402 protein-coding genes, 7 tRNA genes and 7 pseudogenes (2 of these 416 only partly in view) are annotated in these 461,373 nt (G+C 68.6%); 227 read left to right on the forward strand and 189 right to left on the reverse strand.

Going from position 1 to position 461,373, the window contains the following annotated elements; all coding sequences use genetic code 11:
* Positions 1 to 900, reverse strand: the 5' portion of a protein-coding gene (locus tag K8O92_11495; protein ID UAK34414.1) for a M23 family metallopeptidase. The gene continues 87 nt to the left of window position 1, outside the view; the window shows 900 of its 987 coding nt (coding positions 1–900); its start codon is at positions 898 to 900; its stop codon lies beyond the left edge, outside the window.
* Positions 901 to 954: 54 nt separating this feature from the next.
* On the opposite strand from K8O92_11495, the gene K8O92_11500 reads away from it, so the two are divergent.
* The 3 genes and pseudogenes from K8O92_11500 to purB all read left to right on the forward strand — a co-directional run bounded on the left by K8O92_11500 (position 955) and on the right by purB (position 4,447).
* On the forward strand, positions 955 to 2,124 hold the full coding sequence (locus tag K8O92_11500) for a pyridoxal phosphate-dependent aminotransferase (GenBank protein ID UAK34415.1): 1,170 nt from the start codon (positions 955 to 957) through the stop codon (positions 2,122 to 2,124).
* Between the two features lie 128 nt (positions 2,125 to 2,252).
* A pseudogene (locus K8O92_11505) lies at positions 2,253 to 2,849 on the forward strand (TetR family transcriptional regulator).
* 176 nt (positions 2,850 to 3,025) lie between these two features.
* On the forward strand, positions 3,026 to 4,447 hold the full coding sequence (gene purB, locus K8O92_11510) for an adenylosuccinate lyase (GenBank protein UAK34416.1): 1,422 nt from the start codon (positions 3,026 to 3,028) through the stop codon (positions 4,445 to 4,447).
* A gap of 397 nt (positions 4,448 to 4,844) precedes the next feature.
* Here the strand turns inward: purB and K8O92_11515 are convergent, their stop codons facing one another.
* The gene (locus tag K8O92_11515) at positions 4,845 to 5,285 is read right to left on the reverse strand and encodes a hypothetical protein (GenBank protein UAK34417.1); all 441 of its coding nucleotides are present in this window, start codon (positions 5,283 to 5,285) and stop codon (positions 4,845 to 4,847) included.
* Between the two features lie 782 nt (positions 5,286 to 6,067).
* On the opposite strand from K8O92_11515, the gene K8O92_11520 reads away from it, so the two are divergent.
* The 5 genes and pseudogenes from K8O92_11520 to K8O92_11540 all read left to right on the forward strand — a co-directional run bounded on the left by K8O92_11520 (position 6,068) and on the right by K8O92_11540 (position 8,935).
* On the forward strand, positions 6,068 to 6,397 hold the full coding sequence (locus K8O92_11520) for a hypothetical protein (protein ID UAK35631.1): 330 nt from the start codon (positions 6,068 to 6,070) through the stop codon (positions 6,395 to 6,397).
* Complete coding sequence (locus K8O92_11525) at positions 6,378 to 6,911, forward strand: hypothetical protein (protein ID UAK34418.1); 534 nt, start codon at positions 6,378 to 6,380, stop codon at positions 6,909 to 6,911. Before K8O92_11520 ends, K8O92_11525 begins: the two co-directional genes overlap by 20 nt.
* Complete coding sequence (locus tag K8O92_11530; GenBank protein ID UAK34419.1) at positions 6,908 to 7,750, forward strand: helix-turn-helix transcriptional regulator; 843 nt, start codon at positions 6,908 to 6,910, stop codon at positions 7,748 to 7,750. The genes K8O92_11525 and K8O92_11530 overlap by 4 nt, the downstream gene beginning before the upstream one ends.
* A gap of 148 nt (positions 7,751 to 7,898) precedes the next feature.
* Positions 7,899 to 8,419 (forward strand): annotated as a pseudogene (locus tag K8O92_11535) (hypothetical protein).
* Between the two features lie 96 nt (positions 8,420 to 8,515).
* Positions 8,516 to 8,935: an HIT domain-containing protein gene (locus K8O92_11540; GenBank protein ID UAK34420.1), complete on the forward strand. Its 420-nt coding sequence runs from the start codon at positions 8,516 to 8,518 to the stop codon at positions 8,933 to 8,935.
* A gap of 73 nt (positions 8,936 to 9,008) precedes the next feature.
* On the opposite strand, the gene K8O92_11545 is transcribed toward K8O92_11540, so the two are convergent.
* Together K8O92_11545 and K8O92_11550 are read right to left on the reverse strand one after the other, a co-directional pair.
* On the reverse strand, positions 9,009 to 9,881 hold the full coding sequence (locus tag K8O92_11545) for an alpha/beta hydrolase (GenBank protein ID UAK34421.1): 873 nt from the start codon (positions 9,879 to 9,881) through the stop codon (positions 9,009 to 9,011).
* A gap of 66 nt (positions 9,882 to 9,947) precedes the next feature.
* Positions 9,948 to 11,036, reverse strand: coding sequence for an alkene reductase (locus K8O92_11550; protein UAK34422.1), 1,089 nt, complete (start codon positions 11,034 to 11,036; stop codon positions 9,948 to 9,950).
* Between the two features lie 46 nt (positions 11,037 to 11,082).
* On the opposite strand from K8O92_11550, the gene K8O92_11555 reads away from it, so the two are divergent.
* The 3 genes from K8O92_11555 to K8O92_11565 all read left to right on the forward strand — a co-directional run bounded on the left by K8O92_11555 (position 11,083) and on the right by K8O92_11565 (position 14,490).
* A complete protein-coding gene (locus K8O92_11555; protein UAK34423.1) occupies positions 11,083 to 11,454 on the forward strand; it encodes a MerR family transcriptional regulator in 372 nt (123 codons plus the stop codon).
* 10 nt (positions 11,455 to 11,464) lie between these two features.
* A complete protein-coding gene (locus K8O92_11560) occupies positions 11,465 to 13,636 on the forward strand; it encodes a S9 family peptidase (GenBank protein ID UAK34424.1) in 2,172 nt (723 codons plus the stop codon).
* Positions 13,637 to 13,788: 152 nt separating this feature from the next.
* Positions 13,789 to 14,490: a DUF2334 domain-containing protein gene (locus K8O92_11565; GenBank protein UAK34425.1), complete on the forward strand. Its 702-nt coding sequence runs from the start codon at positions 13,789 to 13,791 to the stop codon at positions 14,488 to 14,490.
* A gap of 120 nt (positions 14,491 to 14,610) precedes the next feature.
* On the opposite strand, the gene K8O92_11570 is transcribed toward K8O92_11565, so the two are convergent.
* Positions 14,611 to 16,002, reverse strand: coding sequence for a glutamate decarboxylase (locus K8O92_11570; GenBank protein ID UAK34426.1), 1,392 nt, complete (start codon positions 16,000 to 16,002; stop codon positions 14,611 to 14,613).
* A gap of 220 nt (positions 16,003 to 16,222) precedes the next feature.
* Here K8O92_11570 and K8O92_11575 point away from each other — a divergent pair, with 220 nt between their 5' ends.
* Positions 16,223 to 17,578, forward strand: a complete 1,356-nt coding sequence (locus tag K8O92_11575) for a dipeptidase (protein ID UAK34427.1) — start codon at positions 16,223 to 16,225, stop codon at positions 17,576 to 17,578.
* A gap of 2 nt (positions 17,579 to 17,580) precedes the next feature.
* On the opposite strand, the gene K8O92_11580 is transcribed toward K8O92_11575, so the two are convergent.
* On the reverse strand, positions 17,581 to 18,225 hold the full coding sequence (locus K8O92_11580; protein ID UAK34428.1) for an MBL fold metallo-hydrolase: 645 nt from the start codon (positions 18,223 to 18,225) through the stop codon (positions 17,581 to 17,583).
* 131 nt (positions 18,226 to 18,356) lie between these two features.
* On the opposite strand from K8O92_11580, the gene purS reads away from it, so the two are divergent.
* Together purS and purQ are read left to right on the forward strand one after the other, a co-directional pair.
* Positions 18,357 to 18,593 (forward strand): phosphoribosylformylglycinamidine synthase subunit PurS, encoded by a 237-nt coding sequence (gene purS, locus K8O92_11585; protein ID UAK34429.1) that lies wholly within the window; start codon positions 18,357 to 18,359, stop codon positions 18,591 to 18,593.
* Entirely contained in the window at positions 18,590 to 19,267 is a 678-nt protein-coding gene (gene purQ / locus K8O92_11590) for a phosphoribosylformylglycinamidine synthase subunit PurQ (GenBank protein UAK34430.1), read from the forward strand. The genes purS and purQ overlap by 4 nt, the downstream gene beginning before the upstream one ends.
* A gap of 52 nt (positions 19,268 to 19,319) precedes the next feature.
* On the opposite strand, the gene K8O92_11595 is transcribed toward purQ, so the two are convergent.
* Complete coding sequence (locus tag K8O92_11595; protein UAK34431.1) at positions 19,320 to 20,396, reverse strand: substrate-binding domain-containing protein; 1,077 nt, start codon at positions 20,394 to 20,396, stop codon at positions 19,320 to 19,322.
* A gap of 49 nt (positions 20,397 to 20,445) precedes the next feature.
* On the opposite strand from K8O92_11595, the gene K8O92_11600 reads away from it, so the two are divergent.
* Together K8O92_11600 and K8O92_11605 are read left to right on the forward strand one after the other, a co-directional pair.
* A complete protein-coding gene (locus K8O92_11600) occupies positions 20,446 to 20,877 on the forward strand; it encodes a MarR family transcriptional regulator (protein UAK34432.1) in 432 nt (143 codons plus the stop codon).
* A 234-nt stretch (positions 20,878 to 21,111) separates the two neighbouring features.
* A complete protein-coding gene (locus K8O92_11605) occupies positions 21,112 to 22,410 on the forward strand; it encodes a M18 family aminopeptidase (protein ID UAK34433.1) in 1,299 nt (432 codons plus the stop codon).
* On the opposite strand, the gene K8O92_11610 is transcribed toward K8O92_11605, so the two are convergent.
* A complete protein-coding gene (locus K8O92_11610; protein UAK35632.1) occupies positions 22,359 to 23,546 on the reverse strand; it encodes a glycosyltransferase 87 family protein in 1,188 nt (395 codons plus the stop codon). The genes K8O92_11605 and K8O92_11610 overlap by 52 nt on opposite strands.
* A 254-nt stretch (positions 23,547 to 23,800) precedes the next feature.
* On the opposite strand from K8O92_11610, the gene purL reads away from it, so the two are divergent.
* Positions 23,801 to 26,095 carry a phosphoribosylformylglycinamidine synthase subunit PurL gene (purL, locus tag K8O92_11615; protein ID UAK34434.1) on the forward strand — a complete coding sequence of 765 codons (2,295 nt, stop codon included), beginning with the start codon at positions 23,801 to 23,803 and terminating at the stop codon, positions 26,093 to 26,095.
* A gap of 62 nt (positions 26,096 to 26,157) precedes the next feature.
* Here the strand turns inward: purL and K8O92_11620 are convergent, their stop codons facing one another.
* Positions 26,158 to 26,448, reverse strand: coding sequence for a hypothetical protein (locus K8O92_11620; GenBank protein UAK34435.1), 291 nt, complete (start codon positions 26,446 to 26,448; stop codon positions 26,158 to 26,160).
* Positions 26,449 to 26,603: 155 nt separating this feature from the next.
* On the opposite strand from K8O92_11620, the gene K8O92_11625 reads away from it, so the two are divergent.
* The 4 genes from K8O92_11625 (at position 26,604) to K8O92_11640 (ending at position 31,260) form a co-directional block, all read left to right on the forward strand.
* Positions 26,604 to 28,337: an alpha/beta hydrolase gene (locus tag K8O92_11625; protein UAK34436.1), complete on the forward strand. Its 1,734-nt coding sequence runs from the start codon at positions 26,604 to 26,606 to the stop codon at positions 28,335 to 28,337.
* Between the two features lie 23 nt (positions 28,338 to 28,360).
* Positions 28,361 to 28,981 (forward strand): CPBP family intramembrane metalloprotease, encoded by a 621-nt coding sequence (locus tag K8O92_11630; GenBank protein ID UAK35633.1) that lies wholly within the window; start codon positions 28,361 to 28,363, stop codon positions 28,979 to 28,981.
* Between the two features lie 335 nt (positions 28,982 to 29,316).
* On the forward strand, positions 29,317 to 30,771 hold the full coding sequence (locus tag K8O92_11635; GenBank protein UAK34437.1) for a beta-lactamase family protein: 1,455 nt from the start codon (positions 29,317 to 29,319) through the stop codon (positions 30,769 to 30,771).
* A gap of 126 nt (positions 30,772 to 30,897) precedes the next feature.
* Positions 30,898 to 31,260, forward strand: coding sequence for a hypothetical protein (locus tag K8O92_11640; GenBank protein UAK35634.1), 363 nt, complete (start codon positions 30,898 to 30,900; stop codon positions 31,258 to 31,260).
* A gap of 125 nt (positions 31,261 to 31,385) precedes the next feature.
* Here the strand turns inward: K8O92_11640 and K8O92_11645 are convergent, their stop codons facing one another.
* On the reverse strand, positions 31,386 to 32,654 hold the full coding sequence (locus tag K8O92_11645; protein ID UAK35635.1) for an SNG1 family protein: 1,269 nt from the start codon (positions 32,652 to 32,654) through the stop codon (positions 31,386 to 31,388).
* A gap of 216 nt (positions 32,655 to 32,870) precedes the next feature.
* On the opposite strand from K8O92_11645, the gene purF reads away from it, so the two are divergent.
* The 6 genes from purF to purM all read left to right on the forward strand — a co-directional run bounded on the left by purF (position 32,871) and on the right by purM (position 41,462).
* Positions 32,871 to 34,463, forward strand: coding sequence for an amidophosphoribosyltransferase (gene purF, locus K8O92_11650; protein UAK34438.1), 1,593 nt, complete (start codon positions 32,871 to 32,873; stop codon positions 34,461 to 34,463).
* Positions 34,464 to 34,784: 321 nt separating this feature from the next.
* Positions 34,785 to 36,392, forward strand: coding sequence for a peptide ABC transporter substrate-binding protein (locus K8O92_11655; protein ID UAK34439.1), 1,608 nt, complete (start codon positions 34,785 to 34,787; stop codon positions 36,390 to 36,392).
* 143 nt (positions 36,393 to 36,535) lie between these two features.
* On the forward strand, positions 36,536 to 37,528 hold the full coding sequence (locus K8O92_11660) for an ABC transporter permease (GenBank protein UAK35636.1): 993 nt from the start codon (positions 36,536 to 36,538) through the stop codon (positions 37,526 to 37,528).
* A complete protein-coding gene (locus K8O92_11665; GenBank protein UAK34440.1) occupies positions 37,528 to 38,571 on the forward strand; it encodes an ABC transporter permease in 1,044 nt (347 codons plus the stop codon). The genes K8O92_11660 and K8O92_11665 overlap by 1 nt, the downstream gene beginning before the upstream one ends.
* Entirely contained in the window at positions 38,564 to 40,255 is a 1,692-nt protein-coding gene (locus K8O92_11670; GenBank protein ID UAK34441.1) for an ABC transporter ATP-binding protein, read from the forward strand. The genes K8O92_11665 and K8O92_11670 overlap by 8 nt, the downstream gene beginning before the upstream one ends.
* A 130-nt stretch (positions 40,256 to 40,385) precedes the next feature.
* Positions 40,386 to 41,462 carry a phosphoribosylformylglycinamidine cyclo-ligase gene (gene purM / locus K8O92_11675; GenBank protein ID UAK34442.1) on the forward strand — a complete coding sequence of 359 codons (1,077 nt, stop codon included), beginning with the start codon at positions 40,386 to 40,388 and terminating at the stop codon, positions 41,460 to 41,462.
* A gap of 147 nt (positions 41,463 to 41,609) precedes the next feature.
* On the opposite strand, the gene K8O92_11680 is transcribed toward purM, so the two are convergent.
* The 4 genes from K8O92_11680 to K8O92_11695 form a co-directional block, all read right to left on the reverse strand.
* Positions 41,610 to 41,816: a DUF3073 domain-containing protein gene (locus tag K8O92_11680; GenBank protein UAK34443.1), complete on the reverse strand. Its 207-nt coding sequence runs from the start codon at positions 41,814 to 41,816 to the stop codon at positions 41,610 to 41,612.
* A 174-nt stretch (positions 41,817 to 41,990) separates the two neighbouring features.
* Positions 41,991 to 42,944, reverse strand: coding sequence for an asparaginase (locus tag K8O92_11685; GenBank protein ID UAK34444.1), 954 nt, complete (start codon positions 42,942 to 42,944; stop codon positions 41,991 to 41,993).
* On the reverse strand, positions 42,941 to 43,657 hold the full coding sequence (locus K8O92_11690; protein UAK34445.1) for an MOSC domain-containing protein: 717 nt from the start codon (positions 43,655 to 43,657) through the stop codon (positions 42,941 to 42,943). The genes K8O92_11685 and K8O92_11690 overlap by 4 nt, the downstream gene beginning before the upstream one ends.
* A 110-nt stretch (positions 43,658 to 43,767) precedes the next feature.
* Complete coding sequence (locus K8O92_11695; GenBank protein ID UAK34446.1) at positions 43,768 to 44,949, reverse strand: folate-binding protein; 1,182 nt, start codon at positions 44,947 to 44,949, stop codon at positions 43,768 to 43,770.
* Between the two features lie 116 nt (positions 44,950 to 45,065).
* On the opposite strand from K8O92_11695, the gene K8O92_11700 reads away from it, so the two are divergent.
* From K8O92_11700 to cydC, 5 genes are all read left to right on the forward strand, one after another.
* Positions 45,066 to 45,986 carry an aminodeoxychorismate lyase gene (locus tag K8O92_11700; protein ID UAK34447.1) on the forward strand — a complete coding sequence of 307 codons (921 nt, stop codon included), beginning with the start codon at positions 45,066 to 45,068 and terminating at the stop codon, positions 45,984 to 45,986.
* A 273-nt stretch (positions 45,987 to 46,259) separates the two neighbouring features.
* On the forward strand, positions 46,260 to 47,753 hold the full coding sequence (locus tag K8O92_11705) for a cytochrome ubiquinol oxidase subunit I (protein UAK34448.1): 1,494 nt from the start codon (positions 46,260 to 46,262) through the stop codon (positions 47,751 to 47,753).
* Positions 47,754 to 47,762: 9 nt separating this feature from the next.
* Positions 47,763 to 48,794: a cytochrome d ubiquinol oxidase subunit II gene (cydB, locus tag K8O92_11710; protein ID UAK34449.1), complete on the forward strand. Its 1,032-nt coding sequence runs from the start codon at positions 47,763 to 47,765 to the stop codon at positions 48,792 to 48,794.
* 4 nt (positions 48,795 to 48,798) lie between these two features.
* Positions 48,799 to 50,655 (forward strand): ATP-binding cassette domain-containing protein, encoded by a 1,857-nt coding sequence (locus K8O92_11715; GenBank protein UAK34450.1) that lies wholly within the window; start codon positions 48,799 to 48,801, stop codon positions 50,653 to 50,655.
* A complete protein-coding gene (gene cydC, locus K8O92_11720; protein UAK34451.1) occupies positions 50,652 to 52,460 on the forward strand; it encodes a thiol reductant ABC exporter subunit CydC in 1,809 nt (602 codons plus the stop codon). The genes K8O92_11715 and cydC overlap by 4 nt, the downstream gene beginning before the upstream one ends.
* A gap of 289 nt (positions 52,461 to 52,749) precedes the next feature.
* Here cydC and K8O92_11725 read toward each other — a convergent pair whose 3' ends face one another.
* The 6 genes from K8O92_11725 to K8O92_11750 form a co-directional block, all read right to left on the reverse strand.
* On the reverse strand, positions 52,750 to 53,457 hold the full coding sequence (locus K8O92_11725; protein UAK34452.1) for an FABP family protein: 708 nt from the start codon (positions 53,455 to 53,457) through the stop codon (positions 52,750 to 52,752).
* 204 nt (positions 53,458 to 53,661) lie between these two features.
* The gene (locus tag K8O92_11730; protein ID UAK34453.1) at positions 53,662 to 53,967 is read right to left on the reverse strand and encodes a DUF1416 domain-containing protein; all 306 of its coding nucleotides are present in this window, start codon (positions 53,965 to 53,967) and stop codon (positions 53,662 to 53,664) included.
* A gap of 5 nt (positions 53,968 to 53,972) precedes the next feature.
* Entirely contained in the window at positions 53,973 to 54,806 is an 834-nt protein-coding gene (locus K8O92_11735) for a sulfurtransferase (protein UAK34454.1), read from the reverse strand.
* Positions 54,807 to 54,835: 29 nt separating this feature from the next.
* Positions 54,836 to 55,405 (reverse strand): DUF4395 domain-containing protein, encoded by a 570-nt coding sequence (locus K8O92_11740; GenBank protein UAK34455.1) that lies wholly within the window; start codon positions 55,403 to 55,405, stop codon positions 54,836 to 54,838.
* 287 nt (positions 55,406 to 55,692) lie between these two features.
* Entirely contained in the window at positions 55,693 to 56,136 is a 444-nt protein-coding gene (locus K8O92_11745) for a thioredoxin family protein (protein UAK34456.1), read from the reverse strand.
* Complete coding sequence (locus K8O92_11750) at positions 56,133 to 56,933, reverse strand: LmeA family phospholipid-binding protein (GenBank protein UAK34457.1); 801 nt, start codon at positions 56,931 to 56,933, stop codon at positions 56,133 to 56,135. The genes K8O92_11745 and K8O92_11750 overlap by 4 nt, the downstream gene beginning before the upstream one ends.
* Before the next feature lie 293 nt (positions 56,934 to 57,226).
* Between K8O92_11750 and K8O92_11755 the strand changes: the two genes are divergently transcribed.
* From K8O92_11755 to pstB, 6 genes are all read left to right on the forward strand, one after another.
* Positions 57,227 to 57,991, forward strand: a complete 765-nt coding sequence (locus K8O92_11755) for a response regulator transcription factor (protein ID UAK34458.1) — start codon at positions 57,227 to 57,229, stop codon at positions 57,989 to 57,991.
* 128 nt (positions 57,992 to 58,119) lie between these two features.
* On the forward strand, positions 58,120 to 59,040 hold the full coding sequence (gene mshD / locus K8O92_11760; protein ID UAK34459.1) for a mycothiol synthase: 921 nt from the start codon (positions 58,120 to 58,122) through the stop codon (positions 59,038 to 59,040).
* Between the two features lie 242 nt (positions 59,041 to 59,282).
* Positions 59,283 to 60,395 carry a phosphate ABC transporter substrate-binding protein PstS gene (gene pstS / locus K8O92_11765; GenBank protein ID UAK34460.1) on the forward strand — a complete coding sequence of 371 codons (1,113 nt, stop codon included), beginning with the start codon at positions 59,283 to 59,285 and terminating at the stop codon, positions 60,393 to 60,395.
* Between the two features lie 90 nt (positions 60,396 to 60,485).
* A complete protein-coding gene (pstC, locus tag K8O92_11770) occupies positions 60,486 to 61,457 on the forward strand; it encodes a phosphate ABC transporter permease subunit PstC (GenBank protein UAK35637.1) in 972 nt (323 codons plus the stop codon).
* The gene (gene pstA / locus K8O92_11775; protein UAK34461.1) at positions 61,457 to 62,359 is read left to right on the forward strand and encodes a phosphate ABC transporter permease PstA; all 903 of its coding nucleotides are present in this window, start codon (positions 61,457 to 61,459) and stop codon (positions 62,357 to 62,359) included. Before pstC ends, pstA begins: the two co-directional genes overlap by 1 nt.
* A gap of 21 nt (positions 62,360 to 62,380) precedes the next feature.
* A complete protein-coding gene (gene pstB, locus K8O92_11780) occupies positions 62,381 to 63,157 on the forward strand; it encodes a phosphate ABC transporter ATP-binding protein PstB (GenBank protein ID UAK34462.1) in 777 nt (258 codons plus the stop codon).
* A gap of 1,365 nt (positions 63,158 to 64,522) precedes the next feature.
* On the opposite strand, the gene phoU is transcribed toward pstB, so the two are convergent.
* The 6 genes from phoU to K8O92_11810 form a co-directional block, all read right to left on the reverse strand.
* Positions 64,523 to 65,185, reverse strand: a complete 663-nt coding sequence (phoU, locus tag K8O92_11785) for a phosphate signaling complex protein PhoU (GenBank protein UAK34463.1) — start codon at positions 65,183 to 65,185, stop codon at positions 64,523 to 64,525.
* Positions 65,186 to 65,374: 189 nt separating this feature from the next.
* Positions 65,375 to 67,684 (reverse strand): LCP family protein, encoded by a 2,310-nt coding sequence (locus tag K8O92_11790; GenBank protein UAK34464.1) that lies wholly within the window; start codon positions 67,682 to 67,684, stop codon positions 65,375 to 65,377.
* A gap of 161 nt (positions 67,685 to 67,845) precedes the next feature.
* A complete protein-coding gene (dusB, locus tag K8O92_11795) occupies positions 67,846 to 68,973 on the reverse strand; it encodes a tRNA dihydrouridine synthase DusB (protein ID UAK35638.1) in 1,128 nt (375 codons plus the stop codon).
* A gap of 163 nt (positions 68,974 to 69,136) precedes the next feature.
* Complete coding sequence (locus K8O92_11800) at positions 69,137 to 70,108, reverse strand: acyl-ACP desaturase (GenBank protein ID UAK34465.1); 972 nt, start codon at positions 70,106 to 70,108, stop codon at positions 69,137 to 69,139.
* A 455-nt stretch (positions 70,109 to 70,563) separates the two neighbouring features.
* Positions 70,564 to 71,496 carry a hypothetical protein gene (locus K8O92_11805; protein ID UAK34466.1) on the reverse strand — a complete coding sequence of 311 codons (933 nt, stop codon included), beginning with the start codon at positions 71,494 to 71,496 and terminating at the stop codon, positions 70,564 to 70,566.
* A gap of 232 nt (positions 71,497 to 71,728) precedes the next feature.
* A tRNA-Lys gene (locus tag K8O92_11810) sits at positions 71,729 to 71,801 on the reverse strand.
* Between the two features lie 555 nt (positions 71,802 to 72,356).
* Between K8O92_11810 and K8O92_11815 the strand changes: the two genes are divergently transcribed.
* The 8 genes from K8O92_11815 to K8O92_11850 all read left to right on the forward strand — a co-directional run bounded on the left by K8O92_11815 (position 72,357) and on the right by K8O92_11850 (position 76,165).
* Positions 72,357 to 72,563 (forward strand): hypothetical protein, encoded by a 207-nt coding sequence (locus tag K8O92_11815; protein ID UAK34467.1) that lies wholly within the window; start codon positions 72,357 to 72,359, stop codon positions 72,561 to 72,563.
* A gap of 92 nt (positions 72,564 to 72,655) precedes the next feature.
* The gene (locus tag K8O92_11820) at positions 72,656 to 73,321 is read left to right on the forward strand and encodes a TetR family transcriptional regulator (GenBank protein ID UAK34468.1); all 666 of its coding nucleotides are present in this window, start codon (positions 72,656 to 72,658) and stop codon (positions 73,319 to 73,321) included.
* Positions 73,322 to 73,415: 94 nt separating this feature from the next.
* Positions 73,416 to 73,488 (forward strand) — tRNA-Glu (locus tag K8O92_11825).
* A 29-nt stretch (positions 73,489 to 73,517) separates the two neighbouring features.
* Positions 73,518 to 73,591 (forward strand) — tRNA-Asp (locus K8O92_11830).
* 58 nt (positions 73,592 to 73,649) lie between these two features.
* Positions 73,650 to 73,723: transfer RNA gene (locus K8O92_11835), tRNA-Phe, on the forward strand.
* 575 nt (positions 73,724 to 74,298) lie between these two features.
* On the forward strand, positions 74,299 to 74,976 hold the full coding sequence (locus K8O92_11840) for a GAP family protein (GenBank protein ID UAK34469.1): 678 nt from the start codon (positions 74,299 to 74,301) through the stop codon (positions 74,974 to 74,976).
* Between the two features lie 86 nt (positions 74,977 to 75,062).
* On the forward strand, positions 75,063 to 75,245 hold the full coding sequence (locus tag K8O92_11845) for a hypothetical protein (protein ID UAK34470.1): 183 nt from the start codon (positions 75,063 to 75,065) through the stop codon (positions 75,243 to 75,245).
* 218 nt (positions 75,246 to 75,463) lie between these two features.
* Positions 75,464 to 76,165: a polyprenol monophosphomannose synthase gene (locus tag K8O92_11850; protein UAK35639.1), complete on the forward strand. Its 702-nt coding sequence runs from the start codon at positions 75,464 to 75,466 to the stop codon at positions 76,163 to 76,165.
* Positions 76,166 to 76,219: 54 nt separating this feature from the next.
* Here K8O92_11850 and K8O92_11855 read toward each other — a convergent pair whose 3' ends face one another.
* The 3 genes from K8O92_11855 to K8O92_11865 all read right to left on the reverse strand — a co-directional run bounded on the left by K8O92_11855 (position 76,220) and on the right by K8O92_11865 (position 80,698).
* Entirely contained in the window at positions 76,220 to 76,648 is a 429-nt protein-coding gene (locus K8O92_11855; GenBank protein ID UAK34471.1) for a DUF6069 family protein, read from the reverse strand.
* Between the two features lie 104 nt (positions 76,649 to 76,752).
* On the reverse strand, positions 76,753 to 78,168 hold the full coding sequence (locus K8O92_11860; GenBank protein ID UAK34472.1) for an HAD-IB family hydrolase: 1,416 nt from the start codon (positions 78,166 to 78,168) through the stop codon (positions 76,753 to 76,755).
* A 40-nt stretch (positions 78,169 to 78,208) separates the two neighbouring features.
* Entirely contained in the window at positions 78,209 to 80,698 is a 2,490-nt protein-coding gene (locus tag K8O92_11865; GenBank protein ID UAK34473.1) for a glycerol-3-phosphate 1-O-acyltransferase, read from the reverse strand.
* Between the two features lie 352 nt (positions 80,699 to 81,050).
* Between K8O92_11865 and nbtS the strand changes: the two genes are divergently transcribed.
* Positions 81,051 to 82,361, forward strand: a complete 1,311-nt coding sequence (gene nbtS, locus K8O92_11870) for a nocobactin biosynthesis salicylate synthase NbtS (protein UAK34474.1) — start codon at positions 81,051 to 81,053, stop codon at positions 82,359 to 82,361.
* Positions 82,362 to 82,373: 12 nt separating this feature from the next.
* Here the strand turns inward: nbtS and K8O92_11875 are convergent, their stop codons facing one another.
* Entirely contained in the window at positions 82,374 to 83,990 is a 1,617-nt protein-coding gene (locus K8O92_11875) for an AMP-binding protein (GenBank protein ID UAK34475.1), read from the reverse strand.
* Between the two features lie 121 nt (positions 83,991 to 84,111).
* Between K8O92_11875 and K8O92_11880 the strand changes: the two genes are divergently transcribed.
* From K8O92_11880 to K8O92_11890, 3 genes are all read left to right on the forward strand, one after another.
* The gene (locus K8O92_11880; GenBank protein ID UAK34476.1) at positions 84,112 to 84,990 is read left to right on the forward strand and encodes an SDR family NAD(P)-dependent oxidoreductase; all 879 of its coding nucleotides are present in this window, start codon (positions 84,112 to 84,114) and stop codon (positions 84,988 to 84,990) included.
* 106 nt (positions 84,991 to 85,096) lie between these two features.
* Entirely contained in the window at positions 85,097 to 85,567 is a 471-nt protein-coding gene (locus K8O92_11885) for a carboxymuconolactone decarboxylase family protein (protein UAK34477.1), read from the forward strand.
* Between the two features lie 215 nt (positions 85,568 to 85,782).
* On the forward strand, positions 85,783 to 86,874 hold the full coding sequence (locus K8O92_11890) for a 3-deoxy-7-phosphoheptulonate synthase (protein UAK34478.1): 1,092 nt from the start codon (positions 85,783 to 85,785) through the stop codon (positions 86,872 to 86,874).
* Positions 86,875 to 87,127: 253 nt separating this feature from the next.
* On the opposite strand, the gene K8O92_11895 is transcribed toward K8O92_11890, so the two are convergent.
* Both K8O92_11895 and K8O92_11900 read right to left on the reverse strand, forming a co-directional pair.
* Positions 87,128 to 87,667 (reverse strand): class I SAM-dependent methyltransferase, encoded by a 540-nt coding sequence (locus K8O92_11895; protein ID UAK34479.1) that lies wholly within the window; start codon positions 87,665 to 87,667, stop codon positions 87,128 to 87,130.
* 9 nt (positions 87,668 to 87,676) lie between these two features.
* Positions 87,677 to 88,300, reverse strand: a complete 624-nt coding sequence (locus tag K8O92_11900) for a GNAT family N-acetyltransferase (protein UAK34480.1) — start codon at positions 88,298 to 88,300, stop codon at positions 87,677 to 87,679.
* A gap of 101 nt (positions 88,301 to 88,401) precedes the next feature.
* Here K8O92_11900 and K8O92_11905 point away from each other — a divergent pair, with 101 nt between their 5' ends.
* The 3 genes from K8O92_11905 (at position 88,402) to K8O92_11915 (ending at position 91,164) form a co-directional block, all read left to right on the forward strand.
* Positions 88,402 to 89,310 carry a sigma-70 family RNA polymerase sigma factor gene (locus K8O92_11905; protein ID UAK34481.1) on the forward strand — a complete coding sequence of 303 codons (909 nt, stop codon included), beginning with the start codon at positions 88,402 to 88,404 and terminating at the stop codon, positions 89,308 to 89,310.
* A 66-nt stretch (positions 89,311 to 89,376) separates the two neighbouring features.
* The gene (locus K8O92_11910) at positions 89,377 to 90,543 is read left to right on the forward strand and encodes a pyridoxal phosphate-dependent aminotransferase (protein ID UAK34482.1); all 1,167 of its coding nucleotides are present in this window, start codon (positions 89,377 to 89,379) and stop codon (positions 90,541 to 90,543) included.
* Positions 90,544 to 90,594: 51 nt separating this feature from the next.
* A complete protein-coding gene (locus tag K8O92_11915) occupies positions 90,595 to 91,164 on the forward strand; it encodes a dihydrofolate reductase family protein (protein UAK34483.1) in 570 nt (189 codons plus the stop codon).
* A gap of 33 nt (positions 91,165 to 91,197) precedes the next feature.
* Here K8O92_11915 and K8O92_11920 read toward each other — a convergent pair whose 3' ends face one another.
* On the reverse strand, positions 91,198 to 91,842 hold the full coding sequence (locus tag K8O92_11920; protein ID UAK34484.1) for a LysE family translocator: 645 nt from the start codon (positions 91,840 to 91,842) through the stop codon (positions 91,198 to 91,200).
* 243 nt (positions 91,843 to 92,085) lie between these two features.
* On the opposite strand from K8O92_11920, the gene K8O92_11925 reads away from it, so the two are divergent.
* The 4 genes from K8O92_11925 to K8O92_11940 all read left to right on the forward strand — a co-directional run bounded on the left by K8O92_11925 (position 92,086) and on the right by K8O92_11940 (position 96,628).
* Positions 92,086 to 93,744, forward strand: a complete 1,659-nt coding sequence (locus K8O92_11925) for a DEAD/DEAH box helicase (protein UAK34485.1) — start codon at positions 92,086 to 92,088, stop codon at positions 93,742 to 93,744.
* 41 nt (positions 93,745 to 93,785) lie between these two features.
* Positions 93,786 to 94,457 (forward strand): DUF3239 domain-containing protein, encoded by a 672-nt coding sequence (locus K8O92_11930; GenBank protein ID UAK34486.1) that lies wholly within the window; start codon positions 93,786 to 93,788, stop codon positions 94,455 to 94,457.
* Between the two features lie 50 nt (positions 94,458 to 94,507).
* Positions 94,508 to 95,146, forward strand: a complete 639-nt coding sequence (locus K8O92_11935; GenBank protein UAK34487.1) for a LysE family translocator — start codon at positions 94,508 to 94,510, stop codon at positions 95,144 to 95,146.
* 90 nt (positions 95,147 to 95,236) lie between these two features.
* Positions 95,237 to 96,628 carry a M1 family metallopeptidase gene (locus K8O92_11940; protein ID UAK35640.1) on the forward strand — a complete coding sequence of 464 codons (1,392 nt, stop codon included), beginning with the start codon at positions 95,237 to 95,239 and terminating at the stop codon, positions 96,626 to 96,628.
* Between the two features lie 4 nt (positions 96,629 to 96,632).
* On the opposite strand, the gene K8O92_11945 is transcribed toward K8O92_11940, so the two are convergent.
* Positions 96,633 to 97,463, reverse strand: a complete 831-nt coding sequence (locus tag K8O92_11945; protein UAK34488.1) for a hypothetical protein — start codon at positions 97,461 to 97,463, stop codon at positions 96,633 to 96,635.
* Between the two features lie 292 nt (positions 97,464 to 97,755).
* Here K8O92_11945 and K8O92_11950 point away from each other — a divergent pair, with 292 nt between their 5' ends.
* The gene (locus K8O92_11950) at positions 97,756 to 98,286 is read left to right on the forward strand and encodes a hypothetical protein (GenBank protein ID UAK34489.1); all 531 of its coding nucleotides are present in this window, start codon (positions 97,756 to 97,758) and stop codon (positions 98,284 to 98,286) included.
* On the opposite strand, the gene K8O92_11955 is transcribed toward K8O92_11950, so the two are convergent.
* The gene (locus tag K8O92_11955) at positions 98,287 to 100,581 is read right to left on the reverse strand and encodes a helicase-associated domain-containing protein (protein ID UAK34490.1); all 2,295 of its coding nucleotides are present in this window, start codon (positions 100,579 to 100,581) and stop codon (positions 98,287 to 98,289) included.
* Between the two features lie 118 nt (positions 100,582 to 100,699).
* Here K8O92_11955 and K8O92_11960 point away from each other — a divergent pair, with 118 nt between their 5' ends.
* Positions 100,700 to 100,888 carry a hypothetical protein gene (locus K8O92_11960; protein ID UAK34491.1) on the forward strand — a complete coding sequence of 63 codons (189 nt, stop codon included), beginning with the start codon at positions 100,700 to 100,702 and terminating at the stop codon, positions 100,886 to 100,888.
* A gap of 83 nt (positions 100,889 to 100,971) precedes the next feature.
* Here K8O92_11960 and K8O92_11965 read toward each other — a convergent pair whose 3' ends face one another.
* Entirely contained in the window at positions 100,972 to 101,601 is a 630-nt protein-coding gene (locus K8O92_11965; protein ID UAK34492.1) for a DUF3235 domain-containing protein, read from the reverse strand.
* A 420-nt stretch (positions 101,602 to 102,021) separates the two neighbouring features.
* Positions 102,022 to 102,204 (reverse strand): hypothetical protein, encoded by a 183-nt coding sequence (locus K8O92_11970; GenBank protein UAK35641.1) that lies wholly within the window; start codon positions 102,202 to 102,204, stop codon positions 102,022 to 102,024.
* 248 nt (positions 102,205 to 102,452) lie between these two features.
* On the opposite strand from K8O92_11970, the gene K8O92_11975 reads away from it, so the two are divergent.
* Positions 102,453 to 102,872 (forward strand): cold-shock protein, encoded by a 420-nt coding sequence (locus K8O92_11975; GenBank protein ID UAK35642.1) that lies wholly within the window; start codon positions 102,453 to 102,455, stop codon positions 102,870 to 102,872.
* A 41-nt stretch (positions 102,873 to 102,913) separates the two neighbouring features.
* On the opposite strand, the gene K8O92_11980 is transcribed toward K8O92_11975, so the two are convergent.
* Positions 102,914 to 104,440 carry a sulfatase-like hydrolase/transferase gene (locus K8O92_11980; protein UAK34493.1) on the reverse strand — a complete coding sequence of 509 codons (1,527 nt, stop codon included), beginning with the start codon at positions 104,438 to 104,440 and terminating at the stop codon, positions 102,914 to 102,916.
* A 114-nt stretch (positions 104,441 to 104,554) separates the two neighbouring features.
* Here K8O92_11980 and K8O92_11985 point away from each other — a divergent pair, with 114 nt between their 5' ends.
* The gene (locus tag K8O92_11985; protein UAK34494.1) at positions 104,555 to 105,160 is read left to right on the forward strand and encodes a TetR/AcrR family transcriptional regulator; all 606 of its coding nucleotides are present in this window, start codon (positions 104,555 to 104,557) and stop codon (positions 105,158 to 105,160) included.
* 67 nt (positions 105,161 to 105,227) lie between these two features.
* Here K8O92_11985 and K8O92_11990 read toward each other — a convergent pair whose 3' ends face one another.
* From K8O92_11990 to K8O92_12000, 3 genes are all read right to left on the reverse strand, one after another.
* Positions 105,228 to 105,809, reverse strand: coding sequence for a DUF2771 domain-containing protein (locus K8O92_11990; GenBank protein UAK34495.1), 582 nt, complete (start codon positions 105,807 to 105,809; stop codon positions 105,228 to 105,230).
* Positions 105,806 to 107,743 (reverse strand): MFS transporter, encoded by a 1,938-nt coding sequence (locus tag K8O92_11995; GenBank protein ID UAK34496.1) that lies wholly within the window; start codon positions 107,741 to 107,743, stop codon positions 105,806 to 105,808. Before K8O92_11995 ends, K8O92_11990 begins: the two co-directional genes overlap by 4 nt.
* An 89-nt stretch (positions 107,744 to 107,832) precedes the next feature.
* On the reverse strand, positions 107,833 to 108,606 hold the full coding sequence (locus K8O92_12000) for a glutaminyl-peptide cyclotransferase (GenBank protein UAK34497.1): 774 nt from the start codon (positions 108,604 to 108,606) through the stop codon (positions 107,833 to 107,835).
* Positions 108,607 to 108,653: 47 nt separating this feature from the next.
* Between K8O92_12000 and K8O92_12005 the strand changes: the two are divergent.
* Both K8O92_12005 and K8O92_12010 read left to right on the forward strand, forming a co-directional pair.
* Positions 108,654 to 109,358, forward strand: a pseudogene (locus tag K8O92_12005) (DUF3027 domain-containing protein).
* Positions 109,359 to 110,518: 1,160 nt separating this feature from the next.
* A complete protein-coding gene (locus tag K8O92_12010) occupies positions 110,519 to 113,437 on the forward strand; it encodes an ATP-binding protein (GenBank protein ID UAK35643.1) in 2,919 nt (972 codons plus the stop codon).
* Positions 113,438 to 113,443: 6 nt separating this feature from the next.
* Here the strand turns inward: K8O92_12010 and K8O92_12015 are convergent, their stop codons facing one another.
* Positions 113,444 to 114,019 (reverse strand): TetR/AcrR family transcriptional regulator, encoded by a 576-nt coding sequence (locus K8O92_12015; protein ID UAK35644.1) that lies wholly within the window; start codon positions 114,017 to 114,019, stop codon positions 113,444 to 113,446.
* Positions 114,020 to 114,186: 167 nt separating this feature from the next.
* On the opposite strand from K8O92_12015, the gene K8O92_12020 reads away from it, so the two are divergent.
* Positions 114,187 to 116,250, forward strand: a complete 2,064-nt coding sequence (locus tag K8O92_12020) for a neutral/alkaline ceramidase (protein UAK34498.1) — start codon at positions 114,187 to 114,189, stop codon at positions 116,248 to 116,250.
* A gap of 9 nt (positions 116,251 to 116,259) precedes the next feature.
* On the opposite strand, the gene K8O92_12025 is transcribed toward K8O92_12020, so the two are convergent.
* Positions 116,260 to 116,499 (reverse strand): DUF2530 domain-containing protein, encoded by a 240-nt coding sequence (locus K8O92_12025; GenBank protein ID UAK34499.1) that lies wholly within the window; start codon positions 116,497 to 116,499, stop codon positions 116,260 to 116,262.
* 113 nt (positions 116,500 to 116,612) lie between these two features.
* On the opposite strand from K8O92_12025, the gene K8O92_12030 reads away from it, so the two are divergent.
* Entirely contained in the window at positions 116,613 to 117,050 is a 438-nt protein-coding gene (locus K8O92_12030; protein UAK34500.1) for a MarR family transcriptional regulator, read from the forward strand.
* A 41-nt stretch (positions 117,051 to 117,091) separates the two neighbouring features.
* On the opposite strand, the gene K8O92_12035 is transcribed toward K8O92_12030, so the two are convergent.
* The 3 genes from K8O92_12035 to K8O92_12045 all read right to left on the reverse strand — a co-directional run bounded on the left by K8O92_12035 (position 117,092) and on the right by K8O92_12045 (position 119,199).
* Complete coding sequence (locus K8O92_12035; protein ID UAK34501.1) at positions 117,092 to 117,331, reverse strand: hypothetical protein; 240 nt, start codon at positions 117,329 to 117,331, stop codon at positions 117,092 to 117,094.
* A 190-nt stretch (positions 117,332 to 117,521) separates the two neighbouring features.
* On the reverse strand, positions 117,522 to 117,923 hold the full coding sequence (locus tag K8O92_12040; GenBank protein UAK34502.1) for a YccF domain-containing protein: 402 nt from the start codon (positions 117,921 to 117,923) through the stop codon (positions 117,522 to 117,524).
* A gap of 73 nt (positions 117,924 to 117,996) precedes the next feature.
* A complete protein-coding gene (locus tag K8O92_12045) occupies positions 117,997 to 119,199 on the reverse strand; it encodes a GNAT family N-acetyltransferase (protein UAK34503.1) in 1,203 nt (400 codons plus the stop codon).
* Positions 119,200 to 119,313: 114 nt separating this feature from the next.
* Between K8O92_12045 and K8O92_12050 the strand changes: the two genes are divergently transcribed.
* Together K8O92_12050 and K8O92_12055 are read left to right on the forward strand one after the other, a co-directional pair.
* Positions 119,314 to 120,117, forward strand: a complete 804-nt coding sequence (locus K8O92_12050; GenBank protein ID UAK34504.1) for an RNA methyltransferase — start codon at positions 119,314 to 119,316, stop codon at positions 120,115 to 120,117.
* Positions 120,118 to 120,188: 71 nt separating this feature from the next.
* Positions 120,189 to 120,413 (forward strand): DUF2537 domain-containing protein, encoded by a 225-nt coding sequence (locus K8O92_12055; GenBank protein ID UAK35645.1) that lies wholly within the window; start codon positions 120,189 to 120,191, stop codon positions 120,411 to 120,413.
* A gap of 29 nt (positions 120,414 to 120,442) precedes the next feature.
* On the opposite strand, the gene K8O92_12060 is transcribed toward K8O92_12055, so the two are convergent.
* The 3 genes from K8O92_12060 to serC all read right to left on the reverse strand — a co-directional run bounded on the left by K8O92_12060 (position 120,443) and on the right by serC (position 123,941).
* Positions 120,443 to 121,186 (reverse strand): hypothetical protein, encoded by a 744-nt coding sequence (locus K8O92_12060; GenBank protein UAK34505.1) that lies wholly within the window; start codon positions 121,184 to 121,186, stop codon positions 120,443 to 120,445.
* Between the two features lie 374 nt (positions 121,187 to 121,560).
* A complete protein-coding gene (locus K8O92_12065; protein ID UAK34506.1) occupies positions 121,561 to 122,604 on the reverse strand; it encodes a DUF3071 domain-containing protein in 1,044 nt (347 codons plus the stop codon).
* 212 nt (positions 122,605 to 122,816) lie between these two features.
* Positions 122,817 to 123,941 (reverse strand): phosphoserine transaminase, encoded by a 1,125-nt coding sequence (gene serC / locus K8O92_12070; GenBank protein ID UAK34507.1) that lies wholly within the window; start codon positions 123,939 to 123,941, stop codon positions 122,817 to 122,819.
* Positions 123,942 to 124,005: 64 nt separating this feature from the next.
* Between serC and K8O92_12075 the strand changes: the two genes are divergently transcribed.
* Both K8O92_12075 and K8O92_12080 read left to right on the forward strand, forming a co-directional pair.
* A complete protein-coding gene (locus K8O92_12075; GenBank protein ID UAK34508.1) occupies positions 124,006 to 124,644 on the forward strand; it encodes a hypothetical protein in 639 nt (212 codons plus the stop codon).
* A gap of 148 nt (positions 124,645 to 124,792) precedes the next feature.
* Entirely contained in the window at positions 124,793 to 125,125 is a 333-nt protein-coding gene (locus K8O92_12080) for a divalent-cation tolerance protein CutA (protein ID UAK34509.1), read from the forward strand.
* A gap of 91 nt (positions 125,126 to 125,216) precedes the next feature.
* Here K8O92_12080 and K8O92_12085 read toward each other — a convergent pair whose 3' ends face one another.
* On the reverse strand, positions 125,217 to 125,699 hold the full coding sequence (locus K8O92_12085; GenBank protein UAK34510.1) for a hypothetical protein: 483 nt from the start codon (positions 125,697 to 125,699) through the stop codon (positions 125,217 to 125,219).
* A 147-nt stretch (positions 125,700 to 125,846) separates the two neighbouring features.
* Between K8O92_12085 and K8O92_12090 the strand changes: the two genes are divergently transcribed.
* Complete coding sequence (locus tag K8O92_12090) at positions 125,847 to 126,137, forward strand: hypothetical protein (GenBank protein UAK34511.1); 291 nt, start codon at positions 125,847 to 125,849, stop codon at positions 126,135 to 126,137.
* Between the two features lie 88 nt (positions 126,138 to 126,225).
* Here the strand turns inward: K8O92_12090 and K8O92_12095 are convergent, their stop codons facing one another.
* The gene (locus tag K8O92_12095; GenBank protein UAK34512.1) at positions 126,226 to 126,546 is read right to left on the reverse strand and encodes a hypothetical protein; all 321 of its coding nucleotides are present in this window, start codon (positions 126,544 to 126,546) and stop codon (positions 126,226 to 126,228) included.
* On the reverse strand, positions 126,543 to 127,868 hold the full coding sequence (locus tag K8O92_12100) for a hypothetical protein (protein UAK34513.1): 1,326 nt from the start codon (positions 127,866 to 127,868) through the stop codon (positions 126,543 to 126,545). Before K8O92_12100 ends, K8O92_12095 begins: the two co-directional genes overlap by 4 nt.
* A gap of 160 nt (positions 127,869 to 128,028) precedes the next feature.
* On the opposite strand from K8O92_12100, the gene K8O92_12105 reads away from it, so the two are divergent.
* The 5 genes from K8O92_12105 to K8O92_12125 are packed head-to-tail and all read left to right on the forward strand — an operon-like array spanning position 128,029 to position 130,002.
* The gene (locus K8O92_12105; GenBank protein ID UAK34514.1) at positions 128,029 to 128,313 is read left to right on the forward strand and encodes a hypothetical protein; all 285 of its coding nucleotides are present in this window, start codon (positions 128,029 to 128,031) and stop codon (positions 128,311 to 128,313) included.
* Between the two features lie 29 nt (positions 128,314 to 128,342).
* Complete coding sequence (locus K8O92_12110) at positions 128,343 to 128,804, forward strand: DNA-directed RNA polymerase subunit beta (GenBank protein ID UAK35646.1); 462 nt, start codon at positions 128,343 to 128,345, stop codon at positions 128,802 to 128,804.
* A 3-nt stretch (positions 128,805 to 128,807) separates the two neighbouring features.
* Positions 128,808 to 129,020 carry a hypothetical protein gene (locus K8O92_12115; protein UAK34515.1) on the forward strand — a complete coding sequence of 71 codons (213 nt, stop codon included), beginning with the start codon at positions 128,808 to 128,810 and terminating at the stop codon, positions 129,018 to 129,020.
* 23 nt (positions 129,021 to 129,043) lie between these two features.
* The gene (locus K8O92_12120; GenBank protein ID UAK34516.1) at positions 129,044 to 129,478 is read left to right on the forward strand and encodes a hypothetical protein; all 435 of its coding nucleotides are present in this window, start codon (positions 129,044 to 129,046) and stop codon (positions 129,476 to 129,478) included.
* A 23-nt stretch (positions 129,479 to 129,501) separates the two neighbouring features.
* Entirely contained in the window at positions 129,502 to 130,002 is a 501-nt protein-coding gene (locus tag K8O92_12125; protein UAK34517.1) for a hypothetical protein, read from the forward strand.
* A gap of 115 nt (positions 130,003 to 130,117) precedes the next feature.
* Here the strand turns inward: K8O92_12125 and K8O92_12130 are convergent, their stop codons facing one another.
* Entirely contained in the window at positions 130,118 to 131,266 is a 1,149-nt protein-coding gene (locus K8O92_12130) for a citrate synthase 2 (protein ID UAK34518.1), read from the reverse strand.
* Between the two features lie 121 nt (positions 131,267 to 131,387).
* Here K8O92_12130 and pdxH point away from each other — a divergent pair, with 121 nt between their 5' ends.
* From pdxH to K8O92_12150, 4 genes are all read left to right on the forward strand, one after another.
* Positions 131,388 to 132,080, forward strand: coding sequence for a pyridoxamine 5'-phosphate oxidase (gene pdxH / locus K8O92_12135; protein ID UAK34519.1), 693 nt, complete (start codon positions 131,388 to 131,390; stop codon positions 132,078 to 132,080).
* Positions 132,081 to 132,149: 69 nt separating this feature from the next.
* Complete coding sequence (locus K8O92_12140) at positions 132,150 to 133,430, forward strand: MFS transporter (GenBank protein UAK34520.1); 1,281 nt, start codon at positions 132,150 to 132,152, stop codon at positions 133,428 to 133,430.
* A gap of 192 nt (positions 133,431 to 133,622) precedes the next feature.
* Complete coding sequence (locus tag K8O92_12145; protein UAK34521.1) at positions 133,623 to 134,936, forward strand: citrate synthase; 1,314 nt, start codon at positions 133,623 to 133,625, stop codon at positions 134,934 to 134,936.
* 37 nt (positions 134,937 to 134,973) lie between these two features.
* Entirely contained in the window at positions 134,974 to 135,333 is a 360-nt protein-coding gene (locus tag K8O92_12150) for an FKBP-type peptidyl-prolyl cis-trans isomerase (GenBank protein ID UAK34522.1), read from the forward strand.
* A gap of 109 nt (positions 135,334 to 135,442) precedes the next feature.
* Here K8O92_12150 and K8O92_12155 read toward each other — a convergent pair whose 3' ends face one another.
* The 4 genes from K8O92_12155 to K8O92_12170 form a co-directional block, all read right to left on the reverse strand.
* A complete protein-coding gene (locus tag K8O92_12155) occupies positions 135,443 to 136,816 on the reverse strand; it encodes a HAMP domain-containing histidine kinase (protein ID UAK34523.1) in 1,374 nt (457 codons plus the stop codon).
* Positions 136,813 to 137,526: a response regulator transcription factor gene (locus tag K8O92_12160; GenBank protein ID UAK34524.1), complete on the reverse strand. Its 714-nt coding sequence runs from the start codon at positions 137,524 to 137,526 to the stop codon at positions 136,813 to 136,815. Before K8O92_12160 ends, K8O92_12155 begins: the two co-directional genes overlap by 4 nt.
* Before the next feature lie 5 nt (positions 137,527 to 137,531).
* Complete coding sequence (locus tag K8O92_12165) at positions 137,532 to 137,918, reverse strand: hemophore-related protein (protein ID UAK34525.1); 387 nt, start codon at positions 137,916 to 137,918, stop codon at positions 137,532 to 137,534.
* 122 nt (positions 137,919 to 138,040) lie between these two features.
* A complete protein-coding gene (locus K8O92_12170) occupies positions 138,041 to 140,104 on the reverse strand; it encodes an AMP-binding protein (GenBank protein ID UAK34526.1) in 2,064 nt (687 codons plus the stop codon).
* Positions 140,105 to 140,423: 319 nt separating this feature from the next.
* Between K8O92_12170 and K8O92_12175 the strand changes: the two genes are divergently transcribed.
* From K8O92_12175 to K8O92_12200, 6 genes are all read left to right on the forward strand, one after another.
* Positions 140,424 to 144,299, forward strand: coding sequence for a HAMP domain-containing protein (locus tag K8O92_12175; GenBank protein ID UAK34527.1), 3,876 nt, complete (start codon positions 140,424 to 140,426; stop codon positions 144,297 to 144,299).
* Positions 144,296 to 144,709 carry a roadblock/LC7 domain-containing protein gene (locus K8O92_12180; GenBank protein ID UAK34528.1) on the forward strand — a complete coding sequence of 138 codons (414 nt, stop codon included), beginning with the start codon at positions 144,296 to 144,298 and terminating at the stop codon, positions 144,707 to 144,709. The genes K8O92_12175 and K8O92_12180 overlap by 4 nt, the downstream gene beginning before the upstream one ends.
* Positions 144,710 to 144,716: 7 nt before the next feature.
* Positions 144,717 to 145,091, forward strand: a complete 375-nt coding sequence (locus K8O92_12185) for a DUF742 domain-containing protein (GenBank protein ID UAK34529.1) — start codon at positions 144,717 to 144,719, stop codon at positions 145,089 to 145,091.
* Complete coding sequence (locus tag K8O92_12190) at positions 145,072 to 145,674, forward strand: ATP/GTP-binding protein (protein UAK34530.1); 603 nt, start codon at positions 145,072 to 145,074, stop codon at positions 145,672 to 145,674. The genes K8O92_12185 and K8O92_12190 overlap by 20 nt, the downstream gene beginning before the upstream one ends.
* Positions 145,675 to 145,725: 51 nt before the next feature.
* Positions 145,726 to 147,321: an acetyl-CoA carboxylase carboxyltransferase subunit alpha/beta gene (locus tag K8O92_12195; GenBank protein UAK34531.1), complete on the forward strand. Its 1,596-nt coding sequence runs from the start codon at positions 145,726 to 145,728 to the stop codon at positions 147,319 to 147,321.
* A 116-nt stretch (positions 147,322 to 147,437) separates the two neighbouring features.
* Complete coding sequence (locus tag K8O92_12200) at positions 147,438 to 148,295, forward strand: aldo/keto reductase (protein ID UAK34532.1); 858 nt, start codon at positions 147,438 to 147,440, stop codon at positions 148,293 to 148,295.
* A gap of 17 nt (positions 148,296 to 148,312) precedes the next feature.
* On the opposite strand, the gene K8O92_12205 is transcribed toward K8O92_12200, so the two are convergent.
* Entirely contained in the window at positions 148,313 to 149,416 is a 1,104-nt protein-coding gene (locus tag K8O92_12205; GenBank protein ID UAK34533.1) for an NAD(P)/FAD-dependent oxidoreductase, read from the reverse strand.
* An 89-nt stretch (positions 149,417 to 149,505) separates the two neighbouring features.
* On the opposite strand from K8O92_12205, the gene K8O92_12210 reads away from it, so the two are divergent.
* The 5 genes from K8O92_12210 to K8O92_12230 all read left to right on the forward strand — a co-directional run bounded on the left by K8O92_12210 (position 149,506) and on the right by K8O92_12230 (position 154,203).
* Positions 149,506 to 150,234, forward strand: coding sequence for an enoyl-CoA hydratase (locus K8O92_12210; protein ID UAK34534.1), 729 nt, complete (start codon positions 149,506 to 149,508; stop codon positions 150,232 to 150,234).
* Entirely contained in the window at positions 150,234 to 151,376 is a 1,143-nt protein-coding gene (locus tag K8O92_12215) for an MBL fold metallo-hydrolase (protein ID UAK35647.1), read from the forward strand. Before K8O92_12210 ends, K8O92_12215 begins: the two co-directional genes overlap by 1 nt.
* Before the next feature lie 39 nt (positions 151,377 to 151,415).
* Positions 151,416 to 151,622, forward strand: a complete 207-nt coding sequence (locus tag K8O92_12220) for an antitoxin (protein UAK34535.1) — start codon at positions 151,416 to 151,418, stop codon at positions 151,620 to 151,622.
* 47 nt (positions 151,623 to 151,669) lie between these two features.
* Positions 151,670 to 153,991, forward strand: a complete 2,322-nt coding sequence (locus K8O92_12225; protein UAK34536.1) for an ATP-dependent DNA ligase — start codon at positions 151,670 to 151,672, stop codon at positions 153,989 to 153,991.
* A 65-nt stretch (positions 153,992 to 154,056) separates the two neighbouring features.
* Positions 154,057 to 154,203, forward strand: a complete 147-nt coding sequence (locus K8O92_12230) for an antitoxin (GenBank protein ID UAK35648.1) — start codon at positions 154,057 to 154,059, stop codon at positions 154,201 to 154,203.
* 42 nt (positions 154,204 to 154,245) lie between these two features.
* Here the strand turns inward: K8O92_12230 and K8O92_12235 are convergent, their stop codons facing one another.
* The gene (locus tag K8O92_12235; GenBank protein ID UAK34537.1) at positions 154,246 to 154,890 is read right to left on the reverse strand and encodes a cysteine hydrolase; all 645 of its coding nucleotides are present in this window, start codon (positions 154,888 to 154,890) and stop codon (positions 154,246 to 154,248) included.
* Positions 154,891 to 155,210: 320 nt separating this feature from the next.
* Between K8O92_12235 and K8O92_12240 the strand changes: the two genes are divergently transcribed.
* On the forward strand, positions 155,211 to 156,407 hold the full coding sequence (locus K8O92_12240; protein ID UAK34538.1) for a lipase family protein: 1,197 nt from the start codon (positions 155,211 to 155,213) through the stop codon (positions 156,405 to 156,407).
* 162 nt (positions 156,408 to 156,569) lie between these two features.
* Here K8O92_12240 and K8O92_12245 read toward each other — a convergent pair whose 3' ends face one another.
* From K8O92_12245 to K8O92_12260, 4 genes are all read right to left on the reverse strand, one after another.
* Positions 156,570 to 157,223, reverse strand: a complete 654-nt coding sequence (locus K8O92_12245) for an ammonium transporter (GenBank protein UAK34539.1) — start codon at positions 157,221 to 157,223, stop codon at positions 156,570 to 156,572.
* Positions 157,224 to 157,832: 609 nt separating this feature from the next.
* Positions 157,833 to 158,570, reverse strand: coding sequence for an energy-coupling factor transporter transmembrane protein EcfT (locus K8O92_12250; GenBank protein ID UAK34540.1), 738 nt, complete (start codon positions 158,568 to 158,570; stop codon positions 157,833 to 157,835).
* On the reverse strand, positions 158,567 to 160,684 hold the full coding sequence (locus K8O92_12255) for an ATP-binding cassette domain-containing protein (GenBank protein UAK35649.1): 2,118 nt from the start codon (positions 160,682 to 160,684) through the stop codon (positions 158,567 to 158,569). Before K8O92_12255 ends, K8O92_12250 begins: the two co-directional genes overlap by 4 nt.
* A gap of 84 nt (positions 160,685 to 160,768) precedes the next feature.
* On the reverse strand, positions 160,769 to 162,235 hold the full coding sequence (locus tag K8O92_12260; protein UAK34541.1) for an NAD(P)/FAD-dependent oxidoreductase: 1,467 nt from the start codon (positions 162,233 to 162,235) through the stop codon (positions 160,769 to 160,771).
* A gap of 85 nt (positions 162,236 to 162,320) precedes the next feature.
* Here K8O92_12260 and K8O92_12265 point away from each other — a divergent pair, with 85 nt between their 5' ends.
* Positions 162,321 to 163,382: an AraC family transcriptional regulator gene (locus tag K8O92_12265; GenBank protein ID UAK34542.1), complete on the forward strand. Its 1,062-nt coding sequence runs from the start codon at positions 162,321 to 162,323 to the stop codon at positions 163,380 to 163,382.
* Here the strand turns inward: K8O92_12265 and K8O92_12270 are convergent.
* The 3 genes from K8O92_12270 to K8O92_12280 form a co-directional block, all read right to left on the reverse strand.
* Positions 163,379 to 164,056 carry a phosphodiesterase gene (locus tag K8O92_12270; GenBank protein UAK34543.1) on the reverse strand — a complete coding sequence of 226 codons (678 nt, stop codon included), beginning with the start codon at positions 164,054 to 164,056 and terminating at the stop codon, positions 163,379 to 163,381. The two genes, K8O92_12265 and K8O92_12270, sit on opposite strands and share 4 nt — an antisense overlap.
* A 66-nt stretch (positions 164,057 to 164,122) precedes the next feature.
* Positions 164,123 to 164,902 (reverse strand): metallophosphoesterase, encoded by a 780-nt coding sequence (locus K8O92_12275; protein UAK35650.1) that lies wholly within the window; start codon positions 164,900 to 164,902, stop codon positions 164,123 to 164,125.
* Positions 164,903 to 165,150: 248 nt separating this feature from the next.
* A complete protein-coding gene (locus K8O92_12280) occupies positions 165,151 to 165,588 on the reverse strand; it encodes a MarR family winged helix-turn-helix transcriptional regulator (GenBank protein UAK34544.1) in 438 nt (145 codons plus the stop codon).
* 66 nt (positions 165,589 to 165,654) lie between these two features.
* On the opposite strand from K8O92_12280, the gene K8O92_12285 reads away from it, so the two are divergent.
* A complete protein-coding gene (locus tag K8O92_12285) occupies positions 165,655 to 166,239 on the forward strand; it encodes a TIGR03086 family protein (protein UAK35651.1) in 585 nt (194 codons plus the stop codon).
* A gap of 148 nt (positions 166,240 to 166,387) precedes the next feature.
* On the opposite strand, the gene K8O92_12290 is transcribed toward K8O92_12285, so the two are convergent.
* From K8O92_12290 to K8O92_12300, 3 genes are all read right to left on the reverse strand, one after another.
* Positions 166,388 to 167,155 (reverse strand): RNA pseudouridine synthase, encoded by a 768-nt coding sequence (locus K8O92_12290; protein ID UAK34545.1) that lies wholly within the window; start codon positions 167,153 to 167,155, stop codon positions 166,388 to 166,390.
* 47 nt (positions 167,156 to 167,202) lie between these two features.
* On the reverse strand, positions 167,203 to 168,213 hold the full coding sequence (locus K8O92_12295; GenBank protein UAK34546.1) for an adenylate/guanylate cyclase domain-containing protein: 1,011 nt from the start codon (positions 168,211 to 168,213) through the stop codon (positions 167,203 to 167,205).
* A gap of 224 nt (positions 168,214 to 168,437) precedes the next feature.
* The gene (locus K8O92_12300) at positions 168,438 to 169,703 is read right to left on the reverse strand and encodes an epoxide hydrolase (GenBank protein UAK34547.1); all 1,266 of its coding nucleotides are present in this window, start codon (positions 169,701 to 169,703) and stop codon (positions 168,438 to 168,440) included.
* A gap of 237 nt (positions 169,704 to 169,940) precedes the next feature.
* Between K8O92_12300 and K8O92_12305 the strand changes: the two genes are divergently transcribed.
* Positions 169,941 to 170,702, forward strand: coding sequence for an alpha/beta hydrolase (locus K8O92_12305; GenBank protein ID UAK35652.1), 762 nt, complete (start codon positions 169,941 to 169,943; stop codon positions 170,700 to 170,702).
* A 111-nt stretch (positions 170,703 to 170,813) separates the two neighbouring features.
* On the opposite strand, the gene K8O92_12310 is transcribed toward K8O92_12305, so the two are convergent.
* The 3 genes from K8O92_12310 to K8O92_12320 form a co-directional block, all read right to left on the reverse strand.
* Positions 170,814 to 171,770 carry a type IV toxin-antitoxin system AbiEi family antitoxin domain-containing protein gene (locus K8O92_12310; GenBank protein ID UAK34548.1) on the reverse strand — a complete coding sequence of 319 codons (957 nt, stop codon included), beginning with the start codon at positions 171,768 to 171,770 and terminating at the stop codon, positions 170,814 to 170,816.
* Between the two features lie 92 nt (positions 171,771 to 171,862).
* Positions 171,863 to 172,492, reverse strand: coding sequence for a TetR/AcrR family transcriptional regulator (locus K8O92_12315; protein UAK34549.1), 630 nt, complete (start codon positions 172,490 to 172,492; stop codon positions 171,863 to 171,865).
* The gene (locus tag K8O92_12320; protein ID UAK34550.1) at positions 172,492 to 172,848 is read right to left on the reverse strand and encodes an SPW repeat protein; all 357 of its coding nucleotides are present in this window, start codon (positions 172,846 to 172,848) and stop codon (positions 172,492 to 172,494) included. Before K8O92_12320 ends, K8O92_12315 begins: the two co-directional genes overlap by 1 nt.
* A gap of 217 nt (positions 172,849 to 173,065) precedes the next feature.
* On the opposite strand from K8O92_12320, the gene K8O92_12325 reads away from it, so the two are divergent.
* The 3 genes from K8O92_12325 to K8O92_12335 all read left to right on the forward strand — a co-directional run bounded on the left by K8O92_12325 (position 173,066) and on the right by K8O92_12335 (position 176,160).
* Positions 173,066 to 174,262, forward strand: a complete 1,197-nt coding sequence (locus K8O92_12325; GenBank protein ID UAK34551.1) for an NAD(P)/FAD-dependent oxidoreductase — start codon at positions 173,066 to 173,068, stop codon at positions 174,260 to 174,262.
* Positions 174,263 to 174,491: 229 nt separating this feature from the next.
* Positions 174,492 to 175,253, forward strand: coding sequence for an aspartate/glutamate racemase family protein (locus tag K8O92_12330; GenBank protein UAK34552.1), 762 nt, complete (start codon positions 174,492 to 174,494; stop codon positions 175,251 to 175,253).
* A 52-nt stretch (positions 175,254 to 175,305) separates the two neighbouring features.
* Positions 175,306 to 176,160 carry a DNA alkylation repair protein gene (locus K8O92_12335; protein ID UAK34553.1) on the forward strand — a complete coding sequence of 285 codons (855 nt, stop codon included), beginning with the start codon at positions 175,306 to 175,308 and terminating at the stop codon, positions 176,158 to 176,160.
* On the opposite strand, the gene K8O92_12340 is transcribed toward K8O92_12335, so the two are convergent.
* Positions 176,110 to 177,165, reverse strand: coding sequence for a ferredoxin--NADP reductase (locus tag K8O92_12340; protein ID UAK34554.1), 1,056 nt, complete (start codon positions 177,163 to 177,165; stop codon positions 176,110 to 176,112). The two genes, K8O92_12335 and K8O92_12340, sit on opposite strands and share 51 nt — an antisense overlap.
* Before the next feature lie 61 nt (positions 177,166 to 177,226).
* Positions 177,227 to 177,865 (reverse strand): mycofactocin system transcriptional regulator MftR2, encoded by a 639-nt coding sequence (gene mftR2 / locus K8O92_12345; protein UAK34555.1) that lies wholly within the window; start codon positions 177,863 to 177,865, stop codon positions 177,227 to 177,229.
* Positions 177,866 to 178,264: 399 nt separating this feature from the next.
* Between mftR2 and mftA the strand changes: the two genes are divergently transcribed.
* The 4 genes from mftA to mftG all read left to right on the forward strand — a co-directional run bounded on the left by mftA (position 178,265) and on the right by mftG (position 183,115).
* On the forward strand, positions 178,265 to 178,363 hold the full coding sequence (gene mftA, locus K8O92_12350) for a mycofactocin precursor MftA (GenBank protein ID UAK35653.1): 99 nt from the start codon (positions 178,265 to 178,267) through the stop codon (positions 178,361 to 178,363).
* Between the two features lie 16 nt (positions 178,364 to 178,379).
* Positions 178,380 to 179,933 carry a mycofactocin radical SAM maturase gene (mftC, locus tag K8O92_12355; protein ID UAK34556.1) on the forward strand — a complete coding sequence of 518 codons (1,554 nt, stop codon included), beginning with the start codon at positions 178,380 to 178,382 and terminating at the stop codon, positions 179,931 to 179,933.
* Positions 179,934 to 180,162: 229 nt separating this feature from the next.
* A complete protein-coding gene (mftF, locus tag K8O92_12360) occupies positions 180,163 to 181,563 on the forward strand; it encodes a mycofactocin biosynthesis glycosyltransferase MftF (GenBank protein UAK34557.1) in 1,401 nt (466 codons plus the stop codon).
* Between the two features lie 100 nt (positions 181,564 to 181,663).
* Positions 181,664 to 183,115, forward strand: a complete 1,452-nt coding sequence (mftG, locus tag K8O92_12365) for a mycofactocin system GMC family oxidoreductase MftG (protein UAK34558.1) — start codon at positions 181,664 to 181,666, stop codon at positions 183,113 to 183,115.
* A 227-nt stretch (positions 183,116 to 183,342) separates the two neighbouring features.
* On the opposite strand, the gene K8O92_12370 is transcribed toward mftG, so the two are convergent.
* Positions 183,343 to 183,621, reverse strand: a complete 279-nt coding sequence (locus K8O92_12370; GenBank protein UAK34559.1) for a hypothetical protein — start codon at positions 183,619 to 183,621, stop codon at positions 183,343 to 183,345.
* A gap of 61 nt (positions 183,622 to 183,682) precedes the next feature.
* Entirely contained in the window at positions 183,683 to 184,948 is a 1,266-nt protein-coding gene (locus K8O92_12375) for a hypothetical protein (GenBank protein UAK34560.1), read from the reverse strand.
* A 1,261-nt stretch (positions 184,949 to 186,209) separates the two neighbouring features.
* Between K8O92_12375 and K8O92_12380 the strand changes: the two genes are divergently transcribed.
* A complete protein-coding gene (locus K8O92_12380) occupies positions 186,210 to 186,953 on the forward strand; it encodes an AMP-binding protein (protein ID UAK34561.1) in 744 nt (247 codons plus the stop codon).
* A gap of 310 nt (positions 186,954 to 187,263) precedes the next feature.
* A complete protein-coding gene (locus K8O92_12385) occupies positions 187,264 to 187,482 on the forward strand; it encodes an MbtH family protein (GenBank protein UAK34562.1) in 219 nt (72 codons plus the stop codon).
* A 73-nt stretch (positions 187,483 to 187,555) separates the two neighbouring features.
* Here K8O92_12385 and K8O92_12390 read toward each other — a convergent pair whose 3' ends face one another.
* Positions 187,556 to 189,280 (reverse strand): hypothetical protein, encoded by a 1,725-nt coding sequence (locus K8O92_12390; protein UAK34563.1) that lies wholly within the window; start codon positions 189,278 to 189,280, stop codon positions 187,556 to 187,558.
* Between the two features lie 144 nt (positions 189,281 to 189,424).
* On the opposite strand from K8O92_12390, the gene K8O92_12395 reads away from it, so the two are divergent.
* Positions 189,425 to 189,619, forward strand: coding sequence for a hypothetical protein (locus K8O92_12395; GenBank protein UAK35654.1), 195 nt, complete (start codon positions 189,425 to 189,427; stop codon positions 189,617 to 189,619).
* Between the two features lie 232 nt (positions 189,620 to 189,851).
* Here K8O92_12395 and K8O92_12400 read toward each other — a convergent pair whose 3' ends face one another.
* Positions 189,852 to 190,853 (reverse strand): sigma-70 family RNA polymerase sigma factor, encoded by a 1,002-nt coding sequence (locus K8O92_12400; GenBank protein UAK34564.1) that lies wholly within the window; start codon positions 190,851 to 190,853, stop codon positions 189,852 to 189,854.
* A gap of 148 nt (positions 190,854 to 191,001) precedes the next feature.
* Between K8O92_12400 and K8O92_12405 the strand changes: the two genes are divergently transcribed.
* Positions 191,002 to 191,589, forward strand: a complete 588-nt coding sequence (locus K8O92_12405; protein UAK34565.1) for a dihydrofolate reductase family protein — start codon at positions 191,002 to 191,004, stop codon at positions 191,587 to 191,589.
* Between the two features lie 136 nt (positions 191,590 to 191,725).
* Here the strand turns inward: K8O92_12405 and K8O92_12410 are convergent, their stop codons facing one another.
* Positions 191,726 to 192,184 carry a helix-turn-helix transcriptional regulator gene (locus tag K8O92_12410; GenBank protein UAK34566.1) on the reverse strand — a complete coding sequence of 153 codons (459 nt, stop codon included), beginning with the start codon at positions 192,182 to 192,184 and terminating at the stop codon, positions 191,726 to 191,728.
* Between K8O92_12410 and K8O92_12415 the strand changes: the two genes are divergently transcribed.
* The 6 genes from K8O92_12415 (at position 192,092) to K8O92_12440 (ending at position 200,327) form a co-directional block, all read left to right on the forward strand.
* Positions 192,092 to 193,117: an SDR family oxidoreductase gene (locus K8O92_12415; GenBank protein UAK34567.1), complete on the forward strand. Its 1,026-nt coding sequence runs from the start codon at positions 192,092 to 192,094 to the stop codon at positions 193,115 to 193,117. The genes K8O92_12410 and K8O92_12415 overlap by 93 nt on opposite strands.
* 89 nt (positions 193,118 to 193,206) lie before the next feature.
* Positions 193,207 to 194,976, forward strand: a complete 1,770-nt coding sequence (gene argS / locus K8O92_12420) for an arginine--tRNA ligase (protein UAK34568.1) — start codon at positions 193,207 to 193,209, stop codon at positions 194,974 to 194,976.
* Between the two features lie 727 nt (positions 194,977 to 195,703).
* A complete protein-coding gene (locus K8O92_12425; GenBank protein ID UAK34569.1) occupies positions 195,704 to 196,603 on the forward strand; it encodes a hypothetical protein in 900 nt (299 codons plus the stop codon).
* Between the two features lie 41 nt (positions 196,604 to 196,644).
* Entirely contained in the window at positions 196,645 to 197,340 is a 696-nt protein-coding gene (locus K8O92_12430; GenBank protein ID UAK34570.1) for a hypothetical protein, read from the forward strand.
* 13 nt (positions 197,341 to 197,353) lie between these two features.
* Positions 197,354 to 199,666 (forward strand): type IV secretion system DNA-binding domain-containing protein, encoded by a 2,313-nt coding sequence (locus tag K8O92_12435; GenBank protein UAK34571.1) that lies wholly within the window; start codon positions 197,354 to 197,356, stop codon positions 199,664 to 199,666.
* Positions 199,650 to 200,327, forward strand: coding sequence for a DUF5663 domain-containing protein (locus K8O92_12440; protein UAK34572.1), 678 nt, complete (start codon positions 199,650 to 199,652; stop codon positions 200,325 to 200,327). The genes K8O92_12435 and K8O92_12440 overlap by 17 nt, the downstream gene beginning before the upstream one ends.
* 45 nt (positions 200,328 to 200,372) lie before the next feature.
* Here the strand turns inward: K8O92_12440 and K8O92_12445 are convergent, their stop codons facing one another.
* Positions 200,373 to 201,104, reverse strand: a complete 732-nt coding sequence (locus K8O92_12445) for a helix-turn-helix domain-containing protein (GenBank protein UAK34573.1) — start codon at positions 201,102 to 201,104, stop codon at positions 200,373 to 200,375.
* Between the two features lie 239 nt (positions 201,105 to 201,343).
* Here K8O92_12445 and K8O92_12450 point away from each other — a divergent pair, with 239 nt between their 5' ends.
* Both K8O92_12450 and K8O92_12455 read left to right on the forward strand, forming a co-directional pair.
* A complete protein-coding gene (locus K8O92_12450) occupies positions 201,344 to 202,522 on the forward strand; it encodes a cytochrome P450 (protein ID UAK35655.1) in 1,179 nt (392 codons plus the stop codon).
* A 9-nt stretch (positions 202,523 to 202,531) separates the two neighbouring features.
* Positions 202,532 to 202,726, forward strand: coding sequence for a ferredoxin (locus K8O92_12455; protein ID UAK34574.1), 195 nt, complete (start codon positions 202,532 to 202,534; stop codon positions 202,724 to 202,726).
* Between the two features lie 114 nt (positions 202,727 to 202,840).
* On the opposite strand, the gene K8O92_12460 is transcribed toward K8O92_12455, so the two are convergent.
* From K8O92_12460 to K8O92_12475, 4 genes are all read right to left on the reverse strand, one after another.
* Positions 202,841 to 203,725, reverse strand: coding sequence for an aldo/keto reductase (locus tag K8O92_12460; protein UAK34575.1), 885 nt, complete (start codon positions 203,723 to 203,725; stop codon positions 202,841 to 202,843).
* Positions 203,726 to 203,976: 251 nt separating this feature from the next.
* The gene (locus K8O92_12465; GenBank protein ID UAK34576.1) at positions 203,977 to 205,218 is read right to left on the reverse strand and encodes a TetR family transcriptional regulator; all 1,242 of its coding nucleotides are present in this window, start codon (positions 205,216 to 205,218) and stop codon (positions 203,977 to 203,979) included.
* A gap of 149 nt (positions 205,219 to 205,367) precedes the next feature.
* Complete coding sequence (locus K8O92_12470; GenBank protein ID UAK34577.1) at positions 205,368 to 206,609, reverse strand: TetR/AcrR family transcriptional regulator; 1,242 nt, start codon at positions 206,607 to 206,609, stop codon at positions 205,368 to 205,370.
* A 583-nt stretch (positions 206,610 to 207,192) separates the two neighbouring features.
* Positions 207,193 to 207,501 (reverse strand): TetR/AcrR family transcriptional regulator C-terminal ligand-binding domain-containing protein, encoded by a 309-nt coding sequence (locus K8O92_12475; GenBank protein ID UAK34578.1) that lies wholly within the window; start codon positions 207,499 to 207,501, stop codon positions 207,193 to 207,195.
* Between the two features lie 204 nt (positions 207,502 to 207,705).
* Here K8O92_12475 and K8O92_12480 point away from each other — a divergent pair, with 204 nt between their 5' ends.
* Genes K8O92_12480 through K8O92_12490 form a run of 3 tightly spaced genes read left to right on the forward strand, consistent with a single transcriptional unit; the run spans position 207,706 to position 208,573 of the window.
* On the forward strand, positions 207,706 to 207,888 hold the full coding sequence (locus tag K8O92_12480) for a hypothetical protein (GenBank protein UAK34579.1): 183 nt from the start codon (positions 207,706 to 207,708) through the stop codon (positions 207,886 to 207,888).
* A gap of 32 nt (positions 207,889 to 207,920) precedes the next feature.
* Positions 207,921 to 208,142, forward strand: a complete 222-nt coding sequence (locus K8O92_12485) for a type II toxin-antitoxin system VapB family antitoxin (protein UAK34580.1) — start codon at positions 207,921 to 207,923, stop codon at positions 208,140 to 208,142.
* Positions 208,143 to 208,171: 29 nt separating this feature from the next.
* Complete coding sequence (locus tag K8O92_12490) at positions 208,172 to 208,573, forward strand: PIN domain-containing protein (GenBank protein ID UAK35656.1); 402 nt, start codon at positions 208,172 to 208,174, stop codon at positions 208,571 to 208,573.
* A gap of 22 nt (positions 208,574 to 208,595) precedes the next feature.
* Here the strand turns inward: K8O92_12490 and K8O92_12495 are convergent, their stop codons facing one another.
* Genes K8O92_12495 through K8O92_12520 form a run of 6 tightly spaced genes read right to left on the reverse strand, consistent with a single transcriptional unit; the run spans position 208,596 to position 216,728 of the window.
* Entirely contained in the window at positions 208,596 to 210,536 is a 1,941-nt protein-coding gene (locus tag K8O92_12495) for an acetoacetate--CoA ligase (protein UAK34581.1), read from the reverse strand.
* 31 nt (positions 210,537 to 210,567) lie between these two features.
* On the reverse strand, positions 210,568 to 211,377 hold the full coding sequence (locus K8O92_12500; protein UAK34582.1) for a CoA ester lyase: 810 nt from the start codon (positions 211,375 to 211,377) through the stop codon (positions 210,568 to 210,570).
* On the reverse strand, positions 211,374 to 211,886 hold the full coding sequence (locus tag K8O92_12505; protein UAK34583.1) for a MaoC family dehydratase: 513 nt from the start codon (positions 211,884 to 211,886) through the stop codon (positions 211,374 to 211,376). Before K8O92_12505 ends, K8O92_12500 begins: the two co-directional genes overlap by 4 nt.
* On the reverse strand, positions 211,883 to 213,043 hold the full coding sequence (locus tag K8O92_12510) for an acyl-CoA dehydrogenase family protein (protein UAK34584.1): 1,161 nt from the start codon (positions 213,041 to 213,043) through the stop codon (positions 211,883 to 211,885). The genes K8O92_12505 and K8O92_12510 overlap by 4 nt, the downstream gene beginning before the upstream one ends.
* Positions 213,040 to 215,097 carry an ATP-grasp domain-containing protein gene (locus K8O92_12515; protein ID UAK34585.1) on the reverse strand — a complete coding sequence of 686 codons (2,058 nt, stop codon included), beginning with the start codon at positions 215,095 to 215,097 and terminating at the stop codon, positions 213,040 to 213,042. Before K8O92_12515 ends, K8O92_12510 begins: the two co-directional genes overlap by 4 nt.
* A 5-nt stretch (positions 215,098 to 215,102) precedes the next feature.
* A complete protein-coding gene (locus K8O92_12520) occupies positions 215,103 to 216,728 on the reverse strand; it encodes a methylcrotonoyl-CoA carboxylase (GenBank protein UAK34586.1) in 1,626 nt (541 codons plus the stop codon).
* Positions 216,729 to 216,821: 93 nt separating this feature from the next.
* On the opposite strand from K8O92_12520, the gene K8O92_12525 reads away from it, so the two are divergent.
* Positions 216,822 to 217,415 carry a TetR/AcrR family transcriptional regulator gene (locus K8O92_12525; GenBank protein UAK34587.1) on the forward strand — a complete coding sequence of 198 codons (594 nt, stop codon included), beginning with the start codon at positions 216,822 to 216,824 and terminating at the stop codon, positions 217,413 to 217,415.
* Positions 217,416 to 217,423: 8 nt separating this feature from the next.
* Here K8O92_12525 and K8O92_12530 read toward each other — a convergent pair whose 3' ends face one another.
* The 3 genes from K8O92_12530 to K8O92_12540 form a co-directional block, all read right to left on the reverse strand.
* Positions 217,424 to 218,170: a 3-hydroxybutyrate dehydrogenase gene (locus K8O92_12530; protein ID UAK34588.1), complete on the reverse strand. Its 747-nt coding sequence runs from the start codon at positions 218,168 to 218,170 to the stop codon at positions 217,424 to 217,426.
* Positions 218,167 to 219,552, reverse strand: a complete 1,386-nt coding sequence (locus K8O92_12535) for an MHS family MFS transporter (GenBank protein ID UAK34589.1) — start codon at positions 219,550 to 219,552, stop codon at positions 218,167 to 218,169. Before K8O92_12535 ends, K8O92_12530 begins: the two co-directional genes overlap by 4 nt.
* 272 nt (positions 219,553 to 219,824) lie before the next feature.
* On the reverse strand, positions 219,825 to 221,318 hold the full coding sequence (locus tag K8O92_12540; protein UAK34590.1) for a cytosine permease: 1,494 nt from the start codon (positions 221,316 to 221,318) through the stop codon (positions 219,825 to 219,827).
* A gap of 418 nt (positions 221,319 to 221,736) precedes the next feature.
* On the opposite strand from K8O92_12540, the gene K8O92_12545 reads away from it, so the two are divergent.
* Together K8O92_12545 and K8O92_12550 are read left to right on the forward strand one after the other, a co-directional pair.
* Positions 221,737 to 222,663 carry a LysR family transcriptional regulator gene (locus K8O92_12545; GenBank protein ID UAK34591.1) on the forward strand — a complete coding sequence of 309 codons (927 nt, stop codon included), beginning with the start codon at positions 221,737 to 221,739 and terminating at the stop codon, positions 222,661 to 222,663.
* Positions 222,664 to 222,786: 123 nt separating this feature from the next.
* The gene (locus K8O92_12550; protein UAK34592.1) at positions 222,787 to 223,086 is read left to right on the forward strand and encodes a DUF6506 family protein; all 300 of its coding nucleotides are present in this window, start codon (positions 222,787 to 222,789) and stop codon (positions 223,084 to 223,086) included.
* Positions 223,087 to 223,127: 41 nt separating this feature from the next.
* Here the strand turns inward: K8O92_12550 and K8O92_12555 are convergent, their stop codons facing one another.
* Positions 223,128 to 224,444 carry a helix-turn-helix domain-containing protein gene (locus K8O92_12555; GenBank protein UAK34593.1) on the reverse strand — a complete coding sequence of 439 codons (1,317 nt, stop codon included), beginning with the start codon at positions 224,442 to 224,444 and terminating at the stop codon, positions 223,128 to 223,130.
* A gap of 259 nt (positions 224,445 to 224,703) precedes the next feature.
* Here K8O92_12555 and K8O92_12560 point away from each other — a divergent pair, with 259 nt between their 5' ends.
* From K8O92_12560 to K8O92_12585, 6 genes are all read left to right on the forward strand, one after another.
* Entirely contained in the window at positions 224,704 to 225,060 is a 357-nt protein-coding gene (locus K8O92_12560) for a hypothetical protein (GenBank protein ID UAK34594.1), read from the forward strand.
* A gap of 139 nt (positions 225,061 to 225,199) precedes the next feature.
* Positions 225,200 to 225,757 carry a TetR family transcriptional regulator gene (locus K8O92_12565; protein UAK34595.1) on the forward strand — a complete coding sequence of 186 codons (558 nt, stop codon included), beginning with the start codon at positions 225,200 to 225,202 and terminating at the stop codon, positions 225,755 to 225,757.
* The gene (locus K8O92_12570) at positions 225,675 to 226,949 is read left to right on the forward strand and encodes an FAD-dependent oxidoreductase (protein UAK34596.1); all 1,275 of its coding nucleotides are present in this window, start codon (positions 225,675 to 225,677) and stop codon (positions 226,947 to 226,949) included. Before K8O92_12565 ends, K8O92_12570 begins: the two co-directional genes overlap by 83 nt.
* Positions 226,950 to 227,183: 234 nt before the next feature.
* On the forward strand, positions 227,184 to 227,456 hold the full coding sequence (locus K8O92_12575) for a hypothetical protein (GenBank protein UAK34597.1): 273 nt from the start codon (positions 227,184 to 227,186) through the stop codon (positions 227,454 to 227,456).
* Between the two features lie 194 nt (positions 227,457 to 227,650).
* Positions 227,651 to 228,013, forward strand: a complete 363-nt coding sequence (locus tag K8O92_12580; GenBank protein UAK34598.1) for a hypothetical protein — start codon at positions 227,651 to 227,653, stop codon at positions 228,011 to 228,013.
* Between the two features lie 41 nt (positions 228,014 to 228,054).
* Positions 228,055 to 228,993, forward strand: coding sequence for a hypothetical protein (locus K8O92_12585; protein UAK34599.1), 939 nt, complete (start codon positions 228,055 to 228,057; stop codon positions 228,991 to 228,993).
* A 9-nt stretch (positions 228,994 to 229,002) separates the two neighbouring features.
* Here K8O92_12585 and K8O92_12590 read toward each other — a convergent pair whose 3' ends face one another.
* Positions 229,003 to 229,479, reverse strand: coding sequence for a hypothetical protein (locus K8O92_12590; GenBank protein UAK34600.1), 477 nt, complete (start codon positions 229,477 to 229,479; stop codon positions 229,003 to 229,005).
* A gap of 193 nt (positions 229,480 to 229,672) precedes the next feature.
* On the opposite strand from K8O92_12590, the gene K8O92_12595 reads away from it, so the two are divergent.
* The 5 genes and pseudogenes from K8O92_12595 (at position 229,673) to K8O92_12615 (ending at position 276,577) form a co-directional block, all read left to right on the forward strand.
* Positions 229,673 to 230,098, forward strand: a complete 426-nt coding sequence (locus tag K8O92_12595; GenBank protein ID UAK34601.1) for a PPOX class F420-dependent oxidoreductase — start codon at positions 229,673 to 229,675, stop codon at positions 230,096 to 230,098.
* Positions 230,099 to 230,190: 92 nt separating this feature from the next.
* The gene (cobM, locus tag K8O92_12600; protein UAK34602.1) at positions 230,191 to 230,958 is read left to right on the forward strand and encodes a precorrin-4 C(11)-methyltransferase; all 768 of its coding nucleotides are present in this window, start codon (positions 230,191 to 230,193) and stop codon (positions 230,956 to 230,958) included.
* 425 nt (positions 230,959 to 231,383) lie between these two features.
* Positions 231,384 to 275,453 carry a non-ribosomal peptide synthase/polyketide synthase gene (locus K8O92_12605; protein UAK34603.1) on the forward strand — a complete coding sequence of 14,690 codons (44,070 nt, stop codon included), beginning with the start codon at positions 231,384 to 231,386 and terminating at the stop codon, positions 275,451 to 275,453.
* Positions 275,454 to 275,587: 134 nt separating this feature from the next.
* The gene (locus tag K8O92_12610) at positions 275,588 to 276,157 is read left to right on the forward strand and encodes a Uma2 family endonuclease (protein ID UAK35657.1); all 570 of its coding nucleotides are present in this window, start codon (positions 275,588 to 275,590) and stop codon (positions 276,155 to 276,157) included.
* Positions 276,158 to 276,320: 163 nt separating this feature from the next.
* A pseudogene (locus tag K8O92_12615) lies at positions 276,321 to 276,577 on the forward strand (Uma2 family endonuclease).
* Between the two features lie 151 nt (positions 276,578 to 276,728).
* Here the strand turns inward: K8O92_12615 and K8O92_12620 are convergent.
* From K8O92_12620 to K8O92_12630, 3 genes are read right to left on the reverse strand one after another with little or no spacing between them, the layout of a single operon-like run.
* On the reverse strand, positions 276,729 to 277,343 hold the full coding sequence (locus K8O92_12620) for an ATPase (GenBank protein UAK34604.1): 615 nt from the start codon (positions 277,341 to 277,343) through the stop codon (positions 276,729 to 276,731).
* Entirely contained in the window at positions 277,340 to 277,789 is a 450-nt protein-coding gene (locus tag K8O92_12625; protein UAK34605.1) for a DUF1772 domain-containing protein, read from the reverse strand. Before K8O92_12625 ends, K8O92_12620 begins: the two co-directional genes overlap by 4 nt.
* 29 nt (positions 277,790 to 277,818) lie before the next feature.
* Complete coding sequence (locus K8O92_12630) at positions 277,819 to 278,376, reverse strand: AhpC/TSA family protein (protein UAK34606.1); 558 nt, start codon at positions 278,374 to 278,376, stop codon at positions 277,819 to 277,821.
* Between the two features lie 74 nt (positions 278,377 to 278,450).
* Between K8O92_12630 and K8O92_12635 the strand changes: the two genes are divergently transcribed.
* Positions 278,451 to 279,062, forward strand: coding sequence for a TetR/AcrR family transcriptional regulator C-terminal domain-containing protein (locus K8O92_12635; GenBank protein ID UAK34607.1), 612 nt, complete (start codon positions 278,451 to 278,453; stop codon positions 279,060 to 279,062).
* Here the strand turns inward: K8O92_12635 and K8O92_12640 are convergent.
* Positions 279,052 to 280,236, reverse strand: coding sequence for an SGNH/GDSL hydrolase family protein (locus K8O92_12640; GenBank protein UAK34608.1), 1,185 nt, complete (start codon positions 280,234 to 280,236; stop codon positions 279,052 to 279,054). The genes K8O92_12635 and K8O92_12640 overlap by 11 nt on opposite strands.
* A gap of 108 nt (positions 280,237 to 280,344) precedes the next feature.
* Between K8O92_12640 and K8O92_12645 the strand changes: the two genes are divergently transcribed.
* A complete protein-coding gene (locus K8O92_12645; GenBank protein ID UAK34609.1) occupies positions 280,345 to 280,818 on the forward strand; it encodes a MarR family transcriptional regulator in 474 nt (157 codons plus the stop codon).
* A 3-nt stretch (positions 280,819 to 280,821) separates the two neighbouring features.
* Here K8O92_12645 and K8O92_12650 read toward each other — a convergent pair whose 3' ends face one another.
* Positions 280,822 to 281,475, reverse strand: a complete 654-nt coding sequence (locus K8O92_12650; GenBank protein ID UAK34610.1) for a TetR/AcrR family transcriptional regulator C-terminal domain-containing protein — start codon at positions 281,473 to 281,475, stop codon at positions 280,822 to 280,824.
* 90 nt (positions 281,476 to 281,565) lie between these two features.
* Between K8O92_12650 and K8O92_12655 the strand changes: the two genes are divergently transcribed.
* On the forward strand, positions 281,566 to 282,576 hold the full coding sequence (locus K8O92_12655; GenBank protein UAK34611.1) for an NAD(P)-dependent alcohol dehydrogenase: 1,011 nt from the start codon (positions 281,566 to 281,568) through the stop codon (positions 282,574 to 282,576).
* A gap of 13 nt (positions 282,577 to 282,589) precedes the next feature.
* Here the strand turns inward: K8O92_12655 and K8O92_12660 are convergent, their stop codons facing one another.
* Both K8O92_12660 and K8O92_12665 read right to left on the reverse strand, forming a co-directional pair.
* A complete protein-coding gene (locus tag K8O92_12660; protein ID UAK34612.1) occupies positions 282,590 to 283,366 on the reverse strand; it encodes an NAD(P)H-binding protein in 777 nt (258 codons plus the stop codon).
* 87 nt (positions 283,367 to 283,453) lie between these two features.
* Complete coding sequence (locus tag K8O92_12665; GenBank protein ID UAK35658.1) at positions 283,454 to 283,987, reverse strand: CGNR zinc finger domain-containing protein; 534 nt, start codon at positions 283,985 to 283,987, stop codon at positions 283,454 to 283,456.
* Between the two features lie 60 nt (positions 283,988 to 284,047).
* On the opposite strand from K8O92_12665, the gene K8O92_12670 reads away from it, so the two are divergent.
* Positions 284,048 to 284,449: a RidA family protein gene (locus K8O92_12670; GenBank protein ID UAK34613.1), complete on the forward strand. Its 402-nt coding sequence runs from the start codon at positions 284,048 to 284,050 to the stop codon at positions 284,447 to 284,449.
* A gap of 6 nt (positions 284,450 to 284,455) precedes the next feature.
* Here the strand turns inward: K8O92_12670 and K8O92_12675 are convergent, their stop codons facing one another.
* Positions 284,456 to 285,406, reverse strand: coding sequence for a YafY family transcriptional regulator (locus K8O92_12675; GenBank protein UAK34614.1), 951 nt, complete (start codon positions 285,404 to 285,406; stop codon positions 284,456 to 284,458).
* A 62-nt stretch (positions 285,407 to 285,468) separates the two neighbouring features.
* Between K8O92_12675 and K8O92_12680 the strand changes: the two genes are divergently transcribed.
* Positions 285,469 to 286,623 carry an epoxide hydrolase gene (locus tag K8O92_12680; protein UAK34615.1) on the forward strand — a complete coding sequence of 385 codons (1,155 nt, stop codon included), beginning with the start codon at positions 285,469 to 285,471 and terminating at the stop codon, positions 286,621 to 286,623.
* Here K8O92_12680 and K8O92_12685 read toward each other — a convergent pair.
* From K8O92_12685 to K8O92_12700, 4 genes are all read right to left on the reverse strand, one after another.
* The gene (locus K8O92_12685) at positions 286,615 to 288,732 is read right to left on the reverse strand and encodes a 5-oxoprolinase/urea amidolyase family protein (protein UAK34616.1); all 2,118 of its coding nucleotides are present in this window, start codon (positions 288,730 to 288,732) and stop codon (positions 286,615 to 286,617) included. The genes K8O92_12680 and K8O92_12685 overlap by 9 nt on opposite strands.
* A complete protein-coding gene (locus tag K8O92_12690; protein ID UAK34617.1) occupies positions 288,729 to 289,349 on the reverse strand; it encodes an urea carboxylase-associated family protein in 621 nt (206 codons plus the stop codon). The genes K8O92_12685 and K8O92_12690 overlap by 4 nt, the downstream gene beginning before the upstream one ends.
* Positions 289,346 to 290,098 (reverse strand): DUF1989 domain-containing protein, encoded by a 753-nt coding sequence (locus K8O92_12695; GenBank protein ID UAK34618.1) that lies wholly within the window; start codon positions 290,096 to 290,098, stop codon positions 289,346 to 289,348. Before K8O92_12695 ends, K8O92_12690 begins: the two co-directional genes overlap by 4 nt.
* Before the next feature lie 71 nt (positions 290,099 to 290,169).
* Positions 290,170 to 291,705, reverse strand: coding sequence for an amino acid permease (locus tag K8O92_12700; protein UAK34619.1), 1,536 nt, complete (start codon positions 291,703 to 291,705; stop codon positions 290,170 to 290,172).
* A gap of 130 nt (positions 291,706 to 291,835) precedes the next feature.
* On the opposite strand from K8O92_12700, the gene K8O92_12705 reads away from it, so the two are divergent.
* Complete coding sequence (locus tag K8O92_12705) at positions 291,836 to 292,591, forward strand: TetR/AcrR family transcriptional regulator (GenBank protein UAK34620.1); 756 nt, start codon at positions 291,836 to 291,838, stop codon at positions 292,589 to 292,591.
* 3 nt (positions 292,592 to 292,594) lie between these two features.
* On the opposite strand, the gene K8O92_12710 is transcribed toward K8O92_12705, so the two are convergent.
* The 7 genes from K8O92_12710 to K8O92_12740 form a co-directional block, all read right to left on the reverse strand.
* Complete coding sequence (locus K8O92_12710; protein UAK35659.1) at positions 292,595 to 293,953, reverse strand: TerD domain-containing protein; 1,359 nt, start codon at positions 293,951 to 293,953, stop codon at positions 292,595 to 292,597.
* 76 nt (positions 293,954 to 294,029) lie between these two features.
* A complete protein-coding gene (locus K8O92_12715) occupies positions 294,030 to 294,560 on the reverse strand; it encodes a hypothetical protein (GenBank protein UAK34621.1) in 531 nt (176 codons plus the stop codon).
* A gap of 102 nt (positions 294,561 to 294,662) precedes the next feature.
* Entirely contained in the window at positions 294,663 to 295,463 is an 801-nt protein-coding gene (locus K8O92_12720; GenBank protein UAK34622.1) for a bacteriocin family protein, read from the reverse strand.
* Entirely contained in the window at positions 295,460 to 296,548 is a 1,089-nt protein-coding gene (locus tag K8O92_12725; protein UAK34623.1) for a Dyp-type peroxidase, read from the reverse strand. Before K8O92_12725 ends, K8O92_12720 begins: the two co-directional genes overlap by 4 nt.
* Positions 296,549 to 296,602: 54 nt before the next feature.
* Positions 296,603 to 296,929 (reverse strand): cupin domain-containing protein, encoded by a 327-nt coding sequence (locus K8O92_12730; GenBank protein UAK34624.1) that lies wholly within the window; start codon positions 296,927 to 296,929, stop codon positions 296,603 to 296,605.
* 197 nt (positions 296,930 to 297,126) lie between these two features.
* A complete protein-coding gene (locus K8O92_12735) occupies positions 297,127 to 297,627 on the reverse strand; it encodes a dihydrofolate reductase (GenBank protein ID UAK34625.1) in 501 nt (166 codons plus the stop codon).
* Positions 297,624 to 298,451 carry a thymidylate synthase gene (locus K8O92_12740; protein UAK34626.1) on the reverse strand — a complete coding sequence of 276 codons (828 nt, stop codon included), beginning with the start codon at positions 298,449 to 298,451 and terminating at the stop codon, positions 297,624 to 297,626. Before K8O92_12740 ends, K8O92_12735 begins: the two co-directional genes overlap by 4 nt.
* Positions 298,452 to 298,560: 109 nt before the next feature.
* Here K8O92_12740 and cobF point away from each other — a divergent pair, with 109 nt between their 5' ends.
* From cobF to K8O92_12760, 4 genes are all read left to right on the forward strand, one after another.
* Positions 298,561 to 299,301 (forward strand): precorrin-6A synthase (deacetylating), encoded by a 741-nt coding sequence (gene cobF / locus K8O92_12745; GenBank protein UAK34627.1) that lies wholly within the window; start codon positions 298,561 to 298,563, stop codon positions 299,299 to 299,301.
* 132 nt (positions 299,302 to 299,433) lie between these two features.
* Positions 299,434 to 299,733: a hypothetical protein gene (locus tag K8O92_12750; protein ID UAK34628.1), complete on the forward strand. Its 300-nt coding sequence runs from the start codon at positions 299,434 to 299,436 to the stop codon at positions 299,731 to 299,733.
* Between the two features lie 103 nt (positions 299,734 to 299,836).
* Complete coding sequence (locus tag K8O92_12755) at positions 299,837 to 300,091, forward strand: hypothetical protein (protein ID UAK34629.1); 255 nt, start codon at positions 299,837 to 299,839, stop codon at positions 300,089 to 300,091.
* Between the two features lie 26 nt (positions 300,092 to 300,117).
* Entirely contained in the window at positions 300,118 to 300,417 is a 300-nt protein-coding gene (locus tag K8O92_12760) for a hypothetical protein (GenBank protein ID UAK35660.1), read from the forward strand.
* Positions 300,418 to 300,428: 11 nt separating this feature from the next.
* Here K8O92_12760 and K8O92_12765 read toward each other — a convergent pair whose 3' ends face one another.
* The 3 genes from K8O92_12765 to K8O92_12775 all read right to left on the reverse strand — a co-directional run bounded on the left by K8O92_12765 (position 300,429) and on the right by K8O92_12775 (position 301,581).
* Positions 300,429 to 300,941, reverse strand: coding sequence for a hypothetical protein (locus K8O92_12765; protein ID UAK34630.1), 513 nt, complete (start codon positions 300,939 to 300,941; stop codon positions 300,429 to 300,431).
* A gap of 161 nt (positions 300,942 to 301,102) precedes the next feature.
* The gene (locus K8O92_12770) at positions 301,103 to 301,270 is read right to left on the reverse strand and encodes a hypothetical protein (GenBank protein UAK34631.1); all 168 of its coding nucleotides are present in this window, start codon (positions 301,268 to 301,270) and stop codon (positions 301,103 to 301,105) included.
* A complete protein-coding gene (locus K8O92_12775) occupies positions 301,267 to 301,581 on the reverse strand; it encodes a hypothetical protein (GenBank protein ID UAK34632.1) in 315 nt (104 codons plus the stop codon). Before K8O92_12775 ends, K8O92_12770 begins: the two co-directional genes overlap by 4 nt.
* 238 nt (positions 301,582 to 301,819) lie before the next feature.
* Here K8O92_12775 and K8O92_12780 point away from each other — a divergent pair, with 238 nt between their 5' ends.
* Together K8O92_12780 and K8O92_12785 are read left to right on the forward strand one after the other, a co-directional pair.
* Entirely contained in the window at positions 301,820 to 302,992 is a 1,173-nt protein-coding gene (locus tag K8O92_12780; protein ID UAK34633.1) for a helix-turn-helix domain-containing protein, read from the forward strand.
* A 431-nt stretch (positions 302,993 to 303,423) separates the two neighbouring features.
* Positions 303,424 to 304,293 carry an Fpg/Nei family DNA glycosylase gene (locus K8O92_12785; GenBank protein UAK34634.1) on the forward strand — a complete coding sequence of 290 codons (870 nt, stop codon included), beginning with the start codon at positions 303,424 to 303,426 and terminating at the stop codon, positions 304,291 to 304,293.
* 9 nt (positions 304,294 to 304,302) lie between these two features.
* On the opposite strand, the gene K8O92_12790 is transcribed toward K8O92_12785, so the two are convergent.
* From K8O92_12790 to K8O92_12805, 4 genes are read right to left on the reverse strand one after another with little or no spacing between them, the layout of a single operon-like run.
* Complete coding sequence (locus tag K8O92_12790) at positions 304,303 to 305,811, reverse strand: carboxylesterase/lipase family protein (protein UAK34635.1); 1,509 nt, start codon at positions 305,809 to 305,811, stop codon at positions 304,303 to 304,305.
* Positions 305,812 to 305,824: 13 nt separating this feature from the next.
* Positions 305,825 to 307,261: an NAD(P)/FAD-dependent oxidoreductase gene (locus K8O92_12795; GenBank protein UAK34636.1), complete on the reverse strand. Its 1,437-nt coding sequence runs from the start codon at positions 307,259 to 307,261 to the stop codon at positions 305,825 to 305,827.
* Between the two features lie 8 nt (positions 307,262 to 307,269).
* Complete coding sequence (locus K8O92_12800) at positions 307,270 to 307,515, reverse strand: DUF2630 family protein (GenBank protein ID UAK34637.1); 246 nt, start codon at positions 307,513 to 307,515, stop codon at positions 307,270 to 307,272.
* A 10-nt stretch (positions 307,516 to 307,525) separates the two neighbouring features.
* Positions 307,526 to 308,896 carry a PLP-dependent aminotransferase family protein gene (locus K8O92_12805; protein ID UAK34638.1) on the reverse strand — a complete coding sequence of 457 codons (1,371 nt, stop codon included), beginning with the start codon at positions 308,894 to 308,896 and terminating at the stop codon, positions 307,526 to 307,528.
* Between the two features lie 81 nt (positions 308,897 to 308,977).
* On the opposite strand from K8O92_12805, the gene K8O92_12810 reads away from it, so the two are divergent.
* Positions 308,978 to 309,652 (forward strand): pyridoxamine 5'-phosphate oxidase family protein, encoded by a 675-nt coding sequence (locus K8O92_12810; GenBank protein ID UAK34639.1) that lies wholly within the window; start codon positions 308,978 to 308,980, stop codon positions 309,650 to 309,652.
* Positions 309,653 to 309,840: 188 nt separating this feature from the next.
* Here K8O92_12810 and K8O92_12815 read toward each other — a convergent pair whose 3' ends face one another.
* The 3 genes from K8O92_12815 to K8O92_12825 form a co-directional block, all read right to left on the reverse strand.
* Positions 309,841 to 310,581, reverse strand: a complete 741-nt coding sequence (locus K8O92_12815) for an MspA family porin (GenBank protein UAK34640.1) — start codon at positions 310,579 to 310,581, stop codon at positions 309,841 to 309,843.
* 286 nt (positions 310,582 to 310,867) lie between these two features.
* Entirely contained in the window at positions 310,868 to 312,109 is a 1,242-nt protein-coding gene (locus K8O92_12820; GenBank protein UAK34641.1) for a hypothetical protein, read from the reverse strand.
* A gap of 5 nt (positions 312,110 to 312,114) precedes the next feature.
* Positions 312,115 to 312,888, reverse strand: a complete 774-nt coding sequence (locus K8O92_12825; protein ID UAK34642.1) for a crotonase/enoyl-CoA hydratase family protein — start codon at positions 312,886 to 312,888, stop codon at positions 312,115 to 312,117.
* 53 nt (positions 312,889 to 312,941) lie between these two features.
* On the opposite strand from K8O92_12825, the gene K8O92_12830 reads away from it, so the two are divergent.
* Together K8O92_12830 and K8O92_12835 are read left to right on the forward strand one after the other, a co-directional pair.
* Positions 312,942 to 313,592: a TetR/AcrR family transcriptional regulator gene (locus K8O92_12830; protein ID UAK34643.1), complete on the forward strand. Its 651-nt coding sequence runs from the start codon at positions 312,942 to 312,944 to the stop codon at positions 313,590 to 313,592.
* Positions 313,579 to 315,198, forward strand: coding sequence for an acyl-CoA dehydrogenase family protein (locus K8O92_12835; protein ID UAK34644.1), 1,620 nt, complete (start codon positions 313,579 to 313,581; stop codon positions 315,196 to 315,198). The genes K8O92_12830 and K8O92_12835 overlap by 14 nt, the downstream gene beginning before the upstream one ends.
* 10 nt (positions 315,199 to 315,208) lie before the next feature.
* Here K8O92_12835 and K8O92_12840 read toward each other — a convergent pair whose 3' ends face one another.
* On the reverse strand, positions 315,209 to 315,610 hold the full coding sequence (locus K8O92_12840; GenBank protein ID UAK34645.1) for a nuclear transport factor 2 family protein: 402 nt from the start codon (positions 315,608 to 315,610) through the stop codon (positions 315,209 to 315,211).
* Positions 315,611 to 315,658: 48 nt separating this feature from the next.
* On the opposite strand from K8O92_12840, the gene K8O92_12845 reads away from it, so the two are divergent.
* Together K8O92_12845 and K8O92_12850 are read left to right on the forward strand one after the other, a co-directional pair.
* Positions 315,659 to 316,438, forward strand: coding sequence for a nucleoside/nucleotide kinase family protein (locus K8O92_12845; GenBank protein ID UAK34646.1), 780 nt, complete (start codon positions 315,659 to 315,661; stop codon positions 316,436 to 316,438).
* Between the two features lie 177 nt (positions 316,439 to 316,615).
* Positions 316,616 to 317,191 (forward strand): potassium channel family protein, encoded by a 576-nt coding sequence (locus K8O92_12850; GenBank protein ID UAK34647.1) that lies wholly within the window; start codon positions 316,616 to 316,618, stop codon positions 317,189 to 317,191.
* Here K8O92_12850 and pgi read toward each other — a convergent pair.
* Positions 317,163 to 318,800, reverse strand: coding sequence for a glucose-6-phosphate isomerase (gene pgi, locus K8O92_12855; GenBank protein ID UAK34648.1), 1,638 nt, complete (start codon positions 318,798 to 318,800; stop codon positions 317,163 to 317,165). The genes K8O92_12850 and pgi overlap by 29 nt on opposite strands.
* A gap of 229 nt (positions 318,801 to 319,029) precedes the next feature.
* On the opposite strand from pgi, the gene K8O92_12860 reads away from it, so the two are divergent.
* A complete protein-coding gene (locus K8O92_12860) occupies positions 319,030 to 320,487 on the forward strand; it encodes an NAD-dependent succinate-semialdehyde dehydrogenase (GenBank protein UAK34649.1) in 1,458 nt (485 codons plus the stop codon).
* Between the two features lie 88 nt (positions 320,488 to 320,575).
* Here K8O92_12860 and K8O92_12865 read toward each other — a convergent pair whose 3' ends face one another.
* Complete coding sequence (locus tag K8O92_12865; GenBank protein UAK35661.1) at positions 320,576 to 320,869, reverse strand: chorismate mutase; 294 nt, start codon at positions 320,867 to 320,869, stop codon at positions 320,576 to 320,578.
* A gap of 384 nt (positions 320,870 to 321,253) precedes the next feature.
* On the opposite strand from K8O92_12865, the gene pcrA reads away from it, so the two are divergent.
* Together pcrA and K8O92_12875 are read left to right on the forward strand one after the other, a co-directional pair.
* Entirely contained in the window at positions 321,254 to 323,839 is a 2,586-nt protein-coding gene (pcrA, locus tag K8O92_12870) for a DNA helicase PcrA (protein UAK34650.1), read from the forward strand.
* 57 nt (positions 323,840 to 323,896) lie between these two features.
* Positions 323,897 to 324,322 carry a hypothetical protein gene (locus K8O92_12875; protein UAK34651.1) on the forward strand — a complete coding sequence of 142 codons (426 nt, stop codon included), beginning with the start codon at positions 323,897 to 323,899 and terminating at the stop codon, positions 324,320 to 324,322.
* Positions 324,323 to 324,333: 11 nt separating this feature from the next.
* Here K8O92_12875 and K8O92_12880 read toward each other — a convergent pair whose 3' ends face one another.
* Positions 324,334 to 324,966, reverse strand: coding sequence for a TetR/AcrR family transcriptional regulator; helix-turn-helix transcriptional regulator (locus K8O92_12880; protein ID UAK34652.1), 633 nt, complete (start codon positions 324,964 to 324,966; stop codon positions 324,334 to 324,336).
* On the opposite strand from K8O92_12880, the pseudogene K8O92_12885 reads away from it, so the two are divergent.
* Positions 324,881 to 325,162, forward strand: a pseudogene (locus K8O92_12885) (cytochrome P450). The gene K8O92_12880 and the pseudogene K8O92_12885 sit on opposite strands and share 86 nt — an antisense overlap.
* Before the next feature lie 134 nt (positions 325,163 to 325,296).
* On the opposite strand, the gene K8O92_12890 reads toward K8O92_12885, so the two are convergent.
* From K8O92_12890 to K8O92_12905, 4 genes are all read right to left on the reverse strand, one after another.
* On the reverse strand, positions 325,297 to 325,680 hold the full coding sequence (locus K8O92_12890) for a hypothetical protein (GenBank protein ID UAK34653.1): 384 nt from the start codon (positions 325,678 to 325,680) through the stop codon (positions 325,297 to 325,299).
* A gap of 34 nt (positions 325,681 to 325,714) precedes the next feature.
* Entirely contained in the window at positions 325,715 to 326,596 is an 882-nt protein-coding gene (locus K8O92_12895) for a hypothetical protein (protein ID UAK34654.1), read from the reverse strand.
* 25 nt (positions 326,597 to 326,621) lie between these two features.
* Positions 326,622 to 326,939, reverse strand: a complete 318-nt coding sequence (locus K8O92_12900; GenBank protein UAK34655.1) for a hypothetical protein — start codon at positions 326,937 to 326,939, stop codon at positions 326,622 to 326,624.
* A gap of 430 nt (positions 326,940 to 327,369) precedes the next feature.
* Positions 327,370 to 327,546 carry a hypothetical protein gene (locus K8O92_12905; protein ID UAK34656.1) on the reverse strand — a complete coding sequence of 59 codons (177 nt, stop codon included), beginning with the start codon at positions 327,544 to 327,546 and terminating at the stop codon, positions 327,370 to 327,372.
* A gap of 214 nt (positions 327,547 to 327,760) precedes the next feature.
* On the opposite strand from K8O92_12905, the gene K8O92_12910 reads away from it, so the two are divergent.
* Entirely contained in the window at positions 327,761 to 328,987 is a 1,227-nt protein-coding gene (locus K8O92_12910) for a helix-turn-helix domain-containing protein (protein ID UAK34657.1), read from the forward strand.
* A gap of 129 nt (positions 328,988 to 329,116) precedes the next feature.
* Here K8O92_12910 and K8O92_12915 read toward each other — a convergent pair whose 3' ends face one another.
* Entirely contained in the window at positions 329,117 to 330,463 is a 1,347-nt protein-coding gene (locus tag K8O92_12915; protein UAK34658.1) for a M23 family metallopeptidase, read from the reverse strand.
* A gap of 539 nt (positions 330,464 to 331,002) precedes the next feature.
* Here K8O92_12915 and sucC point away from each other — a divergent pair.
* The 6 genes from sucC to purH all read left to right on the forward strand — a co-directional run bounded on the left by sucC (position 331,003) and on the right by purH (position 338,505).
* On the forward strand, positions 331,003 to 332,169 hold the full coding sequence (sucC, locus tag K8O92_12920; protein UAK34659.1) for an ADP-forming succinate--CoA ligase subunit beta: 1,167 nt from the start codon (positions 331,003 to 331,005) through the stop codon (positions 332,167 to 332,169).
* A 25-nt stretch (positions 332,170 to 332,194) separates the two neighbouring features.
* Positions 332,195 to 333,109, forward strand: a complete 915-nt coding sequence (sucD, locus tag K8O92_12925; protein ID UAK34660.1) for a succinate--CoA ligase subunit alpha — start codon at positions 332,195 to 332,197, stop codon at positions 333,107 to 333,109.
* Between the two features lie 437 nt (positions 333,110 to 333,546).
* On the forward strand, positions 333,547 to 334,617 hold the full coding sequence (locus K8O92_12930) for a DUF5336 domain-containing protein (GenBank protein UAK34661.1): 1,071 nt from the start codon (positions 333,547 to 333,549) through the stop codon (positions 334,615 to 334,617).
* A 90-nt stretch (positions 334,618 to 334,707) separates the two neighbouring features.
* On the forward strand, positions 334,708 to 336,222 hold the full coding sequence (locus tag K8O92_12935) for a DUF6350 family protein (protein UAK34662.1): 1,515 nt from the start codon (positions 334,708 to 334,710) through the stop codon (positions 336,220 to 336,222).
* Between the two features lie 37 nt (positions 336,223 to 336,259).
* Positions 336,260 to 336,937 (forward strand): phosphoribosylglycinamide formyltransferase, encoded by a 678-nt coding sequence (gene purN / locus K8O92_12940; GenBank protein UAK35662.1) that lies wholly within the window; start codon positions 336,260 to 336,262, stop codon positions 336,935 to 336,937.
* On the forward strand, positions 336,934 to 338,505 hold the full coding sequence (gene purH, locus K8O92_12945; GenBank protein ID UAK34663.1) for a bifunctional phosphoribosylaminoimidazolecarboxamide formyltransferase/IMP cyclohydrolase: 1,572 nt from the start codon (positions 336,934 to 336,936) through the stop codon (positions 338,503 to 338,505). Before purN ends, purH begins: the two co-directional genes overlap by 4 nt.
* A gap of 283 nt (positions 338,506 to 338,788) precedes the next feature.
* Here the strand turns inward: purH and K8O92_12950 are convergent, their stop codons facing one another.
* Positions 338,789 to 339,250, reverse strand: a complete 462-nt coding sequence (locus tag K8O92_12950; GenBank protein UAK34664.1) for a hypothetical protein — start codon at positions 339,248 to 339,250, stop codon at positions 338,789 to 338,791.
* A 210-nt stretch (positions 339,251 to 339,460) separates the two neighbouring features.
* Between K8O92_12950 and K8O92_12955 the strand changes: the two genes are divergently transcribed.
* On the forward strand, positions 339,461 to 340,045 hold the full coding sequence (locus K8O92_12955; protein UAK34665.1) for a LysM peptidoglycan-binding domain-containing protein: 585 nt from the start codon (positions 339,461 to 339,463) through the stop codon (positions 340,043 to 340,045).
* Positions 340,046 to 340,131: 86 nt separating this feature from the next.
* Here K8O92_12955 and rpsR read toward each other — a convergent pair whose 3' ends face one another.
* From rpsR to rpmB, 4 genes are read right to left on the reverse strand one after another with little or no spacing between them, the layout of a single operon-like run.
* Positions 340,132 to 340,386, reverse strand: coding sequence for a 30S ribosomal protein S18 (rpsR, locus tag K8O92_12960; protein ID UAK34666.1), 255 nt, complete (start codon positions 340,384 to 340,386; stop codon positions 340,132 to 340,134).
* A gap of 34 nt (positions 340,387 to 340,420) precedes the next feature.
* Complete coding sequence (gene rpsN, locus K8O92_12965) at positions 340,421 to 340,726, reverse strand: 30S ribosomal protein S14 (protein UAK34667.1); 306 nt, start codon at positions 340,724 to 340,726, stop codon at positions 340,421 to 340,423.
* Between the two features lies 1 nt (position 340,727).
* Positions 340,728 to 340,898 (reverse strand): 50S ribosomal protein L33, encoded by a 171-nt coding sequence (gene rpmG / locus K8O92_12970; protein UAK34668.1) that lies wholly within the window; start codon positions 340,896 to 340,898, stop codon positions 340,728 to 340,730.
* Between the two features lie 13 nt (positions 340,899 to 340,911).
* Positions 340,912 to 341,148, reverse strand: coding sequence for a 50S ribosomal protein L28 (gene rpmB, locus K8O92_12975; protein UAK34669.1), 237 nt, complete (start codon positions 341,146 to 341,148; stop codon positions 340,912 to 340,914).
* 225 nt (positions 341,149 to 341,373) lie between these two features.
* Here rpmB and K8O92_12980 point away from each other — a divergent pair, with 225 nt between their 5' ends.
* The 3 genes from K8O92_12980 to rpmF are packed head-to-tail and all read left to right on the forward strand — an operon-like array spanning position 341,374 to position 343,035.
* Positions 341,374 to 342,603: a GTP-binding protein gene (locus tag K8O92_12980; protein ID UAK35663.1), complete on the forward strand. Its 1,230-nt coding sequence runs from the start codon at positions 341,374 to 341,376 to the stop codon at positions 342,601 to 342,603.
* Positions 342,600 to 342,860 (forward strand): type B 50S ribosomal protein L31, encoded by a 261-nt coding sequence (locus K8O92_12985; protein UAK34670.1) that lies wholly within the window; start codon positions 342,600 to 342,602, stop codon positions 342,858 to 342,860. Before K8O92_12980 ends, K8O92_12985 begins: the two co-directional genes overlap by 4 nt.
* Before the next feature lies 1 nt (position 342,861).
* Positions 342,862 to 343,035, forward strand: a complete 174-nt coding sequence (gene rpmF, locus K8O92_12990; GenBank protein UAK34671.1) for a 50S ribosomal protein L32 — start codon at positions 342,862 to 342,864, stop codon at positions 343,033 to 343,035.
* A gap of 652 nt (positions 343,036 to 343,687) precedes the next feature.
* On the opposite strand, the gene K8O92_12995 is transcribed toward rpmF, so the two are convergent.
* The 6 genes and pseudogenes from K8O92_12995 to K8O92_13020 all read right to left on the reverse strand — a co-directional run bounded on the left by K8O92_12995 (position 343,688) and on the right by K8O92_13020 (position 349,575).
* Positions 343,688 to 344,737: a DUF1906 domain-containing protein gene (locus tag K8O92_12995; GenBank protein UAK34672.1), complete on the reverse strand. Its 1,050-nt coding sequence runs from the start codon at positions 344,735 to 344,737 to the stop codon at positions 343,688 to 343,690.
* A 158-nt stretch (positions 344,738 to 344,895) separates the two neighbouring features.
* Complete coding sequence (locus tag K8O92_13000) at positions 344,896 to 345,705, reverse strand: hypothetical protein (protein UAK34673.1); 810 nt, start codon at positions 345,703 to 345,705, stop codon at positions 344,896 to 344,898.
* A complete protein-coding gene (locus K8O92_13005; protein ID UAK35664.1) occupies positions 345,698 to 346,255 on the reverse strand; it encodes an ATP/GTP-binding protein in 558 nt (185 codons plus the stop codon). Before K8O92_13005 ends, K8O92_13000 begins: the two co-directional genes overlap by 8 nt.
* Before the next feature lie 100 nt (positions 346,256 to 346,355).
* On the reverse strand, positions 346,356 to 346,727 hold the full coding sequence (locus tag K8O92_13010; protein UAK34674.1) for a DUF742 domain-containing protein: 372 nt from the start codon (positions 346,725 to 346,727) through the stop codon (positions 346,356 to 346,358).
* A 7-nt stretch (positions 346,728 to 346,734) separates the two neighbouring features.
* Positions 346,735 to 347,145 (reverse strand): roadblock/LC7 domain-containing protein, encoded by a 411-nt coding sequence (locus K8O92_13015; protein ID UAK34675.1) that lies wholly within the window; start codon positions 347,143 to 347,145, stop codon positions 346,735 to 346,737.
* A pseudogene (locus tag K8O92_13020) lies at positions 347,142 to 349,575 on the reverse strand (HAMP domain-containing protein). The gene K8O92_13015 and the pseudogene K8O92_13020 overlap by 4 nt, the downstream one beginning before the upstream one ends.
* A gap of 356 nt (positions 349,576 to 349,931) precedes the next feature.
* On the opposite strand from K8O92_13020, the gene K8O92_13025 reads away from it, so the two are divergent.
* From K8O92_13025 to K8O92_13055, 7 genes are all read left to right on the forward strand, one after another.
* Entirely contained in the window at positions 349,932 to 350,618 is a 687-nt protein-coding gene (locus tag K8O92_13025) for a response regulator transcription factor (protein ID UAK34676.1), read from the forward strand.
* Positions 350,619 to 350,628: 10 nt separating this feature from the next.
* Positions 350,629 to 352,083, forward strand: a complete 1,455-nt coding sequence (locus K8O92_13030; GenBank protein UAK34677.1) for a HAMP domain-containing histidine kinase — start codon at positions 350,629 to 350,631, stop codon at positions 352,081 to 352,083.
* Positions 352,084 to 352,333: 250 nt separating this feature from the next.
* Positions 352,334 to 353,704 carry a trypsin-like peptidase domain-containing protein gene (locus tag K8O92_13035; GenBank protein UAK34678.1) on the forward strand — a complete coding sequence of 457 codons (1,371 nt, stop codon included), beginning with the start codon at positions 352,334 to 352,336 and terminating at the stop codon, positions 353,702 to 353,704.
* Positions 353,704 to 354,300 (forward strand): MogA/MoaB family molybdenum cofactor biosynthesis protein, encoded by a 597-nt coding sequence (locus tag K8O92_13040; protein ID UAK34679.1) that lies wholly within the window; start codon positions 353,704 to 353,706, stop codon positions 354,298 to 354,300. The genes K8O92_13035 and K8O92_13040 overlap by 1 nt, the downstream gene beginning before the upstream one ends.
* Positions 354,297 to 354,482, forward strand: coding sequence for a hypothetical protein (locus K8O92_13045; protein ID UAK35665.1), 186 nt, complete (start codon positions 354,297 to 354,299; stop codon positions 354,480 to 354,482). The genes K8O92_13040 and K8O92_13045 overlap by 4 nt, the downstream gene beginning before the upstream one ends.
* 512 nt (positions 354,483 to 354,994) lie before the next feature.
* Complete coding sequence (locus tag K8O92_13050) at positions 354,995 to 355,669, forward strand: MspA family porin (GenBank protein UAK34680.1); 675 nt, start codon at positions 354,995 to 354,997, stop codon at positions 355,667 to 355,669.
* Between the two features lie 65 nt (positions 355,670 to 355,734).
* Entirely contained in the window at positions 355,735 to 356,406 is a 672-nt protein-coding gene (locus K8O92_13055; protein ID UAK34681.1) for an MspA family porin, read from the forward strand.
* Between the two features lie 113 nt (positions 356,407 to 356,519).
* On the opposite strand, the gene K8O92_13060 is transcribed toward K8O92_13055, so the two are convergent.
* The 3 genes from K8O92_13060 to K8O92_13070 all read right to left on the reverse strand — a co-directional run bounded on the left by K8O92_13060 (position 356,520) and on the right by K8O92_13070 (position 358,242).
* Positions 356,520 to 357,185 (reverse strand): flagellar biosynthesis protein FlgA, encoded by a 666-nt coding sequence (locus K8O92_13060; protein ID UAK34682.1) that lies wholly within the window; start codon positions 357,183 to 357,185, stop codon positions 356,520 to 356,522.
* 88 nt (positions 357,186 to 357,273) lie between these two features.
* Positions 357,274 to 357,564: an FmdB family transcriptional regulator gene (locus K8O92_13065; protein UAK34683.1), complete on the reverse strand. Its 291-nt coding sequence runs from the start codon at positions 357,562 to 357,564 to the stop codon at positions 357,274 to 357,276.
* A gap of 69 nt (positions 357,565 to 357,633) precedes the next feature.
* Positions 357,634 to 358,242, reverse strand: a complete 609-nt coding sequence (locus K8O92_13070; protein ID UAK34684.1) for a 5-formyltetrahydrofolate cyclo-ligase — start codon at positions 358,240 to 358,242, stop codon at positions 357,634 to 357,636.
* 68 nt (positions 358,243 to 358,310) lie between these two features.
* Between K8O92_13070 and K8O92_13075 the strand changes: the two genes are divergently transcribed.
* From K8O92_13075 to K8O92_13095, 5 genes are all read left to right on the forward strand, one after another.
* Positions 358,311 to 359,267 carry a UTP--glucose-1-phosphate uridylyltransferase gene (locus K8O92_13075; GenBank protein UAK34685.1) on the forward strand — a complete coding sequence of 319 codons (957 nt, stop codon included), beginning with the start codon at positions 358,311 to 358,313 and terminating at the stop codon, positions 359,265 to 359,267.
* Positions 359,268 to 359,449: 182 nt separating this feature from the next.
* Complete coding sequence (locus K8O92_13080; protein ID UAK34686.1) at positions 359,450 to 360,706, forward strand: molybdopterin molybdotransferase MoeA; 1,257 nt, start codon at positions 359,450 to 359,452, stop codon at positions 360,704 to 360,706.
* Positions 360,707 to 360,718: 12 nt separating this feature from the next.
* Positions 360,719 to 361,369, forward strand: a complete 651-nt coding sequence (locus tag K8O92_13085; GenBank protein ID UAK34687.1) for a GNAT family N-acetyltransferase — start codon at positions 360,719 to 360,721, stop codon at positions 361,367 to 361,369.
* Between the two features lie 260 nt (positions 361,370 to 361,629).
* Complete coding sequence (locus K8O92_13090) at positions 361,630 to 362,784, forward strand: hypothetical protein (GenBank protein ID UAK34688.1); 1,155 nt, start codon at positions 361,630 to 361,632, stop codon at positions 362,782 to 362,784.
* 89 nt (positions 362,785 to 362,873) lie between these two features.
* Positions 362,874 to 362,946: transfer RNA gene (locus K8O92_13095), tRNA-Ala, on the forward strand.
* 165 nt (positions 362,947 to 363,111) lie between these two features.
* On the opposite strand, the gene K8O92_13100 is transcribed toward K8O92_13095, so the two are convergent.
* Complete coding sequence (locus K8O92_13100) at positions 363,112 to 363,645, reverse strand: hypothetical protein (GenBank protein ID UAK34689.1); 534 nt, start codon at positions 363,643 to 363,645, stop codon at positions 363,112 to 363,114.
* Between the two features lie 297 nt (positions 363,646 to 363,942).
* Positions 363,943 to 364,395 (reverse strand): hypothetical protein, encoded by a 453-nt coding sequence (locus tag K8O92_13105; GenBank protein UAK34690.1) that lies wholly within the window; start codon positions 364,393 to 364,395, stop codon positions 363,943 to 363,945.
* A 156-nt stretch (positions 364,396 to 364,551) separates the two neighbouring features.
* Between K8O92_13105 and K8O92_13110 the strand changes: the two genes are divergently transcribed.
* Positions 364,552 to 365,178 carry a TetR/AcrR family transcriptional regulator gene (locus K8O92_13110; protein UAK34691.1) on the forward strand — a complete coding sequence of 209 codons (627 nt, stop codon included), beginning with the start codon at positions 364,552 to 364,554 and terminating at the stop codon, positions 365,176 to 365,178.
* Here the strand turns inward: K8O92_13110 and K8O92_13115 are convergent.
* On the reverse strand, positions 365,162 to 365,827 hold the full coding sequence (locus tag K8O92_13115; GenBank protein ID UAK34692.1) for a TetR/AcrR family transcriptional regulator: 666 nt from the start codon (positions 365,825 to 365,827) through the stop codon (positions 365,162 to 365,164). The two genes, K8O92_13110 and K8O92_13115, sit on opposite strands and share 17 nt — an antisense overlap.
* Positions 365,828 to 365,952: 125 nt before the next feature.
* On the opposite strand from K8O92_13115, the gene K8O92_13120 reads away from it, so the two are divergent.
* From K8O92_13120 to K8O92_13130, 3 genes are all read left to right on the forward strand, one after another.
* On the forward strand, positions 365,953 to 367,398 hold the full coding sequence (locus tag K8O92_13120; GenBank protein ID UAK35666.1) for a cytochrome P450: 1,446 nt from the start codon (positions 365,953 to 365,955) through the stop codon (positions 367,396 to 367,398).
* Positions 367,395 to 367,580, forward strand: a complete 186-nt coding sequence (locus K8O92_13125) for a ferredoxin (protein UAK34693.1) — start codon at positions 367,395 to 367,397, stop codon at positions 367,578 to 367,580. The genes K8O92_13120 and K8O92_13125 overlap by 4 nt, the downstream gene beginning before the upstream one ends.
* Before the next feature lie 86 nt (positions 367,581 to 367,666).
* Complete coding sequence (locus tag K8O92_13130; protein ID UAK34694.1) at positions 367,667 to 367,900, forward strand: hypothetical protein; 234 nt, start codon at positions 367,667 to 367,669, stop codon at positions 367,898 to 367,900.
* Between the two features lie 31 nt (positions 367,901 to 367,931).
* Here K8O92_13130 and K8O92_13135 read toward each other — a convergent pair whose 3' ends face one another.
* Positions 367,932 to 368,783, reverse strand: coding sequence for a uracil-DNA glycosylase (locus K8O92_13135; protein UAK34695.1), 852 nt, complete (start codon positions 368,781 to 368,783; stop codon positions 367,932 to 367,934).
* 270 nt (positions 368,784 to 369,053) lie between these two features.
* Between K8O92_13135 and K8O92_13140 the strand changes: the two genes are divergently transcribed.
* The 7 genes from K8O92_13140 to K8O92_13170 all read left to right on the forward strand — a co-directional run bounded on the left by K8O92_13140 (position 369,054) and on the right by K8O92_13170 (position 377,154).
* On the forward strand, positions 369,054 to 369,497 hold the full coding sequence (locus tag K8O92_13140) for a GyrI-like domain-containing protein (GenBank protein ID UAK34696.1): 444 nt from the start codon (positions 369,054 to 369,056) through the stop codon (positions 369,495 to 369,497).
* On the forward strand, positions 369,494 to 369,928 hold the full coding sequence (locus K8O92_13145) for a GyrI-like domain-containing protein (protein ID UAK34697.1): 435 nt from the start codon (positions 369,494 to 369,496) through the stop codon (positions 369,926 to 369,928). Before K8O92_13140 ends, K8O92_13145 begins: the two co-directional genes overlap by 4 nt.
* 256 nt (positions 369,929 to 370,184) lie before the next feature.
* A complete protein-coding gene (locus K8O92_13150; GenBank protein ID UAK34698.1) occupies positions 370,185 to 370,958 on the forward strand; it encodes a hypothetical protein in 774 nt (257 codons plus the stop codon).
* Positions 370,948 to 373,083, forward strand: a complete 2,136-nt coding sequence (locus K8O92_13155; GenBank protein ID UAK34699.1) for an Rv1355c family protein — start codon at positions 370,948 to 370,950, stop codon at positions 373,081 to 373,083. Before K8O92_13150 ends, K8O92_13155 begins: the two co-directional genes overlap by 11 nt.
* A 67-nt stretch (positions 373,084 to 373,150) precedes the next feature.
* Entirely contained in the window at positions 373,151 to 374,968 is a 1,818-nt protein-coding gene (locus K8O92_13160) for an EAL domain-containing protein (protein UAK35667.1), read from the forward strand.
* A 104-nt stretch (positions 374,969 to 375,072) separates the two neighbouring features.
* Positions 375,073 to 376,200: a glycosyltransferase gene (locus tag K8O92_13165; protein UAK34700.1), complete on the forward strand. Its 1,128-nt coding sequence runs from the start codon at positions 375,073 to 375,075 to the stop codon at positions 376,198 to 376,200.
* A 63-nt stretch (positions 376,201 to 376,263) separates the two neighbouring features.
* On the forward strand, positions 376,264 to 377,154 hold the full coding sequence (locus K8O92_13170; GenBank protein UAK34701.1) for an SDR family oxidoreductase: 891 nt from the start codon (positions 376,264 to 376,266) through the stop codon (positions 377,152 to 377,154).
* Here K8O92_13170 and soxR read toward each other — a convergent pair.
* Positions 377,123 to 377,611 carry a redox-sensitive transcriptional activator SoxR gene (gene soxR, locus K8O92_13175; GenBank protein ID UAK34702.1) on the reverse strand — a complete coding sequence of 163 codons (489 nt, stop codon included), beginning with the start codon at positions 377,609 to 377,611 and terminating at the stop codon, positions 377,123 to 377,125. The two genes, K8O92_13170 and soxR, sit on opposite strands and share 32 nt — an antisense overlap.
* Positions 377,612 to 377,748: 137 nt before the next feature.
* Here soxR and arcA point away from each other — a divergent pair, with 137 nt between their 5' ends.
* Both arcA and K8O92_13185 read left to right on the forward strand, forming a co-directional pair.
* Positions 377,749 to 379,005, forward strand: a complete 1,257-nt coding sequence (gene arcA / locus K8O92_13180) for an arginine deiminase (protein ID UAK34703.1) — start codon at positions 377,749 to 377,751, stop codon at positions 379,003 to 379,005.
* Positions 379,006 to 379,012: 7 nt separating this feature from the next.
* Positions 379,013 to 379,372 (forward strand): GntR family transcriptional regulator, encoded by a 360-nt coding sequence (locus K8O92_13185; protein UAK34704.1) that lies wholly within the window; start codon positions 379,013 to 379,015, stop codon positions 379,370 to 379,372.
* Positions 379,373 to 379,379: 7 nt separating this feature from the next.
* On the opposite strand, the gene K8O92_13190 is transcribed toward K8O92_13185, so the two are convergent.
* Positions 379,380 to 381,005 (reverse strand): phospholipid carrier-dependent glycosyltransferase, encoded by a 1,626-nt coding sequence (locus K8O92_13190; GenBank protein UAK34705.1) that lies wholly within the window; start codon positions 381,003 to 381,005, stop codon positions 379,380 to 379,382.
* A 142-nt stretch (positions 381,006 to 381,147) separates the two neighbouring features.
* Between K8O92_13190 and rsmI the strand changes: the two genes are divergently transcribed.
* Positions 381,148 to 382,026 (forward strand): 16S rRNA (cytidine(1402)-2'-O)-methyltransferase, encoded by an 879-nt coding sequence (rsmI, locus tag K8O92_13195; protein UAK34706.1) that lies wholly within the window; start codon positions 381,148 to 381,150, stop codon positions 382,024 to 382,026.
* 89 nt (positions 382,027 to 382,115) lie between these two features.
* The gene (locus K8O92_13200; protein UAK34707.1) at positions 382,116 to 382,868 is read left to right on the forward strand and encodes an isocitrate lyase/phosphoenolpyruvate mutase family protein; all 753 of its coding nucleotides are present in this window, start codon (positions 382,116 to 382,118) and stop codon (positions 382,866 to 382,868) included.
* Between the two features lie 129 nt (positions 382,869 to 382,997).
* Here K8O92_13200 and K8O92_13205 read toward each other — a convergent pair whose 3' ends face one another.
* Both K8O92_13205 and metG read right to left on the reverse strand, forming a co-directional pair.
* Entirely contained in the window at positions 382,998 to 383,666 is a 669-nt protein-coding gene (locus tag K8O92_13205) for a TetR/AcrR family transcriptional regulator (GenBank protein ID UAK34708.1), read from the reverse strand.
* A gap of 225 nt (positions 383,667 to 383,891) precedes the next feature.
* Positions 383,892 to 385,451 (reverse strand): methionine--tRNA ligase, encoded by a 1,560-nt coding sequence (metG, locus tag K8O92_13210; GenBank protein UAK34709.1) that lies wholly within the window; start codon positions 385,449 to 385,451, stop codon positions 383,892 to 383,894.
* 98 nt (positions 385,452 to 385,549) lie between these two features.
* Between metG and K8O92_13215 the strand changes: the two genes are divergently transcribed.
* From K8O92_13215 to rsmA, 3 genes are all read left to right on the forward strand, one after another.
* Positions 385,550 to 386,377, forward strand: coding sequence for a TatD family hydrolase (locus K8O92_13215; protein ID UAK34710.1), 828 nt, complete (start codon positions 385,550 to 385,552; stop codon positions 386,375 to 386,377).
* 197 nt (positions 386,378 to 386,574) lie between these two features.
* Positions 386,575 to 387,702 carry a transglycosylase family protein gene (locus K8O92_13220; GenBank protein UAK34711.1) on the forward strand — a complete coding sequence of 376 codons (1,128 nt, stop codon included), beginning with the start codon at positions 386,575 to 386,577 and terminating at the stop codon, positions 387,700 to 387,702.
* Between the two features lie 281 nt (positions 387,703 to 387,983).
* Complete coding sequence (gene rsmA / locus K8O92_13225; GenBank protein ID UAK34712.1) at positions 387,984 to 388,865, forward strand: 16S rRNA (adenine(1518)-N(6)/adenine(1519)-N(6))-dimethyltransferase RsmA; 882 nt, start codon at positions 387,984 to 387,986, stop codon at positions 388,863 to 388,865.
* Between the two features lie 70 nt (positions 388,866 to 388,935).
* On the opposite strand, the gene K8O92_13230 is transcribed toward rsmA, so the two are convergent.
* Together K8O92_13230 and K8O92_13235 are read right to left on the reverse strand one after the other, a co-directional pair.
* Positions 388,936 to 389,142, reverse strand: a complete 207-nt coding sequence (locus K8O92_13230) for a copper ion binding protein (protein UAK34713.1) — start codon at positions 389,140 to 389,142, stop codon at positions 388,936 to 388,938.
* A gap of 88 nt (positions 389,143 to 389,230) precedes the next feature.
* The gene (locus tag K8O92_13235; protein UAK34714.1) at positions 389,231 to 391,042 is read right to left on the reverse strand and encodes an ABC-F family ATP-binding cassette domain-containing protein; all 1,812 of its coding nucleotides are present in this window, start codon (positions 391,040 to 391,042) and stop codon (positions 389,231 to 389,233) included.
* 269 nt (positions 391,043 to 391,311) lie between these two features.
* On the opposite strand from K8O92_13235, the gene K8O92_13240 reads away from it, so the two are divergent.
* Positions 391,312 to 392,160, forward strand: coding sequence for an LLM class flavin-dependent oxidoreductase (locus K8O92_13240; GenBank protein ID UAK34715.1), 849 nt, complete (start codon positions 391,312 to 391,314; stop codon positions 392,158 to 392,160).
* Positions 392,161 to 392,288: 128 nt separating this feature from the next.
* On the opposite strand, the gene K8O92_13245 is transcribed toward K8O92_13240, so the two are convergent.
* Positions 392,289 to 393,224, reverse strand: a complete 936-nt coding sequence (locus tag K8O92_13245; GenBank protein ID UAK34716.1) for a 4-(cytidine 5'-diphospho)-2-C-methyl-D-erythritol kinase — start codon at positions 393,222 to 393,224, stop codon at positions 392,289 to 392,291.
* An 89-nt stretch (positions 393,225 to 393,313) separates the two neighbouring features.
* Positions 393,314 to 394,066, reverse strand: coding sequence for an SDR family oxidoreductase (locus K8O92_13250; GenBank protein UAK34717.1), 753 nt, complete (start codon positions 394,064 to 394,066; stop codon positions 393,314 to 393,316).
* 77 nt (positions 394,067 to 394,143) lie between these two features.
* On the opposite strand from K8O92_13250, the gene K8O92_13255 reads away from it, so the two are divergent.
* On the forward strand, positions 394,144 to 394,737 hold the full coding sequence (locus K8O92_13255) for a TetR/AcrR family transcriptional regulator (GenBank protein ID UAK34718.1): 594 nt from the start codon (positions 394,144 to 394,146) through the stop codon (positions 394,735 to 394,737).
* On the opposite strand, the gene K8O92_13260 is transcribed toward K8O92_13255, so the two are convergent.
* Both K8O92_13260 and K8O92_13265 read right to left on the reverse strand, forming a co-directional pair.
* The gene (locus K8O92_13260) at positions 394,734 to 395,627 is read right to left on the reverse strand and encodes a DUF4393 domain-containing protein (protein ID UAK34719.1); all 894 of its coding nucleotides are present in this window, start codon (positions 395,625 to 395,627) and stop codon (positions 394,734 to 394,736) included. The genes K8O92_13255 and K8O92_13260 overlap by 4 nt on opposite strands.
* Positions 395,618 to 396,940 (reverse strand): hypothetical protein, encoded by a 1,323-nt coding sequence (locus K8O92_13265; GenBank protein UAK34720.1) that lies wholly within the window; start codon positions 396,938 to 396,940, stop codon positions 395,618 to 395,620. The genes K8O92_13260 and K8O92_13265 overlap by 10 nt, the downstream gene beginning before the upstream one ends.
* A 600-nt stretch (positions 396,941 to 397,540) precedes the next feature.
* Between K8O92_13265 and K8O92_13270 the strand changes: the two genes are divergently transcribed.
* Both K8O92_13270 and K8O92_13275 read left to right on the forward strand, forming a co-directional pair.
* Positions 397,541 to 398,011 carry a DUF4393 domain-containing protein gene (locus K8O92_13270; GenBank protein UAK35668.1) on the forward strand — a complete coding sequence of 157 codons (471 nt, stop codon included), beginning with the start codon at positions 397,541 to 397,543 and terminating at the stop codon, positions 398,009 to 398,011.
* Between the two features lie 458 nt (positions 398,012 to 398,469).
* Positions 398,470 to 398,997, forward strand: coding sequence for a nuclear transport factor 2 family protein (locus K8O92_13275; GenBank protein UAK35669.1), 528 nt, complete (start codon positions 398,470 to 398,472; stop codon positions 398,995 to 398,997).
* Position 398,998: 1 nt separating this feature from the next.
* Here K8O92_13275 and K8O92_13280 read toward each other — a convergent pair whose 3' ends face one another.
* On the reverse strand, positions 398,999 to 400,642 hold the full coding sequence (locus K8O92_13280) for a peptide chain release factor 3 (GenBank protein UAK34721.1): 1,644 nt from the start codon (positions 400,640 to 400,642) through the stop codon (positions 398,999 to 399,001).
* A 303-nt stretch (positions 400,643 to 400,945) separates the two neighbouring features.
* Between K8O92_13280 and K8O92_13285 the strand changes: the two genes are divergently transcribed.
* Both K8O92_13285 and pth read left to right on the forward strand, forming a co-directional pair.
* The gene (locus K8O92_13285) at positions 400,946 to 401,542 is read left to right on the forward strand and encodes a 50S ribosomal protein L25/general stress protein Ctc (GenBank protein UAK34722.1); all 597 of its coding nucleotides are present in this window, start codon (positions 400,946 to 400,948) and stop codon (positions 401,540 to 401,542) included.
* Positions 401,535 to 402,122, forward strand: coding sequence for an aminoacyl-tRNA hydrolase (gene pth / locus K8O92_13290; protein UAK35670.1), 588 nt, complete (start codon positions 401,535 to 401,537; stop codon positions 402,120 to 402,122). Before K8O92_13285 ends, pth begins: the two co-directional genes overlap by 8 nt.
* Before the next feature lie 30 nt (positions 402,123 to 402,152).
* Here pth and K8O92_13295 read toward each other — a convergent pair whose 3' ends face one another.
* Complete coding sequence (locus K8O92_13295) at positions 402,153 to 403,805, reverse strand: fatty acyl-AMP ligase (protein UAK34723.1); 1,653 nt, start codon at positions 403,803 to 403,805, stop codon at positions 402,153 to 402,155.
* A 126-nt stretch (positions 403,806 to 403,931) separates the two neighbouring features.
* Positions 403,932 to 405,116, reverse strand: a complete 1,185-nt coding sequence (locus tag K8O92_13300; GenBank protein ID UAK34724.1) for an aminotransferase class V-fold PLP-dependent enzyme — start codon at positions 405,114 to 405,116, stop codon at positions 403,932 to 403,934.
* A 176-nt stretch (positions 405,117 to 405,292) separates the two neighbouring features.
* On the opposite strand from K8O92_13300, the gene egtA reads away from it, so the two are divergent.
* The 4 genes from egtA (at position 405,293) to egtD (ending at position 409,995) form a co-directional block, all read left to right on the forward strand.
* The gene (gene egtA, locus K8O92_13305) at positions 405,293 to 406,630 is read left to right on the forward strand and encodes an ergothioneine biosynthesis glutamate--cysteine ligase EgtA (GenBank protein ID UAK34725.1); all 1,338 of its coding nucleotides are present in this window, start codon (positions 405,293 to 405,295) and stop codon (positions 406,628 to 406,630) included.
* Positions 406,631 to 406,760: 130 nt separating this feature from the next.
* Positions 406,761 to 408,107 (forward strand): ergothioneine biosynthesis protein EgtB, encoded by a 1,347-nt coding sequence (egtB, locus tag K8O92_13310; GenBank protein ID UAK34726.1) that lies wholly within the window; start codon positions 406,761 to 406,763, stop codon positions 408,105 to 408,107.
* A gap of 90 nt (positions 408,108 to 408,197) precedes the next feature.
* A complete protein-coding gene (gene egtC / locus K8O92_13315; protein UAK34727.1) occupies positions 408,198 to 409,007 on the forward strand; it encodes an ergothioneine biosynthesis protein EgtC in 810 nt (269 codons plus the stop codon).
* A gap of 16 nt (positions 409,008 to 409,023) precedes the next feature.
* Positions 409,024 to 409,995 carry an L-histidine N(alpha)-methyltransferase gene (gene egtD, locus K8O92_13320; GenBank protein ID UAK34728.1) on the forward strand — a complete coding sequence of 324 codons (972 nt, stop codon included), beginning with the start codon at positions 409,024 to 409,026 and terminating at the stop codon, positions 409,993 to 409,995.
* A 24-nt stretch (positions 409,996 to 410,019) separates the two neighbouring features.
* Here the strand turns inward: egtD and K8O92_13325 are convergent, their stop codons facing one another.
* From K8O92_13325 to K8O92_13350, 6 genes are all read right to left on the reverse strand, one after another.
* On the reverse strand, positions 410,020 to 410,664 hold the full coding sequence (locus tag K8O92_13325) for a DUF2461 domain-containing protein (protein ID UAK34729.1): 645 nt from the start codon (positions 410,662 to 410,664) through the stop codon (positions 410,020 to 410,022).
* A gap of 50 nt (positions 410,665 to 410,714) precedes the next feature.
* The gene (locus tag K8O92_13330) at positions 410,715 to 411,572 is read right to left on the reverse strand and encodes a hypothetical protein (protein ID UAK34730.1); all 858 of its coding nucleotides are present in this window, start codon (positions 411,570 to 411,572) and stop codon (positions 410,715 to 410,717) included.
* Positions 411,573 to 411,676: 104 nt separating this feature from the next.
* Positions 411,677 to 411,937, reverse strand: coding sequence for a hypothetical protein (locus K8O92_13335; GenBank protein ID UAK34731.1), 261 nt, complete (start codon positions 411,935 to 411,937; stop codon positions 411,677 to 411,679).
* A 95-nt stretch (positions 411,938 to 412,032) separates the two neighbouring features.
* Positions 412,033 to 413,013: a ribose-phosphate diphosphokinase gene (locus tag K8O92_13340; protein UAK34732.1), complete on the reverse strand. Its 981-nt coding sequence runs from the start codon at positions 413,011 to 413,013 to the stop codon at positions 412,033 to 412,035.
* Positions 413,010 to 414,500, reverse strand: a complete 1,491-nt coding sequence (glmU, locus tag K8O92_13345) for a bifunctional UDP-N-acetylglucosamine diphosphorylase/glucosamine-1-phosphate N-acetyltransferase GlmU (protein ID UAK34733.1) — start codon at positions 414,498 to 414,500, stop codon at positions 413,010 to 413,012. The genes K8O92_13340 and glmU overlap by 4 nt, the downstream gene beginning before the upstream one ends.
* Positions 414,501 to 414,589: 89 nt before the next feature.
* Positions 414,590 to 414,660 (reverse strand) — tRNA-Gln (locus tag K8O92_13350).
* Between the two features lie 436 nt (positions 414,661 to 415,096).
* Between K8O92_13350 and K8O92_13355 the strand changes: the two genes are divergently transcribed.
* On the forward strand, positions 415,097 to 415,711 hold the full coding sequence (locus K8O92_13355) for a TetR/AcrR family transcriptional regulator (GenBank protein ID UAK34734.1): 615 nt from the start codon (positions 415,097 to 415,099) through the stop codon (positions 415,709 to 415,711).
* Between the two features lie 196 nt (positions 415,712 to 415,907).
* Here the strand turns inward: K8O92_13355 and K8O92_13360 are convergent, their stop codons facing one another.
* The gene (locus K8O92_13360) at positions 415,908 to 417,041 is read right to left on the reverse strand and encodes an IS630 family transposase (GenBank protein ID UAK34735.1); all 1,134 of its coding nucleotides are present in this window, start codon (positions 417,039 to 417,041) and stop codon (positions 415,908 to 415,910) included.
* Positions 417,042 to 417,148: 107 nt separating this feature from the next.
* On the opposite strand from K8O92_13360, the gene K8O92_13365 reads away from it, so the two are divergent.
* The 6 genes and pseudogenes from K8O92_13365 to K8O92_13390 all read left to right on the forward strand — a co-directional run bounded on the left by K8O92_13365 (position 417,149) and on the right by K8O92_13390 (position 424,225).
* On the forward strand, positions 417,149 to 417,772 hold the full coding sequence (locus K8O92_13365) for a TetR/AcrR family transcriptional regulator (GenBank protein ID UAK35671.1): 624 nt from the start codon (positions 417,149 to 417,151) through the stop codon (positions 417,770 to 417,772).
* A 142-nt stretch (positions 417,773 to 417,914) separates the two neighbouring features.
* Complete coding sequence (locus K8O92_13370; protein ID UAK34736.1) at positions 417,915 to 418,208, forward strand: DUF1330 domain-containing protein; 294 nt, start codon at positions 417,915 to 417,917, stop codon at positions 418,206 to 418,208.
* Between the two features lie 223 nt (positions 418,209 to 418,431).
* A complete protein-coding gene (mfd, locus tag K8O92_13375) occupies positions 418,432 to 422,043 on the forward strand; it encodes a transcription-repair coupling factor (protein ID UAK34737.1) in 3,612 nt (1,203 codons plus the stop codon).
* Entirely contained in the window at positions 422,040 to 422,834 is a 795-nt protein-coding gene (locus K8O92_13380) for a MazG family protein (GenBank protein UAK34738.1), read from the forward strand. Before mfd ends, K8O92_13380 begins: the two co-directional genes overlap by 4 nt.
* A gap of 653 nt (positions 422,835 to 423,487) precedes the next feature.
* Positions 423,488 to 424,030, forward strand: coding sequence for a DUF5753 domain-containing protein (locus tag K8O92_13385; protein UAK34739.1), 543 nt, complete (start codon positions 423,488 to 423,490; stop codon positions 424,028 to 424,030).
* Positions 424,027 to 424,225, forward strand: a pseudogene (locus K8O92_13390) (DUF397 domain-containing protein). The gene K8O92_13385 and the pseudogene K8O92_13390 overlap by 4 nt, the downstream one beginning before the upstream one ends.
* Positions 424,226 to 424,416: 191 nt before the next feature.
* Here the strand turns inward: K8O92_13390 and K8O92_13395 are convergent.
* The 3 genes from K8O92_13395 to K8O92_13405 all read right to left on the reverse strand — a co-directional run bounded on the left by K8O92_13395 (position 424,417) and on the right by K8O92_13405 (position 426,138).
* Positions 424,417 to 424,992: a TerD family protein gene (locus tag K8O92_13395; GenBank protein UAK34740.1), complete on the reverse strand. Its 576-nt coding sequence runs from the start codon at positions 424,990 to 424,992 to the stop codon at positions 424,417 to 424,419.
* Between the two features lie 64 nt (positions 424,993 to 425,056).
* On the reverse strand, positions 425,057 to 425,542 hold the full coding sequence (locus tag K8O92_13400) for a pyridoxamine 5'-phosphate oxidase family protein (protein UAK35672.1): 486 nt from the start codon (positions 425,540 to 425,542) through the stop codon (positions 425,057 to 425,059).
* Positions 425,543 to 425,682: 140 nt separating this feature from the next.
* A complete protein-coding gene (locus K8O92_13405; GenBank protein UAK34741.1) occupies positions 425,683 to 426,138 on the reverse strand; it encodes a flavodoxin domain-containing protein in 456 nt (151 codons plus the stop codon).
* Between the two features lie 507 nt (positions 426,139 to 426,645).
* Between K8O92_13405 and K8O92_13410 the strand changes: the two genes are divergently transcribed.
* Positions 426,646 to 428,109: a stealth family protein gene (locus tag K8O92_13410; GenBank protein UAK34742.1), complete on the forward strand. Its 1,464-nt coding sequence runs from the start codon at positions 426,646 to 426,648 to the stop codon at positions 428,107 to 428,109.
* Here K8O92_13410 and K8O92_13415 read toward each other — a convergent pair.
* The 7 genes from K8O92_13415 to K8O92_13445 form a co-directional block, all read right to left on the reverse strand.
* Positions 428,057 to 429,010, reverse strand: a complete 954-nt coding sequence (locus tag K8O92_13415; protein ID UAK34743.1) for a phosphodiesterase — start codon at positions 429,008 to 429,010, stop codon at positions 428,057 to 428,059. The genes K8O92_13410 and K8O92_13415 overlap by 53 nt on opposite strands.
* 163 nt (positions 429,011 to 429,173) lie before the next feature.
* Complete coding sequence (locus tag K8O92_13420) at positions 429,174 to 430,262, reverse strand: glycerol dehydrogenase (GenBank protein ID UAK34744.1); 1,089 nt, start codon at positions 430,260 to 430,262, stop codon at positions 429,174 to 429,176.
* Positions 430,263 to 430,422: 160 nt separating this feature from the next.
* Positions 430,423 to 431,826, reverse strand: coding sequence for an MATE family efflux transporter (locus tag K8O92_13425; GenBank protein UAK34745.1), 1,404 nt, complete (start codon positions 431,824 to 431,826; stop codon positions 430,423 to 430,425).
* A gap of 70 nt (positions 431,827 to 431,896) precedes the next feature.
* Complete coding sequence (locus tag K8O92_13430) at positions 431,897 to 432,928, reverse strand: cysteine synthase family protein (GenBank protein UAK34746.1); 1,032 nt, start codon at positions 432,926 to 432,928, stop codon at positions 431,897 to 431,899.
* Between the two features lie 34 nt (positions 432,929 to 432,962).
* The gene (locus K8O92_13435; protein ID UAK35673.1) at positions 432,963 to 434,267 is read right to left on the reverse strand and encodes an alanine racemase; all 1,305 of its coding nucleotides are present in this window, start codon (positions 434,265 to 434,267) and stop codon (positions 432,963 to 432,965) included.
* Between the two features lie 94 nt (positions 434,268 to 434,361).
* Positions 434,362 to 435,372: an ornithine cyclodeaminase family protein gene (locus K8O92_13440; protein UAK35674.1), complete on the reverse strand. Its 1,011-nt coding sequence runs from the start codon at positions 435,370 to 435,372 to the stop codon at positions 434,362 to 434,364.
* Positions 435,344 to 436,501 carry a TauD/TfdA family dioxygenase gene (locus K8O92_13445; protein UAK34747.1) on the reverse strand — a complete coding sequence of 386 codons (1,158 nt, stop codon included), beginning with the start codon at positions 436,499 to 436,501 and terminating at the stop codon, positions 435,344 to 435,346. The genes K8O92_13440 and K8O92_13445 overlap by 29 nt, the downstream gene beginning before the upstream one ends.
* A 321-nt stretch (positions 436,502 to 436,822) precedes the next feature.
* On the opposite strand from K8O92_13445, the gene K8O92_13450 reads away from it, so the two are divergent.
* The 9 genes from K8O92_13450 to K8O92_13490 all read left to right on the forward strand — a co-directional run bounded on the left by K8O92_13450 (position 436,823) and on the right by K8O92_13490 (position 446,071).
* Positions 436,823 to 438,340, forward strand: a complete 1,518-nt coding sequence (locus K8O92_13450) for an ABC transporter substrate-binding protein (GenBank protein UAK34748.1) — start codon at positions 436,823 to 436,825, stop codon at positions 438,338 to 438,340.
* A complete protein-coding gene (locus K8O92_13455) occupies positions 438,340 to 439,266 on the forward strand; it encodes an ABC transporter permease (protein UAK35675.1) in 927 nt (308 codons plus the stop codon). Before K8O92_13450 ends, K8O92_13455 begins: the two co-directional genes overlap by 1 nt.
* The gene (locus K8O92_13460; protein ID UAK34749.1) at positions 439,263 to 440,111 is read left to right on the forward strand and encodes an ABC transporter permease subunit; all 849 of its coding nucleotides are present in this window, start codon (positions 439,263 to 439,265) and stop codon (positions 440,109 to 440,111) included. Before K8O92_13455 ends, K8O92_13460 begins: the two co-directional genes overlap by 4 nt.
* Positions 440,108 to 441,670, forward strand: a complete 1,563-nt coding sequence (locus K8O92_13465; protein UAK34750.1) for an ATP-binding cassette domain-containing protein — start codon at positions 440,108 to 440,110, stop codon at positions 441,668 to 441,670. The genes K8O92_13460 and K8O92_13465 overlap by 4 nt, the downstream gene beginning before the upstream one ends.
* A 96-nt stretch (positions 441,671 to 441,766) precedes the next feature.
* Positions 441,767 to 442,492, forward strand: a complete 726-nt coding sequence (locus tag K8O92_13470; protein UAK35676.1) for a lytic murein transglycosylase — start codon at positions 441,767 to 441,769, stop codon at positions 442,490 to 442,492.
* A gap of 114 nt (positions 442,493 to 442,606) precedes the next feature.
* The gene (gene eno, locus K8O92_13475; protein ID UAK34751.1) at positions 442,607 to 443,893 is read left to right on the forward strand and encodes a phosphopyruvate hydratase; all 1,287 of its coding nucleotides are present in this window, start codon (positions 442,607 to 442,609) and stop codon (positions 443,891 to 443,893) included.
* Between the two features lie 90 nt (positions 443,894 to 443,983).
* Complete coding sequence (locus K8O92_13480) at positions 443,984 to 444,595, forward strand: septum formation initiator family protein (GenBank protein UAK34752.1); 612 nt, start codon at positions 443,984 to 443,986, stop codon at positions 444,593 to 444,595.
* A complete protein-coding gene (locus K8O92_13485) occupies positions 444,592 to 445,131 on the forward strand; it encodes a DUF501 domain-containing protein (protein ID UAK34753.1) in 540 nt (179 codons plus the stop codon). Before K8O92_13480 ends, K8O92_13485 begins: the two co-directional genes overlap by 4 nt.
* On the forward strand, positions 445,124 to 446,071 hold the full coding sequence (locus tag K8O92_13490) for a Ppx/GppA family phosphatase (protein UAK34754.1): 948 nt from the start codon (positions 445,124 to 445,126) through the stop codon (positions 446,069 to 446,071). The genes K8O92_13485 and K8O92_13490 overlap by 8 nt, the downstream gene beginning before the upstream one ends.
* A gap of 19 nt (positions 446,072 to 446,090) precedes the next feature.
* On the opposite strand, the gene K8O92_13495 is transcribed toward K8O92_13490, so the two are convergent.
* Positions 446,091 to 446,615 carry an SRPBCC family protein gene (locus K8O92_13495; GenBank protein UAK34755.1) on the reverse strand — a complete coding sequence of 175 codons (525 nt, stop codon included), beginning with the start codon at positions 446,613 to 446,615 and terminating at the stop codon, positions 446,091 to 446,093.
* A gap of 164 nt (positions 446,616 to 446,779) precedes the next feature.
* Here K8O92_13495 and K8O92_13500 point away from each other — a divergent pair, with 164 nt between their 5' ends.
* The 4 genes from K8O92_13500 to K8O92_13515 all read left to right on the forward strand — a co-directional run bounded on the left by K8O92_13500 (position 446,780) and on the right by K8O92_13515 (position 451,092).
* The gene (locus K8O92_13500; protein UAK34756.1) at positions 446,780 to 448,246 is read left to right on the forward strand and encodes an oligopeptide:H+ symporter; all 1,467 of its coding nucleotides are present in this window, start codon (positions 446,780 to 446,782) and stop codon (positions 448,244 to 448,246) included.
* 146 nt (positions 448,247 to 448,392) lie between these two features.
* Positions 448,393 to 449,808, forward strand: a complete 1,416-nt coding sequence (locus tag K8O92_13505) for an amino acid permease (protein UAK35677.1) — start codon at positions 448,393 to 448,395, stop codon at positions 449,806 to 449,808.
* A 50-nt stretch (positions 449,809 to 449,858) separates the two neighbouring features.
* Positions 449,859 to 450,776: a ribonuclease Z gene (locus tag K8O92_13510; GenBank protein UAK34757.1), complete on the forward strand. Its 918-nt coding sequence runs from the start codon at positions 449,859 to 449,861 to the stop codon at positions 450,774 to 450,776.
* A 242-nt stretch (positions 450,777 to 451,018) separates the two neighbouring features.
* A tRNA-Leu gene (locus K8O92_13515) sits at positions 451,019 to 451,092 on the forward strand.
* A 44-nt stretch (positions 451,093 to 451,136) separates the two neighbouring features.
* Here the strand turns inward: K8O92_13515 and K8O92_13520 are convergent.
* The gene (locus tag K8O92_13520; GenBank protein ID UAK34758.1) at positions 451,137 to 451,367 is read right to left on the reverse strand and encodes a hypothetical protein; all 231 of its coding nucleotides are present in this window, start codon (positions 451,365 to 451,367) and stop codon (positions 451,137 to 451,139) included.
* A gap of 61 nt (positions 451,368 to 451,428) precedes the next feature.
* Complete coding sequence (locus tag K8O92_13525) at positions 451,429 to 452,232, reverse strand: SDR family oxidoreductase (GenBank protein UAK34759.1); 804 nt, start codon at positions 452,230 to 452,232, stop codon at positions 451,429 to 451,431.
* Between the two features lie 467 nt (positions 452,233 to 452,699).
* Between K8O92_13525 and K8O92_13530 the strand changes: the two genes are divergently transcribed.
* Entirely contained in the window at positions 452,700 to 454,100 is a 1,401-nt protein-coding gene (locus K8O92_13530) for a substrate-binding domain-containing protein (protein UAK34760.1), read from the forward strand.
* Positions 454,101 to 454,204: 104 nt separating this feature from the next.
* On the forward strand, positions 454,205 to 454,528 hold the full coding sequence (locus tag K8O92_13535; protein ID UAK34761.1) for a hypothetical protein: 324 nt from the start codon (positions 454,205 to 454,207) through the stop codon (positions 454,526 to 454,528).
* A gap of 179 nt (positions 454,529 to 454,707) precedes the next feature.
* Here the strand turns inward: K8O92_13535 and K8O92_13540 are convergent, their stop codons facing one another.
* The 4 genes from K8O92_13540 to K8O92_13555 all read right to left on the reverse strand — a co-directional run bounded on the left by K8O92_13540 (position 454,708) and on the right by K8O92_13555 (position 457,450).
* Positions 454,708 to 455,259, reverse strand: coding sequence for a hypothetical protein (locus K8O92_13540; protein ID UAK34762.1), 552 nt, complete (start codon positions 455,257 to 455,259; stop codon positions 454,708 to 454,710).
* A 136-nt stretch (positions 455,260 to 455,395) separates the two neighbouring features.
* Positions 455,396 to 456,007, reverse strand: a complete 612-nt coding sequence (locus K8O92_13545; protein UAK34763.1) for a DUF305 domain-containing protein — start codon at positions 456,005 to 456,007, stop codon at positions 455,396 to 455,398.
* A gap of 81 nt (positions 456,008 to 456,088) precedes the next feature.
* Positions 456,089 to 456,796 (reverse strand): hypothetical protein, encoded by a 708-nt coding sequence (locus K8O92_13550; GenBank protein UAK34764.1) that lies wholly within the window; start codon positions 456,794 to 456,796, stop codon positions 456,089 to 456,091.
* Between the two features lie 63 nt (positions 456,797 to 456,859).
* Entirely contained in the window at positions 456,860 to 457,450 is a 591-nt protein-coding gene (locus K8O92_13555; protein ID UAK34765.1) for a hypothetical protein, read from the reverse strand.
* Between the two features lie 691 nt (positions 457,451 to 458,141).
* Between K8O92_13555 and K8O92_13560 the strand changes: the two genes are divergently transcribed.
* Together K8O92_13560 and K8O92_13565 are read left to right on the forward strand one after the other, a co-directional pair.
* A complete protein-coding gene (locus K8O92_13560; protein UAK34766.1) occupies positions 458,142 to 459,293 on the forward strand; it encodes a methyltransferase in 1,152 nt (383 codons plus the stop codon).
* A gap of 133 nt (positions 459,294 to 459,426) precedes the next feature.
* The gene (locus K8O92_13565) at positions 459,427 to 460,290 is read left to right on the forward strand and encodes a Bax inhibitor-1/YccA family protein (protein UAK34767.1); all 864 of its coding nucleotides are present in this window, start codon (positions 459,427 to 459,429) and stop codon (positions 460,288 to 460,290) included.
* A 58-nt stretch (positions 460,291 to 460,348) separates the two neighbouring features.
* Here the strand turns inward: K8O92_13565 and K8O92_13570 are convergent, their stop codons facing one another.
* Positions 460,349 to 461,373 carry the 3' portion of an acetyl-CoA C-acetyltransferase gene (locus K8O92_13570; GenBank protein ID UAK34768.1) on the reverse strand. It continues 196 nt past the right edge of the window, so the window shows 1,025 of its 1,221 coding nt (coding positions 197–1,221); its start codon lies beyond the right edge, outside the window; it ends in the stop codon at positions 460,349 to 460,351.

Genomic DNA, 461,373 nt, shown 5'->3' on the forward strand with positions numbered 1-461,373 from the left:
GCCGGTGGAGTCGCCGCGATTGCCCATGCGGGCGATCTGCATCCCCGCGGGCACCCGTTCGCCGACCGAGACGAAGAAGTCGTACATGTGCCCGTAGACGGTGATGCTGCCGTCGTCGTGGCGGATCCGCACCCACAGGCCGAATCCGTGCGCCGGTCCCGCGTCGACGACCGTGCCGTCGGCGACCGCGTAGATCGGGGTGCCGATCGGGCCCGCGATGTCGATGCCGTTGTGGAAGGTGCCCCAGCGGGATCCGAAGCCGGAGGTGAAGACGCCGCGGGCGGGCAGGACGAAGCCGGTGGTGCCCGGCGCGATCGAGCCGGGCTGTACCGGCGCGGCCGCGGTCATCCAGGGCTGACGCTCCCCGGCGACGGCGGCAGCCGCCTCGGCCTTGGCCCGTTCGAGTGTCGCGCGCGCCGCGGCCGCGACCACCGCTTGCTCGCGCAGCCGCTCACCGTTGGCGATCGCGTTCAGCAACCGGGTCGTCGACGGCGGGGTGTTCTGCATCTGGGGTGGAAACGCGACGGCGACGCGCTGGGCGCGATCCGGAGCCGGAGTGCGATCGGTGACCGTCCCGGCGAAGGACGTGTCGCTCGCGGCGAGCAGCGCGGCCGCGGCGAGCCCGCTCAGCAGCACCTTGTTCCGGCGCGCCAGCGCGAGCAATTCCTCGCCGGTGGGCTTGCGCCGCCACAGGTCGCGGGGGCCGGGCCTGCGGCTCCACCAGGTTCGCAGGTCGCCGCGGCGCGCCCACAGGCCGCGCGGATCGATCTTCCCCCCGGCCCCGAACAGCCGCTTTTCCGGAGGTCGCGGCGAGCGCGCGCGCCAGTCGCGCGGGATGACTCCGACGCCACCCACTCCGCGCACTCGGTCTAGCTTCTCCCGTCGAGCCTTCTCGAGCATCAAGCAGACCATAACCGTGATCGCGAGAGATCCGCGTGCTCTACCGTCTGTCGAGTGTCCAGAGAATCTCGCCGGTCGACCATTCCACCTTTCTACGTGATGGATGTCTGGAAAGCCGCCGCGGAACGCGCCCGGACCCACGGTGATGTGCTCGTCCTCGCCGCGGGGCAGCCGTCCACGCCCGCGCCCGCACCGGTCCTGCGCGCGACCGAGCTGGCCATCCAGTCCGAATTGCTGGGATACACAGAGACTTTCGGCATCCTCGCCATCCGCGAGGCGATCGCCGAACACCACAGGGAGACCTACGGATACCAGGTCGAACCGGACGACGTGGTCGTGACGACCGGCTCGTCCGGCGCGTTCTCGCTGATCTTCCTCGCCGCCTTCGACCCGGGCGACACCGTCGTGGTCGCGCGTCCCGGTTATCCCGCCTATCGCAACACGCTCGCGGCGCTGGGCTGCCGGGTACTGGAGCTGGACTGCGGCGCCCAGACCAGATTCCAGCCCACCGTCGCCATGCTCGAGGCCCTGCCGCAGCCGCCTGCCGGTCTGGTGGTGGCCAGTCCCGCCAATCCCACCGGCACCATGATCGCCCCCGGTGAACTCGCCGCGCTGGCCCGCTGGTGCGAAGAGTGCGGCACCCTGCTGATCTCCGACGAGATCTACCACGGCATCACCTACGACAGCGCCGGAGCCGACAGCGCGACCTCGTCGGCCTGGGAGACCTCGCGGGAATCGGTGGTGATCGGCTCGGTCTCCAAGTACTTCTCCATGACGGGTTGGCGGCTCGGCTGGATGCTGGTGCCGAGCGGGCTGCGCCCCGCGCTACAGCGGCTGGCCTCGAATCTGACCGTGTGCCCGCCCGCCATCTCCCAGTACGCGGCGCTGCACGCGTTCGGCGCGGAGGCAAAAGCGGAACTCGACGGGCACGTCCGGCGGTACGCGGTGAACCGGCGCCTGCTGTTGGACGGGCTGCCGAAACTGGGCATCACCGATCTCGCCCCGGCGGACGGCGCGTTCTACGCCTACGCCGACATCGGTCACCTCACCGACGACTCCCGTGCGTGGTGCGCCGACGTACTGAACCACACGGGGGTCGCCCTCGCACCGGGGGTGGACTTCGACACCGTCAACGGACACCGCACGGTTCGCTTCTCGTTCGCCGGAGCCACCGCGGACATCGAGGCGGCACTGCTGCGTCTAGGGCACTATCTAGGTCATTGATCGCCCTGTCAGGCAACAACTTTCCGCAGTTCGGCACCCTGGCCGCGTGTATGCGGTAAAACATCGATGGTTGCTTTTCCTCGCTGATTTCCCCTGGAAGAACTGATGACGACTGGCACGATGGCACGGTGATCACCGCGACGACCCCGAAAGGCGAACGGCGTCGCCAGGCTTTGATAGCCGCCGCTGCCGAGCTGCTGCTCGAAGGCGGATTCGAGGCGGTGCGGCATCGCTCGGTTGCGACGCGCGCTGATCTGCCCCTGGCGTCGACCACCTACTACTTCGAATCCCTGGACGACCTGATCGCGCGGGCGGTCGAGTTCAGCGGCAACGCCGAGCTGGACGCGATGCGCAGGCGGGTCGGCGAGGTCAGCCACCGCCGCCGCGGCGCGGAAGCCACTGTCGACCTGGTGCTCGATCTGCTGGTGGGAGCCGACGGCGCCGACGAAGGGGCGCGCGGCAGGCTGATCGCCCGCTACGAGCGTTCGGTCGCCTCGGCGCGGCACCCGGAGCTGCGGGAAGTCCAGCTCCGGCTGCGCGCCCAGCTGGACGAACTGCTGGCCGACGTGCTGCGCCGATCCGACCGGATGGTGCGGCCCGAACAGCTGCGCAGGCTGGTGGCGGTGGTGGACGGAGCGGTGGTCGCCGCGCTCACCGAGATGGATCCGGAGCCGCGGCGAATGGCGCGCGGCGCGCTGCTGGAAGTGATCGACATCGTCGCGCCTCCGGCGCGGGCGTCCGCGCCGGAGACAGCGGCGGCCTATGTGACCACCGATGGCCCCGTGCGAGCCACGCCCCAGCAAGTGGATCGTTATCGCGCACTAGACTGACTGGACGTGAGCGAGCGAACCAGCAATACAGCGCCTGAAGGCACGGAGCCGAGCGTCAGCGAGGCGCGGTCGTGAGCCTGGTCCCCAACGTCCTCGCCACCCGCTACGCCAGCCCCGAGCTGGTGCACCTGTGGTCGCCGGAATACAAGGTCGTGCTCGAGCGGCGGCTGTGGCTCGAGGTCTTGCGGGCGCAGGCGGAGCTGGGTGTCGACGTGCCCGAAGGGGTCGTCGCGGACTACGAGCGGGTGCTCGACGAGGTCGACCTCGCCGCCATCGCCGAACGCGAGCGGGTCACCCGGCACGACGTGAAGGCGCGCATCGAGGAATTCAACGCACTCGCCGGGCACGAGCACGTGCACAAGGGCATGACCAGCCGCGACCTCACCGAGAACGTGGAGCAGCTGCAGATCCGGCTCTCGCTCGAGCACGTGCACGCGCACGGCGTCGCGATCGCCGCCCGTCTGGCCGAGCGCGCCGCCGAGTACCAGGCGCTGGTGATGGCGGGCCGCTCGCACAACGTCGCGGCGCAGGCCACCACGCTCGGCAAGCGGTTCGCCTCCGCCGCCGACGAATTGCTGATCGCGCTGACCAGGCTGCGCGAGCTGATCGACCGCTACCCGCTGCGCGGGATCAAGGGTCCGATGGGCACCGCGCAGGACATGCTCGACCTGCTCGGCGGCGACCCGGCCAAACTGGCCGGGCTCGAGCAGCAGGTGGCCAGGCATCTGGGTTTCGCGACGGTGCTCACCAGCGTCGGCCAGGTCTACCCGCGCTCGCTGGATCACGACGTGCTCACCGCACTGGTGCAGGTGGGCGCGGGTCCGTCCTCGTTCGCGCACACGATCCGGTTGATGGCCGGGCACGAGCTGGTCACCGAGGGCTTCCAGCCCGGGCAGGTGGGTAGCTCGGCGATGCCGCACAAGATGAACACCCGCTCCTGCGAGCGGGTCAACGGCTTGCAAGTGGTGCTGCGCGGTTACGCCTCGATGGCGGCCGAGCTGGCGGGCGCGCAGTGGAACGAGGGCGACGTGTTCTGCTCGGTGGTGCGCCGCGTCGCACTGCCGGACGCGTTCTTCGCCATCGACGGGATGATGGAAACGTTCCTCACCGTCTTGGCCGAATTCGGCGCCTACCCGGCCGTGATCGCCCGCGAACTGGACCGCTACCTGCCCTTCCTCGCCACCACCCGCATCCTCATGGCCGCCGTCCGGGCCGGCGTCGGCCGCGAGACCGCCCACGAGGTCATCAAGGAGCACGCCGTCGCGGTCGCTTTGGCCATGCGCGAGCAGGGCCGCGAACCCGACCTCCTGGACCGCCTCGCGGCCGACCCGCGCCTGCCACTGGATCGCCCCGCCCTCGACGCGGCGCTGGCCGACAAGTCCGCGTTCGTCGGCGCGGCCGAAGCCCAGGTCGCCGACGTCATCGGCCAGGTGCAGAAACTGGTCGATCGATACCCGGACGCAGCGCGGTATTCGCCGTCACCGATCTTGTAGCGGAACTGAGGCTTCTGCGGCGAAGCGGCTCGTCATTCCGATCAAGGGCTGGCGTTGTCTGAGGGCGCGCGGCGCAGTCCCTATCCATCTACAGCATTTGTGCGTGGCGAAACCGTGCGTTCAACTGCCATCGCGCGTAACTCAGTGACGTCCGCAGATATCGACACGGTCGCCGCAACCTCTCCAACGGAGAGTGTTGCGGCGACCGTGTGAATCCAAGGGACCGCGGGAGGCGACGGCTTTTGCGTTTCTGGCTTCTACTGCATCCGGCGGCGGAGCCGGAGGCTCAAGCGCCACAGCGAGTTACGCAGCCGCGTCGGCCCCCAAAACTTCACCCGGTGCCACAGACCAGGATCTTGGTACTCCGCGTACCTGCCGTTGAACGTCGGCATTCTGCTCATCCTCTCGGGCATTCCTTGGACGTGACGGTCCGGGTGTCGCCGACCTCGGTGTAGTCGAACGGAAGTCCTCGCAGCTTGCCATAAACGTGCACCTTGTGCCTCCACTCACCGGCCTCGCACTCGGCGCTGACGCGAGTCTCGCGGCCCGCACGGGAGGGAATTCCGGAATCGACCTGGAGAGCCCAGCGGGCCCACCGGCCCCCGCTGAGGTGCTCCAAGCTCAGCTCGAGCGTGTGTGACTCTGGAGGCACGTCACACGTGGCCTTCACATCGGCGTAGATGACTGGATGCAGCAGTGTCGGCCTACTGAAGACAGTGGTGAAGTCACACGCCTTGGCCTTGATCGGGGTCGGTGCTGCTGCCGCTGGCACAAAGCCAGGGAAGACGACAGCGCCCATTATGAGGACGGTTGTGAGTCGAGAAATGGTGTACCGCATCGAACTCCCCTGTTCAGTTTCCTGGATCGTCTCTCCGCTCAGGACTCCCTTGATGTGTCCGGCTTCATTCGTCCGCCATCGATCAGCGTTTGACGTGCCGTTTCTTTGCGGGGGCACTCGGTGGCGCGGCAGCCTCGATGCTGCTGCATGGTCGCGTGGGCTTCTTCGACGCTGAGAGGCCGATCGGGCGCTGCGTGCGGCCAGCCTGTAGGCCTCCGTCGGCTGGCCCGCCACTCGGCTTGGACACGGTCGATGATGTCTTGGACGTTGGTCCCCCGGTCCGATGGTTCGGCATCGTCCTGCCACCAATTGAAAACCATTGCGGCATCCATCCTCATCTGAGTGTTGGGTTGGAAGTCACCGGAGCCGGAGGAGTCAGCACCCCGGCGCCGGGACGGTTCTGGGGCCGCCACTCCAGGCCAGACATCGCGGCGTCTCGGGCGACGATTTCGAGGACTTCGGGTCTCGGTTTTCGGTCGAGAATCCAAAGCGACACGAAGATCAACGCGAGCTTTGGTGGACATCGCGTTACCCCCTCTGCACGTGTTCGAGTCGCTGCGGTGTGGCCCCCGCTGCCGGAAACTTCTCGGACTGATCACGGGTGCTGGAACCGGCCCGATGGTGAGTGGCTGGATTCGAAGGTACGAAGCGACATCCGCCAGGTCTACGAACTTGCGCAAACTTGCGCGGTTTCGCCTAACAGGGTGCATATGCCGCAAGGGTGGCGGATCATGAGGTGTGCTGGCGCAAGCATGCACAAACATTCAGGGAGGGACTTGATGATGAACTTACGATTCCTCGGCAAAGGTGGCTCTGATAAGACGGGTTGCCCATCGTTGTATGCCACTGCTCAGGGAAGTTATCTCGTTCAGGGATGGCAGACCGGCGAGCCTGAGACAGTGGAGATTCCGCACCTGTTGACCGGCTTCGCTGAGCCGGACACCTTCATCGGCGCGACGATGACGGACACGGGAAGGGGGACGTTCAGGTTGACTGGCCGCCCCATCACTGATCATGAAACGTTGAGCCAGTTGGTGCTGGAGGACAACGAAGCAGCCATCGAAGTGCCGAAGGCTGAAAGGAATTACTACGGTGGAATTTCGCTCGGATGATCGTTGGCTGGAGCTATTCGAGAGCGCCCGGCGTTCAGCGTTCCACCTGGAGGTCCGGGATTCCTACGCCGAGCCCGAGGAGTCTGCACCGCTACGGCGGTTCCTCGCAGGCGAACCGGAGCCGCCGGACGGCTACGACAAGAACGACTGGATCGAACTCATAGAAGCACTGAGCGATCGCGGGGTCACGATGAGCCGCATCCGCGTGGTAACCGAGCCCCTTTCCGGCTATCAACGGTGGTTGTTGTCCGTGGCTGGAAGTAGCGTGAATGCCGGGGAGGACATTCGTTACGTTCCCAGGCATCTCGCGGGAGAGACTCCTCTCGATGACTGGTGGTTGTTCGATGACGAACTGGTGGCGTTCAACCTCGTCGACGCCGCAGGCAAGCCGGCCGGCGCGGCAGTGACCAACGATCCCGGCGTGGCGGCGTATTGCCGGGTCGTCAGGCAAAGGCTCTGGGATCGGGCCATCCCGTACACCGAGTTCGCCGCTTCGGTCAGCACCCAGCGGTGACCGATTCTGTTCAAGACGCGAGGGAAGCTCTCGGCCAGAGGCTTCGGGAAATCCGGCGTGATGCCGGTGTCACCGGCCGAGAGCTTGCCTCCCGCGAAGGTTGGCACGAGTCGAAGGTTTCTCGCATTGAGCACGGGAAAAACACGCCTTCGACTGACGATATCCGCGCTTACTGCAACCACTGCCGGGCGCACGACCAGCTGCCCGACCTGCTTGCCACGCTGCACAACATCGATGCCGCATATCTCGAATACCGGCGGTTGCTCAGCGCGGGCGTCAAGCGCGGACAGCAGTTGTATGCCAAGCTCGAAGCGGAAGCAAAGCTGATTCGCACGTACGATCCGCAGATCATTCCAGGCCTGCTGCAAACCGCCGAGTACGCCGAGGCCAAGCTGCGCAGTGTCATCGAGTTCTATCACTTGCCCAACGACCTCGACGCCGGCGTGTCCAAACGCATCGAACGGCAGCAAGTCCTGTATCGCAGAGATCACCGGTTCCACTTCGTCATCAGTGAGCGATCCCTCTACACAACCGTTGGCGACGACGATGTGATGCGCGGCCAACTCGATCGACTGCACTCGATTATCGGCATGCCGCGAGTCACGTTCGGGATCGTGCCGCTGACAGCTGAGGCCAAGGTGGTCTTGGAGAATTTCACCATGTTCGACAATCGGATGGTCAAAGTCGAAGGGCACACGGCAGAATTGACCATCACGCAGCCGAGGGAAGTCGCACTGTATGGGCGCGCATTCGACGTCTTGTCCAATCAGTCCGTGACCGGCAAACAGGCGCGCGATCTGATCACCGCAGCCCATGCACGGCGTACGGGAGCTGTCTGATGCGGGCTGCGTCGAGATTATCGCTGGGAATAGCGCGAGTTGCGGTAGGCGAAATGGGGACCCTTGGCTACAGGGTGTCACACATGGTCACCGTCATGGACGGGACCCAAGATCATCGAGGTGCCGAAGCGAGAAAGGAAGTATTTCGGTGCGACTGCTGCAAGGTCAAGCGTTCTGGGACCTGTTCCGGGAGGCTGAGCGCTCCGCGTTCCACCTCGAAACCAGGGACGCCTACGACGTAGAGGACGAGAACCCGCAATTGGCGCGGTTCCTCGAAGGTCACCGAGACGATGACTACGCATGGTTTCAGCCCTGGCTGAACCTGATGCGGGACGCCACGAACCGGGGCATCGCAGTCTCGCGGGTGCGAGTCGTCACGGTGCCCCTCCCGGATTACCACCGTTGGTTGTTGTCGATCACGCCCGAGAACGCCGATGCAGGGGAGGACATCCGTTACGTGCCGAGGCATCTCGCCGGAGAGCTCCCGGCAGATGACTGGTGGCTGTACGACGATTCGCTGGTCGCCTTCAACGTCGTCGACACCAACGGCTTCGGGGTCGGGGCGGCACGACCGACGATCCGCACATAGTCGCCTACTGCCGCAGAATCCGAGAACGGCTGTGGAAGCTGGCTACGCCCTATGTCGAGTTCGCGCACGTCACGCCGTGACCAACTCGGTTCATGAACAGCGGGAAGCGCTCCGCTGGTCTCGACCCGACCAGCTAGAACCTGTTTTCAAGTATCCGCCCCAATAAACTGCGGGTCGTGAATCCCTACACGATTTTCGCCGATATCGTCGCCGGGCGAGCGCCGTCGAGCAAGGTCTACGAGGATGACGATGTGCTGGCGTTCATGGACATTCGGCCGATGACGCCGGGGCATCTGCTGGTGGTTCCGAAGGTGGCCGCGCGCAGTCTCGCCGAGCTCGATCCGGTCGTCGGGGGGAAGCTGTTCCAGGTGGGACAGCGGTTGGCGGCGGCGTTGCGGGCCAGCGAGGTGGCGTGCGACGGAGTCAATTTCTTCCTGGCGGACGGGGTGACGGCCGGGCAGGAGGTCTTTCACGTGCACCTGCACGTCATACCGCGCACCCCGGGCGACGGGTTCGGTTTGCGCGGGCGGCCGACCAGTCCTCGGCGGCCCGATCTGGACTATCTCGCCGCCTCGATTCGGGGTGCACTGGACTGAGCTGATCGATGGGGCCTGCGGTACCGTCCTGCCCCGGCCATCCCTCGGGGTCGGCTCATCCTCCGGCAGGAAGTCACCGATCGGCGTGCTGGCCGAGCAGGGTACGCAGAATCGGCTCGGCGTGTACCCAGAGCAGTGCGCCGCCTACATCCGCGACCACGTGGCGGCGTGCACCGGGTATCCGGGTGGACAAGAATGCGCCGCGATCCGGGGAGTGGCTGGTATCCAGTTCGCCGTACCAGATGTCCACCGGCACCGCGATCTTCTCGAGGTCGAACGGCCAGCGGCGCATCGCGAGCAGGGTGTCGTGCACGTATCCCCCGGGCCCTGGCGCGAACGCTTCGGCCAGCGCACAGCGATAGGACGCCGCGAACGCGGCGCTTCGATAGACCGCGACATCGGACGGCGCACTCGCGGCGATCACCGTATCCCACATCGCGTCCGCGTCGAACGCCGCGAGATGACGTGCGGCGGCCTCCGGGGCGTGCGCGGCATCGTGTACGAGAGCTCGCACTCCCTCGGGCAGCGCGTCTGCGAATTCGGGGGCGGCGAGCTCGTCCGCGGCGGAGACCAGGGACACCGCCCCGGCCACGCCGGCCACCGCGCACGCGAGCGCGAACGGCGCACCTTGCGAGTTACCTACGACCGCTGGTCTGCTCAGCCCGCGGCGCGCGGACAGCTCGCGGATATCGTCGGCGAACGAGGCGAATGTTCGGTCCGGGGCAGGCGTCGAAGCGCCCAACCCGGGGCGGTCGACGGAGACCAGGCGCACCCCGAGCCCCTCGACGGAGTCGGCGCCGAAGCCGAGCCGACGACTCGTCGCCGCTCCCGGGCACAGCAGCACCGGAGTGCCGTCCGGCGGACCCCATTCGGCCCAGCCCAGCGCCCGTCCGTCCGTGAGGCGTGTGGTCCCGATCCGGTCGGGATCGCGAATCGACACTGACACGCCGATCATCCTGGCGCGCACCGGCCGCGGCCGCAGCTGATTTTCGCCGCTTCCCGGAGCGACGAGTCAGTCGCGCACCAATTCGGCCGCCGACCAGTTGGGATAGTCGCTGTAGCCCTCGGCGGTGCGGCCGTACAGGAGTTCTTCGCGAATGGGCGCAAGCGGGAGGTCGTAGCGAATGCGGTGCACCAGATCGGGATTGGCGATGAACGCCCTGCCGAAGGAGACCAGGTCGGCCAGACCCGCGCGCAGCACCTGTTCGGCGCCCGCCGCCGTGGTGGGCTCGCGGTTCTCGCCGATGTTCGCCATGAGCGTGCCGTGCCAGAGCGGCCGCAAGTCGCGCAGCGCCGGGTAGCGGTCGTTGTCGGTGAGGTGCAGGTAGGCCAGACCGCGCCCATCGAGTTCGGCGACGAGCGCCCGATAGAGCGGGGCCGGGTCGGCTTCGTACATGTTGAACTGCGGGTTGCCCGGCGAGAGCCGGACCGCTGTGCGCTCGGCGCCGATCGCCTCGGTCACCGCGTCCACCACCGCGAGGGGCAACCGCATGCGGTTGGCGATCGATCCGCCGTACTCGTCGTCACGCAAATTGGTGTTGTCGGCGAGGAACTGGTGCAGGAAATAGCTATTGGCCCCGTGGATCTCGACCCCGTCGAAGCCCGCGGCCATGGCGTTGCGCGCCGCGGCGGCATAGTGCCGTACGGCGGCCTCGATACCGGCGCGATCGAGCGCGGCGGGCGTGATGGGATCGGCCTTGCCGCCGTCGATCAGGTGCACCCGATCGTCGTCCAGCACCGCCGACGGTCCGGCGGGCCAGGACCCATCGATCCGCGCCAGCGGGTGGCCCTTGCGTCCGCCGTGCATGAGCTGCGCGAAGATCCGGCCGCCGCGCGCGTGCACCGCCTCGGTGACGCGCCGCCACGCCGAAACGTGCATGGGCGTCTGCAATCCGGGCACCCAGGCTTCGCTCTGTCCGGTGGAGTGCGGCCAGATGCCCTCGGTGACGATGAGCCCGGCCGTCGCGCGCTGGGCGTAGTAGTCGACGACATCGCCGGTCGGCGATCCGTCGGGCAGCGAGCGCAACCGCGTCATCGGAGACATGACGATCCGGTTGGGCAGGTCGAGCGGGTGGTTGCGGCATTCGGTCAACAGCAGCATGGCTGTACCGTAAAACCTGACATTGATGTTAGGTCAAGGAGCGAATGTGCGGATCGGCGAACTGGCCGAGCGGACCGGTGTGAGCGTCCGGTCGCTGCGGTACTACGAAACCAAAGGCTTGCTGGCCTCGGAGCGGACCTCCGGGGGTCAGCGGGAGTATCCGGAGGCGGCGGTCGACCGGGTCCGTCGCATCCAGGAGATGTTCGCCGCCGGCCTGCACAGCGACACGATCGGCGAACTGCTGCCGTGCATCCACGACGTCGACGGCACCCCTAATGCCCGAGCGACGCCGTTCCTGGTGGAAAGGCTGACCGAGGAACGCGCCAGGATCGATCAGGCGATGCGCGATCTGCGCCGGACCAGCGACGTGCTCGACGGCATCATTCGAGCGGCGGGCGCGGGCGCCTCCGAACAGTAGGGTGGACGCCATGGCTCTCGACAGCGGAACGATCTCCGAACCCGGTAGCGGCGCGGTGGCGCCGCCGGTCGCCAAGACGGTGCCCACCGAGCGGGTCCATCACGGCGACGTCTTCGTCGACGAGTACGAATGGCTGCGGGAGAAGGAGAACCCCGACGTCATCGCCTATCTGGAGGCGGAGAACGCCTACACCGAGGCACAGACCGAGCATCTGAGCACGTTGCGCGAGCGAATCTTCGACGAGATCAAAGCGCGCACGCAGGAGACCGACCTCTCGGTGCCGACCCGACTGGGCGACTACTGGTACTACTCGCGCAGCTTCGAGGGCAAGCAGTACGGCGTGCACTGCCGGTGCCCGATCGCCGCGGGCGCCGAGGGCATCGACGCGTGGACGCCGCCGCGGTTGGAGGCCGAGACCGAGGTCCCGGGCGAAGAGGTGCTGCTGGACAGCAACGAGCTGGCCGAAGGGCACGATTTCTTCGCGCTCGGCGCGTTCTCGATCAGCCACGACGGCGATCTGCTCGCCTACTCGGTCGACAACGTGGGCGACGAACGGTACGTGCTGCGTTTCAAGGACCTGCGCACCGGTGAACTGCTCGGCGACGAGATCGAGGGCACCGCGCCGGGCGCGACCTGGTCGCTGGACGGTAGCCACGTCTTCTATCAGACCGTCGACGAGTCGTGGCGGCCGGACACGGTGTGGCGGCACCGGCTCGGCAGCACCGATCCCGACGTCAAGGTGTTCCACGAGCCCGACGAGCGCTATTGGGTGAGCATCGGCGCCAGCCGGTCGGAGAAATACCTCATGATCTGGGTCGGCTCCAAGATCACCAGCGAGGGCTGGGTGCTGGAATCCGATGACCCCGAGGGCGAGTTCCGGGTACTGCTGCCGCGCCGCGAGGGTGTCGAGTACTCGGCCGAGCACGCGGTGATCGGCGGGGCGGACCGGTTCCTGATCCTGCACAACGACGTGGTGGATGGCGTCAAGGCGGAGAACTTCGTGCTCGCCGAGGCGCCGGTCGACGACCCGTCGAACCTGACGCAGCTGATCGGGCACCGCGACGACGTGCGACTCGAGGACATCGACGCGTTCCGCGACCACCTCGTGCTCAGCTACCGGCGCGAGGCGCTCACTCGGATCGCGGTGTGGCCGCTGACCGACTCCGGCTACGGCGAGCGGCGCGAACTCGACATCGACCTGGAACTCTTCGCGGTAGGCGTCGGATCCAACCCGGAGTGGGACCAGCCGACCCTGCGCATCGGGCTGACCTCGTTCATCACGCCGATGCAGGTATTCGACTATGTTCCGGCCACCGGCGAGCTGCTGTTGCGCAAGGAACAGCCCGTGCTCGGCGGCTACGACGCGAACGACTACGAACAGCACCGGGACTGGGCGGTCGCCGAGGACGGCACGCGGATCCCCATCTCGCTGGTGCGGAAGAAGACGACGGCCGTCGACGGGCCGCAACCGCTGCTGCTCTACGGCTACGGCTCCTACGAGGCGAGCATCGATCCGGCGTTCTCGGTCGCCCGGCTGTCGTTGCTGGATCGCGGCATGGTCTTCGCGGTCGCGCACGTGCGCGGCGGCGGCGAGATGGGCAGGCTCTGGTACGAGCACGGCAAGACGCTCACCAAGAAGAACACCTTCACCGACTTCGTCGCCGCCGCGCGGCACCTCATCGAGACCGGGGTCACCGCCGCCGACCGGATGATCGCCGACGGCGGCAGCGCGGGCGGCCTGCTGGTCGGCGCGGTCGCCAACATGGCCCCCGAGCTGTTCGCGGGCATCCTCGCCAACGTCCCGTTCGTCGACCCGCTCACCTCCATCCTCGACCCGTCGCTCCCGCTGACCGTGATCGAGTGGGACGAGTGGGGCAACCCGCTGACGGACAAGGACGTCTACGAGTACATGAAGTCCTACTCGCCCTATGAGAACGTCGAGGCCGAGGACTACCCGGCGATCCTGGCCATCACCAGCCTGAACGACACCCGCGTGTTGTACGTCGAGCCCGCGAAGTGGATCGCCAAGCTGCGCGCCACCGCGACCGGAGACGCGCCGCTGCTGCTGAAGACGGAGATGAGCGCGGGCCACGGCGGGGTGAGCGGGCGCTATGAGAAGTGGCGGGAAGTGGCCTTCGAGCACGCCTGGGTACTCGACACGGTCGGTCTCGCCGACGCGTAGTCCCACCGTCCGGCCGCCCGCGCGAACCGGCGGCCGGACGGTAGCGGCGCGCCGTCAGCGGGGTGAGCGCTCGATACACCCGTGACGGAGTGTTCGCCGCCCCGTCATGCCGCCTGCACGTCGAGGACATGTGCGGCTGGCACCGTAAGTTCATGAACGCTGAGCTGATCGTATCGATTTCCGGGATCAGGGACACCACCCGGGACACAGCGATGGGATTCGCCGAGGAGATGGATCGGCGCGGCGTACCTCTCTCGCTGCTGGTCGCCCCGCGGTTGAAGGGCAAGTACCGGTTGCTCGACGACCCGGCGACGCAGGCCTGGCTGCGCGGGCGGCGGGCGCGCGGCGACGCCATCGTGCTGCACGGCTACGACCAGGCGGCCACCAAGCGGCGGCGCGCCGAGTTCGCCGCGCTGCCCCGGCACGAAGCGCGGTTGCGGTTGACCGCCGCGGATCGGGTGCTCGAACAGGTCGACCTGCGCACCCGCCTGTTCGCGGCCCCGCGCTGGGATGCTTCGGCGGGCGCGCTGGACGCGCTGCCGGAAGTCGGTTTCCGGTTGGCGCTCGGCTCGACCGCGATCATCGACCTGGAGCGCAATATGGCGCAGAAGTCCAGGGTGTACGGCATCGGCGAAGGCTTCCGTGCGGAGCCGTGGTGGTGCCGCGCCCTGATCATGGGCGCCTCGCGCACCGCCCGCCGCGGCGGTGTGCTGCGGCTTGCCGTGTCCGCCGTCCAGTTGGCGCGATCCGGCCCGCGCCAGGCCATGCTCGACGCCGTCGACCTCGCGCTGTTCCACGGCGCGGTCGGCGCCACCTACCGGTGGGAATCCTTCCCGGCCCTGCGCGCCGCATGACTGACGTCGCGGGCGGCGATGCGCCGGCGCCGTCGCCCGCGGCCGGTCGGGACCGCGCTCGCGCGACCGATCGGCGCCGCCGCCCGCGAATGGCGTAGCCGGGCGGCGGCGCTGTCCTGATCAGGACGGCGCGATTTCCGTCTCCGGCACGGCGGGCGTGGCGTTATGCGTGAATCCGCCTGCCTCCTCGTGCGTGAGCGAAGTCGAGAACGGTCGCCGCCGTAGTTGTCCGATGCACCGGTCGAGATCGGCGATCAGCAGGTCGGCCATGTCGATGGTGAAGCCGTGGCGCAGGACCGCGCGCATCACCGTCTCGCCGTCCCGCTCCGAGGGCAGCGGATAGGCCGCGATCAGCCAGCCTCTGGAACGCAGCCGGTCGGACAGGTCGTAGAGGTTGAAGCCGGGATCGCCGGTCAGCCGCCAGCACACCGCGGTGATGCCGCGCTGCGGGTCGCCGTCGTGGATCAGTTCGAAGACCCCGAGCCCGCGCAGCCCCGCGGCCAAGTGCTGCGCCACCCGGTAGATCGCGGCCTGCACCCTGGCGTAACCGGCACGGCCCAAGCGGATGAATTCGTAGTACTGGGTGATCGCCTGTCCGCCCGGGCGGGAGAAGTTCAAGTTGAAGGTGGCCATGCTGCCGCCGAGGTAGTCCACGTCGAAGATCAACTCCTCCGGCAGGTCGCCTGCCTCCCGCCAGATCGCCCAGCCCGCGCCGAGCGGAGCCAGCCCGGTCTTGTGCCCGGAGGCGTTGATCGACTTCACCCTGGGCAACCGGAAGTCCCAGATGAGGTCCGGGGCGGCGAACGGGGCGAGAAAGCCGCCGCTGGCCGCGTCCACGTGGATCGGAATGTCCCAGCCGCGCTCGCGCTCCAGCGTGTCCAGCGCCGCGCTGACCCCGGCGACGTCTTCGAACAGACCGGTGTAGGTCTGGCCGAAGGTGGGCACGACCATCATGGTGTTCGCGTCGCAATGTTCTGCGACATCGTCGGGGTGCATGGTGAGCCGGTCCCCGCGCAGCGGAATCCGGCGGATCTCCACGTCGAAGTAGCGCGCGAATTTCTCCCAGCAAACCTGGACAGGCCCGCAGACGAAATTGGGTGTGGCGGTGCCGCCACGCTTGCGCCAGCGGAATTTGGCCGCGAGCCCGCCGAGCATGGCCGCCTCGCTGGACCCGATGGTCGAGGTGCCGTGCGTGGTGGCCGGGTCCGGCGCGTGCCACAGGTCCGCGACCATCCGCATGGCGCGGCGCTCCAGCTCGGCCGTCTGCGGGTACTCGTCCTTGTCGACGATGTTCTTGTCCAGGCATTCGGACATCAGCCTGCGGGCCTGGTCGTCCACCCAGGTGGTGCAGAAGGTGGCCAGGTTCATCCTGGAGACGCCGTCGAGCATCAGCTCGTCGTGCACGATTTCGTAAGCGACCTGCGGAAACATCTCGTGCGCCGGGAATCCGGATCGCGGCGCGGATCGGCTCAACCCCGGTAGGGCGAACAGATCATCGGCTCCTTCGGACATGAGTACGGCCTCCCGATTCGACAGGTGTGCGGGTATGCCTCGTCTCTCCTGGAGGATGCCACTCGATTGCCGGCATCCTCCCCGCCCACCTTGACACACGGCGACCGACTTCTGGACGCACTTCGTACTCGTCTGGGAATCGCCCCGGATCACAGGCCGCGCCCGGACACCCGACTCGTTGCACGACCTCCTGTTCCAGGGCGGGAGATAAGGTTGGGGAATGACGGAGGATGTGCGTGTCGCGGCGCTGCGCGGTGCGGTGGCAGGCTTGATGGAGCAGGCGAAAACCGATCTGGCGCAACTTGTCTCGTTTAAGTCGGTAGCCGATCCGCGGCAGTTTCCTCCCGAGGAGTGCGATCGTGCGGCGCAGTGGGTGGCCGACGCGTTCGCCGCCGCGGGGCTCACCACGGTCGGCCTGCACGAAACGCCGGACGGCACCAAGGCAGTCGTCGCCTCACGGGCCGCTCCCGAGGGCGCGCCGACGGTGTTGCTCTACTGTCACTACGACGTCCAGCCGCCGATGGACGAGGCCGCGTGGCGTACCTCGCCGTGGGAGCTGACGGAGCGCGACGGCCGCTGGTACGGGCGCGGCAGCGCGGATTGCAAGGGCAACATCGTCATGCACCTGACGGCTTTGCGTGCGCTCGGCCCGGACCTGCCGCTGGGTGTCACCGTGGTCGCGGAGGGCTCCGAGGAGCAGAGCACCGGGGGACTGGAGCGGTTCGTCGAAGCCCACCCGGACCTGCTGCGCGCGGACGCGATCGTGATCGGCGACTGCGGTAATTTCGCCGCGGGCCTGCCGACGCTGACCGAGACGCTGCGCGGTGGCGTGAACGTCGTGGTCACCGTCGAAACGCTCGCGAGCCCTTTGCATTCCGGCATGTTCGGCGGCCCGGCCCCCGACGCGCTGGCCGCGCTGATCCAGCTGCTGGCCTCGCTGCGCGACGAGCGAGGCAACACCACGATCGACGGCTTGGCCAACGATCAGGTTTGGCCGGGCGTGCGGTACCCGCGCGAGCAGTTCCACGCCGACGCGGGCGTCCTGCGCGATGTCGAACTCATCGGTGACGGCGACGTCGCCGATCTGCTCTGGGCGCGACCGGCGCTGACGGTGCTGGGCATCGACGCGCCGCCGGTGGTGGGATCCGCGGCCGCGATTCCGCCGATCGCGCGGGCCCGCCTGAATCTGCGGATTCCGCCGGGCACCGATCCGGATCAGGCGCACCGGGCTCTCGTGGCGCATCTGCAGGCGCATACGCCGTGGCGCGCCCAGCTGACCGTGGAACTGGAAGGCATCGCCGCGCCGTTCCGGTCTCCCGCCGGGGGACCGGCGCGCGCGGCGATGGAGGCGGCGCTGGCCGCATCCTATGGACGCGCGCCGACCACCCAGGGGCAAGGCGGCTCGATCCCGCTGTGCAACGTCTTCGCCGCCACCTACCCGGACGCGGAGATCATGCTGCTCGGAGTCGAAGAACCGAAATCTCTGATCCACGCGCCCAATGAGAGCGTCGATCCCGAGGAGATCGAGCACATGGCGCTGGCCGAAGCGCTGTTCCTCGCGACCTATACCGGCTAGGCCTACAGCTCGGTGGCGTCCTCCGGTGCGAGCACCCGGAATTCGGTCCCCTCGGGCGCCATCTCGTTCAGCCGGCCGAAGTAGATGCCCTGTGCCTCGGGCCGGATGATGCCGAAGTGGATGGGCAGCGCTACCCGCGGCGCGACGGCGCGCAGGTAATCGACGGCCTCGCTGATCCGCATCCACGGTGCGACCGCCGGAGCGGCCAGCACGCCGACCGGGACCGGCGGCACCCACAGCGAATCACCGGGGTGTACCAGCTGCGCCGGGTCGGCCGGGGTGCCCAGCAGGAAGACCGTGTTGTCGATCACGGGAATCTCCGGGTGGATGACGGCGTGCCTGCCGCCGCCGCCGGTGATCTGGAGACCGTCGAGCGTCAGGATGTTGCCCGCGCGCACCGGTTCCCACGGCTCGCCGCGCTGCTGGGCGGTCTGCGGATCCGACAGCAACCGTGCGCCGGGGTTCGCCTCGATCAGCGCCTCGATCCGGTCCGGGTCGATGTGGTCGGGATGCTGATGGGTGACCGCGATCGCGTCCAGGCCGGTGAGGCCCTCGAAGCCGTGCGAGAAGGTGCCCGGGTCGAACAGGATCTTCTTGCCGTGCAGCTCGACGAGGAGGCAGGAATGACCGAAGTGGGCTATGCGCATGCCGTCATGCTATCCACGCCCGGTGTGTTCTCCGTGACATCGCCGATGTCTTGGCCGACCCCGCGGATGCCGTGCCCGACCTGCACAACTACGCTGCTGAGGTAACCCCCCAACCACATGAGGAGCAACGCGTGGCACGAGTCGTGGTCGAGGTGATGCCGAAGGCCGAAATCCTGGATCCGCAGGGGCAGGCCATCGTCGGCGCACTCCCGCGCCTGGGATTCGAGGGCGTCTCGGACGTTCGGCAGGGCAAGCGATTCGAACTCGACGTCGACGACAGCGTCGATGACGCGGCGCTCGAGCAGATCGCCGAATCGCTGCTGTGCAACACGGTGATCGAGGAGTGGAAGGTGGTCCGCGTTTCATGACCGCGCGCATCGGGGTCATCACGTTTCCCGGCACGCTCGACGACGTCGACGCGGCCCGGGCGGTGCGCCTGGCCGGCGCCGAGGCGGTCAGCCTGTGGCACGCCGACGCCGACCTGAAGGGCGTCGACGCGGTGATCGTGCCCGGCGGCTTCTCCTACGGCGACTACCTGCGTGCCGGCGCCATCGCCCGGTTCGCCCCGGTGATGGGCGAAGTCGTGCGCGCGGCGGGCGCCGGACTGCCGGTGCTGGGTATCTGCAACGGTTTCCAGGTGCTGTGCGAGGCCGGGTTGCTGCCCGGCGCGCTGACCCGCAACGAGGGCCTGCACTTCATCTGCCGCGACGAGTGGCTCACCGTGGATTCGGTGTCCACCGTGTGGACCTCCCGCTTCGAGCCGGGCGCTCAGATCCTCATCCCGCTCAAGTCCGGTGAGGGGCGCTACCAGGCGTCGGAGGCCGTGCTGGACCAACTCGAAGGCGAGGGCAGGGTCGTCTTCCGCTACTCGAGCGACAACCCGAACGGCTCGCAGCGCGGCATCGCGGGCATCGCTTCGGCCAACGGTCGCGTCGTCGGCTTGATGCCGCATCCGGAGCACGCCACCGAGCCGCTGACCGGACCCAGCGACGACGGTCTGGGCCTGTTCCTCTCCGTGCTGGACACCCTGGTCGCTGTGTGATCCGGCCGCCGGGCCACGAACGGACGACGCTCGGTCTCGGCGTTTGTCGACTTCAGCTGATGCGGTCGATGATGTCGAAGTCGACGCCTTTCGCGCGGGCGATATATCCGCGTTGAATCGCCTGGTTGCCGCGGAAACCCCGCACCCCGGCGGGGGTTTCGAGGAACAGGCCGTGATCGAGGGCATCGAGTATCTCGGGCACTTCCAATGATCCGACCGCCCGTGCGAGCGCGCCCAGCGTGTGGATGGCTTCGTAGGTGGCGTTGCTGAAGCTGGTCAGCGCGGGGGCGAACGCGCCGTGGCGCGCGGTGTAGCGGGTCATCCGGTCGCGTCCGTCGGGCGTGCGGTCGTCGAGGAAGAAGCTGGACGCCACGAAGAAGTTGCGGTTGGCCTCGGGGCCCGCCGCCAGCAGCACGTTCTCGTCGGCGGCCGGGCTGACCCGCAGCTGACTCGCGGCGCGGCCGGTGGCCGCGTACTGCCGGTTGAAGCGGGCGACGTCGGCGCCGACCATCAGGATCACCACCGCGTCGGCCAGGTCGAGTGCCGGATGATCGAGGAAGCCGGAGAAACTCGGCGACCCCAGCGGCACGAACTGTTCCAGCACGATCGCCGCCGGATCGGACAGGCTCGCGCGGATCGCGGCGGCGGAACGGCGCGGCCAGATGTAGTCGTTGCCGATGACGGCCCAGCGCCGCACGCCGTACTCGCGTTCGAGCCAGTGCACGGCGGCCACGGTCTGCCCGGCCGGGTGCTCGCCGAGCATCAGCACGCCTGGCAGTTCGTCGGTCAGGCCCTCATGGCTGGTGGCGTACAGGTATGGCACCCGGCCCGCGCCCGCTCGCGCCACAGCCCGCCGGACCGCGGAGGTGTGCCACCCGGTGATGGCGTGCACCATGCCGGTGGACAGCAGCGCGGAGACCTCGGCGGCGACCTCGTGTGGCGGGCGGCCCCCGTCGATATTCGTGGTACGAATTTCCCGCCCCAGAATTCCCGCACTCCGGTTGATTTCGTCGACCGCGAGCGTTACCGCCGCATCGCAGGACGGCGCGACGATACCGCCCGGTCCCTGCCGCGGAACTATGTTGAGGACCTCGATTGTGCCCTCGGGGCTCTCGAACGGCGTCGACATTCGGTACTCTTCTTCTCGTTCGAGCGAAATTCATGGCAGGCAGGGAATAATGACGTCCATTGTAAGCGGAAATTCGACGCTGCATGGCGCGCTGCGTGCCGCGGAGCGCGGTTGGGTGCGGCACTTGGACACGGCGTTGTGCGCCAGGCAACTCTCCCCGGATCAGTGGTCGATGCTGTCGAATCTGTGTGGGGACACGGGTATCACGATGACCGAGCTGGCAGCCAAATCGCAGCTCGCGCCGTCCTCGGCCACCCGGCACGCCGACTATCTGGCCGAGCGCGGCCTGATCTTCCGGCTCGCCGCACAGGACGATCGGCGCCGCATCCTGATCGGCCTCAGCAGGCTCGGAGCCGATCTGGTCGCGGAGGTGCGTGCGGAGGAGGCGCGCGCCGAGCAGGAGTTGCGCGGACGAATCGGCGCGCGCCGATATACCGAACTCATGCGATTGCTCGACCTGGTTTCCATCGCCTCGGAGTAATACTCCACAGTACCGGACATTCATCCGATGAATGCCCCGAACGTCCGATTTGTGATCGTCCGGCAAACCATTCTTGCCGTTATGTTCCACTGTGAATAGCCCGCGTGGCGGGGCTCCGCGCGAGCGAATTCTCCGCGATAACGGCAAGGCTCGTACCGTCTCGACCGATATCAGGCGCACGCGCGCGCCGACCGGGACACTACGGTCGCGGCCCACTTGCCTAGGATCGCAGGCATGCCCGTCTCCTCCACCGCTGCCACGGCCGCCGGGCTGTGCGCGTTCATCGATGCGTCTCCGTCGCCGTTCCACGTCTGCCGCACGGTCGCCGCGGAATTGGACGCGCGCGGGTTCACCCGGCTCGCCGAATCGGAGACCTGGCCCTCGGACGGTCCGGGTAGGCACTACGTGGTTCGCGGCGGCTCACTGGTCGCCTGGGCTGCCGGAGACGCCGCGGGCGCGACCCCGTTCCGCGTGGTAGGGGCGCACACCGACAGTCCCAACCTGCGCGTCAAGCAGCATCCCGATCTCACCTCGGCGGGCTGGCAGCTCGTCGGGTTGGAGCCGTACGGCGGTGCGTGGCTGAACTCTTGGCTGGACCGGGAACTCGGTGTCTCGGGACGGCTGAGCGTACGCGAGGCGAACACGGTGCGTGAGCGGCTGGTTCGCATCGATGAGCCGATCCTGCGGGTGCCGCAGCTGGCCATCCACCTGTCCGAGGACCGCAGGGGCGTCACGCTGGATCCGCAGCGGCACGTCAACGCGGTGTGGGGCGTCGGGTACGAAGCGGCGGCGTTCATCGATTTCGTGGCCGATCGGGCCGGGGTCGATCCCGGCGAGGTGCTCGGCTGGGAATTGATGACCCACGACCTGGCCCCGAGCAGGCTGATCGGTCGCGACCACGACCTGGTCAGCGCGCCGCGCCTGGACAACCAGGGCACCTGTTTCGCGGGTTTGCACGCGTTCCTGGCCGCGATCGACGATCCGGGCGCGGCGATCCCGGTGCTGGCCATGTTCGACCACGAGGAGGTCGGCAGCCAATCCGACCGTGGCGCGCAGTCGGATCTGCTGCCCGCGGTGCTGGAACGCATCGTGCTCGCGCGCGGTGGTGGGCGCGTCGATTACCTTGCCGCGCTGGCCGGTTCGGTGTGCGCGTCCGGTGACATGGCGCACGCGACGCACCCGAATTATCCGGAGCGGCACGAGCCCGCGCACCGGATCGAGGTCAACGGCGGGCCGGTGCTGAAGGTCAACCAGAATCTGCGCTACGCCACCGACGCCACCGGCGCCGGGGCGTTCGCGCTGGCCTGTGCTCAGGCCGGAGTCGCGTTGCAGCGCTACGTGCATCGCGCCGACCTGCCCTGCGGCTCCACGATCGGCCCGATGACCGCCGCGCGCACCGGCATGCCCACCGTCGACGTCGGCGCGCCGCAGTTGGCGATGCATTCGGCGCGCGAGCTGATGGGCGCGTTCGACGTTCCGGCTTATGCCGCGGCGCTGGCCGCCTTCCTCACACCCGAGACCGCCGGGCGGTAGGTGACCACCGCGACGACGAGGACGGCGAAAGTGGCCAGAACGTAGCTGCTTCCGATGATCTGCTGCCACCAGGCCCATTCCAGCTCGCGGTCGCGCGAGTGCGGCAGCAGCCAGTGCGGACCGATCAGGAACAGCACGGTGGCCGCCGCGACCGCGCCGATCACCCGCGGGCTGCGCGCGCCGCGCACCACGAGATCGGCGGTGACCACCAGCGCGGGCGCGATCCACACCCAGTGATGCGACCAGGACACCGGCGAGACCAAGAGCACCACCGCGGCGTTCACCAGCAACGCCGCCACGGTCGCGCCCGCGTCGATCAGCCTGCGCATCCACACCGCGGCGAGCGCGACGGCCAGCGCCGACAGCGCGATCCACAGCACGGTGGCCACCGTGTCGTCGACGCCCAAGCGGAAGGCCATGCCCTTGATGGACTGGTTGCCCGCGAAGTAAGGGGGGCCGATCCTGCCGGTGTCGGCGAGGGTGTGGAACCAGTAGTCCACGGAATCGCCGGGGAACAGCAGGAATCCGAGGCCCACCGCAGCGATGGCGGAGATGACCAGCGTGCCCGCGGCCTTCCAGTCCTTGCGCAGCAGGAAGTACAGCAGGTAACCGGCCGGGATCAATTTCACCGACACCGCGATGCCGATCAGCATGCCGCGCGGCCAGAACGGCTTGCGCACCAGGCAGTCCAGTGTGATCGCGGCCATCAGCACCAGGTTGATCTGTCCGAAACCGAAGGTCTGGCGGATCGGTTCGAAGAACTGCGCCACCGCGACCGCGCCGACGACCAGGGTGAGCACGGCCGGGCGGGAAAGCTCCGGACGCGGGCGCGCAAGCACCAGCCACAGCGAGATGCCCAGGCTCGCCACGGAGGTGACGACCACCAGCACCTCGGCGACCACCAGCGGCATCAGGGCCAGCGGCGCGAAGAACAACGCGGCCAGAGGCGGATAGGTGAACGGAAGTCCGATGCCCTCGACCGGCGGCATCGGGCCGTAGAGATCGCCGCCGTCCAGCCAGACCCGGGCGCCGTTGCGATACACCTGGAGGTCGATGTAGCCGTGCCACCAGTGCACCAGCAGCGACACGAGCACCGACACCGCGAACAACGCGATAGCAGCAATCAGCCAGCGCACTTTCGGTTCCGGCAGGTTCGGCGACGCGGCGCCGGGCGCGGTTCCCGAGTCTCCGCCCGAGGCGAGCGCGGCGTCCGTGGCGATCGATCGCCCACCCGGATTCGCGACCCCCGATCCTTCGTTCACCGGCTCAGAGTAGCCGGTGCGTGGGGCCCCTACCCACTGCCTCTAGACTTGAACCCAGGCATCTCGCCGCCACCCAGTGACAACGCTCGTCGCTTCACAATGCCCGGCCGAAAGGACCCTGGTACTCCGTGACTCCGCAGGTCGACACCGTCAGCGCAGCCGCAGCAAACCCCGACGTGCCGCAACCCTACAAAGAACTCGGCCTCAAAGACGACGAGTACGCGCGCATCAAGGAAATCCTCGGTCGCAGGCCGACCGACGCCGAACTGGCGATGTACTCCGTGATGTGGAGCGAACACTGCTCCTACAAGTCCTCGAAGGTGCACCTGCGCTACTTCGGCCAGACCACCACCGACGAGATGCGCGAGTCCATGCTCGCGGGCATCGGTGAGAACGCGGGCGTCGTCGACGTCGGCGACGGCTGGGCGGTCACCTTCAAGGTGGAAAGCCACAACCACCCCTCCTACGTCGAGCCCTACCAGGGTGCGGCCACCGGCGTCGGCGGCATCGTGCGCGACATCATGGCGATGGGCGCGCGTCCGATCGCGGTGATGGACCAGTTGCGCTTCGGCGCGGCGGACGCGGCCGACACCCGTCGCGTGGTGGACGGCGTGGTGCGCGGCGTCGGCGGGTACGGCAACTCGCTCGGCCTGCCGAACGTCGGCGGCGAGACCGTGTTCGACCCCTCCTACCAGGGCAACCCGCTGGTGAACGCGTTGTGCGCCGGTGTGATGCGGGTCGAGGACCTGCACCTGGCCTTCGCCTCCGGCACCGGCAACAAGATCGTGCTGTTCGGCGCGCGCACCGGCCTCGACGGCATCGGCGGCGTCTCGGTGCTGGCCTCGGACACCTTCTCCGGTGACGAGTCCGGCTCCGGCCGCAAGAAGCTGCCCTCGGTGCAGGTCGGCGACCCGTTCACCGAGAAGGTGCTCATCGAGTGCTGTCTCGAGCTGTACGCGGCGAAGCTGGTGGTGGGCATCCAGGACCTCGGCGGCGCCGGATTGTCCTGCGCCACCTCCGAGCTCGCGGCCGCCGGGGACGGCGGCATGCACATCGAGCTGGACAAGGTGCCGCTGCGCGCGGCCAACATGACGCCCGCCGAGGTGCTCTCCAGCGAGTCACAGGAGCGCATGTGCGCGGTCGTCACGCCCGAGAACGTGGACGCGTTCATGGCCGTGTGCCGCAAGTGGGACGTACTGGCCACGGTGATCGGCGAGGTCACCGACGGTGACCGGCTGGTGGTCACCTGGCACGGCGACACCGTGGTCGATGTGCCGCCGCGCACCGTCGCGCACGAGGGCCCGGTGTACGAGCGCCCGGTCGCGCGTCCCGACGGGCAGGACGCGCTGATCGCCGATACCCCCGACCGGCTCACCCGGCCGAAGACCGCCGACGAACTGCGCGACACGCTGCTGCGGATGATCTCCAGCCCGCAGCTGTGCAGTCGCAAGTGGATCACCGAGCAGTACGACCGCTACGTGCGCGGCAACACGGTGCTCGCCGATCAGGCCGACGCGGGCGTCATCCGGATCGACGAAGCGACCGGCCGTGGCATCGCGCTGGCCACCGACGCGTCCGGCCGCTACACCAAGCTGGACCCCTACACCGGTGCGCAGCTGGCGCTGGCCGAGGCCTACCGCAACGTGGCGACCACCGGTGCGACCCCGAAGGCGGTCACCAACTGCCTGAACTTCGGTTCGCCGGAGGACCCCGGTGTGATGTGGCAGTTCCAGCAGGCGGTGCGGGGCCTGGCGGACGGTTGCGTGGCGCTCGGCATCCCCGTCACCGGCGGCAACGTCAGCTTCTACAACCAGACCGGCCAGACCGCGATCCTGCCGACCCCGGTGGTCGGCGTGCTGGGCGTGCTCGACGACGTGCACCGTCGCATCCCGACCGGCCTCGGCCTGGAACCGGGTGAGACGCTGATCCTGCTCGGCGATACCCGCGACGAGTTCGGCGGTTCGATCTGGTCCCAGGTGGTGCACGACCACCTCGGCGGCGTCCCGCCGCAGGTCGATTTCGCCCGCGAGCAGTTGCTCGCGGAGGTGCTGACCGCCGGGTCGCGCGACGGCATGATCAGCGCCGCCCACGACCTCTCCGAGGGCGGCCTCGCTCAGGCCGTCGTCGAAGCCGCGCTCGCCGGTGAGACCGGGTGCCGCGTCCTGCTCCCCGAGGACGCCGACCCGTTCGTCATGCTGTTCTCCGAGTCGGCCGGCCGCGTGCTGGTCGCCGTTCCCCGCTCGGAGGAGACCAGGTTCACCCGCATGTGCACCGCCCGCGAACTGCCGTGGGTGCGCATCGGCGTGGTCGACCAGGGCTCGGATTCGGTCGAGGTGCAGGGCCAGTTCTCGGTCACTCTCGAGGAGCTGCGGGCCGCGCACGAGGGCACGCTGCCGAGGCTGTTCGGCGCGGGCGCCGTCTGACGAAAACGCCCACCTGGGCGGGCCTGAACCCCTCGTTACCGGGCCCGCCCAGGTGCGCGTGTTCAGGCGACGGAATGGAATGGATCGTGCTCGGAGAGCAGCTTCTCCATCCGCGCCTGATCGATGCGACCGTGTATGGTCGCCGCCTCGTGCTGGTCGCGCACCACTTTCGCGAGCGTGAACGTGCTGGTGACCAGGAAGAGCACGGACATCCCGAGGAATCCGCGCTGCCAGGCGTCCAATGGCAACGCGTAGACCCCGATGCCCACTCCGACGAAACTGACGCCGAAGGCGATCGCCGCCTGCGCGACATAGGCGGCGCTGGCCTTCGGCCGCGCGGTCGATGTGCTCATGGGTGTCAAGTCTGCGGATCACGCCGACCACGCACCCGTGTACAACTACTCGAGCGAAATGGGTAGTTGCCATAGCGGTGTGATCTGCGTCGAGCGGGCCCGCGTGGCGCCGGGCAACGCGCCGGGTCGTCGGTGGCGACCGCCATACTGGTCGAATGCTGGAGACCGCCGGAGCCATGCGGAAGCTGCGTAGACGCGCAGTCGCGGTGACCCGGCGCGCCGAGGACGTCATCGACCTCAACTACGTCGGCTTGGTGATCGCGACGGTGTTCTTCGCCCTGTCGGTGACGCCTTCTCTGCTGCCGCGCGACTGGTTGTTCCAGGGGCTGATCAGCGGGATCAACGCCGCGATCGGGTACGGCGTCGGCTGCCTGCTGGAGTGGCTTTTCCGGCTCTGGGTGCGGCCGCGGCTGAAGATCTCGGCGCCGCCGACCTGGGTGCGGTACGCGGTCAAGTCCGCCGTGCTCTTCACCGCCGCGCTGAGTGCCGCCTTGATGCTGGTGCAGTCGGCGCGCTGGCAGCGCGAGATCACCGCGCTGATGGGCATGGAGGGCACCACCACGCCCGCCTACCTGCGCACCGGTCTGCTGAGCCTTTTGGTCGGCGCCGCGGTGGTCGCGGTGTACCGGACGTTGCGGGAGATCATCCTGTTCCTGGCCCGCCTGCTCAACCGGTGGGTGCGAGTGCCCCGGGAACTCGCACCGGCCGCCGGGTTCCTGGTGCTGGTGGTGCTGGCCGTGACGATCTTCAACGGCGTCGCCACGCAGGCGTTCTTCGCGGTGGCCAACTCGGCCTTCAGCGTGCGCAACGACCACACCTCCGTGAACGCCGTCCAGCCGCGACAACCGGAGCGCTCCGGCAGCCCGACCTCGTTGGCGAAATGGGAGACCCTCGGGTTCGAGGGACGCTGGTTCGTCTCGCACGGTCCCACGGCCAGCCGCATCACCTCGGTCACCGGCCGCCCCGCCAAAGAGCCGATCCGGGCCTACGTCGGCTTGGAGTCGGTCGAAGGCGGCGTGGAACCGGCCGATCTGGCGGTGTCCGAGCTGGAGCGGACCGGGGCGTTCGACCGGAAGGCGCTCGTGGTGGTCACCACCACCGGCACCGGGTGGGTGAACTCGCTGGCCGCGGGGGCGATCGAGTACATGTACGACGGCGACACCGCGATCGTCGCCACGCAGTACTCGTACCTGCCGAGCGTGCTGTCGTTCCTGGCCGACCGCACCAAGGCCGCCGCGGCGGGCAGGGACTTGTTCGACGCGGTGTACGAGCACTGGACCGCGCGCCCGCCGCAAGCGCGTCCCAAGCTGCTGGTGTACGGGGAGAGCCTGGGCTCACAGGGGTCCGAAGCGGCGTTCGACGGCTTGGCCGACCTGCGCGCCAAGGTCGACGGCGCGCTGTGGGTCGGCCCGCCCAACTCCAACCGGCTGTGGCAGCAATTCGTCGCACGCCGCGATCCGGGCTCCCGTGAGGTGCAGCCGTTGTACGCGGACGGACTGGTGGTCCGGTTCGCCTCCGACAGCGCCGATTTGGCGCGGCCGTCCTCGGAGTGGCGTGCGCCGCGCATCGCCTATCTGCAGCACGCGTCCGACCCGATCGTCTGGTGGTCGACGGATCTGATCTTCTCGCAACCGGATTGGTTGTCCGAGCCGCGCGGCTCGGACGTCTCCTCCCAGATGCGCTGGTGGCCGTTCGTCACGTTCTGGCAGGTGGCCGCCGACCTGACCAACGCCCAAGGCGTCACCGACGGGCACGGACATCGTTACGGCACTTTGGTGCTCGACGGCTGGGCGGCCATCGCCGCGCCGCCGGACTGGACCGCGGCGCGTTCCGAACGGATCCGGGCCGAAGTGGAGACGGCGGAGGATTTCGAGCGGACGACCAAGTGAACTCACGGCGCGCCGTGCGAACGATGGCGGCCATGGCGTTTCCGCTCCTCTGGAACAACGCGGTTCTGCCCCGGCTCGGTCTCGGCATCCGCGGCCGGACCGCCGCCAACGCCGGTTTCGCCACCGCGTACGCGCTCGCGCTGCGCGACGAGGCGGGCCGCTGCTCGGTTCGCGGCCTGCGCTGGGGGGTGTTCGCCGCCTCGATCACCGGCACCGGATACGTCGTGGCTCTTGCCGTTCCATCGCTGCGGTGGCAGCTGGCCGCGCTGCCCGACCGCGCGCCTGAAGTGCCCACGAGGGAGTGGGTGGCCGTGCACATCCCGCTCGGCACCGTCTACAGCGAGGAACTCGTCTTCCGCGGGACGCTGGATCCTTTGCTGGACACCGCGGTGGGTCCGCGGGCGGGGACGCTGCTCGGCGCGGCCACGTTCGGTCTCTGGCACATCGCTCCCGCGCGAGCCGTTGGCGACAGCGTTGCGGCGACCGTCGCCGTGACCGCCGCGGGCGGCGTCGTGTTCGGGTGGCTGCGCCGGCGTACCGCAGGCGCCATCGCGCCGGCGCTGCTGCACCTCACCCTGAATGCGGGCGGCGCGATCGCACCGCGGCTGGCCCGTCGCGTCGAGGGATTGTTGCGCAAGCGCTGAACGGCTCGGCTCACCTCGAGACGACTGTGGATGGTTGAGCCGTGCGGGTCTCTGCGGGACGCGGCTGACAGTCGCGTAGCGGACAGCAACGCCCCGACGGAGCCGCCGAACCAGGCGCCGCGCCGATCGGTCACCTACAGGAAAAGCCCCCGCTGCCTGGTCGATCTCGGTCCTGACGGTCGTCGGCACGGCGGCGTTCCCGAGCCGAATGGGCCTTGCCGCAACCGAAGCCGGACAGTGGCTGCAACCACACAGTTGCGCACGTCGTTTCGATATGGGTACAGTGTTCGCATAACGCGCACGGTGTGCGCAACGCGAAAAGTCTGGGAGAAGAAATGTCGAACACGGTGAACTGGGACGAGACGGGCGCGTGGCAGGTACGCGGAGACTGGGGGAGCACGACCTCGACCGGGCGCAGGTTCTCCGTGGCCCGCTGGCAGGCACGGTTGGACGAGCTGCGCGCCGAGCATCACGTGCCGGGCGCGTCGCTGGCGGTCCTGGTGGACGGACAGGTTTACGAGATCGCCAGCGGTGTCCTGCACCGGGGGACGGGAGTGCCGGTGACCACCGACTCGGTGTTCCTCTGCGGCTCGATCGCCAAGGTGTACACCGCGACGCTGATCATGCGGCTCGTCGACGCGGGCAGGCTCGACCTCGACGCGCCGGTGGTGGACGTCCTGCCGGAATTCGCCACTCCCGACGAGCGGGCGACGGCGACGATCACCATCAGGCAGCTGCTCAGCCATACCGGCGGTGTCACAAACGATTTCAACCACGACACCGGGCGGGGTGACGATTGCCTCGCCGGATACGTCGCCGCGGCACGGAATGTGGCGTTGGATTGCGCCCCCGGCACGGCGATGTCCTACGGCAGCCTCGGCTATGTGGTGCTCGGTCGCGTCGTCGAAGTGCTCACCGGCATGACCTGGGACGAGGCCGTGCGGGACATGCTCGCCGGCCCGCTGGGACTCGGCCACCTGGTGACGCTGCCCGAGCAGGCGCTGCGTTTCCGCGTCGCGATGAGCCACCTCGGGGCGGCGGGCGTCGACCCGGAGCCCGCTCCGGAATGGGACGCGATGCCCCGCAGTGTCGGGCCGGCGGCCCGGGTGATCACGTCGGCGGGTGACATGGTCCGCTTCGCCCGCATGCATCTCGACGGCGGACGCGCCGCCGACGGCACCGCGGTCCTCTCCGCGGCGTCGGTCGCCGCGATGCGGCGGCGGGAGGTCGACGTCCCGGACAAGTGGACCGTCAGCGCCGACGGCTGGGGGCTCGGGTGGACCCTCTACGACTGGGACGGCATCAAGGGATTCGGCCACGACGGTGCCGCGATCGGCCAGTACGCGTATCTGCGGGCAGTGCCGGAAGCGGGCGTCGCGGTGGCGCTGCTCACCAACGGTGGTGGCGCGCGGCCGCTCTACGCGGCCCTGTTCCGCGAGCTGCTCGCCGAATTGGCGGACGTTCGGGTGCCGGAGGTGTTCGGCCCGGCCGACCCGCCGGCCGCGGTGGACATCGCCCCGTTCGTCGGCACCTACCGGCGGGCGGGAGTGGTGATCACCGTCACCAAGCGGGACGACGGCACCGGCCACATGCTCTACGAATTCGTCGACGGTATGGCGGGCATGTCACCCGCGCTGAGCATGGACCTGACCCCCGTCGGTCCCACCGTCTTCGCCGCGTCCGGCGCGGGCCCGTCCTTCAGCGAGGACTACATGCCCGTCGTCTTCGACACCCTCACCGACGGCACCGAATGCTGCTACGTCGGAATGCGCGCCACCCCCAAGGCGTGACCGCCTGGCTGCCCGGTGCCTCGCACCGTTCGCGGGCGTGAGGCAGCGGGCGACCACACAGGCCAACGGGGGCAGGGAAGTAGGGTCGGAACCGTGGCAGGACGAGGGACGGTCGACCCCGCCCAGATGCGGGCCGCGGTCGCGGCGGTGAGCGAGTGGTTGCGCGACGAGTCCGAGAAAGCGCCTACGCGTGCGACACTCGCGGCGGCGGTGCGGACCACTGCGCGCTCGCTGGCAGCCTCCGCGCCCGGTCACTCGGTGGAGATCCGGGTGCCGCCATTCGTCGCGGTGCAGTGCGTCGAGGGGCCCCGGCACACCAGGGGCACCCCACCGAACGTCGTCGAGACCGACCCGCGTACCTGGCTCCTGCTGGCCACCGGGCTGCTGGACTTCGACGCCGCCGTGACCTCCGGTGCGGTCAGCGCCTCGGGCACCCGTGCGGCCGAGATAGCCCACTGGCTGCCGATCGTGCGGGCCACGACTGCCTGACGCGGACCGCGCACCCGCGATCGAGGAGCGTGTCCGGCTGCGGAGCTCGCCGTGGCTTCGAGAGCGTCGGTGACCCTCGGGGCGGGTGCCGCCGCCCGCAATGCCGAGTATTCCGACGCGCCGGGTCACGCCTGGAGGATGTTGCGGCGCTCCAGCCCCTTGCGGTCGTAGAAACGGGTGACCGCCGCACCGAAGATGAGCCCGATCGCCAAGCCGAGGACCGCCATCCACACTCCGCGGGTGAGTCCCGCCTCGAAACTCGAGTCGAAGTACAGGATCGAGCGCACCCCGAGGAACACCTGGTGCATGGGCTCGAAGGAGGCGAGCCAGCCGAAGTACTGCGGTGTCGCCTCGATCGGCACCGTTCCTCCGGAGGACGGCAAGCCGAGGATGACGAACAGGATCAGGTTCACCAGCAGGCCCGCCGAGCCGATCGCCGCCAGCATGGACAGACCGGTCACGCCCACGGCGGTCATGGCGAGCGCGCTGTAGAGGTAGAGGGCGAGCGGATTGCCGATCGGCATGTCCAGCAGCTTGCCGACGACCAGGAACACCGCGGCGACGATGTTCGCCGCGAGCACGAACACGCCCCACTTGAGCAGCAGGGTCCGGAACCGGGAGATCGGCGTCGGCGGATAGTGCACATACCAGGGGCCGTATTCGGTGGGCACGAAGCCGAGCTGGGCATCGATCATGGTGTGGATCACCATCGCGCCGACCACACCGGCCAACAGCAGCAACAGGGCGTAGAAGAACGCGGTCAGTCCCTGGCCGCTGCCGTGCGGAAGCGGATGATACTGCTGCTCGACCACCTGGATCGGCGACGCCAGCGCGACCTTGGTCGCACCCGTGAGTTCGGGCGCGGGGGGACCTCCGGGCGGCGGGGCGAGTTGCGCGGTCACCTGATCGAGCAACTGCTTGCCGACCTGCTTGTTCACCTCGGCCAGCGCCTCGTTGCCGACCCGCAGCACGATTTGGGTGCCGAACGCGCCGGTGCGCGGGTTGGTCTGCAACGTGATGATCGGCCGCTGGATATCGCCGGGTATGACACTGCCCACACCCAAGTTGCCGAGCCGCTTGCTGAAATCGCTCGGGATGACGATCGCGCCGTAGACCTGCCCGGACTGCATCTGCCGCTCGGATTCGTTGATGCTGATCACACGCAGGTCGACCTTGTCGGACGGCACCCCGGCGGACAGCGCTTCGGTGATCTGGTTGCCGAAATCGACCTGCCGCTTGTCCGCGCCGCTGCCGATGGTGTCGCCGACGTCCTGATTGACCAGGGCGATCGGGAAATCGTGCAGGTTCTTCTCCGGATCGACGACATAGTCGAGGTACATGATGCCCAGCAGCGCGGTGAGCAGGCTCAGCACCGCGAGCGGAAAGAGCACCATCCGAGGCCATGGCCTGCGCGCCGGGGCCGCGCCCGACTCCGTCTTGCCCGCATCGTCCGTAGTCGTCACGGTGCGCACCGTAACAGCTGGCGCTACCGGAAATGCCGCGCTTCGCAGCACCTGGATTGCCGCTCGGATGCGGCGGCCGTGCGACCGCGCCGCCGACCACCCGTAGAATGAAATTCGCCCCCAGCCCGCCCGAACAGGGAGCAAACGGTGACCAACGCCGAACTGCCGGTCGACAGCATTTCCGCCCCCTCGTATTCCGCTCCGGACGTCGATGAGAACGAGCCGCGCGAGGAGTGCGGAGTGTTCGGAGTCTGGGCGCCGAGCGAAGAAGTGGCCAAGCTCACGTATTACGGTCTCTATGCTTTGCAGCACCGTGGGCAGGAGGCGGCGGGCATCGCGGTCTCGGACGGTTCGCAGATCCTCGTCTTCAAGGACCTGGGTCTGGTCAGCCAGGTGTTCGACGAGCAGACGCTGGCGGCCATGCCGGGGCACATCGCCGTCGGTCACTGTCGCTACTCCACCACGGGCGGGGTGACCTGGGAAAACGCCCAGCCCATCTTCCGTACCACCGCGGTCGGTTCCGGCCTTGCCCTGGGACACAACGGCAATCTGGTCAACACCGCCGAATTGGCGAGTCGCGCACGCGAATACGGCTTGCTCGGCGCCTCCGTTCGCGGCGGCCGCCCGCAACCCGCGGCCGCGACCTCCGACTCCGATGTGGTCACCGCGCTGCTCGCGCACGCCGCCGCCGACTCCAGCATCGAGCAGGCCGCGATGGAACTGCTGCCCACTTTGAAGGGCGCGTTCTGCCTGACCTTCATGGACGAGCACACGCTCTACGCCGCGCGCGACCCGCACGGCGTGCGCCCGCTGTGCCTGGGCAGGCTCGAGCGTGGCTGGGTCGTTGCCAGTGAGACCGCCGCGCTGGACATCGTCGGCGCCGCCTTCGTCCGCGAGATCGAACCCGGCGAACTGCTGGCGATCGACGCCGAGGGCGTGCGCTCGATGCGCTTCGCCAACCCCGAGCCCAAGGGCTGCGTCTTCGAGTACGTGTACCTGGCCCGGCCGGACAGCACCATCGCCGGCCGGTCGGTGCACGCCACGAGAGTGGAGATCGGCCGTCGCCTGGCCAAGGAGCATCCCGTCGACGCCGACCTGGTGATCCCGGTGCCCGAATCCGGCACGCCGGCGGCCGTCGGTTACGCCCAGGGGTCGGGGGTGCCATACGGCCAGGGCCTGATGAAGAACGCCTACGTCGGGCGCACGTTCATTCAGCCGAGCCAGACCATCCGGCAGCTGGGCATCCGGCTCAAGCTCAATCCGCTGCGCGAGGTCATCCGGGGCAAGCGTCTGATCGTCGTGGACGATTCGATCGTGCGCGGCAACACCCAGCGCGCGCTGATCCGGATGTTGCGGGAGGCGGGCGCGTTGGAGATTCACGTGCGGATCGCCTCGCCGCCGGTGAAATGGCCGTGCTTCTACGGTATCGACTTCGCCTCACGCGCGGAGCTGATCGCCAACGGCGCGGGGACCGAGGGCGACGTCGCGGACATGGTCGAGGGCGTGCGCCGGTCCATCGGCGCCGACACGCTCGGCTACATCTCCCTCGACGGCATGATCGCCGCGACCGAGCAGCCGCGCTCGCGGCTGTGCGCCGCGTGCTTCGACGGCAACTATCCCATCCCGCTGCCCACCGAGGCGGCCATCGGGAAAAACGTGCTCGAGGGCATGCTCACCGGCCAGTCCGAGGCCGCACTGCTCGGGGACAACGCGAATGCGAGCGCGCTGAGCCGTCCCTGAGCCTGGTTCGCCGCGGCACGCGGTTCGGTTTCGTCCGAGGCGTTCTCGCGGATCGTGTTCGTTTGTCGCGCACCGCGAGCTGGCGTGCTCGAGACATCGCGCGGTCCGTCCTCCACCGATCCTGGACGTACGACCGGTTTTCCGGCGGTCGTAGTCGCGGCACATAACACCTGCTGACGTCGCCGCGAGTTTTCTTCGAAAACGTAACGTGCCGAAAATGCTTCATAGGTACGGTGCCGATCAGATCGGAAGTTCACCCGGTCCGCACCGGGCCTGCGATTCAGGGGGAATGCGGTGCGGCGCTCGAGAAGTGGGGCCGTGATGAGGAATTCGAGGTTCGGTCGCTCGGCGGGGACGCGCGCCCTCGCGGTCGTCGGCTTGGTGACGTTGGCCGCGTCGGCGCTGGCGGGCTGTGGTTCCGGACGAACCGGTGCGGGCGGTGACGGCCTGGTGACGGGCACCACCGACAAGATCTTCTCCCTCGATCCGGCGGCGGCATACGACAACGGGTCGCTGGTCGCCGAGACACAGATCTACCAGTACCTGCTCAACTTCGCCCCCGGCGACGCGACGCCTCGGCCGGACGCGGCGCAGAAGTGCGAGTTCACCGCGCCGACGGTGTACACCTGCACGCTGAAGGACAACCTGAAGTTCGCCAACGGCAACCCGCTGACGGCGACCAGCGTCAAGTTCTCCTTCGACCGGATGCTGCGGATCAACGACCCGAACGGGCCCGCGTCCCTGCTCGGCAACCTGGAGAAGACCGACGTGGTGGACGTGCGCACGGTCGCGTTCACATTGAAGGTGGCCAACGACCAGACCTTCCCCGCGATCCTGCCCACCCAGGCGGGGCCGATCGTCGACGAGAGGGTGTACGCGCCGGACAAGGTCATGCCGGACGAGGACGTGGTGCGTGCCAAGGGCTACTCCGGTCCGTACACCATCGCCGGTTACGACAAGAACAAGCTGGTCGAGTACCGAACGTTCGCCGATTACAACGGCATCCTCGGGACCCCGAAGACCGAGACGGTAGCGACGAAGTACTACGCCACCACCGACAACATGAAGCTCGACCTGCAGAACGGGTCGCTGGACGTCGGATATCGATCGTTCACACCCACCGACATCGAATCGCTGCGGGCCGACAGCGAGGTCACCGTCCACGAGGGCCCCGGCGGCGAATTGCGCTACATCGTGTTCAACCTGGACACCATGCCGGGCGGCACGCCGGAGCAGAAGCTGGCCGTGCGCAAGGCCGTCGCGTCCACCGTCGACCGGGCGGCGCTGGCCGACGGTGTCTACAAGAACACCTATCTGCCCGCGTATTCCTCGGTCCCGCAGGGCATGCCGGGCGCGGCGGAGCCGTTCAAGGATCTCTACGGCGCCCAGCCGAACAAGGACCAGGCGGCGAAGTTCCTCGCCGACGCCGGGGTGGCGACGCCGGTAGAGCTGAATCTCCAATACAACCCCGACCACTACGGCTCCAGCAGCTCCGAGGAGTACGCCGCGATCAAGTCGCAGCTGGAGGCCACCGGCTTGTTCCGGGTGAACCTGCAATCCACCGAGTGGGTGACCTACCAGCGGGAACGAGCCCGCGACAGCTATCCGCTCTACCAGTTCGGCTGGTTCCCGGACTTCCCGGACCCGGACAACTACCTCTCTCCGTTCTTCGGTCCGAACAATTTCTTGCAGTCGCATTTCGAGGACCCGGGCATCTCCGCGCAGTTGATCGCCCAGGCGACCCAACCCGACAAGGACAAGCGATTCCAGCAGATCCAGCAGATCCAGCGTGACCTCGCGCGGAACTTCCTGCCGATCGTTCCGCTGCTGTCCGGCAAACAGATCGCGGTCGCGGCCGCGGGCGTGCAAGGCGTGGAGCAGACGCTCGACGCGTCGTTCAAGTTCCGCTACGCGGTGCTGAGCAAGTGAGTTCCGGCGACACAGCCGGGCCCGGAACGACTATTTCGGCGGACATCGAACCGAAACCTGTCCGGACCCGGCGCTTCGGCCCGCGGCGAACGGGCAGGGGTGGCGAGCAGTCCCGTCCTCTCGCGTTGGCGCGCTACCTCGGCGTGCGCCTGCTGCTGATTCCGGTGACCGCGTGGATCCTGGTGACGGTCGTGTTCTTCCTGATGCGCGTGGTCGGCGACCCGATCAGCGCGGCGATGGGCGGGCGCATGACCCAGCAACAGATCGAAGCGCGCAAGGAGGCGGCCGGGCTGAACCGGCCGATCCTGGCCCAGTACCGGGACTACCTCTCCGGGCTCTTGCACGGGGACCTCGGGCGCTCTCAGGACAACCGGGAGATCAGCGAGGTGGTCGTCACCTACGGCGCGGCATCGCTGGAACTGGTGTGCTGGGCCCTGGTCGTCGCGTTCGCGATCGGCATCCCGCTGGGCAGATACGCCGCGACCCATCGGGATTCGACCGCCGACACCGGGCTGCGGTTGCTGGCGATCCTGTTCTACGCCGCACCGGTCTTCTTCGTCGGGCTGTTGCTGAAGCTGGTGTTCGCGGTGCGGCTGGGCTGGCTGCCGGTGGCGGGCCGGGCGAGCACCAACGTGGAGTTGCGATTGCAGCACGTGTCGCCGAAAACGAACATCATGGTGATCGACGCGATCCGCTACGGCGACTCCCGATACCTGCTCGACGTGCTGGAACATGCCGTGCTGCCCGCCATCGCCCTGGGCCTGCTCACGGCGGGCATCTTCCTGCGGCTGGTGCGGATCAACCTGATCCAGACCCTCCGCGCCGACTACGTGGAGGCGGCGCGGGCGCGTGGCCTGTCCCGGCGGGTGGTGACCGGCCGGCATGCCTTCCGCAACGCGATGATCCCGATCGTCACGGTGATGGGCATGCAGATCGCGATGATGCTCGGCGCGTCGGTGCTCACCGAGACCACGTTCGAGTGGAAGGGCCTCGGCTACCAGCTCACGCAGTACCTGTCGGCACGCGATTTCGTCGCCGTGCAAGGCATCGTCGCGTTCATCGCACTGATCGTGGCCGTGATGAGCTTCGTGGTGGACGTGCTGGTGGCGCTGATCGATCCAAGGGTGAGGTTCTGATGAGCGCTCCGGAACTGTTGACCGAAACGCTGGTCACACCGCCCGCGGCGCGCCGGGGTGTGCCGGGCTTGCGGTTGTTCTCGCTGACGGCGGGTTTACAGCGAGCGACGTTGATCCTCGGGCTGGGCTCGATCGGCGTCTTCGTGGTCGCCGCCCTCTTCGCTCCGCTGATCGCGCCGTACGGATTCGCCCAGAGCGCCGCCGACGGCTTCGATTTCGTCCGTCAGCAAGCGCCGTCGGCCGAGCACTGGTTCGGCACCTCGGTGCGCGGGGAAGACGTGTTCTCCCGGGTGCTCTACGGTGCGCGCACCGCATTGTGGGTGATCACGATCTCGCTGGTGCTCTCGCTGCTGATCGGCGTGCCGCTCGGGCTGCTGTCCGGCTATATCGGCCGCTGGCCGGACCGGCTGCTGGTGTTGTTCATGGACGCGATGTACGCGTTCCCGACGCTCCTGCTGGCGATCGTGGTATCCATCGTGGTCGCGGGCGGTCGCTCGACCAGCCTGGGTGGTGTGCTGTCGGCGGCGGTGGCCATCACGGCGGTGTTCGTGCCGCAGTATTTCCGTGTGGTGCGCAACGCGACCGTGGCCGTGAAGCAGGAGCCCTACGTCGACGCGGCCAGGGTGACCGGCGCGTCGACCACGCGAATCCTGTTCCGGCACATCCTCGCCAACGTCACCCAGTCGCTGCCGGTGATCGTCACGCTCAACGGGTCGGAGGCCATCCTCACCCTGGCCGGCCTGGGTTTCCTCGGTTTCGGCATCGAACCGACTCAGGCCGCGGAGTGGGGCTTCGACCTGAACAAGGCGTTGTCGGACGTGTCCAACGGCATCTGGTGGACCGGCGTCTTCCCCGGCGTAGCCATCGTGTTCGTCGTGCTCGGCATGACTTTGGTCGGCGAGAGCCTCAACGAAGTGCTCAACCCGATGCTGCGCACCCGTCGCGCCGCGGCGGTGATCCGGGCCGATGTCGCCGAGCCCGAGGGTGCGTCCCACGAGCGGGGCACAACGGGTGCGAGAGCAAAGGATGCGACCGATGGCTGAGTCCTTCGCAGCCGACCGTAGGCGGCCCGCCCTGTCCATCGAATCGCTGTCGGTCACCTTCGCCACCGACGCGGGGCCGGTGCACGCGGTCACCGACGTCACTTACGAGGTCGATCCGGGGGAAGTGCTGGCCATCGTCGGGGAATCCGGTTCGGGCAAGTCGGTGAGCTCGCGCACGGCGATGGGTCTGCTGCCGGAGACGGCGACCGTGCGCGGCCTGGTCACCCTGGGCGGCCAGCAGGTCACCGCGATGAGCGAGAAGCAGCTCACCGCACTGCGCGGCGGCGCGATCTCGATGGTGTTCCAGGAACCGGGCCTGGCGCTGGACCCCTTGTTCACCGTCGGCTTCCAGATCGGCGAGGCGCTGCGGGCGCATACCGATCTGACCAAGAAGGCCGCGAAGGCACGCGCCGTGGAGTTGTTGCGCCTGGTCGGCTTGCCCGACCCCGAGTACCGGGTGGACTACTACCCACACCAGCTCTCCGGCGGCCAGAAACAACGCGTGATGATCGCCATCGCCATCGCCTGCGAGCCGAAGGTGATCATCGCAGACGAGCCCACCACGGCGCTGGACGTCACCGTGCAGGCCGAGATCCTCGCCCTGCTGCGGGACCTGCGCGACCGGATCGGCAGTGCGATCGTGCTGATCACGCACAACATGGGCGTGGTCGCCGATATCGCCGACCGCGTGGTGGTGATGCGAGACGGCATGGTGGTCGAGCAGGCCGCGGTGGACGAACTGTTCGCGCGTCCGGCGGCGGAGTACACCCGCACCCTGCTGGCCGCGGTGCCCCATCTGGGCGCCGAGCAGATCGCGCACCGCCCGGCGGCCGCCGTCGACAGCCAGGACGATCCGGTACTCGAGGTCCGCGATCTGGTGGTCGAATTCCCCGGCCCGTTCGGCAGGCCGCGCTTCCGCGCCGTTGACGGGGTGAGCCTGCGCATCGGTCCCGGCGAGACGCTCGGCCTGGTCGGCGAGTCCGGATCGGGCAAGTCGACCATCGGCCGCTGCGTCGCGGCACTGCAACGGCCGACCTCGGGAACGGTGCGGGTGCGCGGCCAGGACATCGCGGGACTGTCGCAGCGCAAGCTGCGGCCCCTCCGGCGGCGCTTCGGATTCGTCTTCCAGGACCCGGCCAGTTCGCTGAATCCCCGGCTCACCGTGGGCGAGTGCGTGGCCGAACCGCTGATCGTGCACAAGGCCGCGAGTTCCGCGGATATCCGGACCACAGTGCGCGGACTGCTCGATGATGTGCGGTTGCCCGCGGGCATCGAACGCCGGTATCCGCATGAGCTGTCCGGGGGACAGCGGCAGCGCGCCAGCCTGGCTCGCGCCCTGGTACTCGGCCCGGACCTGCTGGTCGCCGACGAGCCGACCAGCGCGCTCGACGTCTCGGTGCAGGCGGCGGTGCTGGAGCTGTTCGGTCAGCTCCAGCGCGAGTTCGGCTGGGCGTGCCTGTTCATCAGCCACGATCTGGCGGTGTGTGATCAGCTCGCCGACCACATCGTGGTGTTGCGCGGCGGCGCGGTGGTCGAAGAAGGTGATCGAGATCACATCCTGCGCACACCGCGGGAGGAGTACACCCGGCGTCTGGTCGAGGCGGTACCGGTGCCCGACCCGGTACGGCAGCGCCGACGCCGCACACGGCCGGCCGGGCGGTTCGCCGAGGGTGAGATGGACTGATGATCCGCTGTACGGCCCGCGCTGCCCTATTGTCAAGAGGGCGAGCCAACACCGGTGCGGGGTCGTTATCCGGCTCCGGTAGCGTGAGCAGGCATCTATCCGGCGATTCGGTTTGGAGCTTTCCCCGAAAATGACTGAACAGACCCCCAGTGGTGGTGCCTCGTACGCCGCGGCAGGCGTGGACATCGAGGCAGGTGACCGCGCCGTCGAGTTGTTCGGGCCATTGGCGAAGAAGGCGACCCGGCCGGAGGTCCAAGGCGGCCTCGGTGGTTTCGCCGGGCTGTTCGCGCTCAAGGGCGGCTACCGGGAACCGCTGCTGGCGGCCTCCACCGACGGCGTCGGCACCAAGATCGCGGTGGCGCAGGCGATGGACAAACACGACACGGTCGGCCTCGACCTGGTCGCCATGGTGGTGGACGACCTCGTGGTCTGCGGTGCGGAACCGCTGTTCCTGCAGGACTACATCGCCATCGGCAAGGTCGTCCCGGAGAAGGTCGCCGAACTCGTCTCCGGCATCGCCGAGGGCTGCGTGCGCGCCGGGTGCGCGCTGCTGGGCGGCGAGACCGCCGAGCACCCCGGCCTGATGGACCCGGACGACTACGACCTGTCCGCCACCGGCATCGGCGTGGTCGAAGCCGACGCGGTGCTCGGGCCGGACCGGGTCCGTCCCGGCGACGTGGTGATCGCCATGGGGTCCTCCGGTCTGCACTCCAACGGCTACAGCCTGGCTCGCAAGGTGCTGCTCGACATCGATCGCATGTCGCTCACCGGGCATGTCGAGGAATTCGGCCGCACCTTGGGCGAGGAGCTACTCGAGCCGACCAGGATCTACGCCAAGGACTGCCTAGCGCTGATCGCCGAGACCGATGTGCGCACCTTCGCACACGTCACCGGCGGCGGTTTGGCGGCCAATCTCGCCAGGGTGCTGCCGCCGGGCATGGTGGCCGAGCTGGATCGCGGCACGTGGAACCCGGCGCCGGTGTTCAAGATGATCGCCCAGCGCGGCCGGGTGGAGCGGGCCGAGATGGAGAAGACGTTCAACATGGGCGTCGGCATGGTCGCCGTGGTCGCTCCGGAGGACGTGGACCGGGCGCTGGCGGTGTTGACCGCGCGGCACATCGAGTGCTGGACACTCGGCACGGTCAAGAAGGCCAAGGACGCCGACGCCGTGCGCGCCGTGCTGATCGGTGAGCATCCGCGGTTCTGACCGCGGCGAAGACACGTCAGAGTCCCGCATCCGGTTCGATGCGGGACTCCAGTGTGTTGCAAGCCTTTTCGGCGCCAGTGACGTCGACCTGCGGCAACGTTCGAAGGGGGAGGCCCGTCGGCCTCCCCCTTCACACGTAAATCCGAGTCAGCGGCGCCAGTCGTCGTAGTCGTCCTCATCCCAGCGGGACAAGGAGTCGTCCGCGTCGTGCTCATCGGACAGCACACCACTCCGCTGGGAGGTGGGGCTTCCCGAAAGCTCGCGCTGAAGGCTCGCGAAGTCGGTCGGCGTCGAGCTGTACTTCAGCTCGCGTGCGACCTTGGTCTGCTTTGCCTTAGCCCGGCCACGGCCCATGGCTGACCCCCTCGCGTCACAGCGGGGCGGCCTGGGGTTTGGTGGCGGCCCCGTTCGAATTAATACTCTTCCTGACAGACACTTTAGCGTGTGTCCGGCGGTCTCGCTTCCAGGAGTGGGTGAAGAACTCCGGAACCGGTGCCGTTTGCCCGCTTGTCGCCCGCCGTGGAATAGCTAGAGTACGCCCGGTATAGCGCGAATCACACCGACTCGAGCGCCCCCACCGAGCACCGCGGGGGCCGCCAGCTCCGCGTGCGCATCGGTCCACTCGATCCCCATCCGATGCAGAATGGCCAGCGTCAACGGCATTCGAGCGCGATCGTGGCCGTCATCGATCTTGTACGCGAAAGCCGATCCGTCCGGCAGCGCCCCAGCGTGCACGCCGTCCGCGCCGATCTTGCACACCAGCCCCGGCGTGGCCCGCATGGCGAGCAGGTCGGGGCCGTTGGTGCCGCAAATCACTCGCGGATGGGCGCGGATCGCGTCGGCGACCCGGCGTTCCGGGGTGCCGGTCTCGGCGGTCGCCATGGTCGCGAACACCCGTGCGAGGTTGACCAGCGAGACCGGGATGATCGGTAGCCCACAGCCGTCGATGCCCAGATCGGCTTCCGGCTCGCCGGTCAGATCGGCCACCGTGGCGATCACCGCCCGCTGCAGCGGATGCGCCTGGTCCTGGTAGCCCTCGGTGGGCCAGCCGTTGACCGCGCAGGTCGCGAGCATCGCCGCGTGCTTGCCGGAGCAGTTCATGTAGATGGGATGCGGCTGCCGCCCGTCGGCCAGCGCCGCGGCACGGGCGCGCTCGTCGTAGGGCAGATCGGCCGGGCAGGCCAGGGACGAGTCGGGGAAGCCGAAGCGGTCCAGCAGCCTGCGCACCAGCGCGACGTGGTCCGGTTCGCCGAAGTGCGAGGCGGTGGCGATGGCCAGTTCGGCGTCGTCGAGCGGTTGGAAACCGTTGCGCAGCATGGTGATCGCCTGCATCGGCTTGTTCGTCGAGCGAGGGAAGAGCGGCAGATGCACCTCACCCAGCTCGAGGGTCGGCTCGCCCGCGGCGTCGAGCACCACCACCGAGCCGCGGTGCACGCATTCTCGGAAACCCGAGCGGACGACTTCGACCAGTTCCACACTCACAGTCGCGCTCCCGTGCCCAGGTCGCCGGCTTCGGCCGCCGTATCCCGCTGCGCGGCGGCGCGCGCGGCGTTGGCATGTCTGCGCGCGTGCCGCTCGACCTGCATGCGCACTTCGTCGGAGACGGTCGGCTCCTCGGCCAGCAGGATCGCGAGCAGGTCGAGATCGGCGCCGGTGAACACGTCGCGGACGGTGATGCCGTGGTCGGGGACGTGCACGACCGAGATCGGGTCGCCGGCCCCGATCGTTCCCTCGGTGAGCACCCGCAGGTAGGCGCCGGTGTCGCTGCGCAGCGTGAACCGCTTCACCCACTGCTTCTCGCCACTCCAGTGCTGGAACGTCGCGCACGGCACGCGCGGTGCGGTGACCTCCAGCAAGGTGTCGCCGACCGACCAGCGCGCGCCGATCACCGAATCGCTGACCGGAAGCCCACTGACCCGCAAGTTTTCGCCGAACCACCCGGCGGGCAGCTCACGGCCGAGTTCCTCGCCCCAGCGGCGGGCATCCTCGTCGGCGTAGGCGTAGACGGCCTGGTGCACGCCACCGTGGTATTTGGTGTCGCAGACGTAGTCGCCGTCCAAACCGCGTGCGCGCACCGCGACCCGCCCGGCAACCGGTCGCTTGTCGATGGCGGTGCGGCCGACCCGCCCCGGCATCTCGAGTTCGGCGTGCACGACGCAGGCGGCGAGGACCTCGCCGGTGTCACCGACGCGCATGGGCAGCGCTCCTCTCGTCAAAGAGGTCAGGGATGGGGAACTCGGCGCTGAGCAAGGGTGGAGACGTCGGCTCGGGAAGGCCCCACGCCGGCTGGTGCTCGGTCAACAGGTCAGCGCCCGCGCAGCCGGTCGATCGCGGCCCGGCCTGCCTGCGGCGCGTCGTCGGAGGGCACCGAATCGGGATCGATGGACGCCGCGACCGGTCCCGCGGCCAGCGCGGTGTCGGCCGGAACCGCGCGCTTGACCAGGGCAAGGGCGATCGGGCCGAGTTCGTGGTGGTCGACCACTGTGCCGAGCCTGCCGACCGTGCGTCCACCCGCGGTGACATCGTCGCCGGTGACCGGGCGCTCGTCCGCCGAACCGTCGAGGTGCAGCAGCAGTAGATGCCGCGGCGGCTTGCCGAGATTGTGCACCCTGGCCACGGTTTCCTGGCCGCGATAGCAGCCCTTGTCCAGGTGCACCGCGCCCTGTTCGGCGACACCGCCGATCCAGCGGGCCTCGTGCGGGATGGTCCGCTCGTCTGTGTCCAGTCCGATCCGCGGGCGAACGGCCGCGACGCGCAGCGCCTCGAAGGCCCACATCCCGGCGGGGGCGGCCCCGGCGGCGGTGAGCCGGGCCCACAGGTCGGTCAGCTGATCGCGGGGGACGACCAGGTCGAAGGAGTCGGGCGTCGGCCACGGCATCCGGCGCACGAAACCGCCGCCGGGCAGGGGCGCCGCCTCGTACACGCCGGGAAGAGCGGTGACGCCGAGCGCTTCGGTCAGGCCGGTGACGCCTGGCCCGAGCAGGCTCAGCACCGCGTGGTCGGTAGCTTCGACCGGCTTGGCGTCGGCCCAGAAGACCATGCGCTGCAGGAACGCGAGCAGGTCGGGACCGCGCTCGGCCTCGGTGTCGATCCAGACGGTGCCGTCCAGCTCGGTGAGCACGAAGTGGTGCAGCACCCGGCCGTTCAGATCGAGGTCGAGATTCTCCGCGGACTGCCCGTCACCGAGGTCGGCGACATGCTGACTCGAGATGGTGTGCAACCAGGTGAGCCGCTCCGCGCCGGTGATGCGCAGGACGTAACGATGCGAACGGTCGACGATCGCGGCGCGCTGCGCCGCCGCGCGCTGTTCGCCGAACGGATCGCCGTAGTGCCAGGAGACGGCGGCGTCGGGTGAACCCACCGCTCCCGCGACGGCTCCCGACACACTGAGGATGGGGCTGGGCGCAACGACCACGGACACCTCTCCCACTCTAGGCGGGGCCGCTCGGTGGTGCGCGAACCGGGCCGCCGCGCCGGAGTCCGGCATAGCGGATCGGCATTGTGCGAGCATTGTGGCCGGGGTTGCGGGGAACCTCGACAAAAGGTCTCGCGAAAGCGGCCGTGACGTAGGCATTGTCCGCTCTCAGCGCCTACGCTCGTCGCATGGTGGATCGAGTTCTGGTAACTCTTGATGGCGCTGTCCGGGATGCGGATGCGCCGTTGTTGTTTGCGGACGATATTGGCGTATTGCGTGGCGATGGTGTCTTCGAAACGGTTCTCGTGCGCGCGGGCGTCGCGTGCGCGATCGAATTTCATCTAGGCAGATTGCGCCGTTCCGCACAGGCGCTCGATCTGCCCGAGCCGGAGCTGGGCCGATGGCGCGAGGCGGTGGAGACCGCCGCCAAGGAGTGGGGCAGCGAACGCGAAGGCGTGATGCGGCTGGTGCTGACCCGCGGCCGCGACTCCGAGCTGGCAGGCACGCCCGACAAGGTCAAGACCGGTGACCTCGCCGCCGCCGTGCCGGTGCCGACGGCTTTCGTGCTCGTGGTGCCGGTGCCCGAGCGCGTGGAGAAGGCCCGCACCGAAGGCGTCGCCGTGGTGAGCCTGTCGCGTGGCATCTCGGTCGACCTCGCGCAGGCGGCGCCGTGGCAGTTGCTCGGAGCCAAAACGCTGTCCTACGCCACCAACATGGCCGCCCTGCGATTCGCCGCGCGGATGGGCGCGGACGACGTGATCTTCACCAGTACGGAGAACCGGGTGCTGGAGGGGCCGCGGTCCACCGTGGTGATCGCGCGCGACAAGCAGCTGATCACCCCGCCCGCCAAGAACGGCGTGCTGCCCGGCGTCACCCAGCGCGCGCTGTTCGCCGAGGCCGAGAAGGCGGGCTGGCAGTGCCGGTATCACTCGCTGTTCACCGCCGACCTGCTCACCTGCGACAGCATCTGGATGTTGTCGAGCATCTCGCTTGCGGCGCGGGTCAATTCGCTGGACGGCCTGCGGATGTCCGCGCCGGACAACGCCGCGGAGATCATCGAGCTGGTCGACCGCGGCATCGAGCGGGCGGGCGCCATCGGCGACTGGTGACTGCCCGCCTCTGGCGGAAGTCGGGCGTACCGGCCGGTTGCCGCGGCGGGGCGGGAGTGCTCGCGGAATCGGTTATGGGTAGGCGGGGCGTCCTGGTGATCAGCGCTGCCCCGTGATCTCCGTCCTATTCGGCGGGGAGCGGGGTGGCGATGAGCACGCGAAACCCGCCGAATGGGCGGTAACTGCGCTGCTCTCGTGGTCTAGGCCGCATTGTCGGCAGTCGCCTCCGGCGTAGTCTTACTACGACATGTCGTAGACAGGTAGGAGGCCGGCTTGAACGCTTTGGACATCTCGCGATGGCAGTTCGGCATCACGACGGTCTATCACTTCCTCCTGGTGCCGCTGACCATCGGACTCGCCCCGCTGGTGGCTGCCATGCAGACGGCATGGGTGATCACCGGCAGACAGCATTGGCTGCGGCTGACCAAGTTCTTCGGCAAGCTGTTCCTGATCAACTTCGCGCTCGGTGTCGCGACCGGCATCGTGCAGGAGTTCCAGTTCGGCATGAACTGGAGCGAGTACTCCCGGTTCGTCGGCGATGTGTTCGGCGCCCCGCTCGCGCTGGAAGGCTTGATCGCCTTCTTCATGGAGTCGACCTTCCTCGGACTGTGGATCTTCGGCTGGACCCGGCTGCCGAAACTGCTGCACCTCGGCGCGATCTGGATGGTCGCGATCGGCGTGAACGCCTCGGCGTACTTCATCGTCGCGGCCAACTCGTTCATGCAGCATCCGGTCGGGGCCCGCTACAACCCGGAGACCGGTCGCGCGGAGCTGGAGAGCATCGTGGCGGTGCTCACCAACAACACCTTGCTGGCGGCTTTCCCGCACGTGGTCGCCGGATCCTTCCTTACGGCGGGCACGTTCGTCGCGGGCATCGCGGGCTGGTGGATGGTGCGCAACGCACGCAGCGGCGATGAGGCGAAACTCGCCGACGCGCGCGCGATGTGGCGGCCGGCCGCGCGGGCGGGCATCGTCGTGACCGTGGTGTCGCTGGCCGCGCTGATCTACACCGGTGACGTGCAAGGCAAGCTGATGTTCGAGCAGCAGCCGATGAAGATGGCCTCGGCGGAATCGTTGTGCCACACCGCGACCGATCCCCATTTCTCCGTCCTCACCGTCGGCACGCACAACAACTGCGACAGCGTCACACACGTGCTCGAAGTGCCGTACGTGCTGCCCTGGCTGGCGGAGGGGGAGTTCACCGGCGTGACGCTGGACGGCGTCGTCGACCTGCAGAAGGCATACAACGAACAGTTCGGAGTCGGCGACTACCGGCCGAACCTGTTCGTCACCTACTGGTCGTTCCGCGCCATGATCGGCCTGTCGGCGGGTTCGGCGTTGCTCGCGCTGGCCGGGCTGTGGCTGACCCGCCGCGGCCGGGTACCCGACCAGCGCTGGTTCTCCTGGCTGAGCCTGCTGGTCATCCCGACGCCGTTCCTGGCCAACAGCGCGGGATGGGTGTTCACCGAGATGGGGCGCCAGCCCTGGGTGGTCGTGCCCAATCCCACCGGCGACCCGAACGTGCGTCTCACCGTCGCGCAGGGCGTCTCGAACCACTCGGCCGGCGTCGTGCTGTTCTCGCTGATCACCTTCACGCTGCTGTACGGCGCGCTCGCGATCGTGTGGTTCTACCTGATGCGCCGGTACGTGATCCACGGGCCCGACCCGGCCGCACGCTTCGCCCACGACAAGGACGACACGGACGCGTCCTCGGGCGACCGGCGTGCCGAAGAATCTGCCGTCGAACAACTTTCGTTCGCCTACTAGGAGCCGGCGATGAGTCTGCAAGAGTTCTGGTTCGTCTTGATCGGCGTGCTGTTCACCGGCTACTTCGTGCTGGAGGGCTTCGATTTCGGCGTCGGCATGCTCATGCCGATCCTCGGCAAGGGATCCGACGTGCGCAGGCGCGCGGTGCTCAACACGATCGGACCGGTGTGGGATGCCAACGAGGTCTGGCTGATCACCGCGGGCGCCGCGATGTTCGCCGCGTTCCCGGAGTGGTACGCCAGCCTGTTCTCGGGTTTCTATCTGGCGTTGCTGCTGGTGCTCGTCGCGCTGATCCTGCGGATCTGCGCCATCGAGTACCGCGGCAAGATCGACGACCCGCGCTGGCGGGCCCGCTGCGATGTCGGCATCGGCATCGGTTCCTGGGTTCCGGCGCTGGCCTGGGGCTGGGTGTTCGCCAACGTGGTGCACGGGGTTCCGCTGAACGAGAAGAAGCAGTTCGCGGGTTCGGTGGCGGACCTGTTCGGGCCCTACGCCCTGCTGGGCGGTTCGGCGACCGGACTGCTGTTCGCGCTGCACGGAGCGATGTTCCTGGTGCTGAAGACCGCCGGTGAGATACGCGACGACGCGCGGCGCACGGCCCGGCTGCTGTTGATCCCGACCGTGCTGGTGGTCGGCGGATTCGGCGTGTGGACCCAGCTTTCCCACGGGACAGGCTGGACATGGATCCCGCTGGGGCTGGCCGTGCTCGGACTCGTCGTCGCGGCGGCCGCCGACTTCGCGCACCGCGACGGGTGGGCGTTCACCGGCACCACGGTGACCGTCGCCGCGGCGACCGCGCTGCTGTTCGGGTCGCTCTTCCCCAACGTGCTTCCCTCGACGATAGATGCGGCATTCGATCTGACGATCCACAACGCGTCCTCGACCCCGTACACGCTGAAGGTGATGAGCTGGGCTGCGGCACTGGTCACGCCGGTCGTGCTGGTGTACCAGGGTTGGACGTACTGGGTGTTCCGCAAGCGGATCACCGTCGAGCAGATCCCGCCACCGGTCGGTCTGCCCTTGCAGCCCGCGAAGGATTGACGCCATGGCCCGTCCGCCGATCGATCCGCGCCTGTGGCGGTATGCCCGCTCGGCCCGCGGCTACCTGGCGCTGAGCGTGCTGCTGTCGCTGGTCGTCACCGCGGCGATCGTGGCGACGGCGGTGATGATCGGACGGGTGCTGGCCGGGGTGGTCACCGACCCTGGCCAGCGTTCCCTCGGTGCGTGGACGATCGAACTGGTCGTGCTCGCGCTCGCGATCACGGGCCGGGTGCTCGCCACTTGGTGGCAGTCCCGGCTGGCGCACCGAGCGGGCGCGAGCGTGGTGGCGGAGCTGGAAAGCGCGGTGCTCGCCGCAGGCGCGCGACTGTCCCCCCGCGAACTCGACACGCGCCGGACGGAATTGGCGGTGGTCGTCGGCACGGGGTTGTCCGGGTTGCGCGGCTATCTCGTCGGTTACCTGCCCGCTCTGCTGCTGGCGGTGCTGGTTCCGCCCATCGTGCTCACGGTCATCGCGGCGCACGATGTGACGTCCGGAGTGATCGTGGTGATCACGTTGCCGCTCATCCCGATATTCATGATCCTCATCGGGCTGCTGACCCAGGGGCGCGCCGAAGCCACGCTCGCGGCCACCACCCGGCTGTCGGACCAATTGCTCGACCTGTTCGCGGGCATGCCGACGTTGCGTGCGCTCGGCCGGGAAACCGGCGCCGAGCAACCCCTTCCGCCTCAACACGCCGCGCGGGCGCGGCAGGAGGACCCCGGCGCCGGCCACGCGAGCACCATGCGGCACCGCGTACGCGATCTCGGTGACACGCTGCGGCAGCGCACCATGCGGGCGCTGCGCGTGGCCTTCCTGTCCTCGATGGTGCTGGAACTGCTCGCGACCCTGAGCGTGGCGCTGATCGCGGTGTCCATCGGGCTGCGCCTGGTCTTCGGTGACATGAGCCTGTACGCGGGCTTGGTGGCGCTGGTGCTCGCGCCCGAGGTGTACCTGCCGCTGCGGATGGTCGGTGAACGGTTCCATGCCGCACAGGACGGTATGGCAGCCGCGGACAAGGCGTTCGCGATCCTCGAATCCACGCCTGCCGAGCGGGCCGGCATCACGGGGACGGCACCGGACGAGTCGATGGCAGTCCACAAGGGCGGCGGCATCGAGGGGTGGAAACCCGCCGTGACGACGTTCGGCCGCGGCATCTCCGCAGGGGGTGCTGCGACGATCGCTCTGCGCGACCTCTCGGTGCGGGCCCGGGACGGGTTCGCACCCGCGGATTTGTCGGCGACCTTGCGGCCCGGCTCCCTCACGGTGCTGGCCGGTCCCAACGGAAGCGGCAAAACAACTGCCGTGCAGGCGATCCTGGGGCTGCTCAGCCCTGACCGAGGCGCTGCGACCGTCGACGGCGTGGACGTACGTGAGCTGGACGCGGACCATTGGTGGGCGCGGGTGGCGTGGCTGCCGCAGCGTCCGGTCCTGGTGCCGGGCACCTTGCGGGACAACCTGGACCTGCTCGGCGTGCACACGGCCGACCACACCGCGCCCGGTCCCGCGCGAGTCGTCGGCGATCTCGAAGCGGCATGTCTGGCGACCGGTTTCGACGCCGTGCTGGACGAACTGCCCGACCGCTGGAATACCCTCGTCGGGCCCGGCGGTGTGGGTCTGTCGCTCGGCCAGCGCCAACGTCTCGCGCTGACCAGGGTGCTGGCCACCGACCGCCCGATCCTGCTGCTCGATGAGCCGACCGCGCACCTCGATGCGGTCGCCGAAGCCACCGTGCTGGCCGCCCTCCAGGGAAGGGCCCGCGCGGGAGCGACAGTCGTCGTGATCGGGCATCGTCCCACCCTGCTCGCCGCGGCCGACCATGTCGTGCGGGTACGAGCCGACCGAGCGGAGGCCCTCCGATGAGCACGCGAATAGCCGCTCGTCCGCGCGGTGCGGGCGCTCTGCTCGATGATCTGCGCCGGATGTGGGCGCTGCTCGCATTGTCTCGCCTGCGGGTCGCGGTGGCGATCGGGTGGGGTGTGCTGGCGCTGGGCAGTGGGCTCGGGCTCGCGGCGCTGGCGGCGTGGTTGATCGCGCGAGCCTGGCAGATGCCGCCGGTACTCGACCTGAGCATCGCCGTGGTCACGGTGCGCGCGCTCGGGATCTCCCGTGGTCTGTGCCGGTATCTGGAACGACTCGCCACCCACGACGTCGCCCTGCGAGCCATGACGACGGCGCGTACGACGGTCTATCGAACGCTCGCACGCTCGGATTTCTGGCTGCGCCGACCGGAGACCTCGGGCGGCCGCGTGGACACCGGGACTTCCGGCCCGCCGCGCCGCGGCGACCTGCTCGTCCGTATCGGCAGCGACATCGACGATCTGGGGGCGGTGGTGGTGCGTGCGTTCGTGCCGGTCGCGGTGGCCGTCGTCCTCGCGGTCGCGGCCGTCGCGCTCCTGGCGACGATCTCGCCTGCCGCTGCCGCGATCCTGGCCGGCGCGCTGGCCCTGTCGGGCATCGTCGCACCGTGGCTGTCGGCCGAGGCGGCGTCCGCGGCCGAACGCGCCGTGCGCGCCGACCGGGCGGAGTTCACCGCGCAGGCTCTGACGGTCCTCGACCATGCCGCCGAACTGCGCGTCGCCGGACGCCTCGACGCCGCCCTCGCCGCGGCGGGAGAAGCGTCGCGCCGGGCGGTCGCCGCCGAGGACCGGGCTGCCGCGCGCAGCGCTTGGTCGGCCGCGGCCACCCCGCTGTCGATCGGCGTCACCGTGCTGGCCGCTCTCCTCATCGGCATCACGGTCTACGGTCCCGACGGCGGCACACCGGGTGCGATGACACCTATGGCGCTCGTCGTCTTGGTCCTGTTGCCGCTGTCGGCCTTCGAAGCGGTCGGCCCGCTGCCCGCCGCGGCGCAGGCCCTGACCACCGCCCGCGCGGCCCTGCGTCGCCTGACCGAATTCGAATCCCCTGATGGTGGGTCGGTGAGCCCCGCGGCTGAACTCGTTTCGGGCGCGACCGACTCCGGTGACGCCCCACCCGGGTGGGTTGCAGAGCTGGGACAAGAACAAAGGCGGAGTGTCGCTTCCGCCCGGCCCGGCGAGGTGCGTGTGCCGGAGCTGCCCCGGGGACGACGCATCGCCGTGGTCGGCCCGAGCGGCGCCGGGAAGACGACACTGCTGATGACATGGGCGGGGTTGTTCGGCACACCCCGCCCCGGCGTCACCTTCTTCGCCGAAGACGCGCACCTCTTCGGCACCTCCGTACTGGAGAATCTGCGGGTCGCCCGCGGCGATCTCACCGCAGGGCAAGCCGAGAAGGCGCTGCGCGCCGTTGGTCTCGGGGACTGGTTGGACGGGCTGCCGGAAGGAATCCATACCGACCTGGTGGGCGGAGCGGCGGCCGTCTCGGGCGGCCAGCGCCGTCGGATCCTGCTCGCCCGCGCCCTGGTGTCGCCCGCGCGGGTGTTGCTGCTCGACGAGCCGACCGAGCACCTGGAGGCCGAGGCCGGCGCGAAGCTGCTGCGCGACTTGCTGGATGCCGACAGCGGGCTCGTCGAGCCCGACCGCATCGTGGTCGTCGTCACCCACCAATTGCCGGACGACCAGCGGGCCGACACGGTGCTGCGCATAGCGGCGTCGGGCCAGGTCACGACCGATTACGCGCGCCGTGAACCGGCTTGTGGCGCCACCCTTTCCGCCCACCGAGAAATTCCGTTGCCGAGCCGCTGACGCATCGCTAGATTCGTTCGTACACGAGGAAGGAGGTGGTTCGAAGAATGGATATTCATAGGACACGTGAGGTGGCTGTCCGCTAGCGCCACCGCTGCAGGTGGATTTCGCCCGCGCGAGCGCTGAGCGAATTCCAGGCAGTCACCCGGCCCCCGAGCCCCGGTCTGTCCGACCGGACCTGTGCCACGCGAGTGGCACCGGTATGGCTCGGGGGCTGTTCCATTTTCGTCTGTCCGGGAACAGTGGCTTGCGCTCCTCGGAAGACTGAACTCCGGTGGTGGTGGAGAACCTAGCCGATGTAGCGCTGAAGGCGGGCCGAGAGGCGGGGTTCGAGCGGGCCGTCGGCTACGACGCGTTCCTCGACGTAAGCCAGGTCGCCGCCTTCGACGATGCCGTAGAGGCGCTTGGCGCCGCCCACGACGACGCCGGACTGGCTGCGGATCACCACGTCGGTGGCCAGTTCCCAGGACGACTGGGTCAGCGCCTGCCCGTAGAACAGCTCCACGATGCCGCTGCTGTGCGAGAGCAGCAATTCGATGACCTCGTCGTTGCCGTCGATGCCGACTCGCCAGAAGCCGCTCTCCCGAAGGTCGGGGCCGTCGTAGCCGCCGTCGGCGCCGATCACCCAGGACCGGGACTCCCAGGCCAGGTAGTCACCGCCGTCGTGCGAGACGACGATCTGCTGGCCGAATCGGTAGTCACCGCGCTCGGGATCGTTGCCTTCCCCCTCGCCGCGCCATACGCCCACCAGCGGGAGTAGCGCGAGCATCGAGGCGCTCAGATCCGGTCCCAAGCGCAGGTTGGCGGTGTCCTCGGGCAGCGGAAGATCCGGCAGGACCGGGATATTGCGGGCGCCGGTCGATTTCGCCCGTTCGGCAGCGTCGGCCACAGCCTGGTCGCCGCTACGGCGACCGGCGAAATCGGCCGGAGCGTCGCCGTTCAGTTGTTCACTCGCTCGCTCGGCCGGGTTGGAACCTTCGCTCGCGAGTTCGCTCATGATTCGGTGAAGAGCCGGTAGAAGACGTAGAGGCCGAACCAGCCGATCAGAACGGCCACGGCCACCAGCAGAATCTCGAAGAAGAGGACCACGTTCCCGAGTTTAACGACCCCCCTTCCGCGGTACGCAAACGGCCCCGGTGCTTCCGCGGGGCGGAAACGACCGGAGCCGTTCGACGAGTGCGATGTATTACTCGGCGAGGTCTTACTTGGCGACCGCGACATCGACCGAGTGGATGCCCGCGCCTTCGGGGCGCACCTCGGCGGAGCCGTTGCCCGCCGAGGACAGCGCGCGGACGGTCCACGAGCCGGGGGCCGCGAAGAACCGGAAGTCACCGGTGCCGGACGCGACGACCTCGGCGGTGAAATCACCGTTGCCGTCGAGCAGGCGCACGAACGCACCGCCCACCGGCTGACCGTCGGTGCTCACGACACGGCCGGTGATGACCGTCTCCTTCTCCACGTCGACGCCGGCCGGGATGGCCTGACCCTGAGTAGGTGCTGCACACATATCGATTACTCTCCCAACTCGATCGGGGCTCCGACGAGGGAGCCGTACTCGGTCCAGCTCCCGTCGTAGTTCTTGACGTTCTGGTGGCCGAGCAGTTCCTGCAGCACGAACCAGGTGTGCGAGGAGCGCTCGCCGATCCGGCAGTAGGCGATGGTCTCCTTCTCGCCGTCCAGGCCGGCTTCCTTGTAGATCTCGGCCAGTTCCGCGTCGGACTTGAAGGTGCCGTCCTCGTTCGCGGCCTTGCTCCACGGCACGTTGATGGCGCCGGGGATGTGGCCGGGACGCTGGCTCTGCTCCTGCGGCAGGTGCGCGGGCGCCAGGATCTTGCCGGTGAACTCGTCGGGCGAACGCACGTCGACCAGGTTCTTGGTGCCGATGGCCGCGATGACCTCGTCGCGGAAGGCGCGGATGGACAGATCGGGCGCGGCGGCCTTGTACTGGGTGGCGGGCCGGTTCACCGGTGCGGTGGACAGCGGACGGCCGTCCAGCTCCCACTTCTTGCGGCCACCGTCGAGCAGCTTGACGTTGTTGTGGCCGTACAGCTTGAAGTACCAGTAGGCGTACGCGGCGAACCAGTTGTTGTTGCCGCCGTACAGGATGACCTCGTCGTCGTTGGAGATGCCGCGCGCCGAGAGCAGATCGGAGAACTGCTCCTGGTTCACGAAGTCGCGACGAACCTGATCCTGCAGGTCCTTCTTCCAGTCGAGCCGGACGGCACCCTCGATGTGACCACCGTCGTAGGCGGAGGTGTCCTCGTCGACCTCGACGAAGACGACGCCGGGGGCGTTGAGGTTCTCTTCGGCCCAGTCAACGGAGACCAGGACATCGGAGCGAGCCATTGTTTTCCTTTCAGAGATGACTTGCAGGGTCAGTTCGATGCCGGTGACCCGGCGGTGTGCGCGTCCCGCCCGGGGACGGAAGCTCGCGTGGCCACGGAGGGCTCGCGAACACCGCTGTCCGGAACGGTCCTGCGGAGGCGGGTCACCAGCGGATAGATCCGGCAACCCAGGCAGATCCCGAACGCCGCGTTCAGGAACGCCGCGAACAGGGCGAAGCCGGCGAACACCGCGCCGACGACTGTGGAGCCGAGCGCGAAGCCCAGCAGGCTGACGGCCGCGAAGACGAAACCGAGCAGCTGAGCGAACCGCAGCGGGGCCGCGGGCTCGGTCTCGCCGGTCGGCGCCAGGCGCGGCGCGCCGAAGGCGGCGTAGATCCGCCCGTACGGGTGGCGGCGCGGACCGAGGGCCGCGCCGACCGCGAAGACAACCGCCTGCGCGCCGATCAATACCGCGGCGGCCACTGTCGAGAACGCGGCGGCGATCAGGACGAGGACCAGGGCGGCGGTGGTCACCCATGCGGCGAATCGGGGGCCGCGAACATCCACCTGGCCGGTGGGAGTAACAGCGGTTTCGGAATTGTTTCGGATCTCGGTGGACATTGTGCGTACTCCTGCGCTGAATTAGTCCGATCACTGAAGGATTGCCAATTCGCCGGGGGATCGTGAGATCACTCGCGCGGCGGACAGAGGTCGGCGTCAGGAAATCCGGGAAAGCCGACCGATCAGCGGCACAGGCAGCAACAACCACCGAGCCGACACAGATCCACTGTGCGGCGTCGGGTGAGCATCAGCTCGTGGTTGGAAAGCACGACAGCAGTTTACCCAATTCGGCGGGGGAATAGGACCCGGGGTGGATCACAACCGTCGAGGGGCCTTGTCGTCGCAGCTCAGGCGGCTGCGGTGAGCGGCTCGAGCGCGGAGTGCAGGTCCGTGACCTTCGGGACGCCGGAGATGCGGAACCGTTCCCGGCCCTCGACGTCGAAGACGAACGTGGTGGGCAGCGAGAGCACGTTCAACTCTCGGGCGAGCGCGGGCTCGGCGTCGATGTCCACCTCGATGTCCTGCGGCGGCTGCGGCGATCCCGCGAGCTGGTCGGCGACATTGGCAACCACCCGGCGAACCGCGTCGCACGGTCCGCACCATTCGGCGGAGAAATGCAGGACCGCGGGACCGGCGCCGGTCACGCCGACGGCCGCCAGCAGTTCGGCGCGGGCCGAATCGGAGACTTCGATGCTTTCGGCCGCGCGGACCTTGCCTTCGCGCCTGCGCAGCAGGACGCCCACCGCCAGCGCGGCGAGCAGTGCCACTGCGAGGATGGTGATCTGGATCATGGTCGCTGCAATCGGTCGAGGTCGATCGTGACGTTCACGCCCTTGCCCTCCACGACGATCTGACCGCCCTGGGCGGAGACCTTGGTGGGCCGGACACCGAACGGCAACTCCTTCGTGTCGATGGTACGGGTGAACCGGGCGAGCACGGCAGGGCGATCGGCTTCGGTGATCACCGCCACCGGAGTGGTCTCGGTACCGGGGCCGCCGCGATAGAAGCCGGTCGCCACGATCTTGACCTGATCGCCGTCGAGCAGGAGGTCGGCCTGCACGCTGACCTTCTCGCCGCCGTACTGCGCGCCGGGGGTCTCCGGCAGGGTGCCGGTGAGCACGAGCGCGCCGGTGGTGGTCATACCGGAACCGCCCGATCCGCCGGTCCCGTCGGACTTGTCCGCGGGCCGCGAATGCACTTGCAGATCGGGGATCGTGAACAGTCGGCCGAGCTCGGTGGGCTCCACCCGCAACCTGCTGTCCACCCGCTCCACGGGCACGCCGCGCAGGCTGCCGTCGACCAGTTCGCCGACCGGCAGCCGCACTCCGGTCAGCGTCGCCTCCAACGCGATCTCGCCCGGGATGTCCTCCCGCTTCGCGCGCGCACGGATCTCCACGTGGTCGTAGCGGCTGTCCCAGGCCTGGCCGAGAAACGGGAAACCGTGGATCGTCACCTCCGGATCGGCGGTGAGATCGGCGCCGTCGCGCAGCGCCCTGGACACGCGATACTCCGAATAGGCCGCGGTACTGAAGTCGGCGACGACGGCGAATCCCGCCAGACACAGCAGGCCGATGATCAGCTTGCGCATGCTCCCCCGTCTCTCCGGGTCTCGGGCCGCGGCGACCGGGAGCCGCGCGGCGCGCGTTCGATTGCCGTATCGGCCGCCCCGCCGGTGGCGGGCATGCCCGATACGTAACCCATGTACGCACCATATCGGTTGGCTCGCGCCCGGCCGCCGGGTGTCCTCCGGTGCGGCCGCGGACCCGGAATGCGTGGTCATGCCTTGTTACGCGCTAATCTTGCATCCGATTACCTGTGATTAGCGACGTGGCCGCGGCAGTGCTGCCGTATCCGCGTGGCTACGAGATGGGAGGAGGGCCTGTGGAGCTGCTCCTGCTTACCTCCGACCCCAACCCCGAGTCGGTGTTGCCCTCGCTGGCGTTGCTGGCGCACAACGTGCGCCCGGCGCCGACGGAAGTGGCCTCGCTGCTCGAGGCAGGCACCGCGGACGTCGCCCTGGTCGACGCCAGGACCGACCTCGCCGCCGCTCGCGGGCTGTGCCGCCTGCTCGGCAGCACCGGGTCCTCCGTGCCGGTCGTCGCCGTGCTCACCGAGGGCGGCCTGGTCGCGGTGAACGCCGACTGGGGACTCGACGACATCCTGCTGCCCGGAACCGGCCCCGCCGAACTCGACGCCAGGCTGCGGCTGCTGGTCGGGCGCAACGGCGGCGTCGCCAGCCCGGAGAATACCGGCAAGATCACCCTCGGTGAGCTGGTGATCGATGAGGGCACCTACACCGCGCGGTTGCGCGGTCGTCCGCTCGATCTCACCTACAAGGAGTTCGAGCTGCTGAAGTATCTGGCGCAGCACGCGGGCCGGGTCTTCACCCGCGCGCAGCTGCTGCAAGAAGTGTGGGGTTACGACTTCTTCGGCGGCACCCGCACCGTGGACGTGCACGTGCGTCGTCTGCGCGCCAAGCTCGGCACCGAGTACGAGTCGCTCATCGGCACGGTGCGCAATGTCGGTTACAAGGCTGTGCGCCCGTCGCGCGCGGCGGTCAAGGGCGAGCCGGTGAGCTTCCACGACGACGACAACGAGGGCACCGACGACTCCCCGCTCACGCCGGTCAACGGCTCCGCACCGTGAGTTCCGCCGGGCGGGCGCTTCGATGATGCCGTCGTCGTGGCAGGCCGAGGTCGAAATGCCGCCCGCTTGCACGACGTTGCCAGGAGCGGACTCCGCGCGGGGTCCGCTGGCTCGATGAACGGAGGCCGATGAGCGGCGCGACGACACAGTGGATCGACCGTCCCGATGCGGACACGGCACAGGCCATCACCGCTTTGCTGGCACGGGCCACCGCGGCAGACGGGGTCGCCCCCGTCTCGGAACAGGCGGTGCTGTCGCTGACTTCCGGCGCCGACACGGGGACGCGTCATCTGCTCGCGCGGCGCGACGGCGCGCTCGCGGGCTACGCGAATCTCGTTCCAGCGCATGGCGAACATCCCGCCATGGCAGAGGTGGCGGTCGATCCGGCCCAGCGCGGCCACGGCGTGGGTACCGAGCTGGTCACGGCCGCCTTGGCCGCGGGCGGACCGGGCGCACGGGTCTGGGCGCACGGTGACCGGCCCGCGGCCAAGGCTGTCGCTGCGCATCTGGGGCTGCGGACTGCGCGTGAGTTGTGGCAGATGCGGCGGTCGCTGGCAACACCTGAGCTACCAGAATTGGCCGTGCCGGACGGCATCGCGTTGCGCACCTACGCCGGTCGCGCCGACGACGCGGAATTGCTGCGGGTGAACGGCGCCGCCTTCGCCTGGCACCCCGAACAGGGCGGGTGGACCGCACGCGATCTCGAGATCCGCCGCAACGAGTCGTGGTTCGATCCGGCGGGCCTGTTCCTGGCATTCGACACCGCCGCCCCCGATCGTCTGCTCGGATTCCACTGGACCAAGGTGCACCAAGGAGAGAACCCGCCGCTCGGTGAGGTCTACGTGGTCGGCATCGACCCTGCGGCGCAGGGTCGCGGGCTCGGCCGCCTGCTCACGCTGGCAGGTCTGCGCCACTTGCGGGACCGTGGATCGACCGAGGTGTTGCTCTACACCGAGGCGGACAACGCCGCCGCGGTGCGCACTTATACCCGGCTCGGGTTCGCTCCGGCGCACGTCGACGTCGCCTACGCCGCGGCGGAGTCTGAATAGGAGGCGGCAGACCGGGTGTCCGGGAGTAAAACTGGGGCAAACGTCACATCTCCCGAGAGCAATCGCGCCGGCCTGTTCACTCTCCGTTCACTCAGTTCGGTCCAACTGTCAACCACGTGACTTTAGGTTGAGTGAGGGCAGCACACTGCTGCCTGGTGCGCAAGTTCCCCGCGAACAGCACCACGGCACCCGTCCGGGCCGGTGAGGGACCGGACGAGTAGGACGCGATTCCGGAGGAATCAGTGAATCTCAAGCGCAGCAGCGCCCTCGTCGGTGTGCTGGCCGTCGGCGCGATGACGCTCGCCGCCTGTGGCAGCGACGACAACACCTCTTCCGACAGCGGCAATGTGGCCAAGGTCGACGTGGCGTGCGGCGGCAAGGAGGCCCTCAAGGCCAGTGGTTCCTCGGCGCAGAAGAACGCGATGGAGCGCTTCATCGCCGCCTACGAGAAGAACTGCGACGGCTCCACGCTCAACTACACCTCGAGTGGTTCGGGCGCGGGTGTGAGCGAGTTCATCGGCGGCCAGACCGATTTCGGTGGCTCCGACTCCCCGCTGAGCTCGAAGAAGGACGAGCCGAAGAAGGCCGCCGACCGTTGCGCCTCGCCCGCGTGGAACCTGCCCACCGTGTTCGGCCCGGTGGCGATCACCTACAACATCGACGGTGTGACCGATCTCGCGCTCGACGGCCCTACCGCCGCCAAGATCTTCAACGGCGCCGTGACCACGTGGGACGCTCCTGAGATCAAGGCGCTGAACCCCAACGCCAAGCTGCCGTCCGAGCCGATCGCGGTGATCTTCCGCAGCGACGAGTCCGGCACCACCGACAACTTCCAGCTCTACCTGGACGCCGCCTCCGACGGCGCCTGGGGCAAGGGCGCGGGCAAGGCCTTCAACGGCGGCGTCGGCGCCGGTTCGAAGGGCAACGAGGGCACCTCGGCCGCCGTGAAGAGCACCAAGAACTCGATCACCTACAACGAGTGGTCCTTCGCGAAGGCGCAGAACCTGTCGATCGCGCGCATCGTCACCTCGGCGAGCAAGGACCCGGTGACCCTCAGCGTCGAGTCGGCGGGCAAGGCGATCGAGTCGGCGAAGATCTCCGGCCAGGGCAACGACCTGATCATCGACACCTCTTCGTTCTACAAGCCGACGGTGGCGGGCGCGTACCCCATTGTGATGCCGACCTACGAGATCGTGTGCTCGAAGTACGCCGACGCCGCGACGGCCACGGCGGTGAAGGCCTTCCTCACCTCCGCGGTCACCAACGGCCAGCAGGGCTTGGACGAGGCCGGGTACATCCCGATCCCGGAGCAGTTCAAGACCAAGCTGACCACCGCCATCAACGCCATCTCCTGATAGCAGCCCCCCATGACCGTTCACGACGAGATCGCCGCCGCGGGTCAGTCGGATTCGACCGACCAGCGGACAGGCGGAGATACTGCGCTCATGCCGAGTAAGCCGAGCAACGAACCGGCCGCGAGGAGCCGTCGCCCGCACAGCCCGCGCGCGGAGATCATCTTCCGCTCGCTGGCCACGGCGGCGGGTGCGATCATCGTCGCGTCCATCGCGTTGATCGCGCTGTTCCTGCTCATCCGAGCGGTGCCGTCGGTGCTGGAGAACGACGCGAACTTCTTCACCAGCGCCGAGTTCAACACCTCCGATGCCAACAACCTACGGTTCGGCATCCGGGACCTGTTCATGGTCACGGTGTTGAGTTCGATCTTCGCTCTGGTGCTTGCCGTTCCCATCGGCATCGGCATCGCGCTGTTCCTGACGCACTACGCGCCGAAGACGCTGGCGCGGCCGTTCTCGGTGCTCGTCGATCTGCTCGCCGCGGTGCCCTCGATCGTGTTCGGTCTCTGGGGAATCCTGGTATTGGCTCCGCAGCTGGAGCCGGTCCAGACCTTCTTCAACGACAACCTGGGATGGTTGTTCCTCTTCTCGGACGGCAACATCCCGCTGGCCAGCGGCGGCACGATCTTCACCGCGGGCGTCGTGCTCGCGGTGATGATCCTGCCGATCATCACGTCGGTCAGCCGCGAGGTGTTCAACCTCACCCCCCGTGCGCACATCGAGGCGGCGCAGGCGCTCGGTGCGACGAAATGGGAAGTCGTCCGCATGACGGTGCTGCCGTACGGCCGCAGCGGCATGATCGCCGGCGCCATGCTCGGCCTCGGGCGCGCTCTGGGTGAGACGATCGCCGTGCTGATCGTGCTGAAGACGGCCGCCCAGCCGGGGCAGTGGTCGGTGTTCGACGGCGGCTACACCTTCGCCTCCAAAATCGCCTCGGCGGCCGCGGAATTCAGTGACCCGCTGCCGACCGGCGCGTACATCGCGGCAGGCTTCGTGCTGTTCGCGCTGACCTTCGTCGTGAATGCGCTGGCTCGACTCGCCGCAGGCGGAAGGGTGAACGGGTGATGACCACCTCGACTCTGGACCGGCCGATCAAGCCGCCCACCTTCCGGGACGTGAGCCTGGCGCGCCGGATTCGCAACAACCTCGCCACCGGTTTGGTCTGGACGGCGTTCGGTATCGCGCTCGTGCCGCTGGCATGGGTGCTGATCATGGTGGTCACCAAGGGGTTCAGCGCCGTGGTCCGGGCGAACTGGTGGCAGAACTCCCTGAAGGGCGTGCTGCCCAATCAGGTCGCGGGCGGCGTTTACCACGCCATCTACGGCACCGTCGTGCAGTCGTTGGTCGCGACCGTGATCGCGGTGCCGCTCGGCATCATGGCCGCGGTCTATCTGGTCGAGTACGGCCGCGGCGTGCTGGCCAAGACCACGACGTTCATGGTCGACATCCTGGCCGGTGTGCCGTCGATCGTCGCTGCCCTGTTCATCTTCGCGCTCTGGATCGCGACGCTCGGGTTCCCGCAGAGCTCGCTGGCGGTATCGCTGGCGTTGGTGCTGCTGATGTTGCCGGTGGTCGTCCGCAGCACGGAGGAAATGCTCAAACTCGTGCCGGACGAACTGCGCGAAGCGTCCTACGCACTCGGCATCCCGAAGTGGAAGACCATCGTGCGGATCGTGGTACCCACCGCACTGCCCGGCATGATCAGCGGCATCCTGCTGGCCATCGCCAGGGTGATGGGTGAGACCGCTCCGGTGCTGGTGCTGGTCGGCTACAGCAAGTCGATCAACACGAACATCTTCGACGGCAACATGGCATCGCTGCCGCTGTTGATCTACCAGGAGCTGGCCAACCCCGAAGCTGCCGGACGCGAGCGGGTCTGGGGCGCGGCTTTGACCCTCATTCTCATCATCGCCCTCCTGTACCTGGCGGCCGCGGTCCTCAACCGCCTGCTCACCCGGAACCGATAGAAGCGGAACGGATTACCGAAAATGGCCAAGCGGATCGACGTCAAAGATCTGAACATCTACTACGGCAAGTTCCATGCCGTGTCCGATGTCTCGCTGACCGTGCTGCCGCGCAGCGTGACCGCCTTCATCGGTCCCTCGGGTTGTGGCAAGTCCACCGTGCTGCGGTCGCTCAACCGCATGCACGAGGTAACTCCGAACGCTCACGTCGAGGGCGCGGTAATGCTGGATGGCGAGGACATCTACGGCACCCAGATCGACCCGGTGGGCGTGCGCCGCACGATCGGCATGGTCTTCCAGCGACCGAACCCGTTCCCCACCATGTCCATCAAGGACAATGTGGTCGCGGGCCTGAAGCTGCAGGGTGTGCGCAGCAAGAAGGAACTCGACGAGGTCGCCGAACGCTCGTTGCGCGGGGCCAACCTGTGGAACGAGGTGAAGGACCGCTTGGACAAGCCGGGCGGCGGCCTCTCCGGCGGTCAGCAGCAGCGTCTGTGCATCGCGCGTGCCATCGCCGTATCGCCCGACGTGCTGCTCATGGACGAGCCCTGCTCGGCGCTGGACCCGATCTCCACCCTGGCGATCGAGGACCTGATCACCGAGCTGAAGAAGGAATTCACCATCGTCATCGTCACCCACAACATGCAGCAGGCCGCGCGCGTGAGTGACCAGACCGGTTTCTTCAACCTGGAGGCCCAGGGCAAGCCGGGCAAGCTGATCGAGATCGACGACACCGAGAAGATCTTCTCCAACCCGTCCCAGAAGGCCACGGAAGACTACATCTCCGGCCGCTTCGGCTGATCCCGATTGCCGAGCGGTTGTGCACCGAGGCTGCGACCGGCAAAGTGAAGGCCCTGGTCGCGGATCCCGCGTGGGGCCTTTGCCTGCCGCCGCGTTCGGTCCACTGACGGAAAAACTGTCCCCTTCCGGATCGGCGGTTGCGAACGGCAACAAGCTCGCCGACCGCAAATTCGGCGACTGCAATCGGTTACGCCGGACCCGGGCCGGACTTGCCGACCCGATCGACGCGGCCCAACTCGCACTGCGGGCACTCGCCCAACGCGTTTCCGATTGCCTGACCCACTCCGACCACCTGAAGACGCACCTCGGCGAACTCCTCGAATGGCTGGCGCCAGGTGACAACGCAGGTATTCGCCCGTGGGCCGGATACCGCTGCCGCGCTGATAATTTCGATCGGCGACAAACCCGATGGCTGATCGCCGAAGCCGTGTTCGCGTGGGTGTGGCGTCGCACCTATCCCGGCCGAGGATTCCTTGCGAACGGGTGCGGAACGTGCGCTCTAGTCATTGTGACTTCGAGCATGATTCGGTAGCCTGTGGAACAGGGGGGTTCGAATTGCGCAACCTCTGTGAATTCTATTGAAGCGAAAGAGGTTTCGTGATGGCAGTACGCTTGCTCTCCGGTGCGTTGGTCGGTGTGGCCACGATCTTGGCCGCGACGATGCCGCAAGCTGCGGCTGCGCCAACAGCGCCTTGCGATGCGTATACCGTTGGCAACATTCGCTATGAGGGCTCGACGAAGTGGATATGTTACTCATTCGGCGGGGGCAAGTACGGATGGGTCACCGTTTCCGGATAGTGATACCGGCGCCTGGTGCAATCTATGCCGTCGACAACTGGCAAGCCGTCGGCGCATAACCTTGCAGTCCAACGATCGGCCCCGCCCGCTACTAGCGGTCGGGGCCGATTTCGCCGTTGTCGGTGCCTACGGTCCGGTGGGCGTCGTGCTCGTCTACCTCACAACTGCGCGTCCATCGCGTCGAGGCCGGCGCGGAACTCTTGGTCGGACACTTCGTAGTTCGCGCGCCGCGTTTCCCGATGTTCGAAACTCGTTTACCGCGCATGGCCATCACCGCCATGCGTCGTCGACATTCGTACCCACGGTGGAACATACATCGCTCAGCGCCGAACCGGGCAGACCACTACCGAGAGCATCGGTGGTGGCACGCACGGTCAAGCGCCGATTTCGCCGCCGATCTCGTCCATCGACGCGGCCAACCCGCGCAGCTCCGCTGGATCGACGTTCATGACGCCCCCCTTCCGACCGGACACCCTCCGGCGTAACGCAATACCAGAGCACTCCCGCCCCGTGCGGCCGATCTAGCAACCGCCGCATGCGAAACGGCAAGCGCAGCAGGCTTTTCGCTTATTTCTCCGCGTCGGGGTCCGGCGGGAGCACGCCGGTGACCAAGAAGATGACACGGCGGCCGATTTCAACCGCGTGATCGGCGAAGCGCTCGTAGTAGCGACCGAGCAGCGTGACATCGACGGCAGCCGCCACGCCGTACTTCCAATCCCGGTCCATGAGCAGTGTGAAGAGGTGACGGTGCAGATCGTCCATCGCCTCGTCGTCCTCGTTCAACTGTGCCGCGCGCTCCGGGTCGCGGGTCTCCAGCACCTCGCGCGCGCCGGCTCCCATGTTCACCGCGATGCGGCCCATCTCGGCGAAGTAGCCGTTGACGGACTCCGGTAGCGCGTGGTTCGGATGACGCCTGCGCGCGACCTTGGCCACATGCAACGCGAGCGCGCCCATCCGGTTCACGTCGGCGACGATCTGGATCGTGCTCACCACTTGCCGCAAATCACCGGCGACCGGCGCCTGCAGCGCGAGCAGAGCGAAGGCCTTCTCCTCGGCGTCCTGGATCAGCTCGGCGATCCGGTCGGCTTCGCCGATCACCTGCTCCGCCAGCGCGAGGTCCGCCTGGAGCAGAGCTTGGGTAGCCCGCTCCATGGCCGAGCCGGCCAACCCGGCCATCTCGCCCAGCAGGTGGGCGAGCTCGGCCATTTGCTCGTTGTAGATGACACGCATAACAGCTGACACTAGTTCGCTGCGCTGACCAAGTCACGAACAGGGAGTGAATGACCGGTGTGCATCATTAGCGCGGAGGTTGCCGTTGATGCGTCAATGACCGCGATCAGCACCCGTCCGATTTCGAAACGATGACATCACGAACATTGTGGTCTGTGTCGCACCTTCGTCTTCGGTGCGCGCAGAGCCCTACTTGCAGATTTCGTCGGCCGCGTTGACGTGTTCCAAGTCCGACGGCAGCACGGCAGGCGTTGAATCCGTAGCGGTGCTCGTTGCGACGTTGGTTATCTCGTCACCGACCGGCGTCGGCGCCTTCACCGTGACGCCGGCCTTCGAGTCGCCTCCGATGACGACCTCGACGATGCCGCCGAGATCGTCGGCTGCCTCGATGGTCGCGCCGGGGATCGAGGTCGCGACGGTCGCGGCCTCGGCCTCCAGGCCTGGGGCGTAGCGGACCTTCGTCGTCGGGGAGGTGCCGTTGGCGTAGTTGCCGGTGTTGTAGATCGTGAAGCCCTGGTTGCCCAGCTTGGCGGCCGCCGTGCGCGCCAGCCCTTCGACGCCGGAGCCGTTGGACACCAGCAGCGAGACGGTGGAGGGATCCGCCGCCCGGTATTTGGCGGTTCCTGGCGCGGCTGGGGCGGGAGCGGGTGCGTTCGCGTGCACGGACGGCTTCTCTCCCGGCAGCGGCTGATCGTCGCGGATCGCCTTGAAGATCGCCTTGATGTCGGATTCACGGGGAATCTCGTTGCCGTAGGAGGTCGTGCCCGCGGTCGGAACGGTGATGAAGGTGACCGCGCCCGCGTCGATCTTCTGCAGTGAGCGTCCCAGCATCAGAAGGTCGCTCGGTTCTACCTTCTGGACCCAGGTGTGCTGGCTGAACGCGCTGATGAAGCCGTTCAGCTTGCCCGGATTGAACAGCACCTTACTGGACAGGGTGCCGCGTAGCAGCGAAGCGAGGAAGCGTTGCTGCCGGTTGATGCGGTCGTAGTCGCTGCGCTCCTCGCCGTAGACATGCCTGGCGCGCACGTAGTTGAGCGCGGTTTGGCCGTCGATGCGCTGCTTGCCCGGCTGCTCGAGGATGGTGCCGAGCACGTCGTCCACGAGCGGCTTGGACGCGCAGACCTCGACGCCATCGATTTGGTTGACCATCGACTCGAAACCGGCGAAGTCGATGCCGATGAAGTGATTGATCGACGCGCCGGTGAGGCGCTGAATCGTGGAGACGAGGCACATCGGGCCGCCGAGATTGTAGACGGCGTTGAGCTTGTCGCCCATGGCAGACGGGAACTTCTCGTCGGTGTATTTGTTTTTCTCGTTGTCCCACCCATAGCACTGGGGCCTGGTCACGTCCAGGTCGCGCGGGAAGGAGACTACGACGACCCGATTCCGGGACTTCGGGATGTGGACCAGCATGGTGGTGTCGGCGCGGGCGCCCTCGGCATCGTCCAAAGTGCCCGCGCCGAGCTTGCCGTTGGCCCCTGCGCGGGTATCGGTGCCGACGAGCAGGTAATTCTCGTCGCCGAGTTGGGCGTTGGAATCGACGATGTCCTCTGAGTTCTCGTCCAGTGCCGACACCTGAGTGAAGCTGTCGGTAGTCGACTGCAAGTAGCTCCAGCCGCCGCCGGTGACCAGCAGCGCGAGCGCGGCGCTCAAGGCCAGTCCGGTTCGTCCCGTGGCGCGTAGCCGCTTGTTGCGGCGCTCCCGGGAGGCCTGCAGGCGGGTCTGGGCGGTGCCGACGGCCTTCGGCTTGGCGCTCTTGCCGTCCTTGGTCGGCCAGCCCACGCCCTTGCGTAGCGCGCGCGTCGGTTCGTCGATCGAGGGGATTACGTCGGTGACCTCTTCGGCCTGCTCCGGCTCCGGACGCGCGACCGGCGCATCGGGCGCCGTGCGCTCGGCGGGGCGGCGGGTAGCCGCGCGGGCGGCCGGTGTGGCTCCCGTGATGTCCTGAACCACCGGCGAGCTACCCGTCTGGCGTGGAGGTGGTGTATCCGGCGCGCGCCGGGGACCGGCCGCGGCGCCGCGGCCATTGGCGGCGGCCGGGTCGGCCGGCCTGCGAGGAGCTTCCTGCCGCGCTTCGGCACGGTTGATTCGTGCCGAGGGGGTGCCGGCCTGCGGCGGTAGCGACTCAGGGCGCCGACCTCGGTTCACCGGGGAGCCGGGAATCGGTGGCGTCGGCTCGGCGGGGCGGCCCCGGCCTTTGGCGGCGGCCGGGGCCGCCGGGCCGGATTCCGTGCGGCGACCTCGGCTCGGCGCGGCGGACGGATCCGATTGGGTGGGCTCGGCGCGGCGGCCTCGACGGCCACTGCGCTCGTTATCGACCCGCTGGACGAGATCCTGAACCGTCAGGGGGGCGGAATTCTGGTCCGGGGTGGCGTCGGTATGGCGCGAACGGCGAGACGTGCGTGCGGCGTCCCGGTCGGGAGAGTCCTCCGCGGGATACCGCTCCCACGGGGCGCGACCTCCGGGCCGTGGCGAACGCCCGTGCCGATCGTCACCCACCAACGAACCTCGCTTTTCGTCTTGCTTTCCGCCTGGGTCGAACCGGACCGGCGGCACCGATCCCGTAATGATAACGATTCCGCCACAGGGGTCCACCCCACGGCGAAATCGAACAGCTCACAGCGGTGTTCGGAGCTGTTGGTCGCTATGAGGTTGCCCGATCAGCCGCCGCTGTGCATCACATCGGCGGCCTGCGGCACCGCCGGATCGTCCGGGTCGTCGAGCCAACCATGCGGCAGCGCGACCTTGCCCGGCGAGCCCTGACGGCCGCGCGGGCCTTCCGCGTCCTTCGGGAAGGGCGCGGTGGGATCGAGCTGTCCGACAAGGTCTTCCAGCTGCGCGAGGCTGCCCACGGTGGCGAACGCGCGCCGCAGGTCCGCGCCCACCGGGAATCCCATCAGGTACCAGGCCATGTGCTTGCGCAGATCGCGCATGGCCTTGTCCTCTCCGAGATGCTCCGACAGCAAAGCGCCGTGCCGGTACAGCACCGCGCCGACCCGGCCCAGATCGGGCGCCGCGGGCAGCGGCTCGCCGCGCAGCGCCGCCTGCAACTCGGCGAACAGCCACGGCCTGCCCAAGCAGCCCCGACCGACCACCACGCCGTCGCAGCCCGTCTCGTCCATCATGCGAACCGCGTCGGCGGCGGAGAAGATGTCGCCGTTGCCCAGCACCGGAATGGAGGTGACGGCCTCTTTGAGGCGGGCGATCGCGGTCCATTCGGCCTGCCCGGAGTACCGTTGCGCCGCCGTGCGGGCGTGCAACGCGACCGCACGCGCGCCTTCGGCTTCGGCGATGCGTCCCGCGTCCAGGTAGGTGAGGTGGTCGTCATCGATGCCGATGCGGAACTTCACGGTGACCGGAACTCCCGCGGGTTCCGCGGCGGCCACCATGGCGCGCACGATGCGTCGGAACAGCGTCCGCTTGTACGGCAGGGCGGCGCCGCCGCCGAGGCGGGTGACCTTGGGCACGGGACAGCCGAGGTTGAGATCGATGTGGTCGGCCCAGCCTTCGCCGACGATGATCCGCACCGCTTCGCCGAGCGTCGCCGGGTCCACACCGTAGAGCTGCATCGAGCGCGGGTGCTCGTCGGCGTCGAAGGACATCATGTGCAGCGTCTTCTCGTTGCGCTCGACCACCGCCCGCGCGGTGATCATCTCGCACACGTAGATCGAGGTCGGGCTGCCGAATTCGCGGCACAACTTGCGAAACGCCAGATTCGTGATGCCCGCCATCGGCGCGAGCACGACCGGCGGATCGACCGGATACGGCCCGATCCGCAGCTGGGCCATCGCCTCGGTAGTCAACGTCACGCCGACCAGTGTCTCATTTGCGCACGTAAGTGGGCCGGAGCGGGTCGTTCGCCCAGTGCGCATGTCGGCACACCGGCCCGCTCATACAGCGCCGCCGCCGGGAAGCCCGGACGGCGGCGGCGTCGTGCGTCGCTGCGCGCGGTCAGCCTACGGAACTGCCCGCCATCTGGCGGTCGCGCTTGGCGGCTTCGCGGGCGAGCATGCGATCGCGCTGCTCCTCGAACTTGACGACGTCCTTGGCGAGCTTGTCCAGGAACAGGCCGAGGCGATCGCGGACCGCTTCGCCACGGGGGGTGAAGTCGGTGCGCTCGAAGATGTTCCACTTCTTCAGCACCGGCTGGACGACCTCCTCCAGGTGCTGGCGCAGGTCGTAGATGCCGTGCTTGGCCATCAGCACGCCGTTACGGCGGAAGTTGGGCATGCCGGCGCCGGGCATCTGGAAGTTCTCCAGAATCAGCGTGATCGCCTCGATGGCCTGATCGGGGGTCAGGTCGAGGGCGGCACCGCACATATTGCGGTAGAAGATCATGTGCAGGTTTTCGTCGGCGGCGACGCGCTGCAGCATGCGGTCGGCGATCGGGTCGTCGCACACCTTGCCGGTGTTGCGGTGGCTGACCCGGGTGGCGAGCTCCTGGAAGGTGACATACGCGACGGAATGCAGGAAGCCGGCATCGGCTTCGGCGGGGGAGGCGAAGCCATTGGTCATGTGGACCATCCGGGCTTCCTCGAGGGCGACCGGATCAACGCCGCGGGTGACGACGAGGTAATCCCGCATCACGATGCCGTGGCGGTTCTCCTCGGCGGTCCAGCGGCCCACCCAGGTGCCCCATGCGCCGTCCTGAGAGAAGTTCTCGGCGATCTCCCTGTGATACGAGGGAAGGTTGTCCTCGGTGAGCAGATTGGTGACCATGGCGGCCTTCGCGACCTCGTTGAGCCGAGACTGCTCGGGATCCCAATCCACGCCGCCGAGTGCCGCGAAGTTGCGGCCGTCGTCCCACGGGACGTAGTCGTGCGGATGCCATTCCTTTGCCAGGGAGAGGTGCCGGTTGACGTTTTCTTCGGCAACCGGCTCCAACTCCGTCAGAAGCTCGAGTTGAGTCAGATCCCTTGCCATGTATGAACCCTTCAGTGTGTGCTTCCGGTCGTGCAGGTCATCCCAAGGTAGACCGATACCGATGCGGCCATACCTTACGGCACCGTAGGTGTGATGCGAAACGCATCTGTTAGACGATCGATGCCCTGGTGATCTACCTCATACGACGTCATCGCCGTTCAGTGATCCTCAAGAGTGTATGAGGAATACCCGCGGCGAGGGGACTATCGACGCGGGCTCGAGATCGTTAGCGGACCGTGCTCGATCGCACAAATCGCTGCCTGACTGGTGCGGCGGCCGAGTGTGTCGGACTGTCACATCGAGTCCGTGTTGTCGGCGTTTCGCCAGGGTGGGTACCGGCGGTCGTGGTGAGTCGTGCCCATCCGGGAGATAGCAGGTGGCCCCATACGGCCCGTGTCGCGGTGCGTCATGCGATCTGCAATACAGATATGGCCGGGCCGCCGCCCCCACGTCGGTCAGGCGGGGGCTATCGCTGTGATCAGGGTCCGGCCGTCACGGCTGGTCACGGTCACGACCTGGGTGAAGGTCGCCGCCGTTTCGCCGGGCCACTGCTCGGACAGGTCGACCAGGTACCGACCGTCCGACAGGGCACTGATCTCCACGCAGTACCGGGTATCGACAGGCACCTGGTCGATGCCGCGCTGTATGCCCTCGGCGTCCGGTATCGCGGCACCCTCGACGACGGCCCGCGCGGCGGCGCCGGAGCGCAGCACGTAGTACGCGTGCTCGAACGCGAGGATGGCATCGGGCCCGTTCCCGGTGCCGCCCGGTCCGGTGCCCGAAACCCGTCCCTCGGAACGAGCCTGCGTACATCCGGGCATGGTGTGAGCGTGCGGGGGCGCGGCAGCCGTGGGCGGTGCCGTCACAATGGTCGAGGCGGTCACGACGGTGGTCGACGCGGGAGCGACCGTGGTCGAGGCGACCGCGGCTTCGCGCTTCGGCGTTGTGGCCTTGTCGGTGCTGACAGTGATGACGAGCACGTTCACAACCAGGGTCACGACGCCGAGAACTACGCCGATGGCCGCCAGCGGCCTGAATCCACGCGGTTCGCGCCGACGCGGTCGGGACGGCAACGACGCCGAGGCACGCCCTCCGCCACCGGACCGGTCGATCAGCGCCTGATCGGGAGGTCGATCGTAGTAGTGACTGTGACCGCCATCGACTGTCGCCGCGCTCGTTTCGGCCGCCGCCGCATTCCGGCGATCCTCGAACCGCGCGGACGCCACGCCCTCGTCCCCCGCGTCGGAATCCGCGAGCCAGTCGCGCCAGTCCTCCCCAGCCTCGCCCGAGTCGGTATCGGTACCTCGATCGATGTCGCGGCCGCCGCCACTCAGGTCTTCTGCCTGCACGGATTGCTCCAGTTCTTCGGCGGTGGGGCCACCGGCCATGGGCAACCTCAGATCCTACGGCCAGTCGCGGTCGCCGCGCGGCGGGATCGGGCCCCGACTCCGGCATCCGGCCGTTCCGAAAGCGGGCCGCGGTGTCGCACCCGGCGGAGGCGTCGTGCGCAGCAGGTGAGGAGGCTTCGTGCGGGTGCTTCGATGCCGCTCAGCCGGTGCCTCCCGGCGGAGAACTTCGTGAAACAGGTCGGGCGCCCGGAGTGACCGGGCGCCCGACTTGTGCCCCCAGTAGGGCTCGAACCTACGACCTGCGGATTAAAAGTCCGTAGCTCTACCAACTGAGCTATAGGGGCGCGGAGGAACAGTGTAGTGCGGTCGGGGCCGGAAGCCCCAATCGGGGGAGTTCGTGTCGGGAGGCGGGATGGATGGGGAAGTCGGCGTGGCACGCCCGGGTGCGTCGCGCGGCGCGCGAGGGTGGGTAACGCGCCGTGTGGAGGGGGCGATGCAGGCGGTAAACATTTGGTACCCAGCTTTGTTCATCTTACCCGGATCTGGATATCATCCAATCATGTTGGCTGACAATCTCTTTGGATTTGCAGGGGGTGAACGTCCCGGGGCGGGGAAGACTCGTGGCATGAGTTGGCGGGCGAAGTGTGGGCGGCGGTCGGGCGCCCGGGTTGCCGGTCGGCTCGAGTGAACCTCCCTGGGCCGCTGGCTAATTCGCGCACCCATCGGACGACGCGTTTAGGTTGCCGAATATTTGCCGTAACAGAAATCGGAATCGGATGGCGCGCTTACTCCTCGGTTTGCCGCGTGTCGGAACGGGATTCCGGGTACCGTGACGCCTTGGTGAATTCCGAAAGAATCGCCGACTCGGTCGGCGCCGCGGAATTCGGATTGTCGTTGCTGTGTCCGAAGGCGCCGCGGCCGGTCCGGCCGGCCACGGTTCGACGGAACTCGATGCCGCAGGAGGAGGCACGTTCGAGACGAAGAAATGCCCGGATGCGCACCCCCTGCGGCGCACCCGGGCAGGCAAACTATACCAGCTGGTGTGTTTCAGGTTTTTCGCGAGTTTTCGTACCGAGAGTTTGAAATCGGGCGAAAACCGGGTTTGAAGTATCTATAAAAACTCATGAATTCGCGCCGAGGGTCCGTTCCTTCGGGGGTGGCTGATTGGCGGCGAGTAGGCTTCGGAGGCGTTTCGAGCATGGCACGGCAGCAAGAGCGGGCGCGCCGGACACGGGCGGCGATTATCAGGTCCGCCGCCGTTGAGTTCGGGAAGAGCGGCTATGCCGCTGCATCGCTCAACCGCATATTGGAAGGGTCGCGTGCCACCAAGGGCGCCATGTACTTCCATTTCGATTCGAAAGAAGATCTGGCGCGCGCGGTGCTGGAGACGGCGGTGGAACGCTACCGCGCCTCCGCCGAGCGCTGGCTGGCCCGAACGGACCTGAGTCCGTTGGACATCCTGCACGGGGTGGTCGACGAGATCGCGCTGCGGCTCGAGCACGACATCATCGTGCAGGCCGAGTACCGCTTGATCATCGAACCGGATTTCTACCGTGACGTGCAGGCGGGCGGCGGTCGCATCCTCGGTCGCACGACCAGGGTGCTCACCGTCCGCGCGATCGACCACGGGCAGCTGCGAGCGGACGCCGATCCCGATCGGTTCACCCGCACGCTCGCGGCCGCGCTGGCCGGCCAGCGGTACATGGTGGACCTGCTCGGCGGACAGGTCGATCTGCGGGCGCGGTTCGAGGAGGCGCTGGAGGTCGTGGTCGAGGCGATGGCCACCCCGGAATGGCTGGAGAAGTTCCGCAGCGACGGCTGGCGCGCGCAAGCCCGCTTGGAGGAACTCGGTTTGAGCCTCTGACCAGCCGGTTTGGGATTCCGGTCCGGTCTGTCATAAGCTATCCCAGCTCCCAACGGACAGCCGTTGAAAGCCGGTCCGGAGAAATCCGGGACGAGCCCCCTTCGTCTAGCGGCCTAGGACGCCGCCCTTTCAAGGCGGTAGCGCGGGTTCGAATCCCGTAGGGGGTACGGTCTTCGGATCGTTGGTAGCAGAGCATGGCCCTGTGGCGCAGTTGGTTAGCGCGCCGCCCTGTCACGGCGGAGGTCGCGGGTTCGAGTCCCGTCAGGGTCGCAAAGAAGCGCCGGAGATTTCCGGCGTTTCGCGTATGGCATTCACTTCGGGTGCCTGCGGCCAGGTAGCTCAGTTGGTACGAGCGTCCGCCTGAAAAGCGGAAGGTCGCCGGTTCGATCCCGGCCCTGGCCACTCCACTCGTAGGCGGCCCATGCTCACGGAGAGCGTGGGCCGTTCTCGTTTCGTCATGTTCTGTGGGGGTGCAACCCCCACGCCCAGCCTGGCGGGCTTCGCCCCCGGACCCCCGGACTTGTGGTTGCGTCTGGTGGGTGTCGTCCGGGTGGTTCCCGGGATCGCACCCTGGGCCGCTACGTTCACCGAGTTTCCTTGGTGGTCCATGTCGATCGGTGTCCCTTGGATGGCCTGTGCCGACGGGCCTACCTTGGTTGATTTCTGTCGATAGGTCTCCCTGGTCGACTTCTCTCGAGGGATCTCCCTTGGTTGGTGCATGTCGACCGTTCCTCGGTGGAGTCAGGTCCAACGCTCCTCGGTTGATCGAGGTCGACCGGCGGGCGGCCCCTGATTGATCCCTGCCGAGGGTGTCCGTGGGCGACGCTGTCGACCGGGTCTCGCCGACCGAGTGATGGTTGATGCGCGATTGCCTGGGCGTGGCTGTCGGTCCGATGTGGTGAATCCCACAGCGGTGCAGAGAGGTTCACAACAGGAGCCGCGGTCGATCTGCGTGTCGCGGGTAGGCTGGCGCGGACATGTCGACCCTTCTCCTTGCGCTCGCGGGGTTCGCCTTCCTGGACTCGCTCGATCTGCTGCTGATCGGCGTCACCGCGGCTGTGGTCTACGACAGCAGGCTGAGCCGTCGCTCGCCGCTGGTGGGCGGTCTGAGCTTGCTGGCGGGCGTCTTCGCCGTCACCACCGCCTTCGGCGTCTGCACCGTACTGGGTATCGGCTTTCTGACCGATCTGATCGACTTCCGGATAACTCCGGCGGTGCGGTATTGGGGTGAGCTCGCCGCCGGCGTGGTGTTGCTCGTTCTCGCCGGCATTCGGATGACCGGAACCGTGCCCCCGCAACCGGCGACTACCTTGCGACGTCGGCCGTGGATGCTCGCCGGAATCGGCGTGGTGATCGGAATCGCACAGGCGCCGACCGCGGTCCCTTATCTCGCTGGGCTCGCGATGATCTCCGCCCGAAATCCGCTACCTACGTTGTGGCCGCTGATCATCGTCGCTTATTGCGCGCTCGCACTGCTGCCGCCGTTGGTGATACTCGGCCTCGCGATGCGGCGCACGACCGGAGCGCGGCGGATGTATCGGAACGTAGTTCGCGTTATCACCGCTTACGGGCCGAGTTCGGTGCGGATACTCTTCGCGATCTTCGGTGTGGTTCTCCTGTGGGACGCGTTCGTCCATTACCGGAGCCTTTGGTAGATCTCGGCGGTGAATGGCGTCGCCAGAAGCGCGATGGGTCCACGGAAATGCGGTTGAGGTGTGGTGTTCGGTGGGATGCTGAAGGCATGGCTGAGCGCTGGTATTACTGCTTGAAGCACAATCGGGCCGAGCAAGGGCGGCAGTGCTGGTTCCGCGACCGGATGGGGCCGTATCCGGACAAGGCGACGGCGGAACGAGCGCTCGAGATCGCGCATGCGCGCAACGAGCGAGAAGACGCCCGCGATCGGGCCTGGCGCGACGGAGACTGAGGCGGCACGGGAGCAGCCTTCCCCCGGACGGTGAAGTTGATCTTGAGCCGCAGGTCGCGGGCTCGGACGCCGTCGCGCGGGGCGCGGCCGCTCAGCTCGCGATCAGGAGTATCGAGTACGGTTCTCCAGAACTCGACGATTGCTCGGAGGTCCTGGCGTGGGCTGCGAGCGGAAACCAGGATCAGCAGGGAGGGCGACCCTTGAGGGTTACCGTTGTTGTGCCGACCTACAACGAGCGGGAGAACTTGCCGGTTGCGGTGGAGCGGCTGACCGCGCTGCCGGTGCCCGACTTGCACGTACTCGTGGTCGACGACAGCTCGCCGGACGGCACCGGCGAGGTGGCCGACAAGCTCGCCGCCGAACTGCCGAACGTGGTGGGTGTGCTGCACCGGACCGAGAAGGACGGCCTCGGCCGGGCGTACGTCGCGGGTATCACCCGGGCGCTGGATGAGGGCGCCGACGTGGTGATCCAGATGGACGCCGACCTGTCGCACCCGGCCGAAGTCATCCCGGCCATGCTGGAGAAGCTGTCGACTACCGAGGCGGGCGTGGTGCTCGGTTCCCGCTACGTCCCGGGCGGCTCGACGGCCGCCGAATGGAAGTGGTACCGCAAGGCGCTGTCGGCCTGGGCAAACTTCTACGTGAACCTGATCCTGCGTTTGGGCGTCAAGGACGCCACCGCGGGCTTCAAGGCATGGAAGGCCGACACGCTGCGCGCCATCGAGGTGGCCTCGATCCGCAGCAACGGCTACTCCTTCCAGGTCGAGATGAACTACCGCACCATCAAGAAGGGGTTCGTGATCGCCGAGGTTCCGATCCGGTTCGAGGAGCGGACGCTCGGCGCGTCCAAAATGAGCCTCAAGGTGCAGCTCGAGTCGGCGCTGATGCCGTGGAAGCTGCTGTTCGGCCGCGCGGTCTGAGCCACGCCAACAGGTCCGCTTCCGCGGGGAAGCGGGACCCGCTGTTGTATCCGGTCAGCGGCCGAGCCGGTTGCGCATCGCCTCGAGGCCGACGACGAGCGCCGGAGCCAGCACCACGTGCATGGCCGACAGGGCGAGGGTGCTGACGAGGTCGAAATCCGCCGCGAGGGTCAGGCCGATGGTCGCCACCGCCAGCGCCGCGCCGACCACCTGAGCCACCCGCAGCACGCCCACCCACAGGTAGGACAGCAACGCGGCCGCGATCATGCCGATCATCAGTGGCACGGCGGAGGAGACGACTACCACGCTCGCCGTGACCTCGGAAGTCTCACCGGCATCGGTCGTCTCGAACGAGCCGCCGGCTGCCAAGCCGAGCATCCATACGATCAGGTTGACCGCCACCGTGACGGCGACGCTACCGAGGATCGCGACCGGCCGGTTGACGGCGGGAATGCGGAGGGCGGGTGCTGTGGTGGTCGACATGATGGTCTCCTCGTCTGAAGTATTCACTCCGGTGGAGACCATGATGAAACCTCAATAATAATTGAGGTCAATACCGCTGTCGGGCGCGGGCGCAAACCGGCCGATCAGCGGGGCCAATCCAAGAGCGTGTCGATGAACAACTGGCGCACCTGCGCCACGTTGTGGGCCATATCGCCGGGATCCCACGCGCTGACGTCGATCGGGTCCAGGATCGCCACGTCCACCGTTCCGGGGCGGGCGACCATCGCGTTGCGCCAGCAGACCTCGCCCGCGTTCCGGATGACGACCGGGATCACCGGCACTCCGGCCTGCATCGCGATGTGAAACGCGCCTTTCTTGAACGGGCCGACCTCGGGGGTGTAAGAGCGAGTTCCCTCCGGGGACACCGCGACCGACAAGCCGCCGCGTAAGGTATCCACCACCGGTCGCAACGCCGCCTTGGCCAGCTCGGTATTCCTGCGATCGATGAACGTCGCGCCGACGAAGCGCATGAGCGGCCCGAAGACGGGATTCTTGGTCAGCTCTTTCTTGCCGATGGCGGTCACGCCGCCGCCCAGTACGGCGGGCACGATGATGATGTCGAACTGACTCTGATGGTTGAACAAGAAGACCGCCGGGCGAGGCGATCGCGCGTTTCGCGCGCCGGTGACCCGTAGATGCACTCCCGCGATGCGCAGCGTATTGCGCGCCGCGTGCGCCATCAGCGCGTCGGCCATCAGCTGCCGGTCCTTCGTCGGCGCTTTCGACGCGACTCCGTACAGCGCTCCGCCGAGCAGTCCGGCGAAGCCCGCGGCGGTGCGTGCGTAGTCGCTCGCGCGCGGCGGGCGGCGCGGCCGGAACGTCACCCTGGCCCAGTGCTCCCGGTCGGCCATCTCGGCCAGCGCGTCGTCGGGATTCACCGTCACCGGATGACCTACCAGCGACAGCGTGGGCTGGTCGGCGATCGCGCCCGCGTAGGCGTAGCTGTCTTCGAGATCCACCTCGTGCGCGGCGGCGAACTCGGCGACCGCGTCGGCCTTGCCGTTGCGCCACAGCGTCTTCCCATCGGGATAGCCGGTGAGCACGCCGTCGCGGGTCGCCATGGGCGTGTACAGAACGTGTTCGATGCCCAGCTGCGCCGCGGCGGGCGTCACCTGGAAGCCGGTCAGCGAACTGACCAGCACGACGGTGTGCCCGGCCGCTTGGTGGGTCCTGATCAGCTGCCACGCTTCGGGATACAGGTGCCCGTAGAGAGTGCGCTTGAACAGGCGCCTGCCCAGGTCGTCCAGTTCCTGCTCGAAGCGTCCGGCCAGCGTCTCGGAGAGCTCGCGCAAGAACTGGCTGTATTCGCCGTCGGTCATGTGGTTTCGGATGCCGCCGAGCAGCACGTCGGCGGGTTTGCGGCGGCGCAGCCCGTGCCGGGGGCCGGGGCCGTCGACGACCGTGCCGCCGAAATCGAAGAACGCGGCGACCGCGCGGCCCTGCGGCCCGGAGCGGATGGCGGTGATCGCGGCGTCGAGGTCAGCGCGCGCGTCGGTCATCGAGCCTCCTCCAGGGCCGCGCTATTTCCGCGTCGATCGTTCACCGCGCCTCCAGGTTGGACGGGTCCAGGGCGGCGGCCTGCGCGATGCGGGCGCCGATGGCGCGCAGGCGCTCGGCGAACTCGATTCTGCGCCGTGCCAATTCCGTGCGAAGCCGGGTCGATTCGGCACCGGGGGTGGCGGGTTCGTCGTCGGGCACGGTTTCCAGCAGGCCGTAGTTGTCGGCCAGCTTCAGCGCGCTGGTGAACAACTCGGTGGAGACCGATTCCGGGCTGTGTAACCGTTGCTGCAGCATCATCTGCTTGCCGACGGCCACGCACTCGGTGATCAACTCCTTGCGGTCGATCTGCTCGCCCACATCCCGGTCGGCCAGCCGTTCGGCCACCACCAACTGCGCGTCGACGAACGAGCGCAGCACGCGGTGGGCCATCGTGAAGCCGGAAGCGGTGAGCTTCGCCAGGATGTCCGAGCCGAGGGTGTCGCGGCGGGAGTGGCTGTACCATTCCGGATCCACCAGCAGCATCTCCGCGACCATCTGGTCGGCGAACTCACCGCGCTCGGGGAAGAAGAACTCGAACTTCAGCAGGTCGCGCAGCCGGAACGCCTCGTCCCAACCGCTCTGTAAGGCGTCGGTGTCGCCGGCGTCGACCGCGGCGAGGATGGACAGCTCGAGGATGGCTCGGTTGACGAACCAGTGCACAGCGCTGTTGCGGTAGAAAGCGGCCTCCAGATGCGCGCCGGACTCGATGGAGTACACCGGCTCGATCCCGCCGCGATATACCGTGACCACCTTCGTCAGCGAAAGCTGTTCCAGCACCACGGCCAGGCCCTGCTCGTCGCGTAGCGCGTCGAGTTCACCGCGCGGCAGCTCGCGCTTGTCGATGTAGCCGAGCACCGGGGCGAGCACCGTGCGCACCTCACCGAGGGTGAGTGCGCGTCCGTCCACACCCAGCAGCGCCAGGGTGACCAACGCGTTGACCGTGATCGGAGTAACCGCGTTGATCCCGACCGCGACTTCGAACGCCAGCCGCTGCACGGCCTTCCGCTCCAATTCGGCGACTTCCGGCGGGTCGCTGTCGACGACTCCGGCTTCGGTGCGTGGCGGCGGGATCGGCTCCATGTGATGCAGCGGGATGGTCAGCGGGGGGGAGGTCATCGGATCGCCGTGCGCGGCGAGCCGGTCGCGCGCCGACAGCGGCTCGCCGAAGCGGACGTACACGTGCCCGGCGGAATGCTGCTGACTCCGGATGTAGCGCGCCAGCCAGGTCAGCCCCTCGGGCTTCTTCTTGCCGCCGACCTGCTCGGTGGCGATGGCTCCGAGCTCGTTGAGCCGCTCGTAGGTGATGGAGACCGGAACCAGCATGACGTCATCGATACGGTTCGAACGCACCGCCGCGGCGAGGTAGTTCAGCAAGCCGTAGCGTGGTGGGCGCAGCTTTCCGGTGCGGGTGCGGCCGCCTTCGAAGTACCACTCCAGGTTGAAGCGCTTGGCCAGCAGGTAGGCGAAGTACTCTTCGACGACGGCCTTGTAGACCTCGTCGTCGCCGAAACTGCGCCGGATGAACACCGTTCCGGTGCGTCGGGCGATCGGGCCCATCGGCCAGAAGCCGAGGTTCGCGCCGCCGATCACGTGGTTCGGCGGGAAGTCGTTGCGGGCCAGCACGTCTCCCAGTACGAACGCGTCGACGTAGGAGCGGTGCGAGGGCAGGAACACCAGCGGATAGCGGCGGTTGAGGTCGCGCAACCCGGTCAGGCCGGACTCGTCGGGGTCCACCTTCCAGGTCGAGGCGTGCACCGGCCGCATGGCTTGGGTGAACAGGTCGGAGACCAGCCTGCTCTGGGCGGCGACCAGTTCGTTGAGCGCCTTCTCCGCGCGGCGGTACACCTCGTGCGGGCTCGCCCCGATCTGATCGGCGATCAGCTCCAGCCTGCGCGAGAAGTCGGGGGAGTCGAGGATTTCCTCCGCGACCAGCCTGGGCACCTTGTACCGGTCACCGATGACGGTGCGTTCGGCGCGTTCGAGCGCCACCACCGCCGCGCGCACGACGGCGCGGGCGAACGGCTCGGCGTTGCCCTTCTCGAACAGCGCCGAAGCCTCCGGGTGGTTCACGCGCAGTTCGCTGAGCCGGGCGGGCGCGCCGGTCAGCACGACGTACCGGTCCGGTGACTTCGACAGCAGCCTGCGCTGCGCCAGCCGGTTGGGCTTGCGCGGGTTGGTGAGCAGGACGAGATCGGCGAAGGTGACCCGGCGGACGCCGTCGCGCTCCGGCGGCAGCCACAGCACGCGGATCGGCACCACGAGCGGATCGTCGCGCCTGCCGACCAGCCGGGTGGCGACGGCGCCCGGGTCCAGGTCCAATTGGGTGACCGGCGCGTCGGTGCCGAACTCCGCGCCGATCCCGCCATCGGCAAGCCACTTGCCGACGAGTTCGCGCTCCACCCCCGAGGCGGCGTCGATCAGGGCCACCACCGATTGCGGTGCGGTCCCGGGCCGGGCTGTCGCGGGTGAATCGCCGCGGTGATCGATCATCGATGTTCTTCCCTCCGCAGGTGACGCTCTCCACTATTCAATCCCGGCGGGTCTACTCCGCGCAGGCAGTCGGCACGGTGAGTTCGGACCAGGCGGCAGGGATGTCGTGCGTGCGCGGCCGGTCGAGCGTTCCCGCGGCGAAGCGCGATCGGTCGCGGGGAACGGGTCCGCGATGGCGCGCGGGCCGCGTAGCAGCACAGATCGCGTTGCGCGTCGTTCGATTACGCGCCGACCGTCCGCTCGAATTGATCGCTCCTGGTTCGCGGTGTGTTCGCGAGCACACCCGCGCGACGAAGCAGGTAATGCTAACCTTACCTCCATAAGTTAGGCCAGGGTAACCTTTGGAGGATCGTTGTCGACCACGGAACGCCTGCGGGTTGAGTATGTGACCGATCCGGCGGCAGCGATGTCCCGGCTGGCGGGGGCGGATCGGTTCGGCGAGTACGTGATGTACGAGCGTCCGGAGGAATGGGTGTTCGCCGCCGATCCGATCGGCAGTGTCGAACTGGATGTGCGGGAACTGCGCGTCACCTGGGAAGGCCGGACGACGACCAGTGCCTGGCAAGGCAATCCGGCGGGGGTGCTCGACCGTGCGCTCGCCGCGCTGCCCCTCGAGGGCCGAAACGCATACGGATGGATCGGATTCGAGTTCTGCGCGTGGACCCTCGACGCCACCGAGCACTTGGACTCGCGCACCACGGTGGCGCATCTGATGATCCCCCGTATCGAGGTCCGGGTCGGTGAATTCGGCGTCCGGATATCGGGCGCGACGCCGGCGGAGACCGGAGACATCCACGACCTGATCGCGCAGTCGCAGGACACCGAACTGCCGCGGGCGCATCCGGCCGATATCCGCATCGATCCCACCGGGTACCGGGACCGGGTTGCCGAGGCGGTCGGCGAGATCCAGGCCGGGCGGTACCAAAAGGTCATCCTGTCCAGGAAGGTCGATCTGCCGTTCGCGGTCGACGTTCCGGCCACCTATCGGCTCGGGCGCGCCCACAACACGCCGGCGCGGTCGTTCCTGCTGCGGCTCGGCGATTTGGAGGCGGCCGGCTTCAGCCCCGAACTGGTCGCCTCCGTGGACGAGCAGCGGGTGGTGACCACCGAGCCGCTGGCGGGTACCCGAGCCTTCGGTCGCGGCGCCACCGCCGACCTCGCCGCCAGAGCCGACCTGGTCACCGATCCGAAAGAGATCGTCGAGCACGCGATTTCGGTCCAGACCTCGTTCGCGGAGATCGCGGCCGTCGCCGATCCCGGCACACCCGCGGTCTCGGACTTCATGGCCGTGCGCGAGCGCGGCAGTGTGCAGCATCTGGCCTCCACGGTGCGCGGCAGGCTGGCCGCGGGCCGGTCCAGCTGGGACGCGTTGGAGGTGCTGTTCCCGTCGGTGACCGCTTCGGGAATCCCGAAGCGTGCGGGAGTCGACTCGGTGTTCCGGCTCGATCACGACCCTCGCGGTTTGTATTCCGGTGCGGTGGTGACCGTTTCACCGACCGGCGCGCTGGAGGCGACCCTCGTGTTGCGCGCGGTGTATCAGAACACCGAAGGTGCGTGGCTGCGCGCGGGCGCGGGCATCGTCGGGCAGTCGCGACCCGAGCGCGAGTTCGAGGAGACCTGCGAAAAACTGGGCAGCATCGCGCCCTACATGGTGAAGGCATAGCCTTCGGCGCCACTACTGCTCGGCGCGCAATGCTTTCTTGTCGATCTTGCCGACCGCGGTGACCGGCAGCTTGTCACTGCGGCGCAGGACGTCCGGCAGCTTGTAGGTGGCAAGGCCGCGGTCGGCGAGGAAGGTCTTGATCTGTGCCAGCGTCGGCATCTCGCCGTCGACGACCAGTACGGCGCAGACCTTTTCGCCCAATGCCGGGTCGGGCAGCCCGACGGCGGCGGCATGCCGGACGGCGGGATGGGCGAGCAGATGTTCCTCGAGCTCGTCACAGGAGATGTTCTCGCCGCCGCGGTTGATCACATCCTTGATTCGGCCGGACACCACGAGATGCCCGCTGGGCAGGCGGCGGACCAGGTCGCCGCTGCGGTAGAAACCGTCGGGGGTGAACGCGCGGGCGTTGTGCTCGGGTGCGCGGTAGTAGCCGCGAATCGTGTACGGCCCCCTGGTCAGCAGTTCGCCCTCCGCGCCGGGCGGCACATCGTTGCCGTCACCGTCCACCACGCGGACCTCGTCGGCGGGTGAGAGCGGACGGCCTTGGGTGGTGTGCAGCAGTTCGGCCGGATCGTCGAGCCGGGTGTAGTTGAGCAGGCCCTCGGCCATGCCGAACACCTGTTGCAGGGTCGCGCCCAGCGCCGGGGTCACTTCCTTCGCGTTGACCTCGGCCAGTCGCGCGCCGCCCACTTGCAGCAGACGCAACGAGCTCAGGTCGGCCGTCTCCCATTCGGTGGCGGCGCACCAGAGCTGGGCCAGCGGCGGCACCACCGCGGTGACCGTGACACGGTGCCGCTCGATCGCGGCGAACGCGCTCTCGGGGCTGGGGTCGCCGACGAAGGCGACCGCCGCCCCGACTCCGATGGTGCCGAGGATCCCGGGGCAGGCCAGTGGGAAGTTGTGTGCGGCGGGCAGCGTCGCGAGATATACGTCCTGTTCGGTCAGTTCGCACACCTCGGCGCTGGCGATGGCGTTGTAGACGTAGTCGTCGTGAGTGCGCGCGATCAGCTTCGGCAGGCCGGTGGTGCCGCCGGAGACCAGCATGAGGGCGATGTCGCCCGGATCGCTCTCGGGTAGCTCGCCGCCGTCGCACGGGATCGAGGTCAGGGCGGTGAACGGGCCGGGGTCCCCGAGCACCAGGACGTGGCGCAGCGAGGGCACCGCCGCCCGCACGGTCGTGGCCAGTTCGCGGTAGTCGAAGTCGCCCACCCGGTCGGCGACGATGTACCCGACCGCGTCGGAAAGCCGGGCGAGGTGCTCGATTTCGGCCCGTCGATGCGCGGGCAGACTCAGCACGGGGATGATCCCGGCGCGCAGCAGGCCGAACAGCACGGTCAGGAACTCGGGCACATTCGGGAGCTGGACCACCACGCGATCGCCGGGAGCGATGCCGAGCGAGAGCAAGCCGTGGGCCATCCGGTCCGCGGCGGCGTCGATGTCGGCGTAGCTGCGCGCGCCCTCCGCATCGAGCAGCGCGGGACGCTGTGGATACCGGTGTGCGGTGGCGCGCAGCATGTCCCCGAGCGGGCGTCCCGCCCAGTACCCCGCGGCTCGATACTCCGCGGCTGTGTGCGCCGGAAAGGGGACGTAGCCGTCGCGATGCGCGGACTCGGTCGGTGTGGTAGTCACGGTCTGCCTCACAAGAATCAAGCCAAGATGTGCCTTATATAGGTTAGGCAACCCTACTTCACGCCGTCTCGCGCGTGTCCGGATCTGCCGCTCGCGGCTACCGCGCACTAGACTTTTCGCTATGACCAGGTGGGATACCTCGAACATTCCCGACCAGAGCGGCAAGAAGTTCATCGTGACCGGCGCCAACAGTGGCTTGGGGGCCGAGACGGTGCGCGCGCTGGCCGCGGCGGGGGGCGAGGTGGTGCTCGCTTGCCGGAACGTGGCCAAGGGGGAGCGCGTGGCCGCCGATCTCGGAGACCGGGCTGTCGTGCGCGAACTGGATCTGGCCGATCTCGCGTCGGTCCGGGCGTTCGCCGAGAGTGTCGACGGGGCCGACGTGCTGATCAACAACGCGGGCGTGATGGCTCTGCCCGAGGGCCGCACCGCCGACGGATTCGAAAAGCAGATCGGCACAAATCATCTCGGTCACTTCGCGCTCACCGGCCTGCTGCTGGACAAGATTTCCGAACGGTTCGTCACCGTCTCCAGCGCCGCGCACCAGATGGGCCGGATCGATCTCGACGATCTCAACTGGGAGCGGCGCAAGTACCAGCGGTGGGCTGCCTACGGGCAGGCCAAGCTGGCCAACCTGATGTTCGCGCGCGAGCTGCAGCGCAGGTTGACCGCTGCGGGCTCCTCGAAGCTCTCGGTCGCCGCGCACCCCGGCTACGCGGCCACCGAATTGCAGTCGCACACCGAGTCGATCCAGGATCGGCTGATGTGGCTCGGCAACCGGCTGTTCGCGCAGGGCGCTGCGATGGGCGCGCTGCCGACGCTGTACGCCGCGACCACCGACGTCCGGCCCGGCGGTTACTACGGGCCGACCGGGCTCGGCGGCACGCGCGGTTTCCCCGGGCCGTCCGGCTCGTCGAAGGCGTCCAAGGACGAGAAGGTCGCCGCCGCACTCTGGGAGCTGTCGGAGAAGCTGACCGGCGTCACCTACGACTTCACGAAATAGCCGCCGCTTCAGGCGCTGTGATCTACATCGCACCCGCCGTTGTCACACTCCGGCGCACCGCGTCGTCCTCTTGACGAACCCAAAGCAACGACAAGGGACGGACATCATGGAACAGCGCTTCGAACTCTTCACCAACCCGGTCGGCGGCAGCGTCGTCAAGCGGCTCACCATGGCCTCCAAGGTGATCAACGACTCGACCCTGCCCGCCGCCACCTATGAGTTGGTCAAGATTCGCGCCAGCCAGATCAACGGTTGCGGCTACTGCACCGACATGCACACCAAGGACGCCGCGCACGCGGGAGAGACTTCCGTGCGGCTCAACCTGATCGCCGCCTGGCACGAGGCCACCGTGTTCACCGAGGCCGAGCGCGCCGCACTCGCGCTCACCGAAGAGGCCACCCGGATCGGCGACGGACGCGCGGTCAGCGACGCGGTATGGGCGGACGTGCGCAAGCACTACGACGACGACCAGATCGCCGCCCTCATCGCCGCCATCGCGATGATCAACGCTTGGAACCGGATGAACGTCATCGCCCGGACTCCGGCCGGAGATTACGTGCCCGGCCAGTGGGGCTGAGATGTGGCACGCGGCACTGCTCGTTCACCGATCGGTTGCGGGCTGGTACTGTGCCTGACGTGCAGCGCGTGTATTTCTGGTTTAGCAAGCCGGCCCTGGGTGGGCTGGTCTGCGGCAACCACATGCGCTGACGAACTTCCACCCCGAGCCGGACGTTGGACCGGCTCGGCGGAATTCTCGTCCGTGGGTCGGTCCCGAGAAAAGGAACCCACGACATGACAACCGCAGCCGACGTCGACGCGCGGCATTCCGATCTGGACGATCAACGCACCCTGAACATCAGTCCGCTACGTTCGCCGGCGGAGGTGCGTCGCGTGCACCCGATCACCGATGCCCTCGCCGACACCGTCCGTGCGGGCCGCAAAGCCACCGTCGACGTGCTGAACGGGTCTGACGATCGCCTGATGGTGATCGTCGGCCCGTGCTCGGTGCACGACCCCGCCGCCGCGCTGGACTACGCGCGCCGTCTCGCGGCGAAGGCCGCCGAACTCGACGACCGGCTGCATGTGGTGATGCGGGTCTACTTCGAGAAGCCGCGCACCAGCCTGGGCTGGAAGGGCCTGATCAACGACCCACATCTGGACGGCTCGTTCGACGTCAACACCGGTTTGGGATTCGGCCGCAAGCTGCTGGTGGACATCACCGCCCTCGGTCTTCCGGTGGCCTGTGAGTTCCTCGACCCGATCACTCCGCAGTACATCGCAGACCTGGTGTCCTACGGCGCGATCGGCGCGCGCACCGCGGCCAGCCAGGTGCACCGCCAGCTCAGCAGCGCGCTGTCGATGCCTGTCGGGATCAAGAACGGCACCGACGGCGACGTCCAGGTGGCGGTGGACGGTGTGCGCGCCGCGGCGGCCAGTCATGTGTTCCCCGGCACGGATCTCGACGGCCGCTCCGCGCTCATCCGCACCACGGGCAACCCCGACTGCCATGTGATCCTGCGCGGCGGCAGCAACGGCACGAACTACGACGCGGCCTCGGTCGCCGAGACGTGCCTGCGGCTGGAGAAGGCTTTGCTGCCTCGGCGCGTCGTCGTGGACGCCAGCCACGGCAACAGCAACAAGGACCACAACAAGCAGGTCGACGTGGTCGCCGAAATCGCCAGGCGATCGGCGGCGGGTGAGTCCGGCGTCGTCGGCGTCATGCTGGAGAGCTTCTTGGTGGCGGGTCGCCAGGACCTCACCCTGGGCCACGCCGACGAGCTCACCTACGGGCAGTCCATCACGGACGCTTGCCTGGACTGGGAAACCACTGCCGCCCAGCTGGACCGCTTGGCCGACGCGGTGGGGCAGCGGCGCGAGCGCTGAATCCGTCCGGTGGGCCAGGCGCACCTTTCCGAGGGCCCGCCCTCCGCGGGCTGTGCACGGTCGGGCTCGTGGCCGGGCAGACGAAGCGGAATTCCTCGTCTGCCCGGACACCAGCCACCACTGCTCGAGAACGTTCGGCGCGAAGACGCCGGTGAGCCATGCCAACCGAATCGAAGCGGTCTCTCCGCACTGTCGGCGGGGCGGTCGGCTCGCGCGGACCAGCAACAGGATGTCCGGCAGCGCGCGGGTTGGATCAAGTGCAGATCAGGCCGGACAGATCGCCGGACGAGATGGTCCGGACGCTGAAGCCTGCTCCGGTCAAGTGTTCGGTGAGCCGGGCGAGCGGCGGTCGCGGGCCGGTCGGATTCGCGGTGTCGGGTGCGCCGTAGCCGTAGAACAGGTACAGCGCGCCGCCGGGCGCCAGCAGCCGCCGGATCAGGGTCAGCTCCGCGGTGGGACGTTTGGTCCAGAACTGGTTGACGTTCACCGCCAGGACGCTGTCGAAATCACCTGAGCCGAGCCCGGTCTCGCGCAGTAGCAAGCCCTCGTCCAAATCCGTGAGATCGGCGTGCACCAGCCGGACACGGCCCGACTCCAGTTGCGCGGCATACCGGACGCGGGCGCGACGGATCGCCGTGGCGGAGCGCTCCACCCCGACGATCGTCCCGTCGACCGCCTGCTCGGCGAGGTAGGCGATCGAATCGCTGGAACCGGGACCGATCTCCAGAACGCGGTCGGCCTGCCGTACGGCCATGGTCCGTACGATCCAGGCGAATCGCGAATCGGCTGTCATCCGCGCCGCCTACGACGTGGCATCCGAGCTGACGGACGCCTGGGTGATCGGCGGCCGGTCACCGACGATCTCGGCGGGCCAGTCGTTCGCCGGGCCGGGTGGGTCGGTGCGCAGCCGGGCGGCGAGCCAATGGTCGCGGCGCCGTCCGCGCTGGATGCTGCCCAGCCTGGACATGCCCTCGTACCGGAATCCGGCGCGCCGCGCGACCGCGGCCGACGCGTAGTTGCCCACGAACGCGCGCCAGGCGATCCGCTCCAGGGCCAGGCCGTCGGCGCGGAATCCGAACTCGCACACCAGCTCGATCGCCTGGGTCATCAGGCCGCGCGACCGCTGCGCCGGAGCGAGCCAGAAACCGATCTCGGCCGCGCTCTGGTCGATTTCGCCGAGACCGATCATGCCGACGACCGGTCCGTCGGCGCTCAGTCGCACCGCCCACGTCGGGCTGCGCGCCGCCCAACCCGGGACGACCATCTCCTGGACGAAGGTCACGGCGCTGTCGCGGACGTACGGCACGGGGATGGTCACCCACTCCGCGATGGCCGGATCCTGGCAGCACTCGGTGATGGTGTCGATATCGTCCGTCGTCGGGGCCGACAGCCAGATCGTTCCGTTCGACAGCACATGGTGATCCATCGGGTCATGCTGCCACGGAAAGGTCCGGCGAATCATCCGGTTTCCCCGGCCGCCGATGCCGCAGGGGGCGGTTCGGGAAGCGAACCGTAGACTTCTCCTCGATGGTTGCCGCGCTGCTTTCCGACCTGTTCGAGTCTCATCGGGCGCATCTGCTCTCGGTCGCCTATCGGCTGACGGGCAGCGTCGGCGATGCCGAGGACGCGGTCCAGGAGAGCTGGTTGCGTTTGGCCGGTGCGCACCAGTCCGAGATCGACGACCTGCGGGCTTGGCTGACCACCGTGGTGAGCCGCATCTGTCTGGACCGGCTGCGTAGTGCGGCGGCGCGGCGGGAAAGGTACGTGGGCCAGTGGCTGCCGGAACCCGTGGTCACCGCGCGCACGCCGTCGAGCGCGCCCGACCCGCTGGAAGCCGTGGTGCGCAAGCAGGAGTTCCGGTTCGCGGCGCTGATCGTGCTGGACACCCTGACGCCGCCGCAGCGCGTGGCCTTCGTGCTGCACGACGGGTTGTCGGTGCCGTTCGACGAGATCGCCGACATCCTCGGGATCTCGGCCGACGCCGCGCGGCAGCTGGCGGTGCGTGCCCGCAAGGCGGTGACGCAGACGCCGCGGCCGGTGCCCGATGCCGAGCACGAGGTGGCCGTGCAGCGTTTTCTGACCGCGCTGAGCTCCGGTGACGTGACCGCCGTCGCCGCGGCGCTGCATCCGGACGCGGTCATGATCGGCGATGCCAACGGCACCACCGCCACCGCGATCAACGTTCTGCACGGTGCGGATCGCATCGCCCGCTTCTACCTGGGCCTGGTGCGCAAGTACGGGCTGGAGAAGGCGCCGGTCTACGAATTCGTGTCGGTCAACGGACAGTTGGGTCTACAGGTCGCGGCGCGTCCGGCAGCGGAGGGCCGGGCCGGTTATCCCGCGCGGGTCGTCGGCTTCACCGTGCGTGACGGTCTGGTCTGGGGTACCTACGATCTGGCGAACCCGGCCAAGCTGGGCGGCGTCCGGCTGGACTGAGGCCGGATACATAGCTGTCCGCTATCGCGAGGCTGCCGATTTCCCAGGCTGGGCTAGTCTCCGGTTATGCTCCCGCGACACCAGACCGTTGCCCGTCTGCGCCCCTTCGCCTCCACGATCTTCGCCGAGATGACCGAACTCGCGGTCCGGTACGACGCGGTCAACCTGGGGCAGGGGTTTCCCGACACCGACGGTCCCGTGAGCATGCTCGAAGTGGCGCGCCGCGCGATCGCCGACGGTCTCAACCAGTACCCGCCGGGGCGCGGGATGCCGGTGTTGCGGCAGGCGGTCGCCGCCGACCGGGCCCGGCGCTACGGGACCGACTACGACCCGGAATCGCAGGTGCTGGTGACGGTGGGCGCGACCGAGGCGATCAGCGCCGCGGTGCTCGGTCTGGTGGAGCCCGGCCAGGAGGTCGTGCTGATCGAGCCGTACTACGACTCGTACGCCGCGGCCGTGGCTCTGGCCGGCGCCCGGCGGCGCACTGCCCGGCTGGTGGCCGAGGGGGATCGGTTCGTCCTCGACCTGGACAGCGTGCGCGCCGCGATCACCCCGCAGACCCGGATGCTCATCGTCAACTCGCCGCACAATCCGACCGGCACGGTGCTGGACCGCTCGGATCTGCGGGCGATCGCCGAAATCGCCTGCGAACACGACATCCTGGTGCTCACCGACGAGGTCTACGAGCACCTGGTGTACGACGGCGCGGAGCATGTCAGCCTGGCGACCTTGCCCGGAATGGCCGAGCGGACGATCGTGGTGTCCAGCGCCGCGAAGACTTTCAGCGTCACCGGATGGAAGACGGGGTGGGCGTGCGGGCCCGCCGGCCTGATCGACGGCGTGCTGGCGGCCAAGCAGTTCTTGACGTTCGTCGCGGGTGGACCGTTCCAGCCTGCGGTCGCGCACGCGATCAATCACGAGCTGGGCTGGGTCGCGCAGTTGCGGGACGCGTTGTCGGACAAACGCCTTCGTCTCTCGGCGGCGCTGGCCGACACCGGGCTGCGGGTGTATCCGAGTGCGGGCGGCTACTTCGTCGTCGCCGATATCACCCCGCTCGGCGCCGCCGACGGTCTGGGGTTCTGCCGCGAACTGCCGAAGCGTCTCGGTGTGGCCGCGGTGTCGGTCAGCGTGTTCGCCGACGACACCGCCGCGTGGAACCACCTGGTGCGGTTCACATTCTGCAAGCGTGACGAGACCCTGGACGAGGGAGTGCGCCGACTGCGCCGGGACTGATCACGGAAACCTTGCCGTGGATTGTCAGGTTTCGCTGGCAAGGTGCTCGGCATGGCAACCCAGTACTACACGGCAACCAGTCTCGACGGATATCTGGCCGACTCGGAGAACTCGCTGACCTGGCTGTTCGAGGTGGACGGCGCGGACGAGGCACAGACGAGCATCGCGGGCTTCCTCGCGCAGGTCGGCGCTATGTGCATGGGCGCGACCACCTACGAGTGGATAAGGACCAACGAACCACCGGAGACTTGGCGCGAGTACTACGGCGACCTCCCGTGCTGGGTGTTCACCCATCGGGTTCTTCCGGCGATACCCGGTGCGAACCTGCGGTTCGTCTCCGGAACGGTCGAGTCGGTACACCGGGAGATGGCCGAGGCGGCCGGTGAGCGCAACATCTGGATCATGGGTGGCGGTGACCTGGTCGGGCAGTTCGCCGACGCGGGACTGCTCGACGACGTCGTGGTCAGCGTGGCTCCGGTGACGCTGGGCGCGGGTGCGCCGTTGCTGCCGCGGCGCATTCTGTCCGACCGGTTGCGACTCGTCGGCGTGGAGCAGGCCGGTCAATTCGCCGAACTGCACTACCGCCTGACCGAACCATCCGAACCGTCCGAACCGCGCTGAGCCGAGCGCTTGCCGCACCGCCCTCGCGTCGGCTCAGGCCGGTGCGGGGCGGGTGCGGTCGGTGGCGAGGAGGGCGGCGATCGCGCCGAGCATCGTGCCGGTGACGTATCGCTGGGTGCGCAGCCAGAGCGGTCGGTCGGTGAGGAACGTCGCCAGACCGCCCGCAGCGAGGACGATCAAACCGTTCACGGTGAGCGCCACCGCGATCTGCACCACACCCAAGCACAGACTCTGCAACCACACTGTGCCGTGCCCCGGCGTGACGAACTGCGGGATCAGCGCCATGTACATGATCGCGATCTTCGGATTCAGCAGATTGGTGACCAGCCCCATCGTGAACAGCCGTCGCGCGGGGTCCGCGGACAGCGCCGAAGGAGTGAACACCGAGACGCCCCCAGGCCGCACCGCTTGCCAGGCCAGCCACCCCAGATAGGCGGCCCCCGCCAGCTTCACCGCCAGATACAGCCCCGGGACCACCGCGAACACCGCGGTGATCCCCGCTGTCGCCGCCGCCAGATACACCCCGAACCCCGCCGCCACCCCGGCCAACGACACCAACCCGGCCCGCCGCCCCTGCGACACCGTCCGCGACACCAGATACATCATGTTCGGCCCCGGCGTGAGCACCATCCCCAACGCCGCCACCGCGACTCCCGCCACCGCCGCCATCTCGATCATGCCCCCGATCCTCACCCGCCCCACCGGCCCCTGTCGCGGTCCAGTCGACGGTTGCTGGTCGTCGTACCGGAGAAAGCTTCGCACCCTCGCTGGGCTTCGGCGGTGGCCGTCTCGGGAAGACATCGCACCGTTGCGGCGTTACACCCGGTCGCTGCCACCCGCGCCCGGCGGGAAGGGCCGGTAACCTGCGAGGTTGTCGGAGGGGTCGGGGAGAATGGCGGGGAATCTATCGGAGGAGGGACTGTGAACGACGGTCCGCTGATCGTGCAGAGTGACAAGACGCTGCTGTTGGAGGTCGACCACGAGGCGGCCGACGCGGCGCGGCAGGCGATCGCGCCGTTCGCCGAGCTGGAGCGGGCGCCGGAGCACGTCCACACGTATCGGGTGACGCCGCTGGCGCTGTGGAACGCGCGGGCGGCCGGGCACGATGCCGAGCAGGTCGTGGACGCGCTGGTCAGCTTCTCCCGCTACGCGGTGCCGCAGCCGTTGCTGGTCGACGTGGTGGACACCATGGCCCGCTACGGCAGATTGCAGCTTGTCAAGCACCCCGCGCACGGGTTGACGCTGGTCAGTCTGGATCGCGCGGTGCTGGAGGAGGTGCTCCGGCACAAGAAGATCGCCCCCATGCTCGGCGCGCGCATCGACGACGACACGGTGGTGGTGCACCCGTCCGAGCGCGGCCGGATCAAGCAGACGCTGCTGAAGATCGGCTGGCCCGCCGAGGACCTCGCGGGCTACGTCGACGGCGAGGCGCACGCGATCGAACTGGACTACGCGACCGACGGCTGGCATCTGCGCGACTACCAGCAGATGGCCGCCGACTCGTTCTGGGCGGGCGGCTCCGGGGTGGTGGTGCTGCCCTGCGGCGCGGGCAAGACGATGGTCGGCGCCGCGGCGATGGCCAAGGCCAAGGCGACCACACTGATCCTGGTCACCAACACGGTGGCGGGCAGGCAGTGGCGGCGCGAGCTGCTCGCGCGCACCTCGCTCACCGAGGACGAGATCGGCGAGTACTCCGGTGAACGCAAGGAGATCCGCCCGGTCACCATCGCCACCTACCAGGTGATCACGCGCCGCACCAAAGGCGAGTACAAGCACCTGGAACTGTTCGACAGCCGCGACTGGGGTCTGGTCATCTACGACGAGGTGCACTTGCTGCCCGCCCCGGTCTTCCGGATGACGGCCGATCTCCAGTCCCGCCGCAGGCTCGGCCTGACCGCCACGCTGGTGCGCGAGGACGGGCGTGAGGGTGACGTGTTCTCGCTGATCGGCCCGAAGCGCTACGACGCGCCGTGGAAGGACATCGAGGCCCAGGGGTGGATCGCCCCCGCCGAGTGCATCGAGGTGCGGGTGACGCTGACCGACGCCGAGCGGATGACCTACGCGACCGCCGAGCCGGAGGAGCGTTACAAGCTGTGCTCGACCGCCCACACCAAGATCGCGGTGGTCGAGTCGATCCTGGCCAAGCACCGCGACGCGCCGACCCTGGTCATCGGCGCCTACCTCGACCAGCTCGACGAACTCGGCGCCGCGCTCGACGCCCCGGTGATCCAGGGCTCGACGAAGACCAAGGAGCGCGAGGAACTCTTCGACGCGTTCCGTCGCGGCGAGATTCCGGTGCTTGTGGTGAGCAAGGTGGCGAACTTCTCCATCGATTTGCCGGAAGCGTCTGTCGCCGTGCAGGTCTCGGGTACCTTCGGCTCGCGGCAGGAGGAGGCGCAGCGTCTCGGGCGGCTGCTGCGTCCGAAACAGGACGGCGGCCAGGCCCATTTCTACTCGGTGGTCGCGCGCGACACCCTCGACGCCGAATACGCCGCCCATCGCCAGCGTTTTCTCGCCGAACAGGGGTATGCCTACCGCATCACGGATGCCGACGACTTGCTCGGCCCCGCCATCGGATAAGCGGAGGCAATTGCTCCGTAAGCTGTGCTAGGAATGAGGTCGTGCGACGCTTCGAATTCGCGGTGGACCGCGAGCACGCTCACGCGGTGAACGAAGTTTTCGCCGACCTTCGACGCCTACGTCTCATGGCGATCGCCGCCGCGGTGGTCGCGGCGAGCGGAACGGCGTTGCTGATCTGGCTGAACCATACCTGGGCGTATCTGCTTGCGGTCGCGTTCGCGCTCGGCGCGGTGACCGCACTGTGGGTAGCCCTGTGGACGCCGCGGCATTCCAGCATCGACAAGCTCTATGCGGACGGCGAGCTGGTTCCCGCGGTGGTCTCGGAGGCTCGTCCCTCCGGCGCGGTGGTGCTGCTCGCCCTGGTCGACGTGTCGACACCCGAGACCGATGAGCCCCGCTATGCGTTGGTGACCCGGAAGGTCCGTGCCCTTCCGGGTCACGAAGCCAAGGCAGGGGAGCGAGTGCCGTCGGTAGCTGTGCGTACCGATTGGGCGCCACGGCAGGTGGGTGAGCGCTGGCAATCGTTGAGCGCCATGCCGATCTCTTGGGGCACCACCGACGGTTCGGTCATCGCCCGCGCCCGCGCCGCGATCAGCGAAACCGAGTGGCGGCTGCTCGCCGACAATCTCGGGCTCGCCGAGAAGGTGCGCAACACCACCACGAAGCGGCTGCTGCTCGATCCGCAGCACTTGCCCGGCGACCTCGGCTCCTGAATCTGCCGCGGACGCACCGTTTCCGGTGCGCGTGCGCCTACACTCGAAAGATGGTCCCAGCGTCCAATCTGCTGGCATTCGTCGCCGCCGCGGTCGTCATCATCGTTGTTCCCGGCCCTGGCGTGCTGTTCACCGTCGGTCGCGCGCTCACCCTCGGCCGGCGCGCGGCGTTGCTCTCGGTGCTCGGGCACGCCGCCGGCGTCTACGCCGCCCTGGTCCTGGTCGCGATCGGGTTGGGGGCTCTGCTCACAACGTCGGCGCTCGCGCTCACCGCGGTCAAGTTCGCGGGTGCGCTGTATCTGATGTATTTGGGAATTCAGGCGATTCGCCAGCGCTCGGCGCTGCGCGCGGCGCTGGGCGCGACGGTCGAACCGACACCGAACGCACGGGTGCTGCGCCAGAGCGCGATCGTCGGGCTGACGAATCCCAAGGCGATCGTCTTCTTCTCGGCGGTGCTGCCGCACTTCGCCGATCCGGCCGCCGGTTCGCTGTCGTGGCAGTTCCTGCTGCTCGGCACAATCTTCCTCGCCATCGCCCTGGTCTCCGACAGCGCGTGGGCGCTGCTGGCCGCCTCGGCGAGGTCGTGGTTCGCCAGGTCCCCGCGCAGGCTGGAAGCGGTCGGCGGCGCGGGTGGGATGATGATCTTCGGTGTCGGCGCGTCGGTGGCGCTGACCGGCAGCGGCGACTGAAGCCGTTACCATCACCGAGGCCGGTGCGCCGGTACCGGTATGAGGCGGGGTGTAGAGGGGTGGTCACTGGTGTCGAGGTTGTCCGGCCGGATGTACGCCGCGGTCGCGTGTGTGTGCGTCGCGGTGCCTTTGTCGCCCGCGCACGCCGATCCGCCCGCGGACCCGCTGGTCGGCGCGCCGGGCCTGGGTGATCCGTACTACCCGCTGGACGGCAACGGCGGCTACGACGTCCAGCACTACGAGGTCGGCATCGACTACGACCCGCCGAGCCGTCAGCTCACCGGCACCACCACGATCACGGCCGCGGCCACCCAGGCCCTGCGCGTGTTCAACCTCGACTTCGCGGGGCCGGAGGTGCGCATGGTGTCGGTGAACCGGCTCCCCGCCGGATTCGACCGCAACGGCGAGCACGAGTTGACCGTGACGCCGATGCTCCCGCTGCTGCCCGGTCTTCCGTTCACCGTCACCGTCGACTACGCGGGCCCCGCGATGAACACCGAAGGCCAGGGGTGGACCTTCGCTCCCAGCGGCGGCGCGTTCGTCGCGGGTGAACCGCACTCGGCGACCAGTTGGTACCCGCTCAACGACACCCCGCTGGACAAGGCCACGTTCACGCTGAACGCCACCGTCCCCGCCGAGTGGGAGGTGGTCTCCAATGGTGTGCGAACCGAGAACGAGGTGCGCGGCGACAAGCGGAAGGTCCGCTGGGCCAACGCCGAGCCGGTGCTGGGGTACCTGACCACCGTGGCGATCGACAAATTCGGCTATCTCGAACAGCGCCGGGCCGACGGCACGCCGCTGATCAGCGCGTTCGCGCCCAACGCGGGGGCGCGCCAGCGCGAGATCGAGCAGCGGCTGCCGGAGATCCTCGACTTCTCCGAGCAGCTCTACGGCCCTTACCCGTTCGACGCCGCGGGCGGCATCTACTTGGACGCCGATATCTCCTTCTCGTTGGAGACCCAGACCCGCCCGCTCTACGCACCGTGGACCGATCTGCAGACCGTCGTGCACGAGATCGCGCATCAGTGGTGGGGCAACTGGGTTTCGGTGCGTCAGTGGTCGGACATCTGCCTGAACGAGTGCTTCGCCAGCTATACCGCCGATTACCTGTGGCCGGAGCGGATGGAGGGCAAGAACGTCGACGACGACTACCGCGAGACCATCCGGAAGTACCGCGACAGCGAGCGGTTCTGGCAGATACCGCTGGAGAATCCCGGCGCCGGAAACGAGTTCACCTCCGTCTATTACCGCGGCCCGCTGTTCCTGCACGCGCTGCGCAAGCAGATCGGCGACGAGGTGTTCTTCGTGGCCGTCCGGGACTTCCTCGCCGCGCACTCCTACGGCAACGCATCGATGCCGGAGTTCCGCGCGTTCGTGCAGTCCAGGTCGCCTGGCGACCTCACGGGGTTCTTCCACGCGTGGCTGAACACCACCGCGCCGCCGCCGGAGGAGTACCTGTTCCCGGGCGTCCTGCGGAGCTGAATCGTCAGTCGTCCTCTACGTGCTCTCCGGCCTTCGCCACCCTGCGTTCGGCTCGCTCCAGCTGGCGTTGCGCGGCGTGCAGTTCGTCCTTGGCCGACCGCTCGGCCGACTTGCGGAACTGCCGCTGTTGTTCGGCGTGCGCGAGTTCGTCGCGCAGCGCGCCGACGCGCTCTTCGGCGCCGGACAGTTCCTCGGTCGCCTCCTCGAGCGCGGACCGTGCCGAGTCTCTCGCCGCGCGGGCTGATTCGAGCGCGTCCCGGGCGTCCGCCAGCTCGCGGCGCGCGCTGTCGTCCGGCTTCCGCCGGGACGCCGCTCGCCCGCGCGGCGCGGCCGGTTCGGGGACCGCGAGCAGACCAGGCCCGCTCGGTCCGAAGCCTTCGTAGCTCGCCGCCGTGGCGAGCGTTCCCGTGCGCAGTCGCTCGGCCGCCTCGGGGTCGGCGAGCGCCGCCGTCAACGTCTGGCCGACCTCCCGCACGACGCCCTCGCCGACCGGATGCCCGTGTTCGGCGGCCAGCGCGCCCGCCTTCTTGGCCAGCGCGTTGACCAGCTGCTGCCGCTGCGCGGTCAGGTCGCGCAGCTGTTCGGCCGAGAGTTCCCGCTGAGCGGCGGCCAAGGCCGCGCCGAGCCGCAGCAAGGCCGCCACGTCCTCGGGCGCCACGCGGGCCAGCAGGTTGGCCGCCCACGCGGTCAGGGTGGGTTTGCGCAGCTTGCCGATCGCGGTGGCGAGTTGCTTGTCGCCCGCCTGCTGAGCCTCGGCCGCCCGGGCGGTGCGCGCCGCGACGAACTGCGCGGGCGTCAGCCCGTACAGGTCGTGTGCGACGTCCTCGACCGTCATATCGATCAAGCGTAACGACCCGGTCTCGGACGACGACACACTCCGCATACCGGACATGAGTCCAGTTGCACAGAAGATGCGAAAGGCGTTGCTAGTGAATTACTCTGCGTTCCTGTTGCTCGGTCGTCTGCTTCCCAGCATTCTCGGTTTCACGCTCATGGGGCTCTACGGAACGCACATGTAGTACGCGGCCGCTCGGGTCACTCGGCGGTCTGATGCGGCCGCTCTGGTCGGGCGGGTATCCTCACCGCGTTCACGACCCCGTGGACGTGTTCGGTAGAGAGGTTTTCAGGTGAAGGTTCCAGGAGCGAGGCTGCTGGCACGAATTGTGCTCGCCCTCGTCGCGGTGGCCGCCGTGGTGGTCACGGTGGCCGGCTGTTCGTTGATCGGAGACGCGGGGAAGTCGGACACCGCCAAGGCAAAGGTCGGCGACTGCATCAACGTCATCGAGGGCTCGTCGGTCGATTCCAAGACCGAGCCGGTCGACTGCTCGTCGGACAAGGCCGTCTACAAGGTCGCGCAGTCCTACGACACGAAGACCGATTGCGCCGCCGACTACACCTCCTACGAGGAGACTCTGGGCGGCGGTACCACCGCGTTCCTGTGCCTGGCGCCGAACTTCAAGGAAGGCAGCTGCTACAACGAGAGCAGCACGACCGGATACAAGCACGTCGACTGTGGCTCCGCTGACGCCACGTTCAAGGTGCTGAAGCGGATCGACGGCCAGGCCGACGAATTGCTGTGCGGCACCGACGCCGACGGCTTCCGCCTCATCGAAACCGACCCCAAGGTCACCTTCTGCACGGGCAAGCCGAAGAGCTGATCATTCCAGCAGGGCGACCGACGCGATCCGGTGCAGCGTGAAGTGCCGGACCGCGCCGGTGACCGGATCCAGCGCGTCCAGTTGCCCGTTGCCCACCTTCAACGGCTCCACTACCCGCTGCGTGGCGACCCCTTGGGCGTCGACGTAGCCGATGTTCACCGACCGCCGCACTCGCGCCGCCAGCTGGAGCAGGGCGAGTGTGGCGGCGGTATTGGTCCGCGTGCCGTCCGGGCGCACCGCGTGCGCGGAGCGGGCGCTGGCGGCACGTTCGCCCGCGCGAAGCTCGGTGACGAGCGATTCGAGCTGTTCGGTGCTCGGCGGTGTCGGCCGATACGGCTGCCGCGCCGCGGGCCGTACCGAGATTCGCGCGCCACGCGGACGCAGATCGACGATCGCGCCGGCCGAGTCCTCACCCGCGGGCGCGAAACCGGCCGCGCGCAACTGCTCGAGCAGTTCGGCCAGCGGCGCCTGGGCGATCGCGACAGTCGGTGCGATCGACCGCAGCGCCAAGGTGCTCGCCACCGGTGCGGACAGCACCTGTGCCAGCAGTGCCGGGTCGTCGCTGCGGATGAACGACTGCGCCATGCCCGCGCGCAACTGACCGTGCCGCCGAGCCACGTCATCGATCAGATAGGTCAGCGCCTGCGGGATCGGCGTCCGGGAATGCCCGGTGAACAGCGCGTGTAGTTCGGCGGCGGTCGAACCGGCGTCCAAGGCGCGCCGCACCGAGGACTCGCCGATCCGGTACACCGTTGCCGCGCCCGCGGATTCGACGTCGGCGACCAAGGCGATGCGGCGCTGGAGATCCGCTGTCAGGGGACCGGGGGCGATCACCGTCAGATCCGCTTGGACCAGCACGTGATCCACCGGTGCGGGCAGTGCCGCCTCCATCGCCGCTTCGGCGTCGGCCACGCTGGTCGGCGCCGCGTGCAGCAGCGCCCGCGCCGCCGAGCCGAGCGCGCCGCGGCCGACGAACCCGAGCGCCGCCGCCTCGGCCAGGGTCTGCTCGACCACCTCCGGCCGGAAGCTCCTGCGCCTGCGCGGCTGCCGCCAGGCCAGCACCCGGCCGATGTCCGCCGGGTCCAGCGCCGTGCCGGACGGATATTCCGCGAGCACGCCGAGGATCGCGCGCCGGTCGCGTGGCGCGTGCGGGGTGCGCAGCTCCAGCGACAACGCCGCCAGCGGCTTGTCGTTGGCGTCGCGCATGCCGATCATCCACGGCATCCGATCCAGATCCAGCCAGGTCAGCGCGAGCGTGGCCCAGCGCCGCGCGGGCGGCGATTCCAGCCAGGAGTCGACGAGGGGAGTCGGCGCCCAGAAGTCATCGGCCGAATCGAAGTCCGGTGGAGGTTCCGGCAAACCTTTCTCGAGCAATTTCGCGGCCGCCAGCAGTTCGGCCAGCAAACCCGCACGCGGCTCGTCGACACCGGCCTGCTTGGCGATGCGGCGCAGCTCCCGCACGCCCAGACCACCCGCACGCAAGGCGGGAGCGGGCGCTTGGCCGAGCACCTCGAGCACGGCGGCGCAGTGCCGCAGCAGCTCGCCGACCTCGCCCGCCGCGACCGCGTTTACGTCGGCGGGGGTCTGTTTGGCGGCCTCCGGTTGCGGCGGTGTCAGCGCATGCGGGTGGGTGACCGGTTCCCGGCGCAGCACCTGGCCGACGGTAACGGGAAGTTCGACGGTCTCGTCATCGATCCAGTGCAGCAGCCTGCGCGCCAGCAGCCGCTGGATCGGTCGATCGGCCGGAGTGCCGGGTGCGGCGTCCTTGGTGCGGCCGCGCGGGCCCGTCGCGGCCAGCTTGTCCAGCAGGGCCCGCTCGGCGGGCGCGAGCTCGGGCAGCGCCGCGATCACCTCGGGTTCGGTGAGAGCGTCGGGCATGTCGGTCGCGGTGCCGATCGGCCACGGCAACGCCTCGGCGGCCGCCGGGATCAGATGCAGCCCCTGCTCGGCGTCGAGCCAGACCAGCGCACGAGCGGTGAGCCGTTCCAGCGCGTCATCGATGGCGGCCGACGTCGCCCGTTCGCTCAATTGCACATGCAGTTCGGTGCGGCTGAGCGGGCCGGTGTCCGTGCGCGTCACCCCGTGCACCGCAAGCGTTTCCACCAGGGCGAATTCGAGGGTGTTCAGGTCCTCCGTGGCGCGCAGCACCGACGCGCGCTGCTCGATACGCGCGGCGAGCACCGCCATCGAGGAGGGCAGCGGCACGGCCAGGTCCGGCCGAAGCTGCAGCAGCGTCACGAGCTGGGCATCACTGCGGGCGCCGAGCCATCCGGCCAGGGAATCGGTCACGGTCATCCTGTCCAGCCTACGATGACAACGCCCGGCGATCCGATCCGTCACGCGACAGCCCATGGTCGGGGTACGGCCTCGATGCCCCCAGAGGTGGGGGAAGCGGGCGGGTTAGCATGGGGCCGTGGTGAACAAATCGAAGAAATCCTACGTCGACAACGGCTGGCCGAAGATTGCCGACGGTGACCACGCGGTCACCGAGCTCTCGTCGGCCCGTTCCGGTGGCCTCTCGCCCTATGGCGAGGACACCGAGTTCCCGGTCCCCGCGGAGCAGTTGCCCTACATGCACCCGAACACGGTGATCAACCGCTGAGCCCGCGACCGGAACGTTCTCGGCAACGAAGACGGGCCCCGCATCCTCGAGGATGCGGGGCCCGTCTTGACGATAGGTGGCGATCAGGAGGGCAGCAGGCCCTTGTTTGCCTCGTAGAAGTTCACCACCGCGGGGTCGAGGGTGACTCCGCTGGACTTGGCGGCGTTGAAGAAGTCGAGAGCTTCCTTCGGCACAACCACGCCCTGGCTCTGCACGACCTCGAGAGCGCGGTCGACGGCGGAGAAGATCTGCTTCGAGCTGTCCGCCGGCGCGGCCGGGGCGGCCTGCGGCGCGGGGTTCCAGCTCGGGGTCTCGGTGGCGGCCGGCGCGGAGCGCGGGGTGGGCTTGCTGCTGAGGCCCAGCTTCGACGAGCAGGAGGGCCAAGCGCCCCAGCCCTGCGAGGCGAGCACCTTCTCGGCGACCGCGATCTGCTGTTCGCGGGTGGCCTGGTTGGCGGCGGCGGCGTACTCCTGGCCGCCGTGGGCGCGCCAGGTGCTGGGCGAGAACTGCAGCCCGCCCTGGAAACCGTTGCCGGTGTTGATGCCCCAGTTGCCGCCGGCCTCGCACTGAGCGAGTCGATCCCAGTCGGAGTCGGGTGCCGCGCTGGCGTTGCCTGCGAGGGCCACACCGGCGGTGCCGATGATGGCGCCGGTGACGGCAACCTTGGCTACCGTGCGGCCGGTCGAGCTTGGCTTGCGATGGCGTCCACTCATATCGGGTTCGTCTTCCTCTCGACGCACCTGCGACGTCTACGGTTCTGGTTCGGACTGAGAGGTCGTCCGTTCCGCCCTCGCCCCTACGTTTCCGTCGGGGTTCCGGTACCCGCGGGGCGAGGCTCGGTGCGGCGGGCCGGTGGTGCCGGGTGTCCCGGCTGGGATAGACCGTACGACGAACCGCGGGAAAAATCACTATTTGGTAACCGGCGTGTACCAACGGGTCTCAACGCGATCTCGATGAGGGGAGAAGCCTTCGCGCAGCTAGATGGGCCGCGCCCGGTCTCGCCGTCCGCCGTGACCCGCCCGTGACCCTCTCGTTATGTGATGAGGATCACACGCGGGAGTGGGTAACGATCGTGCCGGGTAACCGGTTTGCGCCGGTTCGGAGGCGGGCGCTGTCGGCGCGGGCGCTCTCGTTCAGCGGGCTCTGCGACCCGAGCGCAGCGCGAACACGAGGGCGAGGACGAACCCCAGCGGCGCGAGCATCGCGCCGAGATAGAGCCACAGACCCGGTTCGCCGTCGGTCAGCACGGGGATCGCGAAGATGGCGACGATTGCCAGCAATCCCAGCGCGAACAGGCAGAGCGCGAGTTGTAGCAACCAGTCGCCGCGCCGGCGGGGGGCGCCGCCGGACGGAGTCGGAGCAGAAGGGTTCGTCACGGCTCGACGGTAAAACTGATGTGCTTGTGTTATTCGCACCGGGGTAGACTCGATGGCAATCGCGTCCTGCAATCCTGCTGGGCGCGTTCTTTTCGCACAAGAAAAGGGCCGGTCGCGTGATCGGCCTGGTGGACAGATGTGCTCGGGCCGTAGGGGTCCGAGTTTTCGATGACGAACGGGTGAGCGCAGTGCCGACCGGCAGGGTGAAGTGGTACGACGTCGAAAAGGGCTTCGGCTTCCTTTCCCAGGACGAGGGTGAGGACGTCTACGTCCGCTCGTCCGCGCTGCCCGACGGTGTCGAGGGCTTGAAGCCGGGCCAGCGCGTGGAGTTCGGCATGGCGGCGGGCCGCCGCGGCCCCCAGGCGCTGAGCCTCAAGTTGCTGGAGGCGCCGCCCTCGGTCCGGCAGGGCCAGGAACGCAACGCGCGCAAGGAACCTCCCGCGCGCAGGCACACGCCGGACGAGTTGCACGGCATGGTCGAGGACATGATCACCTTGCTCGAGGCGAAGGTGCAGCCCGATCTGCGCAAGGGCAAGTACCCGGATCGCAAGACGGCGCAACGCATCTCGGAGGTCGTCCGCGCGGTCGCGCGCGAACTGGACCGATAGGTCGATGTCGCGCCTGCGAATTGGTCCGCGGGCGCCGGACATCACATACGGCGTAGTTCTCGAGCGATGAGGGTGTCGACGAGATCGTTCATCTGTTCGACCAATTCCGCCGCCCCGCCGTCGTGGGCGAGATTGTGCAGCTCGAGCGGATCTTCCTGGCGGTCGTAGAGTTCGTACTCGAATTCGCCGCGCGGGCCCGCGATCTGCTGTGGCGTCGAGTAGCGGGCGAAACTGTAGCGGGGTGTGATCGTGCCTCGCAGGCAATATTTGAGGCCGGGTGCTTGACCGCCACTGGACTTGGCGTCGGAAGTGAGCAGCAGCGCGTCGCGGACGGCGCCTGCCGGGTCGGTCAGCACGGGTGTGAGGTCCTTACCGACGAGCGGGCACGGGGGGACGGCGTCGACACCCCCCAGCGCCGCCAGGGTCGGCACCAGATCGATGTGTGAAGTGAGTGCGGCCGTGCTGGTTCCGTGTGTGGCGGGGTGGCGTGGGTCGGCGATGACCAAGGGCACGCGGTTGTTCTCGCGGTAGATCATCGCGCCCTTCTGTCGCAGCCCGTGCGCGCCGCCCAGTTCACCGTGGTCGGCGACCTGGACCACGACGGTATCGCCCGCGCCGCCACTGCTGGCCAAGGCGTCGAGGACCTGGGCCATCAGGTGATCGGTGCGGCGCAGCAACTCCAGATACCAGTTGCCCCACTGCCGCCACTGCGTGCGCCCCAGTGGCGAGTCGACCTCGTTCGGCATCAGGCCGCCGACGGCTTCGTTCATGGTGCGCCACACCGTTTGCACGCGCGGTTTGGTCGAGAGGTCGGACTCGAAGTTCGGCGGGACGTCGGCGCCGTGATCGGGCACGTCCTCCAGCCGATAGAAGCGCGGGCAGTACATCATGTCGTGCGGGTTGACCATGCTGACCACGCACAGCCACGGTTGGCGGTCGTTGCCGTGCCGCCGCAGCCAGCCGACGGCGTTCTCCACGACGCCGGGGTCTTCGCGGGCGCCCTCGTTGGGCCCCCCGCCGGACAGGATGTCGTAGGCCTCGTCGAATCCGTACGCCGACAGCGCCGTGCTGTCGGTGCCGACCGGCTCGGAGAGGTGCCATTTGCCGATGTAGGCGGTTCGGTAGCCGGCCTTCTTCAGCACGGTTCCGATGGTGGGGATCGTAGTGTCCAGGTTCGGGCTCCAGGCATGCAGCGGCCCGAGGACCGCGCCCATGAGGTCGTTGCCGCGAACGTTGTCGGTCATGCCCGTGACCGGCGCGTGCGATCCGGAGAAGAACGCCGATCGCGCGGGCGAGCACGGCGCCGTCGGTGTGTGGTGCATGGCGAATCGGACGCCCGCGGCCGCCACCGCGGCGCGCGCGGGCAGCGTGAAGCCCGCGGGCAGGACCACGTCCGCGCGCTCCTGGTCGGTCATGATCACCAGGATGTTCGGCCGGGCCGCCGGAGCCGCGGCCGTCCTACCGGCGAGGGCGCCGCTCAGGACGGGCGCCGAGGCGGCCATCATCGCGAGAACCTGACGTCGGCTCGGACCCTGGAGGCCGGTCGAAGGCTGAGCGGAATCGGACACGGACGCACCTTCTTGATTCGGGTTGGACGGACGCCCCCACTGTAACTGATGAATTGATGAAATCATTCAATTAGACTTTTCCGCTGGTGGAGACGGCCGCGATACTGTGCACGGGTGTCACGACCCGAGACGACCTCCGCGACGGCGCGCGGCGAACAGACGCGGCATTCGATCCTCGATGTCGCCACTCGCCGATTCGCCGACCAAGGTTTCCGCGCGACCTCGGTGGCGGCGGTGGCCCGGGCGGTGGGGTTGGCGCCGTCGGCGGTGTACTTCCACTTCGCGGACAAAGAGGCTCTTTTCGTCGCCGCGTTCGATCGCGACGCCGCCCGGCTGTGCGATGACGCGCTGGCGCTGTCGGGGTCGATGGACGCCGCGTACTGGCAGCAGGTGGTCAGCCGGTTCGTGACCAGACTCGACTCGTATCCGCTGGTGCATCGAGTCCTCGCGGGACAGGAACCGGGACTGCTCGTTCGGCTGGTCGACGGCGTTGTGCCGCATCGCATCCGGCAAGTGCTCGAAGCGGCGCTGCGGGCCGGTCAGCAGGCCGGGGACATCGCCGAAGAGCTCGATCCTCGGGATACCGCGATAGCGTTGGAGGCCATCTTCACCGCGGTGGTCATCACCGTGGTGCAAGTGGGCGGCAGCGGGTCCTCGGAGCGAGTCGACGCCGTCGGACGCTTGGTGCGCGCCGCGCTCACGCTGAAACGACCGACCTGAACGACCGGCGCGGGGGCGCCACGCGGGAAGTGGCGGCCGATCCTCGAGGCGCGCGTCGCGTCGACTACTACGCGGTGCTGATCGACCAGGTCGCGTGTGGCACGTAGAACTCCCGGCCCGTCTCGTCGCGGGCGAGGATCGGCAGCTGGAACTCCACGCCGATGAGGCGAAGATCGGGTTCCGGTTTCGAATCGATGGTCAGGGCGAGGGCGCGGTCCGGGTAGTCGTTGCGACTGATCACGCGGTCGACTTTCTCGCCGTTCGGCAAGAGGTAGACGAGCTGGGCGAGCCAAGGAGCGTCCGCGACCTGCTTCGGCAGCGACAGCTGCAGGGGGTAACCGGCGGGGACTTCCAGCTCCACGGTGCGGCCGCGGTGGCAGTCCGGGGTGTCGGGAGCGCAGCTCAGTGTGGCGAACACCGTGCCCGCCACGTTCTCCGCGGGCAGGATGCTGCAGTCTCGCATGGTCACCGCGCAGTAGCTGAACGGTCGTACGGTGATCGTCTTGCCGTGCGCGTAGGCGGTGAGGGTGACATCGGGTTCGTCGGCGTCGCGGATCAGCACCGCCAGCAGGCCCGCGAAGGCGACGGTGAGCACGAGCAGGGCGGCCGCGACCAGCGCGGCAATCGTGCGTGTGTTGAGCTTGCTCACCAGATCGGGTCTCCTTGCCCTCGTTGCATCCGTTTGGTGTCACCGCCGCGCGGCCCCGGCTCCTGCGCTCGGGGTGCGCCGGCGGGGTACTCGTGCGGCCGGGCGGTCGGCACCTCTTGCTCCGCGTGCTGTGGACGGTTGCCGCCGAGGCCGGGCAGCAGCGAGTGGCCACGGAAGCTGAGGAAAGTCTGCACCAAGCCGAGCACGAGTATCGCGCTGACCACCGCGAAACCCTTCCAATAGTCGGTCGGCAGCAGCACCCCCGCCGCGCCGCCGACGACCCAGCTCAGCTGCAGCACGGTCTCCGATCGCCCGAAGCCGGAGGCGATCGACTCCGGCGGCAGGTCGTCCTGGATCGAGGCGTCCAGCGACACCTTGGCCAGCGCGCTCATCGCGGCCGCGACCAGTGCGGCGGCCGCCGCGCCGAGCAGATTGTCGGCGAACGTCGCGAACAGCGCCACCAGCGCGCAGGCCGCCGTGCAGCCGAGCACGATCAGCGCGGGCCTGCCGAGCTCGAGCCGGGCGCCCGTCGCGTTGCCCGCGAAGTTGCCGATGGCCGCGGCCGCACCGACGACGCCGAGCATGAGAGCCTGCTGCACCGGCCGGTGCTCGGTGGCCTTGGCGACGAACGCGACGTAGAAGGTGAGGAATCCGGTCAGTACGCGGATGGCGCTGTTGCCCCAGAGCCCGGTCACCACGGCACGGCCGAGCGGCTGCCTGCGTTTGCGCGGCGGCACCGACGACTCCTTGTCCGACGACAGCACCTCGGTGTGCGCGTCGGGGCCGTGATAGCTCAGCGTCGCGGGCACCTCGCCTTCGGTCACTTCGACCCAGGAAGGGATGCGCAGGCTCAGGTACGTTCCCGCGCAGGCGATCAGCGCCGCGAACACCAGCGCGCCGGTGGACCCCGCGATCGCCGCGGCCAGCGCGGCCAGCGCTCCCGCGCCGATGGTGCCGCCGACCAGCCCGAACACCGTGAGACGGGAGTTGGTGCGGACCAGATCGATGTCCGGGGGCAGCACGCGAGGCGTCACCGCGCTCTTGAGCACGGAGAACGATTTGCTGCCGACCATCATGCACAGCGCGAGCGGATACAGCGCCCAGGTGTCGAACTGGAGGATCAGCACCAGCGCGACCACCGCGCGCACCGCGAACGACGTCGCCAGCGCCAGGCGGCGGCCGCGCTGCAAACGATCGAGCATCGGGCCGATCAGGGGAGCGATCACCGCGAACGGCGCGATCGTGATCAGCAGGTACAGCGCGACGTTGGTTTTGCTCTCCGCGGTGGCGCTGGCGAAGAACAGCGTGTTGGCCAGCGCCACCGCGATGGCGGCGTCGAGGGCGAAGTTCGCCATGGTCGCGTAGGTCAGCGCCGTGAGACCCGACTCGTCCGCGCCGTCGGCCTTGGCCGCGCGCTGGAAGGTCGCGATGCCTTTCTCGGTGAGCTGTCTGCCTCGCATGGCGGCCACGCGCGTGACCGTCAACTTGCGAGGCATTCGCTGAGCGTCGGAGGGAGCCGGGCTCTCCGGTGGTTGAACCTGTTCCTCGACGGCGGTGTCGGGATAGTCGGGTTCGGTGCGACCCGGTGGTTCCGAGTGACGTGGCGGCTGCGGACGGTGCGGGAAGATATGCCGAGCCGTGCGGCCGGGGGGCTTCTGTTGCTCGGAAGCGTGTCCGTGTGGAAGCCGTGCGGTCTGCGGGGGTTCTGGAGGCCGTGGTGCTTCCTGCCGCGGACTCGGCGGTGGCGATCCCGGCTGGTCGCGGCGCTCGGAGGCGTGGCCGGGTTCCGGACCCAGCGGTGGCAGCGGCCTGCGGCGTCGGGGCGCGTTGGGTGGCGGGTATCGGTCGAAACCGGGGTGCCGATCGAACGGCGGGGACTCCTCGCCTGCCCACCGATCACGGTCGGGACCGGAAGGTTCGCGGGGAGTAGTCACGACTCCAATTCTGGCGTACTCCCGTGCTGGGCGTTCACTCGCGCTCCGGGGCGGCGGGAAGCGACCGTGGTCGCGCTCGGGGATCGCGCTCAGGCGGGTGTGAAGCGGACCTCGAATATGGTCGGCCAGTTCTTGCCCGTGATGAGGAATCGGTCGGTGCCGGGCAGTTGGGCGATGCCGTTGAGGGCGTCGGCGCCTGCTCGCGCGGTCGCCGGGAGCAGACCGGCGGCGTCGGCGGCCGCGAGCACCGTGCCGGAGTCCGGTTCTATCCGCAGGATCGTGTCGGTGGGCCAGTCGTTGGCGTAGACCGTTCCGTCCGACGCGCATTCGAGTTCGTTGAGGCGCGCGTCGTTGCGGCTGGTCAGCTCGACCGAGCCGACGGGTGCGAAGGTGACCGGATCGCGGAAGGTGAGCCGGTCGGTGCCGTCGCTCATGACCAGTCGTCCACCCATGGCGCACAGGCCCCAGCCTTCGCCGTCGTAGCTCACCCGGCCGCGTTCGGCCAAGGTAGCCGGATCTCGGGCGATGGCCACGCCGTCGTGCCAGGTCAGCTGCCAGAGCGTCGCCCCGGCGACGGTGATGCCCTCGCCGAAGTACGGCGCGGGCAACGCGGCCTCGGCCAGTTCCTCACCCGTCGCCAGCCGGGAGGCGCGCACGCGTGACGCGCCCGCCAGACCGGTGCCCTCGTAGAGGACGTCGCCGTCGATTTCCAAGCCCTGGGTGAACGCCGTCGGATCGTGCGGCCGGGTGCTGACCACCTCGATGTTCATCCTGGGTGTCGTGTCCTCGGGGCTGCCACATCCGCTCGAGACGAGCAGACCGACCAGCACACCTATGGCCAACGAACGCCGATTGCGCTCCATACGGCAAAATGTAGGCCGTGAGCGCAGTTTCTGTTTCGGAGTCCGGCGTGCGGCCGATTCTGGCCGATGCCGTCGATTTGGCCCGCCGTGCGCTCGTGGAGTTGGAACCATCGGGCGTCGGCGCGCACCTCGGCGTGACGCCCGAGGACGAGAGCGCGGCGACCCACCGGTTCGAGGCCACGCTGCCCGGCTATCGGGGGTGGCAGTGGGCTGTCGTGGTGGCCGCCCCGCCCGGCGCCGACCGGGCGACGGTCAGCGAGTCCGCGTTGCTGCCCGGGCCCGACGCCTTGGTCGCCCCCGAGTTCGTGCCATGGGAGCAGCGAGTTCGCCCCGGCGACCTCGCCCCCGGCGACCTGCTCGCCCCGCCCGCCGACGACCCGCGCCTGGTGCCGGGCTATGTCGCGACCGGCGATCCGGTGGTGGACGAAGTCGCCTACCAGGTCGGCCTGGGCCGCACCAAGGTGATGAGCAGGGAAGGCCGCCAAGAGGCCGCCGAGCGCTGGTACGCCGAATACGGCCCCGATTCGGAGATGGCCAAGGCCGCCCCGGCCACCTGCGGTAGCTGCGGGTTCTACCTGCCGCTGGCCGGATCGCTGCGGGCCGCGTTCGGCGTCTGCGGCAACGCGATGGGCGCCGACGGGCACGTCGTCCACGTCGCCTACGGCTGTGGCGCGCATTCGGACACCGAGGTCCCCACCGGCGGCGGCTCCCCGTTGCACGAGGCATACGACGACGCGGCCATCGAGGTGATCTCGCTCGGCACCGGCGGGAAACGCGCCGAGGCGCGGGATTCCGCCGGGTCGTCGACGTCCACGGGCCCGGATCGGAGTCCGATCGAGGCGGTTGATACGCCCGCGACCGTCGAGAAGTCGGAAACCGCAGAGGTCCGCGTGGACGCCGTGATCGCCCCGGATGTCGCGGCTGCCGAAGGCACGGGGATCGCGGAGGGCGGCGTTGAGGGCGCTGCTGTCACCTCGGATGTCGCGGGTGCGGGTATCGCTGAGGACTCTGCGGTTGCCGAAAATGCTGCTGTTGCCGAGGACGCTGCCATCGTCCGAAACGTCGCGGCTGTCGAGGACAGGGGGATCGCTGAAGGCGGTGCGGTCACCGGGGACGTTGCTGGTGTCGAAGACGCTGCTGTCGCCCCGGAGGTCGCGGCTGCCGAGGACTCGGGAAGCATCGAGGACGCTGCCCTTATCGGGACCGCGGCTGTCGAAGGTGACGTGGCGACGGAGAACACCGGCGAGGTTCCGAACGCGACCGATGCCGCCCAGCATGCCGGCGGCGCGGACACTTCGGCCGCTGAAGTGGATGGACCCGGGCGGGCAATCGACGCCGTACCCACCGCCGAGGTAGGCGAACTCGATTCCGCCGCCGTCGTCACCGCATCGAGTGATACCGCTGCCGTGCGCGAGACGCCGCCCGCGGGCTCCCTCGCTGAACCGAAGAGCGTCGAGAAGATGGCAGCCGAGGCCGGGTCCGTAGGTTCCGCCCAGAGCGCCCCGAGCGTGGCTGAGGACGAGGCCCACACCGTCCCGGATCGTGACACTGCCGATGCTCCGGAGGCCTCCGCAGCAAGCGACTCCGCCCAGTCGGAGGCCGAAGCGGATTCGACACACGCGGCAGGCCAGACGCAGGGCACTCCGGCGGTCGGCGCGGCCGAGCCCGGCGCGCAGTCGAAATCGGCTGAGCCCGCAGCGGCGGTATCGGATTCGTCGGTGTCACACCCCGCCGAGTCGCCCGCAGCCGCCTCACAGATGACCGGGGCGAACGCGAACGAGGCACAGGACCCGACTCTCCCGGGCCCCGGTGACGGCGAGCCGGACCCCGAGGCGCGGCCGGAGTTCCAGTCATCGCCGCGGAATTGACCGAGGCCGCCGATCCGTTCGGCACTTCGGCGCTGCGTGCGGCGGTGCTCGCGGCATGGCGTGATTCGCCGACGCGGTTGCGTGAGGATGCCGCCACCGAGCACGACTTGGTGCGCGCCGGCTACCGCGATCGGTTGCTGACCGAGCTGGCGCAGAACGCCGCCGACGCCGCCCGTAAGGCGGGCGTGGCGGGCGACCTCGTCGTCCGGCTCGACGGTCGAGATCTGCACATCGGCAATACCGGTGCGCCGCTGGACGTCTCCGGCGTGCACGCCCTCACCGCCCTGCGCGCGTCCGGGAAATCCGGCGACGGCGCCGTCGGCCGGTTCGGCGTCGGATTCACCGCGGTGCTCGCGGTGAGCGAGGACATCCAACTGCGGTCGGTCACCGGATCGCTGAGCTTCTCCCGCGCCAGAACCAGGGAAGCGCTGGGCCGGAGCGAGATCCGGCCTCCTGCCGTCGACACGGGTGAATTCGTCCCTCCCGTTCTGCGGTTGGCCTGGCCGATCGAGACACGACCGGCCGCCGGGCTCGACACCGAGGTGGTGCTGCGCCTACACCCGGACATCGACGCCGACGCGCTGCTGACCGCGATGCGTGCCGAAGCCGTAGACCTGCTGTTGGAACTGCCCGCCCTGCACCGCATCCGCATCGGCTCGGACGAATTCGTCAGCAGTGCGGAGGACATGGGCGACGGCATGCACGAGGTCTATGTCGACGGCCCAGGCAGTCAACAGCGCACCTGGTGGCAATACCGCACGCCGCGTGCCCGCTGGCTGCTGCCGGTCCGCGACGGCAGGCCGGTGGCGGCCGCTCCGGACGTGCTGCGGGCGCCGACCAGGTCGGACGAGGAACTGTCCCTGCCCGCGCTGCTCATCGCCGATATCCCCATGCAGCCGGATCGCCGCAGGTTGCTGCCCGGCGCCCGGCTCGCCGAGCTGGCGGACGGCTACGCGGATTTCGCTCGCGCCCTTCCGCCGCGCGACCGGCTCGTGCTCGTTCCCACGCCCGGGTTCGCCAGAAGCGAGGCCGACGGTCTGCTGCGTGAAGCGCTCGTGCGCGAGCTGCGATCGCGTCCTTGGCTTCCCGTCATCGCAGACCACCGGCACGCTTCCCAGGGGGGTTCGGCAGACGCCGAGCCACACGAGGCGCCGACCGCCGGTATCGGCACCGAGTCGAATGCGGTCTGGGCCACCGCGCAAGCCGACGCCTACAGCAGCACACCGGTTTCGGTGTCGGGCAGCGAATCCGGTGCATTGCCGGGCGAACCGCTCAGCGATTTCGATCACGCCGGCGCATCGTCTGCGCCCCTGGGCGTCGCCGTCCCCACCCGCGCGTACGCCTTCACCGGTTTGACTGCGGAATTGGCCGCCCTGCTCGCGGATGTAGTCGGCCCATTGGTTCTTCCGGATCTCTCCGGCCGGGCGCACACCGAGGCCATGGGCGTGCTGGATGTGCACCGGCTCGGGTTGGCCCGGCTCGCGGAATTGTCCGGTGGCCTGGAGCGGCCGCCGAGTTGGTGGCGGTCGTTCTACGCCGCGCTGGAGCCGTTCGTGGAGGATCCGCTCGCAGCCGAAGAGCTGGGCGCGCTGGCCGTTCCGCTGGCAGACGACAGACTCGTCACCGGTCCGCGCACCGTGGTGCTGGACGATCAGCTCGAGGTCGCCATCCCGGTGCACTGGGCCAGGCTGGTGCATCCGGAAGCCGCGCATCCCCTGCTGGCTCGGCTGGGCGCGCGGTCGGCCACCGCCGAGGACCTGTTGACCGACCCCGGCTTGCACGCCGAGCTGGAGGACCACCCGGGCGACCCCGACACCGCCGATGCCATCCTGCGTCTCGCCGCGCATGCCGCGCCGGAGGCGCTGCCTTCCTGGCTCGGGCTGCTCGAATTGCCCGACAGCGAGGGCGGATCGCGGTCCGCCGACGAACTGCTGCTGCCCGGGGCGCCGCTGCGCGACCTGCTCGTGCCCGACGCGCCGTTCGGCACCCTCGACCCGGAATTGGTGGAGCGCTACGGCGTGGACGCGTTGCGCGCCGTCGGCGTCGGTTGGGATTTCGGTGTGATCGCCGAGGCCGATCCGACCGGTCCGGACCACGACCTGGACGACGAGGAACACTGGTGGGCCACGCTGCCGGACGATCCGCCGGAGCTGGTCGCCGTCCGCGACCTCGACCTGATCGATGACGCCGCCTGGCCGGAAGCGTTGCGGCAGTTGGCCGCGACGCCACGCACCCGCCGCCTGCTCGCCGACGCCGATGGCTACACCGCGTGGTGGCTGCGCAGATACGCCAGGGTCGACAGCACCGCGCTGGGACTGTTCCGCCATCCCGCCGACATCGAGTTCGAGGAGCTGTTACCGGCGTTCACGGTGCCCGGCGTCGACCCCGACGCTTGTCGGGCACTGCTCGCCGACCCCGAGACGATCACCGAAGAGCTGGCCGCCGCGCTGCTGGACGCGCTCGCGGACCCGTCGAGAACACCCTCGCCGGAGGTCGTTTCGCGCACGCACGCTCGCCTGGCGGCGGCCGTCTCCGGGGGTCTGCTCGATCTCGCCGACCTGGAACCACCCGATCGCGTGCGAGCCCTCACCGGCGCCGTGGTCGATCCTGGTGACGCGTTCGTTCTCGACCACCCGTGGTTCGGCTTGGCGATACCGCCCGACCGATTGGTGGCGGGCGACACCGAAACAGCTTCGGCCCTAGCGGCTTTGCTCGACCTGCCGCTGGTATCCGAGTCCGTCACCGCCGAGGTGATGGAAACGGGTCGCCGCACCACGTGGGCGGCGGAACCACTGGGTATCGTGTTGCGCCTGATGTTCGACTTGCCCCCGCATGCGGGCGAGCTGGTGGTGCACCACGACCTGACGGTGCGCCTGAGCGGCGCGATCGAGGCCACGGTGGCGGTGCCCTGGTGGCGGACCGGCTCGGCTCTGCACGTGCAGGCCCCGCACCCGCGCCACTGAGCGGGGCTACTGCGCCGCGTATCCGGTGAGCATTTCGCTGAGCAGATCCAGCTGCCCGCGCACGCTCTCGCTGTCGTCGTCCACCAGCCAGCGCAGCACCACACCGTCGATGACGTTGAGTGTGAACCGGCTCAGTGCCTGCACCGGGACCGACCAGCTGGTGCCGGTCGCGTCGCGCGCGTGCTCCAGGATGTCGGCGACGGTGGAGTCGTTGAAGTTGTACTGCTCGCGCGCGATCGCGAGTTTCGCCGGAGTTTGTTCGCCTTCGCGCAGCGCGTAAGTAGTCGTTTCGTAAGTGAGCAGCTGCCGTTCCGGAGTGGCTTCAATGTTCAGCCACATGAGTTCCAACCCGGCGCGGATCAATTTTTGAAGGGCTTCTTTTCCACTTCCGACGTCCTGCCATACCGTTTCGTTCGCGTCGACGGAATCCCGTAATTCCATCGACAACGCTTTGACCAGCTCGGTCATCAGCGCGTCCTTGTTTTCGAAACAGTAATGCACCACACCGAGCGAGACACCGGCCGCCTGGGCGACATCGCGCGTGGTCACGCCCGCAACGCCCTTTTTCTCGGCAAGGCCGATCGCGGCCTCGATAAGGTGGGCCCGTCGTTCTTCGACGCTCAATCGGGAGGACACCCAAGGGAGTTAAGCGCTCACGGCCCGCGCAGTCAATTCGCAGGGCGGAAAAATTTGGACTGGACGAGTGACCAGTTGTGTGGTTCCCTGCAACGGGACGAAGGGAGACGGGTATGCCGGTGTCGCGCAGAACTGTTCTGGCCCGGACCGCGATCGGTTCCGCAACACTCGCGGCCGCGACGGTGCCCGGAATGAGCGGCGCGCTCGGCGTACCCGCGGCGGTCGCTGATCCGGGTACCGGCGGTTATGAGATCGGCGTCGGGCTCTCCGACATCACCGGCCCGGCCGCCGAATGCGGGATGATGGGCTACTCCCAGCTGGAGCAGCAGACCGCGGGCATCCATCTGCGCCCGCGGGCGAGGGCGTTCGTCATCGGCTTCGCGGGGCGGCGGATCGTCTTCGCGGTCGCCGAGAACGGGATGATCTTCCAGTCCGTGCACCGCGGCGTGCTGGCCGAATTGGCGCGGCGCTTCGGCGATCTGTACACCGAGCAGAACGTCCTGCTCACCTCCACGCATTCGCACGCGACCTGCGGCGGCTCCAGCCACGACTACGCCTACAACCTGTCCATCCTCGGTTTTCAGCAGCAGGTGTACGACGCCGAGGTGAACGGGATCGTCGAGGCGATCGTCGCCGCGCACGCCGATCTCGGCCCCGGCTCGCTCGCGCTCGGCCGCACCGAGCTGCACGACGCGAGCGTGAACCGCTCGCGGGTGGCCTGGGAACTCAATCCCCCTGCGGACAAACAGCATTTCCCGGATGCCATAGATCCCGCCGTGACCGCGCTCGTCCTGCGCAAGGGCGGGCGGATGGTCGGCACCATCACCTGGTTCGCCACCCACAACACCTCCATGACCAACAGGAACCGGCTGATCAGCTCGGACAACAAGGGTTACGCCTCGTTCTCCGCCGAGCACATCGAGCACGGCGTGCGCTACCTGGACGGTGAACCAGCGTTCGTCGCGGCCTTCGCGCAGACCAACGCCGGTGACATGTCCCCGAACCTGAACCTGCGTCCGGGCTCCGGCCCCACCGAGGACGAGTTCGACAACACTCGCATCCTGGGTGAGCGGCAGTACGCGGCGTCGAAAGACGCCGCGGCCGGCGCGCGATCGATCTCCGGACCGGTCGACGGGATGCTCTGTTACATCGACCTGGCCGATATCGCCGTGGACGGCCGTTTCACGCCGGATGGCCTGCCCCGTCGCACCGCGCCGGCCGCGGCAGGCGTTTCGCTGATCGCGGGCAGCGTCGAGGACGGTCCGGGCCTGCCCGGCGGCCCGATTCCGGAGGGTGTGCGCAATCCACTTCTCGCGGCGCTCGGCGACCCGGCCCAGCCCGCGCCGGCTTGGCTGGCGGACGCGCAGGCGCCGAAAGCGATCGCGGTGCCGCTCGGTCTGCTGCCTCCGGTGGCGTGGGTGCCGAACGTCCTGCCGATCCAGCTCGTTCGCGTCGGCGAGCTCTATTTGGCTGCCGCCGGAGGCGAATTCACCATCACGGCCGGGTTACGCGTACGCCGCGCGGTCGCCGCGGCGCTGAACGTCCCGCTGGAGCAGGTGCTCATGCAGGGCTACGCGAACGCTTATCACGAGTACGTCACCACTCCAGAGGAATACGACTCGCAGCAGTACGAGGGCGCGTCGACGCTGTTCGGCCGCTACACGCTGTGCGCCTATCAGCAGGAGTTCACCCGTCTGGCCACGGAGTTCGCCCACCGCAGACAGGTGCCGCGCGGCCCCGCACCCCGCGATGTGTCCCATCTACAGCCGAACTTGCAGTCGGGCGCCGGTCCGGACGCGGCGCCGCCGGGGCGCGGCTTCGGCGACGTGCTGGTGCAGCCGCATCCGTCATACGACCGTGGTGGGCGGGTGGTGGCCGAATTCGTCTCGGCGCATCCGAAACACGACACCCGCCGCAACGGGACATTCCTCGAGGTGCAGCGCAGGAATGGCTCCGGCGAATGGGCGCGGGTGGCCAACGAGGGCGAGTGGGCGGTGCGGTTCCACTGGAGCAAGCGCGGGCTCGCCGAGTCGGTGGCCCGATTCACCTGGGATATCCCGCTCGACGCCGAGCCGGGACACTATCGCTTCCGGCACTACGCGAGTCGTCTGGATTCCGACGGCTCGCTGCACCCGTTCACCGGCACGACCGACGAATTCGAAGTAGGCCCCCCGTAACCCGGTCGGCTACAAACCGGTCTGCGCGCCCTTGTCCCCGCGTCGTGCGCCGCGGCGCTGAACCAGATAGATCACGAGGGCGATCAGTCCGACCACCAGCCCCATCAGGCAAATCGGTCGAGCCGACGCCCACCGGTCGCCACCCGCCCACACCACCACGGTGGCGATCAGCCACAGCGCGCTGCCGACCGCGAGCACGGGGCGCGGATCGGTCAGGCGCGGCGGAAGCTGCGGGACATTCTGCGTCACGGGCTCAGCCTAATCGGCCCCGCCGGAGCAAGCCGGTGCGAGCCGACGCGAGGTGGTCGCGCAGCGGCCCGAACCCGCGACCTGCGGCGCGTGGTCCCGTATCGTTTGCCACTGTGACAACGCCATCGGATGTCAGAGCCCTTGCTGGTGAGCTCTCGCTGGCGGTCGTTCGACTGACGCGGCACCTGCGCGGCCGTCGTGCCGACTCGCAGATCTCGCTGACCCAGCTTTCGGCCCTCGCCACCCTCGCGCGGGAGGGCGCGATGACCCCGGGCGCGCTCGCGGCGAAGGAACGTGTCCAGCCCCCCTCGATGACGCGGGTCATCGCTTCGCTCACCGACCTCGATCTGGTGGAGCGCAATCCGCATCCGACCGACGGCCGTCAGATCATCGTCTCGCTGTCCCCGGCGGGCCGAGCGCTCATCGCCGACGAAGCCAGCGCCCGTGAGGCGTGGATGACCGAGCAGCTGTCCACACTCACCGAGGAGCAGCTCGTCGTTCTCACCCGCGCGGTGGCGATCATGAAGCAGATCGTCGCGGAGTCCGAGTAGCGCAGTGGAATTCGGCGTCCACGCCGCCGACGGCGCACGGATCAGCGGTGTGGCCGGTCGAGCCGGGCGATGATCCCGGCACCCCACCACAGCAGGCGGCCCGCGATCATCAGGCAGAGGACGAAAGCCGGATAGACCAGTACGCCATAATCCTCGGCCCACCTCGGCAGATTGGTGAGCTGAGTGCCTGCGGCGACGAGCCCCAGCAGTCCCAGAACCACCGCGATCGGCGCGAGCGGCGCGGTGTCCGAGTCGGCCCGGCGGGCGGTGCGGTCGGTCATGGTGGAGCCCTCCTGTGCGGTCGGCTCGGCGCCCGATCGGGGCGCGCAGGGCACTGGATCTATCAGTTACCTTCTAGCTAACTTTCGCACGGAGATGTGATTTCGTTAACAGTCTGTGATGCAGATCACATGAGAATCGCGAAACGAGACCCGAAGCCACGCAGGCCCATCCGGCCGGGCCGAAGTCCGCCTACCGCGCACCGAACGGTTGATCGCTGTCCACGATGTCCCGCCCCAGTGGGAACAGGGAAATCGGAATGAACTTCAAGTTGGCCCAGCCGAACGGGATGCCGATGATCGAGACGAACAGCGGGATGCTGGTGAGCAGGTGGCCCAGCGCCAGCCACCAGCCCGCCACGATGAACCAGATGATGTTGCCGATCAGCGAGCCCGCGCCCGCCCCCGGCTTCTCCACCGTGGTCCGCCCGAACGGCCACAGCACGTAGGCGGCGATCCGGAACGACGCGATACCGAAGGGGATCGTGATGATGAGGATGAAGCAGATGATCCCGGCGGCGATGTAGCCGAGTGCCAGCCAGAACCCGGCGAAGACCAGCCACAGGATGTTGAGAACCAACTGAATCGGCTTCATGACTCCAGCATGCCAGCCGCCCGCCGATTCGGGCATTCCTTCTTTCCCGGCGGCGGGACGCGATGCGCGCGGGTCAGAAGAACCAGCCGAGCATCGGGTCCCGCTCCGCGCGGAAGGCGTCGTCGAGCGCACGCATGTGCGCCGAATCCTTGCCCCGCAGCCGGTTCGCCGCGGCGAACACCCGCGCGGGATACGCGCCGAGATACATGCTGCCGAGCACGTCGATGCCCAGTTCGATATCAGCGGCACGGTCGGTGGGTGCGCACTCCGCCTGTCCGTCGCGCACACGCAGGGCGAACGTGCCGCCCGCGTCGCGGAAAGGGTCGGTCACCTCGAGCACCACGTCCAGGTCGCTCGCGTAAGCCCGGGCGGTCAGGGCGGCGGGAACGTCCATCAGGCGAAGCCACAGTCCGTCGTAGCGGGCGGTGGTGCGCACCAACCGGGGATCGGTCAGCAGATAGGGCAGTGGGTCGTGGTCGGTGAGCACGGCGTCCACCCGCTCGACCAGATCGAGCCCGAGCAGGGCCCGCCACAGCGCCGCGTGCGCCTCGGCGGTGACTGTCCGCAGTTCGACGACCTCGACCGTTCGCGCTCTGCCGTCCGCGTGGAATCGGTAGAGGGCGTAGCCGTCGGCGTGCAGGAATCCGAACAGGGTGCTGCCACCCTCCCGGAAACGCTCCGGATCGTCGAACACGATGTCCCAGGCCGCCGCTGGACGTACCTGCGCGCCGGGCACCAGCCTGCGCCAGCGGTCGTAAATCGTCTCCGCCGCCGCGCGCAGGTCGCCCGGCGCGCGCAGCGTGACGCCGCCGGGATCCGGCGCCGACGGAAGGAATGCGGCGAATCGACGATCGATGCCGACGGCGTTCTCCCGCGTCGCGGGCCCGTAGCCGAACCGGCCGTAGATACCGCCCTCGCTCGCGGTGAACATGGTCAGGGGCAATCCGGCGGCCTCGACGCGCCGGTGCTGCTCGGTGTACATGGCGCGCAGAATGCCGCGCCGCCGGTGCGTCGGCGCCACACCGACGCCCGCGATGCCGCACACCTGCACGGTCCGCTCGCCGGGCACCGTCACCGTGAGGGTTGTGGATTGCGAGTGCCCGACGACCTGCCCGCCCTCGACCGCCACGATCGAGTTCTCGGGAGGGAACAGCAGCGGTATCCGCTCCAGCTCGGCGGGATCGTAACGGGTGCCGAACGAGGTCTCCACCAGCGTCATGATCGCGGGCCCGTCGTCCTCGGTGGCCGACCGGATCGTGATTCCAGGCAGCGTCATGCTTCGACCATCCCACGTTCACCCGCCTGTCCGCACCGGATTTTCCGGCGCCCCGCGACTGCCTGGCGAACCACCGATTCGGACCCCGTCGCGACCGCCCGGCAGGATGGAGCGGTGGCCGAAGTGATCGATATCGATGACCCCTCCGACCCCAGGGTCGACGACTTCCGCGATCTCAAGTCGGCCGACCGCAGGCCCGATCTCCCCGGGCGCAAGGGGCTGGTGATCGCCGAGGGCGTCGTGGTGGTCCAGCGGATGCTCGATTCCCGTTTCGCGCCTGCCGCGCTGCTCGGCGTGGAGCGCAGGCGCGTCGAGCTCGCCGACGACTTGCTGGGCGTCGACGTGCCGTACTACCGCGCGACGGCCGAGGTGATGGCCGAGGTGGTCGGTTTCCACCTCAACCGCGGCGTGCTGGCCATCGCTACCCGTCCCACCGAACTCGGGATGCACGAGGTGATCGAGCGGGCGCGCACCGTCGCGGTGCTCGAAGGCGTCAACGACCACGAGAATCTCGGTGCCATGTTCCGCAACGCGGCCGGACTGGGGGCCGACGCGATCCTGTTCGGCGATCGCTGCGCCGACCCGTTGTACCGCCGCGCCGTCCGGGTATCGATGGGACATGTGCTGCGGGTTCCGTTCGCGTCCGTGCCGGATTGGCCGGGCGGTCTGGATATACTGCGGCGCAAGGGTTTCCAGATCATCGCGCTCACTCCCGACCCGGCGGCGGCGAATCTGGCCGCGGCGATGACGGGGGAGCGGGTGGCATTGTTGCTCGGGGCCGAAGGGCCAGGGCTGACCGAGGAGGCGATGCGAGCCACCGACGTCCGCGCTCGCATTCCCATGACGCCCGGCACCGATTCGCTCAATGTCGCTACCGCGGCGGCGATGGCGTTCTACGAGCGGGTGAGGACCGCGTGACCGGACCGTTTCGACCGTATCCGTCCTACCAGGACCCGACTCCGTGGGGCGCGGGCATCACCGTGGCGACCATGGTGGCGCTGTTGGCCGCGATGGCGGTGTATTCCTTCGGAGCCGCGCTGGCCGAAGTACATCCACTGCTCGCGGTGGCGGTGAATCTGATCGCGGTCGGCGGCGCCGCGCCCACCGCGTGGCGCTGGCGTTTCGCCCCGGTGACGCGGTGGATCATCGGCGGCGGCGCGGCGGGCGTGCTGCTGGGATGGGTCGTGCTGTTGCTCGGCGGATTCGCCGCCTAGCCTGGCCGCCCAGGCTCACTGCGACGCGCCTAGGAGACGGGGTCGTGCCCGCGCAGCCAGCCGAGCAAGCCGCGCCTGCGCCGGGCCGAATGCGGCCCGCCCTCGGCTGGGCCGCGAATCATCGAGTCGGGCATCTTCCCCTTCGGGTGCAGCGCGAATCCGCAGATCGGGATGTCACCCGGCCCGATCGCGCCCGGCGTCGCCGCCGCGCGGTAGTGGAAGCCGAGCCATTCGTCGTTGGCGGCGTCGGCGAAGTCGGGCGGATCGAAGGGCAGCGACTGGGGGTCGGGCAGTTCGCCCGCGCGCCAGCGCACCGGATGCTCGCCCGCCCAGTACGGCCGCTCCCACACCAGCGGAAGTCCCTCGTCCTCCAGGATGTTCACCCGGGTGGAGCTGAACGATCTGCGGAACTCGCCGCGCTCCCAGTGGGCGAACGCTCCCCAGCCGTGCTCGGTGTCGAACGACACCAGGTAGGTGTGCTCGGAGGCCAGCGGGCGCACCAGCAATTCCGGAAGTTCGGTCGGGTGGATGCGGGTGGCCTGAGCCGAGCACAGCACCGTCACACCGGGAAAGCAGCCGATGGACACCGCGTCGGTGTCCGGGCCCGCGCATCCGGCCAGCGTACCGATCATGAGCGGCTGCACGTCACGGTCTTCGTGCAGTTGTTTCGCCAGCGCCAGTGCGGCCGCGGGATCCGGATCGTGGTTCGCGCGCAGTACCGCCACGGGGTCGGGTGCGTCGACGTACCAGAGCGACGAAGCCTTGGACAGCATTCCGGCACCTCCCGACAGTTGCACGAATCGACTCCGCGAACTTCGAGCGACGCACGGTGGCGCCGACCGGCGCACCGGTGAGGTGACCTGCTCGGCGCCGACGCACGTCGTCGACCACACCGAAAACTTACTCGCCCCGCACCGGCCTCGGTACGGCTTCGCACCGCGAATACGCGACGCGCCCACCGGTTTCCGCGCCGGTGTAGGGAATGGTTCCATCGCGCATGGGCGATCGATCGCGACAACTGATTTCCCGAACACATAAGTAATTCACCGGGAACCCTCAAACCTGAGGCGGCAGCTGACGCAGGACCTGTACGCGAATCCCGCGCCCTCACTTCGTAGGGTGAAGCACCCAGATGCGACGAGCGCGCTCAGTGACCCGAGCTGCGCACCCCGAGCAACACGTCCTCCCAGGACGGCATCGGGGCCTTACCGCGCTTGCTGCGACTGGGCTTCGCCGGAGCTTTGGCCGCGGGCTTCGCGGGCTCCTCGGTGGTGGCGGGAGCCTGTGCGGCGGGCACGGGCGCACTGGTCTCGGCGACGGGGGTGGTGGCTGTCGCGGCGCCGTTGGCGGGCACCGCGTTGGCCGCGGTCGGAGCCGCGTTGCCGTTGGCGGGCGTCGCGCCGTTGGCCGCCGGGATCGCCGCGGCGCTGCCACCGGCAGCGACGGCGCGCTGCTCGTAGTACTCGTCCAGCGTGGGCTGGCTCTGCCGGCCGGCGGTGCGTGCGGGCGGCGCGGCCGGGGCGGGACGCGGTTCGGCCACCGGCTCCGGCTGCGGCGCGACCGGCTCGGGTTCGGGAGGCTGGATCGTCGCCAGACCGCGCAGTGCGCGCCCGAAATCCGGATCGATGAGATCGGAGGCCGGATCGTCGAGCGGGGAGACCGAGCCGCCGTGCGCGTCCGGCTGGTAGCGCCAGTGCGCGGCGATCTCGGATCGCCCGTTCTGCCACTGCAACTGGGCGACCCAGAAACCCTTCTCGTCTTTCCAGGCGTCCCATTCGGCGCCCTCGATGTTGTGCCCGCGCGCGGTGAACGCGGCGGTGACCACATCGATGAGGGTGTCGACGGCGGGACCGTCGGGGCGGACCGGGTGGGCTTTCTGGGCGAGTTCGGCGGCGCGGGCTCGCTCCAGCAACACCGGATAGGCGAAACGCTCGACACGACTGGCCGGCATTCCGGATTCCTCGGTGACCTGTTCCACGGAGGCTCCAGCGCGAATACGGGCCTGGATATCTCGGGGACGCATAGTTGCTTCCATTTCGATCTCTATCTGGCCGAATCGGGCAAGGTCTCCGCGCGCGGCGGCTCGTAGTTTGTCGTCGGCGGGCAGCCGGAACTTCTGACCGGACTCGGTGTCGATACACACGATGTGCGTGGAGTCGGGCGTCACCCCGATCACTCGAAGTTCACGCACCGTTACCTCCTTATCGCGTCGACTCGCGACACCGCCCACTTTCCGAAACAGTAGTGCACATCTGAGATTCATGGGGCAGGACACGCGGCACGGAAATCTCCGAAGAGATCTCCGTGCCCCGCTAATCTGCTCTGTTCGATCCGCTGAACCTAATTCAGCGGCGTGTCGATCCCGGGCGTGTTGCCGCCGTCGAGGGCCGAAATGCGCGGCGGTCAGCCGAGATTCTGCACGACCCAGTCGATGGAGCGGGTCAGCTGACTCACGTCGTCGGGATCGATCGCCGGGAACATGCCGATGCGCAGCTGATTACGGCCCAGTTTGCGGTACGGCTCGGTGTCCACGATGCCGTTGGCGCGCAGGATCTTCGCCACCGCGGCCGCGTCGACCGAGTCGGCGAAGTCGATGGTGCCGACCACCTGCGAGCGGTGCGCCGGGTCCGCGACGTACGGGGTGGCGTACTCGCTGGACTCGGCCCACGAGTACAGCCGCGACGAGGAGTCCAGCGTCCGCTTGACCGCCCAATCCAGACCGCCGTTGCCGTTGAGCCACTCGATCTGGTCGGCGAACAGCAGCAGGGTGCCCAGCGCCGGGGTGTTGTAGGTCTGGTCCTTGGTGCTGTTGTCGATCGCGATCGGCAGCGACAGGAAGTCGGGCGTCCAGCGACCCGAGGCCTTGATCTCCTCGACCCGGGCCAGCGCGGCCGGGCTCATCAGCGCCACCCACAGGCCACCGTCGGAGGCGAAGCACTTCTGCGGCGCGAAGTAGTAGACGTCGGCGTCGGTGATGGTCACCGGGAGGCCGCCCGCGCCGGAGGTGGCGTCGATGGCGACGAGCGCGTGCTCCGACCCCGCCGGACGCTGCACCGGGATGGCGACGCCGGTGGAGGTCTCGTTGTGCGCCCAGCCGATCAGGTCCGCCGACGGGTCCGACACCGGCTCCGGCGCGCTGCCCGGCTCGGCCGAGACCACGATCGGGTCGCCGATGAACGGGTTGCCCTTGGTCACGGCGGCGAACTTCGAGCTGAACTCACCGTTGGTCAGGTGCAGCGAACGTTCCCGCACCAGGCCGAACGCCGCGGCGTCCCAGAACGCGGTGGTGCCGCCGTTGCCGAGCACCACCTCGTAGCCGTCCGGCAGGCCGAACAGATCGCGCAGACCGGAGCGCACACGCGCCACCACATCCTTGACCGGCTTCTGCCGATGCGAGGTTCCGAACACCGAGGCGCCGACGTTCACCAGCGACTGCAGCTGCTCCGGGCGCACCTTCGAGGGGCCGCAACCGAACCGTCCGTCGGCGGGCTTGAGATCGTCGGGAATGGTCGGAAACGCAGAGGTCATGGCGAACAGGGTAGTCGGTGGTGTGACTGTGGCAGCGCCCACACTCCGGCTAACGTAAGCGCCCATGGGCATGCGGTCAGCTAACTCGGGGTGGCGTCTGCGCGAGCGGGCACGGAATTTCCGGCTGCGCGGCGCGACGGTCTCCGACGTGACGCGGCGGGAACTGCTGATCCGCGGGGAAGCGGGGACCGCGACGATCCTCGGCGTGCGTCCGCGGCGTACCGAACCCGGGCACGTGTTCTGGGTCCGGGTGCAACTGCCCGGTGAGTTCCCTTACGAGAGCCGGGTGCGGCAGCGGGTGGCCGACACCGACCTGGAATGGATGGGGCCGGGCGACGTCGTGTGCTGCCGGGTGGACCTGGACGACCGCGATCGCCTGGTGCTGTACGTGCCCGATCGCGACGAATCCGGCCGGGCGAGCATCGCCAAGATCCTCGCCGACGGCCGCCGCGCCGACGCCACCGTGCTCGCCGCCGCACCGGTCGCGGCCGACTACTCCGGTCGCGACGACCCAGTGCTGCGCCTGGACCTCGAACTGCGCGCCTGGGACGAAGCCAAGCCGTGGCGGGTCCGGCTGGTCCAGCCGGTGCCGCTGCACGCCCTCAGCCTCGTGGACCTGGGCCGGCACTTGGAGGTCGCCTTCTTCGAGGTCGACCGCGGCGAGACGGTCGCCGTCGACTGGACCGCCTCGCTCGAGGAGTGAACCGTCAGCGAACGCGAGCGCCTGTCGGTGCGCGAAGGTGAAACCCATGGCGCGCAGCTCGCGCAGCGCCGCGATCACGCCCGCCGGATGGTGTGCGAGCCGGACGCGCCCGCGCGTCGGCGGCGGGCGGGTTCCCTAGGCTGTCGGGATGGCAACCTCGAGTGTGTGGTCCGTGACGACAACCACACCCACCGAAGACGCTGCCCAATCCATCGCCCGCGCCGCGGTATCGGAGAAGTTGGCGGCGGGTGCGTTCATTACCGGGCCGATCAGGTCGGTGTTCCGACATCTCGGCGAGTTGGGTGAAGGCCAGGAGTGGCGCGTCGAACTGCGCACCTTGACCGCGACCCGGGACAAGCTCGCCGCCAGAATCAAGGAACTGCATCCGTGGGACAACCCGGAGCTGACCGGCCAGCCCATCGAATGGTGCTCCGACGATTACGCGGACTGGGTGGAGCGCTCTACAAGCGCGCTGGAATAGGAACTTGCGCGGCGGCTCATGCGGCGATGGGTGTGGCATCGCGGGCGACTCTGCCCCGCCGGCGGCGGACATGGATTCGCACTACCGGTCATCAGCCTCGGGCCGCGCCAGCGGGCCACACCACATCCACTGGCACGCGTGCCTCGCGGGCGAGTGCTACCACGGAGCCGGTCCCGCCCTGCTGTCCGTCCTCCGCATCCCACACCGCGACCAGCCGGTCTACTGAACCGACGACCGCCGCGTTCGCCGCCTCATACGCTTCACGGCCCGCCTCATCGAAGTCCATCACTCGGACCGAGACCGCCCGCTGTACGAGGTCATCGAACAGTTCGGCGTGATCGGGCTTCACCTTTGCTTCCCGGTAGTTCCGCGACGGCAACACCACCTCGAGCTGCCCACCAGCGTCGAGGACAGCTCGAGCGAACACCGAATCTGCACCGCGGGCGATGCAGCTCACCCCGACCACCGCTCCGCCATCCGTGTTCGCGGCGAGCAGATCCCGGATCGCGGTGTACACCAGAGGCTTGGTGTCGTCGGTGATGTTCATGTGCCCGGTCACGCCGATCCGCACCATGGTCCTATTCGCTCCCTACGCTGTCGCGGATTCTGGGTGGGCTGGAGGCTGTGGCGGATGGTGAGAGTACACGCAGCAGCTGGCGGACGCAGATCCCACTAATGACCGAGCAGATATTCCTTCAGCCTCGGTGAGCCGGTCCGCGCCGTGTCCACAATGTTCGCCGCTTCGCCCGGCCAGCCCTTGCCGCTGCGCCAGCTCGACCGGAACCACGTCGGCATCGCCGACTATCTCCACGAGCAGCCGGTTACGTGTCTGCTCGGCCGCGTGTACCTCGTCGCGGGCCTGCTTGAACCGGTCCGACCGCAACGGGGAACGGCCGCCCGCGGTGCGCGCGAATACCTCGCCGGTACCGAGAAGCGCGGACTGGGTGGAGCGCTCTACAAGCGCGCTGGAGTAGGAAGCCGGTGGGCGGCGGCCCGCTCCCACAGCTGGTAGCCGCTGGATGTACCTGCGGCCGCTGTGCGACCGGCCGCGCCCGGGACAGGCGGGAGTGCGCGCCGCGTCCGACCGGCACGAGTTTCCACTACTGACCGAGTAGGTATTCCTTCAACTTCAGCGAGCCGATTCGAGCCGTGTCCACGATGTTCACGGCCTCGCGGGCGGTCAGTCCGAGACGCTGCGCCAGCTCCACCGGCACCACGTGGGCGTCGCCGACGATCTCCACGAGCAGCCGGTTACGTGCCTGCTCGGCCTTATGGACCTCTTCACGGGCCTGCTTGAACCGATCAGACCGGGACGGAGTTCGGCCTGCTTCGCCACGCGTGAAGAACTCGCCGGTATCGAGAAGCGCAGCCTTGGCGCGTTCGATCCGCGCCAACACCTCTGCTTCCTGCTCCGCGCTCATACCATCACGATATCGCGAGCCGCGAGCCGCGCGTCCAACTCACGGACCGGCCGTGACCCCGCCCACGGCGACAAGATGCGGCGGCCGTCCCGTATCGCGACAGCCAAGCGAGGTGACCGGCATTGCGCGGTGAGATCGGCAGCTTCGCCGACTGCGCTCGCGGCCTCTTCCACCCCGCCGAGCCGGATAAGGGACCGCTCCAGTTCGAGGAGGGAGATCGCGCGATCGCGCACGTACTGCGGCTGCATAAGGGTCAGCGCCTGTCGCGTCGCTGCAGCGGCGGCGCTGGCCTCGCCGAGCAGTGAGAGGCAGTTGCCGCGATAGGAATGCATCATCGCCTCCGACACGAAGTAGGCGCGCGACTGTGCAGGGTGGCACGGTTCCAATCCGGCAATAGCTCGGTCGGCTTCGTCCAGAGCGATGAGGCACGCCTGCCGCTGCCCGGCAACCGCCGCGGCCTCGGCCGCGCGCATCGCGACATATGCGCGCAAGGGAGCATCCTCGCTCTGGGCGACCCAACTGCGCGCGGCGACGGCATAGTCGACGGCGACACGTGGGCGGCGCTGCCAGATGGCGAGCTGAGACAGGTGGCACAGCATGTATGCGCCGAGGTCCGCATCCTCAGCCTCGTGCGCTGTCTCGCGCGCCAGCTGGTACAGCCGCGCGGCGGTGTCGTACTCGCCGGAGTCCCATGCCAGGCACCCGGCGAACCCGGACCATTCGGCGTACAACGAGAGGACGGCGGGCCGCAGCGGAGTGGGGCACTCGCGCAACATCGCCTCAGTGAGTTGCTGTTGAGCGATCACGAGCCCCTGCGCCGCAGGTGATCCGAGTGTGTCGTCGAGCTGCATCGCCGAGTAGAGAGTGTTCCGCACCACTTCGACTGCCGCAGCGTCCGGTTGGCCGGCGCCGGACATCAACCAGCGGGCTTGGTCGGCATCGGTGATGCCGAGCACCGCCAGCCCACCGGCGCCGAGCGCACCTACCTTGAACAACTGCCGCCGATCCACGTCGTCCTCCTTATTCGGGCGCAGCCGCGCGCGGAACGCCGCGACGACCTCCGCCGGTGCAAGGGACAGCGTGGTATCGAGCACCGCCTGATATGCCGGACGGATAGATCGCCCGGCTTCCCAGTGCTTGACCGTGCGCTCATGCGCACCAAGCTTGGCTGCCCAATCTGCCTGGCTCAATCGGAATGCTTCGCGCAGGGCACGGCTCTCCTTGCCCGTCCACTCTCTGACGTTAACCATGCGGTCTCCTGGGGCGAAGTGGTCAGGCCCAGAGTGCACGACACCGCCCCCACTGGTCCACCAAAACGCCACCGAAGCGCCACCCCCCTCGCCGCGAAGGTGATAACGGCCCCCGGCACGGGGTGAGCCCGTTACTTATCCGGGCACACCATCGGCATCTGTCAACCAACTGACTGATGAAATACCTTTGGCCGGGCGGCCTTCCAATCATCGAGGATGGAAGGCGCGCAGGATGGGAGAGATACGCAAGTTCCGGCTGTCGCGAGTGGGGCAGTGGGAAACCACAGACAGCACACCCTATGGGCCGCTGTCGCGGGTCCGCTGCCCGCAAGCCCAGCACTGCCTACGGCTGGCCCCATATGAGCATGGGCGGATTGGGCCGCACGTCCGCAATATCCCGGGCCGGTGCGGGTGGGTGGGGGCCGAGGTCATCGATGACCGCCACGACATCTCGTCGAAATACTTGATCACGCTCGGCGCCGTGACCGGTATCGACCGGATGCGGTGGCCGGGATGAGTGAGACGAACCGCGCTGATGACGTCACGATGGTCCTGGAGACTCCGACGGCGCGGTGCCGGTTCTACCGCCAGGTGTGCGGGCTGCCCGCCTGCATCGAGCCGTCGATGGGCCGAATCTCGCTGCCATCCGGCAGTGTCGGCGCGATCACTGTGCCCGCTCAACTCGGTGCGCAGGTGAAGAACCGGATGCGGAACAGCGGCGCACCGGCCGGGCCGATCATCTCGCACCCGCGTTCCAAGCGGTGGACCTTCCTTATCGCCCCGGACATCCCGAACGATATGTCGCTGTTCTCCGAACTGTTCCGGCTCAATGCCACCCTGGCGCCCTATGGCGCCCAGATCGCCCTTCCCTCTCCTGCGGATGACGTTGGGTGTCGCCGGTTTCGGGTGTGGGCGCAGGCGCCGCGTGACTCCTACCGGCCGTCGGGGCTGAAGGTTGTGGAAGCCATCCGGGTGTGTGTGCGGCTGCGGCCGGGGCCGGGGCGGTAGTCGATGGGTGCGCATCGCGTCACGGAACTCGATGGCGTTGTGGTGGTTTGGCGGGTGGAGGTGGGTGTGGTCCGCGTGCTGGGGGTGCGACGAGCCGACGGTGCGAGCACCACTTTCAGGGTTCCACCGACGCTGGCCGAGTGCATCGACCTGATACCGCGCGAACTGTGGGTGCAGGTCCGCTACCAGTACGAACAGTCCAGAAATGAATGGTGATACACCGCCGGAACGGGAGAACAATGACCATCGCCACTGCGATCCGTGCTGCCCTGCTCACCAGCACACTGGTGCTCGGCACAGCCACAATCGCGCACGCCGAACGCGTCGCCGAGGATGAGATTGTCTGCTTCGTCCACGCCATCGAACCGTGGAAGACCGACCACGGTTCGATGGCCCCGATCAACTACGGATTCAAGGTGCACTGCACCGGACGGCCCGCGCTGCGCAGCATCACCACAAAGCTCTGGCGTTACGATACTGCCCACGGAAAGTGGTATAAGCACGCCGAACGCAGCGACACCAGCACTGACCCCGATGTGGAAGCGCTGTACTCCGCGTCGTGCTCGTCAGCGGGAATCCTCTACGGATTTCACACCGAGGTCGCCGTGACTGCGATCAACGGCTACTGGGACGACGGCGGTGACAACAGCGCCACCATTTCGGCGATCTGCTGACTCGACAGGAAGGGGCGCAGCCAATGGACACTCTGGACCATCCAGCGGTCTCCGTAGCCATCGACGCCCTGACGGCCGCTGACCAGGGCCTCATCCCGGTCAGCGCCGTTGTCCGGGCCGAGATCGCCGCTGTCGTCATCGACGGCGCCCAGGGCCGGTACATCGTGTTCGTCCACCCCGACGGCGACCAGTGGACGACGCGCGGAACAATGTTCGGCGCACCCCGGCCTGCCGGGCCTCGGCCCGACCGCACCATGGCTTGGGAGCCGTTACAGCGACTCGGAACCCGGTTTCGGTCTCAGACCGCCGACCGGACCGGCGAAGGCTGGTTTGTCGTGATCGGCCGCGCCGCACAGGACGCGGTTTCCCTATCGGTGGCTTCCACGCTGGAGGAGCACAGTGCACCTATAGGAGCGGACGGTTTGGCGTTCGCGGTCATCCGCGCCACCGGCGGCGAACAGTTGCGCATCACCGTGACCACCCGCGACGGACAGCGGGTTACAGCCAGACCTCTCGCGGCTTGATCAGGAACCCCATCACGTCTTTCCGGGTTCCCGGGAATGCCATGTGAGCAGGACGTGACGGCAGGAGGAGATCTCCGCCGTCACGCCCGGCTCGTGGACCTGGGGCCGTGGCCGATTACGTGTGCGCGATGGTCGCCCAGCCCGCGACCTCTTCGGGCTTGCGGGGGCTGGGGCCGGTGTAGATGGCGGCCGGGCGGACCAGCTTGCCCAGTTGCTTCTGTTCCAGGATGTGCGCGCACCAGCCCGCGGTGCGGCCGCAGGTGAACATGGCGGGCATCATGTGCGCGGGCACCTCGGCGAAGTCCAGGATCACCGCGGCCCAGAACTCCACGTTGGTCTCGATGGCGCGGTCCGGGCGACGCTCGCGCAGTTCCGCCAACGCGGCCTGCTCCAGTGCGGCGGCGACTTCGTAGCGCGGAGCGGCCAGGCGCTTCGCGGTGGCGCGCAAGACGCGGGCGCGCGGGTCCTCGGCCCGGTAGACGCGGTGACCGAAGCCCATCAGCTTCTCTTTGCGGTCCAGGATTCCCTTGACCAGAGCGCGCGCGTCGCCGGTCTTCTCGACCTCTTCGATCATCGGCAGCACGCGCGCGGGCGCGCCGCCGTGCAACGGACCCGACATGGCCCCGATCGCGCCGGACAGCGAGGCTGCCACGTCGGCTCCGGTCGAGGCGATCACCCGGGCGGTGAAGGTGGAGGCGTTCATGCCGTGCTCGGCGGCGGAGACCCAGTAGGCGTCGATGGCCTCGGTGTGGCGGGGGTCCGGGTCACCCTTCCATCGGGTCATGAAGCGCTGGGTGACGGTGGTGCACTCATCGATCTTCTTCTGCGGGACCGCGGGCTGGTAGATGCCGCGCGCCGATTGCGCCACGTAGGACAGCGCCATGACCGAGGCGCGGGCGAGGTTCTCCCGCGCGGTCTCGTCGTCGATGTCCAGCAGCGGTTGGTAACCCCAGATCGGCGCGAGCATGGCCAGCCCGGCCTGCACGTCGACGCGCACGTCGCCGGTGTGCACGGGCAGCGGGAACGGTTCGGCGGGCGGGAGGCCGCGTCCGAACGATCCGTCGACCAGTAGCGCCCACACGTCACCGAAGGTCACCCGGCTCTCGACCAGATCCTCGATGTCGACTCCGCGGTAGCGCAGCGCGCCGCCGTCCTTGTCCGGTTCGGCGATGTCGGTGGTGAATGCCACCACGCCCTCCAGGCCGCTGACGAAATCACTGGGTACGGCGGCCTGCCGACCGGAAACCGCGGGGCTGGTAGTCATGTTGCGACTCTCCTTGGACTTGGGTCGCATGTTCTCGTCGATGGGAAGTTGTCGGATTTGACGAGTACATGCCGATCATCAAAACCTTAGCTCCCTACTACCGCGGAGTAACGTCTGGCCCATGCGTGACCTGGACAATTCACCGGATCTCGCCGCCATGCGGGTGGACTACGGCGGCCTGCCGCACGGCGGCAACGACGACATCGACTTGGACGAGACCTGGCTGGCCGGTGGCTGGGAGCCGCTGCTGCGGCATTGGATCGAGCAGGCCACCGCGGTCGGCATCGCCGAGCCCAACGCCATGGTGCTGGCCACGGTGTCGCTGGCCGACGGCACGCCGCGACCGGTCGCGCGGACCGTGCTGTGTAAAGGGCTCTCGCCGGACGGTGTGATCTTCTACACGAACTACGACTCCGCCAAAGGCGCGCAGCTGACCGCGGTCCCCTACGCGGCGGTCACCTTCGTCTGGCCCGCGCTGGGCAGGCAGGTGCACCTGCGCGGCGCGGTCGAGCGGGTACCCGCCGAGACGACGGCGGCCTACTGGCGTTCCCGGCCGCGGGATTCGCAACTGGGCGCCTGGGCGTCGCGTCAGTCCGAGCCGATCGGTTCGCGGGCGGAACTGGATCGCACACTGGCCGAGGCGACCGCGCGGTTCGCCGACGTCGACGAGATTCCGGTGCCGCCGCACTGGGGCGGTTTCCTGGTCCGCCCCGACGAGGTCGAGTTCTGGCAAGGGCGCCGCGGCAGGCTGCACAACCGGATCCGGGTGCGGATCGCGGACGACACGTCCACGGTCGAGCGCTTGCAGCCCTGAGGTATTCCCAGTTCGTGCGTGAGAATTCTCGCGTCGAACCGGGCGAGTCCACTGGATACGCTGCGGCCGGTGACACTGCTCGCCGACATCACTCCGCTGCGCGACCCGGACTTCAGACGCTTGTGGAGTTCGGGCATCGTCACCATGATCGGCGCGCAGCTGTCCGTCGTCGCGGTTCCGCAGCAGATCTTCCAGATCACCGGCAGCTCCGGCTACGTCGGCCTGGCCGGGCTGTTCGGGTTGGTGCCGCTGATCGTGTTCGGTGTGTGGGGCGGCGCGCTGGCCGACGTGCTGGATCGGCGCAAGCTCCTGCTGGTCACCAATTCCGGCACCGGGCTCACGGCGCTGGCTTTCTGGCTGCAAGCGGCCGCCGGGCTGGACAACGTGTGGATCGTGCTCGGTCTGTTCGCCGTGCAGCAGGCGTTCTTCGCGGTGAACCAGCCCACCCGCAACGCCGCCATCCCGCGTCTGCTGCCGGAAGGCCAACTGCCCGCCGCGAATTCGCTGAACATGACGGTCATGCAGTTCGGCGCGATCGCGGGACCGGTGCTGGCCGGTGCGCTCATCCCTGTCGTCGGGCTCGCCACGCTCTACTTGATCGATGCCGTCGCGCTACTGGCCACCCTGTGGGCGGTGTGGCGGCTGCCCGCGCTGCCGCCCACCGGAGCGGTGCGCCGCGCCGGATTCCGCACGGTGCTGGAAGGTTTCGGCTATCTCGCCACGCAGCGGGTGCTGCTGGCGTCGTTCGCGGTGGACGTGATCGCCATGGTGTTCGGCATGACGCGCGCGCTGTTCCCGCAGATCGCGCACGAGACCTTCGGCGACCCGGCCACCGGCGGCGTCGCGCTCGGCTTGCTGTTCGCCTCGATGTCGGCGGGCGCGGTACTCGGTGGCGTGTTCTCCGGCTGGATCCCGCGCATCCGCAGGCAGGGCCTCGCCGTGCTGGTCTGCATCGCGCTGTGGGGTCTGGCGATGGTCGGTTTCGGCCTCGCGGTCGGATTCACCGGACACGGCCTCGGGCGCGGCGCGGGATTGTGGATCGCGCTGGGCTGCTCGGCCTTCGGCGGCGCGGTCGACATGGTCTCGGCGGCGCTGCGGGTCACGATGCTCCAGACGGTGGCCACCGACGATCTGCGCGGGCGGCTGCAAGGGGTCTTCACGGTGGTCGTCGCTGGCGGCCCCCGGGTCGGTGATGTTGCCCACGGTTTCGCGGCGGCAAGCCTGGGTACTGCTGTGGCCGCCGCCGGAGGAGGCGCCCTCGTGGTGGTGGGCGTGCTCGTCGCGGCGGTCGCGTTCCCGGCCTTCACGCGCTACCGTGTCGGTCGCGCTCACGCCGAAATTGCCGTGTGACGTGCACCGCGAACACCCGGCGACCGCGTCCCACCAGGGGCGCTGGACCTCACCGCGCCGCGATGTGTTTGTGAGCCGCCGCAGGACTACCCTCCGGTATTGTCCGCGTCGGTGAACGGCTAGCGTTGAGGCAAGCGCATCGTGTGCCGACCGCGCCGGTGCCTGTGGTTCTAGCCTGAGAGGGATCCTTCCGTGCCCGCTGAGAACATCATCAACGTCGACGACGACGCCAAGCCGGTTCTTTCCTATCCCGGCGGCGAGTTCCCGATGACGGTCACCAGGGCCGCTGAGGGCAACGACGGGATCGAGCTGGGAAAGCTGCTGGCCAGCACCGGGTACGTGACGTACGACCCGGGCTTCATGAACACCGCCCCGACCAAGTCGGCGATCACCTACATCGACGGTGAGGCGGGCATCCTGCGCTACCGCGGTTACCCGATCGACCAGCTCGCGGCGGCCTCGACCTTCATCGAGGTCAGCTACCTGCTGATCTACGGTGAGCTGCCCACCCAGGCCCAACTCGAGGACTTCACCGACCGCATCCGCAGGCACACCCTGCTGCACGAGGACCTGAAGCGGTTCTTCGACGGCTTCCCGCGCAACGCCCATCCGATGCCGGTGCTGTCCTCGGCCGTGAACGCGCTGTCGGCCTACTACCAGGATTCGCTGGACCCGCGCGACCCCGAACAGGTCGAGCTGTCCACCATCCGACTATTGGCCAAGTTGCCCACCATCGCGGCCTACTCGTACAAGAAGTCGGTCGGCCAGCCCTTCCTCTACCCGGACAACTCGCTGAGCCTGGTGGAGAACTTCCTGCGGATGACCTTCGGCTTCCCGGCCGAGCCCTACGAGGTCGACCCCGAGGTCGCCGCGGCCCTGGACATGCTGCTCATCCTGCACGCCGACCACGAGCAGAACTGCTCCACCTCGACCGTGCGCCTGGTCGGCTCCTCCGACGCCAACCTGTTCACCTCGGTCTCCGGCGGCATCAACGCGCTGTGGGGCCCGCTGCACGGCGGCGCGAACCAGGCCGTGCTGGAGATGCTCGACGGCATCAAGGCAGGCGGCAGCGACGTCAAGGAATTCATCCGCAAGGTCAAGAACAAGGAAGACGGGGTGAAGCTCATGGGCTTCGGTCACCGCGTCTACCGCAACTACGATCCGCGCGCCTCGATCGCCAAGAAGCACGCCGACGCCATCCTGAGCAAGCTCGGCGGCCACGACGAGCTGTTCGACATCGCCCAGGCACTGGAAGAGGCCGCCCTCACCGACGACTACTTCATCGAGCGTCGCCTGTACCCGAACGTCGACTTCTACACCGGCGTCATCTACAAGGCGATGGGCTTCCCGACCCGCATGTTCACGGTGCTGTTCGCGATGGGCCGGCTCCCCGGCTGGATCGCGCACTGGCGCGAAATGCACAGCGAGCCCTTGAAGATCGGCCGTCCCCGGCAGATCTACACCGGCTACGGCGCCCGCGATTACCGCGAGATCAACAATCGTTGACGAAATCCATCCATCACCTACCGAAGGGGATAGCCGAATGACCAAACCGGAGATCGAGTTCCAAGCAGGGCCCGCGCCCACCGAGCTGGTGATCAAGGACATCATCGAAGGTTCGGGCAAGGAAGCCGTGCCCGGCGGCACCGTCGAGGTGCACTACGTGGGCGTCGAATTCGAATCCGGCGAAGAGTTCGATTCCTCCTGGAACCGCGGCGAGTCCATCACCTTCCCGCTGCGCGGCCTGATCCAGGGCTGGCAGGACGGCATCCCCGGCATGAAGGTCGGCGGCCGCCGTCAGCTGACCATCCCGCCGGAGCTGGCCTACGGTCCCGCGGGCGCCGGTCACAAGCTCTCGGGCAAGACGCTGGTCTTCGTGATCGACCTGCTGAACGCCAACTGATTTCGGCGGCGAGTGGCCCGTGTTCCGATCGGAACACGGGCCACTCGCCGTATATCGGCCCTCGGCGGACGATTTCGGCCGGATCGATACGGGATCGCGCGAGAGCCGTTCAGTTCGCCGACCGCTCGGGCAGGTCGAGGACCAGGCGAATTCCGCCCAGTTCGCCTGCGTCGAAATAGGCGCGGCCACCGTGTAGTTGGGCCTGCTGGGCGACCAAGGCGAGGCCGAGGCCGGAGCCGCCCTTGCTCGCCTGGCTGCCGCGGAAGAAGCGATCGAAGACGGCCTCGCGCTCCTCGGGCGGAATGCCGCGGCCGTTGTCGTCGATCGAGATCACGATGTGACCACCCGGCCGCCGGTGCGCGCAGACCAGAGCCTCGGTGGCCCCGCCGTGCTTGACCGAGTTGGCCAGCGCGTTGTCCACCGCCAGCCGCAGCCCGGCGGGCAGGCCGCGGGTGACGAGTTCGGCGTCGGAGTCGATGCGCACGGTGAGGCCCGGGAAATGCCGCATGGCGTCGTGCGCGGCCTGATCGCACAGGTCGCCGACGTCGGTGGCGACGTGGTCGCGCTCGTTGGTCAGGTCGCCGGTGGCGAGCCGTTCCAGCGCCGCTAGCGTGCTCTCCACCCGGCCCTGGCTGCGCTGCAGGTCATCGAGGATCTCCGCCCGTTGCGCCTCGTCGAGATCGAGGGTGCGCAGCACCTCGAGGTCGGTGCGCATCGCGGTCAGCGGCGTGCGCAGCTCGTGGGCGGACACGGCGGCGAAGTCGCGTGCGGTCTCCAGCGCGGCGGCGATCTGGGCTTGGGCCTGGTCCACCCGCTGCAACATGGTGTTCACCGCCTCGGCCAGTCTCTCCGACTCGTGCACACCGGCCCCCTCCACCGGCACCTGGGGATTGCGTGGATCGGGGAACGCGCTGCGTGCGCCGACCTGCCGGGTGAGGCGGACGATCGGTCGCACCGCCGCGCCCGCGAGCAGCCAGCCCAGCGCCGCCGCGGCGGCGATGGACAGCAGAGCCCCGCCGAGCACCCACCGTTGCTGCTCCGCGGTTGCCTCGGCGGCGCCCGCGGCGGGAATGCCCAGGGAGACCACCCGGCCCGCGGGTTGATTCTCGGTAGTGGTCAGAATCCGATACGGAGTGCCGCCCACCGTGACGGTGCGCGAACCGATCCCCAGCGCGGGGAGTTCGGTGGCCGTGCTCGCGACGACCTCGCCGTTGTCCCGGACCGTGACCGCCATGTCGTTGTTCAGTCCGGTCAGGTTGATGAACTGGACCGCGATCTGCGGCTCGATCAAGACGATCCGCGCCGCGACGGCGAGCTGCTGGTCGGACTGCTGCAAGTTGTTGCGCTCGATGGCACGGATACTGATCAGGCTGATCAACGTCACGATGACGATCGCGCCGGCGGCCGCCGCGCCCGCGACCCGGGTGCGCAGCGAAAACGACCGCCGCCGACGAATTGTCGGCGGCTGTGCGAATACGGTCATTTCGGCGCTCGGAGCACGAACCCCACGCCGCGGATCGTATGCAGCAACCTGGGCGTGTCGTCCACCTCCAGTTTGCGGCGCAGGTAGCCGACGAAGACGTCCACCACGTTGGTGTCGGCGGCGAAGTCGTAGCCCCACACCAGTTCCAGCAGGCGCTCCCGGCTCAGCACCACGCCGACGTTGCGGGCCAGGATGGACAGCAGTTCGAATTCCCGCTTGGTCAGGTCGATCTCGCGACCGTGCAGCAGCGCGCGGTAGCCCGCGACGTCCACTTCGAGCGGGCCCACGGTGATCGCGCCCGGGGTCGCGGGGGCCGTCGCGTCGGACCGCCTGCGCAGCAGCGCCCGGATGCGTGCCACGAGTTCCTTCAGCACGAACGGTTTGACCAGGTAGTCGTCGGCGCCGGACTCCAGTCCCCAGATGCGGTCGTCCACCGACGCGCGGGCACTGAGCACACAGATCGGCACGTCGTTGCCCATCGCGCGCAACGCGGTGACCACGCCCGCGCCGTCGAGCACGGGCATGTTCATGTCCAGCACGATGGCGTCGGGCGCGCTCTCGGTGACGCTACGCAGCGCCTGCGCGCCGTCCCTGGCCACCTGGACGTGAAAGCCGGACAACCGCAGCCCGCGCTCGACCGAGGCGAGCACGTCCTCGTCGTCGTCGACGACGAGGACGGTGGGGGTCGGTGTCTCGGTCACGTCATCCATTTTGCCTAGTAGTTGTGGCAGGACTCGGCCACGATACGGATGGTGTCGCGCAACTGCGCGGTCCGCGGGTCGTTCTCCGCCTGGCGTGCGGCCTCGGGGTTCTGCTCGATGGCCCGCTGCAAGTCGGCCCGGCGCTGCTCGACCGGCTGATCGAACCTGCGCTGCAATTCGGCCTTCTGGTTCGGGTTGGCGTCGAGCATCGCGGCCAGCTGCGGCGCCTTGTCGTGCAGTGCCGCGTCGACCTGGGCGAAGGAGCAGTTCGAGGTCAGCAGCGGCTCGGCGAGTTCCATCGGGCCCGCCGTGGCGATCGCGGGGCTCAGGAACAAGCTGAGCGTGGCGAATCCACCCGCTGCGAGAGCGGCTACGGCGGGACGGCCTGCGGAACGATTCATGATGTGTTGCCTCCAGATCATCGAGGGGTTTCGGGGCGGTCTCGAGGCTATTTCGAACAACTGGCAGCGATATGAACGTCCTCTGTGGAAACTCTGAGGACCGTGACCGGGCCGTGCGGAAATCAGGACGGCGCAACCGGATCCACGTCGGGTGCGACGACGTGGTCGGGGTTCTCGCTGTTGTCGTGCCCCGGTTCGCGCCCCTGCGGACGCGCCGCGCGGATCTGCTGCTCCAGCGCCGTGAGCACCCCCGGATCCTCGATGGTGGAAGGCACCTCGAACGTCTCACCGGAGGTGATCTGCCGGATGGTCTTGCGCAGGATCTTGCCGGACCTGGTCTTGGGCAGCGCCGTCACGATGATGGCGTCGTGGAGCGTGGCGATCGCGCCGACCTGGGCGCGCACGCGCTCGATCAGCTCGTCGCGCAGCCGGTCCGGATCGATGTCGACACCGGACTTGAGCACCACGTACGCCAGCGGGCGGTGCCCCTTGAGTTCGTCGGGCAACCCGATGACCGCGCATTCGGCCACCGCCTCGTGCCCCGCGATGGCCGCCTCGATGCTGCCCGCCGAGAGCCGGTGCCCGGCCATGTTGATCACGTCGTCGCTGCGGCCCAGGACGTACAGGTAGCCGTCCTCGTCGAAGTAGCCGGAGTCGCCGGTGAGGTAGTGGCCGGGATAGGCGGACAGGTAGGAGCGCTCGTAGCGGGCGTCGTCGCGCCAGAGCCCGGTGAGCGTGCCGGGCGGCAGCGGCAGGCCGATGACGATATTGCCCTCGGTGTTCGGGGCGACCGCGTTGCCCGAGGAGTCGAGCACGCGTAGTCGATAGCCCGGCACCGGCACCGAGGCCGAGCCCGGCTTGATCGGCAACTGCCGCAGGCCGAGCGGGTTCGCGCAGATCGGCCAGCCGGTCTCGGTCTGCCACCAGTGATCGACCACCGGGCAGTCCGAGCGGCCCGCGAGCAAGGTCTCCTCGGCCCAGGTGTAGGTGGCCGGGTCCAGGCGTTCGCCCGCGCAGAACAACGCGCGCAGCGAGGACAGGTCGTGGCGGTGGGCCAGCTCCGCGTCCGGGTCGGCCTTGCGGATGGCCCGCAGCGCGGTCGGCGCGGTGAACAGCACATCGACCTTGTGCCGGTCGATGACCCGCCAGTACGCGCTCGCGTCCGGCGTGCCGATCGGCTTGCCTTCGTACAGCAGCGTGGTGGCTCCCACCAGCAGCGGCGCGTAGACGATGTAGGAGTGACCGACCACCCAGCCCACGTCGGAAGCGGCCCACATCACGTTGCCCGCGTCGATGTCGTAGATGTTGCGCATGGACCAGGCGAGGGCGACCGCGTGGCCGCCGTTGTCCCGGACCACGCCCTTCGGCTTCCCGGTGGTGCCGGAGGTATAGAGGATGTAGAGCGGATCGGTCGCGGCGACCGACACCGGATCGGCCGGTGGCGCGTGCCGGACCGCGTCTTCCCAGTCCAGCCACTGCGCGGCCACGGTCGCGGCCGAACTCGGCAGGTATTCGGTCGCCGGCTGCGGGGCCGGGAAATGGATGGTGTCGAACTGGGGTCGCTGTTTGACGATCACCGTGCGCGGCGCGGTGGTCTCGGCGAGGTCCAGAGCCCGCAACACGATCGGCGGGTATTCGATCGTCTTGCCCGGTTCCAGGCCGCCGGAGGCTGTGATGATCAACACCGGCTCCGCGTCATCGATGCGGGCGGCCAGCTCCGGCGCGGCGAAGCCGCCGAACACCACCGAGTGGACCGCGCCGATGCGGGCGCAGGCCAGCATCGCGATCACCGCTTCGGGGATCATCGGCAGGTAGATCACCACGCGATCGCCCGCCGAGACGCCCAGCCGGACCATCGCCCCCGCGAACCGGGACACCTCCTCGAGCAGCTCGGCGTAGGTGTAGACCACAGTGGCGCCGGTCATAGCGGAGTCGTATATTAGTGCGGGCTGATCGGCGCGGCTGGGGGCATCGGGGGTGGTCGGGTGCACGTGCCGGTCGAGTGCGTTGAAGGAGGTGTTGAGGCGGGCGTCGGGAAACCACCTGGCCACCGGGCGGGCGCCGGTGTCGAGGATCTGAGTCGGTGCCACGTCCCAGTCGATCGCTTCGGCCGCGCCGGCCCAGAACTCGGCGGGATCCACCAAGCTGGTCTGATAGGCCGGTCGGTAATCCTGCCGCACGTTCAACCCCGTGACTCCCTAACCTCGCCTCGATGCCCGCCTCGATAGATCTGGTTGATTGTGGCAGACTTCACGCGACGCCCGGGTGGGTGCCGCGACCTCTGGTTTTGCCTGGAATCGGCAGGTCAATGATCGCGACATCACGCCCCGTCACCCAAGAAGTTATTGATCCGTTAGAATCTGATGTCACTTATTTGGGCCGTCGTAGACGCAATTTCTCGGCCAGCCGCAGCTCTCGGCCAGCTCCACCTGTCGAGCCAAGCACGCGATGTGGAGGTTCGGTTGATGGCGCGTGGTAGAGGCCAGTTTGGAAAGTGAGTGGGAGATGCGTGACGCCGCTAGGTCTGGCAGTAGCCGCTGGGCGCTCGGCAACTGGGACCTGCGCTGGAAGGTGACGGCGGTGCTCGCCGTGCCTCTGGCGGTCGCGGTCGGGCTCGGCGTGTCCAGGATCTCCTCGGAGTTCGCGGAATCGAACCGGCTCGCCGACATCGCCGAGAACATCTCCGCCATCCCGGTGGTCACCGGGCTCAGCGCGCAGACCGCGACCACCGCGAGTTCGCAGATGGTCACGCTCGCGCCGAACACGTCCATCGTGACCGATCAGAACCTGGCGGATCTGGACAAAGCGATCGCCAACGCGGAGAAGTCGGTCGAACGGTTGAGCAGCGTGCCGGGTGCGCGCGCCTCGTTGGAGAGCATGCTCAACCAGGCCAAAGCCGTCCGCGCCCAAGGTAAAGGCGCCACCGTTGGTCCGGCCTCGGATACCGTCGCGTTGATCGACCGCGTCCGCAATGACAGCGTGAATATCGTCGAAACCACGGTCGGCCAGGTCAGCGACAGCGGGGTCGACGCGGCCAAACTGCGGCTGGTCGACTCGCTCAACACCCGTGCCGCGCTGGTCAGTGTGGTCGCCTCCTTCCCGGAGGTGTTGCGCTCCCAGCAGGCAGGCGTGCAGAGCTTCCTCATCGCGTCCAGCACAGAGCGTGCGCTGCTCAACGTGGTCGCGCACCGCTTCCCCGACGGCGACACCTCGATCGCCGATCTGCGGGCGGGCATCGACACCAGGGTCGCGCTGCTGACCAGCCCGCAGGCTCAGGCCGGCCAGCTCCCGATCGGTGACCTGAAGAAGTCGCTGACCGACAGCCTCGCGGTCTACGAGCACGTCGTCGGCAAGTCGACCAAGGACATCGACGCCGCGATGCAATCGCTGGTGTCCACGGCCCAGCGCGACGCGTGGACCTACACCGCGGTCGTCATCGCGACCATCCTCGCCGCCCTCCTGCTCGCCGTCTTCGTCGCCCGCTCGATGATCGTCCCGCTGCACCGGCTGCGTCTGGCCGCGCTGCGCGTGGCCGAGAGCGATCTGCCGCACGAGGTCGCCCAGCTCCGCAACGGCGCCTCGCCGGAGGAAGTGCCGCTGGAGCCGATGCCGGTGCGCAGCACCGAGGAGATCGGCCAGCTGGCCCGCGCGGTCGACGACATCCACGGCCAGGCGCTGCGCCTGGCGAGCGACCAGGCGAAGATGCGTTCGCAGGTCAACGACATGTTCGAGACCTTGGCGCGGCGGTCCAAGTCGCTCGTCGACCATCAGCTCACCCTCATCGAGGCGATGGAGTACGACGAGAAGGACCCGCGCCTGCTGGAGAACCTGTTCCGGCTGGACCATCTCGCCGCACGTATGCGCCGTAACGGCGACAACCTGCTGATTCTCGCGGGCACCAGGCAGCGCCGCGCCAAGTCCGCCCCGGTCGAGATCGCCGACGTGCTGCGCGCCGCGATCTCCGAGGTCGAGGACTACGAGCGCGTGAAGCTCGGCGCCACGCCGCGCGGTTCGCTGAAGGAGCCCGCCGCCTCCGACCTCGCGCATCTGTTCGCCGAGTTGCTGGACAACGCGCTGCGCGCCTCGCCGCCGGAGACCGACGTCAAGTTCACTTTCGCGCAGGCGCACGACCAGGGCCTGCTCATCGAGGTGGCCGACCGCGGCATCGGTATGCCGCCCGCCGAGATGGCCGACATCAACCGCCGGTTGGAGCAGACCGCCGAACCGGGTCCGGACACGGCCCGCCACATGGGTCTGTTCGTCGTCGGCAGGCTCGCCGAGCGGCACGGTCTGACCGTGCGGTTGCGCCCGACCTTCGACACCGCGCGCGATCCCGGCGTGACGGTGACCGTGCACGTGCCGGTCGGACTGATCGTCGCGGGCAAGCCGAGCGCGGGGCAGCCCGTCACCCCGCAGCCTTCGCCGCAGGCCGCCGCACCGCAGCGTCCGTCGGCGCCGTCCTCCATGCAGATGCGGGCCGTCACGCGGACTCCTGGGGGCAATGTCATGGTCACCGTCGATCCCGGGGTGAGCGGCCCCATCCCGGCCGCGAGCTCCACGCCCACGGCCACACCCACCGCCTCGCCCAGCGGTCCGGTCCCCACCGGTCCCGGCGGGCTGCCGCAACGGCAGCCGGGTTCGGCGATGCCTTCGTCCGGCATGCGCTCGGACGCCCAGCAGCAGAGTGCGAGTCTGCGGCCCGCGCCGGGTCAGCAGGCGCCCAGCGGTCCGCAGCGCGGCAAGCTCGCCGCGGCCAACCTGCCCAAGCGCACGCTGAACCCCGGCGGTCCGCCGCCGCGCCAGCCCGGTGGCCCCGCGGAGCAGCCCGGTGCGGGCCTGCCGCCGCGCGAGCCGACGTCCGGCGAACTGCCGGTGCGTCAGCCGGGCGCCAACGGGGTGCCGCAGCCGAGCACCGGCCTGCCGCAGCGCCAGCCGGGCGCGAACGGCGCGCCGTCGCGGGACGCGTCGAGCGGTTTGCCTCAGCGTGAGTCGGCTTCCGGTGGTTTGCCGCAGCGTGATCCGGCGAGTGGTCTGCCGCAGCGGGACTCCGCGAGTGGTTTGCCGCAGCGTTCGTCGGCTTCCGGTGGTCTGCCGCAGCGTGATCCGGCGAGTAGCCTGCCGCAGCGCGACACCGGTCTGAGCGGTCTGCCGCAGCGTGAGTCGGCTTCCGGTGGTCTGCCGCAGCGTGATCCGGCGAGTGGTCTGCCGCAGCGGGAGACCGGTCTGAGCGGTCTGCCGCAGCGGGACTCCGCGAGTGGTCTGCCGCAGCGTGAGTCCGCCTCGGGTGGCCTGCCCCAGCGGGAGCCGGGCATGACGGGCCTGCCCCAGCGTGAGCCCGGTTCCACGGGACTACCTCCGCGTGAGCCCGGTCCCACCGGCCTACCCCAGCGGCAGCCGGGTTCGAACGGTGTGCCGCAGCGTGAGTCGGCAGCGGGTGATCTGCCGCGACGTGAGTCCGCCTCTGGTGGTCTGCCGCAGCGTGAGCCGGGTGTCACCGGCCTGCCGCCGCGTCAGCCGGCGCCGAACCTACCGCAGCGCGACGCGGCGCCCGGCGGTCTGCCGCAGCGTGAACCGAGTAACGGCCTGCCACAGCGGGATTCCGGTGCCCACCGTCTCCCGCAACGCGAGTCCGCCAACGGCTTGCCGCAGCGGGAGCCGGGCTCAGGAGCACTGCCCGCCGTCAACGGCCTCCCGCAACGAGACGCGTCCCCGAGCGGTCTGCCGCAGCGTGAGCCGGGCGCGGTGCACGGCCTGCCGCAGCGTCCGCCCGCGCCGTCGGGCCCGCCGCAGCGTGAGAGCGGACTGACCGGCCTGCCGCAGCGGCAGCCGGGCGCACAGGCGCCGCAGCGCCAGCCGGTGCCGCCGGGTATCGCGCTGCCGCAACGGGACCGCGGTGGCCAGCACGCCGCGAGCGAAGATCAGCCCGCCACCGCGTCGGGCCGTGATCCCGGCAAGCACAGCTTCCGGTCGAACCCGGCCAAGACGGCGTCGTTCTTCCAGACCAGGCTGCAACCCGCCGACGAGCCGGGGGCGTCTATGGGAGGAACGCCGATCTTCGCCGAGATGATGTCGGCGTGGCTGTCGGATCCCAACGCGGACCGGTCGCAGGTGGCCGCCTCCTTCGAATCGCCGGGTGACGAAGGGTGGCAAGCGGCTCGCCGCGCCAGCGAGGCGCAGACCGAGACGAAAACGGCGGCCGGCTTGCCGCAACGCAATCCGGGCGGAAGGCTTGTCCCCGGCGGCGTGACCGGTGCGGCGGACCGGGCGCCGCGCCGCGACCCAGAAACGATCAGGTCCAGCTTGAGTCGTCACCAGCAGGGCGTCCGGGATGGCCGCGCAATGAGAGCAATGAACCTAACCGGAGATAAAGGAGACCGATGAACCCCGATCTAGGTGGTACGAATCGTCAGCTGGATTGGCTGGTTTCGAACTTTGCCAACGAGGTTCCTGGCGTAGCCCATGCCGTCCTGGTCTCGGCTGACGGCCTACTCATGGCCGCGAGTGCCCAGCTGCCCGTCGACCGCGCCGAGCAGCTGTCGGCCGTCACGGCTGGTCTGGCCAGCCTGTCAGTCGGAGTGTCGAACCTGTTCGAGGGTGGCACCGTGCTGCAGTCCGTCGTCGAGATGGAGCACGGTTACCTGCTACTCATGGCTGTCGGCGACGGTTCCTATCTCGCGGTGCTGACCAACACTTCGTGTGACATCGGTCAGGTCGGTTACGAGATGGCTCTGTTGGTCGAGCGTGTTGGCCAGACTGTTCAGGCCACACCACGCGTCACGATGGGTTCCTGATGGTGGGATGGACATAGAAGATCACCGCGTGGGGAGCGCCGAGCCGAGCCTCGTCCGCCCATACTCGCTGACCGCAGGCCGTACCAGGCCCGCGGTCGAGTTGGCGTTGGAGGCCCTCGTCGCATCGCATCCGGTCGCCCTGGAGCGGCAGTTCGAACTGACCAACATCGAGACGTCAATCGTGGAGTTGTGCAGAGAATCGCCGTCCGTTGCCGAGGTGGCAGCCCGATTGGGTATCCCTATCGGGGTGGCACGTGTGCTCGTGGCCGATTTGATCGAGGCCGGGCACGTGCGCGTATCGGCGACTTTGAAAGACGATTCCAGCGACGATGAGCGTCGCGAGCTGATCGAAAGGGTTCTCAGTGGACTCCGGCGTATTTGATTCGACGGCGCAGGTCGACACTCGTACCAGCAAGCCAACATCGGCGAAGATCGTGGTCGCGGGTGGCTTCGGTGTCGGTAAGACCACGTTGGTCGGTGCTGTCTCGGAGATTGTTCCGCTGCGCACCGAGGCATTGGTGACCAATGCGAGCGCCGGGATCGACAACCTGACCGGTATTCCGATGAAGTCGACCACCACCGTGGCGATGGACTTCGGCCGGATCAGTCTCGCCGACGATTTGGTGTTGTACCTGTTCGGCACGCCTGGTCAGTATCGATTCTGGTTCATGTGGGACGACCTGATCCGCGGCGCCATCGGCGCCGTGGTGCTGGTCGACACCCGCAGGCTGGAGGACAGCTTCGCGGCCGTCGACTATTTCGAAGCGCGCGGCCTGCCTTTCCTGGTGGCGCTCAACGAATTCGACGATGCGCCGCGATACCCGATCGAGGACATCCGGCAGGCGCTCGCGGTGCCTGCCGATGTGCCGATCCTGTCCATCGATGCCCGTCGTCGTGAGCCGGCCAAGCAGGCCCTGGTCGCGCTCACCGAGTACGCGCTACGCAAGGTGATGCAGGGCTACTGAGTGTTCGCGTGGCTTGCCTGCGCGCCGGGTAGGGCCGGATAGGCTCGCCCGGTGCGTACTTCGGCGCGAGAGTTGCTCGAGCAATTGCTCGACACGAACTCGTTCGTCAGCTGGGACCGGCCGCCGGTGACGGTGGCCGCTTCCCCGCAGTACCGCGATGCCTTGCGGAAGGCGGCGGTCGCGGCGGGCGTCGACGAATCGGTGCTCACCGGGGAAGGGCTGTTGCGAGGTCGGCGCGTGGCCGTCATCGCCTGTGAGTTCGGATTTCTGGCGGGTTCGATCGGAGTAGCGGCGGCGGAACGGATCGTCTCGGCGGTCGAGCGCGCCACCGAACTCGGGCTGCCGCTGGTCGCTTCGCCGACCTCCGGCGGCACCAGGATGCAGGAGGGCACTGTCGCCTTCGTGCAGATGGTGAAGATCGCGGGTGCGGTCGCGGCGCACAAGTCGGCTGGTCATCCCTACCTCGTCTACCTGCGCAATCCTACGATGGGCGGTGTCTTCGCCTCCTGGGGTTCGCTGGGCCACATCACTTTCGCCGAACCCGGGGCGCTCATCGGGTTCCTCGGCCCCCGGGTCTATCAGGCCCTGTACGGCAAAGCGTTTCCGGAAGGCGTGCAGACCGCGGAGAACCTGTATCGCCGCGGGGTCATCGACGGCGTGCTGCCGATCCCGGTGTTCCGCCGTATCGCCCACCGTGCGTTGAGTGTGTTCAGCGGAGTCGCGTTGCCCGATTCCGCTGCGACCCGGAGCCACTCGGATCCCGAGATGCCTTCGCCACCTGGAACGCCCAGGCCCACAGCGCCGATCCCTGTCGGGGAAACGACTGAGGCTGGAAAAGAACGAATCCGGTCCGACGACCAGCGGAGCCCCGCTGCGGGTGACTCGGTGTGGCAGTCGGTTCTCATCTCCCGCCGACCCCACCGGCCCGGCCTCCGTGAGCTGTTACGCCATGTCACACAACGTGTTCCGCTCAGCGGCACCGGGCAGGGGGAGTCCGATCGCACGGCCGTGCTCGCGCTCGGTCGTTTCCGTGGGCAGCCATGCGTGGTGTTCGGGCACGACCGGCGTGGCCAGCAAGGTGAGAACACCATGGGTCCTGCGGCCCTGCGTGAGGCGCGGCGCAGTATGGCGCTTGCCCAGGAGTTGCGGTTGCCGCTGGTTCTGGTCATCGATACGGTGGGCGCCGCGCTCTCGAAGGAGGCCGAGGAACGCGGGCTGGCGCCCGAGATCGCCCGCTGCATCGCGGATCTGGTGACGCTGGACACCCCGACCGTCTCGGTGCTGCTCGGCCAGGGCACCGGCGGTGGCGCGCTGGCGCTGCTGCCCGCCGACCGGGTGCTCGCCGCCACGCACGCGTGGCTGGCCCCGCTGCCGCCGGAAGGCGCAAGCGCGATCGTCTTCCGTGACATCGACCATGCGCCGGAACTCGCTGCGGCGCAACGGATCAGCGCCGCCGATCTGCTTGCCGACGGCGTCGTCGACCGGATCGTGCCCGAGTTTCCCGACGCCGCGGACGAGCCGGTGGACTTCGCCCGCCGGATGGTGTCCGCGATCGCGCGCGAACTGGCGAGCTTGCGCGCCCAGCCGGAATCGGAACTGCTCGCGGCCCGCCGAGCGCGTTACCGGCGGCTCGGCCTGACAAGCTGACCAGCCGGCGCAACGCGACCCCTGCCGATCCGAAGCACCCGTCTTCCAGCAAATTGCGGGCCAACACACCCGAGGGCGTGATTGACGGCTCGCCGCCGCACTTCTACCGTCGGAATGTGACCTTCAGAAGCGAGACCAGCACCGTTCCCTCGATCGTGCTGAACGACGGGAACGTGATCCCGCAGCTCGGCTTCGGCGTGTTCCAAGTGCCTGCCGAGGACGCTTTCTCGGCCGTCACCACTGCGCTCGAGGTGGGCTACCGCAGCATCGATACCGCCGCGATCTACGAGAACGAAGAGGGCACCGGCCGCGCGATCCGGCAATTCGGCCTGCCCCGCGACGAGATCTACGTCACGACCAAGCTGTGGAACTCCGAGCAGGGCTACGACTCCACGCTGCGCGCGTTCGACGCCAGCATGCAGCGGCTCGGTTTGGATTACCTCGACCTCTACCTGATCCACTGGCCGGTGGCCGCGGCAGGCCGCTTCGTGGACACCTTCCGTGCCTTCCAGGCGCTGAAGTCGCAGGGCCGGGTGCGGTCGATCGGCGTCTCGAACTTCACGGTCGCGCACCTGCGACAGCTCATCGCCGAGACCGGGGAGATCCCGGTGGTTAACCAGATCGAGTTACACCCCAGGTTGGCCCAGCGCGAGCTGCGCGAGTTCCATGCCGCCAACGCGATCGCCACCGAGGCATGGGCCCCGCTCGGGCAGGGCACGCTGCTCGACGACAGCGTCATCGCCGCCGTGGCCGCCGAGGTCGGTCGCGCTCCGGCGCAGGTGATCATCCGTTGGCACCTGCAGCTGGGCAACGTCGTCATCCCGAAGTCGGTCACGCCGTCGCGTATCGCGGAGAACTTCGACGTGTTCGGTTTCGAGCTCACGCAGGAGCAGATGGACGCGATCACCGCGCTGGACACCGGTTCGCGCATCGGTGGGGACCCGGACACGTTCACGCTCGGTCTGATCGACTGACCATCGGCGTCGCGCGGTCAGCGCAGTCGGAGATGTTCGGTGAGTTCGAGGGCCGCCGCGCGTCCCGCGCGGTTGGCTCCGACGGTGCTGGCCGAGGGCCCGTAGCCGATCAGGTGGATGCGCGGGTCGGCGGCTACCCGAGTGGCCAGGCGGCCCGACATGGTGATTCCGCCGCCGGGCTCGCGCAGTCGAAGTGGCGCGAGGTGATCGAGAGCGCTGCGGAACCCGGTGGCCCAGAGGATCACGTCCGCCTGCTGAAACGTTCCGTCTGCCCAGCGCACCCCGCCGGGTTCGATGCGCTCGAACATCGGCAAGCGGATCAGTGCGCCGCGGGCCCGCGCCGCTCGTAACCGGTCGTCGAGCCGTAGCCCGGTGACCGAGACCACCGATCCCGGCGGCAACCCGCGCCGCACCCGGTCTTCGACCATCGCGACCGCGGCGCGACCGACCTCCTCGGTGAAGGCGCCTTCGCGGAAGCGCGGCGGTGTCCTCGTCACCCAGGTCGTCGTGGTGACCTGAGAGATCTCGTCGAGCAGCTGTACCGCCGAGATGCCGCCGCCGACCACGACGACGTGCAGCCCCGCGAATTCGTCGGCGGCCCGGTAGTCGCGGGTGTGCAGCTGGCGGCCTGCGAAGGTCTCCGCTCCGGGGTAGCGCGGGATGAACGGATGCTCCCAGGTGCCGGTGCAGTTGATCAGGCCGCGCACCCGGATCGGACCGTCCGCGTCGGTCTCCGCGTTGAGCACCGCACCACGGTCGGCGGGGTTGCCGTCCTCGGTGCGATCACAGACCACGGTGACCGACACCTGCCGATGAACTCGCAGGTCGAACCGCTTCTCGTACAGCTCGTAGTAGTGCGGCACAGCGGAGGCCGCCGGCGCGGACGAGGAACCCGGCGGCAATGTCTCGGCGAACGACATACCGGGCAGATCGTGCACTCCGTTGACCGTTTCCAGCGTCAGCGACGGCCAGCGGAACTGCCATGCGCCGCCGGGGCCGGGAGAACGGTCGACGAGCAGGAAATGCCGCTCCGGGCGCAGCCCGAGGCGCTGGAGGTGGTAACCCGCCGACAGCCCCGCCTGACCAGCGCCGATCACCAAGATGTCGAAGTGTGTCGGCACAGTCGGTGATCGTATCGCCCGGCGCGGCAAGGGCCGGTCGCTGTGGCAGAGTGAAGAGACCAGACGGACTGTTCAGTCGGGGAGGTCGCATGCTCGAGGTGAGCCGGGACGGTGACGTGGTCACCATCGAACTTCAGCGGGAAGAGCGCCGCAACGCGCTCAACTACGAACTCGTGACACTGCTGCGCGAGGCCGTGCTCGCCGCTGTCGCCGAGCAGGCGCGGGTCGTCGTTTTGACCGGGCACGGCCCGGTGTTCAGTGCGGGCGCCGACCTGTCCGGGGTGTACTCCGACGATTTCCTGTCCCGGTTGCTGGAAACGCTGCACACGATCGAATCCGCGCCGATCCCGGTGATTTCGGCGATCAACGGAGCCGCGATCGGGGCGGGCGTGCAGCTCGCGCTCGCCTCGGATCTGCGGGTGATCTCGCCGGAGGCCTACATCGCGGTGCCCGCCGCGAAATTGGGTATCACCGTGGACCGGTGGACTGTGCGCAGGCTCGTCGCCTTGATCGGCGGCGGTCCCGCCCGGACGATGTTGCTGGGCGCCGAGCAGATACCGGCCGACGATGCCTACGCCTTCGGGTTCGCCAACCGGATCGGCGGTCTCGCCGACGCGCAGGCCTGGGCCAAGCAGATCGCGGCGTTGGCCCCGTTGTCCCTGCGGCACATGAAGCTGGTGCTCAACGATGACGGAACGCGTGATCCGGAAACCGCCCAGCAGCGCGCGGCGCTGGAGGCCGCGTGGACGAGCGAGGATGCCAAGGAGGGTCGATTGGCCAGGCAGGAAAAACGTCCCGCGAAGGTCGTGGGGCGATGATGGACATCAGACGTTTGGCGGGCGCCGCAACAGGCGCGCTCGGCCTCACCTGGCTGGTCCGGGCGGTGTGGGACATCCCATCGGCGATGGGGGCTTCGATTTCGGCCATCCAGCCGTACGCGGTGGGTGCGGCGACCTATCGCGACCGCCAGTTCCACAACACCGAGCCGAGCACCCAGGTGGTCGCGGGTTCGGCGCCCTCGCTGCTGGTCTCGGCCTTGACCCGGCGCAACGCGGGCAGGCCCAGAGCCCCCATCCCGCTGCAAACCCCGAAGCAGCCCACTGCGGCGGCCGCTCTCGCCGTCACCTGGTACGGCCACGCCACCACGGTGCTCGAAGTCGACGGGTACCGGATTCTCACCGATCCGGTGTGGAGCGAGCGGGTTTCGCCATCCCCGCTGGTCGGGCCCGCGCGCATGCACCCGGCGCCGCAGCCGCTGGCCGACCTCCCTCCGATCGACGCGGTGATCATCTCCCACGACCACTACGACCATCTGGACAAGGAGACCGTCCGAGAGCTGGTGGCTCGCCAGAGCGCGCCGTTCCTCGTTCCGATCGGTATCGGCGCCCATCTGCGCCACTGGGGCGTCCCGGAAGAGCGGATCGTCGAATTGGATTGGGGCGGTTCGGTATCACTCGCCGACCTGAGCCTCGATCGCAACGGCGTGGATCTGGTGATCACCTGTACGGAGGCACGGCACTTCTCCGGACGCGGCCTGCTGCGCAACACCACCCTGTGGGCCTCGTGGTCGATCGTCGGTCCGACGCGGCGGGCCTACTTCGGCGGCGACACCGGATACACCAAGGCGTTCGCCGAGGCGGGCGCGGCGCTCGGCCCGTTCGATCTGACGCTGCTGCCGATCGGCGCCTACGACGAGCGCTGGCCGGACGTGCACATGAATCCCGAGGAGGCGGTCCGGGCACACGCCGATCTCTGCGGCGGGAATCCCGGCCACGGTCTGCTGGTGCCCATTCACTGGGCGACGTTCAATCTCGCCTTCCACGGCTGGTCGGAGCCGGTCGAGCGGATGGTGACCGCGGCGCGCGCGGCGGGCACGACGGTCGCGGTGCCGATGCCCGGGCAACGCGTAGATCCCTCGAGTGCCCCACCTGGCGATTCCTGGTGGGAGAATGTTGATTGAACGACTCCGGCTAATTGACGACAGGAAGGATTCACGGCGATGAGTTTCGCGGATACGGTCAAAGGCCTGGTCGGCAAGGGGAAGGATGTGGCGGCCAAGAACGCCGACAAGATCAACCAAGCGGTCGACAAGACCGGTGACTTCATCGATCAGAAGACGCACGGCAAGTACTCGGACAAGATCGCCAAAGGCAAAGAGGCCGCCAAGAAGGTGGTCCCGCCGGATCAGTCCGGACCGCACGCCTGAGACAGCGGCGGAGACCGGGCCGCGGTCTCCGCCGCTACACTTCCGATATGGCGGCCCGCCGGAAATTCGGTGGTATCGAGGTTGACCTGAGCAACCTCGACAAGGTGCTGTATCCGGCCACCGGAACCACCAAAGGCGAGGTCATCGCCTACTATTCGGCCATCGCGCCTGCCATGTTGCCGCATCTCGCCGGGCGGGCGGTCACCCGGAAGCGCTGGCCCAACGGGGTCGAGGAACCGTCCTTCTTCGAGAAGAATCTCCCGTCGCATGCTCCGTCCTGGATCGAGCGGCGCTCCCTGCGGCATTCCGATCGCAAGGTCGTGTACCCGCTGATCGATTCCGAAGCCGGGCTGGCCTGGCTCGCGCAGCAGGCCGCGCTGGAAATCCATGTGCCGCAGTGGCGTTTCGCCGGTGCCGACATGGGTCCGGCGAGCAGGCTGGTGTTCGACCTGGACCCGGGCAAGGGGGCCGGTCTCGCCGAATGCGCCGAGGTGGCGCTCGCGGTGCGGGAGATGGTCGAGGGCATCGGGTTGCACGCGTTCCCGGTCACCAGCGGCAGCAAGGGAATACACCTCTACGTGCCGTTGGATCGGGAGTTGAGTTCAGCCGGCGCGTCGACGGTGGCCAAACAGGTGGCCACGAATCTGCAACGGCTGCACCCGGAGTTGGTCACGGCGACGATGGCGAAGGCGGCTCGGGGCGGCAAGGTCTTCCTCGACTGGAGTCAGAACAACTCCGCCAAGACCACCATCGCGCCCTACTCGTTGCGAGGGCGGACAGAGCCGAACGTGGCCGCCCCGCGCACGTGGGAAGAGATCGAGAACCGGAAGAAGCTGAGACATCTGCGGTTCGATGAAGTGCTGGCCAGGTACCGTACGGACGGTGACTTGCTCGCCGAGCTGGATCCGCCGTTGGCGCGCGACGACTCGTCCACGGCGCAGGCAGGCCCGGACGCGCTGACGCGGTATCGATCGATGCGTGATCCGTCCCGCACGCCCGAGCCCGTCCCCGCCGAGTCACCTGAGCCGGGGACGAACAACCGCTACGTCGTTCAGGAACATCATGCGCGTCGCCTGCACTGGGATGTGCGGCTGGAGCGTGACGGGGTCCTGGCGTCCTGGGCGGTGCCGAAAGGCCCGCCGACCTCCACCGATCAGAACCGCCTCGCCGTGCACACCGAAGACCATCCGCTGGAGTATCTCGATTTCCACGGCGCCATCCCCAAGGGCGAGTACGGCGGTGGCGAGATGACGATCTGGGACTCCGGCACCTACGAAACCGAGAAGTGGCGTGACGACGAGGTCATCGTGCGGTTCCACGGTAAGCGGCTCACCGGCCGGTACGCGTTGATCCAGACCAACGGCAACCAGTGGCTGATGCATCTGATGCGGGAACAGAACGGAGCCGAACCGCGGGAGGAGCCGGACCAGCCGTCGGGCCGGATCATCCGGCCGTCCAACGGTCCCGGGCCGCTTCCACGTGGTTTGTCGCCGATGCTCGCGACTCCCGGCGACGTCGCGGAGCTCGGCGCGGGCGAGTGGAGCTTCGAGACGAAGTGGGACGGCTTCCGGCTGATCGCCGAGATCGATGGCGGCGCGATCACCTTGCGCAGCCGGGCGGGGAACGTCGTGACCGACCGCTACCCCGGCATCGTGGCGTTGTCGCGGGAACTGTCCGGCCACCGAGTGGTGCTGGACGGCGAGGCGGTCGTCTTCGACGACCATGGCGTCGCGAATGTCGCTCTGCTGCAAGCTGATGCGGCGCGGGCGGTGTTCGTCGCGTTCGACGTGCTGTATCTCGACGGCACCTCGCTGCTGCGCAAACGATATTCCGATCGCCGCAGGGTGCTCGAGGCGCTCGCCGCGAACGCGCCGTCGCTGGTGGTGCCGCCGCGACTGGACGGCCCTGGCGCGGAGGCTCTGCGCTTCAGCCGAGAGCACGGGCTCGAAGGGGTGATCGCCAAACGCAAGGATTCGGTGTATCTGCCGGGCAAGCGCGGGCATGCCTGGGTGAAACAGCGCAACTGGCGCACCCAGCGGGTGCTGATCGGCGGCTGGCGGCGCAGCACGGCACGGGACTTCAAATCCCTGTTGATCGGCATTCCGCACGACGGGCAGCTGTATTACGTCGGGCGGGTCGGCACCGGTTTCAGCGAGCCGGACATGCGGGAACTGGGCGCGCGGCTGCGCGAACTGGAACGCGGGACCTCGCCGTTCGACAACGACCTCACCGCCGAAGAACGCAAAGAGGCGGTGTGGGTGACGCCGAAAATAGGTGGCACCGTGCGGTTCATGAACTGGACCGAGGCGGGGCGAATGTGGCATCCGGCGTGGCTCGGCGCGGCGCCGGATGTGCGCGACGGTGGGTAGGGTTGTTACTCCCAGCGCGAAACGAGGAGTGCACGGTGGACTTCAAGAACCTGGCAGGCAAGGCCATGGATTTGGCCCAGAAGAACGCGGACAAGCTGGACGCGGTGATCGACAAGGCGGGTGACCTCGTCGACGAGAAGACGGGCAAGAAGTACGCCGGCCAGGTCGACTCCGCTCAGGACGCCGCGAAGAAGGCCTTGCGTGAGCAGTGAGTTCTGAAGGGGATCCGGCCACGGCCGGATCCCGTTCTCGTGTCAGTTGGTCCCCGCCAGCAGCGGGGTGATGGTGGCGACATCGGTCACCAGCGCATGGCCCTGGAATTCGAAGTCGTCATAGGCCCGCGCCATGGCCTCTTTGTCCCGGCCGCCGACCGCGTCGCTGATCACCACCGGTACGAAACCCAGATCGGTGGAATGCGTGACCGTGGGCGCGATCCCGATCTCCAGCGCCACGCCCGCGATCGCGTAGGCACCGATGCGCAGGTCGCGCAGCATCGAGGCCAGCGGAGTCCCTTCGAACGCCGACATCGAGGTCTTGTCGAACACCACCTCGTCCGCTCTCGGCCGCAGCTCGGGAACCAGCTCGAAGGCCGGTGTGTCGCGTTGCAGGATGAAGCGCACCTTGTCCACCGAATCCACCTGCTGCCAGCTCATGGCCATGCGCAGCGCGAAGGCTCCGCTGAGGCGCTCGGGCAGGAAGAAATGGCGTAGGAAGATCACCGGGTAGCCACCCGAGCGCGCCGCATCGACCACTCCCACCACGCGTTCGATGATCTCCGGCCCGTCCGGCAACTGGCTGAGCACGCCGACCTGCATGTCGTAGACGATCACCGCCATCCGGTCCGGGGCGCACAGGTCGGCGAGTCCTTCGGGGATGTCCAGTCCGTTGCCATGCCGCATGCTCGGCTACTCCTCTTCGTGGCGCTCGCGCCGCGGACGGATCGCGCCCGACGGCTATTCGATTGCGCTGGGGGGATTTTCGCCAACACTGTAACCACTCCTGCGGACAGCTGAGGCGGTGGGTGTGACCTGCGGTCGACCGTTGCCGGGGCGATCGGCCCCGCAGTACCGTTGAAGTCTCGAGGTCAGGGTGAACCGGCACCCACCGTACGGGACACCTGTCGCCTCTCGGGACTGGGGAGGCCCTGATGAAGAATGTTCACCGAGCGCTTGTCCTCGCGCGAGCCGGCAACCGGCCTGTGCGCGCAGCGATCCCGCGAATGCTTCTGTCCGCGCTGATCGTTCTGTTCGCCGGCCTCAGCGCCGCACCGGAGGCGTACGCCCAGCTACTACCGCCGGACCAGGACCCGTTCTACGCGGCTCCCGCGGATGTCGGTAGGTACCGCAACGGCGCCGTGCTGGATAGCCGCCCGATCGCCTTGTTCGGGCTGCCTTTGCCGATTTCGGCATGGCAGGTGAAGTACCGGACCACGGACGCGAGCGACGATCCCGTCGCCGGTGTGGCCACCGTGATGGTCCCGATGCTGCCCTGGTTCGGCCCCGGCGTCCGGCCACTGCTGTCGTACCAGGTACCCGAGGACAGTCTCGGCATCCGGTGCGCGCCGTCGTACGCGCTGCGCGGCGGCTGGGACACCGGCACGGTGAACACACTGATCGACACGCCGTTCATGGCCGAGGCGCTGCGACGCGGGTGGGCAGTGGTGGTCAGTGACTACGAGGGGCCGCGATCGCGGTTCCTCGACGGCGTGAACTCCGGACGTGGTGTGCTGGACGGTGTCCGGGCGGCCCGCGACTTCCCGCAGGCCGGACTCGGACCCGCGACGCCCGTCGGCGCCTGGGGCTACTCGGGTGGTGCGTTCGCCACGCTGTGGGCCGCGCAGATCCAGCCGCAGTACGCCCCGGACGTGCGGTTCGCGGGGATTACCTCAGGTGGCGTTCCAGCGGATTGGCCTGCCATAGCCGATGGCGCGGACGGTACGGTGCAGGCGGGGCTGGCGATGCTGATCTTGTTCGCGATCGCCCGCAACGATCCCGGCGCGGGCGTGCTGGAGTTGCTCAACGATCGCGGGCGCGCGGCACTGGTCGAGGACGGCGCGGCCTGCGGATCCGATCTGGTGCCGAAGTACCTCGGCGCGCGGGTCGAGGATTTCACCCTCGTCCCGGATCTGCTCGCGCATCCGGCCTTCCGGGCCGCGACCGATGCCCAGGAACTCGGCGGCAGCGCGCCCGAGGCGCCGATGTACCTGTACCACAGCCGCACCGACGACGTGATTCCCGTGGCGGGTTTCACCGACTTGGTCGGCCGGTACTGCGCGCAGGGAGCGAGCGTCACCTCGGTGCACTCGATGCTGCCCACCCACAATCCGGCGGCGATCGGCGAGGCGCCCGGCGCGATGAACTTCCTCGCAGACCGGTTCGCGGGCCTGCCGGTGGCTCCCGGCTGCCGTGAACGATGAGCGGTGAGCGCCGCAGCGTCGGTCACGCCAAGGCGCGCGCTACAGCCGCTGACGGATTCGGTCGCCTGCTCGGCTGCGCCTGGGGGCCGCGCCGGCTCCGCGAACACGAGAGCGCACCGAATCACAGTCGATTCGGTGCGCGTCGTGCCTCGAGGGCACGGGTCAGTTCTGCGGACGGCCGGTGGTGTCCATCCACTTCGTGGTGCCGGGCGGCGCGGCGAGGGTGCTGATCAGATCGATACCGGCGATGATCAGAGCCGGTCCGCCGACGACGACGGTCCCGATGATGCCGCCGATGCCCGCGCCCGCGAGCACGGTGCCGATTCCGATGGGGCCGCCGATGAGGCCGGTCAGCCCGACGATCGCTCCGATGACCGTGCCGATGAATCCGCCGACCGCGGTGGCGATGCCGAACTGCGACAGGAACGCGTCCTGCGCCCGCTGGTTCTCGAACGGCGACGCGACCGGTGTGGCCGCCGGGCGGGCCTGCGCCGCATCCTTCACGACGGTCAGCTCGAGCACCCGGCCCGCGTCGCGCACAACGTGGGGCATGGGATATTCGAGCCCGTCCTGACGGAAGGCGAGCGGCAGTGTGACCGCGACGTTTCCGGCGGTGTCCTTGATGTCCACGGCGCCGGCGCGCGCCTCGAACGTGCCCGCGGTGAGCGTCGTGACGATCTTGTTCCCGACCAGTTGCGCTTCGTAGCCGATGTCCGGCACCGGCGCCGCGGCCGGTTGCGCGTTCGTGACGCCCGCTCCTACCGTGAGCGCGGCGATCAGTGGCGCGACTGCGGCGGTGACTTTCCGGAGAATCATTCTCGGTTCCAATCTTCATCAGGTTTCGAGCAATAGAGAACGCGGCACACGCCGAAAATCCTTCCCCCACTGGCGTGTAGATCCGTGATGTGATCAAGAAGACAGCTACTTCTGAGTGGTAACTGTACTGTGGCTGAGGGGGTTTAGGACCTTATTTTCAGGGGTAATCTTCCGCTTTTTTCCACCTATCCAGTGTTATAGCTGATAGCTATTCCACGGCAAGGGCGTGTGGAGGTTCGGCCGCTTCGGTCGTGGTCGTTGAATGCGGCGCGGTGAAATCCTCGGAACGGATTGTCGATCTCGGTAGATCCCACGGAGGTTCACGAAAGAAATGTCGCGGTACATCAGGGGCTTTCGATCGCATCCCCAGAGGCGTGGGTGTGTGGAGACATCACCCGGCGCGCGGGATCGCGCAGCAAGCGGCGCGATCCGGGCCGCCCCACCGCTTGGTCGGGCACATGACAATCGGCTCTGCACTCCAGCGCCGGGGCGAACCTGTCAGCACTACCGATTGGTTTCCGTCGAAACGTGACCCGGGTGGGCTTGCAAATACTCGGCGAATCTCGGGGCCATAACTTCGCCAGGACTGTCAGCTCTTTCGGTGTGTGTTCAGAACAGCAAGTGCAGAGCAATGGAGCCGAGGCAGACGCCGACGATCAGCGCGAGCGCCAGCGCGTCGCGCAGGCCGGGAGCGCTGGGGTGGGCGGTGAGCTGCCCGGTGCCGCCGCGCGCGGTGATCGCCTCACCCAGTTCACCGGCACGGCGGGTGGACACCGCCATGGCCGCGGTGAGGATGTCGATGAGCGGGTTGTCGGCGGCTCGGGCGAGCATGCCGTCCTTGGGGCGTAGGCGACGAGCGGCCCGCAGTACTCGAATCTCCTCCATGAGCAGCGGCAGACCGCGGAGGGTGAGCGCCACGACGACGGCCCACTCGTCCACCGGGATCCGAAGTCTGCGCAGCGGCGCACCCAGCTTGGCGAGAGCGGGGGCGATATCGCCCATCGGCGTGGTCCACGCGATGAGGAACGAGGCGGCGATCAGGATCAGGGTGAAGGTCGCGATCTGCGCGTAGCGCAGCACCGCCGCCCCGCCGACCGGCACGGTGATCAGGCCTCCGACGACGAACAGCGCCCAGAACCACCAGGGCAGACGCGGCAGTGTGCCCAGCGGCAGCCGGGCGGCGACGCCGACGAACACGAGGAACGCCGTCATCACACCGAGCACCGGCCAGGACGGCAGGAACATCAGCACCAGGCTGATCAGGAACACTCCGATCATCTTGGTACCCGCCCACAGGCGATGCACCGGGCTGGCGACGGGCACTTGGCGCAGCAGGACGGTGCTCATGATCGACCTCCGTGCTCGAATCGCCACGCTGTCTCACCCGTGGCGCGCAATGCTCCTTGTCCGGGATCTGCTTGCGCCGCGGCCTTGCGCGCCGCCGGCGTGGCGTCCCATGCGGCCTCCGCGCTCAGAATGCGTCCCGAGCGCAGGTGTACCGTGCGGTCGCACACCGCTGCCATGTCGGCCACGTCGTGCGAGATGACGATCAGCGTCAATCCGGAATCCCGCAGGCGTGCGAGCAACTCCACGATGTCGGCCCTGCCCTCCGGGTCGAGGCCGGCCAGTGGTTCGTCGAGCACGACCACCTGAGGATGGCTGGCCACGATCGCGGCGAGCACCACGCGTTTGGCCTGGCCGCCGCTGAGTTCCTCGATCGAGCGCGCGGCCAGTGACCGGTCCAGCCCGACCGCGTCCAGCGCGCGCCCGACCGCACCGGAGCCCGTTGCCCGGCCGCCCCAGTCCGCGATCTCCGCGCCGACGGTCTGCTTCTGCAATTGCAGGCGGGAATGCTGGAAGGCCAGCTCCACCCGGCCGATCTGTTTGCTGATCGGCTTGCCGCGCAGTTCGCAGCGTCCGGAACTCGGTTCGATGAGGCCTGCCATGATCCAGGCGAGGGTGGACTTGCCCGAGCCGTTCCCGCCGACGATGAGCAACGCCTCACCCTGCCGGACGGAGAGGTCGACGCCGTGCAGGGCGGGCGCTTCCCACGGCGTCGCGCGGTTGTAGGTGTGCCGGACATCGCGCAGTTCGAGGATCGGCTCGCCCATCGGCCTGCGCCGGGTGTCGCGCACCGGACGTGGCCACGCGGGCAGCCGCTCGACCGACCGTCCCGCCGCCAGGTGCACGATGCGGTCCGCGGCCGCGGCGTCGGCTTCGTGGTGGGTCACCAGCACCACGGCCATCGGATGCCGTTTCGGCAGCGCGGCCAGCAGTTCCACCAGTTCCCGGCGCCCGTCCGGATCGACCATCGAGGTCGCTTCGTCGGCGATCAGCAGTGCGGGCCGCCGGGCCAGCGCCGCCGCGACCGCCAGCCGCTGCTGCTGTCCGCCGGAGAGCGTGGCGGTCTCCTTCGCCCCCATTCCGGCGAGACCGACTTCCTCGAGCAATCCGCCGACGTCCACTTCGGCGGCCAGCCGCGGGGGCAGTCCCCACACGACGTCGTCGGCGACGAGCACGCCGAGGGTCTGGCTCTCCGGTCGCTGCAATACCAGCGCCGTCCCCCCGAGCCTGCCGAGTCCGGCCGACCCGGGACGCTGCACCGATCCCGAGGTCGGCGGCAATCCGGCGAGCAGACGGGTCAGCGTCGACTTGCCCGAACCGTTGTGCCCTACCACGGCGACGAATTCGCCGACCTCGACGGTCAGGTCGATCTCGCGCAGCGCCTCGCGCATCGCGCCGGGGTAGCGGAAACCGGCATCGCGCAGCGTGACCGGCAACGGCGCGATGGGCCGATCGTCCAGCGGTGCGTCGAGCCGGTCCCGGCCGGGCAGCCAGGCGAGCCGGTCCAGCACCGAGCCGAGGACGTACCAGGAGAACATGCCGGTGGCCACCATGCCGAGCGCGACGCCGCCGCCCATCCAGACCCACCACCAGCGCAGCACCGCGTCGGTCAGGTCCGCCACGAACTGCCCCAGCGGCGCCAGTTGCGCCTCACGCGCGAGATCTTGCAGGCCGCGCGAGAGGTTGCGGATGTTGTCGAAGAACAGGTTGCGCACGGTGGACAGCACCAACAGCGATCCGACGGCGAACGCCGCCCAGGCCAGCCCGGCAAGCAGCGAGAGCCCGAACACCGCGACGACACCACGCCCGCGCCGCTTCACCGTGCCGATGATCCCGCCCATGGTCGCCGCCGCGACCAACGCCGTCGCCGACGCCATACCGGCCGCGACGAAGGTGACCAACGTCGCCGCGATCGTCGCGGTGACCAGGGCGCGCAGCCGGAAGCGGTGCGCGATCAGCCCGATCGGGACCGCGGCGACCAGGTTCAGGGCGGCCGCGAACGGAACCACCGATCCGACGGTCACCAACCCGACGGTGGCTCCGCCCAGCACCGCGCCGGTGGCCAGCTCGATCGGACGCAGCGGCCCCCGCACATCCGGGTCGCCCGGACGGGGCAGTTCATTCACAGCACAAGTCTGCCAGCCCGGCGAGGTCGGCCGGGTCAGGGCGAATTCGAGCGAGGCTCTCGACGCCGCCGTCCGTCACGAGACCGGTGTGAGGGTGTAGTGGCTTGGGTCGAGGCGACGGGTGTGGCGGCGGTAGCTGGTCTGCGAGCCGGGCCAGTTGTTGGTGATGCGGCCCGCGGCGTTGCGGTACCAGCTGGAGCAGAAGTTCCACGGCGTCCGGGCCAGGCGTTGCTGGAGAGCGGTGTTGTAGTGCTCCTCCAGATCGGCGCGAACGTCGACGCAGTGGCCGGGGTGGTCGGCGAGCAACTGCACGGCCTGGCGGATGTAGCGGGTCTGCGACTCGATCATGTAGATGATCGAGCCGACGCCGAGATTGGTGTTCGGGCCGTAGACCAGGAACAGGTTCGGGAAGTCGGGCACGGTGATGCCGTAGTACGCGTGCGCGCCGTCGGCCCAGGCGTCGGCCAGCTTGCGGCCCCCGCGGCCGTAGATGTCCATCGGCCACAGGAACTCCGTGCCCTTGAAACCGGTGCCGTAGACGATCACGTCCGCCTCGTGCGTGACTCCGTCGGCGGTGCGTACGCCCTGCGGGGTGATCGCGCTGATCGCCGTGGTCTCCACCCGCACGTTCGGTTGGGTGAGCGCGGGGTAGTAGTCGTTGGAGAACAGCGCGCGCTTGCATCCGATCGGATAGCCGGGCGTGAGCTTGGCCCGCAATCGCGGGTCCTCGACCTGTTTGGCGAGGTGCCGGGAGGCGATGCGGCCCACCAGCCGTGCGATGGCAGGGACCTCCACCAGCCCGAGGGAGACGAACTCCGCGATCGACCACCACCCGAACCGCTCGGCCAGCAGCGCGCCCGGTACCCGCGCGAACAGGTTGTGCTGGATCGGCGAGTAATCGGTGTCGAACTTCGGGATCACCCAGGCGGGAGTGCGCTGGAACAGCGTGAGGTGGGCGACCGCGGGCTGGATTTCCGGGATGTACTGCACGGCGCTGGCTCCGGTGCCGATGCAGGCGACGCGTTTGCCGCTCAGGACGACGTCGTGGTCCCACTCTGCCGAATGGAACGACGGGCCCGCGAAGGTGTCGATGCCGGGAATGTCGGGCATGGACGGACGCGACAGCTGACCCACCGCAGAGATCAGCACGTCCACGCTCCGGGTATCCCCGTCGGCGGTACGGATGGTCCACCGACCGGTGGCGTCGTCGAACTCGGCGTCGGTGACGCTCGTGCCGAAGCGGACCGACTCCAGCACGCCGTGCCGTTCGGCGACGCCGCGCAGGTATTCGTGGATGGCGGCACGCCCGGAGTACCGCTGCGGCCAGTCCGGCTTGGGTTCGAACGAGTACGAGTACAGCGGGGACGGCACGTCGCAGGCCGCGCCGGGGTAGGTGTTCTCCCGCCACACCCCGCCGATGTCCTCGGCGCGCTCCAGAATGATGATGTCGTCGAAGCCGTTGCGGCGCAGTTCGACCGCCATGCCGATGCCGCCGAAGCCCGCGCCGATGACGAGGACCGATGGCCGACGCCGCCCTGTCATGTGACACTCCTCACTCCGACCGTAGCTGACTCCACTGTAGGAGCCGCCGTGCCGTCGTATAGAGAAATTCGGCCATAATGTCCGCGTGGAGCGGGTACAGGATCCGGACATCCGCGATTGGAACTTTCCGCGCGGCGTGGCCAGCGTGGCGCTGATGGTCGGCTACGCGGCCGAACACGGCGTTCCCGCTGCCCACATGCTGCGCGGTACCGCGCTCTTCGAGCAGCAATTGCGCGATCCGGACGCACAGATCGATGCGCACACCGAGCTGGCAGTCGTGCGCAATCTCGTCCGTGAGCTCGCCGGCCGGCCCGCGCTGGGCGTGGAGATCGGTCGCCGCTACCGGATCACCACCTTCGGCATCTTCGGCTTCGCCTGCGTCAGCAGCCCGACGCTGGGTGAAGCGATCAGCTTCGCGCTGCGTTATCTGGACCTCAGCTTCACGTTCTGCCTGCCGGTGGCCGAGTGGGGCGACAGCGAGTTCGTCGCGGTGGTGCACGACGAGTCGGTGCCGACGGACGTGCGCCAATTCCTTGTCGAACGCGACGTCACCGCGATGCATCGGGTGATGAGCGATCTGCTCGGCACCCCCTTGCCGCTGACCAGGGCGGAATTCCGTTTTCCCGCGCCCGCTCACGCGGACCGAATCATGGACGTCACCGTGGTCGCGCCGCGTTTCGGGATGCCGCGCAACCTGTTCGCGATCGAGCCGATGCTGCTGGAACAACCGTTGCCGCAGGCCAACGAGCACACCTGGGCGATGTGCCTGGCGCAGTGCCGTGATCTGGTGCACCGCCGCAGGGCCCGCACCGGCATCGCGGCCGAGGTACGCGAGCGGCTGGTGCCGCGCGGCGGCGCGGACGGTTTCGCCGCCCCGCCCGGCATCGACGCGGTGGCGAACGATCTCAACATGAGCACGCGCACGCTGCGGCGTCATCTGGACGCGGCGGGCACCAGCTATCGCGCGTTGCTGGACGAAGTACGGCGCGCTCTGGCAGAGGAAATGCTCACCGCCACACCGCTTTCGGTGAGCGATGTGGCGATCCGGCTCGGCTATGCCGAAGCCTCGACTTTCATCTTCGCCTTCAAAAGGTGGACCGGTAACACGCCGGCGGCCTACCGCCGGGAGCGCGCCGTCCGACGCTAGGCGCCTTCGCCGCGGCCGCTCCGGCTGCCGGTGTAGGCCAGCTCGCGGATCTTGCCGACGGCTTTCGGGAACAGCTCCACCTCGGGCGGATGGTTCAGCATCGGATCGAAGTAATCCGTTCGATGCTCGGCGGATTCCGCGGGACGCAACGTGAGTTCGGCGACCCGCCAGGCCGGTCCGACGAGGCGGCTCGCGGTGAGGGTGAAGCTCACCAGGTCCTCGTTCATGTGGGCTTGCATCGACTCGAGCGACGCCGAGGCCGGTTGAACGCTGTCCGGTTCGGCGAAGAACCAGGTCGGCGCGGAGTTGTCGATCCGGTAGGGCATCAGGCAGCCGTAGCGTGCGGTGGCCCAGCCGCGCGCCGGGGTGATCACGAAGCGGCCGAGCGGTCCCCGGCCGGTGGTGGCCAACGCGAAATCCCAAGGCTGGTCGTCATGGCCGAGCACCCGGAAGGCCAAGCCCAGGACATCGGGCAGTCCGTCCGGCATCCCGACACCCTTGGACAGCCGTGCGATCACCGCGCGATCACCGGGGCCGAACAGCGGCTCGAACTCGGGTTCCGCGTGCAGACGACCGGCCAGGTGCAACCCGTTCGGGTGGAATACCCGCGCATGCCGGATCCGTGCTCCGGCCGCGAACGCGTTCTTCACCACTGCGGCTGGTAGATCGACCATGGTGATCCTCCCGGGTAGGCGTCGTGTGCCTCCCGATTGCCCGGGCTCGTGCCGGGTAAACCGCGCTCAGGCCGGTTGCACGCCGATCCGGCCGCTCATCGGAACGGACCGGAAATGGGTGGTGAGCCGGTGGTCGTCATCGATGACGTGCAGCGAGACCGCCGGGTCAGGGGCGTAGTCCATGACGTGATCGGGCAGGTCGAGTTCCCACTCGCCGCTCAGCACCGACGCGGTGCTGGGGGCGACCAGCAGCGGGCGTCCCCCGAACGTGGTGGTCGCGGCCGAATGCGCGTGGCCGGTGAGCACGGCGAGGATCCGGTCGTCACCGGCGACCAGGTCGGCCAGCCGCTGCGGGTCGGCGAGGGAGATCTCGTCGACGATCGGGCTGAACAGGTGCGCGGGGGGATGGTGCAGCGCGAGCAGGATCGGCTTGCCCGCGGGCGCGGCGTCGAGCACCTCGCCCAGCCACCGGTAGGTCTCCTCGGCAAGTCGACCGCCTGCCTCGCCCGGGACGCTCGAATCCAGCAGCGCGATGGTGAGATCGCCGATGCGGTGCACGTGGTTGATCGGTGCGTCGGAGGTGGGCTCGCCGAGCAGGCCGGTGCGGAACCCGGCGCGGTCGTCGTGATTGCCGGGGATGGCGTACACCGGGGTCTCGGCGTGGAACGCGAGCTTGGCCTCCGCGTACTGCTCGGGTTTGCCGGATTCGGTGACGTCGCCGGTCACCAGGATGGCATCGGGTCTGCGGCGCAGGCCGGCGAGGAACGCCATGACCCGCTGTACACGTTCGGCGTTGCGGGTGCCGAGATCGAAATGTGTGTCGCTGACCTGAGCCACCAGGATCATCGGCATTCGCTTTCGCTAGGGGTTCGCTGCACTGCGTCAGAGTGTGCGCGCGTCGCGCCCGCCGCACGCCATCAGGCTAATTGACCTGCGTATTACGCGTCGCCATGACGCTCGCCACCGCGCGAATGATGTCCGCCGGTATGTGCGGAGAGTCACATTGTGAAGCGTGTGGTGGTGCTGGTCGGGGCTCCGTATCGAGCGGTCCCGGCACATGGAAGGTGGCGCCGATGCCCGTGCTTTTGGAAACGTCAGGATGCGGGCGGTTCGGACACCGCGTCGGAGAGGGTGCGCAGGGCGCGCAGGAAAACGCGGCGGTCCGATGCGGGAAGCCGTTCGAGCAGGCGGTCCTCGCCGGCCTGGATGTCGTGCTGGGCGCGGTCGCGCAGATCGCGGCCCGCGTCGGTGAGCGACACCAGGTTGACCCGCCGGTCCGCGGGGTCCGGCTCGCGGGTGATCAGTCCCCGGCGCTGGAGTTCGTCGAGCACGCCGATGATGCGGGTCTTGTCCGCGCCGATCGCCTTGGCCAGCGCCGCCTGGGTGTGGACGGGTTCGGAGTCGAGGCCGAGCAGCACGGCGTAGCCCCACATCGACAGCTCGTGGCGCTCCAGCACGGGCAGCTCCAGGGCCATCAACGCCCGGCCGAGCGGCACGAGCATCGCGGCGAGATCGGGACGGACGTTCGGCATGGATCGACGATACTGCTTGGCAAATCGTACGCTTAAGCTTACTATAAGCTCATGCTTACTGAATCTATGGAAGATATGCGCGCCCGTCACGCCCGTTCGGTTCGATTGACCGTGGACGTCGTCGCCCGCGTGCGCCCTGATCAGCTGGATGCCGAAACCCCTTGCACTGGTTGGCGTCTACGTGACCTGCTGGAACACATGACCGCGCAGAATCACGGCTTCGCCGCTGCCGCGCGGGGCGGCGACGATCCCGGGGTCTGGGCTGTCCGCACGTCCGCCGATCCGGTCGCCGCCTATCTCGCCTCCGCCGACGACGTGGTCGCCGCCTTCGCCGCGCAAGACGTCTTCGAGCGCTCGCTGGCGTTTCCGGAAGCGCCTGGCCACCCTGTTCCCGCCACCCAGGCGATCGGCTTCCACCTGGTGGACAGCGTCGTCCACGCCTGGGACGTCGCACGATCGATCGGAGAAACCGTCACTCCCGATCCGGCCGTAGCCGAAGCGGCGCTGAACATAGCCCTCGCCGTCCCCGACGGCCCCGAACGGTCCGCCCCCGGTTCGGTCTTCGCGCCGGCGCTGTCCGTCCCGGAACAATCCTCGACGCTCGACCGCATCCTCTTGCTCCTCGGCCGCTCCCCGAACTGGCCGAGCTGACCGTCCGCCCGTCGCTCCCAAGGCTTTCCGCTGCTCGCACCGGCGGCGAATATGTGCACAGCCCGCCTGGGGATGACTGTGGAGGAAACGGAGTCGACGCCCAGGTGACCGACACCGGGCTGTAAGCGGAAGGGGATCGCGGGCTGGGTCAGCGGAGGGTAGGCAGCAGGCCGGCGGCGTGGGCGAGGGTCGCCGGGTCGGCGGATTCCCCCGGCGGGCCCCAGAACTCGGTGTCGGGTTCGGCGGTCAACCTCAGTTCCGGCGGGGTGCGCCAGGAGGCGGTCAGGCCCAGGCGCCAGGAATGCAAGTAGGTCCGTTGGTGGGCGCCGGAGCGATCGAACAAGGGGTCGCCGACGATCGGATGTCCGGTCCAGGCGAGATGGACGCGAATCTGGTGACGGCGGCCGGTGACGGGGCGCAGCGCGAGGACGGTGTGCGCCGGGGCGCGCAGCACGGTCACGAAATGGGTGAGCGAGGGATAGTTCTTGGCGGGCAGCAGGTCGGTGTCCTCGACGAACCAGCGGCCCTCCCGGCAGCGGATGCTTTCGCGCGGGGCCGCGATGCGCACCCGGTTCTTGCGTCCCACGCTGAGCGGCAGATCGATCACGCCGGAATCGGGCAGGCCGGTGGCCGCGACGACGGCCAGATACGCCTTGTCGGCGGTCTGTTTGTTGAACTGCCTGGTCAGCTCGCCGTGCGCGGGCAGTTCCTTCGCGAACAGGATCAGGCCGGAGGTCACCTTGTCGATCCGGTGCACCGGATAGAGCGTTTCACCGGAGGCGGCCGCCAGCTCGACGAGGTCGGTATCGTGGCGCTCCCCGGTGACGGAGATTCCGGCGGGTTTGTGCAGAGCCAGAATCGCCGCGTCCTCCTCGACGAGGGAACGCGCGCGCAGCTGTGACCAGTCGGTGTCCACCGGACGAGCCTAGGGCGGCTGTGGTCGGCTGCGGCACGCGGTCGCGGCTACCTGCCGTTCTTGCCGTTACGGCGGAGCAGGTGCGGGCGCAGGCGATTGAAGCCGCGCACCCGGACGCTGCGCAGGTGCTTGATGGTGAACGAAGGGTCGCCCTCCAACGCGGCGGCGGCGTGGTCGTCGATCAGGACGGTGCCCGGCCGCGCGACGCCGGTGAGCCGGGACGCGATGTTCACCACCGAGCCGTACAGATCTCCGAAGCGTTGCAGGACCGGGCCGTAGGCGATGGCGACGCGCAGGTCCGGGGTGCCGCCGACCATCATGGTCGACTCCTGGATGGCCAGGGCGGTGCGGGCGGCCTCGGTGGCGCTCTCGGTGGCGAACATGACTTCGTCGCCGACGTTCTTGATCACCCATCCGCCGTTCTCGGTGATGGCGGCGGTGGTGGTGGATTCGAACGCCTCGAGCAGCATGGACAGCTCGTCGGGGTGCAAATGCCTGGTCAGCCTGGTGTAGCCGACCATGTCGGCGAAACCGACGGCCAATTCGCGCACCGACTCACCCGCGCTCGTCCCCGGGTCGAGCGAGCGCGACAGCGCCGCGGCGAGATGCCGTCGCCACGCGTAGATGTTCAGCTGCTCGAGCGTGGCGATGGCGCCTTCGGTGGCGATGCGCACGGCCTCCTCCGGATCGGCGGCGGGGTCCATGCTCGCGATGCGCTCCTCGATCTCCGCCAGCACCAGGTCCACCTGCCATTCGGCCAGCCGCGCCATGCCCTGGCCGAGCGTGCGCGCGGTCGCCGACTGCTGCCGGGTGTCCGCCGCGGCCAGGACGGTCAGCTGCTCGAAGTTGCGAACCGCGGCGACGTCGGCGTCGGCGTAGTCGACCGCCGCGTCTCCGATACTCGACGGGAAACCGAGCGCCAACCACAATCGCTTCGTCAGCGCCGTCGTCGTCCCGGACCGCTCCGCGACCTCGGTGCGGTTGTACCGGCGCGCTCCGTCGAGCAAATAGGACTCGACGATCGACCGCACCAGCTCGGACCTCTCGGTGGGCACCATGATCGGTACCTTACGGGCCACCTCCGAAGAGTCCGCGTCCATTGGGTGAGTTCACATAACTCCGTCTACCCGAGGTCGACTTCGGCCCCGCACCGACAGCGTGTGCGTCCTCTGTGACCACCGAGACGGTCCCCGCCGTGCCGTGTGGGCTCGGTCGGTACACCCGCGCGCCGGCGGCGGGTATGCGCTTGGGCGCGAACGGATTCGATCGCGCAGCGCCAGGGCTAGGTGGTGGTGGACGGAGTGCGTCCGCGGAAGGTGCGGCGGAGGTCGTCGACCCATTCGGCCGGTATTTCCCACGGGATGAAGTGCCCGCCGTGGTGGTGGGCGGTGAGGTTGACGTGGTTGTACCAATCGCCGCGGTCGCTGTCGAGGAAGCTTTGCACCCGGCGGTCGGTGGTGACGCCGCGCGGGTTCTCGTAGCCGACGAAGGTGATGCCGGTGGGAGCCTCGACGGGGGGCTGCCGGTCGTGCGAAGGGCGCCACGGGTAGCGATTGTTGTTGGCGTAGGTGCGGATCGAAGAGCCGATGGAGTTGGTGACCCAGAAGATCATCGCGTGGGTGAGCAGGTCGTCCTTGCCGAAGACGGACTCGATGTCGCCGCCGTTGTCGCTCCAGCTCACCCAGCGTTGCAGGATCCAGGCGAGCAGTCCGGCGGGCGAGTCGGACAAGCCGTAGGCGAGGGTGCTCGGTTCGAGCACATGCGCGGCCAGGTGGACGGCGAAGCGCCGTTCCAGCGCGATGATCCGGGCGCGCACGTCGGCGGGCAGGCCGTCCGGAATGGGTCTGCCGCCGGTGATGTCCCAACCGCGGTCGCCGTCGAACAGGGTGAGCTTCTGGCCGGAGCCGATGTGGATGCCGTACAACTCGTCGGCGTACTTGTGCCCGAGCTGCCCCGTGACCAGCGCGCCGACATCACAGCCCGCCGCGGCGTACTTCGTATGACCGAGCGTCTCGGTCATGAGAACGTGCCAGAGGTCGGCGACCTTCCAGAAGTTCATGTCCGGGTTGTCCGGCAGCGGCGCGGAGAATCCGAACCCGGGGAACGAGGGGACGATCACCTCGAACGCATCGGCAGGGTCGCCGCCGAATGCCGCGGGGTCGGCCAGCGGGTCGACAACCTTCGCCCAGTGCCAGAATGTCCATGGCCACCCGTGGGTGAGGAGCAACGGAGTCGGGTTCGGCCCGGCGCCCGGCTTTCGCATGAAATGCACCGGCACGCCGTCGGTCTCGACGAAGTAGTGCTCGTAAGCGTTGATCGCGGCCTCGGCGGCGCGCCAGTCGTAATCGGTGCGCCAGTACTCGACCAGTTCCTGGAGATAGGTCCGCGATACGCCGTAGGACCAGTCCTCATTACCCGCGTCGACCGGCCAGCGCGTCAGCTCGAGTCGTCGCCGCAGGTCGGTGAGCACCTCGTCGGACACATGAATGGGCGTGGACTCCAGCGGGAACGGCCGCTTCTCGACTCCACGGGAACGCTCATGACTCACCGGGCCAGTATGCTCCGCGCGTCCCCCGTGTTCGGCGTCAGTTCACCCGACGCTGCCGATCAGTCGTGTCCTTTTCCGGTGTGCGGAGAAGGCGGATTTGATCACGGAGGTCATCGCCACCCTCGGCGCACCGCGATAACGTCGGGCCGACGGATGGATCTCTGATCGGAGGGCGCTGTGGTCAAGACCGGAGGGGCTGCGAAGCTCGAGGTCACGGAGGGTGCGCTGACGCACGGCATGCCGTACTTCGCCATCGGTTCGGGTCGGCCACTGGTGTTCCTCCGGTGGTTCACCCCCGACCACGCGAATCCGCACGGTTGGATGCGTGACTCCGAGATCAAGGTGCTGCGGCCGCTGGCCGGGCACTTCCGCGTCTTCGCGGTGGGCCGCGCGCCCGGCATGGCCGAGGGCATCACGATGGCCGAGATCGCCGCCGAGCACGCGGACGCGCTGCGCGGCGAGTTCGGCGAGCCGGTCGACGTGCTCGGCATCTCCTCGGGTGGTTCGGTGGCATTGCAACTCGCCGCCGACCATCCGCGAGTTGTGCGCCGCCTTGTCGTCGCATCATCCGGATGCCGTTTGGATCCGGCCCTCGAGGAAGGGCAGATGCGTTACGCCGAAGCCGCTTTGCAGGGGCGGCGGGCGATGCACCACTTGGCGTCGAGCGCCGTGTCCTCGCCCGTCGCCGCCCGCTTCGCGGCGGCCGCCATGTGGCTGATCGACCCGTTGACCCGTCCCCGCAACCCTGCCGACACGCACGCCTTCCTGCGCGCAGAAGACGCGTTCGACCTCACCGAGCGCCTCGGCGACATCCAGGCGCCCACTCTCGTGATCGGCGGCGAACGAGACGCCGCCTACAGCCTGGGCACCTTCCGCCGCACCGCCGACGGGATTCCCGATTCCCGCCTCGTCATCTATCGCGGCGCCGGCCACATGGGCGCGGTCAAACATCCCCGCTTCGCCGCCGACGTCACCGACTTCCTCACCCGGCCTGCCTGACCCCGTCACCGGCTTCGCCGGCGCGGTCGCTCCTCGCCCAGGCCGAGGCCGAGGCCGCTGTGCATCGGCCGTGGTCACTGCGAACCTGTTCTGGCTTCGTCCGACCGGTGGTCAGGGTTTGGGGGTGGGGGTCCAGTAGCCGCGGCGGCGGTTCCGGATGGCTGCGCGGGCGGCCGTGTGGAGGCGTTCGGCCAATTCGGCGGGAGCCGACAGGTCGTCCCACATCCAGCGGACGACCGTCCAGCCGAGGGCTCGGAGTCGCTCGTCGCGCAGCTCTCGCGCGGTGATTGCCTGCGCGTCGGGTGAGAGGCCGCCTGACGCGGCTGCACGGTCGGGTTTCCCGTCGAACTCGCCGACCACGCCGAGGTCGGGGAACAGGAAATCGACGCGACCTACGCATATCTCGTTTTCGGAGAAGACGCGCGCGTGCAGCTCGGGAGCGGGGAAGCCGCCTTGGCGCAGCAGGATCCGGCTGCGGGATTCGCCGACGCTCTCGCTGCGGCCGTCCAGGAAGTCCAGGACCAGGGCAGCTCGGCGGCATCCGGGCCGCTGCCGGGCCCGGCGGAGGTGTTCGCGCAGTTCGGTGGTGGTCGTCAGACCCTGACGCAGTGCGGAATCGCCCACGGCCACCGACTGTTCGAAGCCTTCCGAGCGCGCGATATCGAGGACAGTGCGCGCCGGGGTGGTCACGCATACGTTGTCGACCAGGGTGATCTCGTCGGGCTCCACCCGGGCGGAGTGGACCACGACCCGTCTGCTCAGCCGCCCGCCGTTGATTCGATTCCTGGTCAGATGGACGCGGTCGAGCCGAATGCCCCAAGTGGGCAGCCCGTGCAGCACTGCCGCGGAGCAGTGGCTCGTGATGGCGGAGTCGGACGTGGACTCCGCGGTCGCCAGCGTCAGCAGCAGATGCCGACCGGGCGCACCGAGCCCGGATCGCGGCGCGGTCAGATAGTGCCCGGCCCGCAGCCGCTGCCATTGTCCGGTCCGGCACAGCCGGTACAGCGCCTTGTCGGACAGACCCGATGCCAGCGCTTGCCGACGCGAGATCAGTTGCGGTGCTTCCATACCGACGATCGTGATCGATCACCGCCCGGGAGACGCCCGCCGCTGCGGTGAATGTGGACAACTCGCGGGCTGTGGACAACCGCCATGCGGAATCAGCCCATCTGCGTCATGCCCGCCGCCACCACCCGCGCCACGTTCAGCACTTCGTCGGCGGTGGGCAGTGGCACACCGTCGAGGGCGTGCAGCCGGTCCGTGCTGGCGATGGCGAACATCGCCGAGACCCAGGCCGCGGCACACGCGCGGAGGGTTCCCGGGTGGACCGGTCCGGGGGCGCTCGCCTGGAGCACCTTGGCGGTCACGTCGAGCATCTGATCGCGCAGGCGGCGCAGCTGCCGCCGGACGTCGGGGTGGGTGTCGGCCTCCCGCCACAGGATCACCCGCAGCACCGACGAGTGGTGGTCGCGCAGGTTCAGCGCGGCATCGAGGTTGACCAGGCTCGCCGCCGGATCGCCAGGCGTCACCACCGTGCCGATGTCGTCGATCGGCTGCGCGGGCACCCGCTCGGACATCAAGGCGGACAGGATCGAATCCTTGGTCGGGAAGTAGTAGAAGACGAGTCCTTTGGGGACACCGGCCGCGGCGGCGATGGCCGCCGTCGCGGTGGCGTCGAATCCCTGCGCCGCGAAGAGTTTCTCCGCGGCGTCGAGGATGAGCTGCCGGGCGTCGCCGTCGGCTTTCGCGCTGCGGCGACGCCCGGCGCGCCGGGTCTTCGGCATCTGCATCAGTGATGCGGAGCCATGCCGTGCAGACGTCCCGACACCGCGGGCAGCGCCGCTACCGCGACCACCACCGTCACTATTCCGACCACCCATGCGGTCCAGGATGCGCTGCGGTACTCCGTGAAATCCATGACCCACGGTGAGAGGAACAGCAGCGCGCCGCACAGGCCCATCACGTAGTCGGCCGCCGCCATTTCGGGGCGGGCCATCTGCGCGAGACCGGTGAGGGCGATGAGCACGCCGAGCACGATCAACGACCACATGGCGTTGTCGTTGGTGTCCACCCAGAGGGGGGACAGCGCGGTGAAGGCTCCGAGTACGACAGCCAGGAAATCCTGCGCGCGGCTCTCGGTGAACATATGTACCTCCTCGGGCTGTGACTATGTCCTGTCCTCGGTATAGTCCTGATTGACCGCCCGATCAATATCGGAACGGCTACGATTGCGTCGCTGTTGCCCGGCCCTCTCGGCGTGATCGTCCTCACAGAGGCCGGAGCCATGCAGAGGTTAGGGTGGGCTTCGTCTCACCGCCGGTTCCGCGGAATCGGCTGCCGGGTTCCAATGAAGGGATGGCCGCATGACCGCGCCGATCGTGATCGTCGGAGCCGGCCTCGCCGGCCTGCGCACCGCGGAGGAATTGCGCCGCGCGGGCTACGCCGGTGGACTCGTGCTCATCGGTGACGAGTCGCGGTTGCCCTACGACCGGCCCCCGCTGTCCAAGCAATTCGTGCGCGGCGAAACCGACGACACCACATTGCGCCCGAGTGAGTTCTACAGCGAGAAGCAGATCGATCTGCGGTTGAGCACAGAAGCGGTCGGCGTCGACACCGACGGCCGCCGACTCCGGCTCGCCGACGGCACGACGCAGGATTACGACCAGCTGATCGTGGCCACCGGGCTGCGCCCGCGCCGCCTTCCCGGCCTGCCCGATCTCCGAGGCGTGCACGTGCTGCGCGGCCATTCCGACGCCGTCGCTCTGCGCGCCGATCTGAACGCGGCCACGACGGCGCTCGTCGTCGGCGCCGGGTTCATCGGCTGCGAGCTGGCCGCGAGCTTCCGTGCGCACGGGGTTCAGGTCGTGCTGATCGAACCGCAGGCGACGCCGCTGGCCTCGGTGCTCGGCGAACAGGTGGGTGAACTGGTCGCGCGGATGCACCGCGCGGAAGGCGTCGACCTGCGCTGCGGCACCGGCCTGGACACTCTTTTCGGCGACGACGCCGGGCGGGTTCGCGGGGCGCGGCTGTCCGACGGTACGGAGGTCGCCGCCGGCCTCGTCGTGATCGGGGTGGGCTCGCGGCCGGTCACCGAATGGCTGAACGATTCCGGGATCGCGCTGGCCGACCCGGTGGCCGGTGGCGGCGTGCTCGCCGACGAGGTGGGGCGGACCTCGGCCGAAGGCGTGTGGGCGGTCGGCGACGTGGCGGCGTGGCTGCACGAGACCGGATCGCGCAAACGCGTCGAACACTGGACCAACGCGGGCGAACAGGCGAAATTGGTCGCCTGCGCGCTGCTGGGAGCCGACCTGCCCACGGCCGCCCGCGTCCCGTACTTCTGGAGCGACCAGTACGACGTCAAGATCCAGGCTCTCGGCACCCCCGGCGCGACCGACGAGGTGCACATCGCCTCCGACGACGGCCGTAAGTTCCTCGCCTACTACGCGCAGGGCGGCAATCTCACCGGTGTCGTCGGCGCGGGCATGACGGCCCAGGTCATGAAGGCGCGCGCCAAGATCGCGGCGGGCGCTCCGGTGACCGAACTCCTGGCGCCGCGCTGAACGCTCGGTCGAAGCCACGTCAGCGGGCGCGGTGAAGCAGGGCACTGCGGCGCACGGGTGAAGTCGCCGCCGGGTGTCACGAGACGGCGTGGACGTGTTCTCGATCGCCGGAAATGGGACCCCGCCGCGGTGTGGCGGTCGCGGCACAGGTGGGCGCGTCCGGCGCGGAGCGCGTGCAGTGCCGTGAGCGGTGTGCGTGGCTGTCAGCGGGGCTGTATACGGTGGTGCGGTGATCGTCGCGCTCATCGACTCGGGTCTGGGGTTGCTGCCCACCTCCGCTTGGTTGCGCAAGTTGCGACCGGATGTGGATCTGCTGCTGCAACTCGACCCGGATGGGGCGCCGTGGGGGCCGAAGCCCGAGGACTGGGTCGTCGAGCGGGTCGTGGAGGCCGCGCGGACCTCGCTCCGGTCCGGCGCCGAGGTGATCGTCCTGCCGTGCAACACCGCGAGCGTGACGGCGCTCGAGCACGTGCGCGCGGACGTCGGGCCCGGCGTGCCGGTGATCGGCACCGTGCCCGCGATCAAGCCCGCGGCGGCAATATGCCGGTCGGTGGCGGTCTGGGCCACCGCGGCGACCACGGCCAGCCGCTACCAAGCCGATCTGATCGCGAAATTCGGCGGCGATGCCGACGTGGTCGGCGTGGCGTGCCACGGGTTGGCGGACGCGATCGACCGAGGTGATCTGGCGGCCGCCCACGACGCGATCGCCGACGCCGCGGCGCGGACGCCGCAGGATGTCGAGGGCGTGGTGCTCGGCTGCACGCACTACCCATTGGTCACCGACGCGATCGTGGCCGCGCTGCCCGATGGCGTGCGTCTGTTCGACAGTGCGCAAGCCGTTGCCGCGCAGACCATCCGGCGTATCGATGCCCTCGACCGCCCGAGCACCGGCACCGGAGAGGTCCGGGTGCTCAACAGCGGCCGGCCCGGTGCGCTGCCCGCCAGCGCGGCCGCGTTCGAGTCCGGCCGCGTTCTGGGCGCGCAGGGGTGAACCGCCGTCCGCCGCGCTCGCGCAGGGCAGTTCGGACCAGGAGCGTGGATCGATGACCGAGTCGGCGGTGACCGCGGCCGACGTGCAGGCGGCTCTGCGGGAACTGGCGAACCCGGCCGACGCGGTACACCTGCGACGGTTCTTCAAGACCGGGCCGGGGGAGTACGGCGAGGGTGACGTGTTCCTCGGCGTCCGGGTCCCCGCGAGCCGCGCTGTCGCGAAACGCTTCGCGGCGCTCGCTCTCGAGGAGATCGACCGGCTGCTCGACAGCGCCGTGCACGAGGACCGGTTCACCGCGCTGGTAATCCTGAACGCGCGAGTCGCAAAGGCGTCCAAGCCGCGCTCCTTCGACGACGCCACCCGCGCCGCCATGGTGGAGCTGTACCTGGCGGCCGTGCGCCGTGGCCGGGTGAACAACTGGGATCTCGTGGACGTGTCGGCGGAGAACATCGTCGGTCCGTGGCTACTGGACAAACCACGTGACCTGCTGTTCGAGCTGGCGCAGGCGGATTCGCTCTGGGAGCGGCGGGTGGCGCTGCTGTCCACCTTCGCCTTCATCAAAGCGGGCGACGCCTCGGCCACCTTCGCGGTGAGCGAGCTGCTGCTGCACGACCGGCACGATCTGATCCAGAAGGCGCTGGGCTGGATGCTGCGCGAAGTCGGCAAGCGCGTCGACCGGGGCCTGCTTACCGGCTTCCTCGATCGGCACGCCGCGGCGATGGGACGCACCGCGTTGAGCTACGCGACCGAACACCTGCTGCCCGAAGCGCGGGCCGACTTATCGCGCGCGCTGACGGACGCCCGCACAACTTCGCGGCAGAATGCGGTCGATCAGGCGAACGAAGTATCGGTCCCGTCAGAACTGGATTTTCAGGCGGTCGGTCACCGGATGCGCCTGGCAGCCTAGGATGTAGCCGTTCTCGATGTCCTCCGGGTCGAGGATTTCGGCGTTGTCCATTTCGACCTTGCCTTCCAGCACCGTGCAAGCGCACGAACCGCATTCGCCTTCCTGGCAGGAATAGGGCACGTCCAGTCCCTTGGCCAGCATGATGTCCACCAGCGTCTGCTTGCGCGGCCACTTCAGCTCGTGCACTTCGCCGTCGAGTTCGACCTCGACGGTCGCCGCGTCGGCCGCCTCCTCCTCGGAGACCTCGACCGGCGCCTGGTCGGCGAACGGGTCTCCGGCCAGGGAGTTGAACACCTCGGCATGCGTGCGCGAACGCGGCACGCCCAGTTGCGCGAGCGCGTCGTGCACCCGGTCCATGAACGGCTTCGGCCCGCACATGAACGCGTCGTAGCCGCGATACGGCGCGACGAGGGTGGCGAGCGCGTCGGCGGTCGGCAAGCCTTGCAGGTACTCCAGCCAATGGATCACGGTGAGCCGCTGCGGATGCTTGTCCGCCAACTCGCGCAGCTCACCGGCGAAGATCACCGACTCGTGGTCGCGGTTGGCGTAGACCAGCACGATGCGGCCGTTGCCGCGGGCCAGCGCCGACTTCAGGATCGACATGACCGGCGTGATGCCGCTGCCCGCGCCGAACAGCAGCAGATCGTCGTCCAGGTCCTTCGGGGTGAAGACGCCCGAGGGCGGCAGCACCTCGATCCGGTCGCCCGCTCGCACGTTGTCGCACACCCAGTTCGACCCGTAGCCGCCGTCGGTCCGTTTGACGGTGACCTTCGGGCGGTCGTCGGTGTAGGGCGAGCTGGCCAGGGAGTAGCACCGCGCCACCGAGCCGGTCCGTTCGCTGGGGATGCGCAAGGTGAGGAACTGTCCCGGCTGGTAGCGGAACTTCTCGGCCAGCTCGTCGGGGACGTCGAAGACCAGTGAGCGGGTGTCGGCCGTCTCGGTGATGACCGCGGACACCCGCAGCACGACCGAGCGCGAGCCGTGTGGAACCTCGACAGTGGTCATGTCGTCCTCTCGAACCTGGCAGGGCTAATCCGCGACGCCAAAACTAGAACGTGTTTCAGTTTCATCGTACGTCGGTGGTCGCCTGGCGGACAAGCTGGGCTTCGAGACCGGCGATCAGCACCTCCATGCCGAAGTCGTAGGAGTACCGTCCGCGCAGGTCGCCGATGTACCGGGTGGCCCGCTCGACCACGGGCGGCAGCGTGACGTCCGCCGGGGCCGAGCGGTCGCGCGGATTCACCCGGCTGCGGCCGAACAGATAAGTGTGGATGGTGGCGTAGGCGGCGAGCACGTTGCGGTCGTCGAAGCCCGCCTCGGCCAGCAGGTCCATGATCGCGGCGATCAGGTCCAGCTGTTTGCCGAGCATCTGCTCGATCAGAATGTCGCCGAGTCCGGGATGCTTGCGCAGCTTCTCGTCGATCTGGTCGACCAAGTCGCGCAGCCGATGCTGCCACGGCCCGGATTCGGGCGGTGACGTGCGTACTCCGGTCAGCGCCGCGCTGGCGACCAGGTCGAGCAGTTCGCGCTTGTCGGCGACGTAATAATAGGGCGCCATCGGCGAGACGCCGAGTTCGCGGGATAGTCGCCGCATCGACAACTTCTCCACGCCGTCCTCGCGTACCACCCGCAGCGCGGCCTCGACGATCTCCGACTCCGACAGCGTTCCATTGGTGGTGCTCGCGGTCCCTCCCTGGTTACGCAAGCTTCCGCCTCCGGGCCTGATGCTCGCACCACGGCGTGCCGCCGCCCCCGTTCGCCTGCATTCGTCCGACTCCCATGCCACCTCTACCAGTGCGAGCGTGTGCTGCCCGTCACATTCTGTTCAGCTGCTTGCCACCCGCAGTCTAGAGCGCCGGGTGTCGGGCTCGTCGCCGCCGGTGAGACTCGGCGCAGCGTCGAATCGGCCGGTCATCCGGGCGTGTGGCCGCCGGACCGCTCGATCGCCGGCGCAGTGACTGAAACCTGTTCTTTTGTCAGCTCATGACGTTATTGTGTCAGGACGGGCTGCGCTGTGCAGTACCGCACACGGATCGACCTCGCGGAGGTAACCATGCCGGAATACGGGTCCATCGGGCACGCCGACACCGACAACACCGGACGGATGGAGGCCGCCGCCGCGCGCTCGTCCGAAGAGGCGCCGCTGGTCGAGGAGAGCCTCATCGAAGAGGTGTCCATCGACGGCATGTGCGGCGTCTACTGACGGGCGGACGACGACGATGCTCGATCTCGATACCCGCTGGCAGCTGCACCCGCGAGTGGCGCTGCGTCCGGAGCCCTTCGGCGCGCTGCTCTACCACTTCGGTACGCGCAAACTCTCCTTCCTGAAGAGTCCGCGGATCGTCGAGATCGTCCGGTCGCTGCCGGAACACGTGTCGGCCCGCAGCGCACTGCACGCGGCGGGCGTGCCGGAGGAAAGCGCCGGGGCATACGCCGAGGCGCTGACCCAGCTCGCCGATTCCGCCATGATCGTGGGTGCGCCTGCCGGCGCACCCACCGCGCCCGCCGTCGCCGGCGCGGCCGCGCCGCCGCTGACCTCGGGGGTGGTCCCGCCGTCGGACAAGGCGGTACGCCTGGTGGATCGCTTCGAATCCGGCCTCGCCGCGCCGATCTGCCTGACCTGGGAACTCACCTACGCCTGCAATCTGTCCTGCGTGCACTGCCTGTCGTCCTCGGGCCGCCGCGATCCGCGCGAGCTGAGCACCGAGCAGTGCAAGGCGCTGATCGACGAGTTCGAGCGCATGCAGGTGTTCTACGTGAACATCGGCGGCGGCGAGCCCACGGTGCGCCCGGACTTCTGGGAGCTGGTCGATTACGCGACCGCGCACCATGTGGGAGTCAAGTTCTCCACCAACGGGGTTCGGATCACGCCCGAGGTCGCGGCCCGCCTCGCGGCCAGCGACTATGTCGACGTGCAGGTGTCCCTGGACGGCGCCGACGCCGCGGTCAACGACGCCGTGCGCGGACCCGGCTCCTACGACATGGCCATCCGGGCACTGGAGAACCTCGCCGCGGCGGGGTTCGAGGACGCGAAGCTGTCGGTGGTGGCGACCAGGCACAACATCGCACAGCTCGACCAGTTCCGGGCCATTGCCGAAAGATACGGCGCCACCTTGCGTTTGACCAGGCTGCGGCCGTCGGGGCGGGGCGCGGACGTGTGGGACGAGTTGCATCCGACTCCGGATCAGCAACGCGTGCTCTACGACTGGCTGCTGCGCAACGGGGAAGGTGTGCTCACCGGTGACTCGTTCTTCCACCTGTCCGCGTTCGGCCAGGCGCTGCCGGGACTGAACATGTGCGGCGCGGGCCGGGTGGTCTGCCTGGTAGACCCGGTCGGTGACGTCTATGCCTGCCCCTTCGCCATCCACGACCGGTTCCGCGCCGGAAACGTGGTGACCGACGGAGGTTTCGGGGCCGTATGGCGGTCCTCGGAATTGTTCGGCGAGTTGCGCGAGCCCAGCGGCGGCGGTGCGTGCGCGTCGTGCAACCACTACGACGCCTGCCGGGGCGGCTGCATGGCGGCGAAGTTCTTCACCGGGCTTCCCGCCGACGGACCGGATCCGGAGTGCGTCCAAGGCTACGCCGAGGCGGCGCTGGCCGACACCGCGCGGATGATCCCGCGTTCGTCGGTCGACCACTCCCGTCGGGTCGCGCCGCGCGCGAGCGGTCGGAAAGGCGGGCCGGTTCCGTTGACGCTGAGCGCGACGCGCCCGGCCGGATTTTCGCCGGAACGCCGCCCGTCCCGGGCCTGCGATGAGAACCCGCTGACATGACGCCCACAGTTTGCTGAAAGTGTGCCAAAAGCGCGAGAGTGGCTATCGCCGGGTTCTCGACCAGGCGATAGCCGCTGCGTTGCCGGATGCTGAGTCAAGCCTGCGAGCGAACTCTCGGCATCGGTCGTGGCGCGGTCGGCTCGCGGTGGTGGGCCGCTTTCTCCCGGAATTCCGCCGTTTTTCCGGACTGTTGCTGCCCGCACGCGAAACTCCGCCTAGCATGCCAGGAATGCGCCATGATCGCCTGCCAGATGGATTCGGGGTGCGGATCGATCCTCGGGTACGCGCATACTCCGATGGGCGGGTCCTGATCGGCGGTTCGCCCGCCAGGTTGCTGCGACTTGCCCCGGAGGCCGCCGAGATGATCGGTGACGGGTACCTCGAGGTGACCGGCCCGAAGTCCGCTGTCGTTGCCAGACGACTGCTCGACTCCGGAGTGGCCAACCCCCGGCCCCGGCTGCTGCCTTCGCCGGAGGACGTCACCGTCATCGTGCCGCTGCACAACAACGCCGAGGGGCTGGCGCGGCTGCTCGCCGCGCTGCGGGGGCACAACGTCGTCGTGGTCGACGACGGGTCCGACCAGCCGGTGCGGATCCCGCGCAACCGAGGCACCCGCTGCCGCGTGACCGTGCTGCGCCACGACCGCAAACAGGGCCCCGCGGCCGCACGCAACGCCGGCTTGAGGGCGGCGACAACCGACTTCGTCGCGTTCCTGGACTCCGACGTGGTGCCGCGCAGCGGGTGGCTCGAGGTGATGCTCGGCCACTTCAGCGACCCGGGGGTGGCGCTGGTCGCCCCGCGGATCGTCGCGCTGGACCCGGAGTCCACCGCGCTTGCGCGTTACGAGCACACCCGCTCCTCGCTCGATCTGGGCAGGCGCGAGGCAGCCGTGCACTCGCGCGGACTGGTGTCCTACGTGCCGAGCGCGGCCCTGCTGGCGCGGCGCAGGGCGCTGTTGGAACAAGGCGGATTCGACGAGTCGATGCACGTCGCCGAAGACGTCGACCTGTGCTGGCGGCTGGAGCGCGCGGGCTGGCGGCTGCGCTACGAGCCCGCGGCGCACGTGGCGCACGACCACCGGGTGAGCTTCCGCGCCTGGTTCGGCCGGAAGCTGTTCTACGGCACCGGCGCCGCGCCGCTGGGCGAGCGGCACGCGGGAACGGTCTCGCCGCTGTCGGTGCCGTCCTGGACGCTGCTGGCCGCGTTCCTGTTCGCGACGCTGACCAAGTGGGGACTACTCGGCGGCCTCGTCACCCTGGTCACCGCGCTGACCCGGCTTCGCCGCGTCTTCACGGGGCTGGACAACCCCACCCGGATCGCCGCGATCTACTTGGCGCGCGGCTTCTTCGCCGGGCTGTGGCGCCTTGCCTCGGCGATGTGCAGGCACTACTGGCCGATCACCCTGCTGGCGATGCTCGTCTCGCGGCGGATCCGGCACATCGCGCTCACCATGGCGGTCGCCGACGGCCTGGCCGACTGGTTCACCCACCGCGACGCGGGCGGTCTGGATCCCGTGCGTTACGTGGCCTACAAGCGACTCGACGACATCGCCTACGGCACCGGCCTGTGGCTCGGCGCCTTCCGCGCGCGCAGCCTGGAAGCGCTCAAGCCCACCACCCCGTCCCGCTGACCGAGCCGAACGACCCGCGATGACTCGAATCTTGCCCGCACCACCGCCGCGTCGTCGTCCGGCGGCGCGCACCGCGCCGAGATACTGAACGGGAGGCCGAATGGCCGACACACTCATCGTCGGGGGCGGTACCGCCGGGTGTGTCCTGGCGGAGCGATTGAGCGCCGATCCGGCGCACGCGGTGCGGCTGCTCGAGGCCGGACCGCTGTGGACCGGGCTCGACTCGATGCCGGCCGAGTTGCTGGACGCGGCAGCGCTGCCGATCGGTCCGGAGGCGGGATGGCTGTGGCGCTACGAGGTCGCCCTCGCCGAGGATCCCCCGGTGCCGGGGACGATCGTGCGCGGCAAGCTGATCGGTGGCTCGGGGGCGGTCAACGGCAGTTACTTCGTCCGGGCCGCGCCCGCGGATTTCGACGCCTGGTGCCGGGTGCTCGGCGGCTCGGACGCCTGGTCGTTCGACTCCGTGCTCCCGTTCTACTGCCGCAGCGAGCGCGACCTGGACTTCGGCGATCAGCCCTGGCACGGTGACCGCGGCCCGATACCCGTGCTGCGCCCGGCGAACCCGTCCCCCGTCAGCGCCGCGTTCGCCGAGGCGTGTCTGGCCGACGGGTTCGCCGAAGTGCCCGATCTCAATGCGCCCGACAGCGGCGAGGGTGTGGGGGCGGTGCCGTGCAACTGCGACGAGGGCAGGCGGATCGGCCCCGGGGTCGGCTATCTGCTGCCCGCGTTGGCCCGCCCGAACTTGACCGTCGTGGGGGAGACATATATCACGCGGATCCGCGTCGACGGAACGCGAGCGGTCGGCGTCGAGTGCGTTCGCGACGGCAAGAGCGGCGTCGAGTGGGCCGATCGCGTCGTGCTGTGCGCCGGTGCGATCGAGTCGGCGACACTGCTGTTGCGTTCCGGAATCGGCGACCCGCAAGAGCTGCGCGCGCTGGGCCTCCCGGTGGTGCACCCCGCCCCGGTCGGCGCGTGGCTCAGCGACCATCCGGAAGTGGGCATCTCCTATCTGCTCGATCTGGCCGAACCGCCGACCGTCCCGCTGGAGACCGTGCTCGAGATCGATGATGTCGAGATCCGGCCCTATTCGGTGTCGTTCACGCCCGGAGTGCGCAGGCTCGGAGTCACGCTCATGCGCCCGCGATCGGCCGGCGTACTGCGCTTGCGGTCGGCCGAACCCGGAGTCGCGCCGCTGATCGACTACCGCTATCTCACCGCGGAGCCCGATCGCGCCCGGCTGTGGGAGGCGGTGGCGACGGCGGGCGGGCTGCTGCGGAGAATGAACGCGCGCCCCGTCGATCCGATTCCGGAGTCCCCGGCCCCGGAGGACTGGCTACGCGCGAATCTCGCCACCTCTCAACACATGTCCGGAACTTGCCGCATGGGACCGGAGGACGATGTGGCGGCCGTAGTCGACGAGATGTGCCGGGTGCACGGCATAACCGGATTGTCGGTCGTGGATCTGTCCGTTGTTCCCGTGCCGCTGGGACGTGGACCGCAGGCCACGACGATGATGATCGCGGAGAAGGCGGCCGCGCACTTCGGCGGATGAAGTAGGTCCAGGTCGGTGACAAGGTGCTCTTGGTCACGAAGGGGGTTCGCGTGTTCGAAGTCTTGGACCTGGACGACGAGGGCCGCGCGATCGTGCGGCTCGCCAGCGGCGCGGGTCGCCCGCTCCTCCTCGGGGAACGCGAAGCCCATCGAGGGACGTCGCAACCGCTTCATCCTGGCCCTGCACCTGAGTCGTAGCAGCAGGGGAGCACACTGCTGCCCCAACGGTTATGAGATGCGTTCCCAGGTGGCGTTCTTTATGACGTAGTGCCTTCCTATGCCATGGATGACAGGGCCTTCACCGGCGCGGAGGTGATCGTCACTGCCCTCCTCGAGGAGGGTGCCGGTGACCTCGAAGGCGGCATACTGGTCGCTGTCGTCCCATTGGGAAAGGCCGTCGATATACACATGCGAGGCCTCACCGCACCGTAGAACGGCACCAGCGGCCGCGTTCTCGGCGATCCCGAACAGTATGGCAGGTTGGTCGACGTAATCGGCGAGGTCCATTGTCACATCCTAACCACTACATGCCGGACCGGCAGTACAGAAATTCCGACGATACTCCGGGTCACGGAGTAACCTTGGCAAATCCGATGCAGATCACCGAGCTGTCGAAATCGGGGTATCCGGAGAAAAACTTCTCCGGTGTGCTCTGGTACACCTTCATTGGATCCAGCGCCGGATCCCCGAATTCGGGAAACTCTCGCCAATCCCCATGATTGGCATGCCACCAGCTGCCGGTCTCCTCGTCGTACAATCCGTAATCGCAATTCGTATGTCCAGGTTTCGGCTGGTCGTAATCCCCTGACATGTCGACCTGTCCTGTTGTCGGGTCCGGTGTGAATCGGGTGGCATCGGGGGTCTCCTTAGCCCTGGTCTCGATCAATCCGTCCTTGTTCTTAACCAGGTTTCCACTGCTGTCGCGTGCCATCTCTTGACCGGACCAGAAGTGCTTCGAATAAATCACCGGCTTCCATTCCGAAGGATTGCCGGGCGGCAGGTGATCCTCTACGCCTCGTAGCTGGGCCAGGTCTGGGTCGGATTTCACCCGGCGCATGAACTCCTCGGCGTCCGCTGGTTTGGTCGCCAATATGTCTTCGAATTTTCGCGCATAGTTCTGCACCTTCTCGAAGGTGCGCATATCACCCTCGACCCGCGCATCACGCCGAGCATCCCGCATCTCTTTGATATGCTCCTTGGCGAGCTCGGACCAGGTTTCTCGCGCTTCCACCTTCGCCTGCTCCAAGGTTTTCTTGACATGCCGGATGTGGTCGGGGGCACTTCTCGTGATTCCATCGGTATCTGTGTATGACCAGTTCATGCCGTGTTTCTTTACGGTGTTCTCCGCTTCGGTGAGTAGTTTGCGGTAGGTCTTCACTTTTGCGTTGGCCACTTCGCCGGGTGCGAGCACCTTCTCGGCGTTTTGAATTACCCGGTGTGTGCTCGGATCGGCGAAGGCGAGGTTTGCCGGTGGTACTTTGGTGAGATCCAGTTGGCCGAGGTGTAGCTTTGTAACGCCGACGCACCCGAGGCGCAGCACTGTTACTTCGCGGGTAGTCATCGGTCGGCCGTGGTGGCGCTGCCACATTCTGATGTAGTCGTCCACGTGATACTGGCGCTGGGTTTCCGGCAGACCATGGCGGTTGACCCACTTATGAGGGTCGAGCGGGGGAGCCAGTCTTGCGGACCTCCCATCTGACGACGCGCTGCCATCCATGGCGCGTTCCAACGCTCTGGCATTCGACTCGTCGAGCTCACGGTGTCCATGGCCGACAGCTCGAAGACCATCCGCGCCGATCGGGCCTCTGTAGGTGCCCTCGAGATGCTCCGTCACGCGTGGCACGGGGCGGTTACGCAAGCAATCGGCCATGTCGATGAGAAACCGTTGCAGCCTATTTCCTGACAACAGTCCTCATACCTCTGCTGATTCCCGCCTCGCGGCGCCGTCGCCGCCGGTGTGACTTCGCTGGCACAAGGGCACCTCCCGAAAGCTGAGGCTACTTCTCCGCGACACGCCAGTCGGCAGCGAGGCGACTCCCAGCCATGGCGAGCGCGGCATCGCGCGGGGCCGGACGACCACTGAATGCGACGCGCATCGTCGGGTTGGTACCACATCTATCAGCCACCTCCGGCTGGTAGGTGCTCGTGGTGACCCGGCCCCTGGCGTCGCGAACTTTGATGCCGACGAGCCCCTGGCTCGGCGGCATAGCGCCCAGCAGAAGATCGGTTGACGGGAGGTCCCAGCGCTGATGAAAAGCGATGGCCGGGCCGGAACGATGAGGATATCGTCGCTTTATGTGTACCTACGCTTTCGTGCACTACAAACTGCACTATGTGTGCGTAGCGTGCCGGGTGTCGTTCAAGCGGCACCCGCCGACTGCCGCTGTAGCGCACCGTTGCCCGCGATGCGGTACACCGATGTCGTGTGCGGGGCATGACTTCGCGGCGCCCCCTCGCCGTGACACCCGGGCTTGGTCGGTAGTCGCCGCCGTGGTCGGCGCCGGACTGCGTTATGAGGGTTTCGAACCGTGTGGCTGTGGCCGGGCACCGAAGTACCGGCCGCGGACCCGCGCCGAACTTCGCGCCCGCCGTGAGTTCGCCGCGCGCAACGCTGTTCCGCTCGATGATGCGCTCGCTCGCCTTGACGTGTGAACATACTGCTCGAGCTCACCGCGGCCGATCGAACGCGGCGCACCACAGCCGGAGACGACCCCGTAGGCAGGGGTAAGGACCGAACAAGCCTCGAACGCAGACTCGGTCGAGGCCGACCGTGCGCATCCGCCGTCGAGGGTCGGGTTGGACATACGTCCAGGATTTTCGGGGGAGAGTTCCTTTTTATTCGCGGAGCGCCTAATGTTCGCACTGCACGGATCGGGACCGTGCGACGTAGCTGATTCAGCCGTGGCGACCGCTCCACGGCGACGACGTTGGAGGATTGGCCGGTTTTCGCGCGAGTGCGCCTCGCATCTCTTGCCCTGATCATCGACTCGCATCGGTGGTCGACGCCGTGCACCCGGGCTGGGCAGCCGGGTGCACGGCTTGTTCGTGCTGTCCAAGGTTCGGATAGCCGTTGTTTCGCCGGGTAGGAGGCTCTGGTGCGCGATACGAAGCCGGTCCACCTCCCCTTTCCCGAACTCGCCGACACCGGTACCCTCTCGGTGCCGCTCGGCACGCCGGTGTTCGACACCGGGCTCTACGTCCTCGATGCGCGGCTTCGGCCGGTACCGGTCGGGGCGCCGGGTGAGCTGTATCTGTCGGGGGTACAGCTCGCCCGGGGTTATGTCGCGCGGCCGGAGCTGACCGCCGTGGAGCAAGCGGTCACGCGGGCATGCGCCGAAGTGCTCCGTAACAAGCTGGTCGGTCGGAACGACGACATTTTCACACTCGGCGGAAACAGTTCGGTGACCACGCAGGTCGCCGCTCGGTTCTCCGCCGACCTGAACTGCCCGCTCGAAGTTCGCGAGGTGTTCGCCGCCTGCACGGTGGCCGAACCCGGCGAACTCGTCGAGCGGGCCGGTGGAATCGGCGGCGCGTCCTTGGTCGCGCAGCTGCGGGCACGGCCACGGCCGCCGCTGGTTCCGCTTTCACGCCATCCGCTGTGCCAGGTGTCGCGCGCCTTTCACAACGCCGGGGCAATCGCATTCGAACCGCCCGAACTGTCGGTCGCCACCAGTACCCTGGATACCGGAGTGACCAAGCTCCAGCTCACGGTCACCGAGAGCTCCGCCGGTGCCGGACTCGGGGAAGGTTCGGTACCGGCGGGGGTTCCAGCGCGATCCATTCGCGGCGCGGATCTCTTCGATGAGCCGCCATCGCGCGCTATGCGCGCGGGCAGATAGGCGGCGCCGGTGTCCGACGCGTACCACGCGACTCCGGTGCGCCCGCGGCCTCTTCACCACCGGTTCGATCGGTCGGCCCGATGACTCTGCGATGCAGTACGATTCGGCAGTCGATCGGATCAGGCGGATCTCGGACGAATACAATATCGACGCGCACGACGGCATTCTGTTCACGACCCCGGCCACTTTCGAGGCCTCGGCGTGGGAGTTTTCGCGCCCCTGACCCGTATCGCGCGGATCGTTGTCGCCCAGCACGACGGACTTCACCCGGGAGTCCCGTCCCTGGTTCGGCGGAAGAAGGAAATCGGAAATGAGCAACCCGTTCGATGACGGCGACGCCATGTTCTACGTCCTGATCAACCAGGAAGGCGAACACTCCTTATGGCCGATCTTCGCCGCCGTCCCCGGCGGCTGGTCCATCGCCTACGGCGCCGCCAACCGCAATGCGTGCCTGCGGTACGTGCAGACCCACTGGGTGGATATGCGCGCCGACTCGCTCCCCGGCTCCGTGTCCGGCGAAGCGAACTGACCACCTGAGTACGCCGGGGCGCGCCGGCCCTCGTCCCCCTGCCGACCGGCGCGCCCCGCCCACGTCCGCGGGCTCAGACCTCGGTGTGCGCGGAGGCGATCACCGCGTGCGCTTGCTGTCGCCATTCGCTGACGGCTCTGGTGCGCAGGCCGCCGAGCGCCGAGTCGAACTGTTTGGCGCGTTTGGTAACCGTGAGTCCGATGTAGGTGCGCGTGTTGGTGATCGCGCTGGTCGCCACCGCGCAGGCTTCATCGATCTCGCCGGAGGCCAGCAGCGCCGTGGCGTGCTCGAACCGGACCAGGGCGGGTTCCATGGTCTCCGACGGGTCGTACAGCGCCATGGCGTGGGCGGCCGCCGCGGCGGTCTCCTCGGCGCGACCGAGGCGGGAATATCCGATCGCCTGATAAAAGGCGAGTTTCTCCGGGCGGAAAGAAAAGATACCGACCGAAAGGTCTTCCGGCCCGACGTCGTCCAATGCCGAAGCCGATCGTGCGATACACCGTGCGAATTCGTCGGCATGACCGAGGCTGGCGTGTGCGCGCGCCGCCATTCCCCACAACCATGCGGCCGCCGGGCCATAAGACGGATTTTCTTGCAAGCGACCGTCGAGTAACTGCAAAACTTCCTTTGGTTTATCGCTATAGGTCGGCAAATACGCGAGACCGGCCAAGGCTATGTCTTCCGAATAGCGGTCGCCGATGTCCTGTGCGGCATGGATCGCGGTGGCGTACCACATGCGCGCCTGGCCGAAATGCCCCTCGTTGAAGAGGATCTCACCGACCACGTTCGCCAGTCGGCCAGCGGTGCGCACCAGCCGGACCTGCTGATGGGTGGGCTGTCGTTCGCCGAGACACCCACGGACCAAACGGAATTGCTCGAGCCCGGTTTGCAACAACTCGTGCGGCGGCACCTGGACCACCCGCGTGCCGAGGACCTCGGCAGACTGTTCCAGGAACGCCAGTCGCCGTTCGCTGATCGACCCCGCGTCCAGGGTTGCCAGCATCCGCTCCGGTTCACTCGCCACCAGGTCCGCAGCCTGGCCTGCCAGGCCCGCGCCGATGCAGGCCAGCAGTTCTCGCCTTCTCACGTCGTCTTCCTCGACTTCCTTGTCGAGCCCGATTTCCCTACCGAGCTTGGTGTGCCTCTCGGGCGCCGAATCGGCGCGCGCACCATCGGAGGCCGGCTCCCGGCCCGCTGTGATCGCCCGTTCGAATCGAGCGACGACGACGGAATCGACTTCCGACAGGACCCTGTCCAGGAGACGCTGGCTAGCGGCGTGCATCCGGGTTGTCCGGCCGTTCTCCCACAGGACCACGGTGCGCGGTGTGACGCCCACTAGACGCGCGAATTCGTAACGGCTCCGCTTCATCGCCGTGCGAAGCGCATGTACAGCTTCACCCGTCCAGTCGACCTCCACCATAGGTCTCTGTTCCTCCCTCCAGGCCGCTACAAACGGAAAGTACTCGCAATTACCGCATTCGGGTCTGTTATCTACCGAATCGCAACGCGCACTGTTGAATCGCACCCGGCATCGGGGATCCGCCCAAACCCTGTCGAGGGCGCCCGTTGTCCGGAACCCGGCGCACGGTCCCGACACGGCCCGATCCATCCGTGTCGAGCGCGGTCCGGCGGCGTCCTCTCGGTGCCGGGTGCACTGCGCTGATGGAGGTTGAGGATGGAAGTGCTGCACTCGGATGTCCGTGAGCTGTTGCTGATTCAAAGCCGCGACTGCTCTCAGGAGCCACTCGGTCTTACTTACGATCGCGCGCGCTTTCTCTGCGCCGTGCACGCCGGGCACGGCGCGAGTTGCCGGCAGTATCTAGCCGCATCGGCATTCTGCTCCCGGCAGGCCGACGGCCCGTGAACGGCCATGAACCCGCTGCTGAGCATGCTCAGCGTGTGCGCGCTGCTGGTAGGAGCGATCGTCGGTGTCGGTTCCTGTCTGCCGCATTGCCGCGCCGAGGACGCGCACCGGCCGCCCGATGAGCCGTTCACCGTCGAACAGGCGCATCGGGTGATGCAGGGCCACCGCCCCTGCCGCGCGGATGCCTGCCCGCGCAAGCAGGCGGCCTTCCGCACCCTGGTCGCGTCCGGCCGAGTCGTGCCCGACAGCCGGGCCGACGGATACTCGCGTTGACCGAACGTCGGCGCTCGAACTCGTTGCCGATCGGCGTGATCCGCGCGGCGGCGGTGTTCACCCGCTGATCGGGGCTATGGCGAGGGGACCCGATCAGCGCCGGGGTCCTCGTGTCTCCGTACGACGGGGATACGAGGACCCACCGGTGTTCGCGCAGCGCGACAGGCTCCGCTCCTTCGGCAGATGGAATCTCCGGAGCCGTCGAGTAATTCATCCGCTGCCGGGATGTCGACTATGCGCTCGGAAGCGATCGCGGGAGCCCGAACGACGGGAGCACGCTGTTGTCGAAGCGCGTCATGGCGCTGATCCGGTCTCCGCTCAGGGTGAGGACGTAAAGGCCGGTTCCGTAGCGGATGCCGGTCGGCGCGCGCAGATAGGCTCCGAGCGCCGGTTGACCATTGGCTCGCGTCGGAACGAGGTCGAATCTCCGGCCCGCCCGGAAGATACCGGCGAAGAAACGCGCCACGACGTCTCGGCCTTGGTATTCGAAGGGAATCGGTGGCATGGACACGAAGACGTCGTCGGTCAGAAGGCGCACCAGCGCGTCGAGATCGGCCGATTCCCACGCGCGGACGAATCTCGCCACGATCACCTCCTCTGCGGGTGCATAGGAGGAGGGCGGGGAGACGCTCGTGGGCCGTCGGTACCGCAAGCCCGCGCGCGCCCGTTTGAGAGCGCTCTTGACCGAGTCGACCGTCGAGTCCAGCATGCCCGCCACCTCTTCGGCGTGGAATCCGAGCACATCGCGCAAGATGAGCACGGCGACTTGGCGCGGCGGCAGGGTCTGCAGCGCGGTCACGAAGGCAAGGGAGATGGCTTCGGTCTGCTCGTAGCGGGCTTCCGGGCCGAGCGGCGCGTCGATGACACCCTCGGCCAGTGCGTCCGGAAATGGCTCCAACCAGGCGATTTCGCCGAGACGGGTCGGCTCGGGCGGTTCGACGCCGGGCACGTCCCACTCCTTGGCACGGCGTCGCCCGGCAGACCGGCGCGCATTGAGACACCGGTTGGTGGCGATGCGGTAGAGCCAGGTGCGCAGCGAGGCGCGGCCCTGAAACCCGCCGAAGCTCTGCCAGGCCGACAGCAGCGTTTCTTGCAAGGCGTCCTCGGCGTCCTGGAACGATCCGAGCATCCGGTAGCAATGCACCTGGAGCTCCCGGCGGTGGGGCGCGATCAGCTCCCGGAACGCCTCGCCGTCTCCGGCTCGCGCCCGGGACATCAGGTCACCGGCTGCCACCCTCGCATCACCTGCTCCCGCGCGTCGGGGCACTTCCATCGTGTACAGACACCATCCACGGCGCAAAGGGGTCGGTCGGCGAGCGCCACTTCTCCGCCGTCGCGGTGTCTGTATCGGGTGGTAGCTGTCGCCGACTCAGGAGACCCGAATGGGAAAGATCATCATCAGCCAGAACGTCTCGCTCGACGGAGTCGTCCAGGATCCGACCGGTGCGGAGGGCTTCGACCGTGGCGGTTGGTTCCTCCGGATCGGAGACGAGGACCGGGAAGCGTGGGCCGAGCTCCAGCTCGCCGAGGCGTGGGGCGCAGAGGCGCTGCTGCTCGGCCGGCGCAGCGACGAGTGGTTCGCCGCGCGCTGGTTGTCCAGGAGTGGCGCGTGGGCGGACAGATTGAACAGCCTGCCCAAGTACGTCGTGTCCTCGACCCTCGGGAAGGCCGAGTGGAGCAACTCGACAGTCCTCGCGGGTGAGATGGTCGACGAGGTCTCGAGATTGAAGCGGGAGCTGGACGGTGACATCGTCGTCTACGCCAGCGCCCGGTTGGTCCACGCGCTGATCGAGCACGGCCTCGTCGATGAACTGCGGCTGACGGTGTATCCGGTCGTGCTCGGGGCCGGACGGCGACTGTTCGGCGAGACCGGCGACAAGAAATCTCTGCGCCTCATCGATGTGCGCACGGTCGGCTCGAGCCTCGTCTTTCTCGTCTATCAGCACGTCCGACATGCTCAGCGTGCGTGAGCCCGGTATCGATGAGCACTGATGGGCTGTCGAGGTCGCCCCGCCCGCCTGCTGGGTTGAAGCCGGGGTGCTCCTCGGCGGCTGTGGCCCCGGCCCCCGGTCGACCGCCGCCGCAAACGGGGCTCGATCGGGTAGGTCAGGTCACCGGGTGGCCCGCCGTGGGCTGCGCTTCGACCGCGTCGATGCCCACGGGTCGGCCGCAGTCCTGGCAAACGGTTTGCTGGTGGACCGCGCCGCCGCACGCGGTGTGCCGGAGGACGACCGGCGGCTCGCCCGGCGCGGCCCATCGGTCACCCCAGTGCGTGAGGGCCACGATCACCGGTTGCAGTTCGTGGCCCTTCTCGGTCAGCACGTACTCGTGGTACGACGATCCGGCCGGATCGGGACGCCGATCCATCAGCCCCATTTCGACGAACCAATCGAGACGGGCGGCGAGGATGTTGCGCGCGATCCCGAGGCTGCGCTGAAAGTCCCCGAAGCGGGTGACACCCCGGAAGAGCGCATGACGAATGATCACCAGGCTCCAGCGCTCACCGACGATCTCGAGCGCCCGCGCCGCGGAGCAGTCCTGCGTTTCGTACGTCCGGCCGAGCATCGTCTCAGCATATCCCAGCGGTTGCATCACGAAACTTCCGACTGCTATGTTCACCTGGTTTCATCACGAAACCAGATTCGGTCGGCGGTGCTCGCACCTGCCCACCCGGATCGATGGCCGGTCCCGAACAAGGAGTCAGTAGTGCTGCTCGAGAAGAAGAACGCGATCGTCTACGGGGCCGGAGGAGCCGTCGGAAGCGTGGTCGCGCGCGCTTTCGCAGGCGAAGGGGCGCGGGTGTTCCTCGCCGGACGCACCCGCTCCACGCTGGAGACGGTCGCTGACGAGATCAGGGCGTCGGGTGGTGTCGCCGACGTCGCCACGGTGGACGTGCTGGACGAGGACGCCGTGGAAAATCACGCGGACGCGGTGGTCGCCGAGGCGGGCTCCCTCGATATCTCGTTCAACGCGATCAGCCTGCCCCAGACCGGTATTCAGGGCACTCGGATCGCCGACCTGCCCCTCGACGGCTTCGACCTGCCGATGTCCACCTATCCCAAGGCCAACTTCCTGACCGCCAGAGCCGCCGCGCGACGCATGACCGGCCAGGGGTCGGGCGTCATCTTGACGATCACCGCGTCTCCGTCGCGAACGGCCGTCCCGCTGATGGGAGGGATGGCGCCGGCATGGGCGGCGATCGAAGCGTTGTCGCGGGGGCTGGCCGCCGAGCTCGGACCGCACGGCGTCCGGGTGGTGTGCTTGAACGCGGCGGGAATGCCGGAATCGCCGCAGCTCTCCGAGGTGTATGGCCTGCACGCCGATGCCTATGGCATCAGCCGCGACGCATTCAGCTCCCGTATGGCGGAGCGGACGCTGCGCAAACAGCTGCCCACGATCGCCGAGATCGCGGACGTGGCCGCCTTCGTCGCCTCCGACCGCGCCGCCGCGATCACCGGGGCGGTCGCCAACCTCACCGGCGGCATGGTCGTCGACTGACCCGGCCCGGAACGTACCGCAAACTCACGTGATCGATGCCGGGTTGGTTGGGATACTGACGCATCCCTACAACCAGGAGGATCTTTTCCGTGACCCACTCCGGGGTTCTGCCATTGCTCGATCAGGTCGCCGCCGCCGTCTCCGACGCGATCGACCGAACCCGGCCGGAAACGGCGGGGGCAGACCCTGTGGTCCGACGATCCACTCACGCCGACTTCCAGTCCAATGCCGCGCTCGCACTCGCGAAGCGGTTGAAGCTCCGGCCGTCGGATTACGCGGCCGAACTGGCGACGGCATTGGCTTCCGCGCCCGACCGGTCGATCCGGTCGGTGGAGTTGTCCGGCCCGGGATTCCTGAACGTCACGGTGTCCGACCGAGCCGTGTGGCAGCAGGTCGCCGCCCGGCTGGGTGACGATCGGCTCGGCGTGGCGGCCACCGAGGACGGCCGCCGCACCGTGGTCGACTACTCCGCCCCCAACATCGCCAAGGAGATGCACGTCGGGCATCTGCGCACCACGATCATCGGTGACAGCCTGGCCCGCGTGCTGGACTTCCTCGGCGCGCACGTGATCCGCCAGAACCATCTGGGGGACTGGGGGACTCAATTCGGGATGCTCATCCAATATCTCGATGAGCACCCCGACGCGCGGTGGCGCCACGACGACCTCGACGGCGGCGAGGATTCGGCGGTCTCGGCCCTCGACGGTCTCTACCGGGCCGCGCGGGCGGCTTTCGACGCCGACCCGGAGTTCGCCGACCGGTCCCGCGCGCGGGTGGTCGCGTTGCAGGCCGGCGACCCGGCGACGCTGGCCCGCTGGAGCGAGATCGTCGCCGAGTCGGAGAAGGCATTCCGTGACATCTACGACCGGCTCGGCGTGCTGCTCACCCCGGAGGACAACGTGGGAGAGTCGTTCTACAACCCGATGCTCGCCGACACCATCGAAAAACTGGTCGCCAAGGGCATCGCGGTCGAGAGCGACGGGGCGCTGGTCGTCTTCTCCGAAACGGTGACCGGCCCCGACGATCAGCCGGTGCCGCTGATGGTGCGCAAGCGCGACGGCGGCTACGGCTACGACACCACCGACCTCGCGACCATCCGCCACCGCATCGGCACTTTGCGTGCCCAGCGGCTGCTGTACGTCACGGACTCGCGCCAGGCCCTGCACTTCCAGTTGATCTTCGAGACCGCCCGCCGCGCCGGGTGGCTCACCGAAACCGTCGAGGCCGAGCACATCGCCTACGGCACGGTGCTCGGCCCCGATGGCAAACCTTTCAAGACCCGCGCGGGCGGAACCGTGCGTCTGCTGGACCTGCTGGACGACGCGGTCTCCCGTGCCCGCGAGGTCGTGCGCGAGAAGAATCCCGAACTCACCGCGGCAGAGCTGGATTCGATCGCGGAGCAGTCCGGCATCGGCGCGGTGAAGTACGCCGACCTGTCCACCTCACGAGTGAAGGACTACACCTTCGACCTCGCCCGCATGACCGCCCTCACCGGCAACACGGCGGTGTACCTGCAATACGCGCACGCCCGCATCCGGTCCATCCTCCGCAAAGCCGGTGAGCCGACCCCGGAGGTGGATGCCGAGCAGGCTCTCGAACCAGCCGAACGCGCACTCGCTCTGGAGCTGGACGCGTACGGCAGCGCCGTCGCGGAAGTGGGGTCCACCCTGGAACCGCATCGCCTGTGCGGCTACCTCTACGACCTGGCCCGCGACTTCACCACCTTCTACGACAACTGCCCCGTCCTGACCGCCCCCGAACCGACCCGAACCAATCGCCTCGCACTGTGCTCACTCACCGCCCGCACCCTCGCCCACGGACTGGACCTCCTGGGTATCGCAGCACCTGAACGCATGTGAGCCGACGACCGTAGGGTGAAACGCCGCCACCGCAAGCATCCTGCACCGCGACTGCGACTTCACCACCTGCTCCACTCTCGTGGCCGCAACCATCGCCCTCTCGCGACGCTTTCGCCTACTCCCGCACATACGCCCGATGACCAGTGCCGGGGCCCTCCGAGCGGAAGCAAGGGCGAACGCTGCGTACCGGGCCGCGGCAACCCCCGATCCACGCGATCCGCCGGGACCGCAATCGGGGCAGCCCAGGCGGGGATGTCGGGGTGCACGCGGAACTCGGTGTCGCGCTGCTCCGCCTGTCGATCTGCCGGCCGATCGCTCGGAAGTGAATGCCTCTGACTGCCAACCATTCTGAATCTTCCAGCCGTCTTCGCCATCACTTCTATCGCATGCAACGGGAAGTGTGCCCTTAGTTCCCTGGAGACGCGGCACTTCCTGGGGAACAGCGTGATTCGCTTGCGCGGAACACCGCGCCGCCCGGGAGATCGATGCTATGGTCGGGGAGATCGTCAGATTACGGTTCGAGTGCAGGTCTACTCTTTGCGAAATGATAACTATCCATTGGTATTCGGGGTCCGTCGGATAGGCTGGCAAGCGTGTTGCCGGCGAAGTTGTAGCAATAATTGTATTGGCCTCGCTGGTGAGACGTCGATAACTTCATCGCGCCTTTTGCATTAGGAGTGTCATGTCCTCGTTTGGGGAGGATGGGGGGAGTGGTGGGGCCTTCCTCGTGGACTGGGATCAATATTCCCAGGCGCCGATTTTCAAGCACCTCACGGCGATAAATTTTTTCCGGCTGACCATTAATTTCCCACGGTTCAAATCGTGGGATGACTCGTCGAAGATGGGCATGCTGGCGGACTGCGTTTACGAGGAGGCGTACGAACTCCTCGCGCGATCCGGTTTGTACAGCTTCGACCAGTTGAATCGCACCTCGGCGGACGACTCGGTGGGCGTGCACTACAAGGACGCTGATGCTGATTTCCGGCTGCAGTTGACCACCTCGAACGAGCTGTCTCTGACGCGGCCGGGCTCTTCGATGAAGCGTTTCTACGAGTGGTACCGGCTCATCATGCCGGAAGTTCACCGGCTGTACGAGAAGGTCCGGGAGTTCATGGAACTTTCTTCGGAGCCCAAGAACGGGACCCGGCGCGACATCATCCCCGCGCGCGCCGGCTTCTCCTTCAAATACATCTTGCACGACTTCCATACGGAGGGCCGGTTCAACCAAGACGTGAAGAACTCGGCGCTCATCGGGTCGTCGATGTCGAAAGTCCCTGGCCCCGATGGCAAGCTCATCGAGTTGGACGAGAACCAACTGGGCAGTCTGGGCAGAATCGATCTGGCGGTCAGTCGCTGGATCAAGGCGCCGGGTGGGACCATCAGGGAGATATACAGTGTGGAAGCGCCGGGTAATCTCGATTACGGCACGATATGGGCCGATTTCCACTACCTCGCGGAAACCCGGGACGATAAGGAAGGCAGGCGCGTAGAGCCCGATTTCTCGGCTTTTCTACGCCGGTTCGATCATCCGGTGACAGATTTCCTACGGGATAGGGCGCTGAAGGGGTATCTTTCCGATCTGACCGACGGGGTCGAGTTCAAGACCACGCCGGGATTGCTGCCCTGATGAACAGTTCGAGGCAGAATTCAATCGGTACATCGACTCCGGTGGCGTTCGTCATCTCACCTTTCGGTGATCCCTACGACTCGTACTTCGGCGAAATATTCGGCCCAGCACTCGAGAAGGCCGGCATGGTCGCCAAGCGGGGTGATTCGATATTCCGAGCCGGTAACGTGATCCGGCAGATCTGGGACCTCATCGAGGAGAGCTCGGTGATACTGGCGGACGTCTCGGAGCAGAACGCGAACGTGTACTACGAACTCGGCCTCGCGCACGCACTGGGCAAACCGTGCGTGTTGATCACCCGCGACACGTCGAGCATTCCTTTCGATCTGCGCAATCAGCGGCATCTCGAGTACCGCACGCAGCGCCCCCGCTGGGCCGATGTGCTCGAGAGGGAGATCGTCCAGGCCGTCGTCGAAACCATGCAGCGCCCGGAACTTTCGGTCGTCTTCCCCGAACGATCGGTGGCGGTCGCGGAGGCGGGCGGGTCCCCGGAGTCGGCGCAGCTGCTGATGCTCCAGGCAGCCGTGGATTCCCTGCGCCAACAGCTCGACTCGGCGAAGCCGGCGTCCGGGTACCGGCCCGAACTCGGGCTCGGTACTGCGGAGGAGCTCAGAGCACTCGCCGAGAACATGCTGGCGCAGGGAAGCAGTCCGGAGAAGGTGGTCGACGCGCTGCGGGAACGGGGTGCGCCCGCGGTATGGGCGGATTCGATTGTGCGCCAAATCAAATTGCAATGACGGGGGATGGCCGATGCCTGATGCCATACAAATCGCGGTGATCGCGGGCGAGATTCTCGCCAGCGAATCACTGGTCGCGGCTTGGACGGACGAAGAGAGAGAAAGGCGCTCGCGGTTCTCGGAACGAATTTACGCGTTCGCGGCGCACCTACCTCTCGGGGAGACTCTGACGGTTCGGCTCGAGACCCGCGACAAACCGGGGTCACTCCGCGTGTGCATGACGTTGCGTACCGAGAGCGGAGAACCATCCGTGCACTTCGGTGGCCTCGCGAATCTGCTCGGAGAGCCCGACAGCCCGATAGTGGGCGCGGTCGAGCCGGAAGTCGCGCGGCCGACTCCGCCGTTGCCGCATCGCTACTCGATTCGCCGCTCCATGTTCCGGGCGGACACGCCATCGCGAAGGCGGCCGCTGCAACCCACATACGAGCCGCTGACGAGCTTGCGCGGATTGTGTGCGGCGATGCTGGATCAGGCCTTCGTACGGCTCGAAGTCATCGTCAAGCCGATCGGTCCGAACGGCCGCAGCCTCGAGGACCTCGCGCGCGATGCCAACGGACCGGAGGGAATGACTCCTGAACTACTGACCAGCATCCTCCGGACGGGTGGACCGTTCGTCCGCGCGACGGTGACGCTGGTATGTAGCGCCGAGCCGTCGCCTCGGCTGCTCTCCGCGATTCGCTCGATCGGAGCTCCGCTCGAGATCCAGCGTCTCGAGGACTCCCGTCCGGCACCGGAAATCCTGGGCGCCCGCACACTCGCGGCTCTCATGCGCATCCCGGTGGCACACGAGGCGTCCTTCCCCGGCTTCCCGGTCGTCCCCGCACATTTCGTCCGCGCGCCGGAACAGGTCGTCAGCGCGGCCGCGGGCGAGGGTATCCGCCTCGGGCTGGCAAGAGATGCCAAAGGTGAGGCTCTCGATGTGCTGCTGCCCGTGGCCGATTTCTCGCGCCACGTCTATATCCCGGGGCAGACCGGCTCCGGCAAATCGACGATGTTGCGCGCCATGGCGTGCGAGGTGGCCGCGGCAGGTCACGGAATCCTGTTCATCGACCCGCATGGCGACGCGGCAATCCGGCTCCTCGGCGATCTACCGGCGAGCAGAACGCGGGACGTTCATTTCATCGACGCTTCGGATCTCGATGCGCCTGCGCCCATCAACCCGTTCGCCGTCTCGGATCTTCTCCAGCGAGACACCGCGCTGGCCAATGTCACGGCGATGTTCGCGGATCTCTTCGATCCCACACAACAGGGCATCGTGGGACCTCGCTGGGAATCCTGGTTCCGGATGGGGATGCTGACCCTGATCGCGGCAAAGGGCCGCAGGGCATCGCTCCTGGATGTGCCTCGTCTTTTCCTGGACAAGAAGTACCGGACAACTCAGCGTGCGTCGGTGAAAGAGCAGTTTTTGAAGGACTTCTGGGATCAGGAAATGGAGCAGACCGACGCGCATACGCTGTCGGAGGTCCTGGGGTGGTTCACCAGTAAGTTCACTGCTTTCCGAACGAATGCCGTGCTGAGGAAGATACTGGGCAGCGGGCACGACATGCTCGATCCGACCGAGGTGATGGACAACGGCAAGATCATTGTGGTCTCACTGCAGAAAGGCGAGATCGGCGCTCCCGTGGCGCAGCTGCTGGGCTATCTGTATCTCACCCGCTATTGGACTGCGGCACTGAGGCGAAGCACCGATAAACCGTTTGCTCTCTTCGTCGACGAGGCGCAATCCTTCTCGAAGGGTGCGCTACCGGACATTCTGGCGGAGGGCCGGAAATTCGGCCTGTATGCGGTCATCGCCAATCAATATTTGGAGCAGCTCTCCGAGCCCATTCAACACGCCTTGCTGGGAAACGTGGGCACCGTGCTGGGCTTCCGGATGGGTGATCGTGATGCGGAGCAGTTCGCCGGGCGCTTCGGCCCGGAATTCGCCACCGAGGCGCTGCGCCGACTTCCCAATCACTACGCCGCATGCTCGCTGCTGCTCAACGGCATGGTGCAACCCGCCTTCAGTCTGGAGGGCGACCACATCTCGCGCCAGCGAGCCCGGTCGGTCAAGGGCATGGATAGGCAGATGGCAGCGATCAAAAGGTCCAGTCAGTCCTTCTTCAAGAGTTCGCTACAGGCCGCGATGAAGTCGCCGAAACCTGGTGGGGACGCGGAATCAGCTCCTGTGGCGGAGAGCATCACCGAATCCGAGCCGGCGGTCGTGGCGGAAGGAATAGGAACCACGCGCACGCACCCCGCGGCCGGATCGTTCGTCGATGCGCTGCGGACCAAACTGATCAAGGCTCGTAGCGAAGGGGGCACAGCAGATGATCGAGCTGAATGACTCCATGTTGGAGAAGCTCGGGTTGGTGGATCTGCCGCCGAAGATTCGCCATACCATCTTGGAAACGATTTATGAGCAACTCGAATACCGCGTGGGAAGTGTGCTGTCTGCCGGCTTGACGGATGCGCAGCTCGAGGAGTTCGAAGCGCTGATGAACACCGAGGAATTCCGCTCCGGGAACGACACTGCGGCGGCGCAGTGGCTGGCCGAGAATTGTCCGGACTATCGAACGAAGGTCATGGACTGCCTGAACGATCTTCAGCTGGAGATAGTTGACAATAGAATAGCGATTCGCTCGATGGTCATCAGTGCTGCGCCGGAACCGATGGTCGATTTCGTCGAGAAGGTCACGAAGAACCGAGACCTGGCTCTGGCGCGTGACCTGTTCATCTACATCGGCGATGTCCAGGCAATTCGCAAGGCTGGTGTGCGGGAATTGCGGGCGGTGCCGGATATCAGTCCGTCGGTCGTGAAGCGCATTCGAACGCTTGCTCGAAGCGATTCGGGCTCCGTGTCCGCCGGTGGTCTACCGCAGCGCCGGCGGGAAATCTTGACGGCTAGGTTCGGATCGTGGGAAAAGGTGCTCGAGGCATCGGATTCCGACATCCTCGCGGTGAAAGGGATCGGTCCTGCCACGCTCGCCCGGTTGCGCGGAAGCTGATCGCCTCGCCCAGTTGTCCGTCACGGCCCGGTTGACCGATCTTTTTCATGTCCGCCAGTCGGACCGGTGATCGTTCACCGGTATCGAGCCCTCGTCGAAGACGGTTCGCCAGCGCGTGGCCGATGCGATCATGTCGTGCCCGACGAATTCGAGGAACTCTCCCATCGCGCGAAAGCGTGACCCGGCCGGTGTCGCGGCACCGAACACGTCTACGCCGTGCCGGGCGGCTTCGGCAAGAGCGTGGACCTGCCGCGCACTCGCCAAAGTCGCCTCTACCCAAGTGTCTTCGTCGAGAACATAGCGGTCGCGCCGGCGGCCCGCGTCGCGGACGCGGCGGATGAGTCCCTGCGTTTCGAGCACACCGACGGCCGAGGAGATCGTTGCCGGACTGACCCGCAGTCGCTGCACCAGTTCGGCGGCGGTGAGACTGCCGCTGTCGCAGGAGTAGAGGCTCGCGAGCACGTTGGCCGCGGACCGCGGGATACCGGTTCGCACCATCAATGAGGTGAGCTGATCCAGATATTCGCGCGTCGCGGCGTCCTCGGCAGTGGTCGCACTCGGAGCGGTCGGCCGTCTACGCCTACGCGCGCGCCGCTCGGTCGCTTGCTGGGCGCGCTGTGGCTGATAGCGGTTCGGACCGCCGTTGCGCGTCACCTCCCGGCTCACCGTCGACGTCGGCCGCTGGAGTTGCCGGGCGATCTCGGCGTACCCGAGCCCCTGTGCCAGTCCGCTCGCGATCTCTCGGCGATCGTGCGGTGTCAGTCTGCCACCCGGCATCGTGCCCCCTTCTCGGCTCAGCTCGCATTGCGTAGCAGTATGCGTTCAAGCGCATCTCATTGCAATTCTCAGAACCTGGTCTTTGCATTGAGCTTCAGATCGTTGCAATCCAGATTTGTCAATTACCTGCATATATCGGCGAACTGTCCACGTCTTTTGTGGACTCGCTTCTGAACGCAACATAGCGTTCAGATATGTCTAAACTATCGAGCCCGAAAGGCGCCACCGTGTCACAAGCCATGCCCGACGCAGTAGAACTCCCCACCTCCCGCAGGGCGGGATGCCCGTTCGATCCGCCTCCCGGCTTGGCGACGATCCGCGCGCAACGCCCGCTGACTCCGATGACCTTCCCCGACGGTCACCAGGGATGGCTGGCCACCGGCTATTCGGTGGTACGGGCAGTGCTCGCCGACCCGCGCTTCAGCGTGCGGTACGAGATCACGCACTACCCGCTGGCCGACGCGGGCGACATCCCGCCTGCCGTGCCGGGCGACATGCTCGGAGTCGACGCACCGGAGCACACGCGATACCGAAAGCTGCTGGCGGGGAAATTCACCGTCCGGCGAATGCGACAACTCACCGAGCACATCACGAGTATCACCGAAGACCATCTCGACGCGATGGAACGCACCGGTGGTGCGGTCGATCTCGTCGAGACCTTCGCCTACCCGATCCCCGCATTGGTGATCTGCGAATTGCTCGGCGTGCCCTATGCCGACCGCGGCCTCTTCCACGAGAACATGGTCGCCCTCGGTGGGGTGGACGACTCGATGGACAAGCGGCTGGCGGCCTTCACCACGATCCAGGAGTACGTGCATGGGCTGGTGCTCACCAAACGCGCCGAGCCGACCGACGACCTGCTCAGCGACCTCACCGACACCGACCTCACCGACACCGAACTAGCCGGTATCGGCGCTCTGCTGCTCGGGGCGGGCCTGGATACCACGGCGAACATGCTGTCGCTCGGCGCTTTCGCGCTGTTGAGCCACCCTGAACAGCTCGCTGCGGTGCGCGCCGAACCCGATAACACCGAGCGGGTTGTCGAGGAGCTGATGCGGTATCTGAGCATCGCGCACACCGGTGCCCGCACCGCTTTGGCGGATGTCGAGCTGGACGGACAGGTGATCAAGGCGGGCCAGACGGTCGCCCTGTCGATTCAAGCCGCGAACCGCGATCCCGCGAAGTTCGATGACCCCGACACCCTCGATGTCGCCCGCAACGCGGTCGGGCACCTGGGCTTCGGCCACGGCGTGCACCAGTGCCTCGGTCAGCAACTGGCCCGCGTGGAGATGCGGGTCGCGCTGCCCGCACTGCTGCGGCGGTTCCCGGGGCTGCGGCTGGCGGTGCCGCCCGCCGAGGTTCCGCTGCGGCACGGCCTGGACATCTATGGCGTGCACTCACTGCCGGTTACCTGGTGAGGGAAGCGGATGAAGATCAATGTCGACCGGCAACTGTGCATCGGGGCGGGCATGTGCGCGCTGACCGCACCGCAGGTGTTCGATCAGGACCACAACGGCAAGTCGGTGGTGCTGCGACCCGAACCGCCGCGCTGCCACCATGCCGCGGTGCGCGAAGCCGAACAGGCGTGCCCGGCTGCGGCGATTCGGATCGACGCCGAATGACTCAGCTGCGGGGCGACGCTCGTTCGCGCCTGACAGTTGGCGCCGCTACCTCGGGCCGGCAGCCACTCGGCCGTTGAGGCGGCACCGTCCTGCCGCGAACCATAGTCGGGCCGGTCAGTCTCCGGTCGGTCCGGCGGCGGTCAGGGCCTCGAATTCGCTGTCGGTCAGTGTGATTCGCGCGGCGGCGATGTTCTCCTCGACGTGCGCGACGCTGGAAGTGCCGGGGATCGGGAGCATGACGGGGGAGCGGCGCAGCAGCCAGGCGAGGGCGAGCTGGGCGGGGGTCGCGCCGTGTTCGGCGGACGCGGTCGACAGGGGACCGCCCGGGGCGGCGAGTTCACCGGTGGCGATGGGGAACCACGGAATGAACGCGATGTTCTCCTGTTCGGCGTAGTTCAGTACGTCCTCGTCGGCCCGGTTGGCCAGGTTGTACAGATTCTGCACCGAGGCGATGGTGGCGATCTCACGCGCTTGACGCAGTTGTTCGACGCTCACCTGGGACAGGCCGATGTGGCGGATCTTGCCCTCCTGCTGGAGCGCGACGAGTTCGCCGAGCTGGTCGGCCAGCGGCACCTGGGGGTCGATGCGATGCAGCTGGTAGAGGTCGATCCGGTCGACACCGAGGTGGCGCAGGCTGAGTTCGGCTTGCTGGCGCAGGTATTCGGGCCTACCGACCGGACGCCACTCGTTGGGCCCCTGCCGTGTGAGCCCCGCCTTGGTGGCGATGACGAGATCATCGCGATAGGGGTGCAGCGCCTCGCGGATCAGATTCTCACTGACGAACGGGCCGTAGGAGTCGGCCGTGTCGATGAAGTTCACGCCGAGTTCCACCGCGCGGCGCAGGACCCTTACCGCCTCGTCCGGGTCCTTCGGATCACCCCACACCCCGGGGCCGGTCAACTGCATCGCGCCGTACCCGAGCCGGTGCACCGGAAGATCGCCGCCGATGGCGAAGGTGCCGGAGGCAGCGGCGGGCTGGGCGTCGATATCTGTGCTCATGAGGATGGTTCCTTCCGAAGCCGCAAACTGGGGAAATGCTCCACGAGCGTCGCGTCGATCGGAACGCGCGCTCCTCCTGCCGCAACAGCGGTGAAGCGGGGTCGATTCCCTCCGAGGTGTTCGCCGCTGGCGTAATACTCCGCGAAGTCCTTCGGCGGGGCCCGAGCTTGCGTGTAGCTCGCCGCACTGGTAACGCCTCGATGGGGGTGCGGGCCCCACCGCACTCGACGCCGTCGAGCAGGTGTGCGGCTCTACTGCGCCGGTCGGCCGAACAGGATCACCTGCATCAAGCGGATCACACGCCCTGGCGAGCAGACCGGGTCGCTGGAGCCGAAGCGTTCACCCAGATCGACCACCAAGGCGAATCCGGCGTGCACGAGCAAGCGCGCCTCAGCCGGGGAAAGCTCGGGCCGCATGGCGACCAGCAATTTGGCCCACTCCTCGACATTGAGTCGCTGGATGTTGCGCAGCACGGTGCGCTCCTCCGGCGGCACGTTGCTGATCTCGGCGTAGTAGACGAAGGTCAGCTCGCGCTCGGCGAACGAGCCGGCTACGTACAACTCGATCAGCGTGCCGAGCGCCTGCTCGGGCGTCTCGGCGGCGGCGACGGCGGGCCCGATGACGGCCGACACCCGATCCGCCGCTCGGCGGAACGCGGCCGTGAGGATGTCGCCCTTGCCGCGATAGAACCGGTACACCGCCGAGGAGGCGGGCAGTCCGGCGGCGGTCGCGATGTCCTCGACGCTGACGTTCGGGTACCCGCGCTGGTGGAACAGCTCGACCGCGCGCGTCAGCAGCAATTCGTGTTTGAACGTCAGCGGGATCTCGGCGGCGAGGTTCTCGGTTTCGGCGCTGCCGGGCGGGGGCAGCTCGCACGCGGCGACCGCGCGGCAGGCCGCGGTCAGCCGCGCGGTGAGCGCCCGCACCGGGATCGACACGTGGTGATCGCCGATGCTGCTGAGCACGCTCAGCTCCGCCGTGGCGAGCACGGCGCGGTCGGCCTTGGACAGCGCGGGCCTGGTCTCGGCGAGCAGCGACATGAGCGCGGCGTTCACACCGGCGAGCTGGTCGGCGAGGGTGGCCGCGTCGGCGTCCTCCAGGTAGCGCCGCTGCCACCGCAACAACGCGGCGCTACGCCGGTTGGCGATGGCGGCCGCGATCAGAGCGTCGAGCACTCGTTCGAGACGTTGTCCGGCGGGCAGGCCGGTGGCTTCCGGCAGCCGCGCGGCTTCCTGGCTGACCGCGCCCAGCCGCAACACTTCCTCGCGGAACAACGCGTACTTGCTCGGGTAGTGGCGGTACAGCGCCGCCGAGCTGATGTCGAGCCGCGAGGCGATGTCGTCCATGCTGACGCCGTGGTAGCCCAGCGCGCCGAACGCCTCGGCCGACGCCGCCGCGATCTGGGCGCGGCGGTCGCGCGGCCGGCGCCGGACCACCCGTGCGGGTGTCCCGTCGGCCGCCTTGTCCGCAGCGCGGCGATCCCGGGCACCCATGCCGCGATGGTAGCCCAGTCAGACCTCCGGCACCCCAGCGTTTCCCTACCGGGGGAAGAATTGAACGGCAGATCACAAAGAAGCTGCGAACCAGCTTTCAAGTCGCATTATCCGTACATTCATCCGAGAATTCGCGATAACATATAGCGCTAGCGCGCGGGCCGTCCGAAGAGCACCAGTTGCATCAGCAGCCGCACCCGGTCCTGGGCGGCAAGCGGTTCGTTGCCGAAGGCGCGACCGAGGTCGACGACCACCGCGAAGGCCGCGTGGACGAGGATGCGCGCCTCGGCCGGAGTGAGCTCCGAGCGCACCTCCCGCAGCAACCGCGCCCACTCTTCGACGCTGAGCCGCTGGATATTGCGCAGGACCGTGCGCTCCTCGACCGGAACATGCTGGAACTCCGTGTAATACACGAAGGTGAGGGCGCGTTCGGCGAACGATCCGGCGACGTACTGAGCGATCAGCGCGGTGAGCGCGTCCTCGGCATCCGTGGCCGCCGCCACGGCGGGGCCGACAGCGCCGGAAACCCGTTCGGCCGCCCGGCGGAACGCGGCGGCGAGGATATCGCTCTTGCCCCGGTAGAACCGGTATACCGCCGAGGCCGCCGACAGGCCCGCGGCCGTCGCGATGTCCTCCACGCTGACGTTCGGATAGCCGCGCTCATGGAACAGCTCGACCGCTTTGCGCAGCAGCAGTTCGTGTTTGAACGAGTCCGGTATCTCCACCACCGCGACCGGCTCGACCGCGCGCTGTGCGGGCAGTTTCGCGTGCGCGACCGACCAGCACGCCGAATGCAGCAGGCGGGCAAGCGGTTTCACGGGAAGAGCGGCGTGGTGGTCGGCGACGCTGGTGATCGTGCTGAGCAGGGCCGCGCGCAGCACGCGCAGGTCTTCCTCGGCGAGTTCCGGGCGCAGCGCGGCCAGCTCGCCGCCCAGTGCGCCGAGGACCGTGGCCTGTTGCTCGTTGAGCGTGGTCTGGTCGTCGGGCTCGAGGTACCGGCCCTCCCAGCGCACCAGCGTGACGGTCGGGCGGTTCTCGATCGTGACCGCGATGAGCGCGTCGAGCACGTGCCGGAGGCGCTGCTCGGCCGGCCACTGCGCCGCCTCCTCGGGCAACTGGACCGACTCGGTCATCGCCCGGCCGACGCGCAACAGTTCTTCTCGGAACAGCGCGTACTTGCTCGGGTAATGGCGGTACAGCGCCGCGGAGCTGATCCCGAGCCCGGAGGCGATGTCGTCCATGCTCACGCCGTGGTAGCCCAGCGCGCCGAACGCGGCCGCCGACGCCGCCGCGATCTGGGCACGGCGATTCTTCGGCCTGCGCCGGATCTCCCGAGGTGCCGAGTCGCCGCTGCTCGCCTTCCGCGCCGTACGGCGATTGTCGACACTCATGACGAACATCGTAACGACCTGGTCGTATGGCCGGGGCCGCCGTGTCACGCGATACGGCTCCCGGGGATGAGCGGCCCCCGGGAGCCGTACCTGTGCGCCGGGCTCCGGGGGACGAGGTGTGCTGTCCGCGCCGGTGCGCCCGGAAATCGACAACCCGACTGGGCGGAGCGGGGGCACCACGACGCCATGCCGTGCAGGTTGTCGAACGAGGATAAACTTACACTAATATATGTGCAGAACAAGACCACATAATGTGAAGAATTCGTATTTACATATTGCTATGTTGGCGTGCTGACGACCAACCCGGGCCTTCCGCGCGACGCCGTGGTGATGGCGCGGATCTCGCAGCGATCGCAGCCGTACCCGAGGTGCGAAAGGTCCTTGCGGACGGCGGTTCCCGGCGGTGCGGAGGCGCTCTCCGGTAGTCCCTGCGTTCATCGGAGCGCTCCCGCACCGGCTCGCCCGCGAGACCGAAACCGTGCCGGAGTCGGTGGGCCGGGCTCGATACCGCCGACGGCGAGTCCACGGTGTTCGATCTCGGCGACCGGCAACGCGGCGAGGTGCGATGTCCTCGGATGGATCGCTATTCCGCAGGAGGCGAGGCGTCGGAGCCGGCCGGGAGGGCGAAGCCGGTTTGGCGCAGCAGGCTGCGCAGGTATGCGGTCAGGTCGGCCGGTCGCGGGTCTTCGCTCGCTTGGGATCGGACGGGTTCCAGCAGCAGGTGGTGGATGATCGCGCCGTTGAGCATGTCGAGCAGGATGTCGAGGTCGGCTGCCGGGGTGAGGACGCCCGCGGCTCGAGCTTGTTCGAGCAGGGCGCGCGAGCGTTCGCGCCGAGGCAGCACATGGTGGCGCCAGTAGGCGTCCAGCAGCGCAGCAGGCCCGGGCGGCATGGATGCTCGCGTGGTGGATGCCCTCGGACTCGCGATGCCGACTGCCGCGGACCGGCTGGTTCTTCGGCGCGAGGAGCGACCCGGACTCCGGCCGATGCCGGACGGTCGAGGCCGGGCGGCCCGATTCGGGACCGAAAACCGTCCGGCGCCCCCGTTCGTCCGAATACGACTGTGACGGTGCGTCTTTCTGGTAAGGAGTTCGGCATGGCGTTGGCTTTGCACCCGGTGGACCCCATACCTGTGGTGGGCGCTGTGGTCGCCGCGGCACGGCGGATCACGGCGCGCTATCGGCTCACCCCGCAGGAGAAGCGCAACCTGAACGCCGCCCGCGGCGCGCGGCCTGCGGTCTTCACCGCATCGATAGGAGGGCGCGTCTACCGCAGATGACGCAGTATTGCCCGGAAGGTTTCCACAGATATATGCTGATGTATATGAAGACGATGATCGATGTGAACGACGAAGCCCTAGCCCTCGCCGCCAAGGAGTTGGGCACCACCACGAAGAAAGACACGGTGAACGCGGCACTGCAGTTCGTCGCCGACCGGAGGCGCAGGATCGAACAGGTTCTGACCGATCCGTACGGGTTCGGCGTCGGCCCCGACATCGGTGACGGCGAGATAATGCGCGAGGCTCGCCGTTGAGCGAAACCACCCCGCTCCGTTTGCATCTCGTGGACACCTCCGCAAGCGCCCGACTCGCGCACGAGCCGGTGCGTGCTGTGATCGCCGGACTGATTGCCGATCGCGCGGCCGCGACCTGTGTCACGGTAGACCTGGAAGCCGGTTACTCCGGACGCAACCTCGCCGACGTGCAGAACATCGCACAGCGCCGTCGCGCTCTCTACGTCAACCTGCCGATCAATGAGACGATCGCCGAGCGTGCACGAGAGGTTCAGCAGTTGATGGCTCGCAAAGGCCACCATCGAGCCGCGGGGATCGTGGATCTGATCACTGCCGCCGTCGCCGAATTCCATGGGGCCGTACTGGTCCACTACGACGCGGACTTCGAGCATATCGCGGCGTTGACGAGGCAGCCCCATGTCTGGGTCGTGCCACAGGGCAGCCTCCACTAGGCGCTCATGCGCGGTCGCCGCTTCAGCTGCGCGCCGCCGGCCGAATGCCCGCGTACCAGTCGAGCAGGTCCGGGTCGTCCACCGCGCTGCGTTCGACGACGCGGCTCGGCTCGGCGCCCTGGAACAGCTTCTTGATGGGCACTTCCAGCTTCTTGCCGGTGCGCGTGTGCGGGATGCCGGGGGCGAGGATGATCTCGTCGGGGACGTGGCGGGGCGACACCTCGGTGCGGATGGTGTGGTCGATGCGGGTTTTCAGCTCGTCGGTGAGTTCCGCGTCGGGAGCGAGGACCACGAACAGCGGCATCCAGTATCCGCCGTCGGGCTGCTCGGCGCCGATCACCAGCGCCTCGGCGATCTCCGGGAGCCGTTCCACGGACTGGTAGATGTCGGCGCTGCCCATCCGGATGCCGTGCCGGTTGAGCGTGGAATCCGACCGCCCGTGCACGATCACGCTGTGGTGATCGGTGACGGTGATCCAGTCACCGTGCCGCCAGACGCCGGGGAACATGTCGAAATACGCGTCGTGGTAACGCTTTCCGTCCTCGTCGCGCCAGAAGGAGACCGGCATGGACGGCATCGGCGCGGTGACGACGAGTTCGCCCACCTCGCCGCGTACCGGCTGCCCGGCCGGGTCGTAGGCGTCGAGCGCGACGCCGAGGTAGGGCGCCGACAGTTCACCGGGCCACACGGGCACGGTGCGCACGCCGCCGATGAAGGCCGACACCACGTCGGTGCCGCCGCTGATCGAGGAGACCTGTACGTGCTCGCCGACGTTCTCGCCGAGCCACAGCGCCGAGGAGGTGGGCAGCGCGGAACCGGTGATCCCGACGGTGCGCAGCGCCGACAAGTCGTGGTCGGCGCGCGGTACGGAGCCCGCTTTGATGCACGCCAGCACGTAGCCGGGGCTGGTGCCCAGCACGGTCGCGCCGACTTCGGCGGCGATACGCCACAACGCGTCCGGAGCCGGAGCGGTCGGGCTGCCGTCGTAGGTGACGATGGTCGCTCCGGCCAGCAGACCCGCGATCTGGAAGTTCCACATCATCCAGCTCGGGCTCGTGTACCAGAAGAAGGTGTCCTCGGGACCGATGTCCGATTGCAGGGCAACCGCTTTCAGGTGTTCGAGCACCACGCCACCGTGGCCGTGCACGATGCCCTTGGGCAGACCGGTGGTGCCGGAGGAGAACACGATCCACAGCGGATGGTCGAAATCCACCGGCTCCGTGGTGATCACCGCCTCCGTGGCGGTGACCGCTTCGTCCCAGGAGGTCGCGTCCGGTACCTCGAGCCCGAGCCGGGAAACCGCGATCGTGCCCCGCAAGGATTCCAGGCCCGCGCGCAACGCGGCGATGTCGTCGCGCTTGTCGTGCGCCTTGCCGCCGAAACGGTAACCGTCGGCGGTGACCAGGACGGTGGGTTCGAGCTGCCCGAGCCGGTCCAGCGCGGCTTTCGGCGAGTAGTCCTGGCCGCAAGCGCTCCAGATGGCGCCGATGCTCGCGGTGGCCAGGAACGCGACCACCGCCTCCGGGATGTTCGGCAGATACCCGGCCACCCGGTCGCCGGGCCGAACGCCCAGTGCACGCAGCGTCTGCGCGAAAGCCGCTGTGTGGTCGATCAATTCGACCCAGGACACTTCTCGTACCGCGGCGTCCTCGCTGACGGCTTTGATCGCGGGCCGGTCGGTGCGTAACTGCCGGATCACCTGGTCCACGTAGTTCAACCGGGTGCCGGGGAACCACTGGGCTCCCGGCATCTCGGCGCTCGCCAGGACCTCACCCGCGACGTCGCCGAGCTGGAAGTAGTCCCACAGCGCGTGCCAGAAACCGGGGAGATCCTCGACCGACCACTGCCACAACGCGTGATAGTCGGCCGCGTGCACGCCGGTGCGCGCCGCGACGAATCGCGCGAAGTCGGTGATGGTCGCGCTGGCGATGTCTTCTTCGGTCGGCACCCATTGGGGTTGCATCGCGGTCCTCCTGGTTGTGGAAACTCGGTGCTCAGTCGCGGTCGGCGCGCCGCACGATCTGCTCGGCGTGCCGGAACACGGGGCCATCGACCATCCTGCCCTCGAGGGCGAAGACACCGCGATGCTTCGGCGCCTCCTCCAGCACTCGCATGGCCCAGGCGAGCTCCTGCTCGGACGGCGCGTAGGCGGCCCGCAGCACCGGCACCTGGGACGGGTGGATCGCGACCTTGGCGTCGAAACCGACAGCGACCGCGTCCTCGGCTTCGGCGCGCAGACCCTCCGGATCGCGAAGGTTCAGATACACCGAGTCCAGGGCGAACTTGCCGTGCGCCTTGGCGGCCAGCAACGTGGTCGAGCGCACATGCCGGGCCACGTCGCGATAGCTCCCGTCGGCGTGCCTGCTCGCGGTGCCGCCGAGCCCGGCCACCAGGTCCTCCGCGCCCCACATGACGCCGATCGCGTTGCTCGCCGCCGCCTCGCCGACCGTGAGCGCGCCGAGGGGCGACTCGATCAGCGCGATCACCTCGTAGTCCGCCAGCGCCGAGACCTGTTCGGCCGACTCGCATTTCGGCAGCATCAGTCGTCGGTAGACGGTGTCGGCCAGCGCCGCGAGATCGAGCGCGTGCTCGTCGGTGCCGGCCGCGTTCACCCGCACCACGGTGGTCTCCGGGTCCAGCGGCGTGTCCAGCAGCGCCTTGCGCGCCGATGCCTTGTCGTGCGCGGCGACGCCGTCCTCCAGGTCCAGGATCACCACGTCCGCCGCCGCGGCCGCCTTCGCGAAGCGATCGGGACGATCGGCCGGGCAGAACAACCACGCCGGTCCCGCCATCTGCCAGCTCATGCCAGGTCCCCCTCCGGGGCGGACGTCTCCGCGGAGGGCGGAGCTTTGCGGACCAGCGTTTTGCGGACCGCGGTGGCGACGACGTCGCCGTGCTGGTTGCGTGCCGTGTGCGCGAAGGTCACGATGCCCTCTCCGGGGCGGCTGTTCGACTCGCGCTTGTCGGTGACCACGGTCTCGGCGTACATGGTGTCGCCGTGGAACAGCGGCTTGGGGAACGCCACCTCCGAGAAGCCGAGGTTGGCCACGATGGTGCCCTGGGTCAGCTGCGCCACCGACAACCCGATCAGGGTGGACAGCGTGAACATGGAGTTCACCAACCGCTGGTTGAACGGGGGCAGCCGCTCGCTGAACGCCGCGTCCAAGTGCAGCGCTTGCGTGTTCATGGTCAGCGTGGTGAACAGGACGTTGTCGGCCTCGGTGATGGTGCGGCCCGGTCGGTGCTCGTAGACCACCTCGGTGTCGAACTCTTCGAACCACAGGCCGCGTTGCACGACCGCGCGCCGGGTCACAGGCCCAGCTCCCGTCCGATCAGCATCAGCTGAACCTCCGTCGTCCCCTCGCCGATTTCCAGGATCTTGCTGTCGCGATAGTGCCGGGCGACGGCGTATTCGTTCATGAAGCCGTAGCCGCCGAAGATCTGTGTCGCGTCGCGGGCGTTGTCCATGGCGGCCTCGCTGGCCACCAGCTTCGCGATGGACGCCTGCTTCTTGAACGGCTTGCCCGCCAGCATCAGCGCCGCGGCGTCGTAGTAGGCCGTCCTGGCGGCATGCGCCCGCGCTTCCATCCTCGCGATCTTGAAAGCGATGGCCTGGTTGCGCCCGATCGCCTGGCCGAACGCTTCCCGCTCCTTGGCATAGCGGACGCTCTCGTCCACGCAGCCCTGCGCGGCCCCTACCGAGAGCGCGGCGATGGCGATGCGCCCTTCGTCGAGGATGCGCAGGAAGTTCGCGTAGCCGCGGCCGCGCTCGCCGAGCAGGTTGTCCTCGGGCACGCGCACGTCGGTGAAGCTGAGCGGATGGGTGTCGGAGGCGTTCCAGCCCACCTTGTTGTACGCGGGCTCGGCGACGAAACCGGGTGTGTCGGTCGGCACCAGGATGGTCGAGATCTCCTTCTTGCCGCCGGTCTGCCCGGTGACCGCGGTGACCGTGACGAGCTTGGTGATGTCGGTGCCGGAGTTGGTGATGAACTGCTTGCTGCCGTTGATGATCCATTCGCCGCCGTCGGCGACCGCGGTGGTCCTGGTGCCGCCCGCGTCGCTGCCCGCGCCCGGTTCGGTGAGGCCGAACGCGGCGAGGTTGCGGCCGCTGGTCAGCTGCGGCAGCCATTCTTGTTTCTGCTTGTCGTTGCCGAAGCGGTAGATCGGCATCGCGCCCAGCGAGACACCGGCTTCCAGCGTGATCGCCACGCTCTGGTCGACCTTGCCCAGCTCCTCGAGCGCCAGGCACAAGGCGAAGTAGTCGCCGCCCATGCCGCCGTACTCCTCGGGGAACGGCAGGCCGAACAGACCCATCTCGGCCATTCCCGCGACGACTGCGTAGGGAAAGGTGTGGTTCGCGTCGTGCTCGGCCGCCACCGGCGCGACCACCGACCGTGCGAAGTCGCGCACGGTCAGCGCGAGATCCCGGTACTCCTCCGGCAGCGTGCCGGTGGACAGGAAGTCGGTCATGTGGGGGTTCCTTCTCGTTCGGCCTGTTCGGCGTGGTTCGTTTCGGCCTGCGCGACGACGCGCGCCAGCACTTGGTCGAGGCGCACCTGGACGCCGGGCTCGACCAGCAGTTCGACGGTTCCGGCGACCGGCGCGGTGAGCGAGTGCTCCATCTTCATCGCCTCCACGATGACCACCGGATCGCCCGCGGCGACGGCGGCGCCGGAAGCGACCGGTATCGCGATCACCGAACCGGGCATGGGAGAGCGGATTTCGGCGTCGCCGACGTGTTCGTCACCGCCGCGCACGTTCGTCTCGGCCACTTCGCGCAACCCCGCGATGCCCGACGGTCCGGCCACCCACAGCAGGCCGTCCTGCTCTGCGACCCGGTAGGTGCGGCGCAGGCCGTCGCGGGTGAGGGTGAGCACGCCCGCGTACGGATCGCCGGAATCGGTGAAAGAGGCTGTCAGCGAGAGACTTTCGCCGTCACCGACCCGCACCGCGCCGTTGTCGGGTGTGCCGGAGAGGTAGACGTGCTCGACCCGCTCGCCGCCCGCGAGCCGGATCGGTGTGGGCGCGTCGGCCCCGATCCGCCAGCCGGACGGGACTTCCCAGGGATCGCGCGGCGCGGCCGGCCAGCGGCGCAGCCAGTGCCAGGCCGCCGCGGCGACGAACTCGTCGTCGCCGACCGGGGCGGGATGGAAGTCGGCCACCCGCCGGTCCAGCAGGTCGGTGTCCAGCCGACCCTCGGCCACGTCCGGGTCGGCCAGCAGGAAGCGCAGGAACTCGATATTGCTGGTCACGCCGAGCAGGACCGTGTCGGCCAGCGCCCGGTCGAGTTTCGCGAGCGCGGCGGCGCGGTCACCGGCGTGCGCGATGACCTTCGACAGCATCGGGTCGTAGTCGCTGCCGACGCGCGTGCCGATCCGCAGGCCCGAATCGACCCGCACCCCGGGGCCCTGCGGCTCGTCGAGGTCGAGCACCGTGCCGCCGGTAGGCAGGAATCCGCGCCCGGGATCCTCGGCGTACACCCTGGCCTCGATCGCGTGCCCGACCATGCGGATGTCGTCCTGCGCCACCGCCAGCTTCTGCCCCGCCGCCACCCGTACCTGGCTTTCCACCAGGTCGATGCCGGTGACCAGCTCGGTCACGGGGTGCTCCACCTGCAAGCGGGTGTTCATCTCCATGAAGAAGAACTCGTCGGGGCGGTCGGCGGAGACGATGAACTCCACCGTGCCCGCGCCCACGTAATCCACGCTGCGCGCGGTGTTGCAGGCGGCGGCTCCGATTCTGGCCCTGGTGGCGGCGTCGAGCAGCGGCGAGGGGGCCTCCTCGATCACCTTCTGGTGGCGGCGCTGCAAGCTGCACTCGCGCTCGCCCAGGTGCAGCACGTTGCCGAACTGGTCGGCGAGGATCTGCACCTCGATGTGCCGCGGCCGGGTGACGAAGCGTTCCAGGAACAGCGTGTCGTCGCCGAACGCGGCGGCGGCTTCACGTCGGGCGCTGCGCAGCGCCTCCGGCAGCCGAGCCGGATCGTCCACCCGGCGCATGCCCTTGCCTCCACCGCCCGCGGACGGCTTGACCAGCACCGGATACCCGACTTCGGCGGCCGCGGCGATCAGCTCGTCGTCGGTCAGACCGGGTGTGGCGATGCCGGGCACCACCGGGACGCCGAACGCGGCCACGGTGTTCTTCGCGGTGATCTTGTCGCCCATCACCTCGATCGCGCGAGGCGGTGGGCCGAGGAAGACGATGCCCGCCTCGGCCAGCGCGGCGGCGAAGGCGGCGTTCTCGGAGAGGAAACCGTAGCCGGGGTGAACCGCTTGCGCGCCGGTGCGCACGGCGGCGGCCACCACGCGGTCGATGGCGAGGTAGCTCTCCCGGGCGGGGGCCGGGCCCAGGCGCACCGCCGAGTCGGCTTCGTGGACGTGGCGGGCGTCGGCGTCGGCGTCGCTGTAGACGGCCACCGAGCGAATGCCCAAGGCACGCAGAGTACGGATCACCCGTACCGCGATCTCACCGCGGTTGGCGACGAGCACGGTGTCGAATCCGACGGGAACGGATTTGTTCAACATCGCCATCACATCCGGAAAACGCCGTAGGAGACCGGTTCGAGCGGGGCTTGCGCACATACCGAAAGAGCCAGTCCCAAAACGGTTCTGGTGTCTGCCGGATCTATGACGCCGTCGTCCCACAACCGGGCGGTCGAGTAGTAGGGGTTGCCCTGGCTTTCGTACTGTTCCCGGATCGAGGCCTTGAACGCCTCCTCGGCTGCGACTGATCCCTCCCTACTCCCGCCCGGGCCTGACCAAGGCTGCCCGCTGCTGTCGAGCTGGTCGCCGCGCACCGTCGACAGCACCGACGCCGCCTGCTCGCCGCCCATCACCGAGATCCGGGCGTTCGGCCACATCCACAGAAACCGCGGGGAATACGCGCGCCCGCACATCGAATAGTTGCCCGCGCCGTAGGAGCCGCCAATCACCACGGTGAGCTTCGGCACGCGCGCGCAGGCCACCGCGGTGACCATCTTCGCGCCGTGCTTGGCGATACCGCCCGCCTCGTAGTCGCGGCCGACCATGAAGCCGGTGATGTTCTGCAGGAACAGCAGCGGGATGCTGCGTTTGTCGCACAGCTCGATGAAATGGGCGCCCTTCATGGCGGATTCGCTGAACAGCACGCCGTTGTTCGCGACGATGCCCACCGGATGCCCGTGGATGTGCGCGAATCCGGTGACCAGGGTCTTGCCGTATTCGGCCTTGAACTCGTGGAAGCCGCTCTCGCCGTCGGGAGTTCCGTCGACCAGGCGATGGATCACCTCACGCACGTCGTAGGGGGTGCGCAGGTCGACCGGCACCACGTCGTAGAGCTCCGACTGTGGCGCGGCGGGTGCGATGGTGGGCCGCACCTCCCACGGGACGGGCGTGCGCGGTGCGAGGGTGGCCACGATGCGGCGCACGATGCGCAGCGCGTCCTGGTCGTCCTCGGCGAGATGGTCGGTGACGCCGGAGGTGCGCGAGTGCAGCTCACCGCCGCCGAGCTCCTCGGCCGTGACCACCTCCCCGGTCGCGGCCTTCACCAGCGGCGGCCCACCGAGGAAGATGGTGCCCTGATTGCGCACGATCACGGCCTCGTCGCTCATCGCGGGCACGTAGGCGCCTCCGGCGGTGCAGGAGCCGAGTACCGCGGCGATCTGCGGAATTCCCTTGGCGCTCATGGTCGCCTGATTGAAGAAGATGCGCCCGAAATGCTCCCGGTCGGGGAAGACCTCGTCCTGGTGAGGCAGGTACGCACCGCCGGAGTCGACCAGATACACGCACGGCAACCGGTTCTGCAACGCGATCTCCTGCGCGCGCAGATGCTTCTTCACCGTCATGGGGTAATAGGTGCCGCCCTTGACCGTCGCGTCGTTGGCCACGATCACGCATTCGCGCCCGGACACCCGGCCGATCCCGGTGATGATCCCGGCGCCGGGGGACTCGTCGCCGTACATCCCGGTCGCGGCCAGCGGGGAGAGCTCGAGAAACGGGCTGCCCGGATCCAGCAGCCGGTCCACCCGCTGCCTGGGCAGCAGCTTGCCGCGCGCGACGTGGCGATCGCGCGCCTTCGCGGGCCCGCCGAGCGACGCGGCGGCCAGCCGGGCGCGCAGGTCGTCGACCAGCGCCGCGTGCGCGGCGCGATTGTCGACGGCCTCTTCGGTAACGGTCATCACGCCATCCTGTCGTCCAGTTAGTCGACGATAACTGGAATTCAGGTTAGTGTTGATTAACCGAGTTGTCCAGGTCGGTGGAAAGGAACGCGTGTGACCAGTGCCGAATCCGTCGCGCCCACTCGCCGTGAGCAACTGAAGGCGCAACGCAGGACGCAACTGCTGGAAGCCGGGGCGCGGTTGATCGCCGATCGCGGCTTCCTCGGCATGCGCTTGGACGACTTGGGGGCCGCTGTCGGCATCAGCGGTCCGGCGGTCTACCGGCACTTCCCGAACAAAGAAGCGCTGTTGGTCGAGTTGCTGGTCGGGGTGAGTCAGCGCCTGCTCGACGGCGGCAAGGCGGTGGTGGCGGGCACGAATTCCGCCGAGCAGGCGCTGGCCGGGCTGGTCGATCACCACTTGGACTTCGCGCTCGGCGAACCGGAGCTGATCCGCATCCAGGACCGGGACCTGGACAATGTGCCCGCCCCGGCCCGCCGCGAGATCCGCCGCACCCAGCGCCAGTACGTGGAGATCTGGGTGGGCGTGCTGCGCGAGCTGCATCCGGAACTACCCGAGGAGACGGCGCGGGTGCAGGCCCACGCCGTCTTCGGCCTGATCAACTCCACCCCGCACAGCGCGAGCGACGCGACCGCCGCCAGGGCCAGGCCGGTGCTGCGCAGGATGGCGCTGACGGCGCTGGGGTGAGCGCGCCCTCATCGCGCGCTCCACCCCCCGTCCATCGTGTATGCCGCGCCGGTGACCATGCCCGCCTCCGGCGACGCGAGCCAGCTCACCAGCGAGGCGACCTCCTCCGGCTCGACGAGGCGTTTGATCGCGCTCTCGGTGAGCAGGATCTTCTCCACCACCTCCTGTTCGGGCACGCCGTGCGCCTTGGCCTGGTCGGCGATCTGCTTGTCCACCAACGGTGTTCGCACATAGCCGGGGTTGACGCAGTTGCTCGTCACCCCGTGCGGTCCGCCCTCCAGTGCGGTGACCTTCGACAACCCCTCCAGCCCGTGTTTGGCCGTGACGTAGGCGACCTTGAATTCGGAGGCGCGCAGGCCGTGCACCGAGGAGATGTTGACGATTCGCCCCCAGCCCTGCCGGTACATGTGCGGCAGAGCGGCGCGCACCAGCAGGAACGGCGCCTCGACCATCAGCGTGAGCAGATCTCGGAAACGCTGCGGCGCGAAGTCTTCGATCGGGCTGATGTGCTGCACCCCGGCGTTGTTCACCAGGATGTCGATGTCGAGTTCCAGCTCCTCCAGCGACGTCACGTCGAGCAGATCGACCGCCCATGACTTGCCGCCGAGTTCCCCGGCCATCGCCTTCGCGCCGGCTTCGTCGACGTCGGCCACCGTCACCGTGGCTCCCCGCGCCGCGAGCGCACGGGCGCACGCCGCGCCGATACCGCTCGCGCCGCCGGTGACCAGAGCGCCGCGCCCCGTCAGATCACTCATCGCACGGTCACCTCGGTGCGCGCGCCCAGGCTCGCGGCGTCGGCGTGATCGATGCTCTCCAAGGACAGCCCCTTCGTCTCTTTCGCGACGAGCACGGCGATCGCGCTCACCGCCGCCGCGCCCGCCAGATACCAGGCGATCGGCACCGCGGAGTGGTAGGTGTTCAGCAGCCGGACGGCGATGATCGGCGCCAGCGAACCGGCCACGATCGAGGTCACCTGGTAGCCGAGGGACACACCGGAATAGCGCATCCGGGTGGGGAACATCTCGGCCATGATCGCGGGCTGCCCGGCGTACATGAAGGCGTGGAAGACCAGGCCGATGATGATGGCGGACATGATGACCACGTTGTGGCCGCTGTCCATCATGGGGAAGGCGAAGAAGCCCCAGGTGCCCGCGGTCAGCGCGCCGACCAGGTAGACCGGTTTGCGGCCGAAGCGGTCGGACAGCCGGCCCACCAGCGGAATCGTCACGAAGTGCACCGCGTGCGCGGCCAGCAGCCACCACAGGATCACCTCGGTGTCGGCGTGCACCTGCACCTTCAGATAGGTGATCGTGAACGTGACCACCAGGTAGTACATGACGTTCTCGCCGAAACGCAGTCCCATCGCGGTGAGTACGCCGCGCGGGTAGCGGCGCAGCACCTCGACCACGCTCAGCGACGTCGCCTTGATCTGCTCGGCTTCCTGCTGCGCCGCGACGAAGATCGGCGCGTCGGTGATCTTGGTGCGGATGTAGTAGCCGATCAGCACCACCACCGCCGACAACCAGAACGCCACTCGCCAGCCCCAGCCGAGGAACGACTCGTCCGACAACGTGGAGGTGAGGACCAACAGCACGACCGTCGCCAGCAGGTTGCCAGCAGGGACGCCCGCTTGTGGCCAGCTCGCCCAGAATCCCCGGCTGCGACTGGGACTGTGCTCGGCGACCAGCAGCACCGCGCCGCCCCATTCCCCGCCGACCGCGAAACCCTGGATGAAGCGCAGCGCCACCAGCAGCGCGGGCGCCCAGTAGCCGATCTGTCCGAAGGTGGGCAGGCAGCCCATCAGGAACGTCGCGCTGCCCACCAGGATCAGGCTGAATTGCAGCAGCTTCTTGCGGCCGTACTTGTCGCCGAAATGTCCGAAGACCACGCCGCCGAGCGGGCGCGCCGCGAAACCGACCGCGTAGGTCACGAACGCGGCGAGGATGGCGTCCAGATCGCTGGTGCCCTTGGCGAAGAACACCTTACTGAACACCAGCGTGGCGGCGGTGCCGTAGAGGAAGAACTCGTACCACTCCACGACCGTGCCCGCCATCGACGCGGCCACCACGCGGCGCAGGCCGCTGGTCGTGCCCTCCGCGTCCTTCGCCGGTGTCGCTCCGGCGCTGTGCTCCCTCATCGCACTTCTCCTTCGTGCCCGGGGCCACACGCCGGGTCTCGGTGTGATGGCCCCCACAATGCTTGGCTGCACAGAGTATTGGTGCAGACGAATCGCGCCGCAATGACCATTAATGCAGTTCGGTTCTGCAAAGATGCAGATACCTGCGGCTGCGGCAGCATTCAGGCTGAAGTCGGCAGGCGTTCACGGGCCCGGAACGGGCGCGAATTTCGGATGCGGCCCGGTGCGCGATCCGCTCGGCGGAGCCGGTGATCGGCTCAGGGCGAAGAGCTCTACGTGGTGACCCCGATCAGGTTCGTATCACGGTTCTCGATCTCTTCGGTCGTGTTCTGCGGGGCGGATGGGCGTACTCTGTGCAGGGCCGCGTAGCCCGCGGTCGCGAGGACCAGCGCGACGAATATGCCGAGATTGCTGCTGCCCAAGCCGCCGGCGCGGGCGGCTGGAGTGAACAGATATCCGAGCAGCGGGCCGATGTGCGGATCGGGCGAGGTGATCAAGCCGAACCCGACGAGGGTCGCGACGGTCAGGCAGCCGACCCCGGCACGGTTCACCCTGCCGTAAGCGCCGACCGGGCTGAACAGGGCCGTCCGGTCGTAGCCGATGTGGCGTCGCTGCCACAGGTCGACGACGAAGATTCCGGACCAGGCGGCCATCACCACCGCCGTCGTGGTCAGGAATGCCTGGAACGGGGCGAAGAAGCCCGGAGCGGCGAAGACGACATAGCCACCGGCGCCCGCGATCAGCACCGCGTCGATGAGCACGGTGTAGTGCCTCGGCATCCGCACGCCCAAGGTCTGCAACGCCAGGCCCGAGGAGTACAGGCCGATGATGGAGCCGGACACGAAACCCACCAACGCCAGGATCAGATACGGCACCAAGAACCAGGTGGGCAGATGGGCCGACAAGGCGCTGATCGGATCGGTCGCGGCTCTGGCCGCGACCTCCGGATCACCGGCAGCCAGCAGCGTCCCGAATCCCATCAACACGACGGCGGGCGCGGTGCCGCCGAAGGTGATCCATCCCACCAGCGCACCTCTACCGGTCTCGCGTGGCAGATAGCGGGTGTAGTCGGCCGCGCAGTTCACCCAGCTCAGGCCCAGCAGACTGGCGGTCAACATGATCCCGCCCGTGAACGCGCCGAAACTGGCCCGGCCGTGGGTCGCGAACGAGATCTCGGGCAGCGTCAGCACGCAGTAGACCACCGACAGCGCGGTGAATACCAGGGCGAACCACTTCTGGATCCGCAGGATCACGTGGCAGCCGTAGATGCCGACCACCGTGCTGGCCAGGACGACGAGGCAGAGTGTGACGACCATGAGCGGTCTGGTATCCATCTCCGGGTCGAGCCGATGGGCAACGGTGCGGGCCGCGAGGGTCGCCAGGACCGCCGAGAAGGTCTCCCACCCCACCAGCGCCAGATAACTGATCAAGGTCGGGACCTTGTTGCCGTGAAATCCGAATGCCGCGCGGCCGGCCACCATGGTCGCCGCCCCGCCTCGCTGCCCGGCCAGTGACACCAGAGCGAGCAGCAGGAACGACAGCACCGCACCGGCCGCCGCCGCCAGCGCCGCCAGGTGCCAGTCGAGGCCCAATGCCATGACATACGGACCGAACGACACCAGCAGCACGTTGCAACTGGTGCCCGCCCACGGCCAGAACTGCGCGCGCGGTTTACCTCGACGCTCCTCATCGGTGACCCATTCGGCGCCTTTGCGCTCGACGGACCATTCCGAAGTTTTCGCTGAAGCCGCTGGAGCTGTTGCCATGCCGAGATCCATTCGCCGAGGGCCGCGGCCGGCTGCGGGCACCGGGCCCCGACCATTACGTATACTTATCTATTGTGCCGTTGAATGATGGCTCATTGTATGGCGGTTTAGTGCTGAGCGGAACCATCGTTGATAGAGCAACTATTGAGGCGCAACGGATCTGACGCTCGGGGGAAGCAAGCGTTTTCGATCAGGTAGGCGTTATCGGAGCGCGGATTGCTCCTTCGGTCGCGTTCTGGGTGATGCGCCGCGGACTCCCTCACACCTGATCAACGACCCGTTATCGAACGGCGTATGGCCTGGTGACGCAGAACTTGCGGTGCTGCCCACGATCAGGTGTCGGTCCGGCCCAGAGCGGTCGGCCGCTTTCGAACAGTCGCCGGAGCGGCGGGCCGTTCCGTTCTGCGAAGATGCAGAGATGAGCCCGGCTTCCGCGGGGTCTGCCCGACGTCCCAGCGCCGACGACCTCCTCGTTCTGCTCGCGGTCGGACGGTCCGGCCGCTTCGTCACCGCGGCCGAGGAACTCGGCATCAACCACACCACGATCTCCCGCCGCATCGCGGCGCTGGAACACACCCTCGGCGGCCGGGTGCTCATCCGGGTGGCGGGTGGCTGGGAGCTGACCGATCTCGGCAAGGAGGCGCTCGCCGCCGCCGAGGCGGTGGAGTCGGCCGTGAAGTCCCTCGCGAGCGACGCGGGTGGGAACCGATCGCTGGAAGGCGTGGTCCGCATCTCGGCGACGGACGGCTTCAGCGCCTACATCGCCGCGCCGGCGGCCGCCGAAGTGCAGCGGCAGCACCCGAAGATCACGGTGGAGATCGTGGCGACCACCCGGCGCGCGTCGCAACAACGTTCGGGACTCGACCTCGAGATCGTCGTCGGCGAGCCGCAAGTGCACCGCGCCACCGCCACCCACCTGGCCGACTATTGCCTCGGCCTCTACGCCTCGCGCGATTACCTGCGCGACCACGGCACGCCCGCGACGATCGAGGACCTGGCCGAGCACCCGCTGGTGTACTTCATCGATTCCATGCTCCAAGTCGACGACCTCGACCTGGCCTCCAGCTTCGCGCCCGCAATGCGCGAATCCGTCACCTCCACCAATGTTTTCGTGCATGTGGAAGCCACACGCGCGGCAGCGGGCCTCGGCCTGCTGCCCTGCTTCATGGCCGATCGCCACGCGGATCTCGTTCGCGTGCTGGCCGATTCGGTGACGGTCACCCTCGGCTACTGGCTGGTCGCCCGCACCGAAACGCTCCGCCGCCCGGAAGTGGCCGCCGTCGTCACCGCGATCCGCGCCATGGTCGCCGACCAGCGCGACGTCCTTCTCGGACGCCTGGGCTGACTTCCGCCGGGCGAACATCGGCGGCCCGAGCTGCGGAGCACACAGGTTCACCTGCGCTCCTGGACGTTTTCGCCCGAGATCTGTTTGGCTGGTGGCTTCGACGGATTCAGGAGGTACACACCTATGGCGCTCATGCACTGGGGATTCATCTACACAGCGGCCGGCAGTGCCACGGGCGGCGATGTCAGCGTCGTCGACACCGGAAAGTGCCGCACTGTCCTCGTGGGGGTGGAGAAGCCCGAGGAAGGCATCGAGGTCGCGCGCCGCCTGGTGGACGAGGGTGTGCAATTGATCGAGCTGTGCGGAGGGTTCGGGCCCGTTTGGGCAGGGCGCGTCATCGAGGCGATCGACGGTGCGGTGCCCGTGGGCACGGTCGGCTACGGGCCTGAAGCAGTCGACCAGGTGCACGCCATCTTCTCCTGACCGTATGCCGCAAAGGCAGATCGCGTCTGTTGTTCTCCGAGTCAGGCCGTTCGGGCGAGGGTGTCGAATCGGTGGCGGAAGTGGTCTGCGTCGTCTCCCCGTGTGCGGGTGGCGGCTACGCGGACCGGGCGTAATTCGGCCAGAAGTCGTGGAGAGTTGACGGGGCCTTCCAGGAGAGCCAGGGCGGTGTGCGCTTCGGTGATCGCCGCGGTGGAGTCACCGAGCCCGGCGAGAGCGGCGGCGAAATAGGCGCGGTACGAGGCTTCGTCCCGTGGGAAATAACCCCCGTGGGCCACGCTCTGGCGGCACAGTTCGGCCGCCTGGCCGTGGTGCCCGAGCATCCGGAGTCCTCGCGCCTCATGGGCGTGCAACTCGGCCTCGTTCACGTGCTCCAACCATGCCGGGTCGTCCGGATTGTCGAGGCCGCGATCGGCCTCGCGCCACACTCGCGCCATCGCGCGATCGAACTCCTGCTGGTCACCGACGGCCGCGTACGCGGTTGCCTCCTCGGCGGCCTTCAGCGCGTTCATGCGAGCGGACGGTATGCCCCGGACGAGTTCTGTCGAACGCCGTGCGAGGCGCACGGGCTCGGCAAAAGAGGCGGGGGAGGACGCGGCGAGATTCGCGAGGTCTCCCAGGGCGGCGGCCAATAAGGCGTTGTCGCCGCACTGTTCGGCAAGCAGAACCGATTCCGTGAGTTGCCGCCAGGCAGTGCCAGGCCGATTGCTATCACGAGCCAGCCAAGCAACGGTATTCGACAGCCATCCGGTGGCACTCACCAATTCGGCCCCTAGGCGGTGGCCGTACGACCTGGAGTCCAGCAGCCGCCGTACCGAGGCGTATTGGCGCGCTGCGTAGTCGAATATGCCGCCGCCTCCGCGATGGTTGTCGTGCTCCCACAGCCGTTGTGTGAGCACCCGAATATAAGTGACATGCCCGGTGCCGACCCGAATCGGTTCAGCCGCCCTGGTCGGCGGTATGGAGACACCCGACACTGCAGTTATTGTCGCTGCCAGGCCGAATTGTCTGCGGTCCACGTCATCGACTCCTTCGCCACCCTCGTAGTCGATGGTCCCCGTATCGGGTGTCGCGAGCAAGAGGGGCAGCAGCGCGGAACGGGGAATCCCCAGCGCGTCGGCGGCGCGGACCAGTTCGCGGATGTCGAAGATGGTCCCCACTTCCCCGCGCTCCACGCGGCCCGCGTGGGTGCGGTCCCAGTGCAGGAGTGCGCCGAAGTCGGCTTGCGACAAGCCCATCTCTCTGCGGACGAGGGCGAGGGCTTGACCGGGCCGACCCTCGGCGAGCAACTTGCGGAATTGCGGCGACTTCCACACGCCGTCCATCTCGTTGTCGAACACTTTCGGCCCCCTGTCCCGAAACGCACTGTCGTGCGCGAACTTTAAGCACGAATTCGCAGGCCGCGGGCGGCAACCGCAGATTCCGCACACCCGGTGCCGTGCGCTTGACAGCGTCGCGATGTTCCGTCCGTTCCTCGAGGCTCGAGGTGCGCGCGCCGCCGGGGTGATGTCGTGTCGGTACGGCACTCCGGACGCGGTGAGCCGCGAGCGGTGGCGAAAGCCCCCGGCGGCGGGCGCACCCATCGAACGAGAGGTGATCATGAAGCCGAAAGTGGTCGGGTATCTGCGCCGCGACATCTCCGGGCGCCGCGCGCGCCGACACGAACTGGAGATCCGCGTGCTGGCGAAGTCGTCGGGGTTCGATCTGGCACGAACGCTGGTCGCAGGCCCCACCGCGCCCGCGTCGCTCGAGGCGCTGCTCACCGTGATCGGCCGCGTGGGCGCGATCGCGGTGATCACCCCGTCCCGGCACCATCTGGAAGACCGCGCGGACGCGCTCATGGCCGTGTGCGGGCTGATCACTCTGGACTCCAGGCACATTCCACCGCAGGGCGTGGGACGCCCCGCCGCACCATGGCCCCTCGGACCACGCTCGGGTGATCGAACGGACGCCTGAGGTGATCCATGCACACGAGTGTTCGGAGAGTGTCCGTTTCCACGGCCACCGTGGTACGTTTCCTTCGTTGAATGATCGTTCAATCAGTGGAGTGGGCGTGGGAAGTCGACGAGAACAGGCGGAGTGGCGGCGCGAGCGCTTGCTCGACGCGGCGTTGGAAGTGTTCGCCGACAAGGGGATCGATGGAGCTTCGGTCAAGGACATCGCGGCTTCCGCCGGGGTGGCGCCGGGCCTGCTGTACCACTATTTCGCGGGCAAAGAGGCGTTGGTGACCGCGTTGCTGCGGGAGCGCGGGTTCTCGCGGCAGTTGCGCGAATCGCTGGAACAGGCGAAGGACAGGCCGGCGGCCGAGGTCTTGCCCCGGGTCATGCGTGAGTTCGACGGCGTGCTGGCGGCCAATGCCAAGCTGATCAGGCTGTTTTTCGCCGCCGGGCATTCGCACGAGAACGTGCGGGCGGTGCTGGCGGAGTTCGTGGGGGAAGGTCAGGCCGTGATGGCCGAGTATCTGCGCTCACGCGTGGCCGCGGGGGAGCTGCGTGCCCATGACGCGCACACGACCGCGACCGCTCTGTTCGCGACGCTGGCTGTCGGGTGCAGCACCGGCATCCCGGTCGATGCCGCCGAGCTGGCCGGTCTCGTGCTGCACGGACTTGTTCGACGCGCGCCATCCGAAGAAGAGAAGATCGCCGGTGCATGACATGAAGGTGCGATGCTGCGTAGTGGGCGGCGGTCCCGCCGGGATGATGCTGGGCACGCTGCTGGCCCGGCAGGGCGTCGAGGTGGTCGTGCTGGAGAAACACGCGGACTTCCTGCGCGATTTCCGTGGCGACACCATCCATCCGTCCACTCAGGAACTCATTCACGAACTCGGCTGGCTGGACGAATTCCACCGCCTCCCGCACCGCACCATGGATCGCGTCACTGTCGCTGTCGGCGGCACGCCCGTGACATTCGCGGATTTCCGTAAGTTGCCGGTCCGCAGCCCGTACATCGCGTTCATGCCGCAATGGGAGTTCCTGAATTTCCTTGCGACCAAGGCTGTGGCTTTCCCGGGCTTCCAGCTCTGGCGGCGCGCCGAAGCAACCGATCTGCTCATCGAGAACGACCGTGTCGTCGGCGTGCGAGCGACCACCGACACCGGGAACTACGAAATCCGTGCCGATCTCGTCGTGGCCGCCGATGGCCGCCACTCGCGTATGCGCGAGGCAGCCGGTCTGCGGGCCGAGGTGAGCTCGCCACCGATGGACGTCTTGTGGTTTCGGCTGTCGCGGCGAGAGACGGACCGGGTCGAGTTCTTCCAAGGAGGTAAAGGGGCGCTGGTCGCCATCGACCGCGGTGACTACTGGCAGGTGGCGTACACCATCCCCACGAATACCTACGAAGCATTGCGCGCGCTCGGCATCGGGGAGCTACGCGACAGAATAAGCGCACTCGCTCCCGCGTTGCGCGACCGTGTTCACGAACTCGCGGGCTGGGACGACATCCATCAACTCACGGTACGGGTGGACCGGCTCGATAATTGGTATCGACCAGGTCTGCTCTGCATCGGCGACGCCGCGCACGCCATGTCACCGGCGGGCGGTGTCGGCATCAACCTGGCCATTCAGGATGCCGTCGCGGCCGCGAACATCCTCGGCCCGAAACTGCTGGCACACAGCTTGACCGACGCCGATCCGCCGCGCGTGCAGGCCCGTCGCCAACTGCCCGTCAAAGTGACCCAGCTGTTCCAGATGGTCATTCTGCGCGACCTCTATCCCAAGAACCTGCACGACAACACAGCCACCCACGTCCCCCCGATCTTCCGGCTTTTCCGGCGACTGCCCGCGCTGCGCCACGCGATGGGCCGCTTCATCGGGCTCGGCGTCCGGCCGGAACACATCCGGCCCTGACCTCTGAAACGGCCTCTCGGTGGACGAGCTCGGCTCCGCCTCCCAACCTTGTCTCTGCATCCCGCATGGGCGATCGGGACGCCGCATGGGGCCATTGCCGACGATCGGTGTTTCCGCCGCGCCCGATCGGTCAACAAATGACAGCGGGCTGTCGGGAAGCCGACGCTCACCACACATCAGATCGTTTGCCCGGCAATAAGAGTGCGCCGGGCGACGCGTGCAAGGAGGAATTGAGTGCGATCCATCCAAGCGGGAGCCCTCGTCATGGCGCTGGCCGCCGCGACCGTGATCGGAGCGAGTTCGGCGCAGGCCGAGGAGACCCTGCCCGGTGCGCCGAAGGACGAGATCATCTCGGTCGACATCAACCTGCTCGGCTGCTCCCTCGGAGCAGGCCTCGGCCTCGATCTCCTGCTCGCGCTCACCGCGGGCAACGGTTCCAGCGCGACCGTCGGCTCCGGCTTGGCCACCCGCCTGCGTGCCGCGGGCTGCCTGCCGTGGCAGCGCTGAGCACGCGGCGCATCGGGTGAGTGCGATGAGATAGATGAGATAGCGGGCTGGATGAGCCTGCGCGACCTCATCACGAGAAACCGACTGTTCGGTAGTAAGTTGCCTCGTGAGACGTCGACATCTGGTCCGGGAGCTTTCGCCGGTCGGATGCCGGACCGCTGCCGGGCGGTTCGTCGCAGGTGAGGTGAGGGTTCATGGCTGAGTGCACGCCGACTTCGGTCGCGATCTACGACGTCGGTTATTCGCAAGCGCGCCGAGTGGCCGAATTCAGGTTGGATCCCGGCGGTGGCGTGACGCTCACCGTGACCGATCGCGACGGATGCCTGATGGCGGAAAGGCTGTACGAGCGCGGTATCGAGGTTTTCGACCCGCCCGCGCGAATCATGCCGGACGAAGGCGCCCCTTTCCTCCGTGCGCTGCTCCAGTGGCGTGCGATGAGCTATTACCGCGTCGTCGATGAAAGCCCGAACGAGCCGAACCGGGCCGCCGTCCGCACCCCTTGGTCGGCGGTCCCGGCATCGGGTTCGGATGGCGCGTCGGCGCCGCCCTCTCGGTGAGAGACGCTGTCACCCCACTTCTTCGCAACATCACCCGGCGCTTGACCAAAACCCTCGATCTCGGGACGCGGACGGCCGCAGGCACCTACCGGCGCACCAGCAGCACGCTCGACAGCGGCGCTCGCGCGTTCCGGGATGCCGACGAGCGAGGGTCGCATCTGCTGGAAGAAGCGCGCACCCGGACACAGCCGCATCCGGCTCAGGCTTCCCGGGAGCGAACGTGGAATTACCAGGCCAGTGCCGCCGAATCCGCCATGCGGGCGCGCCGCCTGATCGACGATGTCGAGTTCGACGGCGACATGCGGGAAGCCGTGGCGAGAAGCTCCACCACGGTGCGGAAGATGCGTTCCGACGACGGCGAATTGAACATCTACAAGCCTATCCATGGTGAGGAATACGACCCCGGGTTGCCTTTCGTCCACGCCCCCGGGGCGCTGACGAGCCGGGAGATCGCGGCCTATCGGGTCGATGAACTACTCGGCTTCGGCAGGGTGCCGACGACAGCTCGGACGGACGGTGTGATCGGGCCCGACGGCAGGGCGTCCGGGCCCGGCATGATCCAGCGGTTCGTCGAGTCCGGCCCCGCGCGGACAGTGGCGGAGTATCCGAGAGCCCAGCAACAGCAGGTCGCGGTACTCGATTACGTGATCGGTGCGCTCGATCGCCATCCCGGCAACTATCGCACCGTCGAACGCGACGGGCAGCTCGAGGTGGTCGCCATAGATCACGGTCGGTCGTTCCCCCTCTCGACTCGGCCGCTCGAGATCAATATCGATTCCGACTTCGTCACGGCGCAGAAAGGCCAGCGCCTCGATGATGATGTGCTGCGTGGGGTCCAAGGAGTGGACATGGACCGCTTTCGATCGGCGCTCGGCGACGCCGGTCTCCATGACAACGCCATCAACGGCGCGGTGGCACGGCTGGAGAAAATCCGGGAGCTCGGGATGATCCCGCCCGATGCCAGGGTGCTGCCACCTTGATCCACCAGGTCATCCGGCCTGTGGGTGCGGGCGCTGGTCGATCGTGTTCCGCGCCCGTGTCCACACTTCGTGAGCGTCGAACCGGGCGGCCCGCCACGAGTCGGTGGCAATTCGGACTCGGCCGCGCCACTTCCGCATGATGTCGGTGTGCACCGGCCATCGCACGAACCGCCGCATGTCCTGCTCGGTCGACCACACCGAAATCGAGCCGCCGCGCAACTCCGATGGCCGACCCCATAGCCACAGGCCGACCGCGCCGTGCATCACGGGCCAATTCCGGCCCAGCCGCATCCCCGTCTTGTAGATCTCCTGAACGTCTTCTTCGGTCGCGGCGAGGAAGTCGGTCACGCTGACGAATACCGGACCCGCGATGTCGTGGCGCGGCCCGGCTTGCCAGGGCATGAGCAGGGTGCCCTCGGAAAACGGTTGTTCGCCTGCGGTGCCGGGCTGGTCGGAGGGTCCTTGATCTCCATAATTAATAAGCATTTGCAGATGATATGCATATGCGTATGAATTGAGCAACCATCTGACGATGGTCGTGGGCCCTGTACTCCGTGTAGGCATCGAGTTGCCGCTGTGTTCGGAATCGGAGCCCGGTCGAGCAGAGGGGTGTCCGGCCGGTCGTCGTCTCGGCGGTTCGCCGCGTGATCTGTGGCCGATCGCGACCTAGGGTGAGCGGATGGCCTCTCTTTCGGATCCCGAAGTCCGCGAGTTCCTCACCCACGGCACTCGAACCGGCAAGGTGGCGTTCGTCGCCGCCGACGGCAGGCCGGTGGTGAGTCCGGTGTGGTTCATCCTCGAAGGGGACGAGCTGGTCTTCAACACCGGCAAGTCGACCGCGAAGGGCAAGGCGTTCGCCCGCGACGGGCGCATCGCGATTTGCGTCGACCTGGAGGAACCGCCCTACGCGTCGGTCCAGTTGCAGGGGTCGGTCACGCTCTCGGAGGACCTCGGCGAACTCCTGCGCACAGCCACCGCGATCGGCGGGCGTTATATGGGCGCGGACCGCGCCGAGGAATTCGGCAAGCGCAACGGCGTCCCCGGCGAACTCGTCGTCCGCCTCCGCCCCGACAAGGTGATCGCCCACTTCGACGCCACTGCCTGAGCGCCGGGTCCCCACCACCGCGAATCGTTGCCGCGGGGGTCGTGCGCCGCTCGGTCGGCCGATCGGTTCCGGCGGTCAATACACTCGCGCGCATGACCGTGCACTTCATCGGGGCCGGGCCGGGCGCGGCCGATCTGTTGACGGTGCGCGCGGTCGAGTTGCTCCGCGCGTCGCCGGTATGTCTGTATGCCGGGACCTACCTGGATCGCGACGTACTCGCCCACTGCGCGCCGGACGCCGAGCTGATCGATACCCAGCACTTGGACCTCGAGCAGATCACCGAGCATCTGGTGCGCGCCACCGCGGAAGGCAAGAACGTGGCTCGCCTGTGCTCGGGTGACCCGTCGCTGTACTCGGCGCTGACCGAGCAGACCCGCAGGCTCGACGCGCACGGTGTGCCGTGGGACGTCACGCCGGGCGTGCCCGCTTACGCCGCCGCGGCGGCCGTACTCGGCACGGAGTTGACGGTGCCTGAGTTGGCGCAGTCGGTCGTGCTGACCCGTACCCGGGCCCGCTCCACCGCGATGCCCGAGTCGGAAGCGCTGGCGAACTTCGCCGCCACCGGAGCCACCCTCGCGCTTCATCTGGCCATCACCCGCGTCCGCGCCCTGGCCGCCGAACTGGCCGCCGACTACGGCCCGGATTGCCCGGTCGCCGTCGTCTACCGCGCCAGCCGGCCCGAGCAACTGGTTCTGCGCGGCACCCTGGCCGACATCGCCGACCAGGTCGAAGCCGCCGGACTGCGGCAGGCGGCGGTGATCCTGGTGGGTCGCGCGCTCACGCCCGCGGTGTCGTGCGCGCAATCGCACCTCTACGACCCGTCGCGGGTTCGCGGCCCCGCGGGTGCGCAGCCTGAATGACAATGGCGCGGATCCACCGTGGGCGGGTAGGCGGCTGCCGTCTCTCGGCGCGGAAGTGTCGCCAATGGCGCAGGAGTGACCTGTGTGAGAACCGCAACATCTCTTGGCGAACTCTTCGCAACGCTACTGCCTGTGGTGATGCTTGATGGCTATGACCGATGGTTGGTTGGGTGCCGGAGGCGACGGTAGATTGATCCGGTGATTCGCAAAGAACGTCCCGGCGGAGCCGGTCGGTGGGTTCTGGGCACGGTCGGGCCCATGTAACAAAGTCGGCATGCTGGACAGATAGTTCAAATGAACATTTTTTGCCTGATTTGATGTGAGAACTCAGCCCGGAGACGCAGGCGCCACGCTTGGAAAGGTGCGCGTCCCCTCCGGGTGTGGTCGGGGAGCGCTTGCGTGGTGTTCCGGAAGCGAGGTTACGGTTGGACCGGCTGGATTTCGGCGGAAACGGCGAAACTGGTGGCGAACGGGCACACGCGGGTTCCGGGGTAGAACCCGGGTTGTCCGGCGCTTTCCCGTTGTCTCCCGCTCAGCGGGGTATCTGGTACGCGCAGCATGTCGACCCGCAGGTGCCGGTCACAATCGCGCAGTACGTCGACCTGCACGGCGACCTGGATCTGGATAGTCTCGAACGCGCGATCATCCAGGCCTCACACGAACTGGGTTCGCTCTTCTTGCGCATCACCGAGCGCGATGGTGAACCATTGCAGTTCGTCGACAGCAGCATCGCCGAGGCCCGTCAGCTCGAGTATGTCGACCTCCGTGGCGCCGGTGATCCGGACGCGGCTGCGCTGGCATGGATGCGCGCGGAGTACAGCCATCCGCTGGACCTGACCGCCGACCGTCTGATCAAGACCGCCGCGCTGCGCCTGGCCGACGACCGCTGGTACTGGTATTCGCGGGCGCATCACATCGCGATCGACGGCTTCGGCTCGATGACATACGTGAACCGGATCGCCGAGCTGTACACGGCCTATGTCAACGCCACCGAACCCGCTCCATCCAAAGCGACCGACCTGCGCACGCTCTACGAGCAGGAGATCGCCTACCGCGAAAGCTCCCGCTTCGTCACCGACAAGGAGTACTGGGCGCAACGTGTGAAAGGGCTGGAGGGAGGCACCAGCCTTACGGGCCGTTCCGCGCCGCCTGCCGCGATCAACGGCGTCGTGAGCGCCGCCCTGTCGGACGAGCAGAACGTCCAGCTGGATGCGGCCGTCGCACGGTACGATTCCTCGCCCGCCGGTCTGTTGCTCGCGGGCTTCGCCGCGTACTTGGCGCAGTGGAACGGCGTCGAGGACGTCATCCTCAGCCTGCCGGTGACCGCGCGCACCACCGCTGCCATGCGCCGCTCAGGCGGCGTCTCGTCGAACATCGTGCCGCTGCGGCTGCACGTGGGCCACGGCACGACAGTGTCCGAGCTGCTCAAGCAGGTGCAGGTCGAGGTCTCCGGCGCACTGCGCCACCAGCGCTACCGGCACGAGGACATCCGCCGTGACGCGGCCGGTGACGGTGTGGTGACCACGGAGTTCTTCGGACCGTGGGTCAATATCATGCTGTTCCACAACGAGCTGGTGATGGGCCCGATGGTCGGCCGGCTCAGTGTGCTGTCCACCGGCAGCATCGAGGACCTGGGCGTCAACTTCTACCAGTCGGTCGCGGGCACCCGCTCGCACATCGACTTCGAGACCAACCCCAACCTCTACACCGAGGCCGAGGCGCGCCGCCACCACAGCCGCTTCCTCGAGTTCTTCGACCGCTTCCTCGCCGCAGGCGTGGACGACACGGTGTGGGACCTGCCGGTCGCCACCGCCGACGAACGCGACCGCACGCTGCTGGAGTGGAACGACTCCGAGCAGGACGTCCCGGATACCACGCTCGCGGCGCTGCTGGACGCGCAGATGCCGCTGACCCCGGACAACATCGCGCTCGACTTCGAGGGCGCGACGCTGACCTACGCGGAGTTCGACGAGCGGGTCAACCGGCTGGCCCGTTTCCTGATCGCCGACGGCGTCGGCCCGGAATCGCTGGTCGCGCTGGGCATGCGCCGCTCACTGGAGCTGGTGATCGGCATGCACGCGGTGCTGAAAGCCGGTGGCGCCTACGTGCCGATCGATCCGGATCACCCGGCCGAGCGCACCGCCTACATCCTCGACAGCGCCGCGCCGGTGTGCGTGCTGACGCTGTCGGCCGACGAGTTGGAGCTGCCGGAGTCGGTGCGCCGGGTGGAGATCGACACCCTGGACACCTCGGCGTACTCGCCCGCCCTGGTCACCGACGCCGACCGCCTCGCGCCGCTGCGCCCGGACAACACCGCCTACGTCATCTACACCTCGGGATCGACCGGCCGCCCGAAGGGCGTGGCGGTCACCCACCGCGCGATCGTCAACCAGCAGCTGTGGATGCTCGACGAGTACCGGCTGACCGCGGCGGACGTGTACCTGCAGAAGACCGCGACCACGTTCGACGTGTCGCTGTGGGGCTACTTCCTGCCGCTGCTGGTGGGCGCGAAACTGGTCATCGCGTCGCCGGACGGGCACCGCGACCCGCTGTACGTGGCGGAGATGATCTCCCGGCACGGGGTCACCGTGACCGACTTCGTCCCGTCCATGCTCACCGTGTTCGTCGCGCACGCCACCCGGGCCCAATGCGCCACGCTGCGCGCGGTCTTCGTGATCGGCGAGGCGCTGCCGCCGGAGACTGCCGCGAAATTCAGAGAGATCACCGCTGCGCTCGATGGTCGCTCCGCAGGCTCCGCTCCGGCGGGCCTGCACAACCTGTACGGCCCCACCGAGGCCGCGGTCTCGGTGACCTACTGGGAGGCCACGGCCGCCGACACGGTGACCGTGCCGATCGGCATCCCGGAGTGGAACGTTCAGGTCTACGTGCTGGATTCGCGGCTGCGTCCGGCCGCGATCGGCGCGCCCGGCGAGCTGTACCTCGGCGGACGTCAGCTCGCCCGCGGCTACCGAGGCCGTCCCGACCTGACGTCGGACCGCTTCGTCGCCAACCCGCTGTCGAACGACGGCGAGCGGATGTACCGCACCGGCGACCTGGTGCGGTGGAACGAAGCGGGCACGCTGGAATACATCGGCCGCACCGACTTCCAGGTCAAGTTCCGCGGCCAGCGCATCGAGCTGGGGGAGATCGAGACCGATCTGCTCGCCCATCCCGCGGTCAGCCAGGCCGTGGTGCTGGTCGTCGACACGGCGACCGGTCAGCAGCTGGTGGCCTACGTCGTCCCGGCTCCCGGCCACACCGTGGACCCGGTGGAGCTGACCAGGTTCGCCGCCGAGAAGCTGCCCAGCTACATGGTGCCCGCCTCGATCATGGTGCTGGACGCCTTCCCACTCAACACCAGCGGCAAGCTGGACCGCAAGGCCCTGCCCGAGCCGGTGTTCACCGCCGACGCGGGCGGCTTCCGTGCGCCGCGTACCCAGGCCGAGCAGATCGTGGCGGGGATCTTCGCCGACGTGCTCGGTCAGGATCGCGTCGGCATCGACGACAACTTCTTCGACCTGGGCGGGAACTCGTTGGTCGCCACCCAGGTGGTGGCACGCATCGGCGCGGCCTTCGGCACCAAGATCGGGGTGCGCGCGTTGTTCGAGACCCCGACCGTCGCCGGTATCGCGGCGCGCGCGGAGAACGCCGTACCTGTCGGGGAATCGCGTCCGCCGCTGGTGGCCCAGCAGCTCCCGGAACGGGTGCCGTTGTCGCCGGCGCAGCAGCGCATGTGGTTCATCAACCAGTTCGACCCGACCGTGCCGACCTACAACCTGCCGTTCGTGGTGCGGTTGCGCGGCCAGGTGGACCTGGAGGCGTTGCAGTCGGCGCTGCTGGACGTGGTGCAGCGGCAGCAGTCGCTGCGCACGATCTTCCCCGAATCCGGCGACGGCGGAGGCTACCAGCAGGTGCTGCCGGTCGACCAGGTCGACCTCGGCATCGCGGTGCAGCCCATCGATGAGGCCGAATTGCACGGCGCGCTCGCTGAATTCGCCTCGCGCGGTTTCGATGTTTCGCGTGAGCTGCCGATTCGCGTGCGGGTGTTCGCGGTCACCGGCGGGAGCAGCAACGGCGTCGCCGACTACGCGGTGGCGTTCGTCGTGCATCACATCGCGGCCGACGGCTTCTCCTTCGGCCCGCTGGCGCGCGACGTCTCGGCCGCCTACCTGTCCCGCGCCGCGGGCGAGGCCCCCCGCTGGGCGCCGCTGCCGGTGCAGTACCAGGACTACAGCGTCTGGCAGCGCGAATTGCTCGGCGCGGAGGCCGATCCCGCGTCCATGGCGGCGCGCGAGATCGCCTACTGGCGCAGGGCGCTGGCCGGCCTGCCGGATCAGCTCGACCTGCCGGCGGACCGTCCGCGCCCGCCAGTGCAGAGTTTCCACGGCAGCCGGGTGAGCTTCGATATCGACGCCGAGCTGCACCGGCGGCTGGCCGCGCTGGCCCGCGCTCGAGGCGTCAGCCTGTTCATGGTCGTGCACGCCTCGCTGGCCGTCCTGCTGGCCAGGCTGTCCGGCACCAGCGACATCGCGATCGGTACCCCCGTCGCCGGACGTGGCGAGCAGGCGCTCGACGACCTGATCGGCATGTTCGTCAACACTCTCGTGCTGCGTTCGGAGGTGGACGGCAGCGAGCCGTTCGCCGAGTTCCTCGACCGCACCAGAGAAGCCGATCTGGCCGCGTTCGCGTTCGCCGACGTGCCGTTCGAGCGGCTGGTGGACGTGCTCAATCCGACCCGCTCGCAGGCGCGTCACCCGTTGTTCCAGGTGATGCTGTCGTTCCAGGAGATGTCGCACGCGACCCTGGAACTGCCCGGGCTGTCGGTCACCGCCGACGAGCTCGAGGTCGACATCGCCAAGTTCGACCTGCAGTGGACGGTCACCGAGGAGCGTGGCGCGAACGGCGAGCCCGCGGGCATGGGCGCGGTCGTCTCCTACGCGACCGAGCTGTTCGATTCGGAGACGGTGGCTGCGTTCGCTGATCGTTTTGTGCGCGTTCTGTGTGAGGTTGTCGACGATCCGCAGGTTGCTATCGGTGACATCGATCTGCTCGGCGAGGGCGAGCGGCTGGATGTGTCGCAGCGCTGGGTGTCCTCCGGGGCCGAGAGCGTCGCGGGTGTGTTCGCCGATCCGGATATCACGCTGGTCGGGTTGTTCGACGCGGCTGTTGCCGCGCACCCGAATCGGGTCGCGGCCCGTTTCGGCGTGGAGACGCTGAGCTATGCCGAGTTGGATCGGCGCGCGAATGTACTGGCGCGCAGGTTGATCAGTGACGGTGCGGGACCGGAGAGGCTGGTCGCGGTGATTTTGCCGCGGTCGCTGGACCTCGTCGTCGCGTTGCTGGCTGTGGTGAAGACCGGTGCGGGTTATGTGCCGGTGGACCCGACCTATCCGGCTGAGCGCATCGCCTACGTGCTCGCCGATTCCCGGCCCACGAGTGTGGTGCTCGACTCCACGGTGCAGGTCGAGGTGCCCGCTGGGCTGCCCGCTGTCGTGCTGGACGGGTTCGCGGTGGAGGCCGGCAATGTCGAGGACGCCGACGACGCCCCGATTACGAATGCCGACCGCAACGCCGCGCTCACGCCGGACAATGTCGCGTATGTGATCTACACCTCCGGCTCGACCGGCCGCCCGAAGGGCGTCGCGGTCGCGCACCGCAACGTGGTGCGGTTGTTCGCGAATACCGACCGCGACTTCGGTTTCGGTCCCGACGATGTGTGGACGTTGTTCCACAGCTACGCCTTCGACTTCTCGGTGTGGGAACTGTGGGGCCCGCTGCTGTTCGGCGGCACCCTCGTCGTGGTCGACTACTACACCTCGCGCTCGCCGGAGCAGTTCCTGGAACTGCTGCGTGCCGAACGCGTCACGGTGCTCAACCAGACCCCGTCGGCGTTCTACCAACTGGCCGAAGCCGACCGGAACGCCGCGCCCGATGTCGCGCCGCTGGCGCTGCGCTACGTGGTGTTCGGCGGTGAGGCGCTGGAGCTGCGCAGGCTCTCGGATTGGGTGGCGCGCCACGGCGACGGCACCGGCGCGACGTCCGGGGACGGGCCGCTGCTGGTCAACATGTACGGCATCACCGAGACCACGGTGCACGTGTCCTACCGCGCTCTGGACGCCGCGACCATCGCCGCGGCCTCCGGCAGCGTGGTCGGCCGCGCGATCGCCGGTCTGCGGGTGTATGTGCTCGACAACAGGCTGCGCCCGGTGCCGGTCGGCGTCGCGGGGGAGATGTACGTGGCGGGCCGGCAATTGGCTCGTGGCTATCTCGGCCGTCCCGATCTGTCGGCCACCCGCTTCGTCGCCGATCCGATGGGCGACGCGCCGGGCGGGCGCCTGTATCGCTCCGGTGACCTCGCGCGCTGGAACCGCTTCGGCGAGCTGGAATACCTCGGCCGCGCCGACGACCAGGTGAAGGTGCGCGGCTTCCGCATCGAACTCGGCGAGATCCAGGCCGCACTGGTTGCGCATAAGTCGGTCGCGGACGCGGTTGTGAGCGTGTACACGGACGAGCGGCTCGGCAATCGGATCGTCGGGTACATCGTGCCCGACGGGACGCTGCTGGATGTCAACGCGGTGCGTGAAAGCTTGTCGGGTTCGTTGCCCGCCTACATGGTGCCCTCTGTGCTGATCGCGCTGGAGCGAATCCCGCTGACGGTTCACGGCAAGCTGGACCGCAAAGCGCTGCCCGCCCCGGTGTTCGAGGTGCGCGAATTCCGCGCTCCAACCACCCCGATCGAGGAGATCATCGCGCAGATCTTCGGTGAGGTGCTGAGCATCTCTCGGGTGGGCGTGGACGACGACTTCTTCGACCTCGGCGGCAACTCGCTGATCGCTACCCAGGTCGCCTCCCGCCTCGGCATCGCGCTGGACACCAGGGTGCCGGTGCGGATGCTGTTCGAGGCTTCCACCGTCGCGGCGCTGGCAGCGCGAGTGGAGTCGCATGTCGGTGACGGCGCGAGGAAGGCGCTGATCGCGCGGCAGCGTCCGGAGCAGGTGCCGCTGTCGCTGGCACAGCAGCGTATGTGGTTCCTCAACCGCTTCGACACCTCATCGGCGGTCAACAATATTCCGATCGCGATCCGGCTGTCCGGGGATCTGGACATCGCCGCGTTGCAGGTCGCGGTCATCGACGTGATCGACCGGCACGAGTCGCTGCGGACCGTGTTCCCGGAGACCAAGACCGGCCCAGTTCAGGTGGTGCTGGACGCCGCGCAGATCGTGCCAGATCTGACCCCGGTGCCGGTGACCGAGCACAACCTGATCGACCACCTGGTCGAGCTGGCCTCGATGGCGTTCGACGTGACCAGCGAAGTGCCGCTGCACGCCCGGCTGTTCGAGATCAGCGAGACCGAGTACGTGCTCGGCATGGTGGTGCACCACATCTCGGCCGACGGCTGGTCGATGGGCCCACTGGCCCGCGACGTCATGGTGGCCTACGCCGCCCGCACATTGTGGGAGGCGCCGGCCTGGTCGGCGCTGCCAGTGCAGTACGCTGACTACGCACTGTGGCAGCGCGAGGTGCTAGGTTCCGAAGACGATCCGAGTTCGCTGATTTCCAAGCAAATCCGCTACTGGACGCGCGAACTGGCCGGTCTACCCGATGAATTGACCTTGCCGACCGACCGGCCGCGCCCCGCCGTTGCCTCCTACCGCGGTGGAACCTACCCGTTCGTGATCGCCGGCGAGACCCAGCATGCCCTGATCGAGCTGGGTCGCAGGCACAACGCGTCGTTGTTCATGGTGCTGCACAGCGCGCTGGCGGTGTTGCTGGCCCGAGCCAGCGGCATCAGCGACATTGCGATCGGTACCCCGGTTGCCGGTCGCGGTGAGGCAGCGTTGGACGACCTGGTCGGCATGTTCGTCAACACCCTGGTGTTGCGCACCGAGGTGGACGGCGCGACAAGTTTCGCTGATCTGCTCGCCCGGGCCCGCGAGACCGACCTGCACGCGTTCGCGCACGCCGACGTGCCGTTCGAGCGGCTGGTCGAGGTGCTCAACCCGGCCCGCTCGCAGGCGCGTCACCCGCTGTTCCAGGTGATGCTGACCTTCCAGAACACTCGGCAGGCCAGCTTGGAGCTGCCGGGTCTCTCGGTCAACGGCATCGATTACGACGCGGGCTTGGCCAAGTTCGACCTTCAGCTGACTCTCTCGGAGACCCAGGACGAACTGGGCGACCCGGCGGGTATGTCGGCCGAGTTCTCCTACGCCCTGGATCTGTTCGACGAGTCCACCGTCGCCGCGTTCGCCAGGCGGCTCGATCGCGTCCTCGCCGCGGTGACCGCCGATCCGAACTTGCCGATCGGCGATATCGACCTGATCGCGCCCACCGAACGGGCGCAGGTGCTCATCGACTGGAACGACACCGCGCACCCGGTACCCACCGAGACGCTGGTCTCGCTGTTCGACGCGCAGGTGGCGGCGACCCCCGACGCGATCGCGCTGGACTTCGAAGACGAGCGACTGACCTACCGCGAGCTGAGCGAGCGGGCCAACCGCATCGCAAGGCAATTGATCGGCGCGGGCGTCGGCCCGGGATCGCTGGTGGCGCTGGCGATCCGGCGTTCGACCGAACTGGTCGTCGCGATGTACGCGGTGGTGCAGACCGGCGCGGCCTACGTCCCGCTGGATCCGGACCAGCCCGCCGAGCGTGTCAACTACATCATCGAGACCGCGCGGCCGCGGATGATCCTGTACCGCTCCGCGGACGGGTTCGGCTTCGATCCGCAGCCGCAGGTGACGGTGCTTTCCGTGGAGGGCATCGAAGGGCTGCCCGGCTTCGCCGCGGCCGGCGGCGCGCCGATCACCGACGAGGAGCGCATCCAGCCGCTGCGGCCGGAGAACATCGCGTACGTCATCTTCACGTCCGGTTCTACCGGACGCCCGAAGGGCGTGGCGGTCAGCCACGCCGCGATCGTCAACCGGCTGCTGTGGATGCAGCACGAATACCCCATCGGTCCCCAGGACGCGGTGCTGCAGAAGACGCCCGCCACGTTCGACGTGTCGGTGTGGGAGTTCTTCTGGCCGTTGCAGACCGGCGCCAGGCTGGTCGTCGCTCGCCCGGACGGCCATCGCGACCCGGTGTATCTGTCCCAGATCATTACCGAGAAGCACATCACCACAGCGCATTTCGTGCCGTCGATGCTCTCGGTCTTCGTCTCGACGCTCGGCAACGGGAACGGAGACGGGCTGCCCGCGCCCCAGCTGCGGCAGGTCTTCGCCTCCGGCGAGGCGCTGCCCGCGCAAACGGCACGACGCCTGCGTGAATTGACCGGCGCCCGGCTGCACAACCTGTACGGACCCACCGAAGCCGCCGTCGACGTGACATATCACGAAGCGACGGAAGCGGACACGGTGACGGTGCCGATCGGACGTCCGGTGTGGAACACCCGCGTCTTCGTGCTCGACAGCCGTCTGCACCCGGTGGCCCCGGGTATCGCGGGTGAGCTGTATCTCGCGGGCGATCAGCTGGCGCTCGGCTATCTGGGCCGTGCGGATCTGACGGCGGATCGGTTCGTAGCCAATCCGTACGGCGCGCCGGGTGACCGGATGTACCGCACCGGCGACCTCGTCTCCTGGACCGGCGAGGGCGAGCTGGAATACTTGGGCCGCACCGACTTCCAGGTGAAGCTGCGCGGTCTGCGTATCGAGTTGGGTGAGATCGAAGCCGCGCTGCTGGCGCAGCCGGGTATCGCCCAATCGGTGGTGGTACTGCGGTCCGACGCGCACGCGGGTGACCAACTGGTGGGTTACCTGGTCGCGGAACCGGAGACGACGGTCGACACCGACGAGGTGAAGGCCGCCTTGGACGCCGTGTTGCCGGGCTACATGGTCCCCGCCGCACTGATCGTGCTGGACGCGTTCCCGGTGAACGCCTCCGGCAAGCTCGATCGCAAGGCGCTGCCCGCGCCGGTGTTCGAGGCGAAAGTGTTCCGCGCCCCGTCCACCCCGATCGAGGAGATCGTGGCGGAGGTCTTCGCCGAGCTCCTCGGCGTGCCGCGCGTCGGCGTGGACGACGACTTCTTCGAGCTCGGTGGCAACTCGCTGGTGGCCACCCAGGTGACCGCCCGCCTCAGCGCTGCGCTGAACACCGAGATCGGTGTGCGCGCGCTGTTCGAAGCGCCCACCGTCGGCGCGTTGGCCGCGCGGGTCGAGTCGCACGCGGGAACCGGTGCACGCCAAGCGATCACGGCACAGGTCCGTCCCGAGTATCCGCCGCTGTCGCTGGCGCAGCAGCGCATATGGTTCCTCAACCGATTCGACATCGGGAGCGGGTCGGCCGCGCCGGGCGCGGCGTCGGCGACCTATAACATCCCGGCCGCGGTGCGGTTGGAAGGCGCCTTGGACGTGGACGCGTTGCGCGGCGCGATCGCCGATGTGATCGCGCGCCACGAATCGCTGCGCACCATCTACCCGTCACGCGAAGGTGTCGCCTATCAGCGGGTGCTGCCCGCGACCAAGGCCATCCCTGAGCTGGACGTGGTCGAGGTGGCCGAGGGCCGGTTGCTGGAGTTGCTGTACGGCTTCGTCGAACGCGGCTTCGACGTGACCACCGAACGGCCGACGCGCATGCGCGTCTACCGGCTCGCTCCCGACGACCACGTCCTGGTCGTGGTGGTGCACCACATTGCGGCCGACGGCTTCTCGATGCGTCCGTTGGTGCGTGACCTCATGGCCGCCTACATGGCGCGGACCTCGGCGTCCGAGCCGGGGTGGCCGCCGCTGGCGGTGCAGTACGTGGACTTCGCGCTGTGGCAGCGGGAGACACTCGGTTCGGAGGACGATCCGACCTCGTTGCTCTCCGAGCAACTCGACTACTGGCGCGGCGCGCTCGCCGGCCTGCCGGACGAGCTGCGCCTGCCCGGTCGTCCGCGGCCCGCCGTCGCCTCCTACGTGGCGGGCACCCGCCGCTTCCGCGTGCCGGGCGAGCTGATCGACGAGCTGAACCGGGTCGCGCACGCGAGCGGCACCACGCTGTTCATGGTGGTGCACAGCGCGTTCGCCACGCTGTTGGCGCGGTTGAGCGGCTCCGACGACATCGCCATCGGCATTCCGGTCGCCGGTCGCGGTGAGCAGGCGCTCGATGATCTGGTCGGCATGTTCGTCAACACCCTGGTGCTGCGTGCCCAGGTGGACACCGCCACGTCGTTCACCGACCTGCTCGTCCAGGTCCGCGAGCGTGACCTCCAGGCGTTCGCGCATGCGGACGTCCCGTTCGAGCGGCTGGTCGAGGTACTCAACCCGGCCCGCTCGCAGGCACGCCATCCGCTGTTCCAAGTGATGCTGTCGTTCCAGAACCTCGGCAGGACCGCGCTGGAGCTGCCTGGCCTCACCGTCTCCGAACTGGGTATCGACCAGCCGACGGCGAAGTTCGACCTGCAACTCACCCTCAGCGAGGTGCCCGGCGCCGCATCGGCGATGGACGCCGAACTCGTCTACGCCACCGATCTGTTCGACGGCGCGTTCGCGGACGCGTTCGCCGCGCGCTTCGTGCGTGTGCTGCGCGGCGTCGCCGCCGATCCTTCGGTCGTCCTCGGCGACATCGACCTGCTGGACCACGCCGAGCGCTCGCTGGTGATCGAGCGGTGGAACGACACCGAATTCCCGGTCGAGGCCGCACTCACCTCGCCGGTCGGCGACGCCGCCGCGACGCTGGTCTCGCTGTTCGAGGCGCAGGTGGCGCGCACGCCGGACGCGATCGCGCTCACCTTCGAGGGGACGAGTCTGTCCTACGCCGAGTTCGCGAGTCGGGTGCACCGCCTGGCGCGCTGGCTCAAGCAGAACGGTGTCGGCCCCGAATCCTATGTGGCCCTGGGCATGCGCCGCTCGCTCGACCTGCTGGTCGGCATGTACGCGGTGACCGTCGCGGGCGGCGCCTACGTGCCGCTCGACCCGGATCACCCGGCCGAGCGCATCGAGCACATCCTGGACACCGCCCGACCGGTCTGCGTGCTGACCTCTGGCGCGGACCTGGACGTCACGCTGGCCCGCCAGGTGCGCATCGATGAGCTGGATCTGTCCGGATACTCCGCCGAGCCGGTCACCGACGCGGACCGGCACCGGCCGCTGCGCACCGGCAACACCGCGTACGTCATCTTCACGTCGGGATCGACCGGTCGTCCGAAGGGTGTGGCGGTTTCGCACGCGGCCATCGTCAACCGCCTGGTATGGGGCCATGCCCAGTACGGCCTGGCTGTCGACGACGTAGTGCTGCAGAAGACCCCGGCCACATTCGACGTGTCGGTGTGGGAGTTCTTCTGGCCCTTGCAGGTCGGCGCCCGGCTGGTGATCGCCAAGCCGGACGGTCACCGCGACCCCGCCTACCTGGCGCAGCTGATCATCGAGGAGCGGATCACCACGGCGCACTTCGTGCCGTCGATGATGTCGCTGTTCGTGGTGGAACCGCGCGCGGCCGAATGTGTCGGCCTGCGTAACGTCTTCGCTTCCGGTGAGGGCCTTCCCGCGGTGACCGCGCAGCGCATGCGCGAACTCACCGGCGCGCGCCTGCACAACCTGTACGGCCCCACCGAGGCCGGTGTCGAGGTGACCTTCCACGAGGTCGACGACGCCGACACCGTGACCGTGCCGATCGGTGCCCCGGTGTTCAACACGCAGGTGTACGTGCTGGATTCGCGCCTGCGGCCGGTTCCGGTCGGCGTGCCCGGCGAGCTGTATCTGGCCGGCGCGCAGCTGGCCTACGGGTATGTCACCCGGCCCGACCTGACCACCGAGCGGTTCGTCGCCAGCCCGTTCGGTGACGGTGCGCGCATGTACCGCACCGGTGACCTGGTGGCCTGGACCGAAGACGGTGAGCTGGAGTACCTGGGCCGCACCGACTTCCAGGTCAAGGTGCGCGGTCTGCGCATCGAACTGGGTGAGATCGAGTCGGCGCTGACCGCGCTGGAATCGGTGGCGCAGGCGGTGGTCGTGGTGCGCACCGACGAGCGGACCGGGGACCAGCTGGTCGCCTACCTGGTGACGGACCCGGACCGGGTGGTGGACGTCGAGGCGGTCAAGGCCGAGCTCGGCACGCGGCTGCCCGGGTACATGGTGCCCGCCGCCTACGTGGTGCTGGACGAATTCCCGCTGAACGCCTCCGGCAAGCTGGACCGCAAGGCGCTGCCGGAACCGGTCTTCGAGGCCAAGGTGTTCCGCGCACCCGCGACGCCGGTGCAGGAGATCGTGGCCCAGACCTTCGCCGAGGTGCTCGGTGTGGAGCGGGTCGGCCTGGACGACGACTTCTTCGAGCTGGGCGGTAACTCGCTGGTCGCCACTCAGGTGGCCGCACGGCTGGGCGAGGCCCTGAACAGTCAGGTCCCGGTGCGCACGCTGTTCGAGGCGTCCACCGTGGTCGCGCTGGCGGCGAAGGTGGAATCGGCCGCCGGACAGGGCGGACGGACGCCCCTGGTCGCGCAGGAGCGTCCCGAGCTGGTGCCGCTCTCGCTCGCCCAGCAACGGATGTGGTTCCTCAACCGGTTCGACAACCGCACCGCGGTGAACAACATCCCGGTGGCCCTGCGGCTGACCGGTGAGCTGGACGTCGCCGCGCTCGGCGCGGCCATCGGCGACGTGCTCGCGCGGCACGAGGCGCTGCGCACGATCTACCCCGAGGTGGAGGGCACCGGTTACCAGCGTGTCCTGCCGGTGGGTGAGGTCGCCTTCGACCTGGTCGCCGAATCCGTCGCGGCCGAGGAGCTGCCCGCGCGGATCCTGGAGCTGGTCGGTGTCGGGTTCGACGTCACCGCCGAGATCCCGTTCCGGGCGAGCCTGCTCGCGCTGTCGCCGACCGACCACGTGGCGGTGCTGGTCATGCACCACATCAGCGCCGACGGCTTCTCACTGCGGCCGTTGCTGCGCGATGTCGTGCTGGCCTACACCGAGCGCGCACGCGGCGAGGTCCCGTCCTGGGCCCCGCTGAAGGTGCAGTACGCCGACTACGCGCTGTGGCAGCGTGACGTGCTCGGCGCCGAGGACGACGCGGACTCCGTCGCGGCCCGGCAGATCGCCTACTGGACCGAGCAACTGCGCGACCTGCCCGACCAGACCGAGCTGCCCGCCGACCGGCCCCGGCCCGAGATCGCCTCCAATGCCGGTGGCACGTACGACTTCTCGGTCGACGCGCAAGTGCACGAGGCGCTGTCGGAGCTGGCGCGCGCCCGCGGCGTGACGCTGTTCATGGTCGTGCACGCAGCGCTGGCCGTGTGGGCGGGCCGACTGTCGGGCAGCACCGATGTCGCGATCGGCACGCCGATCGCGGGCCGTGGCGAACGCGCGCTCGACGATGTCGTCGGCATGTTCGTCAACACGCTGGTGCTGCGCAGCGAAGTCGATCCGGCCGTCGCCTTCGGTGAGTTGCTCGACCAGGTGCGCCGTACCGATCTGGCCGCCTTCGCCAACGCCGACGTGCCGTTCGAGCGGCTGGTCGATGTGCTCAGCCCGGCCCGCTCGCAGGCGCACCACCCGCTCTTCCAGATCGCGCTGACCTTCGAGGCCGCTTCGGCGGCCGAGCTCGGCACGGTCGCGCTGCCCGGCGGCCTCGAAGTCGCCGCCGTCGAATTCGACCCGGGCACCGCGAAGTTCGACGTGCAGCTCACCGTCGGCGAGTCCGCCGAGGGCGGCTTGGCGCTGTCGTGGAACTACGCGACCGAGCTGTTCGATTCGGAGACGGTGGCTGCGTTCGCTGATCGTTTTGTGCGCGTTCTGTGTGAGGTTGCTGACGATCCGCAGGTTGCTATCGGTGACATCGATCTGCTCGGCGAGGGCGAGCGGCTGGATGTGTCGCAGCGCTGGGTGTCCTCCGGGGCCGAGAGCGTCGCGGGTGTGTTCGCCGATCCGGACGTCACGCTGGTCGGGTTGTTCGACGCGGCTGTTGCCGCGCACCCGAATCGGGTCGCGGCCCGTTTCGGCGTGGAGACGCTGAGCTATGCCGAGTTGGATCGGCGCGCGAATGTACTGGCGCGCAGGTTGATCAGTGACGGTGCGGGACCGGAGAGGCTGGTCGCGGTGATTTTGCCGCGGTCGCTGGACCTCGTCGTCGCGTTGCTGGCTGTGGTGAAGACCGGTGCGGGTTATGTGCCGGTGGACCCGACCTATCCGGCTGAGCGCATCGCCTACGTGCTCGCCGATTCCCGGCCCACGAGTGTGGTGCTCGACTCCACGGTGCAGGTCGAGGTGCCCGCTGGGCTGCCCGCTGTCGTGCTGGACGGGTTCGCGGTGGAGGCCGGCAATGTCGAGGACGCCGACGACGCCCCGATTACGAATGCCGACCGCAACGCCGCGCTCACGCCGGACAATGTCGCGTATGTGATCTACACCTCCGGCTCGACCGGCCGCCCGAAGGGCGTCGCGGTCGCGCACCGCAACGTGGTGCGGTTGTTCGCGAATACCGACCGCGACTTCGGTTTCGGTCCCGACGATGTGTGGACGTTGTTCCACAGCTACGCCTTCGACTTCTCGGTGTGGGAACTGTGGGGCCCGCTGCTGTTCGGCGGCACCCTCGTCGTGGTCGACTACTACACCTCGCGCTCGCCGGAGCAGTTCCTGGAACTGCTGCGTGCCGAACGCGTCACGGTGCTCAACCAGACCCCGTCGGCGTTCTACCAACTGGCCGAAGCCGACCGGAACGCCGCGCCCGATGTCGCGCCGCTGGCGCTGCGCTACGTGGTGTTCGGCGGTGAGGCGCTGGAGCTGCGCAGGCTCTCGGATTGGGTGGCGCGCCACGGCGACGGCACCGGCGCGACGTCCGGGGACGGGCCGCTGCTGGTCAACATGTACGGCATCACCGAGACCACGGTGCACGTGTCCTACCGCGCTCTGGACGCCGCGACCATCGCCGCGGCCTCCGGCAGCGTGGTCGGCCGCGCGATCGCCGGTCTGCGGGTGTATGTGCTCGACAACAGGCTGCGCCCGGTGCCGGTCGGCGTCGCGGGGGAGATGTACGTGGCGGGCCGGCAATTGGCTCGTGGCTATCTCGGCCGTCCCGATCTGTCGGCCACCCGCTTCGTCGCCGATCCGATGGGCGACGCGCCGGGCGGGCGCCTGTATCGCTCCGGTGACCTCGCGCGCTGGAACCGCTTCGGCGAGCTGGAATACCTCGGCCGCGCCGACGACCAGGTGAAGGTGCGCGGCTTCCGCATCGAACTCGGCGAGATCGAATCCGCGATCCTCGCCCAGCCCGGCATCGCCCAGGCCGCGGTCATCGTGCGCGAGGACCAGCCCGGCGATCAGCGGATCGTCGCCTACGTGGTGTCCGAGCCGGGCGTCGAGCCGGCGCTCGACGCGGTCCGCGACGGCGCCGCCGAGCAACTGCCCGCCTACATGGTGCCTTCGGCCGTGGTGCGGTTGGAATGGATCCCGTTGACCGTCAACGGGAAGCTGGACCGCCGTGCGCTGCCCGCCCCGACGGCGCAGTCGCGCGCCTTCCGCGCGCCGGTGACCCCGGTGCAGGAAACCGTGGCAGCGGTGTTCGCCGACGTGCTCGGCCTGGAGCGGGTCGGCGTGGACGACGACTTCTTCGACCTCGGCGGCAACTCGCTGGTCGCGACCAGGGTGGTCGCCCGCATCGGCGCCGCGCTCGGTACGACCGTCGCGGTGCGCACTCTGTTCGAGGCCTCCACCGTGGAAGCGCTCGCCGCGCGGGTGGAATCGCACGCCGACGGCGCGGCGCGCGCCCGCCTGGTCGCGCGTGAGCGCGCGGCCGACGAGCTGGTGCCGCTGTCGTTCGCGCAGCAGCGCATGTGGTTCCTGAACAAGTACGACACCGCGTCGGCGGCCTACAACGTGCCGATTGCCATACGGCTCACCGGCGCGCTGGACGTCGAGGCGCTGCGGTTGGCGCTGGCCGATGTGGTGCGCAGGCACGAGTCACTGCGCACCCGCTACCCCGAGCACGGCGGCACCCCGGTCCAGGTGATCGTGCCCGCCGAGGACATCGTCCTGGATCTGCATCCCGTGGCGGTGGACCCGGCGCGGCTGGTCGAGGCGGTGACCGAGTTCGTCACCACCGGATTCGATGTGGCCGAAGAGGTTCCGCTGCGCACCCGGCTGTACACGGCCGGGCCGGAGGAGCACGTGCTCGTCGTGGTGGTGCACCACATCGCGGCCGACGGGTTCTCGATGAGCCCGCTGACCCGCGACGTGATGGCCGCCTACACCGCGCGCAGCACCGGCAGCGCTCCCGGCTGGGCGCCGCTGGCGGTGCAGTACGCCGACTTCGCGGTGTGGCAGCGCGAGATCCTCGGCTCCGAGGACGATCCCGACTCGCTGCTGGCGAAGCAGGTCGCGTACTGGCGGCGCGCGCTCGACGGCGTTCCCGACGAGCTGACCCTGCCCACCGACCGCCCGCGTCCGGCCGTCGCCTCCTACCGTGGCGCGACGCTGCATCGCGAGCTGTCCGGCGACCTGGTCGCCGCACTGGAGGAACTCGCGCGGCAGCGCGGTGCGTCGCTGTTCATGGTGATGCACGGCGCGCTGGCGGTGCTGCTGTCGCGCCTGTCCGGCAGCGACGACGTCGCGGTCGGCACCCCGATCGCGGGCCGCGGCGAGGCCGCGCTCGACGACCTGGTCGGCATGTTCGTCAACACCCTGGTGCTGCGGGCCGAAGTGGACGCTGGTGACCGCTTCGCCGATCTGCTCGACCGGGTGCGCCGCACCGACCTGGACGCCTACGGCAACGCCGACGTGCCGTTCGAGCGGTTGGTGGAACTGCTCGCGCCGGAGCGCTCGCAGGCCCGCCACCCGCTGTTCCAGGTGATGCTGGCATTCCAGAACCTGGAGCGCACCACCCTGGAACTGCCCGGCCTGTCGGTGTCCGCGCTGGATCTGGACGAGAACGTCGCGCGCTTCGACCTGCAGTTCACCCTCGCCGAGCGGGGTGAAGCAGGTTCCGGCGCCATGGCTCTGACGCTCACCTACGCCACCGACCTGTTCGACGAGTCGACCGCGGCGGGCATCGTGGACCGCTGGGAACGCGTGCTCGCGGCCGTCGTGGCGGAGCCGGATGGTCCTGTTGGTGATATCGCTCTGCTGGATGAGGGCGAGACCGTGCAGGCGTTGCGTGGCTGGAATGACACTGCTCGTGATGTGGGTTCGGCGGCGACGTTGGTCGAGTTGTTCGCTGCGCAGGCCGCGGCGACGCCGGATGTGGTGGCGGTGGTGGATCCTGCCACTGGTGTGTCGTTGACGTATGCGGATTTGGCTGCTCGTGTGCGGCGGTTGGCGCGTCGTTTGATCGAGGCGGGTGTGGGCCCGGAGTCGTTGGTGGCTTTGGGTATGCGCCGGTCGGTGGATTTGGTTGTGGCGGCGTATGCGGTGCATGTCGCGGGTGGCGGTTATGTGCCGTTGGATTTGGATCAGCCCGCTGACCGTGTGCAGTATGTGCTGGATTCGGCTGACCCGGTCTGCGTGCTGACCACTGCGGCTGATGGGTTCGACGGGGCGGGCTGCGCCACGCTGAGCATTGATGAGTTGGACCTGTCCGGTTACTCGGACGCGCCGGTCACCGATGCCGAGCGGATCGCGCCGCTGCGTCCGCAGCATCCGGCGTATGTGATCTTCACTTCTGGTTCTACCGGCCGTCCGAAGGGTGTGGCGGTGCCGCATGCGGCGGTTGTGAACCAGATTCGTTGGATTACCGGCGAATACGGCATCGGTGTCGAGGACGTCGTGCTGTTCAAGACGCCCGCCACCTTCGATGTGTCGGTGTGGGAGTTGTTCGGTCCGCTGAGCACCGGGGGCCGGATCGTGGTGGCGAGCCCGGATGGGCATCGTGACCCGCAGTATCTGGCTGAGGTGATCGCGGCGCAGCGGGTGACGATGACCTCGTTCGTGCCGTCGATGCTGACGGTTTTCGCGGGTTCTATCGACCCGGCGGAGGCGGACGCGCTGGCTTCGTTGCGGATTTTGTTCGTCGCCGGTGAGGCGTTGACCGCTGATGCGGTGGTCGCTATCCGGCGGGTGAGCGATGCCGCGCTGTTCAACTTGTACGGTCCGACGGAGTTCACTGTGCATGCCACGCACGGCCGGGTGGCCGAGCAGGTGGATGGTGCGGTGCCGATCGGTTTGCCGGTGTGGAATGCGCAGGCCTACGTGCTGGACGCGCGCCTGCATCCGGTGCCGGCGAACGTCGCGGGTGAGTTGTATCTCGCGGGTGATCAGCTGGCGCGTGGTTATTTCGGGCGCGCGGATCTGACCGCGGATCGTTTCGTGGCCAACCCGTTCGGGGAGCCCGGTGCGCGGATGTACCGCACGGGTGACCTGGTCGCCCGGGACGCTACTGGTGCTATCGAATACCTGGGCCGCACCGATTTCCAGGTGAAGTTGCGTGGTTTGCGCATCGAGCTGGGTGAGATCGAGTCCGCGTTGACCGCCCACGAATCGGTGGCGCAGTCGGTGGCGGTGGTGCGTTCCGACGCGCGCACGGGAGACCAGCTGGTCGGCTACGTGGTTCCCGCGGGCGGTGCGACGGTGGATGTCGAGGCGCTGCGTGCGCACTTGGCCGCGCGTCTGCCGTCCTACATGGTGCCCGCGGCGATCGTGGTGCTCGAGGCTATGCCGTTGAACCCGAACGGCAAGTTGGATCGGCGTGCGTTGCCTGATCCGGTGTTCGAGGCACGCGAGTTCCGTGCTCCCTCGACCCCGGTCGAGCAGATCGTCGCCGAGGTCTTCGCCGAAGTACTCGGCGTGGAGCGAGTCGGCTTGGACGACTCGTTCTTCGCCCTCGGCGGCGACAGCATCGTCTCCATCCAGTTGGTGTCGCGAGCCAAGGCGCGCGGCGTGGTGTTCACCCCGCGACACGTCTTCGAGCAGCGCACGGTGGCCGGCTTGGCCGCCGTCGCCGAAACCACCGAGGCGGCCGAGGCGTCGGCCATGACGCTGGCCGAGCCGCCGGGCGGCGGCATCGGCGTCATGCCGTTGACGCCGGTGGTGCGCTTCATGGCCGAGCGGCGCGGCTCGTTCGGCCGCTTCAACCAGACGCTGGCGCTGGAACTGCCGGTCGGCATCGACCGGGAGGGCATCGCCGCGACGGTCGGGGCGGTCATCGACCGGCACGACATGCTGCGCGCGAGCCTGCGCCGGGACGGTGACGATTGGATCGTCGAGACCGCCGCGCCGGGCACGGTGGATGTGGACGGGCTGATCGACCGCACCGAGTTCGCCGCGAACGCCACCGCCGACGAATTGGTCGAGATCGCCTCGGCCGCACTGGACGAGTCGTTGGACCGGCTCGATCCCGCGGCGGGCGTGGTCATCCGGTTCGTCTGGCTGGAACCCGATTCCGCCGAGCGCGCCGGACGCCTGATCGTCGCCGCCCACCACCTGGTGGTGGACGGCGTCTCTTGGCGCATCCTGGTGCCGGACTTCGTGACGGCCTGGGGCCAGCGCATCGCGGGGCAGACCCCCGAGTTGGTCGCCCCGGCCACCTCGATGCGCGCCTGGGCGCACGCGCTGGAGCGCGCGGCGGCCGGCCCCGAGCGGGTGGCCGAGCTCGACTACTGGCGGTCGGTGGTCGCCGCGGCCGATCCGCTGCTGACCGAGCGTCCGATGGATCCGGAGATCGACACCTCCGGCGTCATCGCCAAGGTTCAGGTCGAGGTGTCCGCCGAAGTCACCAAGGCCCTGCTCACCACGGTCCCGGCGCTGTACCACGGCGGCGTGAACGACGGCCTGCTCACCGCGCTGGCGCTGGCCATCGCGAAGTGGCGGGCGCGGCGGGTGGCCGCCAGGGGCGAGGATTCGCTGCTGATCCGACTGGAGGGTCACGGCCGCGAGGAAGACGTGGTGCCGGGTGCGGATCTGTCGCGCACCGTCGGCTGGTTCACCTCGATCTACCCGGTCCGGTTCGACCTGTCCGGCATCGACATCGACGCCGCGTTCACCGGCGGACCCGCGCTCGGAGCGGCCGTCAAGGCGGTCAAGGAGCAGTTGCTCTCCGTGCCGGACAAGGGTCTCGGCTACGGCCTGCTGCGTTACCTGAATGCCGAGACCGCGGCCGAGCTGCCGCGCGAACTGCCCGGCCAGGTGAGCTTCAACTACCTCGGGCGCATCTCCGAAGGCGACGTGCCGGAGTCGCTGCGCGGCTTCGGCTGGATCCCCGCGCCGGAACTCGGCGCGCTGGGCGGCGCCTACGACGCCGACATGCCCGCCATGGCGCCGCTGGACGTGAACGCGATCGTGGTCGGCGACAAGTTGACCGCGAACATCGGCTACCCGACGACGCTGCTGTCCGCCGCCGACGTGCGCGAATTCGGTGAGCTGTGGACCGCGGCGCTGGAAGCGGTGGCCCGCCACGCCAATTCGACCGGCGCGGGTGGGCACACCCCGTCGGACTTCGCGCTGATGCGCAGCCCCAGAGGTGGTGTGGCGCGGGGGATCACCCAGCGCGACATCGACGCCTGGGAGCGGCGCTTCCCGGCGCTGGCCGACGTCTGGCCGCTGTCGGCGCTGCAAGCCGGTCTGCTGTTCCACGCCCGACTGGCCGCGAGTTCGGTGGACGTGTACACCGCGCAGGCGGTGCTGACGCTCACCGGCCGGGTGGACGCGGCCCGGTTGCGTGCGGCCGCACAGGCATTGGTGGGCCGCTACGAGAACCTGCGCACCGCGTTCGTCACCGACATCGACGGCAACCCGGTGCAGATCGTGCTCGACAGCGTCCGGGTGGCGTGGGCCGAGCACGACCGAACCGAGTCGGGTTCGGCGGACGACCTGATCGAGGCCGACCGCATGCAGCGGTTCGACCTGACCGCGCCGCCGCTGATCCGCTTCACCCTGATCCGAGTCGCGCCCGACCGCTGGCAGTTCGTGGTGGCCAACCACCACATCCTGCTCGACGGCTGGTCCATGCCGCTGCTCATGCGGGATCTGCTGGTGCTCTACGCCGCCCACGCCGACACCTCCGCGCTGCCCGCGGTGCGCTCCTACCGGCACTTCCTGGAGTGGACCCGGCAGCAGGACCACGCGGCGTCGCTGGCGGCGTGGGCGCACGCGCTGCGCGGCGTCGGCGAGCCGACCCTGCTCGCGCGGCCGGACGCCGCTCGCGAGATCACCTCGCTGGCCGGTGAGTACTTCTTCGACCTGGACGAAGCGACCACCGCGCGTCTGACCGCGCTGGCCGCCTCGCTCGGCGTCACCCCCAACACCGTGCTGCAGACCGCGTGGGGCATGCTCGTCGGCCGCATGACCAGCCGCGACGACGTGCTGTTCGGCACCACCGTCTCCGGGCGGCCCCCGCAGCTGTCCGGCGTGGAGTCGATGGTCGGCCTGTTCATCAACACCGTGCCGGTGCGGGTGCGCTTCGATCCGTCGGAGTCGGTGCGTGACCTGCTGGTGCGCACCCAGGGCGAGCAGGCCGATCTGCTCGACCACCACTACGTGGGTCTGGCCGACATCCAGGCGGTCGCGGGCATCGGCGGACTGTTCGACACGCTGGTGGTGTTCGAGTCCTTCCCGGTCGACGCCGCGGGCTTGCAGGCGCAGGCCGCGGACATCGACGGCATGGCGGTGATCGGCCTGGACGCGGCCGACGCCACGCACTACCCGCTGACGCTGATCGCGCAGCTGGATTCGCGGCTGCGGGTGCGCGCGGGCTACCTACGTGACCTGTTCGACGAGACGACGGTGCGCCGCATCGCCGACCGCCTGATCCGGATGCTCACCGCGATCACCGCGTCGCCCGACGCGGTGGTCGGCGACATCGAGCTGCTCGACAGCGCCGAGCGGGAACTCGTATTGCGCGGCTGGAACGACACCGATTTCGATGTGGACGCGGCGTTGTCGGGTCGCTCGGCTCCCGCGACCCTGGTGTCGATGTTCTACGACCAGGTCGAACGCACCCCCGACGCGACCGCCATCACGTTCGAGGGGACAAGTCTGTCCTACGCCGAGTTCTCCTGGCGGGTGAACCAGCTGGCGCGCTGGCTGATCGCGCGCGGCGTGGGCGCGGAATCGTATGTGGCGCTGGGTATGCGGCGGTCTATCGATCTGGTGGTCGGTATGTACGCCGTCGCCGTGGCCGGTGGCTCGTATGTGCCGCTGGACCCGGATCACCCGGCCGAGCGCACCGAATACATCCTCGGCACGGCCGATCCGGTGTGTGTGCTCACCTCCGGCAGCGACCTGGACATCGACACCGCGCAGGTGCGTATCGACCTCCTCGATCTGAAGGGTCTGTCGGAGGCCCCGGTGACCGACGCCGATCGTCGTGCTCCGCTGCGTCCGTCGAACACCGCGTATGTGATCTTCACATCGGGTTCGACGGGTCGTCCGAAGGGTGTCGCCGTCTCGCACGCGGCGATCGTCAACCGCCTCGTCTGGATGCAGACCGCCTATCAGCTGACCGCCGATGACGTGGTGTTGCAGAAGACGCCCGCGACGTTCGACGTGTCGGTGTGGGAGTTCTTCTGGCCGTTGCAGATCGGCGCTCGCCTGGTCGTCGCGAAGCCCGAGGGGCACCGCGACCCGGCCTACCTCGCCGAGGTCATCAGCGCGGAGCGGGTGAGCGTCACGCACTTCGTGCCGTCGATGCTGGCTGTGTTCGTCGCGGATGCCGCTGCGGCACAGTGTGGTTCGCTGCGCTTGGTGTTCGCTTCGGGTGAGGCGTTGCCGCCCAAGCCCGCGCATCGGATGCGCGAGCTGACCGGCGCTGCCCTGCACAATCTCTACGGTCCGACCGAGGCCGCGGTCGACGTCACCTTCCACGAAGTCGTGGACGCCGACACCGAGACGGTGCCGATCGGCGCTCCGGTGTTCAACACACAGGTGTTGGTGCTGGATGGGCGGTTGCGCCCGGTGCCGGTGGGTGTCGCGGGAGAGCTCTATCTCGCCGGTATCCAGCTCGCGCGTGGTTACGTCGCGCGACCGGACCTGACCAGCGATCGTTTCGTGGCCAACCCGTTCGGGGAGCCCGGTGCGCGGATGTACCGCACGGGCGATCTCGTGGCGTGGACCGAGCACGGTGAGCTGGAATACCTCGGCCGCACCGACTTCCAAGTGAAGTTGCGTGGTCTGCGTATCGAGTTGGGTGAGATCGAGTCGGCGCTGACGGGTCTGGACGAAGTCGCCCAAGCCGTCGTGGTCGTGCGCTCCGACGCGCACGCGGGCGACCAGCTCGTCGCCTACGTCATCCCCGCGCCGGACGCTGCCCTGGACACCGACCTGGTCCGCGAGGACCTGGCGCGGCAACTGCCCGCGTACATGGTGCCCTCGGTCGTGCTCGTGCTCGAGGCGTTCCCGCTGAACGCCTCCGGCAAACTGGACCGCAAGGCGCTGCCCGCCCCGGTGTTCGAGGCCGCGGTGTTCCGCGCCCCGACCACGCCGGTCGAGGAGATCGTCGCCGCCACCTTCGCCGACGTGCTCGGCCTGGAGCGGGTCGGCCTGGACGACGACTTCTTCGCTCTCGGCGGCAACTCACTGTCCGCCACCCAGGTCGCCGCCCGGCTGTCTGCCGCGCTGGACACCGACCTCGGCGTGCGCGAGCTGTTCGAGGCCTCCACCGTGGTCGCTCTCGCGGCGCGCGCGGAGACCAGGGCGGGCGCGGGCGGCCGAGCGGCGCTGGTGCCGCAGCAGCGGCCCGAGCTGGTCCCGCTGTCGCTGGCCCAGCAGCGCATGTGGTTCCTCAACCGATTCGACCCCGACTCGGCGGTGGACAACATCCCTGCCGCGGTGCGGCTGTCGGGCCTGCTCGACCGGCAGGCGTTGCAGATCGCCGTCGCCGACGTGCTGGCCAGGCACGAGTCACTGCGCACGTTCTACCCCGAGGTGGACGGCACCGCCTACCAGCAGACCGTGGCCACCGCCAACGTGATCCCGGATCTGACGCCGATCGACGTCACCGAAACCGAACTGCCCGAGCAACTCGCGCGGCTGATCGGCACGGCCTTCGACGTCACCGCCGAGGTGCCCTTCCGCGCCCGGCTGTTCGAAATCAGCCCCACCGAGCACGTGCTCGCCCTGGTGGTGCACCACATCTCGGCCGACGGCTTCTCCATGGGCCCGCTGACCCGCGACGTGATGACCGCCTACGGCGCCCGCGTCGACGGCGGCGAGCCCGCCTGGCGTCCGCTCGAGGTCCAGTACGCGGACTTCGCGCTGTGGCAGCGCCAGGTGCTCGGCGCCGAGGGCGACCCGAAATCGGTGATCTCCGAGCAGATCTCGTTCTGGTCGGACACGCTGCGCGGGCTGCCCGAGCAACTGGACCTGCCCGCCGACCGGCCTCGACCCGCCGTCGCCTCCGGACGCGGCGCGACGCACGTCTTCGAGATCGACGCCGAGACCCACGCCCAGCTCACCGAACTCGCCCGCACCAGGGGCGCGACGCTGTTCATGGTCGCGCATACCGCGCTGGCGGTGCTGCTGTCGCGCCTGTCCGGCGAGGACGACATCGCGATCGGCACCCCGATCGCGGGACGCGGCGAGCGCGCGCTCGACGACCTGATCGGCATGTTCGTCAACACCCTGGTGCTGCGGACCCCGATCCAGAGCGGTGCGACGTTCACCGAACTGCTGCGTTCGGTGCGCGCGACCGACATCGCGGCCTTCGGACACGCGGATCTGCCGTTCGAGCGGCTGGTGGAGATCCTGAATCCGGCGCGTTCGCAGGCGCGCAACCCGCTGTTCCAGGTGATGCTGGCATTCCAGAACACCGGCCAGAACAGCCTCGAGCTGCCCGGCCTGACGGTGAGCGGTGTCGACCTGCCGATCGACGTCGCCAAGTTCGACCTGCAACTGGTGCTGTCCGAACGCGACGCCGCCGAGGCGGCGGGCATCACCGCCGAGCTGATCTACGCCACCGACCTGTTCGACCCGGCCACCATGGCGGAGTTCGGCGTGCGGTTCGGCCGATTGCTGAAGGCGGTCGCCGCCGAGCCGGACCGGCCCATCGGCGATATCGCTCTGCTGGATGAGGGCGAGACCGTGCAGGCGTTGCGTGGCTGGAATGACACTGCTCGTGATGTGGGTTCGGCGGCGACGTTGGTCGAGTTGTTCGCTGCGCAGGCCGCGGCGACGCCGGATGTGGTTGCGGTGGTGGATCCTGCCACTGGTGTGTCGTTGACGTATGCGGATTTGGCTGCTCGTGTGCGGCGGTTGGCGCGTCGTTTGATCGAGGCGGGTGTGGGCCCGGAGTCGTTGGTGGCTTTGGGTATGCGCCGGTCGGTGGATTTGGTTGTGGCGGCGTATGCGGTGCATGTCGCGGGTGGCGGTTATGTGCCGTTGGATTTGGATCAGCCCGCTGACCGTGTGCAGTATGTGCTGGATTCGGCTGACCCGGTCTGCGTGCTGACCACTGCGGCTGATGGGTTCGACGGGGCGGGCTGCGCCACGCTGAGCATTGATGAGTTGGACCTGTCCGGTTACTCGGACGCGCCGGTCACCGATGCCGAGCGGATCGCGCCGCTGCGTCCGCAGCATCCGGCGTATGTGATCTTCACTTCTGGTTCTACCGGCCGTCCGAAGGGTGTGGCGGTGCCGCATGCGGCGGTTGTGAACCAGATTCGTTGGATTACCGGCGAATACGGCATCGGTGTCGAGGACGTCGTGCTGTTCAAGACGCCCGCCACCTTCGATGTGTCGGTGTGGGAGTTGTTCGGTCCGCTGAGCACCGGGGGCCGGATCGTGGTGGCGAGCCCGGATGGGCATCGTGACCCGCAGTATCTGGCTGAGGTGATCGCGGCGCAGCGGGTGACGATGACCTCGTTCGTGCCGTCGATGCTGACGGTTTTCGCGGGTTCTATCGACCCGGCGGAGGCGGACGCGCTGGCTTCGTTGCGGATTTTGTTCGTCGCCGGTGAGGCGTTGACCGCTGATGCGGTGGTCGCTATCCGGCGGGTGAGCGATGCCGCGCTGTTCAACTTGTACGGTCCGACGGAGTTCACTGTGCATGCCACGCACGGCCGGGTGGCCGAGCAGGTGGATGGTGCGGTGCCGATCGGTTTGCCGGTGTGGAATGCGCAGGCCTACGTGCTGGACGCGCGCCTGCATCCGGTGCCGGCGAACGTCGCGGGTGAGTTGTATCTCGCGGGTGATCAGCTGGCGCGTGGTTATTTCGGGCGCGCGGATCTGACCGCGGATCGTTTCGTGGCCAACCCGTTCGGGGAGCCCGGTGCGCGGATGTACCGCACGGGTGACCTGGTCGCCCGGGACGCTACTGGTGCTATCGAATACCTGGGCCGCACCGATTTCCAGGTGAAGTTGCGTGGTTTGCGCATCGAGCTGGGTGAGATCGAGTCCGCGTTGACCGCCCACGAATCGGTGGCGCAGTCGGTGGCGGTGGTGCGTTCCGACGCGCGCACGGGAGACCAGCTGGTCGGCTACGTGGTTCCCGCGGGCGGTGCGACGGTGGATGTCGAGGCGCTGCGTGCGCACTTGGCCGCGCGTCTGCCGTCCTACATGGTGCCCGCGGCGATCGTGGTGCTCGAGGCTATGCCGTTGAACCCGAACGGCAAGTTGGATCGGCGTGCGTTGCCTGATCCGGTGTTCGAGGCACGCGAGTTCCGTGCTCCCTCGACCCCGGTCGAGCAGATCGTCGCCGAGGTCTTCGCCGAAGTACTCGGCCTGACGGCCGGTGCGGACGAACGCCCCGTCGGCTTGGACGACGACTTCTTCGACCTGGGCGGCAACTCGCTGATCGCCACCCAGGTGGTAGCCCGCCTCGGCGCGGCGTTGGACACCAGGATCCCGGTCCGCGTGCTGTTCGAGGCGCCGACCGTGGCCGCGCTGGCCGCCCGGGCCGAAACGCAGCAGGGCAGCGGACGTCGCCGCGAGCTGGTCGCGGGCCCGCGTCCGTCGAAGATCCCGCTGTCGCTGTCCCAGCAGCGGATGTGGTTCCTGAACCGCTTCGACAACCAGACCGCGGTGAACAACATCCCGCTCGCGGTCCGGCTCACCGGAACCCTGGACACCGAGGCGCTGCGCCAGGCCGTCGCCGACGTGGTCGACCGGCACGAGGTGCTGCGCACCGTCTACCCGGAGACCGCCGACGGCCAGGGTGTGCAGGTGGTGCTGCCCGCCGGGCACAGCGACATCGACCTCACCCCCATCGAGGTATCCGAGGCCGAGATCTCCGAACGGATCAGCGAACTGGTGCTGGCCGGCTTCGACGTCACCGCCGAGGTCCCGGTGCGCGCCCAGCTGTTCCGCATCGCGGGCTCGATGGACGGCTCGCAGCTCGACACCCACGTGCTGGTGTTCGTGGTGCACCACATCTCCGGCGACGGCTGGTCGGTGCGTCCGCTGGCGCGCGACGTGATGGTGGCCTACTCGGCGCGTTCGCGCGGCGAGGCGCCCGCCTGGGCACCATTGCAGGTGCAGTACGCCGATTACGCGCTGTGGCAGCGTGAGACGCTCGGCTCGGAGAGTGATCCGGAGTCGCTGATCGCGCAGCAGGTGGCCTTCTGGTCGCAGACCCTGGCCGGCCTGCCCGATCAGCTCGATCTGCCCTCGGACCGCTCGCGCCCGGCTGTGGCGTCCAATCGCGGTGACGTGTACGAGTTCTCGCTCGACGCGCCGCTGCTGCGCGAGTTGAACGCGCTGGCCCGCGCGAACGGCGCCAGCCTGTTCATGGTCGTGCACGCGGCGTTCGCCGCGCTGCTGGCGCGGCTGTCCGGCAGCGACGACATCGCCATCGGCACCGCGGTCGCGGGCCGTGGTGAGGCGCTGCTCGACGACGCCATCGGCATGTTCGTCAACACCCTGGTGCTGCGCAGCGCGGTGGATCCGGCGATACCGTTCACCGAATTGCTCGCCCGCACCAAGGACAGCGATCTCGCGGCGTTCGCGCACGCGGACCTGCCGTTCGAGCGGCTGGTGGAGATCCTGAACCCGGCGCGTTCGCAGGCGCGGCATCCGCTGTTCCAGGTGATGCTGTCGTTCCAGAACACCGGTGAGGCCACCTTCGAGCTGCCCGGCCTGGAAGTGGCCGGTGTGCCGCTGGACGTGGTGACCGCCAAGTTCGACCTGCATCTCAACCTCGCCGACCGGTTCGACGCCGCGGGCGCGGCCGACGGCATGACCGCCGAGTTCCTCTACGCCACCGACATGTTCGACGCCGACACCATCGCGGGCGTGGCCCAGCGCCTGGTGCGGATGCTGAGCGCGATCGCCGCGGACGCGTCGGTGGCCGTCGGCGACGTCGAGCTGCTCGACAGCGTCGAGCGCACCGAAGTGCTCGAGCGGTGGAACGACACCGCGCATCCGGTCGACCCGGCCGCCACGCTGGTATCGATGTTCGCCGCGCAGCTCGCGCGGACACCGGACGCGACCGCGGTGACGTTCGAGGGGACGAGTCTGTCCTACGCCGAGTTCGCCGCCAGGGTCAACCGCCTCGCACGCCATCTGATCTCACTGGGCGTCGGCCCGGACTCGATGGTCGCGCTCGGCATGCGCCGTTCGATCGATCTGGTGGTCGGCATGTACGCGGTGAGCGTCGCCGGTGGCGCGTACGTGCCGCTGGATCCCGACCACCCGGCCGACCGCACCCGCTACGTGCTCGACACCGCTCACCCGGTGTGCGTGCTCACTACTTCGCACGACGAGTTCGACGCGGGGTCGACCCAGGCGATCGAGATCGATCGGGTTTCCCTCGCGGGCTACTCCGACGAGCCGCTGACCGACGCGGATCGCCTCGGGCCGCTGCGTCCGTCGAACACCGCGTACGTCATCTTCACCTCCGGTTCGACCGGCCGCCCGAAGGGCGTGGCCGTCTCGCACGCCGCGATCGTCAACCGTCTGGTGTGGATGCAGGACGAATACGGCCTGGACGACACCGACGTGGTGTTGCAGAAGACTCCCGCCACGTTCGACGTGTCGGTGTGGGAGTTCTTCTGGCCGTTGCAGGTCGGCGCGCGGCTTGTGGTCGCGAAGCCGGACGGCCATCGCGACCCGGCCTACCTCGTGCAGGTCATCACCGACGAGCAGGTCACCACGGCGCACTTCGTGCCGTCCATGCTGTCGGTGTTCGTAGCTGTGCTGGATGCGTCGGCCGCGGGGCCCTCCGTGGTCACGCGAGCTACCGCCTCCGGGCCTGACGCGGCCGCTGTGCTGGATGCGTCGGCCGCGGGGCCCTCCGTGGTCACGCGAGCTACCGCCTCCGGGCCTGACGCGGCCGCCGAGGAACGCGCCGACGAATGCACCAGTCTGCGCAACGTCTTCGCCTCCGGTGAGGCGCTGCCCGCCGCCACCGCGCAGCGAATGCAGGAACTCACCGGCGCGCGTCTGCACAACCTCTACGGCCCGACCGAGGCCGCGGTCGACGTCACCTATCACGAGGTGACCGAGGACGACACGGTGTCGGTGCCGATCGGCGCCCCGGTGTTCAACACGCAGGTGTACGTGCTGGATTCGCGCCTGCACCCGGTGCCGGTGGGTGTCGCGGGTGAGCTGTACCTCGCGGGTGTGCAACTGGCCCGCGGCTACGTCGCGCGCCCGGATCTGACCTCGGATCGGTTCGTCGCCAACCCCTACGGTGCGCCGGGCGAGCGGATGTACCGCACCGGCGACCTGGTGTCCTGGACGGACAAGGGCGAGCTGGAATACCTGGGTCGCACCGACTTCCAGGTGAAGCTGCGCGGTCTGCGCATTGAGCTCGGCGAGATCGAGTCGGCGCTCACGGCGCTGGACTCGATCGCCCAGGCCGTGGTCGTGGTGCGCTCGGACGATCGACTGGGCGATCAGCTGGTCGCGTACGTCATCGCGACCGCGGGCCGTTCGGTGGACATCGAAGGCGTGCGCTCCGAACTCGGCGGCGAGCTGCCCGCCTACATGGTGCCCTCGGCGTTCGTCGTGCTGGAGGCGTTCCCGCTGAACGCCTCCGGCAAGCTGGACCGCAAGGCGCTGCCCGCGCCCGTGTTCGAGGCCAAGGTGTTCCGGGCGCCGTCCACCCCGATCGAGGAGATCGTGGCGGGCACCTTCGGCGACGTGCTCGGCGTCGCGCGGGTCGGCTTGGACGACGACTTCTTCGAGCTGGGCGGCAACTCGCTGCTGGCCACGCAGGTGACCGCGCGGCTGGGCGCCGCGCTGGACACCAAGCTGGCGGTGCGCGACCTGTTCGAGGCGTCCACCGTGGTGGCGCTGGCGGCCCGGGTGGAGTACAACGCCGGATCCGGCCGGGACCGGCCGCGCCTGGAGGCAGGGGAGCGCCCGGCGCGCATCCCGCTCTCGCCCGCGCAGCAGCGGTACTGGTTCCTCAACCAGTTCGACACCGCCACCTCGGCGGTGGACAACATCCCGCTGGCCGTCCGGCTGTCCGGCACGCTCGACGTGCCCGCGCTGGAACAAGCCATCGGCGACGTGTTCGCCCGCCACGAGGTGCTGCGCACCACCTACCCGCGCTCGGCGGAGGGGCCACACCAGGTGATCCGTCCCGCGGCCCGGTCCGCGGCGGCGCTCACCCCGATCGACATCACCGAGGAGGACCTGCTCGGCGCCGTCATCGGTTTCGCGCTGACCACCTTCGACGTCACCGTCGAGGTGCCGTTGGCGGTTGCCTTGTTCCGTATCGTCGCGGGCGGGAGTAGCGCGGGATCGGACACAGCCGAGCACGTGCTCGCGTTCACCGTGCACCACGTCGCGGCCGACGGCTCGTCGATGGGGCCGCTGGCCCGGGACGTGATGGCCGCCTACGTGGCGCGCGTGCAGGGCGAGGCGCCGCAGTGGCAGCCGCTGCCGGTCCAGTACGCCGACTACGCGCTGTGGCAGCGTGCGGTGCTCGGGTCGGAGGACAATCCGGAATCGCTGGCCGCGCAGCAGGTGGCGTACTGGAAGCAGGCGCTGGCCGACCTGCCCGATCAGCTGGAGCTGCCCGCCGACCGGCCGCGCCCGCCCGCGCAGTCGTTCCAGGGCAAAGCGATCCGCTTCGAGATCGACCCGCGGCGGCACGCCCGCCTGCACGAGCTGGCGCGCGCGCACAACGCGTCGCTGTTCATGGTGGTGCACGCGGCACTCGCGGTGTTGCTCTCGCGGCTGTCGGGCACCGACGACATCGCCGTCGGCACCCCGATCGCCGGTCGCGGCGAACGCGAACTCGACGATCTGATCGGCATGTTCGTCAACACCCTGGTGTTCCGCACCCCGGTGCGGCCCGCCGAACGCTTCGCCGATCTGCTCGGCGACGTCAAGGAACGCGACCTGGAGGCGTTCGCCAACGCCGACGTGCCGTTCGAGCGCCTCGTCGAGGTGCTCAACCCGGTGCGCTCGACCGCGCGCAACCCGCTGTTCCAGGTGGGCCTGTCGTTCCAGAACCTGGCCGAAACCACGTTCGAGCTGCCCGGGCTCACCGTCAGCGCGGTCGACTTCGACTCGCAGCTGGCCAAGACCGACCTGCACGTCACGTTGTACGACCGGTACGCCGAGGACGGCACGCCCGCCGAGATCATCACCGAATTCGGTTACGCCACCGATTTGTTCGACGAGGGCACGGTGCAGGGCTTCGCCGACCGGTTCCTGCGGGTGCTCGACGCCGTGCTGGCCGACGCCACGGTGCGGGTCGGCGAGATCGATCTGCTCGCGGCGGAGGAGAGCGAGCGCATCCTCACCGCCTGGAACGCCACCGACCACGCGGTGGATGCGACCGCGACGCTGGTGTCGCTGCTGGATGCCACCGTGGCCGCGACGCCGGCGGCTGTGGCTCTGGTCGCCGACGAGCCGACCGGTCGCCGGGAGCTGACCTACGCCGAGCTGGACGCGCGGGTCAACCGCCTGGCCCGGTACCTGATCGGCCGCGGCGTCGGTCCGGAGGACCGCGTCGCGCTGGCGATCCGCCGCAGCAGCGAGCTCGTGGTCGCGATGTACGCGGTCGCCAAGACCGGCGCTGCCTACGTACCGATCGATCCGGACCAGCCCGCCGAGCGGACCGACTACATCCTGGGCACCGCCGCGCCGGTGTGCGTGCTGACCACCGGCCGGGACGGCTTCCACACCGCGGCGGCCGACGTCGTGCCGATCGACGCGCTCGACCTCGCGGAGTACGCCACCGATCCGGTGACCGCCGACGAGCGCACCGGTGCGCTGACCCCGGCCAACACCGCGTACGTGATCTTCACGTCCGGTTCTACCGGCCAGCCGAAGGGCGTCGCGGTCCCGCACGCCGCGATCGTCAACCAGTTGCAGTGGGAGACATCCGTCTTCGAACTGGGCGCCGAGGACGCGGTGCTGCTGAAGACGGCGGCGACGTTCGACCTCTCGGTCTGGGAATTCTGGTCGGCCGCGGTTTCCGGTGGCCGCCTGGTGATCGCGGCCGCCGACGGACACCGCGACCCGGCCTACCTGAACGAGCTGATGCGCGCCACCGGCGTCACCACGCTGCACGTGGTGCCCTCCATGCTGGACGCGCTGCTCACCGAATCCGGTGGCAGCCTGTCGGCTTCGCTGCGGCGCGTGCTGGCCATCGGCGAGGCGCTGCCCGCCGCGACCGCCCAGCGGTTGCGCAGGCACAACGCCGCCGAACTGCACAACCTCTACGGTCCGACCGAGGCGGCGGTGTCGATCACCAGTCACCTGGTCACCGATGCCGACGAGGCGTCGGTGTCGATCGGCGCGCCGGAGTGGAACAGCCGGGTCTACGTGCTCGATTCCCGACTGCGGCCGGTGCCGGTGGGCGTCTCGGGCGAGCTGTACCTGGCCGGCGCGCAGCTGGCGCGCGGTTACTTCGGCCGTCCCGAGCTGACCGCCGAACGATTCGTCGCCGACCCGTTCGCCGGGGGTGAAGGCGGAGCGCGGATGTACCGCACCGGCGACCTGGTGGCCTGGAACGCCAACGGCGAGCTGGACTACCGGGGGCGCACCGACTTCCAGGTGAAGATCCGCGGTTTCCGCATCGAGCTCGGCGAGATCGAGGCCTCGCTGTTGCGGCAGGACGCGGTGAGCGCGGCGGCCGTCGTCGCGCACAACGATCCGAACATCGGTGACCGGCTGGTCGCCTATGTGGTGCCCCGGACCGGCACGCTGGACAAGCGCGCGTTGCAGTCCGCGCTGGCGGCCGAGCTGCCGTCGTACATGGTCCCGTCGATGGTGATCGAGCTGGACGCGTTGCCGCTCAACGCCAACGGCAAGCTGGACCGCAAGGCGCTGCCGCGGCCCACCTTCGAGAAGGCGGTGTTCCGCGCGCCGGTCACTCCGATCGAGCAGATCGTGGCGAACACCTTCGCCGAGGTGCTGCGGCTGTCCGATCGCGAGGGCGCCGAATCGAAGCGGCTCGGCCTGGACGACGACTTCTTCGCCTGGGGCGGCAACTCGCTGCTGGCCACGCAGGTCGCCGCCCGGCTGGGCGAGGCGCTCGACACCCGGGTGCCGGTGCGCCTGCTGTTCGAGGCGTCCACGGTGGCCGCGCTGGCGGTACGGGTGGAGCGGCACGCCGACATGGGCGGTCGTCGCGCGCTGACCGCGGGCCGGCGGCCGGAGCACATCCCGCTGTCGCTGGCGCAGCAGCGCATGTGGTTCCTCAACCGGTTCGACACCCAGTCGGCCGCCTACAACGTGCCGATCGCGGTGCGGCTGTCCGGCGCGCTGGACGTGGCCGCGTTGCGTGCCGCCATCGCCGACCTGGTGAGCAGGCACGAGATCCTGCGCACCGTCTACCCGCAGACCGAGGCGGGCCCCGTGCAGGTCATCCTGCCGCCCGCCCAGGCCGTGCCGCGGCTGGAGGTGCGGGTGGTCGCGCCGTCGCAGATCGAGTCCGCCGTCGTGGCGCTGACCTCGACGATCTTCGACGTCACCACCGAGGTGCCGGTGAAGGTCGCGCTGTTCCAGATCGCCGGAGAGGACGCGCGGAGCGGGCCGGACGGGTCGGTGGACTACGTGCTGGCCATGGTCGTGCACCACATCTCCGGTGACGGCTCCTCGGTCGGCCCGCTGACCAGGGACCTGATGATCGCCTACGCCGCGCGGGCGGCGGGCGAGGCGCCGAACTGGGCGCCGCTGGAGGTCCAGTACGCCGACTACAGCATCTGGCAGCGTGAACTGCTCGGTGACGAGGACGATCCGCAATCGCTGGCCGCCGAGCAGGTCGCCTACTGGAAGCAGGCGCTGGCCGACCTGCCCGACCAGCTGGACCTGCCCTCGGACCGGCCGCGTCCGGCGGTGCAGTCCTTCGCGGGCGGCAAGGTCGAGCTGGGCGTGGACGCGCAGACCCATCAGGCGCTGATCGAGCTGGCGCGCGCGGAGGGCGCGACGCTGTTCATGGTCGTGCACACCGCGCTGGCGGTGCTGCTGGCCCGGTTGTCCGGCACCGACGACATCGCGATCGGCACGCCGATGGCGGGTCGTGGCGAAGCCGCGCTCGACGACCTGATCGGCATGTTCGTCAACACCCTGGTGTTCCGCACCCGGGTCGATACGGGGGAGGCGTTCACCGATCTGCTGGCCCGCCAGCGCGAGATCGACATCCAGGCGTTCGCCAACGCCGACGTGCCGTTCGAGCGCCTGGTCGAGATGCTCAACCCGGTGCGTTCGACCGCACGCCACCCGCTGTTCCAGGTGGGTCTGTCGTTCCAGAACCTGGCGCAGTCCGCGCTGGAGCTGCCCGGCCTGAGCGTGTCCGGCCTGGACATCGACACCGAGCTGTCGCAGTTCGACCTGCACCTGATCGCGACCGACCGCTACGACGACGCAGGGGTGCCGGAGGGCATCACCGGGTTCTTCACCTACGCGACCGATTTGTTCGATCGCGCGACGGTGCAGGGCTTCGTCGACCGGTTCACCCGCCTGCTCGGCGAGATCGTCGCCGCGCCGCGCACCCCGGTCGGCGACCTCGAACTGCTCGACGCCACCGAGCGGGTCCAGCTGCTCACCGCACGCAACGCGACCGACCAGGCGGTGGACACCTCCGCCACGCTGGTCTCCTTGCTGGACGCGACCGTGGCGGCCGGGCCGAAGGAAGTCGCGCTCGTCACCGAGGACGGCGAGTCGATCACCTACGGCGCGCTCGATGCTCGGGTGAATCGTCTTGCGCGGCATTTGGTTTCGTTGGGTGTGGGTCCGGAGTCGCGGGTGGCGTTGGCGTTGCGTCGTTCGGTGGATTTGGTTGTGGCGATGTATGCGGTGGCGAAGTCCGGTGGTGTGTATGTGCCGGTGGATCCGGATCAGGCTGCCGAGCGTACGAGTTACATTCTGGAGACGGCGGCTCCGGTGTGTGTGTTGTCGAATGCGGAGGCGGAGTTCGAGACCGATGTCGCGCCGGTGGTGCGGATCGATGAGCTGGATTTGTCCGAGGTGGACGCTTCCACGGTGAGGGATGCTGATCGGGTGGGGTCGTTGCGTCCGGAGAACACGGCGTATGTGATCTTCACCTCCGGTTCGACGGGTCGTCCGAAGGGTGTGGCTGTTTCGCATGGTGCGATCGCGAACCAGTTGCAGTGGAAGAACGTCGAATTCGGCCTGGACGCCGCTGATGCGATCCTGCTGAAGACGGCGGCGACGTTCGACTTGTCGGTGTGGGAGTTCTGGTCGGCGGCGGTGTGTGGTGGCCGTTTGGTGATCGCTTCACCGGATGGTCATCGGGATCCGGCGTATTTGAACGAGTTGATGGCGCGTGAGTGGGTGACCACGTTGCATGTGGTGCCGTCGATGCTGGATGCGTTGCTGAGCGCTGGTTTGCCGGATTCGTTGTGGCGGGTGTTGGCGATCGGTGAGGCGTTGCCGGGTTCGGTGGCGCAGCGGTTCCTGCGGGAGAACCCGCGTACCGAGTTGTTCAACTTGTATGGTCCGACCGAGGCGGCGGTGTCGATCACCAGCCACCGGGTCACCCGCGCCGACGAGACGTCGGTGTCGATCGGTGCGCCGGAGTGGAACAGCCAGGTGTACGTCCTCGACGGCCGCTTGCGGCCGGTGCCGGACGGTGTTTCCGGTGAGCTGTATTTGGCGGGTGCGCAGTTGGCGCGCGGGTACTTCGGTCGCGCGGATCTGTCGGCGGATCGGTTTGTGGCGAATCCGTTCCAGGCTGGAGCGCGGATGTATCGCACGGGTGACTTGGTCGCCTGGAACGGCAACGGTGAGCTCGAGTATCGGGGTCGTACGGATTTCCAGGTGAAGATTCGTGGTTTCCGTATCGAGTTGGGTGAGATCGAAGCCGCACTGTTGGCGCTGCCTGCAATCGCGCAGGCGGTGGTGATCGCGAAGTCGGATCCGAAGACCGGTGACCGTTTGGTGGCCTATCTCGTGCCGAGCGATGCCGATGCCGATGCCGATGGCGGTGCCGGTGTGGATGTGGCGCGGGTGAGGTCGGAACTGTCGGCGGGTTTGCCGTCGTACATGGTGCCGTCGGTGTTCGTGGTTTTGGATGCTTTGCCGTTGAATGTGAACGGCAAGTTGGATCGTAAGGCGTTGCCGGAGCCGGAGTTCGAGGTTCAAGCGTTCCGTGCGGCCTCGACGCCGATCGAGGAGATCGTGGCGCGGGTGTTCGCCGAGGTGCTGGGTGTCGAGCGTGTCGGTGCGGATGATGATTTCTTCGCTTTGGGTGGTAACTCGTTGTTGGCGACGCAGGTCGCGGCGCGTATCGGCGCGGCGCTGGATGCGCGTGTTCCGGTGCGGGTGCTGTTCGAGGCTTCGACTGTGGCTGGATTGGCGGCGAAGGTCGAGCAGCACGCGGGTGCTGGTGGCCGTCGCGAGCTGGTCGCGGGCCCGCGTCCGGAGCGGATTCCGTTGTCGCTGGCCCAGCAGCGCATGTGGTTCCTCAACCAATTCGACACCGCCTCGGCGGTGAACAACATCCCGGTGGCCGTGCGGCTGACCGGCGAGCTGGATGTCGAGGCGCTGCAATCGGCGGTCGGGGACGTCATCGGCAGGCACGAGACGCTGCGCACCATCTACCCCGAACAGAACGGCACGGCGTACCAGGTGATCGTGCCCGCCGAACGGGCCGTGCCGGATCTGACGCCGGAAGCGGTCGCGCCCGAGGACATCCGTCACCGGATCATCGAGGTGATCTCGGCCGGATTCGACGTGACGACCGAAGTTCCGTTGCGGGCCAAGCTGTTCCGCGTCAGCGAAACCGAATACGTGCTCGTGTTCGTCGCGCATCACATCAGCGCGGACGGCTGGTCCATGAGCCCGCTGACCCGCGACGTGATGCTCGCCTACGCGGCCCGTTCGGCCGGCGTGGAACCGGGCTGGGCGCCACTGCCGGTGCAGTACGCCGACTTCAGCCTCTGGCAGCGCGAGGTGCTCGGCTCCGAGGCCGACCCGGAGAGCCTGATCTCGCAGCAGGCCGATTACTGGCGCACCACCTTGGCCGGGCTGCCCGACGAGCTGAACCTGCCCGCCGACCGTCCGCGTCCGACGACGCAGTCGTTCGCAGGCGGGCGCGTGCTGTTCCCGATCTCCGACGAGCTGCATCGGAACCTGACCGCGATCGCCAGGGAGCAGAACGCGACGCTGTTCATGGTCGTGCACGCCGCGCTGGCGCTGTTCCTGGCGCGCATGTCCGGTACCGACGACATCGCGGTCGGCACCCCCATCGCGGGCCGCGGCGAAGCCGAGCTCGACGACATGATCGGTATGTTCGTCAACACGCTGGTGCTGCGCTCGCACGTGGACGGCAACCTGACGTTCGAGCAGTTCCTCGCCCGGACCAAGGAAACCGACCTCCAGGCCTTCGCGCACGCGGACCTGCCCTTCGAGCGGCTGGTGGAATTGCTCAACCCGGAGCGCTCCACCGCGCGGCACCCGCTGTTCCAGGTGGCGCTGTCGTTCGAGAACCTGCCCGAGAGCAGCTTCGAACTGCCCGGATTGCACGTGGGCGCGGTCGAGTTCGATGTCGACACCGCCAAGTTCGATTTGTCGCTGACCATGCGCGAGGCTGGGGAGAACCCCGACGGCACGGGCATGTACGCGGAGTTCTCGTTCGCTCGCGACCTGTTCGACGAGGAGACGGTGCACGTGTTCGCCGAGCGCTTCACCAGGCTGCTCACCGCGATCACCGCCGACCGCGAGACCCCGATCGGCGACCTGCCCCTGCTGGACGCGGCGGAGCACCATCTGCTCACGCACGTGCAGGGCAAGGACGTCATGACCACCGGCCTGCTGCCGGACCTGTTGCAGCGCGGCGCGCATCTGGATCTGGAACAGGTGGCGGTGCGTTACCAGGGCCGCTCGATCACCTACCGGGAGCTGGACGAGTACTCCTCTCGCCTGGCGCGGGTGCTCATCGAGCGCGGGGTGGGACCGGAGCGAATCGTCGCGCTGTCGTTCCCGCGTTCCTACGAGATGGTCGCCGCGTTCTGGGCGGTGGCGAAGGCCGGCGGCGCGCACGTGCCGATCGACCCGACCTACCCTGAAGACCGCATGCGGCACATGGTCAACGACTCCGGCGCGGTCATCGGCATCACCGCGAGCGAGTACGTGGATCGGCTGCCGCGCGACGTCGAGTGGCTGCTGATCGACGATCCGGAGTTCGGTGCGCTGGTCGAGAGCCGGTCTCCGGCGCCGGTCACCGACGCGGACCGGATCTCGGAGCTGGCCATGCGCCACCCGGCGTACGTCATCTACACCTCCGGTTCGACCGGCATGCCCAAGGGCGTCACCGTGACCCACGCGGGCATGGGCGGGCTGGTCGGCGTCGCGACCGACCTGTACCAGCTGGAATCGCACCACCGGTTCCTGCACATCTGCTCGCCGAGCTTCGACCCGTCGGTGCTGGAATGGCTGTGCGCCGCCCACACCGGCGCGACGCTGGTGGTCGTGCCGTCGACCATCATCGGCGGTCCGGACCTGGCCGAGCTGCTGCGCACCGAGCGGGTGAGCCACACGATCATCACCCCCGCGGTGCTGGGCACAGTCGATCCCGAAGGCATGGAAGCGCTCGAGGTGGCCTCCGTCGGCGGTGACGTCACCACGCCGGAACTGCTGGCCAAGTGGTGGCCGGGCCGCAAGTACTTCAACGCCTACGGCCCGACCGAGGCCACGATCATCTCGTCCTACGCCCAGCTCACCCCCGGCAGGCACATCACCATCGGCCGCCCGGTGCGCGGTATGTCCGCGCTGGTGCTGGACAACCGGCTCAACCCGGTGCCGCCGGGCGTCGCGGGCGAGCTGTACCTGGCCGGTGACGCGCTGGCGCGCGGCTACCACAACCGTCCCGACCTCACCGCGGACCGGTTCGTCGCCAACCCGTGGGGCGACGAGGGCGCGCGGATGTACCGCACCGGTGACGTGGTGCGCTGGTTCGCCGAACCCGGCGAGCGGGCGGGCAACGCCGCGGTGGCGTCGGTGCGCTGGGAGCTGGACTACGTGGGCCGCTCGGACTTCCAGGTGAAGATCCGCGGCTTCCGCATCGAACTCGGCGAGATCGACACCGTGCTGGCGAGCCACGAGGACGTCGAGTACGCGATCACCATCGGTCGCAAGACCGATGCGGGCGCGACGATTCTCGTGTCCTACGTGCTGGCCGCGCCCGGTCGCGCGATCGACACCGCACGGCTGACCGAGTACACCGCGCGCAGCCTGCCGCCGCACATGGTGCCCACGGCGATCGTGGTGATCGATGAGATCCCGCTGACCCCGGTCGGCAAACTGGATCGCAAGGCGCTGCCCGAGCCGGAGCTGGCCCCGCGCGAGTTCCGCGCGCCGGCCAGCGAGATCGAGGCCCTCATCGCCGAAGTGTTCGCCGAGGTTCTCGGCGTCGAGCAGATCGGTTTGGACGACTCGTTCTTCGCGCTCGGCGGCGACAGCATCCTGTCGATCCAGCTGGTCTCGCGGGCCAAGGCGCGCGGCGTGCTGTTCACTCCGCGTGACGTGTTCGAGCGGCGCAGCGTGGCCTCGCTGGCCGAGATCGCCGCGCTCGGCACGGGCACGGAGCAGGTGCGGCTGGAGGAACTGCCCGGCGGCGGTGTCGGCGAGATCCCGCTGACCCCGATCATGCGGCAGATCCTCGCCAGCGGCTCGTCCTACCAGCGGTTCTCGCAGACCATGGCGCTGCGGCTGCCCGAAGGCATCGACCGGGAAACTCTGGTCGGCACCATCGCGGCGGTATACGAGCACCACGACGTGCTCCGGTCACGGCTGCGCCGTACCGGCGCCGACTGGACGTTCGAGGCGCTGCCGCACGGCGCGGTGAACGTCGACGCCCTGGTGCACCGGGTCGACCTGGCCGCTGACATCGACGAGGCGGAGCTGTCCCGTGTCGCCTCCGATGCGCTCGACGGCGCGCTGGGCAGGCTCGATCCGGCTGAGGCCGCGATGGCGCAGTTCGTCTGGTTCGCTTTCTCGGCCGGAGCGAAGGGCGCCACGGAGGGGTCCGCGGAGGCCGACGTCGAGCACCGCGAGCGGCGGGATGTGCTGTTGATCGTCGCGCACCACTTCGTGGTCGACGGCGTGTCCTGGCGCATCCTGATCCCGGATCTCGCGCTCGCCTGGTCGCAGCTGGTCGCCGGTCAACCGGTGACGCTGCCCGCGGGCGGCACGTCGATGCGGCGCTGGGCGCACAGCCTGGTCGAGGCGGCGAGCGCGCCGGAACGGGTCGCGGAACTGTCTTTCTGGCAGCAGGTCTCGGCCACACCGGACCCGCTGCTCGGTGAGCGCGCGTTCGACCCGGCGGTGGACACGTTCGCCACCGTCGAGCGAGTGGAGATCACCGTGCCCGCCGAGGTCACCGACGCGGTACTCACCGCGATCCCGGGCCTGTACCGGGGCGGGGTGAACGACGGGTTGCTCTCGGCGCTGGCCATGGCGGTCGCCCGCTGGCGCGGGGACGGCTCGCAGGCCGCGCTGGTCAAGCTGGAAGGCCACGGCCGCGAAGAGGATGTCGTGCCGGGCGCGGACCTGTCGCGCACCGTCGGCTGGTTCACCTCGGCATACCCGGTCCGGCTCGATCTGGCCGACGCCGACCTCACCGACGCCTTCGCCGGTGGAGCCGCGCTGGGCGAGATCGTGAAGTCGATCAAGGAGCAGTTGCTCGCGGTGCCCGACAAGGGTCTGGGCTACGGCCTGCTGCGGCAGCTCAATCCGGAGACGGCGCCGAGCCTCGGTGGCGCGGGCGGGAGCAAGGCGGGATCCGACGCAGCGCAGATCAGCTTCAACTACCTGGGCCGGATGTCGGCGGGGGAGATCCCCGAGCAGCTCGCCGAGATCGGCTGGGCGCCGGTGGCCGATCTAGGGCAGCTGGACGTCGACATGGACCTCGACATGCCCGCCAACGCGACGATCGACATCAACGCGATCGTCACCGACTCCGACGAGGGACCGCGGCTGGGCGCGTCGTTCGCCTTCCCGACCGGTCTGCTGACCCGGGAGCGGGTCCAGGAGTTCGCCGAGCTCTGGGTCGAGGCGCTCACCGCGCTGGCCACGCACTCGCGGCGGCCGGACGCGGGCGGCTTCACGCCGTCGGACATGCCGCTGGTGCGGGTGGGGCAGCAGGACATCGAGCAGTGGGAACGGGCCTACCCCGCCTTGACCGAGGTGTGGCCGCTCTCGCCGCTGCAGTCCGGTCTGCTGTTCCACGCGATGATGACCCAGTCCACCGTGGACGTGTACACCATGCAGGCCGTGGTGGACCTGGGCGGCGCGCTGGACGCGGCGCGGTTGCGGTCGGCGGCGCAAGGCATCGTCGACCGGTACCCGAACCTGCGCACCGCGTTCGTCACCGACTCCGACGGGCAGGCCGCGCAGGTGGTGCTGGGTCGGGTCGAGGCGCCGTGGAGCGAGGTGGATCTCACCGATCTGCCCGCCGAGGAGCGGATCGCGGAACTGCGCAGGCAGGTCGCGGCCGAGCAGGCGACGCACTTCGACATGGCGACCCCGCCGCTGATCCGGTTCACGTTGTTCCGCAGCGACGAGACGCAATGGCACCTGGCCATCACCACCCACCACATCCTGTTGGACGGTTGGTCGATGCCGCTGCTCATGCGGGATCTGCTGGTGCTGTACGCGGTGCGCGGCGACCAGACGGCGCTGCCGCGGGTGGCCTCCTACCGCAACTTCCTCGGCTGGCTGGCCGGGCGCGACCGGGACGCCTCGCTGCGCGCTTGGGCAGCGGCGCTGGAGGGCGTCGACGAGCCCACCCAGCTCGCGCCGCAGCCGCGGGCCACGGAGAACTACGAGATCGGCAAGGTCGTCACCGAGCTCGACGCCGACCGCACGCGCCGGATCAGCAAGCATGCCGCCGAGCTCGGCGTCACGGTGAACACGCTGGTGCAGGCGGCCTGGGGCATCCTGCTCGGTCGGCTCACCGGTCGCGGCGACGTGGTGTTCGGCGCGACGGTGTCCGGCCGCCCGGCCGAGCTGCCCGGCGTCGAGTCGATGGTTGGTCTGTTCATCAACACGCTGCCGGTGCGGCTGCGCATCGATGACCGCCAGACCATCGGCGAGCTGCTGGCGCGCCTCCAGGGCGATCAGGCCGGGCTGCTCGAGCACCACTATGTGGGGCTCACCGACATCCAGCGGGTGGCGGGCACCGGCTCGCTGTTCGACACACTGCTGGTGTTCGAGTCGTATCCGATGGACAAGGAAGCGATCTCGGCCGCCAGCTCGATCGACGGCATGTCGGTGACCGGCGTCGGCGTCAACGACGCCACGCACTACCCGATGACGCTGCTGGTGATCGCGGAATCCACGATCGAGCTGACCCTGAAGTACCTGGGCAGCCGGTTCACCGCCGAGGAGGTCGAGACCCTCGCCGAGCGGCTGGTGCGGGTGCTGGAGGCGCTGCTCGGCGATCCGGACGCCCACGTGGGTGACATCGACATCCTGGACGAGGACGAACGGGCCCGGTTGCTGGTCGAATCCGGTATCGCGGCAACAGGTTCCGCGCCGGAGCCGGTGGGCCGGGTCGGGGCGCGCACGGTGGCCAAGGTGCTCGCCGAGGTCGTGGAAGAGGATCCGGAAGCACCCGCCCTGCTGGCCGGGGACGACGAGGTCGCTTTCCACGCGCTGGATCGGCGCTCCTCGCAGCTGGCTCGGATGCTCATCGACCGCGGCGCGGGACCGGGCGACATCGTCGCGGTGACGCTGCCGCGTTCGGTGGACGCGGTGGTCGCGGCCTGGGCGGTGCAGAAGGCCGGCGCGGCGTGCCTGTTCGCGGGCGACCTCACGGCCGAGGACCTGACCGCCGCCGGCGCTGCTTACGCGATCACCGCCGAACCGGTCGCCGACAGCGACATCCGCTCGGTGGCGCTCGGGGACGCCCGGGTGAAGCAGGACATCGCCGCGGCGGCGTCGCATCCGGTGTCCTACGCGGACCGGGTCCGCCCGCTCGGCGAGGAACACCCCGCGTTCGTCGTCACCACGGCGGACGGGGTGGTCGCGATCACTCAGTCCGAGGCGCTCGCCGAAGCCGAACGGATCCGCGAGGAGAACGAGATCGACTTCGAGTCGACCACGTTCACCACCGCTGTGTCCGGCCGCGCGGCAGTCCTGGAGTTCCTGACCTCCGCAACGGCAGGCGCCCTCTCGGTCCTCCCGACCGGCGACCTGGAGACCGACCTGGCCGAGGGCGAGGTCACCCACTGGTTCGCGACGCCCGGCGAAGCGACCGACGCGGCGGGCGACGAGATCACGATCGTGATCGCGGAGCAGGGATAGCCGAGATCCGCCGGTGAAGTGCGTCGATTCGCACCTTCACCGGCGGGTTCGGATCGGTGGCTCGGTTAGACTCGAACAGAGTCGGCGGCGACTCGACGCCGTCGTTCGACGAGGTTGGAGGTGGTTTCGTGGCGATGCCAGTTCCGCACGCCGATGGTTGGACGGCTGCCGACCTCGATCACATGCCCGAAGATGGATTGCGCTACGAGGTCTTGAATGGTCAGCTCGTTGTGAATGCCGCACCGAAACCTCGCCATCAGTTGTTGGTCAGATGGCTGGGGCGTGCCCTCGACGCGGTGTTGCCAGCAGATCGCTTGGTGTTGGAAGGTGTCGGCGTGCTGATCGGCGATGACGAACCGATCCCCGATCTCATGGTGGTGACCGAGCCGATTGATCTGGACGCTAGGGGCGTTCCCGCTCACCGAGTCGAACTCGTTGTCGAGGTCGTGTCCAAATCCACGACGTTGCAAGACCGCATGGTAAAACCGGTGGTCTATGCGGAGGCCGGGATCCCGAACTACTGGCGATTCGAGCCCAATTCGTTCAAAGGGCAGTTGCCAGGGGAGTCTCTTCCTGTTCTGTTCGCCCACGAGCTCGGCGACGATCATGCTTACGAGCTGACCCACCGGGTGGCCGCGGGCAATGCGGTCACCCTGCGCAGTCCCTTCGAGTTCACGATCGACCCGGTGACGCTGCTGCCCTGACCTCGCTGTAGGGGATCCTGGGTCGTGGTGATGATCATCAGCCGAGTGCGTGGTCCGGTCTGGTTCGAACTGCGATGATGTCGCGCTATGAGCGCTCCCCACGAGCAGCGTGTGACAGCCGAGCAGTTCGCCGAAGGGGCGACTGCCGGGCTCGGTGACATCGATGGTCGAGGCCACGTCCGAGTCCACCATCGATGCCGATATCAATGACAAGCGAATTCACTACGCGACCGCGGTATTCCTCGGTACCTGATCGTCCGGCTCGATCAGAAGGAAGAACGAATCGAAGAGATCGAGGAATACCGTCTCGACTGGTCCGGTCGCCGCTATCGCGCCCACACGGTTCACAGACGTGTATTGCTGCTACTCGATGACCCGGTAGAGGCGACCATTCCCTTCGACGTACTGGAACAGCCTTGACGACCTCGCATGGCAGAGGGACGCGCGCTCGAAGCCCGCCGGACGTAGGACCAGCCGAGCCGGCGCCGGAGTTCCGGACCACAGCGGCTCGAGCTCGAGCCGCTCTGCGCAGTCCGTTCGGCTCCACGTCGACCCGGCGTTCCTGCCGCGCTCACAGCGGGACGGCGTGGTCCTCGGCGAAGACCTTGCGGCAGACCGGGGCGCAGAAGGCGTAGTCGGTGCCGTCGTGGGTGAGGGTGAAGCGGGCGGTGGACACCTCGACGGTCATGCCGCAGATCGGGTCGATGGCGTAACCCTCGGGGGCCTCGGCTCGGTCGCCGGAGGTCCGGTAGTCCTCGGTCATCAGCTTGGTGATCTCGGTGGCGGTGAGCGTGCGGCCGAAGGCGCCGAGGTTGTTCTCGCGTAGGCCGACGATCTGGACTACGCAGTGCGGATCGCGGGTCAGGCGTCCCGGCTCGGCCTCGGATTCGGCGATGGCTCGGGTGATCAGTGGGATCACGTGGCCGCCGAATTCGCTGTTGTTCGCCCACGACCCGGGGACGGTGAGCCGCGCCAGGTAGCGCGGGGCGTCCTCCAGGGCGGGTCCGCCGGTCGCCCACACCTCGGCGTCGCGCACCAGAACATGGGTCAATTCACGAGCCTTCGCCAGTACCGAATCCGGTGCGGCGGGCTCTGTGGTCAGGTCGCGCAGAATGCGATCGGCGAGAGCACATTTGCGGTCGGGTGTGAGTGCGTTGTCGGAGACGAAGAGTTCGACGGTCATCATGGGCGTGCTTCTTTCGCGGGGAGCAGGGTGGTCAGCGCGACCAAAAGGAATGCCACCAGCGCGCAGGCCGTGCGCGCGAAGTGGAAGGCCTCCCAACGGCTGAGGATTTCGGCGTAGTCGGCCGGCGGACCGCTGACCGCCCATACTTTGATCTCCTGGTTGATCGGGACGTTGCCGAGCCGGGTGATGAGGAACGCCGCGATCGCGAGCACGCCCGCGCTACCGGCGAGCAGGCGTGATCGGCCGGTGGAACGGGCGGCGAGCACCAGCGTGCTCAGGACGGTCAGGCCCATCAGCGACTGCATGACCAAGCCGTTGACGCTCATCAGCGCGGTGTGGAAGGTGAAGCGCACCTCCAGCGGAACTTTGCGGAAGGCGTAGAGGACGTTCACCGCTCCATAGCCGAACGCACCGGCGAGCAGTCCGCCGAACAGTAGTGCGAACATCCGGGCCAGGAGCGGTCTTTCGGCAATTCTCACGCGCGCTGCTCCGCCGGGACGAGGGCGAGCAACTCGTCGACCGACCACTGGTCGTAGACATGCGTGCCGTGCTTCGCGGCGAGGACGCGTCCGTCGGGGGAGATCAGGAAGTCGGCGGGCAACCCGAGACTGCCGCCCTCGGGCTTGACGGGCGGGGCGACCTGCCCGCGCCGCAGGATGGCCCGAGCGGCCTGGGCGACGCCGCGCAGAATGGCGGGCCAGCCGCGCGGGTCGAGCAGGGCGCGAGGCGAGGTCGAGACGCCGAATTCGCGGTAGAGCTCGCGGTACGGATCGGCGATCACGTCCAAGGGCAGTTCGGCGGTGTACTTGCGCAATTCTTCCGCGCTGGAGTGGAAGACGATCACCTCGCGAATGTTCGCCGCGGCGATCTCGTGCCTGCGGGTGACGATCGAGCGCAGGTGCAGGTTGCACACCGGGCAACCGGCGAATCGCCGGAACTGGAGATGGAGCAGGCGATCGGGATCCGGCACCTGGACCCGTGCACCGGAGATGGTGACCAGGGTTCGGCCGGAGACAGCGCTGGGCAGCGACATGGGGAACTCCTTCTAGGTAGGTGTACTTTGTACGCCTACAACCAGTATGCGCGTAGCTTGTACGCTGTCAATCCGTGCCCCGTCCCCGCTCGCTGAGCACTGCCGATCTCGCCGCGGCGGCCCTCGCCGTGCTCGACCGCGACGGGCTGTCCGCGCTGACCATGCGTGCGGTGGCCAAGGAACTGGGCGTGGCCACCATGGCCCTGTACCGCTACGTGCGCGATCGCGATGCGCTCGAGGTACTGGTGGCAGATCAGGTGTTCGCTTCCATCGACACGTCACTCCCGGCCGAAGGCGAGTGGAAGACGCGCGTGACCGCACTGCTCGAACACATCCGGGACGGGTTCGCGGCTCATCCGGCCGCCGTGCCGCTCGTGCTGCGGCATCGCCAGTCGTCGGTGGAATCGCTACGTGTGATGGAAGCCATGCTCGCGGTGCTGACCGAGGGTGGATTCACCGGCCGCGCGCGGGTCATCGCCCAGCGCACCTTGATCGCCTTCCTGATCGGTTACCTCCAGAACCAACACTATGCGCCGCTGCCGGGGCGGGGGACGATCGTGATGTCCGAACTCCCCGCGCAGGATTACCCGCATCTGACGCAGACCGCGGGCCAGGCCAAGAACATGTCGGCCGACGACGAATTCCGAGGCGGTATCGAGATCGTGCTGCGCGGTCTCAGGCCATAGCGGCCACCAGGACACGTGAGCGTCCCGCGCGCGATATCGAGCCGAAAAGCGCCGCCACGTCGATGCTTTCGGCCATCGCCCGAGCCCCTGCGTCGTTGAGATGCATGCCGTCACCGCTGTCGAAGCCGGGTCGGATGAAATCAGGCCGCTGCGGGTCCTCGACCGCACGGGCCACATCGAACACCGAGTCGAAGACCTCGCAGCCGCGCAGCCATTCGTTCACGCGCCGGCGGGTCGCCAGCGTCTCGGCGACGTGCAGACCTTCGTAGATGACGCCGCCGTAGGGGCCGATCGTCGCGGCGTGGATGGTCAGGCCCGCCGCGTGCGCCCGCTGCGCGAGGGTGGTGAAGCCCTCGATCAATTCGTCGGCGGTCGCGGGCGGCTGGCCGACCATGCCGCCCAGGGTGAGGTCGTTGATGCCGAAGTTGACCAGGACGCTGGTCACGCCGGGCACGTCGAGCACGTCGCGGTCGAAGCGCGCCAGGCCCGGTTCACCCACCTCGTCGGTCAGCAGCCGATTTCCGGCGATGCCCTGGTTGACCACCCAGCCGCGCTCCAGGCGTTCGTTGAGGACGTCGACCGAGCGGCGGTTGGCGTCGAGTGTGGTGCCGACGCCTTCGAACCAGGAGTCGCCGAAAGCGACGGCCATCGGCGTGCCCGCGGGCGCGAGCACATCGACGCCGGTGACGAAGAATCGCGCGGGCACCTCCTCGGCGGCTCGGAGTACTGCTCCGGACGTGACGTCGCCGTCCGCTATGTAAGCGGTTTCCCCGGGCTGGTGTGAGTAGGTCGCCGGCCCGGTGGGGCCGGGCAGGTAGAGGCTCAGCGCCAGATCCGTGCCTGCCGAGAAGGCCGACTCCACCGGGTCGCTGAGAACTTCGCCGCCCACCGGGACGACGACCTGCTCCGCGCCGTCGAACCGCAGCGCGGTATCGGTCCCGGGGACGATCTCGCTGCCGGTCTTGCGCAGAGCGACTCGTGCTGCGCCGATCGTCAGTGGCGTCGTCCCGTAACGGTTGGTCAGCCTGACCCGCACCTGCGCGCCGCCCCCCGCGAGGCGCAGTGCCTGGCGCACCGTCTGGTCGGTGAACGAGCGGGATTCCGCGAACTTGATCCGCTCGTCCGGGCGGATCACCCCGGTGCGGAATCCGGCGATCCAGGTGTTGGGCGACATGAGGAACCTCCACTGATTGACTTGAGGAATAATGCGTATGCATAGTTCTACGGCAGTTTGTTCCTCATGTCAACTATCCGCGTGGAAACTTTTTGGTAGGTTGCCCTCATGGACATGAGTGAGCTGCTGGACGATCCACGTCTGACCACGATGGGCCTGCTGTTCGAGGCCCACGGCGGTGTGGTCGCCAAGCTGGAGCCCGTCTGGAAGGCGCACGGTCTGTCCGGGCTGGATCTCAACGCCCTGATGCGGCTGAGCCGCTCCCCGGGGCGTCGGCTGCGCATGTCGGAGCTGGCGGTGCAGACCTCGCTGTCGACCAGTGGCGTCACCCGCTTGGTCGATCGGCTGGCTCGTGCCGAGCTGGTCGAACGGGAGCTGGACCCGGGGGATCGGCGCAGCTCCTATGCGGTGCTCACCGACGCGGGCGCGGCACGGCTCGCGCAGGTGCTGCCGGACTATCTCGCCGCCGTCGACCGCTGGTTCGTCGGATTGCTGAGGCCCGATCAGCTCACTGCGTTGTCCGAGGCGTTGCGAATCGTGCGGGATACGTCCAATCCGGAGGCCACGTTCCGGATGGATTGAACGTCAGTCCGCGCTCTCGGTCAGCAGCCGCTCCAGGCCGTCCAGGATCAGGTCGAGCCCGAAGCCGAAATCGGCTATGCCCGTGTGTTTCCCATCGATGACCAGCTGGGAGAGCGCGTTCATGTGGGGATACTCTTCGGCTGGGATGCGCGGCAGGAACTGTTGTGCGGCGGAGGCATATTCGGACGGCGCCAAGGGAAAATGCAGCTCTTGCAAGGTGAAGCCGTAGAGGTGGCTGTCGAGTGCGTTCCACGCGCGGTCGGCTTGTGGCAGTGAGAATCCCGCCGCGCGCAGGCAGCCCACGGTGGCATCGATGTAGCGCAGCATGGCGGGGCCGACGTTGATCCGGGAGCCGATCAGTCCGGTCGCCCACGGATGGCGCAGCAATACCTCGTGGGCGGAGGCCGACCGGGCGCGCAGGGCGGCCTTCCAATCGCCGCCGGCGGCGGGTGGCGTCATCTCGCCGACCACCAGATCGGCGATGCCGTCGAGCAGGTCGTCCTTGTTGCGCACGTGGTTGTACAGCGACATCGCCTCGACGCCGAGTGCCTGTGCCAGTCGCCGCATGGACAGCGCGGCGAGGCCGTGCTCGTCGGCGAGCCGGACCGCGGCGAGCAGCACCGCGTCCCTGGTGAGCGGCGGGCGAGACTCGGGCATGGTCCCCTCTCTTGACGCACTTACGGTGTAAGCGTAGCGTCGACGGCGTCGCACTTACACTGTAAGTGTCCAATGAAGGCGAGGGATGCCATGTCCGACGGCCAGCAGTCCACCATCGAGCGCGCGACGATGACCGCGATCGTCGCGCCGCGATACGGCTCCAGCGAGGCGCTTCGGACGCAGGCGGTGCCGCGTCCGGTCGCGGCCGCGGGCGAGGTGCTGGTCCGGGTGCGCGCGGCGGCGGTATGCCGCGGCGACGTGCACCTGCTCACCGGCAAGCCCTACGCGATCCGGCTCGGTTTCGGCCTTCGGCGGCCGAAGTACCCGGTCATCGGGCACGACCTGGCAGGCGATGTCGTCGACGTCGGTCCCGGCGTGAGCGAATTCGACCGTGGGGACTCGGTTTTCGGTGCGGTCGACTCGGGAGCCTTCGCCGAATTCGCGCGCGTGCCGGTCGGGCGGCTCGCGCGCGTTCCCGATGGCCTGACCGTGATCGAGGCCGCGGCCTTGCCGGATTCGGGCATGACGGCGCTGCAAGGTCTGCGCGATGTCGGCGGACTGCGCGCCGGGCAGAAAGTACTCGTCAACGGCGCGTCGGGCGGTGTGGGAACGAGCGCGGTGCAGATCGCCAAGGCGCTCGGCGCCGACGTGACGGCGGTGTGCGGCCCACGCCACGTCGAGACGTTGCGCGCGCTGGGGGCCGATCGCGTGATCGATTACACCACCGCGGATTTCACGCGCGACACGGATCGATACGACGTCCTGCTCGATTTGGTGGGCAATCGGCCGCTGACCGCATGCCGCCGGGTGCTCGCACCGAAAGGGGTCTTCGTCTCTTCGGCGGGCGCGCCTGGCGGAGACTGGCTCGGTCCGGTGCTGTGGGTGGGCAAAGTGGTGCTGACCAGCCTGGTGGTCGGCCAGACCATGCGTCCCCTGCTGATGCGCCCGTGCCGGGCGGACCTCGAGTTCCTGGCGGGGCTGGCCGCCGAGGGGAAACTGCGCCCGGTGATCGAACGGCGCTTTCCGCTCGCCGCGGCCGCCTCGGCGGTGGCCCATGTCGCCGCGGGGCACGCCCGAGGCAAGACGGTGATCGTCGTCTGAGCCGGGCGGCGAGTCATCCGGCCCGGACCGCGCCTTGGTGCTCCGTGAGGTAGTCCGCCCATCTCAGCTTGCCCACCTCGGCGCCTTCGGTCACCAGGTTCTCGCCCGCGCGGTAGACCCGGCCCGCCTTGCCCGGCACCCGGACGGTCAGCAGCGCACGCCGCTTGCCGAGCGTCGCCAGATAGTCGCGGACCAGATCGCGCATCCCGAAGACCTCGGGGCCGACCAGATCCGGCACCCGTCCGGCGGGTGCGCCGCCCGCCAGTTCCACCAGCCGGGCCGCCACCTCACGGGTGTCCACCGGTTGCAGGCGCGCCCCGCCCAGCACCGGCAACACCGGCGATTTCCGCATCGTGTCCACCAGATTCGGCACGAAGTCGTGGAACTGCGCAGCCCGCAGCGTGGTCCAGGGGATGCCCGATTCGGCTACGGCTTGCTCGGCGGCGAATTTCGCGCGGAAGTAGGTCAGCGGAAGCAGGTCGGCGGCTGTGACCGAGATGTACACGAGGTGCCCGACACTCGCGGTTGCCGCTGCGCGCAGGAGATTCGCGGTCGCCACGTCGTCACCCTTGGCGCCGCCGGCCAGATGCAGGATGGTGTCGACACCCGTCACCGCGGCATCGATGCCGCCGCCGCGCAGGAGGTCCCCGGCGACGAACTCGACGCCGCCGTCCGCGGGACGCTCGGTGCGGCTCAGGACACGCACGTCGGCGCCGGTCTCGCGCAGTAGTGGAAGCACCTGGCGGCCCAGGGTGCCGGTGCCGCCGGTGACAAGGATTTTCGTGGTCATAACTGTCTCCGATCGCATCGGTGCCGATGGGGCGTTCCCATCGCTTCACCGAGACGACGACGCGCGGACACGGGCTGTGACATCCGATCACTCCTTGGCGCGGTAGCGGCGCACCTTGCTGAGGTTGCCGCAGCGGTCCATCGAGCACCAGCGGCGACGGCCGGGACGCGAGGCATCGACGAACAGCAAGCCGCAATCCTGGGCGGCGCAGACCCGGATGCGGTCGGCCAGCGGGCTGGTGAACAGGTCGATGGCGTCGCGGGCGAGCGTGGACAGCGCCGCGGACGCCGTCGCGTCGGCGAAGCCGCCGGTGCCGTCGAGCCGGAGTTCCGGGATCAGCGGGGGCTGGGCGGCGACGGCGTTGATCGCCGCGATGTTCCCCGGCGACAACTGCTCGCCCGTCGCGAGGCCGTACGCCGTGCCGGCGATCGCGGCACGCAGCGTCCGCATCGTCGGCAGATCCGATTCCTCGGCTGTCAGCTCGTCCAGTTCGAGGATCACGCCGAGGAACCGGCGCAGATCCTCGACGGTGTGCATGATCTCCCACACCGCGAGCTCGCCTTCGCCGCCGGTGTGCACGAGGTCGAGGGCGGCTCGTCCCGTACGGAAGCGGCGGCGCAGATCGGGTGGCAGGCTGGCGCGGGATTGCATGACACTAGTTTAACTGGTTACATTGCTCGCATGACGATCAGCACGCACATCAATCCCGAAACGCTGCACAGCAACCCGGCTTTCACCCAGGTCGTGCGGGTGTCGGCCGCCGCGGACACGATCTACGTCGGCGGGCAGAACGGAGTGGACGCTTCCGGTCGCGTCGTCGGCCCGGACGTCGCCTCCCAGGCCCGCCAGGCTTTCGCGAACCTGCAGACGTGTCTCGCCGCCGCGGGCGCCTCGATCGAGCACGTGGTGAAGTGGACGATCCTGGTCCGCGAGGGCGAGCCGCTGCAGGACGGATTCGCCGCGTTCGGCGAGGTATGGGGCAACCGCCCGAACCCGCCCGCGATCACTGTCGCCCAGGTCGCGGGTTTCGCGGTGCCCGGCGCCGTCTGCGAGATCGAAGCCGTGGCCGCCGTTCCGGCCTGAACCCGGTCACTCGACCGCCGCGGCGAGGCGGGCGGCGAGCTCGCGAATGTGCGTGACGAGTTCTGGTGGTTCGTGCACCCGGAACGGGAAGCCGAAGGTGGCGACGTAGATCGCCAGTTCGTCGAGCGAGTTGGCGCCGGTCCGGAGCACGCAGCTCGCGGCGTCCCGCGCCTCGATGACGCCGACGGTCGGCGCGATGCGCTCGGCGGCCACCTCCGCTGGAACGCTCATGGTGATGCGGGCGGCGTAGCGGTACGGCGCGGTGGTGACGCCGCGGGTGAGGTATCCGGACAGGTCCGCGTCGGGTGCTTCGCGCGGGGTGAAACGGGGTCCGGTCGGGATGCGCGGATGGAGGCGGTCGACGCGATAGGTGCGCCAATCCGCCCGGTCGACGTCCCAGCCGATGAGGTACCACCGCCTGCCCGTGTGTGCCAGGCGGTGCGGTTCCGTGGTGCGCGACGACATGGCGCCGTCGTGATCGCGATAGTCGAAGCGCAGACGGTGCTGATCGCGAATGGCGGCGGCGACGGCGGTGAGCACGTCGGGATCGACGGTGGGCCCGCCCGCGGGCACCGTGACCGTCGCGGCCTGGAGCGTGCCGACGCGGTAGCGCAGCCGCGCGGGCAGCACTTGCTCGAGTTTGGCGAGAGCCCGCAGCGAACTGTCCTCGATGCCCGCGATGGTGCCGCCCGCCGCGGTGCGCAGGCCGAGCGCCACAGCGACCGCCTCGTCGTCGTCCAGCAGCAACGGAGGCAGTTTCGCCCCCGCGCCGAGCCGGTACCCCGCCACACCGGGCGTCGCGTCCACCGGATAGCCCAGCGTGCGCAGCTTGTCGATGTCCCGGCGGACGGTGCGCACGTCCACCTCGAGTCGTTCGGCGAGTTCGGCGCCGGTCCAATCGCGGGGCGTCTGCAACAGCGACAGCAGGCGCAGCAGCCGCGCCGAGGTTTCCAACATGAGAGAAGTCTGCCCGAGAGCTAGGGCGATAGTTGTCCTAGGCAGACTATAACGTCGAAGGCATGAGCAACGAGATCAAGCCGTTCCGTATCGACATCCCCCAGCAGCAGCTCGACGACCTGCGTTCTCGTCTCGACGCCACCCGCTGGCCCGCCGCACTGCCCGGCGACGGCTGGGACACCGGCGTGCCGACCGTCTGGCTGCGCGAGCTGGTCGAGTACTGGCGCACCGAATACGACTGGCGCGCAGCCGAAGCGCGGCTCAACGAATATCCGCAGTACACGACGGAGATCGACGGGCAGACCATCCACTTCCTGCATGTCCGCTCACCCGAGACCGGCGCGCTGCCGCTGCTGCTGACGCACGGCTGGCCGGGTTCGGTGGCGGAATTCCTCGACGTCATCGGACCTCTGACCGATCCGAGCGCGCACGGTGGCGATCCGTCCGACGCGTTCCATCTGGTCATCCCGTCGCTGCCGGGATTCGGATTCTCCGGGCCGGTCGCCGAGGCAGGGTGGACGATCGATCGGATCGCCGCGGCGTGGGCCGAGCTCATGCGCAGACTGGGCTACGAGCGCTATGGCGTGCAGGGCGGCGACATCGGAGCGGCGGTGAGCCCGCAGGTCGGCCGGACGGCGCCGGGCCAGGTGATCGGCGTGCACGTCAACGGAGGGCCCGGCCCGCACCCGCCGCTGCCGCTCGCGGAGGAGGAGCTGGCGAGCCTCACCGACCTGGAACGCGACCGCATCGGGCGGATCGAGGCATTCATGCAAGAGGAGTTCGGCTACATCGCCATCCAATCCACGCGCCCGCAGGCGCTGGCATACGGACTGATCGATTCGCCGGTGGGGCAACTGGCCTGGATCATGGACAAGTTCCGGGAGTGGACGCATCCGCGCGGCGTCGAGCCGGACAAGATCCTCGACCGGGATCGGCTGCTGACCAACGCGATGCTCTACTGGCTCACCGGAACCGCGGGCTCGTCGGCCTATGTCGGCTACGCCCAGGAATCGCCGTGGGGCGAGCCGGCGCAGAACTCCGGCGTGCCGACGGCAGCCCTGGTCTTCGCGCACGACGTCGGCATCCGCCGCTACGCCGAGACCGAGAACACCATCACGCGGTGGACCGACGTCGATCGCGGCGGCCACTTCGCCGCGATGGAGGAACCCCAGCTGCTCACCACCGACATCCGCGAGTTCTTCCGGGACCTACGCTGAACCGTCGGTCCGCACCTCGCTCGAAAGGACGGCGTGGCGACGGCTACCGACCGTCGCGGTGAGCTCGCCCGCAGATCGCCAGGAATTCCGTTCCGCGTCGAAGGCTTGCGCCTGCTTCGCGCGGAAGGCCTCGATGGACGCGGCGTTGTCGGCGAGGAACGCCCGGTAGTCCGCCAGCCGGAATTCTCCGCCCTCGGCTCGAACACGGACGTTGCCCGCGGAGAAATCGGCGCGCATGTCGAGCAGTTCCTCCGCTTCGACGGGATACCAGCGGATCCGATCGAAATAACGCAATAGCCAGGGCGTTTCGGCTCCTGAAGCGGTGCGGTCGGCGCCGGGCGCAATCGCGGGCGCGCCGCAGGCTCGGTGATTCCACACCTGCGTGGTACGGCCGACGAACTGGTAGCCCCCCGGCCCCTCCATGCCGTAGACACACAGGTAGGCGCCGCCGATGCCCACGGCGTTCTCCGGGGTCCAGGTGCGAGCGGGATTGTATTTCGTGGTGACCAGCCGGTGCCGGGGATCGGTGGGGGTGGCGACCGGCGCGCCGAGGTAGACGTCGCCGAGGCCCAGCACCAGGTACTCGGCTCCGAACACGGTGTCGTAGACCTCGGAGACGGAAGCCAAGCCGTTCATGCGGCGGATGAACTCGATGTTCCACGGGCACCAAGGCGCATCGGCGCGCACGCCGCGCATGTAGCGGGTGATCGCCTCGCGCGTGGACGGGTCGTCCCAGGACAGCGGCAGATGGACGACCCGGCTGGGCACGACGAGCTGATCGGAGGCGGGCAGCTGGGTCTCGGCTTCGGCGAGCAGGTCCAGCAGCGCGGGCACGGACAAGACGTGCGGATCGACCCGAATCTGCAGTGAACGAATGCCGGGGGTCAGCTCGGTCACGCCGCGCACCCCGGCGGCGAGCAGGTGCTGATGCAGGGCGTGCACACGGGCGCGCAGGCCCAGATCCAACGTCATGGCGCCGTATTCGACCAGCACTGCGTCGTCGCCCGCGCGGCGGTAGGTCACCGCGGTTTCGTCGTCGACCTCGGCGCGGCGCAGCACGCCGTCGTCACCGTCGCCGCCCGCCGACAGCACCGTCGGCCACGCGGCGCGGCGCGCGGGCCCGAGTTCCCGGATCGAGGCGGCGCGGTCACCGCGGACCGGAACGAACCGCACGCTGTCGCCCGCGGACAGTTGGCCGAGCTTCCAGCGGTCGGCCGCCACGACGGTGACCGGGCAGACGAAACCGCCGAGACTCGGTCCGTCGGGGCCGAGCAGGATGGGGGTGTCGCCCGTGAAGTCCAACGCGCCCACCGAATACGGGGTGTCGTGAATATTGGACGGGTGCAGGCCCGCCTCGCCGCCGTCGGCGCGGGCCCATTGCGGCTTCGGCCCGATCAGCCGGACACCGGTGCGGTCGGAGTTGAAGTGCACCTCGTAGTCGGTGCCGACGATGGTCTCGAAGTCGGCGCGGGTGAAGAACTCCGGAGCGCCGTGCGGGCCCTCGGTGACCGCGAGTTCCCAGCGCCGGGCCAGCACCGGCTGTTCTTCCATCGGCACGGCAGTCGTGATCCGGCCCCGGTGCGGGGCCAACGGAAGCGATTCACCGGCGCGCAAGGCGCCACCCGTGCCGCCGCCGAACCGGCCGAGTGTGAAGGTCGCCGCGCTGCCGAGGTATCCGGGCACGTCGATTCCGCCCGCGATCAGCACGTAGCAGCGCATGCCCGGTCCGCGCACGATGCCGACGTCCAATACGCCGCCCGCGGGTACGGCCAGCGTGCGCCACTGCGGCACGCGGATGCCGTCCACCGTCACGTCGGTCGGAGCGCCGGTGACGCAAACCCAAGCGGGCGCGGTGAATCGGAGCGCGGGCCCGCCGAGGGTGCATTCCAGTCCGGCGGCGCCTTCGTCGTTGCCGAGCGCTCGATTGCCCAGGCGGAACGACAGATCGTCCATCGGGCCCGACGGTGGCACGCCGATGTGCCAGTACCCGATGCGGCCGGGCCAGTCCTGGACGGTGGTCAGCATGCCGGGCCGAACGACCTCGACCCGGCCGCGCGCCGGGGACGTGGCCGGTACAGCCCCGGCCACCGGTAGTGCGGCGACGGTCATCGCGACACCACCATGCGTACGGGAGTCGGGTCGAAGCCGTTGCAGGGGTTGTTGATCTGCGGACAGTTGGAAACCAGTACCAGCGTGTCGATCTCGGCGCGCAACGTGACCCGCTTGCCCGGCGCGGACAACCCGTCCACGATGCCCAGGGTGCCGTCCGCCTCGACCGGAACGTTCATGAACCAGTTGATGTTCGAGACCAGGTCCCGTTTGCCCAGGCCCCAGCGCAGGGCTTCGGTGAGGAAGTTCTCCACACAGGCGTGCTGGTGGCGGGTGTGGTGGCCGTAGCGCAGCGTGTTGGACTCCTGTGAGCAGGCGCCCGCGATGGTGTCGTGATTGCCCACTTCGTCGGCCACGACCGTCATCAGCGCCGTGCCCGCGTCGGTGCGCAGCACGCTGCCGGTGGTCAGGAAGATGTTGCGCTGGGCGGCCACCGTTGCCTGCGCGCTGTAGCGCTCGCCGTGGTCGGCCGCCGAGTACAGCAGGCAGTCCACCGCTTGGTTGCCGTGCAGATCGATGATCTCCAGGTACTCGCCCGCCCGGATCACGGCCGACCACGGAGCGCGGGCGGGAACGGTCTCGTCGAGCACGACGGTGCGGGCCGCGGTGGAAGTCATGCGGTTACCTCCAGAGTCAGGGCGGCCGTCCAGGCCTGTTCGGTGTTCCGCACGGCACGTCGGTATTCCGGGTCCTCGCCGACCGGGACGGCGAGGTCTTCCGGCGCGGCCCAGGCGACGACGTCGAGGTCTGTCGCGGGCCGATCGTCGAGGGGATGCGCGGTGTTGGCGATCAGCACGGTGACCGGCAGGTGCACGAGCAGATCGACCGAGGAACCGGCGGCGGCGCTGCCGGTCGCGGTGAGCGCTCCGTCCCGCTCCACCCGCACGCCGCGGAAGAACGCGACCGTCGGCCCGATGTCCCGTGGTCGCAGGCCGTGTTTGGCGCCCGCGAGCCGCAGCAGCTCGCGGGCCTGGGTGGTCGGGCCGCAGAGCGCGTCGTGGTGGCCGGAGGTGTCGGCGAGCACGGTGGCCAGGAGGCGGCCCTGGTCCGACAGCAGCGGGTGGCCGCCGCCCAGGTATGCCTGCCACGGCACCTTGAGGGTGTCGGCGACGTTCAAGCGCTCCCACGGTGCTTCGGCGCGCACCAGCAGCAGATGCGCGCAGGCCGCGCCCTCGGGATCGCGGAGACGGACGCGGGTACCGCGGCCGAGGACGACGTTCGCGTAACCGCCCGCGGGAACTCGCTGGGCGAAGGTGATCCTCGAGGTGGTGACCCCGGCGGGCGCGGCGGGCTCCGCGATGGTCGCCGTGGCGGCCTGCGATCGTGCGTGCGCTCGCGCGCCGGAGGTATTCGCGGTGCTTGTCACGGTGAATCCTTTCGAATGCCGGTTGCGGTGTAGGCGGCCGGGTGCGGCGGTACACCGCCGCACCCGATCGATCAGGCGGGTTGCGGTGCGGGCTCGGCGTTCACGACGCCGCGCGACCCGCCGACGACGAAGCGGTGCACCAGCACGCCGACGGTCAGCACCAGCAGCACGAAAAGCGGCGCGGCCCAGCGCATCCACCAACCGCCGCCGTCCGGGGCGTAGACTTCCGTTCGCGGCCAGGCGAGGTTGATCACCATCGCGACGCCCCAGACCACGGCGAGCGCGTTGACCGGAATGCCGAAGCGGCCCAGGCTGAACAGGCGCGCGTCGGTGCCCGCGTCGGGCAGGCCGGTGAACCTGCGGACCAGCAGCGGCACCGTCACCAGCAGATAGGCCAGGTACAGCGTGACGATGCAGACGCTGGCCAGTGTCGCGAACATCGCGGCGTTGCCGAGGTTGAGCACCAGTAGCCCGATGCCGAGCACGCCGATCACCACGGCGGGCAGCGCAGGCGTGCCGTATCGCGGGTGCACGGCGGCGAGCCTGCTCGCGAACGGCAGCTTCCCGTCCCGCGCCATGGAGAACATCAGCCGCGAGCCCGCGGTCTGGATCGCGAGGGTGCACACGGTGACCGCGACCGCGACGCAGCCGAGCAGCACCTTGCCCGCCGGGCTGTCCAACTTCGCGGTGAGCACGTAGGCCAGGCCGTCGGAGGCCAGCGCGCCGTCGGACAGGCTCGGTGCGGCCATCAGCGCGCCGAGCAGCATCAGCCCGCCACCCAGCGCCGAGACCGCCAGCGCCGTGAGAATGGTGCGTGGCGCCACCCTGCGGGGATTCCTGGTCTCCTCGGAAAGCTCACCGGCCGAGTCGAATCCGACCATCACGTATGCCGCCATCAGCCCGGACACCAAGAACGCGGCCCAGTAGGGGCCCGGTGCGGCCTGATCGGTCCGCAACACCACGCCGGGCCCGCGCTCGGCGGTGGTGAAGAACAGCGCGATGATCGCCAGGACGCCGACGATCTCGATGGTGACGCCGATCGAATTGATCCGCGCCATCAGATCGATGCCGACAACGTTGATCAGCGTGGTCACCGCCAGCAGGATGCTGCCGAGCAGCACGGCATTGGTCGCGCCGGACGGCGAGGTCAGCGCGGTGTCGGAGCCGACGAGCTGGAATCCGCTCCAGATCGAGGGCAGTACCACCTGCAGTGCGATCGCCGCCGCGGCGGCCGTGACGATCTGCGCGATGATCATCATCCAGCCCGCGAACCAGCCGACGAGTTCGCCGCCGAGCCGCCGGGACCACTGGTAGATACAGCCCGAGATCGGATAGCGCGCGGCCAGTTCGGCGAAGTTGAGCGCGACGAGGAACTGGCCGGCGAACACGATCGGCCAGGTCCAGAAGAAGGCGGCTCCGCCGAACGAATAGCCGAAGCCGAAGAACTGGAAGATCGTGGTGAGGATGGAGACGAACGAGAACCCGGCCGCGAACGAGGCGTAGCGGCCGAGCTTTCGGTGTAGGACGGGCTGGTAGCCGAACCGGGCGAGGTCGGCGCTGTCACCCGTGAGGTCGGGGGGCGAGGTCGGGGCGAGCGTGGTTGCCATGGGCGGTCCTTCGGCGTGCGACCAATAACTATCAGCCGATAGTTTTGCGGGCGCGATCGCGCTTCCGGTGACCTGCGTGTATCGCTTCTGGTGCGTCCGGTAACTTCTGTGTTGCCGTTATTTCTGTCAAATGACAGAAACCGCACCGCTCGTCGTGCCGAAACGACGCGGACGACTACCGCGTCGGAGCGCGCCCGCGGCTACCTGCCAGAATGAGGCGGTGGCGAACGTGGGTCCCGGACGGCCGCGCGTCGAACAGCGGCGACGACGCGGGCAGACGCCGCGTGCGGAAATCCTCGACGCCGCAGGCGAACTGTTCACCACCCAGGGGTACGCCAACACCTCCACCCGGGCGATCGCCGACGCCGTCGGCATCCGCCAGGCCTCGCTGTATCACCACTTCGCGGCCAAGGACGACATCCTCGACGCCTTGCTCGCCGAAACCGTCGCCGCGCCCATCGAACTGGCGCAGCGGCTGCGCGGCGCGACCGACCCGGCGCCGGTCCGGCTGTACGCGCTGGCCCTGTTCGACGTGCGGCAACTGTGCGCGTCGCGCTGGAACCTGGGGGCGCTGTATCTGCTGCCGGAGCTGCGTACCGAGCGCTTCGCCGCGTTCCGCCTGCGACGCGAGCAGTTGCGCGAGCACTACGAGAATGCGGCCGCGCAGGTGTTGGCCGAAGGCGGTTCGGCGAGTGCGCCCGGCACCGAGTCGCTGCCGTTCCGGTTGGTGGAGACCGTGATCAGCATCCGCTCCGACGAGGGCGCCGCACCCCGGCACGCGGAGCGGACCATTCCGGCGGCGGTGCTGCGCACGCTCGGCTGGCCCGGCGACCTGGATGCGACACGGGCCGCGGCGGTCGTATTGCTGGACCGGTTCGCGGCGTGAGATTCAGGACTTGCCGGTGCCCCGGACCCAGTTCAGTCCCCAACCGTAGGCCTTGTCCACTTCTGTCACGCCCCAGCGCGGACGGTTCGGTGGCGGCGCGACGAAGCGGCCTTCACGACGTACCACCAGTCCCGAACCGGTGTTCTCGATGAGCGCCAGCACCACGTCGCGGGAGCCGTCCGGGCAACCTTCGACGCTCAGCTCGATCGGCGGCGCGGCTGCCGGGTACAGCGTCGCGGTCATCCGGACGCCGCGGAGGTCGGCCGCGCCGTCGTAAAGGGTGGCGAAGACGAGGATCCGGCGGAACTCGGCCGCGTGACCGAGGTCGACCTGGAGATTCTCACCGGCGGGGCCCGCTCCGGAGCGGTCGTCGGTGTCCAGGCGGATGAACGGCGGCCGCTCCAGCGATCCGCGATCGCCGACCGGACGGACGTCGCCCTTGCGTCCATCCAGCAGTTCCCAGAAGCAGCACAGATCCAAATCCAGCGCCCCGCCCTGGCCGGACGTGCCCGAGCCCGCCGCAGCGGTCCAAGTCGAGTTGATCCGCATGACGCCTTGCGCGGTCAACGACACCGAGGGGGAGTCCGTCGTCAGGAAGACAGTGCCGAACGGGTGTGCCGTGGACGCGTTGTGGCCAGGCCACGCCGGCTGCCCTGCCGCTGGCGGGGGCGCGTATGGGTATTGCCCGAGCGGCGTCGTGTGCTGCGCCGCCGCGGGGTGCTGGCCGGGTGCCGCGTGCCGGCCCGGCTCCGGCGGTACCGGCCCGGAGGGTGGCGGTGGCGGCGTGAACTCGTGCGGCGGGGCAGGCGGCGGGGGTGGTGGTGTGTATTCGTGTGGCGCGGCGGGTTCTCCGTCCACGGAGATCCCGTAATCGGTGGCCAGTCCGGCCAAACCGGAGGCATACCCCTGGCCGACTGCGCGGAATTTCCATCCGCCCTGGCGCCGGTACAGCTCACCGAGCACGACGGCGGTCTCGCTCGTCGCGTCGATGCCGTCGAAACGGGCGACTTCCGCTCCGGTGTCGCTGTCCACGACTCGCACGAACAGTCCGTCGAGCAGCCCGACGGCGGCGCCGTCGGTGGATGCCGCGATGACGATGCCCTCGACCTGCGGCTCCACCCGCGCCAACTCCGCGGACAGCACGTCCAGCACGATCGACCCCGAGCGCTTGCCCTCGTGCCGGACGGCGCGGGACGGGTGGACGGGCTGGTTGTAGAAGACGAAATCGCTGTCGGAGCGCACCCTCCCGGACACGACGAGCAGCGCGGAGGCGTCGGCGTCCGGCGCGCCCGCCCCGGCCCGCCAGCCCACTTCGATCCGGACGTCGGAATTCGGCACGGGCACGTTGGCGCCCTTCGGCATGGACACGTCTGTCAACGTAACCGATACCGGCCCACGGCGTCCCGCATCCGCGCGTTCGCCCGAGGGGCCGCGCGCCTCAGTGGGTCGGCGGTGCGATCTGCCAGTGTTCCTGCAGCGCGCCCGCGATCTGCGGAAGCACGGTCACCGGAATCCGCTTGCGCCGCAAGATCGCTCGGATCTCCGTGACCTGATCGCGTTTGCGCAGGTCGTAGGCGCCCGCGACCGGGCCGACCACCGGCGGGATGGACAGCAGAACCAGCTCGCCGTGCGGTTCGTCCACACCGGCCAGGTCCAGCGCCAGCGACCAGCGGGCCCGTTCGTCGAGGGCGAAGCGCCCGGCCACCACCCGGTCCCACGGGATGCTGGAGACCGCCCACGGTTTGCGCCGGTAGATGGCGTGATCGGTGAGCACGATGGCGTCCCTGGTGAACAGCGCGGCCAGCACCGCGACACCGACGACGGTACCGGCCAGCAGGCCGGTGAACACCCGGTTCACCCCGAACGCGGCGACGAACGAGCCGCAGATCGTGACGGTCGCCAGGATGCCGAACACGCTGTAGAGCGCGGCGCGTTGAGTCGGGACCACGCCTGCCCGCACCGTTGTCATCTCACCTACCTGCCTCTGGTGCATTTCCGGCTCACCGTACCGCCTCGTGTACCGGTGCACACCTGGCCGTTTCCCAGATGTGGCCGATGCGGGAAGCGGTGCTCAGACCGTCAGCGGGACCGCGGCCTCGGCGGTGTACACCAGGAACGTCAAGCTCTGCTGGAAGTACAGCTGGATCGACGTGCTGTCGTGCGAGAGGTAGCCGATGGACAGATCCTGGCCGATGCGCAGATCGAAGTCGCCGCCGCGCGTGGTGAGCACGATCGCGCCGTCGATAGCGGGCGCCCAGATGATCTCGCCTTCCGGGATCAGGCGCTCGATGTGCGTGCGGATCATGTGGCCGTGGTCGGAGGTCTCGCTGACCGCCGTGTACAGCTCGGCACTGAGCAGCACCGAGTACGGTCCGTCGACACCGGCCAGCCGCAGGGCGCTCAACGCCTGCGCGATCGCCTCCGGAACCAGCCGGGTGTCGCTGGGCAGCGTGATCGGCTGGTTGGACGAGCTGGCCCGGATACCGGTGATCCGCGCGGCCGGATACCCCTCGAAGATCGCGCGGTCCTCGGCGAACGCGATCTTCTTCGCGGCGTCCTTCACCGGATCCAAGTCGGCGTCCTGGGCGCCGCGCTCGACATTGTCGAGTTCCTCGCGTGAGAGCGTGAACGGCACGCGCAGTTCGACCAGCGGCGCGACCACCCGCTGACGGGCGAAGACACCCGCGCCGGGCGAGTCGATCGGGGTGGTGTGCCCGGTGCCAACCGCGGAGTAGTCGGTGCCGTGCGGGCCGGAGAGATCCACGACGCGCCTGCCCGCGATGTGCCGCTTGAACGTGCGCGTCGCCTCCTCCTCGATGGCCGCCCACGCCTCGGAGGTGATCGGCGCCAGTTCGCGATGGAGGTTGTTCATGACCGGGTGCTCCTTTTCAACGAGCCGATACCGAGGGCGCCGTCGCCCGAGGGCGCGGCGGTGCCGGGCAGATCTGTGCCGGGCAGATCTGTGCCGGGCAGATCTGCGCGACCGGCGCCGTCGGTATCCACGGACACCGCGGGTTCCGCCGTGTCCCACGGCGCCGGCGGCAGATCGTCGAGGAAATCGACGGTGGGTGCGAAGAACGACGTGCCGGTGAGGGCGACGGAGAAATCCAGGATGCGGTCGTAGGCCGCCTCGTCGGTGCCGAGGAACATGCGGGTGAGCATGCGTTCGATGACGCTCGGCGTGGCCGCGTAGGCGATGTAGTAGGTGCCGAACACCCCGTCGCGCACGCTGCCGAAGGGCATGTTGCCGCGCAGGATCTGACGTTCGGTGCCGTCCGGATCGATGAGCGTGTTGACCTCGACGTGCGAGTCGGCGGGCTTGATCTCGTCGGGCAGCTCGAAGTCGTCCAGTTTGGTGCGGCCGATCACGCGCTCCTGCTCCTCGACCGACAGCGCGCGCCAGTCCGCCAGCGGGTGGGTGTACTTCTGCACGATCACGTAGCTGCCGCCGGTGAACTGCGGATCCTCCTCGCCCACCAGCGCGGCCGCGGCGGCCGCGCGGCCCTCCGGGTTCTCGGTGCCGTCCACGAAGCCGAGCAGGTCGCGCTGCTCGAAATAGCGGAAGCCGACGGTCTCGTCCACGATGGTCCCCGCGCCCGCCAGCCGGTCGGCGATGGCCATGGCCAGTTCGAAGCAGGCGTCCTGCACCTCGGACTTGATGTGGAACAGCAAGTCGCCCGGTGTGGCCGGTGCGGTGTGGCGGGCGCCGACGAATCCGGTGAACGGATGCAGTTGCGCGGGCCTCGGTCCGGCGAAGAGGCGGTCCCAGGCGTCGGAGCCGATCGACGTCACGCAGGTCAGGTTCGCGCCGGGCAGGCGGAAGCCCACCGAGCGGCGCAGGCCGGTGATGTCGGCGAGCAGGTCGCGGACGGCTGCCTCGCCACCCTCGTCGATCGTGGCGACAAGGAAGATCGCGGACGGCGTGAGCGGTTCGAGAATCGGCTGCGGCTCACCCATGATCGACACCCTAATGCCCGGCTGCGCCGACCGCCCCGCGGACCCGCGCGGTGGCTACATCGCCACCGTCAGCAGGAACGCGACGTCGTCGATCGCTTTGACGCTGTGGCGCGCCTTGGGAACCACGATCAGGTCGCCCCCGGAGCCCTTCCATTCGTTGGCGCCGCTGATCAGGATCAGTGTGCCGCTGAGCACCAGCAGCGTCGCCTCGCCCATGTTGTCGTGCTCGGCCAGGCTCTGCCCGGCCGTCAGGCCGACCACCGTCTGCCGCAGCGTGTGCGCATGGCCGCCATAGATGGTTTGTGAACTGCGTCCGCTCGAGGCGATGGCGGCCAGCTTCAGTTGCTGGCGCGCTACCGCAGTCAGCGATTTCTTTTCCATGGACCGCCTTTCGCAGATCACCACAGCCGATGCCGGGCTGGTGGCAACGGCTCGAGGCGTGCGGACGGACGAAAGTCCGGCCGCCGTATAACGAGGAGTATGCCCCAGTCGGCTGCCGAGCGGGCCGGGTTTCACCTGGCCCGCTCAGGAGGGCGGCGTTCGCGGCTGCCCACGGCGTGGCGCCGCACGGGATCTCCCTAGGCGGGTCGACTCCGGGTGTAGTGCCGGATCCGGAAGCGCAGTCCAGTGGCCGACGTGCGCCATGGCTCCGGGTCGTCTGGCTGCCATTCCGGTCCGATCGACGGCGCGAAAGCGTCGCCCTCGATGTCGGCGTCGATCTCGGTGACGCGCAGGTCGGTCGCGAAATCCAGCGCGGCGCGGTAGATCTCGCCGCCCCCGGCGACCCAGACGGCGTCCGGGGCGCACCGGTCCAGCGCCTCGGACACCGACGACGCGCGCTCGGCGCCTTCGGCCGACCAGTCGGGCTGCCTGGTCACCACGATATTGCGCCGACCGGCCAGCGGCCGGAACCTCGGCGGCAGCGAATCCCAGGTCCGACGGCCCATCACCACGGGGTGGCCCCAGGTGGCGTCCTTGAACTGCGCCATGTCCTCGGGCAGCCGCCAGGGAATGGTGTTGCGCAGCCCGATCACCCCGTCCAGGGTTTGCGCCCAGATCAGGCCGATCGTGCGACTCACACCGCCACCGTGGCCTTGATGGCCGGATGATGCCGGTAGCCGATTACTTCCACATCCTCGTAGCGGTAGTCGAACAGCGTCGGCGCGGGACGCAGCCGCAGCGCGGGGAACGGATAGGGGTCGCGGCCGAGCTGCTCGGTGACCTGGTCGAGGTGATTGTCGTAGATGTGACAGTCGCCGCCGGTCCAGATGAAGTCACCGGGCGCCAGCTCGGCCTGCTGGGCGACCATGTGGGTGAGCAGGGCGTAGCTGGCGATGTTGAACGGCACGCCCAGGAAGAGGTCGGCGCTGCGCTGGTAGAGCTGGCAGGACAGTTTCCCGTCGGCCACGTAGAACTGGAAGAACGCGTGGCAGGGCGCCAGCGCCATCTTGTCCAGGTCGGCGACGTTCCACGCCGAGACGATGATGCGCCGGGAGTCCGGGTCGGTGCGCAGGGTGTGCAGCACCTGCGAGATCTGGTCGATGTGGGTGCCGTCCGGTGTCGGCCACGACCGCCACTGCACGCCGTAGACCGGGCCCAGTTCGCCGTCGGCGTCGGCCCACTCGTCCCAGATCGAGACGCCGTGTTCGCGCAGCCAGCCGACGTTGGAGTCGCCGCGCAGGAACCACAGCAACTCGTAGACGATCGACTTCAGGTGGACTTTCTTCGTAGTGATCAGCGGAAACCCGGCCGAGAGGTCATAGCGCAGCTGGTGGCCGAAGATGCTGCGGGTTCCCGTGCCGGTGCGATCGGCTTTCTTCGTCCCGGAGGCCAGTACCAGCCGCAGCAGGTCCTCGTACTGGGTGTCGGGGGCGGAAGCCGGATCGAGCGCGTCATGAGCCACGCCTGGCAACTCTAGTCCTCGTGCTCCAGCGCGTTCGGCGAGTCGGCGGCCGCGCCCAGGGCCGCGCCTGGCGACCGTGGTCTCGCGGCGACCTGGCAAGCTCGAGCCCATGCGCAAGCTCTACGTGATCGGCATCGGCGCCGGTGATCCCGACCAGGTCACCGTGCAGGCGATCAAGGCGATGCGGCAGGTCGAGGCGTTCTTCGTCATCGGCAAGGGGGAGGCCAAACGGGAACTGGCCGACGTGCGCACCGCGATCCTGGAGGCGCACATGGACCGGCCGTACCGGATCGTCCCGATCGCCGACCCGCCGCGCGACCGGACGCCCGCCGACTACCTCGACGTGGTCGAGGACTGGCACGATCGCCGGTCGATGCTGCTGGAATCGGCGTTCGCGGCGGTAGACGGCGTCGGCGGCATCCTGGTCTGGGGCGATCCCGCGCTGTACGACAGCACGCTGCGGATGGTCGAGCGGGTGCTCGCCCGTGGCGTGGTCGGCTTCGAGCACGAGGTCGTCCCGGGCATCACCAGCGCGCAGGCGCTGGCCGCGCGGCATCGCATCGTGCTGCACGGAATCGGCGAACCGGTGCGCATCACCACCGGCCGCCGCCTCCGCGAGGAGGGCCTGGGCGAGGAGAACGCGCTGGTGATGCTGGACGGCGACTGCTCGTTCACCGCGATCCCGGACGCGGGCGTGCACATCTGGTGGGGCGCCTACCTCGGTATGCCGGACGAGACGCTGATCGAGGGCCCGCTGCCGCGGGTCCGTGCGGAAATCGTCCGCCGCCGCGCCGAGTTGCGTGACCGCAAGGGCTGGATCATGGACATCTACCTGCTGCGCCGCATCTGACCTGCATGATTCACTCTCCTATCCGGCCCGTGACGATTTGGTGAACGTTATCGAGCGTCCGCGTAGTCGATGACCGGCGAGACCGAGACATAATGCCTGGTGGTGACGGGGCTGCCCTCCTCGTGCCCGAGCATGAGCCGTGCCGCAGGCCACGTCATCCTCGACGCGCACGCACTCAGTGACCGCATCATCAACGGCGAGACCGGACACCTCGGCCGCGCGGCACAGAACCTTGTGCACCACATCAAGCAGGACCCGAACACGACCGTGCTCGCCATCGCACGCGGACAGCACAACGGGTTCCGTATCCACGTGCCCCGCGACATCGCTGAGACGCGAGCACGCTACGCGCAGTGGGCAGACATCAACCGCACCATTCGCGACACCGACACGAGCAGTAACCGTCGCGGCAAGCGCGTCACGCTGATCTGACCCAGGCGGGTATACCCCCTTGGGGGGTACGGAATCTCGCCCGGTAGGCATAGGGCCTGCCTGTCCGTGCAGTGCAACGGGGATTTCCGGAATGAGGTAGGTGGTGGCCCATTTGAAGGATCCGCAGGGTGCCCGGCCGCCTGTCCGTGCGTTCACCCCCGGCGAGTTGGCGCGGATCCGTGAGTTGATCGAGGCGTCCCCTCCCTGCCGTCATCCGTCGCCGGTCGGTGCGGAGTTGGACCGGATCCACGCCGCAGCTGGCCGTCAGCGTGGTTTCAAGCTGTGGGAGCTGGACGCGGTGCGCGATATCGATGCTGCGTTCGCCGAGGAGATTTCCGAACGTAGGTGGAGCGAATGAAGCCGTCTTCCGTTCTGCGCAAGCGCATGGACGCGGCCCTAGCGCCGGTCCATGAATGGACCGAGCACGAGTTGGAATACCCCACGCTCGCTGGGCGCGCGGCCGACCGCGCCGAGATCGTCCAAGACCAGTTGGACGCCGAGCTGTCGCGCGATGAGCCCCGACCGAGCTCGGTGGTGCGGCTGTCGGCGGAGCTGCGCGCACTCGAGCGTGCACAGGTGTATTTGCTGGCTCGGTTGAACCCTGCCGCGGAGGGTGCCGCGAAGTCGGAGCGTCATCAGCGCGCCGCCCTGGTCCGCTGGGACCGCGAGCGCCGTCGTAGCTAGGCGCGCCGCGGTCAGCCGAACATGCCGACGATGATTCCCGTTGCGGTTGTGCCGATGCCGATCAGTGCGACGGTGAGGTCCTTCGTGGCGAGCACGTCGAGTTCCAGCTTGAAGTCTGAGAGAGCGTCCGCGACTGCGTTGTCCACGTCCTGGCGGCTCAGCTTCGGTGCGTTGCGTAACTCGTCGATGCGTTCGTTGGTGCTGCGGATGTCGTCGCGAACTGCCTGGACCTGCTCGCCGAGGTTGCGAAGCTGTACGGCGACCGGCCTATCGGCGTCGACCGCGGGTGATCGTGTGACTACGACAGCCCCCTCGGAGAATGCGAACGCCTGGGCGGCCGTCGCTTGAACCGTGACGTCGCGTCGACCGCTCGAGATCGTCCGAAGGTTGGCCTTCCAGTCGTTGAAGGCTTGAACGATGCCGCGGAGGCGGCCAGATGCCTTGTGCCAGGCATAGGCCAGACCAGCGGCTGTGATCAGCGTTCCGATCAACTCTACAACGTCCCCAACGGTTTTCGCGTCCACGCGGCCACCGTATCGCCTTGCGCCTGGCCTGACTGCCGATCGATCCCGCAACGAAAAACCGGGGTACTCGGTCATGAGTACCCCGGTCCGTCGCTCCCTGCGGCCCCGGCTGTCGTGACGTGACGTAACCGGTGGTCGATCTACCCCTCGCCCCCGTCTGATCATGGACGAAGCATGTTGTGGGCACGCTCGATCGCCTCGTCTTCCAGGATCTCGGCGTGCTCTTCGGGGGTGCGCGGCCAACCGTCCGGGCCGACGTATTGCGGGGTGCCATCGTCAGCAAACCCGCGGAACCGGAGTGCGTCATCGTCCGGCTTGGCTGCGTTCACCGCAGCGCCTTCGCGGGCCTGACGAGACCAGCCTCGACGAGCACCCGGAACGCAGCGGCCTTGCAGTCGCAGCGCTCGGCGTCGCAGCGAATGAGTTTTTGCATGACGATTCGGGCCTGAGCGACAGTAAAGGGCACCACCGGGGCTGGGTGGCAGTCCGATTCGAGGCGATCGGATAGCCCGCCGTCCAAGGTGGGTTCGGGTGCCTTCTCGCCGCGCTCGAGGAACCGGGGCAGGCCGTCGAATATCAGCCAGAGCCCGAACAGAACGGATGCGATGACAACGAGCGTGGTAACGAGTTCATCGGTCATCGGTGACCCCTCGGCGCGTTGTGGTGGTGTGGTCGGCTGAGGGAATTCCTCAGTCGGTTGGGTAGCGCCCGGCGCCGGGGAGTTCGGGGGCTCGACCCGACGCCGGGGCATACCCATACATTCGCGCGATCGTGGGGTTGGAAGTGCCAGTGGAGTAACAGAACTCAGGTGATCGGACGAGAGTCTGTACGCTCGGGCATGAACCAACGTGAACTCTCCCCGTGACGGAGGTCCCGCGGTGACAACGACCGGTGACCGTATCGCCAGCCTGCGCAAACTCGCCGGGCTGAGACAGATACAACTTGCGCAGCGCGCCAAGTACAGCCTGTCGATGGTGCGCGCTGTCGAACAGAACCGCGAACCGGCATCGCCGGGGTTCATCGCCGCAGTCGCATCCGCGCTCGGCGTCGAGCCCGAACACCTGACCGGTGCTCCCTATTACGACCTCCTCGAGGAAGACGGGCCGCTGGAGGGCATCGCCGAACTGCGAGCCGTGTTTGCCGAAGGGCCGTACGTGCAGGCGGTCGAACCGGCGTCGCTCGTCGAGCTCGCCGCCGAGATGGCCGATATAGACCTCGCGTACCGCAACGACAAGGGTCGCGTCGCGCTCGCTCGAATCCCGGTACTGATACGCCAGCTGTACGGCGCGCTACATGCCGCCAGTGAAGCCGACCGTGGCAAGGTGCTCTCGCTACTGTGCGCGGCCCACGTGACCGCCGAACGGCTGTGCAGACGGTTCGGTTTCACCAACCTTGCCCCGTCGGTGCTCGACCGCCTCGAATGGGCCGCCGCCGGTGCCGACGATCCCCTGTATGCGGCACAAGCTAAAATCAAGCGGGCTCGAATCCTCATGTACCACAACACAAATGATGTTGGCCTGCAACTTGTCGAGCAGGGCCTCGACATGATCGAGGGCGACACTGAGGGCGCGAACGCGGTACGCGGGTACGGGCACCTGTGCGGTGCGATCGTCGCCGCCCGCGGAATCCGGCCCGACACTGCGGCAGAGCACCTCGAGGCGGCGCGCGCCCTGTCACCGAAGATGCCGCGCGAGTCCGATATGTACGGCACGCTGTTCGGCCCGGGGAATGTCGGTATCCATGCTTCAGCGGTCGCGCTCGAGTCGGGCGACCCCGACCGCGCGGCCCGGGAAGGTTCAGCGCTGATCTTGCCGCCGGAGATAGCGCCGCCGCGCGCCGGGCACCACTGGCAGGACGTGGCGCGCGCGTGGGTGCTCGTCGGGCATGCCGACAAGGCGCTGCGGGCGCTCGGTGTCGCTCGGGCGGTCGCGCCTCAGCAGACCCGCCTGCATCCATCGGTGCGCGAGACTCTGCACGCCGTTGCCACGGCCGAACGCCGCCGGACGGACAGCCTCGCTAACTTCGCCTCATGGGTTGGGGTCACCCTGTAGGCGTGCCCACAGGTCCCCCCTTCTGGGGGCACATGATGCGCGCGGCCCGGCGCGACCTGACCACGGGCGAATTGGGCCGTCTGGCGCAGAGGGTCGGCGTTGTCCCGGCGTGGACCGTCTACCGGACTATCGCCTGATCAGCGAAGTACTCTCGCGAGCGGCCATCGTTTACCCACCCGACAGGCTGTGACAGTTTTTGTGACGCAATTGAGCGTGTAATGAACAGATGTTCGATCATCTCGGGTGATGTCGACACCAGGCGAGACCATCACTGTCCAGCGGATGCCCATCAGTTGGTGTAACCCGACATCACTCGAGACAAGACGATTGTTGGATCATGGACATCTACCTGCTGCGCCGCAACGGTTGAACCGCCCCGCTCCGGCGCGAGAACCGGCAGGGTGTCGGTGGGGCTGGGTAGTCTGGAGCCCGTGCCAGAGCTACCGGAGGTGGAGGCGTTGGCGCAGTTCCTCCGGGAGCATGCGGTCGCCGCCGTGATCGGCCGTGTCGACGTGGCCGCGCTGAGCGCCGTCAAGACCTTCGAGCCCCCGGTCACCGCGCTGTCGGGTCGCGACGTCACCGGTGCGGCGCGCTGGGGCAAATTCCTCGGGATGGAGTGCGACGGCCTGTGGCTGATCACCCATCTGTCGCGCGGTGGATGGCTGCGCTGGATCGATGAACCGAGTCCGACGCCGCCCAAGCCGGGCGGCAAGAGCCCGCTGGCGTTGCGGGTGCATTTCTTCACCCCCGAAGGAGCGACGCCCGCGTTCGACCTGACCGAGGCGGGCACGAAGAAGCGGCTGGCGGTGTACGTCGTGGCGGACCCGAAAGCCGTGCCGGGCATCGCCCGGCTCGGCCCCGACGCGCTGGAGGTCACCGAGGCGCAGTTCGCCGACATCCTGCAGGGCACCTCGCAGCGGATCAAGACCGCGCTGGTCGACCAGGTGTTGCTGGCGGGCGTCGGCAACGCCTACTCCGACGAGATCCTGCACACCGCGCGGATCTCGCCGTTCGCGAACACGAAGACCCTTCCGGCCGACAAGGTGGCCGAGTTGTACACGGCCATGCGCGCGGTGCTCACCGACGCGGTACGGCGCTCGGTCGGTCAGGACGCCGCCCGTCTCAAGGGCGAGAAGCGCTCCGGCATGCGGGTGCACGCCAGGACCGGGTCACCCTGCCCGGTCTGCGGCGACACGGTCCGCGAGGTCTCCTACGCCGATCGGTCGTTCCAGTACTGCCCCACCTGTCAGACCGGCGGCAAGGTGCTCGCGGACCGGCGGATGTCGCGCCTGTTGAAGTAGCGGTCCGGCTCAGGTCACCGTGGGCACCCGCACGCCCTGCCACGCGAGTCGTTTCGTCCGGTCCGGGTCGTGTTCCACGCGAGTGGGGTAGTCGATGATCAGGGTGGACCTGCGGGCCTCGGTATACGCGGGCCAGGACGGCAAGGGCGCTCCGGTGCGGGCGAAAGCCAGCCAATTGTCCTGGAACTGGCCGGTGACCGCGCGCAGCCCGCGCCGGCCGCCCGCAGCGGTGAAGGCCCGGCCGATCGGGGTGTCCGCGACGCCGAAGACGGGGATGAGGTCGGTCGCGTGCGTGGCGCCGAGCCCGCTCAGGTGCAGGGCGCGCGGTGCGAAGTCGTAGCGGTAGGCGTATGTCGGCGCATGTCCGCTGTGACCTTCCATAACGGTCAGCGAAGGACGCCAGAAGGTGTAATCGCCGCCCGCGCGTATCGCGGCCTTCGGCTGGGGATAACCGGGATACGCCGAAGCGATCCTGGCTTCGGCCTCGGCGGAGTGGCCGAGCGCCGAGCGAAGGCGGTCCGGGGTGGTGGGCAGTTCGTCGGCGAACCTGGCGAAGAGCGTGCCCTCGTCCCGGTTCGTGCCGATGATCAGCGGCACCCGATGCGCCGAGCCGTCGGTGATCGCGTCGACCGGGGAGCGCGGCAGGAACTCGCCGTCCACGACCGGACAGGCGGGGAAGACGCCCGGCTGTTCCCGTAGCACCTGGGCGATGGTGCGGTCGACGGCGCGGCGGATGTCGTTGGCGCCCGCGGTGCGCAGCGCGGTGTGCGCGGTGTCGGGTGTGGCGCCCAGCGCGGCGACGCAGCGGCGCGCGAAGCCGCGTGCCTCCTCGGTGGTCATCGACCAGTCGGCGGGCGGGCTCTGCGAGATGGCCCGATGGAACAGGCCCTTGGCCGCCGGTGTGGCCAGGAGACCGAGCACGGCGTGCGCTCCCGCCGACTCGCCGAAGATCGTCACGTTGCCGGGATCGCCGCCGAAGGCCGCGATGTTGGTGCGCACCCACTCCAGCGCGGCGAGTTGGTCGCGCAATCCCAGGTTGGCGTCGAACGGGTGCTGCGAGGTGCCGAACTCGCTGAAATCGACATAGCCGAACGCCCCCAGCCGGTAGTTCAGCGACACCACCACCACGTCGCCGCGCAGCGCCAGGCGCGCCCCGGAATACAGCCCGAGCGCGGAGGTGCCGATGAGATAGCCGCCGCCGTGGATGAAGACCAGCACCGGCCGCGGGCTCGCCGACGCGGACGCGGGTGCGGTGACATTCAGTGTCAGCGCGTCCTCGCTGGTCGGCTGGTAGGCGCGCGGCCCGATTCGCGCCCCGGAGCGGTGCTGCATCGCCGCGGAGGTGAATTCCGTCGCCGCCCGCACGCCCGACCACGGTTCGACCGGCTGTGGAGCGCGAAATCGCAGGTCTCCGATAGGAGGAGCCGCGTAGGGGATGGACCGCCAGCGCAAGACGCGGCGGCCCCGGCGACCACGGACGACTCCGTCGGCGGTCGCGATATCCGTTGTTGCCACCATTGGAAAATGGTAGCTATGTACGCCGCGCCTCCAACAGGCGCAACCAGAACTCGCTGACCGCCGGGAAGGATGGCACGGCGTGCCAGAGAGTGGACAGCGGCACCCGGCCGACCACCGCGATCGTCGCCGCGTGCAATTGCTCGCCCACCTCGGGGCCGACAAAGGTGGCGCCGAGCAGCGTGTCGGTGGCGCTGTCGATCACCAGTTTCGCGTGGCCCGCGTAATTGTCACGGGAGAGCGCCGAGCCGGCCACCTCGATGTCCAGTTCGACGGTCTCGACCGCGTGACCCGCGTCTGCGGCCGCGGCTTCGGTCAGGCCGACAGAGGCCACCTCCGGCGCGGTGAACACCACTTGCGGCACCTTGCCGTGGTCGGAGCTCGCGACGAACCGCGCGTCGTCCAGCGGCCGGCCCTCGGCCCGTGCCGCGATCACGTCGCCGCACACCCGGCCCTGGTACTTGCCCATATGCGTGAGCGCGGCGCGACGGTTGAGGTCGCCGACGACATACAGCCACTCGCCGTCGACACCGCGCGCGGTGAGGTGATCGTCCACCGTGACGTATCCGTCGGGCAGCCCGACCGCGTCCAGACCGAGCCCCGCCGTGGCGGGCGCGCGTCCAGCCGCCACCACGATCTCGTCCACGTCGAGTGCCGACTCCCCTTCGGGACCGCGCAACCGGACCGTGGCCGGACCGCCGTGAATCCACCCTTCGCCGGTGTCCTTCGCGGCTGGGCGCTCGACGGCGACGGGCTCGGTGCCGAAGCGGACTCGCACGCCCGCCTCGGTCAGCGCCGCCGCCACCCGATCGCGCGCGAACGGCTCGGCCGAGCCCAGCAGCGCCGAGCCCCGCACCAGCAGGGTGACCTCGGCGCCGAGCGCGGCCAGCCAGGTCGCCGCCTCGGAGGCGACCACGCCGCCGCCGACCACGGCGACCCGGCGCGGCACCTCGTGCAGATTGGTGGCGTCGCGGGAGATCCACGGCAGCGCGGCACGCAGGCCGGGCACGTCGGGGACGTTCGCGGTGGTGCCGGTGGCCAGCACGACCGCGTGCCGGGCGCGCAGCCGCCGTCCGCCGACCTCGACCGAGCGGGTACCGGTCAGGCGGCCCGCACCGCGCACGATGTCGATCCGCGTGCTCTCGGCCCAGGCGACCTGCGCGGAATCGTCGTGGTCGTGCACGAAGGCGTCGCGCCGCCGCAGCACCGCCTCGACGTCGAGGCCGGTGGCCGAGACTCCCGGCATCGCCCGCGCGGCCGCAAGGACGTGGCCCGGCCGCAGCAGCGCTTTGCTCGGAATACACGCCCAATACGAGCATTCGCCACCGATGAGTTCACGCTCGACGATGGCGGCCGTGCGGTCACTGCCCGCGACGGCATAGGCGGCGGCGTTCTCGCCCGCTGGTCCGCCACCGATCACGATGACGTCGTAGTCGGTCGGTGTGCTCGACATCGCCACGCCTACTGCAGGTAACCCTCGACCTGCGACACCGAGTTCGCCTGGACGCCATCCGGGGACCGGCCCTGATCGAGCCGCGCCCGGCGATGGCGGAGCAGGTCCCATGCCTGATCCAGCATCACTTCCAGCTCGGCCAGGCGCTGGCGTTCGGTCTTGGGGTCCAATTCGCCGTGGCTGGCCTGCGAGCGCAGCTGGTGCTCCTGGTCGACCAGTTCTTTGATGCGCGCCAAGATGTCCTGTTCGCTCATGCGGACCATGCTACGGCCGGGCGAGGCACGCGGCGGCCAACGGTGCGGCGGCGGCAAGTTCCGGCCAGGGCAGCGCTGTGTAGCCGAGCGCGATGCCGAAGTGCTCACGGCGGGCTCCCAGGTGGTATCGGGCCAGGCCGTCGAGCGCGACACCGCACGCCAGCCCCGCCGCGACCACGCGCCGCTCGGCCCGCGCCGACTCCACCGGCACGACGACGTGCGATCCCGCGTCGTCGCCGAGCACGCCGAGTCCCCGGCGGCGTAGCTCGGTCACCACCAGCGCCCGGCGCGGCGGCAGCGCGCGGCGCAGCCTGCGCAGGTGCCTGGCCAGATCGCCGTGGGCGGCCAAGGCGACCAGCACCCGCTGGCCCGCCGGGCTCGGGCCGGTGCCGGTGCGCTCCCGGTGGGCGAGCACCGCCTCGGCGATCTCAGGGGCGGCGAGCAGCCAGCCGACACCGAGGCTCGGGGACAAGATCTTGCTGGTCGTGCCCAAGTGCACCACGACGTCGGGAGCCATGGTGGCGAGCAACGGCAGCGGCGCGGTGTCGTAGCGCAATTCCCCGTCGTAGTCGTCCTCGATGACGAAGATCCCGGATCGTCGCGCGTGCTCGACCAGTTCGACCCGCCGCGCCGCAGGCATCCGCGCGCCGAGCGGGAACTGATGCGCGGGAGTGCAATACACCGCTTTGATCCGGGGCGGCAGCAGATCGACGCGCAGGCCGTCCCCGTCCACGGGGACCGCGATCACGTCGAGACCGGCCGCCGCGAAGGCCCCGGCGGCGCGCTGGTAACCCGGGTCCTCCATGGCGACGGCATCGCCCGGACGCAGCAGTGCGGCGGCCAATTCGCCTACCGCCGCGCTCGTACCGGCGGTGGCGAGCAGCACGGTGCCGCTGCCCGCGCCGATCCCGCGGTGACGCAACAGATGCTCGGTGACCGCCGTACGGAATTCCGGTTCGCCCGCGCGGTCCTTGCGTACCAGCGGGGCGTGATCCGCGGCGGTGCGCCAGGCGCGCCGCCACGCTGCCGGATCGATGGCCTCGACGCACGGAGCACCCGGGGAGAGGTCGAACAGACGCGGCGCGGCGTCCGTACTGGAGGAAGAAACGGTGCGCGCTGGCATGTCCGCCGGTGCGGTGGTCAGGTAGGTGCCTGAGCCGCGCCTGCCGTTGATCCAGCCCTCCGCGTGCAACTGGTCGTAGGCGGTGGAGACCACGGTCCGGCTCACGCCGAGTCGATCGGCCAGCGCGCGGGTGGACGGCAGCCGGTCGCCGCCGCGCAGCGGTCCGGTGGTCGCGGCGCGCCGCAGTTGGTCGGCGATCTGCACCGACAGTGGTCGCGTCGCGTCGCGATCCAGGTGCAGTGGAAGGTCCTCCAGCATAGGCTGCCCCCGGAAGTGGACTGCTGAAAATCGATCGAATTGGCACTTTGATCATGCCATTCCCGGCTGGATGCTGAGTGCATGACCGCACCAGTCCACCCACGGCCGCCACTGTCCCCGACGCCACGCAGCACACCGACCCGTTCGACCGACCGGGCCCGGACCGATCGCGCCGACTTGGACGCGGTGCTCGACGCCGGGTTGATCTGCCACCTCGGCGTGCTGCTCGGCGGCGCGCCGGTCGTGCTGCCGACCGCCTACGGCCGCGACGGCGACACGCTCTACCTGCACGGCTCGACCGGCGCGGGGAACATGCGCGCGGCACTCGCGAATGACATCTCGGTAGCCGTGACTCTGGTGGACGGCGTGGTCTACGCGCGTTCGGCCATGCATTTCTCCATGAATTACCGCTCCGCCGTCGTGCTCGGCCGTGCTCGCGCCGTGACCGACCCCGCCGAGCGCGTGCACGGGCTGCGCGTGATCGTCGAACACGCCGCGCCCGGCTCCTGGTCGCGCGTGCGCCCCCCGAACAAGAAAGAACTCGCCGCTACCGCGGTGCTCGCTCTCGACCTCACCGAGGCGTCGGTGAAGGTTCGCGAGGGCGGTCCCAAGGACGACGAGGCCGATATCGAGGTGGGCGGCGTCTGGGCGGGCGTCCTTCCTCTGCGCCCGGTGTGGGACGCTCCTGTCGACTCTCCGGATCTAACCCCAGGCATCCCTGTCCCCGCCGACGTCCTCCAGCGCGTCCACTCCTGAGCGCCCTCACCTACTGCGCGAACTCCGCATCGGCCACGGCGGGCGCCGGATGCCGAGCGGCGGTGCGAAGTAGGAAGAGGGATTCGTGGATGGGCGCGGAATCACTCCGCGCCCGGTCCGAGAATTAGAGATGTGCCGTCCTGATGCCGCTTTATCCGGGTGAGCGACGAGCAGAAGTGCGGCCGCGCTCAGAATACGAACTGAGGACCGTAACCCGTCGTTTGCGCGATGCCGTTCCTTGCCTCGGCCCGGACGGTGATGAACGGCATCGCGGAGGCCGGGGAAAGGCATCCGTTGACATTCAACGCGGTGTTGGTATGGGCGAAGGTGAAGGGGAACGTCGACTCCTCGTCCAGGTCCGCCTCGGCGATAACCGCCGCGGTCACACTGCCCGGCGCCAGATTCACCGTGATCTCACCGCCGAGTTCGCCGTTTACGCCGAAGGTGGTGTCCGCGCCGATGGCAATGGTGGGAGCGACGACGACCGGCAACTCCTCGAGCATCCCGTACTCGTTGAATTCCCCGAAATCGATCCCACCCAGCTCGATGACGATCCCGGGTGTGAATTCGACACCGGCGCCCGCGGCCGCGGCGATGGACACCGAGATACCGTCGGAAATGTCCACCGCGCAGCCGATCAGATACCCGGCGACGATCTGCCCCGCACGCAGTGTCGAGGCGCCATCGGAAACAACCGAGAAGTCCCCGGACACTTTGGCGGCGTGCGCGAATGGAATGCCCAATGCGACATCACCGCCGACGGATACGACGTTGTTGTAGTCCACCGACGCGATCAAATGTAGCCCGCCGGTGCCGACCACACCCGGCTCGGCCCCCGCAACGGTATCGGAAACAGCGAAAGAGCCGGTAGCGGCCACGATCACCGCGATGATCGCGGCAAGGGTACGCGAATGCTTGCGGTTCATCATGCTCCAGTCGAGTATCGATCGAATCGGAACTTCGTACGCGAACGGGCCCGCACGGCAGATGGTTCGTCGCGAACTCCATTCGGCGTACGCGGCAGTGGAACTCTATCGGGCGGTGCCGCTCAGGCCCGTGATCGCGCCGACACGGCGAGTCGGCCGACGCGACCGGAAAGCGGTCTCGTCGGCATCGCCCGAATTGCCTGGAATGGCGAATGAACTATTGATTCATACCAGATCCGAGTTTGCGGTCGCTGGTCGACGCGGTCTCGCGTCGATTGCGGCCGCTAGTTCACCACGCGTACGCGCGCAGTCCCGCGGATCTCACCGCGCGCCCGGCCAACTCGCGCAACGCGTCGGCGGAACCGATGCGCGCCGGATCGAGGCTCACCAGGCTGAGCACGTAGTCCTCGCCGATGCGGCACAGATAGCCGGAGAGCCGGGTGCGGGGCAGTCGCGCGGTGGTGAGGCCGGGATGGATGGCGCGGGCGGCGACGCCCGTGCAGCGGTGCGGGCCGAGCGTGCGCAAGGAGGCGGGCAGCGTTCCGATGTTGGAACACAAGATGTCCAGTTCGCCCGCGCCTTTGGACAAGGTGTGCGCCCAGCGGTCCGGGATCACCTGGAGTAGTTCTTCGGGCATGCCGCTCGGGGCGGACATGCGGTGCTCGTACGCCGAACGGGCGAGTGCGCGGATAGTCCCCGGGGTGTCGGTTCGGGTGATCGCGATGCGCGTCATGGCCAGATCATTGTCGACGCGGGGTTCGTCGCGGGTGTCGACGGGCAGGCTGGCCGCGATCGTCGCACCCGGAAACCCGCTGTCCCACAGCATGGTCGCGACGAGGTGGATGAACAGGCTGTTGGCGGTGCCGCCGTCACGCGCGGCGACGCGATCCCACCGCGCGGCCGGGCATTGCAGGATTGCGCTGTGCGTCGTGCTGTCGCCTCCGCGCGGATGCTCGTCCCGGAGCGCGGCGGCGGGCCGCGGCGGTATCCCGCGCCGGAGTGCCGCCGCGGTTCCGCGCAGGACGACCGACCACTGACGCCGGGCGTCGGACCAGTCCGATTCCCGCGCGGCGGGATTCGGCGGGCGCACCCGTGATCCGCCGAGTGCATCGTCGACGGCCAGCGCCAGCGCTCGCCCGTCGGCCAGCGCGTGCGAGGACGTGAGGGATACGACCGAGCCGCCGTCGTCCAGCGCGGCGGTCGACAGCCGCCACCCGGGACCGTATTCCGGATCGAGCCCGGCGCCCTGCGCGTCTGCCCAGTCGAGCAGTTCCGCGACCGGGAGAACGCCCTCGGCGCGCGCGATCGGGTAGGCGCGGACGTTCGGTCGCCAGCTTCGCCGAGCGCCCGGCACGCGCGCGCGAATCACTCTGCGCCCCAGCGGTCCGGCGCGCAGGGCTTCATGCACACCGACCAGGAGCGCTGGGTCCACCCGATCGGCAGTTCGCCACAGCCCTTGCAGGGCGATGGGCGTGCCGAGTCCGCGGTGGGTCCGCAGAAAGATCTCGTCGACGACGCTCAGTCGGCCCATCTGGCTCAGGCGCGAGCGCCGTGGCGTCCCGCGCCCGACGCGAAGCGCTGCGCGCCGTCCAGAGCGCCGCCCGCCAGCGCGGTCAGGCCGTGCCGGAACTCGTTGCGCAGCGCGGACTCCTCGGTCATTCCCTCCTGCTCGAGCAAGGACATGCGGTCCGAGCGCAGGCAGGTCTGCGGCAGCGCGGCCAGTTCCGCGGCGAGCGCCTCCGCGCCGCGGCGGGCTTCGCCGGTGGGCACGACGCGGTTCACCAAACCCATCTGGAGCGCCTCGTCGGCGCCCACCGCGCGTCCGGTGAGCACCAGATCCATGGCGCGGCCCATGCCGATGACCCGCGGCAGCCGCACGGTGCCGCCGTCGATCAGCGGGACGCCCCAGCGGCGGCAGAAGACGCCGAAGGTGCTGTCGCGCTCGGCGACGCGCAGATCGCACCACAGCGCGAGTTCCAGCCCGCCTGCCACCGCGTAGCCGGAGACCGCGGCGATCACCGGTTTGGACAGTCGCATCCGCGTCGGCCCCATCGGGCCGTCACCATCCTCCTCGGCGCGGTTGGAGCGCTCGGTACCGAGCGCCTTGAGGTCGGCCCCCGCGCAGAACGTGCCGCCGTCGCCCCACAGCACCGCGACCGCCGCGTCCGGGTCCGCGTCGAACTCACGGAAGGCCTCGGCCAGCGCGGCGGCGGTCGGTCCGTCCACCGCGTTGCGTGCCTCGGGCCGGTGCAGGATCACGGTGGTCACGGGGCCGTTGCGTTCGATCAGTACGGTCACGCGCTCGACCATACGCCGTAAAAGCACCCTTGTGTGAAGAAATGAATCCGTGCTTCACTTCTTGGGTGGCCTACCGCAGAACCCCTGCTGTGCAGGCCCGCCTGGACGCCCAGGCGGGGCTGATCGTGCAGGCCGCGACCAAGGTGCTGTCCAGCGGCGGATACGCCGCGCTGACCATGGCGGCGGTCGCGGCCGAGGCGGGCGTGGCCACCGGCACCGTCTACAAGAACTTCGACGGCAAGGCCGACTTGGTACGCGCGGTGTTCCGGAAAGTGGTCGCCCGCGAGGTCGCCGCGGTGGCCGCGGCGGGTGCGCGCGGAACGGCGATCGAACGGGTGACCGCCGCGGTGGAGACGTTCGCCGGCCGCGCGCTGAAGAACCCGAACCTGGCCTACGTGTTGCTCGCCGAGCCGGTCGACGCCGCCGTGGACAGCGAACGCCTGCACTTCCGGCGCGCGTTCGCCGAGACCTTCGAATCCGCGGTGGCCGAGGGCATCGCGGGCGGCGAACTCCCACCGCAGGACCCGAGGATCAGCGCGGCCGCGTTGGTCGGCGCGATCGGCGAGGTTCTGGTGGGCCCGCTCGCCGACGCGCCCCACGGCGAATCCGTCGTCCCCGAACTCATCGCTTTCGCGATCCGCGCGCTCGGCGTGCGCGACGACCCGGGCGCAGGCAGCGCTCGGCTGGAATCAGGAGTGTCAGATGCAGACGCATGAAGTCTTCAATCAGGTGCCCGACATCGTGCCGTTCGACGTCGCGCGCAATCCGGCCTTGCTCGAGGGTCTGCACCGGGAAGGCGCGGGCTGGGCCGAAGCCGAAGTGCGGGAGCTGGGCGCGCTCGCGGGCGGTGCGCAGGCGCAGGAGTGGGGCAGGCTGGCCAACGAATACCCGCCGGTGCTGCGCACCCACGACCGCTACGGCCACCGCATCGATGAGGTCGAGTTCCACCCGCACTGGCACGACCTGATGCGCGTCGCCGTCGAGCACGGCCTGCACGGCGCCGTGTGGTTGGACGACCGCCCCGGCGCGCACGTGGCGCGCGCGGCGAAGTTCTACACCTGGGGCGTCGCCGACGCGGGCCACATGTGCCCGATCTCGATGACCTACGCGGTGGTCCCCGCCCTGCGGCACAACCGCGAACTGTCGGCGAAGTACGAACCGCTGCTCGGCTCCCGCGTATACGACTTCGGCCTGCGCGAGCCGTCGACCAAGGCCGGACTCATCGCGGGCATGTCGATGACCGAGAAGCAGGGCGGCTCGGACGTCCGCGCCAACACCACCACGGCCACGCCGCAGCCGGACGGCTCCTACCGGATCGTCGGGCACAAATGGTTCACCTCCGCCCCGATGTCGGACATGTTCCTCACCCTGGCGCAGGCGCCCGGCGGACTCTCCTGCTTCCTGCTGCCCCGGGTGCTGCCGGACGGCGCCCGCAATCCCATCCGCATCCAGCGGCTCAAGGACAAGCTGGGCAACAAGTCCAACGCCTCCTCGGAGATCGAGTACGACAACGCCGTCGGCTGGCTGGTCGGCGCGGAGGGCGCGGGCGTCAAGACCATCATCGAGATGGTGAACATGACCAGGCTGGACTGCGTGATCGGCTCGGCCACCGGCATGCGTGCGGGCACGGTGTACGCGGTGCACCACGCCAGGCACCGGAAGGCGTTCGGCGCCGAGCTGATCGACCAGCCCGCCATGCGTAACGTGCTCGCCGATCTGGTGATCGAGTCCGACGCCGCGACCACCGTGATGATGCGGCTGGCCGGGGCCACCGACCGGGCGGGCCGGGATCCGGCCGAGGCGGCGCTGCGGCGCATCGCGCTGGCGGTCACCAAGTACTGGGTGTGCAAGCGGGCGCCCGCACACGCCGCCGAGGCGCTGGAATGCCTGGGCGGCAACGGATACGCCGAGGAATCCGGCATGCCGCGGCTGTACCGGGAGGCGCCGCTGATGTCCATCTGGGAAGGGTCGGGCAACGTCGCCGCGCTGGACGCGTTGCGTGCCATGGGACGTCAGCCGGAGACCGTCGAGGCCTACTTCGACGAGGTGTCGTCGGCCAAGGGTGAGAACCCGCGACTGGACGACGCGATCGCCCGGGTCGGCAAGGAGCTGTCGGACTTCGACGACATCGAGTACCGCGCCCGGCGGGTCGTGGAATTGATGGCGCTCGTGCTCCAAGGCGCGCAACTGGTGCGCCACGGTCACCCCGCCGTCGCCGATGCGTTCTGCGCCACCCGGCTCGGCGACGACTGGGGTATCGCGTTCGGCACGCTGCCCACCGGCGTGGACACCGGCGCGATCGTGGAGCGCGCGTTCGTCTGAGCCGCCTGCCTCACGCGGGCCGGGTCAGCACGCGTTCGACCAGCGCGGTGTTGCAGTACTCGACCACTTCGCGCAGCTTGCCTTCGGATACTCGGAAGACGAAGCAGTAGGTCTGATCGTAGGTTTCGCCGCGCGTGGTCACGCCTTGGCCACGCGCCTGCACGACGACGCGATCGCCCTCGGCGATGATCGTCTCCGCGGTGTTGCGGTACTCGGTGAACTGAGCCATGAGTGGACGCAGGAGCTGCTCCAGCACGACGCTTTTCGGTTCCCAGATGCCGGCCCAGGACCAGTCGCCGGGAAAGATCCAGCGGAAGTCGTCGGCCATGGCGTCGCTCAGCGCACGGGCATGGCCGAGCGACATCTGCTCGAAGATGTCCGCGAGCAGCTTCTTGTTCTCGATCGCACTCATGGCGACGACGCTATGGCCGTCCGCTCCGAGCGACAAGCGATGGCTCACATGTTCGACCATTCGGGTCATCCTGTGGACGAGTGTGGATCGCGGGATGTCCACGGCAGCGGCGCGAGAGCGGGAAGCGACAGTATTGTGGCGGCGGTGGCAGGGGAGTTCGTGGAAAGACCGGTGAGCTGGCTGGCCCGGCGAGTGCGGGCTCGGGCCGAGCGCGGCCGGTATCTGCTCGGTATCGCGGGTCCGCCGGGCGCGGGCAAGTCCACGTTGTCGGTCGCGTTGCGCGACGCGATCAATGCCGAGGCGGGCGCGATGGTCGCCGAGATCGCGCCCATGGACGGTTATCACCTGAGCAACGACGAACTGCGAACGACCGAAAGCCTCGCGCGCAAGGGCGAGCCGGACACCTTCGACGTGGACGGCTACGTCGCCGGACTGCGACGCCTGCGCACCACGCCCGTGGGTGAGCCGGTGCCATGGCCCACTTTCGACCGGACCATCGATGCCCCGGTGCCCGGCGGCGTGGTGTTCGACCGGCAATCCATCGTCCTCACCGAGGGCAACTACCTGCTGCTCGACGACTTCGAGGGGCGGCGGTGGTCGGCGGTCCGCGCACTGCTGGACGCGTGCTGGTACCTGGACGCGGCGCGCGACGTGCTCGAGGACCGCCTCTTGGACCGACACATCGGCGGCGGCCGCACGCCGTCCGCCGCGCGCGCCAAAGTCCGCGACAGCGATTTGCGCAATGCGGAACTGGTCGCGCCGACGAGGGAGCGCGCCGATCTGATCCTGCGTGAGCATGCGGGGCGCTATCGGGTTCTCGAGGGTTGAGTCGGTAGCGCGTCCGGCACACCTTCGGCCTCTCCAGCCGCGGTCGGAAGCGGATCGGCGCTGCCGACCGTCGCGACACCCGCCGTGCCGAAGGCGAGCGCCATGGATGGAAGACGGACCGCGATCGCCCGGCGCGTGCACCTGCCCGCATGTCCTACCGCGGCAGATGATGAAGGGATGACGGAACGTCGCCGAAACGGCAGGCGGTCGAGCGCCCTGCGCAACGGGCTCACGGTGGGATGCGTCCTGCTGTTCTATTACTTCTTGCCGCTGGATCTCCGGACCGATTTCGGGCGGCCCAGCCGGATACTCGGGCTGATCGCGTTCGTCGTAGGCGTCGCCGGGCTGGTCTGGCTGGCCCGGTGGCGGGTCCGCCGCTACATCACGAACCCGAGGACGGCCGGCGGGCAGATCAACGACGTGCTGCTCGTGGTGTGCGTCGTGGTGACGTTCTTCGCCCTGTACTACTACGTGCTCGAGCTGCGCATCCCCGGGCAGTTCGAGGGCCTGCACACGCGCACCGACGCGCTGTACTACACGATCGTCACCCTCGGGACCGTGGGCTACGGCGACGTGCACGCGGTCGGGCCCGCCGCGAAGGTCGCCACCATTGTTCAGGTCGTGTTCGATCTGGGCATCGTCGGCACGCTGGCCGCCATCTCGACCTCGCACGTCGTCCACCGGCTGGAACAGGCGCGGCGCGGGCAGTCACCCGGACCGGGCACTAGCGATGCGAGCGGTACCAGCGAATGAGCGAGTCGGTCGACGAATCGTCCTGCGGCTGCGGCTCTTCGGTCGAGGTGAGCAGAGGGGCCAAGGCGAGCGCCTGCTGCTTGCCGAGTTCGACACCCCACTGGTCGAAGCTGTCGATGCCCCAGATCGTGCCCTCCACGAAGACTTGGTGCTCGTAGAGCGCGATGAGCTGACCGACCACCGAGGGCGTGAGCCGGGGCGCGAGGATGGTGGTGGACGGGCGGTTGCCCGGCATCACCTTGTGCGGCACGAGTGCGGGATCGGCGCCCTCTGCGGCGATCTCCTCGGCGGTCTTGCCGAATGCGAGCACCTTGGTCTGCGCGAACAGGTTGCTCATCAGGATGTCGTGCATGCTGCCGGTGCCGTCGCTGGTCGCCAGGTCGTCGGTGGGTTGGGCGAACCCGATGAAATCCGCCGGGATCAGCCGGGTGCCCTGGTGCAACAGCTGGTAGAAGGCGTGCTGGCCGTTGGTGCCCGGTTCACCCCAGAAGACCTCACCGGTGGAAGTGGTGACCGGGGTGCCGTCGGCGCGCACCGACTTCCCGTTGGACTCCATGGTCAGCTGCTGCAGATAGGCGGGGAAACGGGCCAGATCATTCGAATACGGCAGTACCGCACGAGACTCGGCGCCGAAGAAGTTCGAGTACCAGACGCCGAGCATGCCGAGCAGTACCGGGGCGTTCTCCTCCAGCGGCGCCTCGGCGAAGTGCCGATCCACGGCGTGCATGCCCGCGAGGAATTCCGCGAAGCGCTCCTTGCCGATGGTCGCCATCACCGACAGGCCGATCGCCGAGTCCACCGAGTAGCGGCCGCCGACCCAATCCCAGAAACCGAACATGTTCTCGGTATCGATACCGAACTTCGCGACCCGCTCGGCATTGGTGGACACCGCGACGAAATGCTTGGCCACGGCGTCCTCGCCGAGCGCGGCGACGAGCCAGCGGCGGGCCGCGGTGGCGTTGGTGAGCGTCTCCAGGGTGGAGAAGGTCTTGGAGGCGACGATGAACAGCGTGGTGGCCGGATCGAGCCCGTTCAGCTTCGCGACCAGGTCGGCGGGATCGACGTTCGAGACGAACCTGGCGCCGATGCCCGCGTCCGCGTAGTGACGCAACGCCTGATGCACCATGACCGGCCCCAGGTCCGATCCGCCGATGCCGATGTTGACCACCGTCGTGATGCGCTCGCCGGTCGCCCCGCGCCATGCGCCGGAGCGCAGCGCCTCGGCGAACTCGCCCATCCGTCGCAGCACCTCGCGCACCTCGGCGCCCGCGTCGGCGCCGTCGATGGTCATGCTCGCGCCTTCGGGCAGCCGCAGCGCGACATGGCCGACCGCGCGGTCCTCCGAAGTGTTGATGTGCTCGCCCCCGAACATCGCGTCCCGCCGCTGCGGCACGCCCGCCTCGCGCGCCAATTCCACCAGCAGGTGCAACGTTTCCCGGTTGACGCGGTGCTTGCTGTAGTCGATGTGCAGGTCAGCCACCTGGACGGTCAGCTCGCTGCCCCGGGCCGGGTCGTCGGCGAAGAACTCCCTGAGGTGTCGTCCCGCGACGGTGCCGTGGTGATCGTGCAGTTTCCGCCATGCCGCCGTCGCGGTGATGTCGCTGCTCACGTTCGCCGAGAGTACAAGCAGGCACGGCCGCGCGCACGGATGCGTGCCCGGAGAGCCGGGCGGGCCGACGCCACCGCCGAGGTGAAAACCCGCTGTGCCACACCGCCCTTACCTTGGCCATCCGCACGACCGGCGGTACGGGCGGCGCACGATACCGAGCCCGCGGACCGCCGCGATCCGGCCGCCCGCGTGCGTTCCGGGATGCGCTTGCGCGGCATAGGCTGGCCGCATGGTGTCCGAACGCGAACTTCTCGAATCCGTACCGAAGCAGCTGTGGATCGGAGGGCGGCCCGTCGACGCCACCGGCGCCGGCACCTTCGCGGTGCACAATCCGTCGACCGGGGAGGCGCTGACGCACGTCGCGGACGCGACCCCGGAAGACGCGGTGCGCGCGCTCGACGCGGCCGTCGCGGTGCAGGACGACTGGGCGGCGACCCCGGCCCGCGAGCGAGGGGAGATCCTGCGCTCGGTCTTCGAGCGGATCACCGCCCGCGCGGAGGACTTCGCGCTGCTGATGACCCTGGAAATGGGCAAGGCTCTGCCGGAGAGCCGCAACGAGGTGCGCTACGGCGCCGAGTTCTTCCGGTGGTTCAGCGAGGAGGCCGTCCGGGTGCACGGACGCTACCTGCACGCGCCGTCGGGCGCGGGCCGGATCATGGTGCACAAGCAGCCGGTCGGACCCTGCCTGGCGATCACGCCGTGGAACTTCCCGCTCGCCATGGGCACACGCAAGATCGGTCCCGCGCTGGCCGCGGGCTGCACGATGATCGTCAAGCCCGCCTCGGCGACGCCGCTGACGATGCTGTTGCTGGCCGAGCTGTTCGGCGAGGCGGGGCTGCCCGACGGCGTGCTGTCGGTGCTCACCTCCAGCCGCTCCGGCGCGGTGACCCAGCCGCTGCTCGACGATCCCCGGCTGCGCAAGCTCACCTTCACCGGCTCCACCGAGGTCGGCAAGAAGCTGGTGGAGAAATCCGCGAACCGGCTGCTGCGCACCTCGATGGAACTCGGCGGGAACGCGCCGTTCGTGGTGTTCGACGACGCCGACGTCGATGCCGCCGTGCAGGGCGCGATGCTGGCGAAACTGCGCAACGGCGGCGAGGCGTGCACCGCCGCCAACCGCTTCCACGTGCACAACAGCGTGCTCGAGGAGTTCACGACCAAATTCGTCGAGGCGATCTCGAGCAGCGTGCGGCTCGGACCGGGCGCCGACCCGGACACGACACTCGGCCCGCTGATCAACCAGGAGCAACTTCGGACGGTCGGGGAACTGGTGGACGACGCCGTTGCGGCGGGCGCGCGGGTGCTGATCGGCGGCAAGGCGCCCGAAGGTCCGGGCTGGTTCTACCCGGCCACCGTGCTGCGTGATGTCCCGCCACAGGCGCGGATTCTGCGCGAGGAGGTCTTCGGCCCGGTCGCGCCGATCGTGGGCTTCCAGACCGAGGAGCAAGGGCTGGCCGCCGCCAACGACACCGAATTCGGTCTGGTCAGCTACGTCTACACCCGCGACCTCGACCGCGCCCTGCGGATCGCCGAAGGCTTGGAATCCGGCATGGTGGGCGTCAACCGCGGCGTGATCTCCGATCCCGCCGCCCCGTTCGGTGGCGTCAAGGAGTCCGGTTTCGGCCGGGAAGGCGGCACCGAGGGCATCGAGGAGTACCTGTCCACCAAGTACATCGCCCTCACCTGAATGCGGACATGAAACGACCGCCCCGGGGTGCATTACACCCGGGGCGGCCTATGGGAAGCGGCTCGCGAGCGCGCCGCAGGTTGTCAGCTCAGTGGCCGAGACGACCGCGGCCGAGGCGAAGCAGCAGCATGGCGAGGGTGTGGCCTTCCTGGCCGAGTTCGCTGAAGCGTTCCAGCACCTTCATCTCGCGGCTGTGCACCAGGCGCGGCCCGCCGGACGCCATACGCGTCCGGCCGATGATCCGGGAAATCTCCGTCCGGCGCTTGATCGCGGCCAGGATCTCGGCGTCGAGGTGATCGATCTCCTTGCGGAGCTTGTCGATCTCGGCCTCGGTCTGCGGCAGCGCCGATTCGGACCCGGTCGTCGTGGCAGGGGTGCTCATCATTCATCTCCTCGTGTCAGAACATCGATCGGCGCGTGCTCGAGGCTCGTTACCGATCAGTTCTTTCACCGTGAAACAGACCTGGTGGGGCCTTGTATTGTCCCCCCAGATGGTGCGCTCAGGTACAGGCTCCGCGGTCCCGATGTCCGGCAGGCAGCCGAATCGGATGTCTTGCGAGAGCGCTGAGCATGTGGCCAGTCTGCCACGGGCTGGAAGGTATGCAAAACGTATACGTTTGGCAATCGCGCGAGAAGCGCAGGTCGTTTCGCCCGGCCTTCCCACCAGCGGGAGTTCACGCGCCGTTCAGCCCGCCGGCGCCGAACCGATACCGATGCCGCCCGGGACTTCATCTCTGTCGGTGGCCGCCGGTAGCGTGGATGGACGATGGACATCACGGTGGCTCCCAAGACGCAGGCCGACCGGGTCGTGCACCCGGATCCGACATCGAAACCGCAGTTCGCCGGCGGTGACGCGACGGAGGGGTCGCGGCCTGCCGCCGTGCCCGAGGCGCCGCCGACAGAGGCCGAGCGCGAGCGGCAGCGCGTCGAGCGGGAGCAGCGGCGCGCCGAGGAGGCCGAACGGCTGCTCGACGGCCTCAATCCGCAGCAGCGCGCGGCGGTCGTGCACACGGGCTCCCCGCTGCTCATCGTGGCCGGAGCGGGCTCGGGCAAGACGGCCGTGCTCACCCGCCGTATCGCCTATCTGCTGGCCGCGCGCGGCGTCACGCCGGGCCAAGTGCTGGCCATCACGTTCACCAACAAAGCCGCCGCGGAGATGCGGGAGCGGGTGACGGGGCTGGTCGGCCCGCGCGCGAACGCCATGTGGGTGTCGACATTCCACTCCAGTTGCGTCCGCATCCTGCGTACCCAGGCGGCGCTGCTGCCCGGGCTGAACTCGAACTTCTCGATCTATGACGCGGACGATTCGCGGCGCCTGCTCACCATGATCGGCCGCGACATGGACATCGACCCCAAGAAGTACTCCGCGCGCCTGCTCGCGACCGCCATCTCGAATCTGAAGAACGAACTCATCGACCCGGCCCGCGCCACCGCGGACGCGGAATCCGACGACACGGAGCTGCCCGGCCTGGTGGCCAGGGTCTACACCGAATACCAGCGCAGGTTGCGCTCGGCGAACGCGCTGGACTTCGACGACCTGATCGGCGAGACGGTTGCGCTGCTGCAGAACCACCCCCAGGTCGCCGAGTACTACCGCCGCCGGTTCCGGCACGTGCTGGTGGACGAGTACCAGGACACCAACCACGCGCAATACGTCCTGGTTCGCGAATTGGTCGGCCACCACGTGGCAGACGCCGGCGAGGACCGGGTTCCGCCGAGTGAACTGTGCGTGGTCGGTGACGCCGATCAGTCCATCTACGCCTTCCGCGGCGCGACGATCCGCAATATCGAGGAGTTCGAGCGCGACTTCCCCGACGCCGAGACCATCCTGCTGGAGCAGAACTATCGCTCCACCCAGCACATCCTCTCCGCCGCGAACGCGGTGATCTCCCGCAACGAGAACCGGCGCGACAAGAAGCTGTGGACCGATTCCGGCGAGGGCGACCTGATCACCGGCTACGTCGCCGACAACGAGCACGACGAGGCGTCGTTCGTGGCACGCGAGATCGACCGGCTGGTCGACCAGGGCGAGGCCAACTACGGCGACGTCGCGGTGTTCTACCGCACGAACAACAACTCCCGAGCGCTGGAAGAGATCTTCATCCGGATGGGCCTGCCCTACAAGGTGGTCGGCGGCGTCCGCTTCTACGAGCGCAAAGAGGTGCGCGACATCGTCGCCTACCTGCGGGTGCTGGAGAACCCGGACGACGCGGTGAGCATGCGCCGCATCCTGAACACGCCGCGCCGCGGCATCGGCGACCGCGCCGAAGCGTGCGTGGCGGTGCACGCCGAACAGCGCGGGATCGGTTTCGCCGCCGCGTTGCGCGACGCCGCCGAAGGCAAGGTGGCGCTGCTGAACACACGCGCGCAGCGAGCCATCGCGGGCTTCCTCGACCTGCTCGACGACATCCGGGCCGCGGGCGAGCGCGCCGACTCGGACTTCCCCGATGTGGGCAACGTCGTCGAAGCGGTGCTCGAGCGCACCGGCTATCGCGCCGAGCTGGAGGCCTCCGACGATCCGCAGGACGGCGCGCGGCTGGACAACCTCAACGAATTGGTCAGCGTCGCGCGCGAGTTCAGCTCCGAGGCGCACAACAACGCGGAGGCGGCCCGGCAGGAGGGGCTACTGCCCGAGGTGGGCGAAGGCGAGCCGGATCCCGGTTCGCTCGCGGCGTTCCTGGAGCGGGTCTCGCTTGTGGCCGACACCGACCAGATCCCGGACGAAGGCTCCGGAGTGGTCACGATGATGACGCTGCACACCGCCAAGGGGCTGGAGTTCCCGGTGGTGTTCGTGACCGGGTGGGAGGACGGGCAGTTCCCGCACATGCGGGCGCTCGGCGATCCGACCGAGCTGGCCGAGGAACGCCGCCTGGCCTACGTCGGCATCACCAGGGCCCGGCAGCGGCTGTACCTGACGCGTGCCGTGGTGCGTTCGGGCTGGGGGCAGCCGGTCTCGAACCCGGAATCGCGATTCCTGCAGGAGATCCCCGGTCATCTCATCGACTGGCGGCGGCTCGAGCCGGCCGGATCACCCGGGACGAGGGGCATCCGGCGGCGTGGCGGGGACGACGACGGCTTGGAGCGGGACTGGACGCGCGGCGACGGCTGGTCGGAGCCGCGCCCCGGCTTGCGCGATCGCGGACCGCGCAGGCCCGCTCCGGGCGGAGCGACACGCAACAACACGAACTTGGTGCTCGCCGTGGGCGATCGGGTCAGCGACGACAAGTACGGTCTCGGCCGGGTGATCGCCGCCGAGGGCTTCGGGCCGCTGGCCACGGTGACCATAGATTTCGGCACCGCGGGCAAGATCCGGTTGATCCCGCAGTACAGCCGGACGTTGGTCAAGCTCTGAGCGGCGCGGGCCTTTCGGCCCTGCCCGCCCTCGCGTCGCACCGGTAGGGTCCGCGGCGTGGATACGATCGCCCAGCACATCCTCTGGTTTCTGCCCATGCTCTGGCTCGGCATGGTGCTGGCCATCTCGTTCCTCGAGGCGCCTCTGAAGTTCCGCGCCCCCGGGGTGACGCTGCCGCTCGGTCTCGGCATCGGCCGCTTGGTGTTCCGGGCACTGAACGTCGCCGAGGTCGCGCTCGCCGCGCTGCTGGTGGTCGCCGCACTGATCATCGGGCCCGGCCGGGCGACCTGGTGGTGGCTGGGCGCGGCCGTGATCTTGCTGGCGGTCCAGATCCTGGCGGTGCGCCCGCCGCTGTCCCGCCGCGCCGATCGGGTGCTGGCGGGGGAGGAGCTACCGCGCTCGCACGCTCATTTCTGGTACATCGGCCTGGAGGTCGTCAAGGTCGTCGCGCTGTTCGGTCTCGCGATCGCGGCGACGCCATAGGCTCGGTCGTCTCACCGATCCGGCCGCAGTTCGGGCGGGTCGGTGATCTCGATTCCCGCCGCATGTCGTAGCTGCGCGAGGAACATCGCCTGATCGTCGCCCGCCACGAGGTAGTGCGACACCGCCAGCCGCACGATCGTGGCCGCGACCAGCTCCGCATCGTCGCCCTCGACCATCGGCGCGATGAGCCCGCGCATGATCGGTATCACCCTGGTGATCTGCGACAGCACGTGATCGGGCTCCACGGCGACCAGGGGGCTCAGCGAGTACGAATCCTGGAAGTCGACGATGAAGTGCAGGACGGCGTCCAGCCGGTCGTGGCCGGTCAGTCCCTCGGTCGCGGCGCGCAGCCCCTCCTCGATGTTTCGCTGCTCGTAGCTGCCGAACGCGGCGAGCAGTTCCTCCTTCGACGAGAACAGGCGATACAGCTTCGGCCGCGACACCTTGGCCTCGGCGGCGACATCCGACAGGCTCAGCTTGCTGTGCCCTCTTCGGCCGAGCACCTCGAAGGTGGCCCGCAGGATCCGTGTCCGGGTCGTCGTGTCCGAGCTCGTGCCACCGTCCGAATCCAACCCCGTGCTCCTGCTGCTCGCCTCCGCGAACCGCGACGAGCGGGCGTTCGACGACGCGGACCGCTTCGACATCGACCGACCACATCCCGGCCACAACCTCGGCTACGGCATCCACAGCTGTCTCGGTGCGGCCCTCGCACGCCTGGAAGGCCGGATAGCGCTGGACGCGCTGCTCGACTTCATGCCCGAATACGAGTTGGATCGAGCGGGTTTGCGAAGAGCGGCGCAGACCAGCGTCGCGGGCTGGACCAACGTGCCGGTCAGATTGAGGCACTATAGGGTCGCGCTTACGCGTGGCCGGAGCACGGTCGGTAGTCATCAGGCAACAGGTGTGTCAATCGGCTGTGCCCGGTATGCCGGTTGGTTACTCCGGTGCCGCTTCGAGCTGTCCCAGCCCGTGGTTCAGTTTTTTTCGGGTGCGTAGAGTTCGGGCAAGAACAGCGCTTTGGCGCCGGCGCGGGTGTAGAGCTTCCGTTGGAGGGAGCGCAGGATCGTGATTGCTTCGGCGTCGCGCATCGGGCTGACCAGCTGGAATTCCACACCCGCGCCGAACAGATCACTGCCGAAAGCCAGTTCGCTCAGGAACAGCACCCTCGCGGTCTCCACCTCGGTCAACCTCGCGCCATCGCGGACAGCCCGCCGGAGCCTGGCGGCTTCTTCATCGAACTGGTCACGGTCGGTAAACCCCAGCGCACGCACCGGAATCGGTGCGCTTGTAGCCACTCCAACCCAGCTCGCCAGGGCGGAGTCCACGAAATCATGTTCCCTGTGTGTCAGCTTCGACATATCAAATTCCAACGAAAGTTCTCCATATCTCGTATCAACGATTACCGCCCGGTTTTCCGGGAGGCGTCCCTCCGGTGCCGCCGGGAACCCTGGAAGGGTCGAGTGATGGATCCGTGGTCCGGTTGGTGAGGCGGATGAACTCGTCCAATGGCTCCTTCGGCCGATAGACGGTGCCATGATCGTCAGTACTGGGGTCGATGATGACGATGAACCCGTCGTAGCTCATCATGACCGGGTCGCCTTTGTAGTCTTTGCCCAAACGCTCCATTTGTGGACCTTGCATGATCTGATAGACCTTTTCCGCGAGGTCGTCCTGCGTCATCCCCTTGAAGTCCTCGCGGTGCTTGGTCCAGGAGTGACCGTAAGCGATTTCCTGAGCCATCCTCATGGCGGGATCGTTGCTCCACCCGCCCGGAGGCTGCGGCAGACCGTCATTGGCTGCCTGGAACAGAATCTCTGTCGACTCGAATAGTTGAAGTTTCTCGTTGGCCTCGGCGATCTTCGCGCCCCACTGCGCATCGGCCGTCGTCAGAGTCGACACCAAGCCGTTCAGCCGTGAGAGCTGCGTCCCCGCTTCCGAACTCCAGTCATCGACGCCGGTGATGCTCCAATCGTCGGCGACGGTGACCGGTGAGATGACGTAGTGCTGGAAGATGGTCTTGATCTCCGCCAGCGGGTATTCCATATCGCGGGCAGCGCCCCCGCATGCCGTACCGAGGTCGTAGAACGCGGTGGCGATGGTGCGCATCTGGGCTTGCTCGCGGTCGGTCTTGTCCTCGGCCATGCCGCGGGCTTGCCCCTGCCACGCGAGGTCGTGGATCACGGTACGCATCGAGTTCGATGTCTTCAGGACCACGTCCGCGATGTGGTTGGACCTGTCTGCGATGCCGACCAGCGCCGAGACGTCCCAGCTCAACACCTCCTCCGGTGTGGGTGCCACTCTAGTTTCCATCGTCGACACCGGTCGGGATCAGATCGGTCACCGCCGCCAGTTGGGCGGCGGCCGCCAAATCGTCGTCGCGGTAGGTATTGGCCGCATGCTCGAGCAGTTCTGAGAACCGCGTGAATCGAGCCTGCAACGCTTCTCGTGCTCGGTCCGCCAACGTGGTTGTCTGCCCAAGACTGTGCCCGACCGCAGATCCGTTCAACTTCCCGTCGACCTGATCGGCGCCCAAGGGCGCAGTTACATCTATCTCTGTCGGCAAGGCTGCCAATGCTTGCGCCGCCGTCCGCAGGCTCTCCGGGTTGACATCGAACACAAGACCCCCCACTCCAACTCGACTCTCGTCCGGCTCGACCCAGCCTAGTTCACGGTCGGCTCACTTGCTGCGAACCTCTCACCCGACGCCCCTCTTCTCGACTAGAGCGAATCCCTTGCGAGCCTGCGACTTCCGCTTCAATCGCCAAGTATTCGAACACCGAAGATCGTTCACGCAGGCATGGGCCGAGTATCGGTCGGGCCATGTCTTGGCGCGGATGCTGAGTCAGGTGGCTGAATCCCACCGCCGCTCGGCACCGGACCGGTCGGAGCGGGGTCGTAGCTGAGACACGTTCAGCGCGGCTACCGTGAGGTGTCCGGCTTCATGCGTCCGGCGTCGATGAGGGTCTGCCGGGCCGCTGCCTTACGCGGGCATTGATCGGCGCGGCATGCCCTGTGCTGCTGCATGATCCGGTGCGCTTCGGAAACGCTCAACGGATGGTCGGGAGCTTCGTGCGGCCAGCCGGTAGGCCACAGGCGGGGTCGGGCCGCTCGGCGCGGGTGCGTTCACGTTCGCGTGCGGCGCGCCACTCGGCGGCTACGCGGTCGATGATCGCTTGCGCTGACATGTCGTCCTGTTCGGCGTCGCGCCACCAATCGAACCCCATCGCATTTCACCCCTGCTTCGTCGCTTGTCATTCGGGCGCACGCCACCCGGCGGGGTGAGGTCACCGCGAGCCGCTCACGGCTGGCGGCGCGTCCGTTCCGGACGGGACAGACGCGCCCGCCGGGTGGGTGCCGAGACAAGCGTTGCGCGGGAAACTCACTTCCGGACTGGGGAAACGGCTACAACCCGTCTACGAATCCGCCTACGATCCACGCATGGGGACGGATGGGGGATTGCCGCCTGATATCGGGGAGCGTTTGCGGGCCGCCAGGCAGGCGGCGGGGTTTTCGCTGGCGGAGTTGGCGGCGCGGATTCCGTTCTCGCGCAGTTATCTGGGTCATGTGGAGACTGGGACACGCGTCGCGTCTGCCGATGTGGTCGCGGCCTATATGCGCGCATGCGGTGAGATGACGTGTGATCCTGTCACACTGGTCGGTGTGTTGGGCAGAGCGGATGTCGACCGGCGGTCGTTCCTGCGGACGTCCGTCTACAGCGCGGCGCTTTCGGCTACCGCGCTGGCGACACCGTCGGATGTGGCCCGGTTGGTCCGAGTCCACGACACCGCGCGCGTCGGCATGTCGGAAGTCCGTGCTGTACAGGCAATTACCGATGCTTTTCTGCGTCTGGACGAGGTCAAGGGCGGTGGTATCGGCCGGACTGCTGTCGCGGAGTTTCTGAGTACGGATGTCGCGTCGTTGCTGCGGTCGCGGTTCGCTGATTCGAAGGTTCGTTCCGCTGCGTTCAGCGCTGCCGCCGAGTTGGCCTATCTGGCGGGTTTCAAAGCGCACGATGCGGGGGCGGACGGTATCGCGCAGCGGTATTACCTGTCGGCGTTGCGGCTCGCGGAGGAATCCGGAGTTCCGGGACAGGATGGTTTCTGTTTCCGCATTCTCGGGTTGCACGCCACCGATGTCCGGCAGCTGCAGCACGCCGCCGAGCTCGCCGAACGCGGAGTGGCGGCGGCGCGCGACACGGTATGTCCGGACACCATGTCCTTGTTCCTGGTCGGTCTGGCGCGCTGCTATGCCGAAACGGGGCAGCATCGAGCGGCGCGGAGCACCCTCCGGAAGGCGGAACCATGGATAGACACGGAAGTCACCACAGAGCTACCTCGCTGGGCGGCGCTCTGGTGCCCGAACAAAGCGAGCGTAGCCAGGCAGACATCGAAAGCGTTCGCCGCCCTGGGTGACCACGCTGAGGCCGAGCGGTACCTGTACCTGTCGCATTCGATGTGGAACCCCGAGACCCACACCAGGATTCATGCGCTTTCCGCTGCGGAAACAGGGTTGATCCGATGGCGTCTCGGACGGCACGAGGACGCGGCGAAGCTGTGGCGGTACGCGCTGCCCATTCTGTCCGACGTGTCCTCTGAACGCGCATCAAAAGTATTGCGTAAGGTGCGGAAGGCTGCGCCGGAATTGTTCGCAGGCACGGCAATGTAGGCAACGTGACAGCCGCCTCCGCATGACAGCGGACGCGAGCCCATTCTTGCTCGGTGCCAGTCGAGGCGACCCGGTCCGCGAGGTGGCGCGGGTGTGGAAGCGGCCGGACTGGTGACGCGGCCGCGTCGTTCAGTCGCGCTGCGGGCCGAGGCTGATGCCGCGGGTCGCCAGCCAGGGGAGCGGGTCTACCTTGTCGACGCCGTTCAGCCAGACCTCGAAGTGGCAGTGCGGACCGGTGGAGAACCCGCGGTTGCCGATTGTGGCGATCTGGTCGCCGGCGAGCACGCGCTGGCCCTGCGACACCGTGGCGGTGTCGATGTGGCCGTAGATGGTGACGGTGCCGTCGTCGTGCAGCAGGCGGACCCACATGCCGAAGCCCGACGCGGGACCGGCTTCGATCACGGTGCCGTCGGCGACGGCGTAGATCGGAGTGCCGATCGGGCCCGCGATGTCGATGCCGAGGTGCTGCACGCCCCAGCGGGCGCCGAACCCGGAGGTGAAGGTGCCCGCGGCGAAGAACTTGTGGAAGAGCGGGCGAAGCTTCGCGGACTCCTGGGCAGCGAGGTCTTCGGCGTACTTCTGGCCCTTCTGCAACATGTCGTTGAACTGATCGAGATGGGCAGGCGAGGAGACGTTGAGCACCTGGGGGGAATCCGGCGCTGCTGTCGGATCGGCCACGTTCATCGACTGCGCGGCGATCTCGTGGATCTGTCCCGCGGCTTCGTAGTCGACGGCCTGCGACGGCTGCTCGGGTGCGGCGAAGGCGGCCTGCCCGGCCGCGACGACCGCGCCCGCGGCGACGGCGGCGACGGCGGCGCGACCTTTGAGCGCGGCAGGCGGCGCGGGCACGCGGTGCGCGCCACCGCGCTTGTTCGTGGATCGGCGGGCCGGAATAACGTTCGGTACGGCGGGTGCGCTGCGCTCCTGATCAACGGCCTCGGGCTCGGTGGTCTCGGTCGCCCAGGATTCCTCGGGCGCCCAGCAGCCGGTGTCGGACACCCACGATTTCTCGTCGGGCGTCCAGGAACTCTCTTCGGCCCACGCCTCGCCGGAGTTTTCGGTCCACGTGTCGCGGGAGTTCTCGGTCCACGTGTCGCCGGAGTTCTCGGTCCACGCGTCGCCTGCGTTCCATGCGCCGCCATCGGACCAGGTGCCCTGCTGAGCCCAATTCTGTTGCGCCCACGAGCTGTTCGTGTCCCAGGCGTTGTCGTAGGCGGCGCGGGGGGCGGCGTATGACTCGCTCTGGTAAGCGGGCTGGGCATAGCTTGGATCGACGGGCGCATCGGCCGCGTAGTCGTATCCACCGCTCGTGGGGTGGAAGTAGTCCGCCCGCGGCGGCGCATCGTATCCGGCGTGGTGCTGATCGAACGAGGGATCGGCGTGGCTGCCCACCGGGTCGAAGGGCTCGTCGTCGGGGCGGTAACGATGTCCCGACCGGACCCGATCAGTGGAAGCGAAGGTGGAGCTGTGGTTCATCGGCGGTGCCACATCGTGAAGCTGTTGAAACTCGAAAACTGCCTGATCAGCGGCGTCGATCGGTCGGATGCGGAGCGGCTCTCCGTCTGCGGAGTGCTGTGCTGCGTCAAAGCTTGCCGTCCTCCTAGTCGTGACCGTGTTGTGACATCGACCGCACTGACGGTAACGAAACGATTGCGTGCCCACAAGCGCTGCGCATGTTCCGTGACAAACATGTGAGATTGATCACGATTAGCCTGCCGATTAACTCACTGCGCTATGGGCATTCCGGAGAGGTTCCTCGACGACGGGTTGTAGTAGTTCGTCGCGCGTTCCCGGGTTCGGCCGCTCTACCTGCCACGGTGCCGAAAACCTACTCGTCAGTAGCGGTGGCCAGCGGTTTTACCGCTCCCGCGCACCGGTCCGTGACCTGCGCCACTTACGATGAACGTGGCCGATTGGCCCTCCATGTGACTGATTAGAGTCCGACCCGACCCGCTTCCGACGTCGGGCCGCCAACAAAGACGTTGTCATCACAACGCAGACGAGACGGTGAGTACATGGATCTCTTCGAATATCAGGCGAAGGAGCTCTTCGTTAAGCACGGAGTGCCTTCGTCCGAGGGCCGCGTCACGGACACGGCCGAGGACGCCCGCGCGATCGCGGCGGAAATCGGCAAGCCGGTGATGATCAAGGCCCAGGTGAAGGCCGGTGGCCGCGGCAAGGCGGGTGGCGTCAAGTACGCCGCCACCCCGGACGACGCGCTCACGCACGCGCAGAACATCATCGGCCTGGACATCAAGGGCCACATCACCAAGAAGATCCTCGTCGCCGAGGCCAAGGACATCGCGGAGGAGTACTACATCTCCTTCCTGCTGGACCGGGCCAACCGGACCTACCTGGCCATGTGCTCGGTCGAGGGCGGCATGGAGATCGAAGAGGTCGCCGCGACCAAGCCGGAGCGGCTGGCGAAGGTGCCCGTCGACGCGGTCAAGGGCGTCGACCTGGCGTTCGCGCGCTCGATCGCCGAGCAGGGCCACCTGCCCGCCGACGTGCTGGACACCGCGGCCGTGACCATCCAGAAGCTGTGGGAGGTGTTCGTCGCCGAGGACGCCACCCTGGTCGAGGTCAACCCGCTGGTGCGCACCCCGCAGGACGAGATCCTCGCACTGGACGGCAAGGTCACCCTCGACGAGAACGCCGGATTCCGCCACCCGGAGCACGAGGCGTTCGCGGACAAGGACGCGACCGACCCGCTCGAGCTGAAGGCCAAGGAGAACGACCTCAACTACGTCAAGCTCGACGGTTCGGTCGGCATCATCGGCAACGGCGCGGGTCTGGTCATGTCGACCCTGGACGTCGTCGCCTACGCGGGCGAGGGCCACGGCGGCGTGAAGCCGGCCAACTTCCTGGACATCGGCGGTGGCGCCTCGGCCGAGGTGATGGCCGCCGGTCTCGACGTCATCCTGAACGACGAGCAGGTCAAGAGCGTGTTCGTCAACGTGTTCGGCGGGATCACCGCCTGTGACGCGGTCGCCAACGGCATCGTGAAGGCGCTGGAGATCCTGGGCGACAACGCGAACAAGCCGCTGGTGGTCCGCCTCGACGGCAACCGGGTGGACGAGGGTCGCCAGATCCTCGTCGATGCCGCGCACCCGCTGGTGACGCTGGCGCAGACAATGGACGAAGGCGCCGACAAGGCCGCCGAACTGGCAGCCGCCCGATAACGACGGCCGAGTAAGGACGAAAAGAATGTCTATCTTCCTGAACAAGGATTCCAAGGTCATCGTCCAGGGCATCACCGGCGGCGAGGGCACCAAGCACACCGCGCTGATGCTGAAGGCGGGCACCAAGATCGTGGGCGGTGTGAACGCGCGCAAGGCGGGCACCACCGTCGCGCACACCGACTCCGAGGGCAACGCGGTCGAGCTGCCTGTCTTCGGCACCGTCGCGGAGGCCATCAAGGAGACCGGCGCCGACGTGTCCATCGCGTTCGTGCCGCCGAAGTTCGCCAAGGACGCCATCATCGAGGCCATCGACGCGGAGATCCCGCTGCTCGTGGTCATCACCGAGGGCATCCCGGTGCAGGACACCGCGTACGCGTGGGCCTACAACGTGGAGAAGGGCGCCAAGACCCGGATCATCGGCCCCAACTGCCCCGGCATCATCACCCCCGGCGAGTCGCTGGTCGGCATCACCCCGGCCAACATCACCGGCAAGGGCCCGATCGGCCTGGTCTCGAAGTCCGGCACGCTGACCTACCAGATGATGTACGAGCTGCGCGACTTCGGCTTCTCGACCTCCATCGGCATCGGCGGCGACCCGGTCATCGGCACCACCCACATCGATGCCATCGAGGCGTTCGAGAAGGACCCGGAGACCAAGCTGATCGTGATGATCGGCGAGATCGGCGGCGACGCCGAGGAGCGGGCCGCGGCCTACATCAAGGCCAACGTCACCAAGCCGGTCGTCGGCTACGTGGCGGGCTTCACCGCCCCCGAAGGCAAGACGATGGGCCACGCGGGCGCCATCGTGTCCGGCTCGTCGGGCACCGCCCAGGCGAAGAAGGACGCGCTCGAGGCTGCGGGCGTGAAGGTCGGCAAGACGCCGTCCGAGACCGCCGCGCTGGCTCGCGAGATCCTGGAGAAGGCCAGCATCAGCGCCTGATCTCCCACCGCGCCACGAAGGCCGCCTCCGAATTCGGGGGGCGGCCTTCGTCATGTGTGGCGGTGGGCTCCGGCTGGGGCAGCAGCCGAGCTTCCGGACCGGCCACGTGTGGAACCGCGGAGTGTCGGGCGTTCCGTCGTCCCTTCTCCCTGCACACGAGGCAGCCGGACGAATGGTTCACCGAGCTGTCACACCGATTTCCCCGCCGGTGAGAACCCGGTTGGTGTGAAAAGCGCCATCGCGGGCAACAGTGTCAGTGAGCGGTGGGTGGTCCCGCTCTGAACTCCTGGCCGGACACCTGCCACGACCTGCCCGGATATGGGCCGACTCGCGGGTCCCGGCCGTCGCGGCGGGGTGACCTGGGCGAGGGAGTGCAGTAGCGTCAGGAGTAATCCAGCCGTGAATACCATGTACGACTCGATTTAGGAGACGACGACATGTCCTACCCGACCGGGGGCTCCGGGTACAACACACCCTCGCCCTCAGCGCCATCCAGCCAGAGCCCGGCAACCGGTGGTGCCAGTGCAGGTTCGAGCGCTACCGGTTCCGATGCCAAAGGTCTGCCGTTCTTCCTGGTGGTCGGCGTAGCAGCGCTCGGCGTGCTCAATTTCCTGCTCGGCTTCCTGCCGTTCCTCGGCAGCAAGCCGATCGATTTCGGCGGCACCAGGGTCAGCGGACCGGAGTCGGCCAACCTCTTCGAGGTGGCCTCCGGCGCGCCGCTGCTCGGCCTGCTGTTGCTGGGCGCCCTCCTCGCAGGCCTGTCGCTGTTGCCGAAGCAGAATTGGATCGGCGCGGCCGCCGCGGCGTCGACCGCGGGCTTCCTCGCGCTGCTGTTCCAGTCGTTCAACTTCGGTGAGGGCAGCGAGCTGAAGGTGGGCGCGTACATCCTGCTCGTGCTCGCCTTCGTGCAGGCCGCGGTGGCGATCGCCGCGACGCTGTTCGACGCGGGCATCCTCAAGGCGCCCGCGCCGCGCCCGGCCACCGCGCCGGCCGGATTCGGTCAGGGCGGCTACGGCCAGCAGCCGTCGTACGGTCAGGGACAGCAGTCTTACGGCCAGCCGGGCCAGTCCGGCTACGGAGCCAGCCCTTACGGGCAGTCCGGCTACGGCGCGCAGTCCGCTCCGCCGCAGTTCCCGTCCCAGGCGGGGCAGCCATCGCCCTACGGGCAGAGCCAGCCGGGCTACGGTCAGGCCCAGCAGGGGCAAGGTCAGCAGGGCCAGTACGGCCAACAGCCCTCGCCCTACGGGCAGAGCCAGCCGACCACTGCCTACGGCGCATCCCAGCAGCCGGGTTCGCCCTACGGCGCGCAGCCGCGCCCGGACGAGAGCGCGACCCAGCACTTCGGTGGACAGCAGCAGTCCGGTCAGCAGGCGCCCTACGGTTCGGGCTACGGACAACAGCAGGCGCAGCCGAGCCAGCAGAACAAGCCGTTCGGCGGTGAGACGGGCAGCGATCCTTCCTCGGACGCCACCCAGGCATTCCGTCCCTCGGACGACAACAACAAGTAGGAACTCGGCGGCATCCTCCCGGCGCGGCGACCGCGTGCGCGCGGCGCGCCTGACCCGCTCGCGCCGGGGAGGATGCCACGCTGAAATGCCATGAGCTCCTCCAGAAACTCCTCGACCCGCCGGATCGGCGGGTCGCGCGCGTCGCGACCGCACCCCGATGCGGACGAAGCCGGGTTTCTGTCCCTCACCCCGGAGCGGTCCAGGGTTCTCATCGCGGTCGCGGGCCGCCCTTCGGCCTTCGGGCTGACCACCCTCGTCGTCCTGGTGCTCGCCGCGCTGCTGGCATCGGGCAGCGATCTCGCCGGTGTCTCGGGAGCGATCGCCGCCTCCTGGCTGGGGGTGCACCAAGTTCCGCTGGTGATCGACAAGACCTCGCTCGGCCTGCTCCCGCTGCTGCCGACCGCGCTGCTGGTGTGGCTGGCCGCGCGGGAAAGCGCGCGCGCCGTGGAACCGCACTGCACCAGAGCCGATCTCGGGTGGATCGTCGGCGCCGCCGTGGGCGGTCCGCTGCTGGTCACCTCCGTCTGCCTCGCGGTCACCGAAGACGCTTCCGGTGTCATCGCGCTGCAACCGCCGAACACGCTCGCCGCGTTCGCGTGGGTTACAGCGCTGTACCTGCTGGCCGCCGCCATCGGTATCGCCGTCCGTATCCGGCGACAGCTGTTCGTGCTTCTGCGCCTGCCCGATTGGGCCGTCTCCGGACTCTACGGCGCGGGCCGCTCCGTCTTGCGCCTGCTGGGTTGCGCCACGGCGGTCGTCGTCGTCTCGTTCCTCGCGCACATCGGCCGGCTCGGCGACATGTACCAGTCGGCGGGCAACGCCGGGGGCGTCCTCGGACTGACGCTGCTCTCACTGGCCTATCTGCCGAACTTGGTGATCCAGACCGTCGGTGTGCTGGTCGGTTCCAGCGCGCAGATCGGCGCAGCCTCCTTCGGGGTGTTCTCCGTCGTCGGCGGCCCGATCCCGGCTTTCCCGCTGCTCACCGCGGTGCCGACCGGTCCGGCGGCGGGATGGTGGCCGGTGTTGCTGCTGGTTCCCGCCGCGGTCGGCGTGCTCGGCGGGCTGGACCTCGCCCGCACCTCCACCGACCGCATCACCGCGCCGTGGGCCACGCTCACTTCCGCCGCGCTCGCCGCGTCGGCGCTGACGGTGGCAGGCACGGTCGCGGGCGGCGAACTCGGCACGATCGGCCGGGTGGGCCTGGACCTGCCGGTCTTCACCCTGATCACGTTCGCCTGGCTGGCGATTCCCGGCTATGCGGGCTTGGCGTTCGCGCGCTGGTTCCTCGTGCCGGTCGGCGTCCCGCCTGCCGACTACACCGATCCGTATGACGAGTATTACGACGAGGACGCCTACTACGAGGCGGACGAGCGTGACTACTACGAAGACGATGATCGTTACGAGGACGACGACTACGACTACGACTACCGCTACGACGACTACGACCGGCCGCAACTGGAAGCCCCGCTGGACGCAGAACTCGTCGACGAAGCGCCCGCGATCGAGACCGGCGGCCGCTACCGCGACCACCCCACACCGGACATCGTCGACGCCGAGGTGGTCGAGACGGACCTGCCGGAGAGTGGCGGGGTGGACGGTCGTTAGGCTCTAACCCGGCGGTGCCGCATCCGTCCGCCATCCGATCGATCGCAGGAGTAGAGCGCTGACGTCCCCGTATGCCTCGTGGAAGCCCACAGCGACGCCGGCCACCGTCGTCGTGCTGGCGTCGGGCACCGGTTCGCTCCTGCGCGCCCTGCTGGACGCCGCGTCCGAACCCGGCTACCCGGCGAAGGTCGTCGCGGTCGGGGTCGACCGGCTCTGCGCCGCAACCACCCACGCGGACGCCGAGGGCGTGCCGCATTTCCGGGTGGCGGTGAAGGACTTTCCCGACCGTGCCGCATGGGATGTCGAGCTCACCGAAGCGGTCGCCGCGCACCAGCCCGATCTGGTGGTGTCGGCGGGCTTCATGAAGCTGCTCGGTCCCGCCTTCCTGGACCGGTTCGGCGGCCGGATCATCAACACCCACCCCGCGCTGCTGCCCGCCTTTCCCGGCGCGCACGGTGTACGTGACGCGCTCGCCTACGGCGCGCGGGTCACCGGCTGCACCGTGCATCTGGTCGATGAGGGCGTGGACACCGGGCCGATCCTCGCGCAGGAGGCGGTGCCGGTGCTGGCGGGTGACGACGAGGCCACCCTGCACGAGCGCATCAAGGTTGTCGAGCGACGGTTGCTGGCGGAAGTCGTCGCCGCCGTCGCGACGCGAGGCATTGTCTCCGACGGACGAAAGGCAGTTATCCCAGATGAGCGAGTTCTCCGGTGAGTGAACGCAGGCCGATCAGCAGGGCGCTGGTGAGCGTCTACGACAAGACGGGTCTGGTGGAGCTCGCGACCGGTCTGCACGCCGCGGGCATCGAGCTGGTCTCGACCGGGTCGACCGCGGGAAGGATCGCGGACGTGGGCATCCCGGTGACCAAGGTCGAGGACCTGACCGGGTTCCCGGAGACCCTCGACGGCCGGGTCAAGACGCTGCACCCGAGGGTGCACGCGGGCATCCTGGCGGACTCGCGCAAGCAGGAACACGTCGATCAGCTCGTGGAGCTCGGCGTCGAGGCGTTCCAGCTGGTGGTGGTCAACCTCTACCCGTTCACCCAGACCGTGGCGAGCGGTGCGACCCCCGACGAGTGCGTGGAGCAGATCGATATCGGCGGGCCGTCCATGGTGCGCGCCGCGGCGAAGAACCATCCTTCCGTCGCGGTGGTCGTCGACAGCGGCGACTACGACGACGTGCTGGCCGCGGTGAAGTCCGGCGGTTTCACCTTGGCCGAGCGTACGGCCCTGGCCGCCAAGGCTTTCCAGCACACGGCGAGTTATGACGTGGCGGTCGCGAGCTGGATGACCAACGTGCTGACCGGCGACGGCGCCGCCGACGAGACGACGATCCGGTTCCCCGAGTGGCTCGGCGGCACCTGGGAGCGGTCGGCGGTGCTGCGCTACGGCGAGAATCCGCATCAGTCCGCCGCCCTGTACACCAACGGCGACGGCAGCCTCGGCCTGGCGCAGGCACGGCAGTTGCACGGCAAGGAGATGTCGTACAACAACTACGTCGACGCCGACGCCGCCTGGCGCGCCGCCTACGACCACGAAGACCCGGCGGTTGCGATCATCAAGCACGCCAACCCGTGCGGCATCGCCCTCGGCGCCGATATCGCCGAGGCGCACCGCAAGGCGCACGCCTGCGACCCGGTCAGCGCGTTCGGCGGGGTCATCGCGGCCAACCGTCAGGTCACCGTGGAGATGGCCGAGCAGGTCGCCGAGATCTTCACCGAGGTGATCGTCGCGCCGTCCTACGCCGACGGCGCGGTGGAAGTGTTGCAGCGCAAGAAGAACGTGCGCATCCTCGTCGCCGAGCCGCCGCGGCGCGCAGGCGCGGAGCTGCGCCCGATCAGCGGCGGCGCCCTGCTGCAGCAGCGTGACGTGCTGGACGCTCCGGGCGACGACCCGGCCGGTTGGACCCTGGCAGCGGGCGAGCCCGCCGACGCGGAAACACTCGCCGATCTGGCGTTCGCTTGGCGCGCTTGCCGGGCGGTGAAGTCCAACGCGATCCTGCTCGCGCACGACGGCGCTTCGGTCGGCGTCGGCATGGGGCAGGTCAACCGGGTGGACGCGGTCGGCCTCGCGGTACAGCGGGCCGGTGACCGCGCCAAGGGTTCGGTGGCGGCCTCCGACGCCTATTTCCCGTTCCCGGACGGGCCGCAGACTTTGATCCAGGCCGGTGTCCGCGCCATCGTCCAGCCCGGCGGTTCGGTGCGCGACCAGGAGACCATCGACATCGCCCGTGAGGCAGGCGTCACCCTCTATCTCACCGGGGCACGCCACTTCGCGCACTGAGATCGGTAGTGCTGGTGCGCCGCGTCGGATTCCCTCCGACGCGGCGCTCTTTGTATCGCGATGCTTGTTCTGACCACGAATCGCCAAGTGGCATAGAATGTTTGGCCCATTCGCGTGCTTCGAACCATGAGTTAGGTTGTGCTGCAACGTGCTAGGTAATCTCACCGGTGCGCAGACGGCGTCGCCTCCGAGATGGGCGGCGACGAGGCGGCCGGTCGCAAGCGAACAGCTACCCGGCCTCGATGTGAACCGCGCCGGCGGGGCAGGCGCTGTGCGCGCTGGCTCAGACCGCGCTGAGTACCGTACGGTCGCCGAGCGGCTCTTTCAACGGCACCTCCAGGGTGCCGAACACCGCGATCATCGTGCACATCCGGCCGACCGCCTCGGCGCGGCTACCCGAGCGCAGCTCGACCGTCACCGTCGAGCCCGACTCGGTGACCGTGGCGTCCACGCCGTAGCACTCCGGCGACCCGGTCTCGAAGTTGACCGCTATCTTGTTGTCCGCCAAACGAGTCCACGACCGGAACGGGATCGGATGCGCGCCGACGATGGTCGGATCGGCGGTGAACTCGTTGCCCTGGTTCCCACGCGGGTCCTCGATCGGCGTGTGGGGCTCCGCGGTGGACGTGGCGCTCGCCTGCGGTGGTTTCGCGTTGTCGTCCGAGCCGCCGCAACCTGTGGCGGTGAGACAGGCAAGCACTACGGCGACAGCTGTGGCGGCGCGTCCGGCCCGGATCCGATCCATACCGACACCCTAGTCCCGGCGCCTATCCGACAGCGTCCCTCGGGTGCGTCCTGCACTGGGACGAACCCCACAGTGAACGTTCCGCGAACCCTGCGCGTAATGACTCCGAAAAGCGTTCGGGGGCAGTAAGTTCGGCGGGGATGTGCGCCAGGGTGTTGCGGCGCCCATCCATGTCGGATGCTCTACCAGCTTTTCTGGAAAGGAAGTATCGTGGTCGACACGCTGCGCGTAGGCGAAGAACTCGGGCGGGGCCAGTCCCTCCAGGGCGGGGCTTACCGCCTCACCCTGCAGGACGACGGCAATCTAGTGCTGTCCGAGCCGGACGGGAATGTAGTGTGGGCCACCCAAACTCATGACCAGGGCGTGGAGCGGGCGGTGCTGCAGGACGACGGCAACTTCGTCCTCTACAAGGCAGATGGCGCCGCATGGGCCACCGAGACCAACGGCCAGGCGGCCGAGCGGCTGGTCGTGCAGGCCGATCGCAACGTCGTGCTGTACGGCGCCGACGGCATTGCGCTGTGGGCTTCCGGCACCCACACCGACTCGCCACTGCCCGCCCCGGAGGCGGAACCGGTGCAAGAGCAGGAGCAGGTCGCGGCTCCGGCCGCCGAGGAGGTGCCGCCTCCGCCGCCGGCCCCCGAGCCGCGCACCTACACCGTGGAGCCGGGTGACACCCTGTGGGCGATCGCCGAGCACTTCTACGGCGACGGCAATCGTTACCAGGAGATCGCGGACGCCAGTGGCATCCCGAACCCGGACGCGATCAACCCCGGCCAGGTGCTGACCATTCCGTAACCTCGGCCGGTTCGGTAGCGACGACGAAGACCCCCGGTGCTCGCGCATCGGGGGTCTTTTTCGAGTTCGCTCGTGGCGGAGTCCGCCTACCGGCTGGTGAACGGCAGCAGCGCCATCTCGCGGGCGTTCTTCACCGCGACAGCGACCTGGCGCTGCTGCTGCGGGGTGAGCCCGGTGACCCGGCGGCTGCGAATCTTGCCGCGGTCGGAGATGAACGTACGCAGCAGGTTCACGTCTTTGTAGTCGACCGTCTCGATGCCGGCGGCGATGAGCGGGTTCTTCTTCGGACGGCGGGCCTGCTCGGCGCGAACCTTCTTAGACGGTGCTCGCTTGACTGCCATATGACGAGTTCCTTCTCACGAGAACAGTGGTTGTCTACCAGCTCGATTTGTGCACACCGGGCAGCTCGCCCCGGTGGGCCATCTCGCGTACACGCACACGGGAGAGTCCGAACTTCCGGAGATGACCGCGCGGTCGTCCGTCGGCGGCGTCCCGATTGCGCAATCGTACCGGACTGGCATCGCGCGGCTGGCGTCGCAGTTCGGCCTGGGCGTCCGCGCGCGCGGACGCCGGCGTGCCCGGCTTCCGGATGAGCTCCTTCAGTTCGGCGCGCCGCGCGGCGTAACGCGCCACGATCTCCCTGCGCTGCTGGTCGCGTGCGATCTTCGACTTCTTGGCCATCTCAGCGCTCCTCGCGGAAGTCGACGTGCTTGCGCACGACCGGATCGTATTTGCGCAGGACCAAGCGGTCGGGGTCGTTGCGGCGATTCTTGCGGGTCACGTAGGTGTAACCGGTGCCCGCCGTGGACTTCAGCTTGACGATCGGGCGGATGTCGGTGGATTTCGACGCCATAGGTCGGCTCCTCTCAGATCTTCTCGCCGCGAGCCCGCAGCCGGGCCACCACGGCCTCGATGCCGTCCCGGTCGATGGTCTTGATGCCCTTGGCGGAGACGGTCAGCGTGACGCGCCGGCCTTCGCTGGGCAGGTAGTAGGTCTTGCGCTGGACGTTGGGGTTCCAGCGGCGGCTGGTCCGCTTGTGCGAGTGCGACACGGACTTGCCGAACCCGGGCTTGCGCCCGGTGACCTGGCAGTGGGCCGACATGCGGACTCCCTCCAGTAGTTGACAATCGTTTTAGACAATGACTGCCGGACAATGTACCGTTGCCCAACAGCAAATGAAAATCGTTACTGAAAGGGGTTCTCGGTGGCCGCGGCAGATTCCCCCCTGGTCCCACCCGCGCCCGACCGCAGGACACCCGTGGTGCTGCTCGCCGGTTTCGCCGGACTCGCCGCCGCGGGCGTGGATCGCGCGGCCGCGGTGCTCGGCATGGCTGCGGGCACCGTCGTGGTCCGCCACGATCTGGCCCAGCTGCGGGAGGGCATCGTGCATCGCACGGTGCGAACCGCGACGCGGGAAACCTCGGCCGTGCTCGAGCTCGCGCACGGCTGTGTCTCCTGCACGCTGCGCATGGATCTGCTCCCGCTGCTGTGCACGCTGGCCCGACGCGAATCGGTGGACCGCATCGTGCTCGCGCTGGACCCGGCGTTCGAGGCCGAAGCCGTGTGCCACGCCATCGAGCAGGTCGTGGTCGCCGACGTGCACGGCCGCGTCGACGGACCGGCCGGGAGTGACGTACGGGTGGAGGCGGTATTGACCTGCCTGGACGCCGATCGGTGGCTGGCTGACGCGACCGGGGAGGAGACACTCGCCGAACGCGGCCTCGCCGCTGCCGACGACGACCGGACGGTGGCGCAAGTCGCGGTCGGTCAGGTCGATTTCGCCGATGCCGTCATCGCGCTCGGCGCCGCGGACGAGCACGCGGCGGTGCTCGCCGACGCATCGGCCGACCGGGGCAAGCTCGCGGCCGTACTCGCCAGGCTGGTCCCCGGCGCGCCGGTCGCCTGGGTGGACGAGCCGGGCGCGGTCACGCCCGCCCTGGTCGAAACGCTGCTCACACGCGTCCCGGCTGATTCCCGACGCGGCAGGATCTTCGACGCGCACGCACCGCTACTGCGTGGCCGTCCGCCCCTGACCAGCGACTACGGCGTCGAACTCGTGGAGTTCGCCGCGGCGCGGCCGTTCCATCCGGTTCGCCTGCACGAGGCGCTGGACGTGCTGTTGGACGGTGTCGTGACCGCGCGCGGGCGCATCTGGCTGGCCACCCAGCCCGACGAGGTGGTGTGGCTGGAATCCGCGGGCGGTGGCCTGCGGGTGGGCGGCGCGGGACGCTGGCTGGCCGCGATGTCGGAGGACGAGCTGGCCGAAGCGGATCCGGAGCGCCGGGCCATGGCCGCCCTGCGCTGGGACGAGCGGTTCGGGGACCGGGACATCTCGCTGTCGATCCTGGTGCACGAGGCCGACCCGGCGGAGATTCGCGAGGCATTGCACTGGGCTCTGGTGGAGGACGACGAACTGCGGCTGGTCGAGCGCGCGCCGGAGCGCGTAGCGCAGTGGGAGGACCCGTTCGGCGAATGGCACGCCGACCCGTGCGCCGACGGCGACGAGGCCGGACAGCCTGTGGAGGACGCGAAAAGCCCGAGAGGAGAAGCGAAATGAAGAAGGGGATCCATCCGGACTACCATCCGGTGATCTTCGAGGACGCGAGCACCGGCAAGCGGTTCCTCACCCGGTCCACGGCCACCAGTGCGCGCACGGTGGAGTGGACCGACGGCAACACCTACCCGCTGTTGACGGTGGACGTCACCGCCGACTCGCACCCGTTCTGGACCGGCGCGCACCGCGTGCTGGACACCCAGGGGCGTGTGGAGAAGTTCGAACGCAAATACGGCAAGCGCGCGCGGAAGGAGTCCTGAGATGGCGGTACCGAAGCGGAGGATGTCGCGGTCGAACACCCGCAGCCGCCGGTCGAATTGGAAGGCCGCGCCGGTGGACCTGGTCCCGGTGACCGTCGGGGGCGTCGTGCACAAGGTGCCGCGCAGGCTGGTCGCCGCGGTGCGCCGCGGTCTGATCGACGTCGAGCGGCTGTAGATCGGGCGCTCGGAACCCATTGCGACCGAAGCGGGGCCGACCGGAGTGATCCGGGCGGCCCCGCTTCGTCGGGCTGTGCGTCGGCCGACCGTGCCGGCGACGGCGCGAGGGCTACGGTGATCCAATGCATTCGGCAGCGGCCGGACCGGCGATCACCATCGAGCGCGACCGGGATGGTTGCGCGGACTAATTCGATCGACCGCGGTGTTCAGCGCCGCGCGCGAGTCGGTGCACGATAACTGTCGGGTTGCTGGTGACCGTCCTCGGGCGCTGGATACTGGTCGATTGTCCGGAAATGGCTATCGAAGCGCTCCGGAACAGGGATACGCGGCCGTCGCTCGCTGCATCGGCTATCTTTTGGCTATCAAAGTGTCCGGCATCACGTCGCACTATTGCGCCCGGCTCGATTGCGATCGGATAGCCACACGGCGAAATGCATACTGACGGTAGGTTTTTGGTCGGCAGAAAAGTCCGCCGAAAATGATGCGCGCGCAGCCGGATGCCGGTACCCTCGTCCTCGAGGGCGGGTTCTCCTGGTTTTCAGGAGAACCCGTCCATCGCCAATTCCGGGGCCGTCGCGCCGGTCCCGATCTCTCGTCGCACTCTCGCCCTGCCGGAGTGCCCGCACCAGGACGCTGCGCCGCTGTGCGACTCAGTTTTTCGAGGTCAGCTCCACCGCTCCGTCGCCATCACCCGGTGCGCGCCGCTCGCCGCCGTCGTTTCCCGGCAGACCGGGAAAGTCCGGCAACAGCGCCTCCAGGCGCGCCAGCTGCTCGCCGACGAGCGCGGCGGGACCCTCGATCAGCGACAGTGGCCACGGCCAGTGCCGCCCATTCCACCGCTGCACCTGTTCGGTCAGCTCGGCCGTCGTCGCCTCCAGTTCGCTGATCTCGATGCGCAATTCGCCTACTTGCGTTCGCAACTCGGTGGTTTCTCGCTCCAAGGTGGCGATACGGGCCAGCGCCGCGGCCAATCCGTCCACCAGCGTCCGATTCCGGCCGTCCGCGTCGGCGCCCAGCTGCGGCCAGCCCGACAGCCCCGGCCCCCGCAGTTGGATCTGGATGTCGCGCAGCACTTCCTCTTGTTCCGGCGTCACGTCCGGATCCTCCCGTTCGACGAAATCCCATTGGCCGAAATCGGTTGTCTCGGCCTTGTTCACGTCACAGCGCACGCCGCCGACCGTCGCTTGGCGCCGCGTCTGATGGATGGCGCGTCTGGTTTCCACGTTCGCGCCGGACCAGGCGTCGGTCTGCCATGCCCAGGTCGCGTATCCGGCGTCCAGTGCCCGGCTGACCGCCCAGTACCCTCCGTAGATTCCGACGTTCGGCCGGCCGAGCACGGTCGCGACGCCGTCCAGATAGGCGTTGACGCGCAACTGGTCGTGCGGCGAAACGTCGAAATCCGCGGAGAAATAGATCGGCCGGTCCACCCGCCCACCGCAGCGAAGCACCTGCGCGAGGCCCGCGCGCGCGTCCACGATGCCCGCGCCGTAGCCATCCAGCATCCGCGCGGCCGTGGTCTCCCATTTCGACACGATCGAGACGTCGTGCGTCCGCAGATCGTTCGCCTCGGCCGGGGTGAGCAGCTTGCCAGGGAGGCTCGGACCGCCCTCGGACAGATACCGCACAACGAAGTCGAACCCCGCCGCCCGAATCGCCGCGCCCCCAGGACGTCCAGCGGCGTAGTCCAGACCGAAACGCATGGCTCCCACTGTAAGTGGGCGGGGCGGGCGAATTCGGGGCATCGCCGAATCGGGGCCGTCCGCGGGCATCTGTCAGCGGGAAACAGTCGAAGAGTCTCGAAGACCGGAGCGAAACGGGGTGAGCGGCCGTGCGATCCGCCCCGGTCGGCGACCCAGGATCAGCGAGCGGGCTCCAGCTTGGGCCTGCGCGACTTCGGTGGTCCGGCCAGCTCGCGGCGGTCCGGCGCGATCAGCACCGCGGAGATCGGCACCGTCAACGCCAGCAAGCCGATGACGAACATCGGGAACACGAAGTCGAACAACTCCACGCCGTCGGGCACCTTCGCCGCCCGGTTGACGTCGAAGTGCAACGCGGCGATCGCCGTGTAATACGTGGCGGCCACACCGACGCCGAACAGCAGCACGGTCGCGGCGCGGGCCAGCGGGAAGCGCGGCGTCTGGAACAGCCACATCGTGGCGGTCGCGGTGATCACCCCGATCACACCGGAGACGATGGCCAGCCACATCGTCACGCCGACCGCCCCCTGGATCTCGAGCGAGCCGACGCCGAGGTAGTGGGTGACGCCGATACCAAGGCCCAGCACCGCGCCGCCGGGCAGCAGCAGCGTCAGCCGCGGGGTGCGCCCGATGATCACCAGCGCCGCGAATACCGCCGCGACGGAGACCACCAAGGCCGCGATCAACCTGCCCGTGTCGTAACGCATGGCGCTACCGGGCACTTTCAGGCCCAGCATGGCCACCGAGGTGGCCAGCCACACCCCGACGCCGCCGAGCGATATCGCCGCGGAAACCAGCCACACGAGCCGGAACTGCACCGAACGCGCGCCGTGCACGATGCAGGCGAACCCGACGACCGCGCCAAGCACCGAGATGCCCAGCGACAGCGTCACCAGCCAATAGCCGAGAGCGAACTGGTCGACGGACGTTCCGGCGCCACCGCCCGCGGCCAGCACCGCGACCTCACGCATGCCGGGCGGTTCCTTCCAGTTCGCTCGCTTTCAGCTGGGCGATAGCGTATTCGGTGACCGCGGCGAGCGCCTGGCGCACTTCGATCGCGTTGCGGGCGTCGATGTCCACGATCGGCACGCCCTCACGAACCGAAAGCGCCTCGCGCAGCTCGGCGATGGGGAAGCGCGGCGCGTCCGGGAAGCGGTTGACCGCGATCAGGAACGGCAGCTTGCGCGCCTCGAAGAAGTCGACCGCGGCGAAACTGTCCTCCAGCCGCCGGGTATCGATCAGCACCACCGCGCCGATCGCACCGCGGATCAGGTCGTCCCACATGAACCAGAACCGCCGCTGACCAGGCGTACCGAACAGGTATAGCACCAGGTTGCCGGGCAGGATGATCCGGCCGAAGTCCATCGCGACCGTGGTGGTCTCCTTCTCCGGCGTTTCGGCGAGATCGTCGATGCCGTCGGAGTAACGGGTCACCATCGCCTCGGTGCGCAGCGGAACGATCTCCGACACCGCGCCGACGAACGTGGTCTTGCCCGCGCCGAAGCCGCCCGCGACGACTATCTTCGTCGAAGCGACCCGGTTTTCGAAGCCTTCGGGCCCGGGGGTGCTTCCCGGTCCGGCATTCCCACTTGGCCCGGGATGTCCACTGGGCCCCAGATTCCTATAGGGCGCGGAGTCCACGCAATGTCCTCTCCATCAGGGAACGGCGCTCGTCATAGCTCGCCTCTTCGGTCAGGGTCGAATGCACGCGCATGGTGCCATCGACGACCAGGTCGCCGATCACCACTCGGACCATGCCGAGCGGCCGGTCCAGATGTGCCGCGATCTCGGCGACCGACAGCCGGTGCGTGCCGAGTCGCAGTATCTCGGTGCGGATGTCGCCGGTCGGCCAGTCGAGATGTGCAGTGTACGACAAGGTTTCGATGACTGCCTCCAACGGCAGGTCGATCGCGGGTTCGGTGCGCCCGGACGTCAGGGCGTAGGGCCGGACGCGCGTGGTCGGTCGTGGTCCGGGGCCGTATGGGTTGGACATCTCACGCTCAGACAGCGGTGCGCGCGGTCGCGGTGACCACCGACCCCACCCGATCGACCAGCAGTGCCATCTCGTAGCCGATACGGCCGATGTCGTGGGACTTGTTCGCCAGCACGGCCAGATGCGAGCCGTTGCCGACGCTCATCACCAGCAGGTAGCCGCGCTGCATCTCCACGATCGACTGCATCACCTTGCCACCGTCGAACAGGGAGGCCGCGCCCATGGAAAGGCTGGCCAGACCGGCGGTGACGGCAGCGAGCTGTTCGGCGCGGTCGCTGGGCAGATGCGGACTGGTGGCCTGCAACAAGCCATCCGCCGACACCAGCACCGCGTGGGACACGCCGGGCACATCTCGGGTGAAGCGGGCGACCAGCCAGTTCAGATTCTCGTCCGTGGTGCTGTTGTTCGCGTTGGTCATGCAAGCCCTCCGTCGTTGTACTGCGCATTGGCCCGCCCGCTGCGGACCCCACTGAGATGCCTGGTCAGGTTGTTGCGAATTTCTTCCGGATCACGCGTTCCCGCGTCCTCCGCCGGCGCCAAACCGCCGGGCACCAGCTGGGCGCCGGGCCTGCGGATCGGCAGTCCGCCCACGGTACGCGCGGTGGTGGTCGGATGGCTTGCGTCCTCGGCGGCCATCCAGCCCGCGTCACCGGGCGAGGACCAAGTGTTCTCCGGCGATTGCGAGGTCGAGGGCTCGACCAGCCATTCCGAGACCATGCGCTGATAGATCGGGGTCGGTGAGGCGCCCGCGACCGGCTGCAACCGGGAGGAGGTCACCGTCGCGGGTTCCGGTGCCGCCTCCTGCGGCGGGTCGGCGGGTACAGCGGGCTTCCGGATCGGAAGACCGGACCGGGCGGTGGTCTGCGGTGCGGGGGGCTGGCTCGGAGCGGCCGCGGTGGGTCCGGTCGCGGGCTCATCGTCCTTGAACTCAGCCCACAGATCGGTGCGCGCCGGCTCCTGCTCCCGCTCGGCGGTCCGCTCACCCGCGGCGGGCGTCACCGGTGCGAACGGGCCGGTCGGGGTGCGGTCGTCAGCGCGCGGCGCGAGCACCGGCCACGGCTGGGTGGCCGGCTGTTCCGCCGGGTTGACCGCTCGGCCGACCGGAGTGGAGACCGTGGGCTGGTCGGGAGCGTCGGCGACGCGGATGGCCGGACGGCGCTGGGGCAAACCCGAACTCGTCACGCCGAAGCGAGCGGTGTCGCGCTGCGGCAGGCTCGGCACCGGGACCAGGTTGCGCGGCTGCGCGCCGGTGGGCGGGGTGGCGAGCGAGGGCAGCTGATGCTCGGCCGTGATGTCGAGCGGCTTGCCCGCGGGGTCGGTGGCGTCCATCGGCGGCGCGACCAAGGCACCGGGCAGGTGCACGCTGGCTGTGATGCCCGGTTGCTGCGCCATCGTGGAGGTGCGGCGCAGGCTGACGGTGATGGTGTGGCGCTTGGCCAAGCGGCCGACGACGAACAGGCCCATGCGGCGCGCGGTCTCGACGGTGACCTCACCACCGGAGGCGAGCCGGTCGTTGGTCGTCTGCAGGTCTTCCAGGGACATGCCGAGACCGCGGTCGGTGATCTCGATCAGATAGCCGCCGTCCACCGCGCGCGACACCATGACGGTGACCGGCGTGGTCGGCGGAGAGTATCGCAGTGCGTTGTCGATCAGCTCGGCGAGCAGGTGCTCGATGTCGACGGCGGGCTCACCCGCGACGATGCCGTCGGGCACCGCGCCGATCTCGACCCGCTGGTAGTCCTCGACCTGGGAGACCGCGCTCCACAGCATGTCCGACAACGGCACCGGGTGCAGCTGGCCGCGACGCAGCGCGGTACCGGCGAGCACCAGCAGATTGTCGCCGTTGCGGCGCATGCGGGTGGCCAGATGGTCCAGGCGGAACAGGCTCTGCAGCCGGTCGGTGTCGTCCTCGTCGTGCTCGAGGTCCTCGATCAGCGCCAGCTGCTGCTCGACCAGCGATTGGCTGCGACGGGACAGGGTTTCGAACATGTTGCCGATCTGCAGGCGCAGGCGGGCCTGATCGGCGGCGAGATTCAGCGCCTGCTCGTGGATCTCGTCCACGGCGCGGGCGAGCTGGCCGATCTCGTCGGTGGAGTGCACCGCGACCGGGGTGATCTCCGGTGTGGTGCCGCCCGCGCGCACCACGGCGAGCTCGTCGGGCAGCTTGATGTGCGCGACCTCGAGTGCGTCCCGCCGCAGGCGGCGGACCGGGACGACCAGGGTGCGCGCGACCGAGAGGGCCAGAGCCAGGCCCGCGAGCAGCATCCCGATGACGATCGTCGTCTCGCGCAGCGCACCCGTCTGCGCTTCGATGGTGCGGTCGGCCAGCGCACTGTCGATGGTGTCGATCAGCTGCGCGGTGGTCTTCTCGTAGGTGTCCGAGCTGACTTGCAGCGAGTCGAGCACGGCGGGGTTGGTCGCCGGGTCGGCGGCGTTCTGGCTGAAGGTGCCCAGACGGGTCTGCACCGCGTCCAGCAGCGGGCGCATATTGCCCGCGTAGTCCGGCAGGATCTGCGCGTACTGGTAGATCATCGTGATCTCGGCGCCGGCGGCGACCAGCACGCGGGGCCGCACGCTCGGGTTGCGTCCGGCGTCCGGCGAGCCGATCAGCATGCGCTGCTGGGTGAGCACGCGCCGCGCGGTCTGCACCGACGCCAGCTGCAGGAAGTAGCGCTGGATGACCAGGTCGTCCACCGACGGCGACAGCGCCAGCGCGTTCCTCGTTGTTGATTCGGAGCACGGCGAAGACGCCGGCCAGCAGCACCGGAAGCACCAGCACCACGCCGACCTTGCGGGTGACCGACCAGTTCGACAGGCTGAATTGCCAGGACCGCGGTGCAGCTTCCATCCGCTTCCGTCGCCTCCGCTTCACCAGTGACCTCGGGCGCGCGTGGCTGTTCGGTATTGATTCAACCCGCAAAGAACCAACTAGAGGTCTTCTTTTTACCGCACGGAACATACCGTGCAGAGTGGTCAACGGCAATCCGGGGGAGTCGTTCTGCAAATTGCCGAATATGGCTATAGAGAACGAGTTTCGCGGTGGAATGCGTAAGGGACGCGTCAACTTCTCGCTGCGGCCATGGAAGGTGCTGGTCACCCGGGGTTGACAGGGGCGACGCGCCATGGCGGGACGCGTGCTCTGCGCACGGCGTGTCGGGAGCGCCCTCTCAGTTACCTCTCAGTCGCTGCGGTCAAACTGGTGGCATGCGCATTCTGGTGGTCGATGACGATCGGGCGGTCCGCGAATCGCTGCGCCGGTCGCTCACCTTCAACGGCTACTCCGTCGATCTCGCCGTCGACGGTGTGGACGCGCTGGAGAAGGCAACCGTCCAGCGACCGGACGCGCTCGTGCTGGACGTGATGATGCCCCGACTCGACGGGCTCGAGGTATGCCGCCGTCTCCGCAGCACCGGCGATGATTTGCCGATTCTGGTTCTCACTGCGCGAGATTCGGTGTCCGAGCGGGTCGCCGGGCTCGATGCCGGTGCCGATGATTATTTGCCGAAGCCTTTCGCGCTGGAGGAACTGCTGGCCAGGCTGCGCGCGCTGTTGCGGCGTACCGCCGCCGATCCGGGTGAGGCCTCGGAGGCGATGAAGTTCGCTGATCTGTCGCTGGACCCGGTGACGCGGGAGGTGTCCCGTGGCGTCCGCCCGATCAGTCTCATCCGCACCGAGTTCTCACTGCTGGAAATGTTGATGGCGAACCCGCGTCGTGTGCTCACCCGCAGCCGCATTCTCGAAGAGGTCTGGGGCTACGATTTCCCAACCTCGGGAAATGCGCTCGAGGTCTATATCGGTTATCTGCGCCGCAAGACCGAGGCGGAGGGCGAACCGCGACTGATCCATACCGTGCGTGGCGTGGGCTACGTGCTGCGCGAAACGCCGCCGTAGGTCGGCGGTCATGGCACGGACACCTCCCAAGCCCCCCGTCGTCGCCGCCCTCGGCCAGGGACAGCCCGAGTCCCCGGACATGCGGCCACCCATGCCGCTGACCCGGTCGGTCTCGCTGCGGTGGCGGGTGACGCTGCTTGCCGCCTCGGTCGTGGCGATCGCGGTGGCGGTCACCTCGATCGCGGCCTACGCCTTGGTGGCGCGCGCCCTGTACGACGACGTGGACGCCCAGTTGCGCAGCCGGGCCACGGCGGTGATCGCGAGCAACCCCTACGGGTTCAACAATCTGAATCTGATGGTGGCCGCCGCCTTCTACGACGACACCGGCATCGCCCTGATCTATCCCGATCTGGGCCGCTGGCTGCCGCCGCAGTCGACCGATCCGCCCATCGGGAGCCAGGAGCTGGCCGTCGCGCGTGGCGAGCGGAGTTCCTCGCTGCGCACCGTCGGCAATCAGCGCGCACTCGCCGTGCACACCGACTCGGGTGCGACGCTGGTCATCTCGCAGCGATTGGACCGCACCAGGGAGGTGCTCGACCGGCTCGCCTGGCTGTTGTTCGTCGTCGGCGGCTGCGGCGTGGTGCTGGCCGCGGCGGCGGGCACGGCGGTCGGCCGGACCGGTCTGCGGCCCATCGCGCGATTGACGGCGGCCACCGAGCGGATCGCGCGCACCGACGATCTGACGCCGATCCCGGTGACCGGTGACGACGAACTGGCAAGGCTCACAGAGAGTTTCAACACCATGCTGCGCGCACTGACCGAGTCGCGTGATCGGCAGCGCAGGCTCGTCGCCGACGCAGGGCACGAATTGCGTACGCCGCTGACGTCGCTGCGGACCAACATGGAGTTGCTCATCGCTTCGAGCCGTCCCGGCGCTCCCCGCCTCCCAGAGGAGGACATGGCCGGACTGCGCGCCGACGTGATAGCCCAGATCGAGGAGTTGTCGACTCTGGTGGGCGATCTGGTCGATCTCGCGCGGGAGGACGCTCCGGAAACCGTCTACGAGCGCCTGGATCTCGGGGAGGTGGTGGAACGCGCGCTCGAGCGCGCCCGCCGCCGCCGCGCGGGCATCGAGTTCGTCGCCGACCTGCGTCCGTGGTTCGTCTACGGGCACGAGGCGGGCCTCGAGCGCGCGGTGCTGAACGTGCTCGACAACGCGGCCAAGTGGAGCCCGGCCGGCGCGCAGGTCCGCATCCTCATGCGCGAAAGCGGACCCGGCCTGCTCGAACTGTCCATCGACGACGCGGGACCCGGGATCCCCCCGGCGGAGCGCGAGTTGGTGTTCGAGCGCTTCTATCGGGTCATGTCGTCGCGGTCGATGCCGGGCTCCGGCCTCGGCTTGGCGATCGTCAAGCAGGTCGTGACGAAACACGGCGGCACCATCGCCATCGATACCTCGCAACGCGGCGGCGCCGTCGTCCGCATCGTGTTGCCCGGAGAGCCGGGCGCGCCCGCGCCCGATTGACGCAATACCGGGCAAGAGAAGACCATTTACCGCACAATCTTGGTGTTCTGTGCGGAATATTCATCTTCGGTGGGGTATTTCGGACATTGCTCCGATCGGTTTGCCACAGGATTTGAGACATCAAGTTGGCGGTGGTTCTATTGTGCACCGGCTCCTGGGGACAGATCTCGGAAAACTGAAAGCACGGTCTCAGTCCGCTCTCAGTCGCCGTGGCCACCCTGGTCGGGACGTGAGCAGAAACGAGGAGTCCATGACCGAGGATTCGAAGGACCGCCGGGAGCCGGGCCCGCCGGACGCAGGCGCGCTCGGACCGCGGGAGGCGCACGCGCCCGGTTACGGTTCGCAGGAAGCGCATCATCCCACCGCGCCGTATCCGCAGCACCACTCGGCTGCGCCGTACCCAGGGCATCCCGCGTCCTTCGGTCCACCGAAGGACGCCACGTACCCGCAGGGTCCGGTCTACGGCGCCCCGCCCGCACCGGCCCGCCGTCCGTTCCGTGCGGGACTGGCCGTGGGGGCCGTGGCGCTCGCCCTGGTCAGCGGTGGCGTCGGCGGTGCGGTCGGCGCGCTGGTCACGCACGGCGACGACGGCCGCGCCCCGGTGACCAACGCCTTGGACGCGCCGAAGCCGAATATGAGCAACGCGGTCAACGCTCCGGCCGGCTCCACCCAGGCGGTCGCACAGAAGGTGCTGCCCAGCGTCGTGATGATCAAAGTGGCCAGCAGCAAGGCCGAGGGCGAGGGCTCCGGAGTGGTCCTGTCCTCCGACGGCCTGATCCTTACCAACAATCACGTGGCCGCGGGCGGTGGACCGAACGCCAGGATGGAGGTTGTGTTCTCCGACGGCAGCAGTGCGCCCGCCACCCTGGTCGGCGCCGATCCGGTCTCCGACCTGGCCGTCATCCGAGCGTCCGGCAAGAGCGGCCTGACTCCGATCGAACTGGGCACCTCGGCGAATCTGCAGGTCGGCCAGCCGGTTGTCGCGATCGGCTCGCCGCTCGGTCTGGCGGGCACGGTCACTACGGGCATCGTCTCGGCGCTGAACCGGCCGGTCGTGACCTCCGGTGACGGCAGCGAGCCCGGTCCCGCGGTCAGCCCGGTGATCGACGCGATTCAGACGGATGCCGCGATCAACCCCGGCAACTCGGGCGGCGCGCTGGTGGACGGCAACGGCAAGCTCGTCGGAATCAACACCGCCATCGCGACGCTGGGGCCCACCGAGATGGCAGGCGGCCAGACCGGGTCGATCGGACTCGGGTTCGCGATCCCGGTCGATCAGGCGCGGCGGGTGGCCGACGAACTGATCAAGACCGGCAAGGCCACCTACGCGCAGATCGGTATCACCGTGTCGCGTCAACAGGATCCGGCGCAGCAGATTTCCGGCGCGAAGGTCCGCGACGTCACGCCGGACGGTCCCGCCGCACGCGCGGGCATTCCGCCGGGGGCGGTGGTGACGAGGCTCGATGACCGCCCGATCGATTCCGGGAACGCGCTCGTCGCCGCGGTCCGCTCACACCAACCAGGAGACAAGGTGAAGGTCACCTACAGCGATGAGCAGGGCAACAACTCCAAGACCGTCGAGGTGACCCTCTCCGGCGCGCCCGCGGACGGTGGCCGGTGATGCGCGCGGTCCCCGGTGGACAGGGCCGGACGATCGATGTCGACCCCGACGTTCTCGGCGCGGCCGCCGAGTTGCTCGGCGCAGGCGCTACGGTGAGCACCATGGAAATCGATGCTCCTGTGGCGGGGCGTGCTCTGGTGGTGGTCGTCGACGACAGGACGGCGCATGGAGGTATTGACTCGCTCGGTCCGCTGGTCACCGAGCTGCTCACCGAGGCGGGTTTCCTCGTGGACGCCTCGGTGTCGGTGCAAGCCGACGAGGTGGAGATCCGCAACGCGCTCAACACGGCGGTGATCGGCGGCGTGGATCTGGTCATCTCCGTCGGCGGCACGGGCATGTCCCCGCGTGACGTGACCCCGGAGGCGACCTCGCAGGTGCTCGACCGCGAGCTGCCGGGCATCAGCGAAGCCCTCCGTTCCTCCGGCCGCGTGGCCGGCTCGCTGGACGCCGGGCTCTCTCGCGGTGTGGCAGGCGTGTCCGGAAGCACTTTGGTGGTCAACCTGCCCGGCACCCGGTCCGCCATCCGGGACGGCATGGCGACGCTCGGCCCGCTCGCCAGCCGGGTGATCGGCGAACTCTCCGGATTGGTCGAATAATCAGCGCACCCCCTCCCGCCGAGAACCCTCGCCCGGCCGCGCGCCGGGCGAGGGATGCGCGCTTGGCGAAGATCTTCGGCGACACTCTGCCGGAGACCACCGGCGACGAGCGCGACGACCGTGACGACGGCGGCCGCGCCGAGGACTGGCTGCGAGCCCAAGTTCCCCCGCATCACGGCTGAGGCCGTTATCTACGTAGTTGCTACGTACTGCCGTCGGCCATTTTTGTGATCCTCCAGTGATCAATTCAGCTCGGAAGTAATCCGGCCGAGACGCTTGACCGCCGGTCGCGCATCCGCGACGTCGGCGTCGCTGTGCCCATACGCGACCATTGCGCACCTGGTCAGCCGTAGCGATCCGGTATTTATGCACGTCACGCCATATTCAGATGTGCGCAACTGTGGCGGGAGTCACCTTGAACTTTACGAAACCTCGCGTTGCGAGGCCCGTTATAGAACGTTTAATCTCCCATCGAGCCACTCCACAGTTGGACATCACAGGCCCGGGCACCGGCACGCACTACGCCGCTCGACGGAACCATGGCTCGGTTCCGGCGCCGGTAAGTTGGTTGCGCCGAAATAACAGCCGGTTACACATCGGCAACAAAGGAGCGACACACTGAGCTGGGCCTGAGAGGACCATCTGTCCAGCCTCGACGGTCGAGGTTGACTGTTTGAACCTGATGAGGGGAAGTATGAGCGAGAACCGCACCAATGGTCTGCGCCGCGGTGTCCGCGTCGCGGGCATCGGCGCTGCCGCGGCTGTAGCCATGGGCCTGCTTTCGACCGGTGCTGCCAACGCCGACACCTTCGTGCCGTTGCCGGACGGCCAGAAGGTGGGTCCCGGCGTGACGATCACCCGCAATGGTGAGCGCGCCTTGATCTCCCCGTCCCTTGCTGCGAACGGTGCCGGCCGTGTCGTGTGGGTTTCGGGGAACGCCATTGCCGATGTCGCTGTGACGCCGGAAGGTGAGATCGGCCCGAACAACGGCCCGAGCGGAAACCCGGGCACGAATAATTCGTCCACTCACGGTGCCTCGCAGTTGAGCACCGGTTACATCGTCGGCTGCCAGATCAGCATCGCCGACGACGCCATCTCCGCGGGTGTGTCGGGCAGTGTGAACCTCAGCGGCGCCAGCGCGGGCGGTTCCATCGGTATCAACCTCGGTCCCGGCGAGGTCACGTTCGTTCAGATCGATTACAAAGACATCCTCAAGCCCGGGGTGTACTCCGTCGAGTATCAGGATGCCGAGATTCAGATCCAGGGCTGCGCTGGTTACGCGCAGGCGCGTTCGTACACGGTCGTCGAGATCATCGGCGATCACTATTCGAAGACCACCCTCTACGGGATGCCGTTCAGCATCGGCTGACGTCTGTCGAAACCAACGAACCATCCTCCCGCTGAAGCGGACTCAACCCTCGAGGGATATCAACCATGATCAACCGTAAGAAGCTGGCGCGGATGGCCGGCGTCGGCGCCGCAGCCACCATCGCCATGGGCTTGTTCTCCACAGGTGCGGCGAATGCCGATACTTTCGTTCCGCTGCCGGGTGGTGAGCTTGTGAAGACGTTGTCGGATGGCACGGTGGTGACCGTTCGTCTGGTCGGTGAGTCGGCGACCATCAGTCCGTCTATGGGTGCGACGCCGTTGCATCGCAATGCGTGGGTCTCCGGTAGCGCGCAGGTCGAGCTGTCGGGTGCGGCCGGGGGCAAGATCTTCCCCGGTTACACCGTTGGTTGCCAGGTGAACATTGCTGGTGGTGGTGCCACTGGTGGTATGGATGGCAATGTGGATTGGAGTGACGGGCAGAACGTCACCGCTGGCGTGGGCGCGAACTCCGGCGGGAATCTGTCGCTGGGGCCGGGCCAGGCGAAGTCGTTCTACGTGCTCGATCTGGAGCAGGCCGATGACTATGGCAACGAGGCGCACAAGACTCGTAATGCTTTCCGGGGCACCAGCGGTTCGGTGACGTGGTCGGATGAGACCATCGGTCTCAATGGCTGTGGTGGTTATGCCCAGGCGCGTGCTTTCGTGAGCGTCGAGGTCGAAACCGACAATGTCATCACCTGGGTGACGCTGTGGGGAGCACCCTTCAGCCTCGGCTGAGCGCCGGATATCCACTCGCACAACGGAACGGGCCTGTCGCCGTGGACGGGCCCGTTTCCGCGTGGATGCCGCACGAGCCGCCGCCGAAGATTTCGCGAAACATGGTCGGCGGATCAGTGGAAAACGACGGTGAGCGCGGTGCGCAGCGACGCCCCCGCCACGGCGGTGGCGTGCTCGGCGTCCATCGCGACCAAGACCACGCGATCCGTGGTTCCCCGTCCCGCACCCGCACCGGAGACCAGGATGACGGCGGCATCGGTGGCGAGGGTGCGGGCAGGGCGGGTACCGGGCCCGTTCGCCTCTTCCGCGCCGATGACGTCGACGCGATCGCCCGCGCGCAGGATGTCGGCGACCGCCGTGTCGGCGAGGCGGATGGGCACGATGCGCGCTTCGCGCCCGCCGGTCGCCGCCGCGGCCAAGCGCGGACCGACGACCCGCAAGTCGGTGAACACCTCGCCCTGCCGCATGGCGCCGGTCAGCGTCGCGCCGACGAGCGCGGCGGGATCGGCGACGGCCCCCGCGGGCAACGTACCCGCCTCGCGGGGTGCGGAGCGCAGGTCGCTCGCCTCGAGGAGTCGGCCCGGGGCCAGATCCCGGCCCGCGACCACGACCGTCGTGGTCTCGGCGTCCGGGTCGCCACGCAGGAAGAGGAACGCCGCGAGCGCGGCGAGAGCGGCGGCGAGCAGCCGTCTGGCCAGCACGGCGTCGGCCCAGGGCGGTCGCTGCCACCCGGAAGGATTCCAGCCGCCGCGGCCGAGGTCGGCGAGTGCACGAGTCATGGCCGGATCCTATGGCCGGACTTACCCTCGCCCGGCCGGGATCGCGGTGCCTTGTGGATAGTTGACCGGCTGTGGAAAACCGATCGAATCAGCTGGCCACGGCCGTGCTGGTGGACGCGGTGGACCCGCTCGACGACCCGGAGTCCGAAGACGAACTCGAACTGCTCTCGGACTTGGCGGGCTCGCTCGCGGTGGAGGAGCCACCGCGGCTGTCGGTGCGGTAGAAGCCGCTGCCCTTGAAGACGATGCCGACCGAGTTGAACAGCTTGCGCAGCTTTCCGGAGCACTCCGAGCACACGCTCAGCGCCTCGTCGGTGAAGGACTGAACGATGTCGAAGCGGTTGTCACACTGGGTGCACGCATACGAGTAAGTAGGCACAGGATCCTCCGCGGTGTTCGTCGATCTAGCACTCTACAGCCGACAGTGCCAACACCGCCAATCGCTGCTTCATTCCCCAGCGTAATGGTCGCCCAGCCGGCGCAGCCCGCCCCGTGGCGTGAGCGCCCAGCCCATCCGCAGGTCGTGCGGTTCCTCGGGGAGCCGGTCGAGGAGTTCGTCGTCCCGGACCACAGCGACCAGCCTGGCGTCCGGCCGTGCGGCGGGCAGCGTGCGGTCGTAATAGCCCGCGCCGCGGCCGAGTCGCACGCCGCGCAGGTCCACCGCCAGCGCGGGGACCAGAATCAGCTCCGCCCTGGTCACGGCGTCCGGAGGCAGCACGCTGCCGATGGGTTCCAGCAACCCGTAGCGGGCGCGGCGCAGCGCATCCGCGCCGGTGTACTCGGCCCAGCTCAGCGGCCCCGGCGGGCCGGTGACCGGCAGCAGCACGCGCGCGCCGCCGGCCAGCAGCGCGTCCAGCATCGCCGTCGATCCCGGTTCGCCCGCGATCGGCACATACGCGCAGACCCACCCGCGCGCTCCCACCGCGCCGACCGTCGTGGCCAGGGCGAACGCTTCGTTTTCCCGCTCCGTGGCGCTCATCACAGCCCGTTGGGCGAGGAGTTCGATGCGCCATGCATGTTTATCGCGCTCGCCGGGCATCTTCACAGTGATCACCATAGGCTCACCCCGGAACCGGGTCGGCGCGACGCCGATCCGGCGGCGTGATGGATGGATAGGGTATGCGTATGACAGCAAAGGCCGGACAGCCCGGTGACGCCGCGGTGGTGTCGTGCTTCCGTACGGCCGTGGTGCCCGCGGCCGGGCTCGGAACACGGTTTCTGCCCGCGACCAAGACGGTGCCCAAGGAACTTCTCCCGGTGGTGGACACCCCCGGCATCGAGCTGGTCGCCGCCGAGGCGGCCGGATCAGGCGCCGAGCGGCTGGTGATCGTCACGTCCCCCGGCAAGGACGGCGTGGTCGCCCACTTCGTCGAGGACCTGGTGCTGGAGAGCACGCTGGCCGAGCGCGGCAAGTTCAAGCTGCTCGAGAAGGTCCGCAAGGCGCCGGGGCTGCTCGACGTCACCTCAGTGGTGCAGGAGGAGCCGCTCGGGCTCGGGCACGCCGTGGCCCAGGCCGAACAGGCCCTCGACGACGACGAGGACGCCATCGCGGTCCTGCTGCCCGACGACCTCGTGCTGCCCCGCGGCGTGCTCGACGTGATGAGCCGGGTGCGCCGTAAGCGCGGCGGCACGGTGCTGTGCGCCATCGACGTGCCCAAGGACGAGGTCAGCGCGTACGGCGTGTTCGACGTGGCGCCGGTGCCGGACGCGGTCAACCCGAACGTCCTGCGTGTCAAGGGGATGGTGGAGAAACCCGCCCTCGCCGACGCGCCGTCGACCTTCGCTGCCGCGGGCCGATACCTGCTGGACCGCGCGATCTTCGACGCGTTGCGCCGCATCGAGCCCGGCGCGGGTGGCGAACTGCAACTTACCGACGCCATCGCCCTGCTGATCGCCGAGGGACACCCGGTTCATGTCGTGGTGCACCGTGGGTCGCGCCACGATTTGGGCAACCCGGGCGGTTATCTTCGTGCTGCGGTCGATTTCGCACTGGAACGAGAGGAATACGGCCCCGCCCTGCGGGAGTGGCTGCAGTACCGCCTCGGTCCGGACTGGGATCCGCAGCTGACGACCGACGACTGACGGACCCGGCCGGGGGTTTCGCCGAGCGTGGAGCGTCGGGTACGAATGATGGTTCACCGCGGTGCGCGCGAATGCGCTTGCGCCGCGGCTGGATCGCGCGCGCCCGCGCAGCGAAGTCGGTTGAAGTGCGGATCGGTTGAAGTGCGGATCGGTTGAGTGCGGAGAGGATCAGGAAGGGCTGGATGCGCTCGGTTGAGGATCAGCAGATCAAGGTGACCGCCGCGGCGGTCGCGCCCCGGCCGGTCCGGGTCGCGATTTCCGAGGCACAGGGCCTGCTGTGCGCCGAGGACGTCGTCACCGAGCGGCCGTTGCCCGGCTTCGACCAGGCCGCCATCGATGGCTACGCCGTGCGCAGCGTCGATGTCGCCTCGGCCGGTGCGGACATCCGCGACGAAGACGGCGAACTCGTCGACCTCACCCTCCCGGTGGTCGGCGAGGTGGTCGCCGGTTCCCGTCAGCCGATCCGCTTGCAGCCGCGCCAGACCGTCCGGGTGGATACCGGCGCACCGATGCCGACCCTCGCCGACGCGGTCCTCCCGTTGGATTTCACCGACGGGGGGCGGGCCAGGATAAAGGTGTACGAGCCGGTGCGCTCCGGCGATTACGTCCGGCGCGTCGGTGACGACGTCCAGCCGGGCGACGTCGCGGTACGTGCGGGAACCATCATCGGCGCCGCGCAAGTCGGTCTGCTCGCCGCGGTCGGTCACGACAAGGTGCTGGTGCACCCGCGCCCGCGACTATCGGTGATCTCGGTGGGCGAAGAGCTGATCGATATCGACCGCACGCCCGGCCCCGGCCAGGTGTACGACGTGAACTCCTACGCGCTGGCCGCGGCCGCACGCGATGCCGGCGCGGATGTGAACCGCGTCGGCATCGTCGGTTCCGATCCGCGCCGGTTGCGCGACGTGGTCGAGGGGCAACTGGTGCGCGCCGAGGTGGTCGTCATCGCGGGCGCGGTCGGCGGCTGGGCCTCCGAGCAGATCCGGGAGGCGCTCGAAGGGCTCGGTGAACTCGAGATCACCCGTGTGGCCATGCATCCGGGCTCGGTGCAGGGCTTCGGCCGCCTCGGCCGCGACGAGGTACCGACCTTCCTGCTGCCGTCCAATCCGGTGGGCGCGCTGGTGGTGTTCGAGGTGATGGTGCGCCCCTTGATCCGAATCGCGTTGGGGCGCAGGCATCCCATGCGCCGGATCATCAGCGCGCGGACCATCACGCCGATCAGTTCCATGGCAGGACGCAAGGGATACCTGCGCGCTCAGCTCATGCGGGACGAGGCGACCGGTGAATACCTGGTGCAACCGCTCGGCGGCGCGAACTCGTCCTCACACCTGCTCGCCACGCTCGCCGAGGCGAACAGCCTGATCGTGATCGACCCGGACGACACCGAGATCCGTACCGGTGACGAGGTCCAAGTCGCCTTTCTGGCGCAGCGTGGCTGAGACGTGGAAGCCATGAACGTCTTCCGGGCCACACAGCACCCGGGGTGGCCCGCGCGGTTGGGCCCGGTCCGCGTGGCCGCGGGACAGGTGACCTTGCGTCCGGTGCGGCTGCGTGACGCGGCGGCTTGGAGCCGGATCCGCTTGCGGGACAGGGCGCATCTCGAGCCATGGGAGCCGACCGGTCGCGGGTCGTGGGAGGCGCGCAACCACGCCTCCAACTGGCCCTCGCTGTGGTCGAGCCTGAAAGCGGAGGCAAGGCGCGGCGCGATGATCCCGTTGGTCATCGAGGTCGACGGCGTGTTCAGCGGGCAGTTGACCGTCGGCAATATCGTGCGCGGCGCACTGCGGTCGGCCTGGATCGGTTACTGGGTGGCCAAGGATCTCAGCGGGCAAGGCGTCGCGACGGCCGCGCTGGCGCTCGGCTTGGATCACTGCTTCGGGCCGGTCGGCCTGCATCGGGTCGAGGCGACCGTGCGACCGGAGAATCTGGCCAGCCAGGCGGTGCTGCGCAATGTCGGTTTCCGGGAAGAGGGCCTGTTGCGGCGCTACCTCGACGTGGACGGCGACTGGCGGGATCACCTGCTGGTCGGCATGACCGTCGAGGAAGTGGTCGGAACGGTTCTGGACCGGCTGGTGCGAGAGGGGCGCGTCACCCTGCTGTAGAACCGGCCACCGGCCGCGGTGGCATGGTGGAAGTGTGACAGGTGTGGCGGATGTGCACGGCGCGCCTGCCGGAACTTGGTGCTACCCGGAATTAGCCTACGGACGTCGATGGTGCGTCTTGCGTCATCGGCAGGGAGCCTGCGAGGGGACCGGCGTCCGCGCCGCTGCGTCGGACGGGGGCCGGCCGAGCGCGGGGCGTCTGACGCACCGTTGGCGGGCCGAGCCGGACAAAACCCAGGCGGGACGGAGGTGCTGACGCGATGCCGAATTCGATCCTGTGGATCGGACTCGTCGTGCTCTGGGTCTTCGTCCTTTTCCCGATCCTCGCCGACCGCCACCCGAGAATCCGCCGGACCACCGACGCCGCGCTGGCGACCCGGGTCCTGCACCGCGGCGGAGGCAAACGACGTCTCAGGAAAGGCCCGGCCGCCGGGCACGAAACCGATCCGAACTGGCGGCCCCGCCGCGAACCGAGAAAGTACGCCCACAGCGATGATGCGGAGGACCGGATGACGACACCGGCCGACGAGCCCGTCACCGAGACCGACGAGGAGAACACGCCCGCGGCCGACGACGCCGCGGCGTCGGACATCGCTGCCGCGGCGTCCGGCATCGCTGCCGCGGCGTCCGGCATCGCTGCCGCGGCGTCCGGCATCGCTGCCGCCGAAACGGACGACACCGAGGTCGAGGACCTCGCGACCGCCGCACCGGACGAAGACGAGTCGGAAGACGACGACGAAGCCGCCGAAGTCGCTGCGAAGATCGACGCGGAAACCGATGATGACGGCGTGCGCGCACACCACCCCGAGCCGGTCGCGGCCAGAATCCCACCCGCGCGCTCCACCGTGCCCGCCCGCGTGGACTTCGACTACGAGGACTACGACGACGAGGACTACGACGACTACGACGGCTCGGGGGAACCGGAGTTCGTCCCCTCCCGCCGTGGCCGCGGCGGCTTCGACCCCGAGGCCGACGCCATCGCCCGCGCGGCCCGCTACACCTTCCGGCAGCGTGCCGTGCTCGGCCTGCTGCTGACTGCGGTCCTGTCCGGCGCGCTCGCGCTCGTGTTCACCCCCTTGCTGTGGTGGGTCTGCGGGCTCGCCGCCACCGTGCTGGTGACCTACCTGGCCTACCTGCGCAAGCAGGTGCGGATGGAGGAGGAGATCCGCCGCAGGCGCGCGGCGCGCCTCAACCGTGGCCAGGCGGACGAAGGCGATCCACGCGCGCGCCGAGCCCGCTCCCCGCACGGCGCCATGGACCGCGACACCGCCCGCACCCTCCGCCGCCGCTCCACACTGATCGAACTCGACGACGAAGACCCCATGTTCGCCCACCTCGATCCCTTCGACCCCGCCACCGCCCGCGCCCTGCGCACCCGCACCAGCGGCGACGTCCGCCGCGCCGCCGGCGCGTGATTCCGACCATTCGACCAGGTCAGGGCACCGATTCGGAGTCTGGCGGCCCGGCCTGATACAGTGTCACAGCGCGGTTCCCCGAACCGCACGGGGCTATAGCGCAGTTGGTAGCGCGTCTCGTTCGCATCGAGAAGGTCAGGGGTTCGATTCCCCTTAGCTCCACTCCGTTCGTCGCAGGCCCACGCTCCTGGAGAGTGTGGGCCTTCTGCATTTCCCTGGGTGTCCGCGGGCCACCCGATGTTCGCGCAGGTGGGGGTTTGTAGCGGATGCCGGTGTGCGTCGAGGCCGAGGCTCCAGCTCTGGCAGCGGCTTCGAGCGTGACGTTGCTCAGGCGATGGCGGTGCGCAGGGCGAACCAGCCGGTGGTGGGGTCGGCGAAGCCGTGGTACATGAGGCGGGCGCGTTGGTCTACTTCGAAGAGGCGGTAGATCGCGAGCATGGCTCGGGCGGTCGCCTCCTGTTGGAAGTCGTCGATGCGGCGGTAGCCGATGGGGTGTTCGGGGAGTAGCGCCAGGCGTGTCAGTTCGGCGGGGTCGCTGACGTCCAAGCCCATCGGTGCGGCGTCGGTGATGTGGTGGTCGTACAGGATGTCGTGCACCTGGTGGGGGTTGGGGCGGGCGGATCGGAACTCCTGGAGTTCGGTGCGCAGGGGGGCGGAGGAAGCCGACTCGCTCTGCACCAGGTCGATCACCTCGGCGTCGGGGATCGGTGTGCCGGTGTCGTCGGAAAGCGGGGCCTGTTCGAGTAGGTGCAGCATGGTGCCGCCGGGGATCAAGGGCTCCGGGGCGAGGAACAGGGTGACCGTCGGGCAGACACAACCCTGGCCGAGTAGACAGACGCGCATATGGAACGGGTCGGGCATGCGGCCCTCCTCCATGGAAACCGGGCCGGAGATACCGAGCCCGTGCCGGATCGGGACTTCGAATTGTGCCGATCGTGGAGGTGCCGTAGCGCTTCGACGGTCGACCGTGCCGCGATTACCCAGTCTAGGACCCGGCCACTGCCCGCGCATCGCTATCGGCCGCCGCCCTCCGGGTCCGCCGAGCGTTTCGCAGGTCCCTTTCGTCCGGCCCGGGTGCGCCGTGCCGTGTGAAGCACCAGGGATCGGATCAGCTTCGCTCCGAAGCTGCTTTCTCGACTCCTGCCAGGGTCGCGAAGCTCAGCGGATCCGGATTTCGACGGTCGGCGCGGACACGTGGAGGTAGTCGGTGGTGACGTCGACCCGCACGCGGCCGGGGCCGGTGGGTAAGGCGGCGAAGATGGTTGCGGGTGTCTGGTTCCACGCGGTGTTGTCGGTGACCGGGACGGCGACGGTGCCCGCGGCCCCGCTGTCGAGGTTGCGCCAGTGGGCGAACGCCGTGAAGGAGCACGGCATGCCCATGGGGGTGTAGCTGACGAAGCTGATGCCGAAACGGGCGGCGCCGGGGGTTCCGGTCGGTGAGGACACGCCTGCTCGGCCTTGGCCGTAGCAGGTGTCGCCGAAGGTGTGTATTACTCCGATGCTCACGAACGCGGGGTCATCCGCGGTGGCAGGGCCCGCGGATGCCGCGAACGCTCCTGTGCACAGCGCCGCGACCAGGGCGCTCCGTCCGGTCAGCTGCCTGCCTCGCACTGGGGATCACGCTCCTTCTCTCGAAATGAGCACGCTCGGACGGCCATTGTGCCTGTCCGGAACCGTTCTCCACCCGATTTCCGCCGAAGCCACGGATCGTGGGCGGCGGTGTTCGAAGGACACGCGCCCGGAGGGGCGAATGCATAGCATCGGGATGTGGAGCGAGGATCGTTGCTGAAGGCGCGGGCGGGCGGAAAACTGCACGGCGGCAACCACGGCATCGCGCCGGAAGAGGTGGTGGCCGCCCAGCGCGCCCGCATGCTCGTTGCGATGATCGAAGCGGCCGCGGACAAGGGTTACGCGGCGGCGACGGTGGCGGACGTCCTGAAACGAGCCGGGGTTTCGCGAATGACCTTCTATCAGCATTTCGCGAACAAGGAGGCGTGCTTCCTTGCCGCCTACGACATGGCCGTGGAGATCGTGATGACCCGGATCGGGGACGCGCTCGCGGCCGACGGCACCTCGCTCGAGCGGATGGATCGCGCCCTCGACGCGTACTTGTCCACTCTGGCGCAGGAGCCGCAGGTGGCGAAGGTGTTCCTGGTGGAGGTGTATGCGGCGGGACGGCCGGTACTCCAGCGGCGGCTGGCGGCCCAGGCCGCTTTGGTGGACGGATTCGCGGCGGCGTTCGGCACGACCCGGCCGCATCAGCGGCTGATGGGCGAGGCGGTGATCGGCGCGGTGGTCTCCTTGGCCACCAACCGAGTCGTCGCGGGCGATTTCTCGGCGCTACCGGGACTGCGCGAGCCGCTGATGTCCGCGCTGATCAAGAACCTGGTGTGAGGCCCGACAGCCGTCCGGCGACCGCGGGCAGCCGATCGATCATCGCGACGGTGAAATCGGCGAGCAGGGCGATCAGTCCGTCACGGTCGACGTCGAGCCCGCCGTCCAGCCAGACCAGGACCAGTTCGGCCGCGCCGCCGGTGATCAGCTGGGATGTGGCGGCGATCGCGGTGTCCTGCCCTTCGGGCAGCTCGAGTACCAGGCGGGTCTGCTCGATGATGACGTCGGCCACCTGCCGCATGCCCGCGAAACGGCTGCGCATCAGCGCCTCGTCGCCGTAGGTCTGGGCGAACGCCACTCTCGCCCGCCGCGGATCGTCGGTGAGTTCGACGATGAGGGCGGCGACCCCGGCGCGGATCCGGTCGCCCGGGGTGCCCGTGGTCTCGGCGATCGCGGCCTTGGCCCGGTCGAGCGCCGCCTGCTGGATCTCGGCCAGCACGCCGGAGGCGAGCGCGTCGAGGTCGGGGAAGGCTTCGTAGAAGAAGCGCGGGCCGACCTTGGCCTGTTCACACACTCCACGCACGGTCAATGCCGACAGGCCTTGGGTGCCCATGATGTCCAGGGCGGCGTCGAGCAGCCTCCTGCGCCGGTTCTCCCGGCGCTCGGCCGTGGAGGTTCCGCGGTAGGTGCCGCTGACGGTACGGGTCACCACGCCAGCTTGACACAGTCAAAATTGGGAAACAAACGTTTACGGAAACGTGTGTTTCCTATATCGTCGGATCATCGCAGTGTCGCGAAGGGAAGACGGTCATGAGTCTGCTTGTGCCCCAGTCGATGGACGAGGTCAACGACACGGTCCGCCAGGCGCGGGCCACTTGGGCGTGGCGCGCGCAGCGTGGTGCCGCGCGGTTGGTCGCGCGGTATCCGGTGCGGGTGCGTCCGCTGGCCGATCCGCCGCCGGGCAGCGGACTGAAACCGGTGCTCGGCGACTTCGGGCTCCCCGGCATCGGCTACACCCTGCACGCGCTGGCCGATCCGATCCAGTTCGCGCGCGCGAGATTCGATCGCCTCGGCCCGGTGCAGTGGTTCGGCATGCTCGGTCGGCGGATGGTCACGATCGGCAGCCCGGAGGGCTACGAGGCGGTGATGCTGGACCGGAACAAGGTGCTGTCGGCGCAGCGGGCCTGGGAGTGGCTGATCGGCCCGTTCTTCCACGGCGGACTGTTGCTGCGCGACTTCGACGACCACCTCTACCATCGGCGTATCATGCAGCAGGCGTTCACGCGTCCGCGATTGATCGGCTACCTGGACATGACAACGCCGCGGATCACCCGCGGCATGGCGCGGTGGGAGCCCGCCGACGACTTCCGCGTCTACCGCGCGATCAAGAAACTGCTGCTCCAGCAGGCCACCGAAGTCTTCGCGGGCGCCGAGCTCAGCGAGGACGCCGCACGGTTGGAGCGTGCCTTCGAGGACGCGGTGCGCGGTGGCGCCGCGCTGATCCGGGCGAACGTGCCCGGCGGGGTGTGGGCCCGCGGCGTGCGCGGGCGCCGGGTGCTCGAGAAGCACTTCCGCCGTGAGTTGCCCGCCAAGCGCGCGGGCGGCGGCAACGACCTGTTCAGCGTGCTCTGCCGGGCGAGCACCGCCGAAGGCGAGACCTTCACCGACAGCGAGGTGGTCGAGCACATGATCTTCGTGATGATGGCCGCCCACGACACCAGCACCATCGCCGCGTCCATGCTCGTCTACGAGCTCGGCAGGCATCCCGAATGGCAGGAGCGGCTGCGCGCCGAATCGCTCGCGCTGGGCAAGCCCACGCTGGACTACGACGATCTCGACCGCCTGCCCTCGCTCGACCTCGCGTTCAAGGAGGCGCTGCGGGTCTACTCGCCGGTGGCCCAGCAGGTCCGCCAGACCATCGCCGACACCGACATCCTCGGCTACTACTTGCCGAAGGGGACGTTCATCCTCTGCGGCACGTACGGCCTCATGCGCACCGAGCAGTACTGGCACGACGCCGACACCTTCGACCCGGAGCGTTTCGCCGACCACCGCCGTGAGGACAAATCGCACCGCTTCGCGTGGGCGCCCTTCGGCGGCGGCGCGCACAAGTGCATCGGCCTCTACTTCGGCGGCATGACGGTCAAAGCCGTTGTGCACCAGATGCTGTTGCGGTATCGCTGGAGCGTGCCGGACGGCTACCGGATGCCGCTGGTCGCCGGGACGGGTCCGGTGCCTGCCGATGGACTGCCCATCCGGCTGGAGCGGATCGACCGATGAGAATCGTCGCCGACCGCATCGTGTGCGCGGGGCACGGCATGTGTGAAGCACTGGCGCCCGACCTGTTCCGGGTCGGTGGCGACGGAATCGTCGCGCCGCCGGAGACCGTCGAGCCGTCGGAGCGGGAACTTCTGGAGCTGGTCGTCGACAGTTGCCCGGTCGGTGCGCTGCGCCTGGCCTGAGGCCCCCGGGTCCGTTTTGCGTCCTCAGGGGTGGGTACCGCGAACTGCGACGCTCTTCCCATCGACGCGAGAGGACCGTGAACCTCATGGCCACCTGCGACACCTGCGGAAACGAGTACGACAAGACGTTCACCATCACCCGGGACGGCGAGTCCGCCACGTTCGACAGCTTCGAATGCGCGATCAACGCCATGGCTCCGACGTGCACGCACTGTTCCTGCCGCATCCTCGGCCATGGCGTCGAGGCGCGCGGCGACTACTTCTGCTGCGCGCACTGCGCCCACGAAGCGGGTCATCCCGCACTCGTCGACCACGTCTGACTCGCTGGATCGGCGCCGGTTGCGAGCCCGATCACCCGCGCGGTGCGTGACTTCGCCGCACGTCGAGCCCGGCGGCCACCGCCGCTTCGGCGAGTACCTGCTCGAGCATGGCCGGTGTGAGGCGGCCGGTGAAGGTGTTCTGCTGACTCACGTGGTAGCAGCCGAACAGGTGCAGCGGGCTACGGTCGGCGTCGGTCGCGGTCAGTTCCACGTGCGCGCCGTGGCCGAACTTCGGTCGCGGGCGCGGGACGACCCATCCGGCGCGCGCCAGCACCGGGAGCAGGGCTTGCCAACCGAACGCGCCGAGCACCACCACCGAGCGCGCGGTGGGGGTCAGCAGGCCCAGTTCGGTCTCCAGCCAGTGGCTGCAACGATCGCGTTCCTCCGGCGTCGGTTTGTTGTCCGGCGGCGCGCAGTGCACGGGGGCGGTGATCCGCACGCCGTCGAGTCGCAGGCCGTCGTCGACACCGACCGCGGTCGGCTGGTTGGCCAGACCGACCGCGTGCAGCGCCGCGTAGAGCACATCGCCGCTGCGGTCGCCGGTGAACATACGGCCGGTCCGGTTGCCGCCATGCGCGGCGGGCGCGAGTCCGACGATCAGCATCCGCGCGTCCCCCGGACCGAATCCGGGGACCGGGCGGCCCCAATAGGTCTGGTCGCGGAAGGCGGCCCGCTTCTGTTTCGCGACGAGTTCGCGCCAGGCGACCAAGCGTGGGCAGGCGAAGCAGTCGGCGACCGCCGCGTCGAGTTCTGCGATGGTCCGGCACACGTCAGTGCGGGGTGCTCGGGTCGGCGTCGTCACGCCCCATATGGCGCTCGCACCGGTGCCACGGCCCGGCTGCCGCGGCGGTACGGCGATGTCGGTCGAAGATCGGGGTCTCATTCATCAGCGCTCCGTTCGGCGGTGCCACGGGATCGGCGAACCGGACGATCATGCCCACTATGCATCAGCCGTGCGGGCCGATGCCGCCCCGTGACGATCCGCCTCGCGCGTGCCGGACCGCTTCGGACATCTGTCCAGTTCAGCGACGTGATCGGGCGTCCTTCGGGCTGGACATGTGATCGGTACCACCCGGTCCGGGTTGGTAGCATGGCGATTCCGACCGACCGGATGCGGTGGTTCACCTCCGGCTTCCATCGAAAGAGTCTTTTCATGCAGTTTGAAATCGTCGAGCGGGACGAGACGTGGGTTGCCGGGCTGCCGGTGCGCAGCCCCAAACGCGCGCTCGGGGAACTGCGTGACCGCGATCTGGAGGCCGCGTGGGCTGCGGTGTTGCACCAGGAACTCGGCGGGCCGCTGGCCAGCGCCTACACCGATTACACCGGGGAGCTGGGCACCTACAACACGCAGATCGTCGGCTACCAGTGCTCCTCCTTCGACGACGTCACCCGCGGTCACTTGGTCGCCCGGTTGCCGCGCGGCGCCTACGCCCGGTTCTCCTCGGTCGGTAACTTCCCGCAGGTGATGACCGACCTGTGGACGCAGATCGCCTACGCCGAGGAGCACAACCAGATCAAGCGCACCTATACCGGCGATTTCGAGTGTTATCCGCACGCCTACAAGATCGATCTGTACTTGGCGGTAGACGCGCGATGAGCTATGCGATCGTGGTGCGTGCCGAGGCGATCTACGGCGGGCTGGTGGTTCCGCGCGTGCGCCCGAGCTTCAAGGTCAGCAACAGCGACCTGATCGACTTCCTCAAGGACCGGCTGCGTGACCGGGCGGGCGAGGATCGTCCGATGTACACGGTGTACGTGCCGGACCCGGCCGGGAACTACAACGCGGTGGTCTGCTTCGAGTACCCCTCCCCGGACGTCGTGCCGGTGGGCGATGTCCTGGTGCGGGTGCCGAAAGGCGTTTATGCCCGCTTCGCGCCCAACGGCGACTATCACGATCCGGTGGAGGACGCCTGGGCGCAGGTCGATGACGCGACGGCGTCCGCCGAGATCACTCGCGCCTATCGGGAAGAAATCGAGATCTGGCACGGGCCGGAGTCGGTCGAGTTGTTCATTTCGATCCTCGTTTAGCTTGCTGAATAGTAACTATCTCCGAACCAACTGGTCTCCACGTTATTTTCGATACTGATTGCTTGCCGGTTGACCTGGGAAAATAGTCGGTGTACCGGAGAGTTTTCGGAAGATTAGCCGGACGGCTGGTCAATTCCTGCCCGATGACGGATACTGCCCTGGGCAACTTCATCTCGGCTCAGGCCGTGGGGGCTGCATCGGGCTGGATCGGGCTGGACTATCGCGCAGGGCGGCGCGGCGATGGAGTAGGAACAACATGACTGTGGATCTGATTGCAGTCGTGCCGAGGAACTCCCGTGGGCGGGGAGTGCGGCGGTATTACGACGCGCAATCCGAGTGTGCGTTCTTTGTCTCCGAACCGGGTGTGTCACCGGAGCTCTGGCACCGGTATCTCGGCGGGGCACTGGATGTTTACCGGCGCTTCGGCGTCGAACACGCACTCGAATACGACACGGTCGCCGACGGCGAATCGACGTCGCTGTTCTTCGCCGCGCTCGACGCCGACGGCGACATGGTCGCCGGGGTGCGGATGCAGGGGCCCTACACCGACGCGGAGCAGGCGCACGCGCTGGTCGAGTGGGCCGGTCATCCGGGCGCCGAGGAGGTGCGCCGGATGATCGCCGATCGGATACCGCACGGGGTGGTCGAAGCCAAGGGGGCGTGGGTCGCGCGCGACGCGGCCAAGCGAGCCGAGTTGGGCGCCGCGATCTCGCGCACCGTGCTGCACGGCGCGCGCCTGCTCGGCGCGCGCTACGGCTTCGCGACGGTGGCATCGTTCACCGTGGCCCGTCATTCGGCCTGCGGGGCGGTGCCCGCCGAGCACATCCCTTCGGTGCCGTATCCGGACGAGCGCTACCAGACCGTTCCGCTGTGGTGGGACACCCGCGGTTACGCCGTGTTCGCCGAGGAAGCGCAGCGGTCGCTGACGCACGCCGAACAGGACGCGCTCGGCCTGCCGGCCGCACGTCCGCTCGACACGCGGTGCGCGATCGGCTGTGGGACGGAGGGCCGGCGCGGATATGGGCGATGACCCCAACCGAGTAGCGGACCACCGGCCGCTGATCCTCGACTCCACCGATCCGGAAGATGCCCGGATACTCGCCGGGTTGCGCGCGGACCCGCACATCGAATTCCTCGATCTACGTGCGTCGTTGCACGTGGAGTACGAAAGAATGGTCGCCGCGCCGGATATCGCGGAAGGCCCGGAGGCGGATCGCTGGATCTACTATCCGTGGCGCGCGACGGTGGTCGGATTGCCGGGGCCGCGTACTTTCCGGATGATTCGGCTGGACCGCAATCGGAACAAACTGACCAGAGCCGAGCAGGATCGCTTGGCCGGACAAACGATCGGGATCATCGGACAAAGCGCGGGGCACGCTATCGCGCATCTGCTCGCACTCGAGGGCGTTTGCGGTGAATTACGCTTGGCCGACTTGGATGAAATCGAGTTGTCCAATTTGAACCGGGTTGCGGGAACGCTGTTCGACGTCGGCGTCAACAAAGCGGTGGTAACCGCGCGCCGTATTGCCGAGTTGGATCCCTATCTGCCGGTACAGGTCTTCGAATCCGGCGTCGACGAGAATTCGGTGGACGAGTTCTTGGCGGGGCTCGCGATCGTGGTCGAGGAATGTGATTCGCTCGATATGAAACTGGTGGTTCGCGAGGCGGCGGCCCGGCACCGCGTTCCCGTCCTGATGGAGACCAGCGATCGGGGTTTGCTGGATGTGGAGCGTTTCGATCTGGAACCTCAGCGCCCGGCGTTTCACGGATTACTCGGCGACGTCCGCGCACAGGACTTGCGCGGGCTGACTTCGAGGGAGAAGGCCCCGTTCGTGGTGAAGCTGCTCGGCGCTGCCGCATTGTCACCGCGGCTGGGCGCGAGCCTGGTCGAGGTCGGCGAGACGGTGACCAGCTGGCCGCAGCTGGCCGGGGACGTCACGCTCGGCGCCGCGAGCGTGGTCGCCGCCGTCCGGCGCATCGGACTGGGGTGGAAGCTGGATTCCGGTCGCGTGCGGGTCGACGTGGAACAGCATCTCGACGAGTTGGCCGATCCGCCGCCGAACGACGAGCCGGTGTGGGCCGAAGCGACGCCGGAGGCCGTTGCGGGGCCCGTCGACAGTGTCCTGGCCTGCGCGCAGCGGGCGCCGTCCGGCGGAAACATGCAGCCCTGGTCGCTGCGAGCCGCAGCGAGCGACATCTTCATCGAGCTGGCGCCGGAGCACAGCACCGCGATGGATATCGGCTATCGCGGCAGCGCCGTCGCGCTCGGCGCGGCCGTGTACAACGCGCGGGTCGCCGCGGCCGCGCACGGGATTCTCGGCCCGCACGAGTTCATCGAGGGTGCGCCGGGGTCCGGCCTGCTCGTCGCGCGCCTGCGGCTGGGAAACGACCGGAGCGCCGAAATGGCCGCCGACTATCCCGCCGTATTGCGGCGCGAGACCAACCGCAGGGTCGGCACCGGGGCCAGACTGGCCGACGGGGTACTCGATGCCCTCGCCGAAACCGCCGAATCGGCCGGCGCGCACGTGCGTGCGGTGGTGGACCGGCGGGGCATCGAAGCAGCTGCGCATTTGCTGAGCGATTCCGATCGAATCCGCTATCTCACGCCCCGGTTATACGAGGAAATGCTCGCCGAAGTTCGTTGGCCGGACGACGACCCGGAGACCGGGATCGATGCCCGCAGCCTGGAACTGACCGACGACGAGTGGGCGGCATTCGAGATCACCACCCGCGCCGACGTCATGGCGCAGTTGCGCTCCTGGTCGGGTGGTTCGGCGCTGGGGAAATACACCGGTGACCGGGTGCGGTCCAGCTCGGCCATTCTGGCGGTGACGTTCGAGGCGACCGACCCGCGATTGACCGACTACGCGGAGGCGGGCGCGGCGGTCGCGCGGGTTTGGGTGCAGGCCGAGCGCCTCGGATTGTGTGTGCAACCGATTTCGCCGGTATACCTCTACGCCCGACGCCCGGCGGAACTTGCTGCGATTTCCCCCGACTTCACGGATACACTAGCGTCACTTCAGGGCCGTTTCCTGGACCTGCTGGAAGTGCCTGAGCATGAGACCATGGCGTTGGTGCTTCGCCTGAGCTACGCCTCCGCCGCCACCGTACGCAGCAGGCGGCGTCCGGTGCTCGGTGTGGACACCAGTAGTTAGCGCGATCGGAGACAATGTGCCACGGCGGACACTCGACTCGTTGGTGACCCAGGTCGCCTCTGAGCTCATGGGTGTGGACGCCACGACGATGGTCGCCGCCACCGAACGCGTGCTCGCGCACTTGGTCGAGTACTTCGACGTGGACTTCAGCTACGTGCGCCACACCGACCGTGAACGTCGAGCAACCGTGCTCATCGCGGAGTGGCCGCACCGGCAGCACGTGCCGGATCCGGACCCGCTCGGCGTGATCTACTTCGACGGCGCCGACCCGGTGTTCCGTGCGCTGGAGAACGCGACCGAGCCGATGGTCGCCCGTCCGACCCCGGAGTTCGCCGATTACCAGGAGACCGTCCGCCGGGGGTCCGGCATCGCCGGAGTGACCTCGGCGGCCGTGCCACTGCTGTCGCGGGGCGAGCCGACCGGCGTGCTCGGGTTCGTCAAGTCGGGTGACCGGGAGTGGAGCACCCGCGAACTCAACGTGCTCAAAGCCATCGCGGCGCTCTTCGCGCAATTGCAGGCGCGGGTGGTCGCGGAGGAACGTCTCCGATATATCGCGCTGCACGACGACCTGACCGGCCTGGCGAACCGGCGAGCGCTGCTCGAGCACATGGAAGAGCGATTACGTTCCGGTAGCCCCGGCCCGGTGGCGGCCTTCTTCCTCGACCTGGACCGCTTGAAAGCTCTCAACGACTTCCTCGGTCACACCGCCGGGGACAACTTCATCCGCACGTTGTCGACGCGATTGCGGGAGAACCTCGACCCGAACGACATGATCGCCCGACTAGGCGGCGACGAGTTCGTCATCGTGCCCGCCAAACCGATGGACGCGGTGGCCGCCGAATACGAGGCCAACCGGATCCAGCAGTTGATCGCCCGGCGCGTCACCGTCGGCGGCGAGTCCGTCAGCCGGGGAGCCAGCGTCGGAGTGGCGCTGGGCATCCCCGGTGAGACCACTGTCGCCGACGTGCTGCGACGCGCCGATCATGCGCTGTTGTCGGCGAAGTCGGGCGGCGGCAACGGCGTCGCGGTGTTCACCGACACCATGCGCGCCCAGTTCGAACTCCAGGACGACGTGGAGCTCAACCTCCGCGGCGCGGTGTCGGACGGCTCGCTGCTGCTGCACTACCAGCCCGAGGTGGACCTGCGCACGGGTCGCATCGTCGCGCTGGAGGCGCTGGTCCGCTGGCTGCACCCGACCAGGGGGCTGCTGCCGCCCGCCGCGTTCGTCACCGTCGCCGAAGCCACCAACCTGGCCGGTGAGCTCGGACGCTGGGTCATCCGGTCGGCGTGCGCGCAGTTCGCCGAATGGCGCAGGCGGGGTATGGCCGGCAACGTGGTGATGCGGATCAACGTGTCGCCGGTGCAGTTGGTCAGCCTCGATTTCGTCGAGCGCATCGAGGACATCCTTCGCCTGTTCGGCATCGACGGCAGCTCTGTGTGCCTGGAGATCACCGAGCACGTCGTGGTCCAGGATCTGGCCCGCACGCAGGTCACCCTGCGCGGATTGAAGCGGATGGGCGTGCAGATCGCCATCGACGACTTCGGTACCGGCTACAGCTCGCTGTCGCATCTGAAGGCGCTGCCGGTGGACGCGGTGAAGATCGATCGGGGGTTCGTGCAGCGGCTCGGCGCCAGCACCGACGATCTGGCCATCGTGAAGTCCATCATCGGCTTGGCCGGCTCGTTCGGGCTGGGCGTCGTCGGAGAGGGCGTCGAGACGGCGGTCGCCGCGCGGACGCTGGTCGGCCTCGGCTGCTACCGCGCGCAGGGCTTCCTGATCGCGCGGCCGATGCCCGCCGAGCAGGTCGAGGAGCATCTCGTGGCAGGCCGGATCCCGCTCGATCTGGATCTGCCCCGCGCCGGGCGCGGCTTGCCCGCGCACTGAGATCACGGCCGCATCCGCCGGTGGGCGGCTGGTTGTCCTTTTCTTTCACGGCCGTTCACCCACCGTTGGTCGCCGGTAACCCGATCCGCTGCAACATCGGCCACGTGCGCATAGTTCAGCTTGCGAACTTCTACGGTCCGCGTTCGGGTGGGCTGCGCACGGCGCTGCACCACCTCGGCGAGGGCTATGTCTCCGCAGGCCACGACGTGGTGCTGATCGTGCCGGGTCCGCGCCGATCGGAGGAGATCCTGCCCACGGGGGTCGTGCGGATCACGCTGCCCGCGCTGGCCATTCCGTGGACCGGGGGCTACCGTGCCGCGGATCCCCGCCGGGTGGCCGACGTCCTGGACGGATTGCGGCCCGACGTGCTCGAGGTGTCCGACCGGCTGACACTGCGCGGCTTCGGTCGCTGGGCGCGGCGTCGCGACGTGACCGGCGTGATGATCTCGCACGAGCGGCTCGACCGGCTGCTGGGGCAGGTGCTGCCCGGCCCGGTGGCGCGCCGGTGCGCCGACGTAGCCAACCGGCGCACCGCCACCGACTACGACATGGTGGTGTGCACCACCCGGTTCGCGCGCGAGGAGTTCCAGCGCATCGGCGCGGCGAATGTCGAATTGGTCCCGCTCGGTGTCGACCTCGAGCTGTTCCGCCCGGACCGGCGTGATCGCGGGCTGCGGGCCGATCTCGGCGTGCCCGGTCATCCGCTGCTGGTGCACTGCGGCCGGTTGTCGGTCGAGAAGCGGGTGGATCGCAGCATCGAGGCGGTCGGCGCGTTGCGCGACGCCGGGATCGAGGCGCGGTTGGTCGTCGCGGGGGACGGGCCGCGCCGGGACGCGCTGCAACGGCGGGCTCGCGCGCTGGCTCCGCTGCCCGGCGGGGTGCCCGCCGTGCACTTCACCGGTTTCATCTCCGACCGCGAGATGGTCGCCAAACTGCTTGCCACCGCGGACGTCTCGCTGGCGCCGGGCCCGCACGAGACCTTCGGACTCGCCGCTCTGGAAGCGCTCGCGGCAGGCACACCCGTGGTGGCCAGCCGATCCTCGGCGCTGGCCGACATCGTGACCGCCGACTGCGGCGCGGTGGCCGCCGATCATCCGTCCGCTTTCGCGCAGGCGGTCAGCGACGTGCTGGCCATGCCGCAGGCCGGTCGGCGCCGAGCCGCACGCAGCCGCGCCGAGCAGTTCACCTGGCCGCGCGCCGTCGCGGGCATGCTCGCGGTGCTCGGGCGGTAACGGCGTTGCGGTCGGAGACCGTCGCCTGGACTACCCTGCGGGAAACCGATTCGGCGATTCGAGATGGGATGCGCAGTGCTGGGTAGAAGTCGCGGGCGAGCGGGTCGAACGACGGTGCGCGAGGGGAAGGTTCTGGTCACCGGTGCCGCCAGCGGCATAGGCCGGGCCACCGCCATGGCCGCCGCAGCGGACGGCGCCGAACTGGTGCTCACCGACATCGATGCCGAAGGCCTGGACGCCACGGTGACCGACATCCGCGCCGCGGGCGGCCGCGTCGCCCTGGCGGAAGCGCTGGATATCACCGACTACGACGCGGTGCGCGCCTTCGCCGATCGGGTGCACGCCGAACTCGGCAGCCTGGACGTCGTCATGAACATCGCGGGCACGTCGGTCTGGGGGACGGTGGAGAACCTGGAGCACAAGCACTGGCGGCGCATGGTGGAGGTCAATCTCATGGGCCCGATCCACGTCATCGAGACCTTCGTGCCGCCGATGGTGCGCGCGGGCAAGGGTGGCGCGCTGGTGAACGTGTCCTCCGCGGCGGGTCTGCTCGCCTTGCCGTGGCACGCGGCATACAGCGCGGGCAAATACGGCATTCGCGGCGTGTCGGAGGTCCTGCGCTTCGATCTGGCGCAACACGGCATCACGGTGCACCTGGTGGCGCCGGGCGCGGTGAACACGCCGCTGGTGCGCAGCGTCGAGCTGGTCGGGGTGGACAAGGAGGACCCGAAGATCAAGCGGCTCACCGCGGCCTTCGCCGAGCACGCGGTGCCGCCGGAGAAGGTGGCGACGGCGATCCTGCGCGGGATCGAACGCAACCGGTTCCTGGTCTACAGCTCGTTCGACATCCGATTCGGCTACTGGTGGGCGCGCAAATTCGCCTTCCCCTACGAGTTCGTGATGCGCCGCACCAGCGCGCGGTTCAGCAGGCTGCTGGCTTCGACGGGCAGTTGAGATGCACGTCGAGCACGCGCGCGCCGGGTCCCTCGGCGCCGAGCCGGTCGTGCTCGTTGACCAGGCGACAGGTGCCCAGCGACAGGCAGCCGCAGCCGATGCAACCGGTGAGGCTGTCGCGCAGGCGGATCAGCTGGGTGATCCGGTCGTCGAGGTCGGCGCGCCACGCGGTCGACAGCGTCTCCCAGTCGCGCCGGGTCGGAGTGCGGCCCTCGGGTAGCTGATCGAGGGCTGCCCGGATCTCGCTCAGCGGTATGCCGACGCGCTGGGAGATGCGGATGAACGCCACGCGGCGCAGGGTCTCGCGGGCGTATCTGCGCTGGTTCCCGCTGGTGCGTCTACTCGTGATCAGTCCTTCCCGTTCGTAGAAGTGCAACGCGGAGACCGCCACTCCACTACGCTCGGAAAGCTGCCCCGGGGTCAGCTCTTTCGCCCGCCAATCGGCTGCTGTCGACATGCACGCTCCTCCCTACTCACCTCAACAATACTTCAGGTTAGGGTGTGGGGGACCGGATTCGGGGGATCACGGACCGGTCGGCATTCGAAGCCGAGGAATTCCGTGCTCTCCGGGCCGCGGCGCACTACGGTCTGATCATGGGAGCAGATGCTGTGTCCGCGCAGGAGGGTGCGCGTTTGGCCGTGACGTCCGAGGTCGGCGCGCTGCGTACGGTGCTGCTGCACCGTCCCGGCAGCGAGCTGCGCAGGCTTACCCCGCGCAACAACGATCAGCTGCTGTTCGACGGCATCCCGTGGGTGGAGCGCGCCCAGCAGGAGCACGACACCTTCGCCGAGGTGCTGCGCGGGCGCGGCACCGAGGTGCTGTTGTTGTCCGACCTGCTCGCCGAAACGCTCGCGGTCAGCGGCGCGGCCCGCGTCCAGGGCATTTCCGCCGCGGTCGACGCGCGCAGGCTCGGGCACGCCCTGGCCGACGAGCTGGCCGCATTCCTGCGCGGCGTGCCCGCCGCGGAACTGGCCGAGATTCTCATGGCGGGCATGACATTCGACGAATTGCCGTTCGGGCCCGACGCCACCTCGCTGGTCCGCCGCATGCACCACGGCGGTGACTTCGTCATCGACCCGCTGCCCAATCTGCTGTTCACCAGGGACTCGTCGTTCTGGGTCGGTCCGCGTGTCGCGATCACCTCGCTCGCGCTGCCCGCCCGCAGCAGGGAGACCTCGCTGACCGACCTCATCTACGCCTTCCATCCCCGTTTCCTCGGGGTGCGCCGCGCCTACGAATCGCATACCGCGCCGATCGAGGGCGGTGACGTGCTGCTGCTGTCGGAGGGCGTGGTGGCGGTGGGCGTCGGCGAGCGCACCTCGCCCGCGGGCGCGGAAGCGTTGGCGCGCAGCCTGTTCGACGACGACCTGGCCCACACCGTACTGGTGCTGCCGATCGCGCAGACGCGCGCGACCATGCACCTGGACACGGTGTGCACCATGGTCGACGCCGACGCCGTCGTGATGTACCCCGCGGTGCGTGAGTCGCTGTGCGCTTTCACGATTCGCAAGGAGGACGACTACGGCGGCCGGCTCGGTAGCGGCCGGGTCAGCATGCGCGGGCCCGACCCGTTCCTGCCCGCGGCCGCCGAGGCGATGGGCATCGACAAGCTGCGGGTGATCGACACCGGCCTGGACGGGGTCACCGCCGAACGCGAGCAGTGGGACGACGGCAACAACACCCTTGCGCTGGCTCCCGGCGTGGTGGTCGCCTACGAGCGCAACGAGATGACCAACGCCAGACTCGAGGACGCCGGGATCGAGGTGCTGCGCATTCCCGGGTCCGAATTGGGCTCCGGCCGCGGCGGACCTCGTTGCCTGTCCTGCCCGCTGTCCCGAGACGACGTGTGAGCCCGCCATGTTCACCATCACGGTCTCCCACGAATCGCCGGTGCCGCCCTACGAGCAGTTGCGCCTCGGCGTCATCGCCCAGGTGCGTTCCGGCGAGCTGACCGCCGGAACCAAGATCCCGACCGTCCGCGCCCTTGCCGCCCAACTCGGCTTGGCCCCGAACACGGTCGCGCGGGCCTACCGTGAGCTGGAGGCCGACGGAGTGGTCGAAACGCGGGGCAGGCAGGGGTCGTTCATCGCGTCGTCCGGTGACCCGACCAGGGACGTAGCGGGCCGCGCGGCCACCGCATACGTCGCGACGGTGCGCAGGCTGGGATTGGACGACGCCGCCGCGCTGCGATACGTGCGAGCGGCCCTCGAAGGCTGACCACGCCTCACCTCCAGCTGGGCAGCCAGAGGTGGTCGTGCCAGTTGCCCGGGGTGATCGGCAGGGCGGTGAGAATCGGCCAGAGCCAGATGAAGTTGGCGATCACCAGACCCAGGTAGAGACAGACCGCGAGCAGTCCGAGACTGCGTCGTTCGTTCGGTGGGGCGGGCAGGTAGGTCCCGGCGGGGCTGCGCGGAATGGTGGAGGGGCGCGCCGGGCCCAGCACGTCGCCGAGCGCGAGCGCCACGCCCATCACCAGGAACGGGGCCATCGGGACGGCGTAGAAGTAATACATCTGCCGGTCGAGGGTGGCGAACCAGGGCAGCAGCGCGGCGCCGTAGCCGACCAGCACCGCGCCGTAGCGCCAGTCGCGGCGGACCACGGTGCGCCACAGCATCCAGGCCAGTACCGGACCCGCGACCCACCAGATGGCCGGCGTCCCGATCAGCATCACGGCCTTCACGCACTGGGTCTGCCCGCAACCGGTGACCCCGCTGTCGGCGTAGTAGTACAACATCGGGCGCAGGCCCATGGGCCAGGTCCAGGGTTTGGATTCCCAGGGGTGATGGTTGCCCGCCGAATTGGTGAGCTCGGTGTGGAATTCCAGCGACCTGGCGTTGAAGTACCAGAGCGAGCGCAGCGCGTCCGGCGCCACATGTGACCAGAATCCGCCGGTACCGATCGGGTCGGTCGGCGCCGACGGATTGCCCGGCATGTGCCGGTACACGCCGGTCTCGCTCGCGAACCAGGCCCAATAGCTCGCCAGGTAGACGCCGAGCGGCACGAGCACCAGTGCGTAGAGCGCGGGCCCGATATCGCGCAGCGCCACGCCGAGCCAGGGGCGGCGCACCCCGTACGTCCGCCGCGCCGAGAGGTCGAAGTAGACGCTCATCAGGCCGAAGGCCGCGATGAAATAGATGCCGGACCATTTGGTTCCGCAGGCCAGGCCGAGCAGCACGCCCGCGCCGAAACGCCACCAGCGCACCCCGAGGCGGGGTCCGGAGTCCGTCACGCCGATCCGGCCCTTGGCGTCCGCGCGCGCGAGCCGGGCGCGCATCTCGTCGCGGTCGACGATCAGGCAGCCGAAGGCGGCGGTGACGAACAGCGCCATGAAGATGTCGAGCATGCCGATACGCGAGGAGACGAAGGTGAGCCCGTCGGCGATCAGCAGGATGCCCGCGATCGCGCCGATCAGGGTGGAGCGCGCCATCCGGCGCACGATCCGGATCACCAGCAGCACCAGCACGGTTCCGGCGAGAGCGGCGGTGAAGCGCCAGCCCCAGCCGTTGTAGCCGAACATCGCCTCGCCGACCGCGATGAGTTGCTTGCCGACCGGGGGATGCACCACCAGCCCGTAGCCGGGGTTGTCCTCCACCCAGCCGCCGGTGAGCATCTGCCAGGCCTGCGGGGCGTAGTGCTTCTCGTCGAACACCGGTGTGCCCGCGTCGGTCGGGTAGTTGAGCATCGTGAAGCGCGTGACCGCGGCGATCGCGGTGAGAAACGCCGTCACCAGCCAGCCGCGCAGGCGATCGGCCGGGCCGAAGTCGGGCGGCGGCCGCAGCGGTCCCGGACTCGACCAGGAGGGCACGGTTCCGAACCGTGCGGTCGCGCGCTGGTCGGTCACCTGGGTCACGCCCCGATCGTATGCTGTCGCGCCACGGTGGTAATTCAGGCCGTACCAGTTGGGTGCGTCCGGCTCGCCGTCGAATCCGCGTGAGTTGTGGAGTTCCCCGGTGTGCCGGTCGGTTCCCGTGGCCGGGCCGATACGCTGCTCGATGGATGTGCTCGACGTGGACAGGAGTGTGGTGACGCAGGTGGCAGGGGGCAGGCTCGTGCTGGCGGCGACACCGATGGGCGACGTCGGGGATGCCTCGCAGCGCCTGCGCGATGCCCTGTCCACAGCGGACGTGGTGGCCGCCGAGGACACGCGGCGGACCAGGTCGCTGGCCAAGGCGCTCGGCGTGGAGCTGTCGGGCCGGGTGGTCAGCTTCTACGATCACGTCGAGACCGCGCGGATCCCGATGCTGCTCGACGAGATCGCGGGCGGGCGCACGGTGCTGCTGGTGACCGACGCGGGCATGCCGTCGGTGAGCGACCCGGGCTACCGCATGGTGGCGGCGTGCGTCGAGCGCGACTTGGCGGTGACCTGCCTGCCCGGCCCTTCGGCGGTGACCACGGCCCTGGCGCTGTCGGCGTTGCCGGTGGAACGGTTCTGCTTCGACGGATTCCCGCCGCGCAAATCCGGCCAGCGCCGGGAGTGGTTGCGGACCTTGATCGCCGAACCGCGCGCCTGCGTCTTCTTCGAGGCGCCACATCGGCTCGCCGACTGCCTGGCCGACGCGGTGGAGGTCCTCGGCCCGGACCGCCGCGCCGCCGTGTGCCGGGAACTGACCAAGACCTACGAGGAAGTGGTTCGCGGCACCCTGGCCGAACTGGCCGCTTGGGCCGTCGAGGGCGCGCGTGGCGAGATCACGGTGGTCCTCGCCGGCGGTGAGCCCGCCTCCGCCGACCCCTCGGACCTGGTCGGGGACGTCGAAACCCTCACCGCGACCGGCCTGCGCCTCAAGGATGCCTGCGCCGAGGTCGCCGCCGCACACGCCGTCTCCCGCCGCGAACTCTACGATGCGGTTCTCACCGCGCGCCGCACGTCCTAGCCGGTACGCGCCGCGCGTCGACCGGGTGTGAAATTTCGCTCCGCCGTGGGTGGTCGACCAAGGGTGCGGCGGCGGGCAAGATCGTCGGTATGACATCTCTGGAGAGCAAGGCCACGACGTTTCTCGGGTTGCACGTGCCCGGGGATCCGGGAGTCTTCCCGACGGTGTGGGATGCCTGGTCCGCGAAAGTGGCTGTGGAGGCGGGTTTTCCGGCCTTGACGGTCGGTAGTCATCCGCTCGCCGAATCGATCGGCCGCGGGGACGGGGAAGGGATGACGTTCGAAGAGTCCCTGGCCCGGGTAGGCCAGATCACGGCGGCGGTGGACGTACCGGTGTCGGTCGACATCGAGTCGGGATACGGACTGGAACCCGCGCGGCTGATCGAGGGCTTGCTCGAGGCGGGGGCGATCGGACTGAACATCGAGGACACCGTGCACAGCGAGGGCAGGCGCCTGCGCGCGGCGCAGGAACACGCCGACCTCGTGCGCGGATTGCGCGAGTCCGCCGACAAAGCGGGCGTGCACGTGGTGGTCAACGCGCGCACCGATCTGTTCCTGCGCAAGGACGGCGACGACGCCGATCGGGTCGACCGCGCGATCGAGCGCTTGCGGCTGGCTGCCGAGGCTGGCGCGGACGTGTTGTTTCCGGTGGGCCGCCACGCCGAGGCCGACCTGCGCCGCCTGACCGCCGAACTGCCGCTGCCGGTCAGCGCCACGGTCCAGCCGGATCAAGCCGACAAGGCGGCCCTCGCCGACCAGGGCGTCGCGCGGATCACTTTCGGCCCTTACTTGCAGGCCGCGCTGACCAGGGAGGTCAATACCCTCCTCGATCGGTGGAAGTGAGACCGGGGACGGGCTCGTCCTTGTGGCAGGTCCGCGACCGGAGGCCGAGCCCACCGGTACGGCGGTGAGCTCGGCCTCGCACGGTGGACCGAGTCGTTCGTGTGCGGGCGGTGAACCGGCCGGCGGTGTTCAGGAGGGAACGGGCAGCCCTAGCGCGCTCATGACGAACTGAACGAACAGCGGCGCCAGATCCGGCACCCGAGCCGGCCCTTCGGCGACGATCACGCGGCGCGTCCGCTCGCCGATCGCGTCCGGGATCAGGGCGATCAGTCCGTCGGACAGTTCCGGAAGCGTCGGGTCCGCCGCGCGGGCCTGGTCGTAGAACACCCGATACAGCTGCGCGAAGCGGTCGACGGCCAGGTCGCGGTAGCCGACGGCGGCCTGGTTCACCTTGAACGACTCCACCAGCACCAGCCGGGCGAAATCCGGCTCGGTGGCGACGGTCTGGCAGAAGGTGACCACGATGGACTCGATCTTGGCGTAGGCGTCGGCGTCCGGCGGCAGTTGGGCCAGTTCGTCCGCGATCCGAGTCGCCATGATGTCGACCCCGGTGTGCACCGCTTCGGCGAAGCACTCCTCTTTGTTGGCGAAATGGTCGTAGAAGGTGGTGCGCGAGACGCGGGCTCGGGCCACGATGTCGGTGAGTGTGGTCGCCGGGTAGCCCTTGTTGTCCACGGACTCCACCATGGCCTCGACCAGCCTGCCGCGTTGCGACGTGAGCACGGCTTCGCGTGCCACCCGATGCCGCTCGGCGAATCCGGACCGCTGAACGGATGTCGCCGCGTGGTGCTGGCCCATGTGTGCCCTCTCTGTGCCGGAACCGATCCCGAACGGAACGTCGTCGTACCGATCGCACACGGTTCTGGGCCGTCGCAGGGGGCCGCGAACCGGTGTTTCATTATCCGACAACGCATTACACGGCGGGAAGGCAGGTGGACCCACCCGTGGGCAGGCCTTCGGGTGACACCGCGAAACCGTTGTGCGCCTTATGGTTCCGGCCCACCGGCGGGCGGGCCGGAACAGTCAGTCCTTCGGTTCGATGTACTTCGGGAACACCGGTTCGGGTGCGGGCAACGCCACACCGGGCTCGATCGGCGTCGCGATATCGGCGAACGTCCGGCTCTGTTGACCCAGCTGGTCGAGGATGCGCTCCGCCGACCCCGGTATCACCGGCTGCACCAGGATCGCGACCACGCGCAGCACCTCCAGCGTTACGTACAGCACGGTGGCCTCGCGCGCGAGATCATCCGGCGTGCCGGACTTCGCCAGCGCCCAGGGCGCCTGCGCGGAGAAGTACCTGTTCGTCTCGCCCAGCGTCAGCCAGATCGCCTCCAGCGCCAGATGCATCTGCTGCGCGTCGAATTCGGCGCGGCAGCGCTCCAGCAGACCACCCGCCAGATCGAGCAGGGCGCGGTCGTCCTCGGTGAACTCGCCGGGCGTGGGCACCACGCCGCCGCAGTCGCGCGCGACCAGCTTGGTGCTGCGCTGCACGAGGTTGCCGAACTCGTTGGCCAGATCGCTGTTGATCCGGCTCACGATGGCCTCGTGGCTGTAGCTGCCGTCCTGGCCGTAGGAGATCTCGCGCAGCAAGAAGAAGCGCACCGCGTCCAAGCCGTAGTTCTCGACCAGTTCCAGCGGGTCGACCACGTTGCCGACCGACTTGGACATCTTCTCGCCCTTGTTGTACAGGAACCCGTGCACGAACACGCGTTTCGGCAGCTCCACACCCGCCGACAGCAGGAACGCGGGCCAGTACACCGTGTGGAACCGCGTGATGTCCTTGCCGATGATGTGCACGTCGGCGGGCCAGAACTTGCCGAACGCGACGGAATCGGTATCCGGGAAGCCGACGCCGGTGATGTAGTTGGTCAGCGCGTCCACCCACACGTACATGACGTGATCCGGGTGGCCGGGCACCGGCACGCCCCAATCGAAGGTGGTACGCGAGATGGACAGGTCCTTCAGACCCGCCTTGACGTAGCTGACGATCTCGTTGCGCCGGGTCGCGGGCCCGATGAATTCCGGGTGCTCCTCGTAGAGCGCCAGCAGCTTGTCCTGGTAGGCCGACAGCCGGAAGAAGTAGTTCGACTCCTCGGTCCAGGTGACCGGCGTCTTGGATTCGGTGGAGATGCGGGTGCCGTCCTCGAGCACCGTGGTCTCCTCGTCGGTGTAGAACGCCTCGTCCCGCACCGAGTACCACCCCGAGTAGTTGCCCAGGTAGATGTCGCCACTGGCCAGCATCCGCTCCCAGATGGCGGCGCAGGCCTCCCGGTGATCGGCATCGGTGGTGCGGATGAACCGATCGAAGGAGATGTCGAGCGTCTTGTCCAGCGCCTCGAACACATCGGAGTTGCGGGCCGCGAGCTCTTCCACCGGGATGCCCTCGGCGGCCGCGGCCTGCTGCATCTTCTGGCCGTGCTCGTCGGTGCCGGTCATGAAGAACACGTCGTAGCCGTCGAGGCGCTTGAAACGGGCGATGGCGTCGGCGGAGATGTACTCGTACGCATGCCCGATATGCGGCGCGCCGTTGGGATAGGCGATGGCCGTGGTGATGTAGAAGGCGGGGCGGTCAGCTTCGCTCATGGTGTGTCTACTGTAATGCGCGTGCATTCTTCCGCTCGCGTGAATATGCCCGTCGCCGATTCGCGGGTCCTCGTGTCCGCGCCGCGCGGGGACCGCTGATGAGCGCCGGACGTCCCGCGCCGGAGTTGCCCGAGCCGCTGTCGCCGATCGTGGACGCGCACACCCACCTGGACGCCTGCGGCGCGACCGACGCGGCCTCCACCGCGGCGATCGTGGACCGCGCCGCTTCGGTCGGGGTCGGCCGGGTGGTCACCGTTGCCGACGACTTGGCCGCCGCGCGGTGGGCGGTGCGGGCCGCGCACTGGGACGAGCGCGTGTTCGCCGCCGTCGCGCTGCACCCGACCAGGGCGAACGCGCTCGACGACGACGCGAAGGCCGAACTCGAGCGCTTGGCCGGGGACCCGAGGGTGGTCGCCGTCGGCGAGACCGGCCTCGATTACTACTGGCCGGGCAAGCTGGACGGCTGTGCCGACATCGAGACGCAGATCGAGGGTTTCCGCTGGCACATCGACCTGGCCAAGCGGGTCCGCAAGCCGCTCATGATCCACAATCGCGAGGCCGACCACGACCTGCTGACCGTACTGCTGGACGAGGGCGCGCCCGACAGCGTGATCTTCCACTGTTTCTCCTCGGACACGAACATGGCGCTGTCGTGCGTGGCCGAGGGGTACATCCTCAGTTTCTCCGGGACGGTGAGTTTCAAGAACGCGCACGAGTTGCGGGAAGCGGCCAAGGTCGTGCCCGACGATCAGATCCTGGTCGAGACGGATGCGCCGTATCTGACCCCGCACCCGTTCCGTGGAGCGCCGAACGAGCCGTACTGCCTGCCGTACACCGTGCGAGCGCTGGCCGAGTTGCGCGAGCAGGATCCACTGGAACTGGCGAAGATCACCACCGCCAACGCCCGTCGCGTCTACCGCATCTGAGCGAGGCGCGCGTATCCGCAAGGGCACTGTCGAATGCCCGCACGGGGGCTAGGTATGCGAAATGTGTCCTAAGTCACTTTTGGTATGTCGTTTCGTGATTTACCTGCGCTGTCGATATTTGATCGTGATATTGAAAAGGCGCTGTTCCTGAGCTTGCTGTTGTCGGCGCCCGACCCTCTCGTTATCGTGCTGTGACCATGTCCCCCTTCACGCGGATCAACCAGTCGCGTTCGCCGCTGCTGCACATCGCGGTCGGCGCGTTGCTGCTGACGTTGATCGTCGGCGCCGGTCTCGCGATCATGAATCGCAAGACGGTCACCGTCGTGGTGGACGGCGAGAAGCTGTTCCAGACCACGATGTCGCCGGACGTGCGTGGCGTACTGAAGGCCGCGGGCTTCGCCGTGACGGAGCGGGACAAGGTGGCCCCCGCCCTGGCCGCGCGCATCGCCGACGGCGCCACCATCACGCTCAACCGCGCGCGCGAAGTCGCTCTGTCCGTGGACGGGATGACGCAGAAGGTGTGGACCACCGGGGTGACCGCGGGTGAAGCGCTCGAGCAGTTGAAGATCCCGAAAGAGGTGTACGTCTCACCCGCGCGCGACGAGCGGCTCCCGCTGCAGGGCGCCGCGCTGTTGATCGCGACTCCGCGCATGGTCTCGCTGCTCGACGGCCTCGGCAATCCGGTGGACGTGCGCGCCGCGGCGCCCACCGTCGGCGAATTCCTGAAGGTGACGGGCATCCCGCTGATCGAGCAGGACTCCGTCGAACCGGACGCGTCCACCCCGTTGACGAACAATCTGCGCATCACCGTGACGCGCAAGCGGGTCGAACAGCACACCGAGACGCTGCCGCTGGATCCGCCGGAGAACGTCATCGAGGACCCGACCCTGAACATGAGCCGCACGGTGGTGGAATCACCCGGCTCGCCCGGCGTCCAGAACGTCACGTTCGCGGTCACCATGGTCAACGGTCAGGAAGTGGACCGTAAACCGGTCGCCACGACGGTGACCGTCGCGGCGGAGCCGAAGACCGTCCGGAAGGGCGCCAAGCCGGGCACCGAGGTGCCGCCGGTGCGCGACGGCGCGATCTGGGACGCGCTGGCGCGTTGTGAATCGACCGGCAACTGGTCGATCAACACCGGCAACGGTTACTACGGCGGCGTGCAGTTCGATCAGGGCACCTGGGAGCGGCAGGGCGGCCTGCGCTATGCCCCCCGCGCCGACCTGGCCACCAGGGAAGAGCAGATCGCCATCGCCGAGATCACCAGGCAGCGGCAGGGCTGGGGCGCTTGGCCCGCGTGCACCGGCCGGCTCGGCATCAACTGACGCGGGACCTGGGGGCCCCGGGGCATCGCGTGCGGAGCAGACCGGCGAGCGTGAATCGGCGCGCTGACCGGGTGCGGTACACGACCGGCTCGTCGTCGAAGCCGCCGACTCCGTCGCGCCGAACGTATCGATGAAACGGCTCCCGGCCTCCGGCGGCTGTGGTCGGTACCCATCGATTCTCGCCGGGCGCGGCGCTGCTCGGAGGTCGGCATGAGTCCGGTGTCCACCTGGCGGGGGAGACGTCGCGGCCCGGCCGATCCCGCGGTTGATAGATTCTCGAGGTGTCCGAACCTGAAATCTCCGCTCGTGGGAGCGCTGCGCTGCTCGGGCCCGCCGAGGTGCGGGTGCTGGCCGAACGGTTCGGGGTGCGGCCGACCAAGCAACTCGGACAGAATTTCGTGCACGACGCGAACACGGTGCGACGGATCGTCGCGGCCGCCGGAGTGGGGCGCGGTGATGTCGTGCTGGAGGTCGGGCCCGGTCTCGGGTCACTGACCCTCGCGCTGCTGGACGTGGTGGACTCGGTGGTCGCGGTCGAGATCGATCCGGTACTGGCGCGGCACCTTCCGGTGACCGTCGCCGACCGCGCCCCCGAGTTGGCGCAGCGCCTGTCGGTGGTCGAGGCGGACGCGTTGCGCGTCGCCGCCGCGGATCTGCCCGCCGCCCCGACCGCGCTGGTGGCCAATCTCCCGTACAACGTGGCGGTGCCGGTGCTGCTGCATCTGCTCGGCGAGTTGCCCGGTATCGCGGTCGCTCTGGTGATGGTGCAGGCCGAAGTGGCCGATCGCCTGGCCGCCGAACCCGGCAGCCGCACCTACGGTGTGCCTAGTGTGAAAGCGGGCTTCTATGGGACCGTCCGGCGCGCGGGTGCGGTCGGCACTCAGGTGTTCTGGCCGGTTCCGCGCGTCGAGTCGGGGCTGGTCCGGGTCGATCGCTTCGCGGAGTCGCCGTGGCCGATGGACGCCGAGCACCGCCGACGTGTCTTCGCGGTCGTCGACGCGGCGTTCGCGCAGCGCCGCAAGACCCTGCGCGCGGCCCTCGCCACGTGGGCGGGCTCACCCGCCGAAGCCGAGCGCCGCCTGCTCGCGGCGGGCATCGCTCCCACCGCCCGCGGCGAGACCCTCGATACGGCCGCCTTCGTCCGCTTGGCCGCTCAGGCATAGCCCTTCGCTTACGGCAGTGGCTCCACGCATGTTCATGTGCGGGGAGCCACGCGGGTGTGCGAAGACCGGGTCAGACGGCGACTTCGTAGCCGGCCTCGTCGACGGCGGCGACGATGTCGGCGGCGGCGATCGGCGCGGTGCTGTCGACGCGGACCGCGCCGCTGGCGAGGTCGACGTCGACGCTGGTCACGCCGTCGATCTTGCCGATCTCGGTCTTGACGGAGCTGACGCAGTGCCCGCAGGTCATCCCCGTGACGGTGTAAGTGGTGATGGGCATGTCCGACTCCTTCACATCCTGTTCAATACGGGCGGGGGGTATCTCCAATACGAAAGATACCCCCTAAGGGTATAGGGCGCAAGGCGGCTCACACGCCGTCGGCCAGCTCCAGCCAGCGCTCCTCGGCCGTTTCCTTCTCCGCGAGCACCTGCTTCAACTCCGCGCCCAGCGTAACCAGCTTGTCCGGATCGGTGGCCGCGTCGGCGAGCGCGGCGTGCAAACGCTGCTCGCGATCGGACAACTTGTCGATGGCGCGCTCCAGGCGGGTCAGCTCCTTACGGGCCGCGCGGTAGGTCGCGGAATCGGTGGCCGGAGCATCGGCGGGTTTGGCCTCCGGCGCGCCGGCGCGGGTCCGGTTTTCGGTGAGGGACGCGCGCCTGGTGAGATATTCCTCGATGCCGCCAGGCAGGTTCGTGAGTTTGCCGTCGCCGAACAGAGCCCACGTCGAGTCGCAGATCCGCTCGATGAGGTACCGGTCGTGGCTGATCACGACCAGTGTCCCCGCCCAGTTGTCGAGCAGGTCCTCCAGTTGCTGGAGGGTGTCGATGTCCAGGTCGTTGGTCGGCTCGTCGAGCAGCAGCACGTTCGGCTGGGACATGAGGATGCGGGTGAGCTGCAGGCGCCTGCGCTCGCCACCGGACAGGTCGCCGACCGGCGTGCGCTGGCGGGCGGGCGTGAAGCCGAGCCGCTCGGCCAGCTGCCCCGCCGAGATCTCCTTGTCGCCCAGCATGATCCGCTGCGCCACCTGCTGCACCGCCTCCAGTACGCGCAGGTCGGTCGGCAGATCGTCGAGCTCCTGGCGTAGCCAGCCGATCTGGACGGTCTGGCCTTGGACGCGCTTGCCCGAGGCCAGTATCGAGCCGTTCGCGCCGGTGTCTCCGGCCAGGGCGCGCAGCAGCGTCGTCTTGCCCGAACCATTGACGCCCACCAAGCCGACACGCTCGCCCGGCGCCAGCCGCCAGGTCAGGTCCCGCACGAGTTCGCGGCCGTCCGGCGTGGTGAGCGTGGCGTCCTCGAGTTCGACGACGACGCGGCCGAGGCGCTTGCGGGCGAAGGCGGCCAGCGAGACGCTGTCGCGCGGCGGGGGCACGTCGGCGATCAAGGCTTCCGCGGCTTCGACCCGGTAGCGCGGCTTGGAGGTGCGCGCCTGAGGGCCACGCCGCAGCCAGGCCAGCTCCTTGCGGGCAAGATTGCGCCGCCGGGCCTCCGACGCGTCCGCCTGGCGGGCGCGCTCGGCGCGCGCGAAGATCCAGTCGCCGTAGCCGCCCTCGTAGCTTTCGACCTTGCCGCCGACCACTTCCCAGGTATTGGTGGCGACGGTGTCGAGGAACCAGCGGTCGTGGGTCACCACGACCAGCGCGCTGCGGCGGCTCAGCAGATGCGCGGCCAGCCACTGCACGCCCTCCACGTCGAGGTGGTTGGTGGGCTCGTCCAGCACCAGCAGGTCGAGTTCACGCACCAGCGCGGCGGCGAGCGCGACCCGGCGGCGTTCACCGCCGGAGAGATTGTCCACCGACGAGTCCAAGCCGAGATCGGCGATGCCGATGCCCTCCATCACCGAGCGGATGCGCGAGTCGGCGGCCCATTCGTGTTCGGCGACCTCGTCGGTCATGGCGTCGTCGGCCAAGCCTGCCAGCACCACCGAACCGACCGTCGCGCCCGCGGGCAGCACGCCGCGCTGGGTCACCACGGCCATGCGCAGGCCGCCGAGCCTACTGACCCGGCCGCTGTCCGGTTCCTCGATGCCGGTGAGCACCTCGAGCAGGGTGGTCTTGCCGCCGCCGTTGAGGCCGACGACACCGATCCGCTCGCCCGCGTGCACGCCGAGCGAAACGTTGTCCAGCAGCGGCTTGATCCCGAAGCTCTTGTGGACCTGTTCGAGATTGATCAGGTTGGACATGGATCCTTCCGTGTCTTGCGGGGGCAACCCGATGATCGCCCCGGGCCAGCGTACCGACCGCGTCCGACCGCTCGTACTCCCGCCGAGCAGCGGGGACGCTTGCATGACGAACGGTGTTCGTTTAAGTTGATCTCCTGAACGAACATTGTTCGTTCAGGACACCGATCCGGCGCTCCCCAGAAGTACAGCCGCAGAGTGGGACGCCCGCCTCGCAGCGAGGTGTCGGCGGGCGGCACCGTTCCCATTCCGTTTGTTTTCTGGAGGATCCCATGCACGTCGGTCTCGGCCTGCCCATCTCCGACCCCGCCGCCCTGCTCGACTGGGCCCGGCGCGCGGACGCGGGGCCGTTCCGCACGCTCGGCCTACTGGACCGGCTGGTCTACGACAATCCCGAACCGCTGATCGCGCTGGCCTCGATCGCCGGTGCGACCACCCGAGTCAAGATCCAGACCGAAGTGCTGCTCGCGCCGCTGCGCGACCCGGTGCTGCTGGCGAAACAGGTCGCCACGCTGGACCGCATGTCCGGCGGACGTCTGGTGCTCGGCCTCGGCGTCGGCGGCCGCGCCGACGACCACATCGCCTCGGGTACCGACCTGCGTACCCGCGGCCGCCGCCTCGATGAGCAACTCGCGCTCATGCGGCGCCTGTGGTCCGGGCAGCCTTTCAGCGCCGAGTGCGGGCCGATCGGCCCCGCGCCGCTGCGGCCGGAAGGACCCGAGATCCTGTTCGGTGGTTTCCAGCCCGCCGCACTCGAACGCGTCGGCCGGTGCGGCGGAGGCTTCCTCGCCGCCGCACCGCCTTCCTGGGCCGGCAAGCTTTTCGACAGCGTGCGCCGCTCCTGGACGAACAACGGCCGGCCGGGTGCGCCGAGAATCGTCGCCCAGGTCAATGTGGCCCTCGGCCCCGACGAGGTGATCGAAGACGCCCGCGCGTCGATGGGCGCCTACTACGAGTTCAGCGACTACACCGAAGGCATGCTCGCCGGCATGCTCACCACGCCCGCGCAGATCCGCACGACCGTCGCCGAATTCGGCGATCTCGGCGCGGACGAGGTGATGTTCTATTGCTACGGACGCGATGCCGATCAGATCGACCGGCTCGCCGACGTGCTTTCCTGACCATCCGCTGTCCACGCCGCGCGCGTCCTCCCTGGGTCCGAGCGTTGCGCGGAAGGACGCCGCGGGCGCCGACGAACCGCGCGCGGGTTCTCCCAGCGAGCCGTCGTGCCCGTCCGGACGTGCGACGGTCAGTGCTTCCCGGACGGCTCGCCGCTGAGAATGCGCGCACCCGGCACGGGGCCGCTGGCCGTCCGCACGCTGCGGCAGACGCCCGCGCCCGCGAGTTCGGCGGCCACCGAGATCGCCGATTCCTCGCTCTCGCAGAGGAAGGCGCAGGTGGGCCCGGAGCCGGAGACCAGTCCGGCCAGCGCGCCGGCGGTGACCCCCGCGCGCAAGGTGCGGCGCAGTTCCGGCCGCAGCGACAGCGCCGCCGCCTGCAGATCGTTGCCGAGCAGGGGTGCGAGCTGGTGCGCGTCGCCGGAGGCCAAGGCCTGCATCAGCTGCTGCGGCTCGCCGAGCCGAGGCGGTCGCCCGTGCTCGCGCAGCCGGTCGAGTTCGGCGAAGACGGCCGGTGTGGACAGGCCGCCCTTGGCGAAGGCGAGCACCCAGTGAAAGGTGTTGCGCGACAGCACCGGCAGCAGGCGTTCGCCGCGGCCGGTGCCCAGCGCGGTGCCGCCGTGCAGGGCGAACGGGACGTCGCTGCCGAGTTCGGCCGCCACCGCGCCGAGTTCCTCCCTGGACAGTCCCAGGTCCCACAGCTCGTTCAGCCCGACCAGCGCGGCGGCGGCGTCGGCGCTGCCGCCCGCCATGCCTCCGGCCACCGGGATGCCTTTGGCGATGGCGATTTCGACCAGGGGAGCGCGGCCGCCGAGATGTGCGAGGCGGACGGCCGCCTTCCACACCAGATTCGTCCGGTCGGTCGGCACGTCCGCGGCGCCCTCTCCGGTGACCCGCACGGCCAGTGAAGCCGACGGAGCGATCTCCAGATCGTCGCTCAGCGACAGCGCTTGGAACACCGTGGTCAGGTCGTGGTAGCCGTCGGCCCGCAGGTCGCCCACTCCGAGATGGAGGTTCACCTTCGACGGCGCCCGCACGGTGACGGGACTCGGCACTACTGACAGCACGGTGCTCAAGCCTAATGGGAGTAGCCGGGCGATGCCGTCGGTGTGGCTCACGTCGGGGGAGCCGGCGAAGGCTGAGCGAACTCCGCGCGTTACAGCAGTCCGCCGCCGGTGGCATCGATCCACTGCCCGGTCACCCACCGCGCGTCGTCGGAGGCGAGGAACCCCACGACGTCGGCCACGTCCGCGGGCTGCCCCACGCGCTGGAGCGGGGACATCGCCGCCACCTCCGCCTGGGTTTCGGCATTGCGGAGCCAGTTCGCGTTCATGTCGGTGTCGATGATGCCCGGCGCCACCGCGTTCACGGTGATGCCGCGGGCGCCGACCTCTTTGGCGAGCACGGTGGTGAAACTATCGATCGCGGCTTTGGTCATGGTGTAGGCGATCAATTGCGGCATGTACGCCCCGTGGGTCAGGCCGGTGGAGATGTTGACGATCCGGCCGCCGGCGCGCAGCCGGTCCAGGCCCAGGCGAGTGATGAAGAAGGGCGCTTTGGCGTTGACCGCGAAGACGCGGTCGAAGGCCGCCTCGTCGGTTCCGGCGATCGGCTCCCGGATGCCGTCGATGCCCGCGTTGTTCACCAGGATGTCCAGCCCGTCGGCGTGCGCGTCGAAGGCTGCCCACAGAGCCTGCGCGTCACCGGGCACGCCCAGTTCGGCCCGAATAGCGAAGGCCGCGCCGCCCGCCGCCTCGATCGCGGACACCGTCTCCTTCGCGGCCTGCTCATCGTTGTTGTAGTGGACCGCCACCCGCGCGCCGTCGCTGCCCAGCCGTTCGGCTATCGCCCGGCCGATGCCCCGGCTGCTTCCGGTCACCAAGGCGGTCTTTCCAGTCAGTGCGCCCATCGCGCACCCCTTTCTCTAGCGGTCGCTACAGAAAAACACGGTAGCACATTGTCTAGTGATCGCTATAGAATGTCGATATGGGTACGACGACCCGGGGACGGCCGCGATCCTTCGATCGGGACGCGGCGCTGGAGAAAGCCATGCGGCTGTTCTGGGCGCGCGGGTACGAGGCCACCTCGATCGGCGACCTGACCGCGGCCATGGGCATCGGCGCACCGAGCCTGTATGCCGCGTTCGGCGACAAGAAGACGCTGTTCGAGGAGGCGGTCGCGAATTTCGGGGGGCGTTACGGCGGATTCGTCACGCGGGCGCTCGCCGAGGAGGGCAGCGCCCGGGCAGCGGTCGGGCGCATCCTGCGGGAGGCGGCGACGGAGTACACCAGGCCGGACTGCCCGCACGGCTGTCTGGTGATCAGCGCGGGCGTCAACACCACCAGCGCCGAGATCGCCGATCTCCTGCGCGACATGCGCAATCGGAACATCGACACCTTCGCCGCGCGGATCCAGGCCGACATCGACGCCGGCGTCCTGCCCGACCACCTGGACGCGCGGACTCTGGCCCGCTACGTCGGCACGGTGATGCAGGGCATGTCCCAGGCGGCGCGGGACGGCGCGAGCCGCGACGAGTTACGAGGGGTGGCCGAGCTGGCGCTGCGCGGCTGGGGAGCCTAGTGCCCCGAGGCGCGGCCGTCCTGCACCACCACGGGCAGGCAGGTACGCACGAAGTCAGCGCCGAAGTCGGTGAGCACCACGCTGCGATAGATCACCTTGGTGCCGAAACCGGACCGCTTCAGGATCTCTCGCACCGGCGACTGCGCCTCCAGCAGCTGGTACCGGTTCGGATTGCCGACCGGCTCGCGCGCGTGCTCGACCAGGCCGAGCCTGCGCAAGTTGGTCAGGTACTGCTGGATCCGATTGGGGAAGCGCAAACCGGCGTGCTCGCCGATCAGCGTGAGCATCGAGCCCAGGCGTTCGGAGCCGAGCGCGCGGGGACGGCCGGTGCGGATGTCGATCGAGGGCTGCGGACCGTCCAGACGCAGGAAGCGCAGAATGCGCGCCTCGTCCGGGGTCAGCTCGGCGAGCATGCCCGCGAAGGCCGGGTGGTTGTCGTCCTCGCCGTGCGGGCTGGCCGACAACCGCAACAGCGCGGCGCCCTGCTCGCGCAGCGTGGGCACGGCTTCCTGCCCGGGCGGTTCCGCGGCGGATGGGAGGCCGAGCGCTTTGCGCATCGCGTCGCGGACCTCGGCCTCGGCCTCGGCCAACACTTCTCGCGGCGGCGCTCCCTCGATGCTGCGCCGCACCACGGTCGAGGTGACGCCGACCGCGGTGCCGACGCTCCAGGAGGTCACCTCGGTGACGGCGCTCCAGGCGACCCGGGCGACGCCAGTCGCGGCACGCACGGTGGCCACGGGAACCGTTGCACGCCTCGGGGATCGGTCGGTGCGAGCGATGTCGGAAGCGGGCCGCCGAGCGATGTCGTGCGACGGCTCGGCGTTCGCTTCCGTCGCATCGCTGTGCTCGACGGCCTCGAGATCGCCGTCGTCCGGATCCGCTACAGCCATGATGTCGCCACTCCCGTTCCGAAGATCAGGATATGAGCGTATCCGGCGAACAGCCCCAGCACGCCGCCATGGACGAAAAGAAGCCACTCGTCTTGCTTGATGGCCGCGCGGAGCATGTCGACGAAATCCGGTGGCGACAGCATCGCCATCTGCCTGGCGATGTATTCGTTGATCTGCCTGCCCTGGCGGACGTTGAACTCCGGGTCGGCGAACGCGATCGGCGCGATGGCCATGGCTTCGCTGGTGAAGGTCGACTGCAAGGAGTCGTATTCGCGGCTGCCCAGCATGAACTTGACCGCGGGGCGCGCGGGGCCGAGCGCGCGGTCGGCGGCCGGTCGCAGCGTGTCCTCGAGCATCTGCATGGTGCGGTCCGAGCGCGGGCCGTTGAGCAACTCGTCGCCGATATTCGCCACGGTGATCACCTGGCTGGAAACCAATTCCGCGTATCCGTCGGTGATTTCGGACTTGCGTTTGATCAGCAGGCCCTGCCGCCACGGCGCCCACCACTTCGGATAAGCGGGCGCGAAGATCATATTGATGCCGATCCAGTTGACCACCCATCCGATGATCACGCCGCCGATCGGCAGTACCACCAGGCTGGACCAGCCGGTCAGATGCAGGGCGGCGACCAGCAGCGCGCCCATCGGCGCGCCGAAGTAGAAACCGAAGTTCTGCATGAATCGCAGTTCTTTTGCCCCGAGCACCTGGAACAGGGTGTTGAGCAGATGCGGCCGAGCCTGGAAGTAGCGGATCACCATCTGCTTCACATCGAGCAGCTGATCGATATTCGCGCCCAATTCCTCGGTCAGCTCGCGCAGGATCTCCGGCAACTGCTGGCGCACCCTGGCGTGCACCATGTCGCGCACCTGGGCGGGCAGGTTGTACCAGAGCTGGGGATGCTCCCGGCGCAGGATGTCCTCGACGATGTCCTTGATCTGCGCGTCGGCGATGCTGGCCAGATGCTCGGCCAGTTTGTCCGGCTCGAGTTCCCGGTAGAAGTCCGAGACGCTGCCGAGTTTGGCCAGACCCTTGTCGACCGCGATGCTGGCCATCTTGTCCGCGCGCGACGGGACGATGCCCTGCCAGCCGAACCGGCCGTCGTAGCTGAGCAGTGGAAGAACTTGAATTCGTTTGGGAAGGAACGGATACAGTGCGCGCAGGCCGGGAACTCGGACACCGTGGAAGGCGACCGGCTTGAACAGCATGAGCACGCCGGTCCAGTTGGTGATGTAGCCGATGACCCCGGTGAAAAGGGGTATGGTCACGAGCTCGAGGAGGATCGTCGGGTGGATTCCGAATACGCTCTCTAACACGACACCCTCCTGCCGATACACCGGTGATCGCCGCCTCACCGGCACCCAAAACTAGCACCCCCTCGACGAAGAAACGCTATTGCGCGCCGCGTGCCGGTCGCACTGTCCGAGTCAGGTGGTGCGAATGACCGGCGACACAAGGGGAAGTAATCTGTGGGACGGATTCGTTCACCCGGCGACATCGGAGAAAACGTGGCAGACGACAGAACCGGACAGGACGTGGCCCGTGCCGCTTCCCGCGCCGTCGAGCGCAGTTCGGATGTCGAACAGCGGCAGATCAGCAATGAGGCACGGCTGATCCGCGGCGTGTTCCGCGCGGCCGGACTGGCCGCGGGCACCGTGGCGCGTGGAAGCCAGTGGGCGGTCGGCACGACCTACGAGGTCACCAAGGAGATCACCCAGGCGGCGCTGGACGGGGAATCCTCGGCCGAGATCGCCGAGCGGACCGGAAAGGCGTTGCGTTCCATCGCCCGCAGCGCGCTGGGCGTCACCGAGGGCTCGGTCCGGGAAATCGTCAGCTACGTCCCGACCTCCAACGGTCCCGCCTCGCAGCAGGCGCTGGCCGTCGGCTCCTACTTCCGGTCGGCGAGCACCGAGGAACTGCGCCGCCGCGGTGACGCGCTGCTGGCCAGGTCGGCCGACGTCTACTTCACCGAGGACGTGCACCCGGCCTACGACCGCATCCTCGACCAGCTCGCTCCCGACGAGGCGCGCATCCTGCGCTTCATGGCGCTCAACGGCCCGCAGCCGTCGGTCGACGTGCGCACCAACCGTCCGCTCGGGATCGGCTCGGAACTGGTGCAAGGGGATCTCACCTCGGTCCCGGAGCAGGCGGGCGTGCGCTACCCGGACCGCGCGCGGTCCTACCTGATCAACCTCAACCGCCTCGGCCTGACGCTGACCTCGGACGATCCGGTGGTGCTGAGCCGGTACATGGTGCTCGAGGTGCAGCCGGTGGTGGAGGCGGCGCTGAAGAAGGCGGGCCGGGCGCCGAAGATCGTCCGCAAGAGTCTCCGGCTCACCGAGTTCGGCGAGGACTTCTGCCGCACCTGCTTCACCATCGGAAGCTGACATCCCGAGTTGATCTTCGCCGGAATGTTTCCCCTTACCGTGATAGCAATCTGATACAAGTCTCCCAATCCGGCACTCGGGATGGGATTGTTGAGGGTATGGATCAGCGAATCGGCGGGCAGGGGCGCGGCGACCCGGGTTTGGGCATCGCTGGGCAAGCGCGGAACGACCGGGGCACTGGCTCCGGTGGACAGCAGCGCGACGACCCGGGTTTGCACCCGGGCCGGCAGGAGCGCGGCGGGGTGGGAATCGATCCCGGTGGACCGGAGCCGGGCGAACAGGACATCGACCCGGGCGGGACGGGCCAGGGGCGCGGCCGGCGGGCGACGAGCACCGGTGAGCGCGATCCCGGCGACAGCGCCGATGGGCGGCTGCGCTTCGACGCGGGCCCGATCGACTTCGGACAGGTGCGCGACGATCCGCGGTCGGGTCGCGGCCGTGGCAACGAGGAGCGGGAGGTGGACGACGTATCGGCGATCTCCCGGCTGAAGTACCGGTACCTACGCACACTCGACACCAAGTCGTGGGACGATTTCGCGGACACCATGATTCCGGAGGCGACCGCGACCTACAGCGAATATCTCCAGTTCGAATCGCGTGAGGCGTTCATCGCGTTCATGCGCAACACGCTCGGGCCGCACGTGATCACCGAGCATCGCTGCGACCACCCCGAGATCGACGTCGAGGGCGACACCGCCAACGGTACGTGGTACCTCGCCGACACGGTCCTCATACCGGGCCATAACATGCTGCTGCGCGGCGCGGCCTTCTACACCGACCGTTACGTCCGCTGCGACGACGGACGCTGGCGGATCTCGCACACCGGTTACGAACGCACCTATGAAGTGGTGCTGTCCCTCAGCGACCTGCCCAGCCTGCGCCTGACCTCCAGCCGCTGGGGCCTGATCGCGAAAGAGGACGGCATCTCCTCGGTCGAACGCGACCCCGGCGTGCCGCCGCTGCGGCCGGAGTCCGAGGCAGGCTGACTCAGTCGGCGGTGGCGACCAGGGGCTCCAAGGTGAGCGCCGGGTGCTCCTTCTCGATGTATTGCAGCCGCCACTTGTCGCTGAACAGCGCGAGCAGCGCGCCGTCTGAGCGGGTGAACACCTCCACCCCGCGCTGCCGCCCGAGTGCGTCCGCCGACGCGGCGTCGGTGCGCCGGGCCAGCGTGTAACCGAGGTGCTCCATCGTGGTCTCCACGTTGAACTCCGTGAGCATGCGCGCGGTCACCACTTCGAACTGCATCGGGCCGACGGCCGCCAGGACGGGGGAGGCGTCGCCGCGGATGTCGTTGCGCAGCACCTGCACGACGCCCTCGGAGTCGAGCTGGTCGACGGCCTTGCGGAACTGTTTGTACTTGCCCGCGGAACGCGCCCGCAGCACGGCGAAGTGCTCCGGCGCGAACGACGGGATCGGCGGGAACTCCACCTTCTTGTCCACGAACAGCGTGTGGCCCGGAGCCAGCGCCGTCGCGTTGACCAAGCCGACGACATCACCCGGGTAGGCGGTGTCGACGGTGGCGCGCTCGCGGCCGAATACGGTCAGCGCGTACTTCGTGGCGAACGGCCGGCCGGTCTGCGCGTGGGTGACCACCATGCCGCGTTCGAACTCGCCGGACACGATCCGCATGAAGGCGAGCCGGTCCCGGTGGGCGGCGTCCATTCCCGCCTGCACCTTGAACACCACCGCGCTGAACGGGTCACCGGGCTGCCGCGGATTGCCGTCGACGTCTGGCCGCGCGCCCGGGGCCGGTGCGAGCGCGACCAAGGTTTCCAGCAGCTGCCGCACGCCGAAGTTCAGCATCGCGGAGGCGTAGATGACCGGCGAGGTCTGCCCGGCGAGGAACAATTCCTGGTCGTGATCCTGTCCGGTGGCCGAGAGCAGCTCGCTCTCTTCCGCGGCGGTCGTCCACGGCTCGCCTTCGCGCGCTTCGGCGGCCTCGGGCGTGAGCGACTCCTCCGGCGCGATGGTCGCGCCGCCCGCGGTCCGGGTGAAGTGGATGTATTCGAGCGGGACGCCGTCCGGGCCGCGGCGCAGGAGGCCGCGGAAATCTCCCGCGATGCCGACCGGGAGGAACAGCGGGGTGGGGGTGAGGCCGATCCGCTCATCGATCTCGTCGAGCAGTTCCAGCGGAGCCCGCCCCGGCCGGTCCCACTTGTTGATCACGGTGATCACCGGGATGCCACGGTGGCGGCACACCTGGAACAGCTTCAGCGTCTGCGGCTCCAAGCCCTTGGCCGCGTCGATCAGCATCACCGCGGCGTCGACGGCGGTGAGCACCCGATAGGTGTCCTCGGAGAAGTCGGAGTGGCCGGGGGTGTCGACCAGGTTGATCACGTTGTCGACGTCGGAGCCCTCGACGCGGTAGTTGAACTGCAGCGCGGTCGAGCTGACCGAGATGCCGCGCGCCTTCTCCATCTCCATCCAGTCCGAGACGGTGGACTTGCGCCCGGCCTTGCCGTGGATCGCGCCCGCCTCGGAGATCATCCTGGCGTGCAGGGCGAGCGCCTCGGTGAGCGTGGACTTGCCGGCGTCGGGGTGGGAGATCACCGCGAACGTCCGCCGACGGGCGACCTCGGCGGGTAACCCGCGCGGTGCGGGCGCGACAACACCCTCGGGGGAGGCGCTCAACGCAGACAACCTTTCGCAGACGACCGATCGGCAACCACGCCAGCGTACGCGACGCGCCCGAGCGCGAGCCGAACCGCGGGTGACCACCCGATTCAAAGAGCGCCCCTGCGCTGGGGTATGGTGTTCGGGTTGTCTCGGCGAGGGTGACCGCAGACCAGATTTGCGACACCGTGATCGACGCGGCTCGGCTTCCGGCCGTCCTCGTTCGGTCTTCGCCCCGACGAATAGACCACCCCGTCAGGTGTGCGGAACACCTCACGTGTAATTGACCAGCCCGGAAGAGCCGTAGGAGTAGATCCAGTCATGTCCGACGTCAACCTTCTCGAAGCATCCGTACGTACCGAGTTCGGCAAGGGCGCCGCCCGCCGCACCCGTCGTGCGGGCAACGTCCCGGCCGTGCTGTACGGCCACCAGTCCGACCCGCAGCACCTGTCGGTCAACGCCCAGGCCTTCGCCGCCATCCTGCGTGAGCACGGCACCAACGCGGTGCTGAACCTCGTCATCGACGGCCAGAAGCAGCTCGCGCTGACCAAGTCCGTCGTGGTGCACCCGATCCGTCGCTACATCGAGCACGCCGACCTGCTGATCATCAAGCGCGGCGAGAAGGTCACCGCCGACGTGAACATCGCCATCACCGGCGAAGCCGCTCCCGGCACCCTGGTCACCCAGGAAACCACCACCGTCTCCATCGAGGCCGACGCGATGAAGCTGCCCGAGTCCATCGAGGTCTCCGTCGACGGCGTCGAGGCCGGCACCCAGATCACCGCGGGCGCGCTGGAGCTGCCCGCCGGTGTCAGCCTGGCCACCGACGCGGAGATCCTGATCGTCAACGTCATCGCCGCCCCGGCCGCCGAGTCCACCGAGGGCGAGGCAGGGGCCGAGGGCGAGAGCGCTGAGTAACACCGAATCGTCCGCCGGGCCCGCGCTCGTCGTCGGACTGGGTAATCCCGGTCCCGAGTACGAGCGCACCCGGCACAATGTCGGTTTCCTGGTCGCCGACGTGCTCGCCGAGCGCGTCGGCGGCCGTTTCGGTGTGCACAAGAAATCCGGCGCCGACCTGCTGCAAGCCCGGCTGGACGGGCGCCAGGTGCTGATCGCCAAGCCGCGATCGTTCATGAACCTGTCCGGCAGGGCGGTGGCCGCGCTGGCGAGGTTCTTCTCCGTGCCGCCGACCGAGGTGATCGTCGTGCACGACGAACTCGACCTCCCCTTCGGGGCGATCCGGCTCAAGCGCGGCGGCGGCGAAGGCGGGCACAATGGTCTTCGCTCCGTCTCCAGCGCCCTGACCACCAAGGACTACCTGCGTACCCGCATCGGCATCGGCCGCCCGCCGGGCAGGCAGGATCCGGCCGATTATGTGCTCAAGCCGTTCGCGGCGCCGGAGCGCAAAGAGGTGCCGGTGATCATCGAGCAGGCCGCCGACGCGGTGGAACTGCTGCTGCGCGTCGGGTTGGAGACCGCGCAGAATCAATTGCACTGAACGCGACAGCGTTCGCGGCGACCGCGCCGATCATCCGCGCGGCAGATGGATCGCGGTTGCCGCCCTTCGCAGTTTGCCGGAGGAGGTCTTCGGCAGCGCGCCGGGTCCGAGCACGGTGACGGTACGCGGCCGCGCGCCGACCTCCGCGAAGACGGAGTGCACGATCTCGCGCTCGATGCGCCTGACCTCTTCGTGGTTCTGGTGGCTGTTGCTCTCCACCACCACGGCGAAACTCTCCCGGTGCTGGCCCGCGTCCAAGCGAACCGCCACCGCGTTCCCGGGGCGCACGCCCGCCACCCTGGTGGCCGCGCGCTCGATATCGGTCGGATAGATGTTGCGCCCGCCCATGATGATCACGTCTTTCATCCGGCCGCACACCACGATCAGTCCCTCGTCGGTGAAGTAGCCGATGTCGCCGGTGTCCAGCCAGCCCTCGCTGTCCTGGGCCGACTGGAAACCATCCACCGTCACGTACCCGGAAGTGACGGCGGGACCGCGCAATTCGATCACGCCGACCGACCGGGTGGGCAGCGGCTGACGCTCGCTGTCGACGACCCGCCCCTCCAGCTGGTCGACCAGATAGCCGAGGGTGGGCAATCGGCGGATGTTGGCGGGATGCCCGTGCTCCTCCGGCACGGGCACCGCCTTGCCGAGCGCCTCGAGCAGGTCGGCGTCGACCACGTCGAGCACCTGCCCGTGACCGGGATCGGGGATCGACACGGCCAGCGTGGTCTCGGCCATGCCGTAGACGGGGGTGAGCGCCATCGGGTTGAGCCCGAAGCGTTTGCCTGCCTCGGCCAAGGCGTCCATGGTGTCCGGATCGACCGGTTCGGCGCCGTTCCACATGTAGCGCACACTGCTGAGGTCGAACGCGCCGTCGTCGGCCTGCCGCAGCCGCCTGGCGAGCAGGGAATAGGCGAAATTCGGTGCGGCGGTGACGGTTCCGCGGTACTTGCTGATCAGATCGGCCCACAGCAGCGGCCTGGTGAGGAAGTCCATCGGCGTCACGCAGACCACTTCGGCGCCGAACTGCATCGGCACACTGAGGAATCCGACCATGCCCATGTCGTGGAACAGCGGCAGCCAGCTGACCATCACGTCGTCGCCGAGCTGGAATTTCACCCGGTCGAACATGGCGTGGGCGTTGACGAAGAAGTTCTCGTGCGTGATCCGCACCGCCTTGGGCGAGCCGGTCGACCCGGAGGTCAACTGCTGCAAGGCGATATCGCCCTCGGCGGTGGGCACCGGATCGATGTCGGGACCGTCGGGCAGCTGGTCGATGCGGACCACGGTGATGCCGCGCTCGCGCAGCAGCGGCTCGGCCGCCTCGAACGGCGCGCCGAGCACGACCGCGCGCGCCTCGATCATGGTCAGCACCGTCTCGGTGTCGCGCGCCCAGACCACCAGATCGGTACGCGGGGTCGGCTGGTGCAGCATGGTGATCGACGCCCCGCGCATCCAGACGGCCTGGCAGGCCGGGGCGATGTCGACCGGCATGCCTGCCAGCACGCCGACCGCGTCGCCGTGCCCGATGCCCGCTGCCGCCAGCCCGCCCGCCATACGCCGGGCGATCCGGTGGATTTCGGACCAGGTGCGCCGCAGCGGGGCGCCCGGCTCGCCGGTGACCAGTCCGCGCTCGGAGGTTTGCGCCGTGGCATACATCTCGTCGGTGAACCTGCTCAACGTCAACTCCTCCATCACCACCGTCGCCGGGAATCGGCCTCCCCCAACTATCCCGCCATCGCGGCGCGGCGTTAACCCCCTTTCTGGGGGCGCAGGTCGGACCGGGGTCGGGCGGTGCGGCGGGGTCTACAGCGAGGCCACCGCGGCGACGAAGCGATCGAGTTCGTCGAAGCCGACGAAGCAGTGCGGCGAGGCGCGCACGACGGAGGCGAGGCCCCGGCCGTTCATGTCCAGCAGGGTCGAGCCGGCGTGGCTGACCGTGACCGTGATGTCCTGCGCCAGCAGCCGGTCGCGCACCTCGACGGGGTCGACGCCGTCGACGGTGAAGGACACGATGCCGCTGTGCCGGATGCCGAGGTCGCGCACAGTCACGCCGGGAATCTCCGGCAGCGCCTTGCGCAGGTGCTCGGCGCGGGCCGCGATCGCGGCGTAGACGTCTTCCGGGCCCAGCTCGAGCAGGTATCGCACCGCGGCGCCCAGGCCGAGGCGGCCGGCGACGTCGCATTCCCAGAACTCGAAGCGGCTGGCATCGGGTGCGAGCCGGTAGTCGCTCGGACCGGTCCATTCCGCGCCGTGCAGGTCGAGCCGTCCGGGCTCCATCGACCGCGCCAATTCCGGCCGCAGGTAAAGAAACCCGGTGCCACGCGGGCCGCGCAGCCACTTGCGACCGGTGGCCGACAACGCGTCGACACCGAGCTCGGCCACGTCCAAGGGCAGCTGCCCGGCGGACTGACAGGCATCCAGCAGCACCAGCGCGCCGACGGAGTGCGCGATCCGGGTCGCCTCGGCGGCGGGGTTCACCAGCCCGCCGTTGGTCGGCGCGTGCAGCACCGAGACCAGCTTGACCCGTTCGTCGACCAACGCCTCCAGTGCGTCGAGGTCGATCTGCCCACTGCCGTCGCTGGGGATCTTCTCCACCGTGGCGCCGGTGGCTCGGGCGCGTTGCAGGGCGGCGATGGCATTGCTGGCGTAGTCGGCCTCGGAGACCAGGACGCGGTCGCCCGCGGCGAGTGGTACCGAGTAGAAGAAGTCCGCCCAGGAGCGGGTGGCGCTGTCGCTGAGCGCGATGCTTTCCGGTTCGGCGTTGATCAGCGCGCCGATCGCGGTCTTGACCTCGGCGAGATCATCGAGCCGTTCGTTCGCGGCGCGATAGCCGCCGATCTCCGCCTCCCGCCGCAGGTGCGCGACAACGGTCTCGGTGACGACCCGGGGCGGCAGCGACGACCCGGCGCTGTCGAGGAAAACCGGGCCTGGTCCGGGCCCGGACACGCATCCGGGAGTGTCGGCTCGTACGCGATCGTCATCCAGCATGGAGCCGACCTTATCGGGTCGAATGTTCGGCTTCATGTCAGTTTCTTGTCGGTCCGCGTGGCTACGCTGGATGGATCGCCACACGCGAATTTCGGCCCGCGAGAGGAATACGACGGCGCCGAATGGCGATAATCGAAGAGCAGCGGACTACGTCCCGGAGCCCACTGGAGGTCGGCATGGCGGTGACGCTCGAGCGTTCTGAGTCGGCTGGTTGTGCCACCGAGCAGGGAGAACTTTCCTCCCGGGCCGCGGCGGAGGCCTACATCGGGGGGGTGTGCTTCAAGCTCGGGCCACCGGCCCTCATCGGCGCCGAACTCGAGTGGCTCACGGTGCACGGTGAGTGTTCGGCGTCCGGCCCTTCGGCCGCTCCGCGCCCCCAGCTGTCGATGTTGGCGGACGCGCTCGGACCGTACGCACCACGGTCCATCGCCCCTGATTCGCCGGCGCTCGCGCTGCCGGGGGGCAGCCGGGTCACACTCGAACCCGGAGGTCAGATCGAACTCTCCAGCGCCCCTTACGGCGCTGCCGCGCAGCTGTGCGAGCGGCTGCGTGACGATGCCCGCCTGTTGCGGGAACTTCTCGCTTCCCGGTCCATTCGCACCGTTTCCGTCGCCGCCGACGCGGACCGCCGCCCCAAACGCTTGCTTCAGTTGCCGCGCTATCGCGCGATGGAGCGCTCCTTCGGCGGCATCGGTCCTTTCGGCAAGCTGATGATGTGCAACACCGCGGCGACCCAGGTCAGTGTCGACGCGGGTGCCGACCGTGCGGACGTCACCGCACGCTGGACCGCCCTGAACGCCGTCGGCCCGGCCCTGCTGGCCGCCTTCGCCTGCTCACCCTCCCTGCGCGGCGCACCGCCCGGCGCGTGGGCGTCCCAGCGCATGCGGGCATGGCTGCGGCTGGACAACATGCGCACCCGCCCGCCGGTGCTGGACTGGACCGATCCGGTGGCCGCGTACGGCAGATGGGCGCTGGACGTGCCGCTGCTGTGCGTGCGCGCGCCCGGCGGGACCACCGAACGCGGTGACGGTGACGAGGGATGGTCCGCACCGCCCGGAGCGACATTCGCCGACTGGCTGTCCGGCGCGCTGGACGACGAGGTCGGCCGCCGCCCGGACACCGGCGACCTCGACTATCACCTGACCACGCTGTTCCCTCCGGTGCGTGCCTCGGGCCACTTGGAAGTCCGCTACATCGACGCCCAGCCCGGTGACATGTGGACCGTTCCGGTACACGTCTTCGAGGGGCTCATGTCCAGCCCCGCGGTGGTCGCCGAGGCGAGCTCGATCGCCGCGCCGCTGGCCGGTCGCTGGGTCGACGCCGCTCGCTACGGATTGGCCGATCCGGACATCCGTGCCGGTGCGGTCGCCCTGCTGCGGCTCGCGGCCGAGCACACCGCGACCGACGAGGCGGCCCGCGCCGTGCGAGTCGCCGCCGAACGATGTCACCGTGGTCGGACCCCGACCGACGACGACACCGGCAACGGCTCGGAGCCTCCGGGAGCGGCCCCGTGACGACGATGCACCCGCTCTTTTCCGACGGCGCCCCGGCCGACCAGGCCGGCGTGAGCCGAAGCGCCCGCCGCGGCACCGACACCCGCGGCCGCGCGGCCGCCGATCAGCACGAACTCCGGAGACGTTTCCCGTGACCACTTCGCATTCCGCCCCGACCGACAACTCCGGCACCGAACAGCTCCGCGACCGGATCGCCGACGTCCTCACCCGCGCGCGACAGCGCACCCTCACCCTCACCGACTGTGTCGACGAAGCCGAACTGGTGGCCCAGCATTCGCGGCTGATGAGCCCGCTGGTCTGGGACCTCGCACACATCGGCAACCAGGAAGAACTCTGGCTCGTGCGCGATGTCGGCGGCCGCGACCCGGTGCGCGCCGACATCGATGAACTCTACGACGCCTTCAAGCACGCCCGCGCGAACCGGCCCACGCTGCCGCTGCTGGACCCCACGCAAGCCCGCGGCTACGTCGGCGCCGTGCGCGACAAAGTGTTCGATGTGCTGGAGCGCAGCGACTTACGAGGTCGTCCACTGATCGACGGCGGTTTCGCGTTCGGAATGATCGCTCAGCACGAGCAGCAGCACGACGAGACCATGCTGGCCACCCATCAGCTGCGCACGGGAGCCGCCGTGCTCTCCGCGCCCGCGGCGCCGACTTCGGCGGCGCCGGTCACGGGGGAAGTCGTCATCCCGGCGGGTGAATTCACCATGGGCACTTCGACCGACGCGTGGGCGCTGGACAACGAGCGCCCCGCCCATCAGGTCCGGGTGCCCGGTTTCGCGATCGACGCCGCGCCGGTCACCAACGAGCAGTACCTGGCCTTCGTCGACGACGGCGGCTACGAGCGGCCCGAACTGTGGTCCGAGCGTGGCTGGGCGCACCGCGTCGAGGCGGGCCTGGTCGCGCCGCAGTTCTGGGAGCGCGATCCGTCCGGGCGCTGGTGGCGGCGGGTCTTCGGGGTGATGACCCCGCTGCGGCCTCGGCAGCCGGTAGTGCACGTGTGCTGGTTCGAGGCCGAGGCCTACGCGAACTGGGCAGGCAAGCGCCTGCCCACCGAAGCGGAGTGGGAGAAGGCGGCCAGGTTCGACCCGGCCACCGGCGTGTCGCGCCGATTCCCCTGGGGCGAGGCCGATCCCGATGCCGCCACCGCCAACCTCGGGCAGCGTCACCTGGAGCCCGCCGAGGTCGGCGCGTATCCGGCAGGCGCGTCCCCCGCGGGTGTGCACCAGCTGATCGGTGACGTGTGGGAATGGACCGCCTCCGGCTTCGAGGCGTACCCGGGATTCCGCGCGTTCCCGTACCGGGAGTACTCCGAGGTGTTTTTCGGCGGCGACTACCGGGTGCTGCGCGGCGGTTGTTTCGGTACCGATCCGGTGGCCTGCCGCGCCACCTTCCGCAACTGGGACCACCCCGTCCGCCGCCAGATCTTCGCCGGGTTCCGCTTGGCGCGAGACCTGCGGCCGGGAGAAGGCGAGTGAGCGACCGCGGACACGCCGCGTGCCGGCCGGAAGGCCGCAGCGACGCGGCAGGCGGCCCCTGCCCGGCCACGGTCGTCGCGGTGGATGCCGATGTGTAGACACCTCGGCTACGTCGGTCCGCCGGTGCGGGTGGGCGAGATGTTGACCCTCGGTTCCCATTCACTGCGCACCCAGGCCTGGGCCCCGCGCGACATGCGCCACGGCGGCACCATCAACGCCGACGGCTTCGGCGTCGCCTGGTGGCGCGTCGCGGCGGACGAAACGGTCACCGCCAGCCGTTACCGCAACGCCGCGCCGATCTGGACCGACCCGGCGGTGGACGAGGTGCTGCCGCAGCTGGAGTCCGCCGCCGTGCTCGCGGCGGTGCGGTCGGCGACGGTCGGCATGCCGGTCGAGCGGTCCGCGTGCGCGCCGTTCACCCGCGACCGCTGGGCGTTCAGTCACAACGGCGTGGTTCCGGACTGGCGTCGCACCCTCACCGGCGTGGCCGGCGAGTTCGCGCTCATCGCGGCCGAACTGGGCGCCGAGGATCTGTTCACCCCGGCGCGGCTGCTGGAGGCGGAATCGGCCACCGACGCCGCCACACTGTGGGTGCTGCTGTGCGATCTGCTGTCGACCAGTTCCCCGGACGGTGAGTGGTCGGCGGCTCCGGCGGCGCTGCGGCTGCTCGTGTCCGCGATCCTCGGCCGGGCGCCGGAGGCACGCCTGAATCTGCTGCTCTCCGATGGCGCGCAGCTGTGGGCGACCACCTGCTCCCACTCCCTGTCGGTGCTGGTGACCGACGATTTCGCACTCGTGTCCTCCGAACCGTTCGACGACGACCCACGCTGGCGATCGATCCCGGACCGCAGCCTGGTCAGCGCCAAGCCCGGCACGCTGTCCGTCGACGCCCTCCTCTGACCCGAAAGGCCCAGCCATGACCGCAGCCACGCTGGACATCCACCTCACCGAAGACGATCTGAACGCGGCGCTCCGCTCGGACGCCCGGCTCGGCCTGGAAGCCACCCCGAAATGGTTGCCGCCCAAATGGTTCTACGACGGCAGGGGCAGCGAGCTGTTCGAGCGGATCACCGAGCTGCCCGAGTACTATCCGACCCGCACCGAGCGCGCGCTGCTGGATCGGGTGGTCGACGAGATCGCCGACGCCGCCCAGGCCGAGGTGCTCGTCGAGCTCGGCGCGGGATCGGCGGCGAAGACTCGCCTGCTGCTCACCGCGTCGATCGCCCGTGGGCCGTTGAAGACATATGTGCCGCAAGATGTTTCGTCGACGGCGCTGCGCGCCGCGGTGGACGAGGTCGCGACCGAGTTTCCCGGGTTGGCCGTGCACGGTGTGGTCAGCGATTTCACCGGCACCTTGGACACCCTGCCGCGCGGCGGACGCCGAATGATCGCCTTCCTGGGCGGCACCATCGGCAACCTGGTCCCCGAGGAGCGGTCCGCATTCCTCGCCAGGATCCACGACGTGCTCGAACCGGGTGAGCAACTGCTGCTCGGAGCCGGGCTGGTCACCGACCCGGCGGTGCTCGTCCCCGCCTACGACGACGCGGCGGGTGTGACCGCCGAGTTCAACCGGAACGTGCTGCACGTGTTGAATGCCCGGTTGCGCGCCGACTTCGCGCCGGAGAAGTTCCGGCACGTCGCGGTCTGGGACGCGGAGCGGGAGTGGATAGAGATGCGGCTGGAGGCGAGCGAGGACATGACCGTCACGGTCGGCGACCTCGATCTGACCGCGCGCTTCGGCCGCGGCGAACAGATACGCACCGAGATCTCGGCGAAATTCCGGGTCGACGGCCTCGACGCCGAACTCGCCGCCGCGGGCTTCGACACCGGACACGTGTGGACCGATCCGGACGATCGCTTCGCGCTGGTCCTCGCCGGGCGGCGCTGACGGCGCTCCCGTCGGCGGCGGTCACTACGACGGCACGCCGCCGACCACCGCCGCGAGCCACTCGACCAGCGGCCGCATAGTCTCCCACGCGGAGCGGATTTCCTTCGCCGCCCGCGGGGTTTCCAGCCAGGCGGGCGCGCCGAATTCCTTGCCACAGGTGATGGACTTGTGGCGCAGCAGGTCGATGCGCGGATGGTCGGCGTCGTAGCCCTTGGGGCGGGTCTTCAGTTTCTCGCCGTCGATGGTGTAGCCCGCGTGGGCGAGTTCCGCGAGGATCGCCGCCAGTTCCGGTCCGCGCACCTCGTCATCGATGGTGGCGCGCAGCTGCGCGAGCTGGTCGGGCGAGCCCTGGTAGAAACCCCCGCCGACGAACAAGCCCGCGGCGTTGATCTGGACGTACCAGCCCACGCCCGGCGCGGCGCGCACCACAGCGCCCTGCGCGGTCTTGTACGGCGACTTGTCCTTGGCGAATCGCACGTCCCGGTAGGGCCGGAAGATCTTTGCCGGTCCGAAGTCCGGTTCGAGATCGGTTACGAGCGCTTTCATCGGCGCGAGCACCGACTCGTCGTAGATCTTCTTGTGCGCGGTCCAGAACGCCTTGGAGTTGTCGGCTTCCAAGTCCTCGTAGAAGTCCGGCCCCGCCAGCGGAAAGCCTGTGAATCCGGTCATGCTCGCGCACCCGCCGAGCCGGTGTCACCGAAGAGACGCATACCGAGAATCTACGTGGTGAGGTCTCCGCCGAACACGGCGAACCCTACGACCAAGCCGATCACCATGCCGACGCCCGACGCGATCGCTGCCCATTTGCCGAGCGATTCACCCTTGTTGTGTCCGATGACGCCCAGGATTATCCCGGCCGGGCCGAAGAGGATCGGGCAGAACAGCACCGCGGTGACCGCGCAGACGAACCCGATGATCGAGTACACCTGACTTCCCGGCTGCCTCGGTGGTGTGCCATAGGGTTCGTAGCCCTGCTGCGGGTAGGACGGGTAGCCGTACTGCGGCTGCTGCCCGGACGCCGGATAGTTGTACACCCCGCCCGCCGGGTACTGGGGTTGTCCGGTCGGCGGATACGGCTCCTGGGCGTCGGCGGGCTGCCCGGTGGGCGGATAAGGCGATTGCCCACCTGACCCGTATCGCGTGTGGTCGTCCGGCGTGAACCGCTGCGTCGACTCGTCGGGCGGGGGCTGCGGCGCGGAGCCGGACAAGGGGTTCTCCGGCGCGGCGGGTTCGGCGCCCCAGGACTGTTGACCACTCGGGCCGTCGGCGCCCCATGGCTGGGGTTCGGCGGGCTGGCCGCTGGGTTCGGCTCCCCACTGGCCGCCCAGCCGGCCCGCGTGCTGCGTGCCGCCCGGCTGCCACCATTGGTCCGCGGCCCCCGGCTCGGTCTCCGGCGGCCGCGCGGCAGCGGGGTCGTGCTCGGTGGGTTGTCCGCCAGGTGTCTGGGCCGGAGCGGCGCCGGTCAGCGGCTGGGCAGGCTCGTCACCGGAGGAGTCCCCGGTCTGCTTCGGCGACGACGGCGACTCCGACGGCCGCGGCTCGTCGTTCGTGTGCTCCGGATCCTTCGGCGTGCTCATCGCACCCTCCTCGTATCGTCCCGGTCACGCAACCTATGCCTACCACGGTGAACGCGGCGTCGTCCTCGATTGCGCCGGTGTGGCGCGTCGAGGCGGGCGGGGTCTCAGAGGTCCTCGTCGTCGACGATCTCGATGGCGGCCACCTCGGCGGACCGGTCGTCGGCCTCGTCGTCCTCGGCCCGGCCGTCGCCCGGTGTCCACTCCTGCTCCAGCTCGTCGCCGATGCCGAGCCTGCCGTCGTCCTCGTCCTCGTGGTAGCGGATGCGCAGGTCGTCGGGCGGATCCTCGATGTTGCGCTGATACTCGCGGATCTCGTCCTCCTGGTCGTCATCCCCCATCTCGGTTTCCAGCGGGTCACGGTCCATACCCTCAGTATCCCCACCGATCGCCGCGGCTAACGCGCATACGACAACGGCGGCCCGGACCGAAGTCCGAGCCGCCGTTCTCGCGATGTGTTCCTTTATGCGTTGCCGTTGAAAAGGCCGGTGACCGAGCCGTTCTCGAAGACCTCGCGGATGGTTCGGGCCAGCAGCGGCGCGATGGACAGCACCGTCAGCTGCGGGAACTTCTTCTCCTCCGTCAGCGGCAGGGTGTTGGTCACCACGACCTCCTTGGCGCCGCAGCTCGCCAGGCGCTCGGCGGCGGGCGGGCTCAGCACGCCGTGGGTCGCGGCGATGACCACGTCACCGGCGCCGGCCTCCTTGAGCACCTTGACCGCGCCCGCGATGGTGCCGCCGGTGTCGATCATGTCGTCGATCAGGATGCAGGTGCGGCCCTCGACCTCACCGACCACGCGGTTGGACTTCACCTGGTTGGGCACCAGCGGGTCGCGGGTCTTGTGGATGAAGGCCAGCGGCGAGCCGCCCAGCGAGTCGGCCCACTTCTCCGCGACGCGCACGCGGCCGGAGTCGGGGGACACGACGGTGATGTGCTCGAGGCTGTAGTTGGTGCGGATGTACTCCGCCAGCTGCAACTGGGCGTGCATGTGGTCGACCGGGCCGTCGAAGAAGCCCTGGATCTGGTCGGTGTGCAGGTCGACGGTGATGATCCGGTCCGCACCCGCGGTCTTCAGCAGATCCGCCACCAGGCGGGCCGAGATGGGCTCGCGGCCGCGGTGCTTCTTGTCCTGGCGGGCGTACGGGTAGAACGGCAGCACCGCGGTGATCCGCTTGGCCGAGCCGCGCTTGAGCGCGTCGATCATGATGAGCTGTTCCATCAGCCACTGGTTCAGCGGTGCGGGGAAGCTCTGCAGAACGAAGGCGTCGGAACCGCGGACCGACTCCTCGAACCGGACGAAGATCTCGCCGTTGGCGAAGTCCCGTGCGATCTGCGGGGTGACGTGGACGTCGAGTTCCTTGGCGACCTGCTCGGCCAGCTCAGGATGAGCGCGTCCCGAGAAGAGCATCAGGTTCTTCTGGTTATCGATCCATGACGCGGTCACTGCTGATTGCCATCCTTTTGCTCTATTGCCTGACCCGACATCTCCTTGGCCGCGATGGCTTCCGCCGCCGCGCGGGCCGCGTCCGTCCCTGGACGGTGTCGCTGCACCCAGCCGTCGATGTTCTTCTGCGGTCCACCGGACACCGCGAGAGCCCCTGGCGGAACGTTTCTGCGCAGTACAGTACCCGCCGCCGTATAGGCTCCGTCACCCACCGTCACCGGCGCGACGAACATCGTGTCGCTTCCGGTGCGCACGTGCGAGCCGACGACGGTGTGGTGCTTGCTCACGCCGTCGTAGTTGACGAAGACGCTGGACGCACCGATGTTGCTGTGCTCGCCGATGGTGGCGTCGCCCACGTAGGTCAGATGCGGGACCTTCGAATGCGCCCCGATCGAGGCGTTCTTGGTCTCCACGAAAGCGCCCAGTTTGCCCTCGTCGCCCACGACAGTGCCGGGACGCAGGTAGCTGAACGGACCGATGGTCGCCTTCGGACCGATGGTCGCGCCTTCGCCGTGGGTGCGGATCACCCGGGCGCCGTCGCCGACGACGACGTCGGTGAGCGTGCTGTCCGGGCCGACCTCGGCGTCCTCGCCGATGACCGTATTGCCGAGCAGTTGGACACCGGGCCGCAGCACCGCGTCCCTTCCGATGCGCACGCTGGCGTCCACCCACGTGGAGGCGGGATCCATGATCGTGACACCCGCGCGCATGTGGCGTTCGAGGATGTAGCGGTTGAGCGTGCGCGCCGCCGAGGCCAGCTGCACCCGGTCGTTGACGCCGGTGACCTTGGCCGCGTCGACCAGCCGCGCGCCGTGCACCGGGTGACCCGCCTCGCGGGCCAGGCGCAGCACGTCGGTCAGATACAGCTCGTGCTGGGCGTTGGCGGTGGACAGACGGCTGATCATGGTGCGCAGCACCGCGGCGTCGAACGCGTACACACCGGAGTTCACTTCGGTGATCGCGGTCTGTTCCGGGGTGGCGTCGGCGTGCTCGACGATCTCCGCCAGCTGGCCGTCCGCGTCGCGGACGATGCGGCCGTAGCCGTTCGGGTCCTCCGGCACGAAGGTCAGTACGGTGACCGCGGGGCGTTCGGCGTAGCTGCGGTGCTCGTCGAGCAGTGCGGCCAGCGTGTGACCGTCCAACAGCGGGACGTCGGCGGAGGTGACCAGTACGTCGCCGGTGAAGCCGACCGGCAGGGCGGCCAGCGCGCACTGCACCGCGTGCCCGGTGCCGAGCTGCTGCTCCTGGATCGCGGGGGTGATCTCCCGGCCCAGGTCGTCGGCCACCGCGGTCACCGCCGCGCCGACTTGTTCGCGGTCGTGCCCCACCACGGTGATGAGGTACGCGGGGTCGATCTCGTTCGCCGCATGCAGCGCGTGCGCGAGCATGCTCCGACCGGCCAGCGAATGCAGCACCTTGGGGGTCTTCGACCGCATCCGCGTCCCGGCACCGGCTGCGAGAACGACGACGGCGGTCTGCTGTGGCATGGATCTCCCTCGGCTGCCTGTCATCGTGGGGGTCGTCGTCGTACTTGGTCAGCGATGTGCGGGCCAACGATAGTCATCGTGCTCTCGAGCTCCGCCGCCAGGACTCGAACCTGAACTCTCTGAACCAAAATCAGATGTGCTGCCATTACACCACGGCGGATTGCCACACCGGCGGTTGGCGAACCCCCGCCGCTGTGCCACGGCACGGGATGAATCCTCGCATACTCGCCCGCCTCCCCGCGAATTCTTGGTGTGTTCGGTCGTGAGCCGCTTGCGCGCGTCTTCCGGCCGTACCATTCGAAGTTCTCTCGTTTCACTCCGCGGCGTCATGGCGGGTCGGAGCGGAGGGTCGACGGGGTGTATCACCGAGCTGTCTGGAACAGTGGTATCCGAACGGCGGCGTCGTGCGTCGGAGCCCTGATGCGACGCCGGCGTCTACGCACATGGGTAACTCGCCGGGCACGCCCACGACTCGGCCGGGCATGCGACCGCGGCCCGGAGGCGAACCGTCGACGCACGCACGGCCGGCGAGAACGCGGAGAGGCGGAGAATTGTCAGTGTCTTCGGGTGAGTCGCATCGAGTGCCCCGGCCGCGTATGACCGGCACCCAGCGGCGTCAGCAGCTGATCGAGATCGGGCGCGCGCTGTTCGCCGAACGCGGCTACGACGCGACCTCGATCGAGGAGATCGCGCAACGCGCCCAAGTCTCCAAACCGGTGGTGTACGAACACTTCGGCGGCAAGGAGGGATTGTACGCGGTCGTCGTCGACCGCGAGATGTCGATGCTGCTGGACATGATCACCTCCTCGCTCACCCGCAACCGATCGCGGATCCGGCTGGAACAGGTCGCACTGGCCCTGCTGACCTACATCGAGGAACGAACCGACGGATTCCGAATCCTGGTGCGTGATCAGCCCGCCGCCGCCGCGGAGGGCAGGTACTCCAGTTTGCTCAACGAGGCGACCAACCAGGTGGCGCACATCCTGGCCGGAGATTTCGCGCGCCGCGGGTTCGACACCAGCCTGTCCACCCTCTACGCGCAGGCGCTCGTCGGCCAGGTCGCCACCGCCGCGACCTGGTGGCTCGACGAACGCCAACCGTCGAAAGAGGTTGTCGCGGCGCACTTGGTGAACCTGTGCTGGAACGGGCTGAGCCATCTCGAGGCCCATCCGCGACTGAGTTCGGAATGGCGTGCGGGCGCCGGTGAGTGACGCGGATTGTTAACTAGAAAATTGCGCGCCAGCTCTGGCCGAATGCTCGAATTGGCTGCTGGGCGCGCCTCTGGTGGTACGGTTCACCCATCCTTTGGGTGCTGTTCGGGCGGTAAGTCGGTCAACTTCGGGATGTCGGTCTACTTCAGGATGGCTGGTTTTAGGATGACAGGCGGATCTGATGGCTAGTGCCGCATCAGGCTACGTTTGCCCTGTTGACGATTTCGTGTAGCCGTTGGTCTTCGACGTGCTTGTTCCGCCAGATGATGTAGCGCCGGATCATGGACGCCTGTTCACGATGACTGCCGTGGTCGGTGCCGTCGAGCGCGAAGTACCGCAACGCGGTGAACTGCGCCTCGATACGGTTCAACCATGAACTATTCGTCGGCGTGTACGCGATCTCGACGTTGTTCTCCTCGGCCCACTGGGCGACCCGTTGGCACTTCTTCGTCGTCAGATGCGGCGAGAAGTTGTCGCACACGATCGCCATGCGGACCTCGGCCGGATACAAGGTGCGCAGGTACCGGCAGAACTCGAGAAACTTCGTGCGGTTCTTCGTGGCCTTGACATGCCCATACAGCTTGTCCTTACCGAGGTCGTACGCGGCGAACAAATGCCGTACCCCGTGCGGGCGGGTATAGGTTGCCCGCCGACGGCGCCTGGGTTCGCGATCCGGATCCTTATGCTTGCCACCGCGTTCGGCCCACTGCCGGCCCGGATGCGGCTGCAAGTTCAAAGGCCCGAACTCGTCGAGACAGAAGATCACCTGTGGCTCATCGGAGTCGGGCACGACCTCACCGTCGGCGATGGCGTACAGGTGCTCGACTCGGGCCTTCTTGGCCTTGTAGTCCGGGTCTTTCGACCGCTTCCAGGTTTTCACTTTTTGAAACGAGACACCCTCCTCACGGAGCAGCACGCGCAGACCCTCGTGGCTGATGTCGTCGACCACCCCCTCAGCGACCAGGAACTCGGCGAGTTTGGTCAGGCTCCAGGTCGAGAACGGCAGATCGTGTTCGGTCGGGGCAGATTTGGCGAGCTTCTTGATCTCGCGGCGTTCGGGCAGCGTGAACGTCTTCGGTCGGCCACCGGCGTATTTCGGGTACAGCGAATCGAATCCGTCGGCATTGAAGTTGTGGATCACATCGCGGACCCGGTCAGCACTGGTGAAGCTGACCTCGGCGATCTTGGGCACCGGCATGCCCTGAGCGGAGAGCAGGATCATCTGAGCGCGCCGCCAGGTCACCACCGATCCGGTACCGCGGCGAATGATCCGCACCAACCGTCTGCCTTCATCGTCGTCGAGCTCTCGCACCCGTACTCGTTCTGCCACCCGACCAGGCTGACCGATGCCCTGACCGGCACGCCGCAACCTGTCGGCGTGTCGGTTACAACAGGGCAAAGGTTCCCGGGCGCGGCACTAGGCAAGCGCGCGCGGAGATCACCCGCGATTCCGTCCTGGCAGGCGCTGCCGATGTCTTTCTGCGCTTGGGATATGCGAATGCGAGCCTGAGCGAGATCATCGCGCAGTCCAATGTCACCAAGGGCGCCTTGTACTTTCACTTCGGCTCGAAGGAAGAGCTGGCGCGCGCCGTGGTCGACCAGGGCAACGAGAGACTGACCAGTTCGTGTCAGGGGTTCTTCGATCCTCGGGTGCCCGCGCTGGAGGCGTGCATCGGCATCACCTACGTCGTCGCCGATCTATCGATGAACGATCCGATGGTCGGCGCCATGCTGAAGCTGACCCATCAGATCGGCGACTACCGTGGCGCGCAAGGCGACAACATCGCCAAGAACTGGGGCGACACCTACCGGCTGCTGGCCGAGCGGGCCATCGCCCAGGGCGACCTGATCGCCGACCTGGACGCGGAGGTCATCGGCCTGTTGTGGCAGGAGATGGCCGCGGGAGTGCACATCATCGCCGTCGGCACGGAATCCATCGATGAGATGGCGGTCCGGATGGAGCGCGCCTGGTACTTCCTGCTCCCGGCCCTCGTGCCGCCCGAAAAGCTTTCGTACTTCAGGGAATTCGCGGCAAGGCGGTTGCGGCGCTACGTGCCGTGAGCGGTGTCCGGCCGCCACTTCGTCGCGGCGTGGCCTATGTGGTCGCTGCGGCACGGCCGTAGTACCGGTCGCGTGCGGACGTCGTGATCACGCGACGCTAGTGTGGCTCGCGTCGGATCCGCTCGTCTTGCTGGAGTCGTGTATGTCCGCTTATGTCATTGTCGAGGCCGAGGTTTCGGACGAAGAAGTCGGATTGCAGTACTCGCGGTTGGCGCAGTCATCGATCCGGCAGTACGGCGGCCGTTATCTCGTCGCGAGCGTGCCCGAAGCGGTGGAAGGCGCCTGGCCCGCCGGTCGGCGCGCGGTGATCCTGGAGTTCCCCGATCCGGACCGGATCCGGGAGTGGTACGACTCGCCGGAGTATCTGAAGGCGCGCGAGGTGCGCAAGTCGGGGGTCGAGGTGCGGATGGTTTTCGCGGACGGACTCCCCGGGTAGGCCTCTGCGCGGTGGCTCGAGGTCGGTGCTCCTCGCCGGCGAGGCGGAGCGCGTCCCGACAGACCGCCGCATTCGCGACGGGACCGGCCCGATGCCTTCCCTCGGCCGCGGACCAGAGGCGCCTGCGAACGCGCAGCGGCGCGGGCGCCGCAAAAACGAGATGCTCGCTTCACTAGACTCGGTTGGCCGCTCGAAACGTGTCGCCTGCGCTCAGGAGTTCTTGATGTCCACCCACCGCCCGCCGTTGGCGGGACTGGCCGCCGCGGCCGGTGCCGATTCCTCGCTTCGGACCGTCGCGGAGTTGATCGGCACCACGTCGGTCGAGTTGGTCGCGCCGTCGGCGGTGCGGCCGTTCGTCGCGGCGCGGGTGGCGGCTGAGCGTCCGTTGGTGGTGGTCACGGCGACCGGGCGTGAGGCCGACGATCTGACCGTGGAGCTGGAGGAGATGCTCGGCCCCACGGTCGCGCAGTTCCCGTCCTGGGAGACGCTGCCACACGAGCGGCTCTCGCCGGGCGCGGACACGGTGGGGCGCAGGCTGGAGGTGCTGCGCCGGATCGCGCATCCCGACGACTCGCATTTCCCCGCGCCGCTGCGAGTGGTGGTGACCACCGTGCGGTCGCTGATGCAGCCGATGGCGGGCGGGCTCGGCGACATCGAGCCGGTCGTGCTGCGGGTCGGCGCCGAGCTGGACTTCGACGAATTGCTGACGCGGCTGGTGGAATTCGCTTACACCCGCGTCGACATGGTGGGCAAGCGCGGCGAGTTCGCGGTGCGCGGCGGCATCCTGGACCTCTTCCCGCCCACCGCCGCCCACCCGGTGCGCGTGGAGTTCTGGGGCGACGAGGTCACCGAGCTGCGGCCGTTCGCCGTCGCCGACCAGCGCTCGCTGCCGGACGTCACGGTGGACGTGGTGGTCGCGCCGCCGTGCCGGGAGCTGCTGCTCACCCCCGAGGTGCGCGAGCGGTCCGCCGAGGTCGCCGCCGCAAACGCGGCCGACGCGGCGCTGGTGGAGATGCTGGAGAAACTGGCGCAGGGCATCCCGGTAGACGGCATGGAAGCGCTGCTGCCCGTGCTGCAACCCGGCCGATTGCGCCTGCTCACCGAGGTGCTGCCGGAGGGCACGCACGTGCTGCTGTGCGACCCGGAGAAGATTCGCACCCGCGCGGCGGACCTGGTGCGCACCGGCGAGGAATTCCTGGAGGCCTCCTGGACCGCCGCCTCCTTCGGTGGCGCCGCGCCGCTCGGCGGGCACGGACTCGACCTGGCCGCCTCGGCCTACCGGCCGCTGCCGGAGATCCACGCCAGCGCCGACCGGCAGGGCCTGCCCTGGTGGACGCTGAGCCCGCTCGCCTCCGGCGATGCGTCCGAGGTCGCACTGCGGGTGCTGCCCGGTCCGGCCGCGCGCGGCTCCGACGAATTGGTGGCGACCTTGTTCGCCTCGCTGCGCGCCCACGTCACTACCGGGGGCAGGGCCGTCGTGGTAGTCGCGGGGCACGGCACGGCCCAGCGCATTCTGGAACGGCTGGCCGATGCCGACGTGCCCGCCGTGGCGCTGGAGCAGGGTAGCGAGCCGAACGACGGCGTGGTCGGCGTGCTGTGCGGCTCGCTGCACGACGGCCTGGTGTTCGAGGACGCCGGTCTGGTGATCGTCGCCGAGTCCGACCTCACCGGCAACCGGGTCACCGCGCCGACCGAGGGCAAGCGGATGCCGGCCAAGCGCCGCAACCAGGTCGACCCGCTCGCGTTGAGCGCGGGTGACATGGTGGTGCACGATCAGCACGGCATCGGCAAGTTCGTCGAGATGATCGAGCGCACCGTCGGCGGCGCCCGCCGGGAATACCTGGTGATCGAGTACGCACCGGGCAAGCGCGGCCAGCCCGGCGACCGGTTGTTCGTGCCGATGGAATCGCTCGACCAGCTCTCCCGCTACGTCGGCGGTGAGATGCCCAGCCTCTCCAAGCTCGGCGGCTCGGACTGGGCCAACACGAAACGCAAGGCGCGCAAGGCCGTTCGCGAGATCGCGGGCGAACTCGTGCAGCTGTACGCCGCCCGTCAGGCGGCGCCCGGCCACGCTTTCGGGCCGGATACGCCGTGGCAGCAGGAGATGGAGGACGCGTTCGCGTTCACCGAGACCGTGGACCAGATGACCGCCATTGCCGAAGTGAAGGCGGACATGGAGAAGCCGGTCCCGATGGACCGCGTGGTCTGCGGCGACGTGGGCTACGGCAAGACCGAGATCGCGGTGCGCGCGGCGTTCAAGGCGGTGCAGGACGGCAAGCAGGTCGTCGTGCTGGTGCCGACCACGCTGCTCGCGCAACAGCATCTGCAGACCTTCGCCGAGCGTGTCGCGGGCTTCCCGATCACCGTGAAGGGTCTTTCCCGCTTCACCGACCCGGCCGAGGCCCGCGCCGTGCTGGAGGGGATGGCCGACGGCAGCGTCGACATCGTGGTCGGCACGCACCGGCTGCTGCAGACCGGCGTCCGCTGGAAGGACCTCGGCCTCGTTGTGGTCGACGAGGAGCAGCGCTTCGGCGTCGAGCACAAGGAGCACATCAAGGCGCTGCGCACGCACGTCGACGTGCTCACCATGTCGGCGACCCCCATCCCGCGCACCCTGGAGATGAGCCTGGCCGGGATCCGCGAGATGTCGACCATCCTCACTCCGCCGGAGGAACGCCACCCGGTGCTCACCTATGTGGGCGCCTACAACGACAAGCAGGTGACCGCCGCGATCCGGCGCGAGCTGCTGCGCGACGGCCAGGTGTTCTATGTGCACAACCGCGTGTCATCGATCGACAAGGCCGCCAAGCGGATTCGCGATCTGGTCCCGGAGGCACGGGTGGCGGTCGCGCACGGTCAGATGAACGAGGACGCGCTCGAGTCCACCGTGCAGGGCTTCTGGCAGCGCGAATACGACGTGCTGGTGTGCACGACGATCATCGAGACCGGTCTGGACATCTCCAACGCGAATACGCTGATCGTGGAACGCGCCGACGCACTGGGGCTTTCGCAGCTGCATCAGTTGCGCGGCCGGGTCGGGCGCAGCCGGGAACGCGGCTACGCCTACTTCCTGTACCCGCCGGAGAAGCCGCTCACCGAGACGGCCTACGACCGGTTGGCCACCATCTCGCAGAACTCCGATCTGGGCGCGGGCATGGCGGTCGCGATGAAGGATCTGGAGATCCGCGGCGCGGGCAACGTGCTGGGCGCCGAACAGTCCGGTCACGTCGCCGGCGTCGGCTTCGATCTCTACGTCCGGTTGGTCGGCGAGGCGGTCGAGGCCTACCGCGCCGCCGCCGACGGCAAGCCGATCACCACCGAGGAGGTCAAGGAGGTGCGCATCGACCTGCCCGTCGACGCGCACATCCCGCCCGACTACATCGCCAGCGACCGGCTGCGCCTGGAGGCGTATCGCAAACTGGCCGCCGCGCAGGACGATCCGGCGCTGGCGCTGGTCGTGGACGAGCTCGTCGACCGCTACGGTCCGCTCCCGGTTGAGGTCGGGCGCTTGGTCTCGGTGGCAAAGTTGCGGCTGCTGGCCCGTGCGTACGCCATCACCGAAATAGCGGTCACCGGAACAACTTTGAAGATCTCGCCGCTGCATCTGCCCGATTCCAAGCAGATGCGCCTCAAGCGGCTCTACCCGAGCGCGGGGTACCGCGCCGCCTCCGGTGTGGTGCAGCTTCCGCTGCCGCGCGTGGAGGACAGCGTCGGCGCCGAGCGCGTGCGGGACGTCGTGCTGCTGCAGTTCGTCGCGGACTTGCTGCTGGCGTTGGACGGCAAGGCCCAAGGCGCGGTCGACCTCACCGTCGCCGCCGAGCTGGCGCCGCGATGAGCTCGGCCGATCGCGACGAGTCCGTCTTGCGGGCCGCCCGGCATCGTGCCGCCGGAAACGCGCCGTCCGGGAGCGCGCCGAACGGCGACTCGCTGCCGCGCACGGACACGGCGGTGGTCGCGGCGGGGCTGACCGGCGCCGTCGAGGTGATGGACCGCCTGTGGCACTTCGGCGGGTGGGAGGTCACCCAGACCCACGACTCCTTGCGCCCCTATCTGCTCGAGGAGACCTACGAGCTGCTCGACGCCATCCAGCACAGCGATACCGAGATGATCAAGGAAGAACTCGGCGACCTGCTGCTGCAGGTGCTCTTCCATTCCCGGATCGCCGAGGCCGCAGGGGAATTCACTGTCGACGACGTCGCCGCCGCGCTGGTCGCCAAGCTGGTCAACCGCAGCCCGCACCTGGTCGACGCCCCGATCGATCCGTCCGCGTCGGTAGCCGAGAAGATCGCCGCCCAGGAACGCGCCTGGGAGGAACGCAAATCCGCCGAGAAGTCCCGCCGCTCCTGCCTGGACGGCATCGCCATGGCCCAGCCGGCCTTGGCGCTCGCCGAGAAGATCATCTCCCGCAGCACCAGAGCCGGCCTCCCGCCCGATCTCGTTCCCGAAGCGCTCCGGGTGGTGCGCCTCGGCGGTCCGGAAAGCGCCGAAGAACATCTCCGCAAAGCGACGCTGACGTTCGCCGCCGCTATCCGTGCGGCGGAGGACGCTGCGGAAAAGGAACGCGGCGAACGCCTCCCGCTCACCGCCGAGGATTGGCGCGCCTTCTGGCCGGAGGAGACCGAGTAGAGATCACCCGGCCGGCGAACCGTAGTGCAATCCGCGCGGCCGTCCGCATCAGGGACACTGAGACAATGCCGTATCCCGAGCTGAACGCACGACCGCGATGGCAATCGACCGGGAACGGCAGGTTTCCCGTCGCCGCCCACGTCGACGGCCGCTGGTGGGTCTTGCGGATAAATGGTTTTCCCGACCACCCACTGTGGACACTGTTCATCGACGGCGCACCGCGTTTCGACCTCGACGACACCCCGGCCACTTGGGGCCGGCCGAGCCCTCGATCTTCACCGCCGCTCGAACCCGGTACAGCCGAACAAATCTTAGCGCCTATCCGGGACTTCACGGCGTACGGCAGTGAAGTAGGAAAACCCTGCGACGACATAGTTTGCTGCGGATGACAAACGTGCGCATGACATGCAAGCACACGCGATGTCTGTGATCAGCCAGTCCCGAGGAACGGAGGCGAGAGCGGCGGTGTCCTGCGTGAGCTGGACATCCGGGAGCTGTCCCGTATCTACGGTTTCGATGACGACAAGACGACTGCGATGGCCGGCTTGGCTCGGCAGACGGATGCGAAGTGCTGGTGGCACACATTCGACGATGTCATCCGGAGAAGCTTCAACATGTAGGTCGGGCTCTAGTTCGCCGCGACGTTATTGACGATGTTCCGCCCGAATCTGGTTCCGGGAATCCTCCAGACTCCTGACTACGCCAAGGCCCTCGATCGCATCTTCTTCCCCGACGATACGGCTCAGGAACTAGACCGGCGAGTGCAGCTGCGAATCAAGCGGCAGGCCGTCATCACCCGACGTACACGGCCGGTGACGCTGAAAGTGGTGTTACAGGAGTCCGCCCTGAGGACTCTGGTGGGAAGCCGAAAGACGATGGCGGCGCAGCACCGGTACATCGCGGACATGAGTACTCGCGACAATGTGGAGGTGCGCATACTTCCATTCGAAGCGGGATTTCCCGTGGGTCTGTATGTCGGGCCGTACGTGATTCTGGACTTCGGCTTCGACTCGAAAGGGGAGAAGGTCGCGCCGTCGGTTGTCTTCGTCGAAGGTTACACGGGCGACATGTACCTCGAACAAGCGCAGGATGAGCGGATCTACCGAAAAGCGTTCGTAGCCACCGAGCGCGCAGCGTTGGACCCGGTGCAAAGCAGGCACCTGCTCCGGCAGGTAGCGAGGGAGTTCGCGGTATGAAGATCGATCTATCCACGGCTGAGTGGTTCAAGAGTATGCACAGCGCCGGTGGTTCAGAATGCGTCGAAGTCGCGTTCCTTGATGGCGGTGTCGGTATCCGCGACTCGTCCCGCAGGCCCCGCGCTGGTTTTCCCTCCGGCCGAATGGGAAGCGTTCACCGCTGGCGTTACCGGGGGCAAGTTCTCTCGGTCGTAGGCGCGATACCGGCAGGTGTCACCCGCAGGGCCAGCGGCGTCGCCGGCGTTCGATCGGTCGTAATCCACCACATGCACAGGCGGTAGCGGTCGGCCTCAGGTCGGCCGGTGCTGAACCGGCGCCGCTCGGGTCTTCCGGAATTCGATGGTGTGCATCGCATTCCGGATGACCCGCGGCGTTGGGGAATTCGATCAGACGTTTACGCCGTAATCCCGGGCGATGCCCCCCAGGCCGGAGGCGTAGCCCTGGCCGATGGCGCGGAACTTCCATTCGTTGTTATGGCGGTACAGCTCGCCGAAGATCATGGCCGTTTCAGTCGACGCGTCCTCGGTGAGGTCGTAGCGAGCCAGTTCGACGCCGGTGCCCGCGTCGACGACGCGGATGAAGGCGTTGCGGATCTGGCCGAACGACTGGCCGCGAGCGTCGGCGTCGTGGATGGACACCGGGAAGAAGATGTTGGTGATCTCCGGCGGAGCCGCCGTGAGGTCGACGTTGATCACCTCGTCGTCGCCTTCACCCATGCCGGTGAGATTGTCGCCGGTGTGTTCGATGGATCCGTCGGGCGAACGCAGGTTGTTGTAGAAGATGAAGTGCTGATCGGAGAGCACTTTCAGATTCGGTCCGCAGGCGAGCGCACTGGCGTCGAGGTCGTAGTCGGCGCCGGTGGTGGTGCGCACGTCCCAGCCGAGTCCCACCGACACCTTGGTGAGGTTCGCCGCCTGCTTCGACAGCGAGACGTTGCCGCCTTTGGCAAGAGTGACGCTCATGATCCCCTTCCGCGCGGCACGGCCGGTGCCGCCACTTCCGTTGCCCGCAGCTGCCGGGCTGATTTCAGTTCTGGTGGTCGGCCCAGGATCGCAGGGTGTCGACCCGGCTCTCGAGCGCGCGCAGTTCGCTCTCGTCGTCGAGCACCGTGCGCTGGATACCTTGCACGACAGCGAAGGCCGACTGGCGGTGGTCATCGATCACGTCGACGTCGATGCGGACGGCGACGTAGTCGTCGGCGTCGGGCATCCGCTCGGCGACCACGTGCGCGGTGCCACGGGCGCACATCGCCACGTTGCCGCCGCCGAGGATCAGCAGCGCCACCTCGGGATTCTCACGCAGCCGCGCCAGCGAACCGCGATCGTATTTCAGGCTCAGCAGAATTCGCCGGTCACCGGCCCGCACCGGCCAGGACACCGGGATGGCGTGCGGCGCGGGATCCGTCGTCACCAGCACGCCGATCGTCTCCAGGGGCCATTCCGGGAGCACGTCCAGCTCGGGATGATCTGTCGAGTTGTGCTGACGTTGGGCGGGGCTCGCTCCGGCTGCCATCTTCGTCACCTCATGGATCGTCGAGCGCGGCGGGCTGTGCCGCGCTTGATAGCAGTCTAAGGTGCTGTGCCACATGTGCGCTGGCGCTGTGCGCATTGTCCGGACCGCTCAGGCGACCAACAGTCCGCGCATGCCGCCGATCAGGCCGAGACGAGCGTGGAAATGTCGAGCGTGGCGGCCCATTCCCGAGCCATGTCCTCGACGCGGACCTCCGTCGACGCGTCGTGGCGCGCGTGCTCGCCGACCTGGGCGGCGCCGCAGGCGAGCAGTTTCTCGGCGATGAGCTCGCCGCCACGGTTGAACGTGTCGCCGTAGACGCTGTCACCGAGCCCGAAGACGGCGAACCGCAGGCCGCCCAGATACGGCGCGTGACGCTCCAGTGCGTCGTAGAAGGGTTCGGCGCCGGTCGGCAGGTCACCGTCGCCGTAGGTCGAGCACACCACGACGTGGAAGTCGCGCACGTCCAGATCCTCGATGTCGAAGTCCGTCAGGTCGGACACCGAGACCTCGTGCGCCGCGCGCAACTCCTCGGCGATGCTGTCGGCCGCGGACTCCGCGGTGCCCATCTCGGTTCCGAAGAGGATGACGACACGCACCGGCACAACCCTTTCTCAAGTGAATATGGTGAGCCTATCCTAATCGCATAGCCCGGGGTGTGCTACCGGCTCGGCGGAGGAGGGGAGTCGGTGGCAGCGGAAGGGCGCAGGCAGTTCAGCTGCAGCGATTGACGGAATCTCTGATGCGTTGCATCATTCGTAGAGGTGCCCGGTGTTTTCTGGGCACGATTGCCGCCGGCCGATGACTGTCCGGCTCTGCGGCTGCCGCCCGTGCTCTTCGATCGTCACCGCACGAGTGCAGCGCTTCCATCCATGACGCTTCGCGCGTCCGGCCGTGAGTGAGGTGAAAACGAAATGGTCTACCAGTCGTCTGCATACCAGGTGATCAATTCGCACCTCCGCTTCGGCACCCTTCCCCATTTCTGAATGTCACCGCGCCGGGCGCGGTCATCACTCGCCGATGTCGAGCATCGGCGGACTCATCGCTCGGCGCGGTGCCCCGAAACAGATCGGAAACCGGCGGATCGACGGATGTGGGAGGCAAGCATGGTGGACAGGGGAGCACTGGGTACGGGGGCGGTAGAAATGGTGACGCGGCTCATGGCGAGCAATCTCGCCGTGTCCGCCGCGATGATCGAGGATCTCGGCTACTTGCGCGCGGAGCTGGCGACGGCGGAGGTGCCGTTCCTGCTCGTGCGCGACAGCGAGCACCGGCTGGTGCTCGCGGCCGACGCGGCGCACCGCACGATGGTGCGCCGGGTGACCGCCGCGGCGATCGCGGCCGGGTTCGCCTGTAAAGAAATGCAGCACAACGTGTTCCGTCTCGGGCGCGACCATGATCCGGCGCATCACGTCGAGCTGCAGCTGTGGGAGTACCACGGCGACACGGTGACCTGTCCGCGACCGAACGCGCTGACCCGCTCGGTGTTCGACCTCGCCGACGTCCAGCACACGCAGGTGCGGCTGTTCGACCGGAACTGGCCCACCCTCGTCGACATGTTCGCGCCCCAGACCAGCGATGTCGGTTTCGATATCGACCTGGTGTTCTCCTGGGTGGACGGCACCGATCCCGAGTTCCGCGCACGCCGCGCCGGGATGCTCGCCCAAGTCGTGGTCGGCGAAGGCGACGACGCGGACGCCAGGGTCCGCCAGATCGACGAGTTGAAGTACGCCCTGCGGTCGGTGCGCAAGAACGCGCCGTGGATCCGCAGGATCTTCATCGCGACCGACTCCACGCCCCCGGACTGGCTGACCGCGCATCCGAAGGTGACCGTGGTGCGCGCGGTCGACCACTTCCGCGACGTCAGCGGCTTGCCGGTGTTCAACTCACATGCCGTGGAAAGCCAGCTGCAGCACATCGCCGGGCTCAGTGAGCACTTCCTGTACTCCAACGACGACATGTTCTTCGCGCGGCCGGTGCGTCCGTCGATGTTCTTCACTCCGGGCGGGGTCAGCCGGTTCATCGAAGCGGACACCAGGATCGGGCCGGGGCGCAACAACGAGCGGCGCAGCGGTTACGAGAACGCCGCGCGGGTCAACCGTGCGCTGCTGGCCGAGCGCTTCGGCCATGTCATCACGCGGCATCTGGAGCACACGCCCGCGCCGCTGCGACGCAGCGTGCTCCTGGAGATGGAGGAGGAATTCGCGGCGGATTTCGCGCGCACCAGCGCGAGCCGGTTCCGGTCGGCCACCGACATCTCGGTCACCAATTCGCTGTACCACTACTACGCCTTGCTGACCGGGCGCGCGGTGCCGCAGGAGACGGCGAAGGTGCGCTACGTCGACACGACCAGCTACAGCGGATTGGCGCTGCTCGACGGGCTCGCACGCCATCGCGACGTCGATTTCTTCTGCCTCAACGACGGCAGTTTCCCCGAGGTCGCCGAGTTCGAGCGGGTGCGGATCGTCTCGGAGTTCCTGGCGGCGTACTACCCGGAACCGGCACCGTGGGAGCGGCTCAGTACACCGCCTCGTCATCCGCTTCGGGAGTCGACGCCTGGCGCCGCATGACGTGGGGGATGCGCGCGGCGGGCGGGATCACGATGCCGTCCTCCGCCAGCCGTTGCCGCGCTTCCTCCGGCGTGGCGGGCGCGCCGACGGTGCGGCCGCGCTCGATCGGCACCACCGAGTGCACCACGGTGTCCGGGTAGACGTGCACGTAGTTGAAGGCCTGCGCGCTGTCCTGGCCGCGCAGGCCGCCTCGAGCCACGCCGAGATCCTGGCTGTAGCAGGTGGACGACGCCACCGAGACCGGTACGCCGGCGAATGTCGCGCTGGTGGAGAAGTGCAGGTGTCCGGCGAGGATGGCGCGCACGTCGCTGCCGTCCAGCACGTCGGCCAGCCTGCGCTGATCCCGCAGTTCCACGGTGACGGCGAGGTCGACCACGCATGGTACCGGCGGGTGGTGCATGGCCAGGATGGTCCCGAAGGGCGCGGGCTCGGCCAGTACCGAGCGCAGCCACTCCAGCTGGTCGTCGGAGATCTCCCCGTGGTGGTATCCCGGCACCGAGGTGTCCAAGGCGATGACGCGCAGGCCGTCGATCATGTGCACCCGGTCCAGCGGGGAACTCGTGGGGTACTCGCCGAGCAGGCGCGCGCGGAGGGCGGCGCGGTCGTCATGGTTGCCGGTGACCCACACTAGGGGCGACTGCAAACTCCTGGCGAATGGCTCGACGATCGACTTGAGCTTGGTGTACGCGGCGGGCTCGCCCCGATCGGTGAGGTCGCCGGTGAACACGATCGCGGTCGGACGGATCCCGCTTGCCGCGGCCTGCTCGAGCAGTTGCCGTAACCGCAGGTCGGCGTCGACATCGCCGTACAGCGGGTCGTCGCCTGCGATGAGATGTGTGTCGCTGAAGTGAAACAACACGTGATCCGGACGCGGGTACTCCGCGACTCTGGTGATGGACACCGGACCGAATCCCTCCTGGCGGTTTGCCCGCCATTGGCTTGGCTCCGTCGCCACGATAGCGGCGGTTACGGACAGGTTTCCCGACGGTTGATGAAGACACGCTTGCGGGAAGGTGAGATTTCGGTGTCGAACGCTGGGGAAACGCGGGCGCCTGTGGGATTGGTCACTGACCGAGGGCGTCGGCGGCGCGCAGGGCGTCGGCCACCATCGCGGCATCCACGGTGAAGGGTTCGTTGTGGATCGTTTCACCCGGGGCGGTCGCCCGCTGCGCGATGGCCGACAGCGTCTCGTCGTCGGCGTCGGACAGCCCGAGTGCGGCGAGCGTGGTCGGCAGGCCGACCTCCGCGCAGAAATCGAGCACCGTGCCGATCTCGGACGCGGGCGCGCCCTCGAGCACGAGTTGGGTGACGGTGCCGAAGGCGACCTTCTCACCGTGCAGGAACGGGTGGGTCTGCGCGGCGGCGGTGAGACCGTTGTGCACGGCGTGCGCGGCGGCCAACCCTGAGGACTCGAAACCGAGCCCGGACAGCAGCGTGTTGGCCTCGACGACGCGCTCGAGCGCGGGCGTGACGACGCGGTTGCGGACGGCGTTCAGCGCGTGGGCGCCGTCGGCGAGCAGGGTGCGGTAGCAGAGTTCGGCCAATGCGGTGGCGCTGCGCGTGGAAGCGCCGCCGCGCATGTTGCGCACCTGCGCGGCGCCGCACGTGCGCGCCTCGAACCAGGTGGCCAGGGCGTCACCCATCCCCGCGATCAGCAAGCGGGCCGGAGCCTGGGCGACCACCGAGGTGTCCACCAGCACCAGCGCCGGATTCCGCCGGGCCAGCTGATACGCCTCGAACTCGCCCGCCTCGGTGTAGATCACCGACAGCGCGCTGCACGGCGCGTCGCTCGAGGCGGCGCTCGGGCAACTGATCATCGGCAGATCGAGGTCGTCGGCGACCGCGCGCGCCGCGTCGAGCACCTTGCCGCCGCCCGCGCCGAGGACGACAGTGCTGCCTGACTCCGCGACGGCGTGCGCGATCCGCGCGATCTCCGCCCTGCTGCATTCACCGCCGGACAACTGGACCGAATAGGCGATCCTCGCGTCCGTCAGCGAGCGCTCCCAGGTGTCGGCGAGCAGCCGGAAAGCGCTCGACCCGGCCACGATCAGCACCGGACCGCCGATCCCGAGCCGGGTCATCTCCGCGCCGAGCGCGGCGGTGGCATCCCGGCCCTGCACGTAATGTCCCGGCGAGGAGAACACGCTCAGCACCTGGCACCTCCCGATCCCGGGCCGCGAACGCGCGCTGTGACAGCCCGACCGAACGACCCTTCAACGCTACGCGAGGCGCGCCCTCGGGAAGTCGGCTTCGGCGATCGCCAGCGTCCTCCTACCCGACCAACGGTGGGGTTGGAGGACGCCGGCGACCGGATCAGGTCGGTGTGGTGAGGGTTTCCGGGAGCAGCCGCGGCCGGTCGCGGTCCAGCTCGCCCAGCAATGCGAAGTAGCGGCGCAGCATGAGGATCGCGGTGGTGGCCAGACCCGCGGTGAGCCCCCACCAGACGCCCGCGGCGCCGAGGCCGGCCGGGTAGGCCAGCAGCAGGGCGACGGGCAGGCCGACGCCCCAGTAGCCGATCAACGAGAGCCGGAAGCCCGCGTTGGTCGCCTTGAGGCCGCGCAGCAGGCCGGTGCCGATGTTCTGGGCGGCGTCGAAGAATTGCAGCACGATGCCGATCAGCAGCAAGGTGTGCGCGATCCGTACGGTGTCGGCGTCCGAGGAATCCAGGAAGGGGCGCAGCACCACATCGGGGGCCACCACGTACACCGCGCCGGTCACCGCCGCGATCACCGCGGCGTGTCGCAGGGCGAGCCAGGCCAGCGCGCGGGCGTGCGCGTGCTCGTCGCGGGCGACCGCGTGGCTGACCAGGATCGAGGCACCGTGCGACAGGCCGATCGCCACCTGGAAGACGATGTAGATGATCTGGTAGACGACGTTGTGCGCGGCCAGCGCTGCCGGTCCGATGCTGCCCATGACCAGGGCGAGCACCGAGAACATGCCCGCCTCGGAGCCGTAGGTCAAGGCGATCGGCGTACCCAGCTTCAACTCGGCGCGCACCGTCGCCAGGCGCACCGGCAGCGGAGTCATCGGCAGCGTGCGGCCGAGTTCCTCGTCGCGCCAGACCATTGCCCAGAACACGCCGAAGGTGATCAGGAACACCAGCGAGGTCGCGACGCCGATGCCCGTGAGCCCGAGTTCGGGCAGCCCCGCCTTGCCGTGGATGAAGCCGAGCGCCAGCAGCAGGTTCAGCGCCACCGAGCCGAGCGTCACCAGCAACAGAGCCTGCGGACGCTGCATGCCGACGGTGTACTGGCGCAGGACCTGGAACCACAGGCACGGCAGCAGGCCCGGCGCGAGGGCCACCATCAGCGGACGGGCGTCGGCGAGCACTCCGGGGTCCTGTCCGAGCCACGGCAGCACCCAGCCGAGTCCGATCAGCGCCGCGCCGCCGAGGAGGCCGGCGACCGTGGCGATCGCGAAACTCGACCGCAGCAGGTCACGGATCTCCGGATCCGGTGACGTGCCGCGCTTGCCCGCGGAGCTCACCGCGGTGGCGATCTGGTTGCCGCTGCCGGTGATCAACCCGACGCACATGGTGCGGATCTGGTTGAACAGCACGATCGCCAGCCCGCCCGCGGCCACCTGCCGGACACCGAGCGTGCCCATCAGCGCGATGTTGGTGGTGGACACCGCGATCTGCGCCAGCTGGGTGAGCGCGATCGGCGTGGCGAGCGCGGTGAGCCGCCCGCCGTCGCCACGGAAGCTCGAAATGATCACCGGTCCTCCTTCGCAACCGACGGGAGCGTCCCGCGCGGGCGCGGCGTCGCGCCGTACGACCGATCGGAGTTCACCGCGCCTCCACCAGAGCCTGGCGCGCGGCGGGCGTGTATCGCCGCAGCATGTCCGCGACCGAGCGTTCGGCATCGGCGTCGAGCAGGTCGCGCTCGTTCATCCACTCGTCGTCGAACACCGTGTCCAGGTACTTCTCCCCGCCGTCGCACACGATGGTGACCACGGTGGAGCCGGGCGGGAACTCCTCGAGCCGGGTGAGCGCGGCGTGCACCGAGCCGCCCGCCGACCCGCCGATCATCAGGCCCAGTTCTGCCGCCACCGCGCGGGCGGTCGCGAACGCCGCCACGTCGGAGACCTTGACGCCCTCGTCGAGTAGTGAATAGTCGACGGCGGTGCCGATGGTCGCGCCCGGCGGGGTACCGGTGCCCGACTGCCAGTACGGGCCGCCCGGCCCGCCGAAGGCGATGGAACCGACCGGCTCGACGCCGATCACGTAGGGTGTGCAGCCCAGCTGGCGCAGCCGGGTCGCGGTGCCGAACAGCGAACCGCCGGTACCCACCGCCGACAGCAGGATGTCCACCCTCTCGACGTCTTCGAGCAACTCCTCGGCCACCGCGTAGTAGCCCACGGCGTTGGCGTCGTTGTTGTGCTGCTCGGTGAAGAACGCGTCATCACGCTCGGCCGCCATCGCCTCGGCAAGGTCCTCCCGTGCCGAGGTGGCCAGGTTGTCGTCGCCCTCGTCGGCGACATACACCAGTTCCGCACCCATTGCCCGCATCGCGCGCAGTTTGTCCTTACATGCGTGATGGTCGACTACCGCGGTGAAGCGATACCCACGTTCGGCGGCAACTACCGCGAGGCCGAGCCCGGTGTTTCCGGACGTGGATTCGATGATATGTCCGCCACTGCGCAGCAAACCGCGGCGCTCGGCGTCGAGCACCATCTCGCGCGCCATCCTGATCTTGGCCGCACCGGTCGGGTTGAACTGCTCGAGCTTGAGCAGTAAGCGGGTGCCCGTCGCGGTGGCCGCGAGCTCGAACAGCGGCGTGCGGCCGATCAGATCCGTCACGCGCGTGACGAGCGGCATTGATCTCTCCTGGTTCGTATCGGGGGATGTCGAGTCAGCTACCGTCGCGGGTCCAGCGGAAACGCTCGCCAGGTGCGTCGTGCAGCACGACTTTCGGTGGGATGGGGAGTTCGTGAAAGGCGGATTCGTTCGAATCCATCTGGTAGCCGGCGGTATTCGGGTAGATCAGCAGATCGCCGATCTCGGCGGGGCGGGGTAGCGGCACCCGGCGCCAGCTGAGCATGTCGGAGTCCAGACAGGTGGCGGCGCCGACGCTGGTCGGCGTCACGGCGCCCGGCCGCGCGGGCCACAGCACCGGATCGGGCAGGTACTCGCTGTCGAACCACTGCTCCGAGAGACTGAGACTGGTGCCGTCGACGGTGAGCAGCCGGTAGGGCCGGCCGTGCGCGTGCCTGGTCTTGCTGCCCTGCACGCGGAAGACGGTGCAGCCCGCGTGCGCCAGCAGCGCGCGTCCCGGTTCGATCGCCAGGCGCACGGCGTTGTCGCGCAGCCGTCCGGCGAGATCTTCGTGCGCGAGGATCTGCGCGAGCATGGCCGCGCCGGGTACCGGAAAGTGGTACGGGTAGTACGAGTCGAAGGACTTCCCGGAGTGGAACCACTGCCTGCCCACCCGTTCGGCGAACTCCAGCGCGGCCTCGGCCGGAACGTAGTCGACGCCGAAACCTCCGCCGATCGACACGGTGGTGGCCGGATGCCCGAGTGTGCGGGCGTGCAGGCAGCGGGCGATCAGCTCGCCCGCCAGTTCCGCGCGCGCCACCGCGTCGTAGCCGGACAGGTGGAAACTGAAGCCCTCCAGCCGGATCGAGTCGCGGCTGCCGCACACCGCCAGCGCGTCGTCGATTTCGCCGGATGTCATGCCGAACCGGCTGGCCGAGGCCGCGGGCAGCACTCGGATAAGCACGCGCGCGGGCGCCGCGGAGGAGGCCAGTGCGGCGAGCCGGTCGAGCTCGGCGGGATCGTCCACGGCGATCAGCGAACCGTGCCGGGCGGCCAGCCAGAGCAAATCGTCGGCCTTGGCCGGTCCGGTCACCATGAGCTCGTCACCGCGGACGCCCTGGGCCAGCGCGGCGGTCAGTTCGCCGACGCTGGCGACGTCCACGCCCACGCCGTGTTCCGCGCACGCCCGTGCGATGCACGCGGCCTTGTTCGCCTTCTTTCCGTAGTAGATCGCGCCGTGCACCCCGGCGTGCGTGAAAGCTGCATGGAACGCCTGGATGTTGTGTGCCACCCGCGCCGGATACATCACATGGAACGGGCCGCCCATCGCGAAAGCCAGGTCACCGAGCAGATCCGGATCGGTGAGCAGTCGGCGCTCCCACGGATCGAGATGCGCGGGCATCGGCGCCGCGCTGATCGAATCGTGCGCGGCCGCATCCGATCCCGGTTCCACGACGGTACCCGTGTGTTCTAGGCCCACCGTGCACCTCCGTGCGCTAGTCCCACAGCGGCACCTCCGTGCCCCGGCCTTCCGCGATCGCCCGCTCGGCCAGCGCGTGGGCCACCGCGATGTCGGTCAGCACCAGGCCGCTGTTGTAGACGAAGACTCGCTCGTCGTCCGAGCGCCGCGCGACCGCCCGACGACTCAGGATCTGCGGCAGTTCGGCGTCGACCGGACGCAGCGTGCCGTCGGGGCCCACCATGTCGGTGCCGGTCAGCGCCATCTGCTCGGCGCTGGTCGCGATCACCCGGTCGGCATCGCTCAGCGTGGACGGCGCGAGTCCGTAACCGACCAGCACGGCCACCGAACCCGGTGCCAGATCCTCGGATTCGAGCGCGACCTCGGTGGCGGGACCCGCGGTTGCCAGCACGACATCGGCGGTCGCCGCCGCCGCGCGGGGATCGGTCACGGTCTCGAGCAGCGCGTGCGGATGGTGCTCGGCGAGCCCGCGGTGCACGGCCGCCAGCCCCTCGGGGTGCGTCCCGTAGACCATCAGCTTGCGCAGCTGCGGATTCGCGGCGAGCAGATGCGGAAGGGCGTTGCGGCCCTGGGTTCCGGTGCCGATCAGCAGCACGCTCTCCGCGCCGCGCCGGATGGTCTCGCGCACCAGCAGGGCCGACACCGCGGGCGTGCGCAGCGCGCCGACACGCGCGCAGTCCATCATCGCGATCGGCGCGCCGGTGCTGTCGTCGTAGAGCGTGATGGTCGTGTAGTACCGCTTCGTGCTGCGATCGTGGCCGGGGTCGAACTTGTAGGAGGTCTTCATCGCGACCACGCGCCTGCGGCCGTCGCGGCCGAGCATGGCGTAGGCGACCGACCAGCCGTCCGGGTTCGCGACGCTGAGCTTGCGCGGGTTGTCCGAATCACCGGCGGCGAACGCCAGATACGCCTCTTCCACCGCGCGCACCACCGCGGCCGGCGTGATCGGCACGTCGGCGAGGTCGCTGCGGCTCAACACCCGCAGGGGTGTGCTTCGGTCACGCGTGCTCAAAGGGTCCTCGATCATGTCGTACCGCATCCCGCTCATCAGTGCCGCTCTCGACCGGCGAAGTGAGCGCCGCTCGGAACGGGGCTACGATTTGTTGCCCGTAGCCATTCTCATCCGCTTCCCCGGTCCGCCGCCGTCGTTCCGGAAGCCGGATGTTCACTCGCTTGAGCCACCGGTCGGTGCCGTCGTACCGTGCGGTGAACGGCACCCGGCCGTGCACGGCCACGTCGTTGTCCACCAGCAACAGCTCGCCGGGCTCGAGCGCGGCGGTCACGCAGACGCGTTCGAGTTCCGCGGTGAGCTGCTCGTAGGCAGCGCGGAATTCGGGATCGGCTTCCGCGAGCGGGGTGTACGCGGGGTCGTAACGCAGCGTCTGCTGGTCGGGTCCGCCCGCGCTCCACAGCGTCGGAATCGGCGCTGCGCAATACATTTCGTGGCCGTCACCGTAGGAGACGTCCGGCAGGATCGGCAGCGTGGGCGTGCTGAGCACGGCACGCTGCTCGGTGGACAGTTCGATCCGGCGCACCGACGAGACGGTGGTGCCGACCAGGTCCGGATTGCGCAGGCAGCCGAGCATCAGCAGGTGCGCGCGCCGCGGATGGAAGGCGTCCTCGGTGTGCGGGCTCAGCAGTACTCTGCTGCTGGCGCCGGACTGTTCGTGCTCGTGACCGGCCGCGGGGACGATGTTGTTGACCAACCGCCCGTCCTGCTGTCCCTGCCAGCCGAACGGCTCGCCCGCGCTGCGCGCGAGCAGCAGCATGACCAGGTCGAGTTCGAACGAGTGTGCGCGCAGCGCCGGATCACCGCTCCAGCGCGCCGCCTCGCGCCAGCTCGGCGGCGTCGGCCCGAATTCGTTGTCCGACAGCGGAAGACGGCCGACGATGGCGGCTCCCGCCGCTGTGGCGGGCGGCCGCACGGCGTGACGCAGCTCGGCCGGGAGCTGCGCGGCGCCGGCATCGATCCGTTCGATCAGCGCCGGGTCCGCGAGCGTGCGCGCGGCGGCGGCCGGATCGGTGAGGGCGAGGTCGAGTGTGGCGGAGATCTCTCTGGCGAGTTCGCGCACCGCCCGGCCCGCCTCAGCGGAAAACTCGCGTCGTTCGAGATCTTGTTGGTGAAGCGTCTTACGTTCGGAGAGAACGCTTTCCACCGGAGGTCCCTTCTTCGCATCGGTTCGAAAAGCAGGGTGAACGATTAGTATGCGAAGGTAGCCCTTCCCATGGAGTGAAGCAAGGCTTACCTAAGCGCGTCGGCGAAAAAATAGCCGAATCGCATAACTTGGGTTGCGACTCGGGTGGTCGTCTACGGGTGCGCCGGGGCTTGTTTCGATGAGTTTGCGGGCGGTACGCCCCAGTGCTGCCGTTTTGGTGCCGCTATCGGCGAGTCGCGCAACCCATTAGGCTAGCCTGTCCTGATCAATACACTGAGTGCGGGTACCGCCGTGGGTTCGGTTCAGGAAGAGGGCAGCGCAATGGTTTTGAATCGACGGCAACTGCTGGGGTCTGGTCTCGGCGTCGGGGCGCTACTGCTGGTAGCCGCATGTTCCGACGGCACGAACCCCTCCGGGCCCGCGCGGCGCGGCGGCACGCTGCGCGTCGGCGCGCTCGGCACCGCGGCCCGCATCGAACGCGATCCGCACGCCAACCTCAGCAACGACAGCGACTTCCTGGTCACCTCGCTGGTCTACGACGCCCTCACCGTGCCGGGCGGAAACCCGAATATCGCTGCGCGCCTGGCCACGCGCTGGGAGCCGGACGCCGATCGGCGGCGGTGGAGCTTCACGCTGGCCGAGAACGCGACATTCCACGACGGGTCTCCGGTGACGTCCGAGGACGTCGTGTGGTCGCTGCGCAGACTGCGCACGGTCGGCGGCGCCTCGAAGATGCCGGTGGCCGTGGAGGACATCACCGCAGACGGGCCGAACCGGGTGATCCTCACGGTGCCCGCGCCGAATACCCAACTGCCGCTACTGGTCCGGTTGATGACCTTCACGGTCAAGAAGGACACCACGGACTTCACCGAGGCGATCGGCAGCGGACCGTTCCGGTTGGAGTCCTACCACGGCGGCAACGCCCGGCTGGTGCGCAACGACCGGTGGCACGGCACACCGCCGCTGCTGGACGCGATCGAGGTCACCATGTTCGAAAGCGTCACCGCGCTGGGCAACGCGGTGCTCGGCGGGCAGATCGACTTCGCCTCCAACGTCGGCGCCATCGCCGGACGCACCGCCGAGGGACGCGGCGACCTGACGGTCGTTCGCCGCCCGAACGACACGATGCTCGGCGTGGCCATGCGAACCTCCGACGGTCCGTTCTCCGACGCGCGGGTACGCACCGCGCTGCGGCTGGGCGTCGACCGCAAAGCCCTGGTGAACCAGGTGCATTCGGGCTACGGGTCGGTGGCCAACGACATCCTCGGCACCGGCGACCCGCTCTACGACACCTCCATCGCCCAGCACACCCGCGACGTGGACCGCGCGAAGGCGCTGCTGCGCGAAGCGAATTTCGACACCGGCCGCAGCTATCCGCTCGTCACCAAGGCGGAGGCCCCCGGCGAGGTCGAGTCGGCGAAGGTCATCGCCACCCAGCTCGCCGACATCGGCGTCCGGCTCGAGGTGGTCACCCAGGAGCCCAACGCCTTCTACGACCAGACCTGGCTGAAGGCGCCGCTGTACACGGTCTCCTGGGGCACCAACGACTCCACGCTCTTCTTCGCCAGCAATCTGCTCTCCAGCGGCTCCAACCGCAACGAAACGGCCTTCAAGGACGCGGCTTTCGACGCCGCCACCGCCAAGGCTTCCGCCGCGCGCAGCGATTCGGAGTACCAGCAGGCCGCCCAGGAAGTGCAGCGCATCCAGTACGAGCGTGGCGGCTACCTGGTCTGGGGTATGGCCGACGGCATCGATATCGCCTCCTCCCGGGTGCGCGAACTGCCCACCCTCGGCGGGTTCGCCCGGGTTCAGTTGGAAAGGGCTTGGCTGGCCGAGTGATCTCCTTCGCGCGACTCCTCTTGCGGCGCGTCATCCTGCTGGTGACGCTGCTGGCGTGCGTCTTCGTGGCGGTGGATCTGCTGCCGGGGAATACCGCCCGTGCCGTCCTCGGCCGGGAGGCCACGCCGGAGCAGATCGCGGCCAAAGAACACGAACTCGGCCTGGACCGCCCGCTGGCGATCCGGTTCCGGGACTGGATATCGGGTGTGGCGACCGGTGATTTCGGGCGTACCGCGCGCGGGCGGTCGGTCAACGACCTGCTCGTCGACAAGTTCCCGCCGACGCTGCTGCTCGGCGGACTCGCCCTGGCGCTGACCGTGCTCGCCTCCCTCGCGCTGGGCGCGTGGTGGGCGACCCGCCCGGGCAGTGCGGCGGCACGCGTATTGCAGCCGGCGACGACCACGGCGGTGGCGGTCCCGGAGTTCGTGATCTCGACGGTGCTGATCCTGATCTTCGCGCTGGCGCTCGGCTGGCTGCCCGCCGTCACCATCACCGACCGGTCCGGATTCCCGGCCGGGCCGCAGATGCTGGTGCTGCCGGTGCTCGCGCTCGCGTTGCCGCAGATCGGGTGGAACACCAGGGTGGTGCGCGCCGCCCTTTCCGACGCGGCGCTCGCGCCGCACGTGGAAAGCGCGGTGCTGGACGGACTTTCGACGCGGGTCGTACTCACTCGGCACGTGCTGCCCTTCGCGTTGCCGACGATCGTCGCCAGCTTCGCCACCACGGTGGGGATGGTGCTCGGCGGCGCCCTGGTGGTGGAGACCATCTTCAACTACCCCGGTCTCGGTGCGGTCCTGGCCGGTTCGGTGGCCGACCGTGACACCTCGGTGGTCGCCGCGGTGGTCGCGCTGTCCGGAGTGGTGATCATGGTCATGCTGGCCGCCGCCGACGGCATCCGTACCTGGTCGTTGCGGGGGCGGCGATGACCGTTTCCAGGGCGGTGCGCAGAACAAGGGCGACAGGCGCAGAGCGTCGGCGGGCGAAGCGCGGGCTGGGCCTGCTGACCGTCGCGCCCGCGCTGGTGGTCACCATGCTGTCGGTGCTCGGGCCGACACTGGCACCACACGCCGCGCAGGAGGCGGTCGGCATACCGTTCGGTGATCCCGGCGACGGCGCGGTGCTCGGCACCGACCGGCTCGGCCGGGATGTGCTCAGCCAAGTGCTCTACGGCGGTTGGGGATTGCTGTTGCTGTCGGCTGTCATCGCGGTGGCGGTCACCGGTCTGTCGTGTGTGCTCGGCGCGGTCGCCGCCCTGCGTCCGCGCATCGGCGCGATGATCGAGCTGGGCACCGACTTGTTCATCCTGATCCCGGCGGTGCTGGGCATCCTGCTGGTACTGACTTCCTGGCCGGACGCGGGCAGCGTCGGACTCATCGTGGTGGCGCTGCTGTTCGGCGTGCCGTACTGCGCACGGATCTTCGCGGCGGCGGCCGCGGGGGTCGCGGCGTCCGGGTTCGTGGAGAGCGCGCTGGCCGCGGGCGAGCCGCTGCGGCATCTGGTCTTCCGGGAGGTGATCCCGAACATGCGCGAAGTCCTGACCACCCAGCTCGGGCTGCGTTTCGTGGCCGCGGTCTACCTCGTGAGCACGGCGTCCTTCCTGCAACTGCCCACCACGCTCGGTGCGAGCAACTGGGCGGTCATGGTGCGCGAGAACGCCTCCGGCATGCTGCTCAATCCCTGGGCCGTGCTGGCCCCGAGTCTTGCGATCGCGATCGTCGCGGTGAGTGTGAACCTGGCGGTGACGGCGTTCGGACGAGGGGTGCGGGAATGAACGACGACATTCCGGTGCACGACCTCGTCGCGGTCGAGAACCTGACCGTGCTCGCCGCGGACGGGCGGGAGCTGGCCGGTCCGGCGACCTTCCGGATACCGGCGGGCACGGTCACCGCGCTCACCGGTCCGTCCGGGTCCGGCAAGACCACGGTGATGCGCGCCCTGCTCGGACAACTGCCCTCCGCCGCGGCGCGGACGACCGGTTCGGCGTCGGTCGCCGGGCACGACGTGTTCGCGCTGAATCGCGACGCGCTGCGTCGTTTCCGGCGCAGGCACATCGCCTACGTGGGACAGGATCCGGGATCGGCGTTGAACCCACTGCTGCGCGTGCGCGCCCTGTTGCGCGAAGTGGCTCCGGACGCGTCCAAGTCCACCCTCACCGATACGCTGGCGCTGGTCGGCCTGTCGCCGGACTACCTGCACCGCCGCCCCGGGGAACTCTCCGGCGGTCAGCAGCGCCGCGTCGCCCTCGCCAGGGCGCTGATCCGCCGGACCGGCGTGCTGGTGCTCGACGAGCCGCTCGCCGGGCTGCACGGCGCCCTGCGCACCGACATCGCCGGACAACTCGCCGCACTGGCTCGGGAGCGGTCTACGGCGATCCTGCTGTCCGGGCACGACACCGCCCTCGTGCACTCGATCGCCGACGACGTCGTCGAACTCGGGGACGGTCTCCCGGCGTCATCGCCGATCGGTCCGGGCTCGGCGTCACGAACCGCCGTCTCCGCAGCGGTTTCCGATGCCGAATCAGGGCCGCGTGCGTCCGCGGCGGTTCGCGACGAGCCGAACGGCCGCGAGCGTTCACCTGCTACCGCGACGGACGATCGAGATGTCCTGCGCGCACGGGGAATCACCGCGTCCATCGACGGCCATCAGGTGCTTGCCGATATCGACCTCGCGCTCGGCGCGGGTTCGGCGCTCGCGGTGGTGGGCGCGTCGGGCGCGGGCAAGACCACGCTGGCGCGCGTCATCGCGGGTCTGCACGATCGCGCGAGCGGGTCGCTCACCCTGCGGGGCGAGCCGGTCACGGTCGGGCGGGGACGGCGTATCCGCTACGGCGCGGGCGGCATTCAGCTGGTCACCCAGAACCCCAGATCCGCGCTCAACCCGCGCCGCACGGTCGCGCAAACGCTGGGCCGCCCGCTACGGCGAATCGGCCGCGTCCCGCGCCGCGATCTCGCGCGGCGGATCACCGAGCTCCTCGCCGCGGTGGAGCTGTCCGCCGACATGGCCGCCCGCTACCCGCACGAGCTGTCCGGCGGCCAACGCCAACGGGTGGCGCTGGCCCGAGCGTTGGCCGCCGACCCCGCCGTGCTCCTGTGCGACGAGATCACCTCGGCCCTCGATCACGCCACCGCGGCAGCGATCATGGCACTTCTGGACCGGATCCGGGCCGAGCACGACACCGCCCTGCTGATCATCACCCACGACATGGCGTTGGTCGCCGAATATTGCCCGAGGCTGCTCGTCCTCGATCACGGACGCATCGTCGAATCCGGCCACACCGGAACCGTTCTCGCCGCACCCGCGCACAACGCGACCAGTGAGCTGCTGGTCTGACCCGGGCCCCGCCGCCGCGGGGACAGTCATGCGCGCACCCGACACGCAGTGGACTCGATCACCGGCTTGCCGTGGGCACTCGCCGTCATCTGGATCATGGAAGGGGTGTTGCGAAAGACCGGCGCCTGCGCCGCCGTCGTGGTGATCCTCGGGCTCGCCGGTTGCGGGATCGACCGCACCCCCATCCCGGAGGGCATTCCGCCCGGCCCGGGCACCCCGCTGCCCGTGATCGACCTGGACGCTCCCGGACGCACGGCCGTCCAATTGCGTGGTTGGTCCGACGAACAGGCCGATCGGCTGGGTATCCCGTCGATCGCGCTGGAGGCCTACGGCTACGCGGCCGCCGTGATGACCCGGGCCCGTCCCGGCTGCGGCATCGCGTGGACCACGCTCGCGGGCATCGCGAGCGTGGAGAGCAAGCACGGCACCCATCGCGGTTCGGAGGTCGGCGACGACGGCTCGGTCCGCCCGCCGATCATCGGCATCCCGCTGGACGGCGCACCGGGCGTCGCGCGGATCGCCGACAGCGACGGCGGCGCGCTCGACGGCGATCCGGTGCACGACCGCGCCGTCGGTCCGCTGCAATTCATCCCGGAGACCTGGAAGCGCTGGGGCGTGGACGCCAACGGAGACGGCGTCGCCGATCCGCAGAACATCGACGACGCCGCGCTCACCGCGGCCCGGTACCTGTGCGCGAGCGGCGGCGACCTCACCTCCGAGCACGGCTGGCAGCGGGCGTTGCTCACCTACAACCAGTCGCGCAGCTACCTGCTGACCGTGCGTGACCGGGCCGCCAGCTACAGCGTCGGCCGCCGGGTGTGATCCGCCGGTCCCCGGAGTGCCGGTTACCCGCGGCGCGGCCGGGACGATAGGCTCGCAGCGCACGGCCCATCCCGTGAGACCTACCGTGTCAGCAGCCGAAGGAGTGTCGTTTTCGTGGCCATCATCGAACAGGTCGGAGCTCGCGAGATCCTGGATTCCCGCGGTAACCCCACCGTCGAGGTCGAGATCGCTCTCGACGACGGCACCCTGACCCGGGCGGCCGTGCCCTCCGGCGCGTCCACCGGCGAGCACGAGGCCGTCGAACTGCGCGATGGCGGCGAGCGCTACGGCGGCAAGGGCGTGCGCAAGGCGGTCGAGGGCGTGCTCGACGAGATCGCGCCCGCCGTGATCGGCTTGGACGCCGTGGAGCAGCGCACCGTCGATCAGGTTCTGCTCGACCTGGACGGCACCCAGGACAAGTCCCGCCTCGGCGCCAACGCGCTGCTCGGCGTTTCGCTGGCCGTGGCCCGCGCCGCCGCCGAGTCCTCGGGCCTGGAGCTGTTCCGCTACCTCGGTGGTCCGAACGCCCACGTGCTGCCCGTGCCGATGATGAACATCCTCAACGGCGGCGCGCACGCCGACACCGGCGTCGACGTCCAGGAATTCATGGTCGCCCCGATCGGCGCGGCGACCTTCAAGGAGTCGCTGCGCTGGGGCGCGGAGGTCTACCACGCGCTGAAGGCGGTGCTGAAGGCCAAGAGTCTGGCCACCGGCCTCGGTGACGAGGGCGGTTTCGCGCCCGACGTGGCGAGCACCAAGGCCGCGCTCGACCTGATCAGCGAGGCCATCGCCAAGACCGGCCTGAAGCTGGGCAGCGACGTCGCGCTCGCGCTCGATGTCGCGGCCACCGAGTTCTACACCTCGGGCAGCGGCTACAAGTTCGAGGGCGCCGTGCGCTCGGCCGAGGAGATGGCGCAGTTCTACGGCGAGCTGATCAACGCCTACCCGCTGGTGTCCATCGAGGACCCCCTGTCGGAGGACGACTGGGACGGCTGGGTCACCCTGACCGACCAGATCGGCGACAAGATCCAGCTCGTCGGCGACGACCTGTTCGTCACCAACCCGGAGCGCCTGGAAGAGGGCATCGCCAAGGGCGCGGCCAACGCGCTGCTGGTAAAGGTGAACCAGATCGGCACGCTTACCGAGACCCTGGACGCGGTGGAGCTGGCGCACCGCAACGGCTACAAGACGATGATGTCGCACCGGTCCGGCGAGACCGAGGACACCACCATCGCCGACTTGGCCGTCGCGGTCGGCAGCGGCCAGATCAAGACCGGCGCCCCGGCTCGCAGCGAGCGTGTCGCCAAGTACAACCAGCTGCTGCGCATCGAGGACGCGCTCGGCGACTCGGCGCGTTACGCCGGCGACGTGGCGTTCCCCCGCTTCGCGTTCGAAGGCTGACCCACGGTGCGAGCGGCGTGCCCCGCGGAGGTAGCCTGCGTGACCACGCAGGGCGCCGGGAGCGCCGCGAAGTAGAGACCGAGGCGTGAGATGACGGAGCGACGTGCGCGTGGGACCAGTCCGGCCGGACGCGGGGACCGCCGCACGTCGCGTGCCGCCAGATCACGTCCGGCCGACTCCGCGGCCAAGCGCGGCCGCAGGAGATCGGAGACCGCCCAGAAGCCGAAATGGCGCAGGAGCGCGTCGCGTTCGGCCGCCGAGCAGCACGACCACACTTTCCTCGGGCTCTCCACCGGCAAGGCGGTGATCCTCGCGATGGTGGTGTGCGGGCTCGCGCTCACCCTCGCCGTGCCGATGCGCACGTACTTCACCCAGCGCGCGGAGGCCGCGCAGCTGGCGCAGCAGCGCGAGGAACTGGAGGCGGATCTGGCCCGGTTGCGGGATCGCCGGGCCCAGCAACAGGATCCGGCCTACATCCGCACCGAGGCGCGGGACCGTCTTCGCTTGGTAATGCCCGGTGAGACCCCGTACATCGTGCAGGTGCCCGGCATCGAGGCGCCCGCCCCGCCGCCCGCGCCCACCAGAGCCAGGGAACCCGATCCCTGGTACACCGAATTGTGGCGCAGCATCTCCGAGCCGGGGCCTTCGCCTGCCGCCGCTCCGCCATCACAAGCACCGGAAGGACTGGAAGGACCCAGGTGAGCGCACCGAACGACCAGGATCTCGCGATCATCGCCGAGCAGTTGGGCCGTGCGCCGCGTGGCGTGCTCGCCGTCGCTTACCGCACTCCGGACGGGATCCCGGCCGTTGTGAAGACCGCGCCCCGGCTGCCGGACGGCACTCCCTTCCCCACCCTCTACTACCTGACCGATCCCCGGCTCACCGCGGAAGCGAGCAGGCAGGAATCCGCCGGTGTGATGCGTGAGATGACCGAGCGGCTCGGCGCCGACCCGGAGCTGGCCGCCGCCTATCGCGCGGCGCACCAGAGCTATCTGGCCGAACGGGACGAGATCGAATCGCTCGGCACGGATTTCACCGGCGGCGGGATGCCCGAGCGGGTCAAATGCCTGCATGTCCTGATCGCCCACGCACTGGCCAAGGGGCCAGGGGTGAACCCGCTCGGTGACGAGGCCGTGGCGCTGGCCGCCGAGCACGGCCTGCGCGGCACCGCGATCCCCGCCGACTGGCCCGCGTACCCGCCGAACGGCCCCGAGAGACTGGAGCACAGCGATGAGTGACCGGGTTGCCGCCGTGGATTGCGGCACGAACTCCATCCGACTGCTGATCGCCGACGTGCTCGGCGACGGCCGCCTGACCGACGTGCATCGCGAGATGCGGATCGTCCGTCTCGGTCAGGGGGTCGACGCCACGGGCTCGCTCGCGCCGGAGGCGATCGAACGCACCCGCGCCGCGCTGGCCGACTACGCCGCGCTGATGCGCGAGGCGGGCGTCTCCAGGGTGCGGATGGTGGCCACGTCCGCCACCCGGGACGCCGCCAACCGGGAGGACTTCTTCGCCATGGCCCGCGCCGAACTCGGCGCCGTGGTCGCGGGCGCCGAAGCCGAGGTGATCACCGGTGACGAGGAGGCGCGGCTGTCGTTCGCCGGCGCGATCGGCGAACTGTCGGAAGCGGCGGGTCCCTTCGTCGTGGTGGACCTCGGCGGCGGATCGACCGAGCTGGTGTTCGGCGACAGCGCCGGTGTGCGCGCCGCGTTCTCCGCGGACATCGGCTGCGTCCGGATCACCGAGCGGTGCCTGGCGGGCAACCCGTCGACCGCCGATCAGATCGCGGCGGCGCGCGCCTTCGCGACCGAACGGTTGACCGAGGCGTTCACTCACGTCCCGGTGGAGGGGGCGCACACCTGGGTCGGCGTGGCGGGCACGATGACCACCCTGGCCGCGGTAGCGCTCGATCTCCCCGAGTACGACTCGGGGCGGGTGCATCTCACCCGGCTGACCATGGATCAGGTGCACGAGGTCTGCGACCGCCTGATCGCCATGGACCACGATCAGCGCGCCGCGCTCGGCCCGATGCATCCGGGCCGGGTCGACGTGATCGGCGGCGGTGCGGTCATCACCGAAGTGCTCGCCGAGGAACTGTCCCGGCGCGCGGGCATTTCCGAGCTGGTCGTCAGCGAGCACGACATCCTCGACGGCATCGCCCTGTCCATCGCCTGACCGGCCGGGCCGCGTCCGGTCAGCTCCGCGGGGCGTTTCCGTCCAGCTTGATCTCGGCGTGCGTCTCGGCTCCGGCGCGAACCGCGGTGCCGGTGTGCGCCGCCCGGCGCGCCTTGCCGACCGCTATATCGGCGAGCCGGGAAAGCGACTCCTTGTTCCGTGGCACCAGAAGGACCTCTTGCAGCACGTTGGGCACCAGCGTGCCCAATCCCCGTTTCGCGTGCTCGTACATCCGGATCTCGGTTTCACCGGGCACGGTCTCGACGAGTTCCAAGCGGATCCACGCCGAGCCGAGGGGCGAGAACTTGGCCTCGAGTTCGAGCATGTGCGGTGGGTCCACCGAGACGACCTGCGTGGTGTCCTCCGCGGTGAACGGCCAGACTCCCACGCTGTAGTGCAGCTCGGAACCGGCGGCGGGCCATTCGTCGTCGACGTCTCGGATGTGCGTGGCGCCGACCACCCAAGCACAGAACAGCCAGCCGTCGGCCAGGACGGCGAAAACCTGTTCCGGAGTCGTCGGCACGGTGATTTCCACGTGGACCATCAGCTCAGCGCTTTCTGGGTGCGGGCCGGGGCGGGTTTGCCTGTCGCTTGCGGGTTGCCCGATGGGGGGGTGGGCAAACCCTGTTGCGCGCGCGGGTTTCTCCTCTCGCCTGAACAGAACACACGAAATCTCCTCCGCACCGGCCGAGGTGCGATCTTCGTCGAATGATCGAAGCGACGACCTCGCGAGAATCAGTGCGGACACCGACCGTGTTCGGCCACCCGATCGGGCTGGCCAACCTGTTCGGCGTCGAACTCTGGGAGCGGTTCTCGTTCTACGGGATGGTCACCATCCTCGGGTACTACCTGTACTACTCGGCCACCGACGGCGGTCTGGGCTTGGCCAAGGACACCGCCGTCGGCATCGTCGGCGCCTACGGCGGCCTGGTCTACCTGTCCACCGTGCTGGGCGGCTGGATCGCCGATCGGTTGCTCGGGATGGAACGCACCCTGTTCTACGGCGGCGTTGTCGTCATGGCCGGGCACATCGCCCTGGCCGTGCTGCCCGGCCTGTCCGGCGTCGGGGCGGGGCTGGCGCTGGTCGCGCTCGGCAGCGGCGGCTTGAAGGCCAACGCGTCCTCGCTGCTGGGCACCCTCTATCCGCAGGGTGACGCCCGAGCGGCCGGTGGATTCACGCTGTTCTACCTGGGCATCAATCTAGGCGCGTTCACCGGGCCATTGCTCACCGGCCTGCTGCAGACCCGCCTGGGTTTCCACTACGGCTTCGGTGCGGCCGCGATCGGCATGGCGTTCGGCCTCGCCCAGTACGCGATGTTCCGCCGCAATCTCGGCACGCACGGCCGCAGGGCGCCCCACCCGCTCGCGCCCGGAGCCGCCGTGCCGATCATCGCTGTATCGGCCGCGGCCGCGGTGCCGATCGCGGTGGTGTGGATGACCGGCGTCGTGACGCTGGACAATCTGCCCGAAGTGACGACGGGCGTCTTGGTCGTCGCGTCGGCCGGGTACTTCACACTGCTGCTCACCAGCGCCGAGGTCACGCCGTCCGAGCGCGGCCGGGTGCGGGCGTTCCTCCCGCTGTTCCTGGCCAACGCGGTGTTCTGGTCGCTGTTCAAGCAGATCTTCACCGTGCTGGCGGTCTACTCCGACGAGCGGATGAACTGGACGATCCTGGGCTGGACCGCGCCTTCGAGCTGGATCGGATCGATCCAGCCGGTATGGGTGCTGCTGCTGTCGCCGTTGTTCGCGCTGCTGTGGACGAGACTGGGGCGGCGCGCCCCGAGCACTCCCCGGAAATTCGCGCTCGGCGTGATCGGTATGGGAGTGGCGTTCTGGCTGTTCGTTCCCATGTCCGGCACCACGGGACGCGCCGTGCCCGCCCTGCTCGTGCTGGCGATCATGGCGGTGTTCGCGATCTCCGAACTGCTGCTGTCGCCCATCGGGCTTGCGGTGACCACCCAACTCGCACCGGAAGCTTTCCGGGCTCAGATGATGGCACTGTACTTTTTCTCGGTTGGTATCGGAACGTCGATGTCGGGTAGCTTGGCCCGGTTCTATGACCAGGACCATGAGTTCGCCTACTTCGGCATCACCGGGACGGTCGTGGTGTGCGCGGGGCTGATCGTCGCCGCCATCGCACCATGGATCAGCAAGTTCATGGCCGGCGTGCATTGACCCGCCGGATGGGTACAGAACAAACGCACAGCAGCACGAATGAAGGAGTACGCGTGACGACCAACCCCGGGCCACAAGCCGAACCGGCGGGTGACGTCTCGCCTCGGTGGGGCGATCTTTTCCGCACCAAGTCCGTCGAACAGTCGATCCGCGACACCGACGAACCCGACTCGAAACTACGCAAGGACCTGACCGCCTGGGATCTCACCGTCTTCGGCGTCGCTGTCGTGGTCGGCGCGGGCATCTTCACCCTCACCGCACGCACCGCGGGCAACGTCGCGGGACCGTCGGTCTCGCTCGCCTTCGTGTTCGCCGCCATCGCCTGCGGGTTGACCGCGCTCTGCTACGCCGAGTTCGCCTCCACCGTGCCGGTCGCGGGTAGTGCCTACACCTACTCCTACGCCACCTTCGGCGAACTCGTCGCCTGGATCATCGGCTGGGACTTGATCCTGGAGTTCGCGCTCGCCGCGGCGGTGGTGGCCAAGGGCTGGTCGCAGTATCTCGGCGAGGTGCTCGGCACCACGTCCCCGATCGTGCACATCGGCTCGGTGAGTTTCGACTGGGGCGCGGTCCTGCTGATCACCGTGCTCGGTGTGCTGCTCGCGACCGGCACCAAAGTGTCCTCGCGGGTATCGGCCGTGGCGGTCGCCATCAAGCTGGGCGTGATCGCGTTGGTGCTGGTCGTCGGCCTCACCTACTTCAAGTCATCGAACCTCTCGCCGTACATCCCGCCGTCGCAGCCCGGTGAAGAAGGCGAGGGCTTGCGGCAGTCGCTGTTCTCCTATCTGACCGGCGCCGGGCACACCGACTTCGGCTGGTACGGCCTGCTCGCCGCGGCCAGCCTGGTGTTCTTCGCGTTCATCGGCTTCGACGTGGTCGCCACGACGGCCGAGGAGACCCGTAACCCGCAGAAGGCGGTGCCCCGCGGCATCCTCGGCTCGCTGCTGATCGTCACGGTCCTCTACGTCGCGGTCTCGCTCGTGCTCACCGGCATGGTGCCCTACACCGAGCTGTCCGGTGGCGACGCGACGCTGGCGACGGCGTTCGGCATCCACGGAGTGACCTGGGCGAAGAACATCATCTCGATCGGCGCCCTCGCCGGGCTCACCACGGTGGTCATGGTGATGTACCTGGGGCAGACCCGGGTGCTGTTCGCGATGGCGCGCGACGGGCTGATGCCGCGCAAGCTCGCGCACACCGGCAAGAACGGCACGCCGGTCCGCGTCACCGTGATCGTCGGCGTGGCCTGCGCGGTGCTGGCCGGGTTCGTGGACTTCGGCACGTTGGAGGAGATGGTCAACATCGGCACGCTGTTCGCGTTCGTGCTGGTTTCGGTGGGCGTGCTCATCCTTCGGCGCACCCGCCCCGATCTGCCGCGCGGCTTCCGGGTTCCGCTGGTGCCGTTGGTTCCCGTGCTCGCGGTGCTGTCGTGCCTGTGGCTGATGCTGAATCTGTCCGTGGAGACCTGGCTGCGGTTCCTGGTGTGGATGGCGATCGGCTTCGTCGTCTACTTCGCCTACTCCCGGCGCAACTCCCTGCTCCGCAAGACCCCGGCCACTTAGTCGCGCACGCCCTGTTCGGCTTCTCGCCTGTCGGCGGATAGCCTGACGCGGTGTCGCAGCGTGAGTTGGTTGTTCTCGGAACCGCGAGTCAGGTGCCGACGAAACAGCGAAACCACAACGGGTACCTGCTCCGGTGGGACGACGAGGCGATCCTGTTCGATCCCGGTGAGGGTACGCAGCGGCAGATGACCTATGCCGGTGTCACCGTCACCGGGCTCACCCGGATTGCCATCACCCATTTCCACGGCGACCACAGCCTCGGGCTGGCGGGAGTGGTGCAGCGGATCAACCTCGACCGGGTACCGCATCCGGTCGACGTCTGCTTCCCGGCGTCGGGCGCCGCCTACTACGACCGCCTGGTCAACGCGACGTCCTACTATCACCGCGCCGAGTTGCGTCCGCGCCCGATCACCGGGCCCGGCCCCGTCGACCTACCCGGCGCGCCGTTCACGGTGACGGCGGTCCCGCTCTCCCACCCGGTGGACACCTTCGGCTATCGGCTCAGCGAGCCGCCCGGCCGGCGAATCCTGCCGGATCGGTTGCGTGCCTTGGGGATGCGTGGCTCGATCATCTCCGAACTGCAACAGCGCGGCACTGTCGAATTCCGCGGTCGCACCGTCAGCCTGGACGAGATCAGCGAGCCACGGCCCGGCCAGAGCTTCTCCTTCGTGATGGACACCCGCTTGTGTCCCGGCGTCGAGGAACTCGCCGCCGACGTCGACATGCTCGTCATCGAAGCCACCTTCCTGGACGCCGACGAGCACCTGGCCATCGAATACGGCCATCTCACCGCGGGACAGGCAGCGCGGGCGGCCGCCGACGCGGGAGTCCGCACCCTGGTACTCACCCACTTCTCCCAGCGTTACCGCGACCTCGACGAGCACTGGGCGGAAGCTGCAAAGTACTTCTCCGGCGAGATCCACATCGCCACCGATCTCGCCCGAATCCCGCTGCCGCCCAAGCGCTGAGGCGCCGCGCCGATATTCGCCACGCCGAGTTGGCCCGCGGACGCTAACACCAGCCCGCCGCTACCGATCTAGTTCTCTGGGACGCCTGCCAACCCCGGGCGAGAAACAACCGCCTCCGGCGCCGGTACCCCAACCGCCCGCCCGACCGCCCGCCCGGCACCCGGCAACGGCCGACGCCCCGCCACCCCGACGAACTGTCGGAATTCCGGTACAGCCGTACGACTCGGTACGCTGTCCCGGACGCCCCCATAGCCCAATTGGCAGAGGCAGCGGACTTAAAATCCGCCCAGTGTCGGTTCGAGTCCGACTGGGGGCACCGAAGCCTGGCGGTCCGGCGGCGACACGAGGGCCTGCGGCCGACTACGACTGCACGATCAGGCCATCGGGTGCCGCGCCGGTGTCCAGCCATGCCGAAGCGATTTTTCCGGCTACGGCTCGGTACAGCATGTCATCGGGAGCGTTCTCGCGCGTGATGGTCTGTCGGGCTTTGTTCAACAGCAGGGTCTGTTCGACTCCGTGTATGTCTCGGTAGAGGTACCGAACCTGCTGATCGTCTTCGTCCAGCTTCTCGATCTCGGCGTAGAGAGCCATGCATTTCAAACGGTGTGCACCAGAGTAAGCCCGCGACGCGGGAGGAAGTGCCTACGCGGCCTCAGCGGGAAAGGCCGTGTGCGCGGGCGATGACGCGCTCCATGACCGTGCGGGGGAGAAGGCGGCGGAGGGCGAAAAGGGCCGGCGCGTTGCTGCCTACCGCGTAGAGAGGTTGGGGTCGGTCGGCTTCGATCGCTCCGACGATCGTGGTTGCGACCTTTTCCGGGGTGATGCCTTTCGCCTGCTTCTCATCGAGTTTCGCCATGAACGTCGTGAAATCGGCGGTGTGCGGGGAGCCTTCGGCGAGGTATTTGGTGCGTCGTTCGCGCAGGCCGGTATCGATCTGACCGGGTTCGACGGCGGTTATCCAGACGCCGAAGGGGGATTCCTCGAAGCGAGCGGCGACCGCGAAGCCGCGCAGTGCCGCCTTGGTGGCGACGTAGGAGGAGCGATAGGGCATCGGGAAGCTGGCGAGCATCGACCCCACCATCACGACGCGTCCGTACCCGCGTTCCCGCATGCCGGGCAGCACCGCTCTGGTCAAAGCGACCGGACCGAGCACGTTCAGCTGGAACAGTCGCTCCACGGCATCGGTGGGCAGTTCGGACAGCGGACCCGCTTGGCTTTCGCCCGCATTGTTGACCAGCGCGTCCACCGGGCCGAGACCGGCCGCGAACGTCTCGATCGAAGCCGGATCGGTGAGGTCGAGCGCCCGGTACTCGACGCCGGGCACAACGGCGTCGGCACCGATGGCACCGGGATTCCGGCTGGTTCCGATCACCCGATAGCCTTTCCCGGCCAGCGTGGCGGCCGTAGCCTTTCCTATTCCGGACGACGCACCGGTGACTACGGCGAGGCGGGACATGAGACTCCTTCCGAGGCGATGTGCTGACGATATCGTCAACTTAATTTCCGTGCTACCCGGGAGTGCGTTCGCGCCGCCCGCGGTTGCCGATCGGGGCGCTGCGGAACCGAGGTCGCGTCCAGCGAGACGTGGGCGCACACCGTCACTCGGGGCCGCTCGGCGGCGGGAAACAGGAGTACAACGTGCGGTGGCGGCTCGGGGATAGCCCATTGAATTCTCCATGGCGGGTTCCGGGCTGGAAGTGTCGCTCCTGTGGCACCGCATCTGCCGTCATCCGGACCGTTGGCGGGCCGCTGAGCTGGGCGGACGAGAGTTCGCCCTGGGTGTGAGATACGCACCGGCACAGCCGGAATCGTTCACCAGCGGGAAGTTCTCGCGGATGTCGGCGGCCGAAAGTTGGGGCTAGTGTTGGCCGGCGCGGTGCAGGCCGGAGACGCTGCCGCGTTACCCCCGACGCCGAGGAGACTGTGGTGGTTGTCGATACCGTCCGTGAGGAACAGGCGATTCGTCAGATGACGGAGCGGCTGGTCGAAAACTACACCGAGACTTACCCTCCGGAGCATATCGAGAGCACCGTGGGCGCGGCCCGACAGAAGTTCGAGGGCCGCCCGGTGCGCCAATTCGTGCCGATCTTGGTCGAGCGGTTGGTCCGGCGAGAGCTGGAGAAGTCGCCCGAAGCGGAAGTTCAGCCCGCGACGGTCGCGTTGGACGATTCCACCGAGCCCGCCGCGACCGCGCCGAGGAAGATGCCGGACTTGCGTGAGTTGTGGTCGTCGAAGAAGCGATTCGCGCCGTACGCCGTGGGGGCCGTCGTCATCTTGACGGTGATCGCCGTAGTTCTGGCTGTGCGGCAACCCGCTGCCGAGGCACCCGCTGCCGCTCCCGCCGCGCCGCTCACGGTGGTCCGCGGTGTGGTGGGATCGGAGAAGATGCCGTTCTTCCAGGACTCGAAGGTAATCGACGCGCTGGCGCGCAACGGAGTGCGCGTCGAGGTCGAGTCCGCGGGATCGCGCCAGATCGCCACGTCCGTCGATCTCGCGAGATTCGACTTCGCGTTCCCGTCCAGTGAACAGGCGGCCGAGCGAATTCAGCGGCAGCGCAACGTGACCGCGAAGTACACGCCGTTCTCCTCGCCGATGGCCATCGCGACGTTCACGCCGATCACCGATCTGCTCGCCAAGGCAGGAGCGCTGCGCCCTGGGCCGGTGCCGACGCTCGACCTGCGCCGCTACCTCGATCTGGTGCGCAACGGCACACGCTGGGACGAACTTCCCGGCAACACCGCATACCCCGTGCGCAAGAACATCCTGATCTCGACCACCGACCCGCGCAGCTCCAACTCCGCCGCGATGTATCTGGCCGCGGCGAGCTACGTCGCGAACAACAACACGATCGTGCAGGGTCCGGCCGCCGAGCAAGCCGTCCTGCCCGCGGTGTCACGACTTTTCGTCGGCCAGGGCTACACCGAGAACACCACCGAGGGACCGTTCAACAACTACCTCGCCACGGGTATGGGTCCCACACCGATGGTTTGGATCTACGAGGCGCAGTACGTCGAGGCCACCGTGCGCGGGCAAGTCGACCCCGAGATGACGCTGCTGTATCCCTCCCCGACGGTGTTGTCCCGGCACACGCTGGTGCCCTTCGGCACGACGGGTGACCAGCTGGGCCGCCTGCTGTCCACCGACCGGGAGTTGCAGCGGCTGGCCGCCGAGCACGGCTTCCGCACCAACGACGGCGCCCAGTTCGCGAAGGTCGCCGCCGAACGCAACCTACCGGTGGCCGCGGACTTGCTCGACGTGGTCGCGACCCCGACCTACGACACCCTGGAGCATCTGCTCGACGGAGTCACCAAGTCCTACAACTGAAGCCGCTGGTGCGCCCGCACTCGCGTTTCGGCGAAGCCGATCCGGGCATTCCGTTCGCATGAGATACCGGTTGACGGGCCGGTATCGCGGCGGGAGGAAGCACAGTGACAGCGGACGACGGGCCATGGGAGATCCCCCCGCTCGATGACGCTCCGGACATCGCGCGCGATCCCGCGCCGCAGCCGGGAGCGACGATGGCCGACACCAGGAATTGGCCGGGGTACGGGTTGCTGCTGGCAGCGGCGGCGGCCGCGATAGCCGCCGCGGTGCTCGCGGGCTGGGGGCTGGCCCGTCTGTCGGTCGTGGCGGCGATCATCACCGTTGTCTTCCTGCTGATCGGCGTCGGCCTGATCGTGCTGGAGCAGGTGCGCGGCCGAGCGAACGCCCGCAGGAGAAACGAACAACCCGCCACTGCGCCGGGGAACTGAGATCGCTCGGTCCGGTCGGCGAAACATCTACCAGAACGAACGCCGATCGGCCTCGACTGCTGCTGCGCGGACGCTCATCGGTGGCGACGCTGGACGCCCGCAGTCGAATTCGCGTTCAGACGCAGAAATCGCTTTCAACCCGGTGCGCCGCACTGACTACCGGCAGGAGTCGTGGCGGACTACCGGGTCCCGTGTCCCTCGCACGCTGCCAGCGCCGTGTTCTTGGTGGCGTTGAAGCGGTCGATCACCGCGTTCAGGGTGTCGGTGTCCGCGCGGCGGTCCAGCGTGTCGGCGAGGGCGTTCGTGTCGTCGCGATAGGCGCGCAGCGGGGTGGCGACCGCGGAGGGCACCTCCCTCGTCACGTTCTGGTCGACGGAGCGCGCATTGTTCCGCAGTGTCGTGACAGCGGTGTCGGCTTTGCCGTTCGTATCGGGATCGTTGCGGCCTCTGGCATTGCTGGCATCGATGTAGTCGTTGAATGCCCGCACCGAACTGCCGTTGGCGCTGAGGAAGGCGTCACAAGCCGTTCTGGTCGCCCGTTCGACGGCCGCCGCCCGTGACGACGAGGCGGCGGCCGAGGAGGAGGTGACCTCCGAGGCGTACGCGGCCAAATCGGTCCGGTTCACCTGTGCCGAACCGGAAACTTGCTGTGCGCAGGCGCCGATCACCAGCACGCCGGCCGTGGTGGCCATCGCGGCGGCCAAGAGGCCAGCGCGTTCGAGTCGTCGCATGTCGGTCCCTCGCTCCCCTCGGAAGTCCGGCCGGGACGGATGAACAGAGCCGGACGATACGACGGTACGTCGTGTGGGCGGGCGATGACCACCCGCGCCGACATCGATGGTCAACCGATATCGGCGCGGGCGCGGCTCAGCCCTGGCCGAGCATGGCGCGCATCTGTTCGATCTCCGACTGCTGGGCGGCGATGATCGTGCGGGCGAGCGCTTTCGCGTCGGGGTTCGCACCGTCGGCCAGTTCGGTTTCGGCCATGGCGATCGCGCCCGTGTGGTGCTCGATCATCATGGTCAGCCACTGGCGATCGAAGTCCGGACCGGATGCCGCTCGCAACGCCGCCATCTGTTCGGCGGACATCATGCCGGGCATACCGTGGCCGCCGTGCCCCTCGCTCGCGGCGGGGGCCTGCTTGCCGAAGCTCTCCAACAGATCGGTGATCTGCCGCATCTCCGGAGCCTGTGCCTGCTCCACCTTCGCGGCCAGCGCACGCAACTGCTGGTTGTCGGTGTGACTCGGCACCAGTGCCGCCATCTCGACGGCCTGGGCGTGATGCGGATACATCATTTGCAGGAACATCACGTCGGCGTCGTTGTACTCGGCGCTCGCCGGGACGCTCGTGGCAGCCGAGGTGGTCGTCGACGTGTCGTGTTCGGTGGTGTGCCCGGTGTCGGCGTCACCGCAGCCGGTCAGGCTCACCGCTGCTGCCGCGGTGAGGGCGAGAATTGTGCGGGTACGGGTGATGAACATATGGTCGCTCCTTGCGAAGTCTGTGAGGGAGTTGAGGCGACGCCGCGACCGTGGTTCGGACGCACGGCGGCGGCGAAGGTGTCAGATCCGCAGAATCGCCAGTTCGGCCAAGGTGAGCACGGTCCACGGCGGCGGTCGCTCCCGCCGGGGCCGCCAGTGGCGCGGTCGCGCCGCACCGCTGCCGGGACGATCGACCGCAATCCGGTAGAGCAGCACCAACGCGGCCAGCGCCAACAGGGCGACCAGGATGAAGACGCAGCCGTGCAGTCCACTGTGCGCGCCGTCGCACCCGCCGCCCGCACATGGCATGTCGTCTACCGGGCTCATCGTCACGGCGACCGAGCGCGCGGCCACGGCCCACGACTTTGTGGCGGCGCCGCCCGAGATGGTTCGCGTGAGCCGGGAGCTGCCCGCTGCGGCTGCCGTGGTCCCAGCGCTGCCGAAGGATTCGGCGCTTCCGGCTTGCGTCCGGTCCTGCGGCTGGAGGTGACCGTGGCGAGTGGGGGAGCCCTCATGAGTCGGGACTGCCGCGATCCTGTGGTGCGGTGAAGTCTCGACGCCGCCGGAAGCGTGATGGGCGGGACCGGTCGGTGCGCCCGCAGCCCGCCCGGGTTCGTCGAGCATCGCTTCGGCGACAGGGGCGGCCTGTGCGCCAGACGCATGGACGTGGCCGGAGGCCGCGAAGACGGCCGAGTGCATGGCGACGATCCCGGCGAGTAACACCAGCACTGCGAGGAGCTGGAAGTGCCGGGCGAGCCCGGCGGTGTGCAGGATGCGGCGTTCGACCACGAGTGCCGAGTCTAGCCGCCGCCGGACCGGCGCGGCGGAGATACCCCTTCGGCGTACCCGTATCTAGGAACTCGCGATGTCGACGACCAGCCGGGTCGGATTGGACAACGTGCTCACCGTGAAGCCGGGCCGGTCGGCCTGCACGCCGATGAACGACTGTGTGACGCCTTCGAACACCGTCGTCCGGTAGACGCCCGCGATGCCGGGAACCGCAGGGTCGACGGCGGGGTCCGGCCCCTCGTACGGCGTCACGCCGCTGTCGAACGGGTAGGCCGAGCCGAGGATGCGCACCTCCAGAATCGACCGGCCCGCCACGTCCACGGGATTGCCGCTGCCTTCCTGCACGGCGCGGTCGGTGTAGCGGACGATCCAGCCGGGCGTGCCGACCCCGCCGAGGTCGTAGACCACGCGATCGAAGCCGGGCTGACGGCCCAGGCGGACATCGGTCACCGTGAGCGCGGCGTCAGCGGACGCCTTGCCCTGTTTCGGTCCGGCGTCCTGTGGGGCCGGGGCCTGCGGTGACGGGGCTTGCGCGACGGCGGCCGACGTGCCGGTGATCGAAGCGACCGGGGCGCCCGGTGTCGGATCGCTATCACCGCAGCCTGCGAGCAGTGCCGTCGCGACGGCGACCACGAGCACCATCCTGTTGCGCATGGCTCGATGCTACTCAGCCGAACGCGTCTGATGGCGTAATCGCGAGAGTGTTGCGGCTGATTCGCCATCAGCGGGCAGCGAAAGGGGTGCGCACGTGGGTGATTGCAGACCGTCTGGTCGGCCGGTCGGGCATGCCTATTGCTAATCGATTGCTGTAGCGAACGTTCGGCGCACGAGCTCCTGGCGCACGGGTTCGGTGACCTCCCGGTCGCGGATCGTCCCTTCCGTGGACCCGAATGGGCCGGATACCAGCTGCTGTGCGAGTGTCCGGATTACGGTTGCCCGGCAGCGGTTTCAGGAAGATCCGGGGGGTTGTCCGCGTGCGGTGGTCCGCTTATCGATACCTGCGCGTCGAAGGCGTCCGGTTGTGGCCGGGCCGAGTCCGCTGGTCAGGTCTAGAGTCCACCGGTGAGGCAGACGATCTCGCGAATGGCGTGCTCGCTCCTGGAAGGTGTCGGCCAGATGACCGGTGGAGTTCCCGTCGCGCCGGTGATGACGATCGGGCGCGTGATCCGTTGGGCTGTCGAGTCGGTACGGGTCGGGAGTCGTCGTCGCGACTGCCGCGCGTGGTGTTCGCGAAATCGCCTGTCGCGGCTCGCTTCAGGAAGTGGCTCACCTCTTCCGCGGTGCGACGGAATTGATTGGGCGGGGTGGGCGTGACCCCTGGGCAACGATCTAGCACACTTGAGGCGTGGGAAATGTCGAGGACGTACTGAGCCGGCTGCGGCGGTATCCGGACGTGGAGGCGCTGAACCTCTACGCCGTGGATGCCGCTGATCGGTTGATCCTCGACGTCGCGGCCGACGCCCTGGCGACTGTGGATAACGGAAAAGTAGCCGTCATCGGTGACGCCTATGGCGCGCTGACGCTCGGCGCCATCGCGGGGCATGATCTGCGCGACGTCCGAGTACATCAGGATCTGCTCACCGGCGAACTCGCGCTCGCCAACAACGCCCGCGCGGCCGGGCTGGCGGATCGCTACACCGCGCACCCGCTCGGTGCCGGATTGCTGCGAGGTGTCCAGGTGGTCCTGCTCCGCCTGCCCCGGGTGCTGGCCGGGCTGGCCGAGGCCGCCGACGCGATCGCGCGCTACGCCGATCCGGCGGTCGAGGTGTTCGCGGGTGGCCGGGACAAGTATCTGACCAAGTCGATGAACGACGTCCTGGCCCAGTCTTTCTCCGAGGTGCGCGCCAGCCGCGGCAGGCAGAAGTCACGGACCCTGCTGGTGACCGGGCCCAAACCGGTCGCGGACAAGCCGTTTCCGGTGCGCGATCGGTTGGAGGAACTGGGTCTCGACGTGGTCGCGCACGGTGCGGCTTTCTCCGGTGCGCGCTTGGACATCGGCACCAGATTCCTGCTCGATCACCTGCGACTGATGAAGCCCGACGCGCGGGAGGCCATCGATCTCGGCTGCGGCACCGGCATCCTGGCCGTCACGCTGGCCACCGCACGGCCGGGAATCAAGGTGACCGCCACGGATCAATCCGCCGCCGCGGTCGCATCGGCGCGGGCCACCGCCGAGGCGAACGGGGTCGCCGACCGGGTGTGCGTCGTGCGCGACGACGCCATGTCCTCGGCCGCGGACAACAGCGCCGATCTGGTGCTGTGCAACCCGCCGTTCCATATCGGCGCGGCCGTGCACACCGGATCGGCGATCAAGATGTTCGCCGAGACGGGTCGGGTGCTGCGCCCCGGCGGGGAATTGTGGACGGTGTACAACTCGCATCTCAACTATCGGGCGGTGGTCGAACGGATGGTGGGCCGGACCGAGGTGATGGGGCGCAACCGGAAATTCACGGTGACTCGTTCGGTGCGTGGCTTGCACGACCCGCGGCAGCGGTAGAGTCCGAATTGTCTGCCTCCGTGAGTGTCCCCCGGGAACTCACGACAGATGACAAACGTTGGAAAGGGCAGTTGGATATCGAGTAACTGAACTCGATGATCAGCGGCAACGACTCCAGAAAGGGACGCCGTTCATGCGTACCACGAGCAATCCGGTTTTCAGGAACCTGCCCAGGCAGGAGGGCGGTGGATACGCCAACTTCGGTTCCGGTGTGACCGCCGCGGGACAGTTCGGCAACCAGTACGGCCAGCAACCCCAGCAGTACGGCCAATATCCGCAGCAGTACCAGCAGGCTCCGCCCACCACGCGGGCGATGACCATCGACGACGTGGTGACCAAGACGGGCATCACCCTCGCGGTGCTGGCCCTGTCCGCGATCGTCTCCTACGGCCTCACCAACGCGAACACCTCGCTCGCGCCGCTGTTCGTGATCGTCGGCGGCCTGGTCGGTCTGGTGCTGGTGCTGATCGCGACCTTCGCGAACAAGATGGACAACCCGGTGCTGGTGTTGTCCTACGCCGTCGCCGAGGGCCTGTTCCTCGGGGCGCTGTCGTTCATGTTCACCAACGTCGAGTTCGGTGGAGTCGGCGGTAGCGCGCTGATCGGTCAGGCCGTGCTCGGCACGTTCGGTGTCTTCGCGGGCATGCTGGTGGTCTACAAGACCGGCGCCATCCGGGTGACGCCGCGATTCACCAGGATCATCGTCGGCGCCATGATCGGCATCCTGGTGCTGGCGCTGGGCAACGTGGTCGCGAGCTTCTTCATCGACGGCGGTCTCGGCCTGCGCGACGGCGGCCCGCTGGCGATCGTCTTCAGCCTGGTGATCATCGCCATCGCCGCGTTCAGCTTCCTGCTCGACTTCGACGCCGCCGATCAGCTGATCCGCGCGCAGGCTCCCGAGCGGGCGGCCTGGGGCGTCGCCCTCGGCCTCACCATCACCCTGGTGTGGCTGTACGTCGAGATCCTGCGGCTGCTGAGCTACTTCCAGAACGACTAGCCATCCAACGAAAGGACGGTCGCCGGGTTTCCCGGCGACCGTCCTTTTCGTATATGGGTCAGCTCAAACGCTCGATGACCATCGCCATGCCCTGGCCGCCGCCGACGCACATGGTCTCCAGACCGAACTGCTTGTCGTGGGTCTGCAGGTTGTTGATCAGCGTGGTGGTGATCCGGGCGCCGGTCATGCCGAACGGGTGGCCCAACGCGATCGCGCCACCGGAGACGTTCAGCTTGTCCTCGTCGATCTTCAGCTCCCGCGCCGAGCCGAGCACCTGCACCGCGAACGCCTCGTTGATCTCGACCAGGTCGATGTCGTCGATGGTCATGCCCGCCAGCGCCAGCGCGCGCTTGCACGCCTCGATCGGGCCCAGGCCCATGATCTCCGGCGACAGGCCCGACACGCCGGTGGACACGATTCGCGCCAGCGGCGTCAGTCCGAGCTCCTCGGCCTTGGTGTCGCTCATGACGACCAGCGCCGCCGCGCCGTCGTTGAGCGGGCAGCAGTTGCCCGCGGTGACGGTGCCGTCCGGGCGGAAGACCGGCTTCAGCGCGGAGACCGCCTCGTAGGTGACGCCGGCGCGCGGGCCGTCGTCCTTGCTGATCACCGTGCCGTCCGGCAGCGTCACCGGAGTGATCTCCCGCTCGAAGAAGCCGTTCTTGATCGCCTCCTCGGCGCGGTTCTGCGAGCGCACGCCCCAGCGATCCTGGTCTTCGCGGGTGATGCCGGTGGAGGTCGCGACGTTCTCGGCGGTCTGTCCCATCGCGATGTAGACGTCGGGGATCAGGCTGTCCTCACGCGGGTCGTGCCAGATGCCCGCCCCGCCCTCGGCGGTCTTCGCGGTGCGCTCCTGCGCCTCGGCGAACAGGGGGTTCTGCGTGTTCGGCCAGCTGTCGGCCGATCCGTTCACATACCGCGACACGGTCTCCACACCCGCGGAGATGAATACGTCGCCCTCGCCCGCCTTGATCGCGTGGAACGCCATCCGGGTGGACTGCAGCGACGAAGCGCAGTAGCGGTGCACGGTGGTGCCGGGCACGAAGTCGTAGCCGAGCTGTACGGCGACCACGCGGGCGATGTTGA

Source organism: Nocardia asteroides (assembly GCA_019930625.1).
Lineage (GTDB): Bacteria > Actinomycetota > Actinomycetes > Mycobacteriales > Mycobacteriaceae > Nocardia > Nocardia sputi.

What these genes read in the sequence shown, in the direction of transcription:
- K8O92_11575 (UAK34427.1), top strand. Translation starts at nt 16,223, where the DNA reads ATGACGGAGGATGTGCGTGTCGCGGCGCTGCGCGGTGCGGTGGCAGGC.
- K8O92_13235 (UAK34714.1), bottom strand. Translation starts at nt 391,042, where the DNA reads ATGTCCAACCTGATCAATCTCGAACAGGTCCACAAGAGCTTCGGGATC.
- K8O92_13075 (UAK34685.1), top strand. Translation starts at nt 358,311, where the DNA reads ATGACAGCAAAGGCCGGACAGCCCGGTGACGCCGCGGTGGTGTCGTGC.
- K8O92_12630 (UAK34606.1), bottom strand. Translation starts at nt 278,376, where the DNA reads ATGTCGCTGCCCAGCGCTGTCTCCGGCCGAACCCTGGTCACCATCTCC.
- K8O92_12440 (UAK34572.1), top strand. Translation starts at nt 199,650, where the DNA reads ATGATCGAGCTGAATGACTCCATGTTGGAGAAGCTCGGGTTGGTGGAT.
- K8O92_12450 (UAK35655.1), top strand. Translation starts at nt 201,344, where the DNA reads ATGCCCGACGCAGTAGAACTCCCCACCTCCCGCAGGGCGGGATGCCCG.
- K8O92_13370 (UAK34736.1), top strand. Translation starts at nt 417,915, where the DNA reads ATGTCCGCTTATGTCATTGTCGAGGCCGAGGTTTCGGACGAAGAAGTC.
- K8O92_12185 (UAK34529.1), top strand. Translation starts at nt 144,717, where the DNA reads ATGGACATAGAAGATCACCGCGTGGGGAGCGCCGAGCCGAGCCTCGTC.
- K8O92_12295 (UAK34546.1), bottom strand. Translation starts at nt 168,213, where the DNA reads ATGGTGCCCACCGAGAGGTCCGAGCTGGTGCGGTCGATCGTCGAGTCC.
- mftC (UAK34556.1), top strand. Translation starts at nt 178,380, where the DNA reads ATGCTCGATCTCGATACCCGCTGGCAGCTGCACCCGCGAGTGGCGCTG.
- K8O92_11905 (UAK34481.1), top strand. Translation starts at nt 88,402, where the DNA reads ATGGTTGCCGCGCTGCTTTCCGACCTGTTCGAGTCTCATCGGGCGCAT.
- K8O92_11580 (UAK34428.1), bottom strand. Translation starts at nt 18,225, where the DNA reads ATGCGCATAGCCCACTTCGGTCATTCCTGCCTCCTCGTCGAGCTGCAC.
- K8O92_13205 (UAK34708.1), bottom strand. Translation starts at nt 383,666, where the DNA reads ATGGGCCAGCACCACGCGGCGACATCCGTTCAGCGGTCCGGATTCGCC.
- K8O92_12725 (UAK34623.1), bottom strand. Translation starts at nt 296,548, where the DNA reads ATGGGTGAGCCGCAGCCGATTCTCGAACCGCTCACGCCGTCCGCGATC.
- egtC (UAK34727.1), top strand. Translation starts at nt 408,198, where the DNA reads ATGTGTAGACACCTCGGCTACGTCGGTCCGCCGGTGCGGGTGGGCGAG.
- K8O92_12320 (UAK34550.1), bottom strand. Translation starts at nt 172,848, where the DNA reads ATGTTCACCGAGAGCCGCGCGCAGGATTTCCTGGCTGTCGTACTCGGA.
- K8O92_11680 (UAK34443.1), bottom strand. Translation starts at nt 41,816, where the DNA reads ATGGGCCGTGGCCGGGCTAAGGCAAAGCAGACCAAGGTCGCACGCGAG.
- K8O92_11570 (UAK34426.1), bottom strand. Translation starts at nt 16,002, where the DNA reads ATGTCCGAAGGAGCCGATGATCTGTTCGCCCTACCGGGGTTGAGCCGA.
- K8O92_13450 (UAK34748.1), top strand. Translation starts at nt 436,823, where the DNA reads ATGGTTTTGAATCGACGGCAACTGCTGGGGTCTGGTCTCGGCGTCGGG.
- K8O92_12560 (UAK34594.1), top strand. Translation starts at nt 224,704, where the DNA reads ATGAAGCCGAAAGTGGTCGGGTATCTGCGCCGCGACATCTCCGGGCGC.
- K8O92_13060 (UAK34682.1), bottom strand. Translation starts at nt 357,185, where the DNA reads ATGACTCGTGCACTCGCCGACCTCGGCCGCGGCGGCTGGAATCCTTCC.
- rpmF (UAK34671.1), top strand. Translation starts at nt 342,862, where the DNA reads ATGGCGGTACCGAAGCGGAGGATGTCGCGGTCGAACACCCGCAGCCGC.
- K8O92_11695 (UAK34446.1), bottom strand. Translation starts at nt 44,949, where the DNA reads ATGCCGGACTCCGGCGCGGCGGCCCGGTTCGCGCACCACCGAGCGGCC.
- pstA (UAK34461.1), top strand. Translation starts at nt 61,457, where the DNA reads ATGACCACCTCGACTCTGGACCGGCCGATCAAGCCGCCCACCTTCCGG.
- K8O92_12340 (UAK34554.1), bottom strand. Translation starts at nt 177,165, where the DNA reads ATGACCACTGTCGAGGTTCCACACGGCTCGCGCTCGGTCGTGCTGCGG.
- K8O92_12435 (UAK34571.1), top strand. Translation starts at nt 197,354, where the DNA reads ATGCCTGATGCCATACAAATCGCGGTGATCGCGGGCGAGATTCTCGCC.
- K8O92_13125 (UAK34693.1), top strand. Translation starts at nt 367,395, where the DNA reads ATGAGAATCGTCGCCGACCGCATCGTGTGCGCGGGGCACGGCATGTGT.
- K8O92_12880 (UAK34652.1), bottom strand. Translation starts at nt 324,966, where the DNA reads ATGTCGAAGCGGTCCGCGTCGTCGAACGCCCGCTCGTCGCGGTTCGCG.
- K8O92_11885 (UAK34477.1), top strand. Translation starts at nt 85,097, where the DNA reads ATGGAACAGCGCTTCGAACTCTTCACCAACCCGGTCGGCGGCAGCGTC.
- K8O92_13000 (UAK34673.1), bottom strand. Translation starts at nt 345,705, where the DNA reads ATGCGTGAGGTCGCGGTGCTGGCCGCGGGCGGTGGCGCCGGAACGTCC.
- K8O92_11865 (UAK34473.1), bottom strand. Translation starts at nt 80,698, where the DNA reads ATGATCGATCACCGCGGCGATTCACCCGCGACAGCCCGGCCCGGGACC.
- K8O92_11730 (UAK34453.1), bottom strand. Translation starts at nt 53,967, where the DNA reads ATGTGTGCAGCACCTACTCAGGGTCAGGCCATCCCGGCCGGCGTCGAC.
- K8O92_13525 (UAK34759.1), bottom strand. Translation starts at nt 452,232, where the DNA reads ATGTCCCGCCTCGCCGTAGTCACCGGTGCGTCGTCCGGAATAGGAAAG.
- K8O92_11915 (UAK34483.1), top strand. Translation starts at nt 90,595, where the DNA reads ATGGCAACCCAGTACTACACGGCAACCAGTCTCGACGGATATCTGGCC.
- K8O92_12570 (UAK34596.1), top strand. Translation starts at nt 225,675, where the DNA reads ATGCCGCCGAGCTGGCCGGTCTCGTGCTGCACGGACTTGTTCGACGCG.
- K8O92_13080 (UAK34686.1), top strand. Translation starts at nt 359,450, where the DNA reads ATGCGCTCGGTTGAGGATCAGCAGATCAAGGTGACCGCCGCGGCGGTC.
- K8O92_11690 (UAK34445.1), bottom strand. Translation starts at nt 43,657, where the DNA reads ATGCGCGTCGGTGACACCGGCGAGGTCCTCGCCGCCTGCGTCGTGCAC.
- K8O92_12280 (UAK34544.1), bottom strand. Translation starts at nt 165,588, where the DNA reads ATGCCGAACGTCCGTCCCGATCTCGCCGCGATGCTCGTGCCGCTCGGC.
- K8O92_12890 (UAK34653.1), bottom strand. Translation starts at nt 325,680, where the DNA reads ATGTCGAAGCTGACACACAGGGAACATGATTTCGTGGACTCCGCCCTG.
- K8O92_13500 (UAK34756.1), top strand. Translation starts at nt 446,780, where the DNA reads ATGATCGAAGCGACGACCTCGCGAGAATCAGTGCGGACACCGACCGTG.
- K8O92_12020 (UAK34498.1), top strand. Translation starts at nt 114,187, where the DNA reads ATGCCGGTGTCGCGCAGAACTGTTCTGGCCCGGACCGCGATCGGTTCC.
- K8O92_11735 (UAK34454.1), bottom strand. Translation starts at nt 54,806, where the DNA reads ATGGCTCGCTCCGATGTCCTGGTCTCCGTTGACTGGGCCGAAGAGAAC.
- K8O92_11860 (UAK34472.1), bottom strand. Translation starts at nt 78,168, where the DNA reads ATGACCGACGCGCGCGCTGACCTCGACGCCGCGATCACCGCCATCCGC.
- K8O92_12115 (UAK34515.1), top strand. Translation starts at nt 128,808, where the DNA reads ATGGGTGCGCATCGCGTCACGGAACTCGATGGCGTTGTGGTGGTTTGG.
- rpsN (UAK34667.1), bottom strand. Translation starts at nt 340,726, where the DNA reads ATGGCCAAGAAGTCGAAGATCGCACGCGACCAGCAGCGCAGGGAGATC.
- K8O92_12535 (UAK34589.1), bottom strand. Translation starts at nt 219,552, where the DNA reads ATGAGGGAGCACAGCGCCGGAGCGACACCGGCGAAGGACGCGGAGGGC.
- K8O92_13035 (UAK34678.1), top strand. Translation starts at nt 352,334, where the DNA reads ATGACCGAGGATTCGAAGGACCGCCGGGAGCCGGGCCCGCCGGACGCA.
- K8O92_12550 (UAK34592.1), top strand. Translation starts at nt 222,787, where the DNA reads ATGGCGCTCATGCACTGGGGATTCATCTACACAGCGGCCGGCAGTGCC.
- K8O92_12810 (UAK34639.1), top strand. Translation starts at nt 308,978, where the DNA reads ATGACCGCACCAGTCCACCCACGGCCGCCACTGTCCCCGACGCCACGC.
- K8O92_11880 (UAK34476.1), top strand. Translation starts at nt 84,112, where the DNA reads ATGACCAGGTGGGATACCTCGAACATTCCCGACCAGAGCGGCAAGAAG.
- K8O92_12370 (UAK34559.1), bottom strand. Translation starts at nt 183,621, where the DNA reads ATGGACCTCGCCGATTACGTCGACCAACCTGCCATACTGTTCGGGATC.
- K8O92_12660 (UAK34612.1), bottom strand. Translation starts at nt 283,366, where the DNA reads ATGACCACGAAAATCCTTGTCACCGGCGGCACCGGCACCCTGGGCCGC.
- K8O92_13555 (UAK34765.1), bottom strand. Translation starts at nt 457,450, where the DNA reads ATGCGCAACAGGATGGTGCTCGTGGTCGCCGTCGCGACGGCACTGCTC.
- K8O92_12620 (UAK34604.1), bottom strand. Translation starts at nt 277,343, where the DNA reads ATGATGACCGTCGAACTCTTCGTCTCCGACAACGCACTCACACCCGAC.
- K8O92_11635 (UAK34437.1), top strand. Translation starts at nt 29,317, where the DNA reads ATGTCGAACACGGTGAACTGGGACGAGACGGGCGCGTGGCAGGTACGC.
- sucC (UAK34659.1), top strand. Translation starts at nt 331,003, where the DNA reads ATGGATCTCTTCGAATATCAGGCGAAGGAGCTCTTCGTTAAGCACGGA.
- K8O92_12105 (UAK34514.1), top strand. Translation starts at nt 128,029, where the DNA reads ATGGGAGAGATACGCAAGTTCCGGCTGTCGCGAGTGGGGCAGTGGGAA.
- K8O92_13380 (UAK34738.1), top strand. Translation starts at nt 422,040, where the DNA reads ATGAGCTCGGCCGATCGCGACGAGTCCGTCTTGCGGGCCGCCCGGCAT.
- pstB (UAK34462.1), top strand. Translation starts at nt 62,381, where the DNA reads ATGGCCAAGCGGATCGACGTCAAAGATCTGAACATCTACTACGGCAAG.
- K8O92_12775 (UAK34632.1), bottom strand. Translation starts at nt 301,581, where the DNA reads ATGACCGATGAACTCGTTACCACGCTCGTTGTCATCGCATCCGTTCTG.
- K8O92_12950 (UAK34664.1), bottom strand. Translation starts at nt 339,250, where the DNA reads ATGGATCGGATCCGGGCCGGACGCGCCGCCACAGCTGTCGCCGTAGTG.
- K8O92_11640 (UAK35634.1), top strand. Translation starts at nt 30,898, where the DNA reads ATGCGGGCCGCGGTCGCGGCGGTGAGCGAGTGGTTGCGCGACGAGTCC.
- K8O92_13430 (UAK34746.1), bottom strand. Translation starts at nt 432,928, where the DNA reads ATGCCGCTCGTCACGCGCGTGACGGATCTGATCGGCCGCACGCCGCTG.
- K8O92_13460 (UAK34749.1), top strand. Translation starts at nt 439,263, where the DNA reads ATGACCGTTTCCAGGGCGGTGCGCAGAACAAGGGCGACAGGCGCAGAG.
- K8O92_11620 (UAK34435.1), bottom strand. Translation starts at nt 26,448, where the DNA reads ATGAGCACATCGACCGCGCGGCCGAAGGCCAGCGCCGCCTATGTCGCG.
- K8O92_12610 (UAK35657.1), top strand. Translation starts at nt 275,588, where the DNA reads ATGCCAGTTCCGCACGCCGATGGTTGGACGGCTGCCGACCTCGATCAC.
- K8O92_12040 (UAK34502.1), bottom strand. Translation starts at nt 117,923, where the DNA reads ATGAAGCCGATTCAGTTGGTTCTCAACATCCTGTGGCTGGTCTTCGCC.
- K8O92_12980 (UAK35663.1), top strand. Translation starts at nt 341,374, where the DNA reads ATGGCTGCGGGCACCGTCGTGGTCCGCCACGATCTGGCCCAGCTGCGG.
- K8O92_12220 (UAK34535.1), top strand. Translation starts at nt 151,416, where the DNA reads ATGAGTTTCGCGGATACGGTCAAAGGCCTGGTCGGCAAGGGGAAGGAT.
- K8O92_12240 (UAK34538.1), top strand. Translation starts at nt 155,211, where the DNA reads ATGCTTCTGTCCGCGCTGATCGTTCTGTTCGCCGGCCTCAGCGCCGCA.
- K8O92_12800 (UAK34637.1), bottom strand. Translation starts at nt 307,515, where the DNA reads ATGAGCGAACAGGACATCTTGGCGCGCATCAAAGAACTGGTCGACCAG.
- K8O92_12715 (UAK34621.1), bottom strand. Translation starts at nt 294,560, where the DNA reads ATGACAACGGTGCGGGCAGGCGTGGTCCCGACTCAACGCGCCGCGCTC.
- K8O92_12520 (UAK34586.1), bottom strand. Translation starts at nt 216,728, where the DNA reads ATGACCGTTACCGAAGAGGCCGTCGACAATCGCGCCGCGCACGCGGCG.
- sucD (UAK34660.1), top strand. Translation starts at nt 332,195, where the DNA reads ATGTCTATCTTCCTGAACAAGGATTCCAAGGTCATCGTCCAGGGCATC.
- K8O92_12845 (UAK34646.1), top strand. Translation starts at nt 315,659, where the DNA reads ATGTTCGACCATTCGGGTCATCCTGTGGACGAGTGTGGATCGCGGGAT.
- K8O92_13030 (UAK34677.1), top strand. Translation starts at nt 350,629, where the DNA reads ATGGCACGGACACCTCCCAAGCCCCCCGTCGTCGCCGCCCTCGGCCAG.
- K8O92_11910 (UAK34482.1), top strand. Translation starts at nt 89,377, where the DNA reads ATGCTCCCGCGACACCAGACCGTTGCCCGTCTGCGCCCCTTCGCCTCC.
- purQ (UAK34430.1), top strand. Translation starts at nt 18,590, where the DNA reads ATGACCGCGCGCATCGGGGTCATCACGTTTCCCGGCACGCTCGACGAC.
- K8O92_12315 (UAK34549.1), bottom strand. Translation starts at nt 172,492, where the DNA reads ATGCAGATGCCGAAGACCCGGCGCGCCGGGCGTCGCCGCAGCGCGAAA.
- K8O92_11945 (UAK34488.1), bottom strand. Translation starts at nt 97,463, where the DNA reads ATGACGGTCGAGGACGTCGCACACGACCTGTACGGGCTGACGCCCGCG.
- K8O92_13410 (UAK34742.1), top strand. Translation starts at nt 426,646, where the DNA reads ATGGTGGACAGGGGAGCACTGGGTACGGGGGCGGTAGAAATGGTGACG.
- K8O92_12985 (UAK34670.1), top strand. Translation starts at nt 342,600, where the DNA reads ATGAAGAAGGGGATCCATCCGGACTACCATCCGGTGATCTTCGAGGAC.
- K8O92_12860 (UAK34649.1), top strand. Translation starts at nt 319,030, where the DNA reads ATGGTGTCCGAACGCGAACTTCTCGAATCCGTACCGAAGCAGCTGTGG.
- K8O92_13545 (UAK34763.1), bottom strand. Translation starts at nt 456,007, where the DNA reads ATGTTCATCACCCGTACCCGCACAATTCTCGCCCTCACCGCGGCAGCA.
- K8O92_12705 (UAK34620.1), top strand. Translation starts at nt 291,836, where the DNA reads ATGACAGAAACCGCACCGCTCGTCGTGCCGAAACGACGCGGACGACTA.
- K8O92_13055 (UAK34681.1), top strand. Translation starts at nt 355,735, where the DNA reads ATGATCAACCGTAAGAAGCTGGCGCGGATGGCCGGCGTCGGCGCCGCA.
- K8O92_13145 (UAK34697.1), top strand. Translation starts at nt 369,494, where the DNA reads ATGAGCTATGCGATCGTGGTGCGTGCCGAGGCGATCTACGGCGGGCTG.
- K8O92_13325 (UAK34729.1), bottom strand. Translation starts at nt 410,664, where the DNA reads ATGACCGGATTCACAGGCTTTCCGCTGGCGGGGCCGGACTTCTACGAG.
- K8O92_13230 (UAK34713.1), bottom strand. Translation starts at nt 389,142, where the DNA reads ATGCCCATCACCACTTACACCGTCACGGGGATGACCTGCGGGCACTGC.
- K8O92_12680 (UAK34615.1), top strand. Translation starts at nt 285,469, where the DNA reads ATGAGCAACGAGATCAAGCCGTTCCGTATCGACATCCCCCAGCAGCAG.
- K8O92_12700 (UAK34619.1), bottom strand. Translation starts at nt 291,705, where the DNA reads ATGGCAACCACGCTCGCCCCGACCTCGCCCCCCGACCTCACGGGTGAC.
- K8O92_11515 (UAK34417.1), bottom strand. Translation starts at nt 5,285, where the DNA reads ATGCGGTACACCATTTCTCGACTCACAACCGTCCTCATAATGGGCGCT.
- cobM (UAK34602.1), top strand. Translation starts at nt 230,191, where the DNA reads ATGACCGTGCACTTCATCGGGGCCGGGCCGGGCGCGGCCGATCTGTTG.
- K8O92_13435 (UAK35673.1), bottom strand. Translation starts at nt 434,267, where the DNA reads ATGCCCGCGCATCTCGATCCGTGGGAGCGCCGACTGCTCACCGATCCG.
- K8O92_11630 (UAK35633.1), top strand. Translation starts at nt 28,361, where the DNA reads ATGGCGGCCATGGCGTTTCCGCTCCTCTGGAACAACGCGGTTCTGCCC.
- phoU (UAK34463.1), bottom strand. Translation starts at nt 65,185, where the DNA reads ATGCGTGTCATCTACAACGAGCAAATGGCCGAGCTCGCCCACCTGCTG.
- K8O92_12455 (UAK34574.1), top strand. Translation starts at nt 202,532, where the DNA reads ATGAAGATCAATGTCGACCGGCAACTGTGCATCGGGGCGGGCATGTGC.
- K8O92_11840 (UAK34469.1), top strand. Translation starts at nt 74,299, where the DNA reads ATGTCGACCCTTCTCCTTGCGCTCGCGGGGTTCGCCTTCCTGGACTCG.
- K8O92_12485 (UAK34580.1), top strand. Translation starts at nt 207,921, where the DNA reads ATGCTGATGTATATGAAGACGATGATCGATGTGAACGACGAAGCCCTA.
- K8O92_13130 (UAK34694.1), top strand. Translation starts at nt 367,667, where the DNA reads ATGGCCACCTGCGACACCTGCGGAAACGAGTACGACAAGACGTTCACC.
- K8O92_12260 (UAK34541.1), bottom strand. Translation starts at nt 162,235, where the DNA reads ATGACAGGGCGGCGTCGGCCATCGGTCCTCGTCATCGGCGCGGGCTTC.
- K8O92_11935 (UAK34487.1), top strand. Translation starts at nt 94,508, where the DNA reads ATGGTCCCAGCGTCCAATCTGCTGGCATTCGTCGCCGCCGCGGTCGTC.
- K8O92_12305 (UAK35652.1), top strand. Translation starts at nt 169,941, where the DNA reads ATGCCGTACTTCGCCATCGGTTCGGGTCGGCCACTGGTGTTCCTCCGG.
- K8O92_11605 (UAK34433.1), top strand. Translation starts at nt 21,112, where the DNA reads ATGCCCGTCTCCTCCACCGCTGCCACGGCCGCCGGGCTGTGCGCGTTC.
- K8O92_12155 (UAK34523.1), bottom strand. Translation starts at nt 136,816, where the DNA reads ATGACCGTATTCGCACAGCCGCCGACAATTCGTCGGCGGCGGTCGTTT.
- K8O92_12035 (UAK34501.1), bottom strand. Translation starts at nt 117,331, where the DNA reads ATGACCGACCGCACCGCCCGCCGGGCCGACTCGGACACCGCGCCGCTC.
- K8O92_12270 (UAK34543.1), bottom strand. Translation starts at nt 164,056, where the DNA reads ATGGTCGATCTACCAGCCGCAGTGGTGAAGAACGCGTTCGCGGCCGGA.
- K8O92_11645 (UAK35635.1), bottom strand. Translation starts at nt 32,654, where the DNA reads ATGGTGCTCTTTCCGCTCGCGGTGCTGAGCCTGCTCACCGCGCTGCTG.
- K8O92_12445 (UAK34573.1), bottom strand. Translation starts at nt 201,104, where the DNA reads ATGCCGGGTGGCAGACTGACACCGCACGATCGCCGAGAGATCGCGAGC.
- pdxH (UAK34519.1), top strand. Translation starts at nt 131,388, where the DNA reads ATGCGTGACCTGGACAATTCACCGGATCTCGCCGCCATGCGGGTGGAC.
- K8O92_12410 (UAK34566.1), bottom strand. Translation starts at nt 192,184, where the DNA reads ATGCTCGGCCGGACGTACGAAACGCAGGACTGCTCCGCGGCGCGGGCG.
- K8O92_13240 (UAK34715.1), top strand. Translation starts at nt 391,312, where the DNA reads ATGCACGTCGGTCTCGGCCTGCCCATCTCCGACCCCGCCGCCCTGCTC.
- serC (UAK34507.1), bottom strand. Translation starts at nt 123,941, where the DNA reads ATGACCTCTGCGTTTCCGACCATTCCCGACGATCTCAAGCCCGCCGAC.
- purM (UAK34442.1), top strand. Translation starts at nt 40,386, where the DNA reads ATGACTGAACAGACCCCCAGTGGTGGTGCCTCGTACGCCGCGGCAGGC.
- K8O92_13465 (UAK34750.1), top strand. Translation starts at nt 440,108, where the DNA reads ATGAACGACGACATTCCGGTGCACGACCTCGTCGCGGTCGAGAACCTG.
- K8O92_12935 (UAK34662.1), top strand. Translation starts at nt 334,708, where the DNA reads ATGAGCTCCTCCAGAAACTCCTCGACCCGCCGGATCGGCGGGTCGCGC.
- K8O92_13400 (UAK35672.1), bottom strand. Translation starts at nt 425,542, where the DNA reads ATGGCAGCCGGAGCGAGCCCCGCCCAACGTCAGCACAACTCGACAGAT.
- egtD (UAK34728.1), top strand. Translation starts at nt 409,024, where the DNA reads ATGACCGCAGCCACGCTGGACATCCACCTCACCGAAGACGATCTGAAC.
- K8O92_12930 (UAK34661.1), top strand. Translation starts at nt 333,547, where the DNA reads ATGTCCTACCCGACCGGGGGCTCCGGGTACAACACACCCTCGCCCTCA.
- K8O92_12910 (UAK34657.1), top strand. Translation starts at nt 327,761, where the DNA reads ATGGGGACGGATGGGGGATTGCCGCCTGATATCGGGGAGCGTTTGCGG.
- K8O92_12120 (UAK34516.1), top strand. Translation starts at nt 129,044, where the DNA reads ATGACCATCGCCACTGCGATCCGTGCTGCCCTGCTCACCAGCACACTG.
- K8O92_12310 (UAK34548.1), bottom strand. Translation starts at nt 171,770, where the DNA reads ATGGAAGCACCGCAACTGATCTCGCGTCGGCAAGCGCTGGCATCGGGT.
- cydC (UAK34451.1), top strand. Translation starts at nt 50,652, where the DNA reads ATGAGCACGCGAATAGCCGCTCGTCCGCGCGGTGCGGGCGCTCTGCTC.
- arcA (UAK34703.1), top strand. Translation starts at nt 377,749, where the DNA reads ATGGGAGCAGATGCTGTGTCCGCGCAGGAGGGTGCGCGTTTGGCCGTG.
- K8O92_13140 (UAK34696.1), top strand. Translation starts at nt 369,054, where the DNA reads ATGCAGTTTGAAATCGTCGAGCGGGACGAGACGTGGGTTGCCGGGCTG.
- K8O92_12335 (UAK34553.1), top strand. Translation starts at nt 175,306, where the DNA reads ATGACCGAGTCGGCGGTGACCGCGGCCGACGTGCAGGCGGCTCTGCGG.
- K8O92_12645 (UAK34609.1), top strand. Translation starts at nt 280,345, where the DNA reads ATGGACATGAGTGAGCTGCTGGACGATCCACGTCTGACCACGATGGGC.
- K8O92_12500 (UAK34582.1), bottom strand. Translation starts at nt 211,377, where the DNA reads ATGAGCTGGCAGATGGCGGGACCGGCGTGGTTGTTCTGCCCGGCCGAT.
- K8O92_13090 (UAK34688.1), top strand. Translation starts at nt 361,630, where the DNA reads ATGCCGAATTCGATCCTGTGGATCGGACTCGTCGTGCTCTGGGTCTTC.
- K8O92_13070 (UAK34684.1), bottom strand. Translation starts at nt 358,242, where the DNA reads ATGGTGATCACTGTGAAGATGCCCGGCGAGCGCGATAAACATGCATGG.
- K8O92_12225 (UAK34536.1), top strand. Translation starts at nt 151,670, where the DNA reads ATGGCGGCCCGCCGGAAATTCGGTGGTATCGAGGTTGACCTGAGCAAC.
- K8O92_12480 (UAK34579.1), top strand. Translation starts at nt 207,706, where the DNA reads ATGGCGTTGGCTTTGCACCCGGTGGACCCCATACCTGTGGTGGGCGCT.
- K8O92_13330 (UAK34730.1), bottom strand. Translation starts at nt 411,572, where the DNA reads ATGAGCACGCCGAAGGATCCGGAGCACACGAACGACGAGCCGCGGCCG.
- K8O92_13520 (UAK34758.1), bottom strand. Translation starts at nt 451,367, where the DNA reads ATGGCTCTCTACGCCGAGATCGAGAAGCTGGACGAAGACGATCAGCAG.
- K8O92_12080 (UAK34509.1), top strand. Translation starts at nt 124,793, where the DNA reads ATGGCAACCTCGAGTGTGTGGTCCGTGACGACAACCACACCCACCGAA.
- K8O92_11600 (UAK34432.1), top strand. Translation starts at nt 20,446, where the DNA reads ATGACGTCCATTGTAAGCGGAAATTCGACGCTGCATGGCGCGCTGCGT.
- K8O92_12460 (UAK34575.1), bottom strand. Translation starts at nt 203,725, where the DNA reads ATGAGCACAGATATCGACGCCCAGCCCGCCGCTGCCTCCGGCACCTTC.
- K8O92_13160 (UAK35667.1), top strand. Translation starts at nt 373,151, where the DNA reads ATGGGTGTGGACGCCACGACGATGGTCGCCGCCACCGAACGCGTGCTC.
- K8O92_11745 (UAK34456.1), bottom strand. Translation starts at nt 56,136, where the DNA reads ATGATCCAGATCACCATCCTCGCAGTGGCACTGCTCGCCGCGCTGGCG.
- rpmB (UAK34669.1), bottom strand. Translation starts at nt 341,148, where the DNA reads ATGTCGGCCCACTGCCAGGTCACCGGGCGCAAGCCCGGGTTCGGCAAG.
- K8O92_12385 (UAK34562.1), top strand. Translation starts at nt 187,264, where the DNA reads ATGAGCAACCCGTTCGATGACGGCGACGCCATGTTCTACGTCCTGATC.
- K8O92_13215 (UAK34710.1), top strand. Translation starts at nt 385,550, where the DNA reads ATGAGCGCCGGACGTCCCGCGCCGGAGTTGCCCGAGCCGCTGTCGCCG.
- K8O92_12995 (UAK34672.1), bottom strand. Translation starts at nt 344,737, where the DNA reads ATGCGTTTCGGTCTGGACTACGCCGCTGGACGTCCTGGGGGCGCGGCG.
- K8O92_12125 (UAK34517.1), top strand. Translation starts at nt 129,502, where the DNA reads ATGGACACTCTGGACCATCCAGCGGTCTCCGTAGCCATCGACGCCCTG.
- K8O92_12655 (UAK34611.1), top strand. Translation starts at nt 281,566, where the DNA reads ATGTCCGACGGCCAGCAGTCCACCATCGAGCGCGCGACGATGACCGCG.
- rpsR (UAK34666.1), bottom strand. Translation starts at nt 340,386, where the DNA reads ATGGCAGTCAAGCGAGCACCGTCTAAGAAGGTTCGCGCCGAGCAGGCC.
- K8O92_11940 (UAK35640.1), top strand. Translation starts at nt 95,237, where the DNA reads ATGTACGCCGCGGTCGCGTGTGTGTGCGTCGCGGTGCCTTTGTCGCCC.
- K8O92_13335 (UAK34731.1), bottom strand. Translation starts at nt 411,937, where the DNA reads ATGGACCGTGACCCGCTGGAAACCGAGATGGGGGATGACGACCAGGAG.
- K8O92_12675 (UAK34614.1), bottom strand. Translation starts at nt 285,406, where the DNA reads ATGTTGGAAACCTCGGCGCGGCTGCTGCGCCTGCTGTCGCTGTTGCAG.
- egtA (UAK34725.1), top strand. Translation starts at nt 405,293, where the DNA reads ATGGCGGTGACGCTCGAGCGTTCTGAGTCGGCTGGTTGTGCCACCGAG.
- K8O92_12865 (UAK35661.1), bottom strand. Translation starts at nt 320,869, where the DNA reads ATGAGCACCCCTGCCACGACGACCGGGTCCGAATCGGCGCTGCCGCAG.
- K8O92_12150 (UAK34522.1), top strand. Translation starts at nt 134,974, where the DNA reads ATGACCAAACCGGAGATCGAGTTCCAAGCAGGGCCCGCGCCCACCGAG.
- K8O92_12245 (UAK34539.1), bottom strand. Translation starts at nt 157,223, where the DNA reads ATGATTCTCCGGAAAGTCACCGCCGCAGTCGCGCCACTGATCGCCGCG.
- K8O92_11655 (UAK34439.1), top strand. Translation starts at nt 34,785, where the DNA reads ATGAGGAATTCGAGGTTCGGTCGCTCGGCGGGGACGCGCGCCCTCGCG.
- K8O92_12175 (UAK34527.1), top strand. Translation starts at nt 140,424, where the DNA reads ATGCGTGACGCCGCTAGGTCTGGCAGTAGCCGCTGGGCGCTCGGCAAC.
- K8O92_11890 (UAK34478.1), top strand. Translation starts at nt 85,783, where the DNA reads ATGACAACCGCAGCCGACGTCGACGCGCGGCATTCCGATCTGGACGAT.
- K8O92_12110 (UAK35646.1), top strand. Translation starts at nt 128,343, where the DNA reads ATGGTCCTGGAGACTCCGACGGCGCGGTGCCGGTTCTACCGCCAGGTG.
- K8O92_11700 (UAK34447.1), top strand. Translation starts at nt 45,066, where the DNA reads ATGGTGGATCGAGTTCTGGTAACTCTTGATGGCGCTGTCCGGGATGCG.
- K8O92_12850 (UAK34647.1), top strand. Translation starts at nt 316,616, where the DNA reads ATGACGGAACGTCGCCGAAACGGCAGGCGGTCGAGCGCCCTGCGCAAC.
- K8O92_12795 (UAK34636.1), bottom strand. Translation starts at nt 307,261, where the DNA reads ATGTCGAGCACACCGACCGACTACGACGTCATCGTGATCGGTGGCGGA.
- K8O92_12275 (UAK35650.1), bottom strand. Translation starts at nt 164,902, where the DNA reads ATGATCCTGGTGGCTCAGGTCAGCGACACACATTTCGATCTCGGCACC.
- metG (UAK34709.1), bottom strand. Translation starts at nt 385,451, where the DNA reads ATGAGCGAAGCTGACCGCCCCGCCTTCTACATCACCACGGCCATCGCC.
- K8O92_13395 (UAK34740.1), bottom strand. Translation starts at nt 424,992, where the DNA reads ATGAGCGTCACTCTTGCCAAAGGCGGCAACGTCTCGCTGTCGAAGCAG.
- K8O92_12825 (UAK34642.1), bottom strand. Translation starts at nt 312,888, where the DNA reads ATGGTCGAGCGCGTGACCGTACTGATCGAACGCAACGGCCCCGTGACC.
- K8O92_13480 (UAK34752.1), top strand. Translation starts at nt 443,984, where the DNA reads ATGACGGAGCGACGTGCGCGTGGGACCAGTCCGGCCGGACGCGGGGAC.
- K8O92_13300 (UAK34724.1), bottom strand. Translation starts at nt 405,116, where the DNA reads ATGCTGGATGACGATCGCGTACGAGCCGACACTCCCGGATGCGTGTCC.
- rpmG (UAK34668.1), bottom strand. Translation starts at nt 340,898, where the DNA reads ATGGCGTCGAAATCCACCGACATCCGCCCGATCGTCAAGCTGAAGTCC.
- K8O92_13015 (UAK34675.1), bottom strand. Translation starts at nt 347,145, where the DNA reads ATGACCAACGCGAACAACAGCACCACGGACGAGAATCTGAACTGGCTG.
- K8O92_12815 (UAK34640.1), bottom strand. Translation starts at nt 310,581, where the DNA reads ATGATGAACCGCAAGCATTCGCGTACCCTTGCCGCGATCATCGCGGTG.
- mfd (UAK34737.1), top strand. Translation starts at nt 418,432, where the DNA reads ATGTCCACCCACCGCCCGCCGTTGGCGGGACTGGCCGCCGCGGCCGGT.
- K8O92_12180 (UAK34528.1), top strand. Translation starts at nt 144,296, where the DNA reads ATGAACCCCGATCTAGGTGGTACGAATCGTCAGCTGGATTGGCTGGTT.
- pcrA (UAK34650.1), top strand. Translation starts at nt 321,254, where the DNA reads ATGGACATCACGGTGGCTCCCAAGACGCAGGCCGACCGGGTCGTGCAC.
- K8O92_13495 (UAK34755.1), bottom strand. Translation starts at nt 446,615, where the DNA reads ATGGTCCACGTGGAAATCACCGTGCCGACGACTCCGGAACAGGTTTTC.
- K8O92_11820 (UAK34468.1), top strand. Translation starts at nt 72,656, where the DNA reads ATGGCACGGCAGCAAGAGCGGGCGCGCCGGACACGGGCGGCGATTATC.
- K8O92_12760 (UAK35660.1), top strand. Translation starts at nt 300,118, where the DNA reads ATGGACGCGGCCCTAGCGCCGGTCCATGAATGGACCGAGCACGAGTTG.
- K8O92_12540 (UAK34590.1), bottom strand. Translation starts at nt 221,318, where the DNA reads ATGGCAACAGCTCCAGCGGCTTCAGCGAAAACTTCGGAATGGTCCGTC.
- K8O92_13440 (UAK35674.1), bottom strand. Translation starts at nt 435,372, where the DNA reads ATGATCGAGGACCCTTTGAGCACGCGTGACCGAAGCACACCCCTGCGG.
- K8O92_12130 (UAK34518.1), bottom strand. Translation starts at nt 131,266, where the DNA reads ATGACTACCAGCCCCGCGGTTTCCGGTCGGCAGGCCGCCGTACCCAGT.
- K8O92_12055 (UAK35645.1), top strand. Translation starts at nt 120,189, where the DNA reads ATGGTGGCGCTGTTGGCCGCGATGGCGGTGTATTCCTTCGGAGCCGCG.
- K8O92_12805 (UAK34638.1), bottom strand. Translation starts at nt 308,896, where the DNA reads ATGCTGGAGGACCTTCCACTGCACCTGGATCGCGACGCGACGCGACCA.
- K8O92_13135 (UAK34695.1), bottom strand. Translation starts at nt 368,783, where the DNA reads ATGAGACCCCGATCTTCGACCGACATCGCCGTACCGCCGCGGCAGCCG.
- K8O92_13255 (UAK34718.1), top strand. Translation starts at nt 394,144, where the DNA reads ATGGGTACGACGACCCGGGGACGGCCGCGATCCTTCGATCGGGACGCG.
- K8O92_13010 (UAK34674.1), bottom strand. Translation starts at nt 346,727, where the DNA reads ATGTCCAACCCATACGGCCCCGGACCACGACCGACCACGCGCGTCCGG.
- K8O92_11845 (UAK34470.1), top strand. Translation starts at nt 75,063, where the DNA reads ATGGCTGAGCGCTGGTATTACTGCTTGAAGCACAATCGGGCCGAGCAA.
- K8O92_12095 (UAK34512.1), bottom strand. Translation starts at nt 126,546, where the DNA reads ATGAGCGCGGAGCAGGAAGCAGAGGTGTTGGCGCGGATCGAACGCGCC.
- K8O92_12465 (UAK34576.1), bottom strand. Translation starts at nt 205,218, where the DNA reads ATGGGTGCCCGGGATCGCCGCGCTGCGGACAAGGCGGCCGACGGGACA.
- rsmI (UAK34706.1), top strand. Translation starts at nt 381,148, where the DNA reads ATGGATGTGCTCGACGTGGACAGGAGTGTGGTGACGCAGGTGGCAGGG.
- K8O92_12840 (UAK34645.1), bottom strand. Translation starts at nt 315,610, where the DNA reads ATGAGTGCGATCGAGAACAAGAAGCTGCTCGCGGACATCTTCGAGCAG.
- K8O92_13250 (UAK34717.1), bottom strand. Translation starts at nt 394,066, where the DNA reads ATGGGCGCACTGACTGGAAAGACCGCCTTGGTGACCGGAAGCAGCCGG.
- K8O92_12415 (UAK34567.1), top strand. Translation starts at nt 192,092, where the DNA reads ATGACGAATGATCACCAGGCTCCAGCGCTCACCGACGATCTCGAGCGC.
- K8O92_11740 (UAK34455.1), bottom strand. Translation starts at nt 55,405, where the DNA reads ATGTCCACCGAGATCCGAAACAATTCCGAAACCGCTGTTACTCCCACC.
- K8O92_12325 (UAK34551.1), top strand. Translation starts at nt 173,066, where the DNA reads ATGACCGCGCCGATCGTGATCGTCGGAGCCGGCCTCGCCGGCCTGCGC.
- K8O92_12405 (UAK34565.1), top strand. Translation starts at nt 191,002, where the DNA reads ATGGGAAAGATCATCATCAGCCAGAACGTCTCGCTCGACGGAGTCGTC.
- K8O92_12045 (UAK34503.1), bottom strand. Translation starts at nt 119,199, where the DNA reads ATGACGCTGCCTGGAATCACGATCCGGTCGGCCACCGAGGACGACGGG.
- K8O92_12650 (UAK34610.1), bottom strand. Translation starts at nt 281,475, where the DNA reads ATGCCCGAGTCTCGCCCGCCGCTCACCAGGGACGCGGTGCTGCTCGCC.
- K8O92_12230 (UAK35648.1), top strand. Translation starts at nt 154,057, where the DNA reads ATGGATTTGGCCCAGAAGAACGCGGACAAGCTGGACGCGGTGATCGAC.
- K8O92_13260 (UAK34719.1), bottom strand. Translation starts at nt 395,627, where the DNA reads ATGGCTGTAGCGGATCCGGACGACGGCGATCTCGAGGCCGTCGAGCAC.
- K8O92_12820 (UAK34641.1), bottom strand. Translation starts at nt 312,109, where the DNA reads ATGGGCCGACTGAGCGTCGTCGACGAGATCTTTCTGCGGACCCACCGC.
- K8O92_11625 (UAK34436.1), top strand. Translation starts at nt 26,604, where the DNA reads ATGCTGGAGACCGCCGGAGCCATGCGGAAGCTGCGTAGACGCGCAGTC.
- K8O92_11560 (UAK34424.1), top strand. Translation starts at nt 11,465, where the DNA reads ATGGCTCTCGACAGCGGAACGATCTCCGAACCCGGTAGCGGCGCGGTG.
- K8O92_12060 (UAK34505.1), bottom strand. Translation starts at nt 121,186, where the DNA reads ATGCTGTCCAAGGCTTCGTCGCTCTGGTACGTCGACGCACCCGACCCC.
- K8O92_12750 (UAK34628.1), top strand. Translation starts at nt 299,434, where the DNA reads ATGAGCCGTGCCGCAGGCCACGTCATCCTCGACGCGCACGCACTCAGT.
- K8O92_13200 (UAK34707.1), top strand. Translation starts at nt 382,116, where the DNA reads ATGACATCTCTGGAGAGCAAGGCCACGACGTTTCTCGGGTTGCACGTG.
- mftA (UAK35653.1), top strand. Translation starts at nt 178,265, where the DNA reads ATGGAGGCCGCCGCCGCGCGCTCGTCCGAAGAGGCGCCGCTGGTCGAG.
- K8O92_11725 (UAK34452.1), bottom strand. Translation starts at nt 53,457, where the DNA reads ATGAGCGAACTCGCGAGCGAAGGTTCCAACCCGGCCGAGCGAGCGAGT.
- K8O92_12475 (UAK34578.1), bottom strand. Translation starts at nt 207,501, where the DNA reads ATGCCGCCCGGGCCTGCTGCGCTGCTGGACGCCTACTGGCGCCACCAT.
- K8O92_13385 (UAK34739.1), top strand. Translation starts at nt 423,488, where the DNA reads ATGTTCCGCCCGAATCTGGTTCCGGGAATCCTCCAGACTCCTGACTAC.
- K8O92_13120 (UAK35666.1), top strand. Translation starts at nt 365,953, where the DNA reads ATGGACGAGGTCAACGACACGGTCCGCCAGGCGCGGGCCACTTGGGCG.
- mftG (UAK34558.1), top strand. Translation starts at nt 181,664, where the DNA reads ATGGCCGACACACTCATCGTCGGGGGCGGTACCGCCGGGTGTGTCCTG.
- K8O92_12690 (UAK34617.1), bottom strand. Translation starts at nt 289,349, where the DNA reads ATGACTTCCACCGCGGCCCGCACCGTCGTGCTCGACGAGACCGTTCCC.
- K8O92_12590 (UAK34600.1), bottom strand. Translation starts at nt 229,479, where the DNA reads ATGCTTATTAATTATGGAGATCAAGGACCCTCCGACCAGCCCGGCACC.
- K8O92_13040 (UAK34679.1), top strand. Translation starts at nt 353,704, where the DNA reads ATGCGCGCGGTCCCCGGTGGACAGGGCCGGACGATCGATGTCGACCCC.
- K8O92_12710 (UAK35659.1), bottom strand. Translation starts at nt 293,953, where the DNA reads ATGCCGAAGGGCGCCAACGTGCCCGTGCCGAATTCCGACGTCCGGATC.
- K8O92_11750 (UAK34457.1), bottom strand. Translation starts at nt 56,933, where the DNA reads ATGCGCAAGCTGATCATCGGCCTGCTGTGTCTGGCGGGATTCGCCGTC.
- K8O92_12580 (UAK34598.1), top strand. Translation starts at nt 227,651, where the DNA reads ATGGCTGAGTGCACGCCGACTTCGGTCGCGATCTACGACGTCGGTTAT.
- K8O92_12510 (UAK34584.1), bottom strand. Translation starts at nt 213,043, where the DNA reads ATGACCGACTTCCTGTCCACCGGCACGCTGCCGGAGGAGTACCGGGAT.
- K8O92_12210 (UAK34534.1), top strand. Translation starts at nt 149,506, where the DNA reads ATGCTCGAGGTGAGCCGGGACGGTGACGTGGTCACCATCGAACTTCAG.
- K8O92_12720 (UAK34622.1), bottom strand. Translation starts at nt 295,463, where the DNA reads ATGAACAACCTCCATCGCGAACTGGCGCCGATCACCTCCGAGGCGTGG.
- K8O92_12790 (UAK34635.1), bottom strand. Translation starts at nt 305,811, where the DNA reads ATGGTGGCAACAACGGATATCGCGACCGCCGACGGAGTCGTCCGTGGT.
- K8O92_11670 (UAK34441.1), top strand. Translation starts at nt 38,564, where the DNA reads ATGGCTGAGTCCTTCGCAGCCGACCGTAGGCGGCCCGCCCTGTCCATC.
- K8O92_13050 (UAK34680.1), top strand. Translation starts at nt 354,995, where the DNA reads ATGAGCGAGAACCGCACCAATGGTCTGCGCCGCGGTGTCCGCGTCGCG.
- K8O92_12915 (UAK34658.1), bottom strand. Translation starts at nt 330,463, where the DNA reads ATGAACCACAGCTCCACCTTCGCTTCCACTGATCGGGTCCGGTCGGGA.
- K8O92_13185 (UAK34704.1), top strand. Translation starts at nt 379,013, where the DNA reads ATGTTCACCATCACGGTCTCCCACGAATCGCCGGTGCCGCCCTACGAG.
- K8O92_11565 (UAK34425.1), top strand. Translation starts at nt 13,789, where the DNA reads ATGAACGCTGAGCTGATCGTATCGATTTCCGGGATCAGGGACACCACC.
- K8O92_11595 (UAK34431.1), bottom strand. Translation starts at nt 20,396, where the DNA reads ATGTCGACGCCGTTCGAGAGCCCCGAGGGCACAATCGAGGTCCTCAAC.
- K8O92_11665 (UAK34440.1), top strand. Translation starts at nt 37,528, where the DNA reads ATGAGCGCTCCGGAACTGTTGACCGAAACGCTGGTCACACCGCCCGCG.
- K8O92_12250 (UAK34540.1), bottom strand. Translation starts at nt 158,570, where the DNA reads ATGAGCACCGTCCTGCTGCGCCAAGTGCCCGTCGCCAGCCCGGTGCAT.
- K8O92_13085 (UAK34687.1), top strand. Translation starts at nt 360,719, where the DNA reads ATGAACGTCTTCCGGGCCACACAGCACCCGGGGTGGCCCGCGCGGTTG.
- mftF (UAK34557.1), top strand. Translation starts at nt 180,163, where the DNA reads ATGCGCCATGATCGCCTGCCAGATGGATTCGGGGTGCGGATCGATCCT.
- K8O92_12625 (UAK34605.1), bottom strand. Translation starts at nt 277,789, where the DNA reads ATGTTCGCACTACTGTTCGGCGGACTGCTCGCCGGTGCGTTCGGCTAT.
- K8O92_13355 (UAK34734.1), top strand. Translation starts at nt 415,097, where the DNA reads ATGACCGGCACCCAGCGGCGTCAGCAGCTGATCGAGATCGGGCGCGCG.
- K8O92_12545 (UAK34591.1), top strand. Translation starts at nt 221,737, where the DNA reads ATGAGCCCGGCTTCCGCGGGGTCTGCCCGACGTCCCAGCGCCGACGAC.
- K8O92_12595 (UAK34601.1), top strand. Translation starts at nt 229,673, where the DNA reads ATGGCCTCTCTTTCGGATCCCGAAGTCCGCGAGTTCCTCACCCACGGC.
- K8O92_13540 (UAK34762.1), bottom strand. Translation starts at nt 455,259, where the DNA reads ATGCGACGACTCGAACGCGCTGGCCTCTTGGCCGCCGCGATGGCCACC.
- K8O92_11520 (UAK35631.1), top strand. Translation starts at nt 6,068, where the DNA reads ATGAACTTACGATTCCTCGGCAAAGGTGGCTCTGATAAGACGGGTTGC.
- K8O92_11800 (UAK34465.1), bottom strand. Translation starts at nt 70,108, where the DNA reads ATGGCAAGGGATCTGACTCAACTCGAGCTTCTGACGGAGTTGGAGCCG.
- K8O92_12530 (UAK34588.1), bottom strand. Translation starts at nt 218,170, where the DNA reads ATGAGTGATCTGACGGGGCGCGGCGCTCTGGTCACCGGCGGCGCGAGC.
- K8O92_13170 (UAK34701.1), top strand. Translation starts at nt 376,264, where the DNA reads ATGGGATGCGCAGTGCTGGGTAGAAGTCGCGGGCGAGCGGGTCGAACG.
- mshD (UAK34459.1), top strand. Translation starts at nt 58,120, where the DNA reads ATGAGCGGCGCGACGACACAGTGGATCGACCGTCCCGATGCGGACACG.
- K8O92_11715 (UAK34450.1), top strand. Translation starts at nt 48,799, where the DNA reads ATGGCCCGTCCGCCGATCGATCCGCGCCTGTGGCGGTATGCCCGCTCG.
- K8O92_12085 (UAK34510.1), bottom strand. Translation starts at nt 125,699, where the DNA reads ATGGTGCGGATCGGCGTGACCGGGCACATGAACATCACCGACGACACC.
- pstC (UAK35637.1), top strand. Translation starts at nt 60,486, where the DNA reads ATGCCGAGTAAGCCGAGCAACGAACCGGCCGCGAGGAGCCGTCGCCCG.
- K8O92_12640 (UAK34608.1), bottom strand. Translation starts at nt 280,236, where the DNA reads ATGTCGCCCAACACCTGGATCGCCGGATTCCGCACCGGGGTGATCCGC.
- K8O92_11955 (UAK34490.1), bottom strand. Translation starts at nt 100,581, where the DNA reads ATGACCGTGACCGATTCCCTGGCCGGATGGCTCGGCGCCCGCAGTGAT.
- K8O92_12000 (UAK34497.1), bottom strand. Translation starts at nt 108,606, where the DNA reads ATGGAGCGCAATCGGCGTTCGTTGGCCATAGGTGTGCTGGTCGGTCTG.
- K8O92_11805 (UAK34466.1), bottom strand. Translation starts at nt 71,496, where the DNA reads ATGGCCGGTGGCCCCACCGCCGAAGAACTGGAGCAATCCGTGCAGGCA.
- K8O92_11965 (UAK34492.1), bottom strand. Translation starts at nt 101,601, where the DNA reads ATGAGTGGACGCCATCGCAAGCCAAGCTCGACCGGCCGCACGGTAGCC.
- K8O92_13150 (UAK34698.1), top strand. Translation starts at nt 370,185, where the DNA reads ATGACTGTGGATCTGATTGCAGTCGTGCCGAGGAACTCCCGTGGGCGG.
- K8O92_13025 (UAK34676.1), top strand. Translation starts at nt 349,932, where the DNA reads ATGCGCATTCTGGTGGTCGATGACGATCGGGCGGTCCGCGAATCGCTG.
- K8O92_12495 (UAK34581.1), bottom strand. Translation starts at nt 210,536, where the DNA reads ATGCAACCCCAATGGGTGCCGACCGAAGAAGACATCGCCAGCGCGACC.
- K8O92_11920 (UAK34484.1), bottom strand. Translation starts at nt 91,842, where the DNA reads ATGATCGAGATGGCGGCGGTGGCGGGAGTCGCGGTGGCGGCGTTGGGG.
- K8O92_11550 (UAK34422.1), bottom strand. Translation starts at nt 11,036, where the DNA reads ATGCTGCTGTTGACCGAATGCCGCAACCACCCGCTCGACCTGCCCAAC.
- K8O92_12835 (UAK34644.1), top strand. Translation starts at nt 313,579, where the DNA reads ATGCAGACGCATGAAGTCTTCAATCAGGTGCCCGACATCGTGCCGTTC.
- K8O92_13490 (UAK34754.1), top strand. Translation starts at nt 445,124, where the DNA reads ATGAGTGACCGGGTTGCCGCCGTGGATTGCGGCACGAACTCCATCCGA.
- K8O92_12215 (UAK35647.1), top strand. Translation starts at nt 150,234, where the DNA reads ATGGACATCAGACGTTTGGCGGGCGCCGCAACAGGCGCGCTCGGCCTC.
- K8O92_12470 (UAK34577.1), bottom strand. Translation starts at nt 206,609, where the DNA reads ATGAGTGTCGACAATCGCCGTACGGCGCGGAAGGCGAGCAGCGGCGAC.
- K8O92_13220 (UAK34711.1), top strand. Translation starts at nt 386,575, where the DNA reads ATGTCCCCCTTCACGCGGATCAACCAGTCGCGTTCGCCGCTGCTGCAC.
- K8O92_13285 (UAK34722.1), top strand. Translation starts at nt 400,946, where the DNA reads ATGTCCGACGTCAACCTTCTCGAAGCATCCGTACGTACCGAGTTCGGC.
- soxR (UAK34702.1), bottom strand. Translation starts at nt 377,611, where the DNA reads ATGTCGACAGCAGCCGATTGGCGGGCGAAAGAGCTGACCCCGGGGCAG.
- glmU (UAK34733.1), bottom strand. Translation starts at nt 414,500, where the DNA reads ATGCCACAGCAGACCGCCGTCGTCGTTCTCGCAGCCGGTGCCGGGACG.
- dusB (UAK35638.1), bottom strand. Translation starts at nt 68,973, where the DNA reads ATGGCCCAGCTGCGGATCGGGCCGTATCCGGTCGATCCGCCGGTCGTG.
- K8O92_13100 (UAK34689.1), bottom strand. Translation starts at nt 363,645, where the DNA reads ATGCCCGACCCGTTCCATATGCGCGTCTGTCTACTCGGCCAGGGTTGT.
- K8O92_13565 (UAK34767.1), top strand. Translation starts at nt 459,427, where the DNA reads ATGCGTACCACGAGCAATCCGGTTTTCAGGAACCTGCCCAGGCAGGAG.
- K8O92_12685 (UAK34616.1), bottom strand. Translation starts at nt 288,732, where the DNA reads ATGACCGTCGCCGCACTACCGGTGGCCGGGGCTGTACCGGCCACGTCC.
- K8O92_11900 (UAK34480.1), bottom strand. Translation starts at nt 88,300, where the DNA reads ATGGATCACCATGTGCTGTCGAACGGAACGATCTGGCTGTCGGCCCCG.
- cydB (UAK34449.1), top strand. Translation starts at nt 47,763, where the DNA reads ATGAGTCTGCAAGAGTTCTGGTTCGTCTTGATCGGCGTGCTGTTCACC.
- K8O92_12730 (UAK34624.1), bottom strand. Translation starts at nt 296,929, where the DNA reads ATGGAAAAGAAATCGCTGACTGCGGTAGCGCGCCAGCAACTGAAGCTG.
- K8O92_12670 (UAK34613.1), top strand. Translation starts at nt 284,048, where the DNA reads ATGACGATCAGCACGCACATCAATCCCGAAACGCTGCACAGCAACCCG.
- K8O92_12905 (UAK34656.1), bottom strand. Translation starts at nt 327,546, where the DNA reads ATGGGGTTCGATTGGTGGCGCGACGCCGAACAGGACGACATGTCAGCG.
- K8O92_13155 (UAK34699.1), top strand. Translation starts at nt 370,948, where the DNA reads ATGGGCGATGACCCCAACCGAGTAGCGGACCACCGGCCGCTGATCCTC.
- K8O92_12165 (UAK34525.1), bottom strand. Translation starts at nt 137,918, where the DNA reads ATGAATCGTTCCGCAGGCCGTCCCGCCGTAGCCGCTCTCGCAGCGGGT.
- K8O92_12235 (UAK34537.1), bottom strand. Translation starts at nt 154,890, where the DNA reads ATGCGGCATGGCAACGGACTGGACATCCCCGAAGGACTCGCCGACCTG.
- K8O92_12075 (UAK34508.1), top strand. Translation starts at nt 124,006, where the DNA reads ATGGGCATGCGGTCAGCTAACTCGGGGTGGCGTCTGCGCGAGCGGGCA.
- K8O92_11895 (UAK34479.1), bottom strand. Translation starts at nt 87,667, where the DNA reads ATGACAGCCGATTCGCGATTCGCCTGGATCGTACGGACCATGGCCGTA.
- K8O92_13470 (UAK35676.1), top strand. Translation starts at nt 441,767, where the DNA reads ATGGAAGGGGTGTTGCGAAAGACCGGCGCCTGCGCCGCCGTCGTGGTG.
- K8O92_11855 (UAK34471.1), bottom strand. Translation starts at nt 76,648, where the DNA reads ATGTCGACCACCACAGCACCCGCCCTCCGCATTCCCGCCGTCAACCGG.
- K8O92_12160 (UAK34524.1), bottom strand. Translation starts at nt 137,526, where the DNA reads ATGGATGACGTGACCGAGACACCGACCCCCACCGTCCTCGTCGTCGAC.
- cobF (UAK34627.1), top strand. Translation starts at nt 298,561, where the DNA reads ATGCGCAAGCTCTACGTGATCGGCATCGGCGCCGGTGATCCCGACCAG.
- K8O92_12515 (UAK34585.1), bottom strand. Translation starts at nt 215,097, where the DNA reads ATGTTGAACAAATCCGTTCCCGTCGGATTCGACACCGTGCTCGTCGCC.
- K8O92_12285 (UAK35651.1), top strand. Translation starts at nt 165,655, where the DNA reads ATGGAAGATATGCGCGCCCGTCACGCCCGTTCGGTTCGATTGACCGTG.